We start from the raw sequence: 378,429 nt of genomic DNA, 5'->3' as shown, positions 1-378,429 counted from the left end.
CCCGCCGTCGTCTCTACGTCGCGCCCGCCGTCGCCTCCACCTCGCGCTCGCCGGTGCCTTTCCCAGGTGCGCCTCGCCCCGCCACCATCTCTCTCCAAGCAGTCCCTGTTACTATGTCGGTCACATCATGGCATCGGTTCCAGCTGTCCAGATCCGCAGCTTGGTCAAGGAGTTCGTAGACCCGCGCACGAGAAGTTCCGTGAGGGCCGTGAACGACGTCGACCTCGACATCCACGAGGGCGAGTTCTTCGCCATGCTGGGCCCGTCCGGTTGCGGCAAGACGACCACTTTGCGGGTCATCGCCGGCTTCGAGGAGCCGTCCTCGGGAGAGTTGCTCCTCAGCGGCCGCTCCATGCGCGGCATCCCGTCGTTCCACCGGCCCGTGAACACGGTCTTTCAGGATTACGCCCTGTTCCCGCACATGACGGTGCTCCAGAACGTCCTGTTCGGGCTGCGCATGGCGCGAGTGCCCGCCGCCGAGGCGCGCAAGAGGGCGCTGGAAGCGCTGGACATGGTGAGGCTGCCCAACGTCGAGGGGCGCAAGCCCCTGCAACTCTCGGGCGGCCAGCGGCAGCGCGTCGCGCTGGCCCGGGCACTCGTCAACCGGCCGAGCGTGCTGCTCCTCGACGAGCCGTTGGGCGCCCTCGACCTGAAGCTGCGGCGCGCCATGCAGTTCGAGCTCAAGCGCCTGCAGCAACAGGTGGGCATCACCTTCATCTACGTCACCCATGACCAGGAGGAGGCGCTGACCATGGCGGACCGGATCGCCGTCATGAACTTCGGCGAGGTCCTGCAGGTGGGGCGTGCCGACGAGATCTACGAGCGCCCCATGGGCCGCTTCGTGGCCGACTTCATCGGCGAGACCAACTTCTTGGCCGGCGTGCTGGAGGGGAAGTCGGGCCCTAACGGGCGCGTGAGGTTGGCAGGCGGGACCGTCCTGGCGGGTGTGCTCCGCGACCAAGAGGTGAGCGTCGGCAGCGAGGTCGCCCTCGCCCTCAGGCCCGAGAAGCTCGCGGTGGAAAGTGCCGCCGCGGGCGACCTGCCGCCGCTGGGAAGCAGCCACTCGGAGCTACCCGGAAAGGTTGCGGGCGTGCATTACCTGGGCACCGACGCGCGCTACCTGATCGAGGTGGCGGGCGGCGTCACGGTGATCGCCCGCGTTCAGAACCAACAGCACGGCTACGCCGGCATGCTGCCGGAGGGCACGCCCGTGCGCCTTACGTGGCTCACGGAGTACGGCTCGGTGCTCGCCTGAGGGTTCGTCATCTCGGGCCCCGCCCGCTCCCGTCTCCCGCCCCTGTGCAACCGCCGGGCCCGCGCTGGGCAGTTCCTCGTCCGCTTCCGGCAATATGATGAAGCCACCATGACCGTTCCTACGCTCGACCTCAAGGGTACGTACTTCGACTTCGGCTACGCGCATGGCCACGCGTTCCGCCGGCCCATCCGCGCTTACGCGGAGGAGCGGGTGGCGCTGGCCGGGGGCTCGGCGTGGACCGGGCGCGAGCTGAGCCGCGGGGAGGTTCTGGCCCTCGCCGACGCCTGCCTCCTTCACCACCGCGAGTACGCCCCCGACCTGGTGACCGAACTGGAGGGCATGGCCGCGGCCACCGGCCTGAGCCTCGCCGAGCTGATCGTCGTGGGCGGCTTCACGGATTTCATCGACACCGTCGCCGCCGCCAACGGCGCCCGAGGGGTGCTCGAGACGAAGGCGGTGGACGACTGCACGGCGTTCCTCGTGCCCGGGTCGCGCATGGCCGACGGCGTGGCGGCGTTCGGGCAGACCTGGGACATGCACGAGGGCTCCACCGAGAACATCGTGTTGCTGAGGGGGCGCCCTCAGAACGCGCCCGACTTCCTCACCTTCACCACCGCAGGCGCTCTGGCCATGATCGGCATGAACGAGGCGGGCGTCAGCGTGGGAATCAACAACCTCATGAGCGCCGACGGGCGCCCGGGAGTCACCTGGCCCTTCGCCGTCCGCGAGATGCTGAAGGCCGAGGACCTGGCCGGGGCCCTCGCCGCGCTCCAGCGCGCTCCCCTCGCCGGTGGCCACAACTACCTGGTGATGGACACCACGGGGGCAGCGGCCAACGTCGAGGCCATGCCCACGCACAGCCACGTCGCTTACCTGGCGGAAGACGCCCTCGTTCACACGAATCACAACCTGCACGAGTCCACGCGCGCGCTCGAGCGGCCCCGCGAACCAGAGTCGCAGGCCGACTCCGAGGCAAGGTTGGCGGACGCCGAGCGGCTGCTGGACCGTCACGACCTGAGCATCGAGGCGCTGCAGGAGGTCACGGCGCACACCGCCAACATCTGCCACCGCGGGGAGGCGCCCCGCTTCGTGGGCACCTGCGGCGCCGTGGTCACGCGGCCGGCGTCGCGCGAGCTGTGGGCAGTGGGAGGGCGGCCCTCCGAGGGGAGTTACGAGCGCTTCACCCTGGAGCGAACGCCCACGTGAGCAGGGCCAAGCCGCGCGTGCGCATCGAGCGCGCCCGACCCGAACATGCCGAAGCCCTCGAGGCCCTGCAGCGGACGTGCTTCCCGAACCTCGCGGCACACGAACTCATGACGCGGGCGCACTTCTTGGAGCATCAGGAGCGCTTCCCCGAGGGGGAGTTCGTGGCCATCGCCGCCGACGCCCCCGACGGCACGCCGTTGCCGCAGGAGCGCGTGGTGGGCCTGGGCTCGGGGTTCCTCATCGACTTCGACGTGCAGCGGCCGGAACACTCGTTCCACGACATCATCGCGGGCGGTACCTACGCGAATCACGATCCGAACGGCGCCTGGTACTACGGCGCCGACATCAGCGTGCACCCCGACTACCGCAACCGGGGTTTGGGGCGCGCCCTGTACGACGCGCGCAAGGGCCTCGTGAGGCGGCTGGGGCGCAGGGGGATCGTGGGCGGCGGCCAGCTGCCCGGCTACCCGCGCTACCGCGACGAGTTGACGCTGACCGAGTACGTGGAGCAGGTGGTGGCGGGCAACATCACCGACCCCACGCTCACGTTCCAGTTGTCCAACGGCTTCGAGGTCTACGGGATCATCGACGGCTACATCGAGGACGAGTACACCGACGATCGGGCCAGCTTCATCGTCTGGTTCAACCCCGACCTGCTCTTCCCCGAACCGGGCTGAGGCCACCAAGCCGGGCGACGCCGGCCGCTCACGGGCGTGCGCTCGCGGCGCCCGTTGCATTCCCGAGGCGGCGCCGTTGTATACCCCGGCCGGCCGCCTGGTTGACCGTCGCTCGGCCAGCCACTAAGCTTTACCTGATGGTGGTTAAACGTTTAACCAAACGTCTAACCACAGTTAGCACCCGGGACTAGGAGGCGCGAGCGGTGGCGAGCATGCGTGACGTGGCGGAAGCCGCGGGAGTGTCCGTCGCGACGGTCTCCCACGTGCTGAGGGGCACCAAGCGGGTGACGCCGGCCGTTGCGGCGCGCGTGCGGGCGGCGGCCGAGGCCCTCGCCTACGTACCCAACCGGCAGGCCAGCGCGCTGCGCACCGGCCGCACCGGCATCCTGGGCGTGCTCCTACCCGACCTAGGCAACCCGTTCTTCCCGGCCCTGCTGAACGCGGTGGAGGTGGCCGCGCGTGCCGCGGGCTACCTCGTGATGGTGCACGACACGGAAGACGACACCGAACTCGAGGCGCGGGCTCTCGAGCGGCTGGCGGCACTGCGGGTGGACGGGCTCGTGTGGGTGCCGGTTCACGACGCCGCTCCGAGCGCGCGCGACCGGGTCAGGAAGGCGGGTCGAGCACCGCGAGAAGTGCAACTCCCCGACATACCGCTCGTGACCCTCGACCGGCCCGTGGTGGAGCGCGACGCGGTCTTCGCCGACCACGTCGGCGGTGGCGCGCTGGTGGCCGCGCACTTGAAGGAGCTGGGCCTGACGCGCGTGGCCCTGCTGCACGGAGCCACCAACATCGCCAGTGCCCGCGCCCGCCGGCGCGGTTTCCTGGCCGAGTTCGAACCCGGCGAGCCCGTCTGGGAGGCCCAAAGCGGCTTCACGCACGAGCTCCCGGGCGCGGTGGTGCGCCTCCTACGCAGGGGCGGTTTCGACGCCGTCGTCAGCGCCAACGACGCCGTTGCGGCGGGGGTGATCCGCGTCCTCAAGCAGGCCGGCGTCTCGGTGCCGCGGGACGTCTCCGTGGTGGGCTTCGACGACATCCCCTGGGCCAGGCTCGTGGAGCCGCCACTCACGACCGTGCGTCAACCGCTTACGGCCATCGGCGCGGCGGCCGTGCGGCTGCTCCTGGAGCGCATGGCCGACCCCGGCCGCGCCGCGCGCCAGGTGGTGCTCCCGGTGGAGCTCGTGGTCCGGGGCTCCACCGCCGCCAAGGAGCGCCGGGCGTCCGCGCGAGCCGGGGCAGAGGGAACCAGCGTGGCGCCGGTCGCCAAGGCCGCTCGGGCCAGACCCGCGAGCGGGGTGAGCCGGCCGTGACGGCGCCGGAGAAGCTCGCTTCGAGCTCCACACAGGCCGTGCGGGCCTCGGGCGGGATCGCCGTGGTGGGCAGCGTGAACATGGACCTGGTGGTGCGGCTGCCGCGCCACCCACGACCCGGCGAGACCCTGATGGGCTCCGACTACACCATGAATCCGGGCGGCAAGGGCGCCAATCAGGCCGTGGCCGCCGCCCGCCTCGGCGCTTCCGTGAGCTTCGTCGGACGGGTGGGGAGCGACGAGTTCGGCCACAGGCTCGCGGGCGCGCTCGAGGAGGCCGGGGTCGACACCGCCGGCCTGGGCCGCAGCCAGGGGCCGAGCGGCGTGGCGTTCATCCAGGTCGACGAGCGGGGGCAGAACAGCATCGTCGTCTCGCCCGGCGCGAACTACGCCCTGTCGGCCTCCGACCTCGACGCGCCGGCGGCCAGGCGCGCCCTCGAGCGCGCCACCGTCCTCCTATTGCAACTGGAGGTGCCCCTGAACGTCACCTTAGCCGCCGCGGCCGCCGGCCGGCGCGCCGGCGCGAACGTCGTCCTCAACCTGGCCCCAGCCCGCCGGCTCGAAGTCGACGAGCTGAAGGACGTGAGCCTGCTCCTCGTCAACGAGCACGAGGCACGGATCCAGCTGGGCGCCGAGGCCGAGGGGAAGGGCCCCAGCGACTGGGCCCGCGCCCTCTGCGACTACGTTCCTAGCGTAATCGTCACCCTGGGGGCCGAGGGCGCCGTCTGGGCGCAGCGCGACGAAGATGGCGGGGCGAACGGTTCGGCGCGTTGGGGCCACGTGCCCGCCTTCCCGGTTACCGCCGTGGACACCACTGCCGCCGGCGACGCCTTCGGGGGCGCCCTCGCCTACTACTTAGACGAGGCGACCAGGGAGGGCCGCGCGGCCCCGCTGGAAGAGGCGGTGCGCTTCGCCAGCGCCGCCGGCGCCGTCACCACCACCAGGGCCGGCGCGCAGCCCGCCCTGCCAAGCCTCGCCGAGGTGCGGGCCCTGATGGCCCGGGAGGCCCGGGCATGATCGGATCCGCGCGAGACGCACTCCCCGGTGGCCCGGGAGGCGCGAACGTGACCCCCGCGCTCCTTCAGATGCAGGACATCACCAAGCGCTTCGGCACCTTCGACGCCCTGGGTGGCGTCGACTTCGACCTCCAGGCAGGCGAGGTGCACGCCCTGGTGGGAGAGAACGGCGCCGGCAAGTCGACCCTCATGAAGATCCTGGCCGGGGTTCAACCAGCCACCAGCGGCAGCATGAGCGTGGCCGGCGAGCCCGTCAGCTTCACCAGCGTGGCCGACGCACAGGCGCACGGCGTGGCGATGGTCTACCAGGAGCTGGCGCTCGTCGCCGAGCTCTCCGTGGCCGAGAACCTCTTCCTCGGCAACCTGCCGGCCTGGGTCAGCCACCGGCGGCTGGCCGAACGCGCCGCTCCGTTGCTGAAGCAGGTCGAGCTCGACGTCGCGCCCCTCGCGCGCACGGGCAGCCTCGCCGTGGGCGAACAACAGCTCGTCGAGATAGCCAGGGCGCTCGGCCACGAACGGCGGGTCCTCGTGTTCGACGAACCCACCGCCGCCCTCTCCAGCGGCGAGACCGAGCGCCTCTTCCACCTCATCGCCTTGCTGAAGGAGCGCGGCGTGGGCATCGTCTACATCAGCCACCGCCTGGAGGAGGTCTTCGAGATCGCCGACCGCGTGACCGTGCTGCGCGACGGCCGCAAGGTGATCACCGCCCCCATGAGCGAACTGACGCCCGACGACGTCGTGCACGCCATGGTCGGCCGTGACGTCAAGCGCTTCACCCGCACCCCGACCCCCCACTTGGACGAGCAGCCGTTCGTGTTCGAGTTCGAGGACGTTGGCGTGGAACCGGCGAGCATCGCACTGAGGCCCGGCGAGATAGTCGGCCTGGCCGGCGTGGTGGGCTCGGGCCGCAACAGGGTGCTCTCCACCCTCTTCGGCGCCACCGGAACGGCGCGGCTGGGCGGGGAGAGGGTCCGGTCGCCGCGGCACGCCATCGACTCGGGCATGTTCCTGGTGCCCGAGGACCGCAAGCTAGCCGGGCTCGTCCTAGGCCTGACGGTGCGGGAGAACCTCACCATGGCCATCCTCCCGCGCCTCGTTGCGGCCGGGCTGTTCATGAACGCCCCCCGCGAGCGGCGCGAGGCGCTGCGCTGGATCGAGCGCATAAACCTGCGGCCACCCGAGCCCGAGAAGCCCGTGGGGGACCTCTCGGGCGGCAACCAGCAGAAGGTCGTGGTGGGCAAGGCCCTCGCGACCGAGCCACGCATCCTGCTGCTCGACGAACCCACCCGCGGCGTGGACGTCGGGGCCCGCAGCGAGATCTACGGCGTGATCGACGACCTGGCCAAGGAGGGCATGGCGCTGCTCATCGCCAGCTCCGACACCGACGAACTGGTGGGCCTCTGCGACAAGATCCTGATTTTCAGGAAGGGGCGCGTGACCTCCACGCTCGAGCGGCCCCTCGACGAGGGTGAGGTGGTTGCGCATGTCACTGGCGCGCGTCAAGTGGCGTGACCTTTTGGCCCGCTTCGGGCTGTTCCTGGCGTTCATCGTCATGGTGATCGTGCTGTCGCTCATCTCGGACCGCTTCCTCACCACGTCGAACGTCCTCAACGTCCTGAGGCAGATCTCGGTGAACGCGATCATCGCCTTCGGCATGACGGTCGTGATCATAGGAGCCGGCATCGACCTCTCCGTGGGCTCGATGCTTGCGCTGGTCGGCGTGATAGCGGCCATGCTCGTGACGACCACCAACATCCCGGTGGTCATCGTGCTGCTCATCGCCCTCGCCGTTGGCGGCGGCCTGGGCCTCCTGAACGGGCTCATCGTGGGCTACGCCGGGGTGGCGCCCTTCATAGTCACGCTGGCGGGCCTGACCATCTTCCGGGGCATGACGCTCGTCCTCACCGACGGCAGGCCCATCAGCGGCCTGCCGCCCCTATTCAGCAAGCTCGGCTACGGCACTTTCCTGGGCATACCCATGCCCGTCTGGATCATGCTCGCCGTGCTGCTCTTGTCGTACGTGCTGCTGCGCCACACCCCCATCGGCCGCGCCGTATACGCCGTTGGCGGCAACCCGGAGGCCGCGCGCCTGTCGGGCATCCCGGTGAGGCGGATCCTCACCTTCACCTACGTCTACTCGGGCCTCACCGTCGCGGTGGCCGCCATGGTCCTCACGGGCCGCCTGAACTCGGCGCAGCCGACGGCGGGCCAGAGCTTCGAGCTCGACGCCATCGCGGCCGTGGTCGTCGGCGGGACGTCGCTCTTCGGTGGGCGCGGGAGCGTATGGGGCACCCTTGTGGGTGCGCTCATCATCGGCGTCATCAACAACGGCATGAACCTGCTCAACGTCTCCGGCTTCTATCAACAGATCGTGAAGGGGGGCGTGATACTCGCGGCACTGCTTATCGACCGCGTCCTGTCGCAACGTAAGGGTTGAGGTGAGTGAAGCCCGCCCTCACACACTCGACATCGGGAAATCACGTGAGGGCGTTAGGTTATCGCTGGGCATCCGAGTTCACCGGTGCCCTGGAACAACACGGTTCGCGCCAAAGACCGCGGACCAGTCGGAGGAAATGCATGAGAAGGTTACTGTTCATCGCCATCGCCGCCCTGCTGGGTGCGAGTTTCGCCCAGACCATCGGCCTTTCACTCTCCACTCTCAACAACCCGTTCTTCGTGCAGGTGCGTGACGGCGCCCAGGCCGCCGCCGACGAACTCGGCCTCAAGCTCGTCGTCACCGACGCCCAAGACAGCGTGAGCAACCAGATCTCGAACATCGAGGACCTGCTGCAGTCGGGCGTCAGCGTGCTCATCATCAACGCCACGGACTCCGACGCTGTGGTCCCGGCCGTCATGGAAGCCAACACGCGCAACGTGCCCGTCATCGCGGTCGACCGCGGCATCAACGGCGGCACGGTGGCGTACTTCATCGCTTCGGACAACGTGGCAGGCGGCGCCCTCGCGGGCAAGTTCATCTGCGACAAACTCGGTGGTGAAGGCAACGTCGTCGAACTCGAGGGCATCGCCGGAACCTCCGCCGCTCGCGAGCGCGGGCAGGGCTTCAACGACTACCTCACCTCCAGCTGCCCCGGCCTGAAGGTCGTGGCGCGCCAGACCGCCAACTTCAACCGCGCCGAGGGCCTCGACGTCATGGAGAACATCCTCGTGGCGCAGCCCGACATCGACGCCGTGTTCGCGCACAACGACGAGATGGCGCTGGGCGCCCTCCAGGCCGTCCAGGCCAGCGGCCGCAAGATCTTGGTGGTCGGCTTCGACGCCACCGACGACGCCGTCGCCGCCGTGCAGGCCTGCACCATGGCCGCCACCGTCGCGCAGCAGCCCAAACTCCTCGGTGACGAGGCCGTGCGCGCGGCCAAGAAGATCATCGACGACGGCGCCCCCGCCACGACGCAGAACATCGCCGTGAGCCTGCAACTGGTCACGAACGACGCCTGCAACTGACGCTTAGCGCAGAACCGTTCGCCTCAGGGGGCGGGTCCGCCCGCCCCCTGCTTCTTTACACTCTCACGAGAGGAGCTCGAGATGAAGAGCGGCGGCATCTTGCACGCCGAGCTTTCCGGCATCGTGGCCGGCATGGGCCACGGCGACACGCTGGTGATCGCGGACGCCGGCCTTCCGGTGCCGCCCGGCGTGCGCTGCATAGACCTGGCCCTCAGGATGGGCGTGCCCGGTTTTCAGGAGGCGGTCGAGACCGTGCTAAGTGAGCTGGTGGTCGAACGCGGCGTCGCCAACGCCGAACAGCCCGCGGCGGCGCCCGCGGCGGCCGCGGCCCTCGAAGCCGCGTGGCCCCCTGAGGTGCCGCTCGAGCGCGTGAGCCACGCCGAGCTGAAGCAGCTGAGCGCCGCGGCCCGCGCCGTGGTGCGCACGGGAGAGGCGACGCCCTACTGCAACATCGTGCTGGTGGCGGGAGTGCCGTTCTGATGGCGCCCCTAAGCGTGCTCGTGATCGGCGGCACCCAGTTCATCGGCAAGCACTTCGTCGTCAAGGCACTCGAGCGCGGCCACGAGGTAACGCTCTTCAACCGCGGCTCGAAGCCGGCGCCGGCGGGCGTGGCGGAGCAGATAGTGGGCGACCGCAACACCGACCTGGCGAAGCTCGAAGGCCGCACCTGGGACGTGGTGGTCGACACGAGCGCCTACGTGCCGCGCCAGGTCCGCGAGGCGGCGGAACTGCTCGTGGCCGGCGTCGGCCGTTACCTCTTCATCTCCACCATCAGCGTCTACGCCGACCAGGACACGGCGGGCCTGAACGAGGACTCCGGGCTCCTACGCCTCGAGGACCCGGCCACCGAGGTCGTCGACGGGACCACCTACGGCGGCCTCAAGGTCTTGTGCGAGGAGGCGCTTGCCGGCGTCTACCCGGCCAGCAGCCGTCTGGTCGTGAGGCCCGGGATCGTGGTTGGCCCCGACGACCCGACCGACCGCTTCACCTACTGGCCCGTGCGCGTGGCGCGCGGCGGCGAGGTGTTGGCGCCAAGCGGCCCCGAACTGGCGCTGCAGTGGATCGACGCCCGCGACCTGGCCGACTTCATGGTCGGGGCGATCGAGCGCGGTGTTGCCGGTACCTACAACGCGGTGTGCGAGGCGGGCCGGTTCACCATGGGCGAGCTGCTTAACGTCGCTAGGCGCGTGAGCGGCGCCGACGCGAGCCTCACCTGGGTGAGCGATGAGTTCTTGTTGGGGCAAGGTGTGAGGCCCTTCGCGGACCTGCCCTTCTGGTTGCCGGGCGCCGAGGGCAACCTGTTCAAGGTCGACGGCTCGAGGGCCCACGGCCAAGGCCTGCGCGACCGGCCGCTCGAAGAGACCGTGAGAGACACGCTTCAGTGGCAGGCGGAGCGGGGCGATCCGGCGCTGAAGGTGGGCATGAGCGCGGACCGCGAGGCCGAGTTGCTGCGAGAGTGGCGGCGGCGTTGAGCAGGAGCGGCGTTGAGCGGGTGCGGTGTTGACCAGGAACGGCGTTGACCAGGTGCGGTGTCGACCAGGAGCGGCGTTGACCAGGTGCGGTGTTGACCAGCAGTGAGGACCCGCTCCGAGGCGTAAAATACTCGCCGTGTTTTCCGCCGACAGCCACGACCTGATCCGCGTGCACGGCGCGCGGGTCAACAACCTCAAGGACGTTAGCGTCGAGATCCCGAAGCGTCGCCTCACGGTGTTCACGGGCGTCTCCGGCTCGGGCAAGAGCTCGCTGGTGTTCGACACCATAGCCGCCGAGTCGCAGCGGCTGATCAACGAGACCTACAGCGCGTTCGTGCAAGGCTTCATGCCGACGCTCGCGCGGCCCGAGGTGGACGTGTTGGACGGCCTGACGACCGCCATCCTGGTCGATCAGGAACGCATGGGCGCGAACCCCCGCTCCACCGTCGGCACTGTCACCGATGCCAACGCGCTCTTGCGCATCCTCTTCAGCAGGCTGGGCAAGCCGCACATAGGTTCGGCGAAGGCGTTCTCCTTCAACGTCGCCTCGGTGAGCGGGGCGGGTGCCTACACCTTCCAGCGCGGCGGTGAGACGAGGAGCGAGAAGCGCACCTTCAGCGTCACGGGCGGCATGTGCCCGCGTTGCGAGGGCACGGGCTCGGTCACCGACTTCGACCTGAGCGAGCTTTACGACGACGGCCTGTCGCTGAACGAGGGCGCGCTCAAGGTGCCCGGCTACAGCATGGACGGCTGGTACGGCCGCATCTTCCGTGGCTGCGGCTACTTCGACGCCGACAAGCCCATCCGTGATTACACCAAGAAGGAACTGCGCGACCTGCTTCACAAGGAGCCGACCAGGATCAAGGTAGACGGCATCAACCTGACCTACGAGGGGCTGATCCCGAAGATCCGCCGCTCGATGCTCTCGAAGGACGTCGAGGCCCTGCAGTCTCACATCCGGGCCTTCGTGGAGCGCGTGGTGACGTTCGCCGTCTGCCCCGACTGCGGCGGGACGCGGCTGAACGAGGCGGCGCGGTCCTCGAAGATAGAGGGCATCAGCATCGCCGACGCCTGCGCCATGCAGATCAGCGACCTGGCCGCGTGGGTTAGCGGGCTGGAGGAGCCCTCGGTGGCGCCGCTGGTGAGCAAGCTGCAGCAGACGCTCGACTCCTTCGTCGAGGTCGGCCTCGGGTATCTCGGCCTGGACCGCCCGTCCGGGACGCTCTCGGGCGGCGAGGCGCAGCGCGTCAAGATGATCCGCCACCTGGGCTCCTCGCTGACCGACGTGACCTACGTGTTCGACGAGCCCACCGTGGGCCTCCACCCGCACGACGTGAAGCGCATGAACGAACTGCTGCTGCGGCTGAGGGACAAGGGCAACACGGTGCTGGTGGTGGAGCACGACCCGGAGACCATCAGGACGGCCGACCACGTCGTCGACTTGGGCCCCGGCGCCGGCGCGAACGGCGGGACCGTCTGCTTCGAGGGCTCGGTGGAGGAGCTGGCAGCGAGCGACACGCTCACGGGCCGGCACCTGAACGACCGCGCGGCGCTCAAGCCGACCGTCAGGAAGGCCGTTGGGGCGCTGGAGGTCCGCGGCGCCAACACCCATAACCTCAAAGACGTGAACGTCGACATCCCCCTGGGCGTGCTGGTCGTCGTCACGGGCGTCGCGGGCTCCGGCAAGAGCTCGCTGATCGGCGGCTCGGTGGCGGGGCGAGAGGGCGTCGTGGTCATCGACCAGGGCCCGATCCAGGGCTCGAGGCGCAGCTACCCGGCCACTTACACGGGGCTCCTCGACCACATCCGCAAGGCGTTCGCCAAGGCCAACGGCGTCAAGCCGGCGCTGTTCAGCGCCAACTCCGAGGGAGCTTGCCCCACGTGCAACGGCGTCGGCGTCATCTACACCGACCTGGCGATGATGGGCGGCGTCGCCGCCGTCTGCGAGGAGTGCGAGGGCAAGCGGTTCCAGGCCGCCGTGCTCGAGTACACCTTCGGGGGCCGGAACATCGCCGAGGTGCTGGCCATGTCGGCCCACGAGGCGGAGGAGTTCTTCGGCTCGGGCGAGGCCCGCATCCCGGCGGCGCACAAGATCCTCGAACGTTTGGGGAGCGTGGGGCTCGGCTACCTCGTCCTCGGCCAGCCGCTCACCACGCTGTCGGGCGGCGAGCGGCAGCGGCTCAAGCTGGCCACCCGCATGGGCGAGAAGGGCGGCACCTACGTGCTCGACGAGCCCACGACCGGGCTGCACCTGGCCGACGTGGAGCAACTGCTGGGGCTGCTCGACCGCCTCGTCGACGCCGGCAAGTCGGTGATGGTCATCGAGCATCACCAGGGCGTCATGGCCCACGCGGACTGGATCATCGACTTGGGCCCCGGGGCGGGCTCGGGTGGCGGCCGGGTGGTCTTCGAGGGCACGCCCCAGGACCTGGTGGCGCAGCGCTCGACGCTCACGGGGGAGCACCTGGCGGCGTACGTCGGCCGCTGAGCCCGTTGGTGCGCTGGCGGGCGGGCTCGCCCGAAAATGGCCAGGCGTATCTCCAGGCACGGGTGCAGTCGAGAACGCCTAGGCGCGGCGGAACCTCTCCCAGGCAGACTGCTCGAGCGCGTCCCGGTGATCGGGGTGCGCTATCCCGACGAGGGCACGCGCCCGCTGCCGGAGGTTCTTGCCGTGCAACGACGCCACGCCGTGCTCGGTGACCACGTAGTTCACATGTGCCCGGGTGGTGACGACGCCCGCGCCTTGCTTGAGGTACGGCACGATGCGGCTCTCGCCCCGCTTCGTCGTTGACGGCAGCACGATGATCGGCTTGCCCCTCTCGGAGAGCGCCGCGCCGCGGATGAAGTCCATCTGCCCGCCCACGCCCGAGTACTGGTGGGTGCCCAGGGAGTCGGCGCACACCTGGCCCGTGAGGTCGATCTCGAGCGCCGAGTTGATGGCCGTAACGGCCGGGTTGCGGCGGATGACGGCCGTATCGTTCGTGTAGGCCACGTCCAGCAGCAGCACGGCCGGGTTGTCGTCGATGAAGTCGTACAGCCGGCGCGAGCCCATGACGAAGCTCGCCACCACCTTGCCCGGGTGGCTGCGCTTGCGCGCGCCGGTTATCACGCCCTGCTCGACCAAGTCGACGACGCCGTCGGAGAACATCTCCGTGTGCACGCCCAGGTCGACGTGACCGGCAAGCGCCGCCAGCACGGCCTCGGGGATGGCCCCGATGCCCAGCTGGAGCGTCGCTCCGTCCTCCACCAAGCCGGCGACGTATGCGCCGATCGTCAGCTCGAGCTCGCCGAGGGCGGGCCGCCCCACTTCCGGGATGGGGTCCGCCTGCTCGACCGCCAGGTCGATGTCCTTAACGTGGATGAGGCCGTCCCCATGGGAACGCGGCATGTTGGCGTTCACCTGCGCCACGACGTAGCGGGCCGACTGGGCCGCCGCCCTGGACGCGTCCACGGACACACCCAGCGAGCAGTAACCGTGCTTGTCGGGCGGGGTGACGGTGATGAGCGCCACGTCGAGCGGCATTGCGCGGGAGCGGAAGAGGGCCGGCACCTCGCTCAAGAAGATCGGCACGTAGTCGCCCTGCCCGCGCGCCACGGCGTCGCGCACGTTCTTGCCGACGAACAGGGCGTTGACGCGGAAGGAGGCGGCCAACTCGGGGGCGGCGTACGGGGCGGGGCCCTCCGTGTGGAGTTGGACGATCTCGACGTCACGCAGTTCCCCAGCGCGCCCCGCCAGGGCCGTGATCAGCGCCCGCGGTGCGGCGGCGACGCTGTGGATGTACACCCTGTCGCCGGACCGGACGACCCGGACGGCCTCGGGCGCGGAAACGAGCTTCATGCGGTTCTCCTTCTGTCAGGCCTTCTCGCGGTTGCCCATCCGCTGCAGGATAAGCGAACCGCCCACCAGCACGATGGAGGCGAGGATCATCAGCGTCGAGATGGCGTTGATCTCGGGCGGCACGCGCTGCTTGAGCATGCCGTACACGAAGAGCGGCAGGGTGGTGGTGCCGACCCCCGAGTTGAAGAACGTGATGACGAAGTCGTCGAGCGAGAGCGTGAACGCGAGTAGCGCTCCCGCCAGCACGCCGGGCAGCAGGTTGGGGAACGTGATGCGCCAGAAGGTCTGCCAGTGGTTGGCGCCCAGGTCGCGCCCGGCCTCCTCGAGGCGCGGATCCATGCCCGCCAGGCGGGCCCTCACTACGATGGTCACGTAGCTGATGTTGAAGGCCACGTGCGCGATGACGATGGTGCCGAACCCGGAAACGAGGCGCACGCCCAGCAGGCCCTGCACGGTCTCGAAGACGATCTTGAAGAACACGGCGAGGGCGATACCTTGGGTGATGTCGGGGATGACCACGGGCAGGTAGAAGAGGGTGTCGAGGGTCTTGCGCCCCCAGAACCTCCCGCGCGCCAGCGAGAGGGCGAGCATGGTGCCGAAGGAGGTGCTCACCAAGGTGGCGATGCCTGCGACCATCAGCGAGTTCCGCACGGCCTTGAGGAGCAGTTCCGTCTGGAAGCGGGCCGCCTCGGTGCCGGCCGAGATGGTGCCGGCGAAGATGTTCTGGTACCAGCGCGTGGTGAAGCCGCGCCAGGTGCTCACGGAGTTGCCGTCGTTGAAGCTGAACACGATGAGCACGAGGATGGGAACCCAGAGGAACAGGTAGACGACGAACGGGCTGAGCCACATGCCGAAGCGCCCGGCGCGGCGAACGCTCAGGTCGCGCCGGATCTTGCCGCGGCTCACCGCCACCTGCCGGGGCTCGAGGCTCGTCCTGGGCGTGGTCACGTGTCCTCCCTCTGCCCCCAGCGGGTGTAGACGAGGACGCCCACGAACACCATCGCCAGCAGGACCATCGAGATGGCGCTGCCCAGCGGGACGTTGCCGCGGCCGCCGAACTGGCTCTGGATGAGGTTGCCGATCATGAGGCCGCGGGTGCCGCCCATGAGGTCCGGGGTGATGTAGGCCCCGATGGCCGGGATGAACACGAGGATGCAGCCCGCGACCACGCCGGGCAGGGTAAGCGGGAAGATCACGCGCCAGAAGGACGTCCAGTCGTTGGCGCCCAGGTCGTTGGCGGCCTCCACGTAGCGCCGGTCGAGCGCCTCGACCGAGGCGTAGATGGGCAGGATCATGAACGGCAGGTAGCCGTAGACGAGCCCCACCATGACGGCTCCGGGCGTGAACAGCATCTGAAGCGGCTCACTAATCAGGCCGAGGCCCTGGAAGAGCCCGTTCAGGAGGCCGTCGCGCTGCAAGATCGTGATGAGCGCGTAGGTGCGCACGAGGAAGTTCGTCCAGAACGGCAGCATGACGAGGAAGAGCAGCATCATGCGCGTGGCCGGCGAGCGGCGCCGGCTGATGAAGAACGCCAGGGGGTAGCCGATGACCAGGCTGATGAACGTGGCGATTAGCGACACCCCGACGCTGCGCCACAAGACGGGCCCGAACACCGTGAAAGTCCGCTCGTACTGGGCGAGGGTGGCGGGCGACACGGGCTGACCGCCCAGCCCACGAGACATGAACGAGGCCACCGCCACGAACACGAGTGGCACCAGGAAGAAGACCACGAGCCAGAAGGTGGCCGGCAGCGCCATGACGTAGGCGCGCGCCCTGTCGCCATGCACCTTTCCGCGCGTCACGAGGGGCCGCCGCAGCGGGGGGTCCCGGCCTGTTGCATCCGGGAAAGTCTAACCTCGGCGGCGCGGCTTGGGAACCGGGTAGTGGGCCGCGGGTACCAATGCTGCGGGCACCAATGCCGCGGGCACCAAGCCTGCAGTGAACTCGGGCTATGGTCGAGGCGTGCGTACGTTGCTTGCATGGGCCATATTGGTCCTCGTGTTCGGGTCGCTAACCTGGCTGAGCGGCTACCTGCTGGCCGCGTGGCCATTGTGGGCGAATGTCTGCCGGTACGCGCTCTTGGCCGTCTTCTTGCTGGTGGGCTCGAGGCTCGGGCTTATGCGGCGGAACACACAGCGGGGCCAACGCTAGCTGCCGGTGTCGTCGGGGCGCCCCGAATGCCGCCCGTGTCGCTCTGGCCACCTCTGACCGGCCGCTTCTCGGGCCCGACGCATGCCTAGTTCAGACCCTCTGTCAAGCCCCGCCGCTTCGCGCCGGGAACGGCGTTTGTGCGCTCGGTCACTCGGCCACCACTCGGGTCCGTGCTAGAGTCCTTGCAAACGAGTAAGAAGGAGAGTGAGAAACTTCAAGACAACCCTATAGTGTGAGTGAGACTGAATGAGCCATCGAAGATGGTCTCGGGATGCGAACGCTCTCGCGTAAAGGTTGTGGAGAAGCTCTTCCGGTCAGGGGCCGTACAGTAACCCTTCCCTAATCGTTTCAGTTTCCCCCTTTTACGGGCTCATATACCTCACCAGGCGTTGTATTGAAGCGACGTTATGGAAGGCACAGAAGCACTGGATTTCGCCGTCGTCAACACGGAGTTGAGGCATGGTCATGGCGTCTACGACGTCGTGCGGCTTGCCAACGGCTACCCGACGGATCGCTACGTGCACTGCATCAACCCCGAGGCGGTGGCCGAACAACTCGACCGCTTCCCCGAGGGACAGTTCGTGGCCATCACCTACGAGGATGGTAACGAGAAAGTCATAGGCATGGCGACCACCATGCGCACGGGGCGCTCGCCCGACGAGAGTCCGCTGCCCTGGTACGACGTCATCGGCTCGTTCGGCCTGCGCAACCACGACCCGGAAGGCGAGTGGTTGTACGGCGTCGAGATCGCCGTGCACCCCGACTATCAGCGGCGCGGCGTGGCCACGGCGCTCTACAAGGCGCGCCTCGCGCTCGTCGACGCCATCGGGCTCCGCGGTTGGTACGCGGGCGGCATGTTGATGGGCTACCACCGTTACCGCGAGACGTTCACGCCCCGCGAGTACGGTCAGCGCGTGATCAGCGGCAAGATCAAGGACCCGACCGTCACCATGCAACTGCACCGGGGCCTGGAGGGCCGCAGCGTGATCGAGGGCTACTACCCCGAGTGGCGCGCCGGCAACTCCGCCGTCCTACTGGTCCACGAACCCAGGCGCCCCGCCGAGCGCCGCGCCGGCCGCGGCAAGAGCGGCGCCCGAGTTCGGCCCCTTAACGCACCTGGTCACGCCGGGTAAGTAAGCACGGACACCGAAAATGAGCGGAACCGGGCGTAGGTCCTCGCACAACGACATGCCCAGCGAGCACGACGTCGACGTCTACGACGTACTCGTGGTGGGCGCCGGCATGGCCGGCCTCGGCGCCGCACGCGCACTGTTGGACGCACGCGGAGAGCTGGAGGTCATGGTCCTCGAGGCCCGCGAACGCCTGGGTGGGCGGGCACACACCGACCACCGCTTCGCCGGCTTCCCGGTCGAGCTCGGTGCCGAGTTCATCCACGGGGAGCGCTCCATCGTCTGGAAGCACGTGGAGCGCCTCGGTCTCGAGACCGTTAGGTGGACGAAGGAGGAGGACTCCTGGGTTCGCCTGGCCGACGGCCGGCGCCTGAACATGCTCGAGGCGCGCGCGGCCGACCCGGCGCTCGAGGTCGCGCGCTCGTGGCACCTGCCGCCATCCCGACCGCGCCGTCACGAGTCGTTCGGCGGGTACTTGCGCCGCCTCGGGTTCGACCACGTGCGCCTCGACTACGTCAGGCGCATGTACGCCAACGCCGCCGGCGAGAGCTTGCGCTTCCTCGACGCGACCTCCGCCCTGGAGGGCCTCCACCGCGACCTCGCGGATGGCGAGCAGGACCACCGCATCCTCGAGGGTTACGGTGCCGTCGTCGAGGCCCTGGGCGTCGGCCCGGAGATCTTCACGGGCACCATCGTGACCCGCATCGAATGGAACCAGGGTGGGGTCGTCGTGCACGATCACGAGGGTCACGTCTACCGGGCCCACACCGCGCTGATCACCCTGCCGCTGGGCGTCCTCCAGGCGGGAGGCGTGGAGTTCGACCCGCCCTTGCCCGAGAGCAAGGAACGAGCCCTGGCGGGACTCGGCATGGGGCCCGTGGCCAAGCTCCTCTACCGCTTCGCCGACACCATCACCCCGGACGAGATCACGGCCGTTTACGCCGCCGGCAACCCGCCCATGTGGTGGTCGCCCTCGGCCGGGCACCCGACCACCGAGGCCGTCGTCTGGACGGCCCTCGTGACCGGAGACGGCGCAGTCGAGCTCGTGCGCCTGGGGGAGGCCGACGCGCTCGAGCGTGGGCTCGAGGCGCTGCGAAGAGAGCTGGGACGCCCCGGGTTGCGGCCCCAGGCAAGTGTGGTCGTCGACTGGACGACCGACCCGTTCGCCCGCGGCGGCTACTCGCACGTGAGGCCCGGCCATCACGGCGCCCGCGAGCTGCTGGCCGAGCCCACCCCGCCGCTCTACTGGGCCGGCGAGGCCACCGCGCCGGAGGCGCGCGCCGCCACCGTGCAGGGCGCCATCCTCAGCGGTGAGCGCGCGGCCGCAGAGATACTGCGGGCGCTCGACGAGCGGACCGAGGTGCTCAACGCCGCGTCGCTCAACCCGGCCTGAGCAACGCCGTATCATCGGGGAAAGTGATTGGAGCCAACATGGCCGAAGAGAGTGCAGCGCAAGATCACCTCGCGCCCGTCTGGTCGCACCTTACCCAGCTACGCCCCGTGCGCGGCTCGGGAGCGTACCTCTACGACGCGGCCGGCACCGAGTACTTGGACTTCACCTCGGGCATCGGTGTCACGAACACGGGCCACGCCCACCCGCGCGTGGTGGAAGCCATCAAGCGCCAGGCCGAGGAGCTGCTGTTCGCGCAGGTGAACATCACGATCAGCCCCGCCCTCGAGCGGCTGGCCGAGGCCCTCGCCACCGTGGTCCACCCGACGTTGAGCTCGTTCTTCTTCTCGAACAGCGGCGCCGAGGCGGTGGAGGCGGCCCTCAAGCTGGCGCGGCACGCTACCTCGCGACCGAACGTCATCACGTTCCAGGGCAGCTTCCACGGGCGGACGGGCCAGGCCATGGCCCTCACCACCTCCAAGACCGTCTACCGCCACCGTTACCAGCCCCTGCCCGCGGGCGTGATCGTGGCGCCGTTCCCCTACGCCTACCGTTACGGCTGGGACGAGGACACTGCCGTCGACTTCTGCCTGCAGGAACTCGAGCTGATCCTGAAGACCCAGGCGGCCCCCGACGAGACGGCCGCGTTCCTGCTCGAGCCCGTGCTTGGCGAGGGCGGCTACGTGCCCGCACCCAAGCGCTTCCTGCAAGGGCTCAGGCGGCTAGCCGACGAGCACGGCATCCTGCTCGTGTTCGACGAGGTCCAGACGGGCTTCGGGCGCACCGGCCGGTTCTTCGCGTACGAGCACTCGGGCGTGGTGCCCGACGTGCTCGTCATGGCCAAGGGCTTGGGTAGCGGCCTGCCGATCTCGGGCGTGGCTTCCAGGCCCGAGCTGATGGCCAAGTGGGAGCGCGGCACGCACGGCGGCACCTACGGTGGGGGCAGCACCGTGCCCCTCGCCGCGGCCCGCGCCACCATCGACACGCTGATTGCGGAGGACCTTCCCGGCAACGCCGAGCGCATGGGCGAGCGGCTTACGGCCGGCCTGCGCGAGCTGCAGCAGCGCTACCCGGTGATAGGCGACGTGCGGGGGCCCGGGCTCATGGTCGGCGTGGAGTTCGCCGGCGGGCCCGGGCTTGCCAAGCAGGTGCAGCAGGCGTGCCTGGCGGAGAGGCTCCTCCTCCTCACCTGCGGCGTCGCTGACCAGGTCGTCCGCTGGATCCCGCCACTGGTGGTGGGGCCTACGGAGATCGACGCCGGGCTCGCCGTCTTCGGGCGCGCCCTCGAGCAGGTGACGACCGAGCCGGTTGGCGCGGCGGAGGCGAGATGAGCGGCATCCGGCTGGTGACCGAGATACCCGGCCCCAAGAGCCGCGCGATGTGCGCGAGGCGCGACGCCGCCGGCGCCCGCGGCGCCTCGCGGCTGACCGACCTGGCCGTCGCCGAGGCGCACGGCGCCTACGTGGTGGACGCCGACGGTAACCGCCTGCTCGACTTCGCGGGCGGCATCGGGGTCCTGGCCGTGGGCCACACTCCCGAGAACGTCGTGAGGGCCCTGCAGGAGCAGGCCGAGCAGCTCATCCACATGTGCGCCATCGTCGGAACCTACGAACCGTACGTTGCCGTTCTCGAGGCCCTCTGCGAGGCCGCTCCCGGCGACTTCCGGAAGAAAGCCGTGCTCATGAACAGTGGCGCAGAGGCGCTCGAGACGGCCGTCAACATCGCGCGGGCGCACACCAAGCGCCAGGCCATCGTCGTGTTCGAGGGCGGTTACCACGGCAGGACGAACCTCACGCTGGGCATGACCAGCAAGTACGCCCTCTTCAAGAAGGGCTTCGGGCCGTTCGCGCCCGAGATCTACCGCCTTCCCTTCCCCGACCTCTACCGCCGGCCCGCGGGCATGAGCGAGGAGGCGTTCGTGAACGCCGCCATCGCCCAGCTCGACAAGGCCATGGTGGCGCAGGTGGACCCGGACGCCATCGCCGCGTTCGTCATAGAGCCCGTGCAGGGCGAGGCGGGCTTCCTCCCCGTGCCGCCGCGCTTCCTAAAGCGCCTGCGTGAGATCGCCGACGCGCACGGCATAGTGCTGGTGGCCGACGAGGTGCAATCGGGGATGGGCCGCACCGGCAAGCTGTGGGCCGTCGAGCACCTGGGCGTCGTGCCCGACCTCATCACGACGGCCAAGTCGTTGGCGGCCGGCATGCCGCTGTCGGCCGTCGTCGGCCGCGCCGAGATGATGGACGCCCCTCACCCAGGCGGGCTCGGCGGCACGTACTCCGGCAACCCCCTCGCCTGCGCCGCAGCGCTGGCCGCCCTGAACACCCTTCGCAGCGAGGCCTTCCTCGAGCGCGCCACGCGCGTGGGCGAGCGGCTTCGGGCCGGGCTCGAGCGCATCGCGGCGCGCCAGGGGCTGGTGGGCGAGGTGCGCGGCCTCGGCCCCATGCTGGCCATGGAGTTCGTGAAGGACCCCAATACCAAGGAGCCGTTCCCCGAGGTCGTCCTCGAGGTCACCAAGCAGGCGCTCAAGCGCGGGCTCATAGTCATCCGCGCGGGCCTCTACTCGAACTGCATAAGGTTGCTGCCGCCCCTCGACCTCACCGACGCCGAGATCGACGAGGGCCTGGCGGTGCTTGGCGAGGCGGTGGCGGCCGCGTGCGAACCCTACGCCAGCTCCGCCCCGGCGGGCGTGGCTTGAGGACGTGGGCGGCAACGAGCCGCGCGAGAAGGAGTTGAAGTCAGTGTCGAACGCTAGTTTTGGCGAGCGGTTCCCGCTCGAGATGTTGATCGGGGGCGAGTGGGTAGGCGCCGTTCGCGGCGGGACGTGGGACCTCGTGGACCCCGGGACCGAAGAGGTCGTTCAGCAGGTGCCGTTCGGCGGCGCGGAGGACGCGAGCCGCGCGATAGACGCAGCGGCGGCGGCCTACCCGGAGTGGGCCGCCAAGACGGCCTACGCCCGCGGCAAGGTGCTGGAGCGCGCCGCCGACTGGATCAAGGCGAACGTCGACGACCTCGCCCGCATCACGACGGAGGAGTCGGGCAAGCCGCTGGCGGACTCCAAGGGGGAGTGGCTGTCGGCCACCGGCTACCTGAACTGGTTCGCGGGCGAGGGCGTGCGCGTCTACGGCCGCACCGTGCCCGCGCAGGTGCCGGGACGGCGCATCAGCGTGGTGCCTCAGCCCCTCGGCGTGGTGGCCACCATCACCGCCTGGAACTTCCCCATCTACAACATCGTGCGCACGTGGGGCGCCGCCCTGGCGGCGGGCAACACCGTGGTGGGGCGGCCATCGGAGTACACGCCGCGCTCGGCCATGCTGCTGGGGCAGGCCCTGGCGGAGGCGGGGGCCCCCGCCGGCGTGATCAACGTGGTGAACGGCGACCCCGGCGCCATGGGCCAGGCATTCCTCAACGACGCGCGCGTTCGCAAGCTGGCGTTCACCGGCAGCCCGCGCGTGGGCAGGCTCCTCATGGACGGCGCCTCGCGCACCCTCACCAGGTTGGCGCTCGAGCTCGGCGGAAACGCCCCCGTCATCGTCTTCCCCGACGCCAAGGACCTGCCGCGGCTGGCCAAGCTGGCGGCGCGCTTCAAGGTTCGCAACGCGGGTCAGGTCTGCATCGCGCCGCAGCGCTACCTCATCCACGAGAGCGTGGTCGACGACTTCACGGCCCGCGTGGTCGAGGCCATGCGCGAGCTCAAGGTCGGGCACGGCCTGGAGGAGGGCGTGCAGGTGGGGCCCCTCATCAACGCCCGCCAACTGGTCCGCGTTACCGAACTCGTGTCGTCGGCAGCGGCCGGCGGCGCCAGCGTCGTGACCGGCGGAGCGGCACTCGACCGGCGCGGCTACTTCTACGAGCCAACCGTGGTCACGGGAGTGGAGCCCGGGTCGCCCCTCTTCGAGGAGGAGATCTTCGGCCCCGTGCTGCCGATCTCCACGTTCGGCAGCGCCCAGGAGGTCCTCGACAAGGCCAACTCCACCGAGTTCGGCCTGGCCGCGTACGTGTTCACTTCGGACCTGAACACCGCCATCGCCATGTCGGAACGGCTCGAGTTCGGCATGGTCGCCGTCAACGACTGGATGCCTGTGACCCCGGAGGCGCCGTTCGGCGGCGTGAAGGGCAGCGGCATCGGGCGCGAGACGGGCGCCGAGGGGATCCTCGAATACCTCGACCAGAAGGCCGTGTTCATCGGCGGGGTGGAGTTGCCCTAGTCGCTCCAGGGCGTAAACTAGACGCGGTAGATGGCCGCCGCGTCCTCTCGACCCGCTACACAACCTGACCCCGACGAGGTCCTCGCCCGCGTTCGGCGCACCATGCGCCTCTCGTTCGTCGAGGGCAGCGTCATGCAGCTCTTCCTCAGCTGGACGTCGGGCAGCGTCCTGGTTGGTTACCTGTTGGCGCTGGGGGCGTCGCCCACGCACATCGCGTTCGTGGGCAGCGTGCCTTTCCTCGCCCAGGTGGTCAGTCCGCTGGGCGCCTGGGCCGCGGAGGTCCTCGGCGGCCGGCGCGCACTGACCGCGACGCTGGGGGCCATCGGCCGCGCCAGTTGGATCTTGGCGGCCTTCCTGCCACAACTGAACGTCCCCGATGCGTTGCGCCCTACGCTGCTCGTGGCGCTGGTGTTCTTCGCCAGCGCCTTCCAGGCGGGCGTGGGCACGGTGTGGACGGCGTGGATGGGCGACGTGGTGCCCGACGACCACCGCGGCCGCTACTTCGGCATGCGCACCGGGGTACTTGGCGTGGTCGGCATGCTCGCGACCTTGGGCGCGGGCGCGTTCCTCGACCGGGTGGCGGCGCCCCTGTCGTTCCAGCTGGTGTTGGGTGTGGCCATCCTGGCCTCTTTCGTGTCGGTGGTCCTGTACTTCTTCCACTACGACCCGCCGACCGAGAAGCGTCGGGTGTCGCTCGCGCAGATCGTTGCCATCCCTTACGGCGACCGCAACTTCAGGCGCTTCCTCGCGTTCGCCATCTACTGGCAGTTCGTGGTCATGCTGGGAGCGCCGTTCGTCATCCCCTACTTCCTGGAGGAGCTCAGGATGAGCTTCACCCAGGTGGCCTACTGGAGCTCGATAGCGGCGCTGGTCTCGCTGGCCAGCACCACCCTCTGGGGCCGGGCCGCCGACCGGATGGGCAACCGACCGGTGCTCGTCATCGGGACCTTCTTGGCCGGGGCACTGCTGCCCCTCAACTGGATACTGGCCGGCCTGACGGGCGACCTCAGGTTCATCTGGCTCTCCGCCGTGTTCGACGCCGTCGCCTGGGGAGCCATCACCCCCGCCGTCTTCAACCTGGCGCTCGGGTCGGCGCCCCGGAGCGGGCGCGTCGCCTTCATCGCGATGTACTCGGTCGTCCAGGGCCTGGCGGGGTTCGTGGGCGGCGCAGTCTCGGGCCCCCTCATCACCTTCTTGCAGGGCGTCGACTACCCCGCCTGGATGGGCGGCTGGACGGGTTATCACATGCTGTTCGCGCTGTCGGGCGTGGGGCGCATGCTCGCGTGGCCGTGGCTGCGCAAGATCGACGAGCCGCGGGCGTGGCGTACCCGGGACGTGCTGCGCGCGGCGGGCGTCGGCGTGCGTGGCGCGGCGCGCGGCAGGCGCCGTTGAGGCTGGTCGGCTGTGTACGCGTGGCTCGGGCGCGCGCCTTGACTTGACCGGGGCGCGCCACGTAGCCTTACGTAACGACTTTGCAAAAGCCTCTGGAAAGGGTCTCGCGTGGAACTCAGGAGCGTCCAGCACGACAACGTCCGCGAACACAACCGCTTGGCTGTGTTGCAGGCGTTGCGCGCGCGCGGCGCCGCCGCCAGGTCCGAGCTCGCCCGCGACACGCAGCTGAGCATCCCGACGGTCACCACCATCGGACAGGAGTTCGTCGAGCTTGGCCTGGTGAGCGAGGCCGGGCTGGCGCCGTCGGGCGGCGGTAGACCGGCCCGGCTCCTCAAGCTGGTGCCGGAGGCGCGCAACGCCCTCGCGATCGACTTATCGGGCGAGAGGCTGCGCGGCGCCCGTGTCGACCTGGCCGGCGAGCTCCACCCGCTCGAGCCCGGGCCGCAGCTCGGCCCGGGAGCCGAGGCGGGACTCACCGCCTGGATCAGGGAGACGGTCGCCGAGGCCGCCGCGGCCGGCACGCCGTTCGCGCTTCTCGCCGTGGCGGTTACGGGCGTGATCGACCAAGACGGCTCACGCGTAAGGCTCGCGCCCAGCCTCGGCTGGCACCACGTGAACGTCGGCTCTCTACTGGCCGACGCGAGCGACCTGCCCGTGCTCCTCGAAAACGACGTGAACGCGCTCGCCCTCGGCGAGTTGCGTCACGGGGCGGGCAAGGACCATGACCACGTCGTCTACCTCACCATCGCCGGCGGCGTCGGCGCCGGCCTAGTGGTGGGCGGCCGGCTGTACCGCGGCGCGCACCGGGCCGCGGGAGAGGTCGGCTACGGCCTCTTCCCGGGCATGCCGGAGGACGGCCTCGACCTCGGCGAGTCCGGCCCGCTCGAGAGCCACCTCCTGCGCCTGGCCCGGAGCGTGGTGGTCGATGGGCTGCTCGACTTGGACGACCCCGAGCGCAAGGCGGCGTTCGAGAGTCTGGCCGACGGCGTACGCCTCGTACTTCACAACCTCGCTTGCGCGCTCGACCCCGAGGTCGTGGTCGTCGCCTGGTCAGCCGACCCAGACGGGCAGCTGGCCCAGGCCGTGGCCAAGCGGTGGGCGGTGCCACTGGCGTCCGACGTCCGTCCCGGGGCGCTTGGCCCCATTGCGGCGCTTCACGGTTTAGGCCACCTGGCGCTGGAGCGCCTCACCGCCAGCGCCTGCGGGCGCGGCCAAGCAGGAGGGACAGGGACCCGATGAGTTGGCACCCCGCCTATCGCAAGCAGGTGCTGGAGCCGGACTTCCGGCACGCCGCCAGCCACCTGTCGCACCACTTCATAGACGCCATGACGGCGCACCTCGACACGGTCTTGAGGCTCCCCGCCTATCAAAGCGTCGAGAACCAGAGCGCCGGGGCGGCCGTCCGTGCCGCCCTCGTCGGGCTTCACGACGCTCCCCGGCCCGAACAGGGCGAGGACGTGCCCGATTACTACTTCGCGTTGCAGCGCCTCCTCGAGGAGCGCTTGGGCGACGCCGTCGGCCTCATCCGCGTGGGCCTCAGCCGCAACGACCTCGACATGACCGTCTACAAGATGGCCGGCCGCGCCTCGCTGCTCGACACGGGCGAACGGCTGCTCGAGCTGCGCCGCCTGCTCATCGAGAAGGCCGGCGCGCACTTGGAGACCGTCCTCATCGCCCAGACGCATCACCAGCCGGGCCAGCCCACCACCGTTGCCCACTACCTGGGGGCTGTCGAGGACCAACTGGCGCGCGACTCGCAGCGCCTGGAGCAGGCGTACGCGCGCATGAACTCCTGCCCCCTCGGGGCCGCGGCCCTGGCCGGCAGCAGCCACCCCCTCGACCGCGAGTTCACGGCCGCCCGCCTCGGCTTCACCGCGCCGGTGGGCAACACGTACGACGCCGTGGCGTCGGCCGACTGGGAGTTCGACATAGTCAGCCTGGCGCAGTCCGTGGCCCTCGGCCTGGGGCGCTTCGTTAACGATCTATTGTCCTGGGCCGCATCCGGCTGGTACCGGCTGGAAGATAGTCTGGTACAAGGGTCTTCGATCATGCCGCAGAAACGCAACCCGGTCTCCCTCGAACACGCGCGCACCCGCTTCTCGCGGGTGTTGGGTTCGGCCGGCATGGTCACCTACTCGCACCACAACATCCCCTTCACCGACCTCAACGACTTCGGCCCCGACATCCAGGGCGCATTGGGGTTGCAACACCGCCAACTCGTCGGCGCCCTCACCCTGCTGGATGCGTGTCTGCAACAGGGAGACTTCGACCGGGCCAAGTTGGCCGCGGCGGCGGCCCGTACCGATACGACCGCCACGGAACTCGCCGACGTGCTGTCGCGCGAGCATGGACTCACTTTTCCCAACGCCCACCACGTGGTCACCACGCTGGTGAAGCGTTTCAGCTCCGAAGGGCGGCTACTGACCTCGGCCGCCCCCGCCGACGTGGAGGCAGCGGGCGGTCCGCAGCTTTCCGCCGAGGCGCTGACCGCCGCGCTCGACCCCGTAGGGTTCGTGCGGCGCCGTAACGGCCTGGGCATGCCAGCGCCGGAGGTCATGACAACCAAGCTCGCCCGGGCCGCGGATCGGCTGCAAGCCGACCGCCAGGCCCTGCGGGAACGGTCCGAGGCGCTCGCCCGCGCCACAGCGCGATTGCGCGGAACCGGAAAGGAGCAAGTCGAGGCATGAAGCGTTTTCTCATCCTATTGGCAGTGATGTTGGGGGTCGGCATAGGCGCCGCCCAGACCACCATCACCTACTGGCAGTACGACTACAAGACTCGCGTCGACGCGATGACCCAGCTCATCGCACAGTTCGAGGCCGCCAACCCCGACATCAAGGTCGTTCAGGAGACCTTCCCGTACGACGGCTACCAGCAGCAGGTCGCCGCCTCGTTGCCCGCCGGCCAGGGCGCCGACGTGGCGCAGCTCTTCTACGGCTGGCTCCCCACCTGGCAGCGCGCCGGCTACGTCATCCCGCTCCCCGAGCAGTACTTCGACGCGGCCGAGCTCGACACCAACTTCGCCCCCCTCGTCCAGGCCGCCAAGGTCGACGGCACCTGGTACGGGCTCCCGACGGCCGTTCGCAGCCTGGCGCTCTTCTACAACGCCGACATGCTCAAGGACGCCGGCTACGACGCTCCCCCCGCCACTTGGGAAGAGTTCGTCGAGATCGCCGAGGCCCTGACCGAGAAGCAGGGCAGCCGATTCGTGCAGGTCGGTTACGGCTTCGCCCCCAACGGCCAGGACCACCACCTCCTGCGCGAGGTCCTCTTCCGCCAGTTCGGCGGCGCGCCCTACTCCGACGACAACAGCAAGGTGACCTACGACAGCGAGGCCGGCGTGGCCGCGCTGACGTTCTACACCGACTGGGTCACCAAGTACGGCTTCGCCGTGCCCGAGTTCGTGCCCGGCAACAACGGTTACCGTGACGGCTTCCGTCAGCTTCAGAACATCGCCATGATCGTCGATGGCTCGTTCGCCATCGGCGACGTGAGGAAGGTCGACTTCAACTGGGGCGTCACCGAGCTGCCCGTCCGCGCCGACAACGGCATCAAGTCCAACTTCGGCTCGTTCTTCATGAACGCCCTCACCCCGAACGCCGCGAAGGACCCGGCCAAGCTCGAGGCCGCCTCCAAGTTCCTCAAGTTCGTCACGAGCGACGACGCCATGAAGCTGTGGCTCGACGTGGTTGGTGAGCTGCCTGCCAGCCGCACCCTCATCGCCGATCCCGAGCTCGCCGCGGACCCCATCTACGGGCCGTTCGTCCGCGCCCTCGACTACGCGCACGCCACCGTGTTCGTAGACGAGACCGGCCAGCGCGACGTGCTCATCGACGCCATCAACGAGGTCGTGCTCCAGGGCACGAGCCCCGCCGTGGCCCTCAAGGAGGCGGCTGCTGCCGAGCAGCTCCTGCTCGACGCGAACCGCTGAGTCACTGGTCGGCGTCTGCCGTGGCCGGTAGCGGCAGCGGCGGACGCCGGCTCGGCGTGCGAGCGCCGGTCGGTTCCTTTAGAACGCAGGGGGTGAGTCACCTCGCCCCCTGCACACCACTTACCCAACTCCTCGCCGCGCTCATCGGCGCGGCCCAGCGGCCCGGGAGGTGCCATGAGAAAACCTGCGGGCGCCCCGCGCCGCCGCCTCTCCCTCAGCTCGCGAGAGGCGATCTGGGCCTACGCGTTCCTGCTCATCCCGCTCGCCTTCTTCTTGTTCTTCAGGTTATGGCCGGCCGTACAGTCGCTGCGGCTATCTTTCTTCACGTGGCACGTGGACCCGGAACAGCGCGTGTTCATCGGGCTGCAGTATTACCGCGAGATGGCCGCCAACATCGCCGCCAAGGGCGACCTCTACAAGGCGCTGAGGAACATGCTCTACTACTTCCTCATCGTCGTCTTCGGCCAGGTCGCGCTGGGGCTGTTCAGCGCCGTGCTGCTCGACTCGGTCAGGCGCCTCCGCGGCCTCTTCCGCGCCATCTATTTCGCGCCATACGTAACCCCCGCCGCGGCCGTCGCCTGGGTCTGGGGTTGGATGTACTCGGTCAACTTCGGCATCTTCAACAAGTTCCTATCCGACTGGAGCGACCTCGTCACGAGCATCGGCTTGCCGTGGCTGGCCGTCGACCCGCAACCCTTCCTCACCAGCCCCAAGCAGGCGCTCGTGGCGGTGGCCGCGGTGGTCGTGTGGCAGCAGTTGGGCTTCCAGGTAGTCATCTTCTTGGCCGGCCTGCAGGGCATTCCGCGGACCATGCTCGAGGCGGCCGCCATCGACGGCGCCAACGGCTGGCAGCGGTTCTGGAGCATCACCTTCCCGCTCCTCAACCCCGTGCTGGTCTTCTCCCTCGTCATCTCGACCATCTCGACCCTGCAGATGTTCGACCAGGTGCAGAACATCAACTTCACGGACCAGGGCGGGCCGCTGGGTAGCACCCTGACCATCGCGCTTTACATGTATCAACAAGCGTTCCAGAAGTTCCGCATCGGCTACGCAGCAGCCGTGACGGTGCTCCTCTTCGTGATCATCATGATCGTCACGCTGGTCCAGCTCCGGCTCACGCAAAGGAAGGTCGAGTATTGATGGCCGCTAGGGTCCAGTTCTCCCAGCCCCGTCGGCGCCGGCGCGTCCCCAACTTCGCCCGGCTCCTCGCCTACGTGCTCCTGGCCATCGGCAGCGTCGTCATGGCGTTCCCGTTCGTGTGGATGCTCCTCTCGGCGTTCAAGCCGCTCAAGGAGATCTTCCGCTTCAACTTCTGGCCCAAGGTCTGGACCCTCGCCAACTTCCAGGAAGTGCTGCTCCACACGCAGTTCCCGCGCTGGTTCCTGAACAGCCTCATAGTGGCAGGCATCTCGACCGTGTCGGTGCTCTTCTTCGCGTCGCTGGTGGGTTACACCCTCACGCGCCTGCGCTTCCCCGGGCGCAACTTCATCTTCCTCCTCATCTTGAGCACGCTCATGATCCCGACCGAGATGCTCGTGATCCCCTGGTACGTGATGTCCACCCAGTACGGCTGGGTCAACACGTACTGGGGCATAGCGTTCCCCGGGCTCATCCCCGCCTTCGGCGTCTTCCTCATGCGCCAGTTCTTCGACTCGCTGCCGAGGGACCTCTTCGACGCCGGGCGCGTCGACGGGGTGAGCGAGTTCGGGCTCTTCTGGCGCGTCGGACTGCCCCTCGTGGGCCCCGGTCTGGCCGCGCTCGGGATATTCAACTTCGTGGGCAACTGGAACGCGTACCTGTGGCCGCTGATCGTGGCGAAGTCGCCCAGCATGCGCACCATCCCCGTCGGTGTGGCGTTCTTCTCGGGCGAGGCCGGTACGGAGTGGAACCTCATCATGGCCGCCGCCGCCATGGCCGTCATCCCGGTGTTGCTGGTGTTCTTCATCTTCCAGCGCCAGATCATCGAGGGCGTCGTTCTCACCGGGGTCAAAGGGTGACCGGCGCGCGTGTGGCCAACGGCCGCCCGCGCATCGTGGTGGTGGGCAACACCAGCGTCGACGTGCTCTTGGGTGACGTGGCCCCCTGGCCGCTGCCGGGCAGCGAGGTCATCATCGACCGCTACGAGTGGCGCGTGGGCGGCGCGGCGGGCAACACGGGCCTGGCACTGGCGGCCCTGGGCGTGCGCGATGGCCAGGGCGCCGACGTGATCGCCGGCGTCGGCACCGACTTCCTGGGTGAGTGGCTGGAGGGCGCGTTGGAGGGCGTGGCCCGCCTCACGCGCGAGCCGTACGCCACCGCCCTCACCGTCGGGCTCACCCACCCGGGTGGTCAGCGGACGTTCGTCTCGTACCTGGGTCACCTCGTCACACTGCCACATGAACGCATCGACCTGGCGCTCGGCGATTCGCGGCCGGGCGACCTGCTCTTGCTCAGCGGCTACTTCCTGCAGCCGGAGCTGCGGGCCAAGGCGCCCGCCATCTTGCGCCGGGCCAGGGAACGAGGGGTGCTCACCACCATAGACACCGGCTGGCCCAGCGAGGGCTGGACCGCCGCCGTTCGCGCCGAGGTGGCCGCGCTCCTCCCGCTCACCAGCACGTTCCTCCCCAACCGCGAGGAGGCCCTCGGGCTCACCGGCGCGGAGCAGGACGGCGACGCGGAGGCCGCCGCCGCCGAGCTTCTCGCACTGGGCGCGGAGCGCGTCATCGTGAAGCTGGGCCGGGACGGCGCCCTGCTGCTCGGGCCGCAGGAGCGCAGCTCGAGGAGCTCTCCCAGCGTGAACGTGCAAGACACGGTGGGGGCGGGCGACACCTTCAACGCCGGACTGCTGGCGGGTCTGGCGCACGGCATGACGTGGGCCGGCGCCCTGGAGCCGGCGGTCAACGCCGCCGCCCTGGCCATCTCGAGCCGGCCGCGCCGCTATCCCACCTGGGAGGAGACGCTCGCCGCCTCGCGCCAACCGCTCTCCGTGAGCAAGTAGTTCACCCTGGCGTCGTGACCCTCGCGCGGCAACGCCGGCACCACCAGGGCGTCGAGCGTCACCCCCACCACCACCGCATCCGGCCTCAGCCGCGGGATCAGCCTGTCGTAATAGCCCATGCCGTAGCCCAGCCGGTGCCCCTGCACGTCGAACGACAGGCCCGGCACCAACATGAGGTCGACCTCCCCGGGCTCGACGATGGGTGCCGTGGAGCGCGGTTCGAGCTGCCCGAAGCGGTGGACCTCCCAGGTCTCCGGGTCGGCGAACTGCGGGGCCGTCACCTCGTGGAGGGTGAGGTGGGGCGCGGGCCGCCCGTGTGCCTTGGGAAGCGCGAAACGCTTGTCGGAGCCCTCGAAAAGCCCCGCGAGGTCGACCTCGTCGCCGAACGCCACGTAGGCGGCGACGGTGCGAGCGGCCTCGTATTCAGGACGCCGGCGCAGCGCCTCCACGACCGACGCGTTGAGCCGCCCGGCGCCGCTCCTCATCCGCTCAGCGCGCGTGGCCCGCGCCCACTCGCGCAGTTCCTGCTTGGTGCCCTGGCGGTCCACTGCTTGCGAGTCTACTGCCCCGGTCCTGGCCCGGCGCCGGTGGCGCATCTTGCCGGCGCTGGGTGCGCCGCGTCTTGCCGGCGCTGGCTGCGCCGCGTCTTCCGGGTCTTCACGGAGACCTTTCCGGGCGGCGATACTAGGGCATGCCAAAGACCCTCACGAGCACCGTCCACCACCTCGTCGGCCTGCGCTTCATGGGCGAGACTCCCGAAGGCCAGCGTGTGATGATCGACAACGAGAAGCACGCGCGCACGGGGATGAGCCCCATGCAGATGCTGCTCAACGCCACCGCGGCCTGCAGCGCCATGGACGTCGTGATCATGATCGGCAAGCGCAAGCTGACCGTGAACGGTTACCGCATCGAGATGACGGGCGAGCGCGCCGACGGCACCCCATCGCCCTACGAGAAGATCACCGCGAGGCACGTCTTCGACGTACCCGGGCTCGACGCGGCCACGGCCCAACGCTTCGTGCAGTTGGCCACCGAGAAGTACTGCTCGGTTGGCCTCAGCCTCAAGGCACCCATTGAGTTCGAGGTGGTGCTGGAGAACGAGGCGGTGGCCTCCTAGGGGCTGGGGAGCCCTTCTCGACTCAGGCCTGAAGCGGCCCGCGCCCGGGCTCCGGCTCGGGGGCAGACGCGCCCGAGAGCGCCGCGGAGAAACCCGTCTGTAGCCCCATGAGGTAGGAGAGCTTGACCATGAACTCGATGGTCTCGCTGTCGTGGGCGTTCACCAGATCGTCGATGAACTCCCTGGTGCCTTCGGGAAGCGCCACGGCGTCTATCTGGGCCGAGTGCTTCTCCCGCATGTCGCGCAGGAAGCGCGCGATGAGCTCCTTGTTCATCTGTCTATCGCTCCCTCTAGATCCTCGCCCTCCAGGGCGGCGTACTCCTGCAGCTCTTCGGGCCGGGCCAGGAGGCCGTCCAGCCACGCCATCACCGCCTCGGCCGTGGCGAGGTTGGTTGCCAGAGGCACGCTGTGGACGTCGCAGATCCTCAGCAGCGCCGAGATGTCGGGCTCGTGCGGTTGGGCCGTCAGCGGATCGCGGAAGAAGATGACGGCCAGCACCCGTTCCTCGGTGATACGTGCCCCGACCTGGAGGTCGCCGCCCATCGGCCCGGAGGCCACGCACTCGATGTTCAGGCCCGTCCGCTCCATCAGGACGTGGCCGGTGGTGCCGGTGGCGATCAGTGGGAAGCGCTCCAGGGTCTTGGCGTGCTCCTTGACGAACGAAGCCAGGTCCGGCTTCTTCCGGTCGTGCGCGATGAGTGCCACGGACTTCATGCCCCCAGTGTAGGGCCTGAACACCCCCCGAGTCGGCCCAGCCGCCCCTGCCGTTCACGCAGTGCCGGTAGCATTGAGCCGGATGGAGATCGCGATCGTCATCGCCGCGTCGCTGGCCATCGTGGCCATCGTCAGCACCAGGCTCGGGCAGCGCTTCGGTGTTCCCGCGCTGGTGTTGTTCGTCGGCGTCGGCATGTTCGCGGGCTCCAGCGGACCCCTCGGGATCGAGTTCACCGATTTCCGCCTCGGCTACAACCTCGGCGTGGTCGCCCTCGCCCTCATCCTCTTCTACGGCGGCCTCGACACGCGCATGCGCAACTTCAGGGCCGCCCTGGTGCCGGCCGCCGCGCTCGCCACGCTCGGCACCGTCTTGACGATGCTGTGCATAGGCCTGGCGGCCTACTACCTCACCTCGCTCGATTTCCTGACTTCCATGCTGCTCGGGGCGGTCATCTCGAGCACCGACGCGGCCGCCGTCTTCAGCTCCCTGCGGGGGCGTGGGCTCCCGAAGCGGCTGCGGGCCACGCTCGAGACCGAGTCGGGCACCAACGACCCCACGGCGGTGCTCCTCACCTTCGCCTTGGCGCAAGCCATCAACCAGCATGGCGACGTCAACGTTCTCGCGATCGCCGGGAATATCGTGCTCGAGCTCGCCATCGGGGCGGTGTTGGGGGTCGGCCTGGGGTGGCTCCTCAAGCTGCTCGTCAACAAGGTGGCGCTCGACAACGTGGGCCTCTACCCGGTGCTGGCGTTGGCCGGCGCCTTGCTTGCGTTCGGGTTGACCGACATCCTGCACGGCAACGGCTACTTGGCCATCTACCTCGTGGGGCTCGTCCTCGGCAACCACTACCTGGCGCAACGCCTGGCCATCGTCAACTTCATGAACGGCGCCGCGTGGGCGGCTCAGCTCGTCATGTTCCTGGTGATGGGCCTGCTCGTCTCACCCGACCAACTGCCGGACATCTTGAGCGTCGGGCTGCTGATAACCGCGGCCACCATCCTGGTTGCCCGGCCCGTGGCCGTGGTCTCCACCCTGGCGCTGTTGCGTTGGGTGTCACGGGGGCGCTACCATTTCGGCCCCAAGGAACAGCTCCTGCTCACCTGGGCGGGCCTCAAGGGGGCCGTTCCCATCATCCTGGCGATGGTGCCGCTCATGCAGCGGGTGCCGGACGCCGACGTGATCTTCAACATCGTGTTCGTGGTCGTGATCGTTGGCACGTTGCTCCAGGGCTTCACCTTGTCGCCCCTCGCCCGGCTGTTGGGCCTGGCGAAGACCGAGCCGCCGAGGGCGAAGTTGCGCCTCGAGCTGGGCGGTGAGGCCCCCGAAGGAGCGGCCGTGGTCGACGTGTTCCTGGGAGCCGACAACCGGGCGGTGGGTCAGTGCATCTCGGAACTGGACCTGCCGACCGAGGTAGTGATAGCCGCCGTCCTCCGCGACGGACAACTCGTGACTCCGCGTGGCAGCACCGTCTTAAAGTCGGGCGATCACGTTTACCTGCTCGGCCCGAACTTGGACGAGAGCTCGGTGCCGAGGGCCTTCGGCCGCAACCGCCGCGCTTCGGCCGCGGCGGCGCGCACGCCTGCTACCGCGGACACGCCTGCTACCGGGGACGTGCCTGCTACCGTGGACACGCCTGCTACCGGGGACGTGCCTGCTACCGTGGACACGCCTGCTACCGGGGACGTGCCTGCTACCGCGTCCCACGCCGTCCCGGATCCCGCACCCCTTCCGCCCCCGGAACCGGAGCCCGGGCCCGCGCCCGCGGCAGCCTACCCACCCGGGGAAGCCGAACGTCCACCCAAGGCCTCCCCTGAGCCCGAGCCAGGGGACGGAGTCCCGTCGAAGGCCCCGCTGGGTAGGGAGGTCGAGCCGCCGGACACTGTCGCTTGAGCGCTCGGCTCAGCTTGAGTCCGGGTTCAGAAGGACGCGTGCTCGCCGGGCACCAGGAACCGCACCTTGGTAGCGGGTCGGGCCTGCGCCAGCGCCGCAAGGTCGGCGCGGTCGACCACCCCGACCACCGGATACCCGCCCGTGCGACCGCGGTCGGCGAGCAGCACGAGGGGACGACCGTCTGGGGGCAGCTGCACGGCCCCCAACGGCATGCCCGTGGAGAGTATCGACGCCTCGGTATCCGCTTCGGCCGCCCGGCACGAGAACTCCAGGCGTACTCCCATGCGGCTCCGCTCGCTCACCACGAAGGTCCTTGTCTGCAGCGCGGCGAACGCCCGCACCTCGTGGTGGGGGCCCGGATGTAGGCGCAGCGCCAGCTCGGGCCGGTAGTGGCCGAGAGCCGCGGGACCGGCAGGGGGTCGGCTGGGAAGCGCGGCCTGCGCCAGCACGTCCCCTGGGCACAGCCAGCGGCCGAACCCGCCCACCCGACCGCGAACGTCCGTGCTGCCGCCTACGGCCAGGTCGGGATGGCCCACGGGTCCGCCGAGCGGCGCGAACCCCCCGGCCACCACGAGCAGGGGCACGCCGGCAAGCTGCCGGGGTCCCTTGGGCGGCGGTCTGAACTCGAGCGTCTCGCCGGCGCGCCACTCGAACGGTCGCCCCGGTTCCAGCGGCTTGCCCTCGAGCCGGGCCTCCGCGGCGCCGCCGAACGCCGCCGGCGTCTTGCTGCGCGCACGCAAGAGAGCGTGCGGCACCGTCAGTTCTAACGCGGCCTCTCCTAGGGGGGCGCCGACCGCGAAGCTCAGGGACAGGAAGAGGGCCTGATCGAGCGCCCCGGCGTCGGCCAGCCCGTGATGGCCGACCCCCAACCTGGGCCTGCCCTGCAGCGACGCCGAACCTGGCCACACCTCGAGAACCTCGACGAGGGGCTCCACCTGCAGTTCACTCGTCGGGTGACTTGAGGGCAATTTCGTGTGATCGCCCGCGGCACCCGGGCCTCCCTGCACGAAGCGGAGCTCGTCGCCGGTACGCAGGGCCGTGGGTTCGGGGCGCTCGGGATCGAAGAGCCCGAAGTCCGTGGTGCCGAGGAGCCACCAACCGCCGGGTCCGGTACTCGGATAGATGCCCGCCTGGCCGTTAGCGATGGCGACGGCGCCCGCCGGTACGCTCTGCTGGGGCCGCTCCCTGCGGGGCGTTGCGAGCCGCGGGTTCAGTCCGTGCAGGTAAGGAAAGCCGGGAGTGAACCCCAGGTACGCCACCGAGTAGGTGGGGGCCGAGTGGAGCGCGACGATCTCGTCCCACGGCAACCCGAGGCGCTCTTCCAGCGGGCCGACGTCGGCCCGGTCGCCGTAATCCACGGGCACGACGAAGCTACGCGGCTCGTCTTCCGGAGCGGTCATCCGGCTCGCCCCGGCGCCCGCCTCGAGCAGCCAGGCGTCGGGCACGGGGCGGCGACCCTCCACCAGGATGTCCGCGTATCCGGGCACCACGTCGTGCTCGCCCGTCGGTAGTGCCCGCCGCAGGGCGCGCGCCGCTGCGCCAATGCGCCGCGACAGCGCCCGCGAAGGCGGTTCCTCGAACACCAGATACCGCGCGTTGGGGCCGGCGTGGACGAGCCTCACTGCCCGCTCGGCGCCGCCAACGTGACACCGGCGGCCGAGAGGCGCCGGCGCACGGCGCGGGCCAGGTCGGTAGCCCCGCGCGTGTCGGAGTGGAGGCAGACGGTGTCGACCGTCAGGCGCAAAGTGGTGCCGTCTTGCGTGGGGAACTCCTCGCCCAGGGCGAGCGCAAGGGCCTGAGCGGTGACGGTCTCCTCGTCCTCGAGCACGGCGCCGGCGCGGCGCCGCGGCGCGAGAAGGCCGCCCGCCAGGTAAGCGCGGTCCGCGAAGCCTTCCAGCCTGACGCCATGCCCCGCCGCGGCCAGCGCCGAGGCGGCCGCCGAGCGCGCCGGGAGTACCAGGACGAGGTCGGCGCCCAACGCAGCCAAGGCGTTGGCGAGGCGTAGGGCAAGCGCGGGGTCGACGGCCACGGCCTCGTAGAGGGCCCCGTGCGGTTTCACGTGACCCACCCGCGTGCCCTGCAGACGGGCCACGGCCTGGAGGGCGCCCACCTGGTAGACGACATCGTCCACCACCCGTTCGACCGGCAACATCATGGGCACGCGCCCGAACCCCCGCAAGTCGGGATAGGAAGGGTGGGCGCCGACCGCAACGCCCGCCGCGACGCAGGCAGCGACGGTGACGCGCATGATGCTCGGGTCACCGGCGTGGAAGCCGCACGCGACGTTGGCCGAGGTCACGTACTGCAACAACTGCTCGTCGTCTCCGGCCCCTCTCCAGGCGCCGAAACCCTCGCCGAGGTCCACGTTGAGGTCGATGGTCACGAGAGCATGCTATCGCCCATCGCGCGGGGCGTCGGGTGCGGCGGCACCGGGTGGCGGCCATCTTTGGGTTTCCCACTGCTTCTAGCAGCGCGCCAGGCAGGCCCTCGGAGCTAGAGAAGCAGCACGTGACGAACGTGCATGAGCGAACGGGTTTTCTTGCAAGACTTCCTTAGAAGCATCTGGCCGGCCATCCTCTGGCTTGGGGAGCCGCTCAAGGTTCGACCGCGACCGGAGAGAGGGTTGTACCCGTGTTCGAGTCGTCCAGACCTGATTTTCCGGCCCATGACTTGACGACGTCGCTGCGCCGGTTGTCGCGCCCAAGCTACTCCCGTGAGACCCGACTCCCCTTCGAAACCTACTCGAGCAAGCTTCCGATAACGCAAGGAAGGAGGCGGTGACAGAACTGGCGGCCTATGTCGTGGGCAACCAAACCACGAAGGCGCTGCGGCGCCCGCCCCTCACCAACCCCCGCGCTCGACCGAAAGGAGAAAGGCATGAAGCAGTTCCGTACCCTCACCCTCGTCCTACTAGCTGGGCTACTCGGCTTCGCGTTCGCGCAGAACGTCAAACTGAAGGCCCTGTTCATGGAGCAGGCCGCTTACAGCAACGACGACGTGCGCAACATGATCGCCGACTTCCAGGCGCAGAACCCGGGCATCACGGTGGAGCCCGAGTTCGTGTCGTATGAGGCGCTCCACAACAAGATCATCACGGCGGCCGCTGCCGGCAGCTCGGGTTACGACGTGGTCTTGTTCGACGTGATCTGGCCTGCCGAGTTCGCGAAGAACGGCGTCCTGGTCGATATCACTGACCGTATCCCGAAAGACATGGTGGACCAGGTCTGGCCCGGCGCCTGGACTACGGTGACCTACCAGGACCACTACTACGGCATCCCGTGGATCCTCGACACCAAGTACCTCTTCTACAACCAGGCCATGCTCGACAAGGCCGGCATCAAGGCACCACCGGCCACCTGGCAGGACCTGTTGGATCAGGCGCAGAAGATCAAGGACGCCGGCATAGTGCAGTATCCGATCGTGTGGAGCTGGGGCCAGGCCGAGGCGATCATCTGCGACTACACGACGCTCCTCTCCGCGTTCGGCGGCAGCTTCTTCGACGCGGGCTCCCCGACCTTCAACACGGACGGCGGTCTGGCCGCCCTGCAGTTCATGAAGGACTCGCTCGACAAGGGCCTGTCGAACCCGGCCTCGACGGAGTCGCTCGAGGAGGACGTGCGCCGCATCTTCTCGTCGGGCCAGGCGGCCTTCGCGCTCAACTGGACGTACATGTACAACCTTGCCAACGACCCTAGCCAGTCGCAGGTGGCCGGTGACGTGAAGGTCATGCCCGCCCCGGGCGACGGGGTTCACACTCAAGTTTCGGCCATGAACGGTTCGATGGGCCTTGGCGTCACGACCAACTCGCAGCACAAGGACGAGGCGTTCAAGCTCGTGCAGTACCTCACGAGCCAGCCGGTGCAGAACAAGTACGCCAAGCTGTCGCTGCCGATCTGGAAGTCCTCTTACGACGACCCGGCGGTGGCGGAGGGCCAAGAGAGCCTGGTGGCCGCCGCGAAGCTCGCGCTTCCAGCCATGTACCCCAGGCCGCTGCTGGTCCAGTACCCGCAGTTCAGCACCTGGTTGCAGAACGACATCCACCGCGCGCTGCTCGGGCAGGTGACGCCACAGGCGGCACTCGACGACACGGCCCAGCAGGTCGAGAAGAACCACCTCGAGTAGGCGCATGACGGACGGGAGCCGGGCCACGAGATGACCGGGCGACGCTCCAACGTCGCCGCATGGCTCATGCTGCTGCCGGCGCTGGCAGTCGTCGGCGGCGTGGTGGGCTACCCGTTCCTGCGCACGCTCTACCTGAGCCTCTTCGACGCACCGCTACTCGGCAAGTCCCGGACGTTTCTGGGACTTGCCAACTACCTTCAGGCTTTCTCCACGCCCGAGTTCCGGGCCGCCATCTGGCACACGCTGCACTTCACGGTGGGCTCCATCGGGATCGAGCTCGTCCTCGGCGTGGCCGTCGCCATCTTCCTCAACCGCGAGTTCTTCGGTCAGCGCGCACTGCGCGCGCTGCTCATCCTGCCGCTTGCGCTGCCCACTGTCGTCAACGCCGTCATGTGGCGCTGGATATACAACCCCGAGTACGGGGCACTGAACGCAGCGCTCACTCAGCTCCATATCTTGCCCGACTACCGTAGCTGGCTCGGCGTACCCGGCCTGGCCATGAACATGATCATCTTGGCCGACGTGTGGAAGAACTTCACGCTGGTGTCGCTGCTGGTGCTCGCTGCCTTGCAGACCATCCCTGCGGAGCTCCACGACGCGGCCCGCGTCGACGGCGCGGGGCCGCTGCAGCGCATCCGGTTCATTACCCTGCCCGGGATCCGTCCGGCACTGCTCGTGGCACTCGTTCTGCGGACGGTGGAGGCGCTCAAGGTGTTCGACATCATCTACGTGATGACCGGCGGCGGACCCGCCAGCTCCACCAAGACGCTCTCCTTCATGGTCTATCAGGAGGCGTTCAGCTTCCTCAAGCTCGGCACCGCCGCGGCCCAAGCGTTCATAACCGTGGCGCTCATCATGGTCTTCGTCGGCATCTACATCCGGCTGCTGCAGTCACGCGGGGTGGCGGGATGAGCGGGCCGGCGGGATGAGCGGGGTGGCAGGATGAACGAGGCGGCGAATAGGGCGGCGGTGCGCGCGAGGCGCAGCCGCCGCGAGCGGCGGTTGTGGGCGCAACTGCTCACCTACGCCGGCGCGCTACTCCTGGCCATCTTCATACTCGCGCCGTTCCTTTGGTTGCTCATCTCGAGCGTCGCTCCGCTCATCGACCTCCTCCGCCGCCCGTTGCAGTGGATCCCGCCGCACGCGAACTTCGAGCGTTACATGACGCTGTTCTTCAGCCCCGACGGGCGCGAGTTCCGCTTCGCCCTGCGCAACTCGGCGATCGTGGCGAGCATCGCCACCAGCATCAGCCTGGTGGCCGGCATGCTGGGCGCCTACGCCCTGTCACGGTTCCCGAGCCGCGGCCGTACCGGGTTGCTGTACCTGATGCTGGCGACCTACATGACGCCGCCGGTGGCCATCCTGCTGCCCATCTACCTCATCCTCGGCCGCCTGGGGCTGCTGAACAGCGTGATCGGCCTGGGGCTGGTGTATACGAGCTTCCTGACACCGTTCCTCACGTGGATCCTGAAGGGGTTCTTCGATTCGATCCCTGCAGAGCTCGAACACGCGGCCATGATCGATGGCACCAGTAGGGTCGGCGCCATGCTGCGCATCACGCTGCCGCTGTCGCTGCCCGGGGTGATAACCGCGATCCTCTTCGGCGTGATCCTCGCATGGGACGAGTTCCTCTACGCCCTGATCTTCACCAGTTCGGCCGCGGCCAAGACGTTGCCCGTGGCCATCTCGGAGTTCACGAGCAGGCACGCGGTGGATTACGGGCTGATGGCGACCGGCGGGATCATCGCGGCGCTGCCGCCCCTGATCCTCGCGTTCGCGCTGCAGCGCTACCTGATAGCCGGCCTCACCGCCGGCGGCGTGAAGGAGTGAGGAGGGTTCCCATGGTTGCAGGTCCGGTGCCGAACGGCAAGGTGCCCGGCCGATCGACGGAGTTCGACGGCGTTGGCGAGTTGAAGCGCGAGATAGCCGGGCAGCCCGATGCGGTGGCCGCCACGCTTGCCGACGCGGCACTCGAGCGCTACTTGGACCGGCTGGCCGGTGCCGTGCACGAGTCCGGCGAGTTGTTGGTGACCGGGATGGGCGCCTCGCTCCACTGCGGGCTGGTGCTGGCCGAGGTGCTGCGGGAGAGAGGAATCCGCGCCTGGGCGTTGCCTGCGTCCGACCTCCTTCATTACGGGGAGCTGCTCGAGGTCGAGCCGGTGCTCATCCTCAGCCAGTCGGGCGCCTCGGCCGAGGTCGAGCGGCTGCTCGCGCGCGCCGGAGGGAGGGGGCGGGGTGAGCGCGGCACACGGGTCGAAGGCCTCACGCTCGATCCGGCTAGCCCCTTGGGCGCCGCCGGCGCCGGGGTTATCCCCGGCGGAGTCGAGCGCGCCTTCGCCGCAACGCGCTCCTTCACCACGACGGTGGCCGCGCTGTACGGCTTGGCGACGCGTCTGGGAGTGACCATCGACTTGGGCGCCTTACCCGGCTCGCTGCGCCCGGCTCTGGAAGCCCCGCGCGTGGAGGAAGCCGCCGCGCATCTTGCCGGCGCATCGGCGATCTTCGTGACCGGCCGCGGCCCACTTCACGGCCTGGCGGAATACGTGGCGTTGATGCTCATGGAGTTGACGCGAGTGCCGTGCGCGGCCCTCGAGTCGGCGCAGTTGCGGCACGGGCCGCTCGAGGCGGCAGGGGAGCAGTTGGCGGTGGTCGCCCTGGCCGCACATGGCGGCAGCGGCGGGCTGGTACGCAAGTTGGCCCAAGAACTCGTGGGCGACGGTAGCCCCGTGGTGCTGTTGGACGCTGGGCTCGAGCCAGGTGAGGGCGGCGGCTCCCGCACCGCGCCGTTCACCATCGGACTTCCCATGGCGAACGAGGTGGCCGCCGTGCTCCCCCTCGCGGTCTGCGCGCAGCGCCTGGCTGTGGCGCTGGCCGAAGCGCGGGGCATTCGGCCGGGCGTACCGCTACGGTCTTCCAAGGTGACCCGTGAGGAGTGATCCCGAGACGGGCACGCCACCCCCTTCGCACCGCCTGCCGGTCCACGTGATCGGCAACGTCAACTTAGACCTCGTCATGGGACCCGTTCCGCCCTGGCCTACGCCGGGCACGGAGACCGTCGTGGAGCAAGAGGAGGTGCGCGCGGGCGGCGCGGCCGGCGTTACCGCGCTCGCACTCCAGGCGCTGGGGGTGACCTTCACGCTCCACGCCACGATCGGCTGGGACGACTTCGGCGAGGTGGTCCGGCGCAAGTTGGGTCCGGCCGGCTCGCAACTCCAGGTGGTCGAGGCTCCCACGGTCTACTCGGTGGGGGTGGGGCACCCCAACGGCGAGCGCACGTTCCTGACGAGCCGCGGACACCTCGATCAGCTCGACGTCGACCGGTTGCTCGGCGACTTGGGCGCCGCCGAACCTGGCCTGGTGCTCGTGTGCGGCTACTTCCTCCTGCCGGCGTTGCGTGCTCGCATCGTCGAGGTTCTGGAGGCGGCAACGATGCGTGGGCACCGTGTCTTACTGGACACGGGCTGGCCCAGCGAGGGCTTCACGCCCGCCGTGCGTGCAGAACTCGGGAGCATGCTCGGGTTCCTCGACATCGTCACGCCGAACGAGGCGGAGGCCAGAGGCTGGACAGGCGAGGTAGACGCCGGAGTTGCCAGCCGGGCGTTGGCGCTTGGCGGCGTCACCGTGGTGCTCAAACGTGGGGGCAGCGGCGCGCGTCTCGTCGACCGTGAAGTGGTCCGGGACTTCGCCGCACCTTCGGTACCGCTCGTAGACACGGTCGGCGCCGGTGACTGCTTCAACGCGGCATTGCTAGCTGCCCTGAGTGCCCGGCGCCCGGTCGACGAGGCGGTGGCGCGCGCCGTGGCTTACGCCACGACGGTGATCGGCACGCGCCCCAGGCGTTATGCCGCAAACTAGTGCGGCCGGCTGCGGTTAGCTCTCCCAGTCGCTCATGTAGACGAGCGCCGCCGACGACCAGGCCTGCGGCCGGCAGGCCACGGGGTATGGGACGGGCGGCGCGCACGAGCGGGCGTAGCCCGCCACGAGCTCGGGTGGGCGGAGGTCCGCCTGGCTGGCCGCCAGGTCGAAGAGCGCGGCGCGCAGCGTGAGCGCCTCTTTCTTGAAACCGTAGCGCCTCAGGCCTGCGGCGATCAAAGCGGTGTCGTGCGGCCAGACGGAGCCGTTGTGATAGCTCAGCGGGTTGTAGCGCGCCTCGCCCAGGCCCAGGGTGCGGATGCCCCAGCCCGAGAAGAGCTTCTCGCTCATCAGGGTGGCGGCGAGTTCCGGCGCGGTGGCTTCCGGCACGATGCCCGCCCATAGGAGCTGGCCGGCGTCGGAGGAGAGCACCCTGAGCGGGGTCTTGTCGTGGTCGAGGGCGAGGGCGTACGTTCCGAGTTCCGGGACCCAGAACGCCTCGTGGAAGCGTTCCTTCAGGCGGAGCGCCTTGGCCTCGAGGCGCTCCGCGGCGTCGGCGCGGCCCAGGGCCCGCATGCAGGCCGCACCGGCGTTCAGGGCGGCGTAGGCGTAGCCTTGCACCTCCGAGACGGCCACGGCCCCCGTCGCCAGGCGGCCGTCAGCGTGGCTCAGCGCGTCGTAGGAGTCCTTCCACGACTGCACGCTGAGGCCCGCCCCCGCCTCGGCGCCCGAGAACTCGACGAAGCCGTCGCCGTCCAAGTCGGCCTCCTCGTCAAGCCACTTCAGCGCCGCCTCGAGGTTGGGGGCCAGCTCGGCCAGGAACGACGCGTCGTCGTCTACCTCGAAAGTGCGGTGCAGCAAGATCACGAAGAGGAGCGTGGCGTCGATGCTGCCGTAGTAGCGGCCGAACGGCACCTTGCCCGTGCGGGCCAACTCGCCCTGCCGCACCTCGTGCAAGATCTTGCCCGGCGCTTCGGCTCTGCCCGCGTGGTGCACCGTCCCCTGGCGGGCGGCTAGGTAACGCAGCGTTCCCCTGGCAACCTCGGGTTGGTAGGGGAGGAGCATGAGGGCGGTCAGGATGGAGTCGCGGCCGAACGCAGTCACGAACCACGGGATGCCGGCGGCCGGCACCGGGCCGTCCTCCGAGAAAAGAAGCAGGGCGCGCAGGTCGAGCTGAGCGCGGTGCAAGACCGCGCTGCCTTCGTCGCGCCGCTCGGGGAACGCGCCCAGCCACGACTCGTACGACATTCCGGGCAGGCCGACCTCGAGCGGGTCGTTGATCGAGGTGAGCACCCGGATCCGCAGCGCTTCACCGGGGGCCAGGCGCAGCCGGTACGCCGCGGCAGAGCCGGTAAGTTCGGCGGGAGGGGGCGTGAACGACAACTCCACGCCCTGCTCCAAACCGTCGCTGGCCACGTGCCCCAGGCGCACGGCGTCCCGCGCCGACCCCTCGTCCCGCGCCGTCTCCGCCTCTCGCGCCGACCCCACGTCCCGTGTGATCGACGGCGCCGGCCTGTCGTGCCAACCGCGCGCCTGGAAGAGGTCCGCGAAGTCGGCGTCGAACTCCAGGCGCAGCTCCAGCTCTTGGGTCTCCAACGAGTCGTTGGTGATCAGGAGACGGTCTTCCAGCCCCGTGGCGCGGATGTCGAGTTCCCGCTCCACCGAGAGGACCTGCGCGGGCCCCTCCATGACGGCCACATGCTGGCGGCAGCGGGCGGGCCGGGGCGAGTAGTTGAGGAGTTGCTGCGCTGGGCGGCTGAGGCGCCAAACGTAGCGTGAAAGGAAGCGCGTGTCGCGGCTGTAGAGGCCGCGCTCGCCACCCATGACCTCCGCGGCCTCGTCGGCCACTAAGAACGCGTAGTTCTCCTTGAGCACCAGGTTCTTGGTGAAGTCCATCAGGACGATCTCCGCCAGCTTCATTCCTTGCCACCGCCGTACGAGACGCCTTCCATGAAGTAGCGCTGGAACACGACGAAGAGGACGATCACCGGCAGCGCGCTGAGGATCGCGCCGGCCAGGATCAGGCCCCAGTCGCCGCTGTTGCCGTAGACGTTCCGGAACGTCAGCAGGCCGATGGGTAGTGTCTTGATGTCCTCGGGGGTGGTGAGGACGACGAGCGGCCAGAAGAAGTCGTTCCACGCCCCTTGGAAGGAGAGGATCACGAGCGCGCCCAGCGCGGGCCGCGCCATGGGCAGCACTACCCGCGAGAAGCGGGACCAGTAACTCGCGCCGTCGATCATCGCCGACTCCTCGACCTCGCGCGGGATCGACTCGAAGAACTGCTTCATGATGAACACCGGCCCCGCGTTTAGGGCCGTCACGAAGAGGAGCCCCGGCAGGCCGTTGAGCAGCGTCGTCTGGCCCCAGAGCGACGACAGCCCCCAGATGCCATCACGCAGCACCAGGTAGTTGCTGATGAACAGGACTTGTAGGGGCACCATCTGCGCGAACAGCACCAGCATGAACACCAGGTTGCGTCCACGGAAGTGCAGGCGGGCGAGGGCGTAGCCGGCCGTGGTGGCGATGAATAGGGCGACTATCACGCGGAAGAACGCGTAAACGAGCGTGTTCCAGGTCCAGCGCAAGAAGAGGCTGTTGCCGGTGGTGATGCTGCGGGCCTCCGTGAAGACGCGGCGGTAGTTGCCGAGCAGGTAACCGAGCGCCCCCGGCGTTACCGCCTGGAACGACGCCACGAGCCCGAGCCGCTCGAGGCGGGTGGGCGGCAGCGTGCTGCTCACGAACTCCTGCTTGCGCGAGGGGGCCTCCACGTCCAGCGGCAGCCGGTCGATCTTCGGCCCCTCACCCTCGTAAGTGACGTTCACGCGGTAGGTGACGAACTCGCCGGTGGCGCCTTCGGGGCCGTGAACGCCCTGGCGGCGGCCGACCTCGACGACCGGGGCCACCACCGCGTGGTCTGCCGCGTACAGGATCTGCTGCACGGCGCCCAGACCCCCGCCCGGCCGCCGCCGCGGCACGGTCGCAGTGGGAGCGGCCGCGACGGTGCCCTCCGGCACGAAGTAGGTGACATCGACGTTCACGTCGGCGCCGGGCGCGAAGCCGCCCCAGAGCGGCGCGTTGGCGCCCTCGCGCCCCAGCTTGGCCGCAGTTGCCCAGTTAGCGGGCGAGAGTTGGGGGCTCAGGAGCGTCGGCGGGTAGGCGAGCGGGTCGGTCTTGACGCTGGAGAGCGCCGCGAAAAGCAGCGGACCCAGGAAGAGGATCGAGAAGAAGATGAGCAGCAGGTAGGCGAAGCCGGCGCGCGACCAGCGACGGCGCGCGTCCCAGCGTTCGCGCTCTTGGCGCCTCGCCGCGTGGGCGCTCACCGGTCGCCCTCGGAGCGCAAGACGGTGCGTTGCAGCGCGACGATGACGAGAGTCAGCAGGGCCAAGAACATCGCCGCGGCAGAGGCGAAGCCCACCTCGGGAAGCTGCGCCCCGGGGAACATGCGGTTGTAGACGAAGTAGGCCAGCGTAATGACGCTCTGCAGGGGTACCGAGCTGCCGAAGATGGCCACCTGGTCGAACATCTGCAGCGTGCCTATCAACCCGAGCGTGACCACGAGGAAGGTGACGGGCTGCAAGGCGGGGATGGTGACGTAGATGAACTGCTGCGCCGGGCTGGCGCCGTCCAAGGCGGCGGCCTCGTACTGCGAACGCGGCACGTCCTGCATGGCGGCCAAGAACATGAGCATGAAGGTGGGGATGGTCGTGAAGATGTTCTGGAACATGATGGCCGCGAGCGGCAGGGGCACGCGCAGCCAGAACGGGAAGCCGGCCGGCACCTCCTGGCGCGTCTGCAACCAGTTGATGGCCACGTTCGGGATGTCGCGCGGCGCCACGTACCCGAGCAACCCGAGGCCAGCGGTAACGACGATGGCGGCCACCAACGAGACGACCAGCAGCGCCGGGTCGAGGGCCCCCACCGAGCGGGCCTGCTGTTCGGCGTCGGCGCCGTGCCGGCGCCTCAGGCGCCTCCGCTCGAGCGCCACCTGCAGGGCTTGAACGACGGCCAAGGCGAGTACGAACGTAAGGATCACGGGTGTATTGCGCGAGACGGCGGTGATCAGGTAGTTGATGCCGCCCAGGCGTTGAAAGAGCCACAAAAAGATAAGGGTGATGACCACGCTGCTCGTCACGGCGGGCATGTAGAAGGCGGCGCGGAAGAAGGTCATGCCGCGCACCTTCCGGTTGACCGCCGAGGCGCTCAGCAGCGCGCCGATGGTCTGAACCGTGGTGACGATGGCTGCGAAGAGTAGCGAGTTGCGCAGCGCCAACAGGAACCGGTCGTCGGAGAAGAGGGCGCGGTAGTTGGCGAGACCTACCCACTTGGGGGCGTTGAACAGGTCGTAGTCGGTGAACGAGAAGTAGACGGCCCGCGCGCCGGCGTAGACGAAGAAGATGGCCAGGACGATCAGGAACGGCAGCAGGAACATGAGCGCCGGCAGTAACTCGCGACCTCTCGAACGCACGTCGGTCCTCCCTCGCCGCTATTTCGGGAGGCGCCGCGGTGCCGGCGCCTCCCGGTGTCTAGACTTGCGCCGTTATTGCGGGGTGGCGCGCTGCAGGAGGGCGTCCAGGTCCGTCTGGGCCTGCTTGAGCGCCGCTTCGGAGCCTGACGCCTTGGTCATCACGGCGGTCATGGCGTTGTTGATGGGTCCCATGTAGTCGGTCCCCACCTTACCGAACTGGAAGCCGTAGACGTTGCCGTGCGAGGCTCCCTCGAAGACGATCTTGTTGGCTTGTGCCTCGGCCGTGTCCTGCTTGAAGTACGGGTTGTCGGCGAGGGCCTTGCGGCTGGGGATGGCGAGCCCCTGCTCGAGGATGAACTGTTGCGCCTCGGGACTGGTGAGAGCGTCCAAGACCTTCACGGCGGCGTCTTGCACCTTGGTGTCGGCGTTGATGGCCCAAGCCACGGTGTAGATGAAGTTGCCGCTCTTGCCGGTGTTGGGCGACTTGGGCAGGAAGGTCGCGCCGTACTGCAGGTTGGGGGCGTTGTCGCGTAGGAAGCCGAGGATCCAGGCGCCCTCGATGGCGACCGCGGCCTGCTCACGTGCCAGGCAGTCGCCGGGCCAGCCTGCGCCGACGTCGGCGGGTTGCACGGCCACGCCCTTGGTGACGAGCCCCGTGTAGAAGTCGAACGCTTGCGCGAAGTCGGGCGAGGTGATGTCTGCCTTGCCGTCGGCGGTGAAGGGCGTCCAGCCGTTGGCGAACGCGAAGGCGCCCAAGCGCGCCGTGTCGGCGGCCAGGCAGGCGCCGTACAGGTCGGGCTTCAGGGCGGCTACCTTGGTCAGTTTGGCTTCGAAGGAGTTCCAGTCGTCGTCGGCGTTCGGGTAATCGGCACCGGCCGCGTCGAAGATGTCCTTGTTGTAGAAGACCGCGAGCGTGTTGAAGTCCTTGGCGATGCCGTAAACGTGCCCGTCCTGCGTGAACACCGCGTTGAGGGTGTCGATGAACGCGCTGGTGTCGACCAGGCCCTCGAGTGGTAGGAGTTTACCGGTGGCGATGAAGCCCGGGGCAACCTCGCCCGGCACGTAGAAGACGTCGCCGGCGGTACCGGCCGAGAGCGAGTTGACCAACACGGTGTTGTAGTCGGTCTCGATGGGCTCGTACTTGATGGTGATGCCCTGAGCCGCCAGATCCTTGCCGATAACCTCGTCGATCAGGCGTTGAACGATGGCGGGGTCCTGGCCGCCGTAGCCTTGGACGCGCACGATGGTCTGTGCGTTGGCCCAACTGAAGGCGAACAACGTTGCCAGCAATGCAATAAGTAGTCTCTTCATGAGTCCTCTGTTACCTCCGGTGGTACTCGCGCCCCCGGCGCACCCGGTTCCTAGGGCGTGCTTGGGCGGACGCCCTTCACGTTGGCGGGTCGACGGCCGATCCTAGTCACGCTCCGCTAACAGTCACTCACCCCCTTCGCCGCGCGGTCGTACCGCGCGCGATAAGCCTCACAGGAACGAGCTCGCTCCTGACGGGCAGGCCTTGGAGGCCCTCGTCGAGAAGCGTGACGGCGGTGTCGGTGATGCGTCTTATGTCTTGCCGCACCGTCGTGAGGCCCCCAGCGACGTCCAGCCCGTCGGCGACCTCGGGCAGGTCGTCGAAGCCGACGACCGATACGTCCAGCGGGACGCTCAGGCCGAGGTCCTCGAGGGCGGCAATGGCGCCAAGCGCCATCTCGTCGGAGGCCGCGAAGATGGCGGACGCGCTGTTGCCTGCCTCGAAATAGCGGCGCACGGCCCGGTAGCCGCCCAGGACGGTGAACTCACCGTCGAGCAACTGCTCGCGGGTCTGACCGATGCCCGCCTCGCTTAGCGCCTGCATGTAACCCTGATAGCGGTCCTGGAACGCCTGCTGGCTCATCAAGCCGCCAAGGTGGACGATGTCGCTATGTCCGAGCTTGATGAGGTGCCTAGTGGCTTCGAGGCCACCGCGGCGATCGTCGGGGGCCACCCACCGGACCCCGGCGGCGCGGCCAACCAGGACGAACGGCACCTGTGTTCGCAGCAGCAGTTCGAGCCGTGAGTCGTCTTCGTGGGCGCCGTGCAGGATGACGCCACTGGGCAGCCTTGCCGGCAACCCGTTGGGCCCCGTCTCCAGCTCCTCGAAGCGGTAGCCATCCTGTTGGAGCCGCGCTATCAGGTGCTCCATGAACAGCATGAGGAAGGGCGTCAGCCGCCGCGCGCCGCGCGCGAGGCTCAGCCCGATGCTCAACTGCCGCCTGGACAAGGTCCGCGCCGCGTGGTCAGGGCGGTAGTCGAGCATCTCGATGGTGGTGAGAACGCGTTCTCGCGTGGACGCGCTTACGCCCGCGCGGTTGTTGAGCACCCGGGACACGGTGCCGGTGCTGACACCGGAGCCGCGCGCAACGTCTTCGATGGTTGCGCGCTCCTTGCCTCCGCCGTCGCCGCTGTTCATGCCGGTTCTCCTAGCGTGCCGATAGCCTCTAGCGTGCTGGTGCCCTTCGTGCTGGTGCCCTTGGCGTGCCTGCCCTTAGCGTGCCGACGTGCCTGCTCTTGTGCCTGCTCTAAGGGTGCCGATGCGCGGGTCGTAAGCGCTTACGAAAGCTTGTTGCCTGCAGCATAGGTATTACGCAGCCCATTGTCAACTAGGATACGGAGGGGGGCTCGGGTGCAGCAGGGAAGGGGGTGCGCAGCTGTTGGCATAGTGGCCGTAAGCGCTTACGAATCTTGAGTCGGGCGTCTTGTCTCGTACCCGGCAAGTCGTGTGACGGGCAAGAGAACACCCGAGTACGCGAATCGCCTCGCATACTCGGGGTAGGCCGGCCGGCGGCCCTCGCGGTAGGAGTTCTCCGGTCAGCTCTCGCGGCAGGACCTGCCAGGTCCGCTCGCTACACTTCTGGCGAGATCACATGCACCAGCACAGCTCTTGACCGTTGAAGGGCTCGCAGTGGGGAATGCACGGGGGCTCCACCTCGCCACGCACCAACGCTTGCAACCGCGCGATCGGCAGGGCGTCCGGCGCTATGGTCGTGGCGCCGCCCTCGACCTGGAATACCTCGACCATGATTGTGTCGACATCATTGGCCGTGATGCCGATCGGGTAGTCGTGCGTGTACAGGATCTCGGGCGACCTGGTGTCGAGGGTGGTGCCGTCTTGTAGGTAGTCGCTGATGGTGCCGTAGTTACCGCTGGTCGTCCAGCGGTAGAGGTAGTTGCCGTTCTCGCCCGTGATGGCCCGAACGGTGAACTCGGCCTGCGCCATGTCGCGCGTTATTCGTGCCTCGGTCGGGGTCAGGACGAAGAGGGCCGGTGCCGATTCCGCCTGCCACGACACCACGGCTGGTGCTCCCGCAAGGTCGTAGGCGATCTTCGACAAGTCACCGCTGACGAGAATGCCCTGCACCGCCGCAACGATCGCGCTGGCGCTGGCGCGGCTCGACAAGCGCTTCTCGATGGCGTCGATGGACGCCTTGTTCTTGTCGCTCAGCGAGAGCGCGTCAGCCACCACTCCCATCATGTCTAGGCGGAACATCTTGTTCTGTGCCAGCTCCTCGAGCATGAACTTGAGGGCATTCGCGTAACCGACCTGCCCTTGGGTGAGGTACACGCCGAGCCCCATCAGATGCTTGTCGTAGATGATTCGGACCCGGTCGCGCGCGCGCTTCAGTTGTGCGGCGTCGAACTGCACCAAGCGTCCGAGGCCGTACATCTCGATCAGGGGCAGCAGCATCTCGCCCAGGAACAAGTCCACCGACTTGTCCATCACGATGTCGTCCCACTCGCCGTGGTGCGCCTTGAAACGCGCATCTCTCATGATGGGCCACTCTGCGTCGGTGGCGGACGGGCCCAGCAGTATCAGCTCATAGTGAGTGCGTGAGGCGCCCAAGTGGCCAACGAGGTTAAGAGGTGAACTCAGGACCGGGGTCCACGGCGCATCGCCGGTGATGACGTCGAGGAGGGCGTGCAGCAGCTCGAGCTGACTCGTAGCCGGTACCTCGACACGTTCGACCAAGACGGGCGGATCGACCGGGATGCTCACCCGATCGGCGTCCTCCCACGCCACCTCGTAGGCCAGAAGCGCGGCCGGGCGGCGCAACTGGTTCTGCGCCACCACGCCGGCGCCTGCAGGGTTGTGCAGCACCTGGACGCCCGCCTGGGTGGCGGTGGCGGGCTCGATGATGATGCTCGTATCACCCGTGCCGGCGGCTTCGAGCTGGGCGCGGCAGGTTGCGGGGCCGACGAGGGCCTCGGTGAGCTCGGCCCCTGCGAACAGACTGGCGTGCGCCGCCTCGAGAGCAGCCAGCAAGTCCGCGTCCGGCTCGGCCAGGCCGTTGCCTCCCGCCAGCAACTGCCGTTCGAGTTCGCGGGCCACGGGGGCGGCCTCCGGCCGGCCCTTGAGTAGCTCCCTGACCTGATCTTGCTGCTCGGCGGGTAACCACATGCCGCCCACCGCGTAGTAAAGGAGCGCCTCGGCGGTGCTCGTTAGCGACAACTCGAGCCTTCCGCCACCGCTGACCCCCAGGAGTAGGAGCGCGCCACCCGCGTCCTCTGCGCCCACTTCCGAAACGGCCCCCTGCAACACGGAGGCCTCGAACTTGCCGTCGGCGGCCACCGGGAAGCTTCCCAACACGGTGGTCACCGTGAGCGTGGCGAGGTCGAGCTGGTGGCCTCTCGGGAGCAAGACCTGGCCATCGATCGTGCGCGTGCCGGCGGGCGCTGCGGGGCCACCGCAGGCAGCGAGCGTTAGAGCCACGAATAGCAGCGGAAGCAGCCGGAGCTTGGTCATGCTGAAGCGTAGCGGGTAGGCCGTTAAATCGGACTTAAACGCGCTTTGGCTTGCGGTATCTGCCCCGCGACCGGCCGCCTAGGCGCATAGGCTCGGCGCTCGCGGATGGGGTCCGGGAGCGCCGAACTGGAGGGATGCGGCAACGGAGGCCGCGGTTGGTCAGGGAGTGTTGATGGGCAGGTTCGCCGGCGGGGGGCTGAAGGCCATGAGCATGCCATCGGTTAGTCCTATATCGGTGATGACGACGCCAGCCGTTGGTGACACACTTCCCACCAGTGCCCCGGGGTTCGCGAAGCGCCGGAGGTTGCTCGTTGCGGTGTCAGCATCTCCCACCCACAGTGCCCCATTGGCGTCGAACGCTAACCCGAGAGGGTTATTGCCGAGGGAGCTGTGGTCGATTGTTGCGGCCGGTGTGGGGTTGCCTGAGCTGGTCAATTGTGCGGCGTCGAAGCGCACGACAGTGGCTGATATGTTGCTGACCCACAGGTTGCCGCCGGCATCGAACGCCATAGCGTACGGACTCTCGAGGCTGCCACCGCTGGTGTTGAGCGTGACGGTGGGCGCGGGGGTTCCTGTTGCGGTGAACTGCGCAGGGGAGAAGCTCACGACAGTGCTGGCGTCCCGATTGGCGACCCACAGGTTGCCTTGGCCGTCGAAAGAAACCGCGACGGGCCTCGAAAGACTACTGCCGTTGGCGCTTATTACCACGGACGGCGTGGGTGCTCCATCTGCGGTGAGTTGGGCGGGGGAGTACCCGAGCAACCTGTTGTTCCAGAAATCGGCGGTCCAGAGGTTGCCGGAAGCGTCGAACGCCAGGCCCACGAGGCCGCCGTAAGCGGTGGCATCGATCGTCACTGCGGGTGCGGGTGTGCCCGAACTGGCCAAGGAGGCCGCGTCGTAGCGGTAGAGGTACCCGATAATGTCCGATACCCACATATTTCCTTCGCCATCGAAGGCAATCCCCTCCCCGTGATTGGTCGTACCCATGAGACTCACGTCCGGTGTCGGGGAACCAGAGGCAAGCAGTTGACTCCGCGCCAAACCGACTGCCTGATAGGAGCCGCCCCACTGCGGGATCCACAGCATTCCGGAACCCGGGCGGAGGGCGTAACTGACGGTTGTGGTAGCCGTGTCGTTCGCCGCTACGGTGACGCTGGTCGGGGTGGCGGAGCCGTCGAACGCTTGGGGAACGATGGAATCGCTGCCTCGCGCTTCCGACACTGCTATGGAGTACGTGCCAGGCGGCACTTTGAGTGTGGTCGTGGTCGTGACGGTTTGCGAGTAACCGTCCGGGCCTGTCACCACCACTGCGCCTGCCGTCCCGCTGGGTAGTCCCGCCACTGCTACGACGAGAGTTCCTACGGGCGGCGCCGAGGGCGTGGAGCAAGCTGCCAAGAATGCGGTGAGGGCGAAGGCAAGTAGCGACGTAAAGACGATGCGAGATCGGGTCATCAATTTCTCCTTCCGAACAGTACGGATACTTGTGGTAGACCCTAGCACTTGCCCCCGGTCTTCCGGGCCCGGCGGTCGCGTTGATGCCTCCGGTGGAGGCCCTCCCGTTTACACAATGGCCCAGGCCACCTCGCCTTACGCGCCCTCGCCTTACGCCCCCGTGTCGGGCAAGACGCTGGTGTTGCGTCCAGTTGGCGGCCTACAGGCTTGATTGACAGCGGACGGTCAGGCGCGCAAGGGCGTCGGTTCCGCCGCCTCCAGCGGTGCGCGGAGGCGAACCTCGAGTTCCTTCGCCAGCTTGAGGACCTGCTTTGCCGCTAAGTGCGGACCCGGCCGGGGCGCGAACGGGGCCTCGCCCTGTGCCGGGGGCGGGAACGGCGCCCCTTCGGCCCTTAGGAGCTCCTGCGCATGTCGACGAGTATGCTGCCTCGCTGAAGCGTGAGTTGCGGCTAGCCTTACCAGTGCCAAGCCGGCAACCTTAGGGGCGACGAGCCGTGCGAGCACGAACGCATCGAACGCGTACGGCACCAACATGAACCTGGTGATCAGCTCCAAGGCGCTCACCAGCGGCGCCACCGCATCCACGCTAGCGCCGCTGGGCTCACCCCGAGCCGCAGCATCGAGCACGGCGTCGGCGGCGCCCAGTAGGAGACTGAACGCCTGAAGCTCGGGCGCTTCGAATTCGACTGCTTGTGTTCCAACCGCCTCTTTGGCTAGCGCATGAAAATGGCGAACCCTGGCTTGGTCACGAGCGAAAAAGGCGGACCAGGCGATCAGCTCGTGGTCCCTGGTAGTAGGCAGGTCGATAGCGTCGAGGAATGCAACAGCCTCGGCGACGTTGCCGCGGGCGAACAGCATGTGTCCGTGGACCCAATCGTCGATGTCGAGCTTGAACTTATGCTCCTCCCAGGGCTGGCGTTCCTCGACGAGGCGTCGCGCCTTGGCGTGGTGCTCTCGTGCAGAATCCAGGTCGCCCAACTGGATCAGGAACAGGGCGCTGAAGGAGTGCATGTGGCAGAGCATGGATGTCCTCGCGGCATTCTCGTGCTCCAACTCCAACGCTTCCGCCATTCCGGCCACGCCGCCGGCGTAATCGCCGAAGATGCCCGCAACGAGGATGGCTCGGTTGTAGATGATCTTCGCCAAGTCCGAGATGTTGCCTGCCCTCCGACACGCGGTGATGGCGCGATCATAGAGCGAGAGTACGGTTCCGTACTCCTTCGTCGCGAAGCCTAAGTTGGACAGGCAACCGCCCAATGACCTCCCGTCGTCGTGGTGCTCGAGCAGCGGCACGGCCTCTGACAAGGCGCGCCGCGCCGCGCCGAACTCTCGTTGATATATGAGCGCCAAGCCGAGGGCGGAGAGGATCATGCCGACGTCGCCGTCGCTTTCCTCGTGACGGGCGATGGTGAGGGCGGACTCGAGCAGGGCTTGCGCCTTGGCGGGCTGGTCGGGGGTGGAGTGCTTGGCCAAATAGGTGGTCAAGCGTGCGGCCACGAGCGATCCGGCTTCCACGCTGTCCAGCCCTATCGTCAGCAGGTGCGTTAGTTCTTCCCGTCGTAAGCGGGCCGCCAGGTAGCCGTACAGCATGTACGCCATCTCGTCGAGCAGGTCGTGGCGGCGCGCGGCGGCCGCCCATTCCCAGGCCGCGCGGATGTTGGCGGATTCGCGGTCTAGTTCCTCGAACGCGCTGCGCTCCCCCGCACGCTGGTAGCTGGACCGTTTAGCGGCGAGCTGCTCGCTGAAATGCTCCGCGTGGCGCGACCGCCACTCGCCAGCAGCAGCTTCGGCGTCCAGCTTTTCCGCCGCGTACTGCCTAACGAGCGGGTGGAGGTCGTAACGGTTGCCCCTGCGCTGCAGCAGCGCGCGGTCCATCAACCCCTTCAGGGTACGCAAGTCCATGCCAAGCACCCTTGCGGCAGCGTCGCGCGTGAAACCACCACGGAACAGCGAGCAACCCGCCAACGCCGCCCGCTGCTCGTCCGTGAGCAGCTTCCAGGAACGCTCGAACGTCAAGCGCAAGGCGGCCTTCTGGCTTGGCGTGTCGCGCTGAACGCTGACCAGCGCGTCCAAGTCCGCCTCCAACTCGCGCGCCAGGTCCGTAGGCGGGATGACGCGCATCAACGCGCCGGCGAGCTCTACCGCCAACGGCAGACCCGTCACCAAGTGACAGATGCGGAACACCGCCTGCGCGCCCGCCTCGTCGAGCCCGAAACGTGGGTCGTAACGCCTGGCGGTCAGCAGGAAGAGGTCAACCGCTTCGGAGCCCTCCTCCTCGCTGCTCACCGCCTCCACGCTGCTCGGCAGCCCCAAGCCACCCAAGGGGTAGAACGATTCGGCCGGCAACCCGAGCGGTTCTCGCGACGACACCACGATGTTCAAGCCAGGACACCCATCGAGCAGCGCCATGATGCCCGCAGCCGCGGCCGTGAGGTGCTCGAAGTTGTCAAGGATCAAGACGGCGCGGTCCGCGACAAGCTGCTGCGCAAGCACGCTCACGGGATCCCTGCCGCTCAGCGTCGTCCCCATGGCCGCCGCGATCCGAGCCGGCACCTCGGCTGCTTCGCTCGCCGATTCCAGCGCCACGAAGTGAACGCGGTCGTAACGCCCCGAATGCGCCAGCCGCGTGGCCAGGGCCTCCACGAGACGCGATTTCCCGGTTCCACCCAGACCCGTCACGGTAAGCAGGCGGGTGCCTGCGAGCAGCAGTGAGTCGATCTCCTCCAGCTCCGAAGTTCTGCCCACGAGCGGAGACGACAGCCGCGCAACGTTATGAGCCGTAGGACGCGTACCAACGCCTTCGAGCCCTGCTTCGCCACCTACTTCCAGCGGCAAGCCCATGGCCTCCGCTTCCTTCTTGACCGGCGCGGCACGCGGATTATCCGTAACCAGAAGCAACCGGTGCAGGCGGCGCAACAGGTCGGCGTCGGCGTCGACCGCATCGGTGCCCAGCGAGACGGCGCGTTCGGCGAACCTAGCGGCGTATGCGTGCCTGCCGGCAGCCAACTCCCGCTCACCCTCACTAACGAAGGCGCGCTGAGCCCGAAGCGCAAGTAGCTCACGGGTGAGGAACAACCACTCCTCCAGCTCGACCCCACGCTCAGGGATATCGACGCCCGCCAGGAAAGTGCCGCCGTAAAGCTCGACGACACGCCCCGAGTCGCCGTCCGCCGCCGCCTCCTTCAACTCCACGGCGTCACACGCGAGCCGAGTCGAAAGGGTGAAGCCGTCGACATGGACCGCTTGCGGCAAGTGGTGCCGGATCTGCGACAGGGCCACGGAGAGACTCTGGCGCGGGTTCGCGGCCGTCGGCCAGAAGAGTTCCGAGAGGTACCTACGGTCCCTCGGTCCCTCCACAGCCAGGTAAGCGAGAAGGAGCAGAGGCTTCTGCCTCCGGAACCCTCCACCCGGCAGGCCTAACCCCCCGAGAGTCCGCAAGCGCATAGCAAAGTATAGGCACGGCGCGAGCCCTCGACGCCCCGTTGGCGCACTACCCAACGCAAGTAGTGGCAGATGGCATGACGGCGGCGAGTTGGCCTCCCCGGCTCCCCGACGTTCTTTACCGCCCAGCGATCAAGAATGTCGCCACGGTGAACGACTACCTCTCACAGCCCTTGCCGATAAACGCTGCTCCGAAGACGCTTGACACCCTTCGAGCCCCAGGTGTACACTCAACTTTGCCGCTCGAAAGACCGGCGAGAACATTGACAGGTGAATAGAAGGCAAGACATCAGGGCTCGAACGAGCACTTGGTCCCGTGAGGGACGAAAGATCGTACGAGCCGCGAATCGGGTTTTTTCAAGCCCAGAATCGCGTGTCTGCTCATACACATCAAAATGAAATTGCAAGAAATGGGTCAAGTTACTAAGGGCACACGGTGGATGCCTTGGCAGTCGAACCGATGAAGGACGTGGCTACCTGCGATAAGCCTCGGGAAGCTGGAAGCAAGCGTAGATCCGAGGATCTCCGAATGGGGAAACCCAGTGGGGCGAACCCCCACTACCCATGACTGAATACATAGGTCATGTGGAGGGAACCCAGGGAACTGAAACATCTAAGTACCTGGAGGAAAATAAAGAAACCTCGATTCCCCCAGTAGCGGCGAGCGAAAAGGGAATAGCCTAAACCGGCTCCTACGGGAGCCGGGGTTGTAGGACCGGCAACGTGGACTCGAGCGTATAGCGGAAGCGCACTGGAAAGGCGCGCCATAGCGGGTGATAGCCCCGTACGCGAAATGCGCGGAAGCCTAGCCGGCACCTGAGTAGCGCGAGTCACGTGGAACCTCGCGTGAATCTACGGGGACCACCCCGTAAGGCTAAATATTCCGACTGACCGATAGTGAACAAGTACCGTGAGGGAAAGGTGAAAAGCACCCCGTGAGGGGAGTGAAATAGTACCTGAAACCGTGTGCTTACAAGCAGTCACAGCCCTATGCATATCTTCGGATATGAACGGGTGGTGGCGTGCCTCTTGAAGCATGATCCTGCGACTTACTGGTAGTGCCGAGTTTAAGCCGATAGGCGGAGGCGTAGCGAAAGCGAGTCTGAACAGGGCGTTCAGGCGCTATCAGTAGACCCGAAACCGGATGAGCTAGCCATGGCCAGGTTGAAGCTTCCGTAAAAGGAAGTGGAGGACCGAACCCGTTGAGGTTTAAAACTCTTGGGATGAGCTGTGGTTAGGAGTGAAAAGCTAACCGAATCCGGAGATAGCTGGTTCTCCCCGAAATAGTTTTAGGACTAGCCTCGGGGGTTCACCGATGGTTGTAAAGCACTGATTGGGCTAGGGGGCTCACCAGCTTACCAAACCCTGTCAAACTCTGAAGGCCGTCGGTTCATACCCCGGGAGTCAGTCTGCGTGAGCTAACTTTCGCAGACAAGAGGGAAACAACCCAGAACGCCAGTTAAGGTCCCCAAGTCATGGCTAAGTGGGAAAGGATGTGGAGACGCTAGGACAGCTAGGAGGTTGGCTTAGAAGCAGCCATTCCTTTAAAGAGTGCGTAATAGCTCACTAGTCGAGTGTCTCTGCGCCGAAGATGATCGGGGCTAAGCCATGCACCGAAACTGCGTCAGTGCTGCTAAGCAGTGCTGGGTAGGGGAGCGTTCCGTAAGCCGTTGAAGCGGTACCGTAAGGAGCCGTGGAGGTATCGGAAGTGCGAATGCAGGAATTAGTAACGATAAGAAGGGTGAGAATCCCTTCCGCCGAAAGCCTAAGGGTTCCTGAGCAAGGGTCGTCCACTCAGGGTTAGGCGGGACCTAAGGCGAGGCCGAAAGGCGTAGTCGATGGACAGCAGGTCAACATTCCTGCCCCGCCGTCGTGGAGTGATGGGGTGACGCATTAGGATAGGCCATCCGGAGCTATGGCTATGCCCGGCGGCGTACGAAGTCTGGAGGGATAGGAAAATCCGCCCTCCGCGTAGATGACGTACGTCGGGAAGGTCCTACGGGACTGATAACTGGTTGAATCCACGGTGCCAAGAAAAACCTCTAAACGTTGAAGCGATGGCGCCCGTACCAAAACCGACACAGGTAGGCGAGTGTAAGAGCACTAAGGCGCGCGAGAGAACCCTGGTTAAGGAACTCTGCAAAATAGCCCCGTAACTTCGGGAGAAGGGGTCCCACGTGTAAGGTTGTCCGCAAGGATCGCCTGAGGTGGGCGCAGTGAATTGGCTCTAGCGACTGTTTACCACAATCACAGCACTCTGCTAACCCTTATAGGGGATGTATAGGGTGTGACACCTGCCCGGTGCTGGAAGGTCAACGGGAGGCGTGAAAGCGCCGAACTGAAGCCCCAGTGAACGGCGGCCGTAACTATAAAAGCTGACCGTTGTAGTTACGCAAATAAACTCAGCCATATGCTGGAAACTCCGAGAATCCTCCGCTACTCGCCACATCGCTTATGATGGCGGCAGTGACAACGCGTGAGGTGCGGACAATCAGCAGGAAAGACTCCCGCGGTGTTGACGATATCGATCATCAACCTGTTGGGAGAATCCTCAGAGGCCATACGCTGAGCGAACTCGAAGCGATCAACCATCGCCGCCTGCTTCGAGTAGATGATATGGTCCGATCTCCATGGCGACATGGAGGGCAGAAATTGCCGCACTGGTTGAATTCTGACCGGTGTTAACAGTAAGAACGGTCCTAAGGTAGGAATGCTGCCCCCCTCATCAGTAATGGTGAGGTGCGCATCTGGCTATATGCTGGAAACCCTGAGAATCCGCCGGTACTAGCCCTCAAGCGGGCAGTGACAATCCGCGCGGCGCAGGCAATCAGCAGGGAAGTCCGCTGCCACATTGGCATGACCCCTCAGAGACCACACGCCGGACGTCCGGCTATTCGGACGAAGATATGGTCCCATCTGCATGGCGACATGCAGGGACAGCAGCCAAGGACTGCTGTCCGCCCGGTAAGTTTGGGTAAGACTAAAGAGCGAAATTCCTTGTCAGGTAAGTTCTGACCTGCACGAATGGTGTAACGACTGGAGCGCTGTCTCAACCAGGGACTCGGTGAAATTGAATTGGCTGTATAGATGCGGCCTACCCGCAGCAGGACGAAAAGACCCCGTGGAGCTTTACTACAGCTTGATGTTGACGCTTGGACTGATCTGTGTAGCATAGGTGGGAGACTGTGAAACCGGGCCGCTAGGCTCGGTGGAGTCATCGGTGAAATACCACCCTGATCGGTTCGATCGTCTAACCTGCACCCGTTATCCGGGTGGGGAACAGCGTCTGGTGGGTAGTTTGACTGGGGCGGTCGCCTCCTAAATTGTAACGGAGGCGCGCAAAGGTTCCCTCAGCACGGTCGGAAATCGTGCATAGAGCGCAAGGGTATAAGGGAGCTTGACTGCGAGACGTACATGTCGAGCAGGGACGAAAGTCGGCCCTAGTGAACCGGTGGTACCTTGTGGAAGGGCCATCGATCAACGGATAAAAGTTACCCCGGGGATAACAGGCTGATACCGCCCGAGAGTTCATATCGGCGGCGGTGTTTGGCACCTCGATGTCGGCTCGTCATATCCTGGGGCTGGAGAAGGTCCCAAGGGTCGGGCTGTTCGCCCGTTAAAATGGCACGCGAGCTGGGTTCAGAACGTCGTGAGACAGTTCGGTCTCTATCCGCTGTGGGCGTAGGAAAGTTGAGGAGAGCTGCTCCTAGTACGAGAGGACCGGAGTGGACGCACCGCTAGTGTCTTAGCTGTCGTACCAACGGCACATGCTAAGTAGCTACGTGCGGAACGGATAAGCGCTGAAAGCATCTAAGCGCGAAGCCGACTCCAAGATGAGCTTTCCCATCCCTTTAGGGAGTAAGACCCCCGGAAGACCACCGGGTTGATAGGCTGGGAGTGTAAGCGCGGCAACGTGTTTAGCTGACCAGTACTAATCGGTCGAGGACTTGACCATTTCTCGGACTCATTCCGAGTGTAGACACCTGAGCTTGCCTTCTATAACCTGTCCATATCTTTCCTCTTCGTGCTCGTGGCGGCGTGGACCCACCCGACCCCATTCCGAACTCGGAAGTTAAGCACGCCAGCGCCGATGGTAGTTGGGGGGCAGCTCCCTGCAAGAGTAGGTCAGTGCGAGGAGGTTATTTTAGAAGGAGCCGGTCTGGGGCCAAGTGTCTCAGACCGCTCCGTATGCGGGAGTAGCTCAGCTGGTAGAGCACTACCTTGCCAAGGTAGCTGTCGCGGGTTCGAATCCCGTCTCCCGCTCCACACGAAGCACCCGTCCAGGCCGAGGGATCGAGACTCGCCGCGAGGACGGGCGCTTTCGTTATGGGACGGCAAGTGCCGAGCGGCGCGTCAGCGGCGGTAGCCGAGCTCGCCTTTGGGGGCCCCGCTCAGGCCAACGATGATGAGCAATATGCCCACCACGACACCCAGGCAAGCCAGAACCTCGACGAAGTTCACGTCACTGATGAACGGCCCTATGGAGGCCGTATGGCCCGCGTCCACCTTGTTGAGCGCGGGCGGTATGGCGATGCCCTTGATGATCAGCACGACGAGAGAGACGCCCAACAGGCCAAGCCCACCGAAGGTGAAGCGCTTCATCGGTACCTCCTAGCGAGGAGCGGCCCCTCGTGGCGGCCAACCCGGCCGAGAAGCGCTCCAACGTGATAGGGCAACGATAGGCTCGAACGCCCCCCGGTTGCCGTGCGTTAGGTACATCGCCTGGCGGTCATGCAAGTTGGCTTGAACCCACGCGGCACAGGCCAAGGAAGCCTCGCGGCGCAGGTAAGGAAGCCTCGCGGCACAGGCTAAGGAAGCCTGGCGGCGCAGGCGCGGAAAGCCTAGCGGCACGAGGCGCAGGTCGGGTCAGCTCAGCGGGGCCGGGAACGCGACCCAGCGACCACGAGTACGATGCCGGCAACGACGGCAACTCCGGACGCGATGTCCGGGATATCGATACTCCGCTTCTCGGAAGCCGTCAACTCTACCGGGCCGAGATCGACCTTGGACGTGTTGGTGGTGTAAGTGACGCGCTTGACGACGAACCCCGCCACGCCTAGCACGATGAGGATCACACCTATGAGGACGAGCGGTTTCATATCTGCCTCCATACGATGCCCCCGAGGCCGGCGAGGCGGTCCGAACGACCGGCCGACCGGGGAGGTCAGACATTGTAGGGGAGAACGGCGTGCCATTTCGGTAAGTTTGGTGAACTCCGGTTTAGATTTCCTGTTATAGGGCCGACGGGGCTAGACGCATCGGCGCCCGCCAAGAACCGTTGGCGGTGCCGCCGCCGATGCTCAAACCAGCTCGAACTTGCCGCCCACGAGGCCAAGTGTCAACCTTGTGCGGTGGAGGCCTAAAGTGAGGGATCCTGAGGTCAAGGTTGGGTTCGTGGCCTCGGCGGCCGCGCTAGAAGAGTTCGCGGCTTCCGCGGAAGCCGACGCGCGCCGCTTGGTTGTCGGAGCGCTCGTAGCCGATGATGGCGGCCGCATCTACCTTCAACGCCGCAGCCTCACGAGGGAGCTGTTCCCCGGCCGCTGGGATCTGGTGGGCGGTCACGCAGAGGCCGGCGAGTCGGTGCTTCAAGCGCTCGCCCGTGAACTGGCCGAGGAGACGGGGTGGCAGTTGACCGCCGTCGGCCCAGTGGTCGAGTTGCTCGACTGGGAGGCGGGCGGGACGCGGCGGCGCGAGATCGACCTACTGGTGAGGGCCGCAGGCGACCTCGAACGGCCACACCTCGAGCAGGGGAAGCACGACCAGGGCCGCTGGTTCGGGCCCGCAGCCTTGCCACTGCTAGAAGTCGACCCCCACGCCGACCCGTGGACCCTCGGCGTGGTGGCTAGGGGCTTTCAGTTGCTGAGGAGCTGGCGGCCGTCGGAACGGTAGCCGGAACGATAGCTGCAACTTCAGCATGGTCCAAGCCTTCGTCGAGGCCCGCAGCCAGACCGGGGTAAAGCATGCGGTAGATGACCAGGTTCTCGTAGACGACCTGAAGGTACTCCCGCGTCTCGCCGTGATCCAGGTGGCGGTAGAAGTCGTCGCGGTTCCCGTCCACGCTCTCACCCTCGAGGGTGCGGCGCACGTAACCCTGGCCGCCGTTGTAACCGGCGATCACCAGTTCCTCGTCGCCGTCGAAGTAGTTGAGGAGCCAGCGCAGGTAGGTGGCGCCGTAGTTGATGTTGCTGACGAGGTCGAACGGATCGCCCGGGCTCTCCTTGCGCAACTCGGCGATCCAGTCCCAGGTGGAGGGCACCACCTGCATGAGGCCCATGGCGTTGGAGCGCGAGACGGCCACCGGGCTGAACGCCGACTCCTGGCGCATGACGGCCCAGATGAGGGCGGGCTCGAGCTGGTTCTCGGCCGCGGCGGCGGTCACGGTCGCCGGCCAGGCCGGCGGATAGGCCAGGCGCCAAGCGCGCAGGTCGTCCACGCCCTTGGCGAGCAGCGCGCGAGCGGCACGGCTGCTCTGGCGGTACTCGTCGAGGGCCTGCAGCTGCTCTGCGAGTTGAAGAGTGGCGTCGACGTCGCCGGCGGCCTCGGCGTCACGCAGGGCGAACAGGAGTTCGCCGGTGGCCGACGAAGGGTCCCCCGTCACCACCAGGTCGGCGGCCAGCGCCAGGGCCGGCGCTGCCAGTGTAGCCGCGTCTTCCGCCAAGGCCGCGCGCGAGTACTCGCCTACCGGCGCCGAACCGGGGTCGGGCGCCGCCGGTAAGCCGCCCAGCTTGAGGGCGAAGAAGCTCCCGAGCGGAATGGCGTCGAGGGCTTCGCGCTGGGCGGCGGCGTCGCCCAACCGTGCGGCAAGCACGTAGGCGCGGTACGCGGCGTCGTCGGTGTAGGCGCTGCTCCCCGCCGCCAGCTCCAGGTACAGGGGCAGGGCCTCGGCATACTGTGCACGCGCCTCGAGCAGGTCGGTGGCCAGCCAGATGAGGTCGGCGCGGCCCGTCTGCCGCAGGTAACGCACCGCGTCGGCGGTGCGGCCGGCGCGGTTTGCCAGCAGCCCCAGGCCCTGGTTGCCGGCCGGACCGAGGGCCGTGAAGGCCGCCGTCGCCTCGCCGTTACGTTGCAGGTAGTAGAGGCACCAGGCGACCCCTAGGGCGGCGGTCTCGCTGTTGGGGTCCTCCTTCAACCAGTTGCGGTAGGCGGCCAGGGCCTCCTCGTAGCGGCCCAGGGCCCGCAAGGCCGGCGCCTCGATCGACGGCGCCGGACGGCCGCCGAGAGCCTGCAGCGCCGCCTCGTAGTGGTTCACGCCCAGGAGTCCGGCCGCGAGGCGGTAAGGATCGGTCTCGAGCCGCGTGAAGGCCTCGATGGCGTTGGGGTCGGGCAGGGCGGCGCGGTAGGCGGCGATGGCCGTGGCGGTCTCGCCGGCCGCCTCGGCGAGCTCGCCACGCATGAGTTCCAGGCGTTGTGTCTCAGCCTTCATGAGAGGATCCGGCATGCGCAGCTCCAGCGCCCGCTCCAGGCCCCTGAGCCGTAGCCTTGGCGAGAGCTGGGGCCAGGCGGAGAGCTCCGTGGCCGCTAAGTAGGCGGAGTAGCGGTCGCTCTCGAAGGCCAGCCGCTCGAGCATGGCCGCGTCACCCGTGGCGCGAGCCGTCTTCAGCTCCTCGTACGGCAGCAGCGCCGAGTCGGCGTCGGGTGGCGAGGAAGCGGTGAGTGGGAACAACGCCCCGGCAAGCAGCGCGAGGGCGAGAAGAGCAACGATCCGGTACTTCATGGGGTCAGTCTACGAAGGCACCGGGCTACCCGGGTGAGCGGTTGGATACGTGGGCCAAGATGCCCGCCGCGGCCGTGCATGAGGTAGAATCGGGCCACAGTCCAGCGGCCGAACGGCTTGTCCTATGCAGGACAAGCCGCTTGCTAACGGTCCAGGCGGGCAATCGCACGGCGACCGCTAAGGGAGAGCGTGGCGGCCGCTAAAGGAGAGCGACATGGCGATGAGAGTTCGAATCACGCCTGAAGGCTTCGAGCGCCTCAAGGCGACGCTAGAACAAGAATACGCACGCCTCGACGAGGCGACCAAGATCCTCCAGGGCCTCACGGGTTCCTCGGACGACTACGACGACAGTGGCCTGGAGGACGCCAAGGCCGAGAAGGCGCGCATAGAACGGCGCATCGACGACCTCGAGCTGCAACTCAAGCACGCCGACCTCATCGAGGGCACGGGCGCGGGTCACGTCGACTACGGCAGCGTCGTCACGCTTCTCGACGTCAAGACCAAGGACAGCTTCCAGGTGCAGGTCGTCTCGCCGGTCGAGGCCGGCATCCTGGAGGGAGACATGCCGAGGGTAAGCGACGAGTCTCCCCTCGGCAAGGAGCTCATGGGGCGCAACAAGGGCGAGAAGTTCAAGGTCGCCATACATGGCGGAACCAGCGAGTACCAGATCCAAGACATCGGCTGAACTCAAGGCTGATGTCGCAGAAGTCGCTCAGAGAACAGCGTGAGCAGCGCCTCCGTAACCTGGAGGCGCTGAAGGAACGTGGCTTCGAGGCCTACCCGTACGTCTATCACCCGACGCACGGTTCGGCGCAGCTTCACGCCGCACACCCGGCGCCGGAGCCGGGGGCGCGCCTGGGAGACGAACGCGTCGTGGTGGCGGGCCGCGTCATGCTGCTGCGCATGCTCGGCAAGCTCACGTTCGTCACGCTCCAAGACGCCGAGGGGCGCATCCAGGCATCGTTCCAGCGCGACAAGCTGGAGACCTACAACGCGCTGAAGAAGATCGACCTGGGCGACTGGCTCGAGGTGAGCGGCACGCTCTACGCCACGCAGACCGGCGAGCTCACGGTGGACGCCGACGATTTTAGGCCGCTGGTCAAGAGCCTGCGCCCGCTCCCCGACAAGCATCACGGCCTGACGGAGAAGGAGGCGCGCTACCGCCAGCGCTACCTCGACCTGATGGTCAACCCCGAAGTGAAGCGCGCGTTCTCGCTGCGCGGCCGGGCCGCCTCCTTCATACGGCGCTACCTCGACGACCTCGGCTTCCTCGAGGTCGAGACCCCGGTCCTGCAGGCCGTGCCGGGCGGGGCCGAGGCGCGGCCGTTCGTCACGCACCACAACGCGCTCGACTACGACTTCCACCTGCGCATCTCGCTGGAGCTCTACCTCAAGCGCCTGATAGTGGGCGGTTTCGACGCCGTGTACGAGATCGGGCGGAACTTCCGCAACGAGGGGATCAGCTACAAGCACAACCCCGAGTACACGATGCTCGAGCTGTACTGGGCGGGCAGGGACTACCTGGACATCCTGGAGCTGGTGGAGGACATGTACTCGGCCCTCGTGGTAGAGCTCCTGGGCACCACGAAACTGCCCTACCAGGGCGCCGAGCTCGACTTCACGCCGCCGTGGCCCCGCATCGACTACACGGGCGAGCTGGCGAAGCGCGCCGGCATGGACTTCGACCCGCTCGACGAGCCGCGCCTACGCGCGTGGACGGCGGAGCACCACCCCGGCGCCGGCACGGGCAACGAACCGCCACTGGCCGAGAGGCCGCTCAACCAGCTCTACGACAAGCTCTACGACATCTACGTCGAGCCCAACATCGTCGGCCCGGTCTTCGTCATGGACCACCCGCTCGCCATCAGCCCACTCGCCAAGCAGCACCGGAGCCGGCCCGGCCTCGTGGAGCGCTTCGAGCCGGTGGCCGTCGGCATGGAACTGGGGAACGCTTTCAGCGAGCTCAACGACCCGCTGGATCAGCGCGCGCGTTTCGAGCAGCAGCAGGCGCTGCGCGAGGCCGGCGACGAAGAGGCCCAGATGATCGACGAGGACTTCCTCACCGCGCTCGAGTTCGGCATGCCGCCCACGGGTGGCCTGGGGCTCGGAATCGACCGTCTGGCCATGCTGCTGGCCGACGTGCCGAGCATCCGCGACGTCATCCTTTTCCCGCTTCTGAAGCCGGAGTAACGGCGGCGCCGCGCTTGTCCTTGGTGCTCATGGCGGCGTAGCGGGCGTCGAGCCCGCGGAACAGGCGCAAGAAGAACTGCATGAGTGGGCCCGCCGTGAGCGCGAACAGGACGGTCCCCAGGCCCACGCTGCCGCCCATGACCCAGCCGAGGGCGAGGACGCTCACCTCCGTCAGGGTGCGCACCAGGCGCACGGACGCGCCCGTCACCTTGGCGACGCCCAGCACGAAGCCGTCGCGAGGCCCGGCGCCGAGCCCGGCCGTGATGTAGAGGCCGGTGGCCAGGCCGGTCATGGCGAGCCCCGCCACGAACAGCGCCAGCCCGAGCGCGTAGCCGGAGGGGTGCGGGAAGCCGGGCAGCCCCAGGAAGACGTCGGCCCAGACGCCGATGAGGAGCATGTTGAGGACGGTGCCCACGCCCACCCTCACCTTCGGGCCCAGGACCGAGTAGACGAGGACCGCCAGGCCGGCGGCCACCATCGCCTGGCCGAAAGAGAGCGGCGTGAGTAGCGAGATGCCCTGGTGGAACACGTCCCACGGGCCCAACCCCACGTTCGCTTCGACCATGAGCGCCACCGACAGCCCGTAGAGCAGGAGCCCCACGTTGAGCTGGAGGAGCCTGAGAACGAACACGGGCCACGAGGAGGGTCGATGGGCACGCAGCACCAGGGGAGCGTAACCCCGCGGCGCCCGTGGGTTAGCATTCCCGGCATGCCCGCTAGCAGCAAGTGGCCCGAATGGGTGAAGGACGCCGTCTTCTACCAGATCTTTCCCGACCGCTTCGCGCGCAGCAGCCGCGTTCACAAGCCGAACAACCTCGAGCCGTGGGACTCCCCACCCACGACGCACGGCTACAAGGGCGGCGACCTCCTGGGCGTCGTCGAGAGGCTCGACCACCTGCAGGACCTGGGAATAACTGCGCTCTACTTGTGCCCGATCTTCGCCTCGGGAGCCAACCACCGCTACCACACGCAGGACTACCACCTCGTGGACCCCATGCTGGGCGGCAACGAGGCGCTGGCGGAGTTGCTGAATGCGTGCCACGAGCGCGGCATGAAGGTCGTCCTGGACGGCGTCTTCAACCACGCCAGCAGGGGCCTCCTGCAGTTTCATGACCTGCTCGAGAACGGGCCCGCCAGCCCCTACCGCGACTGGTTCCACGTGCGCCGCTACCCGTTGAACGCCTACGGCGGCGGGCCGCTCGGGTACGACGCCTGGTGGGGGTTGGCGGCGCTGCCGAAGTTCAACACGAGCACGGCTGACGTGCGCGAGTTCCTCTTCCAAGTGGGTGAGAGGTGGTTGGCCGCCGGCGCCGACGGCTGGCGCCTGGACGTGCCCAACGAGATCGACGACGACGACTTCTGGCGCACGTTCCGCGACCGCTGCCGCGCCGTGAACCCGGAAGCCTACCTGGTGGGCGAGATCTGGGAAGGCGCCGAGCGGTGGCTGGCGGGCGACATCTTCGACGGCGTGATGAACTACCAACTCAACCGGACCATCCTCGGTCTGGTGGGCCGAAACCTGGCGCACGACGAGCTGGCGCGCAGCGGCCTGAACGGCATCTCCGCGCTATCGGCCGCCGGGTTCGCGGCCGCGGCGACGAGCCTGCTCGACGCCTATCCCGACGCGGCCGTGCACTCACAGCTGAACCTCCTGGGGTCGCACGACACGCCGCGCATCGCGACGACCCTCATGGGCGATAACGCTGCCGTCCGCCAGGCCTTCCTCCTACTGTTCTCGTGGCCGGGAGCGCCTTGCGTGTACTACGGCGACGAGCTGGGCATGAAGGGTGGGCACGACCCCGCCTGCAGGGGGGCCATGCCGTGGGACCACCCCGAGACGTGGGACGACGACCTGGTTGCATACCTCCGCTCGCTCGCGGGAGCCAGGCGCGACCTGGCAGCGCTGCGACGCGGCGACACGCAGGTGACGGCGCCGACGGAGGGGCTCGTAGTGGTGAGGAGAAGCCTGGATGGCGAGCCCACCGTCTACGCGCTGGTCAACCTGCTTGACGACGCCCAGGCCGTGCCGCCCAGCGCGCTGCCGGACGGCAGATACGTGGACGCCCTGTCGGGCGCGGTCGTCCAGCAGTCGAGCGGCAAGCACGTCGTGCCGGGGCGCGGCGGTGCGCTGTTAACCGCAGGCTAGCCGCAACACCCTACTCGTGCAGCGTTATCCGGCTCTCGTCACCCACGATCATGCGGTGCGTGGCGGGCCGCGAGTCGTCGCTCGTGATGGTGACGTCCTCGCCGATCAGGCTGGCCTGGATCCTCAGCTTCACCCCATCTATCACGCTGCGGTCGCCCACCACCGAGTACTCGAGCTCGGCGTTGCGCACCTCGCAGGCGTCGCCTATGGCCGTGAACGGCCCGACGTAGGCGCGCTCGATGCGCGTATCTGCGCCGATGATGACGGGTCCGAAGACGGTGGTGTCCTTCACCACGGCGCCCGCGCCGACCACGACCTCGCCCACCAGGGTGGAGTTCACCACCTCGCCCTGCACGTCGCTCTTCAAGTGAGTGAGGAGCAGGCGGTTGGCGTCGAGGATGTCGTCGGGCTGCCCCGTGTCCTTCCACCAGCCCCGCACCGTGACCGGCACTACCTCGTGGCCGGCCTCGATGGAGCGTTGTATGGCGTCGGTGATCTGGTATTCGCCCTTCGCCCCCGGCGCCAACCCCTCGATGCCCGCGTGGATGACCGAATCGAAGACGTACACGCCGGCGATCGCCAGCGTGCTGGGTGGGTCGGCGGGCTTCTCGACCAGGCTCGTGATGTGATCGCCCTCCACCACGGCCACGCCGAGCGACTTGGCCGCCTCGTAGCTGACGGGAACGAGTGCCATGACGGCGTTGGCCCCGCCGGCCCGGAAGCGCTCCACGAACTCGGTGATGCCGTGCTCGAACAGGTTGTCGGAGAGGTACATGACGAACGGCTCGTCGCCCAGGAAATCGCGGGAGACCTTGACGGCGTGCGCCAGCCCCTGCGGGGGGTTCTGCATGATGTACTCGAAGCTCGCGCCCGCGTACCCGGCGAGCGTCTCCTTGATGGAGTTGACGGTCAGGTAACTGACGACCACGCCTATTTCCGTCACGCCGGCGGCTACCAGGTTGTCGACGGCGTGGTGGATCAGTGGCTTGTTGGCGACGGCGATGGTCGGCTTGGGCTTGAGGCTCGTGATAGGCCTTAGGCGCGTGCCCAGCCCGGCAGCCAGGATTAGTCCCTTCATGCGGTTCCTTCCCAGTCGGGGCGGCGTCAATGGCGCCCTCGTGAGGGCCCGCGCCGGCGCTGCCCCGAAGATACCGTGCGTAGCGCCGGGTTGCAGGTACCATGCTCTCATGGTGAAGTCTTCCGAAATCCGCCTTACCGTCGACATGGACGATGCCGGCGTCGAGGCCATCCGCTGGGAGGCCGACGACTCCCCGGAACCCGGGGTCAACGACGCGGGCGCCATGATCCTCGCGCTGTGGGAGGGGGCGCAACGCCACGCCCTGCGGATCGATCTATGGGTGAAGGACATGTCGGTGGACGACATGAACGATTTCTTCTTCCAAACTTTCCTCTCCATGGCGGATACTTATAGGCGAGCGACCAACGATGCGGGCCTGGCCAGCGAGATCAAGCTGTTCGCCCGCGACTTCGCAGAGAAGGCCTCGCGGGCGGCAAGCGCACAGGGTGGCGTGCCGCCGAGAGCGTAGCGGGCGCGCGGGCCGCTCACTCAGTAGGAGGGTCCGACATGGTCATCAAGACTGCCAAACCCCCGCCGGGTCCTGGGAGGCTCGAACTCGGGCGCACGCTGCCATCGCTGTTCGACGAGGCGGAGCAGCTGCGGCCGAACGAGCGCGCCTTCAACGACCGGCACTCCACCACCCCGGGAGTGCCAGGAGGCCCGGGGCTGCCATGGGTGGCACTCTCCACCCGCGAAGCTCAGCGGCGCGCCCGGGCGCTGGCCGCCGGCCTGCGCGCCTCCGGCCTGGAGCACGGCGACCGCGTCGGGCTGTTCGTACACTCCGACACCAGCTTCGTGCTGGCCGACATGGCTTGCCTGATCGCCGGCCTGGTGGACGTGCCCATCTACCTCACGCACACCCACGACGCCATGCGCTTCATCCTCGAGGAGAGCGAGTGCCGGGCCATCCTCGTGTCCGACGAGGCCTTGGCCGCCGAGATGCTCGAGGTGAGCGAGGGCCTCGAGGGCGTCAAGCTCATAGCGCTCGCCCAGGGCACGCCCGAGGCGACGGCCGGTGCCGGGCGCGAGGGCTCGCCGCTCGTCACCGATTACGCCACGCTGATGGCCAAGGGCGAGGCGGAGCTGGCCAAGGCCCCCGACCTCATCTCGGGCTACGCCTCGGAGCTGCACGCCAAGGACGTCGCCACCATCATCTACACCTCGGGCACCACGGCCGCGCCCAAGGGCGTCATGCTCAGCCACGAGAACCTGTCGAGCAACGCCATCGGCGCGCTCTCTGACCTGCCCACGTACCTCGAGGGCGACGAGGAGACGGTCCTCTCGTTCCTGCCCCTCACCCACATCTTCGCGCGTACCCTCCTCTACGCCAGCATCTACTACGGCTCGACCATCTACTTCGGCACTACCGACTCCGTGCGCGAGGACCTGTTGGAGGTGCGGCCGACGTTCATGGCGGCGGTGCCGCGTGTGCTGGAGAAGTCGTGGGAACGGATGGAGGCGGTGGGCAACACGCTCACGGGCGTCAAGAAGGTCCTCTACGCGCGCGCCCTGGCGTTCGCCGACGGTTTCGACGTAGAGCACGAGCCCACGGGCGTGGCGGCCTTCGAACGAAACGTCCTCGACAGGCTCGTCTACTCCAAGTGGCGGGACGCGCTGGGTGGACGGTTGCGCACCATCATCGTGGGCGGGGCGGCGCTTCGCGGCGAGCTCGTCAACCGTTTGGGCGCCGCGCACATCCTAGTGCTGCAGGGCTACGGGCTGACCGAGACGAGCCCCGTCATCAGCTACAACCGGCCGGGGCGCAACCGTGCGGGCACCGTGGGCGAGGCCATCCCGGGCGTCGAGATCGGCATCAGCGATCAAGACGAGATCCTCACCCGCGGTCCGCACGTCATGCTCGGCTACTTCGCGCGCCCCGACGACACCGCCGCGGCCATCGACGACGACGGCTGGTTCCACACGGGCGACCTGGGCAAACTCGACGACGACGGTTACCTCTCGGTCACGGGGCGTCTCAAGAGCCTGTTCAAGCTCTCCACCGGCAAGTACGTCATGCCCGACCCGATCGTGGAGCGCCTCGAGGCCAACCCGCTCATCGCCACCGCGATAGTGGTGGGCTTGGGGGAGAAGTACTGCACGGCGCTCCTGTTCCTCGACCACGAGACGCTCGCGGAGCGCTACGGCGCGGCCGACGCCTCCGTTTTCGCGAGGGCCGGCCTGGCGTCCGAGCTGCGGGAGGCGGTCAGGCAGGCCAACGACGGCATGCCCAGCTGGTCGACCGTCAAGCGCGCGGCCGCGCTCCTCAAGGTGCTGAGCATGGCCGACGGCTCCGTGACGCCCAAGTTGAGCATCCGCCGCGACAAGGTCGTGGCGGACAACTCAGGCGTGGTGCGCGCCCTGTACGCGGAGGACCAGGCGCCCGAGGGCACGATGTTCATCGACCTCGAGGTCGAGGAGACCGGGTTCAGTCCTGCCCGTCGAGCGTGAGCAGCGCCCCGTAGAGGTCCGGCCGCCTGTCGCGGAAGAAGCCCCAGCCGGCGCGGTGCGTGCGGGCCGCCCCGAAGTCGAGGTCGGCCGTGAGGACGGCCTCCGAGGTGCGGTCGCCGTCCGCCAGCAGCTCGCCGGCGTAGTCGGCGATGAACGAGGAGCCGTAGAAGGTCGTGGCGCCCTCGGTGCCGATGCGGTTAGCCGCCGCCACGTAGGCCACGTTCGAGACCGCGTGCCCGAGCATGGCGCGGCGCCACAGGTCACGGGTGTCCAGTCCGCCCGCCTCCTCCGGCTCGGTGCCGATGGCGGTCGGGTAGAGCAGCAGGTCGGCGCCCTTGAGCGCCATGATGCGCGCCGCCTCCGGGAACCACTGGTCCCAACAGATGCCCACGCCCACCTTGCCGAAGCGCGTGGTCCAGGTCTTGAAACCGCTGTCGCCCGGGTTGAAGTAGTACTTCTCCTCGTAAGCGGGGCCGTCGGGGATGTGGCTCTTGCGGTAGTGGCCCAACACGCGACCGTCGGCGTCGATCATGGCGAGGCTGTTGAAGTACGCCTGACCCGCGTGCTCGAAGAAGGAGATGGGGAGCACGACTCCCAGCTCCGCGGCCAGCTTGGAGAAGCGCTCGAGGAACGGGTGGCCCTCCACGGCGTGGGCCAGCGCGAAGAGTTCCTCGCGCTCGAGCTGCGGGAAGTAGAGGTTCTCGAACAGCTCCTGCAGCAAGATTATGTTGGCGCCCTGCGCCGCCGCCTCGCGCACCAGGCGCTCGGCCTTCGCGAGGTTCTCCTCCAGCACGTGCGAGCAGCTCATCTGGATGACGGCGAGGCGCACGGTGGTTCCGTCCGGGGCCCGGGTGTCAGCCACGGGCCGGCCCCAGGGGCTGCTGCTGCGTGACGCAGTGGAAGGCGCCGCCGCCGGTGATGAGGCCGACGGCGCTGAGCCCGATGACCTCGCGACCTTCGAAGAGTGAACGGAGGATGCCCAAGGCTTCCTGGTCGTTGGCGTCTTCGTACTGGGGCACGACCACGAAACCGTTACCCACGTAGAAGTTGGCGTAGGTGAGCGGCAGGCGCTCGCCCTCGAGCTCCATGCGGCGCTGCGGTAAGGGGAGCTCCACCACGCGGTAAGGCCTGCCCTGCGGCGTGCGCAGCCCCTGCAGCTGCTTCAGGTTGCGCGCCATGCCCGCGTGATTCTTGTCGGCCACGCGCGGCTCGACCGAGCAGACGATGGTGTCGTCGTCGGTGAAGCGCACGATGGTGTCGATGTGGCCATCGGTGTGGTCGCCCTCGAGGCCCCCCTCCAGCCACACGAGCTCCTTTATGCCGAGGTAGTCGCGGAGCAGCAGCTCGAGCGCGGCCTCGTTTAGTCCGGGGTTCCGGTTGGGCTCCAGCAGGCAGGAGCGCGTGGTGAGGCAGACGCCGCGCCCGTTCAGCTCGAGTGACCCGCCCTCCATGATGGCGGGCGCCACGAAGCGCCGCATGCCCAGCCTGGCCGCGAGCGTCGCCGGGGCCCGGTCGTCGTCGGACCACGGCCAGTACTTCCCGCCCCAGGCGTTGAAGCCCCAGTCGGTGAGCGCCACGCGCCCCGGCTTGCCGGATTCGGCCGGGCGCTGCACGAACAGCGGACCGTTGTCGCGGAACCACACGTCGTTAAGGTTCATGCGGTTGTAGCTCACGTTGGCGAGGGCGCGGTCGGCCTCCGCGCCGTGCAGGCGGGCCGCCGCTGCACCCAGGCGGGCGCGCGCGTCCTGCTCGGTTTCCTCGTCTATGACGTTCACGTTCACGCGTTCGAAGCGGGAGATGGTAGCAACCAGGTCCGCGAAGTCGCGGCGGACGGCCTCGAGGTAGCCCAGCCAGAGCTTGTCGTCGAACGGCCACGACGTCCAGGTGGCGGCGTGCGGCGCCCACTCGGGGGGCATGCGGTAGCCGAGCGAGGCGGGGGTTGGCGCGGGTGACGTAATCATGCTGAGGACAGTGTAGGCCGTGTGCTCGCGGGTGGGGGTGCCCGTGCCCTCATGGGGCGCGCCCGTCGCCGTAACGCGGACCGGAAGTGCGTGAAGCGGGGCCAGGAGACCGTGAACTCGAAGTGGGTGACGGCGAACTCGAACCACGAAACCGCTCTGGGCAGCGAGATGACCGGCTGGCACCGCGAAGGGGTGCTAACCTGCCCTGTTGGACGGGCCGAGAACACGGCCCGGCCGAGCGCCGCCGCGCGCGCTGCTTGCGGCGCAAGGAAGCGGCTCGACGCCCCCAGTGCACCGTGGAGGACCCGCAGTGACCAGAGCTACCCTCGACCCAGGTTTCAGCGTTTCCGACGCCGATGAGTTGTACAGCATCCGCGCGTGGTCGAACGGCTACTTCGGCGTGTCCGAGGCGGGCGAACTCACCGTCTCCCTCAAGGGCTCGCCCGCGGTGGCGCTCACGAGCATCGTCGGCGACCTCACCGCGAAGGGCCATGCCCTGCCCATGATCCTGCGCTTCCCGGACATCCTCGAGGACCGTCTGGACCGCATAAACGCGGCATTCGAAGGCTCGATCGCGGAGGCCGGCTACAAGAACCGCTACCAGGGTGTGTACCCGATCAAGGTGAACCAGCGCCGCGTGGTGCTCGAGACGATCGCGACCTATGGCGCCAAGTACCGCACGGGCCTGGAGGCCGGAAGCAAGGCCGAGCTGGCGCTGTGCCTGGCGCACGACACGCACGACGAGGCCCTCATCTGCTGTAACGGCTTCAAGGACGACGACTTCATCAGGCTCGCCTTGTGGGGGCGCAAGCTGGGCCGCAAGACGATCATCACGCTGGAGAAGGCCGGCGAGTTGGAGCGCGTGCTGCGGATCAGCAAGGAGGTCGGGGTAGAGCCGCTACTGGGCGTGCGCTTCAAGCTTCACGCACGTGGCAGTGGCCAGTGGGAGGCCTCGGGAGGCGATGACGCGAAGTTCGGCCTGACGGCGTCCGAGCTGATCCACGTGGCGCGGCGGGTGCAGGCCGAGGGCCTGGGCCACGCGCTCGTGCTGCTGCACTGCCACGTGGGCAGCCAGTTGACCGACATCAGGCGCATCAGGTCGGCCGTGCGCGAGGCGGCGCAGGCGTACGTCGAGCTTGCCGAGATGGGCGTGGGCGTCAAGTACCTCGACGTGGGCGGTGGCCTGGCGGTCGACTACGACGGCTCGAAAACCACCTACTACACCTCGGCCAACTACGGCCTGCGCGAGTACGCGGACACCGTGGTCTACACCGTCATGGAGGCTTGCGAGGAGTGGGAGGTGGCGCACCCCATCATCGTCACCGAGTCGGGGCGCGCCATCACCGCGCACCACTCCGTGGTGGTGGTGCCGGTGGTCGACGCCATCGGCCCCACGCGGCAGCCCGTCGACCTGCCACCCCTCACGGGGGAGGTGCACGCGCTGGTGCGCGACATGCAGGTGCTCGACAGCCCGGTAACGGTCAAGACCTACCGCGAGGTGTTCAACGAGGCCGTTTCCAACAAGGAGACGATGCACAGCCTCTTCGACCTCGGCTACTTGAGCCTCCTGGAGCGCGCTCACTTCGAGCAGCACTACAACCGCATCCTGGAGCGCGTGGCCAAGGTGGTCGCCGGCCTCGACTACGTGCCGGAGGAGTTCGAGCTCCTGCCGCAGATGTTGGCCGACAAGTACGTGGTCAACTTCTCGCTCTTCCAGAGCCTGCCCGACAACTGGGCCATCAAGACGCTGTTCCCCATCGTGCCGTTGCAGCGGCTGGACGAGAGGCCCACGCGTAACGCCACGCTGGTCGACATAACCTGCGATTCCGACGGCAAGATCGACCGTTTCATCGACCTTCGTGACGTGCGCACCACCCTGCCCGTTCACGACCTGGAGCCCGGCAAGCCGTACTACCTGGGCGTGTTCCTCACGGGCGCCTACCAAGACGTGCTGGCCAACGCCCACAACCTCTTCGGACGCGTGAACGAGGCGCACTTGCGCCTGGGTTCGGACGGCGCGAAGGTGGAGCTCTACATCGAGGGCCAGAAGGCGCGCCGCGTGATCTACAACATGGGCTACGAGACGCGCGACCTGCACGCGGCGTTGCAACAGCAGGCCGACGAGCTCGTACAGGCGGGGGCGCTGACTACCGAGGAGGTCCGCGAGTTCCTGGAGATGTACGACCGCGAACTCGTCGGTTACACCTACCTCGAGGCGTTATGAGCACGCAGCCCGTGTTCGAACCCGACTTCAGGCTGCCCGACGGCCGCCGCGCCCTGGCGGGCGCCGTCCTCTTGCACCCCGACGGGCGCGTGCTCATGCAGTTGCGAGACGACAAGCCGGGCATCGAGTCGCCCGGGCAGTGGTCGCTGTTCGGTGGAGGGCTCGACGAGGGCGAGACGCCCGAAGAGGGCATGTTGCGCGAGGTGGAGGAGGAGATCCGCTTCCGCGTGCGCCACTACCGGCCGTTGCTCGTTTTCGACGGCTGGCGCGGCCTCTACCACATCTACCTCGCTGCCATCTCCGAGCCGCTCGAGCGCCTCACGCTTACCGAGGGCTCGGGCTTCGACTACTGGGGACTCGCGGCGCTCGAGGCGGAGCCCAAGGTCAGCCGCTTGGCGCGCTTGAGCCTCGCGGCGCTGCAGGCGTTGCAGGAGCAGCGGGACAGGTCCGGTTCTGGCGAGGAACTGCTGCCCGGTGCGGGCTACTGAGCGCGCGTGAGGCGCTCAGGACCCGTCTCACCGCGCGGCGTTTTGGATAGAGGTAGAGGTAGCCCGAGCGCGCGTGAGGCGCTTAGAACTCGTAGTGGGCCCCATCGAAGCCGAACTCCGTAGCCTCGAAGAGTTCGCGCGCCGCGGCCAGCTCGTCGGCGCCCTCGCCGGGGTACGGCGGCAGGTGCACCAGGACCAAGCGGTCGACGCCGGCCTGCGCCGCCACCTCCGCCGCGTCGCTTGCCGTCGAGTGGCCGGGGAACGAGCCGGAGGCCTCGTGTACGAGCAGTTGCGCGCCGCTCGCGGCCCGCGCGACCGTGGCGGAACGTTCGGTGTCACTCGAGTACGTCATGACGCCGTCGCCGCGCCGGTCCCTGACCCGGAGTCCGATGGCGGGGACGGCATGATCACCAGGCACGGCCGTGATCTCGAAGTCGGGAGTGGTGACGACCGGCGCCCCTGCCTCGCGCTCCACCTCGTGGTAAACGACGCGCGGGTAGTTCGGCCAGCCTGACGTGTCGAAGGCGTCGTGCACGCGCCGAGCCTGGTCGATGGCCGGCCGGATGCCGAAGACATGGAACTCATCCGTGTGCCCAGCCAACCACAGGCGCTCCATGAGCAGGGCGAAGCCGCCCACGTGGTCGGCGTGCTCGTGCGTAACTATCAGCCCCGTCACGTCGGCCGGATCGAGTTCCTGGACCAATAGGCGTTGCACCGCGTCGGCCCCACAGTCAACCAACAGCAGCGTCTCCTCGCCCTCTATGGCGAGCATGGTCGTCGTCCGGTCCTTGCCTGACAGGGCGGCCCCCGTGCCAAGTAGATGGACTCTGCCCACGGTACCTCCTGCGAGCTACTTTACGGTGGTCCGTGCCGCCCGGCCGCGCGGGTGCCACAGAGCGGGTGCCACAGAGGGGCGCAGACGCGGCTCCGCCACGCCATCGGGCATCCTCACGGACGCCCTGGCGAAGACTTCGAGGGAAGCGGTTTCCGCGGCAGTTCCTGGATCCGGCCCGCGGAGCGGTTCCCGGGGTCGTCCCCCGGGTCAGCCAGCGGAGTGGTTCCCGTGCCCGTCCGCCGAGTCGGCCCAGCGCTCCCTGAGACGCTCGAACGCCTGCAGCAGCTTGGCGTGCGGGAGGATCACCTGGACGGTCGTACCCTCGCCGACGAGGTCACCGAGCTCGGAGACGGCGGAGCAGGCGGCGCGCACTCGGGTGCCCTCCTGGGCCTCCAACCTGGCCGTGAGGCGCAGGCGCATGCCTGGCAGGGCGGACGCCAAGTGCTTGACGCTGACGGAGTGGCCGATGCCTTCCTCTCCCTCCTCGAGGAAGGGGAGGATGAGCTTGCGGCTCACGAGCTCCATGTGCTTTGCCAGCCAGTAGGTGGCGTAAACGGGGTGGAGCTTGCCGAGGCGCGCGTCGTGCTGGTCCTCGAAGTCGACCGTCATGGCGGGGGTGACGAGCAGTTCGTGATGGACCTCGAAGCCGGCAGGGATCTCGCGCACGTCAGGCCCCGCCCGCGCTCGTGCCGTACTTCACGAACTGCCTGAGGAGGGGGTGGGGCGCGTACCTCTCGGCCCCGAGCTCGTGCCTCAGGCCCTCGAGCCCGGCGAGCACGTCCGCCAGTCCGAGCTCGTCGGCCCACGCCAGCGGGCCCTCCGGGTAGTTGACGCCCAGCCGCATGGCGAGGTCGAGCGTGGAGGCGCCGGCGAGCCCCTCGGCCAGGGCGGAGAACGCCTCGTTGACGAGGCCGGCGAACAGCCTGAACGCCACGCCCCCCGGCTGGTCGGGCACCTCGAGGGTGCTGAAGCCCGCGCCGTGGAGCAAGGAGGTCACGAGCCGCATGTCTTTGCTTGCGTCGGCGTTCGGCGGCGCGAGCAGCTCGAGCGTGACGGTGGGCGGGTGCTTCAGGCGCGCTGGCGGCGGCAGGACGCTGAAGCCCACGCCGCCGGCCGGGGCGCTCCGGCCCCAGCACAGGGCGAGGCGCGGCACCCCGGCCGTCTGGCCATCGTCCGTGGCGCCGACGCGGGCGTCGACGATCAAGTCGGCCTCGGCCGGGCTCGGCGCGGCTCCGAACCTGGCGCGCAGCCACCGCGCCACCGGGCCCTCGCCCAGCACGTGAGCGGTCGGCGCGGCCTTGAGCGGATTCGGCTGCGATTCCGAGCCGGCGTGTGCAACCCGAGGCTGCCGCGTTTCCGCGTCGGCCTGCGTAACCCGAGGCTGCCGCGTTTCCGCGTCGGCCTGCGTAACTCGCGGCTTCTGCGGCTCCACCCGGGCCGGCTCGACCGGCACGCCCCCCTCGTAGCGGTAGAACCCCCAGCCCGTCTTGCGTCCGAGGCGTTCTGCCGCTACGAGCGAGCGTTGCAGCGGGTGTGGCCGGTAGCGCGGCTCATGGAAGGACGCCTCGTAAACGCTCTCGCTCGCCGCCAGGTTGACGTCTATGCCGATGAGGTCGAGGAGCTCGAACGGGCCCATGCGGAAGCCGGTGGCACGCATCGCGGCGTCGACGCTAGCCACCGGGGTCCCTCCGGCGAGCAGGCGGATGGCCTCCAGGTAGTAGGGGCGCGCGAGGCGGTTGACGATGAAGCCCGGTCGGTCCTGCGCCACCACCGGGGTGCGGCCGAGCGTGTGCGCCATGGCCACGGCCTGCTCCACGAGCGTCGGCGGGGTGTGAACGCCGGCGACGACCTCTACGAGCGGCATGAGCGGCGCGGGGTTGAAGAAGTGTACGCCGACCACTCGCTCGGGCTCGCGGCAGGCGGCGGCGATGGCCGTAACCGAGAGGGTGGACGTGTTGGTGGCCAGCTTGGCTAAGGGCGCGCGCGCCTCGACGTCGGCGAAGAGCGCGCGCTTGAGCCCCAGGTCCTCGGGCGCGGCCTCGAAGACCCACTCGGCCCGGTTGCCACGCGGCAGGGCCTCGGCCACGGCCAGCCACTCGAGCAGGGAGTCGGGTGCGGCGGCCAGGCGACCCTTCGAGCGCAGCATAGAGAAGGTGTCGCCCAGCGCGGCCTTGGCGCCGGCCGCGGCGCCCGGCTGGGGATCGACCAGCAACACCGGTGCGCCCGCCTGGAGGAGTAGCTGTGTTATGCCCCTGCCCATGGTGCCGGCGCCCAGGACGACGGCCCCGCCCGCGCTCCAACGCTCGTTCATGTGACGCGACTATAGCCCCCTACCTGGTCGCGAGCCACAGGAGCCCCCTACCTGGTGGCGAGCCACAGGCGGGCGAGGGTCTCGGGCGATGAGAGGGGCGCGCCAACCAGTTCCTCGATCCGCTTGAGCCGGTAGCGCAGGGTGTTCACGTGGATCCCAAGCCGGTCGGCCAGGCGCGCCAGGTCGCTCGGGGCTTCGAGGTAGGCAGTGAGCGTCGCGGCCAGCTTGCCGCCACGGTCCGCATCGAGCAGGCGGCCGAGCGTGCGCCGCCGCAGCAATTCGAGGTCGGCCTGGGGCTGCTCCAGCAGCCACGCGACGGGGTCGAGATCGTCGAAGGAGACCACGCCGCTCCCGGCGACCTTGCCGCCCAGTGCGAGCACGGCCTGCCTCCTGGCGGTGGCGACGTCGTCCAGGGAGCCGTGCGGTTGGCTGACGCCCAACCGCGCTCCGGCGTGCGGGGTGTTCAGGGCCGAGCTGAGCGCCTGCTGGAGTGCGTTGGCGTGAGCGCCGCCGCCCGGGGAGTCTCGCGAGGGCACGACGAAGACCCAGGTCACGAGCGGCCCCTGCACCACCGTCAGCGCCGGCAGCCCGCGCTGCTGGAAGTACTCCACGCCCGCCTCCTGGACCGTTCCTGCCTGCGCCTCGGTCACCTCGGCGACGGCGGCGCGGTAGGTGATGCCGCCTTCGAACCCGGCACGTGCCAGGTCCGGCGCGAACCGGTCGGCCGACGCGGGCGCCGCCAGCCATGCGGCCAGTAGGGCACTCCCAGCAGCGACCTCGGCTCTGACGTCGGCGGCCCTGACCTCGGCCGCCGCGATCAGGAGACTTCGGGTCAACCGTAGCCAGGGCGTCGAGGCGCTCGAGGCCTCGAAGGCGAGCAGCACGCCGCGCAGTCGACCCGCGGACTCCACGCGGTAGAGGTGGGCAGCTCGGCCGCCCAGGCGCACCTTGCCCTCCGGCCACTGCGTCACGGGCGAGGCTCCCGCCGCCTCCTGCCGTGGACGCCAGCCGCCGGCACCCGCTCGCGCCGCCACCTCACCCCAGGGGCTGAGCAGGACGAGGTCTACGCCGGTCAGGCGGTTCGTGCGCTCTAGGAGGCCGCGCTCGGGCTTGGGGTCCGCCATGCCGGCCAGCAGGTAGGCCTGTGGTGCGGCAAAGAGCGGTCCGGTGGGGGCCGACGCGCGGACCAGTTCCCTGAGGGCCGCCTCCTCCACGCGCTCGGGCGCGACGGAGGGTGGGGCGCTCACGAGCGCCACGCCGGCGTCGGAGGCTCGCGCCACCAGTTGCTCGGGGAGCCGGCGGTCGCTGGGGGTCAGGGCGTACACGATTACCGCGGGCTCGTTTCGCAGCAGCGGGTCGGGCAAGGGCCTGTTGGCCCTTCCGGCGGCCACCGCTATGCGCAGGTCGTTCGGCGCCAGCCAACCCCGGTCCGCCTCCCGGTCGGCCCACGTCACGCCGGTGAAGCGCTTGTCACCCGGGCCGGCGACGAGCTTCAGGCCGAGCGCCTCGTTGGCGAGCAGTGCCGCCAGGGAGGCCTCCAGCGGCGATCCTCCAGCCGTCATCCGAATATTGTACCGATTTACAACTATGGCACGGGCCTTGTGGCCCAGAACAATAAGGCCAAGGCCGATGTCTGGTTAGGCTTACCCCAGTGAACCCAACAGACCATCGCCACTTCCGCGAGGTGCTCGGACGCTTCGCCACCGGAATCACCGTCGTCACCATGGCCGTTCCCTCGTCGGCTGGCGCGCCAGCGGGCGAGAACACTCCACCCTTTGACCGCGCCGTGTTCGGCATCACCGTCAACGCCTTCATGTCGGTATCGCTCGACCCGCCGCTCGTGGCGGTCTCGATCGACCGCCTCGCCCGGGCGCACGACACTCTCCTCGAGGCCGAGCGGTTCGGCGTGAGCGTCCTCGCCGAGGGGCAGGCCCACCTATCCGATCAGTTCGCCGGCCGGCCCGTGGCGCACCCGGTCATGCCCTTCGAGGAACTGGACGGTTTCCCCGTGGTCCGTGGGGCCATCGCGCAGCTCGTCCTCGCCTCGCATAGCTTCCACCCCGCTGGCGACCACACCATCTTCGTGGGCCGGGTGTTGGCGCTCAGGAGCTTCGAGGGTGAGCCGCTCCTCTACTTCCGGAGCGCCTACCACCGTCTGCCCCAACCGGCGCAGCCGCGCTGAGACCGAGAAGCGCCCAGACGCTGCCTGGTAGCGTTGCACCGCACTCGTGCCACCTTGGAAGGCGGTAACACCCGTGAACGAGAAGCTGGAACAAGCCCTGCAGACCGCAAGCTCCGCGGCCAGCGAGCGCCTCGATGACCTCAAGGAGTTCGTGAGGATCCCGAGCGTGAGCACGGACCCCGGCCACCGGGCCGACATCGACGCCGCGGCCGAGTGGCTCGCCGCTCGCATGCGGCGCTCCGGCGTGCCCGACGTGCGGATCATGCCGACGGCCGGCCACCCCGTGGTGCTCGGACTGTGGCACCACGACCCCAACGCGCCCACGGTCATCGTGTACGGCCACTACGACGTGCAGCCGCCCGAGCCGCTCGAGCTGTGGAACTCACGCCCGTTCGAACCCGAGCTCAGGGATGGGCGCCTCTACGGTCGCGGCGCGAGCGACGACAAGGCGGGCGTCATGATCGCGCTGCACGCCGTGGAGGCCAGCGCCAGGGCGGGGGGCAAGCCGCCCGTCAACGTCACCTTCTTGGTCGAGGGCGAGGAGGAGGTCGGCAGCCCGAACCTTGCGGCGTTCCTGAGCGCTCACCGTGACCTGCTGAAGGCCGACCTCGCCATCAGCGCCGACGGCGGCATCTTCGGCGTGGGCGTACCGTCCGTCACCGTCGGCTCGCGCGGGCTCGCCGGCGTGGAGCTGACGGTGACCGGCGCCAACGCCGACCTGCACTCGGGCTCCTTCGGCGGCGCCGTCGCCAACCCGCTCATGGCACTCTCGCGCATCTTGAGTTCCATGCAAGACGAAGACGGCCGCGTGCTGGTGGACGGTTTCTTCGAGGGGGTGGAGCCGCCGAGCCAAGCACTGCGCGAGGCCGTGGCGGCCGTGCCGGAGGAGGCCGCCGGCCCCGACGCGCTGGGCCTGACGGAGTGGTGGGGCGACCCGGCCTACACGGCCGCCGAGCGCAGGGTGATCCGGCCTACTCTCGAGATAAACGGCATGTGGGGCGGCTACCAGGGCGGCGGCATCAAGACGGTGCTTCCCAGCGAGGCGCACGCCAAGCTCACGTGTCGGCTGGTGGTGGGCCAAGACCCCGACCGGGTCATCGCGGCCCTCGCCGAGCACGTCCGAAAGCACACGCCACCCGGCGTGAAGGTTACGGTAAGGCCGCTCGCCGGCAAGGGGCGCGCCTACCTCATGCCCTTGGACCACCCCGTCCTGGCGATCGCCAAAGACGCCATGGAGGGCGCCTACGGCCAGCGCCCGTTCCCGATGTTCACGGGCGGCACCGTGCCCGTTGCGGAACAGTTCGGCAGCGTCCTCGGGATGTGGTGCCTCTACTTCGCCTTCGGCGAACCGGACAACGCCCTCCACGCCCCCAACGAGTTCTTCCGCGTGTCGGCCCTCGAGCAGGGCACCGACGCCACGGTGCGCCTCCTCTACGCCCTGGCGGAGCATCCGGAGGCGCTCGCACCGCAGGCCTGAGGGCCCGGCGGCGGAAGCGTCCATGCCGGCGCGAGGCGGAGAACAGTTCCTGGAGGGGCTTAGGCGGTCCCCTCCCAACCTCTACGTGGACGGCGAGCGCGTCCTCGACCCCGCGGCCCACCCCGCCACCGGCGCCGCGGCAAGGGCCATCGCGGACCTCTACGACCTGCAACTCCGGCCTGACCGGCAAGACCTGACGTTCGAGGCTCCAGGCGGCGGCCGCGTAGGCATGAGCTTCCTCGAGCCCCGCACGGTCGACGACCTGCGCCGCCGCTCGGTCATGCACCGGGCCTGGGCGCGGCACTCGCTCGGCTTCATCGGGCGCAGCCCCGACTACCTGAACGTCGCTCTCATGGCCTGCGCCCGCGCGTCGAGCTACTTCGCCCGGGGAGACGAACGTTACGCCGAGAACCTCGTGCGCTACTTCGAGCACGTCCGCGACGACGACCTGTGCCTCACGCACGCCCTGACCGACCCACAGGTCAACCGCGCCGTGCCCACCGACCGGCTGCCCGACCCCTACATCGCGCTCGGCGTGGTTCGTGAGACGAGCGCCGGTGTCGTCGTGCGCGGCGCTCGCATGCTGGCCACCTTGCCCCTCGCCGACGAGCTTCTGATACTTCCGGCACCCGGCGGCCAGGCCGCGGCGGCGCCCGGGCGTTACGCCCTCGCCTTCGCCATCCCCTGCTCCACGCCGGGCCTCACGTTCATCGGCCGTGAGCCGCTGGGCCTGAGGCGCAGCCGGCTCGATCACCCGCTCAGTTCGCGCTTCGACGAGATGGACGCCCTGGTGACCTTCGACGACGTGCTGGTGCCATGGGAGAGGGTGTTCTTACTGGGCGACGCCGAGCTGGCCGCCGGCTTCTACGGGGCCACCAACGCCGCATACCACATGGGCCATCAGGTCCTGAACGCGAAGATCGTCAAGACCGAGGCGTTCCTGGGCGTGGCGGAGCTGATCGTCCGCGCCATCGGCAGTGCGCAGTTCCAGCACGTGCAGCAGAAGATGGCCGAGCTGATCGTGGTGCTCGAGACGCTCAAGGCGCTCTTGACGCACGCCGAGGAGCACGCCGCGCTCGACGATAACGGCACCATGACCCCCGACAAGGCCGCCCTTGGAACGGCCAGGGCCTACTTCCCGCAGGCCTACCCGCGCATGGTCGAGATACTGCAGCTGCTCGGCGCGAGCGGCCTCATCATGTTGCCCAGCGAGGGCGAGCGGCGTGGGCCCATGGCGGACGCCATCGACAAGTACCTCCAGGCGAGCAACCTGGCCGCCGACGAACGTCTGCGCCTCTTCAGGCTCGCCTGGGACATGACCATCTCCGCCTTCGGCGGGCGGCAGAACCTCTACGAGAAATACTTCTTCGGCGACCCGGTGAGGAACCAGGCGGCGCTCTACCACTCGTACGACATGACCGGCCCGGTCGATCTGGTCGAGGGGTTCCTGGGGCGGAGTGACCGTCATGAGCGGTGACTGGACGCGCGCCTCGGAGCCCGGGCGACGCTTCGACGTACCCAAGCCACGCCTCCATAGCGCGGTACGTGCAAGTATCTATATCTAAGCAATCCGGAAGTCGTGGCTCTGGCAGGCGCCCGTGTGGCCCTGCGATGAACTAACACCCAGGAGGGCAGCATGCACCATCTCGTCAGACGCGTAAGAAGTTCCGCTACCGCCTGCTTGGCCCTCGCCGGCTGCGCCGTGTTCTTGGCCGCGGGCGGCCTGTTCAACGTGGCGCAGGCACAGTCCCAGGTACTGCGCATCGGGGCGGTCGTTTCCAGCACGGGCGCCTCGGCGGCGCTGGGCGCCAGCGAGGCGAAGACGCTTACGATGCTAGAGGGCCAGTTCGCCGGCCAACCGGGCCTCCACCTGGAGATCACCGTTTACGACGACCAGTCTCAGTTGAGCAACACCATCGAGCTCGTGAACAAGTTGTTGGCCGCGGACGAGGTCGACGCCATCATATGTTGCACCCGCTCCGAGGGGGCTCTGGCCGTGCTCGAGCCCGTCCAGTCGGCCCGCGTGCCGCTCATCAGCCTTGCCGCTGCGGCGCCCATCACCGGGCCGGCCGAGGCGCGCCGTTGGGTCTTCGCGACGGTACCCAGTGACCGCCTGATCCTGAGCGGCGTGGTGGCGGACATGCGCGCCCACGGCGTTAGCGACCTCGCGTTCCTGGGACTATCGGACGCGTACGGCGAGAGCGGGTTGGTCGAGTTGCAACTCGCGCTCCCCGGAACCGGCATCGAGCTCGCGAAGGTCGTGAGGTACGACGCGAACGCCGGCTCCTACTCGGCGCCCGTCCTCGCCGCTACCCTCTCGCGGCCACAAGCGGCGCTCGTGTGGGGCATCGTGGACGATTCCGCCAAGATGGTGCGCGAGCTGCGCGAGCTGGGCTTCGGCGGCGCCATCTACGTGAGCCACGGCGTGGGTAACGACCGTTTCATCGAGCTTGCCGGTGCCGCCGCCGACGGCGTGCGCCTCGCGGTGGGCCCGTTCCTCGTGGCCGGCGATCTGGCTGCCAACGCGCCAACGCGCGAGGTCGACCTCGCGTACGCCAGAGACTACGAGTCCGCCTACCCGGGCGAGGTGGCCACGAGCTTCGGCGGCTACGCCTACGACGCGGTGATGGCCCTGGTGAACGCCGCTCGCTACGCGGACGAACATGGCACGCTGGTGCCGGCCGACCGCGCCGCCAACCGCGCCGCGTTGCGAGACGCCCTCGAGGCCATGGGGCCCTTCGTGGGCGTGAGCGGCGTGTTCGACTACGCCGGCACCGATCACATGGGGCTGGACGACCGCGCGTACGTGATTGCCGAGATCGAGAACGGCGAGTGGCGGCTGGCGAAGTGACGCGCTAGGCCGCCCCTGGAGGGGGTTGCCGCCCTGGAGGTGCAAGCTGGGTTGCCCCAGTTGGCACGTGCCAGGCCGCCCCAATTAGTACGAGCAAGGCCCTAGAGGTACGAGCGGAGCTTCTCCATGTCCCTCGCGTGCCCCTGCTCGTCGTCGCCGAGTGGCGTCTCCAGCACCTTCGGCACGTTCGCTAGGCGCGGGTCGTTCACCAGCCGCTCGAAACACCAGCTGCCGATCTGACCCTCTCCCAGGTTCTCGTGCCGGTCCTTGCGGGACCCGAGGGGGTGCTTGGAGTCGTTGAGGTGCAAGCAGGCGAGGCGGTCCAGTCCCACCAGCCGGTCCAACTCGGCGATGGTGGCCTCGTAGCCGTCTTCCATGGAGACGTCGTAGCCGGCCGCGAAGGCGTGGCAGGTGTCGAGGCAGACGCCCACCCGCCCGGGCTGGTCGAGGAGGTCGATGATCCGCTTCAGCTCCTCGAAGCGCGCCCCGAGCGTGGTTCCTTGGCCCGCGGTGTTCTCTAGCAGGAGCTTGGTGTTCACGTCGGGCACCGCGGCCAGCAGCTGGTCGACGTTGCGCGCTATCTGCTCGATGCCGGCGTCCACGCCCGCGCCCACGTGCGCGCCCGGATGGAACACCAGGCCGAGTACGCCCAGGAGGTCGCAGCGGCCGAGCTCGTCGATCAGGCCGTTCCGCGACTTCTCGGCCGTCTCCGGGTCCGGCGACGCCAGGTTGATGAGGTAGGCAGCGTGCGCCACGACGGGCCAGTCGTGCTCCGAGTGCGCCTCGTGGAACTTCTCGACGTCGGCAGGGTCCAGGGGTTTGGCCCGCCATTGGTTCGGACTCTTCACGAAGATCTGGACCGTGGTGCAACCGATCTTCTCGCCCCGCTCGAACGCCTTGTGGGTGCCGCCGGCCGTGGAAACGTGAGCGCCTATCAGTGCCATGGGTCCGAGTCTACCCAGGGCGCGTTGCGGGCCGGGCGCTGATACACTCGCGTCCGTGATCCGCGACGTCGTGACCGACCCCAGCCCCGAAGAACTGGTGGCTTTCTTGGACGAGCACCTCCGCGCCGGGGACGAGCTCGTGCAGGTCGTGGGCGCGTGCGAGGTCTTGTATAGCGGCCGCGCCGCCAGCGTCGCCGAGGCCGGTGATTACCTGGTGCTCGTCAAGGCCGACGGCAGCGTGCAGGTGCAAGGACCCAGGGGGGTGAAGCCCGTCAACTGGCAGCCGCAGACGGACGACGTGCGCGTGGCGCTGGAGGACGGTTGCGCCGTGCTGGTGGCGGAGCGCTTCAACCCCGCCGAGTTCGTGCGCGTCGCTTTCCAGGCGCCCGCCCTGGGCCTGGCCCTGCGGCTCGAGGAGACCGGCAACTTCGTGCTAATCGGGAGCGAGGCCGAGATGCAAAGAGCGCTGGCGGAGGACCCCGAGATCATCGAACCCGGGCTCGTCGTCATCGACCTCGAGCTGCCCACCGACGTCGGGGGCATCGACCTCTTCGCGCGAGACAGCCAGGGCCGGCTGGTGGTCGTGGAGCTCAAGCGCGGCAAGGCCAATCACGAGGCCGTCCACCAGCTCGACCGCTACGTCAGGAGCGTGAGGGCCCGTTACCCCGGCGAGGTGAGAGGGGTGCTGGCAGCGCCCGCCGTCACGGCGCCGGCCCTCAACCGGCTGGGTGTCCTGGGCCTCGAGTTCCGGGAGGTAACGGCGTTGCGGGGTGCGCCGGCCGAGGTGACTGAGCAGCCGGGCCTGTTCCGCTGACGCCCCGACCCGGGTCAGCGGGGTAGGCGGCCTACGGTCTGCGCCCAGACGCATGAAGTTAGTAACGGTCCGAGGAGGCCGCGAGACTTACACTGGAGCCCGCATGCCGCTGTTTCGCAAGGACCCATTTGGGCGCGCCTGGGTGCTGCTCTCTCCGGAGCGCGGACTCGAACCCTCCGATTTCGGGAGCGTCGCACCGGCGCCGCAACAGTCGTTGTTGTCGCCCGGCAACGAGGCGCGGGCGGGCGCGGAGATAGCGGCCGTCAGGCCGGCCGGCTCTAGGGCGGGTGATCCGGGCTGGCGCATCAGGGCGATCACGCACCCGGCGAACCTGGTGAGCGCCAAGCCGGCCTACGTCGACGCCGGCAACGAACTCTTCAAGCAGGCCGTCGCCTACGGCCATCACGAGATCATCGTCGAGCACCCCGACGCCCGGCAGCGGCTCGAGACCATGCCTGCGGAGCACCTGACCGAGGTCCTGCGGTTCTACCGCGAGCGGATGGCGCTGGCCGGTTCGCGCCCGGGCGTCGCCCACGTACAACTCACCCGCAACGTCGGCCGGGCTGCAGGGGCCATGTACGACCACCCGCACGCCCAGTTGCTGGCCGTGCCCGTCACCAACCGCTGGGTGGAGGAGGAGGTGTCCGTCGCCTCCGCGCACTACCGGGAACACCAACACTGCCTCTTCTGCCAGGTTCTCGAGCAGGAGTTGGCTTCGCGCGAGCGCGTGGTGACGCAGAATGGCGCCTACGTCGCGCTTGCCCCCTTCGCCTCCAAGACGCCCTTCGAGACCTGGATACTGCCCCGCCAGCACGGCAGCTCGTTCAGCTCGGTCGCAGCCAACTCGCTGCCCGCTCTGGCGGAACTCATGCAGTCGGTCGTGCGGGCGCTTAACGATGCGCTCGACCAGCCCCCCTACAACCTCATGCTGCACACGCTGGTGGAGGAGGGTCGGCCCGACTACCACTGGCACCTGGAGCTCTTGCCGCGCCTCACCAACCAGGCGGGTTTCGACTGGGGCACCGGGTTCTTCGTGAACCCCACCCTACCGGAGGACGCGGTGCGCTTCTTGCGCGAGGCCCTGGCCATGCAGCAGGTGCGCGTGTGACCGACGAGCGGGGGGACCGCGGCGAAGCCGCGGGGCAGGGCGGCGGCCCGCGCACGCCACCGCGTAGGCAGCGCCTCAACGTAGTCCTGGTGGTGCTGGCGACGCTCGGAGTCCTCCAGCTCATCTACCTCAACCTGGTGGAAAGTGACCGGATGCTGGTCCTCAACCGCGAGGTGCCCAGGTTGGAGGCCGACGTGGCCCGCCTGCAGGCCGAGGAGCAGCAGTTGTTGGACGTGGTGGCACACTCGGGTGACGAGCGTTACCGAGAGCAACTGGCTCGAGCGCTGGGCTTCATCGGGCCGGATGAACTGCGCGTCGTGACCGGCCCGGCCGAAGCGGGCCACTGAACGGCGGCCTGGCCGCCAGCAGCGCGCCGGCCGCGGTATCGTGACGGCCACTAAGCCGTTGGAGGAAAGCGCGCGTGGCTGACGACACCATCACCTGGATGAACGAACTGACCGCCGAGATGGAGGAGCGGCGCAAGAAGATCGAGGCCGGCGGTGGCGAGGCGCGCCTGAACAAGCAGCGCGAGGCGGGCAAGCTGACGGCGCGCGAGCGCATCGACCTCCTCCTCGACGAAGGCAGCTTCGTCGAACTCGGCGTGTTCGTGGCGCACCGCGGGGGCGACCTCATGGAGGGCGTGCACGCTCCCGGCGAGGGCGTCGTCACCGGGTACGGCAGGGTGAACGGCCGCACCGTCTTCGTCTTCTCGCAAGACTTCAGCGTGTTGGGCGGCAGCCTGGGCAAGATGCACGGCCAGAAGATCGCCAACGTCATGGACCTGGCGGTGCGCACGGGCGCGCCCATCGTGGGCCTGAACGATTCGGCCGGGGCGCGGATACAAGAGGGCGTCGACTCGCTCTCAGGTTACGGCGACGTCTTCTTCCGCAACGCGCGCTACTCGGGCGTGGTGCCGCAGATCTCGGCCATCCTCGGCCCCTGTGCGGGCGGCGCCGTCTACAGCCCCGCGCTCACCGACTTCGTGCTCATGGCGCGCGGCACCTCGTACATGTTCATCACCGGCCCCGAGGTCATCAAGTCGGTGACCAACGAAGAGGTCACGTTCGAGCAGCTGGGTGGCGCCGACGTCCACGCCAAGGTCTCCGGCGTCGCGCACCTGGAGGGCGCGGACGACGCCGAGGTACTGGCCACCATCCGCGAGCTACTCGCGTACCTCCCCCAGTCCGCGCGCGAGAAGCCGCCGCTGCGCCCGACGCAAGACCCGATCACGCGCGAGACGCCGGAGCTGTTGGCGGTCGTGAACCCCGACCAGCGCCGCCCGTATCCCATGCACGACGTGGTCAAGGGCCTGGTAGACGACAGGCGCTTCCTCGAGGTCCAGCCCGACTTCGCCAAGAACATCATCGTCGGCTTCGCGCACTTAGGCTCACAACCCGTCGGCGTGGTCGCGAACAACCCGCGGCACCTCGCCGGTACCCTCAACATCGACGCCTCGGACAAGGCCGCGCGCTTCATCCGCACCTGTGACGCCTTCAACGTTCCGATAGTGACGTTCGTCGACGTGAGCGGCTTCATGCCGGGCGTGGCCCAGGAGCATGCCGGCATCATCCGCCACGGCGCCAAGATGCTTTACGCCTACGCCGAGGCCACCGTCCCGAAGGTCACCCTCATCGTGCGCAAGAGCTATGGCGGCGCCTACCTCGCCATGAACTCGCGCGACATGGGCGCCGACGTCGTGCTGGCGTGGCCGACGGCGGCGGTGGCCGTCATGGGGGCCGAGGGGGCGGCCAACATCATCTACCGGCGCGACATCCAGAGCTCGAAGGACCCGGCCGGGACGCGCGCCGCGCGCATAGCCGAGTACAAGCGGCGCTTCGACAACCCTTACGTTGCCGCCGAGCGCGGCTACATAGACGACGTCATCGATCCCAAGGACACGCGGCGCAGGCTCATCGCCAGCCTACGCATGCTCGACGGTAAGGAAGTGGCGCTGCCGTTCAAGAAGCACGGGAACGTGCCCCTGTAGCGCCGGTTCGACGGAAACGGCGCGGCGAAGGCACGGGCGGTCCGGAGCTAGGGATGGAGCGAGGGCAAGGGCGGCCCGAAGGTCGTGGCGGCGCGTAGGAACGGCCGGCGAGAAGGCTGTGGCGGCGCATAGAACAGTCGGCGCGAATGAACGGCCGGCGCGAAGGCCCCTGGTCGCCCCAGGCTAAGCCCTCAGTCCACCTCCCGCAGGTCGCTCATCAGCTGCCAGCCGACGCCCTCGGGCGTGGCGTTCAGGCGCTCGTCGAGCCGCGCGGCCATCTCCCTCAGCAGGTCGGCCGGATCGTGGCCAGGCTGGACTATGGCCACCACCGTGAGTTGGTAGACGACTTGCGTGGCGCTCAGCGTGCCGTCGTCGAAGAAGGTGAACGGCGCCGCCGGCATGGCGTCCAGCAGGACGTGTACGTCGGGCCCGAGCTGCTCCCTCAGGCCGGCCAGGTCGGGCGCCTGGTCACGAGGGTGCCACAAGTAGCCCTGGATGAGCTTGAAGGCCCTTGGCGTCTTGACGTCACCCTCCCACAAGGCACGGTCATCGCCCACGTGCTCCGAGTACGCCCGGGCGTCGTCTCCGGCCTTGCCGTCGTCGGCTTCGTCCGGGCGGCTCAACTGAAACCCGCGGGCAGGGGAAGGTTCGGCAGCAAAGCTCGCCAGCGCGCGGCGAAGCCCGCCAGGTCGTCCAGCAGCAGGCCCCTGAAGCCCAGCAGCTCGCAGGCGGCAATGTTGCCCTCGTTGTCGTCTACGAACACGATCGACTTAGGCGGCAAATCCAGGGCGGCGGAGAGGGCGTCGAAGGCCTCGCGCCGCGGCTTGCAGACGCCTATCTCGTTCGAGAACACGAAGGTGCTCAGCTTGGACATGCGTGGGTCGTTGCGTACTTGGTCGGACAGTTCCGGCACGTTGTTGGAGAGCATGGCGAGCGTCAGCCCGGCGGGCAGCGACGCGAGCAGCTCGTACATGACGGGACGCTCACGAATGGCGCCGAGGAACGCCCTCCGGAACCGCTCCAGGGTGGAGGTGGCGCCCACAGCGCTCTGGAAGCGCTGGTGGAACTCCCGCATGTCGTGCGCCCCGACCTCGAAATCCTCCATCAGGCGCAAGTAATGGGGCCTGACGGCGTCGGCGGGCAGGCCGTGTAGTTCGGCGAGGCGGACATGAGCGCTCGAGTCGAACGTGCCTTCCGTGAACACGCCGCCCCAGTCGAAGGCGATGGCCCTGAGCGGTTCTGGCAGTAGGCCGCTCACGCCCATCAGGGACGCGTGCCCGCGCGCCAGCGGTGCTCCTTGTCCTCGCTGATGAACCACTGCAAGAACGTGACGACGAACGGGATGCCGAAGGCCACTATGCCCGATACCTTCATCAGGGCGCCCGCCAACTGCTGGTCGTCGAGCACCGAGATGCCGAAGGCGCGCACGGGCAGGTGGGCGTAAGCGGAGTAAAGAGCGTCGGGTGAGAACGTGATGCCGGCGAAGATCGGCAGCTGCGCCACCGGCAACAGGAACAGGTAGGCCGCCCGCACGATGAACGCAGGGCGCGGGAGCTCCTCGATCGGGCTCATGATGGGCCACCACACCATGAGCGATGCGAACAGCAGGATGATGTGGACCGAGTGGTGCAGCGAGGTGTTGGAGATGGATAGGTCGTAGAACGCGGGCAGGTGGTACACGGCAAGCGCCAGTGAGAACACCACGAACGTCATTAGCGGGTTCAGCACCACGCGCATGATGGGCAGCATGCGGCGGTTGGCCAACGTGGCCCTGAGCAACCATGCGGGCGTGCCGGCCAGCAGGATGGGCGCGATGGCGTAGGTGAGGATGAGGTGTTGCGCCATGTGCGCCGACAGGAGGTAGCGCTCGGCCAGGTCGTGAAGGGGCGATCCCTCGTTGAGGAACAGCGCGAGCAACCCGATTCCGAACACGATGGCGTGCTTGGTCGGGTAAGGCTCTCCCGGCGCGATGCGCCTTCTGAGCGGGCCGACCGCCAAGTAGTAGGCCGTCGCGGAGGCGGCGATCATCCCTAGGAGCACGGGTTCCAACTGCCAGTTCAGATAGAGCATCTCGCGGTTGTCCTTCCCTCGCAGCCGGCGCGCCTGCTTGCGAATCCGGCAAGGTCTGCAGCCATGCTAAACCCAAAACGAGCACGGCGCGGCGCGCCGTGCTCGAGATGCTTCCTGGTGGTGCCTCACAACTGCGTGCTGCACGGTCCCCGAGGGGGCCGCGGAGCCCGTCAATCCAGGCCGAGGGCCTCGCGAGCAGCGTGATTCTCGTCCGGGGTGCGGTTGTCCGGGCGGCGGGCCTCGACGTCGGCGGCCACGTAGGGCTGGAAGTCGGCGGGCGGGTCGGACCAGGCCGTGAGGGCATGGTTGAGGGCGTCTGCGATGTCGCCGTCGGCAAGGTGGCCCCACGCGGGCATGACGCCGTTGTAGGGGGCGCCGTTCACTGTGATGGGGCCCTGCAGGCCGAACAGTACCGTGTCGAGGAGGTACTGGCGGCCGCCGTCCAGGGCGTAGATGTCGTCTGAGTGACCGGCCAGGGGCGGGAACGCTCCCGGGATGCCCTCGCCCGACGCCTGGTGGCAGGCCATGCAGTTCGCGTTGAAGACCGCCTTACCGTGTTCCTGGTCCCAGCTGACGGTCGTGGCCGCGGGTGCGGCTCCGGCCGGTGCGCCGGACGCTGCCTCGCCGGACGGTGCTTCACCCGACGGTGCCTCCGTCGTCGGCGTGGTCGCGGACGCGGCCTCCCCCGCGCCCGACGGCGCTTCGGCGGTACTCGGGGTCGCGCCCGCCTCCTCCGCTGCCGGCGGCGTCGCGACGTTCACCGTGTAGGTCGAGGCGTCGTTACTTGCCAGCGGCGCGGCGATCGGGACGGTGCGGTCCTTCACGCGAGGGTTGTCGGCGATCTGGGCCGGCCCACGCGAGGCGCCGCCCGTCCGCACGTTCTCGAGCATCGCCTCCGGGATCTCGTTGTGCGCGGCCTTCCCAGCCACGACGTTCTGCGGTCGGGTGGCCGAGACCGCGCGCGGCAGGACGAACATCGCCGTCAATCCGACGAACGTGGCCATGGCGATGAACATGCCGCTCGAGAAGAAGCCCGTGTAGGTGCGATCGTCGGCCTTGAGGTGCATGAAGAACATGACGACCATCACGAACTTGACCACGGACAGGGTGATCAGCCAGACCAGGGTCCAGCTGGGGCCCAGCCAGGCCTGCGGGTACTCGACGAGCGCGAACTCGATGTAGGTGATGACGCCCAGGATGATGGCGACGATCAGGTAGGTGGTGACGGAGGAGTGTTTCGTTTCAGCCATTAGTCGGAAGCCTCGCCTACACGAATTCTACGAGGTAGACGACCGTGAAGATCACGATCCACACGATGTCGACGAAGTGCCAGTAGAGACCGGCGATCTCGAGGTAGACCGCGTCCTTGGCGGTGGTCGGACGCAGGTACGAGGTTATGAGCGCGCTGACCAGCCAGATGACGCCGACGGTCACGTGAATGCCGTGGGTGCCCGTGAGGATGAAGAAGGTGGTCCCGAACAGGTTCTGGTGGACGGTAAGGCCGGCATTCACGAAGTGCGTGAACTCGAAGACCTGGAAGCCCAGGAAGATCGAGCCGAAGATGGCGACCCCTGCGGTCCAGAGGCGGAACCTGCTTATGTCATTCTGGCGCAGCGCGTGCAAGCTGAGCACCATGAGCAGGCTCGACATGAGCAGGACGAAGGTGCTGATCGTCGTTAGCGGGATGTCGAAGACGTCGCGCGGCAGTGGGCCGACGAGGCTGCGGTTGTGATAGGCGAGGTAGGTGCCGATGAGCGACCCGAAGAACATGGTGTCGGACGCGAGGAACACCCACATCAACAGCTTGACGTCGGGCAACTTGCTCGAACGGTAGGGCGCCACGTGGGCCGGGGCCGGGCTGGCGTGGGAAGCGTCGGCGCTCATACGTGCTCCTCCGCAACGTCGAAGTGAAGGTGCGTGCCGCCGACGCCCTCGAAGGCCCAGGCGAAGATGGTGAAGATGAACGACAGGCCGCAGATGACGGCTAGGACCATGTTGTCGTACATCAGTCCGTAGCAGCCCACGGCGAGTGCCAGCGCGCCCAGGATCGGGAACCAGGACTGGCCGGGGATGTGGACGCCCGCCGCGTCGTAGGCCCTGCCCTCGGCGGGATCGGGGGGCGTCACGTGCATGGATTCCGGATACTTCTCCGCCCAGAACGCGTCGAGCGAGTTGACCACCGGCTGCGTCTTGAAGCCGTAGTAGGCGGGTGGCGATTCGGTCGTCCACTCGAGCGTCCGTGCGTCCCACGGGTCCTTGCCGGCGGGCTTGCCGCGGACCAGCGCGTGGATTACGCCGTAGAAGATGAGGATGAGGCCCACGCCCATCACCCAGCTACCGATGGTGGAGAGCATGTTCACGAGCTCCAGCCCGATGCCCTCGGGGTAAGTCTGGATGCGGCGCGGCATGCCCATCAGCCCCGCCAAGTGCTGTGGGAAGAAGATGAGGTGGAAGCCGATGACGGTGAACACCCAAGCGACCTTGCCCAGCTTCTCGTCCATCATCTTGCCCGTGATCTTCGGGAACCAGTAGTACAGCGCCCCGAAGAAGGCCAAGAGGGCCCCACCGCCCATCACGTAGTGGAAGTGCGCCACCACGAAGTAGGTGTCGTGCACCTGCGCGTCGAAAGTGGGCATGGCGACCATGATGCCCGTGATGCCCCCGAGCGTGAAAGTGACGAGGAAGGCCAGCGCGTACAGCAGTGACGTCGTGAACCTGATACTGCCGCCCCACAGGGTTCCCAGCCAGTTGAAGATCTTGACGCCCGTTGGAATGCCGATGATGAACGACGTGAGCGAGAATGCCGTGTTGACGACGGGGCCGAGTCCCGTGGTGAACATGTGGTGCGTCCAGACCGCGAAGCCCATGAACCCGATGAGGATGCCCGACAGGATCATGATCGGGTAACCGAAGATCGGCTTGCGCGAGAAGGTCGGGATGATCTCGCTGATCACCCCGAAGGCCGGCAAGATGATGATGTACACCTCCGGGTGGCCGAAGATCCAGAAGAGGTGTTGCCACAAGATCGGCAGGGCGCCGGCCTCTTGCACGAAGAAGAGCGTGCCGAAGGTGCGATCGAGGATGATCTCGAGGAACGCGATGGTGAGCGGTGGGAAGGCGAAGATGATCATGAACGACGTGATGAGCATCATCCAGGCGAAGACCGGCATGCGCATCATGGTCATGCCCGGAGCGCGCATGTTCACCATCGTCACGATGAGGTTCATGGCGGTGGCCGTCGTGCCTACGCCGCTGATGAACAGGCCGAACATGTAGAAGTCGACGTTGAGGCCCGGGTTGTGCGACAGCGAGGTGAGTGGGGCGTAAGCCACCCAGCCCATGTCGGGCGCGCCACCCAAGAACCAAGACGAGTAGATCATCAGGCCACCGAACAGGTAGACCCAGTAGCCGAACGCGTTCAAGCGCGGGAAGGCGAGGTCGCGAGCGCCGATCTGCAACGGCACGAAGTAGTTGGCGATGCCGATGCCGAGCGGCATGATGGAGAGGAACACCATCGTCACGCCGTGCATGGTGAAGAGCTGGTTGAACTGCTCCGGGTTGACCACGCTCATGTTCGGCGTGAGCAACTGCAGGCGCATGATGAACGCCTCGGTCGCCGCCGCCGCCATGAAGGTGAACGACGTGAGCATGTAGAGGATGCCGAGGCGCTTGTGATCGACCGTCGTCAGCCAGGAGCCGATGCCGGTGGTCCAGGTCGGACGGACGAAGAGCTTCCCACGGGTGGAACTGGTGATTGTGGGCTGAGTGGTGGCCATCAGTTGCCTCCGCTTGACGCTCGAGCGAGCGCCTGATTGCTGTCATTCACACCTAGGCTCAACAAGAAGGCGGCGATGGCGGCCGTCTCCTGGTCGCGATTCGGGTCGTTTGCTTCCCACAAGGTCGGCATCCGGTTGCCCGGCTTGACCGACTGCGGGTCGGCTATCCAGGCCGCGACGTTCTCGGGCGTGGCGTCCAGAACACCCGCTCCGACAGTGTTGCGCAGGCCGAAGTTGGTGAGGTCGGGGTAGAGGGGCTGACCGTACCTCATGCCCTCGGTGTAGTTGCCGATGTTGTGGCAACCGATGCAGCCCTTGGCGGCCACGAGCTGGCGGCCCTGGGTCACGAGTGGGTCCGACGCCACGGTCTGGATCGCGGGCTTCTGGAACTTCGCCACCCAGGCCTCGTAGTCCGACTGCTCGGATACGACCACTCGGAAGCGCATGTACGCGTGGGCGCCGAGGCAGAGCTCGGCGCACTGGCCCGAGTAGATGCCCACGCTGTCCTCGTTGGTGTCGAACCAGAGCTGATTGTCTTGATTGGGGATGAGGTCGACCTTACCGGCCAGGCGCGGGGCCCAGAAGGCGTGAACGACGTCCGCCGAATTGAGGTGCAAGATAACGCGCTTGCCGGCTGGGATATGCAACTCGTTGGCCGTGGTGATGCCGAGCTCGGGGTACTCGAAGCTCCACCACCACTGATGCCCGACCACGTTGACCACCACGTCGTCGGCCGTCGCCACCACGTGAGACTGCGTGCGGAAGACGGAGCGGATGGTCGGGATGGCTACCAAGACGATGATGATGACGGGCACGATGACGAGGATCAGTTCCACTATGGGATTGCCGTGTGACTGCACCGGGAGCTTGTCGTCCTTGCGCCGCCTGAACTTGAAGACGGCGTAGATCAGGGCCCCGAACACGCCGACCATCACGGGGATGCTCAGGTACCAGGTCCACATGAACAGGTCCAGCTGGTCCTGGGCGATGCTGCCGATAGGGCTGAAAGTCGACTGCTCGCCCTGCAGCGAACAACTGGCCAGCAACGGCGCGAGAAAGGCGACGGGCAGGCCCCGCCTCAACCACCTCATAGGCACGATTCCCTCCTCGGGAGGTTTGAATTGGGGCTGGCGAAGGGTTTGGGCCCCAGAATCTGAGCGCTAATGTAGCACACACGTCGGAAGCGGAACGGCTAAGGGATCGGGATTGGCCCGCCGGACTGTGCGCCTAGGACGCATTCCTGATCATGGCCCCCCTCGTTCGGCCCTTCGCGTTCGGGCTGCTAGGGGGGTGCGAAAGCGCGGCTGGGGTGGCGAAGTCAACCGTCACGGTAGCTGGAAGCCTCCAGCAGGTGGGCGCCATTCACCCCTGCGGAGCCGTTCAGATCGGCCACGGTGCGGGCCACGCGCAATAGTCGGTCCAGCCCGCGAGCCGTGGGCCTCCTGCTACGAACTATCCGCCCCAGGACGGCCTCTCCGGTGGGTTCGAGCAAGGCGTGCGAACTGAGCGCGCGGCCGCTGAGGTAGGCGTTGGGAACCCCCTGGCGCTCGAGGGCCAGGAACCGCGCCGCCGCCACTCGTGACGCGACCACCTCGCTTGCCTCGCCGGGCGTGGCCGAGAGCAGTTCGGCCTCGGAGAGCCGCGGCACGTGCACGCGGAGGTCGAGCCTATCGAGGAGCGGCCCGGATAGGCGCCGCTGGTAGCGGGAAACCTCGCCCGGGTGGCAGAGGCAAGGGTGCGCGTCGTCATCGGCGCCGTGGTAGCCGCACGGGCAGGGGTTGCGCGCCGCCACGAGCTGGAAGCGCGCGGGCAGCCGGACGCTGCCACTGGCGCGCGAGATGGTGATGACGCCGTCCTCCAGCGGCTGCCGCAACGCCTCGAGCACCGACCGCGAGAACTCCGGCAACTCGTCGAGGAACAGCACGCCCAGGTGCGCGAGCGAGGCCTCTCCTGGGCGCACCACGGCGCCGCCGCCGATGATCCCGGCTTCGGAGCCGGAGTGATGCGGTTGCCTGAACGGTGCGGTGCGCATGAGGCCGCCGCCGGGGAAGCGGCCGGCGCTGGAGTGGACGCGGGTGACCTCGAGCGCCTCAGCGTCGGGCAGCGGGGCCAGGATGCCCGGCAGGCGCCGCGCGAGCATGCTCTTGCCGGCCCCCGGGGGGCCGGTGAGGAGCAAGTTGTGGCGCCCGGCGGCAGCCACCTCCAAGGCCCGGCGGGGAAGCGCCTGGCCGCGCACGTCGGCCAGGTCTGGGAGAGGGTCGGCAGCGGCTCCAGGCACCGCGGCCGAACTCGGCGGCGCGTGTGCGGGAAGAACCTGCCTGCCCGTCAGGTGGCCGAGCGCCGCCGCCAGCTTGGCGACCGCGAACACCTGGGTGCCCGGCACCAGGGCGGCCTCGTCGGCATTGGCCGCCGGCGCGAGTATGCGCCCCACGCTGCCTGCGGCGGCCCCCAGGCCGGCGCTCATCAGCGCGATGGCCACGGCGCCGCGGACGGGGCGCAGGCCTCCGTCGAGCGCCAGCTCGCCGAACGCCACGAGCCCTTCCAGGGCGCGGGCGGGCAGGCGACGGTCCGCGGCTAGGAGGGCCAGCGCGATGGGAAGGTCCAGCGCCGGACCCTCCTTGCGAACGTCGGCGGGCGCCAGGTTGACGAGGATGCGGCTGGGCGGCAGCGGCAACCCGAGCAGTTTGAGGTTCGCACGGACCCGCTCCCGCGACTCCTGCACCGCCGCGCCGGGCAGCCCGACGATGGTGAAGTTGGGCAGCCCGCCGCTCACGAACGCCTCGACCCTCACCTCCAACGCCTCCACGCCCTGGATGGTGGCGGAGGTGACGGCGGCGAACATCTTCCACCGACGGTAGGCCGACGTTCAGGTCACGTGCGCGGCGCCTTGGGCTCGAGCCCGTGGGCGCTAGGCGGCGGCCCACGGCCGGGGCAGGGGCTCAGACGGCTTCGTGCGCGTAGAGCCCGAAGGTGTTGGGCCCCACGTGACTGGCTATCACGGCGCCGATCTCGTGGAAGCCGCCGAACTGATAGGCGATTCCCGCCGCGTCGACGGCCGTGCGAAGACCCTCGGCGGCGGCCAGGTCCTGCACGTGGATGAGGTTGAGCACGATCGGCCCACCCGCGGCCGCGGCGTACGCCTTCAGGCGTTCGACCATCTCCTGCTGCGCCTTCTTGAGGCCGCGCGCGCGGCTCAGTGGCCCCACCTTGCCGTCCTCGAGCGTCAGGAGGGGCTTGACGTTCAGAAGGCTCCCGAGGAGAGCCGAGGCGCGCCCGATGCGGCCGTTCTTCTGCAGGTAGTCCATGGTGGCAACGGTGAAGATGACGAAGTTGGTGTCGCGCACCCTCTCGAGGGCGCTGACGATGGCGCTGGTTTCGGCGCCCTCGTCGCGCATGCGCGACGCCACGCGGACCATCTCGCCGTGGCCGAGGCTGGCCGCTCGGCTATCGAAGACGGTCACCGGCACGCCGGCGTCCTCCTTGGCGATGTTGGCCGACTGGAACGTGCCCGAGATCTCCGAGGAGATCGTGATAACCAGGATCTGGTCGGCGCCGGCCGCCACGGCGCGGCCGTAGGCCTCCGAGAACTCCGCAGGGCTCGGCTGACTCGTCGAGGGCATCTCGGCGCCGGCGGCAACGCCGGCGATGATCCTGGCCGGGTCGATCTCGGACCAGTCGTTGAACGTGCCGCCTTGGAAGTGGACGTGAAGCGGTACCGCCTCCACCTCCAGCTTGGCGAGCTCCTCCGCAGTGAGGTCGCATGTCGAGTCGGTGATGATCGCGAGTTTCATACCTGGCTCCGTAACTTCGCGCCCGCGGCAGCACCACGGCTAAGCGAGGAAGGGTCGTGATGTCGTAGCCAGGATATACGAGAGCGGTGCACTAACGCACATGCGGCCGACGCGCCGGAGGTGGAGCGCCGAAGGGAGCGCATGCGGGCGGCCCGGCCGTGTGGCCCTGCGGTGTTCATGGCTGCGGGTTCGGGCCGGGTAATGTGAGGCAGATGCTGGAAGCCGTCTGGTGGCTGCTGACGCCAAGCACCCTGTTGGTGCTGTTGGCGCTATTGGCGTTCGTGGCCGGACGCCTCGGCGCGGGCCGCCTTGCCGCGGGGTTCCTCTTCCTGCCCCTGTTAGCGCTGCTGGTGCTCGTACTGGCACCGGTCGATCAGTACCTGGCCAACGGGCTGGAGAGCCGCGTCCCGGCACCCGCGGCCCTACCCGAGAAGGTGGACGGGATCATCGTGCTGGGCGGTGCCGTCGAGTGGCGGATCGGGCAGGCGCGCGGCCAACTAACGCTCGACGACGCGGGCGAGCGCATGCTCGCGGCGCTGGCGCTGGCGAAGCGCTACCCGGGCGCGCAGGTCGTGTTCACCGGACTGTTCGATGACGCCATCAAGTGGGAGTGGAAGGGCGCCGGCGGCGAGGGTCTGCTGTTCGAGGACGCGCTGCGCGGGCACCCGGTGACTTACCTGGGCGAGTCGCGCAGCACGTACGAGGACGCGCTCCTGAGCCTCGAGAGGGTGGCGCCGCAGCCGGGTTCCACCTGGCTTCTCGTCACGAGCGCACTGCACATGCCGCGGGCGTTGGGTACGTTCAGGGCCCAGGGTTGGTCGGTAACACCGTTCCCCGTCGACTACCGCTCGCTGCCCCCCAGCGAGTGGCGGAGCGCCTGGCGCTTCGACCTGGCGGTGGGCAAGCGGCTGGCGGGGCTGGACCGCGTAGTGCGCGAGTGGGGGGCTTACGAGGTCTACAAGCGGGCCGGGCGGCTGGCCGAGTGACCGGAAGTGCCGGATGGTCCGGGCGGCTGGCCGAGTGACGGCGAGCGCCGGACCCGAGCAGCTCGGCACCTAGGAGTCGAGCAGCGCCTCGCCGATCTGCACCGCGTTGAGGGCGGCGCCCTTACGGATCTGGTCGCCGGCCACGAACAGGGCGAGGCCGCCCGGCAGGCTCATGTCGGCGCGGATCCTGCCGACCAGCGTGTAGTCCTGGCCGCTGGCGTCCAGTGGCATGGGGAACCTGTTCCCTTGGCGGTCGTCCACGACGCGCACGCCCGGCGCGTGGCTCAGCACCTCGCGGGCGTCCGATTCCGTGACGGGGCGCTCGAACTCGGCGTGGATGGACTCGCTGTGGGCCCTGAACACTGGTACGCGCACGCACGTGGCGCTGATGGCCAGTTGGGGTGCCCCGAGGATCTTGCGCGACTCGAGGGCCAACTTGCGCTCCTCGGTGTTGTAGCCGTCCTCGCCGATCTCGGAATCGTGGCTGAAGAGGTTGAACGCGATCGGGTGCTGGAACTTAACGGGCGCCGTCGGCGCGCCCAGCGGTTCCCCGTTGGGGCCGGAGGCGCCGGCCAGCACCGCCTGACTCTGCTCGCGCAGCTCGCCCATGCCGGCCGCGCCGGCGCCGGAAACGGCCTGGTAGGTGGCGACCGTCGCCCGCTTGAGCCCGAAGGCGCGGTGTAGTGGCGCCAGGGCCATCAGCGCGATGATGGTGGAGCAGTTCGGGTTGGCTATCAGGCCCGGGTGGTTCTTAAGCGCGTCCGGGTTCACTTCCGGTATCACCAGGGGCACCCGGGCGTCCATGCGCCACGCGCTCGTGTTGTCGATGACCACGCCGCCCCGTGACGCCCACGCCCAGGCGTGCTCCTTTGAAAGGCTGCCGCCCGCGCTGGAGAAGATGAAGTCGGCGCCGAGGTCCCCGTCTTCCGGCAAGCTCCGCAGCAGGTGGTCCTCGCCCTTGAACCTCACCGCCTTGCCGGCGGACCTGGGCGACGCGTAGAGCTTGAGTTCCGTGATGGGGAACTGCCGCTCCTCCAATATTGCGAGTAGCTCTTGGCCCACGGCCCCGGTGGCTCCGACGACGGCGACGCGCATGCGGGGGAGTCTAGCACCGCCGCCCCGAGGGCGGCAGGCAGTAGCATTACCGACATGTCGCGCGTTCAAGGCCGCTGGCGGCGCATCGTGATCAAGGTCGGCACCAGCTCCCTGGTGGACGAGTCCGGACGCATAGCTCCTTACAAGATGTGGGACGTGGCGCGTGGGGCCCAGGTCCTGGCGGCGGCCCAAAAGGGCTCGGCGCAGTTCGTGATCGTCTCCTCGGGTGCGGGCGCGGCGGGGCGGCAGCGCTTGGGGCTCAAGCTCCCCCTCACGCTGCCTGACAAGCAAGCGGCCGCGGCCGTGGGCCAGGCGCTGCTGATGCTCGATTGGGAGCGGGCCCTCTCGCCGCGCCCCACGGCGCAGCTACTCATATCGGCAAGCGACGTTCAGGAGCGGGAGCGCTACGTGAACGCCAAGAGCGCCCTCGAGGCCACGCTCGCGCTGGGCGTGGTGCCCGTCATCAACGAGAACGACAGCGTGGCCACCGCGGAGTTGAAGCTGGGCGACAACGACACGCTCTCGGCCTGGGTGAGCTACCTGGTGGACGCCGACGTGCTGATCATCCTGACCGACGTTGACGGCCTGTACGATTCCGACCCGAAGCGCAACCCGGACGCCAAGCGCATAGAGGTGGTTAGCGACATCGGCGAGGTGACGCAACTTGCCGGCCGCCCAGGCTCTGCGCTCGGCACCGGTGGCATGGCCACCAAACTGCGGGCGGCGCGGATTGCGACGGGCGCCGGCATCGAGACCATCGTGCTCGGCGGGGGCGGCGCGGCGCTGGAGGCCCTCGCGCGGGGGGAGCGGCGCGGCACGCGCTTCCTGGCTCCCGTCCACGTGCCGGCGCGCAAGGCCTGGATAGCCAACCAGCCCGTTCGCGGCGCGCTGCTGGTGGACGCCGGCGCCGCCAGGGCCCTGGCAGCCGGCAAGAGCCTACTGCCGGGCGGCGTAACGGGAGTTACCGGCGTGTTCACGTTCGGCGACGCGGTGGAGATACGCCACGAGGGCACGCGGATCGGGGTGGGGCTCACCAACTACGGCTCCGAGGCGGTCGAACGGATCCGCGGCCGGCATAGCCAGGCGATCGCCGAGCTGCTGGGCCACAAGGACTACGACGAGGTGATCCACCGCGACAACTTCATGCTGACGAGCGCGGCGGCGCAGGCGCAAGGCACGCCGCCGGCGCCCCGCTAGCCCGGGGTCCGCTACCCGCAACTCGCTAGCGTGCGGCGCGCTGCCTGCGCCCTACTAATCCGGGGCCCGCCGCCGGCCGGTGATAGCATTCGCGTCATGAACGTCCGCTCCCAGCTCGTTTACGTTTCCACGGCCATCCTGTTCGCGCTGGGCCTGCTGGGGCTCGCCAACCCTTTCTTCACCGCGAAGATGCTTGGGTTGGAGATAGCGGACGTTCGGGGCATCAGCCAGGTGCGAGCGACCTTCGGCGCCATGCATCTGGCGCTCGGGGGACTCGTCCTGCGCGGCGCCGTACGGCGCGCGGGGGCACCCGCCATCCTCGGCGTCGCCGCGTTGCTGGTGGGCGCAGTCGCCGCCGCGCGGCTCCTCTCGGTAGTGATCGACGGCGCGGTGACGCTACTCAACGTCCTGTTCCTCCTGAGCGAGATTGTGGCGCTGGCGGGCATCCTGCTGGCATGGTTCGACGCCCGGCGGCCGCAAGAAGCGGGGCCGAACCCCTGACCGGCCTGCCTGACGGCACGCGCTTCGCGCCGCCCGAGGCGGCTGCCGCGCGCGAGGTCGCCCTCGAGCGGCTACGCGATCTCTATGCGTCGTGGGGTTACCTGCCCGTCGAGGTCCCCGGTCTAGAGCACTTCGACCCCAGCCACCCGCGCGAGGCGCAGGCCTTCAAGCTGACGGACAACGGCAGCGACGTGCTGGCCCTGAGGTCCGACTTCACGCCCGCGCTGGCGCGCCTCGTCACGGTCAACTACCCCGGGGTCGCCGCCGGCGAGCGCCGCGCGTTGCGCCTGCGTTACGCGGGCACCGTTTGGCACGCACACCACCCCGAACTCGCGGGCACCCGCGAGTTCACGCAGGTCGGCATCGAGCTCGTGGGCGTGAGCAACGCCCGTGCCGACGCCGAGATCATCCACCTCGCCCGCGAGTCCGTCCGGGCCGTGGGGCTGACGCCGCGGATCGAGGTCGGCAACCCCGCCTACGTGAGGGCGCTACTGGAGGCGGCCGACGTCCCGCGCGAACACGAGCCCGCGCTGGCCGATGCCATCGACCGCAAAGACCGCGCCGACGTCCTTGCCCTGATCGGCGCACTCGGCTTGCGTGGCCGCGCTGCCGACGCCATCTTGCGCTGCCCCGACCTCTACGGTGACGAGGGCCTGCTCGACGAGGCCCGCCGACTGGCGCCGAACGCGGCGGCGCGCCAGGCCGTCGACCGGCTCGAGGGCGTGCTCGAGGAGTTCGAAGACGCCAGCGAGTTACTCCTCGACCTCGGCCTGGCGCGGCGCCTCAGCTACTACACGGGCGTCACCTTCCGCGCCTACACGTTCGACTACGGCCAACCGCTGCTAGGGGGCGGGCGTTACGACGGGGCGCTGTTGCCTTACGCCGCCGGGTTCTCGTTGGGGCTCGAGCGGCTCCTGAGCGCGGCTCCTGGCGCCCGGCCGGAGGCGCTCGGTCCTCAGGTGCTCACCCTCGACGACCCCGCCGCCAGGCTCCTGCGCGCCGCGGGCATCGCCGTGGCGCGGGCGGTGGCGAGCGACCCCGGCGGGGCGGAGCGCGAGGCGCGCGCCGAGCGCATCCCTTACCTCCTCGTGGACGGCACCCTGAGGAGCGTGGCCGAAGGGGGCGCGTCGGAGGCACGCAGGCTCGAGCTGCAGGCCCTGCTCGCTGGCAACGGGGGCCGGAGGTGACGCGGGCCAACGGTGCGCCGCTCGTGCTGGCGCTGCCCAAAGGGCGGGTGCTGGAGGAGGCACTGGCGGCGCTGCGCAGCGCCGGCTTGCGCCTCGCCTTGAGTGACGACGACCGCGCCCTGCGGCACGACGGTCCCGACGCAACCGTGCTCGTCATGCGCAACGCCGATGTGCCCACTTACGTAGAGCTGGGCGTGGCCGACGCGGGGGTGGTCGGGCGCGACGTTTTGCTGGAGCACGGGAGTCGCCTCTACGCGCCCGTGGACCTGGGCTTCGCGGCTTGCCGCCTGTCGCTCATCCGCCCGGAGGGCCAGAGCGGGCCCATCCGGCGCGTGGCCAGCAAGTACCCGCGGGTAGCGGCCGAGTACCTCAGGCGCCTCGGCAGCCCGGCGGAGGTGGTAGCGCTCTCGGGCAACGTCGAGCTAGCCTGCCTCTCGGGCCTGGCCGACGCCGTGGTGGACGTGGTTCAGACGGGGGCGACGCTGAGAGCCAACGGCCTTGCCGAGGTGGACGTGATAGCCGAATCGAGCGCGCGGCTGGTGGTGAACCGGGCCGCGCTCAAGCTCAAGTCGCACGTGCTGCGGCCGTTGATCGAGGCGCTGCGAGACCTATCGGGGCGTTAGCCAACGGCCAGGCCGCACCGCACGGCCCGGGCCCCGGCGCTCGGCGCGGAGGCGAGGGCGACCGTTTCGCGGTACGCCGCCCACGCCGGTGCGCTCACAACCACCCCCGGCGCCTGAAGGCCGCGAGCATGCCCCCTCCCAACAGCAGCATGACCAGCCACAGGGCTGGATACGCCCAGCGCCAGTGGTACTCGGGCATGTACTTGAAGTTCATGCCGTAGATGCCCGCCAAGAAGGTGAGCGGGATGAAGATGGTCGCGATGATCGTCAGGACCTTCATGACGTCGTTCATGCGCACGCTCAGCAGCGTGAGGTAGATGTCGTGCAGGCTGGTGAGCTGCTCGCGCTGCGTTTCCACGGCGTCCATGACCTGCACGGCGTGGTCGTGCGCGTCGCGCAGGTAGTTCGATACCTCGGGCGAGAAGTATGCCTGATCCTTGCGTTGCAACGACGCCATCACGTCACGCAGGGGCCAGACTGCGCGGCGCACCACCAGCAGGTCGCGGCGCAGGTCGTTGACGCGCTCGAGCGAGTCGCGCTCGGGGCCCCGCAGTATCTTCTCCTCGATGGCCTCCAGGTCGTCACCGTAGGCCTCCACCACCTCGAAGTACTGGTCGATGACGAGGTCGATGAGCGTGTAGGCGAGGTAGTCGGCGCCCATCTTCCTGAGCCGCCCGGCGCCCTTCCGCAACCTCTCTCGCAGCGGCTCGAACGGGTCCCTCTCGAGCTCCTGGAACGTGACCAGCAGGCCCTCTCGCAACACGAGGGAGAACTGCTCGCTGTGGAGCAGGTCGTGGCCGACCGTGCCGGCGGACGCCGATGGCTCCAGCTGCACCAGCTTGGCGGGAGCTGCCGGGCTTCGGGTGGGGGTTGCCGCCGCGGGGCCAGTGGCGGGGGTGGCCGGGCCTGGGGCGGGGGTTGCTGGGCCAGTGGCGGGGGTGGCCGCGCCTGGAGCCTCGGCCGCCGCCGGATCCGCGGCTCGCGCGCCGGGCGCCGAACCACGACCTTGAGCACCTTGCTCTTCGGAGGTGGTGACCGGGACGCCGTGGCGGGTGAGGATGCGGAAGACCATGAAGAGGTAGTGTTCGTACTCCTCGGTCTTGGGGCGCTGTCCCAGGCTCGCCAGGTCCTCGACCGTGAGCGGGTGCAGGCCCAGCACTTGTCCTAGGTTCTCGAGCAGCTTCGTGTCGTGCACGCCTACCACGTTCAGCCAGTGCACTCCGGGAGCCTCGAGGAGCTTAGGCAGGCTCGCGATGTCGGAGACCTCGGTCTCCTCTAGCGAGTCCTCCTGGTAGTGGATGAGTTGTAGGTGCGCCCCGTAATCACGCTGCGGGCCGGTGTAGACGACGGCGCCGGGCACGGCGCCGATCTTGCGGCGCATGTCGTGGCGCCTGACGCTCGTCCTTGGTTGCGTGCGGCCACGTTTCCGGCTCAGAACTTCCCTCCCGTCTTGAACCCGCCCCGCTTGGGCATGCTGCCGCCACTTGGGCGCGAGCCGCCACTCGGCTTCGACCCGCCGCTCGGCTTGAAGCCGCCACCACTAGGCTTGAACCCGCCGCCGCTCGGCCTGGAGCCGCCACCGAACCCGCCGCCGCTCGGCCGCCCACTCGAGTGCGACTGCGAGCGCGCGACCGCGTCGAGGATCGACCCCAGGACGTCGATGCCCTGGTTCACGCCGCCCCTCGGCGGCCGGCCGCCGCCCCAGACCGTCCCGCGACCGAAGCCGCCCGAGCCGAAGGTGGGGTCGACGTTGCCGCTCGTCACCTGCCGTTGCCGGTTGAAGAGCTGCCACAGCGCCTGCGCGGTGAGCATGCCGGCAAGGTACTGCGTGATGCCGGTGCTTATCGCTTGCCCGTCACGGAACGACGAGTTGGGCTGGGCCATCCCGGCCTGGTTGAAATCCGACCGCAGCTTCGTGAGCTCCTGCAGGCGCCGGCGGCTGGCCTCGGCGGCGGCGCGCAGTTCGTCGACGCTGGCCGCCAGCTCCTCACGCTTGCTCGAGAGCTGGGCCAGTCGCGCCACCACGAGGTCGTCCTCGGGCGTGGGGGTCGCAAGGGCGCCGGCGCGCAGCACGTCGATGGGCGTGCGGCCGAACTCGTTGCGGAGGAACTCGGTGGCGTTCTGGTAGTCGCTGTCCTGGCCTTGCGCGAAGCGTCCGAGGGCCTCTTGGATCTGTTGGCCCTCGGCGGCCTTGGCCGCGATCTTGGCGTCCAGCTCGTCCACCTTGGCCTGAGCGGCGGTGCGCCGGGCATCCAGGGCGCCGATCCCGTCGTCCTCCCTCGCCTGCAGGTCGAGGCGTTCGAGTTCCGCGTGCGCGGCTTCGGCGGCCGCCGCCTTGTGCGCGGCGTGCTCTCGCAGACGCACCGGTATCTCGAGCAGGCGCGCGTAGTTGGCGCGCGCGTCCATGTACGAGCAGATGCGCGCAACCCGCCCGTCCAGGTAGCGCACGAGCGGAGCGAAGACTAAGCCGCCCGGACGGTACTCCACGGTGCCGTACTTCCTGCGCCACAGGTACGAGAAGAGCGGGTCGGCGCGGTACGCCTCGCCCTTCGTCGCCTGCTCGTTCTCGCTTTGGGTCGCCTTGGCGTCGGCCTTCTGGGCAACGCGGTCGGCCTCGTGGGCTGCCTCGAGTTGCCGCTGGTAGGCGGGGTCGGCCCCCAGGCGCTGCTGCGTGGCGGCTTCGGCGTCCTCGACCGCTTGCATCGCGGCGCCGAGCTCGTCTTGGGCGGCCGCCCGCGCCTCCTCGAGCGCCGCCAAGTCGGCATCGTGCTGCGCCTGGCGCCGGCGGACGTCCTGGTACGCGGCGTCGCGCTGCGCGATGAACTTGAGCACCTGCTCGTCGGTCGTGTCCTCGACCCTGGCGTCCTTGCTGGCCAGGTAACGCAGGCGCAGTTGGGCGAGGCGCCCCAGCTCGGCCACGCGCTTGGCGTCGATGGCGAGCAGCTCGTCGTTGCTGCGGTTGAGGGACGAGTCCAACTGGCTGGTGCGTGCCTGCTCCTGCTGCAGTGCCTGCACCAGGCCTTCGAGGGTCTTGCTACCGCTGATCATCAGTCCCAACTCGTTATGGCGGCGCCGGTGGTGTCGAAGTAGTACTCGGGCTGCAAGAAGCCGGCCTGCTTCTCGCCGAAAACGTCGCGCTGGATGATGCCGTCGTCGAGCTTGTCGCGCCTGATCTCCTCGAAGGTGGCGTCCGAGACCCGCAGGCCGAAGCTCTTGACGCGCTCGGTCTTGCCCGTCTCTTCGTTGGTGACGTCGATGGCGATGTTCTTGCCGTTACGGTCGATGGGCTCGACGATGATGTAGTAGTTCGCCGCCTCGGTGTTGAGGTCGGGAACGCGCCACACCCCGGTGGTCTCGGCGGCGATCCGCAGCGTGTAAGACGCCTGCAACTGCGCCTCGAGGGTCCGGAGCGAGGCGAGCGAGCTGCGCGCCTCCTCGTCCTCGCCCTTCGCCAGGGCTGTGGTGGCCAGGGAGTAGAGGGTCTCGGCGCGCGCCGTGGCGGCGGGGTCCCTCGACTCGGCGAGGACCGTGGCGTGCACGCGGCCGACGTCGTTCACCAGCGCGCGGTGCGGGGCCCTGAAGACCTGGTCGTAGCCGTAGAACACCAAGGCCCCCACGACGAACAGCGCGAGGAGCAACCGACCCCACTTGGCGCGGTTCACGTACACGTACGCCCACCGCGTTTCGGGCCGCCGCGCCGGCGCCTCGTAGACGAAGCGTCCCTCCGCGAGGGCCTCGACGCCTTGCTTGAGGACCTCGTCGCTGACGGTTATGCCCTGCGAAGCGTAGATGCTCCGCAGGCTCTCGAGCATGGCCTCGTCGCGGCCGTCCGAGGCCAGTTCCGTCTGCACGAGCCGCTCGCGGTGGCGCAGCGTGTCGACGACGTCCATGGCGAGCATGACGTCATCCAGGGGCGGGGGCGCTGGTCTGGGCGCCCCGCTCGGGCCCGGTGCGTCAGCCATCGGTGGTCGTCAGAGTCGCCCCCTGTTCCGCCAGGCGCGCGAGGCGGCGCTTACCGTCCTCGACGGCCGTGCGGATCTCGGCGGCGTTGCTGGTGGCCTGTTCGCGCATCTCGTCGATGATCTCGAGCGAGCGCTCCTGGTAGTTGACGACCGAGTCGACCAGACGCTTGACCGACTCGGCACGCACGGTCGGACCGTAGCCCGCCTTCAGGGCGGCCTCCTGCACCTTGCCCCCGATGTCGGAGAGCGTGTCGAGCGAGTCGCTCACGCCCTTCGTCATGGCGTCTAGGCTGCGCGTGGCCTCGTTGAGGCCGAATAGGCCCGTGAAGGTCGCCGTGAGCGCGGTCAGCACCGTCTCGTTGGTGCTGAAGAACGACACGGCCTGCGCGCGCACGCGCTCCTTGGCGGTGTTGGTCTGCATGAGTCGCGCCATCACGACCTCGGACGTGTTGTACGAGATGGTGAGGTTGTCGGACAGGTCCTTGGCGATCTGGTAGCGCTTGTCGGTGAGCTGCAAAGCGCGGACCTTCTCGTCACGCGCCAGTTCCAGCCGGGCGCGCTCGGCCAGGTCCTCGCCCTGGTAGGCGTCGACGGCGGCCATCGACTCGTTGACGGCCGCCTTGGCCGCTTCCAGCTCGGCCTCGCCCTTCTTCAGCACCTCGAACGCGAGTACCTCGGACTCCTTGAGCGCGCCGCGGAAGTCGCGGTAGGCCTCGAGGATCGCGTGCTCGCGCTGGATCTGGTCCTGGGCGTCCTTGGTGACGTCTAGGTAGGTGCTCTTGATCTTGTCGAAGCGGTTGGCGATGTCGCCACGGGTGACCTTCATCCAGACGTTGGCGAGGCGCTCGAAGGTGCTCAGCTTGCCGTCGTCGAGTTGGTCGACCATCATCTTCGCGTCGTCGCGGATGCTGTTGAACGACTTGGTGAGGTCCTCGTAGCGCGTCGCGACGTGCATGGCCTCCACCTGCTGGCGCACCACGTCGTTGAACAGCGACGCCTGCGCGAGGGTGCGCGTGATGGCCACGACGCGGTCACGGTCGAGGTCAGAGATCTGGCTCAGGAGCGCGACGATCGGCGTTTCTTGACTGCTCGTGTTCTCGGGCACGAGCCCCAGGTCCCGGAGGCCGCCGAGGGCCTTGTCGAGGTACTTGAGGGGCGTGCCACGTGCGAGCTCGGTGGTGGCGGGAACGGGCTGTTGGTCGGTCATGGTTCGGCCTTTCGTTTGCCACGCCCTGGGGGGGCGGTTGGGAGGACGGCTGTTGGCGCGGCGTGGCGGGAGCGCGGCCGTGCCCTACGACTCAATCATGAGGTCGGACGGGCGCCCGCGCAAGGGCGCTTCGGACCGCCGGCGCGCCGCCGCGCGGTAGTACGCTGCCGGTCATGCAACCTGCTGCGCGCGCACGGCTTCGTGACCTCGGCGTCGTCACCGGGGTGCTACCCACGGGACCGCTGAACGCCGTCACCGACGTGGCCGGGGTGCGCGTCGGGCACCACACGCTGGTGGAGGGCGAAGGCGTGCGCACGGGCGCAACGGTGATCCTGGCCCACCCCGACGACCCGTACCGCTGGCGCGTGCCCGCCGGCATGTGCGTGGGGAACGGTTACGGCAAGCTCATGGGCGCCACGCAGGTCGTGGAGTTGGGAGAGCTCGAGACGCCCGTCGCGCTCACCAACACGCTCAGCGTGCCGCGCGCCGCCGACGCGCTGCTCGAGTGGACGTTGAGTGCAAGGGGGAACGAGCGCGTGGGCTCGGTGAATGCCTTCGTGGGGGAGACCAACGACGGCCGGCTGAACGACATCCGGGCCCGCAGGGTCACGGCCGAGCACGTGTTGCTGGCGCTGGAGAGCGCTGCCGACGGCCCCGTGACGCAGGGCAGCGTGGGGGCCGGCACCGGCACCATGGCGTTCGGGTTCAAGGGAGGCATCGGCACGGCGTCGCGGCGCCTACCTGGAGGCCTGGGGGGTTGGACCGTGGGCGCGTTGGTGCAGTCGAACTTCGGCGGCGTGCTGCAGGTGGCGGGAATGCCGGTGGGGATACGGGGCGGCCGCCACTACCTGAGGGACGAGTTGGCCGGCGCCGGAGCCCCGGTCGACCCCGACGGCTCCATCATGATGGTGCTCGCCACCGACGCTCCCCTGAGCGCCGGCAGCCTGAGGCGCCTGGCCGCGCGCGCCATGGCCGGGCTGGCGCGCACCGGGGCGGCGTTCTCGAACGGTTCCGGCGATTACGCCCTCGCCTTCTCCACGGCCGAGAGCGTGAGGCGGCGCGGGGGCTCCGGCCCGCGCCGCGACTGGCGCGAGGTGGGCAACGACGACCTATCGCCCCTCTTCCTGGCCGCCATCGAGGCCACCGAGGAGGCCATCTACGACTCGCTGTGCATGGCAACCACGGTGGTCGGTTACCGGGGCAACGTGGGCGAGGCGTTGCCGCTGGAGTTGCTGGCGCCGCCGACTTGACGGGGGTAACCTCGAGCATGTCACAAGCCACGAGTAGCAGCGCGGACGGCAAGTTCGTCGTCGCCGCCATAAACCCGGACTCGCTTGCCCCGCGCGCCGAGGCGCTGCTGGCCAAGAGCGTGACGGCCGCCGACATGCCCGCGTTCCTGACCGAGGTGAACGAGGTCAGCGTCGACTTCCGGGAGCTCATGGCGGGCCTCACCCGCGCCAAGGACGAGGACACTGCCGACGAGGACGCGAAGAACGCCTACCTCGACTTCGTCGGTCGCGTGCTGCCGGAGTTGGTGCGCCTGGATGACCTGCTCAACCGCAAGCTCTTGGCCGTGCCCGGCTACGAGCCGCCTCCCGAGCTCGCGGGGACGTGGGTCGACATGCGCGACGCCGTGGAGCTCTTCAGGCAGGAGAACCTGCCCCTAATGGCCGAGGAGGCGGCTCTCGGGCAGCGCTACGGTGAGATCGCCGGCGGCCTGCGCATCGAGCTCGACGGCGAGGTGCTCACGCTCGGCCAGGCGCAGAGCAAGCTGGAGAGCCCCGACCGGGCGCTTCGTGAGCGCGCTTATCGCGCCATAGTCGCGGGCCGTACGGCCCTCTTCGCCGACCTCGACGTGTTGTTCTCGCGCTTGATGACCGTGCGCAACCAGACGGCGTGGAACGTCGGTTTGCCCGATTACCGCGCCTTGGCCTGGCGGCAGTTGAAGCGCCGTGAGTACACGCCGGAGGACACGCTGCGCATGCACGAGGCGGTAGAGCGCGAGGTGGTGCCGCGCCTGCGCGAGGTCTACGCGCGCAGGGCCCGGCTCCTAGGGCTCGAGCGGTTGCGCCCCTGGGACCTCGCCTGCGATGTCCGGGGCCGCGAGGCGCTCGAGCCGTTCGAGTCGGTGCGGGAACTGGAGGAGGGCCTGGGCCGCATGTTCCACGCCCTGGACCCCGAGCTGGCGGCCGGCTACGAGCTCCTGCGCGACGGTTGGATGGACCTGGAGCCCCGCCCCACGAAGGTGCCGGGGCTTGGCTACCAGAACTACTTCCCGCGCTCGCGCCGCCCTTACGTGTACTGGAGCACCGTCGGCACCGACGACGATCTGCTCACCATGCGCCACGAGGCCGGCCACGCCTTCCACAGCGTGCTGACCCAGAACGCGTGGCCGTACCTGTGGCACTTCTCGGAGAGGCCCGAGATGAACGAGCTGGCCTCGCAAGCCATGGAGCTCCTCACGCTGCCGTACCTCACGCGCGAGAAGGGTGGCTTCTACGATGCGGAGGACGCGGGCAGGTCGCAGGCCGCGCTGCTGGTGCGCGCGCTCGAGCTGTTGGTTCAGGCATCGAAGGTCGACGCCGTCCAACACTTCGTCTACACACACCCCGCCGAGGACGGGCCGTCCATCGAGGAGATCGACGCCGAGTGGGTGCGCCTGAGCAAGCGCTTCGACGTGGGGGTGGACTACACGGGCTTCGAGGGGCCCGCGGCCAAGGGGTGGCAGATCATCCACGTGTTCTTGTTCCCCTTCTATTACATCGAGTACGCCATGGCCTACCTGGGGGCGCTGCAGGTGTGGGAGAACGCGCGGCGCGACGCCCCCAAGGCGTTGGCGGACTACAAGGCGGCGCTGTCCCTGGGCGGCACGAGACCCCTCGACGAACTGTACGAGACGGCCGGCGTCAGCTTCAGGTTCGACCAGGCGACCATCGCCCACCTCGCGGAGTCGGCGGTCGAGGCGCTCGGCGAGGAGGCATAGGCCCGCGGGTCTCGACCGCCAGCGTCCTGAACGCCCAGGCGGCCTGGCCGGCCAGCTCCTGCGGCGGGTGGAGGAGGGTGAACTGGCGCCGGAACCCGGGGTGGTCGATGGACAGGGCGACAAGCTCCCCCCGCTCGACCTCCGCGTCCACCGCCACGCGGGAGAGTACGGCTGCCCCGAGCCCCGCGCGCACGGCGCGCTTGATGGCCTCCGGCTCGCCGAGCTCGAGCCTCACGTCGAGCACGATGCCACCGTCCTCGAGCGCCTTCTCCAGGACGTCGCGGGTGCCCGAGCCCACCTCGCGCCCGATGAACTCGAGCCCGCCGAGCTCTTCCGGGGAGACGCGGCCGCGCCGCGCGAGGAAGTGGCCGGGGTCGACGACGAGCACGAGCTCGTCCTCGTGGACCGTGGTGGGGCCGAGAAGCCCGGGCTGAAGCCCGGCCCAGCTGGAGCTGGGAGACTCGACGAGCGCGAGGTCGACCTCGCCGGCGCTCAGCTCGGCGATCGCCCCCACCGAGTTGCGCGTGTGAACCAAGGCGGTGGCCGTGGGGTGAGTGCCCAAGAAGCGCGCCAGGCGGAGCGGGAGCCAGTAGAGGGCGATCGTGGTGCTGGCGGCTATGCGGAGCCGGGCGCCCTCCAGCCTGGCGACCTCCGAGGCCAGCTCCTCCACGCCGCCCAGCACCCGCTCTAGCGCCTCGGCGTGCGGCTGCAGCCGTGTTCCCAGGTGGGTGAGGCGCACGCCACGAGCGGTGCGCGTGAACAGGGGCTCGCCGAAGCCGGCCTCCAGGCGCTTCACCGCCGCCGTCACTGCGGGTTGTGAGCGGTGAAGCAGCTTGGCGGCCCGGGTGATGGTGCCGGCGCGCGCGACCACCAGGAAGGTATGCAGCAGATGTGGGTCGAGGCGGGGGGCTTTGGGTGAAGCGAGGTTGGTGGACTGCGCCCGTGCAGGCTGTTGATCATCAGTCACGCTGATACCTCCTTGTGGTGGACGGTTGCGCTGCGAACGCTAGCGGAACGCTGGGGGCTCGGCCGTTCGTCCGTCTGACCAGCCGTCCGCCCGTCCGGTCGCGCGGCCGGCCGCCTCGGGGCTGGGTGGTGCTGGGACGCCGGCCGGCAGCCCTCCGGAAGGCCCAGTATAAATGCCGCTGATACATACATCACTCCAACGCCTCTAGCATTATACCTCGCACGCGCTTAGGCTCGCCCCATGCTCAACGCGCACCCTTCCCAGCGGATCGGCCAGGAAACCGGTAGGTTCAAGCCCTTGTTGGCCGGCCTGGCAGTGGTCGTCTTGCTCACCTTCTTGGCCTTCGAACTGGCCCGGGTGCCCGGTTTCAAGCTGCTAGGACCCCTGGTTCTTGCGCTGCTCGGTGGCGCCGGGTGGCGGCTCGCCAGCGGGACCCGGACCGCAGCCGTCGCACCGGGGGCCCGCTTCGCGGCCACGTTCCTGCTCCGCCTGGGGATCGTGCTGTTGGGAGTGCGGCTGGACATGCGGGCGTTGGCGGCCGTCGGGCCGACGGTGCTCGTCGGCAGTGCGCTGGGCGTGCTGGTGGCCTTCGGCGCCGTCGAGGCCATCGGTCGGCGTTGGGGGGTGCCGCGCGACCTGCGTCGCTCCATCGCCGTCGGCACCGGGGTGTGCGGCGCGTCGGCGATCGCGGCGGCCCTGCCCCTGCTCAAGCCCGACGAGAAGCACGTGTCGCTCTCGGTCGCGGTCGTCAGCGTCCTCGGCACCCTGGGCGTGGTGGCGTTCGCGGCCTGGGACGGGCTCGCCCTCGTGTCGTCGAAGCTGGTGGCCGTGATCGCCGGCGCCACGTTGCAAGAAGTCGGCCACGTAGTCGCCGCCGGCGCCGCGGTCGGTGGCGGGGAAGGGGACCTGGCGCTCCTCGTCAAGCTTTCCCGGGTAGTGCTCCTCGCCCCCGTCCTCATGCTGCTCGGCTGGTGGCTGCGGCGCGAGGCCGTCAGGGACGGCGCCCGGGCGACCGAGGTGCCAGGGGCGGCCGCGACCGGCACCAAGCGGCGCGTGCCACCGCTCGTTCCTGGCTTCGTGCTCGGGTTCCTGGCGCTGAGCGGCGTCACGAGCCTCGGTTGGTTGAGCGCCGACGCCGTCACCTACCTCACCCTGGGAGGCACGCTCCTGACCGCCGCCGCCATGGTCGGCATCGGCCTGGGCGTGCAGTTCCGCGGCCTCGGCAGGGCGGGTCGGCAGGCCGTCTCGCTGGGGGTCGTCGGCTTCTTCGCCATGTTGATCGTGATGAGCAGTTACTACGCGCTGACGCTCGGCTGACGCTGGGCCCACGCTCGATTGACGCCGGGCCAACGCCTCGCCTCGGCCGGCGGCCGGCCGCGCTACAGGCGCACGACGTCGGTGGCGCCGGGCGAGTCGGCCAGCTTCACCTCGGGGTGCTCGTCCTCGAAGTACTTGATCTCGCCCTCGAACCTGAACAGCGCCACCGCCTGCTCGTCGGCATCGTGCACGAGCATGCCGAAGCGCACGGGCTTCTCGGGGGTACGGCTCAGCCAGCGGATGACGCGGTAGGGCTGGTGGTCGAAGAGCACCTCCACGCCGTACTCCTCGCGCATGCGGTGCTCGAAGACCTCGAACTGCAGTTGGCCGACGGCGCCGAGGATGGGGTCGCGGGCGCCCTGCGCGGGGTAGAAGAGCTGCACGACGCCCTCCTCGGCAAGCTGCTCGAGCCCCTTGCGGAACGCCTTGTGGCGGTCGGTGTGCTTGGTGCGGACGGTCGCGAAGCGCTCGGGCGCGAAGCGCGGGAAACTCGGCAGTTGGACCCCGGGCCGGCTGCTTATCACGTCACCGATGCGGAAGGTGCCCGGGTTCACGAGCCCGATGATGTCGCCCGGGTAGGCGGCGTCGACGGTGGCGCGCTCGTCCGCGAACATGGTGTGCGCCTGCGCCAGCTTGACGTCGCGGCCCGTGCGGGTGAGGACGGCCTGCACGCCGCGGTGGAACACACCCGACGAGACGCGCACGAACGCGGTGCGGTCCCGGTGCCGGGGGTTCATGTTCGCCTGCACCTTGAAGACGAAGGCGCTGAAGTCGGGGTCGGTCGGGTGCAGGACGCCGGCGGTCGTCACGAGGTCGCCAGGTGGCGGGGCGAGGTCGAGGAAGTGGTCCAGGAAGACCTCGACGCCGAAGTTCGTCAGCACGCTGCCGAAGAAGACCGGCGTTATCTCGCCCGCTAAGAAGCGCTCGCGGTCGAGCTGAGGCAGCGCCGAGTCGAGCAGACCGATGTCTTCGATGAGCTTTCTTTGAGCAGCCTCGCCGATGGCGGCGGTCACCTCTTCCGCGTCGGGGGCCGCCGTGGTGACGGGCGCACGGCGTGCGTTGCGTTCGGTGCGCTCGTAGGTGTGGAGGCGGTTGTTAGTGCGCTCGTAGACGCCCTTGAAGTCGGGGCCGTCGCCGATCGGCCAGGTGATCGGCACCGCCTGGATGCCGAGCGTGCTCTCGACCTCGTCGAGCAGGGCGTACGGGTCGAGCGCGGGCCGGTCCAGCTTGTTGATGAAAGTGAAGATGGGGATGCCCCGCTCGCGGCTGACCGTGAAGAGCTTGCGGGTCTGTTCCTGGACTCCTCTGGCGGCGTCCAAAAGCATGACGGCGCTGTCGGCCGCGGTAAGCGTGCGGTAGGTGTCCTCGCTGAAGTCCTGGTGGCCGGGGGTGTCGAGAAGGTTCAGGACGTAGCCCCGGTAGTCGACCTGCATGGCCGCGGACGAGATCGAGATCCCGCGCTCGCGCTCGATGCTCATCCAGTCGGAGGTGGCCTGCGCCGTGCCCGCCTTGGCGGTCACCGAGCCGGCCTCGCGGATGGCGCCGCTATACAGCAAGAGCTTCTCCGTGAGCGTCGTCTTGCCCGCGTCTGGGTGGGAGATTATGGCGAAGGTCCGGCGGCGGCCCACCTCGCGCGCCAGGTCACTGACCTCGCGTTTAGCTTCTGGGTGGTGCGAGTGGGCAGCGTCCGACATGCGGCGCATAGTGTACTCGGTCGGCGGCGTTCGCGGCGTTCGGAGCCTGGTACTTCACGGTGGGAAATCGGCACCGTGCCGGTCGTAAGGTGGCCGCATGAGTGAAGAGCCCTTCCTGGCTACGGTTCACGCGGGCAGCACCACTCTCAGCCCGAGCCGGCGTGAGGTGGTGGGGTTCGACCTGGAAGGACGACCGATCCACTGGTTCAGGGCCGGCGAAACTTACAAGCGCTCGCTGGCCTCGGAAGTGTTCGGGCGTCGCCGGGAGCGCGGTACGCGCCGCAGGTGGCGGGTTCCGAGCGAGGATACCGAGCGGTTGTTCGCGCGGGCGCTCGCGGTGGCGCGCGAGGCGCAAGCTTCGCTTGCCGACATCGTGGTGACCGGTAGCGGTGGGGAACTCGCCCGCCGCGTCGAGCGCGTGTTGGAGTGGACACCCGAGTCGCTGGCGGCCGAGCGCGAGCGCTTCTTGAGGGTCTACCAGCCCGTGTCGATCCTACCCCCAGACCAGTATCAGTCGGTAGTATTACAAGCCAGTTTCGGCTGCAGTTGGAACCGCTGCACTTTCTGCACCTTCTACCAGGACCGTCCCTTCCGGATGCGGCGCATCGATGAGTTCGAGGCGCACGTTGCCGGAGTCAAAGGGTTGCTCGGCGCCGCTGCGGAGGCGCGCGAGAGCGTCTTCCTCGCGGACGGCAACGCCCTGGTGCTCGCGAACTCGAAGCTGCGGCCCGTGTTCGAGGTCGCCAGGTCCGCCTTTCCCGGCAGGCCGATCAACGCCTTCGTGGACGTGTTCTCTGGCGAGAAGAAGGGCCTCGAGCAGTGGCGCGAACTGCGCGAGTTGGGCCTGGGCAGGGTCGCCATCGGGGTCGAGACCGGTAACGACGAGCTCCTCGGTTGGTTGAACAAGCCGGGCAGCGCGGACGAGGCCGCGGAGTTCGTGGCATGCCTCAAGGAGGCCGGACTGAGCGTATCGGTCATCGTGATGGTGGGGGCCGGTGGTCGTCGGTTCGCGGAGGCGCACTTGGCTGACAGTCTTGCCCTGCTTGAGCGGCTGCCGCTGGACGCCGAGGACCTCGTCTACCTCTCGCCGTTCGTGCTGCAGCCCGGCTCGGCGTACGAGACGCGGGCTGCCGAGGGCGGCGTGGAGCCCCTCGACGAGGACGAGGCCGCCGCCCAGTACGCCGCGTTCAGGGCCGGCGCGCGCTCGAGGGTGGGCGCCGCCAAGGTGGCGCTCTATCACATCGACGAGTTCGTCTACTGACGAAGTAGTACCAGCAGCTGATATCACCCCACGCGTCCACATCGAGCCTCCGCAGCCGCCCGCCGGGCCTCCGTTCCAAGGCGGTCAAGATGCCCGTGCACCGCGTGCGTGACGGTCTCGCTGTTGCCGCCAGGCGTCTGGCGATCGTCCCGAAACGTCGTTGGCGCCGCCTATCGCCGGCCTCGCGTATAGCCCAACAGCGCGACGCCAACCCCGATGAGCGTGAGCGGCAGCGCCCAACGCGTGAAGGTACCGGTGGGGTCGTTGACGAGGAGCGTGAGCGCCGCCCACGCCAGGGCCGGCCAGAGAGCCCAGCGTGCCCCACCCCGCTCCCGGGGCAGCAGGTAGACGAACGTGAACGTTGCCGTCATCCCGAGGAAGAAGATGGCGCCCGAGTCCCAGCGCGGGAACAGTTCACTGACCGCGGCCACCAGGGCGACGGTGGACACCGCGCCCGCGACGATGGCAAGCCCCGTCGCCCGCGAGCGCCCGACGGAGGGCGACGAGTACCTGAGCCAGAAGTAGAGCGCGACGGTTCCGAGGAAAGCCGGGCCCGCGAGCCGGTCGAGGGTGATGACCGCGAAGAGCCCGAACGCCGCCAACAGGAACACGAGAGTGCGGGAACGCGTCTTGGCCGGTGCCGACGTGGAACGCCGCTCGATGAGCCGGTAAGTCCACGAGGCGGCCGCGAAGATGGCCGCCAGCCACAGGAGTTCGAAGAGCAAGCCCGACGCGCCAAGTTGCCGTAGGGCGAAGGCCGCGCCAAGGACGATCAGTAGCAGGCCCGTGCGGGCGCGCCCGGAGTGCCGATCGCGCCCCGCACGCTTGCCGTGCTCCCCGCCACCCATTGGCGGACCGGCGTTGCCGGCTGCCCGCGGTCCGTCCGGGCCGTTCATCGGGGGTCTCGTTCCGGCACCGGCCCGGCGGGATCGGTTGCCGGTGCGGCCGGGTCGTACGGCACTCGCACGCTGACCGTGGTGCCGCTGCCGATCTTGCTCTCCACTCGGAGGCTACCGCCCAGCGCAGCAACGCGCTCGTGCATCGACGTCAGGCCCAGGTGGCCCGGATGCGACTGCGCGGTATCGAAGCCGACGCCGTCGTCGGCTACCGTGAGGAGCAGGTTGAGGCCGTCCACACCGGTAGTCACCCTGACGCTCTTGGCGCTCGCGTGTTTGACGACGTTGTGGAGTGCCTCTTGGGCCACGCGCAGGAGCACCTGCTTCGTGGTGAAGGGCACGTCGGGTTCGGAACCAAGGCGTCTCTCGGCCTGCAGGCCGTGCCTCAGCTCGAGGCCGTCCAACTGCCGGTGCAGCGCGCCGATCAGACCGACCTCGGCGAGGGCCTCTGGCCGCAACTCGAAGATCAGCGCGCGCATCTCGGCCAGCGCCGCTTCCGCCAGCTCGATCACCCCCTGCAGCCCCTTGCGCGCCGCCTCCGGGTCGCTCTCCAGGCGCCGCTCCGCGGCGTGGGCGGTGAGCACGGCCGAGTAGATCGCCTGGCTGACCGAGTCGTGCAGCTCGCGGGCGAGGTGGCGGCGCTCCTCCTCCGCGGCCTCGTCGCGGGCCAGCTCGTAAAGGCGGTTGTTCTCCAGTGCCACGGCCGCCTGCGCCGCCAGCCCACCCACCCAGCGGAGGTTCTCCTCGTCCCAGCCGGCGCCCGCCTTGGCCGTGGCGGTGAGGACGCCCACCACGCGGTCGCGGGCGCGCAGCGGCAGGGCCAGCTCGTCGCCGTCCACCACGGCGTGCGGCACGATCTCGCTGATGCCGGCCTCCATGTCGGTGAGGGGAGGACCTGCTCGCGCGGCGGCCGTCTGCGCGGGCAGGCCGGCTCGGGCCAGCGTCAACAGCCTGCCCGTGGGCTCGAGCTCGAAGATCTCGGCCGAGGCCACGCGGCCCCCGGCCACGAGCTGCTCGAGCACCGCGTCGACCTGCGGCTTGAGGTCGGTGGTCAGCGCGATGGTGTTCGAGAGCGACAAGAGCGCGCGCAGCTCGGCCGTGCGGGCCGTGACGCGGGCCTCGAGGTCGCTCTGGGCGGCCGCAAGGCTGTCGGCCATGGCGTTGAACGAACGCGCCAGCTCGCCCAGCTCGGAGCGGTCGGCGAGGTCGACGCGCGCCGCCAGGTCGCCGGACGCCAGTGCCCGGCTCGTCTGTGTGAGGCGCGAGATGGGCTCTACCAGGAGCGCGCGTGAGAAGGCGGCCGCCGCCAGGAGCGTGACTGCCACGACGACGGCTAAGTTCACGAGCGTGCTGCGCAAGACGGCGGCGACCGTCGCCTGGTCGGCTCCCGCCACCGCGGCGGCGGCCCCCGCGAGGTCGCTGCCGGCAGTCGACGCGCTCACCAGGGTGGCGAGCCCCCGCCACAGCAGGACGCCGGTGGCGACGGCGAGGACCGCGACCACGCCGAGTAGGAGCAGCGTCAGGCGGTTGGAAAGGCTGTGGTACCAGGCCGTGTGCGACCCGTCACGGTCGGCAGCGGCCCCCGGTTCAGGGGTCACGCACCACCAACCCCTCACGCATGGCGTAAAGCGCGGCCTGCGTGCGGCTCCTCAGGTCCAGCTTGGAGAGCAGGTTGGAGACGTGGCTCTTCACCGTCGCCTCTGCGATGTCGAGCTGCTGCGCTATCGACTTGTTGGTGGCGCCGGCGGCCAGGAGCGCCAAGACCTCGAGCTCTCGATCGGTGAGGGACTCCCTCGCTGGGCCGCCCCCGCGCATCTCACGTACCAGCCGCTGCTGCGCGCGGGGGTCGAGGCGCACCTCGCCCCTGGCGGCGGCGCGTACGGCTTCGAAGAGCTCGTCCGGGCGCGTCTCCTTGAGCATGTAGCCCGCCGCGCCGGCCTCGACGACGTCGATGACGAGACGGTCCTCCAGGACGCTGGTGAGGGCCACGACCTCGACCTCCGGGTACTCGCGCCTGATCACGCGCGTGGCGTCCACGCCGTTCATGACCGGCATGAGCAGGTCCATGACCACGACGTCGGGGCGAAGCTCCCCGGCCCGCTGAACCGCCTCCTGGCCGTTGGCCGCTTCGCCCACGACCTGCAGGTCGGGCTCGAGGTCGAAGGCCAGGCGCAGCCCGCGACGCACCACGGTGTGGTCGTCCACCAGGAGAACGCGGATGGGGGCGGAGCTGGTAGCCACGTGAGTCACCTTCCGCGTCCAGGGTACCCGGGGCCGGGCCGCGGCGCGTCACTCTTTAGGATGAGGAACGGAGCCCCCAACTGACTAGACCCATGGCCTCCCCAACGCCGAGGCGCCGGGCGTGGGCGCCGGTCTAGCCTGAGTACCAAGGCGGCGCCTCACCTGCGCGCCGCGACGGAGGCACGAGGATGGAACAAGGAAGCAACAACGTCAACGCCAAGATGGTCCCGGGAGCAGTGCTCATTCTGCTCGGGCTGCTGTTCCTGCTCGGTGGAATAGGGCTGTTCAACGTCTTCGGGCGACTCATCGGCGCCGCGCTGTTCGGCGGCTTGGCCTACTACGTCTATCAGCAGGGCAAGCGCCAGGACAACCAGGTCATGCAGTTGGCCGCGCTGCCGCTCGCCGGACTGGCGCTGGCCAGCATCTTCCCGAGCTTCGTGGGCGGAGGGCTGTTCCTCGCCGCGATCGGCCTGGCATTCGCGCTCGTCTGGCGCAACGACCCCAACCGCTGGTGGGCCGTGATCGTCGCGGGCACGCTCGGCTCCCTGGCGCTGGCCTCGACCCTCTCGGGTCCCCTCGACGCCTTCAGCGGAACCGCGTTCCTCCTCGGGATGGCCGCCACCTTCTTCGCGCTCACCCGCCTGGTCGTGAAGCCGCAGGCCTGGGCCATCTACCCAGCGGGCGTGCTCGCCGTGTTGGCCGTGGCCGACCTGCTGGGCGGCAAGAACAGCGGCAACTGGTTCGTGCCCCTGTTCCTGATCGCCGGTGGCCTCTACCTCTTCTACCGGAACGGCATGCTCGGCGCCCTGGGGCGACCGCGCGGCGAGGGCCCTAGCCCGGAGCCTCGGCCGGCGGCCACACCCACGCCCGGGACCGACGTGGCGGCCCCGGGCGCGCCCGGTTCCGGTGTGGCGGCCCCGCCCGCGCCCGGTCACGGGGTTGAGCCGCGGCCCACGCCCGGCCACGACACCGAGCCGCCGTCCACGCCCGGCTCCGACGCCGAGCCGCGCTGAGCTCACTCGAGCAGGGTCGGCGCGTCCGGGTCCAGCACGTAATAGTTCTCGCTCTTCGTCAGACGCTCCGAGAAGTTGCGCGCTTGCGCGTCTTCCGGGGCGTCACCTTCCAAGTGCTTGAACATGACCTCGGTCTGCGACCGGTGGGCCTTTAGGGCGTCCAGCTTGGTGTCTGCGACCGGCGTGATGTCGGCGGCCACGTCGGGCTCACCCAGTTCCTCTAGCAGCGCCTCCGGGTTGCCCACGGCGGCGGCCAGGATGCGCGGGCGAGAGCCGGCCGGCAGCCCCCGCACGGCCAGCACCGTGGCGTGCCCGAGGGCGTCGTGATCGGGGTGCACGCCGTGACCGGGGTAATAGGTGATCACCGTGCTCGCGCCCAGCTCGACGATCACGTCGCGCACGCGCGCGGCGACCTCGGCCGGGTCCTCGAACTCGATGCACTTGTCACGCATGCCCATGAACCTCAGCTCGCACTTCAGTACGGCGCACGCGTTCTTCAACTCGACCGTGCGCACGTCGCGCAGCGCCTCGCGGTTCGTGAAGGCGGGCTTTCCCATGCGGCGCCCCATGTCGCCGTAGGTGCCGCACAGGTACATGGTAGGGACGCCGGCGTCCGCGCAGAGGGCGAGGGTGCCGCCCGTGGCGAACGACTCGTCGTCTGGATGAGGCAGCACCACGAGGACGGCCCGCTCGTTCTCCGCGACGAACGGGGCCATACGGTTGCTTCCGGCCAGTGCGTCGGGCACGGCGGTGTTCTTACCGGGCATCGTCGGGACCCTCTCTGAAGGGCGTGAGGGATAGCTGCAGCGCCATCGTGAGTTGACCCTCGCCGTTCACTCCGGCCAGCAGGAGCTCGTCACGCTCGTTGACCTCGAAGTCGGTGAGGCCGTCGGCGTACACCCAGCCCCCCTCCAGCTTGAGGCCTACTCTGTACGGACCCGAGCCCGTGATGGTGCCGCGGCTGTAGTTCACCCGCGCGTTACGCACGAACGCGATCACGGGATCCTTCTTCTCGGGCCCGAGCTTGGTATAGGAACCGGTGGTGGTTTCCAGGTGCAGGTAGACGTCATGCTGGAGCCGCTGGTCGAGCTCCGCCTGCACCCTCTGACGGTCGATTGGTCTCAACTGATCCTCCGCTTGGCTGGCGCCGCTGGTGCCGGGGGACACCGCCGGGCGAGCGTACTCGTCGCCGCGGCGGCCTCCGCGAGCGACTGGCACGGTGAGGATTCTACCGTTGTAGCGCACGCTCGGCTCGCTATGATTCGCGGATGAACTGGTTACCCGAGGTGCAGGCGGAGCTGACGAGGCAGGGGCTGGACGCCTGGCTGGTTTACGACTTCAGGCGCAGCAACCCCCTGGCGGCCCCCATCCTTGGGCCGCTGCTGGAGGGCAACACGGCCAGCCGCCGCGTCTTCCTCCTGGTGCCGGCACGCGGCAGGCCGACCATGGCCGTGCACGCCATCGAGGCGGGGTCGTTGAAGCCGGACCTGGGCGTGGACGTGAAGAGCTATTCGAGCCGCCAGAGCCTGCAGTCGGTCCTGGAGGGCTTGTTGGCCGGCCACGAACGAGTGGCCATGGAGTTCAGCCCGAGCGGCGACAACCCTTACGTGGGGCGCGTGGACGCCGGCACGGTGGAGTGGGTGAGGTCGCTGGGAGTGGAAGTCGTGTCGTCCGGTGACGTGGCGCAGGTGCTGGAGGTCTGGACGCCAGAGCAACTCGAGCAGCACCTGACGGCCGCGGCGGGCGTGATGGCGGCCAAGGATGCCGCGTTCTCGTTCATCGCTCACCGGGCGCAACTCGGTCAGGAGGTGACCGAGGGCGAGGTTCAGCGGCTCATCGAGCGCCAGTTCGCGGACCTCGGCCTCACGCCCGGGACCTCACCCAACGTGAGCTTCGGTGCGCACTCGGGCGATCCGCACTACCACCCGCTGCCCGGCGTGCGCGACGCCGTGCTGACGCCGGGTGACGTGGTGTTGATAGACCTGTGGGCCAAGGTCGGCGAGGTCAGCGCGCCCTACGCAGACGTGACGTGGATGGGCGTGCACGGCGAGCCCTCCGCGGAACTGACGAACGTGTGGGCGGCGGTGAAGGGCGCGCGTGACGCCGCATTCAGGTGCATCGCCGAGGCCTACACGGCGGGCCGCTGGCCGAGCGGCGCGGAGGCCGACGGGGCCGCGCGCAAGGTTTTGGAGGAGGCCGGCTACGGCGCCGCGTTCACCCACAGAACGGGCCACAGCCTGGGCACGAGCGCGACGCACGGTGTGGCCGCGCACCTCGACGGCTTCGAGACGAACGACACGCGCCTGCTGCGGCCCGGCATCGGCGTGACCATCGAGCCCGGCGCGTACTTCCCGGACTTCGGCGTGCGCTCCGAGATAAACGTCTTCCTGCAGGCCGACGGGCCCCGGGCCACCACCGACTTACAGGACGAGCTCGAGGTCGTCTGAGGCGTGGAGCCCGCGCTGGTGGTCGTCGGGGATTACGCCTGGGACGTCCTCATCCGCACCAACTCACCACTGCAGGCGGGCGGCGACGTGTTCGGGGAGGTGCAGCTCGCCCCCGGCGGCAGCGCCGCCAACACCGCCGTGTGGGCGCAGCGCTGCGGCGTTCCCACCCACTTCGTGGGCAAGATCGGCCACGACCCGTTCGGGCAGTTGGCGGTGGACGAGCTCCATGCGGAGGGCCTCACGGCCGACTGGGTGCGCAGCGACGCGCACCTCACGGGCTCGGTAGCGGTATGGATCGATCAGGAAGGCGAGCGCTCGATGGTGTCGGGCAAGGGAGCCGACCACTACCTGCTCCCGTCGGAACTTCCCGTGGCGACCTTGGAGCAGGCGGGCAACCTCCACCTGCACGGCTGGTCGTTCTTCGGCGATCCGCCGCGGTCCGCCGTGCGCCGCGCCGCTAAGCTGGTGGCGGCTAACGGCGGCCGCGTGTCTTTCGACCCGGGCTCGTTCCAGATGATCCGGGGGATGGGGGTGGAGCGCTTCCTGCAGGAGACGACCGATCTGGGCGCCGACCTCATCTTCCCGAACTTCGAGGAGGGCGCGGTCTTGTCGGGCGAGCGCGAGCCCGAGGCCATCTGCGCCCGCCTGCACGAGCTCTACGCGGGGGCCCTGGTGGCTCTCAAGTTGGACGCGGCCGGCTCGTACGTTTACGAGCACGGCCGGGGCACACACCTCGACGCCGTGAGCGCGCGGCCGGTGGACTCCACCGGCGCCGGAGACTCGTTCGCCGGGGCCTTCCTCGCGGCGTGGCTTACCGGGGCCCCGCCGGTCGAGGCCGCCCGCAAGGCGAACCGCGTGTCGGCGTGGGTGGTCGAGAGGATCGGTGCCAGACCGCGGCCTGACGAGGCGCTGGCTCAGGTGCTCCGGGACGCAGACCCCTGACGGGTGGGTGGGCGGCACGCCGCTGGGGCCGCCGCGGCCGTCGAATCACATGCTCACTAGCGGGTGGGTGGGCGGTACACTTCAGGCAATATGTTTAGACCCAGTACAAATTTCTCGGCCTCCGCCGAGAGGGCGGGGCCGCGGGCCGGACGCAGCGGCAAGGGCGTCGTGGTGGCGGCGGGCGGGCGCATCCCCTTCAGCCGTGCCGGCTCCGACTACCGCTCGCTCGTCGCCTACGACCTGGCGCGCATGGCCCTCGCCGGTGTGCTCGCCAGGGCCGGGCTGAGCGGCGCCGAGATCGACCAGGTCGTCATGGGCACGGTGGTGCAGAACGTGGCCGTCAGCAACGTCGCTCGCGACGCCGCCCTGGCGGCCGGGGTGCCGGACGGCGTGCCGGCGCACACCGTCACCATGGCGTGCATCTCGTCCAACCGCGCCATCGCCGACGCCACCCTCGGCATCGTGACAGGCCACGCGGGCGTGGCCTTAGCAGGCGGCGTGGAGATGCTGGGCGACGTGCCCGTGGGCTTCAGCCGCGAGCTGCGCAGGCGATTCTTCGACAGCCGCCGCTACAAGGGCCTCAAGGACTGGCCCGCCTTCTTCAAGGGCCTCAAGCCGCGCGACCTGCTGCCCAAGGCGCCCGCCATAGCCGAGTTCTCCACCGGCGAGACCATGGGCGAGAGCGCCGACCGCCTCGCGGCCAAGTTCGGTGTCTCCCGCGCCGAGCAGGACGCCTACGCGCTGCGCTCGCACCAGGGCGCGGCCGCCAACCGCGAGCACTTGGCCGCGGAGATCATCGCCGTCATGGTGCCGCCCAAGGGCACCGTGGTGGGCGCCGACAACGGCGTCAGGGACGACACCAGCATGGAGCAGCTCGCGAAGCTCAAGCCGGCGTTCGTCAGACCGTTCGGCACGGTCACCGCGGGCAACGCGAGCCCCCTAACGGACGGGGCCGCCGCCGTCGTCCTCATGAGCGAGAAGCGCGCCCTGGCAGAGGGACGCGAGGGGCTAGCGCGCATCGTCGACTTCACGTTCGTGGCGCAAGACCCCGGCGACGAACTGCTCCTTGGCCCCGCCTACGCGGTGCCGCGCTTGTTGGCCCGGAACCGCCTGGGTTGGGACGATATCGACGTGATCGAGATCCACGAGGCCTTCGCGGGCCAGGTGCTGGCGGTGTTGCGCGCGCTGGAGTCGGACGCCTTCGGGCGCCAGAACCTCGGGCTCAAGGCAGCCTTCGCCAAGGAGATCGACATTGACAAGGTGAACCCGTGGGGCGGCTCGGTGTCGCTGGGCCACCCGTTCGGCGCCACGGGCGCGCGCCTCGTGACCACGGCCATTCACAGGCTCCACGTCGAGGGCGGCAGGTTCGCGCTCGTCACCGCCTGCGCGGCCGGCGGCCAGGGGCACGCCATGCTCCTCGAGAGGGTAGGACCGTGAGCGGGCTCTTCGTCGAGAAGCGCGGCGACGTCGCGATCTTGTGGATAGACCAGCCGGGGCGCAGCGTGGCGCTCCTCGACATGGAGCTCTTAGAGGCCTTGCCCAAGATGGTCGACGAGCTCGACAAGGACCAGGACGTGCGGGCCGTCGTGCTGGCCAACGCCAAGCGCGGCACCTTCTTGGCCGGCGCCGACGTCGCGTCGTTCCTGGAATACGAGAACCCCGCGCAGATCGAGGCCAGGATCCACGAGGGGAACGCGTTCATGGCCAGGCTGGAGGCGTGGCGCAAGCCGCTGGTCGTGGCGGTCGACGGCGTCTGCCTCGGTGGCGGCACCGAGCTTGCCCTGGCCGGCCGTTACCTGCTGGCCAGCACCGGCCCCAAGACGTATTTCGGCCTGCCCGAGGTCCAGTTGGGCCTGCTGCCCGGTCTGGGCGGAACCGTGCGGCTGCCCGAGCGCATCGGCCTGACCGCCGCGCTGGACCTCATCCTGACGGGCCGCAACCTCTACGCCAAGCAGGCCCGTCGCGCCGGGCTGGTTCACGCCACGGTGCACCCCGAGGGCCTGATAGACGCGGCCGTGCGCGCCGCCGGTCTCCTCGCGGATGGCAAACTCGACGTCCCGAAGCGCAGGCGCAAGCTCATGGAGAGGCTGCTGGAGGAGACCCCAGCGAGGGCTCTCGTGTTCGACCGTGCCGCCAAGCAGGTGGAGGCCCGCACGCACGGGAACTACCCCGCGCCGCGCCGCATCTTGGAGGTGCTGGCGGCGTGGGCCCGAGGCGGACGCCACGCAGGGCTCGACGCCAGCGCCAAGGCGTTCGCCGAGCTGCTGTTCACCCCTGAGGCGCGCGCGCTCATCCACCTGTTCTTCGCGCAAACGGCGGCCAAGAAGAACCCCTGGCCGGGGCAGGCGCTAAAGGTAGAAAGCGTCGGCGTGCTGGGCGCGGGACTCATGGGTTCGGGCATCGCCGAGGTCACCGCCGCCCACGGCATGAACGTGCTGCTCAAGGACCGCGACCTCGAACTTGCCCTCAAGGGCAAGGCGGCCGTCTACCGCGGACTCTCCGGCAGGGTCGGCAAGGGCCGCACGGCCTTCGAGCGCGACCGGCTGGCGGAGCGCGTGAGCGCGGTCGACAGGTACGAGGCCATGGCGGGCACCCAGCTGACCATCGAAGCCGTACTCGAGCAACCGGACCTGAAGCGGCAGATGGTGGCCGAGATCGAGCGCGTCGTCGGGGCCGAGCAGCACGTGTTCGCGTCCAACACGTCGGCCATCCCCATCTCGGAGATCGCGGCCGGCGCCCGCCGGCCGGAGGCGGTGCTGGGCATGCACTACTTCTCGCCCGTGCCCAAGATGCCGCTGCTCGAGGTCGTGGTCACAGGCGAAACGGCCGACTGGGCGGCCGCCACCGCGTTCGAGGTGGGCTCGAGGCAGGGCAAGACGACCATCGTCGTCCACGACGGGCCGGGCTTCTACACCACGCGGGTGCTGTCGGTGTACATAGCCGAGGCCATGCGCGCCCTGCACGAGGGCGCCGCGCCGGCGGACCTCGAGCGCGCGATGGTCGCCTACGGCTTCCCGCTCGGGCCCCTCGCCCTGATGGACGACGTGGGGATCGACGTGGGAGCCAAGATCGAGATCGTGCTGGCGCCGCTGATGGCGGCGCGCGGACTGGAGGTGAGCCCGGCCAGCCAGAAGCTGGTCGACGCCGGCTACCTGGGCCGCAAGGCGGGCAAGGGCTTCTACAAGTACGAGGGCGGGCACAGGAAGAAGGAATTCGATGAAGAGGCGCTGCGCGTGGCGGGCTTCGCGCGCCACGGCGCGGCCGCCGTGGAACAGGGTGCTGCCCTGGCCGACCGTCTGGCACTGACGTTCGTGCGCGAGGCCGCGTTGTGCCTGGAGGAGGGGGTGCTGCGCTCCGCGCGCGACGGCGACGTCGGCGCGGTGTTCGGCCTCGGCTTCCCGCCCTTCCGGGGCGGGCCCTTCTACCTCGTCGATCAGGAGGGCCCCGTGGCCGTCGTCGCGCGCTTGCGCGCGCTGGAGGCGAGGCACGGGGCGCGGTTCTCGCCGCCTGAGTCGCTGGTCACCATGGCCGAGGGCGACGAGCGTTACTACGAGGGGCAGCGCCGCTCCTGAGTGACGCCAAGCGAGTCGTCGTCGTGCTGGCGCATCCCGGTGGGGAGAGCCTTTGCGCCGCCCTGAGCACCGCCGCCCGGAGGGCGCTGGGCGCCCTCGGGATGGAGATCGCGGTGCATGACCTCTACGCCGATGGTTTCGACCCGCGCATGCCCCTTTCGGAGGTCGGCACGACGTTCATGGCCGACCGGTTGGTCGAGCGCTACGCGGCGGAGGTGCTGGCCGCCGATGCCCTGGTGATCGTTCACCCAGTGTGGTTCTTCGGCGTGCCGGCCATCCTCAAGGGCTGGGTGGACCGGGTGCTGCGCGAGGGCGTCGTCTATGAACTCGCGCCGGGAGGAGAGTCCGGCGGCCTGTTGCGAGCGAGGCGGGCCCTGATCATCAACACGGCCAACGCCCCCGAGGCGGTCGAGAGGGAGGCGTTCGGCGACCCGCTAGACACGTTCTGGCGGAGGATCGTGTTCGCGCCGGCCGGGGTGGCCGAAGTCAGGCGGCTGCGGTGCTCGAAGGTAGCGGGGTCGGGCGCGGGGGAGCGGGCGGAGTGGTTGCGCGAGGTTGAGGCGGGTGTGGCCGCGCTGGTAGCCGGACTTTAGGGGCCGAAGGGGCCGAAGGGGCTGTAGGGGCTGTAGGGGCCGCATGGAACGTAGGGGCCGTGGGGGCCGCAGGGCAGAGCCGTGGGAGGGGTCGGCGTTCAGGGCTTTGCCTGTTTCGCGAACTGGTACTCGTCAGGAGGCCTCGTCCGGCCGCGCCGCTGCGATCCGCGTCACACCCACGTCGATGCTGCCGACCAGGAAGTCGTTGAGGCTGACGTCAAGTGCGGCGGCGGTGATGGCCGCCCGGCGGTGAAGGTCCGGCGGCAGCCGCAGCAGGATCTTGCCCGAGAAGGGCTTGGCCGGCTCGACGCCGCGAGTGGCGCAGTCGAGGAGGTAGCCGTCGACGGCGGCGTGGAACTCGCGCCTGAGCTGTGCGACGCTGGTGGCCTCGAACGTTATCTCGTCTCGTAAGTCGATGACCTCACCGCGCAGGCTGCCGCTGGCGTCGTCGAAGAAGACCTTCGCTGTGTAGCCCTTGTGGCGCATGGTGCTAGTGCGAGGGGACGGGCGCGCGCCGGACCTGGGCGGCTTGGCCGGGGGCGGCCGCCTCGGCTTGCCGCGGGGGGTCGGCGTGGCGGCGGTGCCTCGCCGCTTGCCGCTTGGCTTCGGATCCATGACCGCACCTCCGGGCATGATACTAACACCAGATATCTAATGATGCCAAGACGGAGCGGCGGTTCCACCCTGGTGGCCGGCTGAAGGTCCCGGACCGCGGAAGCCGGGCACGTTCTAGGCACCTGTTCCAAACTTGGGAGATATCAGATACTGGTATTGTCCGTGATAAATCTAACCAGAGCCGTGCTGGACGCTCCCTGCCGCGGTTTCCCGGGTGCGGCTTGCGCTGCGGCCGGGGATGCGCCAACCTTGGGCATGCTCACCTTGAATGCGGCGCAGACGGCCGCGCTGCTGCCCTATCCGGAACTCGCAACCGAGATCGGCCGCGTGCTGGCGCTGGCGGCGGCCGGCGGGGTGCACGCCCTGGAGCGCGGCACCCTCCCGCTTCCGGGCGGTGGAACCTTCCTCTCCATGGCAGCCGCCGACGCAGGCGCGGCCATCGTGAAGGTGGGCAGCGTTCACCCGCTCAACACCGAACGCGGCCTACCGACGGTGCAGGCCGCCCTGGTGATCGTCGACGCGGTGGACGGCTCGCTCCGCGCCGTACTCGACGGCACCACCGTGACGACCAGGCGCACGGCCGCCCTGTCCCTGTTGGCGGCACAACGCCTTGGCGCGTCAGCGCGGACGACGGTGGTCATCGGCGCCGGGGTGCAAGCTCGCGGCCACGTGGAGGCGTTGGCAGGGGGCCTCGAGATGGAGCGCCTGCTCGTGTACGCGCGTCGCAAGCGGCCCGCGGAGCAACTGGCGGCCGCCGCACGGAAGTCGGGCGTAGAGGCAGGCGTCATCGATCTTGCGCCAGGCGCGCTCGTCCGCGCGATCGGTGATGCGGACCTGATCATCACAGCCACCAACTCGGTGAGTCCGGTGATACCCGCAACCGTTGCGGAGGCGCTGCGGCCTGGCGCCACCGTCCTCGCCGTTGGCGCCTTCAGGCCCGACATGGCGGAGGTGGCGCCAGAGGTGGTCGCGCGCTGCAACGTGGTGGTCGACACGCTGCATGGAGCGCTAAGCGAGGCCGGCGACCTCATCCAGGCCGCCGAACGGGGTGCATGGAGCTGGGACGGCGCCACCGAGCTGGTGAGCGCGCTGGGCGGTTTCGAGCGCCAGGGCAAGCCGGTGCTCTTCAAGAGCGTCGGGCACTCCATGTTCGACCTGGCAGCCGCGAGGCTGGCGTTGCGTCTCATGTGAACGGCCCACCCGTGGGGGTTCGGCGGTACCGTTAAGGCGTCAAGGAGGTCCTGATGTCGAAACGTTTGGACTACGGTAAGGCGTCTCCCCAGGTGCTACAGGCGATGCTGGGGCTCGAACACGCGGCCCGGAGCTTGGTGGCCGATAACACGCTCTACGAGCTGGTGAAGATCCGGGCCTCGCAGATCAACGGTTGCGCGTACTGCCTCGACATGCACACCATCGATGCACGAGCGGAGGGGGAGAGGGAGAACCGCATCTACCTGCTGTCCGTTTGGCGCGAGGCCGGGGAGCTCTACACACCGCGCGAGCGCGCCGCCCTCGCCTGGACCGAGGCTGTCACCGAGGTCGCTTCCACGGGGGTGCCCGACGAGGTGTACGAACAGGCGCGGGCCGAGTTCAGTGAGGCCGAGCTGGCGAACCTGACTCTGGCCATCATCGCCATCAACGGCTGGAACCGCTTGGGCGTCGGCTTCAGGCTGGAGCCGGGCCACTACAAGGCGCGGGTCACGGCGATCTGAGGGCGCGGGGGGCGCGGGCTGCGGCAAACTTGGGGCGCGGCCTCTCAGAGCCGGCGACGTCAGACTATGTAAGTCTCCCGCTTCGCGGCGCCAACGAACTCGCCTGCGGGCGATAGGAATCGCTCGTAACGGAACGGCCCCAACTCGAGACTGGTCGCACGGCCTTCCAGCGCCTCTTCGGCCAGGAGCCGCCCCACCGCGGCCGCCTGCTGCACACCGTGGCCGGAGAAGCCGCACGCGTTAAGCCACGCCGTGGCGCCTGGTGCGAGGTCCGGCATGCGGCCTAGGACCGGGTTCTCGTCGGGCGTCACCTCGTAGTAACCCCACCAGCACGCCCGTCGGTCCAGGCCCGTGCTCCCGAGCCACGGGAAGCGCGCGAGGCCGAAACCGAGCACGCGGTCCAAGTCGCCGAAGTCGACGCCCTCGAAGAACCCCGCGGGCTGCTCATGGTTGGAGCGGCCGAAGATGACGCGCTTGCCCTCGCTCCTCAGGTAGAGGCCAGAGGAGAGGTCGACGGTGAGCGGGTAACGGTGGGGGCCGGGCAGCGGCGCCGTGGCGTACACGCTCCGGAGCATGGGCGACACGGGGACGCGAAGTCCCGCCAGCGCCGCCACCTCGCCCGACCACGCCCCACAAGCGCAAACTACCTGCCCCACCGACAGCGGCCCAGCCGGCATTTCCAGGCGCCACGTAGAGTCCTCGAAGCGCGCAGCGCGCACCGGTGAACCGAGCATGACCGCGGACCCCAGCGACCGCGCCATGCTCAGGTAGGCCATGGTTAGCGAGTGTGGGTCGACCACCCCGTCGGCGGGGCCGAACGTGGTGGTGAACGTTGCCTCGGGGTCGGCCGCGAAGGGGACGAGCTCTTGCGCCTCGGCCGGGCTCAGCTCCTGCACGGGTGCTCCGAGGCCTAGCTGCAGCGCCATGGCGCTGCGGTGCTCCTCCGTGTTCGCGGCCGGCACGAGGAACAGGTAGCCGACGGGATCGTAGCCCGACTCGTAACCGTACAGGCCCCCGAAATCGCGGTACTCCTCGATGGACTCCCACGAGAGCTGCACGTTCAGCGTCTCGCTGAACTGCACCCTGACGCCCGCTGCGCTCCGGCCCGTTGAACCCGCGGCCGGGGCGGGTTGGGCCTCGAGCACGACCACCTTGGCGCCCCGGCGGGCCAGATTGAAGGCGACCGCAGCGCCGATGATGCCCGCGCCGATCACGGCCACGTCGGCCGTTCGGGTCAAGCAGGCTCTTTCGACGGCGGCCCGACGCGAAACGCCGCCCGCAGGAAGATCGGGGTGACCAGGGTGGTGACGACGACCATCAGGACGATGATCGCGAAGAGGTCCTGCGGTATGACGCCGCGGTCGACGCCGATGGCCGCGACGATCAGGCCGACCTCCCCGCGCGACACCATGCCGGCGCCCACGCGCAAGGACTGGAAGTTGTTGAAGCCCATGACGCGCGCCCCGAGGCCAGAGCCGAGCATCTTCGTGAGGATGGCGATGACGATGATGGCGAGGCCTATCCAGATGAGAGGCCCGCCGAGAGCCTCGCGCAAGTTGGCGCGCAGGCCGATGTCGACGAAGAAGATCGAGACGAAGAAGCCGTACGAGAACACCTTCATGGCGTTCTCGATCTTGTGCTTGAAGTCGGTCTGGCCTATGAGGATGCCCACCAGGTAGGCCCCGGTGATGGCCGCGACGCCGCCCAGGTACTCAGCCGACCAGGAGAAGAGGAGCACGAGCACCAGCGAGATGGCCACCAACGGCTCGGCGATAGGCAACCTGGAGAACCAGCCAAGGAGCCACTTCACCACGGGCCCGAGCGCTATGGCGATTACGAAGTAGGCCACCATCTTCACGGTCACGAGCCACACCGGCACGACCACGCCCCCGCTGGCGAACAGGGCTACGACCACGGAGAGGATGAGGATGCCGAGCACGTCGTCGATGACGGCGGCGCCGAGGATCGTCATGCCCTCGTGCGTGCGCAGTTTCCTAAGTTCGAGGAGCGTCTGAGCGCTGATCGACACGCTGGTGGCGGTGAGGATGGTTCCTACGAACACGGCCTCGTTCGTCGGCATGCCGACCAGGTGGCCGAAACCCCAACCTGCGAAGAACGGCAGGACAACGCCGCCCAGCGCCGACACGAGCGCCGGCATTCCCACCCGGCGCATGGCCGACAGGTCGGTCTCGAGGCCCGCCAGGAACATGAGGAGCACGACGCCCAACTCGCCTAAGAGCTTGATAGTCTCGCCCGTCTCGGCGGCATGGGTGAAGATGGGCATGCCCAACACGTTCAGGACGCTCGGTCCGATGATGAGGCCGAAGGCGATCTCGCCCACCACCGTGGGCTGGCCGAGCATGCCGACCAGGTACCCGACCAGTTTCGCGCCGGCGACTATCAGCGCAAGGACGAGCATGAGTTCCAAGAAAGGCGTCACGGTGGGCTCCTAAGGGGGCGAGCGTGGGTCGGGCGGCGGTTGTAGCGGCCGCATTGCCGCCTAACAGGGTATATCGCGGCGCTCGGCGATTTGTCCCGCCGCGCGTTCACGCGGCCGGAAGGGCATCAACCAGCCCCACATCAACCGGTCGCCACATCGGCCGGCTGCCACCTCGACCCGCCGCCGCCTCGACCGGCCCCCACATCAACCGGCCGCCGCCAGCTCTTCCAACTCGTGCACGTAACCGTCCAGGACGCTGAAGGCCTTCTCGATGGGCGCCGGGGTAGTCATGTCTACTCCCGTGGCGCGGAACAAGTCGAGCGGCTTGACGGCCGAGCCTGCCTTGAGGAAGGCGAGGTAGCGCTCGGCCGGCCCGCGATCGCCGGCCTCGTAGCCGGCGCGGACCTCGCTGGCGAGCGCCGCCGCTGCGGCTATGCCCACCGAGTACTGGAACGTGTAGAAGGGCATGTAGAGGTGCCCGAACTGGGCCCACGTGATGCCGGTGCGCTCGTCGGCCTGGATGGCGTCGCCGTAACCCTCCTGGAAGAGGCGCTGCATCATGCCGATCAGTCGCGATGAGGTCAGCCCCTCGCCCCGCGCCACGGCCTGGTGGGCCTCCAACTCGAAGCGTACGAGGGTGGGCATGATGAAGAAGTAACGGTGGAAGTTGTAGAAGGCCTCGTCCAGCACGGCCAGGCGCTCGGCGGGGTCGGTGCGGACGCTCAGCAGGTGGCTGCGCACCAACGCTTGATTGAAGTTGGAAGCCGTTTCGGCCACCGCCATGGCGTAGTTGGCGTTGGCGGGCGGTTGCGAAGCGTCCATGAGCTTCGAGTGCATGGCGTGGCCGAGCTCGTGCGCCAGCGTGCTCATGCTCTCGAGGTCGTCCTGGTAGCTCATCATGATGTAAGGCGGACCGCCGTACCAGCGCGTGGCGAAGGCGCCGTCCCGTTTCCCGCGGTTCGGGTAGACGTCCACCCAGCGCTCCTCGAGCAGGCCCTTGCGCAGCGGTGCCGTGTACTCCTCGCCGAGGGGCGCCATGCCCTGGAGCACGTTCTCGATGGCCTCGGAGTAGGGAAGGGGTGCGGGGTTCTTGGCCAGCGGCGCGAAGACGTCCCACTCCTTCAACTCGTCCACCTGCAGGAGCCGCCTACGGGCCTCCCAGTAGCGGTGCCACACGCCAAGGTTCTTCTCGAAGACGCTCAACACGTTCGTGAGCACCTCCCGCGGCACCTCGCGGGGGCGCAGTTGCTCGTCGAGCGTGTCCTCGTACCCACGCACCTCCGCCAGGAACACCGACTGCTTGATGCGCCCGACGTAGAGGTCGGTGAACGTGTCCTTGTGGGCCAGGAACGCCTGGGAGTACGAGTCGTAGCTCTTCTCTCTCAGGGTGCGGTCCGCAGCCATGCGCAGCGCCGGAAACGTGCTGCGCTCGACCTCGTACGTCTGGCCCTCGTGCATGACCGGTTCGAACGGCAGCTCGCCGTTGGCCAGGGAGTTGTATGCCCGCTCGAGCGCGCTGAACGGATCCGCCGTGCGGCCAAGCACGTCCTCCACCTCGGCGGAGCGGACGAACGGACGGCTGGCCTCGAGGCGCTCGAAGTAGCGCCCCAGGTCTGCAAGGCGCGCGTCCTGGGAGCGGAACTCGTCGAGCTTCTCGGGGCCGATGGACAATAGCTCGGGCTGCGCGAAAGCCAGTTCGGCACTGAAGCGGGCGACCAGGGCCTGGAAGCGACCCGCCACGGCTCGCGCCTCCTGGTCGTTCTGGTCGACGGCGAGAGGCATGGTGGCGTAGATCCTCAGCTTCTGGAGCTTCTGAAGCGTGGGCCAGTAGGCGGCGAAGAAGTCGCCCAGCGTGACGGCGCTATCGCCCAGGCGGCCCCTGAACGAAACCAGCCGCGCCAGGTCGTCGTTCGCAGAAGCTAGGTCGGTATCGAAGGCTTCCCGAGTGGCGTAAGTGGCTTCTAGGTTCCAAGTGAAGGCGGGGTCGGCTTCGTTCCTGCTGGGGAGAGGTTTGGCCATGGGGCGAGTGTAAAACCTGAACCGCGACGGGGGCGCCGGCCGCCACGTACCCGCGCGTGTACCTCGGTCGCCCATGGGCCTCGGCGGCACACGTACATGGCGGCGCACGTTCTTGGGCACCCACGTGTCCGGCCGCACCGCGCCACCTGAGCGGCCGGATCGCGACGGGAAAGAGAAGTGGGCGCAGAAGGTCTCTGCGCCCATGTGATCCGGGTTTGCCGACCGTGGATCAGCTGACGGCGAACTCCTCGATCATCCCTTCCATGAAGTGCGGCAGGTGCGGAGGGGTGAGGTCTTGGATGAAGCAGACCGCCACCCAATCACCCTTGCTCAGGTCGAGCGGGATGTAGACGGTCTGGCCTGGGGAGACCGCTTCGACGTCGACCACGGCGCTCGGGTCGAACGGTGGCGGCCCGCCTGCGGAATCGGGCGAGAGGAAAGCCTTGAGGTCGTCCACGGACTTGCCGGGCAGCAGCTTGTAGATGGTGGACAGGTGAACCTGACTACCGGCGTTCGTGATCTTCCACAGGTTGTCGCCCGCCGGCACCTTGGCGGGGAAGTCGAAGCTGAAGTCCTTGAAGTCAACGGCGTTGGTGGTGCTGGGCGCTGCCGCTGCTGCCTTGCCGTTGTCGCTGACCGTGAAGGCCAGGTAACTGGTCTTCCCGCTGGCGGCGCCGTTCGGACCAACGGCCGAGGCCGCCACCACGTAGGTACCGGCCTGGAGGTCGGCGTACATGTCGATCTCGCCGTTGGGAGCGACTATCGTGCCGCCCAAGGCTTCAACCGACTTCATGAGGTCGGGGATCACCTTGGCCTCGTCGCCGTGGCTAGCGATCGCGGCCAGCAGGGAGTCGTTGAGGCTCTCGTAGCCGGCAACGTCGGTGCCGTCCTTCAGGTAGGCCAGGGTGAACGTCGCCGGGGCAGCGGTGCCGTTGACCAACCCCAACGAGTGATAGCCGAGCCCTGCGAACGTGTCGGTGCCCGTCAGGGCGCCCGAGGCGTAATTGAACGACAGGTCCGCCGCGGCATGCGCCTGCGTGGCCCCCAACAGGAGGGGCAGTGCAAGTAGCAACGCGGCCAGGACGCCGCGCGGTGCGCTGAAGCCGTCCGAATTGGTTACTGCCAGTGAATGTGAACGCATCATGGATGCCTCCTTCACGCGGGCATGATGCGCTCCTGAAAACGCAGGTTCCGTGACGCGTGATGCTGCACGCGGCCACGCGGTGAGCCCTTGCCGCCGGGCTACGCTGCTGAGGTGAGGGTACTGGTGACGGGCGCCAACGGTTTCGTGGGCGGCTACGTCTGCCGCGCCCTCGTTGGCGCGGGTTGCCAGGTCACGGGGCTGAGCCGTAAGAGTGACGCCAGGCTGCCGACCGACGTTACGGCGCTCACAGGTGACGTAACCAGCGGCGACGGGCTGGGGCGCGCCATGACCGGGATCGACGCCGTGGTGCACCTCGTCGGCATCATCCAGGAGCGCGGCTCGCAGACGTTCGAACGCGTCCACGTCGAGGGCACTCGCAACGTCATCGAGGCGGCCACCGCCGCCGGCGTCTCGCGGCTGGTGCACATGAGCGCCCTTGGCGCCGGCCTCGACTCGGGCAGCGGCTACCAGCGGACCAAGGCCCGCGCCGAAGAGCTGGTGCGCGTGTCGGGTCTGGCTTGGACCATCATGCGCCCGAGCCTCATCTTCGGCGTGGGGGACGACTTCTTCGGCGGCACGCTGCGGCAACTCGTCAGGTTGCCTCCCGTCGTTCCCGTGGTGGGCACCGGCGGCTACCCCTTCAGGCCGGTGTACGCAGGCGACGTCGCCACTGCGTTCCTGCGCGCGCTGGAGCGCCATGGCGTGGCGGGGCAGACCTTCGACCTGGTGGGTCCGAAGGAGTACAGCCTGCGCGAGTTGCTGCTCCTGGTGCGTGGCGCGCTCGGTTCGAGAAAGCCCCTCGTGAACGTGCCGCTGCCGCTCATGCGGATGGGTGTGGCGCTGTTCGGTCTGCTGCCCAACCCGCCGATCACGCGCGATCAGTTCCTGATGCTATTGGCCGGCAACACCGGCGACCCGCGGCCGGCGGTGGCGGCGTTCGGGCTCGCGCTCGAACCCCTGGAAGACCATCTGGGCGAGATCCTCGAGGCCGCCTCAGCGCGCTGAACCCGGGTAGAACGGACGCCCAGTTCAGACGGGATAGCCGAAGGCGAAGCGCCCTTCCGGATCGCGGCGGTGCTTCAACTCCTGAAGCCGCGCCCAGGTGGGTTCGGGCCACGCATGTGACACGGCTTGGGGTGAGGTGGCGTCCCCTTGGAAGTTGATGAGTGTGCCGCCCGTGCTCCAGGGCTCCAATGCGGCCAGCACCGCGTTGCCGGCTGCCGTTACGGCCTCTTTCATGGGCGGCGGGCAGGCCCCGACGACCTCTAGCGAGAACGCGGCGTGGCGCCCACCGACGGCGTTCGGTACCTGCGGGGGTCGCGCAAGGGCCCCGCCCATCATGCGAACCTCGACCATGATGAGCGGCAAGTCGACACCCGGCCCGGCTGCTGCAAGTAGCGTCTCCACGGCCTCTGGCGGCAACTCGCGTAGCAGTTGCCCGCGATCCCAGCCGGGCAGGGGACCCTCCGGGTCCTGATGCACGCTTCCGATGGCCGTGTACGGGGTGCGCGCGACCAAGTCGAATAGCGGGCTCGCGGCAGCCCGCATGGGGCCGAGCAGCGCCGCGCCACTCTCGTCGTCTCCTACGAAAACGTAGCGCAGGCTGAGCGACAACCTGCCGCGCAGTGGCTCCGGGACCTCGTCCCAATCGGGCAACCGCAGGAGGGCCAGCGAAGTGCTCGCCTGTTCGGGTAGCGTGGCGGCCCACGGGCCGAAGGCGTTCAAGACGGCCTCGGCTGCGGAGCCCGGGTAGAAGATCGCCCCGCCGTAGTAGTCGGCCACTTCCATGAGCGCGAACTCCAACTCGGTGACGATCCCGACCGAGCACTTGCCGCCGCGTAAGGCCCAGAAGAGCTCCGGCTCGTGCTCGGCGTCGACTTCGATCACCGCGCCCTCCGCAGTGACCAGTCGGAGGCGCAGAACGTGATCCGCGGCGAAGCCGAAGGTGCGGCCCATGGGCCCCATGCCCCCACCCAGGGTGAGGCCGACGACGCCGACGCTCGGAGAGGAGCCGTTCAGGGGGGCCAACCCGTAAGGTGCGGCCGCCTCGATCACCTCGCGCCACATCACGCCCGCTCCAACGCGGGCGGTCCTGGCGTGCGGGTCGACTGTCAGCGACTGCATCCGGGAGGTGTTGACCAGCAGCCCGTCCGTTACCTGGACGCCACCGCCATGGCCCGTGGCTTGCACGGAGACCTTCATGCCGGCTGCACCCGCATGCTTGACGGCCGCGGCAACGTCATCCGTGTTCCTCGCCATCACGACCATCTGCGGTCGTTTGGTGAGGGCGAGGTTGAAACCCAGGCAAGCTCGGTCGTAGTCCTCGTTGGTTGGCAGCAGCGCTCGCGCCGGCAAGGGAGCGGGTGCTACGTGGACCTTTGGATCTTCCGGGATACTCATGACGCCGCCGATGATATTGCGTCCACCCGTCCCGCTCGAATCGGCCGTCACGGCTTGCGCGAACCGAGACCGGGCGCAGAGCGAACCGAGAGGGGGCGGAGGGCGTGGCGTTGCGGGTGGGCTCCACGTAGGCCATGGGGCCAACGCTCAACACGAACCAGCGGCAACTGGAGCGGGGGATTACCATTAGGCATCGCGGCTGGGCCCGGCCTTCGCGTCGTCCGGCAAACGCGCCTAGGAAGGGTGAAGACGAATGACAGACAAGCCCCTGTTCCCCGAAGCGACCCGTGAGTTACGGAACCAACGGAACGAGTTGGCACCCGAGATCGGCGAGGCCTGGACCAAGTTCAGCAGGACGGTGTTCGCGCCGGGCGCGCTCGACGCCAAGACGAAACAACTACTGGCCGTGGCCGTGGCTCACGTGACGCAGTGCCCCTACTGCATAAGGAGCCACACGAGGGGGGCCCTCAAGGCGGGCGCGACCCGCGAAGAGGTCATGGAGGCCATCTGGGTGGCCGCCGAGATGCGCGCCGGTGGCGCGTACGCGCACTCGAACCTGGCGCTGGACGTGATGAACGAGCTGGCTGCCGAGCAGGCTTGAGCACGGGGTCCCCAGTCCCCAGTCCCCAATCCCCAGCCCCCAAGATGACAAGCCGTAACTAGAGGAGGATGCAGGTGGCGTGGTTCGTTCTCGTTGCTTCAGGCGTGTTCGAGGCGGTGTGGGCGGTCGCGCTGGGCAAGTCGGGCGGGTTCAGCAAGCTCGCGCCGTCGCTGGTGTTCGCCGTCGCCCTGATCATCAGCATGAGCGGCTTGGCGTACGCCATGAAGACCCTCCCGACGGGCACCTCCTACGCCGTCTGGGTCGCCGTCGGCGCCACGCTGGCCGTGATGTACGGGATGATCACCGGCACCGAGCCCGTCTCCACCATGAGGGTCGTGCTACTGCTCGGAGTGATCGGGTGCGTCGTCGGGCTGAAACTCGTCAGCTGACGGCAGGGTCCGCCAACACTAGGTGGCGATCACGACCTCGCGCCTGAACCGCTCCCGCGCGAGCAGGATGACGCCGAAGACGAGGGCCACTATGTTCACGATAGTGGCCGGGTAGAGCAGCACCAGCCCGACGACGGCGAACAGGAAGCGGTCGAGGCGCGGCAGGCGCACGTACACGAATCCGGCTCCCGCGGCCGCCACCAATACGGTGCCGGCCAGGGCGAACACGAAGCGCGGCACGATGAGCAGCAGCGCATTGACGAGCGTGGTGCCTTCGATGACGGGGATTATCAACAGCGCGGTGCCGGAGAACGACAGCAGGAACGTGAAGCCGATCAGGTACTTGGGTAGGGCCACCATGGCGGAGTACAGGCCCGTGCGGATGGGATCGGTCTTGAAGACGGACGCCGAGGCGAACGCCGACAGCGCCACGGGCGGCGTGACGTCGGCCAGGACCGCGTAATAGAACAGGAACATCTGGGTTGACAGCAGCGCCGCGTGCGGGGGCACGCCGTTGGCCATCGCCAGCTTCTGGATGGCGGGCGCGACCAGCGCCGAGGTCAGCACGTAGGTTGCGATCGGCGGCACGCCCATCCCCAGGATGAGGCTGAACAGCGCACCCAGGATGGTCCCTATGATCAGCGACTGCCCCGAAACCGCCAGCAACAGCTCGGAAACCTTCGAAGCCAGGCCCGTCATGACCATCATGGTCATGATCATGTTGGCGGCCACCACGGCGACGCCGATGGGGATGAGGTGCTCGAAGCCGTCGGCCAACCCCTTGAGGAGCTTCACGACCGGGGGGCGGATCTTGGGATCGACGTACGCCAGCAGGATGAACGTGAAGATGGCGAGGCTGACGGCGAGGCTCACGGTGTAACCACGGAAGATGAGCACGAGGATGAGCAGCACGGGGGCGAACACGTAAGAGAAACGCAGGAGGTAACGGCGGTCGACGCCGGCCGCCGGCTCCACTGCCTCGAGCTTCTCCCGGCGGACGTAGAACTCGTTGAAGGCCCAGACCGCGACGAGCATCAGGATCATCGGGCCGATGGCCATGACGATGATCTGCGTGTAGGGAATGCCGAGCAGCTCGACCATCACGAACGCGATGGAGCCGAGGACCGGCGGCGTGATGTAAGCGATGGTGCCCACGGTCGCCGCGAGGCCGGCCGCTACCAGTTGGCGGTAACCCGCGCGCCGGAACAGCGGCTCGTTGAGCGTCGCGACGAAGAGCGTGTCTGCCGCGCCGGAGCCGGAGAACCAACCCATCATCACGGCCATGACGGAGGTAGCCCGGCCCGGCGCCGCGGGACTCTTGCCCACCAGGCGGAAGGCGATGTTGGCGATGACCTCGCCGTAGCCCATCGCCGCCAGCACGGCACCCAGGACCGTGAAGTACACGAGGTACTTGAGCGAAACGCCGGTGATGATCCCGAACAGGCCGGCCTCGGTCTCCGCGTAGAGCTTGCCGAGCAGCATGTCGAGTGGGAACCCCGGGCTCTGCAGGATGCCGGGGATCTGGTAGCCGTAGAGGTTGTAGAGCAAGAAGACGATGACCAGCCCGGGCAGCACCGGCCCCAACCAGCGATATGCGAGGCCCAGCAGCAGGAAGATCAGCCCGAAGGACATGACGAGGTCCCAGGGCTCCGCCACCATGGCGCGGTTCACCAGTTCGTTGAACTGCAGCAGCAGGTAGAGGTACGGAGCAACGCTGAGAAGTGACGCCAGCAGGTCGGGGACCGGCGCCGCGCGCGGCAACACCGCTGGCAGCACGGCGGCGACCCAGAACACCGTTCCGGCGAGTTTGGCCATGAGCGGCAGGTCGAGCCCCCAGAAGGCCCAGAGGGGGACCGCGCTGAGCACGAGGAACACCCAGCCGCCCGCGCTCGCCTTCTCGACCGGCTTGCGCGCTGCCAGCAACAAGAAGCCGCACAGGGCGAGGAGGAACACGTGAGTCGCGCGCTGTACCTGCGTCAGGTCGAAGATGGCGATGTGCGCGCCCGACCATGGCGTGAAGGGGTTGATGACCAGGTACAGGTGATAGAGGGTGGCCAGCAGGAGGAGAGCGAAAGTGACGCGCTTCAGAAGGGTGGCCACAACAGCGTTATCTCCAGGCAACTGTCCGCTAGCGCGTAGCGGTGGGAGGCGATGGCGACATCGATGCCGACGATGGAGCAGTACCTGAGTTGCCGCGTGCGGTTGCCCAGCAAACGCTGGTTGAGGTCGTAGGTGCCGCTGGTGTAGTAGTTCTCGGTCTTCTCGTCGGTCAGCATCCGCTGCCGGTCCATGCCCGTCAAGAGTCCGAACTCGATGACGACCGGTGCGCCCGTCACCGAGTTCGTGAACGTCACGTTGCCGTGCTGCCAGGCCCAGAGCCACAGGCGCTCATCGATCCCGTCGCCTTCGACGTGCACCGGCCGCGACAGTGCCACCGCCAAGAACGCCGCGGCCAGGAGCGTGAACCCCAGGACGCGGCGTGATTTCTTACCCGACCGGAAAGCAGGGTCTGCCTTGACGGGTCCGGCCGATGTTGGTTCATCAGGTAATCGACCGGACTGGGCCGACGACATGGGTTACTGCGTGGCTCCCACTTCCTTGAAGTACTTTATTGCTCCCGGGTGGAACGGGATGGTGGTCTCGCCGATGAACTTGGCCGTGTTCTCGACCGAGGTGTCGACGGCCGGCTTCACGGCCGCCTGCAGATCACTCAAGTGCTCGAACACGGTCTTCGTGATCGTGTAGGCCACGTCGTCCGGCATGGAGGCCGGGCACGCCATCAGGTTCCAGAACGCCAGCGTCGTGATGTCCGCGGGGCTTCCGTACACGTCGGCGGGGATGGTGCGAACGTCGCCCAGGCCGGGGAACCGTTCCTGGAAGGTCTTCACCGCGTCACTATCGGGCGCCAACTGTACCAGCGCTATCTGCTTGCCGTTGCGCGCGAGGGTGGACGCCAGCTCGCTGATGGAGCCGGTGGGAATACCGCCAGACCAGAAGTAGGCATCGAGCGTGCCGTTCGCCAGGCCGTCGGCCGATTCCGCGGCGCCCAGGCGCGCCCACTTGGCGAAGCCGTCCGTCTTGACCCCGGCGGCGTCGAGCACCAGCAGCGAGGTGTACTCGGTGCCGGAGCTGGGCGCACCCGTCGACACGCGTTTGCCGGCCAGGTCGGTGATGCTCTTGATGCCCGAGCCTGCCGTCGTGACGATCTGCAGGTAGTTCGGGTAGGTCATCCAGAGGATGCGCGAGGGAGCGGGGTTGTCCTTGAACTTCTCGTGGGTGCCGTTGTACGCCACCAGGGCAGAGTCGGGCAGGGTGAGTTCGCAGTAGTAGATGTTGCGGTCCGGGTTCGTCTTGTCCCGCAACAGGAGGTTGTTGTCGATGGAGGCCGCCGTTTGGATGGCGGTGGCGCTGATGTCGGTGTTGGTGCTGAGTATCTGCGCGACCTGCGTGCCGTAGAAGAAGTAGACGCCGCCGGTTCCGCCGGTACCGATGACGACTTGGGTCCGTTGCGCCGACGCAACGCCGAACGCCAACCCTGCCACGATAGCTATGGTCAGCCACGAGCGCTTCATGTAGTGCCTCCCTTGCGTACGAGTCTTTTCGTGCCGAGTTTAGCGCACGGATGACATGTCGTTAGGGCAGACGTACCGGAAGTGAGGCTTCTAGGCAGCCAGGATTCTAGACGGCCAAGGCCGTCTTCCTCACCGGGCCTTCGTGAACGTGACGTTGGTGACGGGCACGAGGCCGCCGATCGAGACCGTCCCCACGAGCTTGTTGCCCACGAAGTACCCCTCGAACGTCAGGGCGTTCGAACTGCTCTGGAGGTCCAAGTGGTCGTCGAACCCGAGGCGGCCCTGGAGGTCGACCAGGCTGCCGGTCTGCAGGCGGATGATCCCCGTGTCGTACTGGAGCCTGGCCTGGGCCGTAACGTCGTGCAGACGCTGGCTGAAGGTAAGCGTGAGGTCTACTGGCAAGCGGATGGCCGCCACGTTGGCGGGTCGCACCTCGACCTCGAAGCGCGCGGACCAGGTCTGACCGTCCACGTTCCGCAGGCCCGGAACGGTGACGGGAAGACAGGCGGAGAGGGTAATGACGAGTAGGGTCACCACGAGCGCGAGAGAGCGTGGGTTTCTTCGCATGGGAGGTACTTCCTTCCGAAGGCGAGAACACGCGGGCGTATGCGGCCAACGCCGGAGCAGGCTTCGCCTCACTACCGGCCATCATAGTCGGCCCGGTCTCGAGGGGATAACGTAGCACTGCCTGCTGACGAGGCGATTGGACGGGAGGGGTGATGCGTGCCCAAATCGCGAAGTAGGCCCCACCCCCTCGAAGACGGGGAGCCCCTGACCGTCAACCCGGTCTCGGTCGAGCGCGGCCGTTTCGCCTTCTCGGTCTGGGACCTGCTGGCGGCGGTCTTGTTGCTGGGCGTCGTCGCACTGCTCGCCGCGGGCAGCCAGGGGGTCTTCGGCAGCCTCAAGGAGCTGGCCGCAGCGCCCATCTCGCTGGACCCGCGCCACCTGCCCGGCTACGCGGCGCGAACCACCTTGCGCATGCTGGTGGCACTCGTCCTCTCGCTGCTCTTCACCTTCGGTTACGCCACCCTTGCCGCCAAGAGCAGGCGGGCCGAGCAGGTCCTGATGCCGCTGCTCGACATCCTGCAGTCCGTGCCCATCCTGGGGTTCGTGTCGGTCACGGTGATCTGGTTCCTGGCGCTGGCCCCCGGCAAGGTGCTGGGGGCGGAGCTGGTGGCCATCTTCGCCATCTTCACCTCGCAGGTCTGGAACATGACCTACAGCCTCTACGGCTCGCTGCGCACGGTGCCGCGTGAGCTGATCGAGGTTGCCGACTCCTTCCGCATGAGCCGCTGGATGCGCTTCTGGCGTCTCGAGGTGCCGTTCGCCGTACCGCCGCTCGTGTGGAACACCATGATGTCTATGTCGGGTGGCTGGTTCTTCGTGGTCGCGTCGGAGGCCATCCTCGTGGGTGACACCGAGGTCGCGCTTCCGGGGATCGGTTCATACATCGAGATGGCGTTGAAGCGCAGCGACCTGACCGCGGTCCTCTGGGCCATCGTGACGATGCTGATCGTCATCGTTCTCTACGATCAGCTGCTGTTCCGCCCCCTGGTGGCCTGGTCCGACCGCTTCAGGTTCGACAGGCAGTCGGCGTCGGCTGCCAAGCCGCGCTCGTGGATGCTGGACCTGCTGGGCCGCTCAGCTGCTGTGAACGCCGTCGCAGGTCGCTTGGGCGCGCTCATGCGCCGCAGCTTCGGCCCGAGGCGCGGGGCGCCTCCGCGCCTGGCGCCGCCGCCCCGGCCGACGGACCGGAAGAGGCTGCGGTCGAGGCGCGTCCTGGTTGACGTGGTCTGGTACGCGCTACTGGTCGGCCTGACCGGCGTGGTCGGCTATTACCTCTACCAATACGTCGGCAGCGCGCTCTCCCTGGGAGAGGGGCTAAACACGCTGAAGCTCGGCTTCTACACGCTCATCCGCGTGTTCTCGCTGACCGCCTTGGCGAGCGTGATCTGGGTGCCGGTCGGGGTGATGATCGGCCTCGACGCGCGCCTCACCGAACGGGTGCAGCCGGTCGTGCAGTTCCTGGCAGCCTTCCCCGCCAACCTGCTGTTCCCGTTGGCCGTCTGGGTCATCGTCCGGTACGGCCTGAACACCGAGATCTGGCTCAGTCCGCTGATGATCCTGGGGGCTCAGTGGTACATCCTCTTCAACGTCATAGCGGGTGCCTCGGCCATCCCCAACGACCTGCGTGACGTGGGCGCGAACCTGAGGGTGCGTGGCTGGCTCTGGTGGCGGCGCATCGCCCTGCCCGCCGTCTTCCCCTCCTTCATCACCGGCGCCATCACCGCCTCGGGTGGCGCCTGGAACGCCAGCATCGTGGCCGAGGTCATCGTCTGGGGCGACGAGAAGCTCGAGGCTACCGGCCTCGGCGCCTACATCGTGAACGCCACCGAGGCCGGCGACTACCCGCGCATCATCCTCGGAGTGGCGATCATGAGCCTCTACGTGGTCTTACTCAACCGGGCGTTCTGGCGCCCCCTCTACGAGCGAGCGGCGCGGCGCTACCGTGTCGGCTGAGCGCGCCGGCGGGGTAGCTTGGGGCGTGGCTACCGAGGCGCCATTGCTCGAACTCGTCGGGATACACCGCAGCTTCGTGCGCCCTGACGGGAGCGACCTGCTGGTGCTCGACGGCATCGACTTCACGCTGCGAGAGGGCGAGATCGTCGGCATGCTGGGCCGCTCGGGTTCGGGCAAGTCGACGCTGCTGCGGATCATCGCGGGCCTGCTGCCACCGTCGGCAGGCAAGGTCGTCTACCAAGGCAAGCCCATCGCGGGGCCCCCCGAGGGCGTGGCGATGGTCTTCCAGAGTTTCGGGCTCTTCCCGTGGCTGACGGTGTTGGAGAACGTGCAGTTGGGGTTGGAAGCGCTTGGGCTGCCGGCCGCGGAGCAGCGCACCAGGGCGGTAGACGCCATCGACCTCATCGGCCTAGACGGCTTCGAGCAGGCGTACCCGCGCGAACTCTCCGGCGGCATGCAGCAGCGCGTCGGCCTGGCGCGTGCCCTGGTGGTCCATCCCAACATCCTGCTGATGGACGAGCCTTTCTCGGCCCTCGACGTCCTCACCGCCGAGACGCTGAGGAGCGACCTCCTCGACCTCTGGCAGGGCGGCAGGCTCCCGATAAAGGCCATGGTGCTCGTGACCCACAGCATCGAGGAAGCGGTGCTCATGTGCGACCGGGTGCTCGTCTTCTCGACCAAGCCCGGCCGCGTGACGGCCGACGTGGCCATCACCCTGCCGCACCCGCGCGAGCGTGAGGCGTCCGAGTTCCGGCTCCTCGTCGACCACCTCTACACCGAGCTGACCGACGCGGTGGCGGGTGAACGTCGCGTCCGCCCACCGCAACCGTTGGCGGCGGAGACGTCACTGCACTACGTGGCGCCCGGACTCCTCGTCGGGCTCGTCGAGACGTTGGCGGACGAGCCATACCGCGGTAGCGCGGACCTGCCGGACCTGGCCGACGAGCTCCGGCTGGACGTCGGCGACCTCTTCCCGGTCGCCGAGACTCTGCAGCACCTCCACATGGCCCAGCTCAGCGGCGGCGACCTCAGGCTCACCGCCCAGGGTGCCAGCTTCGCCGTCGCCGATGGCGATGGCCGCAAGAAGCTCTTCGGCGAGATGTTGCTCGAGCACGTCGGCCTCATCGGCCACATCGTCGAGGCCATCCGGGAACGCCCTGACCACCTGCTCCCGATCGAACGGGTGGAGGAGATGCTGAGCGAGACCCTCGACCCGGAGAGTGCCGGCGAGACGTTGCACACTGCCGTCACCTGGGGCCGTTACGCGGAGCTCTTCAGCTACGACGACCGCCGCCGGCAGCTCGGGTTCGAGGACGTCTGAGGCGCGTCGAGCCCGCTGCGGTGGCGCCGGCGGTGCGACGGGCGCCGAAGCCGGGTTGAGGAGCACGCAGGTTGAGGAGCGCGCCCGCTCCTCAGCCGAAGCTGTCTTGTATCTCGGTTGCCGCCAGCCAGCTGGGCAGCGATAGGAAGCCCTCCAGCGCCAGGGCGACGCCACCCATGGTGACGGCGTCGAGGCCGAGCGGCGACACTGTCAGTTCGCAGCCGGAGGCCGTAGCCTCGAGGGCGTTCTCCTGCAGGCGACCACGGGCCGCTGCGAGCAGCGGTTCACCCACCGTCGTCAGGTTCCCGCCAAGCACGATGCGCTCGGGGTCCAGCAGGTTCACGACGCCCGCCAAGACGTCGCCGAGGTACTCCCCGGCGCGCGTCAGCACGGCGGCCGCGGCCGGCTCGCCGGCGTCGGCGCGCGCTCGCAACGCACCCAGGTCGTCGACTCGAACGCCGGCTTCTACCGCCTGCGCCAACAGGTTCGGTTCCGACAAGTACGCCTCCAGGCACCCCTTGGCGCCGCAGCCGCAAGGCCGCCCGCCCGGCACCACCTTGATGTGCCCGATCTCCCCGGCGAAGCCGTGGAGGCCGCGGTAGAGCCTCCCGCCCAGATACAGCGCCCCGCCGACGCCGGAGTGGCCGGCAACGAAAACGAAGTCGGATACACGCTGGCACGAGCCGAACAGCTTCTCCGCGAGCGCGGCCGCGTTGGTGTCGTTGTCTACCTGGACGGGGGCCGCGAAGCGGCCGTCGAGGAACCCCTTGACCTGCACCTCCCGCCACCCGAAGTTGGGGGCGAGGCGCAACGTGCCGTCCAGTTGCATGAGGGCCGGGACCCCCACGCCGATGCCGCGTACCGCGCTTTCATCGACTCCGGCCTCGGCAAGTAGCCGCGCGGCGCCTTCCACCAACAGGTTGGCGGCGCGCTCCGGGTCCGTGCTGGACGGCAACTGCAGGGTGGCGCGCTTGCGGCCAACGAGGCTGGTGGCGATCAGCCGTATGCTGCCCGGCTCGAGCCGGGCGCCCAGCAACACGCCGGCGTCCTCGGCCACGCTCAGGGCCACCTCCGGCCTGCCGACGCGACCCGCGGTGCGGCGCGACCCCCTGACCACCAACCCTTCGCCCTCGAGTTGCGCCACGACCGCCGACACCGTCGCCCGATCGAGCGAGGTGATACCCGATAGCTCACGTTGCGAGGCCCCCGGGTGCAGTCGCAGCGCGTGGAACACCCGTGCGACGTTGAGCTGCCTGATGAGGGCGGGATTGGCCGACACCCGCTTTCGCGAACCCGCGTCTTTGGGCTGCACGGCGACTCCTTCTTCGTGGGCCCGTCACCACTTCGGCGAGGCGGCCTGAGCCCAAGCGCTGAAGGCCGTAACCGGCTTGACGGAGCCCTACACCCGGACTATAGTTACAATTAGTTCGAGTGTCAACTTATTTCGTTGACCACCGCCACTCCACCTCCCCGCCGGCCGTGCCGGCGCCCCGTCAAGGGGTTCGACGCTCAAGAACTCGACACCGAGAAGCCGCGCGCTGCGTCGCCCGCCGACAGAGAGGCCCTGGAAGATGCCGGACTCCCCGCTACTCACCGCCACCGCCCTGAGCCATGCGTTCGGTCCGGTGGAGGTACTGCACGGGGTCGACATCGACTTCCAGCCCGGTGAGGTCCACGCCCTGGTGGGCGAGAACGGCGCCGGCAAGTCGACGCTCATGAAGTGCCTCAGCGGCTACCTTCAACCGACTTCCGGCGACATCCGGTTACAGGGCCAGGAGGTGCGCTTCCGCGGCAGCGGAGAGGCCGAAGCCCTCGGGCTGGTACTGATCCACCAGGAGTTCAACCTCGCAGGCGACCTGACCGTCGAGGAGAACGTCTTCCTCGGACGCGAACTCACGCGCGGCCCGTTCCTGGACAAGGCCGCCATGCGCGCTCGCACCGCGGAGCTCCTGACACAACTGGAGACGACCGTCGACCCCAGAACCCGCGTGGACGATCTTTCCGTGTCGGATAAGCAGATGGTCGAGATCGCCAAGGCCGTTTCACGCGAGGTGCGCGTGCTCTTCATGGACGAACCGACCGACGTGCTCACGGGGGCCGAGACCGAGGTGCTGTTCGGCCTCATCCGCCGCCTAGCGGCCGAGGGGGTCGCGGTGGTTTACGTGTCCCACAAGCTCGACGAGGTCATGGCGATCGCCGATCGCGTGACCATCCTGCGCGACGGCAACCACATCGCGACCAAGGCCATCGGCGACACTTCCGAGCACGACATGGCGCGCCTGATGGTCGGGCGCGACCTTGCCGACATGTACCCCGAGAAGCAGGTCCGCCTCGACGCCCCAGTAATGCTCGAGGTTCGCGACTTCCATGTTCCCGGCGCGGTGACGTCGGCGTCCTTCGACCTTCACGCGGGCGAGGTGCTGGCGTTCTCCGGCCTGGTCGGGGCCGGGCGCACCGAGTTGTTCGAGGGACTCCTGGGACTGCGACCTGGCCAAGGGAGCGTGCGCGTTCGGGGCGAGGCCGTCCACCTGCACAACCCGGAGGCCGCGAAGCGCGCGGGCATCGCCTACCTCACCGAAGATCGCAAGGGCAAGGGCTTGATGAGCGACATGCGCCTAAGGCCCAACCTGACGTTGCAGGCACTCGAGCGCTTCGCCCGCCCGTTCTTGGACGAGAGGGCAGAGCGCGGTGCCCTGGAGCAGGCGCAGCGCGAGTTCGACATCCGCGCCGCGCACCTCGACGTGCTCGCCGGGACCCTCTCCGGTGGGAACCAGCAGAAGCTGGTGCTCGCCAAGATCATGCTCACCCAACCCGACATCGTGATCCTCGACGAGCCCACCCGTGGCATCGACGTAGGCACCAAGCGCGAGATCTACTTCTACATCGCCGAACTCGCGCGCTTGGGTAAGGCCGTCGTGGTGATCTCGTCGGAGATGAGCGAGGTGATCGGGCTGGCGCACCGCGTCGTCGTGATGCGCTCCGGCCGCATCACGGGCGTCTTGAGCGAGACGCGGATCACGGAGGAGGAGATCGTGCAGTTCGCCACCGGGCTCAAGGACGAAGGGAGCGGGTATGGACACCCCCGCCACGACGCGGTCGCCTAACGCCGCGGTGCGCCTCCTACGGCGCATCGACTGGCAGACGTTCACGCCACTGCTCGGCCTGGCCGCGTTGTTCGTGCTGGGCGCTCTGATCAACCCGGTGTTCCTATCGTCCAACAACCTGCTCAACGTGCTCACGCGCTCGTCGTTCATCGGCATCATCGCCGTGGGCGCGACGTTCGTGATCATCGCCGGCGGCATCGACCTGTCGGTCGGCTCCATGGCGGCGTTCATCGCCGGCGCCATGATCCTCGCGATGAACCGCCTGAACGATTCCATAAGCTCCAACGTCACGGTCATCCTGCTTGGCGTCGCCCTGGCACTGGCCCTGGGGCTGGTGGCGGGCTTCCTCAACGGGTTCACCATCACCAAGGGGCGGATAGAGCCGTTCATCGTCACTCTGGGCACGCTCGGCATCTACCGCGCGCTCGTGACCTACCTGGCCAACGGCGGCACGATCTCGTTGGAGCTGGGCCTGCGCGGCACGTACCGGCCGGCGTTCTACGGCAACGTGCTCGGCGTCCCGTGGCCCGTAATCATCTTCGCGCTGGTGGCCATCGCCGGCAGCGTCCTGCTCCACCGCACCCGCTTCGGTCGCTACGTTCAGGCCATCGGCTCCAACCCCGACGTCGCCCGCTACTCGGCCATCCGCGTCAACCGCGTCAAGACCCTCACCTACGTGATCGCGGGCGTGTGCGTGGCCATCGCCGTCGTCATCTACGTTCCGAGGCTCGGCTCGGCTTCCGGGTCCACCGGCTTGCTGTGGGAACTCGAGGCCATCGCCGCCGTGATCATCGGTGGCACCGCCCTCAAGGGCGGGTCGGGCCACGTGTGGGGCACGATCGTCGGCGCGCTGCTCCTCACGACCATCGGCAACGTACTCAACCTCACCGACGTCATCAGTCAGTACCTCAACCAGGCAGTCCAAGGCCTCATCATCATCGGCGCCGTGCTGCTCCAGCGTGGCCGCCGTGGTTGAAAGAAGGGAGGTTCCGCGGCCCCCTCGGGCGCCCAGATACGCGCGTTCCACCAACCGCGTGCCGACAGTTCGTCACGCACCCCAACAGTAGGAGGACCGAATGTTCCGCAGAATCGCACTGCTCGTCGCCCTCGCCGCCCTAGTCGGCATCGGCTTCGCCCAAGACAAGTACGTCATCGGGGTCTCTATCCCGTCCGCTACTCACGGCTGGACCGGTGGCATCAACTACTGGGCCGCCCAGGGCGAGAAGATCCTCGAGGCCCGCTTCCCTAACCTCGACTTCATCATCACCACCGCCGGCAGCTCCGAGAAGCAGGCCAACGACCTGGAGGACCTGGTGGCGGTCAACAAGATCGACGCCCTCATCATCCTGCCGTTCGAGTCCGACCCGCTCACGGCGCCCGTTGCCCAGGTCAAGGCTCAGGGCGTGTTCATCACCGTGGTCGACCGCGGCCTGATCGAACCCGGAATCGACGACATCTACGTCGCCGGCGACAACCCCGGGATGGGCCGCGTGAGCTGCGAGTACATCGCCGAACGCTTGGGCGGTAAGGGCCAGATCGTCATCCTGCGTGGCATCCCGACGGTCATCGACGACCAGCGGTTCAACGCCTGCATGGAAGTACTCGACAAGACCGACATCAAGGTCCTCGACAACGCTTACGCCAACTGGAACCGCGACGACGGCTTCGAAGTAATGCAGGACTTCCTGGCCCGCTTCCCCAAGATCGACGCAGTCTGGGCCCAAGACGACGACATCACAGTCGGCGTCATCGAGGCGCTGCGCCAGGCCGGCCGCGAGAACGAGATGTTCGTAGTCGGCGGCGCCGGCATGAAGGAGATGATCAAGCGCGTGCTCGACGGCGACAGGCTAGTACCCGTCGACGTCCTCTACCCGCCGGCCATGATCTACACCGCGATGGAAGTCACGGCCCTGCACTTCATGTCCGACGCCCCCATGCTGGGCAACTACATCCTCGACGCCACCCTCATCACGCCCGAGAACGCGGCGCGCTACTACTTCCCCGACTCGCCGTTCTGAGCGCCTGAACCGAAGCGGCAAGGGGGCGGCACGTTGGCCGCCCCAGGCCGCACCGCACAAGCAAAAGGAAGGAGCAACAAATGGCAAGACCGGTCACCCTTTTCACCGGTCAATGGGCCGACATGCCCCTAGCCGAGCTCGCCCCCCTGGCGAAGGAGATGGGCTACGACGGCCTCGAGCTCGCCTGCTGGGGCGATCACCTCGACGTCCGCCGCGCCGTCACGGAACCCGACTACGCTCATGAGCGCCGTCAGCTGCTGGCCGACCACGGCCTCGCGCTATACGCCATCGGCAACCACCTGGTGGGCCAGGCCGTATGCGACCCGATCGACGAACGCCACAAGGCCGTGGTTCCAGAACACGTCTGGGGTGACGGGGAGCCCGAGGGGGTACGCCAACGGGCGGCCCAGGAGCTGGCGGACACCGCCCGCGCTGCGAAGGCGCTGGGCGTCGGTGTGGTCACCGGCTTCACCGGCAGCTCGATCTGGCATTCGCTGTACGCGTTCCCGCCCACGAGCCAGGAGTACTGGGAGCGCGGCTTCGAGGATTTCGGACGCCGGTTCCTCCCCATCCTCGGGGCCTTCGACGAGGCCGACGTGAACTTCGCGCTCGAGGTGCACCCCACCGAGATAGCGTTCGACATCGCCAGTGCCGAGCGCGCCCTGAAAGCCGTGGGCGGACATGCCCGCTTCGGCTTCAACTACGATCCGTCACACCTCGCCTACCAGGGGGTCGACTACGTCGGGTTCATCCGGCGCTTCTCCGCGCGCATCTTTCACGCTCACGTCAAGGACGTCTGGTGGGGGCGTGGCGACGGCACCGCCGGCGTCTTCGGCGGCCACACGTCGTTCGGCGACCCCGGCCGCTACTGGGACTTCCGCAGCGTGGGGCGCGGCGACGTCGACTTCGAGGAGATCATCGTTGCCCTCAACGACATCGGCTACGCCGGGCCGCTGTCGGTCGAGTGGGAAGACAGCCGCATGGACCGCGTGCACGGCGCCACCGAGAGCGCCGCGTTCGTCCGTGCGCTCGACTTCGAGCCGCCCGCCGGCGCGTTCGACGCGGCGTTCGGACGGGAGGACGGCGATGCGTGAGCCCAGAAGACCGCTGAAGCTCGGCATGGTCGGCGGCGGCTCGGGCGCCTTCATAGGCGCGGTGCACCGCATGGCGGCCCGCCTCGACGGCGCCTGGGAGATCACGGCCGGTGCGCTCTCGAGCACGCCGGAACGGGCGCTGGAGAGCGGCCGCGCGATCGGCCTGGCGCGCCCGTACCCGACGTGGGAGGAGATGCTCGAACGCGAACTGGCCCTGCCCGTGGGTGAGCGCATCGACGCCGTCTCCGTCGTGACGCCCAACCACCTGCACTATCCCGTGGCGAAGGCCTTCACGGAGGCCGGCTTCCACGTCTTGTGCGACAAGCCGATGGTGCTCGACTCCGAACAGGCCGCCGACCTGGTGCGGGCGGTGGAGGCCGCCGGCACCGTCTTCGCCGTCACCTACAACTACACCGGCTACCCGCTGGTGAAGGAGGCGCGCCGCCTGGTTGAAGAGGGCGCGATCGGCGAGATCCGCAAGGTGATCGTCGAGTACAACCAGGGCTGGCTCGCCACCAAGCTCGAGGACACCGGCGCCAAACAGGCGGTCTGGCGCGCCGACCCGGCGCGATCCGGGATCGGCGGGGCCATCGGCGACATCGGCAGCCACGCCGAGAACCTGGTTGCCACCGTCACGGGGCTCGAGCTGAGCGCGCTTTGCGCCGACCTGACCAGCTTCGTGCCCGGCCGGCGCCTAGACGACGACGCCAACCTGCTGCTGCGTTTCCATGGCGGCGCCAAGGGCGTGATGATCACCAGCCAGATCGAGGTGGGCGAGGAGAACGACCTGCGCATCCGCGTCTACGGCACCACCGGCGGACTCCTCTGGCGCCAGGAAGAGCCGAACAAGCTGATCCACAAGACGCTCGAGGGGCCGACGCGCATCCTGACCCGCAACGGGGGCGGCTACCTGGGCGCGGCCGCGCAGGCCAACACGCGGCTGCCCTCGGGGCACCCCGAGGCGTTCATCGAAGCGTTCGCCAACGTCTACACCAACGTCGCCGCCGCCATCGCGGCGCGCCAGGGCGCGGGCCCGGGCGGCGGAGCGTCGGCCGGCAGCCTCGGCGCCGGCTCCGCGGCGGGCGCGGTAGCCCCCGACTTCCCAACGGTGCTCGACGGCGCGCGCGGCGTGGCCTTCATCGAGGCGGCAGTCGCTTCGTCCGCGTCCACCACGAAATGGACGCCCTTCGTCGACCCCGCGGGCGGCGCTTTCGACTCTGGAGGTTGACGATGGACCTTTCACCAAGGCCCGAGCACCGGTTCAGTTTCGGACTCTGGACCGTGGGCAACGTCGGGCGCGACCCGTTCGGTGCGCCCACCCGCCTGCCACTGGACCCCGTGTACAGCGTGGGCAAGCTGGCCGCGCTGGGAGCGTGGGGCGTCAACTTCCACGACGACGACCTGGTCCCACCCGGCAGCAATGCCCACCAGCGCGACCGTATCGTGCGCGAGTTCGGCCAGGCACTGGCGGAGCATGGCATGGTCGTGCCCATGGCGACCACCAACCTATTCAGCGACCCGGTGTTCAAGGACGGCGCGTTCACCAGTGCCGACGCGCGCGTGCGCGCATACGCGCTGCAGAAGACGATGCGCGCGATGGACTTGGGCGTCGAACTGGGCGCGCGGACGTACGTGTTCTGGGGTGGTCGCGAGGGCAGCGAGGTCGACGGGGCAGGTAAGCTGCTCGACTCCCTCGCGTGGTACCGCGACGCCATCGACTTCCTGTGCGAGTACGCCGTCGACCAGGGCTACGAACTGCGCTTCGCCCTCGAGCCCAAGCCGAACGAGCCGCGGGGCGACGCCTTCTTGCCCAGCGTCGGTGCCGCCCTCGGTTTCATCGCCACGCTGGCGAAGCCGGAGATGGTGGGCGTGAACCCCGAGTTCGCTCACGAGACCATGGCGGGCCTCAACTTCCCCCACGCCCTGGCCCAGGCCATCGACGCCGGCAAGCTTTTCCACGTGGACCTGAACGACCAGAAGATGGGCCGCTTCGACCAGGACCTCCGCTTCGGCGCCGAGAGCCTCAAGACGGCGCTGTTCACGGTCATGCTGCTGGAGGAGCACTACGACGGACCACGGCACTTCGACGCGCACGCGCTGCGCACCGAGGACGAGGAGGGGGTGTGGGAGTTCGCGCGCGGCTGCATGCGCAGTTATCTGATCTTGAAACACAAGGCGGAGGCGCTGCGAGAGGACGAGGAGTTCCAGTCCCTGCTTGCCGGCTACCGCGTCGAGGACGCGGCCCTGCCGAAGCTCGCGCCCTACGAGCGCACCGCGGCCACCGCCTTGAAGGAGCGCGAGTTCGACCTTCATCAGATGCGCCGGCGCGGCCCGCAGCTCGAGCGCATCGACCAGGTCGTCTTCGATCACCTGACCGGCGCGCGCGACTAGGCCGCCACCAGGCCGCCACCAGGAGGTTCTCGATGCATGCAGCCGCGGACGACCGCACCGTCATAGGCCTCGACATCGGCACCAGCGGCGCCAAGGCGACGGCGGTGAACGGCCGCGGCGAGGTGCTGGCGGAACATGGGTCCGGTTACCCGTTACTCGTCCCCCGACCGGGCTGGACGGAGCAGTCGGCCGACGCATGGTGGGCGGCGGCGGCAGCGGTGCTGACCGAGGTCGCGAGGCGGTCGCCCCGGCCGCCTGAGGCCATAGCGCTGACCGGGCAGATGCACGGGCTGGTTCCGCTCGACGCGGATGGCGCGGTGGTGCGCAACCCCATCTTGTGGAACGACCAGCGCACCGACGACGCCGTCGCCGAGATAGAACTGGCGGTGCCGCGTAGCACACTCGTCGAGCGTGGCGGCAACCCCGCGATCACCGGCTTCCAGCTCGCCAAGCTAGTGTGGCTGAGGCGCCACGAACCGGCGGCGTTCGCGCGCACGCGCACGGTGTTGTTCCCGAAGGACTACCTCACGTTCCGACTGACGGGAGAGCGCAAGGCGGAGCCGACCGACGCTTCTGGCTCGAACGCCTTCGACCTGCGGTCCGGCCGCTGGGACGAGGGGATCCTCTCGGCGCTGGGCTTGGACGCCGGTCTGTACCCGCCGTTGATCGCGTCAGACACCGTCGTCGGGCGCGTGAGCGGTGCCGCGGCCCGTGCGACGGGCGTTCCTGCCGGCACGCCGGTGGTGGCCGGCGCGGGCGACAACGCCGCCGCGGCGACGGGCCTGGGCATCTCGCGGCATGACCTGGGCCGCGGCAGCGTGTCGCTCGGCACCTCCGGCGTGCTGCAGGCGCCGCTCGAGCGGCCGACGCCGGCGCCCGGTGGCAGGGCACACCTGTTCGCCCATGCCGATGGCGGCTTCCTGCTGATGGGCGTCACGCTCTCGGCGGCCGGAAGCCTGCGCTGGGTGCAGGAGACCCTCTTCCCAACGTTGGATGCCGCCTCGCTCGCGGAACTCGCCGCCACCAGCCCCACCGGAGCGGGAGGCGTTACCTTCCACCCCTACCTCGCCGGCGAACGCTCCCCGTACCTCGACCCCGACCTGCGGGGCGCTTGGCGTGGCCTGAGCCTGGCGACATCGTCCGCCGACCTGGTGCGAGCCGTGTTGGAGGGGGTGGCGTTCAGCCTCGCTCATGCCTTCGAGATCATGCGCCCGCTGAGCGACCTGAAGGAGCTGGTGGCCACGGGCGGCGGCAGCCGCTCCCGCCTCTGGGTGCAACTGCTGGCCGACGCCCTCCACCTCCCCGTGACACGACTGGCCGAGGAGAACGGTGCGGCCTACGGGGCGGCGCTCTTGGGGTGGCGGGGGCTGGGGGCGGACGTGCGGCCGCGCATCAGCGTTGCCGACACCCTCGAGCCGCGGCAAGTCCCGGCCCTCGTAGAGGCGTACGAGCGCTACCGCGAACGCGCGCCCGACATGCTTTAGGGGGCCGCGACCGAGCGGCCGGCGCCGGCAGTGTGCGGTTCCGACGGAACGGACCGGGGCCCATCAGTCGCCCTAATCACTCCTATCGGCCCAGTTCGTGCTTATGATGGCCCATCTTGAAACTAGCTGAAGTAATCCAGGGCGGCATGGGGGTAGCGGTCTCCAATTGGAGGCTTGCGCGGGCAGTCTCGTCTTTCGGGCAACTCGGCGTCGTCTCGGCGACCGGCATCGACACCGTCATGGTGAGGCGTTTGCAGGACGGCGACGCCGGAGGTCTGGTCCGCCGGGCACTAGCGGCGTTCCCGCTCCCGGATATCGCGAAGGCGGCCCTCGAACGGTACTTCCTCCCGGAAGGACGCAAGCCCGGTAAGCCGTACCGGCGTGCTCCCATGTTCAGCGCGGGCGGAGACAACCACGAGCAGAACGGCCTGGGGATGCTCGCGTCCTTCGTCGAGGTCTTCCTCGCCAAGGAGGGCCATAGCGGCAAGGTAGGTGTCAACCTACTCACCAAGATCCAATTGCCCAACCTGCCATCGCTGTACGGCTCCATGTTGGCGGGCGTCGACTACGTGCTTATGGGTGCGGGCATCCCCCGCGAGATCCCGGAGGCACTCGACCGCCTGTCGCTTCACGAGCCGGCCGCGGTGAGGTTGGAAGTTACCGAGTCGCCGGACCTGCCGGAGTTCCGCCGCGACGGCGAACTGCTGGTCTTCGACCCGCGCGACTACGGCGCCGAGGGCCATAGCAACCTCAAGCGACCCGCGTTCCTACCGATCGTCTCCTCGCACTCGCTCGCGAGCATGCTGCAGAAGAAGGCGACCGGTTCCATAGAAGGCTTCGTCGTGGAAGGTCCGACCGCCGGCGGCCACAACGCGCCGCCGCGGGTCAAGAACGTATTCGATGACGAAGGTCAGCCCGTCTACGGTGACCGCGACGTGGCCGACCTGGAGAAGATGCGCGATCTGGGCCTGCCGTTCTGGCTCGCTGGCGGCTTCGGCTCGCCCGAGGGGCTGGAGAAAGCACAAGCGCACGGCGCCGCGGGAGTGCAGGTGGGCACGCTGTTTGCCTACTGCCGCGAGTCCGGCATCGCCCAAGGAATCAAGCGCTCTGTGCTCGAACTCATCGCTGCCGGCAAGGCGCACGTCAAGACCGACGCGCGCGCTTCTCCCACGGGCTTCCCGTTCAAAGTGGTCGAGATTCCGGGCACTCTCTCCCAGGAGGAGGAGTATGGCGCGCGCCGGCGCGTCTGCGACCTAGGCTACCTCCGGGAGGCCTACCGCACCGACGACGGTGGGATCGGCCACCGCTGCCCCGCCGAACCCGTCGCCGATTACGTCAGGAAGGGCGGCGATGCGGCCGACACGGTGGGCCGCAAGTGCCTCTGCAACGCCCTCATGGCCGACGTCGGCCTGGCTCAGGCCCGCAAGCGCGAGACGGAGGAACTGCCGTTGGTCACGAGCGGTGACGACCTGAAGGCCATCTTGCCCTTGATGGCCGAAGACATGTCGTACGGGGCCGCCGACGTGCTCGGTTACCTGCTCGAACGTGCGGCAAGCAAGCGCACCAACAGTCTCATAGCTGTCTAGCGTCGGCCGCTCCAGCGGACCGCCGAGCATGAACCAGCGCGCCACCGGGGCCTCCCCCGGTAGCGCGCTGGTCGTGACGTGGCCCTCGCGGCCGGCTTACAACCCGTACTGCTCTCGCGCAAAGCCTCCAAGGCCCGCCTCGTCGAGCCTCCACAAGGGTGCCAGGAACGTGACGCGGACCACTCCCGGATTGCGACCGATCTCTATGGCGCCGGTGACCGTGGCGCGGTTGCGCACCTCGGCCTCGCTCATCCCCAGCAGCCGCGCTGCGCGCGCCAAGCCGTTGTCGGTGGCCACGTTCAGGTTGGGTCCGCTGCCGATGACCGAGATCGGCGCCGAGTCTTCCAGCTCGCCCACGCCGTACGCGTCGGCGAGACGCTGGGCGCGGGCGCGCTCCTCGGCGGTGAACGGCTTGGCGGAGGGCGGCAGGTCGTCTATGAGCGGGAAGATCACGGGGCCCTCCAGCGCGCGACCCTTGACCACCTCTACCTGCAGCGTCACCACCCCGGCCACGTCGAGGGTGTGGCCGGCAATCTCGCCGTTGCCCTGGTTGAAGTGCATGTCGCCCATGTAGACCCCCGCGCCCGCGACCTTGACGGGCACGACCACGATGGCACCGGCGCGGACCGAGTTGACGTCCATGTGGCCGTCGGTGCGGTGCTCCTCTAGCTCGTCGGCGGTGATGGCGGAGCCGTGTGGGGCGCCGATCAGGGCGGAACCGAAGTCGCCGGCATTGTGCGAGTCGGGCATCCGGATCGACGGCGTGCTGCCCAGTTGACCCAGGAAGGGGCGGGCGCGCAGCATGACGCCGGGCATGTCGGACGGGGCGTAGACGAGGATTGGGTGTTGGATGGAGGCATCCGGCAGCGCCGCGTACTCCTCGGGGCTTTCGGCGAAGCGGCGCGCCACCTGCGCAGGGACGGTGACGCCGAGTTGCCGCTCGTCATCGAAGACCGCCGTGTAGCCGTGGACGAACTGGAACGGGGTGACGGGGTTGCCGCACGTGGCGCACACGACCGCCTTGGGGCCGATGCCCTCCACGCGCGTGGCGGGGTTCACGACGTCGCAGACGGGGCAGCGCGCCGCGACGTACGGGTCGCCGAGGAAGTGCCCTTCGGGTGAGGTGTCGTGGCCGGAGGCGGTGGCCAGTGAGGTGATGGTGATGCCCTGGACGCGGATCGCGACGGCGTCGCCCACTTCGGCCCCCTCCACGAAGACGGGCTTGGTCACCTCGTGACCGCCGAGCAACTCCGGGGTGATCATGGGGCCCCAGCAACCGGGTGCGGTGCTCGCGATGATGGTGCCGCCATCGGCGACGGGGCCTAGCATGGGCACGGCCGGGTCGAGCTGGCCATCGGTGAAGCTCTGGACCATGACGATCCGTTTCGCGCGGGTGCGTTCTGCCGTCAGCGTCATTCCGTTACCTCCGAGCGTCGGACTTGGGGTGGGCGGGTGGTTGATCGAATCATAGGCGGCGTGCGTCGGCCGGGCGGTAGCGCGCAGGCCACGTGGCCGGCGTTACGGACTTGCCATCACCATGCGACCCCACACGGCGTAGTGGTCCGACAGGTCGAGGCTCCCCGCGCGCAGAGGGACCACCCGATTCCACGCCGCCTCGGGAATGGCGTGATCTGCGGCGTAGAGGACGTAGTCGAGCCACTGGCTCGGGCCGGTCGCCAGCCCGTTGTTCTCCGGGTCCCAGGTAAACCGGTGTGGGCCCCGCGTCACGGGGCGCACTGCGTTCAGGGTGCGCAGCACCGAAGCGAGTTCCCGAGTGTAGGCGTCGACGTTGAAGTCTCCCGCGAGCACCACCGGGTCGCCAGGCGAGATCTTCTGGTCCACCATGAAAGCGCGCCACATCTCGAATTGCCGGTGGCGTACCCCTACCACTCCGAAACCGTACTCCGACTGCGCGTGGGTGGCGAAGACGTGGTAGCGGAACCTCCCCTTGTTCACTTCGGCATAAGCCACCCCCTTGTCGGCCAAGCAGTCGGTGCCGCTGCACGCGCCACCGAACGTCAAGGACGCCTGCCGGCTGATAGGCCACCGGCTCAGGATGATGATGCCGCCGTCTTGCCGGAACGGGTTACCGCCGGCGCCGGCCTTGCCGACCACGTCCGACCTGTACGGGTACCAGGCGGCAAGCTGGGTGAGCAGGGACTCGCGCCAACCGTTCACGAAGAGTTCCTGTAGAACCAGCACGTCATAACCGAGCAGGTGGGGTGCCATGACCGCCACACGTTCTGCTTGGCGTGTAGGCGCCACGACCGCGGGAAGCAGGGCAGCGTTGAAGGTCAGCACGTCGAGGACGTGGTCGCGCGCTACCGCCTCCGCGGCGCCGCTGTCGAACTGCCCGGACTGCGTTGCGCCGGCCGACGTCCACGACGACGCGGCCGGACTGCAACCCGTAAGAAGGCCAAGCATCAGCGCCGTGGCCACGGCCTTGCGGCAACCCCGCACGCCCGGAAACGCCTCCGGCAACGCCATATCCAATACTACGGCGTTGCTGGAGGCGCTCGAGTGCTGGTCCCGGCAGGAGCGCGATCACACCCTCAGCGGGCCAGACCTACATGGCGCGAGCCGCAGCTCACTTGCTGATATCGAAGGTTCCCTCGTCCCCTTTGCAGAGGCCGGTGGTGACCTCGTAGGTGCCGGTCATCTGGTTGGCGGTGACGTTGGAAGCGCTGTACTGGACGGTATCGCCGGCGTTGACTACCCCGAACGTGACCTGCGAGCCGCTGATGGTGCCCGTCACGGTGCCGGAGTGGATGCAGACCGAGCCGGTAATGGTCACCGTTCCGCCAAGGCTACTGCCCGACTGTTGCAGGTCGGCAACCACGCCGCCGTCACCGTCGGTGGTGCTGTCCCAGGTCCCGGTCCAGGTGCCGGTCACGTCGACGGTCGGGGGCCCCGACGGAGGCCCCTTCGGTGGCCCCTTGGGAGCCGCGGTGGCGCACCCCGCGAGGAGGACGACCGGGAGCAGCAGGGCGGCGAGCGCCATCGGCAGCGCCCTCAGCCGCGGGCGGCGAACTCGCGTCGTAACGACTTTTTTGGGTAGCCGGCATCAAAGGGTTAGCCTTCATGATCCAAGACCTCCCGAGCTGGTCGCGCCGTCGGTCGCGGCCAGCAGCCTCCCGGTGCTTCCCGATGGCCCGGCCCAGCAGATCCTCCTAGTTTCTAGGTGGCCGCTGCGGCACCACAAGCCTGAACCTCGGTCTGGCGGTGCGCGGTGACGCTTGATGCAACGGCCCGCCACGTGGGGTCGGCGGGTCGCCACGTATCTCGCCCGGCTACTTGCGCGGCCGGCTACCTATCCCGTCACCGCTTCGTCTGGTGCCTGATCACGGCAGCTTCAAGGCCTCCCTCAGGCCGTGAACTTCTTGAGGCGTGAGCTCTGTGGCGCGCGCTTCCTGGAAGTCGTCGGCGGTGTATGGCTGCTGCCCGCTTGGGAACGCGTCTCCCCACGAGGTGCTCACGTAGTCGATGACGGCGGCCAATTCGGCGTCGCTCAGGTGAGCCCACGAAGGCATGGTGCCGTTGTAGGTCTTGCCGTCGACGGTGATCGGCCCCTGCAACCCGTAGAGCAAGACGTGCACAACATAATCTCGCCCGCCCTGCGCGGCGAGGAGTTGTGGGACGTGGCCGGCCAGCGGCGGGAAGGCGCCGGGAAGGCCGGTTCCCTGTGGCTGGTGACACGCGGCGCAGTTCTGGTAGACGGTAGCTCCGTCCACTGCGGCGGCCGTCGGGGCCGCGGTTGCCGAGGCGGCGGTTGCCGAGGCTGCGGCCGGCGTTGTGGCGCTCGCCGTGAGCAAGGGGTTCGGCCCCGGGGTCACCCCGAAACCGAAGGCCGCCGCCCAGGCCATGACAGTCAGGGCCGCGCCGACGACCCAGCCGATGCTCCTGGCGAACTGATACCCCGCGAAGGTCGTCAGCCCGCTCAGCACGATGAAAACCCCGTGGTCGAGGGCATGGACGAACGGATGAGCCTCGAGGTACTCGTAGGTGGAGGGCCACATGAGGAACATCGCCGCCAGGGGCGCGATAATCGCCAGCACCAGCCAGGCGCTTCGGCTCCGGCGCGGCTCGGCCCCTCCGGCAGGCATCAAACTGCCGGCCAGGGCGAGGCCCCAGAGGCCGCCGCCAAGAATGAAGAACGCGTGCTGGATGTGGTGGTTCTTGATGCTGAGGTCGGGGTCCGGCAGGCCAAGGTGCAGCTCTGCCACCACGACGGCCACTAGCCCAAGCGCCACGAGGGTGTAGGTGGTGGTGCGAGACGGCCGGGTCATGCTTGCCTCCGCCTGAGCTCGGCCTGCGCCACAGTCGGCGCCACCGTCGGGGCCGCTCCCGGCACTCGCGGGGGATCGGCGGGTACGGGCACCCCGGCGGAGCGGCCGGCGAGCCACAGCCGCGTACCCTCGATCAAGCACACCAGTAGTCCGGTGAGCAGTACTATCGCGCCGACCGAGCCCCAGGTCGCGAGGGCGGCCCCCGGGTCGGGTTCGACCGAGTAGCGGCGCGGCACGCCGTCGGCACCGGCCACGTAGAACGAAAGAAGGAACAGCAGGGTGCCGCCGAAGACCATCACGCCTATCAGCCATTGGAGGGCCAGCGGCGTGTGTCTGCCGCTACGCTCCTCCAGGTTCTGGAAGATCCACCCCAGGGCGAAGTAGAGCGAGGCGCCCAGCAGGTAGTTGTGGAAGTGCGCCGGGACCCACAACGTGTTGTGGAGCCTGACGTTGAACGGGACGCTCGCGTCAAGGAGCGCTCCCGCGCCGCCGACCACCCAGCCGCCCATGCCCACGTACATGAAGAGCGACCCGAGCCGCCACCGCATGTCGGAGCGCCAGACCAGCAGCAGGCCCCCGTAGACCGTGACCACCGTTACGGGTATGGCGGAAAGGTACGAGGCGATCTCGCCTACGTACTGCAGGGACTGCGGCTGCGCGAAGTCGAGGTAGAGGTGGTGGAAGTAGGCGATCAGCAGGAACACCATCGTGCTCCACCAGCCGACCGCGAAGACCGCCGAGGTCTTCCACTTCCGGTTCGTGTAGCGGGGCAACCCGACGTACACGAACGCGAGCAGCATGTAGATGATGAAGTTCGCGATGCTGTGGCCGAAGAAGTAGGTGACGTTCTTGGCCCACAGCGGGTCGAGGCCGACCGACGGGTCGATCCAGTGCACCAGCAGCGCGACGCCCAGGAGCATGCCGGCCGAGGCCAGGAACAGGCCGTCGAGTGAGATCACCAGCGCGGGCAGCATCTGCGCCGGCGGGGCCTGGCGCCCGGACTCCTTGAAGGCCTTGGGGTGAAAGACGAGGTCCCAGGCGAGAGCGCCGCGCAGGCCTCCTCCGGCGCGCAGAACCGCCTCGAACACCTGCAACGACCAGACCGTCCAACCGACCGTGATCAGCGTCAGGCCTATCAGGAAGAAACCGGTCGCCCAAGAGGGCCAGGTGGGGTTCACGAAGGGCAGGGGGTAGAGGAACGTCCAGGCCGTGGCGAACTTCCCGAAGACGGTAGCGATCAGGACCAGGACCACGCCCGCGAGGATGAGGGCGTAAGTCGCGTAACCGAGCCGCACGTCCATCTTCACTTCACGCCGCACCAGATACCAGAGCCCGCCCATGCCGCAAAGCACGAAAGACGTGACCATGCCCGCGCCGTGGAGCGTGAGCAGCGAGTAGAAGTTGGCGGGGTTCAGGGTCAGCCAACCGGCCTGAGCCATGCGCATGAAGAGCCCCACGATCATGAGCGATCCCGCCACCGTCAGGCCAGTGAACAGGTAGATGTTCATGATGCGCCGGGCTTCGGGGAACTCTCTAGAGACGGTCATAAGTCATCACCTGACCTCGAAGCTCCCCTGCATCAGGGGATGACCCAGTCCGCAGTACTCGAGGCAGCGGACGGTGTAGTCGCCGGGCTCAGTGAACGTCATCGGCAACTCGTTGACGTAGCCGGGCATCGCCTGCACTTGGCCGACTATCCGGTCCTGTGGGTCGTAGATCGCGAACCCGTGGGTGACGTCGGCGGCCGTCACGTCGAACACGACCGGTTGGCCCAGCGGAACGCTTTGCGGCAGGTTGCCGAACGTGTATTGCCGGGCGATGACCGGGTAGTGGGTCGCCTCGCCGGCGGCCTGCGCCCCACCGTAAGGAAAGAAGGGTATGGACACCGCGAAGGCCGTCAGGAGCGAGGCCGTGAGGATCCAGAACCACCAGCGCCTGATGGCGTAGCCTCGAACCTGGACGGTGGCCTGCGTCTGCGCCGGCCCGCGAGATTTGACCGCCACGGTGATGAAGATAGAGATCACACCGAGCGCCAAGACGCCGTAACTGATGAGGATTCTGCCTTGAAGATCCAAGATGACCTCCGATTGGGACTAGCCTGAGGTTGAGCGCGCCGACTTGCTGGAATGGCCCATCACATGGCTCTACCCGCCAGAATCCGTCTCCACGGACGTGGCCCTGGCTGCCCCGATGGCAGCAGAAGCCCGCCTACGGTTGCGACGTTGCGTAGCATAGCGCTACACGCACAACATGCGAAGTACGACTAACCATCATGTTAGGGACAATCGGGCACTAGTGTTATTGCCCACTCTCATCGGTTGTGGGCCTACCGAGGCTGGCACGTGGACCCAATGAACGCAGGCCAGGTTGGCTATCTGGTTGGGCCGCGGGTTTGCCCGACCCTACTCCGGGGACGCCTGCACGTTGCTGTCCTCGGCCGCCAACAAGGTGGTGCGGATGCGCACCTCGGAGGTCAGCGTCCTATGCACGGGGCAGCGGTCGGCGATCTCCACGAGCCTGGCCCGCTGCGCTTCGTCGAGGGGACCCTCGATGCGGATCTGCCGCTCGAACACGTCGATCCGGGCCGAGGGCTGCTCGCAGGTCGTGCAGTCCTCTACGTGAACCTTCTGGTGGTTCACCTCGACCGTCACGGCCTCCAAGGGCCACTTCTTACGGTCGGCGTAGAGCCTCAAAGTCATCGAGGTGCAACCGGCCATGGCCGTGGCGAGCAGGTCGTACGGGCTGGGGCCGGTGGCGGTACCGCCCACGGAGATCGGTTCGTCGAGCACCATGCCGAACCCGTTGGTCATCGCCTCGCTGCGGAGTAGGGCCTCGGTGCGGACGATGGTGCGGTTGTCATGGATGTCCTGCTGCCACGCTGGTCTTTCTGGGCGGCCAAGGTAGCGCGAGGACCAGCTGGCGATGACTTCCCCCGCGTACCGCGCGTCGCTCGCGCGCGTGAGGAGGTGGTCCGCGTCGTCCAGCGAGACGAAGCTCTTGGGGTGCAAGGCGGCGGCGAAGAGCAGCCCGGCGTTATCGATGCCGACGACGGAATCGATGGGGGAGTGCAGGATCAGCAGCGGCCGGCGCAGGCCGCGCAGGGTCTCGCGCACCTTCGTTTCGGCGAGGTCATCGAAGAACTCTCGGCGCAGTTGGAAGCTGCGGCCCGCAATGGTGATGTCGACCTCCCCGCCGGCCATGGCAGCGTCGCGCGCACCTCCGAGGAGGCTCGAGATGTGGTTCGGGTCGTAGGGCGCGGCGATGGTGGCCACCGCCCTGACCTCGGGAAGGAGGGTGGCCGCTTGAATGACGGCAGCGCCCCCGAAAGAGTGCCCCACGAGCAACTTCGGTGCCTCGTAGCGCTGCTCCAGGAACGCCGCGGCGTCTTGCAGGTCGCCAACGTTGTGCGACAAGCTGGTGTCGGCGAAGTCGCCCTCGCTGGCGCCGAGGCCGGTGAAGTCGAAGCGCAGCGTGGCAATGCCCGCCCGTCCGAGCGTTCTCGATATCTCTCGCACCGCTTTGAGGTCCTTGGAGCAGGTGAAGCAGTGAGCGAAGAGCGCGTAAGCGACCGGGGCGCCGTCGACGGGTAGCTCCAGCCGGCCCGTAAGTTCCTTGCCATGCCGGTTGGCGAACCTCAGGGTCTCGCTGCTCATCGCGTTCCTCCATAACTCACGGGTGCGGCCCAAGGCCCAAAGGTTACCGCGGGCCGCCGTCCCAGCCCGGGGGTAACTTCCCGTCCCGGCCGATTGTGCCGGGAGGCCGTTTCACGGCGGGTCCGGCGGCAACTTAGTGGCCTAGAGTTGTATAGACGGCCGCGCCACTACCGGCCGCGAGATGGAGGCGGGCATCATAGACACCCTGGAACGGATGCAAGGGGCCGGGCACGAGCAGGTCACGTACTTCTACGACGAGGCCACCGGCCTAAGGGCCATCGTGGCTATCCATAGCACGCACTTAGGGCCGGCGTTGGGCGGCTGCCGGATGTGGCCCTACGAGAGCGAGGCTGCCGCGCTAGAGGACGTGCTGCGCTTGAGCCGCGGCATGACCTACAAGAACGCCGCCATGGGCCTGCCACTGGGCGGCGGTAAGGCCGTCATAATCGGCGACTCGCGTACCGACAAGACGCCCGAGCTGTTCCGGGCGTTCGGCCGCGCCGTGGAACGCCTCGGTGGACGCTACGTGACGGCCGAAGACGTCGGCACCGAGCCGGAGGACATGGTCGCCGTGCGCAGCCAGACCGAGCACGTCGTCGGCCTCCCCACGACCAGCGGCGATCCCTCGCCCGCCACGGCATTCGGCGTCTTTAGCGGCATCAGGGCGGCGCTCGAGCACGCTTTCGGCGACAGCGATCTGCGCGGCCGCCGCGTAGCCGTGCAGGGGTTGGGGGCGGTCGGGATCCACCTCTGCAAGTACCTGCACGAGGAAGGCGCCGAGCTTGTCGTCACCGACATCGCCCAAGAACGCATGGACGAGGCCGCGGCGGCGGTGGGGGCCAAGACGGTGGCTCCCGGCGAGATCTACGACGTGGAGTGCGACGTGTTCGCCCCCTGTGCCCTCGGGGCCGTGGTGAACGACGGCACCCTGCCGCGCTTCAAGGCGCGCATAATCGCGGGCTCCGCCAACAACCAGTTGGCCGAGGCGCGCCACGGGGAGGCGCTTCAAGCGCGGGGTATCCTCTACGCGCCCGACTTCATAATCAACGGCGGCGGCGTCATCAACGTGGCCGACGAGCTTAAGCCCGGCGGCTACGACCGCACCCGCGCCTACGCCCTGATCGCACGGATCGGCGAGAAGGTCGCCCGCGCGCTGAGGCTAGCTGACGAGTTGGGCATCTCGAGCGCGGCGGCCGCCGAGATGATGGCGGACGAGCGGCTCAAGGGGTCGGCGGCCAACTAGTCCGCCGGCTCTGCGCCCTACCTGAATTTGGGCCTGTGACTCAGGGTAGAAACGGTTGCACCATTCGCGTAGGAGGTGTGACCATGATGTTCGGATACTCGCACATGCTGCACGCGTACGCGGAGGAGAGAACGGCCAGGCTGCAACGAGCGGTGGCCATGGAGCGGATGGTGACGAGGCTCAGGCGGGCAGTTCGGTGGCTCAAGAAGTGACGCCGGGCCGGGAGTGTGCAGGGCCACGGTCCGACCGAAAGCCGACGGCGAGGGCGTAGGCAGCGCGAGCGCGGCGCTGCCTCCCACCACACCATCATGTACACTAAACATGTACGGGAGGCTGGTGATGCGCAGAGTCAACGTAAGCGAAACGCGCGAGAACCTAGCTGAGCTGCTAACAGCGGTAGAAGCGGGCGAGGAAATCATCATCATGCGCCGAGACCGCCCCGTCGCCAAACTCGTAGCCCTCACCAAGCCCACGAGCCCCTTCCTCGACCGCAGTCAACTCCGCAGCGAGATTCCGCCGATGCGGACCACGGCGGCACAAACCATCCGCGAACTCCGCGAAGAAGAACGCTACTAGGAGTGCTGTACCTCGACACCAGCGCCCTGCTGCCGTACTACCGACAGGAGGCGCACAGCGACGCGATACAACAACTCCTCCAACGACAATCCAGCCCCATCCTCATCAGCGACCTCACCAGACTCGAGTTCGCTAGCGCGCTTTCCCGCTGGGTACGCATGCGTGAGATCGAAGAATCACACGCTCAACGCCTTGGCCGCGCACTCGACGAAGACATCAAGGCGCGCCGTTACACCGTCCGCCACAACACCGATGAACACATCGAGCTCGCGCGGCACTGGCTCCTGGCCCGCAACACCTCGCTACGTACCCTCGACGCCCTCCACCTAGCCTGCGCGGCTGCCGAGAACGCAACGCTCGTGACACTCGACGACGCCCTGGGCTTTGCAGCCACACAGCTCGGCATCAAGACGCACGAACTCTAGGCAACCCGAAGAAGCGAGAAATGCTGCTGCCAGGCTCGGGCCTTCGGCGTAGCGGCAGTCCGGACACCGGCCTCACTTGACGAGCAGGACGTGGCAGGCCGCCAGCAGGCCCACACGGTGGCTTATGGTGCCCCACCCCTTGGCCGGTTCGCCCGGATCGATGCGGTGCGACTGCAGCACGATCAGGTCGAAACCGCGTTCTTCGGCTATCCGCAAGACTTCCTTGACGCGCGAACCGAACACCACCTCGACGTCGACGCTTACGGCCGCATCGTGATGGGGTGCTCGTAGCTCCTCCATCTCGGCGAGGGCGAGATCGGCCAGCGAGTCATAGAAGTCCCGGAACTCGTCGTAGGTCGTGTCCTTGATGATCTCGACCACGTGGAGCAACGTCACACGCCCCTGTGAGGCGGCGGCGATGTGGACGGCAGCGTCCACCGCGGAGCGCGCGCGTTGGGAGCGGTCGACGGGAACGAGGATGGTCCGGTACATGGCGCCTCCTAAGTGGCACCTCCGCGATGGCCGAGCGGGCAGGCACGGCTGAGCCCAGGCTGCTTCCAGTATGGCGCATGGAGCGCCGGCCGGCGCCGCGCTCCGCTCGTAAACCCGCATCGGACCAATTCGGTGTTGCTCTCAGGCCGCACGCACAAGCGCGGCTCGCTAGCGCGGCCACCTGCGCCACGCCAACGAGCCGTGCAGCCCCGTGCCGCCGCGCAACCCGGGCGGCCGGGCAGGCCTCCTACTGCGCCGAGAGGACCTGGTTCAGCGCCGTCAGGTGGATATCGAGCAACCACACGGCCTGGCGGTTGCTATAGCGGAGGTCTTCGAAAGACAGGGTGGAGACGTCGCTCCGGCATACGGCAGCTTCGATGCCCTCGATCTCGGCGGGTTGCATGCCCGTCAGGTCCATGATGACGGGGATGGCCTTCGCCAAGGCGCCCGTCTTGGTGAGCACCTGGGCAACGTCATTGACGCTGTCGCAGAGGAGCACGTGAACCGCCATCACCTCAGCGCGTACCTGTTCAGGGGCGGCGTCGCCGGGCAGCTTGTCGGGTAGGGGCATCTTCGGGGCCTGCGCGAAGGCGGCACTTGCCAGAAGACCGATGACCAGCAACGAACCTAGCGTGCGTTTCAACATCGGAATCACTTGTCCTTTCGAGGTGCAGCATAGGGTTGGAGCGGAAAGGGCTTCCCGGACTTTTGTCGGTTGTTGCCCTTTCACGCTCTGGTCGGCGTTAGGCGTGTGAGAGGTGCGAGGGCTTACGCCGGCGCACTCTCCGCTCCCGTGCCCGCGTGCACCTGGGGCAGGTACTGCTGCGCCTGGAAGAGGTTGATCCCGCTCTTGAGCAGGTCGACCAGCTTGCCCATCGTGGCCTCTTCTTCCACCTGTTCGTTGATGAACCACTGCAGGAACTGCAGGCCACGGTAGTCCTGGTGCTCCGTAGCGATGGCCGCCATGTCGTTGAACTGCTTGGTGACGTTGCGCTCGGACTCGAGAGCGGAGGTCACGGCCGTCAGGGCGTCCGGGAAGTCGGTGCGGGCCTCCGGAACTGCCGGCAGGCTTACCTCCGCGGCATTGTCGATCAAGTACGTCAGGATCTTCATGCCGTGCATCCGTTCCTCTTCGGACTGCCTGAAGAAGAATGAAGCCCAGTCGTCGAGGCTCTGCTTGGCGAAGTAGGTGGCGATGGCGAGGTAGTGATTGCTGGCGGAGAACTCCGAGCCGATCTGCTGGTTCAAGGCCTGTGCCAATTTCTTGCTCAACATGATGTGCTCCTTTTCAGTAGCGCGGTCGTAACCGCGCTGGTCGGGTGATCGAGGTTCAGGACATGCTTGGTGTCCGAAGCGGCGACCCACGCGGCGGTCGCCGGAACAGTGGCAAGGGTACGGCGGCCGCACCGGACCAATCGTCGACTTTTGTCGGAGTGAGCGTTCCCGTGTTCGTATCCGCGCCGCGTTCTAGCCGGGGTGCGTCCTCGCGCTACTACCCGGCGCGCGTGTTACTGCCCGGCGCGCGTTCTCGCTTTACTACCCGGCGCGCGTTCTCGCTTCCAACCCAGCGGGGTCGAGGATGAGGATCTGCTGCCGCTCGACCTCGATGAGCCCCGCCTCGCTCAGGTTGCGCAACACCCGGTGGAGAACGTCGGGCACCGTGCCCAGGCGGGCGGCCAGCTCGGCCTGGGTGGCCCACCGCCTGCGCTCCAGCACGGCGTCCTCGGAGTGCTCCAGGAGGAACTTGGCGACCCTGGCCTCCAGCGGGAAGAGTGACAGGTCCTCTACCAGGCCGACGACGTAATGGAGCCGTCGCGCCAAAGCCTGCGTCAACGGCCATAAGAAGCTTGGCTGTTCGGCCGCAAGCACGAGGATGGCCTGGCGAGGGACGAGCCAGACGTGCGAGGGCTCGAGGGCCGTAAGTGTGGCTGGGTTGGTGGTCTCCACGAAGAGGCTTACCTCGTTGACGGCCTCGCCTTCGCCGAAGTAGCGCAAGACCTGCTCGCGGCCCGACTCGGCCAGCTTGCTTCCCTTGAGCCAGCCGTCCTCGACGATGTATAGGCCCTCGGACGTAGCTCCCTCCGAGAAGACGACCTCGTTGGCGTCGTATGCCCGCCGCGCCGCGCCGCGAGTCAGGACCTCGAGCGCAGTCGGCTCGAGGTCGCTGAAGAGGGCCACCTGCCTCAAGAAATCGCGGCTCGAGGGCATGGGATAAGTGTAAGACCACGCCCAAGGCGGCGGCGGCGGCAGGTAGCCCCGGCGTCCAGCGGCGAACGTGGTAGCCGGGTGTAGGTCGCCGAACGCTGTTGTCGGGCGTCCGACCCCGAGCGTTGTAGCCGGGCGCATATCGCTTAGCGCGGTAATAAGGCGCCACGCGCAGAACGTGTTAACCAGGCGTCAGTCGCTTCCTAGCGACAACCGCAGCCCCTGCGCCAGTTGGTCACGCTCCGCGTCGGTGAGGCGCGCCGTCGGGTGGACCCAGGTGTAGGGCGGCTGCGGCAGCGGGTCGTCCTCGGCGTAATGCATGGGTTCGTAGACCTTCTCGGCGGCCTCCTCGCCGCTCTCCTGCTTGCGCCCAGGCACTCCCCACTCGGAGAAGTTGAGCTTGGCGCGGCCGTTCTCGACGTGGCTTTCGATGAGGTTCCGCGCCACGGGCAGCCTGCTCGAGATGGGCCAGATCGTTTCGTTGCTGTGACAGTCGAAGCAGGCGCGTTGCGCCAGCTCACGGGTGGCGAGACTGTCCCAAGCGGGCTCCGCCACCACCGGCGGGTTCGTGTGCCTGGGGCCGGTGATCACCAGAACCACCAGCAGGGCCACGATGGCGGCCAGGCCTATCAGGAGTCGACTCCAGAGCTTCATGTTCGTACCTCCGCACCTGCGCGAGAAGCGAGCGGGCCCCAGCCGGCCAAAGGTGCATGTGGGGCCTTGCTCGAATGTTGTGCCTCGTCGCTGCTCCCGACAAGGGCCGGATGTCTTGCGCGCCGATCGCTTCGTGCGTGGCGCGCCGCGAGCGGCTACGAACTAGAACGAATAGGCCAGTGACACCCGCAACTGGGAGTTGTCGCGCCAGTCGCCGAACTCGCTGCCGTCGCCGCCGTAGAAGACGTAGGCCGTGGCCTCGCCCTTCACGCCGTCCGCGAACGAGTAGCTGACGCCCGGCATGACGAGACCGCTGCCGTCGAGGCTCTGGATCCAGCCGAGGTCGAGCTGCGTGCGCGCGTCCGGCTGGTACGTCATGGCCACCATGGCCTTGTAGTCCGTCTTGGGGTCTTGGCCGGCGTCCGGCGCGGTGTAGTCGAAGATCGCCTGCACGACCGTCCGCGGTCCGCCCGGGATGAGGTACTCACCACCGAGCACCGCCTGCAGGGAGTGGTTGCCCACCGTAGGATCGGTGCCGTCAGGGTCGCCGGTGATCTGGTAGGCGGCCTCGCCGCGCAGCACCACGTCGCCTACGGTGCCGGAGAAGTCGATGCCGAGCAGGTCCATGCGGTCGTAGTCGAGCACGGGTTGCAGCCTCACCTGCCCCGGGGTGCCGGTGGGTTCGATGCGCGCGCTCTGCGTCGGCTGCGAGCGGAAGCCGTGGAAGTAGGTGGCGCTGACGTCGAACTGCCCCAGGTCGAGAGTGCCGCGCGCGCCGAACTGCACGTTGCCCAACTCAGCAGCAGGCCGGTTGTCCTCGGGCGGCAACACGCCCACCAGCGTCATGCCCGGGGGAAGTTGCGGCGTCACGGCCGGGCGCCAGGCGGCGCCGGGCAAGTGTGCCGGCGTGAAGACGGGCACCACGGCGAACTCGACGCTCACGTCGTCGGCGTACACGCTGCCATGCAGCATGGGCACCGCGAGCTTCTCGGAATCGGGCGGGAAGGTGAGGTCGCGGGGGTTGAGCACGTCAACCGGGTTCACGCCGTCCGTGGAGCCCCAGAAGCGCCGGACCTTGCCCGCCGTGAGCTCGAGCTGGCCCAGGTAGACGGTGGCGTAGGCCTCGTCCAGCTCCAAGCGGGTGTCGCCCGTGGCGGCGTCGTAACCGGCCACCACGGTGGCCTTGTAGGCGGCATCGGGGAAGTAGCCCGAGCCCACCTCCCCCTGGAGCGTCAGGTAGAGATCGGCGGTGGCCACCGGCAGAGTGCCGTCCACTGCCACCCCGAAGGTGGCCTCGGCGCGGCCGCTCAGGTCGACCTTCTGGGCGAAGCCGAGCCCGAGCGTGAGTGAGGCGAGCAGGATCGTCAGGCGGGTAGCGTGGCGGAACGTCAGGGTCCTCACGTCAACGCCTCAGGAACCGTTCGGTGAAGAGCTCGTCGGGCAGGTCCTGGTCGAGTTTCACGTCCGTCTGCGTGATGACGGTGAAGGTGCTCACCTTGCCGTCGGCCATCGTCTCCATGCGGCGCGTGGTGGCGATGGTGTAACCATCCACCTCGGTCAGGCCGCTGACGGTGAGGACCTTGGCCAGCGCGCCGTCACGGTAGTACTCGACATGCGTGGGCACCAGCGTCTCCTCGGGCACCTCTATGACGAGGCGATCGTAGACGGAGCCGCTCTCGGGGGTGGGCACGGCCTCGACCACGTACGTGGGGCCGTCCTTCACCTCGAGCAGCTTGTGCGTGTAGTCGTCGGGGTCTATGCCCGTGATGTCTTCGTACGAGAAGTCGGAGCCGAAGAAGGCGTCGCCCTGCTGGCCGCCGGCTATGCGCCTGACGCGGTCGAGGGCGGGCAGGTACACGAGCTTCTCCTCGGACCCGTCCGGCTGAGTGATGGTGAGGAAGCCGGAGCCCGCGATGTCGGCGGGGGCGGTGAACTTGATGAGCCGCTTGTCGTCGCCGGAACCCCACATCTGCAGCGTGCGGGTCAGGGTCTGACCGCCCGCGGTCGTGATGGTCATCGTCAGGGTGGCCTCGGTGGTCTTGGGCTCCGGGCGGGCGTCGATGGCGTCCATCAGTTCGTCCGCGGTGGAGTACTTCTGGGCCGCGGCCACGCTCACTAGGGCGAGGATGACGACCAGCAAGGGACTCGAAAGCTTACGCATCATGGGTCAACTCCTTTGGCATCTGTATGCGCGAGTGTGGGTTGCGCAAGAAGGTGAGGCTGGCGGCGGGCAGCAGCGTGAGCGTAGCGATGCCCACCAGGCCGACGGTCAGGAGCATGAGTGCCCCGAGGGTGGCCACTGGAACGAATTTCGCGAAGGCGAGCGCGCCGAAGCCGGCACCGAGGGTGAGGGCCGTGAAGAGGATCTGGCGCCCCGAGCTGAACAGCGACCGTTGGATGGCGTCCTCGGGCCCGTGCCCGTGGCGCCGCTCCTCCATGTAGCGCACGGTCAGGTGGATGGCGTAGTCGCCCACCCCGATGGCGAGCGCGCCCATCAGCATGGTGGCGAGGTTGAGCGGCAGGTTGAACCAACCCAGCAGGCCGTACTGCAGGGCGACCGTGGACAGGAGCACGAGGATGGTGACGGCCGCGGCGCGGAACGAGCGCACGAAGCTGTCGATGACGATCACGAGGAAGATGGCCAGCGTGAGGCTGATCAGGAAGTCGTGGCGCATGGCCTGCTCGATCTCGCGCTCCAGCAGCGGGTTGCCGGTGAACCGTGCCGTGGCCATGCCGCCGAAGTCCTTCTCGGCCAACTGCTGCATCTGGTGTTCGAGCTCGCCCACCCGCTCCGTCGACATCGACTTGGCGACGAAATTGATGATGCCCTGCTGGTAGTCGAGCGTCGTGAAGCGCGTCAGGTCGCTCACGCTCCCCGAGGACTGGTAGAGGAGCAGTTCCTGCGCCACGGCCTGGCTGCTGGTGGGAAGGGCGTCCTCACCGGTGAGGGTGAGGTTGAGGGCGTGGACCACGTTGGCGATCGACTGGCCCTTACCCATCCCCTCAAGTTGTGAGACCTGGTCCTGGTAGTCGAGCATGGCGTTCAGGAGCTTCGGGTCCGTCAGGTCGCCCTCCAACCAGACGGTGATGGTGGACGAGCCGCCCAGCACCTGCTCCACCGTGGCCACGCTGGTGCGGGTGGCGCCACCCTCGGGGAAGAAGGCAAGGATCGAGGTGTCGGGCACGATCTTGGTGGCGCCCCAAGCGGCCAGCACCACGACGAGCGCGGCGGTCGCGAGGATGGCCCGACGCCGGGCCACCACGACGTGGCCGAGCCGGGTGAGCATCCGGCCGATGCCCCCCGGGTTCTCGGGGTCGTCCACCCGCCTGGGCGCGGGCAGAACGTTGAGGAGCGCGGGCAGCAGCAGCATGGACGCGAGCAGGGACGCGAGCACGCCCAGCATCGCCACTAGCCCCAAGCCACGCACCATCTGCAGGCTCGAGAGGGTGAAGGTGCTCATGGCGGCGGAGATGGCCAGGCCCGAGATGACAACGCCCAGGCCGGTCTCGCCGAGCATGCGGTCGATGGCCAGGCGTTTGTCGGCGCCGTGCGACAGCTCGTAGTAGTAGCGGCCCAGCATGTTGATCACGAAGGAACTCGCCACGGCCATCACCGCTATCGGGCCGATCACCGTGAGCGCCATCAGCTTGTAACCGAGGAGGTGGAAGATACCCATGCCCCAGATCACCCCGAGCAGGATCTGGACGAGGGGTAGGAACGTGCCCTGCAGCGTGTGGAAGTTGAGGAAGAGCATGATGACGATGGCTGCCAGCGCGAGGGCGCCGAGCACCGGCAGGTCGCGGCCGATGATCGACTGCAGCTCCATGCTGGTATATGCCCGGCCGGCCAGGGAGTAGGGCCCGTTCCAGTTCTCCTCCACGGTCGTCACCACGGACTTCGCGAATGCGTTGGCGTCGAGCCCCTCGTCCATCTCGATGATGAGGCTGGCGTGGCGGCCGTCCTTGCCGACGAGCGTCACGTTCTCGTACATGGGGGACGTCTCGAGGTAATGCTTGATGTCGGCGATGGTGCTTGCGTCCGGATCGGGGCCAGGCAGTAGGTCGTCGACGAGCAGGAACCCGTCGTCGTCCTCCATCCGTTTCGCGGTGGCCACCGAGGTCACGTCGGCGACGCCTGGGAGGCGCTTCAGGGCGGCGGTCAGTTGCCGCACGCCGGTCAGCGCCTCGCTGCTGTAGATGTCCCCCTCGACCACCAGCAGGAGCCGGTCGTGCTGCGAGAAGGTGGTCTGGAGGTCCTTGGCGAGGGCGTCGATCTTCGAGTCGTCCGGGTAGAGCGACTGGGTGTCGTTGTCGGTCTGGATGCGGCTGGCGCTGACGGCGAGCGCGATGGTGATGACGAGGAAGAGCCCTATCACCAGGCGGCTGTGGTTCAGGGCGAAGCGGGCGAGGTACTTCATGCGGGGTTCGTTCGGGGGTCGGGTGACGGCGTGGTGGTCAAGGTGAGCTCCTGATTCGGTGATTAAGCACTTACTCAATTACGTGAGGACGAGTGGGCGGTGTGGGCGTGGGCGGGGTGCGATTTCCTCCCTCAGGTGGGCGGCGGCATCAGCCGCCGGCGTGTTCGGGGTTGGCCAGCGCCCCCCTGAACCAGGCGTCGAGCATCTCGGTCGTGAACTCGGTGGCACGTTCGTGCCACTCGGTGGGGTTCAGGTTGCGGTTGGTCAGGAAGAACATCATGAGTGACGAGAAGAAGACCATGGCCGAAGTCCTGACGGGCAGGTCCTGCCGCAACTCGCCGGCAGCCACGCGCGCCGCGAGGTAGCCCGTCATGGCGGTGACCATCTGAGCCACTACGCCGCGGAACACCGTGGCGAGCTCGGGGTTGTTCTGCGACTCGACCAGCAACATCGTCACCAGGTCGGACTGGCGCTGGATGGCCTCGACCCAACCCAGCACTATCCCGCCGAGCACGTCGCGCGCGGGCCTGCCGTCGGCCTGCTCCAGCAGCGCGGTGACCTCACCCATGAAGGTGCGGCGCTCAGTGGCGACGGCCATGAGAAGCTCGCCCTTGTTCTTGAAGTAGTGGAATATCAGTCCCTCGGTGACGCCCACCTCCTGCGCGATGCGCTTGGTAGAGGTGGCCGCGAAGCCGTGCTGCGCGAAGAGGTTGAGGGCCGCCTCCACGATCTGCTGCTTGCGGGCCTCCGCCTGTTCGCGGCGGGTGAGGCGCTTCTCCTTCGGGCTGCTGGGCACGTCACGACCTTTCGCTGAGTGGTTACTCAATGTCGGCAACTCTACGCGCCACCGGGCGCGACGTCAAGGGGGCACCCAACTCGAAACCACCCCACACATGCACGATTGATTAAGAAATCGTCTGTTAGGGTGCTCTGTCCGCCTCCGGGTGTCGGCCTGGTCGTATGACCACTCTCGCGCACTCGCGCTGTCATCTCGCCGACATCCAGAAACGCGCCCGCCGGATCGCCCTTGACGCCCTGCGATACGCATCCGCGTCGCCGTCCGGCCTTCATGGCGCGCCGTCCAGGAGCGAAGGCACTTCTTGCCGCTCCGACAGCCAACCACAGAGGAGACCCCGTGACGAGGCCGAGCATCGCTACTCACGAAGAACCGTTGAGCGTTGCCGCCGCCGTGCGCGCCGAGCCGATGGTCAGGTTCGAGAAAGTCCGTAAGGCCTACGGCGACCAGGTAGTGCTCGACGACCTCGACTTCGAGGCCGCCGAGAACGAGAAGGTGGCCATCATCGGCCCCAGCGGGTCGGGCAAGACCACCATCTTGCGCATCCTGATGACGTTGGTGAAGCCCGACTCCGGGCGCGTGTTCGTGGACGGGCGCCCGCTATGGCACCGCGAGGTGGCTGGTCGTGACCTACCCGCCAACGAGAAGCACCTGCGCGATGTCAGGAGCGACATTGGCATGGTCTTCCAGCACTTCAACCTGTTTCCCAACATGAGCGTCTTGCGCAACGTGACCGAGGCGCCAGTCCACGTGCGCGGCATGTCGAAGGCCGACGCCAACGAGCGCGGGCTCGAGCTGCTCGACATGGTGGGGCTGGCCGACAAGGTCGACCAGTTCCCGGCCCAGCTCTCGGGCGGCCAGAAGCAGCGGGTCGCCATCGCCCGCGCGCTCGCCATGGAACCCAAGGTGATGCTCTTCGACGAGGTAACTAGCGCCTTGGATCCGGAACTGGTCGGCGAGGTGCTCAACATCCTGAGGCGGCTCGCGCACGACACGCAGATGACGATGCTCATCGTCACTCACGAGATGGGCTTCGCCCGCGACGTCGCCGATCGGGTCGTGTTCTTCGACGGCGGCCGTGTCGAAGAGCAAGGACCCCCGTCCAAGATCTTCAGCGAACCGGAGAACCCCCGCACGCAGGAGTTCCTCAGCGCGGTCCTGGCTCACTGAGGCGCTATTGCCCGGGAGCGGCCCAAGAACGCCCGGAAGCGACCCAAGAACAGAACGCCCGGGAACGACCCAAGAACGGTGTTCGGCCCTGGGCCCAGCAATTAAGACCGGAAGGAAGGAACGGATGAGACGACAGACCCCCGCCGCGGGCCGGAGAACGCCCGGCCACGCCACCGGAACGTCTCCACCGAGACGCGCCGCGTGAGCAGAACGCGCAGCGATCGGCGCTGCGTTTCGCCCAACTCAGGAAGGTAACCGTATGAAGATTCTTCGCACCCCACTTCTGATCGTCGGCATGCTGGCCATGCTCGGCTTCGGCTTCGCCCAGTCCACGGTCGACGACTACAAAGCCAACGGCATCACCATCGCCACCGCCAACGAGATCCCTTACGGCTGGGTAGCCGACGGCAAGGCCCAAGGCATCGCTCCCGACGTAGCTACCGCCGTCCTCGACAGCATGGGCATCACGAACATCAAGTGGACCGTCACCGACTTCGGTTCGCTGATCCCCGGTCTCCTGGCCGGCCGTTTCGACCTGGTCGCTGCCAGCCAGGCCGTGCTGCCCGCGCGCTGTGAGCAGGTGGCGTTCTCCAAGATCAACTCGAGCTACGGCGAGGGCTTTCTCGTTGCGGCTGGTAACCCCAAGAACATCCACTCCTACGACGACTTCGTGAAAGACTCTAGCCTCAAGCTCGGCATCGTCTCGGGCGCCGATCAGCTCGAGTTCGCCCAGGCCTACGGGCTCAAGGAGAACCAGATCGTCCCGCTCAACGCGAACGCCGACGCCCCCTCGGCGCTGACGGCCGGGCGCATCGACGCCTACGCGGCCACCGGCCTCACAGTCGCGGGGCTCGCTGACGGCAACGACCGCGTGGAGGCCGCCGCCGACTTCGTCGACCCCGTCGTTGACGGCGAAGAGGTGCGCTCGTTCGGCGCGTTCACGTTCAGCAAGAAGAACCAGGATTTCCTGGACGCCTTCAACGAAGCGCTCGCCGCTTACCAGAAGACCCCCGAGTACCGCACCACGCTCGAGAGCTACGGCTTGACCGACCACGACGTCGATGCTGCCCTGGCCGCCTCGACCCAAGACCTCTGCGCCGGCAACTGAGTCAGCGCCACCGGGCCCGGTTCGAACCGGGCCCACCCCTATCTTCTGAACCGATCTGACCCGGCCTAGGAGGCCACATGCAGGACCTACAAGAGTTGCTTGCGCCATTGCTGAGGGGCACGGTCGTGACGGTGCAGCTGGCGCTGATCTCCACCGTTTTCGGCGCCATCCTCTCCTTCGCGGCCGGCATCGGCAAGCTGTCGCGCAACTGGTTGGTGCGAGGCATAGCGGTCATCTACATCGAGGTCTTCCGCGGGACGTCGTTGTTGGTGCAGATGTTCTGGCTCTTCTTCGCGCTACCGCTTATCGGCATCAGCCTGCCGCCCTACGTGGCAGGCATCGTCGCGCTGTCGCTCAACATCGGCGCGTACGGTGCCGAGGTGGTCAGGGGCGCCATCAAGACGGTGCCCATCGGCCAGTACGAGGCGGCGAAGGCCCTCAACTTCAGCAGCCGTTACACGCTCTGGAACGTGGCGCTGCCGCAGGCATTGGTGGAGATGATGCCGCCCTTCGGCAACCTCGTCGTGCAGAACCTCAAAGACACGGCGCTGGTCTCACTGATCACGCTCACCGACCTGACGTTCGCCGCGCAGACGATCCGGAACCTCACGCACGAGTCCATCCCGGCCTTCACGGCGACGCTCATCATCTACTTCGTGTTGGCCATGGTCTTCATCGGCGGCATGCGTCTCCTCGAGCGGTTCATCGCCCGCCGGGTCGGCGTGACGCAGGCAAGGACGCGTGGCTGATGCTCTTCGGGATCCAGTGGGACACCAGCTCCGAGCTCAGCTTCGCCGTTTCCATCCTGCCCATCCTCCTGCGCGGCCTCTGGGTAACGGTCCAGGCCACGGCCCTCGGCTTCGTGATCGCCATCGTGCTGGGCCTGGTTCTGGCGCTGTTGCGCATGGTGCCGCTCAAGATCGTCTCGTGGCCCGTGGGCTTCTTCCTCGAGTTCGTGCGCAACACGCCGCTCCTGGTGCAGCTCTATTTCCTCTACTTCGTGCTGCCCGACTTCGGCATCGTCCTGCCGGCCTTCGTGGCGGGCGCTACGGCGCTCGGGCTGCAGTATTGCGGCTACACGGCGGAGGTCTACCGCGCGGGCATAGAGGCGGTACCGCGCGGCCAGTGGGAAGCCGCCCGAGCCCTGAACATGCCGGCGCTCCGGACCATGCGCGACATCATCGTGCCGCAGGCAATCCCGCGCATCGTGCCCGCCCTGGGCAACTACCTGGTGTCGATGCTCAAGGACACCGCCATCCTGTCGGCGGTGACGGTGATGGAGATGCTCAACGTGGCCACCATCATCGGCGATAGGACGTTCCGGTACTTCGTGCCGCTCACGATGGTGGGCGGGCTCTACCTGGTGGTCACTCTCCTCTCGTCTTCCCTGATCAGGTTCTTGGAGCAGCGCTTGCCCAAGGCCGGGCTTCGGCTAAGGTGAGTGACCGCCCGAACGAGCCCGCTGTCGGGTCCTGGGTGCTGGAGGAAGATCTCGATGCAACGTCCGAGGCACTTGATGTCGCTGCAACGTCCGAGGCACGTGGGTAGTGGTCCAAAGGCGGCACGCAGTGGCCTGCTGTTGGCCTATCTGTTGTGGTCCATGGCAGCGCTGGCCGGCGAACCGCCGCCGGCGGCGCTGCCTGAATGCATGGCGGCGAACGGCGCCGGCACCCTCGAGGTGGGCGCCGACTGGCGCGTAGTAGTCGACCGGCAGGCGGGCTTCGGCGTCCTGCTGCCACCCAGCCACCTGCTGAGCGGTGCGGGAGACGTCTGGTACGCGTACGAAACGCTCGACGGCGAGCCGTTGGTCCCCGATGTAACGATCGCGCTTCACCGTGGCCTGGTAGTGGAACATGTGGCAGGCGAGTTGTTCGGCGAACGGGTGACGCTCGAGCCGGTGCGGTTGGGTCCGGCCACCTCCGGGTACCGCGCAACCCTTCCCGGCCGAACCGACTCCGAGGGCTACCTAGCCGTTGGCGAGTTGGGCACCTACTCGGTGGTTCGCTACGAGGACTTCGACTGGGACGGCTTCGGGCCTCTCGGGTGCAGCTTCCACTTCGTCGAGTTCGTTGGGGGTGCCGATTAGCGCGGCACGGCCGCGGTAAAGGCGTGCAAACCCCCCGAACCGGTCAGTTGCGCCGTTGCGATTACCCACCAGCGCAAGGTTCACTCCAGGGCGAGGTTCAAGAACCAGGGTCGGAGGCGTCCAAGGGCAACGTTGGCCCGGCACGACGCCAGTTGCCTCGCCTACCGCTTGCCGAGGTCGCTCAGAGCGCTCTCGCCATGCCCTTGGACGCGGCCGTCACGGTTCCAGTCCGTCTTTCCCTGCCGGATCAGCCAGAGTTCGAGGATCTGCGTTTCCACCTTCACGCCGCAGAGGGTAACTCGGATGACCGATCCGTCTTCGGCGTCGATCGAGGGTTCACGCCTCTACGCCGGGGAAATGTTAGCCTCCGTTCAAGGCTCAACCTGGTAAAGACTCCTCACCTTCCCAAACCGTGTACCTGCGCAAGCTCAAGCGTCACTGAGCGGTCCAGGGGAGATGCGGGCGTCCTTACCCACAAGTAACCGCACTATGGAGGTGCCATGAGGAAATTCGCACTGCTAGCCGCACTGCTTCTGACGCTCGGAATGGTCAGCGCCCAAACGCTGATCTACGGAGCGTCGGGCTACCCGTCCTCGCTCGACGGCGTCGACACCACCGACGGGAACTCACTCGTCGTCAGCTCGCAGATCTCCGAGCGGCTGATAGATTTCGCCCCCGGCTCTACCGACCTGGTGCCCGCTCTTGCCCTGTCTTGGGGTTCGAACGCGGACGCCACGGTCTGGGAGTTCGTGCTCAGGCAAGGTGTCAAGTTCCACGACGGAACCCCGTTCAACGCGGAGGCCGTGAAGTTCAACATCGACCGCCTGAACGACGCCGATAGCCCTTACGGCAACCGCGCGGAAGGCAAGACCTACGTGATGTGGGACGACACTTTCGGCGGCACCGTCCAGAGCGGCGACAACCTCGTGGCCAGCGTAGAGGCGGTCGACGAGTACACGGTCCGGATGACGCTCACGAAGCCGGCGCCCTTCCTGCCGGCGCTATGGGCGGCCGTCTACTTCCAGTTCGGCAGCCCGGACGCCATCAAGGCAGCCGGAGTCAACTACGGCGGGCCACAGGCCGGCACCGTCGGCACTGGCCCCTTCAAGTTCGTCGAGTGGATCGAAGGCGAGCGCGTAGTGCTGGAGCGCAACGACGACTACTGGGGCGGCCCGGCGGGCGTACAAGGCGTCGTCTTCCGCGGAATCCAAGAGCCCACCGCCCGGCTCGCGGAGCTGCAGGCCGGCACCATCGACGTCGCCGTTCTCCTCACCTCGGACGATTATGCGGTCGTGAAGAACGATCCGAACCTCGTCGTCCAGGTCCCGGAATCCGAGCTGAACATCGGTTACGTCGCTATCCACCTCGGCCATCCGCCCCTCGATAACGTGCTCGTTCGCCGCGCGATCATGTACGCGGTCGACCGTGACGCCATCGTCGAGGCCTTCTACGAGGGTTTGGGCGTTACGGCCAACGATCTCCTGCCGCCCACGCTCTTCGGTCACGGCGAGCCGTGGCCCTACGAGTACAACCCGGAGCGCGCCAAGGAGCTGCTGGCCGAGGCCGGCTTCCCGAACGGCTTCGACACCGAGTTCTGGTACATGCCCGTCAGCCGGCCGTACTTCCCGGCCCCGCAGCCCATCGCCGAGGCGATCGCTTCGTACCTCGCCGACGTCGGCATAAACGCCGTGCTGAAGACGGAAGACTGGGCCATCTACGGCGGCGACTACCGCGCCGGCAAGTTCGCCATGTACATGATCGGCTGGAACGCCGACTACGCTGACCCCGACAACTTCCTGCTCACCTTCTTCGGTCCCGCGGCCGTGGGGCGCAGCGGTTGGGATAACGCCGAGGTGCATGACATGCTCCTCGAGGCGCGCCAGATCGCCGATCCGGCCGAACGCGCCGCCCTTTACGCCAAGGTCAACGACATGATCGCCGACCAGGCCGTGGCCATGCCCGTGGCTCACAACCGTTCGTTGAACGCCACGCGCGCCAACATCCACGGTTGGGTCCCCAGCCCGCTCGGGTTCAGCTCCGTGAACCTGCACCCGATCACCAAGACCGAGTAGGCCGGCGCCACGCCACCGACCGTTGGGAGCGTCCGCTTCAGGACGCTCCCACCTTCCGGTCGGGCGTGCCGCTTGGTGCCGTATTGGCGGGCCTTCGGGGCGGCCGCGACCGTGCCGCGGGTCTACGCCCAAGGATCCGTTACCGCAATTAGGAGTCAGGCTTGACCGGGTACATTCTCCGCCGTTTGCTGGGCCTCATCCCAGTGCTTCTAGGCGTGACCCTACTTATCTTCCTGCTAACGCGCGTCATCCCTGGCGACCCCGCAACGGCGATGCTGGGCGAGAGGGCGGCGCCGAAACTCATCGAGCGCCTCCGAAGCGAACTCGGGCTCGACCGACCTCTGTTCATCAACGTGGACGAGTTCCGCGAGACCGGCGCCATCGGCGACCTGTTCGACTCGCAATATTTCGACTACATGAGTGGTCTCGTGAGGGGCGACCTTGGACGCTCCATCTTGTCGCTGGTGCCTATAACGCAGAGTATCCTGCACCGTTTTCCCGCTACCTTCGAGTTGGCGCTTTCCGCCATGCTCATCGCCGTGCTGATAGGTATCCCGGCCGGGATGTGGGCGGCGCTGCGCCGGGGGACCCTGGTAGACACCGGGATCATGCTTCTTGCCATAGCGGGAGTATCGTTTCCGGTCTTCTGGTTGGGGATCATCCTCATCTACTTCTTCGGCGTGGTGCTGGGTTGGCTGCCGCCATCGGGCCGCCTCTCCATCGCCACCACCATCCAGCCCATCACCGGCTTCTACGTGCTCGACGGGCTGCTCACGGGCAACTTCAAGGGTGCCCTGGACGCCGCCCGCCACCTGGTGCTGCCTGCCGTGGCGCTCGGCACCATCCCGCTGGCCGTCGTCGTGCGGATGACGCGTTCGGCCATGCTCGAGGTGCTCGGGCAGGACTACGTGCGCACGGCGCGCGCCAAGGGCCTGTCGAACAAGAAGGTAGTACGCAAGCACAGCCTGCGCAACGCCCTGCTGCCCGTGATCACCGTCATCGGCCTCAGCTTCGGGTCGCTGCTCTCGGGCGCCATCCTCACGGAGACCGTGTTCAGTTGGCCGGGCATCGGCAGGTGGGTGTACGACGGCATCGCGGCTCGCGACTACCCGATCATCCAGGGCGGAGTGATCTTCGTGGCCATGGTCTTCGTGCTGGTGAACCTGCTGGTAGACATCTCCTATACGCTCATCGATCCTCGGGTCCAGTACGCATGATGGCGCCGGCGATGGCGAACACCGTACGGGTGCCGCCGGCTGAATCAGTGCCGGGCGCGGCGGCCCGCTGATGGCCCCCGAAGCGGCCATTCTCGAGGCGGCGAACGCGCCCTTGGGGCGTGGCAACAGCCGGTTGAAGCGCTTCTTCCGTCACCCCACGGGAGTGCTCGGCCTCATCATCGTCGTGTTCCTGATCGTGGTGTCGTTGCTTGCGCCCGTCATCAAGCCGTACGACGCCAAGCGCGACCGCGACTTGCGGGCGCGGCTCAGCCCGCCCAGCGCGGAGCGGTGGTTCGGCGCCGACGAGCTGGGCCGCGACAACTTCACGCGCGTGCTGCATGGCGGCCGGATTAGCCTCCGGGCGGGGCTGATAGCCGTCGCTTTCGCGTCGGTGGTGGGCACGCTGCTCGGGCTGCTGGCCGGTTACACGGGCGGCCGCGTAGACCTGATCGTGGTGTGGGTGATGGACATCCTCCTCGCGTTCCCCGGCATCTTGCTGGCCATCGCCATCGTCGCCACCCTGGGTCCGAACCTGACGAACGCGCTCATCGCCATCGCCATCACGCAAGTGCCGATCTACACGCGGATAGTGCGCTCGGTGGTCATGCAGGTGCGCCAGAACGAGTACGTGCAGGCCGCCCGCGCGCTGGGGTCCGGCGGCTTCAGGGTCGTGTTCAAGCACGTGTTTCCGAACTCGCTCGCCCCCCTCATCGTGCAACTCACTTTGTCGATCGGCACGGCCATCCTCGACGTGGCGGCGCTCGGCTTCCTCGGGCTGGGCGCGCAGCCCCCCGCACCGGAGTGGGGCCTCATGATCCGGGACGGCTTCTCACAGTTCCTGAGGGCGCCGTGGATGTCGATCTTCCCGGGCCTCGCCATCTTCCTTGCGGTCGTAGGCTTCAACCTCTTGGGGGACGCCGTCCGCGACGTGCTCGACCCGCGGTTGCGCAACGTTTGAGTCCGGTTACGTGCGCTCCAACAGCTGCTTTACGCCGCCCGAGCGACGCACCTGACCGCGCCCAGCACTACTCACTTGCTCGTCACGTTGGGCTGATCTATGACCCAGCGCCACGAGCCGTCCGCTTGCCGCCGGGCGACTTCGGCCGTTACGCGTCCATCGGATAGCCGGGTCGAAGTCAGGGCGAGATCTCCGCAGTACAAGACGGGCTGCAACTGGCCTTCGGATCCACCCGGTGGGCGTTCGGCAAGCACCCGCCGGAACACCTCGGCGATAGCGTGATTCCCGCGCGTCACTTCGCCCGCCGGCAGGGCGAGGATCGCGCCTGGCTCATAGAGCGTCGCGAGCCCACCGTAATCGTCCGCCGCGACGAACTTCCGGAACAACCGTGGGATGTCCTCCGGGGTTGCCGCTTTCTCTCGCTCCGCGTCTGCTGCCATGATGTCCTCCTGAACGACCGAGCGCTCTCATTATGGCCCCGTCGAGCGGCATAGACCTAGGCAAGGCCGAGATGCCACGTACGCCGGCCACCACATAGTCGCTCGAGCCGCCGGACATGCCCCGTCGACAGCGGGATGAACACCGGCCATGGGGCCGTTCGATCGACCGAACCGTCCGTTCAGCGCGAGCAAGCGAGAACATCGAAAACACTCCCGTATGGTTGCGGTCCGGTGAACCCTAGGAGCATCATCTGGACATGGCCAAGTACCTCATCTCCTTCCCTAGCGAGGCCATGGTGCTCCCCGGCGAGGAGCTAGGAACCGTGTCCGCCGCAGCCCACGCCGTGATCGACGAGGCGAAAGCTGCCGGCGTCTACGTGTTCGGCGGCGGGATCGCGGAGGACGTCGATCCGGTACTCGTCTCCGCCGACGGGTCGGTGAGCACCGAGATCTACCCGGGCAGTGAGCTCAGGGGCGGGTTCACCGTGCTGGAGCTGCCGACGCGCGAGGAGGCGGTCGAGTGGGCCAGGAAGATCGCGGTGGCGTGCCGTTGCTCGCAGGAGCTGCGCGAGTTCATGTACGACCCGCACAGCTAGGGTGAGACGGTAGTGACCGGCTAACGAAGTGAAGAACTATGTCGCTGCCCGCGTTCGACCCTTGAGACCATCAGGGTAACGCGCTGCATAGACGTACCAGGGGGTCGGTCCGCTAGCCTCTCTTCCTGGGGCTCGGCCGAAGGGCGCCAGTGGCCGACGGTTTTGCTTTACCGCTTGGAGGGTTGACGTGAGAGAGTCCAGGGCTTGGCCCCGAGGTGTAACTGCGGCAGTGATGGCGACTGCCCTGCTGTTCGCGACCGGGTGCAGGGTCGTTGGGGCGCCCGGCTCACCGGACCACGCCTCACCTACCGACCCTCCGATTCATACCGAGAACATCACGAAAGTGGACGAGAGGGTGATCACCCGAGGGGCGGACTCTTGGACCGCCCTACTCTACCGCAACGATGCCCTTCACTGTGGTCGACCCGGCAACTTCACCTTCGCGATCATAGAGCCGAAGGGTGATCCTTTAGGAGAAGCGCCGCTCTGGGTGTACCTGCATGGCGGCGGCATCGGCTACTACAACGACGAGACCCCGACGAGGTACATAGGGATCGAGTCCGAGAACGACGAGGAATCGCTGGACGATCTACTCCGAGTCACCGGTATCCGTTCCGGCAGGGACACGCTCATAGCCCGGCGCCTGAACGAGGGATGGAGGGTGCTCGTACCCTCGATGTGCGATCACGACCTGCACGCCGGGGAGGGCACCACCTACCCGAACAACCCGAACTACGGTGCCGCGGGCGATACGGTCGATGGCCTGCTGGCGAACGAAGCCGCCCTGACGTGGGTCACCGAACACCGCGAGACCACCTGGGTCGTGATCCACGGCACCAGTGCGGGCTCCGTGGGGGCCTTCGCGTTGAGCTACGCGCTTCACGAGCAGGGGATCGACGTGAACGCGGCCATCCTCGACGCCTACCTCATCACGCCGCGGCTCCTTCCCTACATGCGTGCCGGCGTGACCCCGCAGGTGCGTAAGAACGCCGACTTCGACTACCACCAGGTCATCGCCAAGGTCGGCCGTTTCGCGGACGTCGGCGACGCTGGTGTCATCCCCGAGCGCGTCATCGCCGAGAACGACTTCAGGGCCGTGCCGTTGCTCGATGTCGTCGGCGACCAGGATCAGCACTGCGCCGGAGAGATAGCGCCCTTCCCCGAAACGAACGGCGCGAACAACTGCGTTTACGTGCACGCAGGATTTGCCGCCGCGGTCGACGCGCAAACCGATAGCCCGCACGCGCACCTGGTGGTGCCGGGTGGGGGCCACACCACGACCAAGAAATCCGGGACCGTACACGACCAAGTGGACGCCTGGCTTGAGAAGATCCTGACGCCGGACGCCCCGCAGCCGTTCGGGTGAGCTGAGGGAATCGGGTGGAAGAACCCGTTCCTGACCACCGCTACTCGACGGCGTGAACTGCCGCGCGATTCGCGTCCACCGGTACATAACAGTTGCTCGAACCCCACCAGCCTGAAACGGGCCCTGCGCTTCTCGCCTTGCCGCTGACCGTTCTCGACCGCTACGTGAACGGGGCCGCGCCCGGCGGCGACGATGGCGTCGTACACACGTTCCGGTTATTCGGCGATGCGATTCAAATCGCAGAGCCACCACTCTCCTCCGAAGATCACGTACTCGCGCGTGGGGAAACCCGCATGGTGCTGAGAGTCCCCGACGCAGGCGGCCGTGATCGATTCCTTGTGAGCATCCAATCCAACAATGACAGTGCTACGGTGTTCCAGGCTGTCCTCCGTGTGAGGAAACCGACCTTGGGCGTAGCACTAGCTCGCTCGTGCGGCTCGCCCAACCTGTCCCCAAGGGGTTCCGTAATGGTCTACGACGATGGCCAGCAGATTTTCACGAACCAGAACTCGCCGGATACTTTCGCGAACCTGCACCGAGATCCGCGCAGCGAAATCAACTGCGTGGACGTATTCCGGCGTCGCGGCTACCGCTTCAAGGGCAAGGCGTGGCCTCTACCGCCCAACGATCTTGCCGCTTTCAAGTGAGTCCGCCATGACGATTCCACAGACCATGCGCGCAGCGTTCATCCGCGGAACGGGCGGCGTCGAGCAGATCGAGGTGGGGGAGTTGCCGGTTCCGCGACCGGGCCCGACCGACGTACTCGTGCGAATGGAGGCGAGCGCGGTCAACCATGTGGACCTGTTCGTTCGTTCCGGAGCCTACAGGACGCACACGCCGTTTCCATTCGTGATCGGCCGCGATCTCGTCGGTACCGTGATCGAAACAGGACCAGGTGTGGCGTCATTCGACGTTGGCGAGCGGGTGTGGTGCAACAGCTTGGGACACCATGGTCGTCAAGGTGCGTTCGCGGAATATGCGGTCGTTGCCGAAGATCGCCTGTATCCATTGCCTGTAGGCGTGGAACTGAAAGAGGTGGTCTCGGTGCTGCATACGGCAGCGACTGCTCATATCGGTCTGGTTCGCGAAGCCGGGCTCGAGGCCGGTGAGACCGTCTTCGTCGAGGGCGGCGGTGGCGGTGTGGGCAGCGCCGTTGTGCAGCTGGCGAGAGCCGCCGGTGCGCAGGTCATCGCAACGGCAGCGCCCGAAGACCAGGCTTGGGTCGATGAGCTGGGCGTGCAAGCGGTATTCGATTATCACCTGAAGGATGTGTACGCGCGGGTCCGCGAGGCTGCCCACGACGGCATCGACGTGTGGTGGGATACCAGCGGACACAACGACTTTGCACAGTGCTTGCCACTGCTTGCGATGGGTGGGCGAGCGGTCATCATGGCGGGTCTGCAAGGCCAGAATCCGTCGCTTCCGGTGGGAGACATGTATACGCGTGATGTCACCTTGTGCGGATTTGCCATCAGCAACGCGTCGACCGCTGATCTTGCGCGCGCGGCCGCCAGCATCAACCGGTTGTTGACGTCCAGGAAGCTGAAGACCCGCGTGGGTGCCACCTTTCACCTGGCTGACGCGGCGAAAGCCCACATGGCGATGGCCTCCGGCAGCGTGAAAGGTCGGATCGTGGTAGTGCCTTGAAGCGCGATCGGCCGCTTGTCTATGACATCTTCGCTTGCACGCACATGGAGCCATCGAGGTTTTGCCGAGTTGCCCATCTGTGACCAAGCGGATAGCGACAGCGTATACCCGGCCAGGAAGCCGGTTCGATCCGTGATCTCGCCGTCCGCTTCACGCAAGGCCTTGCCGGCCTTGGCGCTGGCGCGCACGTTGGTCAGCGGCGTCGAACCCTTGTCGGCGACGAGTACTGCATCCGAGCCTTCGCCATTGGCGAGCACTTCGCCCTTGATGTCGACCGCGAGCACCTTGCCGCCTTCGACCGCGTACGTCGTGACCTTGGCACCGTGCGTGACCAGGCTGCCGCCGACACCGAGTTTCTCGACCACGCCTCCGGGCTTCACGCTGAAGGCTTCGGCCGGCAGCAACACGGTCACGCCCTTGACCAGCGTGTTGCCGATCGAACCGTGGGTCGTCACGTCCTCGTCAACCGTGATCGTGCCCACGGGCTTGCTGACCTGGATGCCGATGGAGCCATCGCCGAAGGTCTCGATGGATTTGAAGCGAGCGCTGCGCACGGTACCGTCGTACTGGTTGAAGCCGCGCGCACCCAACCCGTAGGTAACGATCTCGGCTTCCGCATGGAACTCGTCCACGGTGCCGAAATTCACGAAACCGATCCCGCTCGGGCCGTACGACACCACCGGCGCGTGCGCGATCCACGTATCCACCGTTCCCCAGGTGTCCAGCACCATGTCGTTGACCCCGTAGGTGACGATGTCGCCAAAGTGTTCGACGCGTTTTGCATGAACACCATAGGCGATGAACACGCCGCCCGTGATCATGTCGGCCGTGCCGTAAGGCAGCATGCCGGTGGAGTGGACCTGCTCGCAGGCGTGCTGGCGCCGACGGCCGGCGAGATAGAGGTGCTCGGCCACAACACCAGGACCGGCAATCCCGCCTTCGGGTGACCGATGGCCCAGCATTCTTCAGGGGCCGGTCATCACCGAGTCCGACCCAATGTATGTGCTACGATCATGCACATGTCGCGCATTCATGTGCTCATCGATGCCGCGGAACGCGAGGCGTTCAGGGCGCAGGCTCAGCGGGAGGGGCGGTCGCTGAGCGAGTGGTTACGTGAGGCTGGCCGCGCGCGCCTGGAGAGCGCTCGAGGCAGGGTCCTGAGGTCGCCGTCCGACCTTCCGGCGTTCTTCGCAGCGCTCGATGCCCGCCGCGGTGACGAGCGTCGAGAGGAGGACTGGGAGGCGGTCAAACAGCGTATCGCGACGTCGCGCACGCCGCGTCTCGACCAGTGACCTACGTCGACACGAACGTCATCATGTACGCCGTCGGCAGGCCCCACCCTCTGCGCGACGAGGTGCGGGAACGCCTGGCGACGAACTCGTCGCCACTGCTCGCGTCCGCCGAAGTGCTCCAAGAACTCCTGCACGCGTACCTGCCAGTCAAGCGTTACGCAGAACTCGATGCCGCGTTCGTGCTCGTCACCGACCTCACGACCGTTCTCGACACCACGCTCGCCAACGTACGCATGGCACGAGAGCTGGCGCGCACGGTCCCGTCCCTGGCAGCCAGGGGCCTGATTCATCTTGCGCTTGCCCTCGAACACGGCGTCGAGACGCTCTGGACCTACGACGCCGCGCTCGCCGACGCGTTCAGGCGCAACAGCAGGTAACGCGCAACAGCAGGTAACGCGCAACAACCGAGCGCCGTGTAGCAAGAGCTCCGGCTCCCCATGGCTTGGTCGTCCGGCTGTACTCGATCTACGGCCCGAGGCGGAAACGGTTCGGCGCGCCGGCAGCGAGCCTCCCACAGTGCCCCCGCTCCGGGCCTAACCTTGATCAGCTCGGCGGCGAGGCGCAGAAAGGAAGCACACGAGACCACAACAACTCGGCTGCCTGCTCGTCGTATTCCGATTCGAGCGAACGGTCTGTGAACAGGTGACCGGCGCCGGGGTAGTCAAACACCGCGACGTGTGCGCCGGCATCTCGTATCTGTTTGACGAGGGCGTCGATCCCGACCTGGTTCCGGAAGGGATCGTCGACGGTGTAGTGGATCTGCGCTGGCACACCAGCAGGCCACGCCTCGACCCCGAGCATGGCGAGATCCAATGCGCCGGACAGCATCAAGACGCCACCGACGTGTCGCTGAGTCGCGACGTACTCGGCCATGCCTCCCCCGTTGGAGAACCCGGCCGCGATGAACCCGTCATCGAGCTCGGTCACGGCATCGAGGGCGAGGCGCATGAGCGATGGGTAGCCGATCGATCTCGCGAACGCACCCGCTTTGTCGTAGTCGTCGAAGACACGACCGTCGTACTGGTCCACGACGGTGACGTCGTGGCCATGAGCACGGAGTCGATCGGCTGCGTCGTGAATGCCTGGTCGGACGCCGAGGACGGAATGAAACAACGCTATCTCGGCCATAGCGTCAGTCTGCACTCGATGCGCGCGGGTCGGTGACACCGTCCGGGCTGGCGTACCTGGCGATGTCCCAACCCGCCAACCGCGCGCCGGCCTGGTACGCGGACTCGTAGAAGTCCAGCACTGCCTGGTGGGGGTCCGGCATCTCCTGCAGGTCACGGTAATGCAGGATCGCCAGGTGGCTCCCGCGCTGCTCGACCCAGCCGGCCGATGGCGGAGCCAGCGGCTCAGACGCGAGCCCGTCGGGTTCCGGGGCGGTGTAGGAGTAGAACGCCGGCTCGCGGAAGTTCTCATCGCCGAACCAGAAGCCGAAGCTGATCACTTCGCGGGAGTACGCCTCGCGCGTGACCGAGTCGGCACCAGCCGATTGCTCGACATGCTTGTCAGCGAACCGCGTCATCGCGATGTCGAAGGTGTGCCAGAAGTGCTGCACGGGGCTGGTCTTGCCCGAGAATCCGCTCGCGAACGCCTCGAGCAGAAGGTTCACCTGAGACAAAACCTGCCAGTACCGGGTCACGGCGGCCGTGTCATAGCTGGCGTGCTCCGTGTCGGCGCTGAAGGGGCGGTCCGCATCGGGCAGGTCGAACGGGTACGGCCTGTCGATCTGCGCCCTCACGCCCAACGTCGCCAAGCCGTGTTGGAGCCGCTCGTAGAACGCGGCGACCGACAGCCCGGGCAGCGAGAACGAGTAGCGCTGGCCAGCCGTGGTGGTCAGGTCCAAGCGGTGGTCAAGGAAGTCGAAGTCGATACAGAAGATCGGGTCCCGGCCCATCGGGCGGCTCGTGAGTCCGCGGCCGGTCAGGCGTAGCGGGACGTTCCACCAGTGGTTGTGTCTGGGACTGGCGGCCAGCCGAACCTTGCCGACGACCTGCGCGAAGCGGTGGATCGTTTGCAACGTGCCGCGCCACGACTCGTAGTCCATGTCCGGAAAGGCCGCTATCGGCTCGGTGGGCGTACTCATCGACCGCATCGTGGTGCCTCCCTGCATCTCGACCGACCTCAGTGAAGGCTGCCATCGGACCCCGCGCGTTCCCAGCTGGCCAGGCACCTAGGACCCGCGACAGCACGTGTCGCCGGCAACAACGGACCTTTCGCGCGTGTTCAGTATACGCTCGGCGCCTCGACCTCATCCAAACCTTGCGGCTCGCGCTCTGCGTCTCAGTGACTCTGGCACAATCGATTCCGTGTAATCGATTTGGAACGGAACACCGCCGTTGTAAACGTTCTGGCACGGCTATAATCGAACTGGAATGGACGGCCGCCGTGAGGATCGATACCAGCAGCCCATAGGGCAATCATGGCTACACCGTGAACTCGGGTTGGCCGTTCCGGAGCCGGCGGTGATGAGCTTCACAGTATCCGGCGCCAGACGAACCGAGGTTCATGACAATCGAACTTACGAGTTCTACCCTCAGCAGTACGCAGTCGAACCGACTCCCATCGAGAACGTGCGCTTCGCTCTCCGTCATGAGCCGTTCGACCTTGGCGTCATGATCGCGGCCATGAGAGCCATCGGCCCAACTGGATTCGAGCAGTGGGGGCGCCGGGAGCCGACCGGAAGTCATAGCCGCCGAGCATGGTTCTTCTATGAAAGGCTGTTGGGCGAGAAGCTCGATTTGCCCGACGTCAAGCGGGGCAACTACGTACATGCCCTCAATCCGAGGCAACACGTGGGTCTCCAGACACGGCGCAACAGCAAACGACACCGGGTCATCGACAATCTCCTGGGAGGGCCGAAGCTCTGCCCGGTGGTCCGGCAAACGGAGCGTCTCAGGACTGCGCGGGAGGCGCGCCTAGACGAGGAGGCGCGGAAGCTCCTCGCGCGGTATGACAGAACCGTCCTGATGTGGGCTGTTAACTACCTGTTCACGAAAGAGACCCGGTCGACGTTTGCGATCGAAGGGGAGAGGCCGTCGGCCGATCGTGCCACCCGCTTCGTCGATGTCCTCAGGAGGGCCGCCAGCATCGATGTTGCCGACTCTGCCGGCCTCGTGGCACTGCAGGGGGCGATTGTCGACCCCCGCTACGCTGCGGCCGGATGGCGGGACTTCCAGAACTTCGTTGGGCAAACGATCTCCGGCTACCGGGAGGAGGTTCACTTCATCAGCCCCAAGCCGGCCGACGTTGCCGACCTGATGGCTGGCTGGCGCGACCTCTACCGACGCCTCATCGATGACGATATCGACCCCGTCCTAGCGGCGGCGGTCGTAGCGTTCTCATTCGTCTTCATCCACCCGTTCCAGGCTGGCAACGGTCGGATCCACCGATTCCTGATCCATCATGTCCTGGCTCGGCGAGGCTATAGCCCCAGTAAGACGATCTTTCCGGTGTCGGCTGCGATCGTCAGGCAGCAGCAACAGTACGACGAAGCGTTGGAGGCCTTTTCCAGGCCTCTGTTCGAGCACATCGAGTGGGACTGGTCGCAGGACGGGGATCTTGTCGTCCAGAATGACACCCACCACCTATACCGTTACTTCGACGCAACCCGTTTCGTCGAGTTCCTCTACGACCGGATCGCCGACACCATACGGATCGACCTCGAAGAGGAACTCGGCTTCATGACCGTTTTCGATAGCGCCTTGCAGGGCGTACGTGAAATCGTCGACATGCCCGACAGGCGTGCCTCTTTGCTTGTCCGATCGATCATGCAGAACGGCGGCGAGCTCTCAGGTCGTAAGCGCGAGCAGTTCATTGAACTCAGTGATGAGGAGATCTCTCGACTGGAGGACGCTGTCAGCCGCGCGATGGCCTTGGCAGGGGCGGATGCCCTCTAGCATCGCATCCGGCCAGTGTGGCCTGACTCTTGAGCGCGCCGACGGTGGGGCGGCGAGGGTGACGTTGGCGACGATGGGGCTCCACGTGAGGCGGCATGGTTTTTCGCGTGATCCTCGACCTCAAATGCTCCCTAAGGAGGTTGCGTGGCAGCCCTCGATATCCTGGCAAGTTCTCCGCTTCTGACCATCTTTCTCGTCGTTGCCCTCGGGACCGCGTTCGGCGCGATACCGTTCGGGCCACTGCGGTTCGGATCCGCGGGGGCCCTGTTCGTCGGATTGGGCCTCGGGGCCCTGGATCACAGGCTCGGTGAGGGGCTGGCGCTCGTCCAGACCCTGGGGCTAGCCCTCTTCGTCTACACGGTGGGCCTCGCAGCTGGCGATACGTTCTTCCGGGATCTGCGCCGCCAACTGCCGTTGATGACAGGAGCCGTCCTCACCAGCGTCGTGGCGGCGGGAGCCGCGGTCGGACTGGGGAAGCTCCTCGGCCTCGGCGGGGCGCTCACGGCGGGCACCTTCGCCGGGGCCTTGACGTCGACTCCCGCCCTCGCCGCGGCGACGGCGGCGGCCGGCACCTCGGAGCCCGCGGTCGGGTACTCGCTCGGGTACCCGATCGGAGTAGCGGTTGCGATCCTGGCCGTGGCGGCGGTGGTGAACCGGACCTGGCCCGGGCGCCGCGACCCGCCTTCGGCGGCGAGCCTAGGGCTGGATGCTTGCACCGCACTCGTCAAGACTCGGACACGGTTCGAGGACGTGCCCGGCTTCGCCGACCAGAGCGTGCTGATCTCGTACCTCGCCCGCGAGGGCCGCACTCGCGTGGCCACTCCGGGTGAGGAGCTCCTCCCCGGAGACCGGGTCGTGGTCGTGGGTCCCCTGGAGCGGGTCAACGAGGCAGTAGCCCACTTGGGCGAGCGTGTAAGCGAGCACCTCGCCGACGATCGCACATCGGTCGACTATCGACGGTTCGTCGTGTCGAGCCGGAGAGTGGCCGGACGCAGCATCTCAGACCTGGATATCCCGAGGCGGTTCGGAGGCGTGATCACGCGCGTCCGGCGTGGCGACCTGGACCTCCTAGCGCGCGACGACCTGACCCTCGACCTCGGCGACCGGGTCCTCGCCGTCGTACCGGCCGAAGAACTCACGGCCGTCTCGGAGTTCCTCGGAGACTCCGAGCGGAAGGTCTCCGAGATCGACGCGCTCACCGTCGGGATCGGGATGGCGCTTGGGTTGGGGTTGGGGCTGATCACGATTCCGCTCCCCGGAGGCGCGAGCTTCTCGCTGGGGCCGGCCGCGGGGCCGCTCCTGGTAGGGATGGTCCTGGGCGGGCTCGAACGGACCGGGCCGGTCGTGTGGGGGATGCCGGGAGCGGCGAACCGGACTGTCCGGCAGTTGGGCCTGCTTCTGTTCCTTGCGGCCGTCGGGTTGACCTCCGGACAGGACTTCGCCTCACAAGCGTTCACTCTGACCGGGCTCAAGGTGGTGCTCGCGGCAGTTCTGACCGTCATCGTTGCGGCGACCGTTCTCCTACTCATCGCCAGGTGGATCGGGGTGAGTGCGCCAAGGGCAGCCGGGGCCTTCGCGGGCCTCATCGGCCAGCCCGCGATACTCGCCTATGCCGACTCACGAGTCGTCGACGAGAGGGTCGAGGCGGGCTACGCGGCGATCTTCGCGCTGGGGATCGTCGTGAAGATCCTGCTGGCGCAGCTGATCGTCGCCCTGTGACCTCCTCGCGGCGGGCCCGCTCCACGTCGACGGCGCACGTCAAGATGCAGCGGCTGCGCTCGCGGGAGCCTGGCCGCGGCCTTCTTGTTCCACGCCCTGATGAACAACCCTATCTGGCCGCAGGCTCAGCTATGAGACATGTGACTGCAACACCCGAGCGAACGACGGTTCAAGAGGGTGCTGGCATCTCCCTAGCCAACCCGGTGGTTCACGCTCCCGAAACTCAGATCCGTGGCTTTCGCAACGACTCAAGAGTCCCGAGCCGAGCTACGAGATCGATTTCGAGTGCTTCAGCAAGACAAGGTAGGCTCGAGCATGACGACCTCAACCGATACGAGCGGGCCCAACGGCCCCGAGCAGTCAGCACCGAACCCGCACCCCTACAGCCCGGCCTTCGCGGTGGGCGGCTTCGTGTTCGTTTCCGGAGCCCTGTCGATCGACACCAAGGGCAAAGCCGTCTCCGGCAGGGAGGAAGCGCTCGACGCGGCGATGGACCGCATGGCCGAACGCCTCGCCACGGCGGGCGGGCGGTTAGAGAACGTCGTGAAGCTGACCTACTTCGTCACCGACGTGACGTTGCGGGAGGAAGCGAACCGCCAGTTCGAACGCGTCTTCTCCGAGCCCCGGCCGGCGCGGACTTTCATGGAAGTCAGCCGGCTCCCGTACGAGGCCACCGTCGAGATCGACTGCATCGCGCACCTAGGGGTCGGCCGGTAGCGGGCCCTGCTGTCGACTGTGGCACCTAGCAGCAGAGTTACGACGGCAGCGGCGCTGACCCCAGCGTCGGTGTCGCTCGCATGAAGCCGTTCGTCGCCTGGCAGGCGGCCCTTAGTGGCCAAGCGATTACCTGAGCCTCGTCGAGCCGCTGCCCGGACCGCAGGATCGGGCTCGGATGATGGTCCTTGGGGCTCGTGTGAGATTCGAGTGCAAGGCCGCATGAACTCCATGCGCTCACTCCTTGGGCAGCACCGTAGCCACTATCGACGCGTCCAGCTCCTCATACGCCGCCAGACCAAGGGTTTCGTAGAGCTCCGCTCGCGTCTGCATGCGCCCCAGCATGCCGGAGGCGCTCCCGTCGCGCGCTATCGCGCTGTATAGCTCCTCCTGGGCCTTGTTCGCCACTCTGAGGGAACTTACCGGCCAGATGACTATCTTGTAACCCAGCTCCTCGAACTGCTCCGCGCTTAGCTGCGGCGTGCGGCCGAACTCCGTCATGTTCGCCAGCAGCGGGATGCCCGGCAGGGCCTCCGCGAAGTCTCGGAACATGTCGACGCTGGTGAGGGCCTCGGGGAAGATGACGTCGGCGCCGGCCTCCGCGTAGCGCTCGGCGCGCGCGACGGCCCCGGCGAGCCCCTCGCTGGCCGCGGCGTCCGTGCGCGCCACGATCACGAGGTGTCGACGTGCCTTCACGGCCGCGGCGACCTTCAAGGCCATGTCGTGCGGGTCGGCCAGCCGCTTGTCGTTCAGATGCCCGCACTTCTTGGGCAGGAGCTGGTCCTCGATGTGCACCGCGCCCGCGCCGGCCTCCTCGAATGACCGAACCATGTTCATGACGTTCAGGGCCTCGCCGTAGCCCGTGTCACCGTCCACCAGCACTGGCAGGCCGCTGGCGCGGCTTACTTGACGCACGAAGGAGGCGACTTCGTCGACGGTGATGATGCCTAAGTCGGGGAGGCCCATCGACGCGCTCATCGCCGCGCCCGAGAGGTACAGCGCCTCGAAGCCCGCACGCTTGGCCTGCAGTGCCGCCATGCCGTTGTGCGCGCCGGGCAGGCGGAGGATGCCGGGCCTTGCGAGTAGTTCACGGAAGCGCTCGCCGGCGCTACGCTCCGGAGCGTCCGACGCGACCAGGTAGGGCATCAGACGGGGGCGGCGGGCCCGCGGAGGCGCCGCACGGTTCCAAGAGTTGAAGTTGCGTTGGGCATGACCAGTCGGCCTCCTCGATGAGCGGCGCGCACTAGAAGATCCCGGCCGGCACGGGTGCGCCGAGGTGCTCCCGTCCCACCACCACGTTCAAAGCAGCAACCTCGTGTGAGTCGAGGTGCTCGATGCGAGCCGTCAGGCCTAAGAACCGCTCCTGCTCGTCCTCCTCGACTATCCCGGCGGCCAACTCGCGGAACTTCTGGACGTACTGTTCGCGGCCGAACGGGCGCGCCCCGCGCGGATGGGCGTCGGCCACGTCGATCTCGTCCGTTATGACGGTGCCGTCGTTCAGCGTGACGACCACGCGGCCACCGAACGCCTTCTGCGCAGGATCCGTAGCGTGGTAGCGGCGCGTCCACTCCGGGTCTTCCTCGGTCCGCACCTTCTGCCACAACGAGACGGTGTCGGGCCGGGTCGCGCGCGCTGGAGCGTAGCTCGTCTCGTGGTGCCAGGCCCGGTCCTGGAGCGCCACGGCGAAGATGTACATGATCGAGTGATCGAGGGTCTCGCGCGAGGCGTGGGGGTCCATCTTCTGCGGGTCGTTCGCGCCGGTGCCGATGACGTAGTGCGTGTGGTGACTCGTGTGGATGACGATGGAAGACACGTTGGCGAGATCGCCTAACTTGGGGGCCAGGCGCCGGGCGAGGTCGATGAGCGCTTGGCTCTGATACTCGGCGGAGTGCTCCTTGGTGTAGCTCTCGAGGATCGCGCGCTTGGCCTCGCCCGGCTCGGGCAGCGGCACTAGGTAGCGCGCTTCGGGACCACCGAGCAGCCAGGCGATGAAACCGTCCTCGCCCTCGTAGGCGGGTGAGGGCGCCCCTTCGCCGCGCATGGCTCGGTCGACCGCTTCGACAGCCATCTTGCCCGCGAACGCGGGTGCGTAGGCCTTCCAGCTCGAGATGGCGCCTTTGCGAGACTGCCGCGTGGTGGTCGTCACGTGCAGGGCTTGTTGGATGGCCTGGTAGGTGACCTCGGTGCTCAGGCCAAGCAGCGCACTGATACCGCCCGCCGCGGAGGGCCCGAGGTGCGCGATGTGGTCGATCTTGTGCTCGTGCAAGCAGATGCCCTTCACGAGGTCGATCTGCAGCTCGTAGCCGGCTGCAACGCCCCGCACGAGTTCGGCCCCGCTCAGGCCCTTCGATTGCGCCACCGCCAAGATGGGCGGGATGTTGTCGCCGGGGTGGCTGTAATCGGCGGCTAGGAAGGTGTCGTGAAAGTCGAGCTCGCGGACGGCGACGCCGTTCGCCCAGGCGGCCCACTCTGCCGAGATGCGTTTTTGGTGGGGCAGGCCGAACACCGCAGCTCCGGGCGTCCGCGTGTGTGCCACCGCCTGAGCCCTCGCTGTGCGGACCGGCTGTCTCGCCAGCGCCGCCACGGCCACCGCCGCATTGTCGATGAAGCGGTTGCCGATCATGGCAGCCACCTCAGGTTCGACGGGGACCGGGTCGGTGGCAACGGCGGCGAGCTTCCACGCCAGTTCGTCTTCTTTCGGTAAAGCCTCGCTCGACTTGTGGGTACGCACCTCGTGGATCTTCATGTCCGCACTCTTTCCTGTTGCGGCGGCAGGGCCCAAGTGCCGCAGCGTTGATTGGCTCAGAAGTTGCCGCTTCCAGAGGCAACCACACAAGTCAGGCGAGGGCAGCAAATGCCCGCCACCAAGTGCGCGCGCCTCTAAGGCACCATCATGAGGCCTGACTGGTGAGGGGATGGCCGCGTCGGTCCATTCACGTTGACCCCCTTAATGCGGCGGGCATATCATTGGCGGCGACCGCGCATTCAATCCCCCCGGTTCCTATCCTGCTCATCCAGGAGGAGGCAAACTCCGTGAAAAGACTCAAGTTCGTTCTGATCGCTCTCGCCGCGTTCGGCATGACGGCCGCGTTCGCGCAGAAGCCGTCCGGTGTTCAGTGCATCGCCCCGTCCGACCCGGGCGGCGGCTGGGACTTCACCTGCCGCACCATCGCCCCCGTCTTGACGGAGCTGGGCCTGATCGACGGCCAAGTCCGCTCGCAGAACATGGCCGGCGCCGGTGGCGGCATCGCGTACGCGTACGTCGTGGGTCAGCAAGGTAAGAACGAGAACCTGCTGGTCGCGGCCTCCACCGCCACCACCACTCGCCTGGCCCAAGGGCAGTTCCAGGGCTTCACCGCTGACGACGTTCGCTGGGTAGCCGCCGTGGGCGCAGACTACGGTGTCATCGGCGTTGCGCCGGATAGCCCGTACGACTCGCTTAAGGACCTCATGGACTTGTGGGCCAACGACACTTCTGCGCTCACGGTAGTGGGCGGCTCGGCGGTGGGAGGTTGGGATCACCTCAAGGTCCTCCTGGCGGCGCAGGAAGCCGGGGTCAAGAACCCTGAGAAGATCCAGTACGTTTCGTTCAGCAGCGGTGGCGCGGCGATAATCGAGATCGTCGGCGGCCGCGCGGACGTGTTCACGGGTGATGTTTCCGAGGCGCTACCGCAGATCGAAGCCGGAAACCTCAAGGTGCTCGCCGTGCTCTCTGACGAGCGCATCAGCAGCTTGCCGGACGTCCCCACGGCGAAGGAGCAGGGCATCGACGTGATCGGCGCCAACTGGCGCGGCTTCTACGTGCCCAAGGGCATAAGTGACGAGCGTTACGACTACTGGGTCGATGCCTTCAGGCAGCTCGAGGCCTCTGACGCGTACGTCGCCATCCGCGAAGCGAACGGCTTGGCCCCCTTCGCGCGCTTCGGCGCCGAGATGGAAGCGTTCGTGGCCGATCAGGTGGCAGACGTCAAGGACCTGTCCTCCCGCATCGGGGAGTGATGATCGCAACAACCTCGTTAGCCGGAAAGGGGCAGGGGCGCTTAGTGCGCTCCTGCCCCGCTGTCAGGGCCGGCGGTTCTCGCGGCAACATCAGCGAGAATAGGTTGGGTGGACACGAAGCACCATGAGCGACCGCGTCACGGCTAGCGTTCTCATCGCCGTCTCCGCGGCCTTCATCGCCATGGCTTTCGCCATCAAACCCAGCTTCTTCAGCGATCCACTCGGCCCGAAGTTCGTTCCCATAGTCGTTGGAGTCTTCCTGATCGGGGCCTGTATCGCCCTGTTGGTGCGCCCGCTCTCGCGCGCAGACTGGCCGAACGCGACCGCCTGGGGACGTCTGGCCGTCTGCCTCCTCGGCTTCGTCGGGTACGCCCTCCTGATGAACCCCCTCGGTTTCATCGCCTCGACCACCCTCGCCTTCACGCTCTTCGCACTGCTGTTCCACGGCAAGCCCGTCAAGTCCGTGCTGGCCGGCGCCGGCTTCGCGGTCGCTTCATATCTGGTCTTCTCGGTGGCGCTTGGCCTATACCTCCCAACCGGACGGCTGTTCGAGGGGCTTTTCTAGATGGACGCGCTCACTTCATTACTAGGCGGTTTTCAGACCGCCTTAACCGCACAGAACCTCTTGTTCTGCTTCTTCGGCGTGCTCATCGGCACCATCATCGGCATGCTGCCAGGCATTGGGCCTATCAACGGCATCGCCATCCTCATCCCCATCACTTTTGCGCTGCACATCAACCCGACGACCATGATGATCATGTTCGCCGGCATCTATTACGGCTCCCAATACGGCAACTCGATCAGCGCGATCCTCCTTAACGTGCCCGGCACCGCCTCGTCCGTGGCCACCACGTTGGACGGCTACCAGATGGCGAAGCAGGGCCGGGCGGGGCCGGCGCTGGCCATGTCGGCGGTGGCTTCTTTCGTAGGGGGGACGCTATCTATCTTCGGCCTGGCGTTCCTCGCACCCCTCCTGGCGCAATGGGCCATCCGCTTCGGGCCTGCCGAGTACTTCGTGCTGATCGTTTTCACCTTCACGACTATTTCCGCACTGACCGGCAAGTACTTCGTCAAGGGCCTGGTCGCTACGGGTGTCGGGTTGATGCTGGCGATCATCGGCCTGGACCCCGGCACTGGCGTGCCGCGCTTCACCTTCGGGCTCATGCCGCTATTCGATGGTATCGATTTCGTTTCCGCCACCATCGGTCTGTTCGCCGTGGCGGAAGTGTTCTTGTTGCTGGAATCCACGCGCGCCGGGCAGGAAGTGACGACCAAGGTCGGCCGCGCCATGCTCAGCGCGAAGGAGTTCACCGAGAGCTTCTGGGTCATGATCCGCAGCTCGATAAGCGGTTTCCTCGTTGGTGTCTTACCGGGCGCCGGCGCCACCATCGCCTCGTTCCTTGCTTACAGCAGCGAACAACGCTGGGTAGACAAGAAGGGCACCTTCGGCAAGGGCGATATCCGTGGGGTTGCCGCGCCCGAGGCGGCCAACAACTCCGCCGTCAGCGGTGCGCTCATCCCGCTGCTCACGCTGGGAGTGCCCGGAAGTGGCACTACGGCCGTCATCCTCGCCGCGTTGTTGGCGCTGAACCTGAACCCCGGCCCGCTCTTCATCAGCCAGCAACCGGAGCTGTTCTGGGGCTTGGTTGCCTCCATGTACATCGGCAACGTCATGCTGTTGATCCTTAACCTGCCCCTCGTGGGCGTGTTCATCCGCATTCTGCTCGTACCGCGCTGGGTGCTGGTGCCTTCCGTTGCGGTGATCGGCTACGTGGCCGTTTACTCCGTTAGTGGCTCCGTGTTCGATCTCATGGTGATGACGGCGCTGGGCGTGCTGGGCTACCTGATGCGCAAGATGAACTTCCCGGTTGCGCCCGTCATCCTCGCGTTGGTGCTCGGACCGTTGATGGAGACCAACCTGCGGCGCGCGTTGGCGCTGGCCCAGGGCAACTGGACGGTGTTGTTCAGCACGCCGCTGACGATCGGTTTATGGGTCATGGTTCTGGGCTCGATCCTGCTACCGCTACTTACGCGCAGGACACCAGTGGCCGAACTCGGGCCGGCCGCCGCCACTCGCGAGGACGAGGACGCTCCGCCCCTGAACGACTGACTTGCTTGCCCTTCTGATAACCTCCCTGCCATGGGTTTCGCATTGCTGCGCGTCGCGCTGCTCTTCGGCGCCGCCGCCGTCACCGCCGCCTTAGTCAGTCTGGCCGCCGGTGTCGGTTTCTCTCTGGCGCTAACCCCACAACTGTCCGCGCTTTACTTCATTCCGGTCAACGTGTTGTGCCTCTGGCTCTTACGCCGAACCCTGCACGAGCGCGGCGGCGGCCTTCGCCGGCTCGCCGATTACGACCGCGCCCGGCTTGGCAGGGACGTGCTCAGGGGCCTGCTCTGGCTCGTGGTGCTGTTCGTGCCGTTCATCATCGCTATCAACCTCACGATGCTGGTGCTCTTCGGTCCCGCCGGCATGCTGGCCGCCTACGAGACCGTGTTCGCCCCCGACCCTGCTGTAAGCGTGGCCTTCGCGCCTTGGTTCGCGTGGACGTCGGCCATCCTCGTGGCCCTGGTGTTTCCCTTGACGAACGCACCCACGGAGGAACTGGTCTACCGCGGCCACGCGCAAGCCGGGTTGCTGCGGGCTGGTCGGCCCGCAGCCGTGGCCGTGCTGCTTCCAGCGGCCGCGTTCGGGTTGCAACACGTTCTCCTCGCCCCATCGGCGGCCGGGATGCTCGTGTACGCAGTAGGGTTCTTCAGTTGGGGTGCGGTGGCTGGACTCATCTACCTGCGGTCGGGCCGCCTTATGCCGCTCATCTTGGCTCACCTGATCACGAACGCCCTCACGTCCTTGGCGCCACTGGCGTTCCTCCTGGCTGGGGTGAGCACCACCTGACTTGGATTGGCGAAGACACTGCTCCACCCACTTTGGCGCAAGCGGAGTGGGTGTCAGCAGAGTGCTCGAACGCGCGTAGGCGCGCGGAGGATGCGCGCAGTCTCCGCGCGCAGTCTCAGTGATTCCTGAGGCGGCAGTCTTTAAGGGCTGTCGCAGAATGCCCTAGGCGATCAACGAACCATTAGCACGCATAGCAACGTAAGGAACGGTGCAATGACCAACAGCTGGCACGGCAATCCGAGTTGGTACGAACTGACGACGAGCAAGGGCGAACTTCGGGCGGCCGAAGAGTTCTACGGCAGGATCCTCGGTTGGACATTCATGGATACCGGGATGGTCGGCTCCGAATACCACCTTGCCAGCCGCGATGGTGACGCGGTTGCGGGCTTTTCAGCCATGCCCGGGACCGCAGCGGACAAGTCACCCTCTTGGTTGATCTACTTCGCGGTGGCTGACGCTGACAAGTCCGCGGCCGACGCCGCGGCCGCCCGGGCCACTATCCATCGAGCCCCGAGCGACGTTCCGGGTACTGGTCGCTTCGCTATCCTGAGCGACCCACAAGGCGCACGGTTCGGTTTGCTGCAACCGGACATGAGCGGCATGTCAGACGTTGACGTGGCCAAGGCGGAGGCTGGCGCCGGGGCGTTCGATCAAGCCAAGCCCGGTCACGGCAACTGGCACGAGTTGATGTCGTTCGATCCCGCGGCGGCTTTCGAGTTCTACGCTCCACTGTTCGGCTGGAGCAAGGGTGAACCCGTTGACATGGGCGCCCTGGGCACTTATCAGCTGTTCGGCCGGGCCGGGGCTGATATCGGCGGCATGATGGGGCTGGGCGACGCCCCCACCCCTAATTGGCTACCGTATTTCGGCGTGGACGGCAGCGTGTCCGACAAGATGGCGTCGATCGAAGCCGCTGGTGGCAGCGTGCATATGGGGCCCATGGAGGTGCCGGGCGGTGCGTTCACTGCGGTGGCGCAAGACCCCCAGGGCGCCTGGTTCGCCGTCGTTGGTGCCGAGAAGTAACGGCGAGCTCCCGATGATCACCTCTGATGCCCCACAGCAAGGCCCGGCCTGAAGGGGCAAGTCGGATTGTTCTAGATCGGACGGATGTCCGGACTACTGCGTCTCCGACACCACAGACAACGTCTCGCGGGTGATCACGTCTCTGACGTGCTCGTCGCTAACCTGAAGTTCCGGTTGGTGGGCGTGTAGTTCTCCCGTCCTGCACGCGAAGTGCTGGCTTCTCGAGGTGCGGCGGGATGTCTACACGCTGATGTTGGCCAGTAGATCCAGCGCCTTCTGCTGGGTGGCGTTGGGGCGGGTGGTCATCGGGAAGCTCACGCCGGTGCCGGGATGCTTGCAGGTGTTCAGGGTGATGGTGCTCATGTGCTCCAGCAGGCCCTTGAAGCTGCGGGCGGGACTGCCGTCGGCCAGGGTGTTCGTCTGCGCCTTCTTCGCGGCGGCGGTCGACCTCTTCGCGGCCGCCACGGGATCGCGCTCCTGGTTCGTTTCCTCGTCGCGGAACGTGAGGCTGGCCCAGGCGCGCTCCATGTGCCACCGCACGTAGTAAGCCAACATGCAGATGAACAGGTGCGCCTTCACCCGGTCTGGTAGGTGATGGTGGATGGGCCTGACCTGCAGGTCGATGCTCTTCTTCGTGCGGAACGCCTTCTCAACCTCGGCCAGGCGCTTGTACGCCCTCACCGCGTCCGGCGCACTCAAGTCTATCTGGAGCACGCTGGTGCGGATGACGTAGATGCCGTCCATCGCCGCTTCGGCGGCGACGCTGTCCTGGTCCACCTCGAAGCTGAGCTTGTCGTCCTGGATGTCGAGCTTGAGATGCTTGCCCATGCGGTACTTCGCCAGCTTCTCACCCACCCTGAGGCCGATCCTTGCCTTGCCCTTGAGCCTGCCGGCCCGCACGCTCTGCTGAACTTTCGTTAGCGCCTCGATGGTGGCCGTCAGCAGCTCCTGACGCTTATGCGCCCGCTGCCGACCCAGCACCGGATTGCGGCAGGCGATGAGGCGCTCGCCGGGATAGTCGGCGTGCGTCACCTCCGCCAGGTTCTCCTCCTCGAACAGGCTGGGCTGGATGACGCCATCCACCACCAGCTTCCTTAGCGATTGGCTCTTCAGGGCGGTGACCCAGTCAACACCGGCGGCTCTCAAGGCGGGCAGGTGCTTGCCGGTGATCATGCCCCTATCACCCACTAGCGTGAAGACATTGAGCCCGTACTGCTCCTTGAGCTTCGCCACCTGCGGCATGAGCGTGCTCGGGTCACCCGTGTTACCGGGGAACACCGACAGGGCGATGGGCCGGCCGGCCGCGTCGGTCAGCAGTCCGAAGTTGATCTGCTTCTTGCCGCGCTTCTTGTCCCGGTCGTAACCGAACGCCGCCAGGTCGCACTTCTCGCCCTCCACGTACGTCGAGCTCAGGTCGAACAACACGCGTGATCCTTCGCTCAGGTGCCGGGCAGCGAGCTTGCCCTCGATGCGCGCCTGCCGCGACACCAGCCAGTCCATGGCGTGATACACCGCGTGCTCATCAGCGTCCTGAACACCCAACTCGGCGGCCAGGGTCGTATCAAGCCACGCTCTGGTCGTCGCCAGCTTGCTCTTCGGCGATAGCACCCGGAACGCCACCAACGCCGCTATCAGCGACCGCTCCTTGCTGGGCCTGGACGCCAGCAGCCTCTCGACCCCCAAGCGCTTCAGCGCCAGCAGCACCGCCTGAACGTGCCCGTGCGGCAGCGAGCGCGTGATCTCGAAGGCGTCCGCCGGCGCGACTAGCGCCTCGCCCTTCAGTACCCGCCGGAGCAGCAGGGCCTGCTCCTCGTCGATCACGCCCGTGAGGTTGGCGACGGTGCGCTTACGGACCCTCCCATCCTCACGCCACGCCTCCCGCAACAAGATGGCGGGTCTGGAGGTGCGGTTCGGAACGATGTCAACGTGCATGGGCCACAATACCACGGACCGCCGCTCATGCACAGCCCCAACGCACCACCTTACATGGGAACACAATGCACACCAAATGATTGATGCGCCCACATGCACCATCGTCAGGCACGCAAGACTGCATCTACTGGGCTGCTACGGCCGCCTGGAACTTCCGGCTAACGGTGGCGCTCCCGTCACCTGGCTGTTCGCCATAGTTGCCGAAACCGGCGTGGTTGGCGCCGTCTATCTCGACGAACCCGGCATTGACGGGCAACAGGTGCGCCGCACCTTCGACCTTCTGCGGCGTGCTCAGGCCGTCCTCGCTCCCGCTGATGCTCAACACCTTCAGGTCTAGTTGCGACAGGTCGTTCGCGCAGTAACTTCCGAAGAGTATTAGCCCCTCGATCTGCGGTTGGGTAGCGTACTGACACGCCCTTACCCCGCCTAACGAATGGCCGCCCACGAACCAGATAGTGACCGCCGGGGCTTCGCCCGTGAACCTGCTCAGCGGCCTGAGATCGAAGAAGGCGAGGTTCAGGATCGGCTTGGTGATGACGACCGTCAGGCCACCCTCCTTGACTGCCATCGACAGCTTGTAGAGGTAAGCGGCGGGCGCGACCTTCGCACCCGGGATGAAAACCAACCCCACCCCGGACGCGCGCCCCGTTGGTGCCATGACGATGGCGGCGCCGTCCTCGCTCACCGATATGCCCGGGTCGGACATCACTTCTGCTACGAGTTGGTCGTCGGCCTGCATTACTCCCGTTTGGGCCCAGGCCACGAACCCGAGCACGCCGATGAGCACGAGGCTCGCAATGCCCATCAGGACCGCCCGGGTTACGCGCCGCGCGCGCGGCGAACCAGGTTCGCGCCGTTGCCGTTGGGAGGAGGTCATGCCTCCAGTATTCTCTCGTCGGCCAGAGCTGCGCGGGTCCTGGCGCCGTCAGCCGGCGCTCGCTGGGTCGGCTCGGGACGCCTGCTGCTCCGGGGCTCGCGCCGTGGAGGCGCAAAGTGGCGAGGAACCCCAGCACGAGGAATCCGGCTGCGGCGAAGGCGGAGTAGCCCGTGCCTTGGCTGAAGGCGTCACGTGCAGCGTTGCCGATCTGTGAGTTCTGTTCCACCAACCCTGGTATGGCGCCGCCCGCGCTGACGACGACGGCTTCGACGATCTGGCTGCGTGCCTCGACGGCTAGGAGCGGAGCCCGCTCGGCGAGTTTGGCGTCGAGCGATCCTCCGACAGACGTGAACAGGATGGTTCCAAGTATGGCGATGCCGAGCGCCGAGCCGATCTGGCGGGCGGTGCTCGCGGTGCCGGAGCCCTGGCCGCTCTTGTCGACCGGTACGTCCCTGAGGACGACGCCGGTAAGTTGTGCGGTGGCCAAACCAACGCCGATCCCGTAAACGAATAGCAGCGGCACTATGGAGAGCCAGGTGGCGTCGGCCGTTATGACGAGGCCGAGCCCGGCCACGCCGATGATCTCGGCCACGATCCCCATCCTTACTATCGTGACGGGCGTGACCCTCTGGCCGAACACGCCAGAAACCCCGCTGGCGACGAATGAGCCCAGCGCAAGAGCCAGCAATACCAGGCCGGTTTGCAGCGCGTCGTAGCCGATCACGTTCTGTAGCCAGAGCGGCAGCGACAAGATGATCCCGAACTCGCCCAACGACACGATCATGGCCGCGATGTTCCCGTTGCGAAACGACGGGATCTTGAACAGCGAGAGTGCCAGGAGCGTTGTCTTGCCCGATCGTTCTCGGTGGATACCCCACCAGACGAACGCGACGGCCGAAAGCAGGGTCAAGGCGAAGATCGCAGGGATAGGGGAGAGCTCGAAGGGCCACGTCCAGGAGCCGATCTTCGGGATCCTGCCGGCGTTAGCTTGCCACCAGCCGTAGGTGCGCCCCTCGATGAGCCCGAATACCAGGGTGGCGCTCGCGATAACCGAGAGGATCGCGCCGGCGGCGTCTATGCGACTTGGCGCCGCAGCGTCCTTCGACTCCGAAACGAAGGCGAGCACGCCGGCGACGATGATCAGGCCAAGGGGTACGTTGATTCCGAAGGCCCAGCGCCACGAGTAGTAGGTGGTCAGCCACCCGCCAAGTAGTGGCCCGAGCGCGACCATGCCGCCGATCGTCGAACCCCACACCGCGAACGCGATGCCGCGCTCCTTACCGCGGAAAGTGGCGTTGATCAAAGACAGCGTCGTCGGCAATACCATCGCGCCGCCCACGCCCTGCAGCAACCGAGAGCCGATCAGCAGTTCACCCGACGGTGCCAGTGCGGCCAGTACAGAGGCGGCAGCGAACACGCCGACGCCCGTCAACAATAGAAGCCGGCGCCCGTAGCGGTCGGCAAGCGTTCCAAAGACCAGAAGGAGGGCGGCGAATACGAGCGTGTAGCTTTCCTGCACCCACTGGACCTGCGTCGACGTGACGCTCAGGTCAGCCACTATGGCTGGAATCGCGACGTTGACTATCGTCGAGTCGACGATTATGAGCGCAACGGCCACGCTTATGAATACGAGTCCGGCCCAGCGGCCGCGCGCGGTGGTCATGCGCTCACGCCTACCGGTTTGCCTGGCCGGCTAGCGGGTACTGCCGTTAAATGGGGGTTCAGGTCCTTCATGGGGTTGCACCCTTCCAGGTGGGCTGCGATCGAGAGGGTGGATTCGCCCGGGGGCCGCGTTCGGCGCGGGGCGCCACGCTATGGCGGGTGGCCGGTCCAGAAACACCGGCCACCTGCTACCTAGAAGGCGCGGTCCTTACTCGGTGGGGGGAAGGAGCACCGCGTCGATGACGTGGACGACACCGTTGTCGGCCAGAAGGTCAGCGGCTGTGACCGTGGCGACACCGTTCAGCATGACCATGCCGTCGACCACGGTAACGGTGATGTCGGCGCCATTGACGGTCTTGGCCGTGAACGTGCCGCCTCCGGCTTCCACGGCCGCGAGTACGTCGGCTGCCAGAACCTTGCCGGGGACCACGTGGTAGGTGAGGATGGCGCCGAGGTCGGGGCTCGCGAGGAGTTCTTCCGCTGTGATGCCGAGGGCCGCGAGGGCCTCGCCGAAGGCTTCGTCGGTGGGCGCGAAGACGGTGAACGGACCTTCGCTGGACAGCGTGTCGACCAGGTCGGCCTTCGTTACGGCTGCCACGAGGGTCGAGAAGTCGGGGTTGCTGGCCGCGATGTCTACTACGGTCTTCGGCACGGCGCCCTGGGCGCTGGCCATAAGGGGGAGGACGGCTAGGGTGATGATCGCGAGGAACTTCTTCATGGGTGACACCTTTCCTTGCTGGGGTGGACTCGTAACCTTGGACAAGGCTACTACAAGCCCGTGACGAAGATGATACACAACCTGGACAACGACACTGGGTGCTGGATCACAATTGCGCTTCGCCCACTGCCGTACGCTCCTTCTGGGGCCTGTACAAGGCTTGAAGAATGCTTTGGAGGATGCGATGTCCGGCAAGTACACGGTGGCTGAGGTCGAGGCGCGGTCCGGCGTTCCGGCCAGTTCGTTGCGGCAGTGGGAGCGGCGCTACGGGTTCCCCAAGCCGCGGCGCTCCAGTTCCGGCTACCGTCTTTACGACGACGAGGACCTGCGGCAGATCGAGATCATGCGCAAGCTCATCGCCGACGGTGTGCTGGCCTCCCGTGCGGCCGCCATGGTCAGTGAGCAGGCCGGCGCCAGGGCCGGTCCTCGGCCCCTGACCGAGTTGACGAACGAGTTGGTGGAGGCGTTGGTCGCGCTGGAAGATGCGCGTGCCGGGCGAGTGCTCAGTGAAGCGTTCGCCCTGCACGACGTCGAGAACGTACTGCTGGACCTCGTCACTCCGGCGATGGCCAAGATTGGAGACCTCTGGCACTCCGGAGAGATCCTGGTGGCGACCGAGCATTTCGCCACCAATCTGATGCAAGGGCGGCTGCACGGACTCCTTTCGCTCATGCCCGGTGCTGGGCGGTCGCAGCCGGCGTTGGTCACGTGCGCGCCCAAGGAACGCCACGAACTGGGCGCACTCATCTTGGCGGTGCTGCTGAACCGCGCCGGCTTCGACGCCGTCTACCTGGGGGCCGACACCCCCGTGCACGACGTGGTGGAGATGGCGCGTTTGCTGCGGCCCACTGCCGTGTTCATCTCCGCTCGGATGGATGCAGCGGTCGCCCAGCTTAGGGCGCACGGCGCCGAACTGCGCGCACTCGAGCCGTTGCTGGTCTTCGGGGGTCATGCGTTCGGGGCCGCTCCAGCGCTTGCCGAGGAGCTGGGTGGGCTCTTCCTGGGGAACGAGATCCACGAGGTCATTCCAGAGGTGGAGAGGCTGCTGGGGGCCCGCGTCGCCTGAAGTTATCGGAGTTTGTCGACCCTTGAGACGGGGCGAGACTAGAGCTGCTCGTTGGCGTTAGATGGCTCGCTGTCCTAGTGCGGCAAAGGACCAGACGTCAGCGCGCTCGATGCGGTCGGATCGCTTGGGTCAAGCTCACGGTCCCAGCATAGTGATCGGCACGACCTTGACCCCGTCCGGCCTGCTGTACGCGTAATCGCCCGTAGTGAACACCACCAGGGCAGCGGGCTCCGGCGTTCGCTTGCGTTCCAGCTTGGTGGTGAAAGCGAGTAGCGAGGCCGCAGCGGCATCTATCTGGTTCGTGCCCAGTTTGACCTCGGCCGCGATCCACCTCCCGTCCGGTGTCGACACGATCTGATCGACCTCGGTGCCCGCGCTGTCGCGGTAATGCATCAGGCGGGCCTCGAGGCTCTGGCCGTAGATGCGTATGTCGCGTGCGATGGAGGTGAGAGTGCGTCGCACACGTTCGTGGTTTCGTCGCGATCCGTCCTCGAGCTTCGGTAGATCGATCCTTACGATGTCTTCGAGGTATGAGCGCAGCAGGGTCTGGGCCTGTGCCGCGGTCAGTTTGGGCATGGCGGGCCAACCGCCATGGCACACGATCTCGGCGACCGCCGCCACAGACGGGCTCGAAGGGTTCCGTCTTGGTTCGAGGAGGGCGCCGTTCATTAGGTCTTCCAGTGACACCTGCGCAGATGAGTGCCCGGACTCACTCAAGGACAACGTCCGCATACGGAGTCGCAGGATGCGCGCTGCGCCCGAGTGCTTCAATTGACGGTCGCTTGGTGTCGCCGAGCTCGTAAGGATGAATTGTCCTTTGGCGCGCCTGTCGTCGACCGTCCTACGGACATGGTTCCATAAGCGAGGTTCCAGCTGCCACTCGTCGATAAGCCTTGGTACTTCACCCTCCAGCACGGCCGTCGGGTCGATGCCCGCCAACATCAATGCGTTCTCATCGGTGTCGAGAAGGACCTCGCCGGCCGCGTGGTGTCGACCAGTCTCGGTCTTGCCGTAGCCGCGGGGGCCCTCGATGAGTACAGCGCCGGTGATGCGAAGAGCGGACCCGAGTTCCGCGTCGACGATCCGTGGCAGGTAGGTTTCCATGCATGGCTATAACGAATAACCGGTGAATTGAGGAACTTCCAACCGGTGATGTATGGAGCCTACGGCCGGTGAATTGTGGAAGTTCTAACCGGTGGATTGTGGATGTGCCAACCGGTGAAATGTGGAAGGTCCAACCGAGTTCTTCGAGCCCTCGGTCCGACGGCCTCGAGAACGATACTGGCGAGGCCATACAACTGGGCCGTCATCAGGTCTTGGCCGCACGGCAATTGGAGGAGGCAGCATTACCACCTCCAAGTCGTGGTGATCGACGTCGCTAATGCGTAGCCTGAGGACATGAACGAAGATGCCAGCGTAGACCCGACCGGGACAGCAACCCCAATGAAGGTCTTCGGCGAGCACGAGGAGAACATGCTAGAGCAACTGAGGGACGTGGCCTCCCGCGCCGTCCGCGTGGCGCTCATGGCCGACGGGCACCTGGGGTACGTCATGCCGATCGGTGGGGTCGCCGCCTACCGTAACCAGGTGAGCGTGACGGGGGTGGGGTTCGACATCGCCTGCGGGAACGCCGCCATACTCACCGATCTGACTCTGTCGGCCGACCTTGACCTAGAGGCCCTCGCAGACGAGATCTGGGATTCGTTCGCCTTCGGCGTCGGCCAGTCGAACAAGGCCGACGACGCTCCCGTCGACCACCCGCTGTTCGACTCGCCGGCCTGGGAGCACGTCCCGGCCGAGCACCGCGAGCAGCTGCGCGAGCGCGCTCGCTCGCAGCTTGGCTCCATCGGTTCCGGTAATCACTACATCGACGTGTTCGCGGATGAGCAGGAACGCCTCTGGGTGGGAGTCCACTTCGGCTCGCGCGGGCTCGGCCACACGGTGGCGAGCGGCTACCTGGCCCTGGCCCAAGGCAAGAAGTGGGGCGCTCGAGCGCCCGAGGTGGAGGCCCTGCTGTCACTCGATTCGGAGTTGGGCGCCTCGTATTGGGAAGCCATGAACCTAGCCGGCAAGTACGCCTACGCGGGCCGCGAATGGGTGGCGCGCAAGGTAGTGAGCATCATGGGCGGCCGTGAGCTCGAGCTGGTTCACAACAACCACAACTTCGCCTGGCGCGAGGAGCACTTCGGCGAGGAGTTGATCGTGGTGCGCAAGGGCGCCACGCCCGCGTTCCCCGGTCAGCGGGGCTTCGTGGGCGGCTCCATGGGTGACGACTCGGTGATCCTCATGGGCTCGCTGGAGGGTTCAGTGGAGCAGCAGGAGGCGCTCTTCTCCACCGTCCACGGTGCCGGCCGCGTCATGAGCCGCACCGAAGCGGCCGGCACGCGCGGCCGCAGGCGGCGCGGGAAGAACATCCGGGGCAGCATCTCCCGCGGGATGATGAACGAGTGGCTGGAGCGCAAGGATGTGATCTTGCGTGGGGGAGGGCGCGACGAGGCGCCGCAGGCCTACAGGCGTCTGGCAGAAGTGATCGAGGCGCAAGGCGACACCATCGAGCTGTTGCACGCGTTGCGGCCTCTCATAGTCGCGATGGCCGCGCCGGATCGTTGGTAAGGATTGGGGGCACCTGGTAGGCCGGCGGCGCGGGTGCTTGTAGGCACCAGAGCCTGGTCCCGGGGAACAGCCCGCTGTGAACCCACACCGTGTCGCGAGACAGGCGCTTTATGCAGTTTGGCGACAAGGGCAGTGCCAGCGCCACGGCCGGGCCTATGGAGGAGCCGGGATTGCGCCACTGCGGCCCGACGCGGGCCTGCGCCACTCCGAGGGCGAGTATGGTCGTTGCTAGCACGGTCCCGCAAACGAGTCTGCCGCGAGTTACAAACATCACGTCCTCCTCCTAGGGGTCCCGAGTTGTCGGTACCTTGCGAGAGAGGGTAGTAGGTGCCGGCTAAACGCTGCCTCAACAGAGCTGGACGCCGACCAAACACGGGGGATTTGAGCCAAGCCCCTCAGCGACCCGGCCCGGCTTCTGCCGGCGCGTTTGTCGGGCCAGGGCCGAAGTACCCCAGCGCGAATAGGAACGATATGCCGAGCAGCACGGCCATCAAGAAGGTGATGCTGAGGCCGAGCAACGTCGCCATGCTAAGAGTGAGCCCCAACACGCCGAGGGTCGCCGCGGCGGCCGCGGCTAGGCCTAGCGCCCAAGACAGCACCCTTACGCTCAGCGGAAAGGAGGGGGCGCGCGCCATGAGCACCGGGACCAGCACTCCCACTGCGGCCAGGGCCAGTAGCAGTGCGACCTTCGTGAGCCCGGAGGTGAAGACGAGCCACGTGTTGCCGTCGCCAAGCCCAGTGCCGAGCCGCTCTAGGGCCAACTGGATCCTCAGCAGCGCCCAGAGGCCCGCCGCGCCGCCCATGACGGCCAGCAGCGCACCAAGCAAGCCGTTCCACCGAGTCGGGGTCGCCCAAGTAGCCAGGCCGGCGGCTGCCAGCACGGCAGCGAGTAGCCCTACCCAGCCGAGTGCCAGGTAGGTCAGCGCTCGCGCACGGGGCAGCCCGGGTGCGGTAGCCAACGTGAGCGCGACGACCTCTCCCGGGGCGGCGGTGTCGAAGCCGCAAGACCGCAAGGCGCAGGCCAGGTCGACCTCGTCCTGGGCCAGGCCGAGGGCCAGTGCCGTGGGCATGCCCGCGGCGCCAGTGACCCCCGCGTCTTCGGGCACCGAACTCTCCACGGCGCCGGTCGCGAGCGCCAGCAGTACCCCCAGCAGCAGCGCGGCACGCCCGAACCAGCGCGAAGCCGCCGCCCCGGGCGACCGGGCGCGCGAGTCGGCTGGAGCCAGCAGCGACCAGAGCAGCGAGCGGAGCACCAGGAAGCCAACCGAGGCGGCGACGAAGACCACGCCCCACAGCAGCGCCCCCTGCAAGCCTGGCCAGCCCCTCAGGGGCAGGCCCAGAATCATCAGCGCCGCCCCGAGGAGCAGGAGCAGGCTCGACCAGTAAGTGCTGAGCAGGTGCCAGAAGGTCCTGGGGATGGCGGCATCGACGAGCGTGGAGCCCACCAGGGAAGTGAAGCCCAGGGAGTTGCGCACGACGCCCGGCAGGTTGGCTTCGGTGCTGAGGGTGTCCGACAGGCTGCCCATGACACGGACTACCCGCGACAAGTCCTTGGCGGCGTCGCGGGGGTCCAGTTCGAGCCCCCGGGTCCGCGACTGAAGGAAGCGGACCGTGTTGGCGCGTGTGCGCGCAACGTCGATGGCAGAGCCGTTCGCGCCGCCTGCCTCGCGCGCTTCCAGCTTCCTCAACTCAGCGCCGTCGGCCGGGAACTCCTCTTTCAAGATGGCCAGGTGCGCTTCCGTTATCAGCCGGTCGCGCGTCTCCGGCCGGGCGTTGCCGAGGAGCGTGGTTATCAGCCGCTCGGCGCCGTCGAGCCGCCCCCACAAGATGTCGTGCTCGCGCCAGCGACGGTCGAGGAAGGCGCCGAACGAGGCGAACCTCGTGCCCTTCAGCTTGTCGTCGCCGAACGCACTTCCGTAGTGCCGAACGTCGGCCGGGCTGAAGCGGTGGACCTCGACTGGGGAGAGTTCGTCGCCAACCCGCGTGGCCTCGATGAGGGGGAACTGCACCATGTCGAACTGCTCGTAGTCGTCGCGGTAAGTGCGGATGAGCTCGCGAACCTCGGCTGAGAGCGCGTTCGGCGTGGTGAGGGTATCGAGGTCGCTCAGCGCGACTTCGGCGCTGGCGATCCGCCTGGCGATGTCGCCCTCGAGCTTGGCGGCAACGTCCAGGACTGCCGCCTTGCGGGCGCGGTAGAAGCGCTCGGCCGCCCGCTCGCTCGCCTCCTCGCTGGGTTGACCGAGGATCGAGAGCAGCTCGTCTCTGACTTCTCGGCGGAGCTCGCCGCCCTCGCCCAGGAACGTGCCCGACAGCGCGGTGCGCACTTCCGGGCCGGGGGCTGCGCGGGTTGGGAGGGCTCCCTCCTGTGCGGTCGGGTCGGCAACGGCGTCGGCCGTTCCCACGTGCCCGGGCGGGCCGGTTAGGGCCAGCATTGCAAGCTGCGCCTGCACCTTGGCGGAGCGCAGTAACTCATGCTGCTCTTCCCAAGCGCCCGTTGCCCGCTGCTCGTCAGCCCGGAAACCGGCGACCAGGTCCGCCATCTCGCTCGAGCCGGGCCCGACGTTTCTGAGCTCATCGGCGGTCTGGGAGTCGAGAACGAAGAGCTCGTTCAGCTTGGCCAGTAGGAAGCGCGCGCGGCGGCGGTGGAACTGCAGGTCGAAGCGGCGCAGGAACGCCGACTCCGGTTCGAAGGCGCCGGAGCGGTCACGGCGGAAGTGGTCCTCGCGCCACGCGCGGACCACGAAGCGTAGGGCGCGGCGGACATCGCTCTCGGCGGGCACCTGAGCATGATCGGCGAGGGCGTTGGCGAGGGCGTCGGTGGTGGTGCCGACCCGAAGCCGGTGGTAGCCCCCGTACGCGGGACCGTGCTTGATCACGAGGGTGGCGAGGTCGGGGTCGCTCGGTTCCGCCGGGCGCACCCGCTCGGGCCCTCCTCCCGCGGCGGCTTCGCGCGCCCTCAAGTCCTCCAGGACGCCCGCGTCGAGGGTCCTGATGCGGTCGATCAGGCGGTTGCGCTCGCTCAGGCGCTGGATGTCGGCGCGGATGGTCTCGTAGCGCGCCAGCGAGAAGACCTGCAGGGTGTTCTCGAGTGCGCTGGGTACGCCCTTGGGCGCCGCGTCGGGGTCGAGCAGCTCCGGTTGCGGTTCGAGGTAGTAGAGCTTGCGCGAGACGGGGGCGCTGCTGGAGGACGCGGCCAGCAGGTCGATGGCGTGGCCGAACGGCTTGTTGTCGAGGTAGCCGCCGTCGGCGAACGCACGTTGCGCGAGATCGGCGTCGTCACCTTGCAGCGAGCCGAACAGCTTGCGCCAGTCGGTTACGTCGCGGTAGCGCCTCCCGGCGAGCGTCCTCGTCGCAGCGGCCACGGCCGGTTCGAAGACGGCGGGCAGGCTGCTGGTGGCGCGCGCGGCGAAGGCGAGCAGTGGGTCATGGGCCGCCGTGAACTCGTCCGTTGGCCCCTCGCCGAGCCTGAACCGGAAGGCGTGCTTGTGGGAGTGCTCCCGGGCAACGCCGTCGGCCAGCTTGATGTCGATGGGCTCGCCCGCAAGGTCCGTGCCCGTGACCGCGAGGTGGAGCGAGCCGACCAGCGGTTTCCGTGCCTCGTCGGCGGGGTTTAGGCGTTCGAAGGCCTTCAGGAGCTCGACGTACATGCGGTCGCTGTTGAACAGCGACCTGACGGGCCGGCGATACGGGGCGCGGCTCGTGCCGCTGCCGCGGTCGTTGATCAGGCTGCCCAGTGCTCCCTGTTCGAGCCAGAGTTCCTTGAGTGGGGCGAGGTCGGCGTTGCGCGCCAACGCCTTCGCCAGCATGACGGCGTTGATGCCGCCGGCGCTCGTGCCGGAGAGGATGTCGATGATGAACTTGACGGGCGGCGGCGTGCCCAGCAGTTCGTCACCTATCTCCTCGAGCCGCGTGCCTCCCAACGAGTGTGCCAGCTTGCGGTAGACGCGCGCCGTGCTTGCCAGTGCTTCGGAGGGGTCGGCAGTTCGGCTGGTCGCGCGCACGAGCTGCAGGAACTCCTGCGCGATGCCGTTCATGTAGATGGCCAGGCTGGTCCCGCCGTACATGACGATGGCGATGCGGACCTCGCGCTCCGCGTCCTTGTTACCCAAGAGGCTCAACCCCCGTCTGCGATTGTCGTTGCCCTCGATGATACGCGAGGGACGGGGGCGCCTAGTGAGCCAGCGTCAGGTCCGGGATGTCGCTGAAGTCCCCCTCGTTCAGCGTCCACAGCGCCGCTTCATGCGAGATGGCGCAAGCGGCGATGGCGAGATCCAACTCGCGACCGCGTGGTCTAGCGACACGCCGGTACAGTTCCGCAGCGATCCGCGCTTCCCCCGGTCCGAACGAGAGGGCGTCCTTAGCCGGCAATAGTGCTTCTTGGGCGGCTAGTTCCTCCTCCAGGCGCGGCCCGCGCCACCACTCGTAAAGGACCAGTGCCGGCAGGACGATGCGCTCTTTTCTGTCGATGAAGGACCGTAGCGTCGACGCTGAGCGTTTGGGGCCGCTCAGGCTGTCGATCAGCGCCGAGGTATCGATCAGTATCACTGGTCGACGCCGCTCGGGCTCCTACCGCCGTGCCTGCGCGCTTGCCGCAGCGCCGATAGCTCACGGTCCACCTCGCTTGCCGGGCGCTCCGGAATCTCGGGGACCAGTCGATCGAAGGCTTCGAGTTGCCGCTCCCGCTCGTCATCGGTAAGGCGCCCGACGCGCTCGGAGTAGTCGCGTATCGCCTCGCGCACGACCATGCTCTTGGGCTTCCGTAGCGTGTCCGCGACCCTCTCGAGGCGGTCAGCCGTTTCCTCGTCGAGGCTGAACGTCATCTTCACTGCCATAGAACCATACTACCGTAAGCCTGTAAGGCCCTGGCGGGCGAGGGCGGCGCCGCTACGCCCTAGCGTCGAGGCCATGCCAGACTAAGGCCATGGCGTTCGTGCGCGTCGGCGGGGGTGATGAGAGCCCCGAACCGGCGAAACCAGTGCTCCTCTTCGACGGCGTGTGCAACCTCTGTAACTCCGCCGTGCGGTTCGTCGTGGCGCGTGACCCCGCAGGCAAGGTGCGCTTCGCGTCGCTCCAATCGGATGCTGGGAAGGCGCTGCTTCGGCGCTACACGTCGCAGTTGGACCCGAACGTGCGCATAGGGGTGGACGACTCTCCTCCGACCGTTCTATTCGTCGAAGGCGGGCGCATCTACGACCGCTCGACGGCCGCGCTAACCCGGATTATGCATGAGGCATGAGAAGAGAAGGCCTTCATTATGGTAGAAAGTGTGTGTGGCACAAGCTTTCTACCAGGTGGAGGCCTTCTTGTGAGAGAGAATATCACTTCGCAGACTGTGCTGTTCGAGGGTGGCTTCGTGAAGCCGGTCGTGGCGGCGTTCGATCAGCCGGCGAGCAGTTCCGATGGCGGGGCGTTGCTGCTGAAGTTGGCGGATGACCGTCTTCGTTTGACGGCGGCGGTGGCGGGCGCGCTGCCTGATGCGCGTGAGGCGGGCAAGGTCAGGCATTCGTTGCTTGCCGTCGTTCAGCAGCGGGCTTTCGGGATCGGGAACGGTTACGAGGACGCCAACGACGCGGCGCGCTTACGCGGCGACCCCACTCACCAGTTGCTGCTGGGCCGCTGCCCGGGGGCTGGCAGTGAGTTGGCGTCGCAGCCGACCATCTCGCGCCTTGAGAACGCCTTCGACGAGAAGCATGTCGCAGCGGCGAGCGAGGCGTTCAGTGGCGCGGTGCTGAACCGCCACCAGCGGAGGTTGCGCCGGAACGCTAAGCGCATCATCATCNNNCGCAGCGGCGAGCGAGGCGTTCAGTGGCGCGGTGCTGAACCGCCACCAGCGGAGGTTGCGCCGGAACGCTAAGCGCATCATCATCATCGACGTCGACGCCACCTGGGATGACGCTCATGGTGAGCAGCAAGGCGCGTTGTTCAACGGCTTGTACGGCAACCACGGCTTCTTGCCGCTGCTGGCGTTCATCCAGTTCGACGACGAGGCCGAGCAGTACCTGGTGGCCTCCCTGCTCAGGCCGGGTAACGCCGGTAACGATCAGGTCTTGAGCTTCCTGAGCGGCGTGATCGAGAACGTCAGGGCGCACTTCCCGAGGGCGCAGGTGACGCTGCGAGCCGACGCGGGCTTCGCTATCCCCAGCGTGTTCGAGTACCTGGATGATCACCGGGTGCGTTACGCCATCGGCATGAGCAGCAACAGCGTCTTGAAAGAGCACGCCGAGCCGGGCATGGCGATCGCCAGGGCGCTCAGCGAAGCCAGCGGAACCAGCGAACGCGTCTACCTGGATAAGCAGTACCAGACCAAGAAGAGCTGGCCGCACTCGCGACGGGTGATCATCAAGGCCGAAGTCACCCGCTACCCGGGCAGGATCCCGCGGGATAATGCGCGGTTCGTCGTCACCGACTTAGTCGGCGATGCCGCCTTCGTCTACGAGAGTGTCTACAGCCGCAGGGGTGACGTGGAGAACYNRCRTCAAGGAACTCAAGARCGCCATCCGCATGGACAAGACGAGCTGCACGAACTTCGCGGCGAACCAGCTGCGAGTAATCTTGCACGCCACGGCGTTCGCCCTATACCAGGAGATCCGCTTAGCGGCGACCGGCACGACCTTCGCCAGCGCACAAGTGACCACCATCAGGGAGCGGCTCATCAAGTTGGGCGCCTGGTTCAAGACCAGCACCAGGAGAATCGTGATCCACCTGCCCCAAGCAGCGCCATGGCGCAACGAATGGGTGACCATCGCAAGGCGGTTAGCCGCGCCGCCCGCCTGAGGCAAGGCCACAACAACAAACCCAGAATCCGGTAATCAAGGCGCCACCGGCCGGCGAAGCGCGCCCAGGGACMCCCGAAAACACGCCCGGGACACCCGGAACCAGCACCACCGCCCCGAACCGGTCACCATCAGAGTCCGAACCGCAACCCGGCGCCAAAGTCCGGGCCTTTCGCACCCCGGAAACCGACCCCAGCGCGACCCTCATGAATAGAGCGGGCTAAGGGTGCTCAGGTACTTGCGCGGCCCGTGGCCGGCGCTAACGCTTCTCCTCAAGATCCCGAAGCGCTTCCGCGACACGCTCTACGATTTCGTCGCCAGGCGCCGTTACAGTTGGTTCGGCCGCGCCGAAGCGTGCGGCCTCCCGAACGCGGAAGACGCCGACAGGTTCCTGGCTTAGCCTCGAACCACGAGTTCCGGGACCAAACGGTTGCTTAGCCCTGATCGCCGGACTGCCTGGCCTTGTCGGCCATCACGCGGGTGTTCTCGGCGATGCGGAAGAGCGCAACCACGGCTTCGAGCGTCACGCGCGCGATGATCACGTAGATGAAGAATCCGACGACCGCCATGATGAGGCCGAGGAACGCGCTGGCGCCGCCGACCTGGGACAACCCGATCAGGACGCCGATGGCAGCGAGGCCGGCCGCGAAGATGCTGATCGTGTAGATGATCTGGATGATGCTCGGGGTCACGAACTCGGAGAACGACATGTCGAAGAGTCGAGCGAAGAAGCTGCGGTTGTTCATGGCTGCGCCTCCCTGGTTTGGTGCGCACAGTATATGAGGCGCCGTTAACGGCCGCGCGGCAGTCGCCGGTGGTGCGCGCGAGGCGCACGAAGAGCGCGGAGGGCGTTGCCGGCGCGACGCTCGCAGGCCGCATGCCCACGCGGTCCGAGGAGGGCGCGGCAGGGGACGGCGGGACAGGGGACGGCGGGACAAGCGTCCCTAGCCCCGCCGGTATCATCACCTGATGGCGGCTTGGCGCTGGCGTGGGCCCGAACCGACGGCGGACGCCTACTCGGCCGGCCGCCGGAGGGGCCGTTGGGCCTCGCCTCGAGCGGTGGCGCTTTTCACGCTGCTCTCCCTCTCACAATCGACGGTGGCCGCGAGCCCGCAAGTTCACCTCTCGCCGGCGGACCCTTGGCCTGCGCTCGAGCCCGGCAGCGTCGTGACCCTCGCGCCTGGCGTCTACCAGGGCCCGTGGGTGGTGGACGCGGAGAACGTGCGCATCGAAGGCGCCGGCGCCGTGGTCCTTGGCGTGGGCGAGGGAAGCACCGTCGTGCTGGCCGCTCCCGGCATCTCCGTGCTGGGGTTGACGGTGGCCGGGGCGGGAGATGAGCACGACCTCTACGCCCCGGACGCGGCCTTCTGGCTGGTCCAATGCGAGGGTTGCAGCCTGGTGGGGGTGAGCGCCAAGGACGCCCCCACCGGCGTGAGGATAGACGACTCACGGGACGTCTCGGTGGTGGGCGCCGAACTCTCGGGCGGTCCGAGCGCCCCGGGGCTGACCGTCTTCGGCAGCCCCGGCCTGCGCCTCGAAGGCTCGCAAGTGCATGGCTTCCTGGACGGCATCTACCTCGAGAGCGCCGACGACGCCACGGTTTCCACCAGCGAGTTCGTCGGCGCCGCCCGTTACGCCATGCACACGATGTACAGCCTGCGCACGACCCTCGACTCGAACGTCGTGCGAGGAGGCACGGTGGGTTCCGCCGCCATGTATGGGCGGGGTCTCCGCGCTACGCGCAACACCTTCGAGGATCACGTCGGACCGCTCTCGTTCGGCCTCATGGCGCTGGAGGTCAAGGACGCCGTGGTCGAGGGCAACGCGTTCCTCGGGAACACCATCGGCACGCTCGTCGTGTCGGCGCCCGACATAGCGCTCGAGGGCAACCTGTACCGCGGCAGCGGCTTCGGCATCCTCGTGCAGCGCAGCGCCTTCGGTGGTTCGAGCGCGGTGCGCATCAACGGGAACACGTTCAGGGGCAACGTCAACGACGTGGCCGTGGACGACCCCGACGCCAGCGTGAGCCTCAACGGGAACGCCTTCGAGGCCGCCACGCGCCTGGACTTAGACGGCGACGGCGTGGCCGACGTGCCCCACGTCCCGAGTTCCTCCTTCGCCATGCTGGCGTCCAGACAACCCGACCTCTCGCTCTACTCGCTGAGCCCCGGGGTCTTGTTGTGGGAGAACATCGAGGCGACGGTGCCGGCGATCCGCCTCATGAGCCTGGCCGACCCGGCACCGCGCCTCGACCTTGACTGGCACCCCGCCGGGTGGGCGCAGGTCGAGGACCTCCCTGCCACTTCGGGCGCGGGCGCGCCCCTGGCCGCGGTTCTGGCCGCCATCGGCTTGGGCGCCGTCGGGTACCTGCTCGGCAGACCTCGCGGCCTGCCGCGGGCCCCGGCATGAGCACAGTTACCGCACCGCAACCACCGGCGCTGAGCTTGCGCGGTGCCGGCTACGGCGACCGGCTCCACCCGACCGATCTCGAGCTGGGTAGCGGCGCGCTCGCCCTGATAGGCGCCAACGGCGCCGGCAAGTCCACGCTCCTCAACCTGCTCACGGGTGGGCTGAAGGCCCCCCGCGGCACCGTGAAGGTCTTCGGGCACGGCCCTCGCAGCGCGGAGGCCTCGCGCCTGCGCGCGTACGTGCCGCAGCGCATCCAGTTCCCGCCCCACCTTCACGTGAGCGAGATACTTGCCGCAGCCGTTCAGGCCAAGCGTTGTCCCACTACGCTGGCGCACGACGCGGTGGCGCGCATGGGCTTGGGCGGCGTGTTGACGCACCGCGTGGGCACGCTGTCCGGCGGCATGACCCAGAGGCTCGCGCTAGCCGCGGCGCTGATGGACGAGCCGCCCCTCTGGCTGCTCGACGAACCGGCCTCCGCTATAGACGAGGACGGCCTTTCCAGGCTGGCGGAGTGGGCACGCGAGCACGGGGCGGCGGGCGGGACGTTGGTAGTCAGCGCCCACCGGCCGGAGGAGGTCGAGGCACTAGCAGGCGAGGCGCTCCTCCTCAGCGCGGGCAGGGTCATCGGCCGCCTGAAAGTTGCCGACCTCTTCGAGTACGAGGTGATGCGAGACGGGCAGCCGGCGGGGCCGCTCCCTGCAGGCTGGCGGGTGAGGCGAATGGCCGGTTCGAAGGTCGGCGAACTCCTCGCCGCCAAGGACGAGCCGTGAGCCCGGCCGACGCCGCGCGTTCATGCGCCCCTAAGGACGAGCCGTGAGCCCGGGCCGACGCCGCGCGTTCATGCGCCGCCGGATGGGCCGGCTCGGCGTGGCCCTCTGGTTGGTACTGGCCACTTCGGCCGCTCTGGCTTTCAACCCCCGCATGGAGCACGCCGCCGACTGCCCGATGCCCCAGCACTCGCGTGGCCAACCCTGCGTTCTGAACCTGCCCGCCGTGCCGCCCCCGCTCACGCTGGGGCCGGCCTCGGGCCTGGGCCCGGTGGTCGTGTTGGCCATTAGCGGCCTCGAAGAGCCGAACGCGCCCGCCAGGGCCACGCCCCAAGCGCGAGGCCCCCCGGGCGCGCGCACCGGTTCGTAAGGCCGGGGCGCACTGCGCCCCCGCACCCTCACTTCTTGTCTCCCGTAAGGGATTGGAGCGTGTTCTCACTTTGTCTACCGATCGTCGGAACTTCATCAAGCGGCTTGCCGCGGTCGCACTGGCAGCGCCGCTGGCCCTCGACCTCGCCCGCGCCCAGATGGGTGGCGGCCAGGGCATGCAGCACGGGCAGGGCATGCAGCACGGGCCGGGTGAGATGCCTGGAAACATGGGTACGGCGGGTGGCGTCGGCCCGGACCTGCTCCCGCCCGCCGAGATCCCGTGGGAGGCCGGCGTCTGCGCCTTCTGCGGCATGACTCTAGCAACACCCCCTGGGGCTCCCGTTGGCGCCGGCTTCCGCGAGCGCACCTACGGTCAGATCCGCCTGGCCGAAGGCAACGAGTTGCTGGGGCAAGGCGCGCTGCACTACGAGTCGCTCGGCTGCCTCTTCAACCACGCCTACTCGCTCGACCTGGCCGACGGGCACGGCACGACCTACTACGTGGCCTCGTTCGAGGATGCGCCGGTGGGCGCCGCCGACCTGCTGCCCGGCCGTTCGGCCGCCTTTCTTTGGGGCGAGAACCTGCGGGTCTCGATGGCCGCGCGCCTTGGCGCCTTCGAAAACCACTCCGCCGCGGCCGCCTACGTGGCCGCACATCCCGAACTCGGCCGCGTGCACGTGCACGACGAAGTGGTACTCATGGACCTCGCCCCCTTGCCCATCGGCAACCTCGTGCCGCTGCTGGTGAGGCACCTTGACCAGTAGGCGCGGGCGGCTGAGCCGCCGTGAGTTCTTGCGCCGAGTGGGCGCCGGCGCCGCGGTCGCGCTCCTTCCCAGGGCGCTCGTGGGCGCGGCGCCGCGCGAGACCAACTACGGCGTGGACGTGTGCCCCTACTGCAACATGACGATCGTCGACCTGCGCTTCACCGCGCAGGTCGTCACCCCCACGGGACTGGTCCTCAACTACGACGCCATCGAGTGCCTTGCCGACCACCTCGCCGGGCACGGGCCCGTTCCCCCGCTGGTGGAGGAGGTGTACGTGGCCGACCGACAGGCGTCGACCCGCGAGGCCGCGGTGCTCCTGCCCGCCGCCGAGGCCGTCCTGTTGCACCACCCGCGCCTGCGCACCCCGATGGGCGGCGGGCTGGCGGCCTTCACCTCCAAGGAGGCGGCGGAGGCGTTCGCTACGGCTCAGCGCTACACCGGCGCCGAGCTTCTCGGCTGGGCCGAAGTGCTCGAGAGGGCGGCGATGACGCCTTGGGTTCCGGACTACTGAAGCGCGAGACAATCCGCAGGGGAGCGGGCATGGCCGCGCTCCACCTCCGCGAAGTGCTGCGCAACCCGTGGACCCATTTGGCGGGGCTCGCGTTGGTTGGCCTGGCACTCGCCTTCCGCGGGCGGGGGAGCGCGGTGGGGCTCGTGAGCATGGTGGCGGTCCTGCAGCTATACCTGCCGCCGCTTACGGTCGTGGTGGCGGCGCCCCTACTCACGCGGCGGGACACTTGGGCCTTCTGGGCCGCCCTGCCGCGCCCGCCGGCGGCGGCCTTCAGGGGCGCCGCCCTGGGAATCGCGGCGGGCATACTCGTGCCGCTGTTGGTAGGCGGCGCGGTGGCCGGTGCCCTCCTCGGCTTCACCATCGTCGAGCTCGTGCTCCTGTGGCTCACCATCGCGGCCGTGGTGTCGTTCTTCACCGCCATGACCGCGCTCTTCAGCGGGCTCACCCTAGATGTCACGCGGGCCATGGCCATGGGCCTTGCCGCGTGGGGTCTGCTCGTGCTGGCTTACGGTCCGGTGGTCGTGGCCATCGCCAGCGCGTTCGCCGACTACCCTCTCGGCCCCTTCCTGATCGCCTCGCTGCTGCTGAACCCGCTCGAGCTCTGGCGCGTCGGGCTGCTGCACACGCTGCAGGTGCCGGTTCTCGTCGGCCCCGTCGGCAAGGTCGTCACCGACCTCTTTCCCAACGGGGCGCTGTTCCTCGCGGCCGGCAGCTTCGCGGTCGTGAGCACGGCGCTGCTGTACCTAGCGGGGTGGGTGTTCGCCTACCGCGAGCGGTGAGGGAGTGAGCCAATAGCAACGAGCCCTACCAGCTACTCAGAACTGCGTTGGCGTTAGGGGAGGTCGAACGCCTCGGCCGCCTCCTCCAGTGAATGGAAGCTTGGGTGTTCAGGCTGGGCAGTCCCGTCTTGAGTCTGCAGGTAGGTGTAGAAGACGAGTGTCTCCGCCAACTCGTCCTCAACGACTTCCGTTGCCGGCTGTATACGAGCCGCCTCGAAGAGCAACCAGGTGTCGAGGGGTGCGCTGACGCTAGCACCAACATGCCCTAACGGTCCGGGAACCAACATCCCGGCGAATGCCTCTGGGCCCTCAACGCACTTCAGTTGCTGGCGCCGTTTCAGAAGCTTCGAGTTCTCGTTCCTGAGCTCTATTCGGGCGAAGACGGTCGAGGCGCAACGACCGATGCCAGTGACGCCACCGGCGATAACCGAAACCGTCTGCGCACCGATCAGGTCGCCGGCTTCTATTTCAAGCGAAAGCAACTCTTCTTGCCCACGCATCCCAACGATCAGCAAGCGTGATAGCTCAGGGACAACTTCCACTTCGACCGCATTCGCGGAGCCTGCCAGATCGAACAGCAGGCCTCCCTCGATCTCTACGCTCGTGATGGTCGGCTGGCCGAAGGCCCACATCCCGATCGTAGAAAGAACTACGAGCGATAAGGTGCGCATGAGAATCCCCTTTCGTCGGTGGGTAAGGCCGTCGCGGCAGTGCGGCCGACTCTGCGACAGCTCCGAGATTCCGTTAGCAAAAGCTTACGGCGCAAAAGTGCCGTAAGTGCTGTGCCGACCTTGGGAGTCGTACAACTTGAATCGCACTTCGACACCTTGTATCGGAGTTCTCAGGCCTTGAGTGGTGAACCGACCGAAAGTCAGCGGCGGGGTCCGCCGCTGGTGGCAGAGGAGGCGAGTGCGCGGCCGCCGCTGCGATGGCCTTGGCACGCGACCCCGCGGCTTGGGGTTATGGGCCTTTGGACTAGCGGGTGACGCCATCACCCCCCTCGCCGTCGAGAGTCAGCGTCCTGCTCGCGACCGCCGCAACCAACCGCCGATCGTGCGAGGCGAGCAGCACCGCCCCCGGATAGTCGACCAAGAGCTCCTCGAGGGCCTCGACCATCCGGATGTCCAGGTGGTTGGTGGGCTCGTCGAGGACGAGGAGCGGCGCGCGGGTGACGGTGAGGCGCGCCAGCGCCAGGCGCGTGCGTTCCCCGCCGGAGAGGGTGGCAACTCGCGCCTGCGGGTCGTTCGGCAGCCCCATGCGCGCAAGAAGGTAGTAGAGGTCCTGCCGTCTGAGCTCGGGTTGGGCGGCGCGCAGGGCGGTCTCTAGCGTGTCGTACTCGTCCAGCTCGGTGCCGTGCTGAGTGACGACGAACGGTTCGGCGTTCAGGGTCACGCTGCCGGCAGTGGGTCGCAGGCTTCCCAACGCCACCTCCAACAAGCTCGTCTTGCCGCTGCCGTTGGGGCCCAGCAGCGCCAGCTTCTCGCCCCTTCGGAGCGTGAGGTTCAGGCCGGTCACGAGCGTGCGGCCCTCCCGCCTCACCTCCACTTCTTGCAACTGCAGCACGTCGGTGGGGCCGTAGGGCACGTCCGGCAGCGGGATCTCGAAGGTGCGCCGGTCCTCGAACGGTTTGCCGGCCACCTCGAACTTCTCTACCCGGGCTTCCATGGCCTTCGCCCTGCGCGCGAGGGTCCGCGACACGTTCTCGGCCTTGGCCTTGGCGAGGATGAGCGCCTGGTTGCCGGCGCGCCGGTGGTCGAACTTGTCGGCACTGCGGCTGCGCGACGCGACGCGGGCGGCCTCCAGCTCCAGTTTCCGCTTGGCCCGGACCTGCGTCTGGTGCAGCCGCAGCTGATTGTCGCGCTCGGCCTCCTTCACCCGCATGGCTTCCGAGTAGTTCCCGGGCCACACGTGAACCGCGCCGCGCTCCAGCTCGGCGACGGCGCTCACGGTGGTATCGAGGAACGCCCGGTCGTGCGAGACGATGAGCATGGTGGCGGGGCTCGAGCGCACCCAACCCGCCAGCCACTCGAGCCCCTGGGGGTCCAAGTGGTTGGTGGGCTCGTCCAGGAGGTAGATCTCGGCGGGGGTCAACAGTTGCCGGGCGAGGTGGAGCCTCCGCGCCTGACCGCCCGAGAGGCCGTCCACCACCCTCGCGCCCTTCAGTCCGAGGCCGTTCAGGACCGTCTCGGCGCGGGTCTCGAACTCGTAGCCTCCCGAAACGCGGTAGTGCTCCTCGGCCTCGGCGTGGCGGAGGAGGTTGTCGGGCGTGGGGTCCACGAGGGCCAGCTGCGCTGCGGCGAGTTCGGCCGCCGCCCTCCGCAGTAGGGGCGGCGTGACGGCAGCCAGCGCGTCGCGACCTTCCGACCCGGTTACCTGTTCGAGGAGCGCCACGCGTCCCGTGGCGGTGACGCCGCCCGCGTCGGGCGGCTCGAGGCCGGCAGCGAGCCGGAGCAGCGTGCTCTTGCCGCCCCCGTTGGGTCCGATGAGCGCGACCTTCTGGCCGGCCCCGACGGTGAAGCAAACATCGGAAAAGATGGTGGTGCCGCCGTAGCGCTTGGCCACGGCGTGAAACTGCAAGCTCACACTGATCTCCTAACGGAGTGAACGAAGTACCTGTGGGGTTCTCGTGATCAGTGCGAGTCGCGCATGTACAGCTCGGCCTTTCGCTAAGCGGGCGGGAGCCTCCTCGGCCGGTTGCGGGGGAGGTGCTCCGAGGATAGCAAGTCGGCCGGCACAACTGCGTGCCGTAGCCTCGGAACGCGTGGGGCCGGGCCGAGCACTGTTTGCCCGGCGAGGTAGGCGCAAAGAGTAGGCCGTCGCGAGTATCAAGAGCCGGCCGAGTACGAAGGGCCGGCCGGCGCGAGCGCAAGGAGCTGCCGCCGGGGACGCGCTTGATTGCGGTCCCCGGCGGCATGGGCGTCAGCTCAATCGGTGGTGGCAGGCACGGTGGTCCGTTGCATTGCCGCGTTGGACGCCATGGCCCGCGCCCCCAGTGACGCCAGGAAGCGCCAGACGAAAAGCACGGTGGTGAGGAGGAGTCCCGGATAACCAATGCCGGCCGCCAGGTATGGGAGGGTCGGGTCGCCCAGCTGGACTCGGGCCAGGTTGAAGCTCAACAGCCCGGCCGTGATTATGAACCCGAAGATCCACATGACGGCCAGCCAGACGCCGGTCTCGAAGCCGGTGAGGGGCTGGCTCCAGCCGGTCCTTGGCGGCGTGTAGGGCGCCATGGCCTCATGAGAGTCGGGCACGCGCACGCGGTGGCCCAACGTGAACAGGTCGAACACGAGGAGCAGCGTGCCGGCGAGGAAGACCAGGCCGAACGCCGGCAGCAGGGCTTTGTAGAGGGTCATGGCCGGGAAGACGTCGCCCCCGAACCAGTCGAGGCCCAGCGTGCGGTACACGAAGACCTGCACCGTGCCGCCGAGGGCGAACGCGAACGCTATCCCGAGCATGCCGATGAACACCAGCCAGAACGAGAGCTGCCCGAACCGTTGGTCGAAGGACTCGACCTTGCGAAGCTTCGGGATTATGTAGTAGGCGGCGCCGATCCCGAGCATGCCGAACGTCCCGAACATCGCGAGGTGAGCGTGGCTCGGCGTCACCCAGGTGCCGTGAGACCAGACGTTCGTGAGCGCGAACGTCATGGTGAAGCCGAGGATGCCGGCCCCCACGAGCTCGAGCACCGCGGAGCCGAGGATGAAGTAGAAAGCCGGCGCGTTCTCGAGCGGCTTCCTGTCGTGGTGCGAGTCGAGGTAGATGTGCCAGAAGCAGAAGATGAGCGGCAGCGGCTCGAGGGCACTGAAGAGCGAGCCCCAGAACTGCCAGAACTCGGGGGTCCCCACCCAGAAGTAGTGGTGGGCGTTGCCCAGGAGGCCGCTCAGCCACACGAGCGTCACACCCCAGAACACGGCGTACCCCACGGTCTTGATGTCCGCCTTGAACATGATCACGAGCAGGATGCCGATGAGGCTGATGTGGATGACCTCCCACACGCCCTCGACCCAGTAGTGGACGACGAACCAGCGGAAGAACTCTTGCAGGTCTATGCGGCCGATGAAGAACATGCCGAAGACCCACATGGCGGCGAGGGCCGTGACGCCGATGGCGAGGCCCCAGTGGATCTCGTTCCATTGCCTCATGTGCGGGAAGGTGCGCAGCACCACGTACGCCAGGATCACGAAGCCGACCAGGATTAGGATGTCGGCCACGCGGCCGGCCTCGAGGTACTCGAGCCCCTCCTGGAGCCACGGTTGGCCGAGCCACCAGCCGGCGATGCCCTTCTGGGCGAAGAAGATGGTGGTGGAGTTCCAGACGGTTATGAAGGAGAGCGCCACGAACAGGAACTTGATTAGCCAGGGCGCCGCCAGCTCGCGCTTGGAGAGCAGGGGTCCAACGAAGAGGATGGTGCCGATGAAGCCGGAGAGTATCCAGAGCACGCCCAGGTTCACGTGCTCGGAGCGCGCGATGTTGAAGTTGAAGATGCCCTCGAGAAGCGTCGGATCGGCCTGCTGGACCGAGAGGAGGACCCCCAACAGCACCTGCACGACCAGGAGTATGAGCATGAGGGCGAAGAAGCGCAGGCTCAGGCGTTGCGTCTTGTACTTGATCATGGCTTCTCCAGCGAGCGGATGTAAGCGACTATGGCGCTGATCTCAGCGGCCGAAAGGATGTTCTCGTAAGACGGCATCACGCCGGCCGGGTAGCCCGCCACGACCTTGGCGTCGGGAGCGGTGATGGACTCGGAGAGGTATGCGTCGTCGACGGTAGCCGTTCCGCCCCCCTCGAGTTCGGTGGTGGTGCCGTAGATCCCGCCCCAGCCGGGCCCGACCAGCCTAGTGGAGTCGGTGGCGTGGCACGCGAAACAACCGGTCTGGTTCGCGACCTCCTTGCCGTCGATGGCCGTAGCGACCGGTTCGGCGGCTGCCCCGGCCGCGGCTGGGGCCGTGGAAGCCGGAGCCGAGGTGGAGCTGGAGGCGGTCGACACGGTGGTGATCGCCTTGGCGGCCAACGGATTGGCGAGCCCGTCGACCTTGGGCTTGGGCGGCCAGCCCTCGGTGTCCATCAAGGACGTGTACTTGAAGAAGGCGAGCAGGTTGGGCACTTCGTCGGACCTGAACGACAGGTTCGGCATGAAGCTGGAGAGCCCGGCGCGGCGCTCGATGCGCTCCTTGGCGCCGGGGTACGCCTCGTAGTACGCGGCCAGGTCGGTGATTCCCGTCTCGGCAACCTGGTCGGGGTTCTGGAGTTGCACGCGTAGCGCCGCCTCGGTGGGCCAACTACCGGCGGACGGCAGGAACGCCGCCATCCAGGCCGGGCCCGCCGACTCGTAAGTGTTGGTGAGGTCGGGCCCGAGGTAGGCGCCGTTGCCGACTATGGTGTGGCACCCCATGCAGTTGTACGCCTGGAACACCCGCTTGCCGTCAACCGCTCCGAAGGTCTCCGCATACGTGACGGTGTCGGGCGTGATCTGGTTACGTGACGACACGAACGAGAAGCCGGAAAGCACGATGAACACGAGGAGCATGAAGCCGAGGACCGCAAGCGCCACGTGCCGACGGCCCGATTCCATTTGGTCTTGTTGCTCTTCAGGCGCCATCAGTTGTGCTCCTGGCTAGGGGCCCCGATGGGCGGGCCGATGGGGTGTTTGTGTTGGTCGTGGGAATGCCGCTCATGACCCTGTGCGTGGGCCTCCGTGTCGGAAAGCCCGAGCGGGTCCGCGTCGTGAGAGTGCCCGTCATGCGAGTGGTCGCCGTGACCGTCGTGACCATGTCCATGCATGAAGATCGTCCTCAGCGCCCTGAAGAAGACGTAGAAGACGAACACGGCCAGCACGAAGCCGAGGGCGAAGTAGATCCACCACGCCGTGTGCGATTCGGCGAAGTAGCTGAACGACCTCCAGTACGGCCACGAGAGCCCGAATCCGAGCACGCTGGCCAACACGGAGAGTGTCAGGTCGATCGACCTCTGCATGCGCTTTTGCTCCTCTCTGGGCCACCGTCTCGCGGAGTTGAGGGCCCAGCGAGAAGACGGTCCACCGACGCATACTTGGACATTGGAGTCCTTGTTTAAGAGTTATAGGGCTTAGCTGGTTAGCGCGCAATAGGTACGAGGGCTTAGCGGTACACAGGCGCCATAACCGGCACATGCCGGCATGGTTGTGGGCCCCTCAGGTCTGACTGCTTGACTAATAGTGCACAAGCGGTTGGGCGGAGCCAAGCACCGGTGGCGGCCGCCCTTCTACCCATGCCATGGAACGGTTTCTTACGAGGTTTTCTTACGAGGTTGGCCGTTGACGCAAATGGTATAGGAAAGGTATAAATGGCCTGTAACACAAGTTGGTCACCGGCGCCCCCAGACCGGAGCGGCGGTCCGCGTGGCTCTTCGTCGAAGGAGTGCAAGCATGCAACGATTCATCCGTTTGGCCGCACTAACGCTCGCGGCGCTGTTCCTTGCCTCGGCCGTCGCGCAGACGAACCTCACCTTCTGGAGTTGGCGCACGGAGGACGTGGCCGCCTACGAGCAGTTCATCGCCGCGTTCCACGCCGAGAACTCCGACATCAACGTCACCTTCACTCCTTACCTGAACACCGAATACAACACCATCGTCGCGACCGCCCTGCAAGGCGGCGGCGGGCCCGACATCGTTCACCTGCGTGCGTACGGCGGCATGGAGTCGCTCGCGGGCGCCGGCCTCCTGACGAGGCTGGACGGCCAGGTCGCGGCCCTCGACGGCTTCGACAAGGGCATCCTGCTGGGCGCCACCAACCGCGCCGACGGCGGCGTGTACGGCGTGCCGTTCGCGCTCCAGACGGTCCAGGTCCTTTACAACAAGGCCATGTTCGAGCGCCTAGGCCTGAGCGAGCCCACCACCTGGTCGGAGTTCCTCGCCGTGGGCGACGCCCTCAAGGCGTCGGGCGTCTACGCCCTTGCCAACGGCGGCAAGGACCCGTGGACACTCGAGACGATGTTCGGCGCCGTCGCCCCCACGTTCTACGGTTGCACGCCGTTCTTCGAAGAGATCACGGCCGGCAAGACCAACTTCTTGGATCCGCGCTTCGAGGCCGGCCTCCAGCGCATGCTCGATCTGCGCCCGTACATGGCGGACAACTTCATGGGCGTGGCCTACACCGACATGCAGACCATGTTCGCGTTCGAGCAGGCCGGCATGATGATCGGTGGCAGCTATGAGCTCGGCAATATGGCGAGCCTCAACCCCGACCTCGAGGTAGGCTCCTTCGCGGTGCCGGCCGACGACGCCGCCACGCCGAGTTGCATCAGCTACTACGTGGACGGCTCGTACGGCATCAACGCCGCCAGCCCGCACCAGGCCGAAGCCCTGCGCTTCATCGAGTTCCTGGCCAGCCAGAAGTTCGGCCAGATGTTCACCGATACCCTGCAGCAGATCTCCGCCGTCCCCGGAACGGTCCCAGGCAGCAAGCCGCTGGCCGAGATGGTCGAGATGATGAACTCCGAGGGCACCCCGTACCTGATGCTCACCGCCTTCCGCTTCGGGCAACCCAGCGGGTCCACGCTCCTTCAGAACGAGATGCAGGCTGCCATGGCGGGCGACCGCACCGTTGCCGCCGTCGCGGCGAACATCCAGCGCGGCGTGGCCGAATGGTTCGTACCGTTCCAGTAGGCCCATTGCCTTAGTGGTCCGAGCGGGGCGCCGCGCCCACGGGAGCGGCGCCCCGCGAGTGATTCCGCAGCCGGGAACGGAGGTCGAATGCGCTACAGGCGGAACTGGTGGGGGAGGAACGGCCACCTGGTCATCTTCCTGGCACCCGCCATCCTCATCTACGGCATGTTCATGGCCTACCCACTGCTGTCGTCCTTGAGCTACAGCTTCTTCGAGTGGGACGGCCTGGTTCGCCGAGGCTTCGCCGGCCTCAAGAACTTCGTGAGCGTCCTCACGCGCTGGCCGTATAACGAGCGATTCTGGTCGGCGCTGTCGCACAACGCCTATTTCTTCGTCATAACCTTCATCATCCAGACCACCATCGGCCTCTTCGTGGCCGTGCTCCTGGCCCGGAAGAGGCGCGGTTTCGCCTTCTTCCAGGCGGCCTATTTTCTCCCGCACACGCTGTCGCTCGTGGTCGTCGGCTTCCTCTGGCGCATGCTGTTGAACCCCACCTGGGGCGCGCTAGCGCAGGGCCTCAGGCGGCTCGGTCTGCCCGACGCCGTGCAGCCCTGGTTAGGGCAGAGCTCGACCGCCCTCACGGCCGTGGTGCTCGTGAACGCGTGGGCGTGGCTGGGCTTCCCGATACTCGTCTACTTGGCGGCCGTCCAGGCGATCCCCCGCGAATACAACGAGGCGGCCCTGGTGGACGGCGCCAACCCCTGGCAGAACTTCCGTTTCGTGACGCTTCCGCTCCTCATGCCCACCTTGACGATGGTCACGATCTTGACGTTCATCTGGGACTTCAACGCGTTCGAGCTCGTCTTCGTCATGCAAGGGGCGTCGGGGTCGCCGGCGTACGCCACCGACCTCCTGGCCACGTTCTTCTACCGCACCGCGTTCGGCGACCCTACGACGGGTGGGGAACCCGGCCAGATAGGCCTGGCGGCCGCCATCGGGGTGCTCATGCTCATCATCATCGGCGTGGTCTCGTTCATGGGCGTGCGCTTCATGACCAGCAGACAGGCGGAGAACTGACGTGCGCGGCAGACGGGTGTCGTCAACTTTCATCTACTTGTTCCTGGGGATCATGGCCCTGGTGTTCCTCTACCCGGTGGCGCTGATGGTCCTGACGGCCTTCAAGACCACCCCCGAGATCTTCCGCAACCCGTTCGGCTTGCCGGCGGAGTTCACCCTCAAGGGCTTCCGGGCCGTGTGGGAGCGCGCCAACTTCGGCAACTACCTGCGTAACAGCGTGTTGATCACCGGCGCTTCGGCACTGTTGCTGGTGGCCACGGCCGCGCCCGCTGCGTACGCTCTCGCTCGCTACTCGTTCAGGTTGCGAGGCGCGCTCTTCATCTTCTTCCTGGCGGGGATCATGATCCCCATCCGGCTGGGGATCCTGCCGCTCTACCTGCTCATGCGCGACCTCGGGCTCATCGACACGCCGTTCGCGCTCATCCTCACCTACGCGGCGTCGGGCATGCCCATGGCCGTGTTCCTCCTGTCGGTTTTCTTCCGCAACCTGCCGCGCGAGCTCGAGGACGCCGCCCGCATCGACGGCTGCACCGAGTGGCAGACCTTCTACCGGGTGATGCTGCCGCTCGTGAGGCCGGGCCTGGCGACCGTCATAATCATCAACGTCGTGCCGTGGTGGAACGACTTCTTCTTCCCGCTCCTGTTCCTCACCTCGAACACCTGGAAGACGATCCCGCTGGGCATGCAGATCTTCTTCGGGCAGCACCTGATCGACTGGAGCCTCGTCTTCAGCGGCATGGTGCTCGCCAGCCTGCCGCTTCTCATCGTCTACCTGATCATGTCGCGACAGTTCATCGAGGGGCTCACGGCCGGGGCGGTCAAGGGCTGATGCGGCTCGGTATCGATGCGCTATTGGCCGCACCCGAGCGTTACCTCGAAGGTCGGAAGGTGGCGCTCCTCGCCAACCAGGCATCGCTGACGTCAGAAGGCCGGCCGACCCTGGAGGTATTACGGACCCACCCCGGCATCGAGCTCGTCGCCCTGCTTACTCCGGAGCACGGTTGGAGCGGCTACGAGGACGACGCGACGCCGATCGGCGACAGGCGCGACGCACGCACCGGGCTCGCGCTGCACAGCCTCTACGGGCCCAGGCGCCGGCCCACGGCCGAGGTGCTCGCCGGCGTGGACGCCGTGGTCATCGACGTTGTCGAGGTGGGGGTGCGCTGCTACACGTACGCCACGACCGCGGCGCTCGTCTGCGAGGCCGCCGCCGAGACGGCAACGCGGGTGGTCATATGCGACCGGCCCAACCTGCTTGGGCCCAGGGTGGACGGCCCCGCCCTGGACCCGGCACACCGTTCCTTCCTCGGCTACCTCGACATCCCCTTCCAGCATGGCCGTACGTTGGGCGAGGTGGTGGCCTGGGGAGTCAGGGACGTGGGCGTCGACCTGGTGGTGACGCCACTCGCCAGTGTGTCGCCCGTGGCTCGGGCTCCAGCCCTCTTCGTGCCGCCCTCGCCCGGCCTGCCCTCGGCGGAGGCGGTGGCGCTGTACCCGGGGCTGGTGTTGCTCGAGGGGACCAACCTGAACGAGGGCCGCGGCACCACGCTGCCCTTCCAGCTGCTGGGAGCGCCCTGGCTGGACGGCTACGCCTTGGCCGGACAGTTGAACGAGCTTGGACTGCCGGGCCTGCTGTGCCGGCCCGTCAGCTACGTGCCTCGCACCGACACGCATGCCGGCAAGTTGTGCCATGGGGTGCAGCTGCACGTCACAAACCGAAATCTGCTGCGGCCGCTTGAGGCGGTGATAAGCATCTTGCGGCACGTGAAGCGGGAGCACGCCGACGCGTTCAGGTGGGTGCCGGCGGCAGAGAAGCCGTGGGCCGAACTCCCGGGAGCCGGCGAGCCGTGGCACGAGCCCGTGACCGGTTACCTCGTAGACGCGCTCGCCGGCGACGAGAGCGTGCGCGCGGTGGTGGACGGCGCCATGTCGCTCGACACGGCCAGGGCCGCCTGGTTGGAGGCGGCCCTGGCTTGGGAACGGGCGTTAGACGGCTTTCACGCTCGAAGCGGCTGACGTCGGGTCCGGCGAGTGAGCCGGCTCAGGGCACACCGCCTGTGAAGTAGGAGAAGTAGACGGGATCGATGTCGGCGCCGTTGCCGAGGGTGACGCTCTTGAGAGTGGTCGGCGTCACTGGATCTCTTTCCAAAGTCCACGCCACCTGATTCCACCCCTTCTTCAGCTTTAGGTCCACGAAGACGGTGGGATCCGTGCCGTTCGGGCAGCCCCCAGGGGCGGTCTTGACGTCCACGTCGGCGTCCGCGTAGAGCCAGTTGACGAACCTCATGTCCAGGAGCTGGTCCTCCGAGCCGGAGAAGTCGACCTTCTTGTCGGTCGGGTAGTTGTCGGCGTAGCCGTCTTGAGTCAGCACAGCCAACATCGGATACGACTCGAAGACGTCGAATATGGTCCATGACACCTTGGCGCTCGGAACGCTGGCCGTGGTCGCGCATAGGGCGGATGGAGTCGATGGGAGCCACACGAAACCGTCGGCCGGGCCCAGGACCTCGGAGGGTATGTCGGTCGGGTCGGGTAAGACCAGGTGCATGATGCCGGCTGCGTCGACGGCTGACGCCGGTCCCAGATAAACGCCGGGTGCAGGCGAGATGACGCCCGACGCTTGTGCCGTTACCGTGAGCCCCAGGTCGAACATCACGTAGAAACCGGCGACGGCCGCCTCCGCTCCGGGCGCGGCGTTGAGGATCGCGTCGACCGTTACCGGACCGACTGGAGCGGCGGGAGGCGAACAGGCGGCCAGTACGGAAATACCGGCTGCGAGGGCGAGAGTTCGTGCTGCCCAGCGTGACATGAGACCTCCTCGAGTGCTGGCCGACGTGGCGACCCAGGTAAGGTGGCGGGTTCTTGGTGCTCTTCAGGCCCAACGTGGTGGACGTGTGAAGCGTCCGGCGCACTGCCTCATGGGCCGACCACGGCAGTGAAAGAGACGTAAATAGGGTCCACGTCAGGTGCGTTTCCGAGGGTCATGCTCTTGGCGGTGCCCGGTGCCAGCGGGTCTTCTTCCAGCGTCCACGCCACCTGATTCCAGCCCTTCTTCAGCCCTAGGTCCACGAACACGGTCGGATCCGTGCCGTTCGCGCAGCCCCCGGCGGCCGTTTTGACGTCGACGTCGTTGTCGGCGTAAAGCCAGGTCAAGGGTCTCATGTGGAGGTACTGCTCGTCACCGGCGGAGAAATCGACCTCCTTGTCGGCGACGTAGCTTATGTAGAGTCCTTCTCCGGTCAAGATCGCCACCATCGGGACTGCCGGCCCGGTCAGCGAGATGGCCGACGACACCCGGGCGCTCGGAACGCTCGCCGTGGTCGGGCAAAGGACGGGAGGGCCGGCTGGGAGCCAGAGGAAGTGTTCGGCCGTGCCTAGTACCGCATCAGGCAAGTCCGCGGGGTTTGGGAGGATGAGATGCATGGTGCCGCTTGAGTCGATGGGGGATGCCGGTCCCAGATACGTGCCAGGCTCGGGTGCGATCACGCCCGACGCCTGCGCCGTTACCGAGAGCGACATGTCGTACATGAGGTAGAAGCCGGCGACGGCCACCTCCGATCCCGGCTCGGCGTGTAGGGTCGCGTTCACGGTAACCGGACCGACCGGAGCGGCGGGCGGCGAACAGGCTGCCAAGACCAACATCCCGGCGGCCAAGGCTACGATCCGTACCGAGCTACTGGACATGAGACCTCCTCGTAGGCCGGCCGCGGGAGCGGCCCGATGGGTACTAGCGGTAAACGTGCCATTATGGCCCAACCCAACGTGACAATCATGAAAGTCCAGGATAGTAGGGTGCAAATAGCAACATAGGTCTTGCTGATCCACTACTGACGCAGGACCGCCCAGCGAGGAGCGGCCCTGTGTCGAGGGCGAATGCTCGGGCGTCCCGCCCGGCTAGAGCCGGGCCCGCCCGGCACCCTGGTTCAGGGTTTGCGCACCGCCGTGTAGGAGATGTAGATGGGGTCGACGTCGGAGCCGTTGCCGAGCGTGAAGGTCGGAGGGTCGCCTGAGCCGCCGTCCTGCATGCTCCATGCCACCTGGTTCCAGCCCTTGAGCAGCTCGAGGTCCACTTCCACCGTAGGGGCGGTGCCGTTCACGCAGCCCCCAGGAGCCGTCTTGACGTCCACGGCGTCCTCGGCATAGAGCCACGTGACAAACCTCAAGTGGAAAAGCTGCTCTTCGTTGACGGTGAAATCCAACTTCGTGTCCGTGGTGTAGCTCGAGGCGAAACCGTCGCCTGTGAGGACAAACGGGGTCGGGTACGACAACAGAGGCGAGAGGATGATCATGGAGACCTTGGTACTTGGGTCGCTGGCCGTAGTTGGACACACCTCGGGCGCAATGGAGATGACGCGGACGAAGCTGTCGGCCGTGGCCAGGACTGCCTCGGGTAGGTCGTTCGGGTCGGGAAGAACGAGATGTACCGTACCGTCTGCGTCGACGGGCGACGCTGGGCCCACATACGTGCCTGGGGTAGGCGAGTTGACACTGGATGCTTGTGAGGCGAGAACTAGCGAACTGTCGTGCATGACGTAGAACGCGGCCACCGCCGCCTCCGACCCGGGTTCGGCATTGAGGGTCGCCTTGACGGTCACAGGACCCAAGGGCCCGGCGGGCGCGGAACACGCGACCAGGACGGAAAAACCTATGACTACTGCCAGGAATCGTGCGGTACTACGTGGCATGGGGCCTCCTAGAAAGCTGGCCACAGGGCCGACCCCAATGGCACGGACACTAATGAATGACCTCGATGTGGTGTAACCGCGTGTGCCAGCGAGGAACTATAGGTTCGACCCCGTTCGAGCCCCAATATGAAATTGCTCAGTGCGCCGCTGGTTCAGTGCAGCGACGCGGCGGGTCCGTCATTTTCCGGCTTTGGCCGCAAGCTTTCTGCGCAAAGGACCTTCGCGTGATTCTCTCCGCACTTCCGCATATCCCTTGCGAGCTGGTTATGGTCGCAGTTGGCGCTGACAACAAAAAAACGCGCCTCTGCGCGTTCGATATCTTCAACTTACCGCCGTATGCGGTATTCGTCAAGGGGTTGCAGCCGGACGGTCGCTCCGGTGCCCGTAACACCCGCGAATGGCCGGTGGAACACCCGCGGAAGGCGACATGCCGGGGTGTTCTGCCCTCAGTGCCCTGCTCGGTGACGCGGCTCCGGCTCGAGCAGATCGGTTGGTAAGAGTAAGGCGCATAGCGTCTCGGTGGCGATTACCGTGGATTGGCCCGCGCGCAGACTGCGCGCGGGCCAGACTTCGTAATCTCCGGACTTAGTCGTCGTGAAGCGATCTAGCGGGCAGGCACTTGGCCAGTCGGTCTTCAGCGGTGCTGGAAGTTCCGCATGCCAGGCATGCGGTCTTGCATCCACTCGGGAAGCTGCATGCGTTGGGCACCGCCGGGTTGCATGCCGTGACGCTGCATGCCGAACTCGCCGGCACCGAAACGCATGTTGCCACCGCCGAACTCACCGGCGCCGAACATGGCTCCCGGTCCCTGCCCCAGCTCTCCCGCACGGAACGGCGCACCTGCCTCGCGCCCGAAGGGTCCGGCCTGCATCAGCGCGCTGCGCACCTCGGGGTGAGCCTCGACGAACGCCTCCGTGTCCGCCCGCAGCGCCTCGCGTTCGCGTGTGACGTCTGCCGACTGCGTGGCTACCTTGCTGGTGGCGAGGTCTTGGGCGACCGCCGGTGACTCACCCGACTCGAGCGCGGCTACGTAAGCCTGCAACCTGGCGACCTGCAGTTCCTGCTCGGCCGTCCGCAGGGCTTGCCTGCGGTCCAGGAGCGCAGCGGCGTCGGCCCTGGCGTCCTCCGGCAGCGAGTTCAGGATGGTGAGCCGCATCGCGTTCTGGCGCAGCGCAAGCATGTCCGCCGAGAACCCGCCGCTCTGAGCGGCCGAACCGGCCGGTTGAGCCATGGCGACGGGACCCACCATCAGGGCCAGCACTCCGCCTACGATTAGTGTGCGTCTTAGCATCTGTCAGCACCTCCATGAGCGACGTTGGTGCGTCGCTGCCATGAGCATGGGCCGCTCCCGTGCAGTAGTCGTGTGGCAAGTGTGGAGGTTTGGAGGAGAAAGCCGCGATGCGGGTAGTGGCCGTGCACGCCTTCTCCACGTTCGACCGTTAGCATCGGAAACAGCTATGGCCGTGGAGGGTGCATGAAGGTGCTGGTGGTCGAAGACGAGGTCGGGATCTCCCGCACCCTCGACGCCTACTTGCGTCGCGACGGCTTCGACACCGAGGTGGCCGCCACCGGCACGCGTGCGGTGTCGCTGTTCCGCGCCGCGCAGCCCGACCTGGTGCTCCTGGACGTCATGCTGCCCGAGCTCGACGGCTTCGAGGTACTCAAGATCATCCGCCGCGAGAGCGACGTTCCGGTCATCATGCTCACCGCGCGCAGCGAGGAGGTCGACCGGCTGGTCGGGCTCGGGCTCGGCGCCGACGATTACATCGTCAAGCCGTTCTCGTTCAGGGAGGTGATGGCTCGGGTGAAGGCGGTGCTCAGGCGCTCGCAGCCGGCCCCGGAGCGAAGCAGCAGGCCGTTGACGGTCGGGCGCCTGGTGGTGGACCGCGAGGGTGGCACGGCGCTATTCGACGGCGGCTATCTGCCACTCACCGCCACCGAGTTCCGGTTGTTGGCCACCCTGGCGTCCGCCCCCGGCCGGGTCTTCAGCCGCGCGGAGTTGATCGAACGGGCCTTGCCCGATAGCGACATCTTGGAGCGCACCCTCGACTCGCACGTAAAGAACCTGCGCCGCAAGCTGGGCGCCGCCGGTGCTCCCAAGCTGCTCACGACCGTGCGCGGGATGGGTTTCCGGCTGGTGGAGGAACCGTGAGGCGGCTAAGCGCGAAGCTGGTCCTGGCGCTGGTGGGCGTGACGCTGCTGACCATCACCCTCATCGCGGTAACGCAGGTTCGCTCGATCACCCGGGAGAACCTCACGCTTCCCCTGGGCGAGCGTGCCCAGTTGAGCCCGGGAGAAGTGGCCCGGCGTTTCCTGGGGAACGGTCGGTTGATAATCGGAGAGGGCTGGACGGCGGTAGTGGCCCCGCGCCCGGGCGGTATGGGAGCGAGGGCCCAAGCACCACATGCCGATGGCTTGCCGGACGCTCCCCAGATCGGAGTCTCGCGCGCGGCGTTGCTTGCCATGGTGCGCGACTCGCTGGAGCAACGCACCGTTTCCCTGGTCGGCTCGAGCATCATCGCGTTGCTCGTGGCGGTGGCGCTGGCGCTGGCGCTGGCGCGCGTGATAGCCCGGCCCGTGGAGTCCGTCACGCGCGCGGCCGGCCTCGTTGCTGCCGGCGACCTGTCCGTCCGCATTCCAACGCCGGGTGCGGCGGGCCCCAACGCCAGCGAGACGACCCGGTTGGCGCACAGCTTCAACGTCATGGCCGACAGCCTAGAGCGCATGGAGGCGGACCGCCGGGCGATGGTGGCCGACGTGGCGCACGAGCTCCGCACCCCGCTGACGATCATGCGCGGCCGCCTGGAGGCAATGGAGGACGGCGTTGTCGACGTCTCGTTGGACGAGGTGCGCGACCTTCACACGCAGGTGTTGGCGTTGACCCGTTTGGTGGAAGACCTGCGGGTGTTGTCGCTGGTCGACTCCGGCAAGCTGTCTTTGCAGCGCAGCCAGTTCGACCTCCTCGAGCTCGCACGCGGCGTGGCCTCCAGTGCACAGGTCCAGGGGGACGCCAAAGACGTGAAGTTGCACGTGCACGGGGCCGGGCCCGTGCTGGTCGATGCCGACCGCGACCGCATGCGCCAGGTGATGCTGAACCTGCTCGACAACGCCATCCGCTACTCGCCCGAGGGTGGACGGGTGACGCTAGACGTACACCTGAGGGCCGCCGGCCCGGGGTTCACGGTCAAGGACGAGGGGCCAGGGGTGCCGCCGGGTTCGGAGAAGCGCATCTTCGAGCGCTTCGCAAGGGCCGACGCCAGCCGGGGCCGCGCCGGCGGGGGCAGCGGCCTGGGCCTCGCCATCGTGAGTTCCATCGTCGAGCTGCATGGTGGCAGCGTGACGGTGGCGAACGCCCCCGAGGGTGGGGCGGTGTTCGAGGTGCGGTTGTAGCTGGCCGGCGGGTAGGGCGCAGCGCGCCTCCGTTGGCCTCAGCCGGTACGTCCAGGATCTTCGTTACGTGGCGGTTCGTATCGCTGCGATCGGGCCGAATGGCCTCGCTAAACACCCTCAACGGGCAAGTGGACGTCGTTGAGGGTGCGTTGATACGCGCTTGAGCGTCCGTTAAGTCTCTCCTCTCTAAGCTTCCCGCACGGCTTCGGACCAACCGGAGCCTACGGAGGAGGAAGATCATGCAAGACACTCGGAAGCTCGTACTGCTACTGGTCGCCGCCCTCTTTGGAGCGGCCCAAGCTAGTATCGCGCCGTACTTCGACCCGGGGGAAACCGGAAGCCGGGTGGTGGCGTCGCACCAGTCCTTCGCGGCCGGAGAGCTGGAACGGGTCGCCAAGGCGCCATCGAGCGCTCTCACGCAGGGTGCCACCGCTAACGCCGGCGCGCAATGGCTCGACCCTGGTTACGAGGGTGCTGGTGGGGCGATTGTGACAGTGTTGGCGGGTGTGCCGACGGCGGAGCAGGAGTGGGCCGCGTTGCATGCGGAGAACCGCCAGATCGCCATGAGTCAGTCGACTGGGCCGGGCACGCTCGTTCGTGCCTTCCAAGGGCCAACTGCCTCGCCTAACGTCGCTGGTTCTAGTCAGATCGGCGCTCAGTGGCTGGATCCCGGCTTCACCTACCCGGCGCCCATCGAGGCTGAGCTCGTCGATGACACCTCGGCAGATGACATGGCGTGCGGGGGCGGAGCCGGGCTCCTGGCCAAGACCAGCCTGGTCGGCGCCCAGCAAAACCACATGGCCGGCGTAAGGGGCAAGTGCCAGGACGTGCTGGCCTGAGAGCAGCAACGGCAGCCCCGTAGGCAGCCGCGTGTCTGAGCGCTTGGCGTCGGCGCGGCTGCCATCTTGTCCCGCAGACGAAGGAGATTCATGATAGCGAAGGTACTGCTGCTCTTCTTAGTGCTCTCCCTCGGCCTGGGCATCGCCCGGACGTTGGCCTTCGAGACCGCCACGAGCCTCCGGGTGCTCGAGGCCCTCGTGGTCTGGGAGCTCAGCATGCGCAGCGTCGTAGGTAACAGCCGCTAACTGTGGGATAAGACAAGGGCGTCGGCCATGGGCCGCGCCAAGGAGTGAACTCCAACGCCAAATGACGCACCGCGCCGGCCCTCGCCGGTCGGGGGGTCGGTCGGCCGGCGAGCACGCTTGGGTAAGGAGCGGCCGACGAGCACGCTTGGGCCCGAGGCGGCTGGCGACCTGGCCTTACTTCGTGTTGGCGCTCAAGTGCTTCGAGAACTCTTCCATGAACTTCTCGGGGTGCTCGATGTAGGGGGTGTGGGCGGTGTCCTCGAAGCGAACCTCGCGGAACTGGCCGCCGGCCGCGGCGTACTTCTCAAGCACGGCCCGGGTCTGCGAGATCATCGGTTGCGGCGGGTGCACCTCGTCGCCGGGCCAGCCGGGAACGGCGCCGATCTTGCCCAGGTAACCGATCTCCGATAGCGACGTGTCGGACACGATCTGGTCGTCGGCGCCCCAGACCCACAAGATAGGTGGTTTGGGTGCGGCGGCCAGGAAGCGGGTCACGGTGTCGCCGACGTACTTAGGGGAGATGGCGTTGATGGGACCCTTGACACCGGGGCCAACGCCAGGCCAGTTGCTCGAGGGAACGGAGTCGCCGGGGTAGCGGTCGGCGCCCATCTTCTCGCTGAGCATCGAACTCAGCAACGCCTCTTCGCGCGCGGCGCGGAAGGGGGGCTTCCAGTAGAGCGCGTTCATGACGTTGCGGGGCGAGCTGGGGTCGTCGCTGCTGCGGTCGCCGGCGGTCATGCGTTTGACCATCTCCGGGTTGACGAGCCCGCCGCCGGAGCCCGCGAAGTCGCCGTAGGTGGGCGTGCCGTCCACGTCCTTGGTGCCGCCGAAGCCGTAGGGCGACCCCGGCGCGACGAACGTGGCGGAGAGGATGTTCTCTGCGTCCGCCGGGATGAGACCCCACAACACGGCGCCGCCCAACGAATGCCCGGCAACGTGGTACTTCGTGATGCCGAGTGTTTCCTTGAGCGCAAGCAGGTCATCGACCCAGTCCTGGACCCCGCGCGTTGCGTCGACGATTTCGTCGTCGGTGTCGCCGTAGCCGCGCAAGTCCGGCGCTATGGCGCGGAAATCGTCCGGCAGCGCGAGCATGGTCTCTTCCCAGAAGACGCTGGACGATGCGTTGCCGTGCACGAACAGCACCGGCATGCCCCCGGCCGGTCCGCTCGTAAGCACTTGCATGCTCAGGCGAGGCGTGCTGATGCGTTGCGGCTTGACACCGGGGAGGTGCAGGGTCTTTTCCATGGTGACGCCACCATACCGCTGGGTCCGCGGCCCCTCCACGGATTAACGATTCTTCGAGAACGGTTATCGGGCCACCCGGGCCCAGCATGACTAAGCACCCGCGCCCAAGAGCGTTGGGGGGAGGGCGAACCGCGGGGGCGAGCCGAGGATCGTGACGGCCTCCTATAGCGGGCGCGCGAAGACCTGCGTCCAGTAGTAGTTGGACTCGGCCGCGCCGAACTCCGTGAAGTTCGGGCTCATGATGTTCTTGCAGTGACCCGGGCTCGCTAGCCACCCGTTCATAACGCTGGAGACCGTGTGATAGCCGGCCGCGATGTTCTCACCTGCCGCCGACCAGGTGTACTGCTCACGCTCGATGCGGTCCTTGAAGCTGGATCCGTCCGAGTCCACATGGCTCATCGTTTCGTGATCTGCCATGTCCTGGCTGTGGGCCGCGGCGGCTCTTCGCAATCTTTCTTCTAGCGCTAACGGCGGGACCGGGGGCAGGAACTCTGTCCCGCACGTTGCTCCCTCTGAGCGGGCCGCGTTAACTGCGTCCAGGAGCGCTCTGGCGATTGGTTCTTCCGCGGGCGGAGGCGACGGTGGGCTTGGTGGTGAGGGCGGCCCCGGCAGTGGAGGGGGACCCGCCGGTGGCGGTGTCGCCGGAGGTTCGGGCAGCCGTGGCCCGGAAGGCGGTGGCGGGCGTACGGGATCCGCAGGCGTGGGCAGCGGAGGCACGGGCTCCGAGGGGCCGGTCACGGGTGCTGGCGGCGATGCCCCTTCGCCCAGTGCATCGGTGAGGCTACAGGCGGCGAGCAAGCATGCCATGGCGAGAGCCGCCAGCACCAGACGAAACGCCATTGGGAAGGGTAACCGTTGACCCCCGCAGGCGCAATGACGTTCTTCCGTGAGCACGGCTACGTAGACCGCGATGGTTTGAGGCAGATATGGCTGAAGCAGTTTTCACGACCCCGCCGGGCCAAGAGACACCCCAGGACCAGCTCGGGATTCGCTGGTGGACGCTAGGAGTTCGTAAGTCCTCCCTAGCCCGCTCTATTCATGAGGGTCGCGCTGGGGTCGGTTTCCGGGGTGCGAAAGGCCCGGACTTTGGCGCCGGGTTGCGGTTCTGACTCTGATGGTGACCGGTTCGGGGCGGTGGTGCTGGTTCCGGGTGTCCCGGGCGTGTTTTCGGGTGTCCCTGGGCGCGCTTCGCCGGCCGGTGGCGCCTTGATTACCGGATTCTGGGTTTGTTGTTGTGGCCTTGCCTCAGGCGGGCGGCGCGGCTAACCGCCTTGCGATGGTCACCCATTCGTTGCGCCATGGCGCTGCTTGGGGCAGGTGGATCACGATTCTCCTGGTGCTGGTCTTGAACCAGGCGCCCAACTTGATGAGCCGCTCCCTGATGGTGGTCACTTGTGCGCTGGCGAAGGTCGTGCCGGTCGCCGCTAAGCGGATCTCCTGGTATAGGGCGAACGCCGTGGCGTGCAAGATTACTCGCAGCTGGTTCGCCGCGAAGTTCGTGCAGCTCGTCTTGTCCATGCGGATGGCGCTCTTGAGTTCCTTGATGCGGTTCTCCACGTCACCCCTGCGGCTGTAGACACTCTCGTAGACGAAGGCGGCATCGCCGACTAAGTCGGTGACGACGAACCGCGCATTATCCCGCGGGATCCTGCCCGGGTAGCGGGTGACTTCGGCCTTGATGATCACCCGTCGCGAGTGCGGCCAGCTCTTCTTGGTCTGGTACTGCTTATCCAGGTAGACGCGTTCGCTGGTTCCGCTGGCTTCGCTGAGCGCCCTGGCGATCGCCATGCCCGGCTCGGCGTGCTCTTTCAAGACGCTGTTGCTGCTCATGCCGATGGCGTAACGCACCCGGTGATCATCCAGGTACTCGAACACGCTGGGGATAGCGAAGCCCGCGTCGGCTCGCAGCGTCACCTGCGCCCTCGGGAAGTGCGCCCTGACGTTCTCGATCACGCCGCTCAGGAAGCTCAAGACCTGATCGTTACCGGCGTTACCCGGCCTGAGCAGGGAGGCCACCAGGTACTGCTCGGCCTCGTCGTCGAACTGGATGAACGCCAGCAGCGGCAAGAAGCCGTGGTTGCCGTACAAGCCGTTGAACAASGCGCCTTGCTGCTCACCATGAGCGTCATCCCAGGTGGCGTCGACGTCGATGATGATGCGCTTAGCGTTCCGGCGCAGCCTCCGCTGGTGGCGGTTCAGCACCGCGCCACTGACCGCCTCGCTCGCCGCTGCGACCTGCTTCTCGTCGAAGGCGTTCTCAAGGCGCGAGATGGTCGGCTGCGACGCCAACTCACTACCCGTCCCCGGCACCCGGCCGAGCAGCAACTGGTGAGTGGGGTCATCTCGTAAGCGCGCCGCATCGTTGGCGTCCTCGTAACCGTTCCCGATCCCGAAAGCCCGCTGCTGAACGACGGCAAGCAACGAATGCCTGACCTTGCCCGCCTCGCGCGCATCAGGCAGCGCGCCCGCCACCGCCGCCGTCAACCGAAGACGGTCATCCGCCAACTTCAGCAGCAACGCCCCGCCATCGGAACTGCTCGCCGGCTGATCGAATGCCGCCACGACCGGCTTCACGAAGCCACCCTCGAACAGCACAGTCTGCGAAGTGATATCCTCTGCCATAAGAAGGCCTCCGAACGTTAGTGATGTTGTGCTGCACACGCATTCTAACCCACGAAGGCCTTCGTTTTCTTACCCCTCATGCATAATCCAGGCTAAGAGCTTGGTGGGTTTGGGCGCTCCAGCCTTCCAAGCGCGCCCGAGTGACTTCAACTTGGCTTCGTCCGAGAAAGGAAGGTTTCTTGGGCGGCGCATTACAGCTTGCGTAACATTACGGCTCCTCGAACCGCGATTGATGCTCGAGGATGTTGCAAAGCTGGTTCGAACCGTCAACTTGTCACGGCGGGACAACGACCGCTCGACGACCTCAAAAAGCGCTACTTGCTCCTGGGCGCCAGAGCTCACGATTCTTGGTCGCTCACCGGGGCGCAGCGTGCACGAGAGGCAGTCGCAGTTCGCCGCGGCGTCTAGTTTGCCTCGCGCAAGGTAGGGCGGCTATGGGACCCTCGGAGAGTATGTCAGACATCACGGCTGAGCACAAGCGGATTATGCGATGGTCCAACGCACATTTCGTTGCCTGTCTCTGAGCCGCGTTCACTTCAGACGCCCAGAGGCCTCTGCTGCTGACATACCTGGCATTTGAAGGGACACACGACCGCCGCTACCTTGCGGAGTTGTTCTGGCCTGACGCCGCTGACTCGCGCCAGCGTCTGACCGTTGCCCTCTCGCAACTCCGGTCCGCCGCGCCGACCTTGGTGTGGACCGAGTGGTCGCGGGTCTTAGCGGACATCGACTGCGATGCCGCCCAGCTGAGAGAAGCCCTCACCCCCGACGACCCTGCCACCGCCGGTAGTCTGGCGAAGTGCGCAGCCGCGCTCGTGCCCGGCGTCGGCGGCAACGTGCCGCGGAGAGAGCGACTTATCGCACTACAGGCGGCCACTGAAAGCCCGCGGCTTGGTGCGCTACGCGAAGTGGCAGAGGACTTGGTCGGCTCACCCGCGACCAAGTTACAAAGCCGCCCAGGCCACGCGGTTCTACTGGAGGCTTCCCGCGACTTCCTTGGCTCATCGCAATCCATATCAATTGTCATTAACACAAAATTTCCCAGCAATCGGCGACGAAAAGTCAGTCACGGCACGGCGGGCTTGCAATATTACTAGCGGCCATGCTAGTTTGATTAAAATTCATTTGAGCTGAGATTAGATTGGCCCCGCACGGAGGTGAAGACGGATTACTACCCGGGAGGAGAGCTATAGAGTCTGTAGACGAGCTAAAACAGAGGCTTGTTACGTAGTTTCAGAGGCGTTTTTAGAGGAAGCGAGGATTGAATGAATAGAATTGCGATAATCAGTCATGTGAGAGGCGCAAGTGATGTATGCAAACAAGTGCGCTCCTCAAAGACACACCGCCCGTTGACCGCGCTTTTTCTGACGGCGCTTTTGCTGCAATTGGCGCCCGCCGCGGCTCAGAAACTGGAACCGCAGATGGGCGGTACGCTGGTAGTGGCTCAGGTTGGGACGCCACGTTCGATGAACGACATCATTGACCCAGGTATGCCCGGCATTGCGATCCTTAACATCACCAACGAGGGTCTGCTCGCCATGACCGTGGAAGGCGAAATCGTGCCGGTGTTGGCAACGGACTTGCCCGAGCAGCCCGACGATTTGACTTTGATTTTCACGCTGCGCGACGACGTTGTCTTTCATTCAGGTGAGCCCCTGACGGCCGAGGACGTTGTCTATACGTTGGAGAGACTTTACGGGCCCGACTCAATTGCAACCTTCCGTGCTGTTTGGCAGGAGAATATCGCGAACGCTGAAGTGCTTGACGATGGCAGGGTCAAGGTCACTTTGAAACAGCCGTGGCCGATAAGCCTCTCCTTCTTTGCTGGTAACCACTCCAAGATAGTCAACAAGAGCTTCGTCGAGGCTGCGGGGGACAAGTACGGTGTCTCGCTTTGGGATGGTACTGGGCCGTTCAAGATTAAAGAATGGGTAAAGGATAGTCACGTCACGGTGGTCCGGAACGACAACTATTGGATCAAAGGTAAGCCCTACCTTGACAGCATAGAGTTCCGCGTTATCCCCGAGCCTTCGACGCAACTCGCTGCGTATCAGACAGGTGAGGTTGACCTGCTCCTAGAGCCATCATTCGGACAGATCAGCGTCTTTGAGCGGTTTCCCAATACAACGATTGCCCAAGGGCCCAGCGCGGCAGAATCCATCCTCACCTTCCGGACACAGATCGCGCCGATGGATGACGCTCGGGTTCGGCGGGCCATCTCGTTGGCAATTGACCGTCAAGCTCTCATTGACGGGGTGTTGGGCGGCCGCGGGAGCCTTGGCGGCTCGATCTTTCCGCCCTACCACTGGGCTCACGACCCTACGATTGTGGTCGAGCGTGACGTAGAGCAAGCCCGCGAACTGCTTGTTGAGGCCGGTTACGACAAAAATAACCCGCTCCGGTTCACTTTGGTGCCGCTCAATGAGCCGCTGTTTGTCAACCAGGCGACTCTGATCCAACGTCAACTTGCCGAGGCTGGCATAGACATGAAGATTGTCCAACTGGAGTACACCAGTGCCTCCGCGATGACAGCTGGACCACAGGCGGAGTGGCTCGGGGATGCTGCTATGTACCGTATTACGCCCCTCCGCGGTACGGCTTTTGAGTTCTCGTGGTACCAATATGATAGTAAGGGCCCACTCAACCGTAGTCGCTATAACGTGGACGGTCTCGACAACGCACGCGTGGAGGACCTGCTCAACCAGGCCAGTAAGCTGTCGGATTACAACGCCGACCAGCGAGCGGAGGCCAAGGTGCTCTATGACGAAGCCAACCGGTTGATCCTTGAAGATGCTCCACAACTGGTCCTCAACTTCTGGGATACCGTGAACGTCGTGAGCAGCGCCGTCCACGGCTTTGTTCCCTCGCCCGTGAACCTCCCCTCGTTTACCGAGGTCTGGATGGAAGGCCGTTAAATAGCCCGAGTAACGCATTGGGAGGGAAGCGCTCTGGGGGGAGCGCTCTCTCCCCAATACCGTCGGAGCCAGCCCTAAGGAGCAGCTATGAAAATCATTGACCTTTCATGTCCACTTGACTCTACTTACAGGGGGGCGCAGTACCCTACCATTGGGAATCGGGTCAGGTATCACCCGCTTTACACCATGCCGCGAGATGGCCGTCGCGTCACTGAGTTTTCTCTCACGACGCATACTAATACACACGTGGATGCACCTAAACACGTTTTTGAAGATGGTAAAGCCATTGACGAACTCCCTCTCGAGAGCTTTTACGGTGAGGCCATCGTGGTGGACGTTCCGAAGGGCGAGCTCGGGGAGATAACCGCAGAAGACTTAGAGCGCGTTGGCCAAGAGGTGCGAGAAGGTGACATCGTCTTGCTACATACGGGCTGGGGCAAGTACTTCTGGACTGAGCCGAGGCAGGCTGACTACCTTGCCGTGAATCACCCGGGACTGGTCGAGAGCGCCGCCGTTTGGTTGGTTGAGAAGAAAATCAAGGCAGTGGGCATTGACTGCTTCGCGGTGCGACACCCCAAGCTGAGTCCGGCACTCTCGCTGGCAGACAGACAGACGAACAAGGCGAAGCCAACCGAACCTGTTCATTACCACCTTCTTAAGAACGACATTGTCATCGTGGAACAACTAATGAATCTTGAAGTTATCGCTGGACAGCGTGTTACAGTGGCCTTCTTCCCCCTACCGTTCGTGGGCATAGACGGTTCGCCTGTCCGTGCGGTCGCAATCACGTGAATCCACCGCAGGACAGGGGTGCCAGGATGTCGGTTAATTCGAGAGCCGCGCTCAGGGCGATCCTAAGTGAAGATGTCGCCTACGCTGTTCCAGGAGTGTATGACGGCCTTTCAGCCCGCTGCGCAATGCGGTCCGGCTTTCCTGTTGTACACGCTACTGGTGCCGGCATTTCGTGTAGTCTTGGTTACCCAGATTTAGGTCTCATAACCATGACCGAGGTGCTGCAGCGTGTCCGGGAGATCTGCACCGCGGTAGAAGTACCGTTGATCGCGGACGCTGATACTGGTTACGGGAATGTAATCAATATGCGCCGCACTGTGCGGGAGTTCGAGCAGGCTGGCGCTGCCGGTATTCACATAGAGGATCAGAAGAGCCCAAAGAAGTGCGGTCAACTCTCGGGCAAACACGTCGAGCCAGTCGAGGAGATGATGCAGAAGATCAGGGCCGCGGTGGCGGCACGAAGTGATCCTGACTTCGTCATCATAGCGCGCACGGACGCGAGAGAAATCCTGGGACTTGAAGAGGTAATCCGTCGTTGCCGCGCGTATTTTGAGGCGGGGGCGGATGCGGTCTTCCCCATGGCGTTGGAGGGCGAGGGGGAGGTCGTCGCAGTTGGTAGGGAAGCCCCGGGTCCCAAGATGATCACGGCAACGCACGGTGGCAAGACACCTAGCTTAGGCCTTGGCCGTTTCGGCGCCCTCGGATACCGGTTTGTGGTCTACGCCATGTCCCCCATGTTGGTAGCGGCTCATGCTTTGCAGGAGGCGCTCACCGCTATCCGCCGGGACGGCACCGACGCCGCCGTAAGCGGGCAAATGCTCAACTTCAAACAACTGTACGACTTGGTGGACATAGAAGCCTATGAAGCTTGGGATCAGCGCTTCAATGCCTAAAGTGCAGAAAGAGGGCTAATGGGTACGGCGGAGTTCCTGGTCAGACGGCTGTTCACTATGATCCCCGTGCTCGTAGGAGTGACCGTTCTGGTCTTCATGGTCTTGCACTTAGCACCCGGAGACCCGATCGTGCTCATGCTGGGAACCGAGTGGACCCCCGAACGCGCGGCCGTGCTGAAAGCGGAGATGGGGCTCGACCGCCCACTGCCCGCTCAGTACATCTCCTGGCTAGGCGGTCTGTTTGTAGGTGACCTGGGAACCCAGTACACTACTCGCGAACCCGTACTGAGAGCAATTGTTTCTCGAGTGCCGACCACACTGATTCTTGCCGGCGGCGCAATGGTGGTAGCTACGCTAATCTCCATTCCACTAGGTTTCCTAAGTGCCGTCAAACAAGGGACATGGATCGACAGCGGGCTTCGAATACTAGCGCTGATTGGCATCTCGATGCCTGTATTCTGGTTGGGAATCGTCCTAATAATAGTCTTCGCCGTAAACCTAAGGCTTCTGCCTGCCGGCGGAGGGTTAGCTCAACATGGCTGGAAAGCATTCATCCTCCCCTGCGTGGCGCTCGGCACCTCCTTCGCAGCCCTACTCATGCGCATGACACGCTCTAGTGTGCTAGACGTAATCAGACAGGATTACGTGCGCACCGCCGAGGCTAAGGGCCTAAGCAAGTTGTATGTACTTTCTAAACACGTTTTCAAGAATGCCGCCATCCCCATTGCTACCGTGGCCGGACTCCAACTTGGTGCTGTCCTAGGCGGAGCGGTGCTGACGGAAATCATCTTCAGCCTACCCGGCTTGGGGCGGCTACTATACGCGGCCATCAACAGCCGGGATTATCCTACACTCCAGGGCACAATCTTGTTTGTGGCCCTAGCGTTCGTCACCATAAACCTGCTTATTGACCTCCTCTACGCCGTCCTTGATCCACGCGTGAAGTACGGCTGATATGATGCGAGAGGAGAGTACAGACACCCCGGGACTCAAGGATGGACCGACAGAAGCAGTCAAGTCCGAAAACCGAACGCTACGAAAATTGCGGCGGGACAAAACGACGTTGGCAGCGCTGGGTCTTATCATCGGCTTGGTGCTGGTAGTACTTCTCGCGCCTTGGTTGGCGCCGTTCTCCGAGGAACACATAAATCTGCAGGAGTTGTTGCTCGCGCCGAGCTGGGCCCATCCGCTCGGAACCGACCACCTCGGGCGCGACGTCTTGAGCCGTATCCTCTACGGTTCACAGATATCGGTCCTGGTGGCCGTCTTGTCTACATTAGGCGCTGCCACCATCGGTACGGTTTGGGGAACTACAGCCGCATATTATGGCCGGTGGTTTGACGAGATAAGCACCAGGATTTTTGATGTCATGTTCGCATTCCCATACATAGTGTTGGCCATGGCATTAGTAGCCTTGATAGGGCCAGGGACCATAAATATAATTTTCGTGATTGCCATCGTCCGGATTCCGATGTTCGCCCGGCTTGTCCGCGCGTCGGCATTGACCATCAAAGAGGCAGATTTCATCCATGCGGCAAGTGCACTTGGTGCGCGAGATTACTCAATCATCCTCAAACACTTGGTGCCGAATCTGCTGGGGCCGGTGCTGGTGATGGGGTCTCTGACAATGGCTACGGCCATCAATACCGAGGCGGCCCTAAGCTTCCTTGGTCTTGGTGTAACGCCACCGCAATCGAGTTGGGGCACCGTCCTCTCGGACGGCCGTGACTACCTCTGGCAGGCTCCATGGATCTCTACGTTTGCCGGCATCGCCATCACTATCGCAATTCTCGGCTTCAATCTCCTTGGGGACGGATTACGTGATCTTCTGGATCCGCGACTGAGGAGTTAAGCCTGCCAGGTAAGGGGCTATACCCATGATCTGATTGCTCCTCAATTTTGCCGCCGCCACGCGATTCCTGGTACGCCCTTTTAAGGAGGTCACCCTAACTTTGGTCAAGACTCAATGACGAGATCGCATAGTCAATACCCCGCCACCACTTCAACTGTCTCACTTTTCGGGCAGATTCCCACCTGCTGCTAGTCTAGATTCAAAGGAGAATCAAACATGAGCACAATACTTTTCAAAGGTGCAACTGTAATCGATGGAACGGGCAGAAAGCCGGTCCCTAACCAGTCCGTGGTTGTAGAAGGCGATCGGATCGCGTACGTCGGCTCGGAGGGTGATGTCGCGGTGGACGTGCTTAAGCGCGCGCAGGTAGTCGATGTTTCCGGAAAGTATCTCACGCCAGGGCTTATGAACCACCATGATCACCTCGATAACAGGCGCCAGTCGAGTAGCTTTCAGTCGCGGGCCGCGCTGCCGCCTGTGACCTTGGCACTGCGCGGTGTGCATAATGCGCTGCTCAGCCTGCTCGAAGGCGTCACTACCATCCGAGACCTGGGTGGCAAGGGTCAGGGGGGCATTCACCTTCGTGACGGCATCAATGCTGGCCAGTTTCCGGGGCCGCGGGTGTTCGCCTGCGGCCAACCGCTCGTAATGACCGGTGGCCACGCTTGGCAGGTAGGCCGGGTAGCCGACGGGGAAGAGGAGGTCCGGCGTGCAGCGCGTGAACAGTTGAAACTGGGGGCGGATTTCGTAAAGCTTATGGCCAGCGGTGGATATGTCACCCAGGGCACAGATGAGCCGTTTTCGCCGCAGTACTCGCTGGGCGAACTGCGTGCGGCGATCGAGGAGGCGCACGACGCGAACAGGCTTACTACCGTTCATGCACACCCAGGGGTGGCCGTTCGGCGCGCAATCGAGGCTGGCGTCGACTGCATTGAGCATGGAGCGCTACTCGATAAGGAAGCTGCTGAACTAATGGCCGAGAAGGGAATCTATCTTGTGCCTACACTGAGCGAGAGTTGGATCATAGGATACCGGGGTCACGAGGTCGGCAGGCCGCAGTGGCTTATCGATGCCAGTAAGGGTCATTTGGCTGAACGAATGGGACACTTCAAGCATGCCGTTCGTGCTGGGGTGAAAATGGCCGTGGGCACCGACGTGATTGGGGAGATGGTCGATGAGATGCGGCTAATGGCCGCCGGAGGACTGTCGAACATGGAAGTGATCCAGTGCGCCACGAAGAACGGGGCGGACCTGCTGGGTCTCCAAGACGATCTCGGAACTGTGGAGGTTGGCAAGTTGGCTGACCTAGCCATCATGGACAGCGACCCGGTCAACGACCTCGGGGCATTCAGCGACGTTCGACTCACTGTTAAGGGCGGCTCGATCTACGACGTAGAGGCTATAATCCGCAACCTGGACCTCACCATCAAGCGGCCGCGTGAGCTGCGGCCGGAGGAGATTGCCGCCACCGCCTAGGCACTTACATTAGGTGGGATGGGCAGTAGATTTACTGCCCATCCCACCACACGGTGTGGGAGACCGCGGTAGTTATTCATCTTAGCCCTGGCTTTGGGTCACGTTCATTTGAAAGTGAAGTGGTTGGCAAGAAATGCGAATTGCGGAGCGCGCCTTAGACGCGATAGATAGTAAACTAATCCGGCTTCTAGAAGAGGATGGGCGAGCCAGCTATGCCTTCCTTGCCGCACAACTGGGCGTCTCGACCGGAACTGCACGAAATCGGTTGCAGAGGCTATTTGAGCAGCAAGTCATACAGGTAGCAGCGTACGCCAACCCTAATCGGGACGTAGCAGTTCGAGCCTTCATTGGTTTCAGTGTTGAGGCAATGTACCTCAAGTCCGCCGCACAGGCATTGATTGAAGATGATTGCATCCGCTACGCCGCTATTTCTGCGGGAAGTTTTGACATCGTTGCCTTGGGCGAGTTTAGTTCTAAGAACGCGATGCTCACTTTCGTCGCTAGTACTGTAGGGGGTATTCAGGGAATTAAGGGAACGCAGTCCTTCGTACTGTTGTCGGTCCTGAAGAGCCTTGGAAAAGTCATCGAGCCTTTAAGAGAGGAGGGATTAGGCCGACCTTTATGAGTGATCGACAAGGATGGCTAACCTACTTTAGGGGTTCAGAGAACAATGGAATGGAGGGTTTCGATTGAAAAATTATCGCATCGCCGTTCTAGCGGGTGATGGCATTGGCCCAGAAGTAGTCGAGGGGACTCGAGTCGTGTTGCAGGCGGTGGACGACCTCCTCCGCCAGGGAGGGTCGAGTCTGGATTTGGTCGACATGGCCATGGGTTTAGAAGCCTATGAGAACTGCGGCCATACACTTCCACCGGAAACGCTTGTCGGTGCCCAAGAATGTGATGGGATCCTAATGGGTCCTATTATGAATCATATCTACGCTATTGGCGAGCCAGGTGTGGTCAACCCAAGCAAAGTGTTTCGGAAGGAGCTCGACCTCTTCGCCAATATCAGACCAGTGCGAGCGTACCCTGGAATAAAGGCGTTGTATCAGGACGTCGACATTGTCGTCGTGAGGGAGAACACCGAGGGTTTTTACGCGGATCGTAACGTTCTAGATGGTAACGGGGAGTTACGTCCCGACGCCGATACCGTAGTGTCCGTGCGAGTGGTCACTAGGCGAGCATCGGAGCGAATTGCTCAGACCGCCTTCGAGGTGGCCCGACAGCGCGGTGGTAAGCGTCGTGTGAGTGTTGCTCACAAAGCTAACGTCCTTCGCAAAGGATGCGGCTTGTTTCTGGAAGCCTGCCGCGCAGTAGCGGCGGATTTCCCGGATATTACGTTAGACGCGTTTCACGTGGATGCGCTGGCCATGCATTTGGTAATGAGGCCTAGCGAATTTGATGTCATCGTTAGCACCAATCTGTTCGGCGACGTACTGTCGGACCTAACAGCTGGACTCGTAGGAGGTCTCGGATTAGCTCCAGGCTTGAACGCTGGGCGATCGTTGGCGATGGCTCAGGCAGTGCATGGCTCGGCCCCAGATATAGCGGGGCTGAATATTGCCAACCCAATCGCGGAAATTTTATCCGCTGCCCTATTGCTACGTTGGTTAGCTGAACGCCACGGGGATACTGCACTAATCAGGATAGCTAGTCTCATCGAGGAGGCCGTTGCACTCACGATTAAGGAAGGTACTGGCTTGACGCCTGACCTAGGCGGGAGTGGCTCGACCCTGGACGTCGCGCACAGCGTTGTCGAAAGCATAGGAACATTAGCTTCGTTATCGATTGGGGCGTGAGATGCATACATACGGACAGTTTATTGACGGGGAGTGGCGCGTGCCGAGTACCAGTGTCTCTAACACCGTATTCGACAAGTATTCAGGCGAACCAATAGCCGCGATTGCAGAAGCTAGCAAAGAGGAGGCAGACGCGGCCGTCAAGGCTGCAAGTGACGCCTTTAACTCCGAGATTCTGCCACCTCACACACGGTTTGAGGTCTTAGCCCGTGCAAGTCAACTAGTGGAAGTGCACGCTGCTGAGCTAGCTAAGCTACTAGTACGGGAAGTTGGTAAGACCATCTTTGAGGCGAGGGTCGAAGTGGCAAGTGCCATTGCCAGTATTCTAAACTCAGCGGAGGAGGCTAAACGAATTCATGGCGAGATGATTCCTATAGATGGTAACGCTGGCTCGGAGCAGAAGCTTGCCTTTACGCTACGAGTTCCGTCAGGGCCAGTATGTGCAATAACGCCGTTCAACTCGCCCCTCAATATTGCGGCGCACAAGATTTCCTCGGCACTCGCTGCTGGTAGCAGTGTAGTTATCAAACCCTCGGAGGTCGCCCCCCTTTCCACTATCCGGTTGCTGGAACTGTTCAGTGAGGCTGGACTTCCGAGCGGCTACTTGAATGCGGTTTTTGGTGGGGCAACGCTGGGCGAGCAACTCTGCCAGGACGAGCGGTTTAGCCGCTATAGCTTCACAGGAGGTACCGCCGCCGGACGGAAAGTAGCAGCGGCAGTCGGCTTGCGGCCTGTCACGCTGGAACTTGGACCAGCCGCGCCGACCTTCGTGCATGAAGACGCAGATCTGGACCGCGCGGCGAAACGCTGCCAACTTGCGGCATTCGCAATCGCCGGCCAGGTGTGCACATCCGTGCAGCGGTTGTTCGTTCACGAAACAATATTAACCCAATTCCTGGATAGGTTTCTGCCTCTCGTGGCTGCCCTCAAAATTGGAGATCCCGCTAGGGAAGACACAGATGTTGGCCCCATGATCAGTGACGCAGCTGCGGAAAGGGCTGAAGAGTGGGTGCAGAAGGCCGTACAGGGAGGCGCACACGTGCTTGTTGGCGGTCATCGTACAGGACGGATGTTTGCGCCCACGGTCTTAACGGGTGTAACTCTGGAAATGGATGTATATCGGCGAGAGGCGTTTGCGCCGGTCGTGTGCATTGTGCCATATACCGACCTGGTGCCTGCGATATCGCAAGCAAACGACTTGGGCGGGGGTCTCCAAGCGGGCATCTTCACCCGCGACCTTAAGGTTGCTTTCGAGTATGCGAGACGCGTCCGAGCGGGAGCCGTCATGGTAAACGATACTTCCCGCTTCAGAGTGGCCAACATGCCGTTCGGTGGCGTCGGTGAAAGTGGCATTGGCCGGGAGGGTCCGAAGTACGCTATCCAGGAACTCACGGATGAAAAGACTGTCGTCGTGCACTTGTAACTGGTAGCTTCGGAGATTCGTCGGGATATGGGAGGTAACTGGAAGAGGACACTGTACATTCTGTTTGCGGTTCAATTCATTTCGTCGCTAGGATTTTCTGTTGTGTTGCCGTTCTTACCTTTGTATGTGCGGGAGTTAGGTAGCAGTACCGGTATTAGGCCCGAGTATTCGGCCGGGCTCTTTTTCTCCCTCCAAAGCATTACAATGATGATCGCGGCGCCTTGGTGGGGGCGACTGGCTGATCGGTACGGCCGGAAGCGCATGATCCTACGGGCAACTTACGGCGGCACAGTTGTTATGGTTGCAATGACGTTCGCTGGATCCGCAGAAGAGCTAGTGGTGCTCGGAGGGCTGCAGGGACTTGTGACGGGGACGGTGACGGCCATTGCCGCGCTGGTGGCTGCTAACGCGCCTCGAGCAAAGCTCGGGCAAGCGATTGGCCTTATGCAGGTAGGGCAGTGGGCGGGTATTGCCTTAGGGCCATTGCTAGGTGGTGCTGTAGCGGACCACGCGGGTTTTCGGGCCTCGTTTCTTGTGACTGCCAGTGTATTGTTGGCTTCAGGCATCATCGTGCAGTTAGGCGTCCACGAGGCGTTCTCAGCCCGACCGAGACCCTTGCTTCGGGTAGGGATGCTTGCCGATTTCAAGCGGGCAGCGGGAAAGACGGGAGTTCTCGCCATCTACCGCCTCAGATTCTTGGACGGGTTGGGGCGGAGCATGTTGATGCCGTTCATCCCATTCTTTGTCGCTTTGCTGGTGCTCGATGAGGGTAGGGTAGCTAGCGGTACTGGGCTAGCACTCGCTATAACCGCTGCGACTGGGATTGCCACGTCACTCGTCCTAGGGCGTGTCGGAGATCGCGTGGGCCACAAGTATGTGGTCGTAGGTTGCGCGTTCGCGGCAGCCAGCTTTTATATGCTATATGGGCTCGTAGACCACTTCTGGCAGTTGGTGGCATTGCAGGCGCTCACAGGCGGCAGCATCGGGGGGCTGCTTCCATCACTCAGCGCACTCTTGAGCCAAGCCACCGACCCGGCCGATGCTGGCACCATCTATGGCGCTGATAGTGCGATTAGTGCCGCCGCGCGGGCTGCAGCGCCACTTGCTGGCGCGGTGGTCATGGCTTGGTTCGGTGTCCGTGGACTCTTTGTCGTCACTGGCTGCGTATTCTGTCTAGTGGCAATCCTCGCTATAAGCTCTATACCTGCAATGGTCGCGCGGTCGTCCGAAATGCTCGGAAGCGAGCCTAAGTTAGCCGACCCTGAAGAACCTTGTTTAGCCCGTTAACCAAGCCTGGTTCAGCCTCGGTTCTGTATTCTAGTATTGCCAGTTATAGCCCGTGTGCGAAGTATCGTATGGTACAATGCGGAGCGTATGCTTCTCGACGTCAAGCACCAGCTTTGACAAATAGTCGCGTTCCACCGTCAACTCCCAAACCTTTGGCGTGCAACTTCGTGATGACCACCTCACCATCAAGCCGGCTTTCGGCCGGACTCTCGAATACGGCCACGGCGCTAACTAGTTGGCGCTGAAGAATCGAGTTCGTCTCCCTGGCAGCGGGTGGTTCTGTCCTGGTTTCGTGTCCTCGTTTTGGAGGTTGTGTCGTCCTGGGCGTCGTTTCCTTGCAATACAGTGGAGTATGAGGCCCCCGAAGAGCGCGGTGGAGGGCCAACAAGGCTCGTTGTTCCAGACCGAGCTCGCTCACCTGGTCGACGAGCGGCACCCACTCGTGCGCTTTGCGGGCGAGATCGACTGGGCGGCGTTCGATGAGGCGTTCGGAGTGGCTTACGCCGACAGCAACGTCGGTAGGCCACCTGCCCCGACGAGGTTGCTGGTCGCGCTGCACTACTTGAAGTACACCTTCGACTTGAGCGATGAGAACGTGATCTTGCGCTGGTTGGAGAACCCTTACTGGCAGTTTTTCTCTGGTGAGAAGTTCTTCCAGCACGAACTGCCAATAGACTCCTCCAGCATGACCAGGTGGCGTAACCGAGTCGGTGAGGCCGGCGCCGAGGAGCTGCTGCGCGAAACCATCCAGGCCGGCTTGCGCCTCAACCTCATCAAGGCCAACCAACTAGCTCGGGTGAACGTTGACACCACCGTGATGGAGAAGAACGTCCGTTGGCAAATAGTCCTTGATGGTAGCGCTAGTCCGGGTTGTTGGTGTGTTATCTCGCTACATCGTGGACAATGAATCTCATGGCTTCGTAGGCTTCTCGACTCAACTGTTCGTGCACAACTACCAAAAGGTTGATTCTGCGTCTGAGGTCTTTCATTCTTCGAACAGTTCGGGAATCCCTCGTTCGCGTTGCTGGAACTCCTTGAGGAACTCTTTGTGCTGGCGTTGCCACGGCTTGGTGGGGTAAGCCACGTGGACACCACGAATGGAGTAGGAGGCTACGTACCTACCAGAGGTCCGTAACGCCATCATCGGCAGTGGGAAGGAGAAGACGATCTCTCCGGTGGTGGGATCTGCGAGTAGGAACTCGTCGTCGGTGATGGTGCGGTAGAACAATCGGTCAGCGAACGTGCTGGGCAGGGAGACGTGATAACCCTGGTAGTACACCTGCCGGTTAGCACGCGTGATTTCCACGAGCCCCTGGTTCGCGGCGCGAGTTCCTTCGTTGCTCGCGTTGGGTATGACCTCGCTGGTTTTCGTGATGGTGATGGCCGCCTTGTCCAGGGTACGGATGTTCCTGGCGTAACGGTGACCGGCCGCTTTCGCTTCGAGCACCACGATTGGTATGGGCTCGGTGGCTGGCGTGTGCTCGAGTAGGTCCCATGCTTGTTTCGGGGTGGCTTGACCGAGCGCTTGGTGCGGCCGGCGGTTGTTGTAATGCTCTCGGTACCGGGTGATCAGTCTGCGGACTTCCTTCACGCTGGCGGGCTGGTGCGCGTCAAGGAAGCGGATGAGCGTCTGGTGTGAGCGTTCGGTCTTGCCCTGCGTGGTCGGTTTGCCTGGCAGGCCACTGATGGGCATGGTGCCGCGCGAGGCGAGGAACACCTCCACGGTTCCGATGCTGCCTTGCCTTAGTTGGTTGAAGGCTGATGAGTTGTCGCTCAGGAGTTCTTGCGGAGCGCCGTACTGCTCGATCGCTCTGGTGAGAACCCCTTGCGCGTCGGCGCTGTTCTCGCTGCGCTCGTAAGCCCAGGTGCCCACGTCATAACGAGAGGCGTCATCGAGCACTTGGTAGATCGTGATGATCATGCCGGTGCTGAGGGGGTACTCGAAAGCGTCGAGTTGCCAGAGCGCCATGCAGGTGGCGCGCACGAACGGTACGTACGACGACCTCGGCCTCTTTCGTGGTGAGGCGTCTACCTGGCCCACCATGGCTAGCAAGCGCGCGATGGTGGCGACGGAGGGGACGCGCGCGCCGGGGAACTCTTCAGCCAAGGCGGCTTCGTAATGGATGGAGCGCGGCCCGTAATCCCAGCCATCAGACTTGAGTCTCTTGCGGATCGCGACGAGCTCGTTGATCACCTCAGCGCCGTACCGGCGCGCTGGCTGTCTCGGCGCGCGTGATAGTGGGTGTAAAGCGCCGGCTGATTCTCGACTGGCTCGGGTGCGGATCTTGTAGTACGCGCTGCGGGAGATCTTCAGTGACTTGCAGAAGTCACTCACTGATAACGCGTGCGGCTGAGCCGGATCGAACTTGATTATGGCAGCCCGAACCTGTGGCGAGAGAGCGTTGGACATGCCCCGACCATGACAGGCCGAACGCCCACCGGAATGTCCACGAAGCCTTGAGACATGCTGTCCACGATGTCATGAGATCGAGTGTCCACGAAGCCATGAGACAGGACACACGAACAGTTGAGTCGAGAAGCCTACGAAGCCATGAGATTCATTGTCCACGATGTAGCGAGATAACACACCAACTAGCCGGACCAACGCTACCGAATGACCCTATTTGCCATCCGTCACCCCACCGATGCGAGGTTGCTTGATCGGGCGCGGGAGAAGCTCGTGAAGCAAGCCCGCGCCGAAGGTGTTCAGTTGAGGCAATCGTACGTGCGCGTCGGTAAGCAGACGTTGTTGCTGCAGTCTCGTTACGCGCACGCCAAGCAGTTCAAGCGTGCTCGTAAGGCCACCAGGAGGTTGAAGACCTTCTTGGGTCGCGTCATCCGCGACGTGCTGCGTATTCCGGCCTATCCGGCCGTCTGTTCCGCTTGATTCCGGCCGCTCGTTCCGGAGTTATCCGGCCACCCGTTTCGGGTGATTGCGGCCACCCACCCCGGTGGGGGTCAGGCGGGTTGGTCAACTTTCGCTGGTGGGCTCCTTTCTTGTCAATGGGCTGTTGGTCTTGCGCATGCTGTCGCCTTTCAAGTCGAGGTGGTGGGCGTTGTGGATGAAGCGGTCCAAGATGGCGTCGGCCAGGGTGGGGTCGGCGAGGTAGTCGTGCCAGGCTGGGATGGGTAGTTGGCTGGTGATGAGGGTGCTTCTGGTGCCGTAGCGGTCGTCCAGGATCTCGAGCAGGTCGCGGCGGTTGGCGTCACTCAAGGGGGTAACGCCCCAGTCGTCTAGGATCAGTAGGTCGACGCGTTGGAGGCCTGCCAGCATGGTTCTGTACCTGCCGTCGCCTTTGGCGATCTCGAGGTCGTGAAGTAGCCTTGGTAGGCGTTGGTATAGCGCCTTGTAGCTTTCCAGGCAGGCTTTGTGTGCTAGCGCGCAGGCGAGGTAGGTCTTGCCGACGCCGGTGGGGCCGGTTATCACCAGGTTGTGGTGCCTGGCGATCCAACTGCAGGCGGCGAGTTCTAGTAGCGTGCTCTTGTCCAGGTTGCGTCTGGCGGCGTGATCGATGTCTTCGATGCTGGCGGTGACGCGCAGCTTGGCTTGCGTCAGGCGCGTCTTCAGGCGCCGGTCGGCGCGGCTGGTGGCCTCGCGGTCGAGTAGTAGCCCGAGGCGCTCCTCGAAGCTCAAGGAGTCGATGTCGGTCGTTCTGAGTTGGTCCTCGAGGCCGGCGGCCATGCCGCGCAATTGCAGGCTGCGGAGCTTCTCCAGGGTGGGGTGGCTCAGCATGCGCGGCTCCCTTCACTCTCTTTGCGGTTGGTGGGCGCCGCGAAGAAGTCGGCGCCGCGCACGTTGGCGTGCGGCTCCTTCGGCAACGCCGCGGCTTCGGGCGGCGTCAGCGGCTGCTGGTCGAGGTTGTTCTTCAAGATGGCGTCGATGCTCTTGAACGAGTAAGAGCCGAGCTTCACTGCCCGCGCGCAGGCGGCCTCCAGGCGCTCGTCGCCGTGCTTCTTGCCGAGCCTGAGTACCCCCAGGCATGAGCGGAACGCCTGCTGCTCGTGCGCGCGGCGGCTGATGACGCCCGCAACGAACTCCAGCGTGGCCGGGCCGATCCGATCAGCCCACGCCAGCAGCTTCGCTTTGCTCATGCCGGCTTGCGCCTGATGCGCGATCGGCATGTGCTCCCTAACCGTCGTATGCCCACCCTTCCTACTCGATCTGGCGTGGCTCGCCACCCGCTTGTTGTGGTGGAACACCTCGATGGTGGCGCTGGTTATGCGCGCGTCGAGCTGCACCTTGGCGAGCTGGTGCGGCACCGAATAATGATGCTGCTCGATGCTCACGTGGTAATCCACGTGCGCCCTGACCTTCGCCCACCTCGCGAACACGTACCGCTCCCGCGGTAACGCCGCCAAAGCCGGCCGGTCGAGCTCCGCGAACACACTCGCGCGCGACCCCGGGCGCTTCTGGAAGCCCTTGCCGTTGAACTCCCTCAACAGCCCCCAGATGGCGTCGTTAAGCCCCTGCAGACTGAAGAACCTGCGGTTACGAAGCCGCGCCAGAATCCAGCGCTCCGCCACCTGCACCGCTGACTCTACGACCGCCTTATCCTTCGGTTTGCTGGCGCGCGCCGGGATCACCGCCAGCTGGTAATGCCGCGCGAACTCCAAGTAAGTCGGGTTCAAATCCGGCTCGTACAAGTGCGGATCAGTGACGCCTGCTTTCAGGTTGTCAGGCACCACGATCTGCGGGCAACCCCCGAAGAACGCCAGCATCCGCGTGTGCGACATGATCCAATCTTGCAGTCCCTGCGTCCACGTCGCCTCCACGAAGGCGTAATGACTCGCACCCATCGCCGCCACGAACACCTGCGCCTCCCGAATCACGCCCGTGCCCGGATCAACGACCGGCACCGTGGCGCCGGCGTAATCCACGAACACCTTCTCGCCCGCCAAATGCGTCTGCCGCATCGATAACCCCTGCAACCCCCGCCACTCCTGGAACAACTCGCAGAACCTCGAATAGCTGTAACCCACCGGGTTACGCGCCCGGTACTCCTGCCACAACAACATCCGCGTCACCCCCTTACGCCTAAGCTCCTTATCCAACGCATCCCAATCCGGCACGGCCCGCTCCGAAACCGCGACCACCGGCGCCGGCGGGAACAACAACGCCTCCAAGCCAACGTCATCCACCTCAGGCAGCGGCCACACCAAACCCGCCTCCAAAGCCCGACGCTCATACTCCTTCACCGTGCTGCGCGCCACACCGCAACCCCGCGCCACCTCACGCGCGCTGCGACCCTGACCCCACAACAACCTGAGAACCTCACGAAGCTTCCGCATCGACAACCTCTTCCTCGGCACACCAGCCCTCCAATGAAGGCACGGTAAGCCTCAACGAATCCCAACCCACCCCCACCCCGGGAGGCGGCCGGAATCACTCGGAATCAGCGGCCGGTTACGCTCGGAACAGGTGGCCGGATAACTTCGGAATCAGTGGCCGGGACGCATCGGAATACCCACGTGCAACGCAAAGCCAGCAACCCCAGCCCTGAGCTTCAGAACCTCTTAGCGCTCTCTGAACGCCTGCACGCCCAGAAGCGAAGCGACAAGGGCAAGCTTCACAGCCTGCACGAACCCAACGTCGATTGCATCTCGAAGGGCAAAGCCCATAAGCGTTACGAGTTCGGCTGCAAAGTAGCCCTGGCCACCACCAGCAAAGGCGGCTGGCTTGTAGCTGCTAAGGCTCACCCGGGCAATCCTTACGACGGGCATACTCTCACGAGCACCCTCGAGCAGATCACCGACCTGGTCGGGCGCGAACCTCAACACGCTTTCGTCGATATGGGTTACCGCGGGCACGGTTACGAGGGGCCCATCATCGTGAACGTCGATAAACGCCGGCGCGGCAGGACGCCTAAGAGCACCTGGCGCTGGATGAAGCGAAGGTCCGCCATCGAACCGACCATCGGGCACTTGAAGGCGCATAAGCGGTTGGACAAGAGCCGCTTGAAAGGCGAGCTCGGTGACCGCCTCAACGTCATCTTCGCTGCTGCGGCCATGAACCTGCACAAGATCATGAAGGCCCTCACCGGAACCCCGGCCATTTTGGCGCGATTCCTAGCCTGGCTACTCGACCGCCTAGAACACCGACCAGGAACCCTCGGACGCGCTGGCACCTGCTAGACGAATACTTCAACGTCGACTAACTAGGGACTGCGGCGTACAGACGGGTAGTTGGTTGGCGGGCACGCCGAACTCGCGGGCGATTTCGGCAGGGCTAGGATCAGCGGGCTCGGCCCAGGCGGCTACGCAGCTTCCTCTCAAAGGCCAGTTTGGCAGGGCGCAAAAATCGCCTCCATCCTCAAGGCTCTCTAATCTCCCCGAGAGACCCATTAGGGTCACCGCCGCCACCCTGCTCGTCTGCGCGAAGCCCAACTGCTACGTGCATTGTACGGCGTCTTCATTAACCGTCAACTCTTCAACCGGGAGCAACTACTCACTGACACTGAAGACCGGAGCTTTAGATTCGTCTGCCCCAAGGTGCAGCTCGTAGACCTCGTGGCTCATGCGGTGTCTCATGCCAGGACCTAGCTGTACTCCACCGCGATGTTCTTAAGTTGGGTGTAACCGAGGTGAGCCTCAAGTCCTTTCTCTCGACCGAATCCACTCTTCTTATACCCGCCGAATGGTACGCCGATGTTCTCTTTAATACCGAACGAGTTTATGTACACCTGACCCGCCTGAATCTCTGCTGCGAGCTGGAACGCCTTGCTGACGCTTTCTGTCCAGATTGCAGCGCTTAGACCGTATGGCGTAGCGTTGGCAAGGTAGATTGCTTCGTCAACTCCGGTGAAGGGTGTGACGCACAGTACTGGCCCGAAGATTTCCTCGTTGAATAGCCTTGAGGTGGGCGGCGTGTTGTCAAATAGAGTCGGCAGAAAGTAGAAGCCCTTGAGGCGGTGATCAGCAGGTCGGGTGCCGCCCGCCCGCAAAGACATGCCCTCAGCCTGTCCGAGCTCTACATACTCCTGGACGCGTTCGCGCTGCTTGGCAGAGATTAGTGGCCCGAGGTCCGGATCCTCTTGGGGTAGGCCGATTCTGACTGTTCGCACCGCCTCGGCGAGCGCATTTACTACTCTCGATTGCGCCGATGCGTGCACCAACAACCTTGTGCCGGCTGAGCAAGTCTGGCCAGCATTCGCCACGAACGACCGAACAATTGCTGGAATCGCACGATTGAGGTCCGCATCGGGAAACACTATTTGAGGTGATTTGCCACCCAGTTCCAGGCTAACTGGCACAATGTTAGTCGCAGCTAGTTTCATTACTGCAGTGCCTATCTCAACAGAACCAGTAAAGGTGAGATGGTTGATGCCGGGATGTGCTGCTAGAGCCGCGCCTGCCTCAACACCATAACCGGTCACTATGTTCAGGACGCCGGGTGGCAAGCCCGCGTCCAAAGCCAGCTGCCCAAACCTGAGGCAACTCAGGCTGGCCTCCTCGGCCGGTTTGAGTACGACAGTATTGCCCATTGCTAATGCCGGGGCAATCCCACGCGTGGCGAGGTGGAGTGGGTAGTTCCAGGGCGTTATCTGGGCCGATACCCCCCACGGCTCGCGAACGGTGAAATTGAACGCGCCTGGTCCGACCGGGATGGTGCTGCCAGTGATCTTATCGATGGTGCTCGCACTGTAATCGAAGAAGTTGGCGGCGGACTCGATTTCGCCCCTTGCTTGCGACGTGGGCTTACCCGTGTCAATCATCTCGAGGTGTACCAACTCGTCGGAAAATTGCCGGATAGCTTGGGCAACGGCGGTCAAAATGCGCCCGCGTTCGCTCGGTCGTAACGTCCGCCATGACCCGCGGCGCCCGGCTTCGATAGAGGAGTTGACGGCGCGATCCACGTCGCGATGATCACCGCGCGCGATGGTTGCAATCTGCTCGCCTCTAGCGGGGTCGACCACGTCGATCGTCTGGCCCGTCTGGCTTTCGAGCCACTCTCCCCCTATCAATAACCTCTCTACAAGCATGGCGACTCCTTAAACTAGTGATGTTAGCAGTCTACTGTGGTGCGATCGAGTCCACCAATAGAAAACCGCTAGAGTGGCGCATCAATTTCAATCAGGGTAGGACCGGAGCGGACTAACGCCGCTGAGAGTTCCACGCTGAAACCTGCTGGGTCGGTAACCCTCACTCCATGGCAGCCGTAGGCCTCGGCGAGCCGCACGAAATCAGGATTAAGGAGGTCGTCGTCCACGCTACGGCCATAGGCGGCACTTCGCGTCGCGCGTATTGCGCCAAATGAGTGATTATTCCAAATCACGATTGGTAAGTTCATGCCGTAGCGTGCGGCAGTCGCCAATTCTTCGGAGGAAAAGAGGAAACCGCCGTCACCGCAGATCGCGACCACCTGTTGGTCGGGGCAAGCGGAGCGCGCTCCTATGGCCGCGGGCAGCGCGTACCCGAGTGTGCCGTAGCCCCTAGGAAAGAAGAAAGTCCCAGGTGCATTACTGGGGTACCGCTCCACGGCCGCGTAACTTAGAGTGTTCATATCGTTTACGATGATAGCGTCCTGAGCGAGGATGTTATGCATTGCTTCAAGATAGCCTGGCACCTCTGTGGGCCAGCGGCGCGGCTCTCGTAGCGTCGTAGCGCGCAGATTTGCGACATTCATTTGATCCGTGTACGGTTTGCGCTGCGCGAGCTTGAGGGTCCAGGCCGCAAGCGTGGGGCCGACCTCGGCCCTTATCGTGACACCGCTGATGGGAGGTATATCGGTATCCGTATTAAGCCTAATGGTGTTTGCGGGGAGCGAGACAGGATGCTCCCCTAAGTCAGTAGGACTCCATTCGGTGCCAAGCATTATTAACGGATCTGCTCTGGCAATGAGTTTCTGAACTTCTGTGGCTTTGAGCCATGCACCAAGGTTCAGCGGGTGCCGGTGCGGTACAATTCCCTTACCGGCGGCCGTGCTCACTACCAGGGCCTGAAGACGGTCGACGAAGTCGATGACCTGGCCGGCGGCCCGAGTAGCACCGCCTCCTACGATTACCACCGGAAGCTTGCCCGCTTCAAGCATTTGGAGCGCTTCGGCTGATTCAGGCGGTTCCTGGTAAGCAGTTTGTGTTCGGCGGGCGCCGCTCGTGGACGTCGCTCCCAGTACAGCACTCGCCAGTGCCGTCTCGGGCTCAGCCTCTATGTCAAGGAACTCAAGCGGAATCTCGACTGCCACCGGGCCAGGCCTGCCGGCAACGGCCTTCTGTAACGCTGCTTCAAGTGCACTGCCGATGTCCTGTGGCGTGGCGACTCTGAAAGTCTCCTTTACGAGGCCCGACAGCAGTTGCGACTGATTCTTTAGGTCGTGCAAGCGCCGCGTACGCCCCACCAATGGTTCTCGGTAACAAGTCACTACACAAAGTAGGGGCACCGAATCGGCGTATGCTTCCCCAAGTGCCGTAGCAGCGTTAGTTAGCCCAGGACCGGTGATTACAAAACAAACGCCTACACGGCCAGAAGCACGCGCGTAGCCGTCAGCCATGAAAGCGGCGCCCTGCTCATGCCGGGACACAATCGAACGAATATCGGGTGAATCAATTAACGCGTCGTAGAGACCTTGATTGTGTACTCCAGGGATTCCGAAGACGGTATCAACTCCAAGCCGCTGGAGTTGCCCGATTGCAGCGTGCGAGACACTATTAGTGAGTGAGTGTCTAGTAGTTCCCATAGTGGTTCAGCCTCCGAGCGCTGTGGTACAGAGTAGTGGTATCGATTTACACTATCTCTTGGTACAGCTACCAATCCGAGCGTCTGTCAATCGAAAGCAGCAACTGAACCCGCACCTGCAATTATGTGAAGGATGATAGCATGTTCATTGGCGAATAATCAACTTAGCCAGGTAGCCCTTGCAGGTATCCGGCTTTCACTCGAACTGAGAGCTTTTTTGTTCAAGACTACCGGGCGCCTCCGACACGGCAGTGCCCCGCAGAGTGTTAGTTAGGTACGACAATGGATTAAGTACCTCGAGTGGATGCATGGAGGTTTCAAGTGAAAGATAATCGGCACTTCGCAACGCGGGATCTAGTTAGCTTCAGCGTTAGCCTTCTCGAAGCACTTGGGCTACCAACCTCGGACGCAAATACGGTCGGGAACAGCCTGGTTGCAGCGGACATGCGCGGTGTTAATTCACATGGCATTTCACTGCTAATTGCATACACGGAGCAGTTGAGGCATGGTGGCATTAACCCGCGGCCCACGGTCCGTTTGGTTCGCGACCACGCTGCCACTGCCCTCCTCGACGGCGACGCGGGCATGGGCCAGGTGGTGGCTACTCGCGCCATGGCGCTCGCCATTGACAAAGCGGCCGAGTTTGGCATAGGTGCAGTATCGGTGCGGAACAGCCAGCATTTCGGTGCCGCTGGTCATTATGCGCAAATGGCGCTTGAACGCGGAATGCTGGGGTTGGCTAGCTCCACCGCGGGTGTAACCATGACGATTCCTGGGGCGACCGGCCGAGTAATTGGCAACAACCCTTTGGCCATAGCTTCGCCTGCCGGTTTGGAGTTGCCTATCCTGTTTGATACCGCTATGAGCGTCGTGTCGGGCAGTAAGGTCGCACGGCTGTCCGAAGCCCACGAACCAATCCCCGAAGGTTGGGTAGTCGATGTGTACGGCCAGAACACGACGAATCCCAGTGATTTCTTCGATGGCGGCTCACTACTTCCGTTCGGTGGTCACAAAGGTTTTGGCTTGGCGTTAATGGTCGAAGTGTTGAGCGGGGTGCTGGCCGGAGCTGCGCTCACAACTGATATCAAGCTCTGGCGCAACGATCCGGATCAACCAAGCGACGTGGGTCACTTGTTGGTGGCAATCTCGATTGAGGCGTTCCGGTCGACCAGGGAGTTCCAGAATGACGTTGATATGCTTGTGCAACGCCTTGGCGGCGAGGGAGTGGACCGTTTAGGCGAGGCGATCCGAATCCCTGGTGCCAGCAGCCATCGTCACGCTCAAGCGGCGTCTACAAATGGGGTCGCGGTCGCCGTCGACGTGCTTGAGTCATTGCATCGGCTTGCTCGGGAGCTGGGCATCGCCATGCCCGCGCCTCTCTCGGAGTAGTAACCTACGCGATACTTAGCGCGCCGGGGACGAGTGGGAGGAACGGACTAATAGACGTGTGTCTCGTTGGCCCGGTTGGGTTAGGTGTATGTCTAGCCAACGAGACGCATGAGAGTCTCGTTGTTCAGGAACTGCTCCTGGCTGGCCGCGCTAGGGGCTCGCCATTTGACGAGGCTCGTCCTTGGCGGCAATGCGGTAGAACCGCCGCGGCTTGGGGCGTAGGGACGCGTGTTCAAGGAGTTCGCCGCTAACCTGCAGTCCTTTTTGGCAAGGGGTCTGCTGTCAGTTCTCATTCTCAGTCCCGACCTCGCCCCCGAGGGAATCACTCCAGCCCTCCAAGCGCGCCCGAGTGACTTCAACTCGGCTTCGTCCGAGAAAGGAAGGTCTCGTACGCCGCCAGCGCGCGCTGGCGACCGTCTCGCTGCAGGTCCTCGGCCGACCCTTCTCGCCAGTTCCGCGCCACGTTCCAGCTCAACGGCACCGTCGCCAAGTAGCCGAGCGCCTCGGCAGTCGGCGGGCCCTCCCAACCTGCCAGCCAACGGCGCCGATAACGACCCTCTGGGTCGAAGCGCTGAGCCTGCACTACCGGGTTCAATATCCGGAAGTACGGCGCCGCAGCGGGACCGCAGCCGGCCACCCATTGCCAGTTCATGGCGTTCGAAGCGGGATCCCAATCTGTGAGGCTATCCTCGAAATGCTTCAGGCCAACGCGCCAGTCAGTCAGCGCTTGCTTGGTCAGCCAACCGGCGACGACCATGCGCACCCGGTTATGCATCCTGCCAGTTACGCGCATCTCCCGCAACCCAGCGTCGACGAGCCCCAAACCCGTCTCAGCGCGCAACCACCGCGCATGATCGGCGTTCTCGCCCCGCCATGAGAACCGTTCCCAGCGCGGTTGCCACGGCTGCTCGGCCAGAAGGGGGAACTCGTTGAGCAGATGCCACGCGAATTCGCGCCACAGAAGCTCGGTAAGGAACCGCTCGACGTCGTTCGCTCGGGTACCCGCAAGCCGCGATTCCAACTTGGCAGTGGCGGCCTCCCAAACGCTACGGGGGCTGATCTCGCCCAGGGCCAAGTGCTCGGAGGGGCCCGAGGTGGCGGCGATGTCTGGCCGGTCGCGGTTCCCCGCATAGCCCCCGGTGTCTAAGTACCGCTCCAAAGGCTGCGTGGCCGCACGTTCCCCAGCTGGGAGCGCGAACTCCTCGAGTACCGGACCACCACTAGCGAGATCGGGGGCCAGCTCCAAAGACTCAACGTCTAGTCCCCGAACGTGCGCGAAGTAGGTCGCGACCTCTGGCGGAGCAGATTGCCCGGGACGCGCAGGGCCAAGGTCCCGCACCGCGCGCGCGAAAGGGCCGAATACGCGGTAAGGGGTGCCGGCGCCCGAGCGCACAGCGGCCGGATCTACCAGCAGATGACCTCCATGAACCACGAGTTCGGCGCCTAGGGCCGAAAGCCGACGCCGCACCCTTGCTTGGAGGGCCCGCATCGCAGGGGTCGGCCAGTCGGTCTGATGGACCAGGCTAGCCCCGGTGCGGTGGAGCAACTCGGGTAAAAGCTCGTCGGGCTCACCTCGAAGCACGAGCACGCCCGACTGCCCACTACGCCGGCGCAGCTCACCGTCGAAAACGCGCAGTGCTCGCCCCAAACGCCACCGGCTAGCAGCGCCCTGCGCCGTCAAGAGGCGGTCGACGAAGAAGACCGCTAGAAGCGGCCCCTCAGAGATCGCCGCTGCCAGCGCGGCGTTGGCCCCGAAACGAAAATCGCGGGTCAGCCAGAACAGGCCTGGCGGCTCCCCTTCCAAGGTGCGCATCTGAACTAAGCTCTCGGTCCGGCTAGGGAAGACTTCTCTAGCCGGGTCCCCCGGCAATCCCGGTTGGGCGAAGAATCACGCGAGGTGGAAACCAAGAAGCCCATCTCGGGAGCGTATCGCAGCGCCCCCTCAACCGAGAATAAGCCTTGAGAATGTTGTAAACTTGAGCGCGAACCGTAAACTTGGCCTCACCGTGGGGCAACGACCGCTCAACGACCTCGAGATGAGCCCCGCGTCGTCGGGCGCCATGGCTCGCGATTCGTGCTCGTCCACCGGGGACGCAGCATAGACAAAAGGCAGCCGTAGTTCGCCGCTTCGTCTGGTTACCCCGCGCAACCTGGAGGGTCATGGGATCGTCGGAGAGCACTCAGACATCACGGCTTAGCCCGCTCTATTCATGAGGGTCGCGCTGGGGTCGGTTTCCGGGGTGCGAAAGGCCCGGACTTTGGCGCCGGGTTGCGGTTCGGACTCTGATGGTGACCGGTTCGGGGCGGTGGTGCTGGTTCCGGGTGTCCCGGGCGTGTTTTCGGGKGTCCCTGGGCGCGCTTCGCCGGCCGGTGGCGCCTTGATTACCGGATTCTGGGTTTGTTGTTGTGGCCTTGCCTCAGGCGGGCGGCGCGGCTAACCGCCTTGCGATGGTCACCCATTCGTTGCGCCATGGCGCTGCTTGGGGCAGGTGGATCACGATTCTCCTGGTGCTGGTCTTGAACCAGGCGCCCAACTTGATGAGCCGCTCCCTGATGGTGGTCACTTGTGCGCTGGCGAAGGTCGTGCCGGTCGCCGCTAAGCGGATCTCCTGGTATAGGGCGAACGCCGTGGCGTGCAAGATTACTCGCAGCTGGTTCGCCGCGAAGTTCGTGCAGCTCGTCTTGTCCATGCGGATGGCGYTCTTGAGTTCCTTGAYGYRNGTTCTCCACGTCACCCCTGCGGCTGTAGACACTCTCGTAGACGAAGGCGGCATCGCCGACTAAGTCGGTGACGACGAACCGCGCATTATCCCGCGGGATCCTGCCCGGGTAGCGGGTGACTTCGGCCTTGATGATCACCCGTCGCGAGTGCGGCCAGCTCTTCTTGGTCTGGTACTGCTTATCCAGGTAGACGCGTTCGCTGGTTCCGCTGGCTTCGCTGAGCGCCCTGGCGATMGCCATGCCCGGCTCGGCGTGCTCTTTCAAGACGCTGTTGCTGCTCATGCCGATGGCGTAACGCACCYGGTGATCRTCSAGGTACTCGAACACGCTGGGGATAGCGAAGCCCGCGTCGGCTCGCAGCGTCACYTGCGCCCTCGGGAAGTGCGCCCTGACGTTCTCGATCACGCCGCTCAGGAAGCTCAAGACCTGATCGTTRCCGGCGTTACCCGGCCTGAGCAGGGMGGCCACCAGGTACTGCTCGGCCTCGTCGTCGAACTGGATGAACGCCAGCAGCGGCAAGAAGCCGTGGTTGCCGTACAAGCCGTTGAACAASGCGCCTTGCTGCTCACCATGAGCGTCATCCCAGGTGGCGTCGACGTCGATGATGATGCGCTTAGCGTTCCGGCGCAGCCTCCGCTGGTGGCGGTTCAGCACCGCGCCACTGACCGCCTCGCTCGCCGCTGCGACCTGCTTCTCGTCGAAGGCGTTCTCAAGGCGCGAGATGGTCGGCTGCGACGCCAACTCACTACCCGTCCCCGGCACCCGGCCGAGCAGCAACTGGTGAGTGGGGTCATCTCGTAAGCGCGCCGCRTCGTTGGCGTCCTCGTAACCGTTCCCGATCCCGRAAGCCCGCTGCTGAACGACGGCAAGCAACGAATGCCTGACCTTGCCCGCCTCRCGCGCATCAGGCAGCGCGCCCGCCACCGCCGCCGTCAAMCGAAGACGGTCATCCGCCAACTTCAGCAGCAACGCCCCGCCATCGGAACTGCTCGCCGGCTGATCGAAYGCCGCCACGACCGGCTTCACGAAGCCACCCTCGAACAGCACAGTCTGCGAAGTGATATTCTCTCTCACAAGAAGGCCTCCACCTGGTAGAAAGCTTGTGCCACACACACTTTCTACCATAATGAAGGCCTTCTCTTCTCATGCCTCATGCATAATCCGGGTTAGCGCAAGCGGGTGATGCGATGCTTCTGCGCACCCTGGGGGGCATGTCACTGTCGGACGCTCGGTTCAGCCGCCCGAAGCCGCTGCTCTTGCTCGCATACCTGGTGCTCGAAGGGCCACAGGACCGCCGCTACCTCGCGGAGTTGTTCTGGCCCGACGCCGCTGATTCGCGCCAGAGCCTGACCGTCGCGCTTTCGCAACTCCGGGCCGCCGCGCCGAGCTTGGTGCGGTCCGAGTGGTCGCGCGTCTCCGCGGAGGTCGATTGTGACGCCCTGAAGCTGAGAGAGGCCCTCGCCAACCACGACTGGGACCTTGTGGCCCGGCTTCACGAGGGCAAGTTCCTCGCGGGGGTGGACATCGGTTCCCGCAATTTGGAGCTCGAGGAGTGGCTGTACGCCACCCGCGAGATGCTCGCCCTGTCGGCCCAAACCGCCCTCGTGGAGCTCGCGGAACGTGCCCTCGCCGATGGCGATGTCCCCACCGCCGGCCGTCTGGCGGAGCGAGCCGTCACGCTGGCGCACGACGGGGGAGGTGACGCGCCGCGGATGGAGCGACTGCTCGCGCTCCTGGCGGCCACCGACAGCCCGAGGTTGGGCGCGTTGCGCGAGGAGGCGGAGGCCTTTGGCGTCTCGCTACCGGAACCGCCGCCGCAACCTGGGTACGTCGCCTTGCAAAGCCTGCCGGCCGACCTCACCCCGTTCGTCGGCCGCGAGGAAGAGCTTCGTTCACTCATCGGGTTGCTGGAGGGCGACGCGCGCCTCGTCACCATCACGGGCCTGGGAGGCATCGGTAAGACCAGGCTGGCGCTCGAGCTCGCGCGGCGGCTCGCCGGGGCGGGGCGGTACTCGCAGGTCCACTTCGTTCCGCTGCGAGGTGGCCCCACCGACGACCAGTTCGCGGCCCTGTTAAGCGCCATGTTGAGCAAACGGAACCGCGGTCGCCGCGCGACGGACAAGGCCGGCGGTGACGAGACCGCCGCCGGCGGTCTGCTCGTGCTCGACGACTTCGACCCGACCGCGTCGCCGCCGGAACAGATCGAGGCGCTGCTGAGCAAGATGCCGGCGCTCGACGTGATCGTCACGGCGCGTCAGCCCCTTGGGTCGGTGGCCGAGACGCAGTTTCAACTGGCCGGACTCGCGCTTGGTCGGCCCGGGCCGGGCGCCGAAGCACCCAGCGACGCCCTTGACCTCTACGTTCAGACGGCCAGGCGTTACGATCGCACCTTCGAGCCGCAAGCTGCCGACGACGCCAGCGTGCACAGCATCTGCGAGCTGGTCGCCGGGTCGCCACTGGGGATCGAACTCGCCGCCGCCCTCTCGCGCCTGCTGCCCACCAGCGAACTCCTCAGCGAGCTGAGGAACACGCTCGACGTGCTTGGGGAGGGCCAAGGCGGCACGGCGGACGGCTACCCCAGCGTCAGGGCGATCTTCGACAACTCCTGGTCGCGGCTGGGCGCAGCGGAGCGCATGGCGCTCGCAGGTTGCGCCATCTTCAGAGGCGGGTTCACCCGCACCGCCGCCGCCAAGGTCCTGGGCCTCGACGTGAGGCTACTCACCGCGCTCCTCGAGCGATCGCTGATCAGACGACACGGGAACCGTTTCGAGCTGCATCCGCTCGTGCAGCAGTACGCCGCCGAGAAGCTCGAGGCCTACCCCGAGGCCGACACGTGGCGCGAGCTGCACGCGGCCCACTACACCGCATGGTTCGCGTCGAAGCGCTCGTTCGTCCAGCGTTCGGGCCAGCGACAAGCGCTCGAGGAACTGGCTCCTGACTTCCCCAACTTGGCAGCCGCGTGGCAGTGGGCGGCCGACGCCGCCAGGACCGACCTGCTCGAACAGGCGATATTCATGACGGCGAGGTTCCTGCTCCTGCGTGGTCGTACGACCGAACTCAAACGGCTGCTCCAGATAGCCGACGGCGTAGCCGCCAAGGACTCCCTGCTTCACGCGCGCGTGCTGCGGTGGCAGGCGGCCATGATGGACTGGGACGACCCCGTGGGCGCCGAACGGCTGCTTGTCGAGGCCTGTTCCATCCACGAAGTGCTTGGGCGCGAGGACGACCTCGGCCCCCTCTACTACCACCTGGGGTTCGCGCACGCCTTCCGGGGCGACGCCGAGGCGGCCCGCCGCAGCTGGCGCGACGCCATCGCCCTGCTCGAACGGCATGACGAAGAGGAGCTTCTCGGCTCCGCATACAGCAGCCTCTCACAGGTGATGGCGTTGGCGACCGACCTCGAGGAGTTGGCGCAGCGAGCCCACGGCATATGCGTCGAGCGCGGCACGACGGCGCAGCTCACCCTCTGCTTGGCATGCGAGGCCGGCGAGGCGCACTACGCCTACGGCGATAGCGCCACTGCCATCGCGTGCCAGGAGGAGGCCATCGCGCTCGAGGAGAGCGAGGGGGGTCGCGATGATCTTCTCCTGCGCTACTACTGCCTGCAGGCGCTCGAACTGGTGAACATCGGCGAGCTTGAGCGGGCCGAGGAGCGGTTGAAGGCGGCCTACCGGCTCAGCTCCGAGCACGAGATGCGCACCTACTTGAGCCAGGGTTTGTCGCCCATCGAGTTCACCGCCGCGCACCTTCACGACGCCCGCGGCGAGTTCGAGGCGGCGCGCGAGGTCGCGGAGCGCGTGCCAACCGACCGCCTCTGCCGCGAGACCCTGTGCCGCCTGGCGCTCCAAGCGGGCGACACGGCGCTTGCCGAGAAGCACCTCGCCGTGCTCGGCACCTTGAGGGGCTACGGGTTCACGGTCCGGGTCCGCCTGCACGAGAGCGCCGTCGAGCAGCTGTTCAGGGGTGAACTGGCGCGCGCGAAGAGCCTGGCCGCGACCGCCGCGGGCGATCCGGCCACCGCCGAACGACAGCGCGCCGTGGCGCTGGAGGCCCTCGGGTCCGCTTTGGGCGACGCGGTGGTTTACACCTTCTTGCCCTTGGCGCTCGAGGTCTTCACGGCCGCGCATGCCCTCGATCCGAGCCTGTGCCCCACAGCGGCGCTGGCGCTTGCAGCGCGCCACGCCGCCAGTCGCTACTACGTGCGCCGCCGCGCCGGCGCCATGCTTCCTCCCGAATTGCCGCCGGCCACCGAGGCGCTCGTGGCCGGCTGGCTCGAGGTGCCGCCGACGGAGCTGGTCCCGGTCGTCACGGGGCTCGCCGAGGAGGTTGGCGCGAAGCTGGCCGCGGCCGTTCGGGTGTGACCCTAGTGCTGCCGAACCGGGGCCGCGGCCGGGTGCGGGCATGACCCATCCCGCCTTCGCTCGGCTCCCCGCTGTGTGGCGCGCTTGCCTCGAGCAGGCATGGGAGGCGTTCTGCAGAGGGTCGCTGCCCATAGGCGCGGTGGTGCTCGACGCCAACGGCGAGGTCGTGGCGCGTGGCAGGAACCGCATCTCCGAGCCGCATCCGCAGGCGCCACATCTACCCGGCACCCCTTATCTGACCGGCTCGCCCCTGGCGCACGCCGAACTGAACGCGCTGTTAGAGATGGGCTACGACCGCCCCGAGCCGCGACCAACGCTCTTCACGACCACCGAACCGTGCCCACTGTGCATGGGGGCCGCCCGGATGGCCGGTGTGGCGCGGGTGGTGTTCGCTTCGCGAGACGTGTGGGCCGGGGCGGCCTCCATGGCGGAGACGGTTCCTTACCTCCGGAGACAGGGACCGCTGGTGGAGGGGCCGGTGCAGGAACTCGAGGAGCCGCTAGTGGTGTTGCAGTTGCTCCGCTGGGGGTCGGCTGCCACCGGGGCCTTCTTGGAGGATTGGCTCGAGGCGTTCCCACGTGCCTGGGGACTTAGTGAGGAGTTGCGGGAGAGCGGGGTGATTCATGAGCTGGCCCAGCGGGGCGCCTCTGCAGGGCGGGCCTGGGACGTGTTGGTGGGCGCGAGTCAGCCTCCGAGTGAGTAGGCGACCTGCAGGAGCTCGGTGATCTCTTGCGGGGTCTTGAAGGTGACCTTGAGGTTCTTGAGGGACTCGGCGGTCAGGTCGAAGGCCTCCACGTAAGCGCGTACGTCGTTTCGGGCTGATTCGGGGACACCTTGGATTGGGGTTGGTGTGAGAAGTTGCAGAAGGCGGACGATGTCGTTCCTGTGTTTCTTGATGTCGTGTGAATCGATCTTCTCGCCGCCGGCGAGCTGGCGTCAAGGGTTCAAGGCAAGTCCTCCGTGCGGGAGAGAAGGCTCGTCGGAAACCTGGTCGAAACGGTGACATCGAGACCGTGGGTCCAGACTCCTATACGACGCTCGGGCGCCCCACGTCATGGCGCCTACCCCGAGTCGAGGTACCTGTAGCGTGCTCCGGCCCAAGGGTTGGAGTGACGCCATCTCAGCGCGTCACCCTGACGTTGAACATCCCGGTTCCGAGCTTTCCCCACAGCCGCAGCCACAGCGGCAGGTACATCTCCGTGCCCCGCGCGGTGGTGATGTCGCCCAGGTCGATGACGTCCTGCCAGCCGAACCAGTCCTTGAGGATGTCGGTCACCCGGTCCTTGGCTTCGGCATCGTTGCCGCTCACGAAGATGGTGTGCTCGCCGTTAGCGAGTTGGCGCGGGGCGACCATGAGGGCGGCCGTCACGGTGTTGAGCGCCTTCACGACCTTGAGGTCGGGGAAGGCCCGCTGAAGCTGCTCTCCCAGCGAATCGGTGTTCGCGACTGCTAGCGCAGGTGGGTTGCCCGCAGCGAAATCAAGCGGGTTCGCCACGTCGACGAGGATCTTGCCCTTGAGATGCGCTTCGCCGATGGACCGGAAGATCCCGACCGAGACAGCGCCGTTGGTCGCGTTGAACTGGAGCTCGCCGTGCGCGGCGGCCTGTGCGAAGGTGCCTAGCTGTACTTGTGGATGCTGCTGCTGCCAGGTGCTGAAAGCCGGGAAGCCGTAGGGGTGAGGCTCCGTCTTGGCCAGCGTCTGGGCAACGTCGCGGGTGCCCACCATCACGTCATGACCCAGTTCAGACAGTTTTCCGCTGAGCGTCTGCCCCACCATGCTGGTGCCGAGGACTGCGATTCTCATCCAGTGCTCCTTCTCTACTTGCGCGTGCAACTGTACGATACAGCTCTGTATCGCGCCTGGCATGCTACGATACCGGCCTGTATCGCGTCAAGGGGAGGCAATCGGTGAAGCGTGCAACATCCGCACAGGAAAAACTCTTCGAGACCGCGGCCCGCCTGTTCTACCAGCACGGCTATCAGGCCACGGGGGTCGATACCATCGCGGCGGAATCCGGGGTCGGCAAGATGACCCTGTACCGCCACTACCCCTCCAAGGCGGACCTGATCGAGGCGTTCTTACGCGACAGCGATACCCAGTTCTGGGAGGAGTTCGAGTGGGCCACGGCCGACGCGAAGACTGCGCGCGAGAAGCTGCTGGCGTTCTTCGAGAACCTGCAGGAGTACGTACTCTCCCCCGCGTGCTACGGGTGCCCTTTCCTGAACGTGACCGCCGAGTTCCCGGAGGCCGGGGCGGTAGGTCATCAGGCGGCCATCGAACACAAGCAGGCGGTGCAGAAGCGATTCCAGCAACTAGCCGAAGCGGCCGGCGCGCGCCGGCCCGAGGCTCTGGCCGATGCGCTGTTCTTGCTCATGGACGGCGCCTACATGGCGGCGAGGACGTTCGGCAGCACGCCGGGAAGCCCGGCGGCGCACCTGGCCGAAGCGGCCCGGCACTTGGTTGCCGTGCACTGCGAGGCCGAGCCCGGCTGAGGGGTCGTTCGCGCGGGTCGCAGTTATGGACTTGAGCACTAGTTGCGCTCGGGCAGCTCGCGCTCTTCCCGCAGGCTCCGCTCCCAGGCTGCCGGGTCATCGAGCCCCCGCACCACTCCAACACGCGCTACAACCGCCGCGCCGCCTCGATGGCCTCGTGGTGCAACCTCAGCAACGGCTCGATCTCGCTGCGCGGCGACCTACCCATGCCGCACTCGGTCGCCACCCCGAACTCGGGCACGACCTTGCCCGCCGCGCGGATGCGCCTGAGCGCCCCCTCCACACCGTCCTCGCGGTGGAGGAGGCCGAGGTAGAGCTTCGTTCCCAGCTGCGGGCGCAGTTTCTCGAGCGGGGCGAAGTAGGCGTCGTCGTCGCGCTCGATCGGCACCGGCAGGTGGACGAAGTCCACGCTCCGCTCCACGCGGTCGAACAGTGCGTTCGCCACGCTGGTCAGGTTGCTGGTGTCGACCGGCTCCATGAAGTGCTTCTCGCCCACGTCCCCGTAACAAAGGTGGTAACCGAGCCTCACGCCCGCCGGAACGGCGTCGCCGAGCCGGGAGGCGCGCGCCGTCAGCCCCTCGAACGGATCGTCGAACCAGGTATGCATGCGCCCGCCGCCGAACTGCTCCACCTCCTCCAGCAGGGCGAACTCCATGGCCATGTCCCACTGGATGGTGAGCTCGTCTTGCGGGACGGTGGCCACGATCTCGCGTAGCTCACGCAGCAGCGCCGCCTCGTAGGGCCCCTCCAGCGCGGCCCTGAACCGGGGCGCAGCGAAGGTGGTGACCGTCGCCACCGGCGTCGGCAGGCTCACCTGGAAGCGCACACTGGGCTGGGTGGTGCCTTCGCGCTTCAGGCGCTCGAAGACGCCGTAGGACTGCCTTGCGGCCCTGGCGTAGCCGAGCTCGGGGAAGACGATGCCGGCCGGGTCGAAGCCCTCGATTATCCCGAAGGGCCTCACGTCGAAGCCGGCCACCTCCATGGGCTCGGTCCCCAGCCGCTCGAGCCCGTCCGTGGCGTCGAAGACGCCGCCTTGGAAGAGGATCCAGTGGAAGCGTCGGCCCGTCTCACCGTCGGGCAGGCTGACCAGGTCGTGGCCGCAACACTCGGAGGCGGCGCGGAACACGGCCTCGGAGTTCTCCAGGTTGACGCTCCCTACCAGGTGCGCGCCCTCTACTCGGGGGTTGGGGTCCGGCATCGGCTCTCCCTACTGCTCCCTGGCGGAACGTTGGTCGTCAGGCAGCTACCGCTTCGAGGATAGAACGGCCGCGTGCAGTCAGCGGGTCGACTACCACCCTCCCCTGGCGGCGCCCCTTTCGAGTCCTGGGGCCATATGACCTAGCCCCTTGCCAGTAGCCTGAGTTGAAGCCCGACCGGCAATAACCATCAGAGCCGGCCCGCGCCGGAGAAGGAGCCACTATGTCCAGGACGCGCATCGTAGTAGACGGGAACGAGGCCGCCGCCAGAGTGGCCCACTTGGTCAACGAGGTCATCGCAATCTATCCGATCACGCCGGCCTCGCCCATGGGCGAGTTCGCCGACGCCTGGTCGGCAGCGGGTCGCCGCAACCTCTGGGGCCAGGTTCCCCAGGTGGTGCAGCTCCAAAGCGAGGCCGGAGCGGCCGGCACGGTTCACGGCTCCCTGCAAGCCGGCGCCCTCACCACGACCTTCACGTCGTCCCAGGGCCTACTGTTGATGATCCCCAACATGTTCAAGATCGCCGGGGAGCTCACCTCCGCCGTCATCCACATAGCGGCGCGCTCGATCGCCTCGCACGCGCTCTCCATCTTCGGCGACCACTCCGACGTCATGGCGGCACGCTCCACCGGCTTCGCCATGCTGTTCGCCTCCTCGGTGCAGGAGGCGCAAGACTTCGCGCTCATAGCCCAGGCCGCCACCCTCCGCTCGCGGGTGCCGTTCCTCCACGTTCAGGACGGGTTCCGCACCAGCCACGAGGTGGCCCGCGTCGAGCCGCTGAGCGAGGACGACATAGCCGCCTTCATCCCGGATGAACTGGTGGCCGCCCACCGCGCCCGCGCACTGGACCCGGACCGGCCGGTGCTGCGCGGCACGGCCCAGAACCCCGACGTCTTCTTCCAATCGCGAGAGGCGGCCAACGGTTACTACACGGCTGTTCCGCCCATCGTCGAAGAGTTGTTCGAGGAGTTCGCGGCCCGCACCGGGCGGAGCTACCGGGCCTTCGATTACGCGGGCGCCCCGGACGCCGAGCGCGTGCTCGTCATCATGGGCTCGGGCGCCGTCGCGGCGCGCGAGGCGGTGGACAAGATGGTCGCGGACGGCGAGAAGGTCGGCCTCCTGACCGTGCGCCTCTACCGGCCCTTCGATTCGGCCGGCTTCGTCGCCGCGCTGCCGGCGACGGTTAGGACCCTGGCGGTCCTGGACCGCACCAAGGAGCCCGGAGCCTCCGGCGAGCCGCTCTACCAAGACGTCCTCACGGGCCTGGCGGAGCGCTGGACGGACGGCGCCACCCGCCCGCGGGTGCTCAACGGCCGTTACGGCCTCGGCAGCAAGGAGTTCACACCGCGCATGGCCAAGGCGGCCCTCGACGCGTTGCTGGACCCCGGAGCGCCACACTCCTTCACCGTCGGCATCGCCGACGACGTCACCCACCTCTCCCTGAAGGTCGACGACGGCTTCACCACCGAGCGTCAGAACGTCACCCGCGCCGTCTTCTACGGCCTCGGCAGCGACGGCACCGTGGGCGCCACCAAGAACAGCGTCAAGATCATCGGCGAGGAGACCGACCTCGACGCCCAGGGCTACTTCGTCTACGACTCCAAGAAGTCGGGCGCCGTGACCGTCTCCCACCTGCGCTTCGGCCAGGCACCCGTGGCCAGCCCCTACCTCATCGAGTCCGCCGGCTTCGTCGGCGTTCACCGCTTCGAGCTGCTGTTCTCGCGTGACGTGCTCGGGTTGGCGGCGCCCGGAGCCACCGTGCTCTTCAACGCGCCCTTCAGCCCGGACGAGCTGTGGGACCAGCTGCCCGTCGAGGCGCAGCGGATCGTCAGGAGCCGGGACCTAAAGCTCTACACCATCGACGGCGACAGGGTGGCGCAGGACGTGGGCCTCGGCTCGCGCGTCAACACCATCATGCAGACGTGCTTCTTCGCGCTGTCGGGGGTGCTGCCGAAGGACGAGGCGATAGCCGCCATCAAGGCCGCCATCGACCGCACCTACGGCAAACGCGGCGGCACCGTCCTCTCGCGCAACCACGCGGCCGTCGATGCGGCCCTCGAGAACCTGCATGCCGTGACCGTCCCGGCCGAGGGCGAGAGCGCCTACCGGCGCTACGCGCTGGTGCCCGAGAACGCACCCGACTTCGTGCAGCGCGTGACCGCCAGGCTCATGGCCGGTGAGGGCGACCTCCTGCCCGTATCCGCCTTCCCGGTGGACGGCACCTACCCGACGAACACGGGCCGGTGGGAGAAGCGCTCGATAGCGTTCGAGATACCCATCTGGCAGACCGACATCTGCACGCAGTGCAACCTGTGCGCCCTGGCCTGCCCGCACGCCGCCATCCGCGTCAACGCCGTGCCCCAGGACCTGCTCGAGGGGTCGCCCGACGGCTTCAAGTGGACGCCGTGGACGGGCCGCGACGAGTCGCTAAAGGATCACGCGTTCATCGTCCAGGTCTCGCCCGACGACTGCACCGGCTGCGGCGTCTGCGTGGACGTCTGCCCGGCCCGCGACAAGACCGACCTCAAGTTCAAGGCCATCAACCTCGAGCCCAAGGTTGCTCATCACGAGCAGGAGCGCGCCAACTGGGACTTCTTCGAGAAGCTGCCCTACCCGCGCCCGACGTTCGACGTGCTCGACCCCATCAAGGCCTCGCAGCTGCGCGAGCCGCTGTTCGAGTTCTCCGGCGCCTGCGCCGGCTGCGGCGAAACGCCTTACCTCAAGCTGCTCAGCCAACTGTTCGGCGACCACCTGTTGGTGGCCAACGCCACCGGCTGCTCCTCCATCTACGGCGCCAACCTCCCCACCACCCCGTGGGCCCAGGCCGCGGACGGCCGCGGCCCGGCCTGGTCCAACTCGTTGTTCGAAGACGGCGCCGAGTTCGGCCTCGGTATGAGGCTGGCGGTGGACGCTCGCGCCGAGCAGGCCGCCGACCTGATCGGACGGTTCGGCTCGCGCTTGGGCGAGGGCCTAGTGGCCTCGTTGCTCCACGGCATGGACGCGCGGGACGAAGAAGGCATCGCGGCTCAGCGTGAACTGGTCGAGGCGCTGAACGAGCGGCTTGACGAACTCGAGCAGGCCACCGACCTCAGCGAAACGGAGCGACTCGACCTGGCGCGGCTGCGCACCGTGGCCGAGACCCTCGTCTACCGCCAGCTCTGGATAGTCGGCGGCGACGGCTGGGCCTACGACATCGGCTTCGGCGGGCTCGACCACGTCCTGGCGACCGGCCGCGACATCAACGTCTTGGTGCTCGACACCGAGGTCTACAGCAACACCGGCGGCCAGGCGTCCAAGGCGACGCCGCGCGCCGCGGTCGCCAAGTTCGCGGCCAGCGGCAAGGCGGTCGGCAAGAAGGACCTGGGCCAGATAGCCATGGCCTACGGCGACGTGTACGTCGCGCAGATCGCCATGGGCGCCAGCCCCAAGCAGACGATCGACGTGATGCGCGCCGCCGCGGCCTGGCCGGGCCCCAGCCTGATCATCGCCTACAGCCCGTGCATCGCCCACGGCATCGAGATGAGCACGATGATGACCCATCAGCGCGACGCCGTCAGGGCCGGCTACCTCACCCTCTACCACTACGACCCGCGTGAGGCGCTCAAGGAGGGCGGCGGACAACCCCTCATCCTCGACTCGCGCCCGCCCAAGGCCTCGCTCTCCGAGTGGGCCTCGCGTGAGGGCCGGTTCTCGGTACTCGCGCGCAGTCAGCCCGAACGCGCCGCGGCCCTGATGAAGCTGGCCGAGGCCGACGCGAAGGCGCGCCGCGCACTCTACGAACAACTCGCGGCCGTTCACCACGAGATGCCGGACAAGGCCAGCGGCGACGCGGCCAAGGCTCTCGCCACACCTGGTAGCACCGCCACGGAGGTCGAATCATGAGCCCGCGCCTCGCGACCACATACTTGGGCCTCAGGCTGAGAAACCCACTCATCGCCTCCTCGTCGCCCCTGACCGGCCGCCTCGACACGTTGCTGGACCTGGACGAAGCGGGCGTCGGCGCGGTAGTGCTGCCCTCGCTGTTCGAGGAGCAGATCGAGCGTGAGGAGCTCGTGCTGGACGACCTCAGCCGCGTCGGCCACGAGATCTCACCGGAGGTGACCGGCTACTTCGACCCGTTCACGGGCTTCGAGGTCGGCGCCGACGACTATCTGCGCCACCTGAGCACCGCCAAGTCGGCACTCAGCGTGCCGGTGATCGCCAGCCTCAACGGTTACCGGCCCGGCGGTTGGACGCACCACGCCAAGCAGTTGGAGGCGGCGGGCGCCGACGCCATCGAGCTCAACGTCTACTTCCTCGCCACCGACCCCGACGTGGCGGCGGCGGACGTGGAGCAGCGGACCATAGACACCGTCGCGGAGGTCGCCGGCAGCGTCCACGTACCCGTATCGGTGAAGCTGGGGCCCTGGTTCTCCTCCATCCCCCACCTGGTGCAGCGGCTCGCCGGGGCCGGAGCGCAGGGCGTGGTGCTCTTCAACCGCTTCTACCAACCGGACGTCGACTTAGATGAGCTGACCGTGGGACCCCACCTCATCCTGTCGTCGAGCCAGGAGTCGCGCCTTGCCCTTCGGTGGATCGCCATCCTCCGCGGCCGGGTGCGGCTCGACCTCGCCGGTTCTGGCGGCGTCCACACCGCTGACGACGTCGTGAAGCTGCTGCTGGTGGGGGCGGACGCGGTCACCATGGCCTCGGCCCTGTTGGAACACGGACCCGAGCACGTTGCGCAGGTACTGGCCGACCTCGAAACGTGGATGAGGGAGAACGACTACGACGACGTGATGGAGTTGCGGGGCGCGCTGTCGCAGCGCTCCGCCCCCGACCCCGAGGCGTTCGAACGCGCCAACTACCTAAAGACCCTCACCGGCTACTCGTTCGGTTACAGGGTGGGCGGCTGAGGACATCCGACACTGGCCGGGCCAACGGGGCCGCGGCTAGGCTCGAGTAGGAAATGGACGCCGTCCGCCGGACAAGAAGTACTCCGCTCACCGCGTCCGGGAAGGGACCGCTATGACCAAGAAGTGGGTCTACCTATTCTCCGAAGTCGGCGAGGCGGAACGCCTGGCCGGCAGCTGGGACGGCGCACGAGCCCTGCTGGGCGGCAAGGGGGCGAACCTCGGCGACATGACCCGCTTGGGCGTTCCCGTCCCTCCGGGCTTCACCGTTTCGACCGAGGGCTGCAACGCCTATCTGGCCGCCGGCAACGAGTTCCCGGAAGGCCTTTGGCAGCAGGAACTGGACGCGCTGAGGCAGGTTGAGGAGCGCACCGGACAGACCTTCGGCGACCCGGCCAAGCCGCTGCTCATCTCTGTCCGTTCGGGAGCGAAGTTCTCGATGCCCGGGATGATGGACACCATCCTCAACGTCGGTCTCAACGACGAGGTGGCCAGCGGCCTCGTTGCGCTCACCGCCGACCCGCGCTTCGTGTACGACTCCTACCGGCGCCTCGTGCAGATGTTCGGCAGCGTGGTGCTGGGAGTGCCGGACGAGGTCTTCGAGGCCGTCATCACCGGCCGGCGCAAGCTGGCCGGCGTCAGCGTCGACTCCGAGCTGAAGGCGTCCGACTGGCAGGAAGTCACGCGGAAGTTCAAGGAGATGATCCGCACCTACACCGGGGAGCCTTTCCCCGAGGAACCGCTCGAGCAGCTGCGGCTGGCCACCGAGGCCGTCTTCAGCTCGTGGAACGGCAAGCGCGCCGTGGACTACCGCAACGCCGCCGGCATCCGCCACGACCTGGGCACCGCCGTGAACATCCAGGCCATGGTGTTCGGCAACATGGGCGACGATTGCGCCACGGGCGTCGCCATGAGCCGCAACGCCACGACCGGCGAGAAGCACTTGGAAGGCGACTTCCTGGTGAACGCCCAGGGCGAGGACGTGGTGGCGGGTATCCGCGCCACCCAGCCGCTCGAGGAGCTGGCCGAGATCATGCCGGCCGCGTACGAGGAGTTCGACGCCATCGCCCAACGCCTCGAGCGCCACTACCGCAACATGCAGGACATGGAGTTCACAGTCGAGCACGGCAAGCTCTGGGTGCTGCAGACGCGCGACGGCAAGCGCACGGCGCAGGCCGAAGTCCGCATAGCGGTGGACATGGTCGAGGAAGGCCTGATCGACAAGCAGGAGGCCGTCGGGCGCGTCAAGCCCGAGCAGGTCGACTACTTCCTGCACCCGCAGTTCGAGGTGAAGGCCCGCAAGGACACCCCCAAGCTGGCCGCCGGCCTCAACGTCTCGCCCGGCGCCGCCGTGGGCGTCATCGCTTTCGATGCCGACACCGCCGAGAGCTGGGCCAAGGAGGGGCGCGACGTCATCATGGTCCGCCCCGAGACCAAGCCGGACGACGTCCACGGCATGCTCGCCGCGCGCGGCATATTGACCAGCTCGGGCGGCCGCACCAGCCACGCAGCGCTGGTAGCGCGGCAGTTCGGTAAGCCGGCCGTCGTCGGCGTCGCCGCACTGGTCATCGACCTCGACAGGCACGAGATGAACATCGGCGACCTCACCATCAAGGAAGGCGAGGTCATCTCGATAGACGGCACGCTGGGCGACGTCTACCTGGGCGCCTTGCCGACGGTCATCCCCGACATCGACAATCCGTTCCTGACCAAGCTGCTCTCCTGGGCCGACGAGATCCGCACGTTGGGCGTGCGCGCCAACGCCGACTACCCCGCCGACGCCGAGCGGGCCCGCGCCTACGGCGCCGAGGGCCTCGGCCTGGTACGCACCGAGCACATGTTCTTCCAGTCGGAGCGGCTGGCGATCGTCCAGAAGATGATCATGGCGAAGACCCCCACCGTGCGCGCCGAGGCGCTGGCGGCGCTGCTGCCGCTACAGCGGGAAGACTTCGAGGGCCTGTTCAGGGCCATGAACGGCCTGCCCGTCATCATCCGCCTGATCGACCCGCCGCTCCACGAGTTCCTGCCGCCGCACGACGACCTCGCCGGCGACCTGGCGGCGCTCAAGATGCAGCTCCAGCACTTCCACACCCTCGAGGAGATGGACGCCGCGCTCGGCGTCATCCGCCAGAAGCAGGATCACCTGACGCGGGTGACCGAGCTGCGCGAGGCGAACCCCATGCTGGGCACGCGCGGCGTGCGCCTAGGCATCATCATCCCCGAGCTCACCAAGATGCAGGTCCGGGCCATCTTCGAGGCGGCGTGCGCCGTCAAGCGCGAGGGCGTGGAGGTGCACCCGGAGGTCATGATCCCGCTCGTCAGTCACGTGAACGAACTGCGCAGCCAGAAGCGGGCGCTCGAGGAGGAAGCCGAGCTCGTCATGGCGGAACAGCGCATGCGCGTCGATTACCGGTTCGGGACCATGATCGAGGTTCCGCGCGCCGCCCTCGTGGCCGACGAGCTGGCCGCCGAGGCCGCGTTCTTCAGCTACGGCACCAACGACCTGACCCAGACGGCCTTCGGCATCTCGCGCGACGACGCGGAGAAGAGCTTCCTGATGTACTACCTCGAACACGGCATCCTCGAGGAGAACCCGTTCGCCACCATCGACAAGGCCGGCGTCGGGAGGCTCATCGAGATCGGCACCCAGCTCGGCCGCTCCGTCCGCAGCGACCTCGAGGTCGGGATCTGCGGCGAGCACGGGGGCGACCCGGCGTCCATCCACCTGTGCCACCTCTACGGACTCGACTACGTCAGCTGCTCACCCTTCCGGGTGCCCATCGCTCGCCTGGCGGCGGCACACGCGGCACTGAAGTACGGCCCGCAGCTGGGCGCGGCGAAGGGTGACGGCGCTGCGCACGGCGCCGAGCCCGCCGCAGACGACAAGGGGGTCGTCAAGGCCTGATCCTCTAGCCCGTCGCTGACGGCCTAACAGACGCGCCACCCACCTTCTCGCGTGGGTGGCGCGTTCCGTGCTGGTCGTCGGCCCTTTCCGGGAGCAGCCGTGCGCACACGTTAGACTGCCCCGATGCCCACCCCCGACCAGCCCCTCCCCACCCTGTTCGGAACCGCCGCGCAAGACTGGGCCGCCAACCACCCGTGGCTGACGACGCTCATCGGCGGCGCCGGCCTGGTGATCCTCGGCTGGCTGGCGTTCAGGATCACGCGTGAGGTGCTGGTGGTAGCTATCGGCCGCCTCGGTGCTCGCACCCGCATCACGTGGGACGACGCGCTCCAGCGCCGCCGCTTCTTCCACCGCCTGGCCTACCTGGTGCCGCTGATCATCTACCGGGCGGGCCTGCCGTACCTGCCCGCGCTGGGCGAGGGCATGCAGACGCTGCTCGGCCGCCTCATAGCCACCGCGATGATCGTGGTGATAGCGCAGGCGATCGCCTCTTTCGTGACGGCCTTCGGCGACGTGTACGCCAAGACCCCCAACGCTCACCTGCGGCCGATAAAGGGCTACTTGCAGGGCGTCACCCTCATCGTCTACCTGATGGCCGGGATAATCATCGTGGCCACCCTGCTCAACCGCGAGCCGCTGATCATCTTGAGCGGCGTGGGCGCCGCGTCGGCGGTGCTGCTGCTCATCTTCCGCGACACCCTGCTCGGGTTGGTGGCGGGCATCCAACTCACGAGCAACGACCTGATCCGCGTGGGCGACTGGATCGAGATGCCGCAGTTCAACGCCGACGGTGACGTGGTCGACATCGCCCTGAACAACGTCAAGGTGAAGAACTTCGACGAGACGTTCACCGTGGTCCCCACGCACCACTTCCTCGACAACTCGTTCAGGAACTGGCGCGGCATGCAGGACGCCGGCGGGCGGCGCATGAAGCGCAGCCTCCGCATCGACATCAGCAGCGTGCGCTTCCTGACGCCTGCCGAGATCGACGACCTTAGGCGCTTCGCTTTACTGCGGGAGTACTTCGACGAGAAGAAGGCCGACATCGACGCCTGGATAGCCAACAACCCGGCCGCACGCGAGAACCCGGTGAACTCCCGGCGCCTCACCAACATCGGCACGTTCCGCGCCTACGTGACGCGCTACCTGCGCTCCAGGCCCGACATCTCGCAGGACCTCACCTTCTTGGTGCGCCAGTTGGAGGCGACTCCGGAGGGCGTGCCCATCGAGATCTACGTGTTCGTGGCCGACGTCCGCTGGGACGTTTACGAGGGTGTGCAGGCCGACGTGTTCGACCACCTCATGGCCATCCTGCCCGAGTTCGACCTACGCGTATACCAGCGGCCGAGCGGGGCCGACATCAGGGAGTTGACGCCGGCGCGCGAGTGAGCCGCTAGGGCGCGGCGCCTGCGCTAGCCACTTCCCAGCGCCTGCTTGTCGGCGGGCGCTACACCGGACTTGGACGCGGGACTGGTGACGAAGCCCTCCGTGACGCGGCTCGAGCCCATGGCGAGGAGCGCCGTGCGGGGCCTGATCATCCCCAACAGCTGACCGTCCTTGCCGACGGCCGCCGCGGGGAGCTGGCTGTCGCCGAGTGGCTCCATGGCGTCCTCCAGTAGCGTGTCGCCCGGCAGGGTGAGGGCCTCCTCGCGCAGGAGTTCCGCCACGGTGCGGTCGGGGTTCTCGGCCGCGTCGTGATACGAGACGGTCCCTTGGTAGCGTCCCTGGGCGTCGCGCACGAAGGCGGCCAGGCCGTTGCTGGCCAGGAGCAGGTCGGTGACGTCGGAGCCGCGTTGGGCGAGCGACACGATGAGCGCCTCCTCCATGACGTGCCTGACCCGCAGCACCCGTGCGCGGTTCACGTGCTCGACGAACGCGCGCACGTAGTCGTCGGCGGGGTGGAGGACGATGCCTGCCGGGGTACCCACCTGGATGAGGCGACCGTGGTTGAGGATGGCCACGCGGTCACCCAGGCGCAGGGCCTCGTCGAGGTCGTGCGTGATGAAGACGATGGTCTTCTTCAGCTCGTGTTGCAGCCGGATCAGCTCGTCTTGCATCTCGCGGCGGATGAGCGGGTCCAAGGCGCTGAACGCCTCGTCCATCAGCAGCACGTCGGGGTCGGTGCATAGCGCCCGGGCCAGCCCCACGCGTTGCTGCATGCCGCCCGACAGGGCGCGCGGCCGGGCGTTCTCGTAACCCGACAGGCCCACCGCGTCGATCCAGTGGCGCGCCTTCGCCCACCTTTCCTCCTTGCCGACGTTCCTCACCCGTAGCCCGAAGGCGACGTTCTCCAAGACGGTGCGGTGAGGCAGCAGGCCGAAGCGTTGGAAGACCATGCCGAAACGGCGGCGTCTGACGTCGCGCAATGCCTTCTTATCGAGCGACAGGATTTCGACGTCGCCCAGGGTGATGCTGCCGGAAGTGGGCTCGATTAGCCGGTTGAGGCAGCGCACGAGGGTGGACTTGCCACTCCCCGAGAGGCCCATGACCACGAAGGTCTCGCCCCGCTCGATGTCGAGGGAGATGTCGTGCAGCCCGACCGTATGGCCGGTGCGCTCTAAGATCTCTTCCTTGGTGACGTCGTTCTGCAGTAGTGGGAGGATCGTCTCCGGTTCTGGCCCGAAGACCTTGCTCAGGTTGCGGATCTCGAGGAACGCCATCTCAGCCCGCCTGTTCCGTGTTGTCCATGCGGCGGCCGTAGCCGGCGGTCACGCGGTCCATGACGATGGCCAGGATCACGATGGCGAGGCCCGCCTCCAGACCCAGGCCCACGTCGCCGCGTTGCAGGCTCCGAAGGACCTCTTGGCCCAGCCCGCGCGCGCCGATCATCGACGCCACCACGACCATCGCCAGGGCCATCATGATGGTCTGGTTGATGCCGGCCATGATGGTGGGTACCGCCAGCGGGATGCGCACCCACCAGAGCAACTGCCGTTCGGACGCTCCGAACGAGTCGGCCGCCTCGACGACCTCCTCGTCGACGAGGCGCAGTCCGAGGTCGGTGAGCCTGATGACGGGCGGCACGGCGTAGACGAACGTGGCGAAGATGGCGGCCACGTTCCCCAGGCCGAAGAACATCACGACCGGCACGAGGTAGACGAAGCTGGGCATCGTTTGCATGCCGTCGAGTAGGGGCTGGAGCACGCGCTTGAGGCGATCACTTCGGGCCATGGCGATGCCAATCGGGATTCCGATCGCCACTGTCGCGGTGGTCGCCACGATCATGATCGCTAGCGTGGTGACCATCTGTGGCCAGAGGTCGAACGTGCCTACGAGTGCTAGTAACCCGGCGAGCACGATGGCAGGCGCCACGCGCTTGCCGCTGGCGTGCCACACGAGCAGGCCGACGAGCAGCACTACCGACCACCAGGGCAACCAGTTCAGGAAGCGCTCCACTTGCACCAGGACGTAGAGCAGGCTGTCGGTGATGCTGCGGAAGAAGTCGCCGTAGTTGGCGACCAGCCAGTCGACGAAGGTGTTCGTCCACTTCCGGAGGGGGATGCGCCACCCCTCCGGAAAGCTGCCGAAGAGCAGATTACCCATGGTCGCGTCCTTACTTCAGAGCGGCCAGTACGCGCTCCGTGACGACGGGGTCGAGGCCGGCGTTGGCGAGCCAACCGGTCCAGACGTCCTTCTCGGTCTCGAGGAAGTGCATGGCAGCTTCCGCGGGGGAGGCGTCCGTCTCCTGCATGTGAGCGAGGATCTTGTTGATGAGCGCGGAGGGGGTGTCGATGGCGTTGAGGAACGCCACGATCTCGTCCGAGGCCTGGTCCTTATAGTTCTTGCCCAGGGCGATGACCGCGGTGGAGGCTGGGTAGGCGCACGCCTCGGTGGCCTTCTCCGGGGTGTCGACGTTGGCCTCGAGCACGTCCCAGCAGGCGTCGCTGTAGGGGGGTTCCTCGAGGCGGATCATGTCGAGCTTGCCCAAGACCCAGGTCGGGCTCCAGTAGTAGCCGACCCAGGGTTCGCCACGCAGGTAGGCGCCTTCCATCGAGGTGGCGAGCGCAACCGCCGTGCCCGGCAGGAAGTTCGTGAAGTAGTCGGTCAGGCCGTACACCTCGAGCTTGACGTTGTTGATCTCCTCGCAACGCCAACCGATGATGCAGTTGTAGAAGCGGCCCTTGTCCGGCTGCTCGGGATCGCGGAAGAGGCTGGCGTACTGGGGCAGGTCGTAGACGCTCTTGAGGTCGGGAGCCGTGGCCTCGATCCCGCGATCGGCGTCTCCCTCGACCATGTAGCGCGGCACGTAGAAGGCCTGGATGGCGTCGTCGAAGACCGCGTCGAGTTGAACGACGTCACCGGCGGCGACGGCAGGACCCCAGAAATCGGGCACGTTGTCCAGCCAGACTTCCATCACGACGTCGATGTCGCCGCGCGCGGCGCCGCGGTACATGGGGATGGTCGAGCCGGGGATGGAGTCGGTGGCGCAGCCGAAGCCTTCTTCCAGGACGAAGCGTGCGATGTGGTTCAGGACCTGCACGCTGTCCCAATCGAGCTCGGCGAACACTATGGGCTTGTCGTAGCCACCGCAATCGGGTTCTTGCGCGGTGGCGAAGCCACCGAGTAGCAGGGCGAGGCCCAGCAAACCCGCGACGAGCGGGCGAACGAACGGCTTTGCGCCGTGGAGCATGGGAGTTCCTTTCGGTCGAGACAAGGACGGTACACGCATGAACGTGCGTCTTGAGGTGCCGATCCCGAGCGCGCTCGCCTCGCTCGCTTCGCCCTGATGGGGGCTTCGGCGGGCCGCGCTGGCGTGGTCATCGGATTCGGGCCTGCGGTCGCCGCGAAGCGATCGGTACGCACGGCAGCCAGAGTGGAACAAGTGGCCTATGCCGGTGCGTGGCGAAGGGCGCTGCCCCACCGGGGGGTGAAGCGGTTGGCGGGACGGCGCGGTCGGTTACTTGTATAGCACATGGCGTCCGGGGGCGGTGTCGGTGCCTGGATCCGCATGGCGCCTGACCTTGCCTGAAGACGTCAAGGGTCAGGCAGCGCACGTGCGCTGGGCGGGCGCTGTGTGGCCTCTACGCCTGGCCCGTACGCCGCATACTTCCTATACTTGGTCATGAGGCTCCGAACTCTGGGGGGTTTGGCCCTGCCGGGAGTCAGCTTTCGTCGTCATAAACCGTTGTTGCTGTTGACTTTCCTCGCGGTGGAAGGGCCGAAGGACCGTCGTTACCTGGCCGAGCTGCTGTGGCCGGGCGCGGCGAACCCGCGGCAGAGCCTATCCGTGGCGCTATCGCAGTTGCGGCAAGAGGCGCCGGAGGCCGTGGGCGTCGACGAGGCGCGGCTATGGGCCAATGTCGAGTGCGACGCCGTGCTACTCCGGGAGGCCGCTGCAGCCAGGGATTGGCGTGCGGCGGCGGACCTCTACGCCGGTCCGTTCCTGGCAGGCGTCGACATCGACGATGGCAACGTGGAACTAGAGGAGTGGCTGTTCTTCACACGCGAGATGTTGGCCGCCGAGGCGCAGCGAGCTCTGATCGAGGTGGCCGAGGGGAGGCTGGCGGCCGGGGACTCCCGTGCCGCCGCTGGACTGGCCGAGCGCGCCATGCTGCTGCAGCCCGACGTCGTCGATAGCGATGCCGACCTGCTGTCGCGTTTGCACGCGCTGTTGGTGGGTAGCGACAATCCGCGCGCTGCGGCGTTGCGGCGCGAGGCATCGGCGATCGGCGTCTCGATCTCCGAACGGGCGGTCGTGGGGGGCCGTGTCGAGCCACGCCCCGCCCTGCACAACCTGCCGCGAACGGCGCGGCCGTTGGTTGGGCGCGAGAGGGAGTTGCGTGATCTGCAGACGCGGCTGGAGGACGGCGAGCGCCTCTTGACGATCAGCGGCCTTGGCGGAATCGGCAAGACGCGGTTGAGCGTGGCGCTTGCCGCGCGGCTGCTGGAGAGAGCCGTGTTCGACAGCGTCTATTACGTGCCGCTCGAGGCGGTCGCCGACCCGGGCGAGGTGCTGGGCCGCATCGCTATGGCCTTGGGCCTGCCCCTCGGCGGGGGAGGGCCCCTCTCAGCCCTGCGCGAGCGGCTGGCGGCGGGCCGGTCGCTACTGGTACTGGATAACTTCGAGCATGTCACGGCCGGCGCGCCGCAACTGGTGGCGTTACTGGAGGCCTGCCCGAAGACGCAGCTGGTGATCACGTCGCGTGAACCCTTGGGCGTTGCGGCCGAGTCGCTCTACCCGCTAGGCGGTCTGCCGCTGCCTGCGAGCGTCGACGAGGCGTTGGCCGGCGGCACGCGCGATGACGCCGTGAGCCTCTACCTACTGTCCTCCAGGCGCTTCGACCCGCGCTTCGGACTCGACGAGTCCAACGTCGCAGCGGTGCTGGGCGTTTGCCGTTTGTTGGACGGTGTTCCGCTCGGGATCGAGCTGGCGGCCGCGCTGGCGCGAGTGATCCCGCTAGCGGAGCTGGAGCGCGAACTCGAAGCCGATCTCGACACGCTGATCGCCACGCAGCCGGACGTACCCGAACAGCACGAGAGCATGCGGGCGGTCTTCGAGCGTTCGTGGGGCTTGTTGGACGAGGTGGCGCGCCTGGGGCTGGCCGGCAGTTCGGTGTTCCAGGGTGGCTTCACGCGCAAGGCCGCTAGCTTCGTCCTGGGCATGGACATGCGGCTACTCAGCGCATTGCTCGACCGCTCGCTGTTGCGCCGCGAAGGACCTCGTTACGACCTGCACCCGCTCGTCAAGCAGTACGCGGGCGAGAAGTTGATAAGTCTGCCCGCGGCCGAACAGGTCCGGGCCCGGCACGCCGAGTTCTTCTGCCGGCTTCTGGAGTCGAAGCGCCCGTTCTACATGCAGGTCGGGCAGCGGGCGGCGTTCGAGGAGTTGGATCGTGACTTCGCGAACCTGCGCGCGGCCTGGGTGTGGGCGGTCGAGACGCGGCGGCACGACGTGCTCGAGCGGATGGTTCCGATGCTCAAGGACTACATGGTGATGCGCGAGCGCTCAGGCGCCCTGGCAAGCCTGATGGACGCCGCGTGGCCGACCGTCGACCCCGAGTCGCTCCTGGGGGGCCGCATCCTGTTCGCGCAAGCACGCGTTCTGGCCGGCACCGGCGCCGCGGAGGCGTTGCCACTTTACGAGCGCGCTCTGGTGCTCGCGCGCAAGCACGAAGACGAGGGCGACGCGGCGCGGATACTGATGGACCTGGGGACCGTCCACTTCAACCAGCTGGACCTGGAGAGCGCCCGCGGCTTCTGGCTCGAGGCCCTGCCGCTCCTGGAACGGCACGGTAGCGCGCAACAGTTGGGCGGCTGCCTCTCGAACCTGGGTCTGTTGGCCGCCGACCGCGCGGAGCACGAACGCCTACAGGTCGAGGCCATCGCGGCGTGCAGGCGGAGCGGCAACGCCGCCCACCTGGCGGCGGTGCTGCGCAACTACGCCGTCTTCGTCAGCACGACCTACGGGGATTACGCTCGCGCATACGAGCTGACCGCCGAGGCCATAGCCCTCGAGCGCGACGAGGTCGGCCGCAAGTACCACCTGGCGAAGCTGCACACGTACGCGGGTTTCAACCTCGTGCAGCTCGGCGACCTCGCCGGTGCCGAGCGGCACCTGGCCGCGGTGTCGCTACTGTTCGAAGGGCGGGAATCGTCCGACGAATCCTCCGTCCGCGGTGGTCGCCGAACGAAGCAGTTCCTTCTGGCACAGCTGCACTACGCGCGCGGGGACGTCGAGCTTGCGCGGGCCGAGGCCGCTGACTCACTCGACGAGCGCGACGGCTGCGAGCTGTTGGCGTGGATCGCGTTATATGACGGCGATGCGAGGGAGGCGGAGCGCTTCCGGCAGACGCTCCTCGCCCGCCACGCGGTGAAACCCGAGGCGCCGCGCTACGTCGAGTACGACTATGCGCTCTCGCACCTGTTGAGCGCCGGGGTGGCGGCGCTACCGCGGGCCGCCGGCGATGAGCTGCTCGCGGCGTTGCGGGTCATCACGGAGTTCGCCTTCGTGCCCCTTGCCTTCGACGCGTTCGTGATCGCCTACGCCGTTGCGCCGGCAGTCGCCGGGGAGGCGCTACTGGCGCTTGCGGCGACCCACCCCGCGGCCGAGTACCGCACACGTCGGCGCGCTACGCAGCTCATGGGCCCGAGCGCTGTTCAGGGTGTGGCGTGGCCGGCAGACGACCATGCGCGGCGAAGGGCCGTTCCGCTTGCGCCGGACGCGGTATTGGAGCTGGCGCGACAACTGGCGGACCGCTTGGTCGCGGCCCGCGGGTCCACGCGGCCGTCCGAAACGGCCTGAGCGCCGGGCCATGCCCGAGAGCGCCCGGCGTTGCCACGCTGGGGGCGCTAGGCTGAGCACTCGTGAGTAGCGACGAGCCCCCAACCCAGAGCCGCGCCCGTCGCCTCCTGCCCGTCCTCGGTGAGGTCTGGACCATGTCGGTCCCGATCATCTTCACCAACCTGCTGCAGACGTTGGTGAACGTGGCGGACGTCTTCCTGGTGGGCCGCCTGGGCCCCATCGAGGTAGCCGCCGTGGGCATGAGCCAGGTCTTGAGGATGCTCATGCTGGTTGGTCTCATGAGCATCACCACGGGCTCCATGGTCCTCGTGGCCCAGGCGCGCGGCGCCCGCGACCCCGAGCGCGTCAGCCGCGTGGTCCGCCAATCGCTCCTCTTCGCCCTGATGTTCGGCGTCGCCCTCGCCGTGATCGGCTGGTGGATCTCCCGGCCGCTGCTGGTCTTCTTGAACAGCGGCGAGGGCGGCCACGTCATCGACCTGAGCGTAGGTTACTTGCGCATCCTCTTCATCGGCGGCACCTTCCTCGCCGTCAACTTCGTGGTGAACAAGGTGATGCAGGGCGCAGGCGACGTCATCACCCCGCTTTACCTGACCGCGGGCGTCAACGTCCTCAACGTCCTCCTCGCCATTCTGTTGATCTTCGGCTTCGGTCCGATACCCAGCCTGGGCGTCGCGGGCGCCGCCCTGTCGACCATCCTCTCGCGCCTGGCGGCGAGCGTCGTGGGCGTATGGCTGCTCTACTCCGGGCGCAACGTGATCAAACTGCGAGCGGGCTCGTACCGTCCCGATTGGCGCCTGATGCGGCAGATCCTGGCCATCGGCGTGCCCTCGGGAGCACAGGGCGTGGCCCGCAACCTCACGCAACTGTTCGTGCTGCGCATCCTCACCTCCACTTCCGCAGGGGCCCTGGGGGCGGCCGCGCTGGCCATCGGCACGCAGGTGACCCGGCTCATCCAGACGCCCGGCCTGGCGATCGGCCTGGCCTCGACCGCCATGGTCGGGAGCTCCCTCGGGGCCTGGCAAACGAAGGACGCCCGTCTCCGCGGCAACGTGGCCATGGGGTTCGGCGTCGTGTTGCTGACTCTATTAGCGGTGCCGGTCATCTGGTTCGCGCCCGCTCTGGTGCGCTTCTTCGAGCCCACGGCCGAGGGCGTGGTGATGAGCGCGGGCGTCGCCTACTTGCGCATCGTGGGCCTGTCTCAGCCGCTGCTGGCGATAGCCATGGTCGCCAACGGGGCTCTGCGCGGGGCAGGGGACACCCTGCCGGGCCTGTACGCCACGCTCATCGGACGCTGGTTGGTGTCGGTGCCGCTGGCCTACTTGCTCGCGTTGCGTTTGGGGATGGGCCCGGCCGGCGTGTGGTGGGCGCTGGCGGCCGGAACGGCGCTGCAGGCCGGCATCACCTTCTGGCGCTGGAGCGGCCGCGGCTGGTTGCGCGTAGCCATCAGGCAGACGACCCTGTGGCGCGAACACTTGCGCGACCAGCCTCTGGAAGTGCGTCGTCGCTACCTCGAGGAGGTGCGCACCCCGCTCATGGCCATCGACGGCGTGATAGAGGAGGTCGACGAGGTAGGCGTCCATTACGAGACTACCGGTCTCGACGTCCGTGTGCGCTTCGGGCCCAACGGGTTCGAGGTGGCGAGGCATGAAACGTGAGCTCGGGGCGCGGGGCCGACGGCCGGCGATGAGAGGCCTCGCCCGTGACGCCGGGTCGCCTGTGCTTATAGTTGCGCAAGCATGAGTGCGCTCATCATCCTGCTGCTCATCGTCCTCAACGGCGTCTTCGCCATGGCCGAAATCGCCGTCGTGTCGGCCAACAAGCTGAGGTTGCGGCAGAAGGCGGAAGCCGGCGTGCCCGCGGCCAAGCGGGCGCTGACCCTTGCCGAGCACCCGAACACGTTCCTTTCCACCACCCAGATCGGCATCACGCTCGTGGGCGTCTTCTCGGGCGCGTTCGGTGGCGCCACGCTGTCCGGGCCCCTCGCGAGGGTTCTCGAGCGGGTGCCTTTCCTCGAGGGTATCGCCGACCCTCTCGCCTTCGGCTTCGTGGTCGTGCTCATCACCTACGTCTCGCTGGTGGTAGGTGAGCTCGTCCCGAAGCGGATAGGCCTCAACGACCCGGAGCGGGTCGCGATGGCCATAGGCGGCCTCATGCTCGCGCTCTCGGTGATAGGCAAGCCCCTCGTGAGTTTCCTCGGGGCGTCCACCAACGCGCTGCTCGCCCTTATGGGCGTGAAGCAGGGCGAGGCGGACGACATCAGCGAGGCGGACATCGACATGGTGATCGCCCAGGGGTTGCGCGCGGGCGTCATAGAGCCGGCCGAGCAGGAGATCATCGAGAACGCTTTCTGGCTGGGGGAGCGAAAGGTGAACGCCATCATGACGCCCAGGCACGACGTGTCTTGGTTCGACGTTAGCGCCACGCCGGAGGAAGTCCTGGAGCAGATCAGGACGGAGCCCCACGGGCGTTACCTCGTGTGCGAGGGGGAGCTCGACCGCGTGGTCGGCTTCGTGGTCATCCGCGACCTGCTCGCCGCCAAGCTCGACATCGGCAGCTTCGACCTTCGTGCCGCTTTGCACAAGCCACTGCTGGTGCCCGAGACCCTGCCGATCCTCAGCCTGCTCAACAAGTTCCGCGATTCGCGGACGCACATCGCGGTGGTGCTCGACGAATACGGTGGCGTCGAGGGTCTGGTGACCCTCTCCGACATCCTCGAAGAACTGGTCGGCGACATCATGCCGCCCGGCGAGGACGACCCCCCCGAGGTGGTGCCCCTGGGCGAGGGCGCCTGGCGCGTGCAGGGTTCCATGCATGTCGACGACTTCGTGGACCTGCTGGGGTTGGAGGAGGACGTGGTGCCCGAGGGCGCGGGCTACCAGACGCTGGGTGGGTTGATGGCGGACAGGTTGGGACGCGTGCCTCAGGCCGGCGACGAGACGTCGTGGCAGGGCTACCAACTGGTGATCGAGGCGATGGAGGGGCTGCGCGTCGGCTGGGTGGACGTCAAGCGCGTGGCGGCGGAGGAACCCGAGTGGGAATGACGTGCGCCAGGGGCTAGTTGAACCTGGCGGCGAAATCGGCCCGCCCTAGCGCAACGTCGCCTTGCTCGAAGTCACCTAGTTCCAGCTCCTCGGCCGACTTGCTCTCCAGAGCGTCGTAGAACGCCCCGGCCGTGGCGGCGACCTCCAGCCGGTCCTCCGCGCGCTCCGAGCGGTCCAGCCAGGCGAACAGGGCATCCTCGGCCCGCGCGAAGCGGCCGCTCGTGAACTCGTAGCGGAAGAGGCGCTCGAAAGTGGAGTCGGGCCTCAATTCCTCGGGCACCTCGCTTAGCAGGTTCTGCACGCGGCGGTCGAGGTCGGGCTCGCCCAGGCTGACCGCGCCGGCCTCCAGCAGCATCGCCAGGGCCGCGTTGCGCAGGCGCAGGACCTCGGCGTCGTCCTCGGCGGCGCCCGCGACCAGCGCGACCTCCGCGTCCACGCTCAGGAGGGCGCCGAGCAGGTAGGCGCGTTCGCCGTCGACGTAGCCGGCGGTTCCCAGCACCCCGATGAGGTCCTCCACCCCGAGCCGCCCCACCAGGCTCCGACTGGTGCCCAGGTTGGCGAGGTAGAGGCCCTCGAGCTCCCGCTCCGCCGCGCCCAGGTCGAGGCGCGCGGCCTCGAGGGTGCTCGAACGGGCGAGCAGCAGCTTGGCCATGAGCGCCGCGAGTTGCTGGATGGTGCGCTCGATGAGTTCGTCGCGGATCGGCACGCCACCCAGGCTATTACATGCGCCGGGCAGGGGCCGCGGCGCCGGGCCGTAATATCATTGCCCCATGGCTCTAAGCGATATCGAGCTGCGCGTGCTGGGCTCCCTGGTCGAGAAGGAACGCACCACCCCGGGGGCCTACCCACTGACGAGCCAGGCCCTCTTGACGGCCTGCAATCAGAAGACGAGCCGCGACCCCGTCACCGAACACCACCTGCTCGACGTGCTCGACGCCTTGCAGCGGTTGCGCGACAAGGGCCTGGCGGCAACCGTCCAGGAGATCAGCGACCGCGTGCCCAAGCACCGGCACAAGCTCGCCCAAGCCTGGTCCTTGAACGACCAGGAGCTGGCGCTGCTGAGCGTGCTCATGCTGAGGGGCCCGCAGACGCCTGGCGAGTTGCGCACCCGCACGGACCGCTACACGACGTTCGCAAGCGTGGCGGAGGTCGAGGGCGTGCTGGCCGGGCTCGCCGCTCGGAACGTCCCCATGGTGGAGAACCTCGGCCGTGGTCCCGGCCAGACCCAGGACCGCTGGGCCCACAAGCTGGGCGCCGACGTCGAGCGCATGCAACCGCGCGTCCGCCACCGGCCGCCCGGGGAGAACGGGGGCCACCAGGAGGCGGCCCAAGGTTCCGGCTCCCCGTTGGCCGTGCTGCTCAGGCGCGTGGAGGCGCTGGAGCGACGCGTGGCCGAGTTGGAGGCACGGATGGGGGAGTCGGGCCAAAGCCTCACCGCCCCGAGCTGACGCGGCCCTGAGCGACCTGGCCCTGACCGGACCAAGACGGCCCGACTGACTGACGGAGCGAACCGCCCCGGCTAACCCTCGGCCCCCTCCGCGCGTCCCGCGGCGCTCGTGGCGAGCAGCGCCGTCACCTCCGCGTCCGTCGTCTGGCCGAAATCCGCGTACCAGGCGCCAACGCTCGTGAACCCGGCAGGTTCCGCGAGGCACACGACCTGGTCCGCCTCGCCCTCCAGGAGCTCTCGCGCCTCCCGGGCGGCCACCGGCACCGCCACGATCACCCGCGCCGCGCCCGCTCCCTTGGCGGCGGCCACCGCCGCGCGCATGGTGGCGCCGGTCGCCAGGCCGTCGTCCACCAGCACCGCCTGCTTGCCCTTCAGGTCGAGTGGTGGGCGGCCGCCGCGGTAGGCGTCGGCGCGGCGCTCCAGCTCGCGCTGCTCCCGGGCCAGCACCCGAGCGAAGTCCGCCTCCGAAACTCCGGCCATGAGACCCTCGTTCCTCACGCTGAAGCCGCCCTGCGCCAACGCCCCCACCGCCAGCTCGGGCTGGCGCGGGTGGCCCAGCTTGCGCACGATGAGGACGTCGAGGGGCGCGCCCAGCGCCCTCGCCACCTCGGCCGCTACGGGCACGCCGCCCCGCGGCAGGCCGATGACCACGACGTTCTGCCCCGCGAGGGCGCCCAGCGCCCTCGCCAGCTTCTCGCCGGCGTCTACTCGGTCGCGGAACAGTGCCATGTCGCCTCCTCGGCCCGGAGTGTCGGGCCCTGCCACCAGGGTCCGGGAAACCGCGCGGTTGTGCAAGGGTCAGTCCGCCATGTGGCCCAGCTTCTGCTCCTTGGTCCTCAAGTACCGCTCGTTGTAGACGGTCTCGCCAACGTGTAGCGGCACGCGTTCCACCGACCGGAGTCCGAACCCCCGCAGCGCCGCCAGCTTGCGCGGGTTGTTGGTCAGCAGCCGCATGTGCTTGACCCCGAGATCGACGAGGATCTGCGCGCCCACGCCGTACTCGCGGCCGTCCACGGGCAGGCCGAGGTGCTCGTTGGCCTCTACCGTGTCGAGGCCCTCGTCTTGTAGGTGATAGGCGCGAAGCTTGTTGAGCAGGCCGATGCCGCGGCCCTCCTGCCTCAGGTAGACGAGGACGCCGCGCCCCTCCTCGGCGATCCTCGCCAGCGCCGCGTCGCGCTGGGCGCCGCAGTCGCAGCGCAGGCTGTGCAGGGCGTCGCCCGTGAGGCACTCCGAATGCATCCGCACGAGGACGTCATCGCCGCTGCTCACGTCCCCCATCGTGAGGGCGACGTGCTCGGCGCCCGTCAGTTCGTCCACGTAGCCGTGGACGGTGAAGGCGCCGAAACGCGTGGGCAGCGCGGCGCTCACTACCCGGTGAACGAAGGAGTCCTGGCTCAGGCGGTACTCGATGAGGCCGGCGATCGTGCCGACCTTGAGACCGTGCTCCGCGGCGAACTCGCGGATGGCCGGAAGGCGCATCATGCTGCCGTCGTCGTGCATCAGCTCGGAGATCGCGGCGGCAGGCTCGAGCCCGGCCAGGCGGCAGAGGTCGACGCTCGCCTCCGTGTGCCCGGCGCGGCGCAGCACACCACCCCGCTTGGCGCGCAGCGGGAAGACGTGACCCGGGCGCGAGAGGTCGGCGGCCGTGGCGTCCGCCGCGGCGGCGGTGCGGATGGTGAGGGCGCGGTCGTGCGCGCTGATGCCTGTGGTGATCCCGTCCTTGGCCTCGATGGTGACGGTGAACGCGGTGCCGCGGCGGGCAGTGTTGTGCTCCACCATCGGCGGAAGTTCCAGGCGGTCCGCGGCGTCCTCGGTCAGCGCCAGGCAGACGACGCCGCCAGTGTGCCGGATCATGAAGGCCACGTTTTCCGTGGTGGCGCGGCCCGCGGGCAGCACGAGGTCGCCCTCGTTCTCGCGGTCCTCGTCGTCCACGACGATGATCGGCCGTCCGGCCCTGAGCTCGTCGAGGAGCTCGGCCACGGAGGCGAGCCCTTCGGCGGCGCGGGCCGGGGTGGGCGGTGGCGTCTTACTGAGCATCTGCGGTTCCCTTCGAGACCAACTGCAGTCTCTCGACGTACTTGGCCAGCACGTCGCTCTCGACGTTCACGAGGTCGCCCGGGCCCAGCTCGCCCAGGGTGGTCACCTCGAGGGTGTGTGGGATGAGCCACAAGGTGAAGTGGTGCGCGGGCCACTCCCGCCGCGTGCCGCCGGGACCGCCGACGTCCACCAGGGTGAGGCTCACGCCGTCGACGGTCACGCTGCCCTTGGGGACGAGGTGCGGCGCCAGCGCCGCCGGAGCCGCCACGCGCAACACGTAAGCGCCGGGCTCTGCGGTGAGGTCGAGGACCTCGCCCACGCCGTCCACGTGCCCGCTGACGATGTGCCCACCCAGGCGGTCCTGGACGCGCAAGGCGCGCTCGAGGTTCACCCTCGAGCCCACGCTCCAGCGGGGCGCCGTCTTGGCGACGGTCTCGCGCGAGAGCTCGACGTCGAAACCTCGCGCGCCGAACTCCACGACCGTGAGGCAGCAGCCGGAGACGCTTATCGAGTCGCCGATCTTCATGTCCTCCAGCACCTTCCGGGCGCCGATGGTGAGGCGCAGGTCGGCCCCCTCGACCGCCTTCGCCACCGTCCCGACTTCCTCGACTATGCCGCTGAACACGTCAGGCCCCCGTCTCGTCGCCGGCGCCCGTGCTCGCCTGGGCCGCCGGCGTGGCGACCTTGCCGCTGATGAGCAGGTCGGGACCGATGGTCTCGACCAGCACGTCGGTGAGGGTGTAGGCGTCGGCGATGCTGGCGACGCCCAAGCCGCCCAGCGGTCCGGCGGCCGAGCCGCCCAGCAGCTTCGGCGCCACGAACCAGGCGACGCGGTCGACGGCGTTGGCGCTGAAGAACTCCCAAGCGATCGAACCGCCGCCTTCCAACATGATGCTGGTGATGCCCAGGGCGAGGAGCGCCGCTAGCGCCGCCGGCACCGGCGGGCGTCCGTTCTTGGCGGGCAGCGAGACGATCTCCGCGCCGGCGGCCGCCAGCGCCTGCTTACGCGCGGCGGGCGCGTCGTCCGTGACCACCACGATGACGCGCGCGGGCATGCCGTCCGCGGAGGGCGCGAAGAGCCGGGCGGTCACGGGCGTGCGCGCCAGGCTGTCGAACACGACCTTCGTGGGCGTCCGGCCACCCGGGATGCGCGTCGTGAGGGCGGGGTCGTCGAGGAGTAGCGTGTTCATGCCCACGGCGACCGCGTCGTACTCGTCGCGCCAGTGATGCACGCGCGCCCGGGCCGACGGCCCCGTTATCCAGCGCGAGCGGCCCGTGCGCACGGCGATCTTGCCGTCGAGCGACATGGCCGTCTTGTAGAGCACGAACGGCCGCCCTTGAAGGTGGTTCGTGCGGAAGACCTCGTTCTGGGTCTCCGCTTGCCGTTGCCTGACGCCGACTTCCACGGCGATGCCGGCCTCTCGCAAGCGCCGCACGCCCTTGCCGTTGACCAACGGGTTCGGGTCGGTGGTGGCCACCACGACGCGCGCCACCCCAGCGGCGAGCAGCGCCTCGGTGCATGGTGGGGTGCGGCCTTGGTGGTCGCACGGTTCCAGGGTCACGTAGCAGGTCGAGCCGGCCGCGGCCTGCTCAGCCTTGCGGAGGGCCACCAGCTCGGCGTGCGGCTCCCCGGCGCGGGCATGCCAACCCTCGCCCACGACGTTGCCGCCTTGCACGATCACGCAGCCGACCAGTGGGTTGGGGCTCACGCGCCCGCGACCGCGTTCGGCGAGCGCCAGGGCCAGGTCCATGAACTGGGCGTCCAGCCGGCCCTGCTCGGTTGTTTCGGGGTCTGTCGTTTGCGGTTCCATGGAAGCCGCGACCGCAGTCTCGCGGCCGTCGCTTCACCTCCTTCTCTCATCCGGACTGTCACCGTCGGCACCGGGATCTCACCGGTTCGGGCCCACCTTGGTGGGCTTCGCGGGCTGTGGCGTCGGTCACGTGCCGCGCCATTCACCGCCGGTAGGGAATCTCACCCTGCCCTGAAGGGGTTCAGTTGTGAGGGGCGCGTCCGCGCCACCCGGACCCATGATAAACCTCCCTTGGTCGTGGCCTGGTTCGGCCACGCATCACGGGCGTCGGTTGCTACGATGCACGCCATGAGCACACCCACTTTCGATGAACGTTTGCAGTCGTACGCCGAGCTACTCGTCCGCGTCGGGGTGAACGTGCAGCCGGGCCAGAAGCTGATCGTGCGCGCCGGCATCGACGCCGCGCCGCTCGTTCGCAGGGTAGTCGAGACCGCTTACCGCATCGGAAGTCCCTACGTCGAGGTCCTGTGGTCCGACGACGTCGTCACCCGCGCCCGCTTCCTGCATGGGCCCGAGGGTAGCTTCGGCATCATCCCGCAGTACCGGGCAGACGCCATGAACGCGCTTGGCGCCGAGGGCGCCGCCTCCCTGGCCATCCTGGCCGACGACCCCGACGCCCTGGCGGGCACCGAGCCCGAACGCTTCGCCGCCTTCCAGCGCGCCTGGCGGCCCGCCACCAGGCCCTACTCCGACCTGGCCATGTCCGACCGCATAGCCTGGTGCGTGGCAGCGGCCTCCGCTCCGGCCTGGGCGCGGAAGGTGTTCCCGCAGCTGCCCGAGGACGAGGCCGTCGCCGCGTTGTGGGAGGCCATCTTCACCGCCACCCGCGTCACCGAGCCCGACCCCGTTGCGGCGTGGCGCGCCCACAACGAGGGCCTGAGCCGGCGCAAGCGGCTCCTCAACGACCAGCGCTTCGCCGCGCTCCGCTTCGAGGGTCCGGGCACCGACCTGCGGGTCGGCCTGGCGGACGATCACCTGTGGGACGGTGGGAGTTCGACGCTGCCGAACGGCGTCGAGTTCGTGGCCAACATGCCGACCGAGGAAGTCTTCACGGCCCCGCACCGCGCCAGGGTCGACGGCACGGTCCGCGCCACCATGCCGCTGGCATACAACGGCATCCTGATCGACGACTTCTCGCTCGAGTTCAAAGGCGGCGAGGTCGTCGAGGCCGTCGCCGGCAAGGGCCAGGCGGCTCTAGACGAGATCCTGGGCACCGACGCGGGCGCCCGCCGGCTGGGCGAGGTGGCGTTGGTGCCCACCTCGAGCCCCATCGCCAAGACCGGCGTGCTGTTCTTGGAGACGCTGTTCGACGAGAACGCCGCCTGCCACATCGCGCTGGGACGGGGCTACACGAACTGCGTGAGCGGCGCGCAGGAGATGACCGACGCCGAGAAGCTGGAGCACGGCCTCAACGACTCGCTGACGCACGTCGACTTCATGATCGGCTCGCCCGAAGTGGACGTGACCGGTGAGTTGGCAGGGGGCGGGCTCGTGCCCCTGCTGCGCAAGGGAGAGTGGGTGGACTGAGCCAAGCGGGCAACGCTCGGGCCGGGGAAGGCCGGACGCCACCCGAGGCGCAGACGTCACCTGACGCGCCCACGCCACCCGACGCGGCCACGCTCTCGGACGCCCGGCGCCTGCTGAGCGAGGTCTTCGGATACCCCGACTTCCGCGGCGCTCAGGGCCGGGTCATCGAACACGTGCTTGGTGGTGGCGACGCCCTCGTCCTCATGCCCACGGGCGGCGGCAAGTCGCTCTGCTACCAGATCCCGGCGCTGCTGCGGCCCGGCGTGGGCGTGGTCGTCTCGCCTCTCATCGCCCTGATGCACGATCAGGTCGGGGCCCTCAGGCTGGCCGGCGTCAGCGCGGCGTACCTCAACTCGAGCCTCGAGCCGGCGGAGGCGCGGCAGGTGGAGCGCGACCTGGCCGAAGGCCGCATCGACCTCATCTACGTGGCGCCCGAGCGCCTCCTGACCCCGGGGTTCCTGTCGTTGCTCGACCGGCTGCCGCTCAGCCTCTTCGCCATCGACGAGGCGCACTGCGTGTCGGCGTGGGGGCACGACTTCCGGCCCGAGTACATCGGGCTGGGGGTGCTCGCCGAGCGCTACCCGGGAGTGCCGCGGGTCGCGCTCACCGCCACGGCCGACGCGGCCACCCGCCGCGAGATCGTCGACAAGCTCCACCTGGAGGATGCGCGGCGCTTCGTCTCCAGCTTCGACCGGCCCAACATCGACTACCAGGTGGTCGAGAAGGTCGACGCGCGCCGGCAGTTCCTCGCCTTCTACCGCGCCAAGCACGTGGGCCATGCGGGCATCGTGTACTGCCTCTCCCGCAAGAGCGTAGATGCCACCGCTGCCTGGCTGGTTGCTCAGGGCGTGAACGCCGTCCCGTATCACGCGGGCCTTTCCAGCGAGGTGCGGCAACGGCATCAGGAGCGTTTCCTACGCGAGGACGGCGTCGTGGTGGTGGCCACCATCGCGTTCGGCATGGGCATCGACAAGCCCGACGTGCGCTTCGTGGCCCACCTCGACCTGCCCAAGAGCCTCGAGGGCTACTACCAGGAGACGGGCCGCGCCGGCCGCGACGGCGAGCCGTCCGACGCCTTCATGACCTACGGGCTGCAGGACGTGGTGCAGGTGAGCCGCATGCTGGCCCAAGGCAACGGCAGCGAGGCCTTCAAGCGCGTGGAACGCCAGCGCCTGGAGGCCCTCCTGGCCTACTGCGAGACGCCGGGTTGCCGCCGCCAGGCGTTGCTGGGCTACTTCGGGGAGCGCCTGGAGGAGCCCTGCGGCCACTGCGACACCTGCCGCGAGCCCGTCGAGACGTTCGACGGCACCGTCGCGGCGCAGAAACTCCTCTCCACGGTCATGCGCACGGGCCAGCGGTTCGGCGCCGGGCAGCTCATAGACGTCCTGCTCGGGAAGGACACGGAGCGGGTAAGGGCACTCCGGCACGACCAGCTCAGCACGTTCGGCATCGGCACCGAACTGGACGACCGCGGGTGGCGCTCCGTCGTCAGGCAACTGCTCGCCAACGGCCAGTTGCTACCCGACCCGGACGGCTTCGGGGGCCTGGTGGTGGGTCCGGGAGCGGCGGCTGTCCTGCGTGGCGAGAGCTCCGTCGAGCTGAGGCGCGACCGGCTGCGGGAACGCCCGACGGCGCGGAAGTTGCGCTCCATCACCGCGCCTGGGCCCGACCGACCCGAGGCCGGCCCGGAGGAAGAGGAGCTGTTCCAGGCGCTACGGGCGCTGCGCCTCCAGATCGCCAAGGACCAGGGCGTGCCGCCCTACGTGGTGTTCCACGACAAGACGCTGCGCGAGATGGTTGCGGTGGCGCCACGGACGCTAAGCGAGTTGGGCAACGTCGCGGGCGTCGGGGCGGTGAAGCTGGAGCGCTACGGCGAGAAGTTCCTGGCGGCCCTGAGTGCGCCGCGGGACGCCGTGGGCGAAGACGCGGGGTCGTAGACGCGCGCTCGTCAACTGGGGCCGGGGGGCGGCCGAGACCGTCAACTGAGGCCCGGAGCGGCCGCGACCGTCAACTGAGGCCCGGGGCGGCGCGACCGTCAGCCAGGCCTCAGCGCACCTCACTCCCGTCGGGCAGGTCACGCTCGGGGCTCACCAGCCCCAGACCGCCATCCGGCCCCTCGCCGGAGAGGATCATGCCCTGGCTCAAGACCCCGCGCAGTTTCACGGGCTTGAGGTTGGCCACCAACACCAGCTTCTTGCCCACGAGGTCGGCCGCGTCGTAGTGCTCCTTGATGCCGCTAACGACGGTGCGCGTCTCGGGGCCCATGCGCACGGTCAGCACCAGGAGCCTGTCGGCGTTCGGGTGCTGCTCGGCCTTCTCCACCGTCACTATGCGCAACTCGAGCTTGCCGAAGTCGTCGTACTCGATCTCCGGCTTGTGCTCGAGCGCCACCTGTGCGGATGGCGTGGCGGCGGCCTCTATCTCGCGCGTCAGCTCGTCTAAGTCGATGCGGGGGAAGAGCGGTTCGCCCGGCTGCGTTGCCGTGCCCACCGGCACGAGCCCCCACTCGCTCGCCGCGCTCAGGTCGTAAGGGGCGTTGCGCACGCCGAGCTGTTTGCGCAGCTCGAGGGCCTTGGCCGGGATGACCGGGTCCAGCACTATGCTGGCGCAGCGCAGGGCCTCGACCAGGGTGTTCAGCACCGTGTCGAGGCGGGCGGAGTCCTCCTCGCTGCGGGCCAGCTCCCACGGCTTGGTATCGGCAATGTACTTGTTGGCCTTGCGCACGGCCTCCATCACGCTCTCCAGCGCGCGGTCGAACTGCAGCGCGTCGAAGTAGCTCGTCACCGTGGCTGGCAGGGCGAGGAAGGCGTCAGCCAGGTCCTGGTCGATGGCTTCGAGCTGGCGGGCGGGCGGCACGAGCCCGTCGCGGTAACGTCCCAGCATCCCGAGGGTGCGGTTCAGGAGGTTGCCCAGGTCGTTGGCGAGGTCGGCGTTGATGCGCTCGGCGATGGCGAGCTCGTTGAAGCTCGAGTCGAGGCCGAACGGCATGTCGCGCAGCAGGAAGTAGCGGAAGGCATCGTTGCCGTACTTCTTCAGCAGGTCCAAGGGCTTCACCGTGTTGCCGAGCGACTTGCTGATCTTGCGGTCGTCCACGAGCCAGTAGCCGTGCACGTTCAGGTGCTTGAAGACGGGGATGTCGGCCGCCTTCAGCATGATGGGCCAGAAGAGCCCGTGCGGCTTCACGATGTCCTTGGCTATGAAGTGCTCGACGTGCGGCCAGAAGCGCTCGGTTAGGCCCTTGCTCTCGAGCGCCGAGTAGTAGTTGATGAGGGCGTCGAACCAGACGTACGTCACGTGCTCCTCGTCCCACGGCAGCGGGATGCCCCAGGGCACGCGGCTACGAGGCCGGCTGATGGAGAGGTCGCCGACGCTTTCGCGCAGCATGGCCAGGACCTCGTTGCGGTAGCGCTCGGGTCTTATCAGGTCGGGTTGCTCCGTGAGCAGGTCCCTGAGCCACAGGCGGTACTTCTCCATGCGGAAGAAGTAGTTCGCCTCGGTGCGGTACTCGAGCTCGATCTCGTGCTGCGGGCACTTGCCGTCCACCAGCTCCTTCTCCGTGTAGTAGCGCTCGCACTTCACGCAGTAGAGACCGGCGTACTCGCCGAAGACGATGTCGCCCTTGTCGTACACCTTCTGCAGCACCTCTTGCACGACCTTCTTGTGCCGAGGTTCGGTGGTGCGGATGAAGTCGTCGTAGCGGATGCCTAGCCGGTCCCACGTGTCGCGGAACTCGCCGCTCACCTGATCGGCGTAGGCCTGCGGCGACTCGCCATGGGCCTCGGCCGCCTTCTGGATCTTCTCGCCATGCTCGTCGGTGCCCGTCAGGAAGAACGTGTCGTCGCCCTTGAGGCGGTGGAAGCGCGTGACGACGTCGACCAGGATGGTCGTGTAGGCGTGGCCCATGTGCGGCGCCGCGTTCACGTAGAAGATGGGGGTGGTCGCGTAGTACGTGTCGCGCTCTCGTGCGGCCGGGCCCGGTTCCGGGTCGGCTTCCGGCAGCGCGACGTCGTCCGGATCGGCCTCGTCCGCGGCAGCGGCGGGTTCGGCCGTGTCCTCGGGGGCATCGACGACCAAGCGGTTGATTAAGGTTTCGCTGTCCATCTTGCGTTTCCTCCGAGCAGCGGCCGTCGGCCACTAGGCTGCTGGCGCCGCGGCCCTTCGGCTGCCCGGCCAGGGGCGACCGGCGTGCCGGCCGGCGCAACAAGAAGGGCGCCGTCGTTGGTGCACGGCGCCCTGAACGAACCGACCTGGGCGGTCAGTCGCTTTCAGGGCCGGAGTGCATCATTCGCAGCGCCATGCTGCCGTGCACTATAGCACCGGCGTGGGCGGCGAAAAGGCCGCCGTGGCCGGTCAGGACTGCGGCAACTCGCAGGAGTCGTCCGTGCAGGCGCCGGCCGCCGCTCCGGCGGGGTCCAGCATCACCACGGGCCTCACCTGCGGCCCGAGCTGGCGCAGTGCGGCCAGGAAGAACTCTCTGGGTTGGGCCCCGGAGATGCCGTGCAGTTCGTCGATGACGAAGAAGGGCACCCCGCTGACCCCCAGGGATCGCGCGCGGCGCTCGTCGGCGAGCACGTCGGCGCCGTACTCGTCGCCGGCGAGAAGGGTGCGTACCTCGTCGCCGACGAGCCCCACCTCGGCGCCCAGCCTCACCAGGGTGTCGGGGTCCGAGACGTCGGCGCCCTCGCCCTGGTAGGCCTGCATGAGCCGCGTCATCGCCTCGTGGCCCAGGCCGCGCTCCGCGGCGAAGTGGATGAGCCGGTGGGCGTCGAACGTGCTGGCCGACACGGCCTTGTCGAGGTGGTACTCGAGCCCCTCTTTCGCCGCCTCCTCGGTCACTCGCGCCAACATCTCCAGCACCTCGCCTTGCGAGCGGCCGTACTTGGCCATCAGGTGAGCGATCGCCGGTTCGGGATCGCGCTTGGGGGCGCCGGCCTGGAGTTCGTAGGAGCGCCACACGACTTCGACGGAATCCTTGTGCTCGTACTCGGCGAGCGCGGCCTCGAAGCGCGTCTTGCCTATGTAACACCAGGGGCAGGCGATGTCGGACCAGATCTCGATGCGCATGAGCCGAGGCTAACCGTCCCCAGCGCCCCGTAGGGCTCACGGGACTACTCACGCACCGTGGCAGAATGCCGGCATGGCAGAAGCAGCGCACAATGCCATAAGCGACTTCCAGGCCGCACGGCGGCGCGCCGACATCGCCGCCGTGCTAGCGATGCTCTCGGGCCAGAGCGATCACCTGCTGCAGTACGACGAGGTGCGCAGGCGCCTGAAGGCCGTCGAAAGCGGCCGCACCACCCTCGAGGACGTGCCGCTCGACGCCATCGTCGGCAGCGTCGGGCGTTACCAGGACTTCAACCGCTCGTTCCTGCCACTCACCAATGCCGACCGAGCGCGCTGGGTGGGCGTCAAGCTCGCCATGACCGGCCTCGAGGGCGTGCCACCCATCGAGCTCTACCGGATCGGCGACGCCTACTTCGTCAAGGACGGCAACCACCGCGTGTCGGTCGCGCGGCAGCTGGGGGCCAGCCACATAAACGCTTACGTCACCGTGGTTTCCACCCGCGTGCCGTTCAAGCCGGGCATGGACCAAGATGACCTCATCAAGGCCACCGAGTTCGCGGAGTTCCTAGAGGCCACCCAGCTCGACGAGCTCCGCCCCGGGGCCGACCTGAGCGTCACCGAACCCGGCCAGTACCCGAAGCTTCTCGAACACATCCGCGTGCACCGCTACTTCATGGGGATAGACGAGGGCAGGTCGGTGAGTTGGGACGAGGCCGTGACCCACTTCTACGACAACGTCTACCTCCCCGTGGTGGAGGAGATCCGCGCGCACGGGCTCTTGCGCGACTTCCCGGAACGTACCGAGGCCGACCTCTACCTCTACCTTTCCGAGCACCGGGGTGAGGTGGCGGAGCGGCTCGGCTGGGAGCTGGAGGGCGCGCAACTGGCCGAGGGCTTGGCGCGGACGCCGCCCGCCACCGTCGACGAGCGCGCGGCTGCCCTCGCCGGCGAGGATTCGCGAGTCCTCGTCGACAGCGAACTGTTGATCCTGACGGGGGCCGCCAGCGACGCCGAGGTGGTGCGCGTGGGCGTCGGGTTCGCCGAGCGCGAGAGGGCGCAGGTGTTCGCGCTCTGGGCGCCGACCGGGCCGGCGGATGACGGCCCGCTGTCGAAGGCGCTCGCGGCGGCCAATACCTCCTACGAGGTGGGCGAGGCCGCCGCCCGCGAGAGTCTCGCTCGCGCCTGCGAGGCCGCGGGCGTCCTCCACCAGTTCGCGGTTGCCAAGGACGACCTGCTGCCCGAGGTCAAGGCGCGCGCACCCTACGTGGACCTCGTGGTGGCCGCCACGAACGACGGACTTCCGGGGCGCCGGCCCGTCGACCCCGGGGTCCACAGCCTGCTGAGGCGCTGCCCCAAACCGCTGCTCCTCGTGGGCAAGGCCCGGGGCGAGTTCCGTCGGCCACTGCTCGCCTACGACGGGGGAGAGAAGTCCGAGGAGGCCCTGTTCGCCCTCGCCTACCTGGCGGTGAGGTGGAACCTGACGCCCGTGGTCCTACACGTCGGCCGACGCGCCGCGGGTCCGGACCGTGAGGTGGGCGAAGGTGGGCGCAGCGCGCCACAGGACGCCACGCTGCGAAGGGCGGGGGCGTACCTGGAGAGGCTCGGGGTGAACGCCGAACTCGTGAGCGCCGCCGGCCCGGTCGCCGCCACCATCGTGCGCGTGGCGCGAGAACGAGGTTGCGGCGTCATCTTCCTCGGCAGCCACTCGCGCCCGCGCTGGCTGGAGGAGGTGCTGGGCGGGATAGTGGACGAGGTGTTGGAGACGACCGACCTACCCCTACTGATCACGTGACGCCACCCTTCGAGGACCCCACGGCGAGAAGGCGCGCCTCACGGCGCTACTGCTAAGCTGTAGCGTCATGTCGAAGTCGAGAGCCCTCCCCACTCAGGCCGAAGATTTCAGTGCCTGGTACAACGACATCGTCTACCGCGCCGACCTGGTCGACCTAGGCCCGGTCCGTGGCGCCTTCGTCATCAGGCCTTACGGCTACGCCCTCTGGGAGAACATCCAGCGTGAGCTGGACGCCATGTTCAAGGCCACCGGGCACGAGAACCTGTACTTTCCCATGCTCATCCCCATGAGCTACTTCCAGCGCGAGGCCGACCACGTCGAGGGCTTCGCGCCCGAGCTCGCGATCGTCACGCACGCCGGCGGCAAGGAGCTGGAGGAGCCCCTCGCCATCCGCCCCACGTCGGAGACGATCGTCGGGGAGCTCTACAGCAAGTGGGTGCAGAGCTACCGCGACCTGCCGCTCCTCTACAACCAGTGGTGCAACGTGGTCCGGTGGGAGATGCGCACCCGGCCGTTCCTGAGGACCTCCGAGTTCTTGTGGCAGGAAGGCCACACGGCGCACGCCACCGCCGAGGAGGCGCTCGCCGAGACGCGGCTCATGCTCGAGGTCTACGCCGAGTTCGCCGAGAAGTTCGCCGCCGTGCCCGTCATCAAGGGAGAGAAGACGGTGGGCGAGCGCTTCGCGGGCGCCCTCAGCACGCTTACCATCGAGGCCATGATGCGCGACGGCAAGGCCCTCCAGTCGGCCACCAGCCACTACCTGGGCGAGAACTTCGCACGCGTGTTCGACATCTCGTTCAACGACGTTAACAACCAGCAGGCCTTCGCTCACACCACGTCCTGGGGCTTCAGCACGCGCTTCATCGGGGCCATCATCATGAGCCACGGCGACGACAAGGGCCTGATCCTGCCACCCAAGCTGGCCCCCCACCAGGTCGTCGTGCTCCCCATCTACCGCGCCAACGACGAGGACACCAAGGCCGGTGTCATGGCAGCGGTCGAGGAACTGCGGTCCCAGCTGGTGGCGCAAGGGGTGCGCGTCAAGGTGGACGACCGCGACGGCGTGTCGCCGGGGCGGAAGTTCAACGAGTGGGAACAGAAGGGCGTGCCGCTGCGCGTGGAGATCGGGCCCAAGGACCTGGCGCAGGGGGTGGGCATGCTGGCGGACCGCCTCACGGGCGAGAAGCGGGCCGTGCCCCTGAACGAGCTGGCGGGCCGGATCCCTGCGGAGCTCGAGGCGTTCCACGAAGCGCTTTTTCACCGCGCCACCGAGTTCCGGCAGCAGCACGTCTCGCACGCCGAGACGTACGAGGAACTGCGGGAGGGCGTCGAACGCGGTTTCGTCTACGCCACCCATTGCGGTGATCCCGAGAGCGAGCGGATCATCCAAGAAGAACTGAAGGCCACCGTGCGTTGCATCCCCTTCGAGGGCCCCAGTGCCGAGGGAACCGTGTGCGTCCACACCGGCCGCCCCAGCGGCTACGCCCGCAAGGTCATCTTCGCCAGGGCCTACTGATGGTCGGCGGGGAGCCCCGGCCTTCGGGGAAGAACGAGGACTCGGGACGCAACGTGGAGCGTGGGCCGGGTGCTGCGCCTGCCGACGTGCCTGCGGCTTCTCCGATAATCGCGCCGGGCACGGCGCCCGTCAGCGCGCCTGGTGCGGCGCCTGGCACCGGGCCGGGAACGGCGCCCCGCACTGCGCCGGCTGCCGGATCGGCCAAGGAGGACCTCCAGGGGCGGATCCTCAAGGCGCAGGCCGTCATCCTTCAGAAGGCCCTCGGCAACGGGGTGAAGGTGAGCTTCGGTGAGGGCAGGCGCGCCACCGACGTCGCCATGGCACTCCTGAAGGGCGACCGGGACGCCGTGCTGGCGCTGCCGGCGCAGCTCGAGGACCTGCTCGATTTCGACTTACATATCCTGCGCAGCGCGTTCGCGCGGGAGACGTTCGAACTGCTCCTCGTGTTCGTGGAGCCGCTCGACCAACAGGCCCTGCGGAGCCCCGAGCGCCGCCGTCACCTCAGGCGTCGGCTGCAGCAGGTGGCTGCGGACGAGGAAGGCGAACGGCTGCTCGAGCAGGGAACCGCCGCGGACGCCGACTAGACCAGGCTGCTAAGGGCTCCTCGGCCGACTCCTCAGCAGCCCGCCGCGCGGCATACGGTGAGGCGCGCGTAATCGTGGTCCTCCCGCACGATCAGGAGGAGGTAGAGCCGGTCGTTCGACGAGTCCACGAAGTAGCCGCTCGACGGGCCCGTTCGCAGCGCGGCCGCGCTCGAGTAGGGCGGCACCAGGCCGCGGGGGTCTAGCCACCAGTCGCGGTACACGAACGGCGTGGCCGCTTGCCTGAACGGCACGCTGACGACGAGCCGGTCGCCGGGCCGCGCCTCCCCCAGATCGATGCTGAACGTGCTGGGGCTCAAGCCGGAGTGCTCGTAACGGTACTCCCGCTGGAAGGGCACGATGCTCCGGTAGTGACGGTTGGGTACGCTGGGCCCACCCTCCGGGCTGCCGAACATGACGTGAGTGCCGGCCGGGGAGGCAAGCGTGAGGGGCGCGAAACCTCGCGCCGGAGTGGTCTCGTCAAGGTAGGTGAGGCTCACGTAGCGGCCACCACACACGTAAGCGTTCCAGTCGGTGCGGCGCTCGCAATCAGGGCCGAGGAGGAACGGGTTGGGCATCACCACGTACTTGCCGGCCGTTCCCGTCACGCTGCCGTCCTGGTCGAGGAAGACGGCGCTGCGGTAGCCGTCCTCGCCCGAGTCTCTGGTGTCCGGGTCGTAGTCGCTCATGGAACGCGTCTCGAAGTTCACGCGGTTGGTGCCCGCGCCGAACGACAGCCCCCGCGCCGCCGACAGCGGGCTCATGGAGAAGGACGTGTAGTCGAGGACGCTCAAGGCTCCCGCCTCACGCTGCGGCGTAGGCGTGTAGCCCTCGAAGTGCGAGTCCGCGACGAGGACCGGGCCGTCGTAGAACTCGAACCCCCGGATGGCGAGGTCGGGTTGCCACGGCTTGGGCAGGGAACGCCCGCCGCTGCCCGTCGGCTCCCAGGGGGCCGGCGTCCCGAGGTTGTCGCTCTCGCCCACCACCACGCTCGCCTCGAGCCCAGACGCCCTGGAGGCGAAGGTGACGCCGACGGCGTTGTCCACCAGCAGCGCCCCACGCAAGACGGCGTTGTCGCCCCGGAACCAGGCGGCGGCGTTGCGTTGCTTGTAGGCCACGTAACCCTCGAACACCGCCTGCACCGGAGCGGAGCGCCGGTCCGCGGGATCGGTGCGCGGGGCGTAGTAGGTGGACTCGGAGGCGAGGCTGCCGGCCCGGGGCCCGCCGTCGACGTGGAGCCCGTCGACGTAGTTCGAGTGCGCCAAGTTGCCCGAGAAGCTACCGAGGGGCGTGCGGCGCGGCCACTGGTCGGCGCCGCCGAAGAGGGCGTAGGAGGGACCCGTAGGGTGCTCGGGTAGCGCGTACCAGAAGCCGGTCCCCTCCGAGGAGGCGGCCACGTTGGCCATGACGTAGTTCGCCGGGTTCGTCACCCAGAACCCGGCCGGCCCCAGGTAGGAGACGTCGGTCGGAAGCAGCGCATCCGCCGCCGTCGGCTTGCGGGTCTGCAACGACAGATTCCCACGCAGAACGTTGCCGGTCTCGGCGCCGTCCTCCAGGAAGTAGCAGTGACCGAACGTGTCCACAGCGGCGTTGTTTTCCACCAGCACCCCGCCGGTGCCGTGGATGGTCACGCAGCGGTTGAAGAGCCCGTGCAGGCTGCTGTTGCGGATGAACGAGCCCTCGCCCGCTTTGCCCATGAGGTGGAAGTGGACGGGGTAGCGCAGCAGCAGACCGGCCTGACCCATGCGCGTGAGCTCCACGGAGTCGAGGCGCACGCGCGCCTCCCCCATGGCCATGACCTGGCCCCCGAACTGGTAGTCGGGGCTGCCCGGGTCGGTGGTGGCGACGGCACCCATGACCTTCACGTTGCGACTGAGCCGCGCCACCTCGGCGCGCGACTCGAGCACGGTAGTCGGCAGGCCCGTACCGGCCGCGAAGGTCTGCCGCCGGCCGTAATGCTGGTAGGCCAACGGCGAGTCGAGCGTCAGGGTCGAGCCGCTCACCGCGGTGACGGTTCGGGCTTCCACCTGCAGGTCACGTGAGACGGCCTGGTGGTGCTCGGGCGAGTAGAAGTCGGTGGAGGCTATGGCCACGCTGTCGCCAACGCGCCAGCCGCCGGCGTCGTCCACGGTGATGCTGCCGGCGCCCGCCTCCGCCGTTGCGGCAAGGCGGGTCCAAGCCACGCCCGCAGGGTCGCCGTAGAGTTCGAGCGTGCCGCCCACGACGGCGATGTAGTTGCTGCCAAGGCAGCCGTCGTCCGGCGCCCGGCCGCCTGCGAGCGTGATGGTGGCGTTCTGCGTGAACGGCCGGCCGGCAGAGCCCACGTAGAGGCCGCCCTCAAGCAAGATGTGGTCTACGACCAAGTCGATGTCCGCACGGTCGAACACCAACGCACCCGCGATGGTCAGTCCGGACAGGGGCGGCGGCGAGACGTCCAGCAGCACGACGTCGCCCTGCTCGATCGTCACGTCGTCGCCCGCCTGCGGGAGCCGGCCGCCGAACCAACCGGCGGCGTCGGACCAGCGTCGGTTGGGGCTCGGCGGCTCCTTACTGGGCTGTGGGTTCGCGATCGCAGGAAGTGCCGCGGCCATCAACGCACCGTCGGCATACGCACCGGCGGCGGCGAGAGCCGACGATGAGGCGTGCTCGGCATGGCAGGCGCCGGTGAGCGGACCGCCCGGGACGGCCCCGCCGCAGGCAACCAGGACGAGGAGCAGCAGCGGAAGGGTAGTCAGCGGAAGGAAGCGGTTCCGGGGGGCCACCCAGCGAGCCTAGAGCTACGCGGTGGTAGCGCGGTGTGAAGTACCCGGGCCCGCGCTCAAGGCACCGCCTCGACCACCGTTGCCTCGCCCTGCCCGACGCCGACGCACAGCGTAGCCAGGCCGTAACGGGCCGTGCCGGTGGCGGCCCTGCGCGCCAGCTCGTGCACCAGCGTCGTGAGGATGCGGGCGCCGGAGCACCCGAGGGGGTGGCCGATGGCGATGGCGCCGCCGTTGACGTTCACCCGCTCCTCGCTCAGGCCCAACTGGCGCATGACGGCGAGGGCCTGCACGGCGAAGGCCTCGTTGAGCTCGATCAGGTCGAGGTCGCTCAGCGCCAGTCGGGCCCTCGCCAGGGCCTTGCGGCTGGCGTCCACCGGACCCAGGCCCATCAGGCGCGGCGTTATGCCGCTGGCCGCCGACGCCCGCCACCTGGCGAGCGGCCGCAGCCCGAGGTCGGCGGCGCGCTCGGCGCTCATGAGCACCAGGGCGGCGGCGCCGTCGTTCATCCCCGACGAGTTGCCGGCCGTCACGGTGCCGCCCGCCCGGAACGCCGGTTTCAGCCTGGCGAGGGAGGCCAGGTCCGTCGTCACCACCAACTCGTCGCCCCTGGCCTCGTAGCGCGGGTGCTCGTCGCGCCCGAACCGCTCGACGGCACCCTTACCCGCGGGCACCTCCACTGCCATGATTTCGTCGTCGAAACGCCCGGCGTTCATCGCCGCGACGGCGCGCTGGTGGCTCAACAGCGCGAAACGGTCCTGCTCCTCCCGCGAGATCTCGCCGCCGGCCACGCCGCCCTCGAGGCTGAGTTCGTGGATGTTCTCGGCGGTCTCGCCCATGGCCTCCAGCGGGTAGAGGTCGGCCAGGCGCGGGTTCGGGAAGCGCCAGCCGAGCGAGGTATCGAACGCGGTCCGGTTGCCCGGCGGGCCGAACGGCCGCGGGTTCTTAGCCAGCACGTAAGGCGCCCTGGTCATGCTCTCCACGCCCCCGGCCACGTACACGCTCCCCTCGCCCGCCAAGATGGCGCGCGCGGCCATGTTCACGGCGGTCAGGCCGCTGGCGCAGAGGCGGTTGACCGTCACTGCGGGCGTTGTCTCCGGGAGCCCCGCCAGCAAAGTGGCCATGCGGGCCACGTTGCGGTTGTCCTCGCCCGCCTGGTTGGCGCAGCCGAGGTACACCTCCTCCACCTCGAGATCGTCCGTGGCTGCCCGAGCCAGGGCCTCGCGGATCACCAGGGCCGCCAGGTCGTCCGGCCTTACGCTCGCCAGCGCGCCGCCGAGGCGGCCGACGGGCGTCCGGACGGCGCTGACGATGACTACCTCGCGTTCAGATCGCCCGCGCACGCTCTCTCGCATGAGACCTCCTTCTGGTGGCGCACCAGGTACTCAAGTACCGCGCAGTAGTAAGACGCCGAACCTGATCGCCCTGGGCAGGACCGGGTGCGGCCGGGCTCGATTCGTTCGGGCCGGGCCCGACTTGGTGCGGCCGGGCTCGACCAACTGCCTCCGGATCTGGTAGACTACCCGTTCGGGCGCAAGCCGCGCCCTGACGGTAACTGGCAAGGCCCTTGAGCGCCCTTTCCGAAACGCTCGGGCAAGTGATGGAAGCGCGGATAACCAACGCGCTCCCCCAGAAGACACCAAGATTCTCACTGCACCCGGCGGTACGGGTGCGTACTCGGGCGCGCCCGTCGCGCCCAGAGACCGAAGGAGCAGAACGATGTACAACAACAGCACACTCGACTTCCTGGAGATCTCCTCGACCACGACCGTGGGCGGCGGCGCCGACGACCTGCGCCGCGCCGGTTACCTCGACGGTGAGCGCTCGCCGCGCCAGGACCACTACTGGGCGAACCAGGGCACGTCGGTACGGGCCCGCTCGCGCAGGTGGCGCAACAAGAGCCGCAGCGCGCGCTGACCGGCTGCGCGCCGACCCGGGCGTCACGCCAGCGCCAGCAGAGTGACGCCCGCCACCATCCCGAGTGCCCCCAGCGCACGCCGCTTGGCGTGCCCCTCCGACAGGACCCTGACGCCCAAGAACGTGGCGATCAGGATGCTCACCTCGCGCGTCGGTGCCACTAGGCTGATGGGCGTGAACTGCATGGCCGTCAGCACCAACAAGTAGGCCAGCGGGCTGAGGACGGCTATGCCCAGCGCCTCGCGCTTGTGGAACTGCCACGCTTCGCGCAGTTGAGGCCGGCGCCGGATCACCAGGGGAAGCAACATGAGCGTCCGGCCGATCTCGGCCGTGTACGTGTACAGTAGCGGCACCGCACCTGCCCTGCTGACGGCATAACCGTCGTAGACCGTGTAGCACCCGATGAACAACCCGGTCAGTAGCCCATAGATGAGGCCGGGCCTGGCGGCGGCGCTCGTCTTGCCGCCGGCCAGGACGAACACGCTCACGACCACCAGGCCGGTGCCCACCAGTGCCTGAGCACCGGGCCTCTCGCCCAGCACCAGCACCGCCAGGATGGTCGCCAGCATGGGCCCGCTGCCCCTGGCGGTGGGGTAGACGAGCGAGAGGTCGGCCAGACGGTAACCGCGCTGCAGGCTCACGAAGTAGAGCACGTGCATGACGCTCGAGCCCAGCGCCAGCGCGGCGTGCTGCCAGGTGAAGACCGGGCGCGCCACCAGCACGTAAACCAACACCAGCGGGCCGTACACGACCAGCGTGAGGCAGGCGAACAGCCAGATGAACTCCGCGCCGCCGCGGGAGCGCTTGGCCAGCAGGTTCCAGGTGGCGTGCAGGACCGCCGAGGCCAGAACGAGGCCGAGGGCGATGGCGGTCACGCGGCCACGCGCGGCTCAACCGTCGACGTAAGTCAGCCACTGGTCGAACTCGGGCACCTCGCCGTGAACGACCTGCAGGAAGCGCTCTCGAAGCCGCAGCGATAGTGGCCCCGCTGCGCCGGTCCCGATCGGCCTGCGGTCGATGCTGCCGACGGGCGTCAGTTCCGCCGCCGTGCCCACCAAGAAGACCTCGTCTGCCGTGTACAGCTCGTCGCGCGTGGCCATTACCGCCTCCACGGGCACGTCCATCGACTCGGCGATGCGGATGATGCTGTCGCGGGTTATCCCGCGCAGGTTCACCGAGTGCGCGATGGGCTGCACCACCCCTCCCTTGACGATGAACACGTTCTCACCCGAGCCCTCGGCCACGAAGCCCTGCTTGTCGAGGAGCAGGGCCTCGTCGAAGCCGTTCGACTTGGCCTCCATGTTCGCCAGCACCGAGTTCACGTAGTTGCCGCCCGCCTTGGCCTTCGTCGGAAGGATGTCGCCGGAAGAGCGGCGCCACGAGCTGGTCATGAGCCGCGCGCCCTTACGGATGACTTCTTCGCCCAAGTAGCTACCCCACGGCAGCGTGGCCACCATGAAGTGCAACTGGTTGCGTTCGGGGTTGACGCCGAGGGTCTCGGAGCCGTACCAGATCAGGGGCCGGATGTAGGCGTGCTTGCGGTCGTTGGCCTTCAGTGTTGCCAGGACCGCGGCCGAGACCTGCTCGGCCGTCAGTTCGGGGCGCATGCCGAGGATCTTGGCCGAGTCGAGCAATCTGCGCGAGTGCTCGGGCAGGCGGAAGACCGCGGTCCCGCGCGGGGTCTCGTAGGCGCGCAGCCCCTCGAACACGCTCGTTCCGTAGTGGAGGGCGTGCGTCAACACGCTCACCTGGGCCTTCTCCTCGGGCACCAGTTCACCGTCGAACCAGATCAGACCTGCGTCGTTGAGGAGCTTCGTCGGTCGTGCGGAGCCGCTTGCCGTGCTCATGTGTACTGCCCTCCTGTCGCTGCGTAACAGTATCGCGCACGAACCACGGGAGAGACGAGACGTTAGACTCGTGGCTGTGAACGTCCTGGTCACCGGGGGCGCCGGTTACATCGGCTCCGTAACCGTATCCGCGCTTCTGGAACGCGGCCACGAGGTCGTCGTCCTCGACGAACTGTCGACCGGGCACCGCGAATCGGTCCCTGACGGCGTGCCGTTCGTTCACGGCAGCGTGGCCGACGACGAGATGGTCGGTTACGCGCTGGTGCAACACGACGTGGAGGCCGTCGTGCACTTCGCCGCGGCGTCCCTGGTCGGCGAGAGCATGACCAAACCCACCAAGTACTTCCTCGCCAACACGGCCGCCACCTTCGCGCTCTTGGACTCCGCCGTGAGGCGCGGCGTGAGCAGGTTCGTGCTCTCGTCGACGGCGGCGGTCTACGGCACCCCGGAGGCGGCGCCCATTCCCGAGGCGGCGGCATTACGGCCCGAGAGCGTCTACGGCGAGACGAAGCTGATGATCGAGACGGCTCTCGGCTGGCTGGCGTCGACGGTCGGGTTGGCATCGGTGGCCCTGCGCTACTTCAACGCGGCGGGCGCCACGCCCACCCTCGGTGAGGATCACCGTCCCGAGACGCACCTGATACCCATCGTGTTGCAGGTCGCGGCGGGGCAGCGGGAGGCCGTCCACGTTTTCGGCAACGACTACGCCACCCCCGACGGCACCGCTATCCGCGATTACGTCCACGTCAGTGACCTGGCAGACGCTCACGTGCTGGCCCTGGAGGCGATGGTCCCTGGAGTTGCCACCGCCTACAACCTCGGCAGCGGCACCGGCTACTCCGTCCGCGAGGTCATCGAAGCGTGCCGCCGCGTTACCGGCCACGCCATACCGGTCGTCGAGGCGCCACGCCGCGCGGGCGACCCGCCGATCCTGGTGGCCGACAGCTCCCGTGCTCGCGCCGACCTGGGCTGGGCCCCAAGGTTCGACGACCTGGAGGCCCTGGTGAGGACCGCCTGGGAGTGGCACAGCCGCCACCCCGGTGGGTATGGCGGCCGCTGAACAAGACCGAGCCGCTACTGCCCCACTCCTCGCGTTGGGGGCTTCATGCGTTAGGGCCCGCTGCGTGAGGGCCCGCTGCGTTGGGGTCCGCTGCGCGAGGGCCCGTTCGTGAGGACGCGCTGCGTGAGGGCCCGATGAAACGGGGCGGCACGGCACTCACCCAGGAGGCACCGGCCTTATCGGAAGATGTGATATGACCTGTTGCGACGTGAAGGCAACCGCGAGAACAGGCGTATGAGCCTCACTCACTACCTTCGGCACGCGGCCGCGACGGTCGCCGAGCGCCGCGGGGCTCACGCTCGAGCTTGCCCGGAAATAGGGTACCGGCGTGCTAATCTTGAACACTTGGAGCGTGCAATGAAACGACTACTTCTCACCGCCCTGCTTGCGCTGGTCGCGTTGGCCTCGGCGCAGACGGGCGCGGTCATGAGCGGCATCGTGAAGAGTGATGGGCCGCTGGCAGAGGGCACCCGCGTGGCCATCCACGTTGTCGACGTCGACAACGTCTGGGGCCTGGAGGTGGCGTCGGTCGAGCCGGTGGGTGGCACGTTCCGCGTGACACCGGGGCCATTGCCCGAAGACCAACTCAAGCCCTTCCGCTCGGGGAGCGTCATCCTCCCGGGCCTCCAGAACGAGTACCGCGTGAGCCCCGACGACGTCAACGTCGCCGTGGGCCGTTTCAACATGTACGTCGATCAGAACGGCAACCACGTGTTCGACCGCGTGGTGGACCGCTTCTACATCGGCATCGCCAGCCTCGAGTCGCCGGTCGGCTTCTTCACGCTGCTCTACGTCGACAAGGCCGCCACCATCGCAGGAAGCGGTAGCGAGCTGTCGCTTCAACCCGGTTGGAACGTCTTCACCGTGCGTTTCCCGGACGAAGAGGCGACCTACGCTGTCCAGTCCTCGGTCGACGACATCGTCCTCGACGTAGTCCTCCAGTAGCTCACCGGCAGCTAAGCTGGCAGGCATGAGAGTGTACGAAGGTACCCTTGCAGCCACGGGCCTGCGCTTCGGCGTGGTCGTCAGCCGGTTCAACGAACTCGTCACCGCTCGGCTCCTGAGCGGCGCGCTCGACGCCCTGAAGCGCATGGGCGCCGACGAGCAGGCTATCGCCGTGGCGTGGGTCCCGGGCGCCGTCGAGATCCCGCTGGTGGCCGAGAAGATGGCCGCCTCGGGCGGCTTCGACACCGTGATCGCGCTGGGCGCCGTCGTAAGGGGCGAGACGAGCCATTACGATCACGTCTGCAGCATGGTGGCGAGCGGCGTGGCGCAGGCCGGCCAACGCACCGGCGTGCCGGTGATCTTCGGCGTGGTGACCACCGACACCATGGAACAGGCCCTCGACCGCGCGGGCGGCAAGGCAGGCAACAAGGGAGCCGAAGCCGCGGCCGCAGCCACCGAGATGGTCACCCTGCTCAAGGGCCTTGCAGCGCGGCCCGGTCTAGCGCCGAGCAAAGTCAAGCGGGCTTAGCGTTGGCGCGAAGCGGCGCGTTCACGCGTCCAACCTTGCGCGGCCGCGTAGCGCAGGAGCAGGGCCTCGGCGTCGCCGCGGTCACGAACGTCCCCCAGCGCCTGAGACTCGCTGAGTAGCGCCAGCGACTCGCCCACTCGCGGGCCGGGCTCGATACCGAGCAGCGCCATCACCTCGTCACCGTTCATGAGCGGGGGGGTGCTCGGCTGGGTCTCCAGCTCCGCCAACACCGACGACACCTGGATGCGGTACGCCACGCGCGCCTGCTCGTGCGCCGCGCGGCCCCGCGCCGCCTCGCGGTCGGCCAGCATGAGCTTGAGGAGGTCGGGGAGCAGTTCGTTCCTGCGGTGAACGAAGCGCCTCACTGCGCGTTCGCCGCGCGGCAGGGGCAGCATGTGGTAGCGCACCAACGCCGTCGCCTTGGATACCAGGTCGTTCGGCAGCCTGAGGCGCTGCAACAGTTCCCGCACCATCTCCGAACCGACCTTGTCGTGACCGTAGAAGGTCGGGGTTCCCGCGGGCGACCGACCCACGCAGGCAGGCTTGCCGACGTCGTGCAAGAGCGCCGCCCAACGCAGCGCCGGCCCCGCGTCGGGGAAGCCCTGAAGCAACTGGTTCAGGGTCTCGAGCTGGTGGTCGAGCACGTCGAGATGGTGCAACGCGCCCTGGTTCACGCCGCGGCCCAGCTCGAGCTCCGGCAGGTAGAGCGCCATGCCACCCGACGCCTTGAGCAACGCGAAGCCGCGCGCCGCGTAACGCGACGCGACGATGGCCTGCAGCTCAGCGCTGACGCGCTCCCAAGCGGGCGCAGGCGCGTGGCCGCCGCGCTGCGCCTCGAAGGCCTCCCTTGCGCCCGCCCGGGTCTCGTCTTCGATGTCGAACGCGAGTGTCGCGGCGAAACGCACCACCCTCAAGGGCCGCACCGCGTCGGCGTTGAGACACGCGAGGGAAGTCATGCGCACCAACTTGCGGCCCAAGTCCTGGCGGCCGCCCGTAGGGTCTACCAGCGTGCCGGCTTCAGTGAGCGCCATGGCGTTGAAGGTGAGGTCGCGGAGCCGGAGGTCCTCCTCGAGGGACCTTGCCCCAGCTCTCAGGGGAACGAAGTCGTGAACGGCGCCGTGAGGCAGTGCAACGCGCCAGTGGCGCCTCTCTTCGTCCATGAGGAAACGAGAACCGCCCAGCAGCTCGGCGTGCCTCCGCGAGCTTGCCGCTGGGTCTGCCACCAACCAGTCGAGGTCCGTGGCGGGCCGGCCCAGCAGCGCGTCGCGCACCGCCCCGCCCACCAAGGCGGCACCCTCCGGCCACGGCATAAACTGACGCGTGTCGAGCAAGTCAGGAACGGACACCGCGCGCGCCTCCCTTGGCCCTACTCTAGACGGCCGGGGGCGCCCCTTGCGCGTGGGGCTTACGGGCAACATCGGTTCCGGGAAGTCGAGCGTGGCGAGGTTGTTGGCTGCGCGCGGCGCGGTCGTCATCGACGCCGACGCGTTGGCGCGCCAGGCCACCGACGATCCCGCCGTCCTCGAGCGGATACGGCAGCAGCTGGGGTCGGAACTCGTCGTCGCGGGGGCGCTCGACCGCGCCGCCACGGCCCGCCGAGTGTTCGAAGACCCGGCGGCTCGCGCCCTGTTGGACGGCATCGTTCATCCCTGGGTCGCCGAGCGGCGGCGGCGGCTGGACGCGGAGGCGGCGGCCGCCTCGCCCATGCCACGCGTCGTCGTCCATGACGTACCCCTGCTCTTCGAGGTGGGGCTGGACGCGGACGTGGACGTGGTGGTGGTGGTGTACGCCCCGCTGGAAGCGCGGTTGGCGCGGCTGGCCCGACGTTCCGGCATGAGCCGCGCCGACGCGCTGGCGCGTGACGCAGCGCAGCTGCCCCTGGACGAGAAGGCGCGGCGCGCCGACTACGTTGTCGACAACTCGGGCACGCCCGAGGCCCTGAAGCAAGAGGTGACGCACCTCTGGGAGGAGCTCTATGCTCGCTCGCCGGTCGGTGCGCCACCAGGGTAGGAGCGCTTAGTCGTTACCAGGCGTTACGGCCCCGGACTACCAGGTGACGCTCAGCAGGCCGTAGCCGCGAATCACGTTTCCGTCGGGTACCTGGTAGGAGTACGAGCCGCCGAGGCGGTCGGCGACGAAGTTGACGAACTGGGTGAGGGCGTCGCCCGTGGCCTCCACCGCGTCGAAGTCGAGGTCCTCGCTGCCGGTCATGCCGGCCGCCAGGCCAAGCTGCGAGAGCAGCGTGTCGGCCAGCGTCCGCAGGCTTGCCTGGTCGTTCGAGAGCGCCATGGTCGTGGCGCCCGCAGGCACGTTCTTCTGCAGCGGGGCGAGCGCGCCCGCCAGGCCGCTGCGGTGACTGGCATGCGCGGCGAGTGAAGCGTCCATGGCCCCGCTGGACGTCGCGATGAGCAGGTAGCCGTCCGTGAACGCCGTCTCGAACGTGAGGCCGTCGCCGACCGCGTACGACGTCACGTCTACGCCCGACGACTGGCGCGTGGTGGGCTGGACCATCCCGGAATCGCTGTCGGGCGCAACGAACGACGCGCCCATGGAGGTCGCCATGGTCAGGAACTGCGAGAGCCCGGCCGCAGCGGCGGCCTCGTCCTTGACGGCCACCAGGTAAACGGAGTCGCCGAGGAGGTTCTCGGGCGTGATGCCCGGTTGGGTGGCCGCGGGGCTGCTGATGGTGATGCTGGCCGTGCCGGGGCCCATCCAGCCGAAGAGCATGAGGTTGAGGTCCAGCCCCAGGTTATCGCTGATGAACGAGTCGAGGTCACTTATGCCAAGCTCGGGCAGCTGACCCACGAGCTGGTTCAGGTAGGCCCAGATGGCGGGGATGTCCGTGGCGCCGGCCTGGACTCCCACCGCCGAGTCGGGAACGAAGCTCAGGACCGCACTTGGGTACCCGGTCTTGTTCGAAAGCAGGTCGAAGAGGGCCGGGTCGAGGGAACGGTCGCCTAGGGCGTGCAGCGACAGGGTCTCGACGCCGGCGTCCGTGAGCCGAACGGTGGTGGCGAAGACGCCCATGGTCTTGAGCATGTTCGCGACGCGTTGGGCACTCTGGTCGAAGCCCATGCCTTTCGCGAACGGCATGACCACGTCCACCACCGCCGGCAGGTCGATCACGAAGGACACGAGCGCCGGGGAGATGGCGGCCAGGGTGGAGGAGTAGGTCTTGGAGTCGGTGAAGTTGGGCTCTTTGGCGCCCTGGTAGCGGCGCAGCACGCCGCGCAAGGCGTCGGGGTTGGTGGAGAAGGCCAGGAAGTTCCCGTCCTGGGCCATGGCGACGGGCATCTCGTCGTCGTCTGATGTGTAGACCTTGAACTCGATCTTGCCCTCGGTGAGCGTCTGCACCTCACTGCCGGCGTTCTCCTCGGCCAAGCTGCTGCTCAGGAGAGCGGCCGCCTTGTCGGACATGCGCCCCACCACCGTCACCGCAGGGACGGGGCTGACGCTCGAGGCGGATACGCCGATCCACACCTCGTCACCGAGGACGTCGAAGAGGTTCATCCCTTGCAGGTCGGCAGGAATCTCGTCGCCGACCGCATCGCCTCCGCTCTGCTCCAGCAGATCCGTGAGGCCGAGCCGGTCCCACTCGTCGATGAACGGCTGCAACTGGTCCTTGTGCTGGGCGAGGCCCTGCACCCCGACGGCTGCGAGGGTCTCGGATGGGAGTAGTGCCGCCAGCGACTGAGCCGTTGCCGCCGCGAGAAATGCTGCTGCGACGAGCACGGCGACCAGACTTCTTAGCGGCCGGGCAGATGTAGGTCGTCTTCCATTGCGGTTCATCGTTCCTCCTGAGCGGTTCGCGCCACTAGCCTAAGCGCGGGGACCGGCGTGCGCTGTGCGGTTTGCGGTCTCGTCTCGGGCGCTGGCGCTAGTGCTGCTCCGTGGCAGGGCCCGACGTTGGCAGCCTCGACGCCGCTCGTTGCTGCGGCGCCCAGTGACGTGGGAATCGAGGCACGAAGGGCAGTGTAAGGCATATCCCATTAGTGGCGGGTTAGCGGCACTAGGAGGGGAAGCGCCGGGCGCGCGGCGGCAGGGCCCTGAAGCGCTATCGCCGTCCGCCGCGCTTCCCCTTGGTTCTCTCCGGGCGAAGGTCAGGCCCGCGCGCGGGCCAGCGTCCGGCGCGCCGCCTCGACGACGTGCTCGGCGGTGAAGCCGTACTCGCGCATGACCACGTCGCCGGGTGCAGATGCGCCGAAGCGGTCGACGCCGATGATCTCCCCCAGGTCGCCGGCGTAGCGCTCCCAGCCCAGGGTGGCGCCGGCCTCCACGGTCACGCGGGCGCGGACCCCCGCGGGCAGGACGGCTTCCTTGTAGTCCGGCTCCTGCCGCTCGAAGATCTCCATGCTAGGCATGCTGATCACGCGCGTGCGCACGCCCTCGGCCTCGAGCACGTCGCGCGCGGCGAGGCATAGCTGAACCTCCGAACCCGTCCCAATGAGGAGCAGCTCGGGGTCCGCCGCCTCGCTGGGTTGGCCTGCCGTCGCGCCCGCCCCGCCCTCGGCAAGCCCACCGGCCGCGCCGGCCTCCGCCAACACGTAGGCGCCACGCGCCACCGCCCCGGCGGGAACGTCGAGGTTGGGCACGTTCTGGCGCGTGAGCGCGAAGGCCGTGGGGTGTGAACGAGACGCGATGGCGTGGGCCCAGGCTTGCGAGGTCTCGTTGGCGTCGGCCGGCCTGATGACGTCCAGGTCGGGCATCATGCGCAGGGCCATCAGCTCGCCGATGGGCTGGTGCGTGGGGCCGTCGCCGCCCAGGCCGATGCTGTCGTGCGTGAAGTCGTAGACGACGCCCTGGCCCATCAGCGCCGAGAGGCGCAGCGCGGGCCGCAGGTAGTCGGAGAAGATCAGGAAGGTGGCCACGAACGGCCTTAGCCCCCCATGCAAGATGAGGCCGTTGCCTATGGCGGCCATGGAGTGTTCGCGGATGCCGAAGTGGATGATGCGGCCCGCGTAATCGCCCGCGCGCATGGCCGTCTCACCCTCTATGTCGGTGTAGTTGGACCCGGCGAGGTCCGCCGAGCCGCCGACGAGCTCCGGCATGCGCTTGGCCAGCACGTTGATGGCGTCGTGCGACGCCTTGCGGGTCGCCAGGCTCTTACCCACGGGGAAGCTGGGCAGGTCTCGATCGAAGCCCGCCGGCAACTCGCCTACCATGACGCGCTCGAACTCGGCCGCCAGCTCGGGGTGGGCGGCGCGGTAACGCTCGAACATGGCCTCCCATTCCGCCTGGTCGCGCGCTCCACGCTCCACGGCGCCGCGCATGTGGGTCAGAACGTCCTCCGGGACGGTGAAGGCCGGCCAGTCTATGCCCAGGTTCTCCTTGGTCGCCGCGGCCTCCTCCTCGCCCAACACGGAGCCGTGGACCTTGGAGGTGCCCGCCAGGTGCGGAGAGCCGTAGCCGATGACCGTGCGCACGGCGATGAAGCTGGGGCGCGCGGGCTCGTTGCGAGCCGCCGCGATGGCCTGCGTGAGCGCCCCCACGTCGTTGCCGTCGTCGACCTCCTGCACGTGCCAGCCGTAAGCGCGGTAGCGCGCCGGGACGTCCTCGGTGAACGTGATGCCCGTGGAGCCGTCGATGGAGATGCCGTTGTCGTCGTACAGCACGATCAGCTTGCCGAGGCCATGATGACCCGCGAACGACGAGGCCTCGCTCGAGATGCCCTCCATGAGGTCGCCGTCGGAGGCGATGACGTAGGTGAAGTGGTCGACCACCTCGAAGCCGGGCCGGTTGTACCGCGCCGCCAGGTGGGCCTCCGCCAGCGCCATCCCGACCGCCGTGCTGATCCCCTGGCCGAGGGGACCGGTGGTCGTCTCGACGCCGGCCGTGTGACCGTACTCGGGGTGGCCGGGCGTGCGCGAGCCCCACTGCCTGTAGCGCTTGAGCTCCTCCATCGGGAGGTCGTAGCCCGTGAGGTGCAGTAGCGAGTAGATGAGCATGGAGCCGTGGCCGGCCGACTGGACGTAGCGGTCGCGGTTGGGCCACTTGGGATCCTTCGGGTTGTAGCGCATGGCCTGCGCGAAGAGCGTGTAACCCATGCCCGCCGAGCCCATCGGCATGCCCGGGTGGCCGTCGCCCGAAGCCTGGGTCGCGTCTACGGTCAGGGCGCGGATGGTGTCTATGGAGCGTTGGGCAAGCGCGAAGTCGGTCTGGGCAGTGAGGTCTGGCATGTGGGGTCCCTCCAGGTGCCGCACGCTCGCGCCAAGGCGGCAACGCGCGGCCCCGTCACGATACCAGGGCCGCGCGTTGTTGTCGGGGACGCTTGTTGCTCGTCGGCGTCCACCTCCCGGGATCCGACTCCCGATCTCTCGGGGTCCGATACCCAAGTCCGCGGGCCTGGGCTCGCGGGTCCTCGGGCCCCGACTATCGGGTTCTTGGGGACCGGCTCTTGGGCTCGGCGGTCCAGGTCAGCGGACCGTGATGGGCCTCGACGCCAGCGTCAACGTGTTCATGCCCGTGACGTAGCGCACCTCGTACTCGCCCGGCTCGGCGGGCGCCTCGAGCTCCAGCGTGCTGCCACTGCTCGTGTTGAGGCTGTAACCCCAGTCCCCCTCGGGCGTGCCGACCGGCACGATGGTGATGAAGTCGCCCTCGCCGTTCGGCCCCGTCCAGGTCACGTCGAAGAACTCGTCGGGCGCAACCACGTCCGGCGCGCTGAGGGTGGCGTGGGCCTCGGTGAGGGTGATCTTCTGCCTGACGAGCGTCTTGTCCTCGCCTCCGGTCTGGTAGCGAATCTCGTACTCCCCGGGGACGTCGGGGGCCGTGACCGAGTAGACGCCCGGCTCGGACACGTACGTGAAGCCGAGGTACGCGCCCTCCTCCGCAGTCGGCGGCACGATCGTCAAGTAGTCGTCGGGGTTGCCGGTGCTGCTCGTCACCTCGATCTCCACCTGGGAGGCGGCCATGGCGGTCGCCGGGCCGACGAAGCTCGCAGTCTGTGGCGTGAGGGTCAGCGGGCGGCTGGCCAGGGTCGTGTCCTGGTAGCCGTCCTGGTAGCGAAGCTCGAAGTCGCCGGCCTCCTCGGGGAGCCTGAGGCTCACGGGGTTGCCCTCCGAGGTGTACGCGAACTGCATCCACGTTCCTTCCGGGGCGCCGGCCTCGACCACGGTGATGTAGTCGTCCTTGTTGTCGGGACCCGTCCAGGCGACCTCTATCACGGAACCCGCCGTCGCCTCGTCAGGGGCGTCGAGGCTGGCCGTGACCTCCTGCAGATCGATAGTGGTTCGGCCGGCCACCGGCCAGGAGTTGTCGGGACCCGGGACCAGGAACCGCAGTTCGAGCGGGCCCGTCACCATCGGGAGGCGGAACTCGACCGTGCCCGCTTCACCGGGCGCCGGCATGGTGTCCAGGTAGAGGTCCTCGCCCTCGACGCCGAGTTCGATGTAGCTGTCGCCCGTGGTGGGTGCGCCTTCCCAGCTCACGCTGAGCATCGATCCCGCGTTCGGCGTGCCCGTCTCCGGGGTCAGCGTGACGCTCAGCTTTGGCGCGAGCTCGAACGTGAACTCGTTCCGCGCCTCGGGCATGACCACGATACCCGTGACCAGCACGGGCTCTTCCGCGAACGCGTCGGCCAGCTGCGCGCTGTAGTTGCCGGCCGGCAGCAGCGCCTCGAAGACGCCGTTACCGCTCGGCTTGAAGCCCTCTCCCTGTGAGGCGTCGCCCAAGGCGGGCACGAAGGTCACGGTGGCGCCTTCGGCGACGGGCTCGCCCCCACGCGTGAGGGTCACCGTGACCTTGTAAGTCGGGATCTCCTTCACCGTCGCCGCGACCGCCACCGCGCGGTTGAGGGCCGAGAGGAGTTCGGCGGCGCTCGCCGCGTTCTCGAACGTGCCCAGGCCGTCGAAGCTAGCGGCGGAACGCGGGTCCAGGTCGAAGCCGATGATGCGGAGGTCCACGCCCGCCGCCTTGAGGGCCTCGGCCGCCCCGCGAACGTCGCCGCCGCACGCCTCCAGGCCGTCCGTTATCAGCACGACGACCTTGGTGCCGGTGCGGCCACTCAAGTCCTCGGCCGCGCGCTGCAGCGAGTACGCGATGGGAGTCGAGCCGCGCGCCTGCGTGTTCCGCACGGTGTCGAGCAGCAACTGGCGGTCCACGCCGTCTATCGGCACGAAGAGCCGACTGTCCTCGCACGACCCCGGGTCTGACCCGCGGAGTTCCGAGCCGTAGACTCGCAGGCCCACGTTGAGGCCCTCGGTCTCCGGCAACGCCGCGATCAGCTGGGTGAGAACGTCCTTGGCTGCCACTATCCGGTAGCGGCCGTCGTCCAGCTTGTTGAACATGGAGCCGGAGGCGTCGAGGATGAGCTCGACGTGGCTCTCGGCGGCGGCTCGAGGCGCCAGCGCGAGTGACATGACCGCTACAAGTACGGCCAGAGAGAACGAGACGGTGCGCATTGGTTCTCCTCTAACTGCTGTGAACTCGGGACTGATAGTCGACCCGTGTGTTGAGCCAATGCTAAGGGCGCGCGCGCAGGGGCGTCAGTGGGCTGCACCCCATATCGGTATCAGTGCGTTGCGGCCCACGTCATTTCGGTGCGTTCCGCCCCGAGAAGGCCGGGTACGGCTGGCTCAGGTGGGTTCGTAGGCCTTGCGCGAGCGGCGGCGTTCCAGGTCGTCTCGCACGCGCTGGCCCGTCTCCCAGTGCCGGTGCTCCATCTCCGTCTCCACCTTCAACTGCGGTACGGGGGTGGGCCTGCCGTCGTCGCCGATGGCGACGAAGTTCAGGTGCCCGATGGTGCAGAGCCGACGCTCGCCCGTGAGGGGGTTCTCGCCGTGCACCTCGCAGCGCACGATCATGCTCGTGCGGCCCGTCCAGGCCACGCGGCACTTCAGCTCGATGATCTCGCCCACGTGGATGGGGTTGCGGAAATCGATCGGTTCGGTGGACGCCGTCACCACGGCGTTGCGGCAGAAGCGTTGCGAAGCGACGGCGGCTCCCATGTCCATCAGCTCGAGGACGTGACCCCCGAAGAGCGTCCCGAGGGGGTTGGCCATGTTGGGGAAGGCGGTGTGGACGGAGATCACCCAGTCGGACGACCTCGGGGTGGAGGGATCGTTTGGCACCTGGCGAGTATATGCGCTGGTATCCTGCGGTCTCGCCCGAGGAGGCCAAGAACATGACAAGCTCCAACCGCCACTCCACGCTAGTAAGTACCCTGCTCTCCACCCCGGCCTCCAACACCCGGGGCGGGCTCCGCACCGTGACCCTCGTCGCGACCGGCGTGGCGCTGCTGGCGTTGCTGGCGCAGGTGCGCTTGCAGCTCGGCCCGGTGCCCTTCACGGGACAGACCCTGGGCGTGCTCCTGCTGGGCGCCGCTTACGGCGCGCGGCTGGGCGCCATGACTACCGGCGCGTACCTGGTGTTGGGCGCCGTCGGGTTGCCGCTCTTCACGGGTGGCCATGCGGGCGTGGCCTACGTGTTGGGGCCGACCGGCGGTTACCTGCTCGGCTTCGTGGCGGCCGCGGCGCTCCTCGGCGCCCTGGCCGAGCGCGGCTGGGACCGCTCGCTGTTGGGGGCGGCAGCCGGCATGCTCATCGCGAGCGTCGTCATCTACGCCTTCGGCCTGGTGTGGTTGCACGCCGCCGTCGGTGGGTCGTGGCTGAGCGCGGTGCAGGTGGGGGTCCTGCCGTTCCTGCTGGGCGACGTCGTCAAGCTGGGCTTGGCTACGGCGCTCCTGCCGGCGGCCTGGAGGTTCGTCGGTAGGCGCTGAGGGGACTTCGCCGGCTGCTTCGTACCCGGGTCCGCCGGTTGCTCACTGCCCGGATGCGCCGGCCGCTTCCGGCTCGAAACAGAACTCGCCCCCGGCCCGAAGGTCGGGGGCGAGTCGGTGCCAGCCTGGAATTCGGGGAACCTCACGTTCCGACTCATCCAGGAGGCGGCTCTGGGCTACCCTAGGCGGGCACCTCCACCGGTCATTTCTATGCGTTGAATAAGACCACCTCCTTTCCGTGGTAGCGCCATGTTAGACCTAAGCGGCGACGGATGTGGCGACTACGCTACGCAAGCGCGTACACCGTTCTTTCACCGTGCGCTCCAAGCCGTGTCAGACGTGACTTGTACGCGCCCACCCCGTTCCGGGTCCGTCCCCTGGCAGCCGCATATAGACTGAGCCTAGACTGCGACGCCGAGCGGCCCCGCCCGCTGGCGCGGGAGGACGCCCGAATGCTGAGCATCCCTGAGAAGATCCTCTTCGTACTACTCGCCGCCGTTTCCCTCTACTTCACGTACTTGGGGTTCAGGCGGGTCGTGCGGGTCATCGCTCGGGGGCAGACGGGGCCCGTTCCCCGCCTCAACCAACTGCCGCGGCGCCTCTTCGACGGCATCATGCGCGCCGCGGGCCAGACCACGGTGTTCCGCGCCCGGCCAGTTGCCAGCGTCTTCCACTCGTTCATCTTCTACGGCTTCATCCTCTACCTCGCCGTCAACGCGGTCGACGCACTGAACGGCCTGCTGCCCGTCGGCCTCACCTCTCGCCTCCACTTCGGCGTGGTGGGCGACGTGTACCGGCTGGTGGCCGACATCCTCACCTTCTTGATCCTCGTGGGGATGGTGTACTTCCTGATCAGGCGCTTCCTCGTGAAGCCCAAGACCATCGAACACGGTCGCCGGGTGAAGCTCCACGAGGACGTGGCTGCGGGTGGCGTGCAGCGCGACAGCCTGATCGTGGGGGGCTTCATCCTCCTTCACGTTGGGTCGCGGCTGCTGGCCGAGTCGTTCCTCCTCGCCTCGCACGCACATGCCGACGCGTTCCAACCGATCACGAGCCTCGTGGCGGGGCTCATCGGCCCGGGTGACGCGCGGATCTTCGGCTGGCACGTGTTCTGGTGGCTGGCCCTCGGCATCATCCTCGCGTTCCTGCCGTACTTCCCGCGTTCCAAGCACATCCACCTCTTCGCCGCGCCCGTCAACTTCGCGTTCGAGCGCCGCACCGAGGCGCTGGCGAAGGTGCCCCTCGGCGTGCTCGAGCCGGTCGACCTGGAGGACGAGGAGGCCGAGCAGTTCGGGGCGGCAAGGCTCGAAGACCTGCGCTTCCCGCAGATCCTCGACGCCTACGCCTGCATCCAGTGCAACCGCTGCGCGAACGTGTGCCCTGCGAACCAGACGGGCAAGGCCCTCAGTCCGGCGGCGCTCGAGATCAACAAGCGCTACGAGCTGAACGCGAACGTGGACGCGTTCGCCGCGGGCGAGCAGAGCCCACGCCCGCTCCTCGAGTTCGCCATCCCGGCCGAGGCCGTGTGGGCTTGCACGGCCTGCGGCGCCTGCATCGAGGTGTGCCCGGTGGGCTGCGAGCAGATGATCGACATCATCGACATCCGCCGCGACCTGGTGATGATGCAAGGCGAGTTCCCCGCCGAGTTGCAGACCGCCTTTCGCGGCATGGAGCGCAGCGGCAACCCGTGGGGCATCGGCCAGGACAAGCGCATGGAGTGGGCCGACGACCTTGACGTGCCTACCGTGGAGGAGAACCCGGACTTCGAGGTGCTCTTCTGGGTGGGCTGCGCGGGGGCGTACGACCCCGCGGCGCAGAAGACCACGAGGGCCATGGCGCGGATCCTCGACCAGGCCAAGGTGAACTACGCCGTGCTGGGCAAGGCCGAGAAGTGCACGGGCGATCCCGCGCGCCGCGCCGGCAACGAGTACCTCTACTACCAGTTGGCCACCGAGAACGTGGAGACCCTGAACTCGGTCCTCATAGACGAGAAGCTCGACGAGAGCAAGCGCAAGCTGGTGTTGACCACCTGCCCGCACTGCTACAACGCGCTCCTGAACGACTACCCGCAGTTGGGTGGCGATTACAGCGTGGTGCACCACACGCAACTGATCGAGCAGCTCATGGCCGAGCAGCGTATCCCGGCCTTCAAGCTGGACGGATCGATCACCTTCCACGACCCCTGCTACCTGGGACGACACAACGGCGTGTACGACGCGCCTCGTAACGTGCTGGCCAGTGGCGGCAACACGCTACTGGAGATGCCGCGCAACCGCAACAACTCGTTCTGCTGCGGTGCCGGCGGGGCACAGTTCTGGAAGGAAGAGGAAGAGGGCGACGAGCGCGTTTCGAACGTTCGTTTCGACGAGGCCGCCGCCACCGGCGCCCAGGTAATCGCCACGGGCTGCCCCTTCTGCAAGGTGATGCTGTCGTCGAGCGACGGCGCCGACGAGAAGAACGCGCCCCAGGTGCTCGACGTGGCCCAGATAGTGGCCGCCAGGCTGGACGGGATCCAGGCCTTCTTCGACCACCACGCCCCACCCCCGCAACAAGGGGCGGGGTCCGGCAGCGGCTCGACGGGTGTAAGCGGCGACTGACACGCATATACACGCAGAGTGGCATCTTCATCAGCCGCGGATCGACCGCAGCCCATATCCTTATGGGGTTGCGGGCGCCGGTGGACTAGGGTGCCCCCGGCGTCCAGGAGGCGACGCGAGCAGTGGGTCGTAACCGTTCTTCCCCCATCCTCAACGAACCCACCAAGCTCAGTGGCGCGGGAGGCGCCATGGGCGCGGAGGGTCGGGACGATGACCAGCCGCATAGGGAGCTAGGTTCGCTGCTTCTGGCCGAGGTGTTCGAGCGGGTGAAGGACGGCGTCATCGTCCTCGACGCCAGTGACCAGGTGGTGGCCGTCAACGAGGCCGCCGAGGTTCTCATGCAGGTGCGGCCCGGCGCGCTGCTCGGGATCCCGCTCGTCAACCTCCTTCCCGTGTCGGCGCCGCTCCTGGCGCTGGTGGTGGCGCCCGACAGGCTCGGCCCACTGGAGCTGGAGGTCGAGCTCGTGAGGCCACAGGGCGGGCTAGTACCAGCCTCCGTCAGCGCGTTCAGGGTGGACGACGGCCGCACGGTTCTCATTTGCCGCGCCCTCAGCGCACGGCCGGCCGAGGCCCGCCTGCCCCGCACGGAGCGGCGCTACCGGGCGATCCTCGAGAGGTCTCCCGACGTCTACTTCGTCGTCGATTCCCATGGCCGTATCGACTACGCGTCACCCATGGCGGCCGCGTTGGGCTTGGTGGCCGGCGAACACCGCGAACTCGACCTGTGGCGGCTCGTTCACCCGCGCGACAGGGCGGCCGCTCAGTCTGCACTCGCGCCCCGCTATCAGGCCGGTAGCGGCCCGCTGCGGAACGTGAACCTGGCCGTTCGGGTGCGCATGCCGGGCGGTTGGCGCTGGTTCGAGTTGACGGTCACAGACCTGTCCGACGACCCGGACGTCCGCGGCCTGCTCGTGCAGGCCAGGGACGCCACTGAACGCCTGCGCGAGGCTCGTCGGCTTCGTGCCAGCGAGGCTTACTACCGGGCGATCTTCGAGCGCAGCAACGAGGGGCTCGTGTTGCTGAACCGGCGCCGGCGCATGGTCCGTTTGGCGGACCGCCAACCGAACCGCCTGGGTTACGCGGCGGCCGACCTGCTCGGTACGCCTCTTCTCGACATCGTCCACCCCGACGATGCCGGCGCGCTCTCGGACGCCTTCGACATGGTGGAGGCTCGCGCCGGGGCCACCGAAGCGGTGCGACTTCGCGTGCGCGACGCCGCCGGTGAATACCACTGGATCGAGGGTTCCGTCTCCAACCTGCTCCACGACCCGCACGTGGGGGCGTACGTCCTCACTTACCGGCTGGTTGGTGACCGGGCGCCGGTGGTCGAGAAGACGCGGGCATTGAACGAGGAACTGAGAAGGCGCCTGGCGCACCTACAGTCTCTGAGGCGCATCGACATGGCCATCAACAACAGCGTGGACGTGAAGTTGATCTTCGACATCTTCATGGGTCAGGTCATGCAGGATCTGGACATAGACGCCGTGGCGGTCCTCCTGTACGAGCCGCAGCTCCACGCCCTGCGGCCGGCGATGGGCCTGGGCTTCAGCAGCGAGCTGCGCGCGAGGGCCCGCGTGGACCTCGGCAAGGGCGCGGCCGGCCGCGCTGCCGAGGACCAACGCTCCTTGTACATCCCGGAACTGCGCAACGGTGAGCTGTGGGGGGCGGCAATCGAGCCCGAGCAGCAGCAGGAGTACGCGTCGTACATGGCCGTGCCGATGGTGGCCAAGGGCCAGCTCCAGGGCGTCATCGAGCTTTACTCGAGGCGGCCGATGGACCCGACGGAGGAGTGGCTGGAGTTCTTGGAGACGTACGCCGACCAGGGCGCCATCGCGGTGGAGAACTCGCAACTCGTGCGCTCGCTTGAGCGCAGCAACCAGGAGTTGCAACGCGCTTATGACCGCACCATCGAGGGCTGGGCAAACGCGCTGGACCTCAAGGACGAGGAGACGGCGGGCCACAGCAAGCGCGTGACCGACATGACGGTGAGGCTGGCACGCCGGTTGGGGGTGGGCTCCGAAGAGTTGGTGCACGTCCAGCGCGGCGCGCTGCTCCACGACATCGGCAAGATGGGCATACCGGATCAGATCCTGCTGAAGCGCGGCCCTCTGACCTCCGAGGAGTTCGAGTTCATGCGCAAGCACCCGGTGTTCGCCTACGAGCTGCTCTCGCCCATCGAGTTCTTGCGGCCCGCGCTCGACATCCCCTACTGCCATCACGAGAAGTGGGACGGCACCGGTTACCCGCGTCAACTCAGCGGCGAGCAGATCCCGTTATCGGCGCGGATATTCGCCGTCGTGGACGTGTATGACGCGCTGATGTCGGACCGGCCGTACCGCGATGCCTGGCCGAGCGAGCGCGCGGAGCAGTACATCCGCGAGGGCAGCGGCTCGCACTTCGACCCGAGAGTGGTCGAGGCGTTCTTCGAGATGCTGCAGCACGAATCCAAGCGCTGAGCCTCGTATAGTTGGCCCCATGAAGGGTGCCGTGAAGTTCGTTTGGGGTTTGGCGGCCCTGGTAGTGTTGGGCTCCGCCGCTTTCTGGCTCGGAGCACGCCTGAGCTCGCGGACGGCGGTGGCGGGCACGGAACTGAAGAACCCGGTGAAGGTCTCGGGCTACGACCTGGTGGACACTGCGGGTAGGCCCGTGGATCTGGCAGCGGACTTCCGCGGCTCCGTGACGCTGGTCTTCTTCGGTTATACGCGCTGCCCCGACGTGTGCCCGTTGACGATGGCCCGCCTGGCACGGGCGTACGAGCTGGCCGGCGCACCGCCTGACCTCGACGTCGTGATGGTGACGGTCGACCCCGGTTTCGACACGCCTGCGGTGTTGGCCGAGTACCTCGGGCGTTACAACCCCGCCTTCGTCGGTCTCAGCGGCTCGAACTCGCAGGTGGCCGCGGCCGCGCGCGCTTTCTTCGTGGGCTACTCGGGTGCCGGTTCGAGCGTGGCGCACACGGACGTGGTGGCGGTGGTGGACCGCCAGGGCTTCTTGCGCTACATCTACGGTCAGGATGCGGTGGTGCAACTGGGTGAGGACCTGCCGGCCCTGTTGCGCACCTTGTGAGCTTGAAGGCCGTTAAGCCCGGTCAGCGCCCCGCCGCCAACGCGGCTTCCAAAGCGAACTCGGCCAGCTGGGCGGGCCTTATACGGTAGCTGCCGCGGGTGCCGTCTACCAGGTGCGCTTCGCGTAGCTGCGAGACGACTGCGGTGGTGGTCTCGCGCGCGGCGCCGACCATGGCGGCCAGGGTGTCGTGCGTGAGGGGGAGCGTGAGGCGCACGGTGCCGTCTGCCATGGTCTGACCGAAGCGCGTTCCGAGCCGGAGCAGCGCACGGGCGACGCGCGCCGGCACCGGCTCCTCGCCGTCCTCCAGCGCGTGCGTGAGCGTGGCCACCCTCGCGGCGGCGGCACCCAGCAGCAGGGCGGAGAGTTCGGACGCCGAGAGTTCAGCCTGAGCCCGCTCGTCCAGCACTCGGACGGCAACCTCGCCGCTGAGCGCCGTGGCGTTGTCGAGGTAGACGCCATGGCCCGGCGCGAGGGCCCCGACCACGTCTCCGGGGCCGGCCAGCGCGACGATGCGGGGCCTGGGTGCGTTCAGTTCCAGCGCGACGAGCCCGGCCTCGACGATGTAGGTGGCCTCCGCCGTGGCCTCGGCTTCGTACAGCCTGTCGCCGCGCGAGTAGGCCCTTACCGGAAGCCGCCAGACACCCGCGAACGACCCTTCTCCCTGCCGGTGTTCCTCCGGCGGCGTAACGAAATCGAGAATGACGGGAGCCGCGGTAAGACCGGTGGGCGCCTCCGGTGGGGTGGGGGGAAGGGCGCCGTCATGCAGCGCGGTACGCGAGTCTGCAATGCCGCCGGGCCCCAGGGGGTGGTTTGGGGCGCGGTGGTGGGCGTCCGCGGCTGCCGTCATGGTCACATTGTAGGCATTACCGACAGTAGGGGGGAGAAATCCCCATCACTTGCCCAGCCCGACTGGGTTTGGGCCTATGGCGCCGGCTCGAAAACCAGGCTCTTTCCCAGGGCTCCAGCGTTGACCCAGGCTCTGGGTTACGGCTCCCGCTCGAAGCAGACGCGGCCCCTCACCATCGTCATGCGGGGCCACCCCTTGAGAACGCGGCCCTCCCACGGTCCGTGCTTGGCCTTGCTCCTGAAGGTGTCGCCGCGCACCGCGCGTTCGCTCTCCAGGTCCAGCACGGTCAGGTCGGCGGCTGCGCCGGGCGCCAGGCTTGGTGCGGACCAGCCCATCACCGCGGCCGGTCCGGCCTGCAGTAGGTGCAGCAGTTGCGAGAGGGGGAGTTCGCCCGTGGCGACCAGCTCCGTGTAGAGCAGCGCGAAGGCGACCTCCAGGTTGGCTATCCCGAAGGGCGCCTCGAGCAGGTCGCGCTCCTTCTCGGCCCTGGTATGCGGGGCGTGATCGGTGCCGATGCTGTCAATGGCGCCGCGCCTCAGCGCGTCTCTGAGGTAGGCCACGTCGGCGGCCGTGCGCAGCGGTGGGGCCACCTTGAACAGCGGGTCGAAGCCGCGCAGCGCCTCGTCCGTCAGGGTCAGGTGCTGGGGCGTGACCTCCACCGTGATGGGCGCCCCGCTGCCCTTGAGCCACTCGGCGACCCGCAGCGCGCGCTCGCTGCTGACGTGGGCTATGTGCACGCGAGCCCCCGTCATGCGGGCTATCTCGCCGTCACGGAAGACCATGATGGCCTCCGCCGAGGTGGGGTTGCCGGGCAGGCCCAGGGCGCGGCTCACGTGGCCCTCGTTCATGACGCCGTCGTTGCGCAGGCCTGGCTCCTCCGAGTGGGTCTGGATGACGAGGCCCAGCTCGGCGGCGTACTCGCAGGCGCGGCGCATGAGGTGGCCGTCGGCGAGCGGGACGCCGTCGTCGGTGAGCATGACGGCGCCGGCCGCCTGCAGCGCTGCGAAGTCCGTGAGCTGCTCGCCGCGCAGGCCCACGCTGATGGTGGCGGCCGGGCGAAGCCGCGCCTGGCCGACTTGTTCCGAGCGGCGCACGAGGTCGGCCACGAGCCCCGGATCGTCCACCACGGGGGTCGTGTTGGCCATGCTGACGACCGTGCCGAAGCCGCCTGCCGCTGCCGCCGCCAGGCCGGTCGTGAGGTCCTCCTTGACTTCCTGGCCCGGGTCGCGCAGGTGGGCGTGCAGGTCGACGAACGCCGGGGTGACGAGCTGGCCCGCGGCATCGAACTCGTGATCCACGGGCCCGCCAAGGTCGAAGCCCTCGACCCTCTCGCCGCGCACGTAGATGTCGACGGCCGCGGAGAGCCCGCCTTTTTCAGCCAGCCGGGCGCTGCGGATCGCCGTGCGCGGGCCGTTGCCGGCGCTCACTGGCGGCCCACCAGCAGCGAGTAGAGGACCGCCATGCGCACCGGCACGCCGTTGGCGACCTGCTCCTCGATGACGCTGCGGGGGCCGTCAGCCAGGTCGCTGGCGACCTCTAGGTCGCGGACGATGGGGCCCGGGTGCATGAGGATGGCGTCGGGGTGGGCGTGTTGCATCGTCTTCTCCGTGATCTGGTAGCGGGCGACGTACTCGCTGCGCGACGGGAGCAGGCCAGCGGTCATGCGCTCCTGCTGGAGCCGCAGCGCCATGACGGCGTGGGCCTCCTCGACCGCCTCCTCGAGCCGCGAGGCGAGGCGAACGCCCGGAAGGTCGGCGAACTCGTTCGGGACCAGGGTGGAGGGTCCGCACAGGGTGACCTCGCCCCCGAGCTTGGTGAAGAGCTCGATGTTGGAGCGCGCCACGCGCGAGTGATCGATGTCGCCGACGATGGTGAGGCGCTTGCCGGCGAAGGGAAGACCGCCCTCGGCAACACCGAAGTGTGCCCGAAACGTGTACGCGTCGAGCAGCGCCTGCGTGGGGTGGGCGCGCCGACCGTCGCCGGCGTTGACGATGGCGGCGTCCGTCCAGCGCGCCAGTTGGTAAGGCACGCCGCTGACCGGGTGCCTGACGACGTAGAGGTCGACGAGCAGGCGGTCGACGGTGCGCAGCGTGTCGTGCAGGCTCTCGCCCTTCTTCAGCGACGAGCCCCCCGCCGCGAACCCGATCAGGTCGGCGCTCTGGGCCCGCGCGGCGCGCTCGAAGCTGAGGCGCGTGCGGGTGCTGTCCTCGAAGAAGAGCGTGGCGACCGTGAAGCCCTGCAGCGCCGGGACCTTCTTGATGGTGCGGGTGAGGACCTGCGCCATGACGTCCGCCGTGTTCAACAGGCCCATGATGTGAAGCGCCGACCAGTCGGCGAAGTCGAGAAGGTGCTTGGGGCGGGGGGTGGCCTGGTCGGCAGGGGCGGCAACGGCCGCCATCAGACGCGCTCCCAGAGCTCGACCGCGTCTTTGCCGTCGATCTCGACCAGCTTCACCAGCACGACTTCCGAGGACGAGGTGGGCACGTTCTTGCCCACGTAGTCGGCGCGGATCGGCAACTCGCGGTGGCCGCGGTCGATCACCACCGCGTACTGGATGGCGGCCGGCCGGCCCATGTCGACGAGCGCGTCCAGCGCGGCGCGCGCAGTGCGGCCGGTGAACAACACGTCGTCGCACAGCACGATGCGCATGCCGTGAACGTCGAAGTCGACCTCGGTCTTCTTGACGACCGGCTGCAGCGCGATCTCGGTCAGGTCGTCGCGGTAGAGCGTGATGTCGAGCTTGCCGATGGGCGGCCGGGTCCCCTCGAACTCCTCGATGTAGGTGGCCAAGCGCTCGGCGATGGGCACTCCGCGCGTGTGAATACCCACCAACGCCAGGCGCTCGGCGCCCTTGTTGCGCTCCATGATCTCGTGCGCCACGCGCTTCAGAGCGCGCTCGAGATCGGCGGCCCCCATGAGGGTCGCCTTCATGCTCAGGTTGGGCGGTAGGGACTGTTCGTTGGGCATGCAGTTCTCCTTTCCGGCCTCGCTGGACCGGTTAAAAGGTCGCGAGGAGCATACCGCGTCCGGGCCGGCCTCGGGCTTTCGGCCTCGTTGGTGCGACGTGCGCGGCCGCGCGAACCCCCCGCCTCGCGAGTGTCGCTCGCGCACCCGGGCCTAGTGAGCGCGCACACCCCGGACCTCCTCGAGGGCATAATCGGGCATGACCTCTGCCGATACCGACGAACTTACCGGCGGCCACGTGATGGCGAACCGCGCCTACTGGAACGACCGGGCCCCCGACTGGGTGGCGGCGGGCGAGCGCGCCTGGAGCGCCCCCGAGCCTTACTGGGGCATCTGGTCGGTTGCCAACAGCGACCTTGGCCTGTTGCCGGCCGACATGGGTGGCGTGCGCGCCGTGGAACTAGGCTGCGGCACCGGTTACGTGTCCGGCTGGATGGCGCGCCTCGGGGCCTCCGTGACGGGCATCGACATCTCCGAGGAGCAACTCGCGACCGCCCGCAGGCTGGCGGCGGCCCACGGCGCCGAGACCGAGTTCGTGCTGGGGAGCGCCGAGGCGACGCCTTTCCCCGACGCGGCCTTCGACTTCGCGATCAGCGAGTACGGCGCCGCCATCTGGTGCGACCCGTACGTCTGGCTTCCCGAGGCGCACCGCATCCTCAAGCCCGGGGGACTGCTGCGGTTCCTCGGCAACCATCCGTTCGTGCCGGCCTTCACGCCGCTCGATGGAAGCGCACTGGTGCGCGAGCTGCAGCGGCCGTACTTCGGGGCCCACTGCTTCGACTGGTCGGACGCGGCTCAGGACCCCGGCGGGATCGAGTTCAACCTCACGTTCGAGGCCTGGATCGAGCTTTTCCTGAGCACGGGTTTCGTCGTCGAGGGCTTCAAGGAGCCGCGGCCCGCGCATGGTGTGAGCGAGACGCGGTTCTTTGTCTCGGGCGAGTGGGCCGCGTCCTGGCCCAGTGAGCACGTCTGGTTCTTGCGGAAAGAGGGCCGTTAGCGCCGGGCACCTTAGTGGGGTATGGGGCGCAAGCCGGAAGCCGCGGGCCCCGTGTTGTAATGACCTCATGAGCAGCAAGAAGACCTACCCACACTTGTACGGAGGGCGCGAGGTAACGGGCACGCGCACCTTCGAGAGCCGCAACTCCAGCAACACGAGTGACCTCCTCGGCAGCTTCTACGAGGCCACCAAGGAGCAGGTGCAGGAGGCGGCCCGGGCCGCCAAGGCCGCCGCGAAGTCGTGGGCCAAGACGCCCGCCCCCATCCGCGGCCAGATCATCGGCCTCATCGGCCAGGCTATAGAGCGCGAGAAGGAGTCGCTTTCTCACCTCATCACGCGCGAGATGGGCAAGACGCTCAAGGAGGCCCGCGGCGACGTCCAGGAGGCCATAGACACGTGCTCCTTCTTCCAGAGCGAGGGCCGGCGCCTGTACGGTCAGACCGTTCCGAGCGAGATGCCCAACAAGGACCTCACCACCTACCGGCGCCCGCTGGGCGTCGTGGGCATCGTCACCGCCGGCAACTTCCCGATCGCGGTGCCGAGCTGGAAGATCATCCCGGCCCTGGTCACGGGCAACACCATCGTCTGGAAGCCGTCCGAGGACGTGCCGGCCTGCGCTTACGCCCTGGCCAAGATCGTGCAGGGCGCGGGCCTTCCCGCGGGCGTGTTCAACGTGGTTTTCGGCGGCGGCAAGGACGCGGCCGGGCAGTACATGATCGAGCTGATGGACGACGGCTTGGTCGACAAGCTGGCCTTCACCGGTTCCAGCGCCGTCGGGCGCTACGTGGGCGAGGTCGCCGGCCGTAACCTCCAACGCCCCACCCTCGAGCTGGGTGGCAAGAACCCACTGGTGATCATGCGCGACGCCGACCTGGACAACGCCGTTCAGGGCGCCATCTTCTCGGCCTACGCCACGGGCGGGCAACGCTGCACGAGCGCCGGGAACCTGATCGTCGACGCTCCCATCTACGACGAGTTCAAGAAGCGGTTCCTCGCCGCCGTCGAGGGCATCCGCATCGGAGATCCCCTCAAGACCGAGGACGTGCTTTACGGGCCCTTCATCAACGAGCGCTTCTTCCAGCGCTGGCAGCAGCAGTACGAGTGGGGCAAGGCCGACGGGGCCACGCTCCTGTACGGCAAGGGGCGCATCACCGACGACTCCAAGCCGGCCGGCTTCGTGGGCGACCCCAACACCGGCATCTTCGGCTGGCCCACCGTGTGGGAGGGCGTGAAGCCGGGCATGAAGCTGTTCCAGGAAGAGATCTTCGGGCCCACCATCAACCTCGTGAAGGTCGACGGCATCGACGAGGCCATCGAGGTCGCCAACGCCGTGGACTACGGCCTCTCGAGCGCCATCTACACGAACGACCGCGAGTTCGCCTTCGCCTTCAAGGACAACATCGAAGCGGGCATGACCAGCATCAACAACACCACCAACGGCGCCGAGGCGCACATGCCGTTCGGCGGCGTGAAGGCGAGCGGCAACGGCACGCGCGAGAGCGGCATGTGGGTGATAGAGAGCTACACCTACTGGCACGGCGTGAACGACGACGTGTCTGGCAAGCTGCAGTTGGCGCAGATGGACACGGCGTACGTCGAGCCGCAGGCGCCCGTTACGGTGGGCGACCTGTTCTAGCGCTTGGGCGCGGGGGTTTGTAGGGCGTATTACTGGCCGTTCAAGGCCCTCGCGCCAGCCCCAGGACTCCGCGCAGGCCTCAAGTCTCCTCGCCGGCACCGATGAGCTCCGCGAGGCGCTCGTCGGCGAGGAGCGTCTTCAGTTCCTGGACCCTGTCCTTGTGCACCAGCAGGACGGCGTTGCCGCGCTTGACGATCACCAAGTCGTGAACGCCCAGGGTGACGATCACGTCGTCGGGGTCGTCGGTGTAGACGATGTTGCGCGAGGTGTCGAGCCCGACGTGCCGCCCGACCACCGTGTTGGCGCCGCCGGGGCCGTCCTCGGGAACTAGCAGGCGCTCGAGCGCCACCCAGTCGCCGATGTCGTCCCACGCGAAGTCGCCGGGCACGACCACCGCCTTGTCGGTTCGCTCCATGAGAGCGAAGTCGATGCTGATCTTCTTGAGCGTCGGGAAGACCTCGACCACCCGTCCGCCGCTGAAGGCGCTCCTCAGCGGGACCATCAGCTCAGGATCGTGCGCGTCGAGTTCGGCCAGCACGGCGCCGACGCGCCAGACGAAGATGCCGGCGTTCCACAGGTGGCGGCCGCCCTTGACGTACGCCTGGGCCGTGCGCAGGTTGGGCTTCTCGACGAAACGAACCACCCGGTTCCCCCCGCCGACGGACTCACCCACCTCGATGTAGCCGTACCCCGTGGCCGCCCGCGTGGGGGTGATGCCGATCGTCACCAGGGCACGCCTGGCGTCCGCCAACTCCGCCGCCGTCTTGGCCACGGCGTGGAACGCCGCGGCGTCGCCAATCTCGTGGTCGGAGGAGAAGAACCCCGCCACCACGTCGCCGAAGCGGTCCTCGATGCTCAGGCAGGCGTAGGCGATGGCCGGGCCCGAGTCGCGCGGGGTGGGCTCGATCAGCAGGTTACCTACGGGCACCTCGGGTAGTTGCTCACGCACCAGCGGTACGTAGCGCTCGGCGGTGGCTACCAAGACGCGGCTTGGGCTTCCGGCCAGCGGCAGCACCCGGTCGTACGTTGCCTGCAACAGGGTGCGTCCCTTATGGCTCAGGTCGAGGAACTGCTTCGGCCGCGCGGCCGTCGAGAGCGGCCAGAACCGCTGGCCCTGGCCGCCGGCCATGATGACTGCAACGAAGGGTGTTTCGCTCACCCGGTCCCCCTGACTCACTTGCCGAAGCGACGCTCGCGTGCCTGGAACGACCTCACCGCGCGGAGGAAGTCGACCTTGCGGAACTCGGGCCAGTTGGCGTCGCAGAAGTAGAACTCGCTGTATGCCGTCTGCCACAAGAGGAAGCCCGACAGGCGGACCTCGCCCGAGGTGCGGATGACGAAGTCGGGATCGGGCAGGCCGGCCGTGTAGAGGTGGCGCGTGATCTGCTCGGCCGTCAGCGACTCCGCCAGGCCCTCGAGCGTCAGTCCTTGGCCGGCCTCCTCGGCGGCCAGACGCTTGACCGCGTCGACGATCTCCTCGCGTCCGCCGTAACCCAGGGCCACGTTCACGTGCATGCCGTCGTAGTCGCGGGTGGCTTCCTCCATCTCGGATAGGGCGGCCTTGGCCTCGTCCGGGAAGTCGGCGATATCGCCGATGACGCGCACGCGCACGTGGTTCGCGTGCAGCCGCTCGTCGTTGAGGAGGCTCCTCGCCTGCTCCGCGAACAGGTGGTGGAGGTGGCTCACCTCCTCGATGGTACGGGAGCGGTTCTCGGTGCTGAACCCCCACAGCGTGACGTGCGGGATGCCGAGCTCGAGGCACCAGTCGAGCACCTCGCGCGCCTTGCCGGCGCCGTAGTCGTGACCGGCCTTCACGTCTAGCCCCGCGGCGCGCGCGAACCGGCGGTTACCGTCCATGATGATGCCGATGTGCCGGGGCAGATGCTCCGCCGCCCGCACGGCCCGTAGCAGCCTCTGCTCGTACAGCCAGTAGAGCGGCTTCGTCACGGCGGACACGGCGCCGAATGCGCGCATGGCGCCGTTCTGGTGGGGCGTGGGGGGCACGGGGTACTTTACCGTGAGACGCTTAGTAGGCGCCGTCGCGTTTTAGAACCACCGCCAAGGTCTTTACGAGGATATCGATGTCGAGCCAGGCGCTCCAGTTCCGGACGTAGTAGGTGTCTAGAGAAACGCGGAAGTCGTATGAGGTGTCGGACCTCCCTGAGACTTGCCACACGCCCGTCATGCCTGGCCTCACCTGTATGTAGTACCGAAAATGCTCACCGTACTTCGCGATCTCCTCGTCGACGATCGGCCGCGGACCCACCAGGCTCATCTCTCCACGGAGGACGTTCCAAAGTTGCGGAAGCTCGTCCAGGCTCGTCTTCCTGAGCAGCTTCCCCACGCGCGTGACGCGTGGATCATCTACCAACTTCTGAGTGGCCTCCCACTCTCGGCGTGCCTCCGGGTCGTTCTCGAGCAGTGAGGCGAGGCGCTCCGGTGCGTCGGCGACCATGCTGCGGAACTTCCAGACGTAGAAGGGCACCCCGTCACGGCCTATCCTGCGCTGCTTGAAATAGACGGGTCCCTTCGAGTCGAGCCGAATCGCCAGAGCAAGGAGCACAAGAACCGGTATCGCCACGAGCCCCCCTAGCACCACTAGGAGCAGGTCGAACCCGCGTTTGAATGCCCGATTGGCCGGAGATGCGAGGTTGTTCCGCACCTGAAGGCTTAGGGACCTGCCTAGGGGTTTAGCGATCACGTCCGAGCTCGGGATGTCGTGCAAATCGGGGACGACCTGGATGTCGCGGAAGGTGTTCCGGCCAGCGGACGTCAATACCGCCTGAACGATGGTCGAGTTCTGCTGCCCCGGCTGCACGATGCAGTGATTGGAGAGCCGCTCGACTGCCGGCGAGAGTTCACGCCAGGCTATGGCTCGCAGCGAGGCCGGCATTGATGCGGCTGGATCCGCATCGACCAGTCCAACCGGCCGCAGGCCCAGGAGCGGTTGGGCCAACAAGGACTCGGTGAGTTCGTCGGCGGACCCCCTATGGCCAAAGACGACCACTGGCCTTCCCCAGATGCGAAGGGCATACAGGGTTCGTTTGGCGAGGCCTCGCCCGAGGGGGCTGAGGATGATGGTTATGCCGGTGGCGAGAAAAATGACGGAAAGGGGCACGTGTACCTGACCCGGGAAGGCCGCGCCGATCAGGAGAGCCGTGATTCCGGCAGCGCCGGCTCCAACGACGCTCCACTGCAACTCCGCCGAGCTGGGACGGCCATAAGCGGGGTACTGGCCACTGAGAGCGTTGGCGAGGGGCCAAAGGAGCGCGAGGTAGAGAACGTTGAACGGGTCGTTGCTCGCCGGTTGAGCGGGCGACGTGGCGGCTGACAATGCCAAGTACGCGATGGCGAACGCCGAAACTGCCACGGCCCAATCCGCAGCTGCCAGGCCCATGCGAGTGAAGAGGTTGCCACCCGACCCGGCCTCATGGTCGGCGGTGCGCCGGTGCCCGGCCGCTCGCCAACCCAGCACGGCGGCAAGGGGGTATATGACCGAACCCGAGAACACCGTGAAGTCGAAGAGGTTGAGCACGATCATGCCCGCCAGGATCACGAGTGCACCTCTGTCGCGTTGCTGGATGGCCCTAAGGAACAACAAGCCGAAGAGGCCGAGCAGCCCGATCAAGCCGACTAGGCCACGGTCCACCCAGACCGCAAGGAACGCGTTGTGTGCGTGGGCGGCTACGGGCCTTAGCAGGATCTGGCCGGCGAGTGCGCTGTGGACGGCCTTCGGGAAACCTTCAGGACCCCAGCCCAGGATGGGCTTCGAGCGGATCGCTTCGAGAGCGTCGCGCCAGATGGGAAACCGAGATTGCCTAACATCGGTGACACCTCGAACGGCCGCACCCGGCCGGTACGGCATGACGGAATACGACTGAACCAACTGCAACTCCGCGAAGCTCGAGGTGACCCCTAGGAGGTTGGAGCGGTCAGGCACGACGCCCACGTACCAGGTCAGTGGCCGGTCGCCCAGATACTCGAAGGTGACGCTTGCCCTGGCCCAATCTGCTTCCAAGACCTCGGCGCCGGTGGATATCACTTTCATCCCCGTGCTGCTGGTGACGCGGTGTGTGCCGCCGTCCAGGACCGTGCCAAGAGTGACCGTGGAGGCCGTATTGTTGTCCTGTCCCCAGCTGTCGAACCCAGGGGTGGCTCCTGGAGATGGTCGCAGCAGCGCCGAAAGCGTGTAGGCCTCGCCCGGAGCAAGGATGACAGCCTGCTGGAGCCTCGACCATGGCTCGGGGGACGTCTTGGTCACGTCGATTACCGAACGGGTCTCGCCGTCGACGAACTCTTCATGGCTACCGAAGGTGACGCCTAGGGGGAACCACCAGTCGCCTTTGGCCACCTCCGTGCCGCGGAACAGGTTCGGGTTGTCGAGTTCGGGTACGTAGGCTGTGAGGAACCCCGTACGGCCCAGACCCAAGTGAGTTGCTACGCCAGTGACGAGCAAGGTCATCGTGACGATGAGCGCCCACTCCACCACCTTGGTCCCGCGTTGCGCTCGCCTGCCGGCGAACTGGAGGCCAAGCGCGATGATCAACCAAGCCCAGACGGCCTCGCGCGCACCCGAAATTACGACGCCCACCGCACCGATGGCGAGGGCCAGCACCCGAAGTCGTGGAGATGGCACTATTACCGCGAGTGAAGCTGCCAAGATCAGGATGGCGTGGCCGAACACGGCCGGGTGCGTATTCCACGTTATGGCGTCCAGCGCCGTCTTGGCGACGTCAAAACGGAAGCCCCCAAGCTGCCTCAGCCCAAGGGCCAAGGTGATGGCAAGCCCGACCACCAAGCCGGCCCCGATGTCCTCCGATATGGTCCTGCTCTTGGCGCTGTGGCGGAACTCCGTCGCCGAGCGGAAAATGAGCCAAACCCCCAGTACTTGTGCCACCGTGAGGAGTGAGTCCCAAGGGTGGCCGGTGAGCAGGAAGGGGAGGCTAAGCAAAGCCGCCGAGACCCACCACCAGAGGTCTGCACGCTGGAACGCTAACCGGCCCGCGAAGAGCGTGAGGACGGCGAGGAAGGGGCCTACGGTCGGGATAGCTGCGATGCCAAGGCCTGCCATGAAGGCGAGTCCACGGCGGAAGTTGGGGGTCGTCGCGGCCATCACCTAGAGTCTACTGTGGCTGGAGAGAGACAGCGGATGGCGACCACTGGAGGCGGGTGGTGCATGTGGATGAGGCCGTCGCGAATGCTGTGCGAGTAGGCTTGGGTTGGTGGAGTGCTAACTCCTTCGCTTACCGATCCAGAGCGCGAGCGCTAGCGGTACGTATACACCCACAAAGGAAAATGAGTAATCGAAAACGTTCAACAGGTAGAGGGGTAGAAGGAGCCCCAAACCTCGCCATCGGTACCTTCGCCATGCGAATATCCCCAGCGCAACTGTCAATGCGACTGAGCCTAGTAGGCCGAGGAGGCCATACTTCACAGACAGTTGAAGCCAGAAATTGTGTGCGTGGGATATAGGTGGGCGGGTTGGAGCCTTGTCCGCCCAGTAATCGGAGAAGCTCGTCTGAATACCGTTAGGGAAGTTAGCCGTAAACCCTTGCCATGCGACCCTCCAGATCTCGGGCCGGCTGACTACGCCAACTTCTGGCTCCCGCTGGAAACTGCTGGCAAATCCGATAGCCACGACGGCTACCAAAGAGATGGACACTAGGGAAAAGAATATCGCGACCTTATGTCTTCGCCAAGAAATGGTGCCGAAGTACATCAAGGCAATTGCGGCGGCGATGAGTGCGATTCTACTACCAAACATACCAAGCGCGACAAAAGCCAGAACAGTAGAGGCGACGCTTAGCCAAAGCGGGCCCCCGATAAAGAGTAAAGCTCCAAACACGCTAACCACGCTGTGCGCGAGTAGGTTCGGGTGGATTCCCAGTAGTGACACCCTTGACTTGGTTGGCAGTATGCGGAGTGCGTGGTCGCTCTTGGTCTCAGTCGCATTGAAATCACGAATGAGGACTCGGTTACCAGAACCCAATGTCAATCGTGCAGACAGCTGCTTCCCGTCCAGCCAGATGCCTTCCGTTCTATACACGTTCCATTCGCCGTCTACCACAATGGCCTGTTTGTGAGCCTGTGCGTCGATTGCTATGGTGGCAAGCGTAGGTTGAGCCCAACTGCCGTCCAGCTGTTCTTGTATTGCCGGTGAGCCGATGGAGCCATATCCACCGAGATTGCTGAGCGTCACGACCAATACGTAACCATCCAGGTTTGGCGGCGCACTCCAGGTTGAAACGAGGGCTTCGGCTTCTGTGACACGGAAGTTGGTACTGCTTTTGTCGCGGCCGTCCTGTGAGCTGAGAGCAACGGTACCGACAACTGGCGTGTCGTCTCCCCCGGGTTCAACGTCGAAGCTTGCTCGGAAATGGCGACCTGCCAGCGGCGCACCAAGAACGATCAAGTATCGGGCAACCTCGTTTGAAGGACCCTCCAGCATCAACTTACCATCGGGGCTCAAAGCAAGCTTTCTTGCGGTACCAGCAGGAGACTCGATACTTGGTGCGAGTTCCCAGCGCGGAGCAGCCGTCTGTTCGTCAAGCCTCGCAGCGAAAGAAATGGTGGCTTCGGCTGGCTTTTCTACTTGCCAAGTACGAGTGGCACCGACCGCGCCTTTAAGCAGATGCGTCACTCCACCGAAACCGATAGAGATCTCTTTGACCCGCTGTGGGGATCCAGAAAGGGCGTAGTAATTCAGCAGGAAACTTGCGGCGCTCCAGAAACCAACCGCTGTAAGACAGCCAAAGAGCAGATATCTAATAAGGTGCCTTGATACCGCCTTGGCCCCTCGCATCACGGTAACTGGAAGGTGAGGGACACTAGATTAGCGATTTCTTGGTCGTTGCTTTGGTGAATCGCGCTAAATCGCGTGCCCCAATGGTGAGTGGAGCAACGACAAACGCAAGCGCTACGTAGAGTGCAGTCTTGAGGGTCAACAGCTCATGAAGATTCCCCATGCCGAACACCCCGTTCAGCTCGAAGAGGAGTTTGTAACCGACAACCGCCAGCAAGACTCGAGCGGCACGCACGCTACGGAGCAATAATACGGCGACTGCAACGAATAGTATTGCTGCGACAATCTGAAGCGCGATTAACCCAACCTGTCCAAAGGCGGCGAGTCCGATAGCAGGATACCCCATTGTGAACCTGATGCCCTGCGATTTGTAGCGCGCAACCAGGTCTTCCGGGGATACGACTCGCATGAGGTAGGACATTCCCGTATCGTCGGCGGGCCGAAAGCTGAAAAGCGCAGCTAACTCCTTAGCGGATTGCACGTTCTGCTCAACAGGAAGTGTGCCGTTTAGGTAGTGGTCGTAGGTTCCCCACCAGACATGGCCCTGCAGAACAACACGCTGGATCAGATTAGTGATTGGTGTATCTGAACGGAACGTCCCGCTGTACTGGTAGAGGATCAATGGAATGAGTATCCCGCCGGTTACCAAGCCTACGATGGCAGCTTGTTTAATCGAAGGTCTCCTGCGCCGTATCGCGAATACGCGCATCAGGATTGGGAGGAGGAAGCTGTAAGTGACCAGCACAAGCGCCGTATACTTCTCGCCCTGAAGGACGAAGTAGACTAGCGTAATCAGAAGCAGGAAGAAAGCAAAGTTGCGTTCACCCCTGCTTCGCGTGAAAGGAAAGCACAGGCCCAAAGCGAAAATCAACGTGGACAATTGATTGTGAATCGGCTGCAGTAAAGGTACGGTGTTGAATCGCCAATAGCTGAAGCGGTCCCGATGCTCAAGTAGTGGAGAGCCATTGATGAACAGGCCAATGAAGACGAATACTATTACCCCAAGCAGTAAAGCGTAGGTCAAGATGCGAGTGTTTTTCAACACTCTGTAGCGGACGAAAAAGGCGCGCGAATTCCTTGCTCCATCGAACAGTTGAAAAAGGGAGTACGCAACGAGGATGAATACGGTAGTATAGAAGCAAAGCCAGACGGTTGCGCCGGTTAGGAATCCCGTTCGCTGTTGTTCCGAAATGTAGGCACCCGATTCAATAAGTACCCCAGACAATAGCGCTCCAAACTGCCCAAAAATGAACAGAAACGAAAGTAGAAAGAATGTTGGTTCGAAGCGATAGAGAAGGGCTGAAAGCAGCACATAACTAACGAGCGCCGCAATCGCAGTCAGCAAGTTGGGGCCTATCGCCTGATCTATTCCGACCAGTACTGTGACTGAAAGAAACATCAGAACCACAAATCGTCCGGATGCTCTTATCGCCCCCCAACGGAGGGGCAAGCGAATCATTGGATACCTCGCTGCCAAGATGCCTTCCTAGCCACTCGTCCAGTACCCTGAATGCATGCTTAATCTAGGGAGGAGGCGCCTAGGCACCTGGCGGTAGCGCTTACCTAACTGCAATGCCGCGAACTTCGCTAAAGATTCCAGGATCGCTCTTGGAATCCACCAATAGCGATGCTCGCTGACCAGATAGCCGATCAGCCTAAAGGCGTAATTCAGGCCCTCGCCACCTGCTCGGAAGTCTTTCAGCTCTTCGCGGGCTTGTGCGAATACGACGCCAATGTCGAAATAGCGGCGAAATGTTTGTGCTAAGGAATAATCGTGCGAATGAATAACAAGTGAGTCGGAGCAGTAATAATGTGCGTAGCCAGAGTTGAGTAGTGTGGCCGCAAACAACATATCTTCGTTCATAATGGTGTCGCTGCGGAAACCGCCTAGAGCATGGAACACGTCACTGCGTATCGCGGAGCAGCTATTGGAGAAGAAGGCCGCGCGTATTCCAAGGGTCGATATGTCCTGCGGAGTAACGAGACGGCTATGTGCTGGGTAGTTATGGTGGCGCGCAAAGGCTGCTAGTGGACTATCAGATGGGTCGGGCACTTGCCTGGCAAAAGTGGCTACGGCTGTTCCTGCTCTGATGGGCGCAATCAAGTTTTCGAGCCAGCTGGCATCTTTGGGAATAGCGTCCTGGGTTAGGTATACGAGCACGTCACCGTTTGCATGTCGGGCGGCAAGATTGCGTACGGCTCCATGATTGAAGTCCTCTCGGTCGATGGAGAGCACATTGAAGCCGTACTGCTCAAATGCCGAAATGGTGTTGTCATCACTTGAAGAGTCGATCAGCAAGAGTTCCGAAGGCATCAGCGATTGGGCCTGAATGGCTTGGCCAAGCCGCTCGGCGAACCGTTCAGCATTTAGGGTTGGGACAATGCACGTTACCCGGACTTGACCTTCCAGCGGTGTCAATCTGCGCGGGTCAGTTATTTCTTGTCTCACGAGTTGTCCGTAGCCGGGGGTCGGTCGGCCAAGCGAAGCGCTGCTTCCACCGCAGCAACGAGCTGAGATGAATACTGCTCAGCGGAGAATGTGCGAGTCGCCCAACTCTTGGCCACTTCGCCCATTACTCGCAACGAGGAACGTTGCTTAATTGCCCGCTCCATTACGATGGCGAGGTCGGCAGGGTCATCAGGGGCAAATAGCCATCCGGTCACGCCCTCGCGAATGAGTTCCACCGTACCGCCGCTGCGCGCTCCAATGACCGGACGACCGAACTTCATGGCCTCGATTGTAACTCTGCCGAACGCCTCGTTCTGAGAACACATAAGTACCACATCGCAGTCAGCGTATTCCTGATCTGGATGCTCGACGGCGCCGTGGAGGGATACCGAGGCACCTAGGCCGAGCTCGGCGACCAGTTCACCAAGATAGCTTGCAAATGTAGGCCTGCCGCTCCCCACAATCCTTAGGCGCGCTTCGTAACCTTTGTTTATAAGAGTATGAAGCGCTCTTATGGCGATATCCTGCCCTTTGCCTGGGTGAAGTCGGCCCAGTAGCAGGAAGTCAATCGTCTCATCGGCTGGCTCGCTGCGTCTCGGCGGCGGCACAGAGCCTACTGCCACAGCCTGGTAAACGACCTGGATCGTCTTTCGCTCAAGCAACGGATTGAAGGCCGAAGCCACCGCCCCTGAGTTCGCGAGCAGTAAAGCGCTGCGCGTTTCCAGCAACCGGAGGCTAGGCTTCTTGCCGAATAGGAAAATCAGGTGGTGGTCTATGTCTACGAACTCCCTGATGTGGCAGATGTGCGGGAGGCGCAGCAGTGAGCTGATAAGAAGGCCTGCTGGGGTGGCAACGGTGTTTGTGTAGACTAGCTGGAAATGGTAGCGCCTCAACCGGAATGCCAAGAACGCGGAGCTAAAGAGGGTAAATACGGCGGCGGCGTAGCGCAACGCCCGCCAGTGAGCGGGCTCGTTCTGCTTGCCGAGCCACCAATAGTAGGGCCAAACCGTGTACGGAATCTTATGGTCGTCGAGTGTGGCAAGTAGCGGACCCTTGCGAGGAACGAGCACATGTGGAACAACGCCGCGGTCCCGGAGAAGAAGTATCGATTCAATCAAGGAGCGATCCGCTCCTTCGAGCCTTGATGAATGGGCAACGAAACATACGTTCATAAGGTGGAAAAGTCCTGAGATGACAGCGGTGGACCCCGCCTGTTGGACAGTTCCTCTTGGTTCTTAAGTTCTAGCACAGGCTCATGACCTGCGCTTGGGGTTGGCTCGGTCCCGGCAGCAGTAGCGTTGCCTTRGCYGCTGGTAGCGAGYGGGTGTAAGCCTCGAYYGGGGTTTGGTCCTCCARGCTCGAATGGAACCTGTCAGCGTTGTAGTAGTCCAGGTARTTRCTGATGCATTGCCGGGCTTCCCACACGCTGTCGTAGGCCCGCAAGTAGACCTCCTCGTGCTTCAACGTCCACCAGAAACGCTCGATGAAGACGTTGTCCCTCCAGGCGCCGCGACCATCCATGCTGATCTGCACGCCAGCCGCCTGCAACGCGCTGGTGAAGGCATTGGCAGTGAACTGAGCGCCTTGATCCGTGTTGAAAATGGTCGGTCTTCCGAAGTGCACCAGGGCCTCCTCGAGAGCCTCGACGCAGAAACGGGAGTCCAGCGTGTTGGATAGCCGCCAGGCGAGGATGCGGCGGCTATGAACGTCCATGATCGCCACCAGGTAGCAGAAGCCCCTAGCCATGGGGATGTAGGTYATATCGGCCGCCCAAACGGCATTAGCGGCGCTGATGTCAACCCCCCTCARCAGGTACGGGAACACCTTGTGCCCCGGCCCSCGACCGGCCTTCGTGGTGCGCGGCTTCGGGTAGATGGCSSTGATACCCATCTTCAGCATCAGGCGCCGCACACGCTTACGGCTCACCCGCCGGCCATGCAACTTCTGCAGGTCCKTCGTGATGCGCCGCGAACCCTTGAACGGATGCTGAACGTGAATCTTATCGATCAAGTGCATCAGCACCAACTCGTCGCCGTCGACGCCCTCTRCGGCCCGGTAGTAGGCCGTGGAGCGCGGCACCCGCAGCAGCTCGCACTGCCGCTTGACGCTCAGCTCCGGCCGCGGCCCAATCAGGCCCTTRCGCTCGCTGGGGGTCAGCGCTTCAACGCTCTGGACAAAAAATCGCGCTCCACCGTCAACTCCCCGATCTTCGCATGCAAATCCTTGATGACCGCCTCACCATCCAGCCGACTGTCAGCCGGGCTCTCGAACACGGCCACGGCGCCATCCAGCAACTGCCGCTTCCAGGCACTCACCTGATTAGCGTGCACGCCGTACTCGCGGGCGATCTCAGCCGTGGTGCGCTCCTCACGCGCCGCCTCCAACGCCACCTTCGCCTTGAACGCAGGACTATGATTCCGACGCTTCCTCGACACAACAACACCTCTCTCACGAGCCTACAGGCTCAACCTAAGAAGGTGTCCAACTAATGGGGACCAGCGCTGACACTGTCGTCATGGCAATACGGGTCGTGGCCCTCACGCAGGCAGCACGTTTGAGCTTTAGTTCATGGGAACGCTCCGTCATTGGAACCCGAGCTCGGCCCTAGGCTTGAACGCGGAAAGGCTTGAGACGGACACTGCTTCCCATTCTGGTCCGGGATCCTGCCCGTCCACGAACCGCCTTATGGCCGTAGCTACCAGACGAGCCGAGTCGCCGTCAAACCGTGTACCGAGGGTTGCGCAGTAGGGTGCAGCCTTGTGGCGAACCGGAGGGCGACTTGCAATGAGCATCTGCAACGCAGCTAAGAGGTCGTCGTGGGTCGAATAATAGGGGACGGTGCCATTCTTGATAAAGCTGTAATTGTCGGTACGGCGCCCCGAAAAGTCGAAGTAAAGCGGTGTGACGTTGAGTAGCAGGGCCTCGAGCGCAATATTGGAATCGCCGACCACTATCGCATCCACGCCTGAGAGGAACTCGAAAGAGAGTTCCTTCGCGGAGTCCGACACGGAGACGTTGAACTCGTTAAGTGTGGCTGACCAATCGCGTTTGTCGCCCGGGTGAGGGCGAAGCGTTATCGGCATCTGGGGAAGGGTAGCTCGCATCGCGGCAATGAGATTCAAGACGGAGCTTGAGTCCTCGGCCCGGCCAATGCAGACCCCGAGCGCCGTAAGGGAGTCGTTCTCGTTCGCAATTGATGAGAAGGCGTCTAGCTTTGGTATCCCCGCTAGGTAGACACGCGTTTCGGAAGTCCCTGCTCGCTCGTATTTCTTCAAAGCGTCCAGGCCGTCCAAGAATGCCAGATTATAGTTCAGAGGTGGGAACCGATCGTTGACGGAGGAATGCTGGATATATGCTGTGGGCACTCCCTCAGCCGCCGCTGCGGCGGTTAGTGTCCTCGTCATCATGTTGTGATCATTCGCCACGAACACTAGGCTCGGGGTGAGCTTGTGCAGCCAAATCCGAGCCACGAAATAATATCCGTAGGTAAGTATGAAGTGGTGAAATACGTGCGAATAAGCTTGTCGTTGATATGGAGTTGCAGCGGAGTACCGGAGAAGCGACACGGGAAAAAAGAAGAGTGCGGCCAGGTACGCGAAGGCCATCGGGAAATCGTGACCAGGCTGCTTGTCCAGGTTGACTAACAGCCTACGATCTGGGTCAAGTTGCGCGAACACCGGCTCCAACGCACTGAACTGGTTATAGGTCTCAGCTGCGAAGACAATCTTGCCTCGGCCCTCAGCTGCGATGGGACGCGGCCAACGAATGGAGCGGAACGCCTTGATCACGAATATCGCGATGCAGCCGAGAACGCCCCGCCGCGGATAAGAGGACGTGTAGTTGTATACGTCGAGAGCTTCTGTGCTCGTCAGGTAATTGAGGTTGAACAGTGGCAGGCGAACCGTGTCGGCAGCTATCGCCATAAGAGCACCTATGCTTCGGAATATCCTCATGGCGCCGTTCAGCTGTCCTCTCGTGAGCCCATGCTCGGCATCGTGCAGCCTAACCCGGCCGGTTCGTCGTGGCGGTTATGGGCGCTCGCCTGAGGGCCGCAGTGCCGAGCATTACGCGCAACACGGCCAAGACTACGAACGCTGCGAAGGTTCCCCATGCCACGCCGACTATCCCGAGCGGACCGACCAAGGCCAAGCTCGCGCCTATATTGACGACCGCGGCGACAAGAATTGCGCCGACGTACCAGAACTGCCTGTTGAGCACATGCAATACGCCTCCGTAGCCTTCACCGATGGTTGAGACCAATGGGACAAAGATAGTGACGAGAATGGCAGGGATGCCAGGAGCGTACTGGGGAAGGAGAGCACGCACTATTGGAGGGGTTACCAAAGCCATAAGCCCAACTACTGGCACTACTGCAGCGAACGTATAGAGCCGTTGCCGTGTGGCCAAGCGCCGCAGCTCACCAGCGTCGCGGGTTGCTGACCAGGCGTAAGCCATGCGCGGATAGAACTGCTGTGAGAGTACCTGTGGGAGAAGCGCTACAGCGCTTAGCGCCATTATGGCTAGGGAGTAGTAACCTAAGGCTTCGGAGCCGAGATGTCCGACGATCACCCATCGATCCACAGTCGCGAAGAGTGTATGAATGAGACCTACGAGCATGATCGGAAATCCAACGACGATCAACCGTCGAATTAGGGTGCGCTTGAACTTCGGACGCCACGCCACGGTGTGCGCGCCAGAGGCGGCAAGGCTAGTAAGTGCCAAAGTGGTTATTTGTCCGAGAATAAAGCCTGGGATTCCTAGAACGAGGGCGCCGGAAATGGATAGCGAGGGATAGGCGATGGCCTGCACGAATTGGAGTCGGGCTAGGTCGTTGAAGTGCGTTGTCGAGCGTAGGCTGGTGACGACGTAAGTGTAGATTTGATTGGCGAACAGTAGGGCGATGGTCAATAGGAAAGCGTTGGTGACTGTAACAGCCGGAATCACCAGGCCAAGTCCTAGAAGCAGGATTGTGGCAAGCCCGGTGGTTAGTAGGACGACGCCGAGAGCAGAGCGTCGCAAGTCGACTGCTTCCGTCACGCTGCCCCTGCCAATGGCCGCTGGCACCTCCCTGTTCATTCCATTGAGAGCACCAAGCTGGGTCAGGGCGCCGTAGGCGATGATTAGGTTGAGTAAGTACCAATTGCCCCAGGCGCCCGGATCGACAATGGCTGCCACTACGAGCCCGCTAACCACACGCGACCCTTGTACAAAGCCGGTCGAGGAACCGAAGCGCACGAACTCGCGGAGGAACGATTTCTCGCTTGGACTGCGGACCTTGGCGACAAGCGCGTTCAGTCGTTCCAGCACGCGCCAAAGCTACCACGGAACCGCACACCCGCCGGGCGCGTCGCAGTACTCTCTTCGGGAGGTCAGGCAGGCGGTAGGAGCCCAATCTAGCGCAGTGGTCTTGCGCCTCAGCGAGAGTCTCTTACGGTTGGCAATTGAGTTTGTGTAGGGCGCTGCCAGATTGCGTAGGGGGTCGCTTCCTTTGAAAACGTGGCGTAGAATTGCCTGTGAATGAGCAGTCTGGCGCGGCGAATGCTGATGTACCCCTACAAACTGATGCGGAGGCTTAAGAGCCGGTATTACAAGACTGTAGCTGTGCTCACGCTTGGTTCGTACGACGAGCCACTGAAGGTGCACGGCCCAACCCGACTGACGAAACGGACGGTCTTGGGATCGAACGCAAACTTTAATGGGATGACCATAGGCGGAACTGGAAGGGTCCAGATTGGGCGCAACTTTCATTCTGGGCCAGAGTGCCTGATCATCACCAGCTTCCATGACTACGACCATGGCGAGGCGATTCCCTATGGCTCAGCGTCGATAGACAGAGACGTCGAGATCGGAGACAACGTCTGGCTCGGGTCGCGCGTGACGATCCTCGGCGGGGTAGTACTGGGCGAGGGGTGCATTGTTCAGGCGGGTGCCGTTGTGGTGTCGGACGTACCTGCAGGCGCCATCGTTGGAGGGAGTCCGGCCAAGGTCTTCAAGCAGCGCGATTGGGAGCACTACGAGCGGCTAAAGGCCGCTGGCAAGTTCCTTTAAGGCAACTTGCAGTGATAAAGAACGCAGCTAAGGTAGCGATTCGTTGAAGTTCCTCATGGAGGACGCTAAGCCTTCGAGAGAAGCCATGGCCGCTCGCGCCCCCGGTCAACCGTTCGCAGCAACTTCGGTCAGGTCCCTGATACCCCACGAACTCGCGGATCACCGGGCGGTGTGTGAGCAACAGGAGCCAGTTAAGACTGAGTCGCATGATCTTCCGGGCGATTAGCCCGCTCTATTCATGAGGGTCGCGCTGGGGTCGGTTTCCGGGGTGCGAAAGGCCCGGACTTTGGCGCCGGGTTGCGGTTCGGACTCTGATGGTGACCGGTTCGGGGCGGTGGTGCTGGTTCCGGGTGTCCCGGGCGTGTTTTCGGGTGTCCCTGGGCGCGCTTCGCCGGCCGGTGGCGCCTTGATTACCGGATTCTGGGTTTGTTGTTGTGGCCTTGCCTCAGGCGGGCGGCGCGGCTAACCGCCTTGCGATGGTCACCCATTCGTTGCGCCATGGCGCTGCTTGGGGCAGGTGGATCACGATTCTCCTGGTGCTGGTCTTGAACCAGGCGCCCAACTTGATGAGCCGCTCCCTGATGGTGGTCACTTGTGCGCTGGCGAAGGTCGTGCCGGTCGCCGCTAAGCGGATCTCCTGGTATAGGGCGAACGCCGTGGCGTGCAAGATTACTCGCAGCTGGTTCGCCGCGAAGTTCGTGCAGCTCGTCTTGTCCATGCGGATGGCGYTCTTGAGTTCCTTGATGCGGTTCTCCACGTCACCCCTGCGGCTGTAGACRCTCTCGTAGACGAAGGCGGCATCGCCSACTAAGTCGGTGACGACGAACCGCGCATTATCCCGCGGGATCCTGCCCGGGTAGCGGGTGACTTCGGCCTTGATGATCACCCGYCGCGAGTGCGGCCAGCTCTTCTTGGTCTGGTACTGCTTATCCAGGTAGACGCGTTCGCTGGTTCCGCTGGCTTCGCTGAGCGCCCTGGCGATMGCCATGCCCGGCTCGGCGTGCTCTTTCAAGACGCTGTTGCTGCTCATGCCGATGGCGTAACGCACCTGGTGATCGTCGAGGTACTCGAACACGCTGGGGATAGCGAAGCCCGCGTCGGCTCGCAGCGTCACTTGCGCCCTCGGGAAGTGCGCCCTGACGTTCTCGATCACGCCGCTCAGGAAGCTCAAGACCTGATCGTTGCCGGCGTTACCCGGCCTGAGCAGGGCGGCCACCAGGTACTGCTCGGCCTCGTCGTCGAACTGGATGAACGCCAGCAGCGGCAAGAAGCCGTGGTTGCCGTACAAGCCGTTGAACAACGCGCCTTGCTGCTCACCATGAGCGTCATCCCAGGTGGCGTCGACGTCGATGATGATGATGCGCTTAGCGTTCCGGCGCAACCTCCGCTGGTGGCGGTTCAGCACCGCGCCACTGAACGCCTCGCTCGCCGCTGCGACATGCTTCTCGTCGAAGGCGTTCTCAAGGCGCGAGATGGTCGGCTGCGACGCCAACTCACTGCCAGCCCCCGGGCAGCGGCCCAGCAGCAACTGGTGAGTGGGGTCRYCKCGTAAGCGCGCCGCGTCGTTGGCGTCCTCGTAACCGTTCCCGATCCCGAAAGCCCGCTGCTGAACGACGGCAAGCAACGAATGCCTGACCTTGCCCGCCTCACGCGCATCAGGCAGCGCGCCCGCCACCGCCGCCGTCAAMCGAAGACGGTCATCCGCCAACTTCAGCAGCAACGCCCCGCCATCGGAACTGCTCGCCGGCTGATCGAAYGCCGCCACGACCGGCTTCACGAAGCCACCCTCGAACAGCACAGTCTGCGAAGTGATATTCTCTCTCACAAGAAGGCCTCCACCTGGTAGAAAGCTTGTGCCACACACACTTTCTACCATAATGAAGGCCTTCTCTTCTCATGCCTCATGCATAATCCGGGTTAGAGAGTCTCGACTGGCCGAGAGTGCGAAATCACTTCAGTAGATCCCAAGTGAGGGGAGTGCCCTTCGCTGCGGCCCGCCTGACCTGCAGGCCTAGGACTTTGTGAAGCTCCGCCGGTGGAAGTCCGAGGCCTGGGCGGATAGCGCGCACATTGTCTGTAGACAGTCGGGTACCAGGTTCTAGGTCTTCAGTTATGTAGAGTGAGCGCCTGAACCAAAGCGACTTCTTTTCTGATGCGGTTGGTCCGTAGAGAATCGACCCGAGGGCCTGCCATGCTCGCTGAGTCTCTTCTACTAAAGTGTTGAACTCACTAGGCTCAAGTGAAAACGCGCTATCCACTCCACCATCGGCTCGTGACAGGGTGAAATGCTTCTCTATCACGGTGGCCCCCAGCGCGACGCTGGCCACTGCCACGCCGATTCCTAGGGTGTGATCAGAGAGCCCCACCTGAACCCCGAATAGGTCGCGTAGATGGAGGATTGTCCTTAGGTTGGTGTTCTCAGGGGAAGCAGGGTAGTTGCTCGTGCATTTGAGCAAGATAAGGTCGGCGCATCCTGCGTCTCTAGCTACTTCGACGGCTGCCCCGAGTTCGCTGATTGTGGCCATACCAGTGCTGATGATTACAGGTTTCCCGGTGGCGGCCACCTTTCGTATGAGGGGCAGGTCAGAATTCTCGAACGAAGCTATTTTATAGGCAGGTGCTCCGAGTGCTTCGAGGAAGTCCACGGCCGTAGCGTCGAATGGCGAGCTGAAACACTCTATGCCAAGCTCTCGGGAACGAGCGAAGATTGCCTTATGCCATTCCCATGGCGTGTGCGCTTCTTCGTAGAGGTCGTAGAGCGTTCGGCCTCTCCAAAGGCTGGCTGGATCGTCGATGACGAACTCGTCCCGGCTGATGTCCAGTGTCATCGTGTCCGCCGTGTAGGTCTGCAACTTTATTGCATGAGCGCCGGAGGCGGCCGCCGCTTCGACAATCTTTAGGGCTCTCCCCAGATCTTGATTATGGTTGCCGCTCATCTCGGCCACCACGAAAGGGGGGTGGGTTGGCCCCAAGGAATGCTGGCCGAGTTTAATGGTATCGACGTGCCTCATGATCGAGAGCCTACCGCCTTGGGCGGCAACTGTGCCAAGGGAGAGTTCGCTGTAGCCCGCGCCCTTGGTCAGCATGGCGTCGTGCCGCCCCAACCCTCCACAACCCGCCCAGGAAGGAATTACTCACACATGCTCCTAGTTCAGTATCGATTCGTTAGAGGGCCTTGCCGATGAGTTCAGACACGTGAGTGTCCCAGCCATGTCGTAGCAGGTGAAGGTAGGGCTCCTTGTCTTTGAGCGTGTGAAGCGACCCTCCGGGTTGCTGGGGCCGACCTTCGACCGCACCAGCCCGGATGGCGGGCCACGTCTCGGTAAAGAGTTCAAGCATCGCCTCTTGTAGCTCACGATAGGTCGTCGCGAGCGTTCCCCGGATATCAACCCGGACCACTCTTTGGGCGATTATGCTTCCGGTGTCGATGCCCTCATCGATCTCGTGGATGGTAACGCCCTTAGGCGTGTCCTCGAGAAAACTCCAGAGGTTTGGGTCGGCTCCTCGATTCCAGGGTAGCAGTGAAATATGGAGGTTGACGAAGCGGTGAGGTAGGACAGCGAGAGTGGCGGGTCGCAGAATATGGCGGTAGCCATGGCTAACGACAATCGACGCCCCGACCCGCTGGACGAAATCACCGTCGACCCTGCTTGACATGCCATGTACGTTCTCGGCCAAACTTCGTAGGCGCGCTAGAATCGGCGAGTCCTCGTGGCCGAGGAAAAGAACGCGCGGCGCGGGCGTGCGACTCATTTTTCGGTCCTCCTCAAGGCATAAGGGACGTGGGGCGGGCCATCCGCTGGGCGACACGCTGCGTGCCGAAGCCATACACGACGCTAACACCCAACTGCGAGAGGCTCTGCCGGGCGCTGCTAACCATAAGGGCTTGCACAGCGGCTCGAAGATCATCTACCGTCGTGGTCTCTGCAGTGCCCAGGTAGACGACCAATTCCTTTTGCGCCAGCGCCGCGGAGATGCCCCGCTGGTTCTCCGACGGATACGAAGATGAACGGGAATCCAGTACTGAGCCACTCGAGCGCACCAACTCCACCAGTGTCAAGCGCTGTTGAGTGCTTGAGGTTATCCACGAAGTCGATTACGCTGACCGGCTGCCCTTGGTCATCTCTACACGTAAAGTAGAGCTTAGTGGCATCGTCTTTGATTCGTTCGAAGTATGCGCGATGCTCGGCTTCGGAGATGATGTGGGTCGAGTGCATTTTCTCTCGAATCTCCGGCTGGTTCCGCCATTTCAAGATTAAGCTAATGTCAGCCGCTGTTACGGCCCGTAATGAAAAGATCACTTCACCTCAGCATGCATTCAACTACTCGACTGGCTCCGCGGCCATCGACCAGGTCCATTCCTAGGCGGGACATCTTGCACCGCTCGTCCGGTTCTTGCAGGAATCCTTGTAGAGCCGCGACATAATCGAGTGGTCCCTCCAGCGCGCTCCCAGCATATGAAATGTAACCGAGGTCGGAAAGCCTCTGGCAGTAAGGCACTTGGTGATCAGCCACCGCTACGGTGATCGTAGGTAACCCCAAGCAACATCGTTCCCAGATTGTAGACCCGCCGGCACCGATTCCGATGTCCGCTCCTGCCATCAATTGCGCCATCTTCGGCGTTTGCACGTACACCTTGACATTAGTCATCGATTCAGCCAACTTGACAACTTCCGCCAGCGAGGCTTGGTTAGACCCCACAACCAGGTCGATTTGGAGATTCTGTGCTGACGGGGCTCCTCTCAGTTGGGTGAGGGAAGTGATCGTCTCGCCGGTCGGGTCGGTGCCACCGAAATTGACGAGGAGGCGCTCGACTTTGGCTGTCCGCTCCCTAAGGCCATCTCGAATAGTTGCGAACTCGGGTCGGAGTAGGGCGTAGTCGGGACCGAGAAGCTTAACGCAGTCGGAGGGTACGAGTTCGTCGTAACGTCCACCGAATTCGTTTAGGTTCTGATCCAACAATAGGTCGCAATCGTGTCGCCTATCCGCGATGTCGTCGATTGCCATGACTCGCTCACAGAACGGCCGTTGCTGTCGTTCCCACGTTTCGTTCAAGCCGTAATGGTCAACGACGACCCAATCCGGTCGTTCGCCACTACGGGCAAACTTGGCGGTAAGCTGTGCGTCCTCTTGAGCGCTGTATTGCTTTGGCAAGACATGTACGGGGAACCCACGGTCACGTTCGATGTACTGAATTAGGTTGCCGGCCTTTGCGCGACAAACGAATTCGATTTGACCTCCCGCTTCCGCGAGTGCGTCAGCAAGGGTAAGGCAGCGCATGACATGTCCGCTGCCTGTTGACGTCGAGGCGTCGGCCCGCACTAATACGCGCATTCAGGTGATCTTCTGTTGAATGTGTTGGTTAATCATCGAGAGATTAGGATGCTGCCTCACTAGTTGGAGTGCATCTCGGTAATTGAAGGCTGGTTGGGTTGGGAAGAGTGCTTCGTAGATCTTGATGATCAGTTCGAAGTCCTCCGGGGTGTCGACTGTCCAGCGTAGGTGACTATTATCCTCGTTGTCGACGAGGTCGTACCGGGGGAAGCGCTTGGGCTGGCGCCAGATGAACGGTGTGACATGTTCTCGGTCAGCCGACGACTTGGCTTCAGAATGCGCGGTTTCAAGGGCTAGCAACGGAAAGACCTCAACGTCGAGGCCCCTGGGGTAAGTGCGAACGATGCAGTTGGTTACGTACGTGATTGTGGAAGCATGCTTCAAGTAACTCTCTATTGCTGCGTCAATTACTGCGGGCTCGATGAGGGGACAGTCGGCAGTGACACGGACGATTACGTCAGCCTCATATTCGTTAGCTGCCCCTATGTAGCGTTGAAGAACATCGTCCTCGGGACCGCGATAGGAGTAGACACCGCTTATTGTTCGCAGCAAGTTGACGATTGCATCGTCTTCGCTGCGATCGGTAGTCGCTACGACGATTCGGTCGGTGAGCTTGCTGCGGGAGAGGCGTTCGATCTGTCGCGCAAGCATTGGCGCCCCCTGCAGGGGTTTGAGAACTTTCCCAGGGAGGCGGGTGGAGTTCATGCGAGCTTGAACGATGGATACGACGTGCATCTACGCGAGCGTCTCCTTCACGGCCTGTCTAACGCGCTCAACGCTTGAGGCCACGTCATCGTCACTCATTTGTGGATAGATGGGTAATGAGATGGCCCTTGAGTAGAAGTCCTCTGCGACTGGACAGGCTCCACGCGCATACCCTAACTGTTGATAGTAAGGGTGGAAATATACGGGAATGTAGTGCACTTGGACACCTAAACCCAGCTCACGAAGACGCTCGAAGAAGGGTCGCCTGCGTGACGGAGTCGTTCTTACACGGACAACGAAAAGGTGCCAGCCTGACTCGACTCCTGCTTGTTCTGTGGGCAAGATGAGTTCTTGCAGGTCGCTGAACGCGTCCATATACGTGGCCGCAATCGCTCGCCGCCTGGCCAAGAAGCGCTGTAGCTTGCGCATCTGGCTATATCCCAGCGCCGCTTGGATGTCGGAGAGGCGGTAGTTGAAGCCCAGAAACTGCTGTTCGTACCACCACGGGCCCTCCCCTGATGTGGTCAGGTCCGTGGGCTCCCGCGTTATGCCGTGAGTGCGAAACGTGCGTGCGCGGGCAGCCAGGTCAGCATCATCGGTTAGGACCGCGCCGCCTTCGGCCGTGGTGATCGGTTTCACCGGATGGAACGAGAGCTCCGTGGCTTTCGCCAAGGTCCCGACAGGTCGGCCATTGTACGTGGCCCCAAGGGAGTGGGCGGCGTCAGAAACGACCGTGACGCCGGCTTCGGCAGCAACGTCGTGTATGCGGTCATAATCGGCAGGATGACCAGCGAAGTCTACGGGAACGATGAGCCTAGTTCGTGGTGAGATGGCATCCTTGATTAGTTCGGGATCTAAGTTGCCGGTATCTTCTTGCACGTCTACGAAGCGGACTGTCGCACCCAAATACAGGGCCGCGTTAGCGGTGGCTGCGAAAGTAAGTGGTGTCGTTATTATCTCGTCGCCCGGACCTAGGCCGGCGGCAAAATACATCGCGTGAAGCGCCGACGTTCCGGAATTGAGTGCTACAGCGTGGCTCGCACCCGTAGCTCCCGTCAGGGCTGATTCAAAGCGATCGACAGCGGGTCCGGTCGTGAGGTAATCACTCCGCATGACGTCCGATACCGCCGCAACGTCATCATCATCTACCCACTGCCGTCCATACGGGATGAAGCTAGACATCTTCCCCTAGCATCTCTCGCAAAGCAGCTATGTCAAGCCACTCGTCGTTTCGGTCGCTAGTGTACGCGAAGCCTTCCGGCACAGGGTCGCCTTCCAAATGCGTGCTTGCCCACCATGGGAACTCGGGTTGGATCACGTAACGGTCACCGATGTCGAGCGTTCTTCGTGCGTCGTCAACGCTGATCATCTCCTCGTGAAGTTTCTCCCCAGGTCTGATTCCTACGACCTCGAGCTTCGCGCCCGGCGCTATCGCGTGCGCGAGATCTGTAACGCGCATGCTTGGAATCTTAGGAACGAACAACTCGCCGCCGCCCATGCTCTCTAAGCTCGTCAGTACGAACTCTACACCTTGGTTCAGGGTAATCCAGAAGCGGGTCATGCGCTCGTCCGTTATGGGCAGCACACCACTAGCCGCTCTGCTCTGAAAGAACGGTACGACCGAACCGCGGCTACCAACTACATTACCGTAGCGAACTACAGCGAACCTGGTGCGTTTGCCGCCCGCATACGAGTTACCTTGTATGAAGAGCTTATCACTGACCAGTTTCGTTGCGCCGTAGAGGTTGATGGGGCTACTTGCCTTGTCGGTGCTCAAGGCGACGACGCGTTGAACGCCGCGATCGATGCAAGCGTTGATCACGTTCTGGGCGCCGATTATATTGGTTTTCACGGCTTCGAATGGGTTGTACTCGGCGGCAGGTACTTGTTTGAGCGCAGCGGCATGAACGACGGCGTCGACGCCGTCGAGCGCGCGCGATAAACGCTCGTCGTCGCGAACGTCACCAATGAAGTACCGCAGTCGGTCTTCAGGCCCGAACTGCTGGGTCATCTCGTACTGCTTAAGCTCATCGCGGCTGAAAACTATTACACGCCGCGCGCCGGTCCTGTCGAGGACCGCTCTCACGAACTTGCGCCCGAACGACCCGGTACCGCCGGTCACCAGAATCGACTTATCGTTTAGAAAACTCATCTAGAATGGGCCTCCGTGTTTGTACATGGACAATACTCGATTCAAACGAGGCCAAACTCTGCAGGCGTGTGTAGCCTTCACTCGTAACCCAAGCGCTTGCATACGGGGAAGCACCTCGGCCATTGGCCTTCTGCGGGATGCGAATGGTCCACGTGATTCGACTTGCGCCTTCCCGATGGCGATGATGTTACCAGGGAGCCAGGACATACAGTCAATCTGCAATTATCAATCACGACATTCTGCTTGTAACGTCCAATAGTGGGCAGCGGCAACCCCTGGCAGGTGTGCTTTCGATGCCCTAGCCGGGCAGAAGCTAGTACACCAGTAGCAGATTGTCCTTCCAGCCCTGACTTGCCTTTCTTGACCCTCTTGGGACCTTTCAATTCGCCAGAGCACATTAGGCCAAGCATTGCCCACGGCAATTGATGGCAAGAACCATGACGCGGCAAGTGCGGAGTGAGCCCAACCCGCTGGAACCAAGAAGGCACTCAGTCAGTCTCAGATAGTGGCAAGCCACCAAAGGGTCGGAACGTAGCCACAAACCCCGGATTCGACAACACATCCCCAAAGTACCTAAGCGGCGCACCACCGCCGACCGCCACCATCTCCCCCCCGGCCGCCATCAGCACCGCCTGCGCTGCGGCGGTGTCCCACCACATGGTCGGCCCCAAGCGCGGGTAGAACTGCGCCGTGCCGTCTGCCACCAGGCAGCTCTTGATGGCCGACCCGCGAGCGATCGTCTCCACTTCGCCGTACTTCCGGCGCAGTCGTTCGATGAACGCCCGCGTGGCTTCGTTGGAGTGCGACCGGCTTACCATGACGCGCACCACGCCGTTCGCCGGGGGGCGGGTATGGATGGGGTGGGCGCCGCCTTCGGCGTCGAAGCGCCAGGCGCTGGCCGCGTGACCGGCATGGGCCGCGACGCCCGTGTAGGTGACGCCCGCGACGGGGGCGTGCACTACCCCGAGGACGGGCACGCCGTCCTCGACCAGGGCGATGTTGACGGAGAACTCGCCGTTGCGCTTCACGAACTCCTTGGTGCCGTCGAGTGGGTCCACCAGCCAGAAACGCCGCCAGTGGCGCCGCTCCTCGTAGCTGGGAGCCTCTGCCTCCTCGGCGATGATCGGAACTCCTGGGGTCAGCCGACCAAGCCCCTCGATGATCACCCGCTGCGAGGCGATGTCGGCGGCGGTCAGCGGTGAGGCGTCCGCCTTCTTGGTGACGGCGAATTCGGTGGCGTAGATCTCGAGGATCGCCCTGCCGGCCGTGGCGGCGAGGTCCACCACGCCCTCGCGCAGGTGTTCCAAGTCTAGTTGCTGGCGCTCCAGCGCCGGGTTGGTTCCCATTGGTCCAAGAGTAACGTGCCGCGTCGTTCGCGGTGTCACGTGGCCACTTGACCCTGACGTTACGTTAAGCCTTAACCTCTCTAGTGGGAAGGAGGAACAGCGCATGGCCCCGCCACCTAACGAGCCCTTCAGCGAGACGTACACGGTGGGAGAGGTGGCCAGGCTCGCCAACGTCAGCGTCCGGACGCTGCACCATTACGACGACATCGGCCTGCTGTCTCCCGCCGGGCGGACCGACGCCGGCTACCGCCTCTACGGCGCGGCCGACCTCGAGCGCCTGCATGACATCCTCGCGTACCGCGCACTGGGCTTCGAGTTGGAGGCGATCGCGGAGTTCCTCGCCCGGCCGGAGGCCGACGCCTGGGCACACCTTAGGCGCCAGGAGGCCGTCCTCAACACACGCATCGAACGCCTGTTGGCCATGCGCCGGTCGTTACACAAGCAGATGGAGGCAAGGACCATGGGAATCAACTTGAACCCGAAAGAGCTGTTCGAGGTATTCGGCGACTGGGACCCCACCGAGCACGCGGGGGAGGCCGAGGCGCGCTGGGGCGACTCGAGCGCGTACCAGGAGAGCCAACGCCGCACCCGGCGCTACGGCAAGAAAGACTGGCTGCGCATCCGTGCAGAGAACGCGGCCATCGAGGCCAAGTTCGCCGAGCTCATGGCCGCCGGGGTGCCGCCGAGAGACCCGCGCGCCCTGGAGCAGGCCGAGGCCCATAGGCAGCACATCTCGCGCTACTACTACGAATGCAGTTACGAGATCCACCGAGGCGTGGGCGAGATGTACGTGGCGGACCCGCGTTTCACTGCGTACTACGAGGGGAAGGCCGAGGGGCTGGCGGCTTACGTCGCGGCGGCCGTTGTGGCCAACTCGGAGGGGCGGCAGGAAGGCGCGTAGGGGCCGGCGATATAACGTTTGCGTTCGAACGGATAGCGCGTTTGCGGTAATTTCGATATCACTTTTGCGGTCGATGCAACATCA

General features: G+C 66.8%; 312 protein-coding genes, 1 tRNA gene, 2 rRNA genes, 4 pseudogenes and 1 riboswitch. Of the genes and pseudogenes, 166 read left to right on the top strand and 153 right to left on the bottom strand.

The window, feature by feature from the left end:
• Positions 1 to 127: 127 nt before the first annotated feature.
• From ROY82_12090 to ROY82_12040, 11 genes are all read left to right on the top strand, one after another.
• The gene (locus tag ROY82_12090; GenBank protein MDT3683198.1) at positions 128 to 1,255 is read left to right on the top strand and encodes an ABC transporter ATP-binding protein; all 1,128 of its coding nucleotides are present in this window, start codon (positions 128 to 130) and stop codon (positions 1,253 to 1,255) included.
• Positions 1,256 to 1,363: 108 nt separating this feature from the next.
• Positions 1,364 to 2,461, top strand: a complete 1,098-nt coding sequence (locus ROY82_12085; protein ID MDT3683197.1) for a C45 family peptidase — start codon at positions 1,364 to 1,366, stop codon at positions 2,459 to 2,461.
• Positions 2,458 to 3,138, top strand: a complete 681-nt coding sequence (locus tag ROY82_12080) for a GNAT family N-acetyltransferase (protein ID MDT3683196.1) — start codon at positions 2,458 to 2,460, stop codon at positions 3,136 to 3,138. Before ROY82_12085 ends, ROY82_12080 begins: the two co-directional genes overlap by 4 nt.
• Positions 3,139 to 3,350: 212 nt before the next feature.
• Positions 3,351 to 4,448, top strand: coding sequence for a LacI family DNA-binding transcriptional regulator (locus tag ROY82_12075; GenBank protein MDT3683195.1), 1,098 nt, complete (start codon positions 3,351 to 3,353; stop codon positions 4,446 to 4,448).
• Positions 4,445 to 5,464: a ribokinase gene (locus ROY82_12070; protein MDT3683194.1), complete on the top strand. Its 1,020-nt coding sequence runs from the start codon at positions 4,445 to 4,447 to the stop codon at positions 5,462 to 5,464. The genes ROY82_12075 and ROY82_12070 overlap by 4 nt, the downstream gene beginning before the upstream one ends.
• The gene (locus ROY82_12065; protein ID MDT3683193.1) at positions 5,461 to 6,975 is read left to right on the top strand and encodes a sugar ABC transporter ATP-binding protein; all 1,515 of its coding nucleotides are present in this window, start codon (positions 5,461 to 5,463) and stop codon (positions 6,973 to 6,975) included. The genes ROY82_12070 and ROY82_12065 overlap by 4 nt, the downstream gene beginning before the upstream one ends.
• The gene (locus tag ROY82_12060) at positions 6,947 to 7,900 is read left to right on the top strand and encodes an ABC transporter permease (protein MDT3683192.1); all 954 of its coding nucleotides are present in this window, start codon (positions 6,947 to 6,949) and stop codon (positions 7,898 to 7,900) included. The genes ROY82_12065 and ROY82_12060 overlap by 29 nt, the downstream gene beginning before the upstream one ends.
• A gap of 140 nt (positions 7,901 to 8,040) precedes the next feature.
• Entirely contained in the window at positions 8,041 to 8,925 is an 885-nt protein-coding gene (locus ROY82_12055) for a D-ribose ABC transporter substrate-binding protein (GenBank protein MDT3683191.1), read from the top strand.
• Positions 8,926 to 9,006: 81 nt separating this feature from the next.
• Positions 9,007 to 9,405 (top strand): D-ribose pyranase, encoded by a 399-nt coding sequence (gene rbsD / locus ROY82_12050; GenBank protein MDT3683190.1) that lies wholly within the window; start codon positions 9,007 to 9,009, stop codon positions 9,403 to 9,405.
• Positions 9,405 to 10,397 carry an NAD-dependent epimerase/dehydratase family protein gene (locus tag ROY82_12045; GenBank protein MDT3683189.1) on the top strand — a complete coding sequence of 331 codons (993 nt, stop codon included), beginning with the start codon at positions 9,405 to 9,407 and terminating at the stop codon, positions 10,395 to 10,397. Before rbsD ends, ROY82_12045 begins: the two co-directional genes overlap by 1 nt.
• Before the next feature lie 136 nt (positions 10,398 to 10,533).
• Complete coding sequence (locus ROY82_12040; protein ID MDT3683188.1) at positions 10,534 to 12,885, top strand: excinuclease ABC subunit UvrA; 2,352 nt, start codon at positions 10,534 to 10,536, stop codon at positions 12,883 to 12,885.
• Positions 12,886 to 12,963: 78 nt separating this feature from the next.
• On the opposite strand, the gene ROY82_12035 is transcribed toward ROY82_12040, so the two are convergent.
• The 3 genes from ROY82_12035 to ROY82_12025 are packed head-to-tail and all read right to left on the bottom strand — an operon-like array spanning position 12,964 to position 16,037.
• On the bottom strand, positions 12,964 to 14,235 hold the full coding sequence (locus ROY82_12035; GenBank protein MDT3683187.1) for an acetyl-CoA hydrolase/transferase C-terminal domain-containing protein: 1,272 nt from the start codon (positions 14,233 to 14,235) through the stop codon (positions 12,964 to 12,966).
• A 15-nt stretch (positions 14,236 to 14,250) separates the two neighbouring features.
• Positions 14,251 to 15,183 carry an ABC transporter permease gene (locus tag ROY82_12030; protein MDT3683186.1) on the bottom strand — a complete coding sequence of 311 codons (933 nt, stop codon included), beginning with the start codon at positions 15,181 to 15,183 and terminating at the stop codon, positions 14,251 to 14,253.
• The gene (locus tag ROY82_12025) at positions 15,180 to 16,037 is read right to left on the bottom strand and encodes an ABC transporter permease (protein MDT3683185.1); all 858 of its coding nucleotides are present in this window, start codon (positions 16,035 to 16,037) and stop codon (positions 15,180 to 15,182) included. Before ROY82_12025 ends, ROY82_12030 begins: the two co-directional genes overlap by 4 nt.
• Positions 16,038 to 16,793: 756 nt before the next feature.
• Here ROY82_12025 and ROY82_12020 point away from each other — a divergent pair.
• From ROY82_12020 to ROY82_11965, 12 genes are all read left to right on the top strand, one after another.
• Positions 16,794 to 17,519: a GNAT family N-acetyltransferase gene (locus tag ROY82_12020; protein MDT3683184.1), complete on the top strand. Its 726-nt coding sequence runs from the start codon at positions 16,794 to 16,796 to the stop codon at positions 17,517 to 17,519.
• A gap of 19 nt (positions 17,520 to 17,538) precedes the next feature.
• Complete coding sequence (locus ROY82_12015) at positions 17,539 to 18,909, top strand: NAD(P)/FAD-dependent oxidoreductase (protein MDT3683183.1); 1,371 nt, start codon at positions 17,539 to 17,541, stop codon at positions 18,907 to 18,909.
• A 38-nt stretch (positions 18,910 to 18,947) separates the two neighbouring features.
• The gene (locus tag ROY82_12010; protein ID MDT3683182.1) at positions 18,948 to 20,237 is read left to right on the top strand and encodes an aminotransferase class III-fold pyridoxal phosphate-dependent enzyme; all 1,290 of its coding nucleotides are present in this window, start codon (positions 18,948 to 18,950) and stop codon (positions 20,235 to 20,237) included.
• Positions 20,234 to 21,601: a 4-aminobutyrate--2-oxoglutarate transaminase gene (gene gabT, locus ROY82_12005; GenBank protein ID MDT3683181.1), complete on the top strand. Its 1,368-nt coding sequence runs from the start codon at positions 20,234 to 20,236 to the stop codon at positions 21,599 to 21,601. Before ROY82_12010 ends, gabT begins: the two co-directional genes overlap by 4 nt.
• A 43-nt stretch (positions 21,602 to 21,644) precedes the next feature.
• Positions 21,645 to 23,111 carry an NAD-dependent succinate-semialdehyde dehydrogenase gene (locus tag ROY82_12000; protein ID MDT3683180.1) on the top strand — a complete coding sequence of 489 codons (1,467 nt, stop codon included), beginning with the start codon at positions 21,645 to 21,647 and terminating at the stop codon, positions 23,109 to 23,111.
• Positions 23,112 to 23,141: 30 nt separating this feature from the next.
• The gene (locus ROY82_11995; GenBank protein ID MDT3683179.1) at positions 23,142 to 24,503 is read left to right on the top strand and encodes an MFS transporter; all 1,362 of its coding nucleotides are present in this window, start codon (positions 23,142 to 23,144) and stop codon (positions 24,501 to 24,503) included.
• A 108-nt stretch (positions 24,504 to 24,611) separates the two neighbouring features.
• Positions 24,612 to 25,742: an ROK family protein gene (locus tag ROY82_11990; GenBank protein MDT3683178.1), complete on the top strand. Its 1,131-nt coding sequence runs from the start codon at positions 24,612 to 24,614 to the stop codon at positions 25,740 to 25,742.
• Positions 25,739 to 27,190, top strand: a complete 1,452-nt coding sequence (locus ROY82_11985) for a lyase family protein (protein MDT3683177.1) — start codon at positions 25,739 to 25,741, stop codon at positions 27,188 to 27,190. Before ROY82_11990 ends, ROY82_11985 begins: the two co-directional genes overlap by 4 nt.
• Complete coding sequence (locus tag ROY82_11980; protein ID MDT3683176.1) at positions 27,187 to 28,434, top strand: extracellular solute-binding protein; 1,248 nt, start codon at positions 27,187 to 27,189, stop codon at positions 28,432 to 28,434. The genes ROY82_11985 and ROY82_11980 overlap by 4 nt, the downstream gene beginning before the upstream one ends.
• A 174-nt stretch (positions 28,435 to 28,608) precedes the next feature.
• Positions 28,609 to 29,574 (top strand): sugar ABC transporter permease, encoded by a 966-nt coding sequence (locus ROY82_11975; protein ID MDT3683175.1) that lies wholly within the window; start codon positions 28,609 to 28,611, stop codon positions 29,572 to 29,574.
• Positions 29,574 to 30,431 (top strand): carbohydrate ABC transporter permease, encoded by an 858-nt coding sequence (locus tag ROY82_11970; protein MDT3683174.1) that lies wholly within the window; start codon positions 29,574 to 29,576, stop codon positions 30,429 to 30,431. Before ROY82_11975 ends, ROY82_11970 begins: the two co-directional genes overlap by 1 nt.
• Entirely contained in the window at positions 30,428 to 31,411 is a 984-nt protein-coding gene (locus ROY82_11965) for a carbohydrate kinase family protein (GenBank protein ID MDT3683173.1), read from the top strand. Before ROY82_11970 ends, ROY82_11965 begins: the two co-directional genes overlap by 4 nt.
• Here ROY82_11965 and ROY82_11960 read toward each other — a convergent pair.
• Complete coding sequence (locus tag ROY82_11960) at positions 31,351 to 31,959, bottom strand: 5-formyltetrahydrofolate cyclo-ligase (GenBank protein ID MDT3683172.1); 609 nt, start codon at positions 31,957 to 31,959, stop codon at positions 31,351 to 31,353. The genes ROY82_11965 and ROY82_11960 overlap by 61 nt on opposite strands.
• 143 nt (positions 31,960 to 32,102) lie before the next feature.
• On the opposite strand from ROY82_11960, the gene ROY82_11955 reads away from it, so the two are divergent.
• Complete coding sequence (locus ROY82_11955) at positions 32,103 to 32,528, top strand: OsmC family protein (GenBank protein MDT3683171.1); 426 nt, start codon at positions 32,103 to 32,105, stop codon at positions 32,526 to 32,528.
• Between the two features lie 22 nt (positions 32,529 to 32,550).
• Here ROY82_11955 and ROY82_11950 read toward each other — a convergent pair whose 3' ends face one another.
• Together ROY82_11950 and mgsA are read right to left on the bottom strand one after the other, a co-directional pair.
• Positions 32,551 to 32,802 (bottom strand): hypothetical protein, encoded by a 252-nt coding sequence (locus tag ROY82_11950; protein ID MDT3683170.1) that lies wholly within the window; start codon positions 32,800 to 32,802, stop codon positions 32,551 to 32,553.
• Positions 32,799 to 33,242, bottom strand: a complete 444-nt coding sequence (gene mgsA, locus ROY82_11945; protein MDT3683169.1) for a methylglyoxal synthase — start codon at positions 33,240 to 33,242, stop codon at positions 32,799 to 32,801. The genes ROY82_11950 and mgsA overlap by 4 nt, the downstream gene beginning before the upstream one ends.
• Positions 33,243 to 33,324: 82 nt before the next feature.
• Here mgsA and ROY82_11940 point away from each other — a divergent pair, with 82 nt between their 5' ends.
• Positions 33,325 to 35,133 (top strand): potassium/proton antiporter, encoded by a 1,809-nt coding sequence (locus tag ROY82_11940; protein ID MDT3683168.1) that lies wholly within the window; start codon positions 33,325 to 33,327, stop codon positions 35,131 to 35,133.
• Between the two features lie 26 nt (positions 35,134 to 35,159).
• On the opposite strand, the gene ROY82_11935 is transcribed toward ROY82_11940, so the two are convergent.
• Positions 35,160 to 36,755 carry a carboxyltransferase domain-containing protein gene (locus tag ROY82_11935; GenBank protein ID MDT3683167.1) on the bottom strand — a complete coding sequence of 532 codons (1,596 nt, stop codon included), beginning with the start codon at positions 36,753 to 36,755 and terminating at the stop codon, positions 35,160 to 35,162.
• Positions 36,752 to 37,516: a 5-oxoprolinase subunit PxpA gene (locus ROY82_11930; GenBank protein ID MDT3683166.1), complete on the bottom strand. Its 765-nt coding sequence runs from the start codon at positions 37,514 to 37,516 to the stop codon at positions 36,752 to 36,754. The genes ROY82_11935 and ROY82_11930 overlap by 4 nt, the downstream gene beginning before the upstream one ends.
• 494 nt (positions 37,517 to 38,010) lie before the next feature.
• Here ROY82_11930 and ROY82_11925 point away from each other — a divergent pair, with 494 nt between their 5' ends.
• The 5 genes from ROY82_11925 to ROY82_11905 are packed head-to-tail and all read left to right on the top strand — an operon-like array spanning position 38,011 to position 43,110.
• Complete coding sequence (locus ROY82_11925; protein ID MDT3683165.1) at positions 38,011 to 39,255, top strand: ABC transporter substrate-binding protein; 1,245 nt, start codon at positions 38,011 to 38,013, stop codon at positions 39,253 to 39,255.
• 30 nt (positions 39,256 to 39,285) lie between these two features.
• Entirely contained in the window at positions 39,286 to 40,167 is an 882-nt protein-coding gene (locus tag ROY82_11920) for a sugar ABC transporter permease (GenBank protein ID MDT3683164.1), read from the top strand.
• Between the two features lie 30 nt (positions 40,168 to 40,197).
• Positions 40,198 to 41,085, top strand: a complete 888-nt coding sequence (locus ROY82_11915; GenBank protein ID MDT3683163.1) for a carbohydrate ABC transporter permease — start codon at positions 40,198 to 40,200, stop codon at positions 41,083 to 41,085.
• An 11-nt stretch (positions 41,086 to 41,096) separates the two neighbouring features.
• Positions 41,097 to 42,191: an SIS domain-containing protein gene (locus ROY82_11910; GenBank protein ID MDT3683162.1), complete on the top strand. Its 1,095-nt coding sequence runs from the start codon at positions 41,097 to 41,099 to the stop codon at positions 42,189 to 42,191.
• Entirely contained in the window at positions 42,181 to 43,110 is a 930-nt protein-coding gene (locus tag ROY82_11905; GenBank protein ID MDT3683161.1) for a carbohydrate kinase family protein, read from the top strand. Before ROY82_11910 ends, ROY82_11905 begins: the two co-directional genes overlap by 11 nt.
• Before the next feature lie 15 nt (positions 43,111 to 43,125).
• Here ROY82_11905 and ROY82_11900 read toward each other — a convergent pair whose 3' ends face one another.
• The 8 genes from ROY82_11900 to ROY82_11865 all read right to left on the bottom strand — a co-directional run bounded on the left by ROY82_11900 (position 43,126) and on the right by ROY82_11865 (position 57,245).
• Positions 43,126 to 45,027 carry a glycogen debranching N-terminal domain-containing protein gene (locus tag ROY82_11900; protein MDT3683160.1) on the bottom strand — a complete coding sequence of 634 codons (1,902 nt, stop codon included), beginning with the start codon at positions 45,025 to 45,027 and terminating at the stop codon, positions 43,126 to 43,128.
• Positions 45,024 to 46,427 carry a carbohydrate ABC transporter permease gene (locus ROY82_11895; protein MDT3683159.1) on the bottom strand — a complete coding sequence of 468 codons (1,404 nt, stop codon included), beginning with the start codon at positions 46,425 to 46,427 and terminating at the stop codon, positions 45,024 to 45,026. The genes ROY82_11900 and ROY82_11895 overlap by 4 nt, the downstream gene beginning before the upstream one ends.
• Positions 46,424 to 47,572 carry a sugar ABC transporter permease gene (locus ROY82_11890; protein ID MDT3683158.1) on the bottom strand — a complete coding sequence of 383 codons (1,149 nt, stop codon included), beginning with the start codon at positions 47,570 to 47,572 and terminating at the stop codon, positions 46,424 to 46,426. Before ROY82_11890 ends, ROY82_11895 begins: the two co-directional genes overlap by 4 nt.
• A gap of 72 nt (positions 47,573 to 47,644) precedes the next feature.
• Positions 47,645 to 48,883, bottom strand: a complete 1,239-nt coding sequence (locus ROY82_11885; protein MDT3683157.1) for an extracellular solute-binding protein — start codon at positions 48,881 to 48,883, stop codon at positions 47,645 to 47,647.
• Positions 48,884 to 49,010: 127 nt separating this feature from the next.
• On the bottom strand, positions 49,011 to 50,018 hold the full coding sequence (locus tag ROY82_11880) for a LacI family DNA-binding transcriptional regulator (GenBank protein ID MDT3683156.1): 1,008 nt from the start codon (positions 50,016 to 50,018) through the stop codon (positions 49,011 to 49,013).
• 450 nt (positions 50,019 to 50,468) lie between these two features.
• Complete coding sequence (locus ROY82_11875) at positions 50,469 to 52,349, bottom strand: hypothetical protein (GenBank protein ID MDT3683155.1); 1,881 nt, start codon at positions 52,347 to 52,349, stop codon at positions 50,469 to 50,471.
• Between the two features lie 159 nt (positions 52,350 to 52,508).
• A complete protein-coding gene (locus ROY82_11870) occupies positions 52,509 to 53,801 on the bottom strand; it encodes an NHL repeat-containing protein (GenBank protein ID MDT3683154.1) in 1,293 nt (430 codons plus the stop codon).
• 225 nt (positions 53,802 to 54,026) lie between these two features.
• Complete coding sequence (locus ROY82_11865; protein MDT3683153.1) at positions 54,027 to 57,245, bottom strand: AAA family ATPase; 3,219 nt, start codon at positions 57,243 to 57,245, stop codon at positions 54,027 to 54,029.
• 410 nt (positions 57,246 to 57,655) lie between these two features.
• Between ROY82_11865 and ROY82_11860 the strand changes: the two genes are divergently transcribed.
• The 3 genes from ROY82_11860 to ROY82_11850 all read left to right on the top strand — a co-directional run bounded on the left by ROY82_11860 (position 57,656) and on the right by ROY82_11850 (position 61,508).
• Positions 57,656 to 61,197, top strand: a 23S ribosomal RNA gene (locus ROY82_11860).
• A gap of 65 nt (positions 61,198 to 61,262) precedes the next feature.
• Positions 61,263 to 61,379, top strand: a 5S ribosomal RNA gene (rrf, locus tag ROY82_11855).
• A gap of 53 nt (positions 61,380 to 61,432) precedes the next feature.
• A tRNA-Gly gene (locus ROY82_11850) sits at positions 61,433 to 61,508 on the top strand.
• An 87-nt stretch (positions 61,509 to 61,595) separates the two neighbouring features.
• Here the strand turns inward: ROY82_11850 and ROY82_11845 are convergent.
• Positions 61,596 to 61,844, bottom strand: a complete 249-nt coding sequence (locus tag ROY82_11845; GenBank protein MDT3683152.1) for a hypothetical protein — start codon at positions 61,842 to 61,844, stop codon at positions 61,596 to 61,598.
• 269 nt (positions 61,845 to 62,113) lie between these two features.
• Complete coding sequence (locus ROY82_11840) at positions 62,114 to 62,341, bottom strand: hypothetical protein (GenBank protein MDT3683151.1); 228 nt, start codon at positions 62,339 to 62,341, stop codon at positions 62,114 to 62,116.
• A gap of 265 nt (positions 62,342 to 62,606) precedes the next feature.
• Here ROY82_11840 and ROY82_11835 point away from each other — a divergent pair, with 265 nt between their 5' ends.
• On the top strand, positions 62,607 to 63,131 hold the full coding sequence (locus tag ROY82_11835; GenBank protein ID MDT3683150.1) for an NUDIX domain-containing protein: 525 nt from the start codon (positions 62,607 to 62,609) through the stop codon (positions 63,129 to 63,131).
• Here the strand turns inward: ROY82_11835 and ROY82_11830 are convergent.
• Positions 63,085 to 64,956: a lytic transglycosylase domain-containing protein gene (locus ROY82_11830; protein ID MDT3683149.1), complete on the bottom strand. Its 1,872-nt coding sequence runs from the start codon at positions 64,954 to 64,956 to the stop codon at positions 63,085 to 63,087. The two genes, ROY82_11835 and ROY82_11830, sit on opposite strands and share 47 nt — an antisense overlap.
• A 214-nt stretch (positions 64,957 to 65,170) precedes the next feature.
• Between ROY82_11830 and ROY82_11825 the strand changes: the two genes are divergently transcribed.
• Together ROY82_11825 and lysS are read left to right on the top strand one after the other, a co-directional pair.
• Positions 65,171 to 65,641: a GreA/GreB family elongation factor gene (locus tag ROY82_11825; protein MDT3683148.1), complete on the top strand. Its 471-nt coding sequence runs from the start codon at positions 65,171 to 65,173 to the stop codon at positions 65,639 to 65,641.
• A gap of 11 nt (positions 65,642 to 65,652) precedes the next feature.
• On the top strand, positions 65,653 to 67,146 hold the full coding sequence (gene lysS / locus ROY82_11820) for a lysine--tRNA ligase (protein ID MDT3683147.1): 1,494 nt from the start codon (positions 65,653 to 65,655) through the stop codon (positions 67,144 to 67,146).
• Here lysS and ROY82_11815 read toward each other — a convergent pair.
• Positions 67,115 to 67,810, bottom strand: a complete 696-nt coding sequence (locus ROY82_11815) for a hypothetical protein (GenBank protein ID MDT3683146.1) — start codon at positions 67,808 to 67,810, stop codon at positions 67,115 to 67,117. The two genes, lysS and ROY82_11815, sit on opposite strands and share 32 nt — an antisense overlap.
• 45 nt (positions 67,811 to 67,855) lie before the next feature.
• Here ROY82_11815 and ROY82_11810 point away from each other — a divergent pair, with 45 nt between their 5' ends.
• Positions 67,856 to 69,292, top strand: a complete 1,437-nt coding sequence (locus ROY82_11810; GenBank protein MDT3683145.1) for a glycoside hydrolase family 13 protein — start codon at positions 67,856 to 67,858, stop codon at positions 69,290 to 69,292.
• A 10-nt stretch (positions 69,293 to 69,302) separates the two neighbouring features.
• Here the strand turns inward: ROY82_11810 and ROY82_11805 are convergent, their stop codons facing one another.
• Positions 69,303 to 70,370, bottom strand: coding sequence for a glucose-1-phosphate thymidylyltransferase (locus tag ROY82_11805; GenBank protein ID MDT3683144.1), 1,068 nt, complete (start codon positions 70,368 to 70,370; stop codon positions 69,303 to 69,305).
• A gap of 109 nt (positions 70,371 to 70,479) precedes the next feature.
• On the opposite strand from ROY82_11805, the gene ROY82_11800 reads away from it, so the two are divergent.
• Together ROY82_11800 and ROY82_11795 are read left to right on the top strand one after the other, a co-directional pair.
• On the top strand, positions 70,480 to 70,839 hold the full coding sequence (locus ROY82_11800; protein ID MDT3683143.1) for a hypothetical protein: 360 nt from the start codon (positions 70,480 to 70,482) through the stop codon (positions 70,837 to 70,839).
• Positions 70,840 to 70,877: 38 nt separating this feature from the next.
• Positions 70,878 to 72,818, top strand: coding sequence for an AMP-binding protein (locus ROY82_11795; GenBank protein ID MDT3683142.1), 1,941 nt, complete (start codon positions 70,878 to 70,880; stop codon positions 72,816 to 72,818).
• Here the strand turns inward: ROY82_11795 and aguB are convergent.
• Entirely contained in the window at positions 72,796 to 73,680 is an 885-nt protein-coding gene (gene aguB / locus ROY82_11790) for an N-carbamoylputrescine amidase (GenBank protein MDT3683141.1), read from the bottom strand. The two genes, ROY82_11795 and aguB, sit on opposite strands and share 23 nt — an antisense overlap.
• Complete coding sequence (locus ROY82_11785) at positions 73,673 to 74,779, bottom strand: agmatine deiminase family protein (protein MDT3683140.1); 1,107 nt, start codon at positions 74,777 to 74,779, stop codon at positions 73,673 to 73,675. Before ROY82_11785 ends, aguB begins: the two co-directional genes overlap by 8 nt.
• A gap of 310 nt (positions 74,780 to 75,089) precedes the next feature.
• Here ROY82_11785 and speA point away from each other — a divergent pair, with 310 nt between their 5' ends.
• Both speA and ROY82_11775 read left to right on the top strand, forming a co-directional pair.
• Positions 75,090 to 77,003: a biosynthetic arginine decarboxylase gene (gene speA, locus ROY82_11780; GenBank protein ID MDT3683139.1), complete on the top strand. Its 1,914-nt coding sequence runs from the start codon at positions 75,090 to 75,092 to the stop codon at positions 77,001 to 77,003.
• Positions 77,000 to 77,491 carry an NUDIX domain-containing protein gene (locus tag ROY82_11775; GenBank protein ID MDT3683138.1) on the top strand — a complete coding sequence of 164 codons (492 nt, stop codon included), beginning with the start codon at positions 77,000 to 77,002 and terminating at the stop codon, positions 77,489 to 77,491. Before speA ends, ROY82_11775 begins: the two co-directional genes overlap by 4 nt.
• Positions 77,492 to 77,573: 82 nt before the next feature.
• Here the strand turns inward: ROY82_11775 and ROY82_11770 are convergent, their stop codons facing one another.
• From ROY82_11770 to ROY82_11755, 4 genes are all read right to left on the bottom strand, one after another.
• On the bottom strand, positions 77,574 to 78,326 hold the full coding sequence (locus ROY82_11770; protein MDT3683137.1) for an MBL fold metallo-hydrolase: 753 nt from the start codon (positions 78,324 to 78,326) through the stop codon (positions 77,574 to 77,576).
• Positions 78,327 to 78,533: 207 nt separating this feature from the next.
• Positions 78,534 to 78,992 carry a thioesterase family protein gene (locus ROY82_11765; protein MDT3683136.1) on the bottom strand — a complete coding sequence of 153 codons (459 nt, stop codon included), beginning with the start codon at positions 78,990 to 78,992 and terminating at the stop codon, positions 78,534 to 78,536.
• A gap of 1 nt (position 78,993) precedes the next feature.
• Positions 78,994 to 80,637 carry a 3-hydroxyacyl-CoA dehydrogenase NAD-binding domain-containing protein gene (locus ROY82_11760; protein MDT3683135.1) on the bottom strand — a complete coding sequence of 548 codons (1,644 nt, stop codon included), beginning with the start codon at positions 80,635 to 80,637 and terminating at the stop codon, positions 78,994 to 78,996.
• Positions 80,638 to 80,684: 47 nt separating this feature from the next.
• Complete coding sequence (locus ROY82_11755) at positions 80,685 to 82,199, bottom strand: helix-turn-helix domain-containing protein (GenBank protein MDT3683134.1); 1,515 nt, start codon at positions 82,197 to 82,199, stop codon at positions 80,685 to 80,687.
• A gap of 89 nt (positions 82,200 to 82,288) precedes the next feature.
• Between ROY82_11755 and ROY82_11750 the strand changes: the two genes are divergently transcribed.
• The 4 genes from ROY82_11750 to ROY82_11735 all read left to right on the top strand — a co-directional run bounded on the left by ROY82_11750 (position 82,289) and on the right by ROY82_11735 (position 87,147).
• Positions 82,289 to 82,819, top strand: coding sequence for a flavin reductase family protein (locus tag ROY82_11750; protein ID MDT3683133.1), 531 nt, complete (start codon positions 82,289 to 82,291; stop codon positions 82,817 to 82,819).
• Positions 82,820 to 82,892: 73 nt separating this feature from the next.
• Positions 82,893 to 84,296: a dipeptidase gene (locus ROY82_11745; protein MDT3683132.1), complete on the top strand. Its 1,404-nt coding sequence runs from the start codon at positions 82,893 to 82,895 to the stop codon at positions 84,294 to 84,296.
• A gap of 22 nt (positions 84,297 to 84,318) precedes the next feature.
• Complete coding sequence (hpaB, locus tag ROY82_11740; GenBank protein ID MDT3683131.1) at positions 84,319 to 85,773, top strand: 4-hydroxyphenylacetate 3-monooxygenase, oxygenase component; 1,455 nt, start codon at positions 84,319 to 84,321, stop codon at positions 85,771 to 85,773.
• A gap of 159 nt (positions 85,774 to 85,932) precedes the next feature.
• Complete coding sequence (locus ROY82_11735) at positions 85,933 to 87,147, top strand: ABC transporter substrate-binding protein (GenBank protein ID MDT3683130.1); 1,215 nt, start codon at positions 85,933 to 85,935, stop codon at positions 87,145 to 87,147.
• Between the two features lie 101 nt (positions 87,148 to 87,248).
• Here the strand turns inward: ROY82_11735 and ROY82_11730 are convergent, their stop codons facing one another.
• On the bottom strand, positions 87,249 to 88,091 hold the full coding sequence (locus tag ROY82_11730) for a deoxyribonuclease IV (protein ID MDT3683129.1): 843 nt from the start codon (positions 88,089 to 88,091) through the stop codon (positions 87,249 to 87,251).
• A 55-nt stretch (positions 88,092 to 88,146) separates the two neighbouring features.
• Between ROY82_11730 and nucS the strand changes: the two genes are divergently transcribed.
• The 4 genes from nucS (at position 88,147) to ROY82_11710 (ending at position 92,000) form a co-directional block, all read left to right on the top strand.
• On the top strand, positions 88,147 to 88,905 hold the full coding sequence (gene nucS / locus ROY82_11725; GenBank protein MDT3683128.1) for an endonuclease NucS: 759 nt from the start codon (positions 88,147 to 88,149) through the stop codon (positions 88,903 to 88,905).
• Positions 88,906 to 89,008: 103 nt separating this feature from the next.
• Positions 89,009 to 90,013 carry a hypothetical protein gene (locus tag ROY82_11720; GenBank protein MDT3683127.1) on the top strand — a complete coding sequence of 335 codons (1,005 nt, stop codon included), beginning with the start codon at positions 89,009 to 89,011 and terminating at the stop codon, positions 90,011 to 90,013.
• The gene (locus ROY82_11715; protein ID MDT3683126.1) at positions 90,010 to 90,360 is read left to right on the top strand and encodes a hypothetical protein; all 351 of its coding nucleotides are present in this window, start codon (positions 90,010 to 90,012) and stop codon (positions 90,358 to 90,360) included. Before ROY82_11720 ends, ROY82_11715 begins: the two co-directional genes overlap by 4 nt.
• A 74-nt stretch (positions 90,361 to 90,434) precedes the next feature.
• Positions 90,435 to 92,000, top strand: coding sequence for an acyl-CoA carboxylase subunit beta (locus ROY82_11710; GenBank protein ID MDT3683125.1), 1,566 nt, complete (start codon positions 90,435 to 90,437; stop codon positions 91,998 to 92,000).
• Positions 92,001 to 92,191: 191 nt separating this feature from the next.
• On the opposite strand, the gene ROY82_11705 is transcribed toward ROY82_11710, so the two are convergent.
• From ROY82_11705 to ROY82_11665, 9 genes are all read right to left on the bottom strand, one after another.
• The gene (locus tag ROY82_11705; GenBank protein ID MDT3683124.1) at positions 92,192 to 92,623 is read right to left on the bottom strand and encodes a DUF3208 family protein; all 432 of its coding nucleotides are present in this window, start codon (positions 92,621 to 92,623) and stop codon (positions 92,192 to 92,194) included.
• A complete protein-coding gene (locus ROY82_11700) occupies positions 92,620 to 93,258 on the bottom strand; it encodes an HAD family phosphatase (protein ID MDT3683123.1) in 639 nt (212 codons plus the stop codon). The genes ROY82_11705 and ROY82_11700 overlap by 4 nt, the downstream gene beginning before the upstream one ends.
• Before the next feature lie 5 nt (positions 93,259 to 93,263).
• Positions 93,264 to 94,070: a cytochrome c oxidase assembly protein gene (locus ROY82_11695; protein ID MDT3683122.1), complete on the bottom strand. Its 807-nt coding sequence runs from the start codon at positions 94,068 to 94,070 to the stop codon at positions 93,264 to 93,266.
• Positions 94,071 to 94,240: 170 nt separating this feature from the next.
• Complete coding sequence (locus ROY82_11690; GenBank protein ID MDT3683121.1) at positions 94,241 to 95,320, bottom strand: cytochrome C oxidase subunit IV family protein; 1,080 nt, start codon at positions 95,318 to 95,320, stop codon at positions 94,241 to 94,243.
• A 16-nt stretch (positions 95,321 to 95,336) separates the two neighbouring features.
• Positions 95,337 to 95,954, bottom strand: a complete 618-nt coding sequence (locus ROY82_11685; GenBank protein MDT3683120.1) for a cytochrome c oxidase subunit 3 — start codon at positions 95,952 to 95,954, stop codon at positions 95,337 to 95,339.
• On the bottom strand, positions 95,951 to 97,846 hold the full coding sequence (gene ctaD, locus ROY82_11680; protein ID MDT3683119.1) for a cytochrome c oxidase subunit I: 1,896 nt from the start codon (positions 97,844 to 97,846) through the stop codon (positions 95,951 to 95,953). Before ctaD ends, ROY82_11685 begins: the two co-directional genes overlap by 4 nt.
• A complete protein-coding gene (gene coxB, locus ROY82_11675; protein ID MDT3683118.1) occupies positions 97,846 to 98,937 on the bottom strand; it encodes a cytochrome c oxidase subunit II in 1,092 nt (363 codons plus the stop codon). The genes ctaD and coxB overlap by 1 nt, the downstream gene beginning before the upstream one ends.
• A 227-nt stretch (positions 98,938 to 99,164) precedes the next feature.
• The gene (locus tag ROY82_11670; protein MDT3683117.1) at positions 99,165 to 100,688 is read right to left on the bottom strand and encodes a YifB family Mg chelatase-like AAA ATPase; all 1,524 of its coding nucleotides are present in this window, start codon (positions 100,686 to 100,688) and stop codon (positions 99,165 to 99,167) included.
• Positions 100,689 to 100,785: 97 nt separating this feature from the next.
• Positions 100,786 to 101,637, bottom strand: a complete 852-nt coding sequence (locus ROY82_11665; protein MDT3683116.1) for a DegV family protein — start codon at positions 101,635 to 101,637, stop codon at positions 100,786 to 100,788.
• A 212-nt stretch (positions 101,638 to 101,849) separates the two neighbouring features.
• On the opposite strand from ROY82_11665, the gene ROY82_11660 reads away from it, so the two are divergent.
• Positions 101,850 to 102,623, top strand: a complete 774-nt coding sequence (locus ROY82_11660) for a YdcF family protein (protein ID MDT3683115.1) — start codon at positions 101,850 to 101,852, stop codon at positions 102,621 to 102,623.
• Positions 102,624 to 102,692: 69 nt separating this feature from the next.
• On the opposite strand, the gene ROY82_11655 is transcribed toward ROY82_11660, so the two are convergent.
• Complete coding sequence (locus ROY82_11655; GenBank protein MDT3683114.1) at positions 102,693 to 103,718, bottom strand: aspartate-semialdehyde dehydrogenase; 1,026 nt, start codon at positions 103,716 to 103,718, stop codon at positions 102,693 to 102,695.
• Positions 103,719 to 103,772: 54 nt separating this feature from the next.
• On the opposite strand from ROY82_11655, the gene proB reads away from it, so the two are divergent.
• The 4 genes from proB (at position 103,773) to hisG (ending at position 107,226) form a co-directional block, all read left to right on the top strand.
• On the top strand, positions 103,773 to 104,915 hold the full coding sequence (gene proB, locus ROY82_11650) for a glutamate 5-kinase (protein MDT3683113.1): 1,143 nt from the start codon (positions 103,773 to 103,775) through the stop codon (positions 104,913 to 104,915).
• A 96-nt stretch (positions 104,916 to 105,011) separates the two neighbouring features.
• Positions 105,012 to 105,416 (top strand): DUF4345 family protein, encoded by a 405-nt coding sequence (locus tag ROY82_11645; protein ID MDT3683112.1) that lies wholly within the window; start codon positions 105,012 to 105,014, stop codon positions 105,414 to 105,416.
• On the top strand, positions 105,371 to 106,603 hold the full coding sequence (locus tag ROY82_11640; protein MDT3683111.1) for an ATP phosphoribosyltransferase regulatory subunit: 1,233 nt from the start codon (positions 105,371 to 105,373) through the stop codon (positions 106,601 to 106,603). Before ROY82_11645 ends, ROY82_11640 begins: the two co-directional genes overlap by 46 nt.
• Positions 106,600 to 107,226, top strand: coding sequence for an ATP phosphoribosyltransferase (gene hisG / locus ROY82_11635; GenBank protein ID MDT3683110.1), 627 nt, complete (start codon positions 106,600 to 106,602; stop codon positions 107,224 to 107,226). The genes ROY82_11640 and hisG overlap by 4 nt, the downstream gene beginning before the upstream one ends.
• A gap of 94 nt (positions 107,227 to 107,320) precedes the next feature.
• Here hisG and corA read toward each other — a convergent pair whose 3' ends face one another.
• Genes corA through ROY82_11615 form a run of 4 tightly spaced genes read right to left on the bottom strand, consistent with a single transcriptional unit; the run spans position 107,321 to position 112,395 of the window.
• Positions 107,321 to 108,607 carry a magnesium/cobalt transporter CorA gene (gene corA / locus ROY82_11630; protein ID MDT3683109.1) on the bottom strand — a complete coding sequence of 429 codons (1,287 nt, stop codon included), beginning with the start codon at positions 108,605 to 108,607 and terminating at the stop codon, positions 107,321 to 107,323.
• Positions 108,608 to 108,657: 50 nt separating this feature from the next.
• Positions 108,658 to 110,274, bottom strand: coding sequence for a hypothetical protein (locus ROY82_11625; protein ID MDT3683108.1), 1,617 nt, complete (start codon positions 110,272 to 110,274; stop codon positions 108,658 to 108,660).
• On the bottom strand, positions 110,274 to 111,188 hold the full coding sequence (locus tag ROY82_11620; protein MDT3683107.1) for a DUF6384 family protein: 915 nt from the start codon (positions 111,186 to 111,188) through the stop codon (positions 110,274 to 110,276). The genes ROY82_11625 and ROY82_11620 overlap by 1 nt, the downstream gene beginning before the upstream one ends.
• Positions 111,181 to 112,395, bottom strand: coding sequence for a hypothetical protein (locus tag ROY82_11615; protein MDT3683106.1), 1,215 nt, complete (start codon positions 112,393 to 112,395; stop codon positions 111,181 to 111,183). Before ROY82_11615 ends, ROY82_11620 begins: the two co-directional genes overlap by 8 nt.
• Positions 112,396 to 112,568: 173 nt before the next feature.
• Here ROY82_11615 and ROY82_11610 point away from each other — a divergent pair, with 173 nt between their 5' ends.
• Positions 112,569 to 113,645 (top strand): P1 family peptidase, encoded by a 1,077-nt coding sequence (locus ROY82_11610; GenBank protein ID MDT3683105.1) that lies wholly within the window; start codon positions 112,569 to 112,571, stop codon positions 113,643 to 113,645.
• 17 nt (positions 113,646 to 113,662) lie between these two features.
• Entirely contained in the window at positions 113,663 to 115,378 is a 1,716-nt protein-coding gene (locus ROY82_11605) for a M3 family oligoendopeptidase (GenBank protein ID MDT3683104.1), read from the top strand.
• On the opposite strand, the gene ROY82_11600 is transcribed toward ROY82_11605, so the two are convergent.
• Positions 115,308 to 116,345, bottom strand: coding sequence for a LysR family transcriptional regulator (locus tag ROY82_11600; protein MDT3683103.1), 1,038 nt, complete (start codon positions 116,343 to 116,345; stop codon positions 115,308 to 115,310). The genes ROY82_11605 and ROY82_11600 overlap by 71 nt on opposite strands.
• Before the next feature lie 240 nt (positions 116,346 to 116,585).
• On the opposite strand from ROY82_11600, the gene ROY82_11595 reads away from it, so the two are divergent.
• The gene (locus ROY82_11595) at positions 116,586 to 117,662 is read left to right on the top strand and encodes a putative sulfate exporter family transporter (GenBank protein MDT3683102.1); all 1,077 of its coding nucleotides are present in this window, start codon (positions 116,586 to 116,588) and stop codon (positions 117,660 to 117,662) included.
• A 62-nt stretch (positions 117,663 to 117,724) separates the two neighbouring features.
• Here ROY82_11595 and ROY82_11590 read toward each other — a convergent pair whose 3' ends face one another.
• The gene (locus ROY82_11590) at positions 117,725 to 119,356 is read right to left on the bottom strand and encodes a peptide chain release factor 3 (protein ID MDT3683101.1); all 1,632 of its coding nucleotides are present in this window, start codon (positions 119,354 to 119,356) and stop codon (positions 117,725 to 117,727) included.
• A gap of 97 nt (positions 119,357 to 119,453) precedes the next feature.
• Between ROY82_11590 and ROY82_11585 the strand changes: the two genes are divergently transcribed.
• Positions 119,454 to 120,617, top strand: coding sequence for a radical SAM protein (locus ROY82_11585; GenBank protein ID MDT3683100.1), 1,164 nt, complete (start codon positions 119,454 to 119,456; stop codon positions 120,615 to 120,617).
• Between the two features lie 170 nt (positions 120,618 to 120,787).
• Here ROY82_11585 and ROY82_11580 read toward each other — a convergent pair whose 3' ends face one another.
• Genes ROY82_11580 through ROY82_11570 form a run of 3 tightly spaced genes read right to left on the bottom strand, consistent with a single transcriptional unit; the run spans position 120,788 to position 123,754 of the window.
• Complete coding sequence (locus ROY82_11580; GenBank protein ID MDT3683099.1) at positions 120,788 to 121,513, bottom strand: hypothetical protein; 726 nt, start codon at positions 121,511 to 121,513, stop codon at positions 120,788 to 120,790.
• Positions 121,510 to 123,111 (bottom strand): histidine kinase, encoded by a 1,602-nt coding sequence (locus ROY82_11575; GenBank protein MDT3683098.1) that lies wholly within the window; start codon positions 123,109 to 123,111, stop codon positions 121,510 to 121,512. The genes ROY82_11580 and ROY82_11575 overlap by 4 nt, the downstream gene beginning before the upstream one ends.
• The gene (locus ROY82_11570) at positions 123,101 to 123,754 is read right to left on the bottom strand and encodes a response regulator transcription factor (protein ID MDT3683097.1); all 654 of its coding nucleotides are present in this window, start codon (positions 123,752 to 123,754) and stop codon (positions 123,101 to 123,103) included. Before ROY82_11570 ends, ROY82_11575 begins: the two co-directional genes overlap by 11 nt.
• Before the next feature lie 188 nt (positions 123,755 to 123,942).
• On the opposite strand from ROY82_11570, the gene ROY82_11565 reads away from it, so the two are divergent.
• A complete protein-coding gene (locus tag ROY82_11565; GenBank protein MDT3683096.1) occupies positions 123,943 to 124,767 on the top strand; it encodes a hypothetical protein in 825 nt (274 codons plus the stop codon).
• 2 nt (positions 124,768 to 124,769) lie between these two features.
• On the opposite strand, the gene bshB2 is transcribed toward ROY82_11565, so the two are convergent.
• Positions 124,770 to 125,534 (bottom strand): bacillithiol biosynthesis deacetylase BshB2, encoded by a 765-nt coding sequence (gene bshB2 / locus ROY82_11560; protein MDT3683095.1) that lies wholly within the window; start codon positions 125,532 to 125,534, stop codon positions 124,770 to 124,772.
• Positions 125,524 to 125,985, bottom strand: coding sequence for a YojF family protein (locus ROY82_11555; GenBank protein ID MDT3683094.1), 462 nt, complete (start codon positions 125,983 to 125,985; stop codon positions 125,524 to 125,526). The genes bshB2 and ROY82_11555 overlap by 11 nt, the downstream gene beginning before the upstream one ends.
• Before the next feature lie 50 nt (positions 125,986 to 126,035).
• Between ROY82_11555 and ROY82_11550 the strand changes: the two genes are divergently transcribed.
• The 5 genes from ROY82_11550 to ROY82_11530 all read left to right on the top strand — a co-directional run bounded on the left by ROY82_11550 (position 126,036) and on the right by ROY82_11530 (position 132,321).
• The gene (locus ROY82_11550) at positions 126,036 to 127,214 is read left to right on the top strand and encodes a Xaa-Pro peptidase family protein (protein ID MDT3683093.1); all 1,179 of its coding nucleotides are present in this window, start codon (positions 126,036 to 126,038) and stop codon (positions 127,212 to 127,214) included.
• 3 nt (positions 127,215 to 127,217) lie between these two features.
• A complete protein-coding gene (locus ROY82_11545) occupies positions 127,218 to 128,156 on the top strand; it encodes a sugar kinase (protein MDT3683092.1) in 939 nt (312 codons plus the stop codon).
• Positions 128,157 to 128,246: 90 nt separating this feature from the next.
• On the top strand, positions 128,247 to 129,593 hold the full coding sequence (locus ROY82_11540) for an acetyl-CoA C-acyltransferase (GenBank protein MDT3683091.1): 1,347 nt from the start codon (positions 128,247 to 128,249) through the stop codon (positions 129,591 to 129,593).
• Positions 129,590 to 131,728, top strand: a complete 2,139-nt coding sequence (locus ROY82_11535) for a 3-hydroxyacyl-CoA dehydrogenase NAD-binding domain-containing protein (protein MDT3683090.1) — start codon at positions 129,590 to 129,592, stop codon at positions 131,726 to 131,728. The genes ROY82_11540 and ROY82_11535 overlap by 4 nt, the downstream gene beginning before the upstream one ends.
• The gene (locus tag ROY82_11530) at positions 131,725 to 132,321 is read left to right on the top strand and encodes an NAD(P)H-dependent oxidoreductase (GenBank protein ID MDT3683089.1); all 597 of its coding nucleotides are present in this window, start codon (positions 131,725 to 131,727) and stop codon (positions 132,319 to 132,321) included. The genes ROY82_11535 and ROY82_11530 overlap by 4 nt, the downstream gene beginning before the upstream one ends.
• Positions 132,322 to 132,453: 132 nt before the next feature.
• On the opposite strand, the gene ROY82_11525 is transcribed toward ROY82_11530, so the two are convergent.
• Positions 132,454 to 132,807 (bottom strand): type II toxin-antitoxin system HicB family antitoxin, encoded by a 354-nt coding sequence (locus tag ROY82_11525; protein MDT3683088.1) that lies wholly within the window; start codon positions 132,805 to 132,807, stop codon positions 132,454 to 132,456.
• A gap of 384 nt (positions 132,808 to 133,191) precedes the next feature.
• On the opposite strand from ROY82_11525, the gene ROY82_11520 reads away from it, so the two are divergent.
• Positions 133,192 to 134,127 carry a delta(1)-pyrroline-2-carboxylate reductase family protein gene (locus ROY82_11520; protein ID MDT3683087.1) on the top strand — a complete coding sequence of 312 codons (936 nt, stop codon included), beginning with the start codon at positions 133,192 to 133,194 and terminating at the stop codon, positions 134,125 to 134,127.
• A gap of 53 nt (positions 134,128 to 134,180) precedes the next feature.
• Entirely contained in the window at positions 134,181 to 134,648 is a 468-nt protein-coding gene (locus ROY82_11515; GenBank protein MDT3683086.1) for a carboxymuconolactone decarboxylase family protein, read from the top strand.
• A gap of 59 nt (positions 134,649 to 134,707) precedes the next feature.
• Here ROY82_11515 and ROY82_11510 read toward each other — a convergent pair whose 3' ends face one another.
• The 4 genes from ROY82_11510 to ROY82_11495 form a co-directional block, all read right to left on the bottom strand.
• On the bottom strand, positions 134,708 to 135,886 hold the full coding sequence (locus tag ROY82_11510; GenBank protein MDT3683085.1) for an FAD-dependent oxidoreductase: 1,179 nt from the start codon (positions 135,884 to 135,886) through the stop codon (positions 134,708 to 134,710).
• Complete coding sequence (locus ROY82_11505) at positions 135,883 to 137,088, bottom strand: cation:proton antiporter (protein MDT3683084.1); 1,206 nt, start codon at positions 137,086 to 137,088, stop codon at positions 135,883 to 135,885. The genes ROY82_11510 and ROY82_11505 overlap by 4 nt, the downstream gene beginning before the upstream one ends.
• A gap of 204 nt (positions 137,089 to 137,292) precedes the next feature.
• On the bottom strand, positions 137,293 to 139,107 hold the full coding sequence (pepF, locus tag ROY82_11500; protein MDT3683083.1) for an oligoendopeptidase F: 1,815 nt from the start codon (positions 139,105 to 139,107) through the stop codon (positions 137,293 to 137,295).
• A gap of 229 nt (positions 139,108 to 139,336) precedes the next feature.
• Positions 139,337 to 140,251 carry a hypothetical protein gene (locus ROY82_11495; GenBank protein ID MDT3683082.1) on the bottom strand — a complete coding sequence of 305 codons (915 nt, stop codon included), beginning with the start codon at positions 140,249 to 140,251 and terminating at the stop codon, positions 139,337 to 139,339.
• A gap of 111 nt (positions 140,252 to 140,362) precedes the next feature.
• On the opposite strand from ROY82_11495, the gene ROY82_11490 reads away from it, so the two are divergent.
• Positions 140,363 to 141,256 (top strand): complex I NDUFA9 subunit family protein, encoded by an 894-nt coding sequence (locus ROY82_11490; protein ID MDT3683081.1) that lies wholly within the window; start codon positions 140,363 to 140,365, stop codon positions 141,254 to 141,256.
• A gap of 24 nt (positions 141,257 to 141,280) precedes the next feature.
• Here the strand turns inward: ROY82_11490 and ROY82_11485 are convergent, their stop codons facing one another.
• Positions 141,281 to 142,651 (bottom strand): FAD-binding oxidoreductase, encoded by a 1,371-nt coding sequence (locus tag ROY82_11485; GenBank protein ID MDT3683080.1) that lies wholly within the window; start codon positions 142,649 to 142,651, stop codon positions 141,281 to 141,283.
• Between the two features lie 253 nt (positions 142,652 to 142,904).
• On the opposite strand from ROY82_11485, the gene ROY82_11480 reads away from it, so the two are divergent.
• Complete coding sequence (locus ROY82_11480) at positions 142,905 to 143,252, top strand: carboxymuconolactone decarboxylase family protein (GenBank protein ID MDT3683079.1); 348 nt, start codon at positions 142,905 to 142,907, stop codon at positions 143,250 to 143,252.
• 74 nt (positions 143,253 to 143,326) lie between these two features.
• A complete protein-coding gene (locus ROY82_11475) occupies positions 143,327 to 143,641 on the top strand; it encodes a multidrug efflux SMR transporter (GenBank protein ID MDT3683078.1) in 315 nt (104 codons plus the stop codon).
• 18 nt (positions 143,642 to 143,659) lie between these two features.
• Here the strand turns inward: ROY82_11475 and ROY82_11470 are convergent, their stop codons facing one another.
• From ROY82_11470 to ROY82_11455, 4 genes are all read right to left on the bottom strand, one after another.
• A complete protein-coding gene (locus tag ROY82_11470; GenBank protein MDT3683077.1) occupies positions 143,660 to 145,741 on the bottom strand; it encodes a TRAP transporter fused permease subunit in 2,082 nt (693 codons plus the stop codon).
• A complete protein-coding gene (locus ROY82_11465) occupies positions 145,726 to 146,214 on the bottom strand; it encodes a hypothetical protein (GenBank protein ID MDT3683076.1) in 489 nt (162 codons plus the stop codon). Before ROY82_11465 ends, ROY82_11470 begins: the two co-directional genes overlap by 16 nt.
• A 3-nt stretch (positions 146,215 to 146,217) precedes the next feature.
• A complete protein-coding gene (locus ROY82_11460) occupies positions 146,218 to 147,213 on the bottom strand; it encodes a TAXI family TRAP transporter solute-binding subunit (GenBank protein MDT3683075.1) in 996 nt (331 codons plus the stop codon).
• A gap of 129 nt (positions 147,214 to 147,342) precedes the next feature.
• Positions 147,343 to 147,780 (bottom strand): hypothetical protein, encoded by a 438-nt coding sequence (locus ROY82_11455; protein MDT3683074.1) that lies wholly within the window; start codon positions 147,778 to 147,780, stop codon positions 147,343 to 147,345.
• 156 nt (positions 147,781 to 147,936) lie between these two features.
• Here ROY82_11455 and ROY82_11450 point away from each other — a divergent pair, with 156 nt between their 5' ends.
• Positions 147,937 to 149,733, top strand: a complete 1,797-nt coding sequence (locus tag ROY82_11450) for an ABC transporter permease subunit (GenBank protein MDT3683073.1) — start codon at positions 147,937 to 147,939, stop codon at positions 149,731 to 149,733.
• A gap of 25 nt (positions 149,734 to 149,758) precedes the next feature.
• Positions 149,759 to 151,054, top strand: coding sequence for a nitrate/sulfonate/bicarbonate ABC transporter ATP-binding protein (locus ROY82_11445; protein ID MDT3683072.1), 1,296 nt, complete (start codon positions 149,759 to 149,761; stop codon positions 151,052 to 151,054).
• Positions 151,055 to 151,145: 91 nt separating this feature from the next.
• On the opposite strand, the gene ROY82_11440 is transcribed toward ROY82_11445, so the two are convergent.
• Entirely contained in the window at positions 151,146 to 152,366 is a 1,221-nt protein-coding gene (locus tag ROY82_11440; GenBank protein ID MDT3683071.1) for an ROK family transcriptional regulator, read from the bottom strand.
• 259 nt (positions 152,367 to 152,625) lie between these two features.
• On the opposite strand from ROY82_11440, the gene ROY82_11435 reads away from it, so the two are divergent.
• From ROY82_11435 to ROY82_11400, 8 genes are all read left to right on the top strand, one after another.
• Positions 152,626 to 154,158, top strand: coding sequence for a sugar ABC transporter ATP-binding protein (locus tag ROY82_11435; protein MDT3683070.1), 1,533 nt, complete (start codon positions 152,626 to 152,628; stop codon positions 154,156 to 154,158).
• Positions 154,127 to 155,134, top strand: coding sequence for an ABC transporter permease (locus ROY82_11430; GenBank protein MDT3683069.1), 1,008 nt, complete (start codon positions 154,127 to 154,129; stop codon positions 155,132 to 155,134). Before ROY82_11435 ends, ROY82_11430 begins: the two co-directional genes overlap by 32 nt.
• 100 nt (positions 155,135 to 155,234) lie before the next feature.
• The gene (locus ROY82_11425) at positions 155,235 to 156,176 is read left to right on the top strand and encodes a substrate-binding domain-containing protein (protein MDT3683068.1); all 942 of its coding nucleotides are present in this window, start codon (positions 155,235 to 155,237) and stop codon (positions 156,174 to 156,176) included.
• A gap of 80 nt (positions 156,177 to 156,256) precedes the next feature.
• The gene (locus ROY82_11420; protein ID MDT3683067.1) at positions 156,257 to 157,270 is read left to right on the top strand and encodes a sugar phosphate isomerase/epimerase; all 1,014 of its coding nucleotides are present in this window, start codon (positions 156,257 to 156,259) and stop codon (positions 157,268 to 157,270) included.
• The gene (locus ROY82_11415) at positions 157,263 to 158,498 is read left to right on the top strand and encodes a Gfo/Idh/MocA family oxidoreductase (GenBank protein ID MDT3683066.1); all 1,236 of its coding nucleotides are present in this window, start codon (positions 157,263 to 157,265) and stop codon (positions 158,496 to 158,498) included. The genes ROY82_11420 and ROY82_11415 overlap by 8 nt, the downstream gene beginning before the upstream one ends.
• A 2-nt stretch (positions 158,499 to 158,500) precedes the next feature.
• Complete coding sequence (gene xylA, locus ROY82_11410; protein MDT3683065.1) at positions 158,501 to 159,661, top strand: xylose isomerase; 1,161 nt, start codon at positions 158,501 to 158,503, stop codon at positions 159,659 to 159,661.
• 32 nt (positions 159,662 to 159,693) lie between these two features.
• On the top strand, positions 159,694 to 161,145 hold the full coding sequence (xylB, locus tag ROY82_11405) for a xylulokinase (protein MDT3683064.1): 1,452 nt from the start codon (positions 159,694 to 159,696) through the stop codon (positions 161,143 to 161,145).
• 116 nt (positions 161,146 to 161,261) lie between these two features.
• Positions 161,262 to 162,731, top strand: a complete 1,470-nt coding sequence (locus tag ROY82_11400) for a nitronate monooxygenase (protein MDT3683063.1) — start codon at positions 161,262 to 161,264, stop codon at positions 162,729 to 162,731.
• Between the two features lie 96 nt (positions 162,732 to 162,827).
• Here the strand turns inward: ROY82_11400 and ROY82_11395 are convergent, their stop codons facing one another.
• The 7 genes from ROY82_11395 to ROY82_11365 all read right to left on the bottom strand — a co-directional run bounded on the left by ROY82_11395 (position 162,828) and on the right by ROY82_11365 (position 170,670).
• Positions 162,828 to 164,147 (bottom strand): acetamidase/formamidase family protein, encoded by a 1,320-nt coding sequence (locus tag ROY82_11395; GenBank protein ID MDT3683062.1) that lies wholly within the window; start codon positions 164,145 to 164,147, stop codon positions 162,828 to 162,830.
• A 102-nt stretch (positions 164,148 to 164,249) separates the two neighbouring features.
• Complete coding sequence (locus tag ROY82_11390; protein ID MDT3683061.1) at positions 164,250 to 165,218, bottom strand: sphingomyelin phosphodiesterase; 969 nt, start codon at positions 165,216 to 165,218, stop codon at positions 164,250 to 164,252.
• A gap of 100 nt (positions 165,219 to 165,318) precedes the next feature.
• Positions 165,319 to 165,732, bottom strand: coding sequence for a hypothetical protein (locus ROY82_11385; GenBank protein MDT3683060.1), 414 nt, complete (start codon positions 165,730 to 165,732; stop codon positions 165,319 to 165,321).
• 340 nt (positions 165,733 to 166,072) lie between these two features.
• Positions 166,073 to 167,017: a cytochrome c gene (locus ROY82_11380; GenBank protein ID MDT3683059.1), complete on the bottom strand. Its 945-nt coding sequence runs from the start codon at positions 167,015 to 167,017 to the stop codon at positions 166,073 to 166,075.
• Positions 167,014 to 168,564: a cbb3-type cytochrome c oxidase subunit I gene (locus tag ROY82_11375; protein MDT3683058.1), complete on the bottom strand. Its 1,551-nt coding sequence runs from the start codon at positions 168,562 to 168,564 to the stop codon at positions 167,014 to 167,016. The genes ROY82_11380 and ROY82_11375 overlap by 4 nt, the downstream gene beginning before the upstream one ends.
• Before the next feature lie 6 nt (positions 168,565 to 168,570).
• Positions 168,571 to 169,092 (bottom strand): hypothetical protein, encoded by a 522-nt coding sequence (locus tag ROY82_11370; protein ID MDT3683057.1) that lies wholly within the window; start codon positions 169,090 to 169,092, stop codon positions 168,571 to 168,573.
• A 327-nt stretch (positions 169,093 to 169,419) separates the two neighbouring features.
• Complete coding sequence (locus ROY82_11365; protein ID MDT3683056.1) at positions 169,420 to 170,670, bottom strand: alpha/beta fold hydrolase; 1,251 nt, start codon at positions 170,668 to 170,670, stop codon at positions 169,420 to 169,422.
• A 181-nt stretch (positions 170,671 to 170,851) separates the two neighbouring features.
• Between ROY82_11365 and ROY82_11360 the strand changes: the two genes are divergently transcribed.
• The 4 genes from ROY82_11360 to ROY82_11345 all read left to right on the top strand — a co-directional run bounded on the left by ROY82_11360 (position 170,852) and on the right by ROY82_11345 (position 172,914).
• On the top strand, positions 170,852 to 171,913 hold the full coding sequence (locus tag ROY82_11360) for a Glu/Leu/Phe/Val dehydrogenase dimerization domain-containing protein (GenBank protein ID MDT3683055.1): 1,062 nt from the start codon (positions 170,852 to 170,854) through the stop codon (positions 171,911 to 171,913).
• A gap of 83 nt (positions 171,914 to 171,996) precedes the next feature.
• Positions 171,997 to 172,125 carry a hypothetical protein gene (locus tag ROY82_11355; protein MDT3683054.1) on the top strand — a complete coding sequence of 43 codons (129 nt, stop codon included), beginning with the start codon at positions 171,997 to 171,999 and terminating at the stop codon, positions 172,123 to 172,125.
• Between the two features lie 127 nt (positions 172,126 to 172,252).
• Positions 172,253 to 172,489, top strand: a complete 237-nt coding sequence (locus ROY82_11350) for a type II toxin-antitoxin system prevent-host-death family antitoxin (GenBank protein ID MDT3683053.1) — start codon at positions 172,253 to 172,255, stop codon at positions 172,487 to 172,489.
• Positions 172,490 to 172,491: 2 nt separating this feature from the next.
• The gene (locus tag ROY82_11345) at positions 172,492 to 172,914 is read left to right on the top strand and encodes a type II toxin-antitoxin system VapC family toxin (protein MDT3683052.1); all 423 of its coding nucleotides are present in this window, start codon (positions 172,492 to 172,494) and stop codon (positions 172,912 to 172,914) included.
• Between the two features lie 72 nt (positions 172,915 to 172,986).
• Here ROY82_11345 and ROY82_11340 read toward each other — a convergent pair whose 3' ends face one another.
• The 9 genes from ROY82_11340 to ROY82_11300 form a co-directional block, all read right to left on the bottom strand.
• Complete coding sequence (locus ROY82_11340) at positions 172,987 to 173,406, bottom strand: universal stress protein (protein ID MDT3683051.1); 420 nt, start codon at positions 173,404 to 173,406, stop codon at positions 172,987 to 172,989.
• A 247-nt stretch (positions 173,407 to 173,653) separates the two neighbouring features.
• On the bottom strand, positions 173,654 to 174,052 hold the full coding sequence (locus ROY82_11335; protein ID MDT3683050.1) for a hypothetical protein: 399 nt from the start codon (positions 174,050 to 174,052) through the stop codon (positions 173,654 to 173,656).
• A 122-nt stretch (positions 174,053 to 174,174) separates the two neighbouring features.
• A complete protein-coding gene (locus ROY82_11330) occupies positions 174,175 to 174,681 on the bottom strand; it encodes a ferritin (protein MDT3683049.1) in 507 nt (168 codons plus the stop codon).
• Positions 174,682 to 174,942: 261 nt separating this feature from the next.
• Positions 174,943 to 175,614 carry a Crp/Fnr family transcriptional regulator gene (locus ROY82_11325; GenBank protein MDT3683048.1) on the bottom strand — a complete coding sequence of 224 codons (672 nt, stop codon included), beginning with the start codon at positions 175,612 to 175,614 and terminating at the stop codon, positions 174,943 to 174,945.
• Between the two features lie 189 nt (positions 175,615 to 175,803).
• Positions 175,804 to 176,265 carry a heme-binding domain-containing protein gene (locus ROY82_11320; protein ID MDT3683047.1) on the bottom strand — a complete coding sequence of 154 codons (462 nt, stop codon included), beginning with the start codon at positions 176,263 to 176,265 and terminating at the stop codon, positions 175,804 to 175,806.
• Between the two features lie 162 nt (positions 176,266 to 176,427).
• A complete protein-coding gene (locus ROY82_11315) occupies positions 176,428 to 177,666 on the bottom strand; it encodes a hypothetical protein (protein ID MDT3683046.1) in 1,239 nt (412 codons plus the stop codon).
• A 1-nt stretch (position 177,667) separates the two neighbouring features.
• Positions 177,668 to 178,429: an outer membrane lipoprotein-sorting protein gene (locus ROY82_11310; protein MDT3683045.1), complete on the bottom strand. Its 762-nt coding sequence runs from the start codon at positions 178,427 to 178,429 to the stop codon at positions 177,668 to 177,670.
• Positions 178,419 to 180,683: an MMPL family transporter gene (locus ROY82_11305; protein MDT3683044.1), complete on the bottom strand. Its 2,265-nt coding sequence runs from the start codon at positions 180,681 to 180,683 to the stop codon at positions 178,419 to 178,421. The genes ROY82_11310 and ROY82_11305 overlap by 11 nt, the downstream gene beginning before the upstream one ends.
• 148 nt (positions 180,684 to 180,831) lie before the next feature.
• Positions 180,832 to 181,479 carry a TetR/AcrR family transcriptional regulator gene (locus tag ROY82_11300; protein ID MDT3683043.1) on the bottom strand — a complete coding sequence of 216 codons (648 nt, stop codon included), beginning with the start codon at positions 181,477 to 181,479 and terminating at the stop codon, positions 180,832 to 180,834.
• A gap of 339 nt (positions 181,480 to 181,818) precedes the next feature.
• Between ROY82_11300 and ehuA the strand changes: the two genes are divergently transcribed.
• From ehuA to ROY82_11275, 5 genes are all read left to right on the top strand, one after another.
• The gene (gene ehuA / locus ROY82_11295) at positions 181,819 to 182,649 is read left to right on the top strand and encodes an ectoine/hydroxyectoine ABC transporter ATP-binding protein EhuA (GenBank protein ID MDT3683042.1); all 831 of its coding nucleotides are present in this window, start codon (positions 181,819 to 181,821) and stop codon (positions 182,647 to 182,649) included.
• A gap of 259 nt (positions 182,650 to 182,908) precedes the next feature.
• The gene (ehuB, locus tag ROY82_11290; GenBank protein MDT3683041.1) at positions 182,909 to 183,757 is read left to right on the top strand and encodes an ectoine/hydroxyectoine ABC transporter substrate-binding protein EhuB; all 849 of its coding nucleotides are present in this window, start codon (positions 182,909 to 182,911) and stop codon (positions 183,755 to 183,757) included.
• 77 nt (positions 183,758 to 183,834) lie between these two features.
• Positions 183,835 to 184,506: an ectoine/hydroxyectoine ABC transporter permease subunit EhuC gene (ehuC, locus tag ROY82_11285; GenBank protein MDT3683040.1), complete on the top strand. Its 672-nt coding sequence runs from the start codon at positions 183,835 to 183,837 to the stop codon at positions 184,504 to 184,506.
• The gene (gene ehuD, locus ROY82_11280) at positions 184,506 to 185,198 is read left to right on the top strand and encodes an ectoine/hydroxyectoine ABC transporter permease subunit EhuD (protein MDT3683039.1); all 693 of its coding nucleotides are present in this window, start codon (positions 184,506 to 184,508) and stop codon (positions 185,196 to 185,198) included. Before ehuC ends, ehuD begins: the two co-directional genes overlap by 1 nt.
• A gap of 54 nt (positions 185,199 to 185,252) precedes the next feature.
• Positions 185,253 to 185,843 carry a hypothetical protein gene (locus ROY82_11275; protein MDT3683038.1) on the top strand — a complete coding sequence of 197 codons (591 nt, stop codon included), beginning with the start codon at positions 185,253 to 185,255 and terminating at the stop codon, positions 185,841 to 185,843.
• A gap of 161 nt (positions 185,844 to 186,004) precedes the next feature.
• On the opposite strand, the gene ROY82_11270 is transcribed toward ROY82_11275, so the two are convergent.
• A complete protein-coding gene (locus ROY82_11270) occupies positions 186,005 to 186,127 on the bottom strand; it encodes a histidine phosphatase family protein (protein MDT3683037.1) in 123 nt (40 codons plus the stop codon).
• Positions 186,128 to 186,343: 216 nt separating this feature from the next.
• Here ROY82_11270 and ROY82_11265 point away from each other — a divergent pair, with 216 nt between their 5' ends.
• The 3 genes from ROY82_11265 (at position 186,344) to ROY82_11255 (ending at position 190,090) form a co-directional block, all read left to right on the top strand.
• Positions 186,344 to 187,915: an ABC transporter substrate-binding protein gene (locus ROY82_11265; GenBank protein MDT3683036.1), complete on the top strand. Its 1,572-nt coding sequence runs from the start codon at positions 186,344 to 186,346 to the stop codon at positions 187,913 to 187,915.
• A 161-nt stretch (positions 187,916 to 188,076) separates the two neighbouring features.
• Positions 188,077 to 189,132 (top strand): ABC transporter permease, encoded by a 1,056-nt coding sequence (locus tag ROY82_11260; protein MDT3683035.1) that lies wholly within the window; start codon positions 188,077 to 188,079, stop codon positions 189,130 to 189,132.
• Between the two features lie 70 nt (positions 189,133 to 189,202).
• Positions 189,203 to 190,090 carry an ABC transporter permease gene (locus ROY82_11255; protein ID MDT3683034.1) on the top strand — a complete coding sequence of 296 codons (888 nt, stop codon included), beginning with the start codon at positions 189,203 to 189,205 and terminating at the stop codon, positions 190,088 to 190,090.
• A 71-nt stretch (positions 190,091 to 190,161) separates the two neighbouring features.
• On the opposite strand, the gene ROY82_11250 is transcribed toward ROY82_11255, so the two are convergent.
• Positions 190,162 to 190,530, bottom strand: a complete 369-nt coding sequence (locus ROY82_11250; GenBank protein ID MDT3683033.1) for a hypothetical protein — start codon at positions 190,528 to 190,530, stop codon at positions 190,162 to 190,164.
• Between the two features lie 257 nt (positions 190,531 to 190,787).
• On the opposite strand from ROY82_11250, the gene ROY82_11245 reads away from it, so the two are divergent.
• The 4 genes from ROY82_11245 (at position 190,788) to ROY82_11230 (ending at position 194,139) form a co-directional block, all read left to right on the top strand.
• Positions 190,788 to 191,126 (top strand): hypothetical protein, encoded by a 339-nt coding sequence (locus ROY82_11245; protein MDT3683032.1) that lies wholly within the window; start codon positions 190,788 to 190,790, stop codon positions 191,124 to 191,126.
• A gap of 343 nt (positions 191,127 to 191,469) precedes the next feature.
• The gene (locus ROY82_11240; GenBank protein ID MDT3683031.1) at positions 191,470 to 192,492 is read left to right on the top strand and encodes a hypothetical protein; all 1,023 of its coding nucleotides are present in this window, start codon (positions 191,470 to 191,472) and stop codon (positions 192,490 to 192,492) included.
• Positions 192,493 to 192,629: 137 nt separating this feature from the next.
• Positions 192,630 to 193,139, top strand: a complete 510-nt coding sequence (locus ROY82_11235; protein MDT3683030.1) for a pyridoxamine 5'-phosphate oxidase family protein — start codon at positions 192,630 to 192,632, stop codon at positions 193,137 to 193,139.
• Positions 193,140 to 193,146: 7 nt separating this feature from the next.
• Positions 193,147 to 194,139, top strand: coding sequence for an NADPH:quinone reductase (locus ROY82_11230; GenBank protein ID MDT3683029.1), 993 nt, complete (start codon positions 193,147 to 193,149; stop codon positions 194,137 to 194,139).
• On the opposite strand, the gene ROY82_11225 is transcribed toward ROY82_11230, so the two are convergent.
• On the bottom strand, positions 194,061 to 195,053 hold the full coding sequence (locus ROY82_11225) for a hypothetical protein (protein MDT3683028.1): 993 nt from the start codon (positions 195,051 to 195,053) through the stop codon (positions 194,061 to 194,063). The two genes, ROY82_11230 and ROY82_11225, sit on opposite strands and share 79 nt — an antisense overlap.
• A gap of 105 nt (positions 195,054 to 195,158) precedes the next feature.
• On the opposite strand from ROY82_11225, the gene ROY82_11220 reads away from it, so the two are divergent.
• Together ROY82_11220 and ROY82_11215 are read left to right on the top strand one after the other, a co-directional pair.
• On the top strand, positions 195,159 to 195,431 hold the full coding sequence (locus ROY82_11220) for a hypothetical protein (protein ID MDT3683027.1): 273 nt from the start codon (positions 195,159 to 195,161) through the stop codon (positions 195,429 to 195,431).
• A complete protein-coding gene (locus tag ROY82_11215) occupies positions 195,428 to 195,808 on the top strand; it encodes a type II toxin-antitoxin system VapC family toxin (GenBank protein MDT3683026.1) in 381 nt (126 codons plus the stop codon). The genes ROY82_11220 and ROY82_11215 overlap by 4 nt, the downstream gene beginning before the upstream one ends.
• Before the next feature lie 166 nt (positions 195,809 to 195,974).
• Here ROY82_11215 and ROY82_11210 read toward each other — a convergent pair whose 3' ends face one another.
• Both ROY82_11210 and ROY82_11205 read right to left on the bottom strand, forming a co-directional pair.
• A complete protein-coding gene (locus ROY82_11210; protein MDT3683025.1) occupies positions 195,975 to 196,559 on the bottom strand; it encodes a dienelactone hydrolase family protein in 585 nt (194 codons plus the stop codon).
• 4 nt (positions 196,560 to 196,563) lie between these two features.
• Positions 196,564 to 197,517 carry a DUF5996 family protein gene (locus ROY82_11205; protein ID MDT3683024.1) on the bottom strand — a complete coding sequence of 318 codons (954 nt, stop codon included), beginning with the start codon at positions 197,515 to 197,517 and terminating at the stop codon, positions 196,564 to 196,566.
• Between the two features lie 289 nt (positions 197,518 to 197,806).
• Between ROY82_11205 and ROY82_11200 the strand changes: the two genes are divergently transcribed.
• From ROY82_11200 to ROY82_11190, 3 genes are all read left to right on the top strand, one after another.
• Entirely contained in the window at positions 197,807 to 199,330 is a 1,524-nt protein-coding gene (locus tag ROY82_11200) for a Fic family protein (protein ID MDT3683023.1), read from the top strand.
• Between the two features lie 144 nt (positions 199,331 to 199,474).
• Entirely contained in the window at positions 199,475 to 201,049 is a 1,575-nt protein-coding gene (locus ROY82_11195) for a TrkA C-terminal domain-containing protein (protein ID MDT3683022.1), read from the top strand.
• 315 nt (positions 201,050 to 201,364) lie between these two features.
• Positions 201,365 to 201,766 carry a RidA family protein gene (locus ROY82_11190; GenBank protein ID MDT3683021.1) on the top strand — a complete coding sequence of 134 codons (402 nt, stop codon included), beginning with the start codon at positions 201,365 to 201,367 and terminating at the stop codon, positions 201,764 to 201,766.
• 234 nt (positions 201,767 to 202,000) lie between these two features.
• Here ROY82_11190 and prpB read toward each other — a convergent pair whose 3' ends face one another.
• Both prpB and ROY82_11180 read right to left on the bottom strand, forming a co-directional pair.
• A complete protein-coding gene (gene prpB / locus ROY82_11185) occupies positions 202,001 to 202,909 on the bottom strand; it encodes a methylisocitrate lyase (GenBank protein ID MDT3683020.1) in 909 nt (302 codons plus the stop codon).
• A gap of 97 nt (positions 202,910 to 203,006) precedes the next feature.
• On the bottom strand, positions 203,007 to 204,509 hold the full coding sequence (locus tag ROY82_11180) for an MmgE/PrpD family protein (protein MDT3683019.1): 1,503 nt from the start codon (positions 204,507 to 204,509) through the stop codon (positions 203,007 to 203,009).
• A gap of 287 nt (positions 204,510 to 204,796) precedes the next feature.
• Between ROY82_11180 and ROY82_11175 the strand changes: the two genes are divergently transcribed.
• The 5 genes from ROY82_11175 to ROY82_11155 all read left to right on the top strand — a co-directional run bounded on the left by ROY82_11175 (position 204,797) and on the right by ROY82_11155 (position 209,678).
• Complete coding sequence (locus tag ROY82_11175; GenBank protein ID MDT3683018.1) at positions 204,797 to 205,762, top strand: tripartite tricarboxylate transporter substrate-binding protein; 966 nt, start codon at positions 204,797 to 204,799, stop codon at positions 205,760 to 205,762.
• Positions 205,763 to 205,886: 124 nt separating this feature from the next.
• Positions 205,887 to 206,327, top strand: coding sequence for a tripartite tricarboxylate transporter TctB family protein (locus ROY82_11170; GenBank protein ID MDT3683017.1), 441 nt, complete (start codon positions 205,887 to 205,889; stop codon positions 206,325 to 206,327).
• Complete coding sequence (locus ROY82_11165; protein MDT3683016.1) at positions 206,328 to 207,872, top strand: tripartite tricarboxylate transporter permease; 1,545 nt, start codon at positions 206,328 to 206,330, stop codon at positions 207,870 to 207,872.
• A 30-nt stretch (positions 207,873 to 207,902) separates the two neighbouring features.
• Positions 207,903 to 208,655: a CPBP family intramembrane glutamic endopeptidase gene (locus ROY82_11160; GenBank protein MDT3683015.1), complete on the top strand. Its 753-nt coding sequence runs from the start codon at positions 207,903 to 207,905 to the stop codon at positions 208,653 to 208,655.
• A gap of 213 nt (positions 208,656 to 208,868) precedes the next feature.
• Positions 208,869 to 209,678: a VOC family protein gene (locus ROY82_11155; protein ID MDT3683014.1), complete on the top strand. Its 810-nt coding sequence runs from the start codon at positions 208,869 to 208,871 to the stop codon at positions 209,676 to 209,678.
• Between the two features lie 240 nt (positions 209,679 to 209,918).
• Here ROY82_11155 and ROY82_11150 read toward each other — a convergent pair whose 3' ends face one another.
• The 3 genes from ROY82_11150 to ROY82_11140 all read right to left on the bottom strand — a co-directional run bounded on the left by ROY82_11150 (position 209,919) and on the right by ROY82_11140 (position 214,867).
• Complete coding sequence (locus tag ROY82_11150) at positions 209,919 to 211,610, bottom strand: IS1634 family transposase (protein MDT3683013.1); 1,692 nt, start codon at positions 211,608 to 211,610, stop codon at positions 209,919 to 209,921.
• A 176-nt stretch (positions 211,611 to 211,786) separates the two neighbouring features.
• Complete coding sequence (locus tag ROY82_11145; protein ID MDT3683012.1) at positions 211,787 to 214,150, bottom strand: MFS transporter; 2,364 nt, start codon at positions 214,148 to 214,150, stop codon at positions 211,787 to 211,789.
• 207 nt (positions 214,151 to 214,357) lie between these two features.
• The gene (locus ROY82_11140; GenBank protein MDT3683011.1) at positions 214,358 to 214,867 is read right to left on the bottom strand and encodes a fasciclin domain-containing protein; all 510 of its coding nucleotides are present in this window, start codon (positions 214,865 to 214,867) and stop codon (positions 214,358 to 214,360) included.
• Between the two features lie 184 nt (positions 214,868 to 215,051).
• On the opposite strand from ROY82_11140, the gene ROY82_11135 reads away from it, so the two are divergent.
• Complete coding sequence (locus ROY82_11135; GenBank protein MDT3683010.1) at positions 215,052 to 215,933, top strand: MerR family transcriptional regulator; 882 nt, start codon at positions 215,052 to 215,054, stop codon at positions 215,931 to 215,933.
• Positions 215,934 to 216,068: 135 nt separating this feature from the next.
• Here ROY82_11135 and ROY82_11130 read toward each other — a convergent pair whose 3' ends face one another.
• Positions 216,069 to 217,037 carry an AAA family ATPase gene (locus ROY82_11130; protein MDT3683009.1) on the bottom strand — a complete coding sequence of 323 codons (969 nt, stop codon included), beginning with the start codon at positions 217,035 to 217,037 and terminating at the stop codon, positions 216,069 to 216,071.
• Between the two features lie 294 nt (positions 217,038 to 217,331).
• Here ROY82_11130 and ROY82_11125 point away from each other — a divergent pair, with 294 nt between their 5' ends.
• A complete protein-coding gene (locus ROY82_11125) occupies positions 217,332 to 218,546 on the top strand; it encodes an RtcB family protein (GenBank protein ID MDT3683008.1) in 1,215 nt (404 codons plus the stop codon).
• A 395-nt stretch (positions 218,547 to 218,941) separates the two neighbouring features.
• Here ROY82_11125 and ROY82_11120 read toward each other — a convergent pair whose 3' ends face one another.
• From ROY82_11120 to ROY82_11110, 3 genes are read right to left on the bottom strand one after another with little or no spacing between them, the layout of a single operon-like run.
• Complete coding sequence (locus ROY82_11120; protein ID MDT3683007.1) at positions 218,942 to 222,664, bottom strand: patatin-like protein; 3,723 nt, start codon at positions 222,662 to 222,664, stop codon at positions 218,942 to 218,944.
• Positions 222,665 to 222,716: 52 nt separating this feature from the next.
• Positions 222,717 to 223,091, bottom strand: coding sequence for a type II toxin-antitoxin system VapC family toxin (locus ROY82_11115; GenBank protein ID MDT3683006.1), 375 nt, complete (start codon positions 223,089 to 223,091; stop codon positions 222,717 to 222,719).
• Positions 223,088 to 223,378, bottom strand: a complete 291-nt coding sequence (locus ROY82_11110) for a ribbon-helix-helix protein, CopG family (protein MDT3683005.1) — start codon at positions 223,376 to 223,378, stop codon at positions 223,088 to 223,090. Before ROY82_11110 ends, ROY82_11115 begins: the two co-directional genes overlap by 4 nt.
• Positions 223,379 to 223,467: 89 nt before the next feature.
• Here ROY82_11110 and ROY82_11105 point away from each other — a divergent pair, with 89 nt between their 5' ends.
• Both ROY82_11105 and ROY82_11100 read left to right on the top strand, forming a co-directional pair.
• Complete coding sequence (locus ROY82_11105; protein MDT3683004.1) at positions 223,468 to 223,782, top strand: DCC1-like thiol-disulfide oxidoreductase family protein; 315 nt, start codon at positions 223,468 to 223,470, stop codon at positions 223,780 to 223,782.
• A 1,763-nt stretch (positions 223,783 to 225,545) separates the two neighbouring features.
• Positions 225,546 to 225,719: a DCC1-like thiol-disulfide oxidoreductase family protein gene (locus tag ROY82_11100; protein ID MDT3683003.1), complete on the top strand. Its 174-nt coding sequence runs from the start codon at positions 225,546 to 225,548 to the stop codon at positions 225,717 to 225,719.
• Between the two features lie 34 nt (positions 225,720 to 225,753).
• Here the strand turns inward: ROY82_11100 and ROY82_11095 are convergent, their stop codons facing one another.
• Positions 225,754 to 226,065, bottom strand: a complete 312-nt coding sequence (locus ROY82_11095) for a DUF4282 domain-containing protein (GenBank protein ID MDT3683002.1) — start codon at positions 226,063 to 226,065, stop codon at positions 225,754 to 225,756.
• A 223-nt stretch (positions 226,066 to 226,288) separates the two neighbouring features.
• Here ROY82_11095 and ROY82_11090 point away from each other — a divergent pair, with 223 nt between their 5' ends.
• From ROY82_11090 to ROY82_11065, 6 genes are all read left to right on the top strand, one after another.
• A complete protein-coding gene (locus tag ROY82_11090) occupies positions 226,289 to 227,728 on the top strand; it encodes a right-handed parallel beta-helix repeat-containing protein (protein ID MDT3683001.1) in 1,440 nt (479 codons plus the stop codon).
• On the top strand, positions 227,725 to 228,498 hold the full coding sequence (locus ROY82_11085; GenBank protein ID MDT3683000.1) for an ATP-binding cassette domain-containing protein: 774 nt from the start codon (positions 227,725 to 227,727) through the stop codon (positions 228,496 to 228,498). Before ROY82_11090 ends, ROY82_11085 begins: the two co-directional genes overlap by 4 nt.
• A 43-nt stretch (positions 228,499 to 228,541) precedes the next feature.
• Entirely contained in the window at positions 228,542 to 228,865 is a 324-nt protein-coding gene (locus ROY82_11080; GenBank protein MDT3682999.1) for a hypothetical protein, read from the top strand.
• Between the two features lie 70 nt (positions 228,866 to 228,935).
• The gene (locus ROY82_11075; protein ID MDT3682998.1) at positions 228,936 to 229,628 is read left to right on the top strand and encodes a nitrous oxide reductase accessory protein NosL; all 693 of its coding nucleotides are present in this window, start codon (positions 228,936 to 228,938) and stop codon (positions 229,626 to 229,628) included.
• Entirely contained in the window at positions 229,618 to 230,139 is a 522-nt protein-coding gene (locus tag ROY82_11070; protein MDT3682997.1) for a nitrous oxide reductase accessory protein NosL, read from the top strand. Before ROY82_11075 ends, ROY82_11070 begins: the two co-directional genes overlap by 11 nt.
• Positions 230,140 to 230,168: 29 nt before the next feature.
• The gene (locus tag ROY82_11065) at positions 230,169 to 230,918 is read left to right on the top strand and encodes a hypothetical protein (protein ID MDT3682996.1); all 750 of its coding nucleotides are present in this window, start codon (positions 230,169 to 230,171) and stop codon (positions 230,916 to 230,918) included.
• Between the two features lie 53 nt (positions 230,919 to 230,971).
• Here the strand turns inward: ROY82_11065 and ROY82_11060 are convergent, their stop codons facing one another.
• From ROY82_11060 to ROY82_11040, 5 genes are all read right to left on the bottom strand, one after another.
• Entirely contained in the window at positions 230,972 to 231,589 is a 618-nt protein-coding gene (locus ROY82_11060; protein ID MDT3682995.1) for a hypothetical protein, read from the bottom strand.
• A gap of 304 nt (positions 231,590 to 231,893) precedes the next feature.
• Positions 231,894 to 233,501, bottom strand: a complete 1,608-nt coding sequence (locus tag ROY82_11055; protein MDT3682994.1) for an ABC-F family ATP-binding cassette domain-containing protein — start codon at positions 233,499 to 233,501, stop codon at positions 231,894 to 231,896.
• A 341-nt stretch (positions 233,502 to 233,842) separates the two neighbouring features.
• Complete coding sequence (locus ROY82_11050) at positions 233,843 to 235,531, bottom strand: cbb3-type cytochrome c oxidase subunit I (protein ID MDT3682993.1); 1,689 nt, start codon at positions 235,529 to 235,531, stop codon at positions 233,843 to 233,845.
• Positions 235,528 to 236,517, bottom strand: a complete 990-nt coding sequence (locus tag ROY82_11045; protein MDT3682992.1) for a cytochrome c — start codon at positions 236,515 to 236,517, stop codon at positions 235,528 to 235,530. Before ROY82_11045 ends, ROY82_11050 begins: the two co-directional genes overlap by 4 nt.
• Complete coding sequence (locus ROY82_11040; GenBank protein ID MDT3682991.1) at positions 236,517 to 236,891, bottom strand: hypothetical protein; 375 nt, start codon at positions 236,889 to 236,891, stop codon at positions 236,517 to 236,519. Before ROY82_11040 ends, ROY82_11045 begins: the two co-directional genes overlap by 1 nt.
• A 430-nt stretch (positions 236,892 to 237,321) precedes the next feature.
• Between ROY82_11040 and ROY82_11035 the strand changes: the two genes are divergently transcribed.
• The 4 genes from ROY82_11035 (at position 237,322) to ROY82_11020 (ending at position 241,593) form a co-directional block, all read left to right on the top strand.
• Positions 237,322 to 238,560 (top strand): extracellular solute-binding protein, encoded by a 1,239-nt coding sequence (locus ROY82_11035; protein ID MDT3682990.1) that lies wholly within the window; start codon positions 237,322 to 237,324, stop codon positions 238,558 to 238,560.
• Positions 238,561 to 238,647: 87 nt separating this feature from the next.
• Positions 238,648 to 239,577 (top strand): sugar ABC transporter permease, encoded by a 930-nt coding sequence (locus tag ROY82_11030; protein MDT3682989.1) that lies wholly within the window; start codon positions 238,648 to 238,650, stop codon positions 239,575 to 239,577.
• Position 239,578: 1 nt separating this feature from the next.
• On the top strand, positions 239,579 to 240,406 hold the full coding sequence (locus ROY82_11025) for a carbohydrate ABC transporter permease (protein ID MDT3682988.1): 828 nt from the start codon (positions 239,579 to 239,581) through the stop codon (positions 240,404 to 240,406).
• Complete coding sequence (locus ROY82_11020) at positions 240,406 to 241,593, top strand: DUF1343 domain-containing protein (GenBank protein MDT3682987.1); 1,188 nt, start codon at positions 240,406 to 240,408, stop codon at positions 241,591 to 241,593. Before ROY82_11025 ends, ROY82_11020 begins: the two co-directional genes overlap by 1 nt.
• Positions 241,594 to 241,618: 25 nt before the next feature.
• Here the strand turns inward: ROY82_11020 and ROY82_11015 are convergent, their stop codons facing one another.
• The 4 genes from ROY82_11015 to ROY82_11000 all read right to left on the bottom strand — a co-directional run bounded on the left by ROY82_11015 (position 241,619) and on the right by ROY82_11000 (position 245,553).
• The gene (locus tag ROY82_11015; protein ID MDT3682986.1) at positions 241,619 to 242,386 is read right to left on the bottom strand and encodes a hypothetical protein; all 768 of its coding nucleotides are present in this window, start codon (positions 242,384 to 242,386) and stop codon (positions 241,619 to 241,621) included.
• Between the two features lie 107 nt (positions 242,387 to 242,493).
• Complete coding sequence (locus ROY82_11010) at positions 242,494 to 243,261, bottom strand: hypothetical protein (GenBank protein ID MDT3682985.1); 768 nt, start codon at positions 243,259 to 243,261, stop codon at positions 242,494 to 242,496.
• 239 nt (positions 243,262 to 243,500) lie between these two features.
• The gene (locus ROY82_11005; protein ID MDT3682984.1) at positions 243,501 to 244,262 is read right to left on the bottom strand and encodes a hypothetical protein; all 762 of its coding nucleotides are present in this window, start codon (positions 244,260 to 244,262) and stop codon (positions 243,501 to 243,503) included.
• 634 nt (positions 244,263 to 244,896) lie between these two features.
• Complete coding sequence (locus ROY82_11000; protein MDT3682983.1) at positions 244,897 to 245,553, bottom strand: hypothetical protein; 657 nt, start codon at positions 245,551 to 245,553, stop codon at positions 244,897 to 244,899.
• A 183-nt stretch (positions 245,554 to 245,736) separates the two neighbouring features.
• Between ROY82_11000 and ROY82_10995 the strand changes: the two genes are divergently transcribed.
• From ROY82_10995 to ROY82_10980, 4 genes are all read left to right on the top strand, one after another.
• Positions 245,737 to 246,414, top strand: coding sequence for a response regulator transcription factor (locus ROY82_10995; GenBank protein ID MDT3682982.1), 678 nt, complete (start codon positions 245,737 to 245,739; stop codon positions 246,412 to 246,414).
• On the top strand, positions 246,411 to 247,652 hold the full coding sequence (locus tag ROY82_10990; GenBank protein MDT3682981.1) for an ATP-binding protein: 1,242 nt from the start codon (positions 246,411 to 246,413) through the stop codon (positions 247,650 to 247,652). Before ROY82_10995 ends, ROY82_10990 begins: the two co-directional genes overlap by 4 nt.
• 239 nt (positions 247,653 to 247,891) lie before the next feature.
• Positions 247,892 to 248,491: a hypothetical protein gene (locus tag ROY82_10985; protein MDT3682980.1), complete on the top strand. Its 600-nt coding sequence runs from the start codon at positions 247,892 to 247,894 to the stop codon at positions 248,489 to 248,491.
• Between the two features lie 90 nt (positions 248,492 to 248,581).
• The gene (locus tag ROY82_10980; GenBank protein ID MDT3682979.1) at positions 248,582 to 248,737 is read left to right on the top strand and encodes a hypothetical protein; all 156 of its coding nucleotides are present in this window, start codon (positions 248,582 to 248,584) and stop codon (positions 248,735 to 248,737) included.
• 174 nt (positions 248,738 to 248,911) lie between these two features.
• On the opposite strand, the gene ROY82_10975 is transcribed toward ROY82_10980, so the two are convergent.
• The 3 genes from ROY82_10975 to ROY82_10965 form a co-directional block, all read right to left on the bottom strand.
• Entirely contained in the window at positions 248,912 to 249,982 is a 1,071-nt protein-coding gene (locus ROY82_10975; protein MDT3682978.1) for an alpha/beta hydrolase, read from the bottom strand.
• Between the two features lie 162 nt (positions 249,983 to 250,144).
• Positions 250,145 to 250,789, bottom strand: coding sequence for a CAP domain-containing protein (locus tag ROY82_10970; protein MDT3682977.1), 645 nt, complete (start codon positions 250,787 to 250,789; stop codon positions 250,145 to 250,147).
• A 438-nt stretch (positions 250,790 to 251,227) separates the two neighbouring features.
• A complete protein-coding gene (locus ROY82_10965) occupies positions 251,228 to 252,604 on the bottom strand; it encodes an IS1380 family transposase (protein MDT3682976.1) in 1,377 nt (458 codons plus the stop codon).
• 1,265 nt (positions 252,605 to 253,869) lie between these two features.
• Between ROY82_10965 and ROY82_10960 the strand changes: the two genes are divergently transcribed.
• From ROY82_10960 to ROY82_10910, 11 genes and pseudogenes are all read left to right on the top strand, one after another.
• Entirely contained in the window at positions 253,870 to 255,519 is a 1,650-nt protein-coding gene (locus tag ROY82_10960) for an ABC transporter substrate-binding protein (protein MDT3682975.1), read from the top strand.
• Positions 255,520 to 255,606: 87 nt separating this feature from the next.
• Positions 255,607 to 256,311 carry a cyclase family protein gene (locus tag ROY82_10955; GenBank protein MDT3682974.1) on the top strand — a complete coding sequence of 235 codons (705 nt, stop codon included), beginning with the start codon at positions 255,607 to 255,609 and terminating at the stop codon, positions 256,309 to 256,311.
• A 26-nt stretch (positions 256,312 to 256,337) separates the two neighbouring features.
• The gene (locus ROY82_10950) at positions 256,338 to 257,204 is read left to right on the top strand and encodes an oxaloacetate decarboxylase (protein MDT3682973.1); all 867 of its coding nucleotides are present in this window, start codon (positions 256,338 to 256,340) and stop codon (positions 257,202 to 257,204) included.
• A gap of 18 nt (positions 257,205 to 257,222) precedes the next feature.
• The gene (locus tag ROY82_10945; protein ID MDT3682972.1) at positions 257,223 to 258,158 is read left to right on the top strand and encodes an ABC transporter permease; all 936 of its coding nucleotides are present in this window, start codon (positions 257,223 to 257,225) and stop codon (positions 258,156 to 258,158) included.
• A gap of 1 nt (position 258,159) precedes the next feature.
• Positions 258,160 to 259,056 carry an ABC transporter permease gene (locus ROY82_10940; GenBank protein MDT3682971.1) on the top strand — a complete coding sequence of 299 codons (897 nt, stop codon included), beginning with the start codon at positions 258,160 to 258,162 and terminating at the stop codon, positions 259,054 to 259,056.
• Between the two features lie 216 nt (positions 259,057 to 259,272).
• On the top strand, positions 259,273 to 260,532 hold the full coding sequence (locus tag ROY82_10935; GenBank protein ID MDT3682970.1) for an amidohydrolase family protein: 1,260 nt from the start codon (positions 259,273 to 259,275) through the stop codon (positions 260,530 to 260,532).
• 133 nt (positions 260,533 to 260,665) lie between these two features.
• Positions 260,666 to 261,157, top strand: a complete 492-nt coding sequence (locus ROY82_10930; protein MDT3682969.1) for an Lrp/AsnC family transcriptional regulator — start codon at positions 260,666 to 260,668, stop codon at positions 261,155 to 261,157.
• Between the two features lie 64 nt (positions 261,158 to 261,221).
• On the top strand, positions 261,222 to 262,331 hold the full coding sequence (locus tag ROY82_10925; protein MDT3682968.1) for an isocitrate/isopropylmalate dehydrogenase family protein: 1,110 nt from the start codon (positions 261,222 to 261,224) through the stop codon (positions 262,329 to 262,331).
• A 40-nt stretch (positions 262,332 to 262,371) separates the two neighbouring features.
• Complete coding sequence (locus ROY82_10920) at positions 262,372 to 263,754, top strand: aldehyde dehydrogenase family protein (GenBank protein ID MDT3682967.1); 1,383 nt, start codon at positions 262,372 to 262,374, stop codon at positions 263,752 to 263,754.
• Between the two features lie 27 nt (positions 263,755 to 263,781).
• Entirely contained in the window at positions 263,782 to 265,041 is a 1,260-nt protein-coding gene (locus ROY82_10915; GenBank protein MDT3682966.1) for an MFS transporter, read from the top strand.
• A 352-nt stretch (positions 265,042 to 265,393) separates the two neighbouring features.
• Positions 265,394 to 265,879: pseudogene (locus tag ROY82_10910) on the top strand (transposase).
• Positions 265,880 to 266,026: 147 nt separating this feature from the next.
• Here the strand turns inward: ROY82_10910 and ROY82_10905 are convergent.
• A complete protein-coding gene (locus ROY82_10905; protein MDT3682965.1) occupies positions 266,027 to 267,451 on the bottom strand; it encodes an integrase core domain-containing protein in 1,425 nt (474 codons plus the stop codon).
• A 228-nt stretch (positions 267,452 to 267,679) separates the two neighbouring features.
• Here ROY82_10905 and ROY82_10900 point away from each other — a divergent pair.
• A pseudogene (locus tag ROY82_10900) lies at positions 267,680 to 267,895 on the top strand (IS5/IS1182 family transposase).
• A gap of 117 nt (positions 267,896 to 268,012) precedes the next feature.
• Here the strand turns inward: ROY82_10900 and istB are convergent.
• Together istB and istA are read right to left on the bottom strand one after the other, a co-directional pair.
• Positions 268,013 to 268,774, bottom strand: a complete 762-nt coding sequence (gene istB / locus ROY82_10895) for an IS21-like element helper ATPase IstB (GenBank protein ID MDT3682964.1) — start codon at positions 268,772 to 268,774, stop codon at positions 268,013 to 268,015.
• Complete coding sequence (gene istA, locus ROY82_10890) at positions 268,768 to 270,330, bottom strand: IS21 family transposase (GenBank protein ID MDT3682963.1); 1,563 nt, start codon at positions 270,328 to 270,330, stop codon at positions 268,768 to 268,770. Before istA ends, istB begins: the two co-directional genes overlap by 7 nt.
• A 180-nt stretch (positions 270,331 to 270,510) precedes the next feature.
• Between istA and ROY82_10885 the strand changes: the two are divergent.
• Positions 270,511 to 271,077 (top strand): annotated as a pseudogene (locus tag ROY82_10885) (transposase).
• Positions 271,078 to 271,577: 500 nt separating this feature from the next.
• Here ROY82_10885 and ROY82_10880 read toward each other — a convergent pair.
• On the bottom strand, positions 271,578 to 273,020 hold the full coding sequence (locus tag ROY82_10880; protein MDT3682962.1) for an aldehyde dehydrogenase family protein: 1,443 nt from the start codon (positions 273,018 to 273,020) through the stop codon (positions 271,578 to 271,580).
• Positions 273,021 to 273,088: 68 nt separating this feature from the next.
• A complete protein-coding gene (locus ROY82_10875) occupies positions 273,089 to 274,714 on the bottom strand; it encodes a thiamine pyrophosphate-binding protein (GenBank protein ID MDT3682961.1) in 1,626 nt (541 codons plus the stop codon).
• 320 nt (positions 274,715 to 275,034) lie between these two features.
• Here ROY82_10875 and ROY82_10870 point away from each other — a divergent pair, with 320 nt between their 5' ends.
• The gene (locus ROY82_10870) at positions 275,035 to 276,102 is read left to right on the top strand and encodes an Ldh family oxidoreductase (GenBank protein ID MDT3682960.1); all 1,068 of its coding nucleotides are present in this window, start codon (positions 275,035 to 275,037) and stop codon (positions 276,100 to 276,102) included.
• A 355-nt stretch (positions 276,103 to 276,457) separates the two neighbouring features.
• Here ROY82_10870 and ROY82_10865 read toward each other — a convergent pair whose 3' ends face one another.
• A complete protein-coding gene (locus ROY82_10865; protein ID MDT3682959.1) occupies positions 276,458 to 277,915 on the bottom strand; it encodes an FAD-binding domain-containing protein in 1,458 nt (485 codons plus the stop codon).
• Positions 277,916 to 278,823: 908 nt separating this feature from the next.
• Positions 278,824 to 279,897, bottom strand: a 1,074-nt coding sequence (locus ROY82_10860; GenBank protein MDT3682958.1) for an IS1380 family transposase, incomplete at its 3' end; no start/stop codon positions are given.
• Between the two features lie 113 nt (positions 279,898 to 280,010).
• Here ROY82_10860 and ROY82_10855 point away from each other — a divergent pair.
• Positions 280,011 to 283,184 carry a hypothetical protein gene (locus ROY82_10855; GenBank protein MDT3682957.1) on the top strand — a complete coding sequence of 1,058 codons (3,174 nt, stop codon included), beginning with the start codon at positions 280,011 to 280,013 and terminating at the stop codon, positions 283,182 to 283,184.
• A gap of 40 nt (positions 283,185 to 283,224) precedes the next feature.
• Positions 283,225 to 283,887, top strand: coding sequence for a nucleoside deaminase (locus ROY82_10850; GenBank protein MDT3682956.1), 663 nt, complete (start codon positions 283,225 to 283,227; stop codon positions 283,885 to 283,887).
• Between the two features lie 417 nt (positions 283,888 to 284,304).
• Here the strand turns inward: ROY82_10850 and ROY82_10845 are convergent, their stop codons facing one another.
• Positions 284,305 to 284,988: an NAD(P)-binding domain-containing protein gene (locus ROY82_10845; protein MDT3682955.1), complete on the bottom strand. Its 684-nt coding sequence runs from the start codon at positions 284,986 to 284,988 to the stop codon at positions 284,305 to 284,307.
• Between the two features lie 104 nt (positions 284,989 to 285,092).
• On the opposite strand from ROY82_10845, the gene ROY82_10840 reads away from it, so the two are divergent.
• Positions 285,093 to 285,677 (top strand): TetR/AcrR family transcriptional regulator, encoded by a 585-nt coding sequence (locus ROY82_10840; protein ID MDT3682954.1) that lies wholly within the window; start codon positions 285,093 to 285,095, stop codon positions 285,675 to 285,677.
• A 127-nt stretch (positions 285,678 to 285,804) separates the two neighbouring features.
• Here the strand turns inward: ROY82_10840 and ROY82_10835 are convergent, their stop codons facing one another.
• On the bottom strand, positions 285,805 to 286,875 hold the full coding sequence (locus ROY82_10835) for a hypothetical protein (GenBank protein ID MDT3682953.1): 1,071 nt from the start codon (positions 286,873 to 286,875) through the stop codon (positions 285,805 to 285,807).
• Positions 286,876 to 287,096: 221 nt separating this feature from the next.
• On the opposite strand from ROY82_10835, the gene nifJ reads away from it, so the two are divergent.
• From nifJ to ROY82_10815, 4 genes are all read left to right on the top strand, one after another.
• Complete coding sequence (gene nifJ, locus ROY82_10830) at positions 287,097 to 290,756, top strand: pyruvate:ferredoxin (flavodoxin) oxidoreductase (GenBank protein MDT3682952.1); 3,660 nt, start codon at positions 287,097 to 287,099, stop codon at positions 290,754 to 290,756.
• Positions 290,753 to 291,769 (top strand): dihydroorotate dehydrogenase-like protein, encoded by a 1,017-nt coding sequence (locus ROY82_10825; GenBank protein ID MDT3682951.1) that lies wholly within the window; start codon positions 290,753 to 290,755, stop codon positions 291,767 to 291,769. The genes nifJ and ROY82_10825 overlap by 4 nt, the downstream gene beginning before the upstream one ends.
• 112 nt (positions 291,770 to 291,881) lie before the next feature.
• Positions 291,882 to 294,671 (top strand): pyruvate, phosphate dikinase, encoded by a 2,790-nt coding sequence (gene ppdK / locus ROY82_10820; GenBank protein ID MDT3682950.1) that lies wholly within the window; start codon positions 291,882 to 291,884, stop codon positions 294,669 to 294,671.
• Positions 294,672 to 294,794: 123 nt separating this feature from the next.
• Complete coding sequence (locus ROY82_10815) at positions 294,795 to 296,060, top strand: mechanosensitive ion channel family protein (GenBank protein ID MDT3682949.1); 1,266 nt, start codon at positions 294,795 to 294,797, stop codon at positions 296,058 to 296,060.
• Positions 296,061 to 296,083: 23 nt separating this feature from the next.
• Here ROY82_10815 and ROY82_10810 read toward each other — a convergent pair whose 3' ends face one another.
• The 3 genes from ROY82_10810 to ROY82_10800 are packed head-to-tail and all read right to left on the bottom strand — an operon-like array spanning position 296,084 to position 299,301.
• A complete protein-coding gene (locus ROY82_10810) occupies positions 296,084 to 297,331 on the bottom strand; it encodes a glycine betaine/L-proline ABC transporter ATP-binding protein (GenBank protein ID MDT3682948.1) in 1,248 nt (415 codons plus the stop codon).
• Between the two features lies 1 nt (position 297,332).
• Positions 297,333 to 298,214 (bottom strand): proline/glycine betaine ABC transporter permease, encoded by an 882-nt coding sequence (locus ROY82_10805; GenBank protein ID MDT3682947.1) that lies wholly within the window; start codon positions 298,212 to 298,214, stop codon positions 297,333 to 297,335.
• Between the two features lie 10 nt (positions 298,215 to 298,224).
• A complete protein-coding gene (locus tag ROY82_10800; GenBank protein MDT3682946.1) occupies positions 298,225 to 299,301 on the bottom strand; it encodes an ABC transporter substrate-binding protein in 1,077 nt (358 codons plus the stop codon).
• Positions 299,302 to 299,733: 432 nt separating this feature from the next.
• On the opposite strand from ROY82_10800, the gene ROY82_10795 reads away from it, so the two are divergent.
• The 3 genes from ROY82_10795 to ROY82_10785 all read left to right on the top strand — a co-directional run bounded on the left by ROY82_10795 (position 299,734) and on the right by ROY82_10785 (position 305,954).
• A complete protein-coding gene (locus ROY82_10795; protein MDT3682945.1) occupies positions 299,734 to 302,913 on the top strand; it encodes a hypothetical protein in 3,180 nt (1,059 codons plus the stop codon).
• Positions 302,914 to 302,975: 62 nt separating this feature from the next.
• On the top strand, positions 302,976 to 304,568 hold the full coding sequence (locus tag ROY82_10790) for an MATE family efflux transporter (protein ID MDT3682944.1): 1,593 nt from the start codon (positions 302,976 to 302,978) through the stop codon (positions 304,566 to 304,568).
• An 81-nt stretch (positions 304,569 to 304,649) separates the two neighbouring features.
• Entirely contained in the window at positions 304,650 to 305,954 is a 1,305-nt protein-coding gene (locus ROY82_10785) for a hemolysin family protein (GenBank protein ID MDT3682943.1), read from the top strand.
• A 13-nt stretch (positions 305,955 to 305,967) separates the two neighbouring features.
• Here the strand turns inward: ROY82_10785 and ROY82_10780 are convergent, their stop codons facing one another.
• Positions 305,968 to 306,660, bottom strand: a complete 693-nt coding sequence (locus ROY82_10780) for a DUF6483 family protein (GenBank protein ID MDT3682942.1) — start codon at positions 306,658 to 306,660, stop codon at positions 305,968 to 305,970.
• A gap of 64 nt (positions 306,661 to 306,724) precedes the next feature.
• Here ROY82_10780 and ROY82_10775 point away from each other — a divergent pair, with 64 nt between their 5' ends.
• Positions 306,725 to 307,402, top strand: a complete 678-nt coding sequence (locus ROY82_10775; GenBank protein ID MDT3682941.1) for a YceH family protein — start codon at positions 306,725 to 306,727, stop codon at positions 307,400 to 307,402.
• Between the two features lie 71 nt (positions 307,403 to 307,473).
• Here the strand turns inward: ROY82_10775 and ROY82_10770 are convergent, their stop codons facing one another.
• The 4 genes from ROY82_10770 to ribD form a co-directional block, all read right to left on the bottom strand.
• Positions 307,474 to 308,130, bottom strand: a complete 657-nt coding sequence (locus ROY82_10770) for a phosphoribosyltransferase family protein (protein MDT3682940.1) — start codon at positions 308,128 to 308,130, stop codon at positions 307,474 to 307,476.
• A 69-nt stretch (positions 308,131 to 308,199) separates the two neighbouring features.
• Positions 308,200 to 309,438 (bottom strand): bifunctional 3,4-dihydroxy-2-butanone-4-phosphate synthase/GTP cyclohydrolase II, encoded by a 1,239-nt coding sequence (locus ROY82_10765; GenBank protein ID MDT3682939.1) that lies wholly within the window; start codon positions 309,436 to 309,438, stop codon positions 308,200 to 308,202.
• The gene (locus tag ROY82_10760) at positions 309,428 to 310,063 is read right to left on the bottom strand and encodes a riboflavin synthase (protein ID MDT3682938.1); all 636 of its coding nucleotides are present in this window, start codon (positions 310,061 to 310,063) and stop codon (positions 309,428 to 309,430) included. Before ROY82_10760 ends, ROY82_10765 begins: the two co-directional genes overlap by 11 nt.
• Before the next feature lies 1 nt (position 310,064).
• Entirely contained in the window at positions 310,065 to 311,249 is a 1,185-nt protein-coding gene (gene ribD, locus ROY82_10755) for a bifunctional diaminohydroxyphosphoribosylaminopyrimidine deaminase/5-amino-6-(5-phosphoribosylamino)uracil reductase RibD (GenBank protein MDT3682937.1), read from the bottom strand.
• 34 nt (positions 311,250 to 311,283) lie between these two features.
• Positions 311,284 to 311,432, bottom strand: a riboswitch (FMN riboswitch).
• Between the two features lie 105 nt (positions 311,433 to 311,537).
• On the opposite strand from ribD, the gene ROY82_10750 reads away from it, so the two are divergent.
• Positions 311,538 to 312,776 carry an aminopeptidase gene (locus ROY82_10750; GenBank protein ID MDT3682936.1) on the top strand — a complete coding sequence of 413 codons (1,239 nt, stop codon included), beginning with the start codon at positions 311,538 to 311,540 and terminating at the stop codon, positions 312,774 to 312,776.
• Positions 312,764 to 314,713 carry a DNA helicase RecQ gene (gene recQ / locus ROY82_10745; GenBank protein MDT3682935.1) on the top strand — a complete coding sequence of 650 codons (1,950 nt, stop codon included), beginning with the start codon at positions 312,764 to 312,766 and terminating at the stop codon, positions 314,711 to 314,713. The genes ROY82_10750 and recQ overlap by 13 nt, the downstream gene beginning before the upstream one ends.
• A 109-nt stretch (positions 314,714 to 314,822) precedes the next feature.
• On the opposite strand, the gene metG is transcribed toward recQ, so the two are convergent.
• Together metG and ROY82_10735 are read right to left on the bottom strand one after the other, a co-directional pair.
• Positions 314,823 to 316,877, bottom strand: a complete 2,055-nt coding sequence (metG, locus tag ROY82_10740; GenBank protein MDT3682934.1) for a methionine--tRNA ligase — start codon at positions 316,875 to 316,877, stop codon at positions 314,823 to 314,825.
• A 249-nt stretch (positions 316,878 to 317,126) separates the two neighbouring features.
• Positions 317,127 to 317,840, bottom strand: a complete 714-nt coding sequence (locus ROY82_10735; protein MDT3682933.1) for a DsbA family oxidoreductase — start codon at positions 317,838 to 317,840, stop codon at positions 317,127 to 317,129.
• 73 nt (positions 317,841 to 317,913) lie between these two features.
• Here ROY82_10735 and ROY82_10730 point away from each other — a divergent pair, with 73 nt between their 5' ends.
• The 3 genes from ROY82_10730 to ROY82_10720 all read left to right on the top strand — a co-directional run bounded on the left by ROY82_10730 (position 317,914) and on the right by ROY82_10720 (position 321,732).
• Entirely contained in the window at positions 317,914 to 319,632 is a 1,719-nt protein-coding gene (locus ROY82_10730) for a universal stress protein (protein MDT3682932.1), read from the top strand.
• Positions 319,633 to 319,699: 67 nt separating this feature from the next.
• Entirely contained in the window at positions 319,700 to 321,148 is a 1,449-nt protein-coding gene (gene proS, locus ROY82_10725; protein ID MDT3682931.1) for a proline--tRNA ligase, read from the top strand.
• An 86-nt stretch (positions 321,149 to 321,234) separates the two neighbouring features.
• On the top strand, positions 321,235 to 321,732 hold the full coding sequence (locus ROY82_10720) for a hypothetical protein (GenBank protein ID MDT3682930.1): 498 nt from the start codon (positions 321,235 to 321,237) through the stop codon (positions 321,730 to 321,732).
• 32 nt (positions 321,733 to 321,764) lie between these two features.
• Here the strand turns inward: ROY82_10720 and ROY82_10715 are convergent, their stop codons facing one another.
• The gene (locus ROY82_10715; GenBank protein MDT3682929.1) at positions 321,765 to 324,491 is read right to left on the bottom strand and encodes a G8 domain-containing protein; all 2,727 of its coding nucleotides are present in this window, start codon (positions 324,489 to 324,491) and stop codon (positions 321,765 to 321,767) included.
• Positions 324,492 to 324,547: 56 nt separating this feature from the next.
• Entirely contained in the window at positions 324,548 to 325,843 is a 1,296-nt protein-coding gene (locus ROY82_10710; GenBank protein ID MDT3682928.1) for a thiolase family protein, read from the bottom strand.
• A 364-nt stretch (positions 325,844 to 326,207) separates the two neighbouring features.
• Here ROY82_10710 and ROY82_10705 point away from each other — a divergent pair, with 364 nt between their 5' ends.
• A complete protein-coding gene (locus ROY82_10705) occupies positions 326,208 to 326,405 on the top strand; it encodes a hypothetical protein (protein MDT3682927.1) in 198 nt (65 codons plus the stop codon).
• 23 nt (positions 326,406 to 326,428) lie between these two features.
• Here the strand turns inward: ROY82_10705 and ROY82_10700 are convergent, their stop codons facing one another.
• Both ROY82_10700 and ROY82_10695 read right to left on the bottom strand, forming a co-directional pair.
• On the bottom strand, positions 326,429 to 327,280 hold the full coding sequence (locus ROY82_10700) for a DMT family transporter (protein MDT3682926.1): 852 nt from the start codon (positions 327,278 to 327,280) through the stop codon (positions 326,429 to 326,431).
• 15 nt (positions 327,281 to 327,295) lie between these two features.
• Positions 327,296 to 328,252: a branched-chain amino acid transaminase gene (locus tag ROY82_10695; protein MDT3682925.1), complete on the bottom strand. Its 957-nt coding sequence runs from the start codon at positions 328,250 to 328,252 to the stop codon at positions 327,296 to 327,298.
• 76 nt (positions 328,253 to 328,328) lie between these two features.
• On the opposite strand from ROY82_10695, the gene galE reads away from it, so the two are divergent.
• The 3 genes from galE to ribH all read left to right on the top strand — a co-directional run bounded on the left by galE (position 328,329) and on the right by ribH (position 330,786).
• Positions 328,329 to 329,312 carry a UDP-glucose 4-epimerase GalE gene (gene galE, locus ROY82_10690; protein ID MDT3682924.1) on the top strand — a complete coding sequence of 328 codons (984 nt, stop codon included), beginning with the start codon at positions 328,329 to 328,331 and terminating at the stop codon, positions 329,310 to 329,312.
• A gap of 357 nt (positions 329,313 to 329,669) precedes the next feature.
• Complete coding sequence (locus ROY82_10685) at positions 329,670 to 330,257, top strand: hypothetical protein (protein ID MDT3682923.1); 588 nt, start codon at positions 329,670 to 329,672, stop codon at positions 330,255 to 330,257.
• Positions 330,258 to 330,282: 25 nt separating this feature from the next.
• On the top strand, positions 330,283 to 330,786 hold the full coding sequence (ribH, locus tag ROY82_10680) for a 6,7-dimethyl-8-ribityllumazine synthase (protein MDT3682922.1): 504 nt from the start codon (positions 330,283 to 330,285) through the stop codon (positions 330,784 to 330,786).
• Here the strand turns inward: ribH and ROY82_10675 are convergent.
• A complete protein-coding gene (locus ROY82_10675; protein ID MDT3682921.1) occupies positions 330,783 to 332,132 on the bottom strand; it encodes an HD domain-containing protein in 1,350 nt (449 codons plus the stop codon). The two genes, ribH and ROY82_10675, sit on opposite strands and share 4 nt — an antisense overlap.
• Between ROY82_10675 and coaE the strand changes: the two genes are divergently transcribed.
• Complete coding sequence (gene coaE, locus ROY82_10670) at positions 332,107 to 332,796, top strand: dephospho-CoA kinase (protein MDT3682920.1); 690 nt, start codon at positions 332,107 to 332,109, stop codon at positions 332,794 to 332,796. The genes ROY82_10675 and coaE overlap by 26 nt on opposite strands.
• A gap of 36 nt (positions 332,797 to 332,832) precedes the next feature.
• On the opposite strand, the gene ROY82_10665 is transcribed toward coaE, so the two are convergent.
• The 4 genes from ROY82_10665 to ROY82_10650 all read right to left on the bottom strand — a co-directional run bounded on the left by ROY82_10665 (position 332,833) and on the right by ROY82_10650 (position 339,854).
• On the bottom strand, positions 332,833 to 334,518 hold the full coding sequence (locus ROY82_10665) for a DUF3352 domain-containing protein (GenBank protein MDT3682919.1): 1,686 nt from the start codon (positions 334,516 to 334,518) through the stop codon (positions 332,833 to 332,835).
• A 368-nt stretch (positions 334,519 to 334,886) separates the two neighbouring features.
• Positions 334,887 to 336,962 (bottom strand): transketolase, encoded by a 2,076-nt coding sequence (tkt, locus tag ROY82_10660; protein ID MDT3682918.1) that lies wholly within the window; start codon positions 336,960 to 336,962, stop codon positions 334,887 to 334,889.
• A 237-nt stretch (positions 336,963 to 337,199) separates the two neighbouring features.
• Positions 337,200 to 339,185: a VWA domain-containing protein gene (locus ROY82_10655; protein ID MDT3682917.1), complete on the bottom strand. Its 1,986-nt coding sequence runs from the start codon at positions 339,183 to 339,185 to the stop codon at positions 337,200 to 337,202.
• Between the two features lie 174 nt (positions 339,186 to 339,359).
• Entirely contained in the window at positions 339,360 to 339,854 is a 495-nt protein-coding gene (locus tag ROY82_10650) for an acyl-CoA thioesterase (protein ID MDT3682916.1), read from the bottom strand.
• A gap of 53 nt (positions 339,855 to 339,907) precedes the next feature.
• Between ROY82_10650 and ROY82_10645 the strand changes: the two genes are divergently transcribed.
• The 4 genes from ROY82_10645 to ROY82_10630 all read left to right on the top strand — a co-directional run bounded on the left by ROY82_10645 (position 339,908) and on the right by ROY82_10630 (position 346,164).
• Entirely contained in the window at positions 339,908 to 340,501 is a 594-nt protein-coding gene (locus ROY82_10645) for a biotin transporter BioY (GenBank protein MDT3682915.1), read from the top strand.
• Positions 340,502 to 340,953: 452 nt separating this feature from the next.
• Positions 340,954 to 343,098 carry a (Fe-S)-binding protein gene (locus ROY82_10640; GenBank protein ID MDT3682914.1) on the top strand — a complete coding sequence of 715 codons (2,145 nt, stop codon included), beginning with the start codon at positions 340,954 to 340,956 and terminating at the stop codon, positions 343,096 to 343,098.
• Between the two features lie 122 nt (positions 343,099 to 343,220).
• Positions 343,221 to 345,554 carry a PAS domain S-box protein gene (locus ROY82_10635; GenBank protein MDT3682913.1) on the top strand — a complete coding sequence of 778 codons (2,334 nt, stop codon included), beginning with the start codon at positions 343,221 to 343,223 and terminating at the stop codon, positions 345,552 to 345,554.
• Positions 345,555 to 345,573: 19 nt separating this feature from the next.
• Positions 345,574 to 346,164: an SCO family protein gene (locus tag ROY82_10630; protein MDT3682912.1), complete on the top strand. Its 591-nt coding sequence runs from the start codon at positions 345,574 to 345,576 to the stop codon at positions 346,162 to 346,164.
• Between the two features lie 22 nt (positions 346,165 to 346,186).
• Here the strand turns inward: ROY82_10630 and ROY82_10625 are convergent, their stop codons facing one another.
• From ROY82_10625 to pyrR, 4 genes are all read right to left on the bottom strand, one after another.
• The gene (locus ROY82_10625) at positions 346,187 to 347,011 is read right to left on the bottom strand and encodes a Crp/Fnr family transcriptional regulator (protein MDT3682911.1); all 825 of its coding nucleotides are present in this window, start codon (positions 347,009 to 347,011) and stop codon (positions 346,187 to 346,189) included.
• Between the two features lie 137 nt (positions 347,012 to 347,148).
• A complete protein-coding gene (locus tag ROY82_10620) occupies positions 347,149 to 348,438 on the bottom strand; it encodes a dihydroorotase (protein MDT3682910.1) in 1,290 nt (429 codons plus the stop codon).
• Positions 348,435 to 349,409 (bottom strand): aspartate carbamoyltransferase catalytic subunit, encoded by a 975-nt coding sequence (locus tag ROY82_10615; GenBank protein ID MDT3682909.1) that lies wholly within the window; start codon positions 349,407 to 349,409, stop codon positions 348,435 to 348,437. Before ROY82_10615 ends, ROY82_10620 begins: the two co-directional genes overlap by 4 nt.
• Positions 349,409 to 349,978, bottom strand: a complete 570-nt coding sequence (gene pyrR, locus ROY82_10610; GenBank protein ID MDT3682908.1) for a bifunctional pyr operon transcriptional regulator/uracil phosphoribosyltransferase PyrR — start codon at positions 349,976 to 349,978, stop codon at positions 349,409 to 349,411. Before pyrR ends, ROY82_10615 begins: the two co-directional genes overlap by 1 nt.
• Positions 349,979 to 350,174: 196 nt before the next feature.
• Here pyrR and ROY82_10605 point away from each other — a divergent pair, with 196 nt between their 5' ends.
• Together ROY82_10605 and ROY82_10600 are read left to right on the top strand one after the other, a co-directional pair.
• The gene (locus ROY82_10605; GenBank protein ID MDT3682907.1) at positions 350,175 to 350,972 is read left to right on the top strand and encodes a class I SAM-dependent methyltransferase; all 798 of its coding nucleotides are present in this window, start codon (positions 350,175 to 350,177) and stop codon (positions 350,970 to 350,972) included.
• Positions 350,973 to 351,039: 67 nt separating this feature from the next.
• A complete protein-coding gene (locus ROY82_10600; GenBank protein MDT3682906.1) occupies positions 351,040 to 352,608 on the top strand; it encodes an aldehyde dehydrogenase family protein in 1,569 nt (522 codons plus the stop codon).
• A gap of 79 nt (positions 352,609 to 352,687) precedes the next feature.
• Here the strand turns inward: ROY82_10600 and ROY82_10595 are convergent, their stop codons facing one another.
• The 10 genes and pseudogenes from ROY82_10595 to ROY82_10550 all read right to left on the bottom strand — a co-directional run bounded on the left by ROY82_10595 (position 352,688) and on the right by ROY82_10550 (position 367,166).
• The gene (locus tag ROY82_10595) at positions 352,688 to 353,767 is read right to left on the bottom strand and encodes a mannose-1-phosphate guanylyltransferase (protein ID MDT3682905.1); all 1,080 of its coding nucleotides are present in this window, start codon (positions 353,765 to 353,767) and stop codon (positions 352,688 to 352,690) included.
• A gap of 14 nt (positions 353,768 to 353,781) precedes the next feature.
• Positions 353,782 to 354,612, bottom strand: a complete 831-nt coding sequence (gene uppS, locus ROY82_10590; GenBank protein MDT3682904.1) for a polyprenyl diphosphate synthase — start codon at positions 354,610 to 354,612, stop codon at positions 353,782 to 353,784.
• Positions 354,613 to 354,634: 22 nt separating this feature from the next.
• Positions 354,635 to 357,721, bottom strand: coding sequence for an undecaprenyl-phosphate galactose phosphotransferase WbaP (wbaP, locus tag ROY82_10585; protein ID MDT3682903.1), 3,087 nt, complete (start codon positions 357,719 to 357,721; stop codon positions 354,635 to 354,637).
• A gap of 117 nt (positions 357,722 to 357,838) precedes the next feature.
• Positions 357,839 to 359,410, bottom strand: a complete 1,572-nt coding sequence (locus tag ROY82_10580) for an O-antigen ligase family protein (protein MDT3682902.1) — start codon at positions 359,408 to 359,410, stop codon at positions 357,839 to 357,841.
• Between the two features lie 25 nt (positions 359,411 to 359,435).
• Positions 359,436 to 360,809, bottom strand: a complete 1,374-nt coding sequence (locus ROY82_10575; GenBank protein ID MDT3682901.1) for a DUF6418 domain-containing protein — start codon at positions 360,807 to 360,809, stop codon at positions 359,436 to 359,438.
• An 87-nt stretch (positions 360,810 to 360,896) separates the two neighbouring features.
• The gene (locus tag ROY82_10570) at positions 360,897 to 361,859 is read right to left on the bottom strand and encodes a glycosyltransferase family A protein (GenBank protein ID MDT3682900.1); all 963 of its coding nucleotides are present in this window, start codon (positions 361,857 to 361,859) and stop codon (positions 360,897 to 360,899) included.
• A complete protein-coding gene (locus tag ROY82_10565) occupies positions 361,856 to 362,977 on the bottom strand; it encodes a glycosyltransferase family 4 protein (GenBank protein MDT3682899.1) in 1,122 nt (373 codons plus the stop codon). The genes ROY82_10570 and ROY82_10565 overlap by 4 nt, the downstream gene beginning before the upstream one ends.
• Positions 362,978 to 363,101: 124 nt before the next feature.
• Positions 363,102 to 364,294: pseudogene (locus ROY82_10560) on the bottom strand (IS3 family transposase).
• Between the two features lie 147 nt (positions 364,295 to 364,441).
• Entirely contained in the window at positions 364,442 to 365,812 is a 1,371-nt protein-coding gene (locus ROY82_10555; protein MDT3682898.1) for a hypothetical protein, read from the bottom strand.
• Positions 365,813 to 365,861: 49 nt separating this feature from the next.
• Positions 365,862 to 367,166, bottom strand: coding sequence for an oligosaccharide flippase family protein (locus ROY82_10550; GenBank protein ID MDT3682897.1), 1,305 nt, complete (start codon positions 367,164 to 367,166; stop codon positions 365,862 to 365,864).
• A 210-nt stretch (positions 367,167 to 367,376) separates the two neighbouring features.
• Here ROY82_10550 and ROY82_10545 point away from each other — a divergent pair, with 210 nt between their 5' ends.
• Entirely contained in the window at positions 367,377 to 367,907 is a 531-nt protein-coding gene (locus ROY82_10545) for an acyltransferase (protein MDT3682896.1), read from the top strand.
• A gap of 445 nt (positions 367,908 to 368,352) precedes the next feature.
• On the opposite strand, the gene ROY82_10540 is transcribed toward ROY82_10545, so the two are convergent.
• The 8 genes from ROY82_10540 to cysQ all read right to left on the bottom strand — a co-directional run bounded on the left by ROY82_10540 (position 368,353) and on the right by cysQ (position 377,444).
• Entirely contained in the window at positions 368,353 to 369,732 is a 1,380-nt protein-coding gene (locus ROY82_10540; protein ID MDT3682895.1) for an IS1380 family transposase, read from the bottom strand.
• A 124-nt stretch (positions 369,733 to 369,856) separates the two neighbouring features.
• Positions 369,857 to 370,993, bottom strand: a complete 1,137-nt coding sequence (gene pseI / locus ROY82_10535; GenBank protein MDT3682894.1) for a pseudaminic acid synthase — start codon at positions 370,991 to 370,993, stop codon at positions 369,857 to 369,859.
• A 79-nt stretch (positions 370,994 to 371,072) separates the two neighbouring features.
• Positions 371,073 to 371,564 (bottom strand): formyltransferase family protein, encoded by a 492-nt coding sequence (locus tag ROY82_10530; GenBank protein ID MDT3682893.1) that lies wholly within the window; start codon positions 371,562 to 371,564, stop codon positions 371,073 to 371,075.
• A 645-nt stretch (positions 371,565 to 372,209) separates the two neighbouring features.
• On the bottom strand, positions 372,210 to 373,241 hold the full coding sequence (pseG, locus tag ROY82_10525; GenBank protein MDT3682892.1) for a UDP-2,4-diacetamido-2,4,6-trideoxy-beta-L-altropyranose hydrolase: 1,032 nt from the start codon (positions 373,239 to 373,241) through the stop codon (positions 372,210 to 372,212).
• Complete coding sequence (locus ROY82_10520) at positions 373,242 to 373,976, bottom strand: glycosyltransferase family protein (protein MDT3682891.1); 735 nt, start codon at positions 373,974 to 373,976, stop codon at positions 373,242 to 373,244.
• Positions 373,977 to 375,128: a UDP-4-amino-4,6-dideoxy-N-acetyl-beta-L-altrosamine transaminase gene (gene pseC, locus ROY82_10515; GenBank protein MDT3682890.1), complete on the bottom strand. Its 1,152-nt coding sequence runs from the start codon at positions 375,126 to 375,128 to the stop codon at positions 373,977 to 373,979.
• Entirely contained in the window at positions 375,121 to 376,098 is a 978-nt protein-coding gene (pseB, locus tag ROY82_10510) for a UDP-N-acetylglucosamine 4,6-dehydratase (inverting) (GenBank protein MDT3682889.1), read from the bottom strand. Before pseB ends, pseC begins: the two co-directional genes overlap by 8 nt.
• A gap of 488 nt (positions 376,099 to 376,586) precedes the next feature.
• Positions 376,587 to 377,444 carry a 3'(2'),5'-bisphosphate nucleotidase CysQ gene (gene cysQ, locus ROY82_10505; protein MDT3682888.1) on the bottom strand — a complete coding sequence of 286 codons (858 nt, stop codon included), beginning with the start codon at positions 377,442 to 377,444 and terminating at the stop codon, positions 376,587 to 376,589.
• A gap of 103 nt (positions 377,445 to 377,547) precedes the next feature.
• On the opposite strand from cysQ, the gene ROY82_10500 reads away from it, so the two are divergent.
• Entirely contained in the window at positions 377,548 to 378,345 is a 798-nt protein-coding gene (locus ROY82_10500; GenBank protein ID MDT3682887.1) for a MerR family transcriptional regulator, read from the top strand.
• The last annotated feature ends 84 nt before the right edge of the window (positions 378,346 to 378,429 follow it).

Source organism: Truepera sp., from assembly GCA_032027045.1.
Lineage (GTDB): Bacteria > Deinococcota > Deinococci > Deinococcales > Trueperaceae > JAAYYF01.
The sequence above is the reverse complement of the archived record's forward strand: the minus strand, read 5'-3'. Positions and strand labels throughout refer to the sequence as shown.

Coding starts and splice junctions, on each gene's coding strand:
- ROY82_12090 (MDT3683198.1), top strand. CDS start 128: ATGGCATCGGTTCCAGCTGTCCAGATCCGCAGCTTGGTCAAGGAGTTC.
- ROY82_12085 (MDT3683197.1), top strand. CDS start 1,364: ATGACCGTTCCTACGCTCGACCTCAAGGGTACGTACTTCGACTTCGGC.
- ROY82_12075 (MDT3683195.1), top strand. CDS start 3,351: ATGCGTGACGTGGCGGAAGCCGCGGGAGTGTCCGTCGCGACGGTCTCC.
- ROY82_12065 (MDT3683193.1), top strand. CDS start 5,461: ATGATCGGATCCGCGCGAGACGCACTCCCCGGTGGCCCGGGAGGCGCG.
- ROY82_12060 (MDT3683192.1), top strand. CDS start 6,947: ATGTCACTGGCGCGCGTCAAGTGGCGTGACCTTTTGGCCCGCTTCGGG.
- ROY82_12055 (MDT3683191.1), top strand. CDS start 8,041: ATGAGAAGGTTACTGTTCATCGCCATCGCCGCCCTGCTGGGTGCGAGT.
- rbsD (MDT3683190.1), top strand. CDS start 9,007: ATGAAGAGCGGCGGCATCTTGCACGCCGAGCTTTCCGGCATCGTGGCC.
- ROY82_12045 (MDT3683189.1), top strand. CDS start 9,405: ATGGCGCCCCTAAGCGTGCTCGTGATCGGCGGCACCCAGTTCATCGGC.
- ROY82_12035 (MDT3683187.1), bottom strand. CDS start 14,235: ATGAAGCTCGTTTCCGCGCCCGAGGCCGTCCGGGTCGTCCGGTCCGGC.
- ROY82_12020 (MDT3683184.1), top strand. CDS start 16,794: ATGGAAGGCACAGAAGCACTGGATTTCGCCGTCGTCAACACGGAGTTG.
- ROY82_12015 (MDT3683183.1), top strand. CDS start 17,539: ATGAGCGGAACCGGGCGTAGGTCCTCGCACAACGACATGCCCAGCGAG.
- ROY82_12010 (MDT3683182.1), top strand. CDS start 18,948: ATGGCCGAAGAGAGTGCAGCGCAAGATCACCTCGCGCCCGTCTGGTCG.
- gabT (MDT3683181.1), top strand. CDS start 20,234: ATGAGCGGCATCCGGCTGGTGACCGAGATACCCGGCCCCAAGAGCCGC.
- ROY82_11995 (MDT3683179.1), top strand. CDS start 23,142: ATGGCCGCCGCGTCCTCTCGACCCGCTACACAACCTGACCCCGACGAG.
- ROY82_11985 (MDT3683177.1), top strand. CDS start 25,739: ATGAGTTGGCACCCCGCCTATCGCAAGCAGGTGCTGGAGCCGGACTTC.
- ROY82_11980 (MDT3683176.1), top strand. CDS start 27,187: ATGAAGCGTTTTCTCATCCTATTGGCAGTGATGTTGGGGGTCGGCATA.
- ROY82_11975 (MDT3683175.1), top strand. CDS start 28,609: ATGAGAAAACCTGCGGGCGCCCCGCGCCGCCGCCTCTCCCTCAGCTCG.
- ROY82_11970 (MDT3683174.1), top strand. CDS start 29,574: ATGGCCGCTAGGGTCCAGTTCTCCCAGCCCCGTCGGCGCCGGCGCGTC.
- ROY82_11955 (MDT3683171.1), top strand. CDS start 32,103: ATGCCAAAGACCCTCACGAGCACCGTCCACCACCTCGTCGGCCTGCGC.
- ROY82_11950 (MDT3683170.1), bottom strand. CDS start 32,802: ATGAACAAGGAGCTCATCGCGCGCTTCCTGCGCGACATGCGGGAGAAG.
- mgsA (MDT3683169.1), bottom strand. CDS start 33,242: ATGAAGTCCGTGGCACTCATCGCGCACGACCGGAAGAAGCCGGACCTG.
- ROY82_11940 (MDT3683168.1), top strand. CDS start 33,325: ATGGAGATCGCGATCGTCATCGCCGCGTCGCTGGCCATCGTGGCCATC.
- ROY82_11925 (MDT3683165.1), top strand. CDS start 38,011: ATGAAGCAGTTCCGTACCCTCACCCTCGTCCTACTAGCTGGGCTACTC.
- ROY82_11920 (MDT3683164.1), top strand. CDS start 39,286: ATGACCGGGCGACGCTCCAACGTCGCCGCATGGCTCATGCTGCTGCCG.
- ROY82_11915 (MDT3683163.1), top strand. CDS start 40,198: ATGAACGAGGCGGCGAATAGGGCGGCGGTGCGCGCGAGGCGCAGCCGC.
- ROY82_11910 (MDT3683162.1), top strand. CDS start 41,097: ATGGTTGCAGGTCCGGTGCCGAACGGCAAGGTGCCCGGCCGATCGACG.
- ROY82_11900 (MDT3683160.1), bottom strand. CDS start 45,027: ATGAAGCTGGCGGAGATCGTCCTGATGGACTTCACCAAGAACCTGGTG.
- ROY82_11885 (MDT3683157.1), bottom strand. CDS start 48,883: ATGAAGAGACTACTTATTGCATTGCTGGCAACGTTGTTCGCCTTCAGT.
- ROY82_11880 (MDT3683156.1), bottom strand. CDS start 50,018: ATGAACAGCGGCGACGGCGGAGGCAAGGAGCGCGCAACCATCGAAGAC.
- ROY82_11875 (MDT3683155.1), bottom strand. CDS start 52,349: ATGACCAAGCTCCGGCTGCTTCCGCTGCTATTCGTGGCTCTAACGCTC.
- ROY82_11870 (MDT3683154.1), bottom strand. CDS start 53,801: ATGACCCGATCTCGCATCGTCTTTACGTCGCTACTTGCCTTCGCCCTC.
- ROY82_11865 (MDT3683153.1), bottom strand. CDS start 57,245: ATGCGCTTGCGGACTCTCGGGGGGTTAGGCCTGCCGGGTGGAGGGTTC.
- ROY82_11845 (MDT3683152.1), bottom strand. CDS start 61,844: ATGAAGCGCTTCACCTTCGGTGGGCTTGGCCTGTTGGGCGTCTCTCTC.
- ROY82_11840 (MDT3683151.1), bottom strand. CDS start 62,341: ATGAAACCGCTCGTCCTCATAGGTGTGATCCTCATCGTGCTAGGCGTG.
- ROY82_11830 (MDT3683149.1), bottom strand. CDS start 64,956: ATGAAGTACCGGATCGTTGCTCTTCTCGCCCTCGCGCTGCTTGCCGGG.
- ROY82_11825 (MDT3683148.1), top strand. CDS start 65,171: ATGGCGATGAGAGTTCGAATCACGCCTGAAGGCTTCGAGCGCCTCAAG.
- lysS (MDT3683147.1), top strand. CDS start 65,653: ATGTCGCAGAAGTCGCTCAGAGAACAGCGTGAGCAGCGCCTCCGTAAC.
- ROY82_11810 (MDT3683145.1), top strand. CDS start 67,856: ATGCCCGCTAGCAGCAAGTGGCCCGAATGGGTGAAGGACGCCGTCTTC.
- ROY82_11805 (MDT3683144.1), bottom strand. CDS start 70,370: ATGAAGGGACTAATCCTGGCTGCCGGGCTGGGCACGCGCCTAAGGCCT.
- ROY82_11800 (MDT3683143.1), top strand. CDS start 70,480: ATGGTGAAGTCTTCCGAAATCCGCCTTACCGTCGACATGGACGATGCC.
- ROY82_11795 (MDT3683142.1), top strand. CDS start 70,878: ATGGTCATCAAGACTGCCAAACCCCCGCCGGGTCCTGGGAGGCTCGAA.
- ROY82_11785 (MDT3683140.1), bottom strand. CDS start 74,779: ATGATTACGTCACCCGCGCCAACCCCCGCCTCGCTCGGCTACCGCATG.
- ROY82_11775 (MDT3683138.1), top strand. CDS start 77,000: ATGAGCACGCAGCCCGTGTTCGAACCCGACTTCAGGCTGCCCGACGGC.
- ROY82_11760 (MDT3683135.1), bottom strand. CDS start 80,637: ATGAACGAGCGTTGGAGCGCGGGCGGGGCCGTCGTCCTGGGCGCCGGC.
- ROY82_11755 (MDT3683134.1), bottom strand. CDS start 82,199: ATGACGGCTGGAGGATCGCCGCTGGAGGCCTCCCTGGCGGCACTGCTC.
- hpaB (MDT3683131.1), top strand. CDS start 84,319: ATGCCGGCGCGAGGCGGAGAACAGTTCCTGGAGGGGCTTAGGCGGTCC.
- ROY82_11735 (MDT3683130.1), top strand. CDS start 85,933: ATGCACCATCTCGTCAGACGCGTAAGAAGTTCCGCTACCGCCTGCTTG.
- ROY82_11730 (MDT3683129.1), bottom strand. CDS start 88,091: ATGGCACTGATAGGCGCTCACGTTTCCACGGCCGGCGGCACCCACAAG.
- ROY82_11720 (MDT3683127.1), top strand. CDS start 89,009: ATGCCGCTGTTTCGCAAGGACCCATTTGGGCGCGCCTGGGTGCTGCTC.
- ROY82_11695 (MDT3683122.1), bottom strand. CDS start 94,070: ATGCTCTATCTGAACTGGCAGTTGGAACCCGTGCTCCTAGGGATGATC.
- ROY82_11690 (MDT3683121.1), bottom strand. CDS start 95,320: ATGGCTGAAACGAAACACTCCTCCGTCACCACCTACCTGATCGTCGCC.
- ROY82_11685 (MDT3683120.1), bottom strand. CDS start 95,954: ATGAGCGCCGACGCTTCCCACGCCAGCCCGGCCCCGGCCCACGTGGCG.
- ctaD (MDT3683119.1), bottom strand. CDS start 97,846: ATGGCCACCACTCAGCCCACAATCACCAGTTCCACCCGTGGGAAGCTC.
- coxB (MDT3683118.1), bottom strand. CDS start 98,937: ATGAGGTGGTTGAGGCGGGGCCTGCCCGTCGCCTTTCTCGCGCCGTTG.
- ROY82_11670 (MDT3683117.1), bottom strand. CDS start 100,688: ATGTTCGCCGCCGTCACCTCCGCCACCATCCAGGGCGTGGAGGCGTTG.
- ROY82_11665 (MDT3683116.1), bottom strand. CDS start 101,637: ATGAAACTCGCGATCATCACCGACTCGACATGCGACCTCACTGCGGAG.
- ROY82_11660 (MDT3683115.1), top strand. CDS start 101,850: ATGCTGGAAGCCGTCTGGTGGCTGCTGACGCCAAGCACCCTGTTGGTG.
- ROY82_11655 (MDT3683114.1), bottom strand. CDS start 103,718: ATGCGCGTCGCCGTCGTCGGAGCCACCGGGGCCGTGGGCCAAGAGCTA.
- proB (MDT3683113.1), top strand. CDS start 103,773: ATGTCGCGCGTTCAAGGCCGCTGGCGGCGCATCGTGATCAAGGTCGGC.
- ROY82_11645 (MDT3683112.1), top strand. CDS start 105,012: ATGAACGTCCGCTCCCAGCTCGTTTACGTTTCCACGGCCATCCTGTTC.
- ROY82_11640 (MDT3683111.1), top strand. CDS start 105,371: ATGGTTCGACGCCCGGCGGCCGCAAGAAGCGGGGCCGAACCCCTGACC.
- corA (MDT3683109.1), bottom strand. CDS start 108,607: ATGCGCCGCAAGATCGGCGCCGTGCCCGGCGCCGTCGTCTACACCGGC.
- ROY82_11625 (MDT3683108.1), bottom strand. CDS start 110,274: ATGATCAGCGGTAGCAAGACCCTCGAAGGCCTGGTGCAGGCACTGCAG.
- ROY82_11620 (MDT3683107.1), bottom strand. CDS start 111,188: ATGGCTGACGCACCGGGCCCGAGCGGGGCGCCCAGACCAGCGCCCCCG.
- ROY82_11615 (MDT3683106.1), bottom strand. CDS start 112,395: ATGACCGACCAACAGCCCGTTCCCGCCACCACCGAGCTCGCACGTGGC.
- ROY82_11610 (MDT3683105.1), top strand. CDS start 112,569: ATGCAACCTGCTGCGCGCGCACGGCTTCGTGACCTCGGCGTCGTCACC.
- ROY82_11605 (MDT3683104.1), top strand. CDS start 113,663: ATGTCACAAGCCACGAGTAGCAGCGCGGACGGCAAGTTCGTCGTCGCC.
- ROY82_11595 (MDT3683102.1), top strand. CDS start 116,586: ATGCTCAACGCGCACCCTTCCCAGCGGATCGGCCAGGAAACCGGTAGG.
- ROY82_11590 (MDT3683101.1), bottom strand. CDS start 119,356: ATGTCGGACGCTGCCCACTCGCACCACCCAGAAGCTAAACGCGAGGTC.
- ROY82_11585 (MDT3683100.1), top strand. CDS start 119,454: ATGAGTGAAGAGCCCTTCCTGGCTACGGTTCACGCGGGCAGCACCACT.
- ROY82_11580 (MDT3683099.1), bottom strand. CDS start 121,513: ATGAACGGCCCGGACGGACCGCGGGCAGCCGGCAACGCCGGTCCGCCA.
- ROY82_11565 (MDT3683096.1), top strand. CDS start 123,943: ATGGAACAAGGAAGCAACAACGTCAACGCCAAGATGGTCCCGGGAGCA.
- bshB2 (MDT3683095.1), bottom strand. CDS start 125,534: ATGCCCGGTAAGAACACCGCCGTGCCCGACGCACTGGCCGGAAGCAAC.
- ROY82_11550 (MDT3683093.1), top strand. CDS start 126,036: ATGAACTGGTTACCCGAGGTGCAGGCGGAGCTGACGAGGCAGGGGCTG.
- ROY82_11540 (MDT3683091.1), top strand. CDS start 128,247: ATGTTTAGACCCAGTACAAATTTCTCGGCCTCCGCCGAGAGGGCGGGG.
- ROY82_11525 (MDT3683088.1), bottom strand. CDS start 132,807: ATGCGCCACAAGGGCTACACAGCGAAGGTCTTCTTCGACGACGCCAGC.
- ROY82_11520 (MDT3683087.1), top strand. CDS start 133,192: ATGCTCACCTTGAATGCGGCGCAGACGGCCGCGCTGCTGCCCTATCCG.
- ROY82_11515 (MDT3683086.1), top strand. CDS start 134,181: ATGTCGAAACGTTTGGACTACGGTAAGGCGTCTCCCCAGGTGCTACAG.
- pepF (MDT3683083.1), bottom strand. CDS start 139,107: ATGGCCAAACCTCTCCCCAGCAGGAACGAAGCCGACCCCGCCTTCACT.
- ROY82_11495 (MDT3683082.1), bottom strand. CDS start 140,251: ATGATGCGTTCACATTCACTGGCAGTAACCAATTCGGACGGCTTCAGC.
- ROY82_11485 (MDT3683080.1), bottom strand. CDS start 142,651: ATGAGTATCCCGGAAGATCCAAAGGTCCACGTAGCACCCGCTCCCTTG.
- ROY82_11480 (MDT3683079.1), top strand. CDS start 142,905: ATGACAGACAAGCCCCTGTTCCCCGAAGCGACCCGTGAGTTACGGAAC.
- ROY82_11465 (MDT3683076.1), bottom strand. CDS start 146,214: ATGTCGTCGGCCCAGTCCGGTCGATTACCTGATGAACCAACATCGGCC.
- ROY82_11460 (MDT3683075.1), bottom strand. CDS start 147,213: ATGAAGCGCTCGTGGCTGACCATAGCTATCGTGGCAGGGTTGGCGTTC.
- ROY82_11455 (MDT3683074.1), bottom strand. CDS start 147,780: ATGCGAAGAAACCCACGCTCTCTCGCGCTCGTGGTGACCCTACTCGTC.
- ROY82_11435 (MDT3683070.1), top strand. CDS start 152,626: ATGCCGGACTCCCCGCTACTCACCGCCACCGCCCTGAGCCATGCGTTC.
- ROY82_11430 (MDT3683069.1), top strand. CDS start 154,127: ATGGACACCCCCGCCACGACGCGGTCGCCTAACGCCGCGGTGCGCCTC.
- ROY82_11425 (MDT3683068.1), top strand. CDS start 155,235: ATGTTCCGCAGAATCGCACTGCTCGTCGCCCTCGCCGCCCTAGTCGGC.
- ROY82_11420 (MDT3683067.1), top strand. CDS start 156,257: ATGGCAAGACCGGTCACCCTTTTCACCGGTCAATGGGCCGACATGCCC.
- ROY82_11415 (MDT3683066.1), top strand. CDS start 157,263: ATGCGTGAGCCCAGAAGACCGCTGAAGCTCGGCATGGTCGGCGGCGGC.
- xylA (MDT3683065.1), top strand. CDS start 158,501: ATGGACCTTTCACCAAGGCCCGAGCACCGGTTCAGTTTCGGACTCTGG.
- xylB (MDT3683064.1), top strand. CDS start 159,694: ATGCATGCAGCCGCGGACGACCGCACCGTCATAGGCCTCGACATCGGC.
- ROY82_11395 (MDT3683062.1), bottom strand. CDS start 164,147: ATGACGCTGACGGCAGAACGCACCCGCGCGAAACGGATCGTCATGGTC.
- ROY82_11390 (MDT3683061.1), bottom strand. CDS start 165,218: ATGGCGTTGCCGGAGGCGTTTCCGGGCGTGCGGGGTTGCCGCAAGGCC.
- ROY82_11385 (MDT3683060.1), bottom strand. CDS start 165,732: ATGGCGCTCGCCGCCCTGCTGCTCCCGGTCGTCCTCCTCGCGGGGTGC.
- ROY82_11380 (MDT3683059.1), bottom strand. CDS start 167,017: ATGACCCGGCCGTCTCGCACCACCACCTACACCCTCGTGGCGCTTGGG.
- ROY82_11375 (MDT3683058.1), bottom strand. CDS start 168,564: ATGACCGTCTCTAGAGAGTTCCCCGAAGCCCGGCGCATCATGAACATC.
- ROY82_11365 (MDT3683056.1), bottom strand. CDS start 170,670: ATGAGCAGCGAGACCCTGAGGTTCGCCAACCGGCATGGCAAGGAACTT.
- ROY82_11360 (MDT3683055.1), top strand. CDS start 170,852: ATGGAGGCGGGCATCATAGACACCCTGGAACGGATGCAAGGGGCCGGG.
- ROY82_11355 (MDT3683054.1), top strand. CDS start 171,997: ATGATGTTCGGATACTCGCACATGCTGCACGCGTACGCGGAGGAGAGA.
- ROY82_11350 (MDT3683053.1), top strand. CDS start 172,253: ATGCGCAGAGTCAACGTAAGCGAAACGCGCGAGAACCTAGCTGAGCTG.
- ROY82_11340 (MDT3683051.1), bottom strand. CDS start 173,406: ATGTACCGGACCATCCTCGTTCCCGTCGACCGCTCCCAACGCGCGCGC.
- ROY82_11335 (MDT3683050.1), bottom strand. CDS start 174,052: ATGTTGAAACGCACGCTAGGTTCGTTGCTGGTCATCGGTCTTCTGGCA.
- ROY82_11330 (MDT3683049.1), bottom strand. CDS start 174,681: ATGTTGAGCAAGAAATTGGCACAGGCCTTGAACCAGCAGATCGGCTCG.
- ROY82_11325 (MDT3683048.1), bottom strand. CDS start 175,614: ATGCCCTCGAGCCGCGATTTCTTGAGGCAGGTGGCCCTCTTCAGCGAC.
- ROY82_11320 (MDT3683047.1), bottom strand. CDS start 176,265: ATGAAGCTCTGGAGTCGACTCCTGATAGGCCTGGCCGCCATCGTGGCC.
- ROY82_11310 (MDT3683045.1), bottom strand. CDS start 178,429: ATGATGCGTAAGCTTTCGAGTCCCTTGCTGGTCGTCATCCTCGCCCTA.
- ROY82_11305 (MDT3683044.1), bottom strand. CDS start 180,683: ATGAAGTACCTCGCCCGCTTCGCCCTGAACCACAGCCGCCTGGTGATA.
- ehuB (MDT3683041.1), top strand. CDS start 182,909: ATGAAGATTCTTCGCACCCCACTTCTGATCGTCGGCATGCTGGCCATG.
- ehuC (MDT3683040.1), top strand. CDS start 183,835: ATGCAGGACCTACAAGAGTTGCTTGCGCCATTGCTGAGGGGCACGGTC.
- ehuD (MDT3683039.1), top strand. CDS start 184,506: ATGCTCTTCGGGATCCAGTGGGACACCAGCTCCGAGCTCAGCTTCGCC.
- ROY82_11275 (MDT3683038.1), top strand. CDS start 185,253: ATGCAACGTCCGAGGCACTTGATGTCGCTGCAACGTCCGAGGCACGTG.
- ROY82_11265 (MDT3683036.1), top strand. CDS start 186,344: ATGAGGAAATTCGCACTGCTAGCCGCACTGCTTCTGACGCTCGGAATG.
- ROY82_11255 (MDT3683034.1), top strand. CDS start 189,203: ATGGCCCCCGAAGCGGCCATTCTCGAGGCGGCGAACGCGCCCTTGGGG.
- ROY82_11250 (MDT3683033.1), bottom strand. CDS start 190,530: ATGGCAGCAGACGCGGAGCGAGAGAAAGCGGCAACCCCGGAGGACATC.
- ROY82_11245 (MDT3683032.1), top strand. CDS start 190,788: ATGGCCAAGTACCTCATCTCCTTCCCTAGCGAGGCCATGGTGCTCCCC.
- ROY82_11230 (MDT3683029.1), top strand. CDS start 193,147: ATGACGATTCCACAGACCATGCGCGCAGCGTTCATCCGCGGAACGGGC.
- ROY82_11220 (MDT3683027.1), top strand. CDS start 195,159: ATGTCGCGCATTCATGTGCTCATCGATGCCGCGGAACGCGAGGCGTTC.
- ROY82_11210 (MDT3683025.1), bottom strand. CDS start 196,559: ATGGCCGAGATAGCGTTGTTTCATTCCGTCCTCGGCGTCCGACCAGGC.
- ROY82_11205 (MDT3683024.1), bottom strand. CDS start 197,517: ATGAGTACGCCCACCGAGCCGATAGCGGCCTTTCCGGACATGGACTAC.
- ROY82_11200 (MDT3683023.1), top strand. CDS start 197,807: ATGGACGGCCGCCGTGAGGATCGATACCAGCAGCCCATAGGGCAATCA.
- ROY82_11190 (MDT3683021.1), top strand. CDS start 201,365: ATGACGACCTCAACCGATACGAGCGGGCCCAACGGCCCCGAGCAGTCA.
- prpB (MDT3683020.1), bottom strand. CDS start 202,909: ATGCCCTACCTGGTCGCGTCGGACGCTCCGGAGCGTAGCGCCGGCGAG.
- ROY82_11180 (MDT3683019.1), bottom strand. CDS start 204,509: ATGAAGATCCACGAGGTGCGTACCCACAAGTCGAGCGAGGCTTTACCG.
- ROY82_11170 (MDT3683017.1), top strand. CDS start 205,887: ATGAGCGACCGCGTCACGGCTAGCGTTCTCATCGCCGTCTCCGCGGCC.
- ROY82_11165 (MDT3683016.1), top strand. CDS start 206,328: ATGGACGCGCTCACTTCATTACTAGGCGGTTTTCAGACCGCCTTAACC.
- ROY82_11160 (MDT3683015.1), top strand. CDS start 207,903: ATGGGTTTCGCATTGCTGCGCGTCGCGCTGCTCTTCGGCGCCGCCGCC.
- ROY82_11155 (MDT3683014.1), top strand. CDS start 208,869: ATGACCAACAGCTGGCACGGCAATCCGAGTTGGTACGAACTGACGACG.
- ROY82_11150 (MDT3683013.1), bottom strand. CDS start 211,610: ATGCACGTTGACATCGTTCCGAACCGCACCTCCAGACCCGCCATCTTG.
- ROY82_11145 (MDT3683012.1), bottom strand. CDS start 214,150: ATGACCACCGCGCGCGGCCGCTGGGCCGGACTCGTATTCATAAGCGTG.
- ROY82_11140 (MDT3683011.1), bottom strand. CDS start 214,867: ATGAAGAAGTTCCTCGCGATCATCACCCTAGCCGTCCTCCCCCTTATG.
- ROY82_11135 (MDT3683010.1), top strand. CDS start 215,052: ATGTCCGGCAAGTACACGGTGGCTGAGGTCGAGGCGCGGTCCGGCGTT.
- ROY82_11130 (MDT3683009.1), bottom strand. CDS start 217,037: ATGGAAACCTACCTGCCACGGATCGTCGACGCGGAACTCGGGTCCGCT.
- ROY82_11125 (MDT3683008.1), top strand. CDS start 217,332: ATGAACGAAGATGCCAGCGTAGACCCGACCGGGACAGCAACCCCAATG.
- ROY82_11110 (MDT3683005.1), bottom strand. CDS start 223,378: ATGGCAGTGAAGATGACGTTCAGCCTCGACGAGGAAACGGCTGACCGC.
- ROY82_11105 (MDT3683004.1), top strand. CDS start 223,468: ATGGCGTTCGTGCGCGTCGGCGGGGGTGATGAGAGCCCCGAACCGGCG.
- ROY82_11095 (MDT3683002.1), bottom strand. CDS start 226,065: ATGAACAACCGCAGCTTCTTCGCTCGACTCTTCGACATGTCGTTCTCC.
- ROY82_11090 (MDT3683001.1), top strand. CDS start 226,289: ATGGCGGCTTGGCGCTGGCGTGGGCCCGAACCGACGGCGGACGCCTAC.
- ROY82_11085 (MDT3683000.1), top strand. CDS start 227,725: ATGAGCACAGTTACCGCACCGCAACCACCGGCGCTGAGCTTGCGCGGT.
- ROY82_11065 (MDT3682996.1), top strand. CDS start 230,169: ATGGCCGCGCTCCACCTCCGCGAAGTGCTGCGCAACCCGTGGACCCAT.
- ROY82_11060 (MDT3682995.1), bottom strand. CDS start 231,589: ATGCGCACCTTATCGCTCGTAGTTCTTTCTACGATCGGGATGTGGGCC.
- ROY82_11050 (MDT3682993.1), bottom strand. CDS start 235,531: ATGATCAAGTACAAGACGCAACGCCTGAGCCTGCGCTTCTTCGCCCTC.
- ROY82_11045 (MDT3682992.1), bottom strand. CDS start 236,517: ATGGCGCCTGAAGAGCAACAAGACCAAATGGAATCGGGCCGTCGGCAC.
- ROY82_11040 (MDT3682991.1), bottom strand. CDS start 236,891: ATGCAGAGGTCGATCGACCTGACACTCTCCGTGTTGGCCAGCGTGCTC.
- ROY82_11035 (MDT3682990.1), top strand. CDS start 237,322: ATGCAACGATTCATCCGTTTGGCCGCACTAACGCTCGCGGCGCTGTTC.
- ROY82_11030 (MDT3682989.1), top strand. CDS start 238,648: ATGCGCTACAGGCGGAACTGGTGGGGGAGGAACGGCCACCTGGTCATC.
- ROY82_11020 (MDT3682987.1), top strand. CDS start 240,406: ATGCGGCTCGGTATCGATGCGCTATTGGCCGCACCCGAGCGTTACCTC.
- ROY82_11015 (MDT3682986.1), bottom strand. CDS start 242,386: ATGTCACGCTGGGCAGCACGAACTCTCGCCCTCGCAGCCGGTATTTCC.
- ROY82_11010 (MDT3682985.1), bottom strand. CDS start 243,261: ATGTCCAGTAGCTCGGTACGGATCGTAGCCTTGGCCGCCGGGATGTTG.
- ROY82_11005 (MDT3682984.1), bottom strand. CDS start 244,262: ATGCCACGTAGTACCGCACGATTCCTGGCAGTAGTCATAGGTTTTTCC.
- ROY82_11000 (MDT3682983.1), bottom strand. CDS start 245,553: ATGCTAAGACGCACACTAATCGTAGGCGGAGTGCTGGCCCTGATGGTG.
- ROY82_10995 (MDT3682982.1), top strand. CDS start 245,737: ATGAAGGTGCTGGTGGTCGAAGACGAGGTCGGGATCTCCCGCACCCTC.
- ROY82_10985 (MDT3682980.1), top strand. CDS start 247,892: ATGCAAGACACTCGGAAGCTCGTACTGCTACTGGTCGCCGCCCTCTTT.
- ROY82_10980 (MDT3682979.1), top strand. CDS start 248,582: ATGATAGCGAAGGTACTGCTGCTCTTCTTAGTGCTCTCCCTCGGCCTG.
- ROY82_10975 (MDT3682978.1), bottom strand. CDS start 249,982: ATGGAAAAGACCCTGCACCTCCCCGGTGTCAAGCCGCAACGCATCAGC.
- ROY82_10970 (MDT3682977.1), bottom strand. CDS start 250,789: ATGGCATGCTTGCTCGCCGCCTGTAGCCTCACCGATGCACTGGGCGAA.
- ROY82_10960 (MDT3682975.1), top strand. CDS start 253,870: ATGAATAGAATTGCGATAATCAGTCATGTGAGAGGCGCAAGTGATGTA.
- ROY82_10955 (MDT3682974.1), top strand. CDS start 255,607: ATGAAAATCATTGACCTTTCATGTCCACTTGACTCTACTTACAGGGGG.
- ROY82_10950 (MDT3682973.1), top strand. CDS start 256,338: ATGTCGGTTAATTCGAGAGCCGCGCTCAGGGCGATCCTAAGTGAAGAT.
- ROY82_10945 (MDT3682972.1), top strand. CDS start 257,223: ATGGGTACGGCGGAGTTCCTGGTCAGACGGCTGTTCACTATGATCCCC.
- ROY82_10940 (MDT3682971.1), top strand. CDS start 258,160: ATGATGCGAGAGGAGAGTACAGACACCCCGGGACTCAAGGATGGACCG.
- ROY82_10935 (MDT3682970.1), top strand. CDS start 259,273: ATGAGCACAATACTTTTCAAAGGTGCAACTGTAATCGATGGAACGGGC.
- ROY82_10930 (MDT3682969.1), top strand. CDS start 260,666: ATGCGAATTGCGGAGCGCGCCTTAGACGCGATAGATAGTAAACTAATC.
- ROY82_10915 (MDT3682966.1), top strand. CDS start 263,782: ATGGGAGGTAACTGGAAGAGGACACTGTACATTCTGTTTGCGGTTCAA.
- ROY82_10905 (MDT3682965.1), bottom strand. CDS start 267,451: ATGTCCAACGCTCTCTCGCCACAGGTTCGGGCTGCCATAATCAAGTTC.
- istB (MDT3682964.1), bottom strand. CDS start 268,774: ATGCTGAGCCACCCCACCCTGGAGAAGCTCCGCAGCCTGCAATTGCGC.
- istA (MDT3682963.1), bottom strand. CDS start 270,330: ATGCGGAAGCTTCGTGAGGTTCTCAGGTTGTTGTGGGGTCAGGGTCGC.
- ROY82_10880 (MDT3682962.1), bottom strand. CDS start 273,020: ATGCTTGTAGAGAGGTTATTGATAGGGGGAGAGTGGCTCGAAAGCCAG.
- ROY82_10875 (MDT3682961.1), bottom strand. CDS start 274,714: ATGGGAACTACTAGACACTCACTCACTAATAGTGTCTCGCACGCTGCA.
- ROY82_10865 (MDT3682959.1), bottom strand. CDS start 277,915: ATGCGCACCTTGGAAGGGGAGCCGCCAGGCCTGTTCTGGCTGACCCGC.
- ROY82_10855 (MDT3682957.1), top strand. CDS start 280,011: ATGCTTCTGCGCACCCTGGGGGGCATGTCACTGTCGGACGCTCGGTTC.
- ROY82_10850 (MDT3682956.1), top strand. CDS start 283,225: ATGACCCATCCCGCCTTCGCTCGGCTCCCCGCTGTGTGGCGCGCTTGC.
- ROY82_10845 (MDT3682955.1), bottom strand. CDS start 284,988: ATGAGAATCGCAGTCCTCGGCACCAGCATGGTGGGGCAGACGCTCAGC.
- ROY82_10835 (MDT3682953.1), bottom strand. CDS start 286,875: ATGCCGGACCCCAACCCCCGAGTAGAGGGCGCGCACCTGGTAGGGAGC.
- nifJ (MDT3682952.1), top strand. CDS start 287,097: ATGTCCAGGACGCGCATCGTAGTAGACGGGAACGAGGCCGCCGCCAGA.
- ROY82_10825 (MDT3682951.1), top strand. CDS start 290,753: ATGAGCCCGCGCCTCGCGACCACATACTTGGGCCTCAGGCTGAGAAAC.
- ppdK (MDT3682950.1), top strand. CDS start 291,882: ATGACCAAGAAGTGGGTCTACCTATTCTCCGAAGTCGGCGAGGCGGAA.
- ROY82_10815 (MDT3682949.1), top strand. CDS start 294,795: ATGCCCACCCCCGACCAGCCCCTCCCCACCCTGTTCGGAACCGCCGCG.
- ROY82_10810 (MDT3682948.1), bottom strand. CDS start 297,331: ATGGCGTTCCTCGAGATCCGCAACCTGAGCAAGGTCTTCGGGCCAGAA.
- ROY82_10805 (MDT3682947.1), bottom strand. CDS start 298,214: ATGGGTAATCTGCTCTTCGGCAGCTTTCCGGAGGGGTGGCGCATCCCC.
- ROY82_10800 (MDT3682946.1), bottom strand. CDS start 299,301: ATGCTCCACGGCGCAAAGCCGTTCGTTCGCCCGCTCGTCGCGGGTTTG.
- ROY82_10795 (MDT3682945.1), top strand. CDS start 299,734: ATGAGGCTCCGAACTCTGGGGGGTTTGGCCCTGCCGGGAGTCAGCTTT.
- ROY82_10785 (MDT3682943.1), top strand. CDS start 304,650: ATGAGTGCGCTCATCATCCTGCTGCTCATCGTCCTCAACGGCGTCTTC.
- ROY82_10775 (MDT3682941.1), top strand. CDS start 306,725: ATGGCTCTAAGCGATATCGAGCTGCGCGTGCTGGGCTCCCTGGTCGAG.
- ROY82_10770 (MDT3682940.1), bottom strand. CDS start 308,130: ATGGCACTGTTCCGCGACCGAGTAGACGCCGGCGAGAAGCTGGCGAGG.
- ROY82_10765 (MDT3682939.1), bottom strand. CDS start 309,438: ATGCTCAGTAAGACGCCACCGCCCACCCCGGCCCGCGCCGCCGAAGGG.
- ribD (MDT3682937.1), bottom strand. CDS start 311,249: ATGGAACCGCAAACGACAGACCCCGAAACAACCGAGCAGGGCCGGCTG.
- ROY82_10750 (MDT3682936.1), top strand. CDS start 311,538: ATGAGCACACCCACTTTCGATGAACGTTTGCAGTCGTACGCCGAGCTA.
- metG (MDT3682934.1), bottom strand. CDS start 316,877: ATGGACAGCGAAACCTTAATCAACCGCTTGGTCGTCGATGCCCCCGAG.
- ROY82_10735 (MDT3682933.1), bottom strand. CDS start 317,840: ATGCGCATCGAGATCTGGTCCGACATCGCCTGCCCCTGGTGTTACATA.
- ROY82_10730 (MDT3682932.1), top strand. CDS start 317,914: ATGGCAGAAGCAGCGCACAATGCCATAAGCGACTTCCAGGCCGCACGG.
- proS (MDT3682931.1), top strand. CDS start 319,700: ATGTCGAAGTCGAGAGCCCTCCCCACTCAGGCCGAAGATTTCAGTGCC.
- ROY82_10710 (MDT3682928.1), bottom strand. CDS start 325,843: ATGCGAGAGAGCGTGCGCGGGCGATCTGAACGCGAGGTAGTCATCGTC.
- ROY82_10705 (MDT3682927.1), top strand. CDS start 326,208: ATGTACAACAACAGCACACTCGACTTCCTGGAGATCTCCTCGACCACG.
- ROY82_10695 (MDT3682925.1), bottom strand. CDS start 328,252: ATGAGCACGGCAAGCGGCTCCGCACGACCGACGAAGCTCCTCAACGAC.
- ROY82_10685 (MDT3682923.1), top strand. CDS start 329,670: ATGAAACGACTACTTCTCACCGCCCTGCTTGCGCTGGTCGCGTTGGCC.
- ribH (MDT3682922.1), top strand. CDS start 330,283: ATGAGAGTGTACGAAGGTACCCTTGCAGCCACGGGCCTGCGCTTCGGC.
- tkt (MDT3682918.1), bottom strand. CDS start 336,962: ATGCCAGACCTCACTGCCCAGACCGACTTCGCGCTTGCCCAACGCTCC.
- ROY82_10655 (MDT3682917.1), bottom strand. CDS start 339,185: ATGCGCACCGTCTCGTTCTCTCTGGCCGTACTTGTAGCGGTCATGTCA.
- ROY82_10645 (MDT3682915.1), top strand. CDS start 339,908: ATGACAAGCTCCAACCGCCACTCCACGCTAGTAAGTACCCTGCTCTCC.
- ROY82_10640 (MDT3682914.1), top strand. CDS start 340,954: ATGCTGAGCATCCCTGAGAAGATCCTCTTCGTACTACTCGCCGCCGTT.
- ROY82_10630 (MDT3682912.1), top strand. CDS start 345,574: ATGAAGGGTGCCGTGAAGTTCGTTTGGGGTTTGGCGGCCCTGGTAGTG.
- ROY82_10625 (MDT3682911.1), bottom strand. CDS start 347,011: ATGACGGCAGCCGCGGACGCCCACCACCGCGCCCCAAACCACCCCCTG.
- ROY82_10615 (MDT3682909.1), bottom strand. CDS start 349,409: ATGGCGGCCGTTGCCGCCCCTGCCGACCAGGCCACCCCCCGCCCCAAG.
- pyrR (MDT3682908.1), bottom strand. CDS start 349,978: ATGCCCAACGAACAGTCCCTACCGCCCAACCTGAGCATGAAGGCGACC.
- ROY82_10605 (MDT3682907.1), top strand. CDS start 350,175: ATGACCTCTGCCGATACCGACGAACTTACCGGCGGCCACGTGATGGCG.
- ROY82_10600 (MDT3682906.1), top strand. CDS start 351,040: ATGAGCAGCAAGAAGACCTACCCACACTTGTACGGAGGGCGCGAGGTA.
- wbaP (MDT3682903.1), bottom strand. CDS start 357,721: ATGGCCGCGACGACCCCCAACTTCCGCCGTGGACTCGCCTTCATGGCA.
- ROY82_10580 (MDT3682902.1), bottom strand. CDS start 359,410: ATGCGAGGGGCCAAGGCGGTATCAAGGCACCTTATTAGATATCTGCTC.
- ROY82_10575 (MDT3682901.1), bottom strand. CDS start 360,809: ATGTTTCTTTCAGTCACAGTACTGGTCGGAATAGATCAGGCGATAGGC.
- ROY82_10555 (MDT3682898.1), bottom strand. CDS start 365,812: ATGAGGATATTCCGAAGCATAGGTGCTCTTATGGCGATAGCTGCCGAC.
- ROY82_10545 (MDT3682896.1), top strand. CDS start 367,377: ATGAGCAGTCTGGCGCGGCGAATGCTGATGTACCCCTACAAACTGATG.
- pseI (MDT3682894.1), bottom strand. CDS start 370,993: ATGCTGACCAAGGGCGCGGGCTACAGCGAACTCTCCCTTGGCACAGTT.
- ROY82_10530 (MDT3682893.1), bottom strand. CDS start 371,564: ATGTCAAGCAGGGTCGACGGTGATTTCGTCCAGCGGGTCGGGGCGTCG.
- pseG (MDT3682892.1), bottom strand. CDS start 373,241: ATGCGCGTATTAGTGCGGGCCGACGCCTCGACGTCAACAGGCAGCGGA.
- ROY82_10520 (MDT3682891.1), bottom strand. CDS start 373,976: ATGCACGTCGTATCCATCGTTCAAGCTCGCATGAACTCCACCCGCCTC.
- pseC (MDT3682890.1), bottom strand. CDS start 375,128: ATGTCTAGCTTCATCCCGTATGGACGGCAGTGGGTAGATGATGATGAC.
- pseB (MDT3682889.1), bottom strand. CDS start 376,098: ATGAGTTTTCTAAACGATAAGTCGATTCTGGTGACCGGCGGTACCGGG.
- cysQ (MDT3682888.1), bottom strand. CDS start 377,444: ATGGGAACCAACCCGGCGCTGGAGCGCCAGCAACTAGACTTGGAACAC.
- ROY82_10500 (MDT3682887.1), top strand. CDS start 377,548: ATGGCCCCGCCACCTAACGAGCCCTTCAGCGAGACGTACACGGTGGGA.